Origin of the sequence: Corynebacterium sp. A21 (genome assembly GCF_052266655.1) — a bacterium.
Taxonomy (GTDB): Bacteria; Actinomycetota; Actinomycetes; order Mycobacteriales; family Mycobacteriaceae; genus Corynebacterium.
Genome location: NZ_JBQPQY010000001.1, coordinates 57672 through 519044 on the forward strand (window position 1 = coordinate 57672; position 461373 = coordinate 519044).

Consider the following 461373-nt stretch of genomic DNA (forward strand, 5'->3'; position numbering starts at 1 on the left):
CCAACTTTCCACTGATTCACACACCTCGGGCGTGCATTAACGCCCAGTGCCGAACCACATATCACCGGGCTGAATGGATGCCTCAAGCACAACCGGCAGCCGTTGGCGCCGATGATAGGATCGGCCTAACTTTTAATCTTTACGGAGGAATCCCCCAATGTCGACCCGCTTTGTAGACCGTGTGGTCCTGCACCTGATCGCCGGAGATGGTGGTCATGGCTGCTCGTCCGTCCACCGCGAGAAGTTCAAGCCGCTCGGTGGCCCCGACGGCGGCAATGGCGGGCATGGCGGTGACATCATCCTGGAAGTTTCGAATGAGGTTCACACCCTGCTCGACTTCCACTTCCGCCCGCACGTGAAGTCCGATCGCGGCGCCAACGGCGCCGGCAGTCACCGTCATGGTGCCCGCGGCCAGGACATCATCCTGGAGGTGCCGATCGGCACCGTCCTCCGAGACGACAAGGGCCAGACTCTGGCGGACCTGACCACCCCGGGTACCCGTTTCATCGCGGCCACCGGTGGTGTCGGCGGCCTCGGCAACGCTTCCTTGGCCTCCAATGCCCGTAAGGCACCGGGCTTCGCTCTCAAGGGTGAGGACGGTGAGCAGAAGGACCTGATCCTCGAGCTGAAGTCCATGGCGGATGTCGGCCTGGTGGGTTTCCCCTCGGCGGGCAAGTCTTCGCTGGTCTCCGTGGTCTCTGCGGCGAAGCCGAAGATCGGTGACTATCCCTTCACCACCCTGGCTCCCAACCTTGGTGTGGTCAACGTGGAGCATGAGACCTTCACCATCGCCGATGTCCCGGGTCTGATCCCGGGCGCCAGCGAGGGCAAGGGCCTGGGCCTGGACTTCCTGCGCCACATTGAGCGCACCTCGGTGCTGGTCCACGTGGTGGATGCCGCCACCATGGAGCCGGGCCGTGACCCGGTCAGTGATATCGAGGCTCTCGAAGCTGAGCTTTCCGCTTATCAGGAGGCACTCAAGGAAGACACCGGTCTAGGTGACCTCCGGGATCGTCCCCGTCTGATCGTCCTCAATAAAGCCGATGTGCCCGAGGCTGCAGAGCTGGCCGAGTTCCTCAAGGAGGAACTGGAGGAGCAGTTCGGTTGGCCGATCTTCATCATTTCCGCCGCCGCCCGTCAGGGCCTGGAGCCGCTGAAGTACAAGCTGCTCGAAATCGTCAAGGAATCCCGCAAGAAGCGGCCCAAGGAGAAGATGGATCACTCTCACACCATCATCCGGCCGAAGGCTGTCGATGCCCGCCGTAAGAAGAAGGAATTCGAGGTGGCCCAGGACAAGCTCAACCCGGGTGGTTACGTGATCACCGGCGAGAAGGCCGAGCGCTGGATCAAGCAGACCGACTTCGAAAATGACGAGGCCGTGGGCTACCTGGCTGACCGGTTGGCCAAGCTCGGTGTCGAGGACGCCCTGTTCAAGATCGGCGCCCATGAAGGCGACGAAGTCACCATCGGTGCGGTCACCTTTGAGTGGGAGCCGCTCACCGGCTCCGGTGTTGATCCGACCCTCACCGGACGTGGTACAGATGCCCGTCTGGTATCCAACGACCGTATCTCCGCCGCAGAGCGCAAGCGTGCTTCCCAGGCTCGTCGTGGCCTCATCGACGAGTACGACTACGGTGACGGCGAGGAAGCGGGCCGGGTCCGCTGGGAGGGCTAGTTTTTCCTGAAGTCCCAGCGTATTGGAGCCCACCCCACGAAAGCGGGGGTGGGCTCCAGACATTCCATCTACCATGGGTAGCCATGAATCAGTCAAGAGAACCTATTGACACTGATGCTCTACTTCCGGTGACCCCGTATCAGGATGATGAACTGTCTGACGCGGACTTTCCGGGGGTCACTGATGAGAATGCAGGGGGGCCAGCTTTCGGCCATGAGTCAGAGATGCGGGAGCGGATCCGTAATGCCAAACGCATTGTGGTCAAGATCGGCTCATCCTCATTGACCACGGAGGATCTGCATGTTGATCCGAACCGTATCAACCAGCTTGCCGACGCCCTCCAAGCCCGGATGATCCGGGACAACGACGTCATCGTCGTCTCCTCGGGTGCCGTCGCCGCGGGGCTTGCGCCGCTGGGGCTGAGTCAGCGTCCCACAGATCTAGCCACCAAACAGGCTGCCGCAGCAGTGGGACAGGTCCACTTGGCCTACGAATGGGGGCGCTCCTTCGCCCGCTATGGCCGTAATATCGGGCAGGTGCTGCTGACCGCCTCAGATGCAGGTCGTCGAGACCGGGCCCGCAACGCCCAGCGCACCATCGACCGACTGCGCCAGCTGCGTGCCATCCCGATCGTCAACGAGAATGACACCGTCGCCACCTCTGAGATGCGCTTCGGTGACAATGACCGCCTCGCCGCTCTGGTCGCGCACCTCGCCTCGGCGGATGCGTTGGTCCTGCTCTCTGATGTGGATGGCCTCTACGACAAGAACCCGGCGGAGCCGGGTGCCCGCTTCATCACCGAGGTGCGCAGCGGCGCAGACCTCAAGGGGGTCCTCGCCGGTGACGGTGGCAAGGTCGGAACTGGTGGCATGGCCTCGAAGGTCTCCGCCGCCCGACTAGCCGCCCGTGGTGGGATCCCGGTGCTGCTGACCTCCGCGGAGAACATCGGACCGGCACTGGACCACGCACAGGTGGGAACGGTCTTCCACCCGTTGGACAACCGTCTCTCCGCCTGGAAGTTCTGGGCACTCTATGCCGCCGAGTCCGGTGGCACGCTGCGTGTCGACGCCGGGGCAACCACCGCTGTGACCACCGGCGGCAACTCGCTGCTGGCCGTCGGAATCAAGGAAGTCGACGGGGACTTCCGCTCCGGCGAGATCGTGGAGATCACGGGCCCCGGTGGCGAGATCATCGGTCGCGGCGAAGTCGCCTATGACTCGGAGACCCTCAAGGGCATGCTGGGCAAGCACACCACTGATCTACCGGAGGGCATGCAACGGCCGGTGGTTCACGCGGACTATCTCTCCAACTACGCCTCCCGCGCCTGACCCTGTTGCTGCGCTCGGATAGCCTGGAAGCATGAAATTCACCATGCATCCGGGCCCCTGGCCGAGCGTCATCAGGGAAATCGAGGCCGCTGGTCATCGCTATGTCACTGACGTGGCGGAGGCTGAGTTCCTGATCTACAACGGTGGTCGTGCTGAGGGAGGGGCAGCCGGGCTACCCAGCCCGCTGCCGGAGTCCATCGGATTCATCCAGTACCCCTTCGCTGGGGTGGAACATCTCATTGATGCCGGCCTGATCCGTCCGGATGTCCGCTGGGCCAACGCCGGCGGAGTCTATGGCCGCCCTGTCGCAGAGATCGCGCTCTCGCTGTTGCTGGCGCAGATGCACCAGATCAAGGCCTCCGCGATGATCGGCTCTTTCCGGGGCCGCAATGAGCTCGATGCCCGCCAGGGCTGGCTTTTCGACGGCGCCAAGGTTGCGCTCATCGGCGCCGGTGGCATCGGTTCCGCCATGATCGATCTCCTGGCACCCTTCGGCGTGTACACCATCGCGGTCAATCGCAGTGGCCGCCCAGTGGCGGGGGCCACGGAAACCTTTGCCATGGCTGCGGCGGAACATGTCTGGTCTGAGGCGGATTATTTCGTGCTCACCGCGCCCCTGACCGAGGAAACCCGGGGGATCGTCGATGCCGGAGTCTTCGCCAGGATGAAAACACATGCTGTGGTGGTCAATGTCGGTCGTGGCGAATTGATTGTCACCGATGATCTGGTTGCTGCGCTGCGCGGCGGACAGATCGCCGGTGCTGCCCTGGATGTCACCGACCCGGAGCCGCTGCCGGAGAACCATCCGCTGTGGAGCATGCCGAACTGCACCATCCTGCCGCATATCGCGGCGACCGGGCGGATCGCACAGAAGCTGATCGCCCCACAGATCATCGCCAATGCCGCCGCCTTCGAGGCAGGGGAGAAGATGCCCACCGAAGTCGATGTCGAGGCGGGCTACTGACGCTAGGCTGGGCGGAGTTAAAGGATGATCATCAGGAAGGGCCACCACCAGTGAAGTTCACGATGCTACCCGAGGCTTGGGACCACACGGTCGCCGAGGTCGAGGCGCAAGGCCATGAATTCGTCGCCGAACTCGGGCAGGCGGAATTCCTGATCTACACCGGTGGTCCGGCTGATTATCCGGATCTCCCGGCGAACATCGGGTGGGTCCAGTTCACCTTCGCCGGTATCGATGCCATCCGGGAGGCCGGAAAGCTCGTGCCGGGGTTCCGCTACGCCAATGCTTCCGGGACCTATGGAATGCCGGTGGCGGAGTCCTCCCTGGCGCTGCTGTTGGCGGTGCTGCACCAGCACAAGACGGTCACCCTGGCGAAGTCCTTCGACTCCCGCGAGGAAGTACTGGAGACCACCGATTGGCTGCACGACGGGAAGACCGTGGCGCTGATCGGTGCCGGCGGCATCGCCAGGGACATGATTCCGATGCTCAAGCCCTTCAACCCCCGGATTATCGCGGTCAATAACTCTGGCCGCGAGGTTGCCGGTGCCGATGAAACCTACCCGATGGAGCGGGCCGGGGAGGTCTTTGCTGAAGCGGATATCTTCGTGGTGCTGCTGCCGCTGACGGAGCAGACCCACCACTTCTTCAATGCGGAGCTGTTCGCCCGGATGAAGCGCGGGGCGGTCATCATCAACGCTGGCCGCGGTGGGTTGGTCAACACCGACGATCTGGTCTCCGCCCTGAAGGTAGGGCAGCTCGCCGGTGCTGGCCTGGATGTCACCGATCCGGAGCCGCTGCCGGACGGGCACCCGCTCTGGGAGATGAAGAATGTGGTGATCACCCCACACACCGCGAACACCATGGAGCGGATCCGGGTGGCGGCAGGGGCGTTGACCCTGGAAAATGCCCGGGCCTTCGAGATCGGGGAGCGGATGCCGCATGAGGTTGATCCCGCTGCCGGGTACTGATCACCGAGAATAAGTCACGGAGAAGTTTGAGCAGTGTCAGTATCACCGATTGAAACCTGGACCCTGCAACACCCGGACCGTGGCCTGATCGAGGTCCATGTCGGGACGGATCAGCAGCTCCAGGGGAGAACCACCGGATCCGGTCTCAGTGGACATCGTGGAGCCAGAAGATATGGCCGCATCATCCGAGGTTGCTTCGGCGGAAGAACCCGAGGCCGCTGAGCAGGATTTTCTGGGACGGCAGTTGGCCAAGCTCAAGTCGGATGCTCCGAAGCAACGGGTGCTGATCAGGATGGAGGGGGAGCCGGGGGTGGATGGTGCAGATAAGCGTTGATCACCCCCATGCGACTGCGGAGGGCGGGGGAAGTCGTTATGCTCGACAGGTATGACGGACGCAACGACCACCCGAGAAAATGAACGCGCAGAGGTGTTGGCGAAGGCTCGTGCCGCCAAAGCCGTAACCCGCACGCTGGCCAAGCTCACGAGCATCCAGAAGAATGACATTCTGCTGGCTGCCGCTGATGCTCTCGTCGCCGCCACCCCGGAAATCCTTGCCGCCAATCAGGCCGATATCGACACCGGCCGCGAGCGAGGCCTCAATGAATCCCTGATCGACCGCCTCGGCCTGGATGCCGAACGCATCGCGGGCATCGCCGGCGGTCTGCGCCAGGTGGCCGGTCTGACTGACCCCGTCGGCGAGGTCATCGGCGGCCACGTGATGGGCAACGGCATCCAGATGAAGCAGGTCCGGGTTCCGCTGGGCGTGATGGGTATGGTCTATGAGGCCCGCCCGAACGTCACCGTCGATGCTTTCGGTCTGGCCCTCAAGTCCGGCAATGTGCCGCTGCTGCGTGGCTCAAAGTCCGCGCGCAACTCCAACGCCAAGCTGGTGGAGATCCTCCAGAACGTGGTGGAGAAGTTCGGTCTGCCGCGCGAGACCGTGCAGCTGCTGCCCTGCGACACCCATGACAGCGTGCAGGATCTGATCACCGCCCGCGGGCTGGTCGACGTCGTGATCCCCCGCGGCGGTGCCGGCCTGATTGAGGCCGTGGTCACCGGTGCGACGGTACCTGCGATCGAGACCGGCACCGGCAACTGCCACTTCTACATTGACGGCGATGTGGACCTGGATTCCGCCATCGCCATGGTCATCAACGGCAAGACCCGTCGCTGCAGCGTCTGCAACGCCACCGAGGTGGCGCTTCTCGACGCCGCGCTTTCCGACGCCGACAAGCTCAAGGTCGTCCGGGCGCTGCAGGAGGCCGGGGTCACCATCCACGGCAAGGTCGCGGAGCTCGAGGCCTTCGGCGCCACCGATGTCGTCGAGGCCACCGAGGAGGACTGGACCGATGAGTACCTCTCCTTCGATATCGCCGTGGCTGTGGTCGACGGGGTGGATGCCGCGATCGAGCACATCGCCAAGTACACCTCCGGCCATACCGAGGGCATCGCCTCGAACAATGTCTTCACCATCCAGAAGTTCGCCGATGAGGTCGACGCTGCCGCGGTGATGCTCAACGCCTCCACCGCCTTCACCGACGGCGAGGTCTACGGCATGGGTGCGGAGATCGGCATCTCCACCCAGAAGCTCCATGCCCGTGGCCCGATGGCCCTGCCCGAGCTGACCTCCACCAAGTGGATTCTGCAGGGCACCGGCCAGATCCGGCCCTAATTGATGGTGCGCACCGGCCCTGTTCAGGCCGGAGTGGTGGCCTTTTCCAAGGATTCCAGCACGTGTGAATAAGGCTGGCCGGTGGCCCGGGTCATGCCGATCTCGCAGGTGCGGTTGCAGGAGGCATGGGCGCTGGCGTTTAGTTGGGTGATTTCGGCGGCCTCCGGGGCGGTGGCTGAAGCGGTCAGTTCCGGATGCAACATGCCGCGGTCGCCGGCGAAGCCACAGCAGCCCCAGTCGATCGGGGTGTGAACGTTCTTGGCAGCCTTTTGAGCAACCTGCTGGAGGTCGCCGTCGATGCCCAGGTGCTTTGAGGAACAGGTGGGGTGCAGCACCAGTTCCGGCAGCGGCGCGGTGACCTCGAGTTGGTCGAGCAAGTGCTGGGCGGTGAAGGTCACAGCATCGAGGACCTCGATGCCCTCCTCATGGAGGACCTTGGCGAATCCCTCGGTGCAGCTGGCGGCATCAGTGATCACCGGCAGCTGGCCATTGTGGGTGGCCGTGCGGACGAAGTGCCGGACCCGCGCGGACATGGTCTCATAGCCAGTCGCCATTCCCTTGGACGACCAAGGGGTGCCACAACATATTGATTCCACCCCACCCGGGACCAGCAGGGTGGTGCCACTGCGCTCGAGTAGCCGCCGGAAGGCCTCAGTGACACCGATTCCCTCGGCCTCTGGGCCGAACATGGTGTTCACACAGGCCGGGAGGTAGATTCCGGCGACCTTGGTGCCGGGACCCGGGGCAGCGCCGAAGAATCCCTGGTGCTTGGCACGGGAGGTTCCGCCACCGGGCAAGCCGCCGTCGTAGAGCGGTACCGTCTCGGTGCCCAGGAGCTGGCGGGCCACGGTCGTCGTCCCGCGCACCACCGGGGTGGGCAACTTTTCGGCGATGCTCAACGCGGTGGCACCGGCACGGGTCACCGGACCCCAGGCTTTGGCCGCCAGGTTCCATCCGGTGGCCTCGACCCGGTTGCTGTCCTCCCGGCGCAGCCGACGCACCAGGTCGCCGGTGTTGATGCCCACCGGGCAGGCGGTCTGACACATCCCGTCCACCGCACAGGTCTCCATACCCTCATAGTCGAAATCTTTCTCCAGCTCCTCAAGGAAGGCCCGGTCGCCGCGGTCCCGGGCCTTGGCCCCGGCACGGCGGACCACGATGCGTTGGCGTGGGGTCAGGGTCAGCTGTCGGGAAGGACAGACCGGCTCACAGAAGCCGCACTCCACACAACGCTCGGCCTCCTCCTCGATCGGCTCGGTGACCTTGAGGTTGCGGGTGTGGGCACCCGGGGTCTCCTCCAGGATGACCCCGGGATTGAGCATCAGCTCCGGGTCGATCGCGGCCTTGAGCTCCACCATGACCTCATAGAGCTCATCGCTGTACTGTCCGCGGACATAGGGGGCCATGGCTCGGCCGGTACCGTGCTCTGCCTTGAGGTTGCCGTGGAAGCTCCACACCATTTCCGCCATCGCATCATTGAAGGCGTCATAGCGGAGTAGTGATTCCTCGGTGTCGAAGCGGTCGCCGATGACGAAGTGGAGGTTGCCGTCTTTCGCGTGGCCGAAGATCACCCCGTCGTCGTAGTCATGCTCCCGAAACAACTGTTGCAGGGATGTGCTGGCGGCGGCCAGATCCGGCACCGGCACGACGATGTCCTCGAGCAGCGCGGTGGTGCCGGGGCGTCGGGCGCCGGCCACGCTGGCGTAGAGCCCCTTGCGGAAGTTCCAGGCCGAGGTCTGCTCGACCGGATCGGAGCTGAAGGCGGCCGGGGAGAAAAGTTCCACCTCGGCGAGCGCCTTATTGCCCGCCCGGGTGACGTGCTCTAACTCTGCAGCCTCATTGGCGTGGTACTCGATGAGCAGGGCAGATTGGGAGCCCACCTCGAAGCCGTTGATCGCGGCCGGGGTACCCGTCATAGCCTGGCCGACCCGGATGGAAGTGGCGTCCATCAACTCCAGCGTGGCGGCCCCGGTCTCGACGAGAGCGGGCAGCACACGGGCGCCGGCATCCAAGGTGGGGAAGACCGCGACCGTGGTGGTGGACAAGCGGCTGACGGGGACAGTGCGGAAGACCGCCTGGGCCACGAAAGCGAAGGTGCCCTCGGAGCCGATGATCAGATGCACCAGTAGATCCAGCAGATTATCGAAGTCGAGGAAGGCATTGAGTCCGTAGCCCATGGTGTTCTTCATGGCGAACTGATGCTCGATGATGCGCACGGATTCTGGAGTGGAACGAACCCGACGCTGCAGGCGAATCAGTTCATTGACCAGGTGTGGTTCCAGCTCCCGCAGCTTGGCTTCCGCATCGTGATCAGCGGTGTTGATGACGGTGCCGCTGGGCAGGACGAACTCCAGCGATTCCAGGGTGCGGTAGGTGTTGAACTCGGTGCCACAGGCCATGCCGGAGGAGTTGTTGTTGATCACTCCGCCGATGGTGGCCGCCGCTTCACTGGCGGGGTCTGGGCCGAGCTTGTAGCGGTAGGGGGCCAGGTGGGCATTGACCTGGCGCACTGTTGCACCGGGCTGGACCCACACCCGGGAGCCGCCGTCGAGGACCTTGATGCCGCGGAAGTTCTTCCGGACGTCGATAAGCAGGCCCGAGGTGGAACCTTGGCCGGCGAGACTGGTGCCGCCGGAGCGCAGCGTCACCGGGGTACCGCTGCGCCGGGCGGCCCGGAAGATCTCCCCGATCTCCTGCGCGCTGTCGGCGATGATGACCGCCTGCGGAGTGTGATGATAATGCGAGGCATCGCTGGCGTAGGCGACCCGGTCGATCAGCCGGGTGCGGATGCGTTCCGGGTCTTTGACGGCTTCGCAGATGTCCGGGGAGAGGGGCGACGGCGTGGTGGTGGGGGCGTCGCTGAGCGGCATGGTGTTCGTCATGGTTCCTCTTCGGTGAGATTACGTTGACGCGGTTGCGGTGTTCGGCGGAGATCCTCACACCCCAGGGTGGAAGTTGTTCGGCAATCTGGTGGGATTGTCCAACGATTATCAAATAGCTTAAAGGGTGAGTCAAGTCACATGGTGGAGTTCGGTGAGAACCACCGGAACTGAGGTTGTTTCGGAGAGGATCCCACCCCGGTCGGGGCAGCAAACTCAGGGCCTCATGACTGATGCGGAGTTCTACGCCGGTGCGGTGGCCTGCTCCAGGGACTCCAACACGTGTGAATAAGGCTGACCAGTGGCTCGCGTCATGCCGATCTCACAGGTGCGGTTGCAGGAGGCGTGGGCGTTGGCGTTGAGCTGTGCCACCTCGACGGCTTCGGGGGCGGTAGCCGAGGCGGTCAGTTCCGGATGCAGCATGCCACGGTCGCCGGCGAAGCCACAGCAGCCCCAGTCGATCGGGGTGTGAACGTTCTTGGCGGCCTTCTGGGCAATCTGCTGGAGGTCGCCGTCGATGCCCAGGTGCTTTGAGGAACAGGTGGGGTGGAGCACCAGTTCCGGCAGCGGCGCGGTGACCTCGAGTTGGTCGAGTAGCTGATGTGCGGTGAAGGTCACGGCATCGAGGACCTCGATGCCCTCATCCTGCAGGATTTTAGCGAACCCTTCGGTGCAGCTGGCGGCATCACTGATCACCGGCAGCTGGCCGTTATGGGTGGCGGTGCGCAGGAGGCTACGCACCCGATCTGCCATGGTGGCGTATCCGGTGGACATGCCCTTCGAGGACCAGGGGGTGCCGCAGCACATCGATTCTACGCCTGCCGGGACCAGCAGGGTGGTGCCACTGCGCTCAAGTAGTCGGCGGAAGGCCTCGGTGACACCGATTCCCTCGGCCTCTGGGCCGAACATGGTGTTCACACAGGCCGGGAGGTAGATTCCGGCGACCTTGGTGCCGGGGCCGGGGGCAGCGCCGAAGAAGCCCTGCAGCGTCCGGCGGGCACTACCGCCGCCGGGCAGACCGGCATCGTACTGCGGGACGGTGTCGGCACCGATGGCTGCCCGGGCAACACTGGTGGCGCCACGGACCACTGCGGTGGATAGCTTCTCGGCGATGCTCAGCGCCAGTGCCCCACCAATGGTCACCCCACCCCAACCCTTGGCGGCGACATTCCAGCCGGTATCCATCACCTTGTTGGTGCTCTCGCGACGCAGGCGGCGCACCAGGTCGCCGGTGTTGATGCCCACCGGGCAGGCGGTCTGACACATCCCGTCCACCGCACAGGTCTGCTTCCCGTCGTAGTCATAGTCTTTTTCAAGTTCCTCGATGAAGGCCTGATCTCCCTGGATCCGGGCCGTCGCTTCGGCGCGGCGGACCACGATGCGCTGGCGCGGGGTCAGAGTGAGGAAACGACTGGGGCAGACCGGTTCGCAGAAACCACACTCCACACAGCGGTCGGCCTCCTCCTCGATCGGGGCGGTGAGCTTGAGATTGCGGATGTGGGCACCCGGGGTCTCCTCCAGGATCACCCCAGGATTGAGTGTCAGCGTCGGATCGAAGGCGGCCTTGAGCCCCACCATGACCTCATAGAGCTCATCGCCGTACTGGCGGCGGACATAGGGGGCCATGGCTCGGCCGGTACCGTGCTCGGCCTTGAGGTTGCCCTGGAAACCCAGGACCAGGTCCACCATGTCGTCATTGAAGGCGTCGTATCGATTGAGCGATTGATCGCCCTCGAAGCGGTCGGTGAGCATGAAGTGGATGTTGCCGTCGCGGGCGTGGCCGAAGATCACGCCGTTGTCATACTCATAGCGTCGGAAGAGTCCCTGGAGGGCCTCGCAGGCCGGGGCCAGCTCGGCCACCGGGACCGCGATATCCTCGAGGATCGCGGTGGTGCCGGCGGGGCGAGCCCCGGCGACACTGGCATAGAGCCCCTTGCGGAAATGCCAGGCCGCGGCGCGGGCGATGGCATCCGAGCTCAGGGCGGCCGGGGCGAAGAGCTCGACGTTCCCGAGCGCCCGGGTGCCTAGCTCGGTGAAGTGCTCGATCTCCGCGCGTTGCTGGGCCTGGTACTCGATGAGCAGGGCTGCCTGGGTGCCCACCTCGAAACCGTTGATTGCCGCCGGAGTGCCGGGCAGTGACTGCCCGACGCGGATGGACTCGGCGTCCATCAGCTCGAGGGTGACCGCACCGGTGTCCACCAGGGCGGGAAGCGCCCGGGTGGCGGCGTCCAAGGTGGGGAAGACGGCCACGGAGGTTGAGGTCAGGGGATTGACCGCGACGGTACGGAAGATGGCCTCCGCGACGAAGGCCAGGGTGCCCTCGGAGCCGATGATCAGATGGACCAGCAGATCCAGCACATTGTCGAAGTCAAGGAAGGCGTTGATGCCGTAGCCGATGGTGTTCTTCAGGGTGAAATGGCGTTCGATGGTGGCCACGGATTCGGGATTGGAGCGCACCCGGCGTTGCAGCCGGGTCAGGGTTTCCGCCAACTCCGGCTCCAGCTCCCGGAGCTTGGCTTCCGCATCATGCTCTGCGGTGTTGATGACGGTGCCGCTCGCCAGCACGAAGACCATGGATTCCAGGGTGCGGTAGGTGTTGAACTCGGTGCCGCAGAGCATGCCGGAGGAGTTGTTGGCGATCACGCCGCCGATGGTGGCCGCACCTTCGCTGGCCGGATCCGGGCCGAATTTATAGCCGTAGAGGGCCAATCGGGCGTTGACCTGGCTGACGGTGACCCCGGACTGCACACGCAGGCGGGTACCGCCGTCGAGGATCTCCAGGTCGCGGAAGTTACGGCGGACATCGATCAGCAGTCCTTCGCCGGAAGCCTGGCCAGCGAGGCTGGTACCGCCACCCCGCAGGGTCACCGGGGTGCCGTTGGCGCTGGCGGCGCGGAGGATCTGGCCCACTTCCCGGGCGTTGAGGGGCTGGATGACAGCTTGTGGGGTGTGGAGGTAGTGCGAGGCATCGCTGGCGTAGGCGACCCGGTCGATCAGACGGGTCCGGATCCGCGCCGGGTCTGCGACGGCTGCGCAGATATCGGGGGAGAGGGCAGGTGCTTCGATGGTGGGTGACATGGTTCCCTTGTCTGGTGTACCGGTCTGCGATGGCTGGAGCTGGCGGCTGGCAGCGATATTGTTCGGCAATATAGCTATATTGTTCAACAATTATGGAATAGCATGGAGGGTGAGTCAAGTCACATCAGATGATTCCAGGTATCCCCGGAGATTGCTGGACAACCAACCAGAAGCGGAAATGTCGCGGTCCGAAACATAGGATGGAGTGATGAAGATGCTTGCGGAATCCGGCCTCCCGGCCGCGGATCAGGTCAGCGCCGACCTGCGGGGCAGGGTGCTCAACGGAGAACTTGCACCAGGGGCACCGCTCGGCGAGGCCGCCATCGCCGAGGAGTACGGGGTATCTCGGGCGACCGCGAAAAACGCCCTTGAAACCCTGGTCGCCTCCCGGCTCCTCAGCCGGCAGGCCCACCGCAGCGCCCGGGTCACGGTACTCAGCTCGACGGAGGTGGAGGACATCTACCGCACCCGGGAACTCATCGAGTCCGAGGCGGTACGCCGGCTCGCCCAGGTGCGGCTGGTGCCCGAGGAAGCGCGCCGGGCCAATGCAGAGATCGCCGAACTCGCCGAAGATGATCAACTGCAGCTGATCGAACCCGATGTCCGTTTCCATACCGCGCTGGTCGACGCCCTGGCCAGCACCCGCACCACCGCCATCTACCGGGGGTTGAGTGATGAAATCCGGCTCTGCATGGTTCAAGTACAGGGTGCCACCCTGCTCGCCGGCGGCTCCATCCCCCGCGAGCATGCTCAACTACTCAGCTATATCGAGGGTGGGGATGAACCTGCCGCGGTGCACCTGTTGCAGGAGCATATTTCCCGCTCCCGAAGGCTATTGAGTGCCCGGCTCCGGGACAGGACAGCCGGTGGAATGAGCTGAAGTTCACGATGGTCAGCGGTGGGCCAGGTCTATGATTATCCTGAGTCTGAAATGAGTGCGGGTGAATGGTGCCCGTCACCGTCGACGGAAGATGAGTATTCATGGGCAAGAAGGCACGAGGCTGGCGCGCTGCTTCCGCGACGGTACTGGCTACCGCACTGTTGAGCACCACCCCGGGCGTGGCGACGGCCGATTCCAGCCTGGGGAGTTCGCTGAGCTCCGTCGGTAGTTCGCTCGGTAGCTCCGGTAGCTCTGGTAGCTCTGGTAGCTCCGGTAGCTCGGAGATCCTGGAGTTGCTCAGCTCCACCCGCCAGGAAAGACAGGACAAGTACCTCCATGAAGAGGTCGCCGCCGGCAATATCACCGCCCTGGTCGAGCAGGGACACCTCCGCCGCCTGGTCGAGCTGGGCTATGTCGAAGAAGCGATCATGGCCGGATTCGTCGATGAGCTGGTGGAGATCGGCTACTACGAACCAGCCATCGGGATCGAGGCCTCCGGAGTCTGTCCTGAGGTGGTGGTGATCACCGGCCGTGGCAGCGGGCAGAACTTCATCCTCATGCCCACCCGCTACTCAGCGTCTGCACCCTGGGTCTCCAACGGTCGGGAGGCCGAGACCTGGCGGCGTTTCTTCCACGCCGCCGAGCAGCAGTACCAGCTTGATCACCCCGGTCAATCTCTGATGCAGGATGTCTATGTGCTGGGACTGGACGAGAGTCTGTACCCGGCCACCCACCTCCGCCCCCGGCAGGATCTTTCGGCGGCTGGCAGCAGCGCCGTCAAGATTATCCAGGAAACCGCAACCGGTTTCTTCGATAGCGTGGCGCAGGGCACCGACGGGGTGAAGAAGGTGGTGGAGATGGTCGAGGACTCCGGTTGTTCCCCGCAGTACATTCTGGCCGGCTATTCCCAGGGCGCGGTCGCACTTGCACGGGCAGAACAGTCGATGGCGGAGCGGGGCACCCTGGCGGGAGCGATGTATATGGGCAACCCACTGCTGGCCCCGAACAGCCCCTGGCTGATCGGCGAGGGCACGGTCGGCGGCGGTGTGCTGCAGCTGCGGGAACCGAGCTCCGATGAACTCGCCGGCACCGACAACCGGATGGAGTACTGCCTCCATGAAGATCTGGTCTGTGACCTGCGGATAGCAACCTCCTCTGCTGCCGCCACCTATATCATGGGTGCCCACCTGGATTACTTCACCGGTGTGCCCGGACACCGCGGGGATGAGGTGGAAGTCACCCGTACCTTCGCGGATTGGGTGGATGAGGTCCGATTCGGCTGATCCGCATACTTCGCGGCGCTCCCCGGGATATTCTGGTCAGAGCTGAACCAGGAGCAGCAAGGGAGAGGTTCTGATCATGAGACGAAGCTGGATCCGGTTCGGACTCCCCGTGCTCGGCGCGGTGGCAGCGCTCGGCCTGGGTGTTATACCCGGGGCGTCGATAAGCGCACCGGCGCAGGCAACGGAAGCCGGCTGCCCGGCGGTGGTCCTGCTGGTCGCGCGCGGAAACGATGCCCGCGAGACCTTTGAACCCCGCCGCTACGGCGGCGAGCAGGGCTGGGAATCCAATGGGCGGGAAAGTACCCGGATCGGCGATTACCTCGACGTGGTCGAGCAACGCTACCGCGACACCCACGGGGGCAGATCGCTGTTCACCGATGTGCAGGTTCAGGGGTTGCCGGAAAAATACTACCCGGCTGATATCCCGCTGCCCGAGGAAGGCCGAGACGGCGACCTGCTACAGCTGCTCAGTAGCGCCGGCGAACTAACACAGGGTGCGGTAGCGGGAGTCCAGCGGGCCGCCGCTGCCGGGACCGAGGGACCGCGCCGGGCCATCCTGGACTATGAGGCGGACACCGGATGCACCCCGCAGTACATTCTCTTCGGTTACTCCCTGGGTGCAGTGGTCTTGCCCGAACAGGAACAGTGGCTGGCCGATCGAGGCCAACTCGCCGGTGCGGTCTACCTCGGAAGTCCCTTCCTCAATGCCACGAACTCCCGGCTGATCGGGGTGCCGGCAGGAACCACCGGCATCCTCAGCGGTCTACCGTCGCAGGGACGCCCCAGTGCAGACACCCCCAACCGTATCCATTACTGCCTGCGTGATGATCTGGTCTGTGACCCCTCGCCGCAGGCTATCTCCCGCTCGCTGCAGGAGGATGAGGGCGGGCCGCACGCCAACTATTTCCGCGAGCTCGGTGACACCGACCAGATTGCGCTTGCCGACGCTCTCGGGGGCTGGGTGGATCAGGTCCGTTAACGGTCCTGGCCGGGGCAAAAAGGGGGGACTGGTGGGTGTTCAGCGGCGCTGGGCGCCCCCGCAGGGATATACTTCCGGGCCATGAGCGACTCCAGTCCCATCTCACCGCGCCCGGCCCTGGATTATGTATCCGTCGAAGACGGGCAGCTGACCCCCGCAGTATCCGGGCCCCGCCGGATCGGGGTCATGGGGGGAACCTTCGACCCCATTCACCACGGTCACCTCGTCGCTGCCAGTGAGGTTGCACACCGCTTTGATCTGGACACCGTGATTTTCGTGCCCACCGGGCAGCCCTGGCAGAAAGCCGATAAGAAGGTCAGCCCGGCGGAGGACCGTTATCTGATGACGGTGATCGCCACCGCCTCCAATCCCCGCTTCACCGTCAGCCGGGTCGATATCGACCGTGACGGCGCGACCTACACCATTGATACACTGCAGGATCTCTCGGAGCAGTATCCCGGGGCGGAGCTCTACTTCATCACCGGTGCTGACGCGATGCACAGCATCATCACCTGGCGGGACTGGGAGAAGATGTTCGACCTCGCGCACTTCGTCGGGGTCACCCGCCCCGGCTATGAACTTCACGACGACATCATCCCCGAGGTCCATCGTGAACGGGTTTCGCTGGTGGAGATCCCGGCGATGGCGATCTCCTCCACCGATTGTCGGGAACGCTCCGCTGATGGACAGCCGGTCTGGTACCTGGTGCCCGATGGCGTGGTCCAGTACATCGCCAAGACCAGCCTTTATCAAGGCGGAGAAAGATGGCTGGCAGGTGGAACCGCAGCTCTTCCTGGGTAGCTGAGGCAATGATTTCCGTGGTATTGCAGGCTTTTTCCGGGAGCCGGGGTGCCTTAAAATCAACGACTTTATTGGTTGACTAGGAGAAACCGGCGTATTCGTGGAAAACTGGGTACAACTCGTATCTTCCCGCACATCTGCGGGGCGATCCGAAACCGCAAGCTAGTAAAGGACCCATGTGACTGTTACCCAAGAATCCCTGCGCCTGGCCACCATCGCGGCCCAGGCTGCCGATGAGAAGCAGGCCGAGAACGTCATCGTGCTGGATGTCTCTGAGGTCCTGGCGATCTCTGATGCCTTCGTGATCGCCTCGGCCGACAACGAGCGCCAGGTCCGCGCCATCGTCGAAGAGGTGGATGAGAAGCTTTCCGAGGCCGGGATTGAACCCCTGCGCCGTGAGGGAATCCGCGAAAACCGCTGGGTGCTGCTGGACTACGGCATTGTTGTCGTGCACATCCAGCGCAAGGCCGAGCGCGAGTTCTACGGCCTCGACCGCCTCTACCTTGACTGCCCGGTCGTTGCCATTGAGGGCCTGCCGGAGGCCACCCGCCCCGGCGAGCTCGGCGATGAGGTCAACGTTCGTACCGTCAGCTCCATTGATGAGATCCCCCTCGCTGTGGAGGAACCGGAGGTCGAGGACCAGTGACCCGCCGCCTGATCCTGCTCCGACATGGGCAGACCGAATATAACGCGACCCGGCGTATGCAGGGTCAGCTGGATACCGATCTGTCCGATGTCGGTCGGGCTCAGGCTCAGTCCGCAGCGCAGCTTCTGCGCACCGCGGGCATCTCCCGAATTCTCTCCTCCGATCTCACCCGGGCCTTTGACACCGCCACCGCGGTTGCCGAGCTCCTGGGAATCGAGATCACCACCGACCGTAGGCTCCGGGAAACCGACCTGGGGCAGTGGCAGGGGCGGTCCCACGCCGAGGTCGACGGGGAAATCCCCGGCGCCCGTGCCCTCTGGCGTCACGATGCCACCTGGTCACCGCCAGGTGGTGAATCCCGGGTGCAGGTAGCCAATCGCGCCCGCCCGGTCATCGATGAATTGATGGCACATTTTAAAGAATGGGATGACACCGCCGTCCTGGTGGTCGCCCACGGCGGCACCATCTCTGCACTGACCTCCAACCTGCTTGGCCTTCAAGTTGAGCAGTACCCCATGTTCTCCGGGCTGGGGAACACCCACTCTTCCCGGTTGACCGCCCGGCCGCGCTATGCCTTGGGCAGCACCGATGCTGATGGGGAAGCAGAACCTGAACCCCAGAGCGCCCGATTCGACGGGAACAACGTCCACGACGCCCAGTGGTATCTGGACGGCTGGAACGTGGGGTCCTGAGATGCCGGTCCGCATTGTCACCGACTCGTCCGCCGGACTACCGGACGCCGTGGTCGAAGAACTCGGCATCACCGTCATCGACCTGCACGTGATGCAGGGTGGAGAAGAAACCTCCACCTCTGGTTTGTCCTCCCTGGAACTTGTTGCAGCTTATGCCCGGCAACTCGAACGTGGCGGAGACGAAGGGGTGCTCGCACTGCACCTGTCCAAGGAGCTTTCCTCGACCTGGTCGGCAGCGGTCACCGCAGCTGCGGTCTTTGAGGACACCGTCAAAGTAGTGGACACCGGATCCGTCGGCATGGCTGTCGGCGCTGCTGCCATGGCCGCCGCGAAGCTTGCCATGGAAGGCGCGGATCTCCAGGAATGCCACGATATTGCGGCGGACACCCTGGCACGCTCCGAAACCTGGATCTACCTGCACCGACTGGATGAGCTCCGGAAATCCGGCCGGATCTCCACTGCCACCGCGGTGCTTTCGGCGGCGCTGGCCACCAAGCCGATCATGAAGATCCATCATGGTCGCCTGGAACTGGCCGGCAAGACCCGCACCCAGATTAAGGCCTTCACCAAACTTGTGGAACTGGTCCGGGAACGGGGCACCAAACAGCCAGCCTTTGTGGCTATCCAGCACCGGGATGCCCCGGAATCCGCGGAGAAGCTGGAGGACATGCTCGCCGAGGCCCTCCCTGAGGGATCCAGTTTCATGATCGTTGATCTGGAAGACACCCTCGCGGTGCATACCGGTGATGGTGCCGTCGGAGTATCCGTGGTCTTCGGGGACCACGCCGAAGAGGAAGCCTAGAACCTCTCAAGTTTAGATGACCGGAGGCGGGGGCATGCCCCGGGTGGTGAACTCAGTTCGGGAATGCAGCGCCTGCTCGGAGGCGGCTGCCCATTCCTCAATGGATGCGCCCACTTTCCGGGCCAGACTGAGATCGCCATCGACCCGGTACTCGCGCACCGCATTCAGCGCAGCATCCGTCAGGGCCCGCCACTGGCCCACCGCCATCGGATAACCGTGATCCTGCAGCATGGTGTAGAAACCACACATCTGCTGCAGCAACACCCGCTCATCCGGTGGCAGCTGACGTTCACCGACGAAGTACACCGGTAGCGCATCAAGCGGCTTCCCCAGTTCCTTCTCCACCGCTTTTCGGGAGGCCGCCAACCTCAACACCGGCCCCTTGACCAGTCGGAGCACCGTCCGGACCCCGAAGTATATGACGAGGGCAGCGGCAATAATGGAGGCGCATATCAATGCGGCCGCGAGCAGATCACCATCATCCCCGGTGGAGTTGAGACGCATTCCTCCACCCAGGAACAGCAGAAATGAGGTGAGGATGCCCAGCCCCGTCTTGAGGGCCTCAGACTTGGTGGAGCTGATCCGTAGCGGCAGGTCGCCGGGCTGATGCAGCGCCGACTCCATCAGCTCCTCGGGGGAGGTGGCGACACCAGCACTGCGGCCACGCAGCAGCAGGGCAGGGGTCGGGGCGGAGGCGTAGGCGTGAAAATCATGGTTCGCCAGCACCGTGGTCACCGCGGGAAATCCCAGCGAAGCACCGAAATGTGGTGACCCAGGCTCCGGTTGTGGGGATTGTGCTGCAGAATTTTCCACCAGGGGCTCCTTGTCGTTCTTGGTCTAAACCCATCAAAGCACAGGCACCGGACACCTGTCGGGGAGTTTCCGCACACCGGTCCGGATAGGGGGAATCTGGTCTCCGGTGATCCCCGGCTCTGTCTGAGTGGCAAAACTATCCACAGGTTTTGGAAAATGGCGGAGTTATCCACAGCCGGATACGTCCGCGGCTGGTGTGACCGTGGCGGTGGATCTAGTTTCAGCTCCATGACCAGTATCGTTGACAGACTCCGTGAATTCACCAGGCCGACCGGGGAAGAGTCCCTGATGGATGTGGCCTATCCCACCCCGCGATTTCGGGTGGGACTTCGGGAGGCGGCGGTCGTCACCGTGATCCTCCTGGTAGCCCTGGTGGGGTGGGTGGGGTTTCGCGCCCTGGCCGACCCGCCCCCATCGGGAGAAGCTGTCCTGGCGGGGCAGAACCTAATCCCGGGCACGCCCGGGCCCGCCGGTGGCGCCGATGAATCCACCGGAGGGTTTCTTGGCGGGCCCGCTGCCAGCAGCACCGCGGAACCGGAGGAGAAGGTAGCTGAGGAGGTCGTGGTGAGCGTGGTCGGCGAGGTCGCACATCCGGGACTGGTCACCCTGGCCCCGGGCGCCAGGGTCGCCGATGCTCTGGCGGTGGCGGTCCCACTTCCCGGGGCTGAACTACGCACGTTGAACCATGCACAACGTCTCAATGACGGGGAGCAGATCAATGTCCTCGTCGATTCCCCCGGTGAAGTTCTCACCTCCGGGGTGATCGGTGGCGCACCTGATCCAGGTACGTCGGAGACTACACCTGCAGGTGGTATCTCCCTGAACAAAGCCACCCAGCAGGAATTGATGGAATTGGACGGGGTGGGGGAGAAGACCGCGGCGGCCATTCTGGCGTATCGGGAACAGATCGGAGGGTTCACAGCCATTGAGCAACTCCAAGAGGTGAAGGGGATAGGGCCCGCGAAGTTCGCCGCGATCCAGGATCTGGTCACCTTGTGAGTGAACTCCGGCTGGTCCCCACCGCACTGCTGGTCTGGGCGGTCACTCTCCTGGTGCTGCTCACCCGCGGTTCAGGGGTGGCGGTGGTGGTGATCCTCGGAGCCGGTGTGCTGGCACTGCTGCTCGGTCAGCATGGTCAAGCTGTGCTGCTGTGGTGCGGCGGAGCGGTGTCCCTGGGATTCGGCCACGCCCGGCTGGTGGCGGTGCAGGCCCACGAGTTCGGCTCGGTGTTGCACGGGGTACTGACCACCGCTCCCAAGGAGATCAGCCCGGGCACCTGGATCCTGCGGGTACGGGTGACGGGTCATCCCGCCCCAGTGCCGACTGTGCTCCACGCCGACACCCTGCCGGTGGACGCCACCGTCGGGGCCCGGGTGCAGCTTCCGGTCTCCCTGGCGGACTCTGATCGCGCCGGGCTTGGCGAAGTGCTGGCGCGGGCCACCGACCTTGAGGTTGCCCAGGCTCCGTCCGGGATGAATGCCTTCGCACTCCATGTCCGGGAGTGCTTCGCCCTGGCTGTGGTGGAAACCGTTGGGCCGGCTTCCACCGGGCTATTACCGGGCATGGTCCTGGGGGATACCTCCCTGCAGAGTGCAGCCGAGACCCAGCTCTATCTGGACACCGGCCTTTCACACCTGAGCGCAGTCAGCGGGGCGAATGTGGCGATTGTGACCACCAGCATCATCTTGCTGTGCCGGTGGCTGACCCTCGGGCCTCGAATCCAGACCTTCGCGGCCACGGTGGCGCTGCTGTTCTTTGTTTCGCTGGTGGGGCCGGAACCCAGCGTGCTCCGCGCGGCGGTGACCGGCCTGGTCGGATTGGCGGCGGTGCTCAACTCCGCCCGGATGGAACCGGTCCACGCGTTGAGCCTGGCGGTGATCGGTCTGCTCCTCTATGACAGTGACCTTGCGGTCTCCTATGGATTCGCGCTTTCAGTCGTCGCCACCGCCGGGATCGTGGTGCTCAACCCGCTGCTGGTGAGCGCCCTGGCACGGACCCGGTGGCCGGAAATCCTGGTGCGGGCCCTCGCAGTGGCCATCGCCGCTGACCTGGTGACGATGCCGCTGATCGCGATGATGAGCGGGCGGATCTCCCTGGTGGCGGTGCTGGCGAATGTGCTGGTCAGTCCGGTGGTGGCTCCGGTGACCGTGCTGGGACTGCTGGCGGCGGGGTTGAGCCTGCTGCCGAGCGGCCTGGCGTATCTCCCCCTGAAACTGTGTGAGCCCTGCACCTGGTGGATCCACCGGACCGCCGAATGGTGTGCGGGCTTTCCCCTCGCCACCATTCCCACCCCGGAAGGCTGGCTGGGTCCGGTCTGGGTGCTGACCCTTGGTGGCTGGGTGATCGCGGCATTTCTGTTCGGACACCCACGCAAGGTCATCCTCGGGATGGGGGTGATCTACCTCTGGTCCTGGTCGCAATCCTGGGTGGCACTACCCGCGGAAATTTCCCTGGAGCATCTGCAGCTCCATGTCATCGAGAGAGAAAGCCAGATTGACCCGGTACCACCAGGGACCCAGACGATCATCGTGCTGGATCCGAAAGGTGATCCGGCGCCCCGACCCAGCCGCACCCGCGCCGGGCTGCCTGTTCTGTACCCGAATCGTGATGGAGCGGTGAGCCTGCATGTCGACGGCAGCCAGCACGCCGAGGATCGGCGATTCTAAGGTGTGGCGAACCTGGCGGATCGGCCGACGCGACGTGTGCCTGGATGAGGGCGGCCGCTGCTGAGCCATTGCCGGGAAATGAGGGTGTGGCACGATATATTCCATGAGTAACACCGTGGCACCCGTCCACCTGATTGAAGGCACCGAAGAATTTCTCGCGGAGCGCGCCAAGAACCAGATCATCGCTGAGGTCAGAGCCGTCCACAGTGGGGGAATGGATCTGCCGGTGAGCACCCTGCGCGCTGGCGACCTCACCGGTTCAGAACTGCTCGAACTGCTCAGCCCCTCGCTGTTCGGTGAAGACCGCGTCATCGTGCTCACCCACACCGATGAAGCAGGAAAGGAACCTGCAGAGCTGTTGCTGAAGGCGGCCCTGGATCCCGCACCGGGAATCTACCTGATCATCCTGCACTCTGGTGGCGGAAGAACCAAAGCACTGGTGCCGAAGTACCGCAAGGTTGCGCAGGTGCATGAGGTACCCGAACTCAAAGATCGGGAGCGACCCGGTTGGGTGAAAAATGAGTTCCGCATCCACGGGGTGCAGGTCACCCCGGATGTGGTGCATGCGCTGTTGGAAGGTGTGGGTTCCGATCTTCGGGAACTGGCTTCGGCGGTCAGCCAGCTGGTGGCGGATACCGGTGGGAAAGTCACCGCAACCACGGTCCGGGAATATTATGCCGGTGTCGCGGAGGTCTCCGGCTTCGATATCGCGGACCTCGCGGTCACCGGCCAGACCAGTAAAGCGGTGGCCAGTACCCGGCGGGCCCTGCAGTTGGGGATTTCCCCGGTTGCCCTGTCGGCGGCGTTGGCTTCCAAGGTCGGGGCGATCGCCCGGCTGTATACCTCCCGGGGAAGTGACTCGCGGCGCCTGGCGGGCACGTTGGGGATGCATCCCTTCGTGGTGGAGAAGACCGTGAAAGTGGCCCGGCAGTGGAATGGTGACGCGGTCAGCGATGCGGTCATCCTCATCGCTGATCTGGATGGGGCGGTGAAGGGTCAAGGCGGTGACCAGAACTATGAGATCGAGTCTGCGGTGCGGCGGATCTCGGAGCTGGCGAAGAAATAGCGTGGAAATTGAAGAAGCCTCTCAAGAGGCTCTCCCACGGTCTTGGGACCGTGGGAGAGCCTCGGGGTTTTTCGGTGCGGCGATGATCAGCGCCGCAGTGCCTCGACGCGGCGTCGATAAGCTGAGGGCGGTTCAGCTACGCCGGTAATCCTTCAGAATTTCATCCGCGACATCCGGGAGATTGACCACGATATTGGCCGGGGCGAAGAAGATCGAGTCGCAGCTCCCCTGACCTGGGTGTGCCGGGATTTAGGGGACGCACGTACGATGTCTCTCATGGAGAACACCCAGAATCAGCCCGCAGAGCTGCCGGAGGACGTCCAGCAGCTGGTGACCAAGCTCTTTGCGCTGGCACGGACCGAAGGTCAGGAGGCCGCCGACACCCTGGGCGCCTATATCGATCAGGGCGTTGACGTTGAGCTGAAGAACCAGGACGGCAACACCCTGCTCATGCTGGCCGCCTATAACGGTGCCGCCGAAGCCCTGGCCGCGTTGATCACGCGTGGCGGCAATGTCAATCAGCTCAATGACCGGGGCCAGTCTCCGCTGGCAGGTGCGATCTTCAAGCGTGAGGATACCGTGATTGACCTGCTCGTCGAGGCTGGGGCGGATCCGATGGCCGGCCATCCCACCGCCATTGACTGCGCCAAGATGTTTGGTCGTGACGATCTGCTGTCCCGCCTCGGGACGGGGGAGTGAGCCTCGGCCAACTTGGTGCGCTCGTTCTGATGAACCTGATGGGGGTGGTGACTCCCGGGCCGGATATTTTCCTGGTCACCAGGTTCGCCACCCGTTCTCGTCGGCACGCGCTGGCGGGTACCGCCGGAGTTCTCACCGGACTGTTGGTCTGGGCCAGTCTCACCGTGCTCGGGGCCGCGGCGCTGCTCAATGCCTACCCCTCGCTACTGGGGTTCATTCAGCTGCTCGGCGGCGCCTGGATTCTGTGGATGGGGCAGGGGATGCTGCGCGCGGGACTGACGCAGCTGCGTACCTCGAATCTGATCATCATTGATGCGGATGAGGTCTTCGGCACGGTCTGGCAGGCCTACCGCCAAGGAGTGGCCACCAACCTCTCGAATCCGAAGGTCGTGCTCTACTTTGCGGCGCTGATCGCCCCGCTGCTGCCGCCGAATCCGGGAGTGATCACCTCGGTGGTGGTGGTGGCGGCCATCGTGCTCAGCGCCGGTGTCCTCTTCAGCATCATCTCGCTGGTGATCAGTACAAAACGGATGCGCACCATGTTCCTCAAGGCCGGACCCTGGATCGATTTTTCGGCCGGCGTTTTCTTCCTCATCGCCGGTGCGGTGCTGATGGGGCACGGCGCTTTCGAACTACTGGGATAGCCGGATGCGCCCTGTCGCTTATCGACGCCGCGCCCTGCCGCGGCGATGCCCGGACGTGCGACGCCGAGCAGCACGCCGCGTCGATAAGCGGGCACAGCAAAAAGCTCACCCCGCCACCGGAAGCCCGGTGGTGGGGTGAGCTTTAAGTCTGTGGAACAGCAGGCCTGAAAATTAGGCCAGCTTGTTCAGGGCAGAAGCCATGTTGGACTTCTTGTTGGCCGCGTTGTTGCGGTGGAAGACGCCCTTGGAGACGGCCTTGTCCAGCACGCGGGAAGCGATACGCAGCTGAGTCTCAGCGCCGGTCTTGTCACCCTCAGCGACAGCGGCACGGAACTTGCGGATCTCGGTGCGCACTGCGGAGCGGACAGCCTGGTTACGCTGGCGGGCCTTCTCGTTGGTGAGGATGCGCTTCTGGTTGGACTTGATGTTTGCCATGTTGATACCTCTTGGAATCGAATGATTGGTGTGGTGAAACCACCGGCCGGACCTGTCCCGGTACGCTTCTGCCTGAGGGCGAGGTACCTCGATGTGAGTGTTCGATAAGCGGACCCAAGGTCCTGACCGCCCCGACCCACACACCCGGAAAGTGAATAACAGACGAAATCTTAGCAGCCGAAACCTTCAGCTCCAAATAGCGCCGGAGGCTGGTTCCGGTGGGCCGCAGGTGCCTGGCTCAGCCCCAGGCGTAGCGGCTGCGGAGTTTATTGGCCACCCGATCGAAACGGCGGCGGGGGAAGATCGCACCCTGTCGGCGGATGCCCAGCTCCGAGACCTCAACCACGCGGTCAACGCGGAGCCAGCACTGTCGGCCGGAGGTGTCCCACTCGCCGGCGCCGATGTCCAGCCAGCCTTCTTCGCCATCATGCTCGGGGTTGGGGGAGATCAGCAGACCGAGGATGGTGTGGCGGGTACGGCCGACCACCAGGAGGGCGCGTTCGCGCAAGGGCTTGTCGGGGCCGTCGGAGGGGGCCCAGATCCACACCACTTCGCCGGGGTCCGCCTGGCCGTCCATGTCCGGGGCGTAGAAGATACTGCGCGACATCTGGTCGGTGGGCTCGACGTGGATGGCGGTGGCGGCCCGGAGTTCCGGGTCAACATCGTCGTTGTTGGTCAGGCCGAGTTGATCGTTCAACCGTTTCAGACCGAGTTCCAGAGGGCTTTCCGTGGGGATCGGCACCCTGGATCCCAACCTCTGTCTCGCTGTGCGGAGGAGGTTGCGGAAACCATTCTTGAGCCCCATGCTCTTCATACCTTTATCTAACGCTGACCGTTGTGTATCCCACTGGGAACCGTGCCATGTAACCAGTTTCTCATAGTGCTGATCTTACTCATTAATCACTATCGTCTCGGCGCGGGAGAATGTGACATACCCTCGACAAGCTGGGTGATTGTGCAGGTGAGTGGCCTGGGGCGAGTCGGGGGCCGGGAGGCGGGGGAAATGACGGGGGTGGTCCCATCGTGGCGGATTCCCCGCTTGCCCGGCAGCCCGCAGCGCATCGCCCGGCAACCGGGCATCGTTGCCGGAGTTATCCGGAGGATCAGCTGGGATTGTGCTGGCACACCTGTCCGGAAACCCTATCGGAGCTGTTGATTAAGCAATTGCCCCTAGTCAGGTAGTGTTGGTCAGGATATAGAGAAAGGTGCCGCCACACATATGCCCAGCAATTTTGCGGAGAAGACGTTCACTGACCCCAAGCAGGTCAGGAACTTCTGCATCATCGCCCACATTGACCACGGCAAGTCGACCCTCGCGGACCGTATCCTCGGTCTGTCGAATGTGGTGGATGCCCGCGACATGCGTGACCAGTACCTGGACAACATGGATATTGAGCGGGAGCGAGGCATCACTATCAAGGCGCAGAACGTGCGTCTGCCGTGGGTTCCTCGCAGTGGTCCCCACGAGGGGGAGGAGATCGTCATGCAGATGATCGACACCCCCGGTCACGTGGACTTCACCTATGAGGTCTCCCGTGCGCTCGAAGCCTGTGAAGGTGCAGTCCTGCTTGTTGACGCCGCGCAGGGCATCGAGGCGCAGACCCTGGCCAACCTGTACCTGGCCATGGAGAATGATCTGACGATCATTCCGGTGCTCAACAAGATCGACCTGCCGGCCGCTGACCCGGAGAAGTTCGCGCTGGAGATCGCCAACATCGTCGGCTGTGAGCCGGAGGATGTGCTGCGCGTTTCCGGTAAGACCGGCCAGGGTGTCCCTGAGCTGCTGGACAAGGTCGCTGAGCTGATTCCGGCCCCGACCTCGGAGTTCGGCCCCGAGGCCCCGGCCCGGGCGATGATCTTCGATTCGGTCTATGACACCTACCGCGGTGTGGTCACCTACATCCGAATGGTCGACGGCACCCTGAAGCCGCGCCAGAAGATCCAGATGATGGCCACCGGCTCGGTGCACGAGGCACTCGAGGTCGGTATCGTCAGCCCGACGCCGAAGAAGTGTGACGGTCTGGGCCCCGGCGAGGTCGGCTACATCATCACCGGTGTGAAGGATGTCCGCCAGTCCAAGGTCGGCGATACCATCACCTCGGCCCACAACGGTGCGACCGAAGCACTGCGTGGTTATGCCGAGCCGACCCCGATGGTCTACTCCGGTCTCTTCCCGATCTCCCAGGCTGATTTCCCGGACCTGCGTGATGCCCTGGAGAAGCTCCAGCTCAACGATGCCTCCCTGACCTATGAGCCGGAGACCTCCGTGGCTCTGGGCTTCGGCTTCCGGTGTGGCTTCCTGGGTCTGCTGCACATGGAGATCACCCGTGACCGCCTGGAGCGCGAGTTCGATCTGGACCTGATCTCCACCGCCCCCTCAGTGAACTACCACGTGGTCACCGAATCCGGTGAACATATTCGCGTGCACAACCCTTCGGACTGGCCGAGTGGCAAGATCCCGCAGGTCTTCGAGCCGATCGTGAAGACCACCATCATCGTGCCCAGTGAGTTCGTCGGCCAGACCATGGAGCTGTGCCAGACCAAGCGCGGCGAGATGGGGGGCATGGACTACCTCTCCGAGGATCGTGTGGAGCTGCGCTACACCATGCCGCTGGGCGAGATCATCTTCGACTTCTTCGACATGATGAAGTCGCGTACCAAGGGCTACGCCTCCTTCAACTATGAGGAAGCCGGCGAGCAGGAGGCCGACCTGGTCAAGGTCGACATTCTGCTGCAGGGCGAGCCGGTGGACGCGTTCAGTGCGATCGTCCACAAGGACAACGCCCAGTGGTACGGCAACAAGATGACCGTCAAGCTCAAGGAACTGATCCCCCGGCAGCAGTTCGAGGTGCCGATCCAGGCAGCTGTGGGCTCCCGGATCATCGCCCGTGAGAATATCCGCGCCCTGCGCAAGGATGTCCTCTCCAAGTGCTACGGCGGCGATATCTCCCGTAAGCGCAAGCTGCTGGAGAAGCAGAAGGCCGGTAAGAAGCGGATGAAGAACATCGGTTCCGTGGAGGTTCCGCAGGAGGCCTTCGTGGCTGCCCTGTCGACCGACGCGAGTTAGGTCGGGGTCGGGAGGATTTCCTCACTCCAGGTGGTGGTCGCTGATGGCCACCACCGGCCGGGAAACCTTCCTTCAACCACCCCGCTGGCGGCAGGTCGCTGGTTCTAGCGGTAGAGCGCCGGACTGATGTGCTCCCAGGCCGCCGGGATCTGCCGGCGGAAGGTATGCCAGTCATGGGTGCCACTCTCGGGGTAGTCCACCCGTAGCCCGGTGAAGCCCGCCTGGGTCATCGCGTCGTCGAGAAGTTGGGTGCACTCCAGGGAGCTGCGTTCCAGCGCGGCCCCGGAGGACATCTCCACCCAGTTCCCGTTGGCGTAGTTGGCCACGTCCTCCGGCGCGAAGACCCCGTTACCGGCGGAGAGGTACACCCGCTGGTCCCGTAGCCCGGAAGGATCACCCACCGTGTCGTGGTAGTGCCAGCGCTCGGAGCCGTAGCGGCCGTAGAGGTTGTCCAGATTGCCGCCGCGGGTGGTCACGGTCAGGTGGGCGTTCTGCCGGCCGATCAGATCCATCGGGGAGTAGCAGCCGGAGAGGCCAAAGGTGGCGTCGAAGAGCTCCGGGTGCCGGTTGCCGATGTGCACCGCACCGGTGGCACCCATGGAGATCCCGCCGATTCCGCTGTGCCCGTTATGAGCCAGCTCCTCCTGGAGCAGCGGCGCTAGTTCCTGGGTGATGAAGGTTTCCCACTGATGACGCCCGAGGTTCGGGTCATCGCGGAGCCAGTCGGCGTACATCGAGGCCTGTGCCTGGGTGGGCAGGATCAGATGCACCCGCTCGCCGAACTGTGCCTGGGCGTCACCGTGGGTGAGCCACCAGTTCTCCCGGGGAGCGCCCACTCCATCGAGCAGGTAGAGCATTGGGGCAGCCGCACCGCCCGCTGCCGGTACCACCTGCACCTCCACCGCGCGTTTCATCGCCGGTGAGGCGATGGTCCACCGTTCCAACCGGGAGATCGGGTCCGTCACCTGCCGCTCCAGCAGCTCTACCCGGGTGATGGACTCGTCCAGAGGAAGTTTCATCCCGGGGTAGCTGCTCCCGGGGAAGAAGCTGGCGGGCACCTCCGAGGAGCCGAGCCCTTCGAGCAGTCCAAGCGTGGCATCAATGGCTGAACCGGAAGATCCTGGGTCGGAGTTGGATCCGATCACCGCCTCCTCCAGCAGACTGCCGGAACTTGATCCGGAGGAGGTGGCGGAGGATGCGGCATTGACCGGGGAGGCCAGGGTGAGTCCGAGGGTGGCGCTGAGGGTCAGGGAGAGCACGGTAGGCAAGGGGCGAAAGGTGCGGGAGTGACGGGACATAATTCTCACCGTAGCAATGCGGCCGGATCCGGGCTCCTCCGTCGGGACCGGGGCCAACCCGGGGACACCACACTCCGGCAGTGGTGGATGGCCGGCCCGGGGAGCCCGCCCAAGAAGCGCTGGACACCCGTTTCTTCGGTGATGTCAGGTGGGGATCTCGAAGAGTCGGCCGCCCCGTTTGCGGGCCCGTACCACCAGGGAAGAATTGACGCGGCTGGCTCCGGCATTGCGGTCGGGATCGGAGAGAAATTCATAGAGCGCGGTCTGATTCGGCAGGGTCACATCCACCAGCAGCTGATATTCCCCCGCGATGGCCGCGCAGTAGCGGACCTCAACCAGATCTGCCAGGCGCCGACCCAGCGAATCAATCTGGTCTGGAGCGGCTTGGATCCACAGTTGTGCCTCGACAGGCAGTCCGAGTAGACCCGGTTCGACCAGGGTGCGGATGGTGGCGCGGGTGTTGCGCAGCATCCAGTCCATTCGTCGGGACACGGAGCTTTCGCTCAATCCCACTCGGCGGGCCATGGATTCCAGGCTGGCCCGACCATCCTCCCGCAGGGCCTGGATGATGGCATGGTCGGTGTCATCGAGATCGTCGGCGTAGTCCCACTGCGCCTGGTCTGCTCCATAAGGACTGGCCAGGGCCTGTTCCTCGGCGGAGTTGAGGAGGCCGACACGCCACCCGCGGATGGTCTTGAAGTATTTGAGCACCGGATAGGTGGAGTAGCGGGCCACCCCGGGGGTCGCCGGCAGCTGGGTGGTGAGGATATCGGTGGGATCTCCTGAGTAGTGCAGTTCGGTGACCACGTCATTGGGGCCGGTGGTCAGGTAGGAGTAGGAGGTGTCGATGCGTTGCGCCAGCGCCTCACAAGCCATCCGGCTGGCCCCGGGGGTGCAGGAGAAGGCGGTGACCACTGCGCCCCGGCGGTTTTCGATGCCAGCGACGGTGACATGACCCTGTGCCAGAAGCTCAATGCCATGGCGGGCGACGGTGCGCTCAGGTTCTCCCAGAACGCGGGCGATCTTGCGCCAGGGCGCGCGGCCATCGACCTGCAAGGCTGCGATGATGCGGCGCTGTAGGGGATCGAGGGTAGTTGTCCGGTACATCTGCCTACCTCAATATCTGTCTAACTATAGTTTGCCGATTCCACCGAAATTTGATGGATCATGGCCGATATCTTCGATCATTCCATGATTTAACCGGCGATTCGGGGGAATCGGCCATATAGCTGGCAAAAAACTCCCACTCTTGCCCGGGGTGGTGCACCTCGGGGACAGTGGAGCAATGAGATACACCTCACAGCTATGGATGGTGTGCTCCCACAACGCACCCTAACCAGGAGTAAACATGCCTGAAACGACGCTGCTTGCCTTCGGTGACCCGACCTCGACCGATATCTGGGCCGTGGCCAACACCCCGATCCTCTGGCTCTGCGCCTTCGGTGTTTTCGCGGTCATTTTCATCCAGACCATCCTCTACGTCCGTGCCGCCCGGGTTGCCGCACCCGCGATCGGCATGCCCGCCAGTGAACTCAAGTCCTCCTTTCGGGCTGGTGCCGTGGCCTCGATCGGTCCCTCGTTGGCGGTGGTGCTGGTGGCAATCGCCCTGCTGGCGCTCTTCGGGACCCCGGCGGTGCTGGTCCGCATCGGTCTGATCGGCTCGGTTCAGGCCGAGACCGGTTCCGCCGCCGCGGCCGCCACCACCATGGGAGCGGAACTCGGCGGTGACACCTACACCCAGCAGGTCTTCGCGGTCGCCTTTATGGCGATGAGTCTCTCCGGGGCGATGTGGATGTTGTGCACCCTGATCCTCACCCCGATCCTCAAGCGTGGCGGCAAGACCCTGGGCACCAAGAATCCGGTGGCCATGGCGCTGATCCCCACCGCCGCCCTGCTCGGGGCCTTCTCCGCGATCGCCGTGGCAGAGCTGCCCAAGTCCAGTACCCACGCCTCACTGATCTTCATTTCCGGCGGCGTCATGGCGGCGTGCATCTTCCTCGCCAAGACCTTCAAGATCACCTGGTTACGCGAATGGGCGCTGGGAATCTCCATCATCGTCTCCCTGGTCGCCGCCTACTTCCTCCATTCCGCCGCCGGTTAAAACGCCCCACCCTATAAGACCCTTTTACATCCTGCCGTTCACCCCACCTCCAGGAGAATCTCTCATGGCCATCACCTCACCTGCTGTTTCCGCAGCCGCCACCGGGCCTGCCGACGCCAACACCGCCACCGCCGATGCCGCGATGGCCCAGTTTGAATCACAGACCGGACGTTATGGTTCCCTGACCATGATCGCCGGCCTCATCTTCTCCCTGCTCGGACCGCTCTATCTGGTCTTCTTCGGCGGTCTCGAGATCACTCCAGGCATGATCTGGATCGCCTTCCTCGCGGTGGCCGCCATCTTCGGTGTCCTCTGGTTCGTGGAACCGTTGACTTACTTCCCGATCCTCGGCCCGGCCGCGATGTACCAGGCCTTCATGATCGGCAATATCTCCAATAAACTGCTGCCGGCGGCGATCGTCGCACAGGCCACCATCGGCGCGAAACCGGGCACCAAACGCGGGGACCTGGCGGCGGTCATGGCTATCGGTGGGGCGGCCACCGTCCACCTGATCAGCCTGTTGATCTTCGTCGGTGGGCTGGGAACCTGGCTGGTCACCCTGGTTCCGCAGGAGATCATCGAGGTCGCTCGCGTCTACATTCTGCCTTCCTTGATGGGCGCGGTGCTGGTCCAGGCCATTGTCTCGATGCGCAATATCCGCGCTACCTTCATCGCCATCACCTTGGCAGCAGTGGTGCACTTCCTGGTCGTGCCAGCATTCCCGGCATTGGGCATGTTCGCCACTGCGGTGGTGGTGGCGGCTTCGATCATCGTCACCTGGATCCTCCGCGACCGAAACACCCGCCGCGTTTCAGAATCAGACACCGTCTGATCATTCCTCCCACCCCTGAGTCAACCGTTTGCCTCCTCCGAAAGGTATCCCCATGATCTCCACCGTCGTGCCGCAGTCCCACACCGCAACCATGCTCGAGATGTACCGTCACCTGCATGCTCATCCGGAGCTGTCCATGCAGGAGCATGAGACCGCCACCTTCATCGAAGCGGAGCTCACCGAGATCGGGCTGGAGCACTTCCGCTGTGGCGGCACCGGGGTCGTCGCGGTCGACCGTAACGGTGAAGGCCCCGTCATCGCCTTCCGGGCGGACACGGATGGCCTTCCGATCAAAGAGGACACGGGGGCGGACTACGCCTCCCAGGCCACCGGTACATTAGCGGACGGTACCGAGGTGCCGGTGATGCACGGCTGCGGCCATGACACCCACATCACCGCCGCATTGACCGCCGCCCGACTCCTGCGCCAGGGGCATACCAGCTGGTCCGGCACCGTGGTGTGGATCTTCCAGCCGGGTGAGGAGGTCGCGGCAGGGGCGAAGGCGATGGTCGAGGACGGGCTCTGGGCGAAGGCCCCCAGACCGGAGGTGATCTTCGGCCAGCACGTCTTTCCTTTTGCCAGCGGAACCGTCGCCGTCACGCCAGAATCTGCGATGGCCCTGGCGGATTCCCTGAAAGTCACGCTCTTCGGACGTCAGGCGCATGGCTCCCAACCACAGGACTCCATTGATCCGATCATCCTCGGCGCCCATATCCTCACCCGACTGCAGACCATCGTCTCCCGGGAGCTGGCGCCGCTGGATCCGGCGGTGGTCACCGCAGCGACCTTCCATGCCGGCCTGAAGGAGAACATCATCCCGGACCGCGCGGAGTTCACCCTCAACATCCGTACCCTGACTGGTCGGGTCCGGGAGCAGGTGCTCGCCGCGGTGGCACGCATCGTCAAGAATGAGGCTGCGGTCTCCGGTGCCCCGGAGCCGCTGATCGAGGAGCTCTACACCTTTCCGCGGGTCTATAATGACCCGGTCCACACCGAGCGGGTGATTTCGGTGCTGCGTGCTGAATTGGGGGAGGAGAAGGTGGCGATCGTCCCGCCATCGATGGGGTCGGAGGATTTCGGCCACCTCGGTGATGTCATTGAGGTGCCTTATGTGTTCTGGATGTTCGGTGGCGCCGACCCTGAGGACGAGAATCCCGCCGGAAACCATTCGCCCTTCTTCCTGCCGGTCCCGGAGCCGACCCTGAGCACCGGGGTGCGGGCGGTACTCAGCGTCCTCGGGCACTACCTCGCCCGCTGATCCGGCAACTGCTTATCGACGCCCGCCCTGGGCCCGGCGCGGCGTCGATAAGCAGGCATGCTCACTCGTTAAATTACAGTTCCATTCTTACTCTGCGGGCTGGATCTCGCTTTCGGTGACCCACTTGTGGTTGGTCATCGTCATGTCTTCGGTGGTGAGATCGACCATATAGACCGTCTCATCAGTGGAGTAGTCGATGGTGGCCTCAGCGCCCTTCATACCGGGCATGTGTTCGGCTTTGAGGGCGACCTCGGCACCGTCCGGCAGCGGGGCTTCGCCCGGATCGACGAGCTCCTCGTGCACGACCCATCGGTGGTCGGTGACGGGTTCTCCGCCGTCCACGGGGGTGTAGCTGATGGAGTAGGTGGTGGTGTCGAAAGCGCCTGAGATCGTGGCCTCAGCACCATCCATGCCGGGCATGTGGTCTGCCGTGAGAATCACCTGGGAGCCGACCGGATAGGTCGGATCTGTTGCTACCGTGATTCCTTCAGGTGCGGGACCACCGTGGGCGGGGTGCTGCATGTCATGGCCGCCGCCGTCACCAGTGCTGCTCTCATCATGGTGCTCGCTGTGTTCCGAGGGCGCCGAGCCGGTGGAGTCGGCGTTCTCGGCGGCGTCGCTGCAGGAGGTCAGCGCCACGGTGGCGGTCAGTGCCAGCGCGGCAAGGGAAATGCTGTGTTTCATCAACGTTCCTTTCGAAGGTGGTGAGAGACCAAGCCCGTCAGTATTCATTATGGCGGATATCGATCCGCTGGGTTCCTCCGTCAACCCAGGTCAGATGTTGGTTAGAGGACCAAGCAGGGATCTGTGTGCTCCGTATCATTGAGCCATGGCTGCTTCAGTGATTGACCTCAATTCCCGCCGCAATCTGAAGGGGTGGAGCACACTCCGGCTCGAACTTCACGGGTTGCCGGAACCTGTCAGCAGGGAATACCTGGTGGACACCAGCCTGCCTGCGGTGCAGGTCATTGATCTGCTGGCGGTGGGCCTGGGACTGGTGCCCTCGCCGACCACGGTGCTGGAGCTCCACCGCCGGAATGCCTCCCCGCGTTATGCCGGCCGCGCGGAATACCACGTCAATAATGAGGCGTTGTGGGATGTCACCGGGAAGGACTTCGCGGAGGTGCTGGATACCGCGGCAAAGCTTGAGGCACAGGTGTGGGTGGATCTGGCACCGGCCAAGGGCTGGCGTTTTCTCATTCAGGTGGCTACCCCGGAGGCATCGGTGGTGGAGCTGAGCGAAGCGCCCTTCAGCGTTCTCGAAGAGGTGCCGGGGCTGATGGATCCGGACATCGCGGTGACGGTGGCAACGGCGATCGAGCAGGTCAAAGCCGGCCGTGAGGTGGCACCGCAGCTGCAGATGGCGATGCTGCAGGACAACGCCGGTGCCCGGGCTCATATCGATTCAAGAGCGCCGGTGGCTATCTTGATCAGCAGCTATGTCCGTCTCCTCCGGGAGGATCTGGTGTTTCCCTGGTTCGGTCTCTTCGAGACGTATTTATATCATTCAAGACTGCACCAGGGAACCTTTGAGCTCTACCAGTTCGTGGCGGAGAAGGGGACGGTCAAGCTGCTCAAGAACGGCATTCTCTCGGTGGCGGATGCCCGGAAGTTGATCGGGGTAAGCGAGTTTTTCGCCACGGAGTGGGAGCTGAAGGATGATGTCGGGACCAGTGCCACGGAGCTCAGGAGTTCCGGAGATCTCCCTCATCTCCGCAGTTGTCTGGAAGCACTGCTCGAGACCCCGCTGGTCCGGCTCGCGGGGCAGGAACTCAGCGTCAATCTGGATCCATCCGCGCGGTCGGAAGCGGATAACATGACGTCATATTCACTGGCCGTGGTGGAGATCTTCATCGCTGATATCAGGTCCGGGCGGCTGGCCGAGGACACCGGGGACCTCTGCTATCCCTTGCCGGAGCAGATCCTCAAATTGGCTCCCGGGGTGAGCTTCACCGCTATGCCGGAAGCCGGGGATATCAGCTATGACAATTATGTTGATGATCCACTGGTGAAATCCTTCCTGGCCGCCGCCGCACAACAGCTGCGCCCCATCCCCAGCTCGCCGCGGGGGAAACAGGTTCTCCTGGCTGACTTCTTCGCTGAGATTGATTCGGCTGAAGTGTTCCCACCGGAGGAGGAGGACATGGCCGATGATTTCTCGGATTTCTGGTTTCAGGAGCTGCCGAAGCAGGTTGATCCCACCCTCCTGCCAGGTCAGCCGACGGGCCCGGAAAACAAGAACTTCAAGGGCACCGTCGACCATATCGAGTTCGAGATGACTCTTGATTACGTCGAACCTGCCGTGACCCGGGTGCTGCAGTTGCCCGTTGCCCTGACGGCGGATAAAGCCATGCAACTGATGCTGGTCCTCTTCGGCTGGGAGCTGAGCCACCTCTATGATCTTTCGATTCAGAAGCCTGACACCCGCAAGCGGGGGGACCGGATATATGTCTATCCGCCCGTCCCCGGGCTGGAACCGATGCAGGACTATGTCTGGGCCGATCAGGTCGAGATCGGCCAGGTGCTGGTACCCCATCGGACTGCGGCCACGATCAACTATGATTACGGCGATGGTTGGAGCATGACCCTGAAAGCCCGGAAACTCGTGCGCCAGCCGGCCGGTGCCTATGTGGTCAGCGCCGCCAACGGCTGCCCACCGGAGGATTGCGGTGGACCTCCTGGTTTTGCGGATATCCGCCAGGTGCTGAAACTTGGGCCGACTGCGGCGGTTCGGTCGAATAAATACTTGGACGCCGAATGGGCTGCGGAACTCCATGAAGTCTTCGCGGGCCTGGATCTGGATAACCCGCAATTCGGGCCGGGGACGTACTCCCTGGACATCGGCCCGTCCTACTGAGCCCGCCAGATCAGAGCTGGGAGCGCCGGCGCGCCCCCTTGGCGCCACCGGAGAGCCACCAGCCGATGCCCAGCAGAATGAACCAGACCGGGGTGACCAGCAGCGCGGAGCGGGTGTCATTTTCCATGGTGAGAACGAAGACCATGAAGGCGAAGAAGGCGAGGACCACCCAGCACATGAACACACCGCCGGGGACCTTGAACTTTGAAGCGGCGTGCTTTTCCGGGTGCTTGCGGCGGAAGACCAGATAAGCCACCACGATGAAGCTCCACACCACCATGAACAGCACCGAGGAGATGGTGGTGATCAGGGTGAAGGCCTCCATTACGCTGGCGCCGGCGTAGAGCACCGCCAGGCTGGGGATCAGGCAGCACACCGAGAAGAACAGACCGTTGGCGGGAACCTGACTCCGGGAGAGCCGACCCCAGCTCTTCGGCGCCGCTCCCTCCAGAGCGAGGCCGTAGAGCATGCGGGAGGTGGAGAAGATGCCGCTGTTCGCGGAGGAGGCGGCAGCGGTGAGCACCACGAAGTTGATGACGCCGGCGGCGGCCGGTAGTCCGGCCAGGGCGAACATCTGCACGAAGGGGCTGGCATCGGCGGGAACCTTGTCCCAGGGGGTGACCATCATGATCACGGCCAGGGCCAGGACATAGAAGAGGACGACGCGGATCGGAATCGCGTTGATGGCCTTGGGCAGGTTCTTCTCCGGATCGGCGGTTTCCGCGGCGGCGGTACCGGCCAGTTCCACACCGACGAAGGCGAAGATGGCGATCTGGAATCCGGCGAGGAATCCGGCCAGACCATGGGGGAAGAACCCGCCGTGCTCGATGAGGTTCGAGACCCGGGCGACCGAGCCGTCGGGAGATTCGAAGTGGGTGAAGATCATCCACGCACCGGTGGCGATCAGGGCGATAATCGCGATGATCTTGATGATGGAGAACCAGAACTCCAGCTCACCGAAGAGGCGCACCGCCACGAGGTTCAGCGCCAACATCACCAGGATGGTGATCGCGCCGGGCAACCAGAGCGGGATCGCGGGCCACCAGTACTGGGTGTAGCCGGTGACCGCGACGATATCCGCCATGCCGGTGACGATCCAACAGAACCAGTAGGTCCAGCCGCAGACGAAGCCGGCGGAGGGGCCGAGAATATCGGAGACGGCGTCACGCAGGGATTTGTAGTTGAGGTTGGAGAGCAGCAGCTCACCCATCGCACGCATGACGAAGAACAGCATGAAGCCGATGACGGCGTAGACCAGCAACACCGAGGGGCCGGCCACGGAGATGGTCTTTCCGGAGCCCATGAACAGGCCGGTACCCACCGCGCCGCCGATGGCGATCAGCTGGATGTGGCGGTTGCTCAGACCCCGCTTGAGATCCTCACCGCCCGCCACTGAGATGGTGTCAGCGACCGCTGCGGGAGAGGTGCCGGCCAGGTGTTGTTCAGGGTCTGTCATATAAGTGCCTGTCTAGCTAACAAGGTTCGGGAGTGGTCCAACGAACAGGGAATCTACCTTATTGGTTGCTGGACAGGTTTTTTGGGGGTCGGCGTTGAGTCCTCCATTTGAGGGGGAAATGATCAGTGCGGAGCGTAGTCCCGCAGCCGAAAACGGGACACCGTGAGGAGAACATGAAGACGTCCCGCCGGATGGGCGGGACGTCGATAAACAGGGGCGGACGTGCCCGGGGATCAACCGCCGAGCACCACTCCCTCGCGCCGGGGGTCGGCACCGCCGATGATGTTGCCGTCGGGGCCACGCATCAGCGCGGAGAGGCCGCTGGATTGCTCGGTGGCGTTGATCTCGTGGCCGAGCTGGCCCAGCGATTCCGCCAACGCCTGCTCATGTTCAGCGATGAGAGGGTGCTCGGTGCCCAGTCCGGTCTCGGGCTGGTTCAGGGCACCGAAGTTCGGGGCGGAGACCGCCTGCTGGGGGTCCATGCCCCAATCGATGATGTTGATCAGCGTCTTGATCACGAACTGGATGATCAGGGAGCCGCCGGGGGACCCCAGCACCATGCTCAGCTCTCCGCGTTCACCGGTTTCGGCGGTGTCGAAGACCAGGGTCGGAGACATGGAGGAGCGCGGCCGCTTGGCTGACTCCACCCGGTTGGCCACCGGCTGCCCCTCCTCATTGACCGGCTCCGCCGCGAAATCTGTGAGCTGGTTGTTCAGGATGAAGCCGCGGGTGAAGTGGAAGGAGCCGAAGGCGGCTTCGACGCTGGTGGTCAGGGAAGCGGCATTGCCGTGGGAGTCGATTACCGAGATATGGCTGGTGCCGCTTTCCGCGATCGGGGCGCTTTCCGCCATCACGCTCAAACCGGCTGCCGCCTCGCCCATGGACTGCGCCGGATCGATCAGGGTGGAACGATCCCGGGTGTATTCCTCACTGATCAGCTCTGCGACGCCGCCGCCGGGAACCTCGACGAAGGCGGGGTCACCGATATAGGCGTCCCGATCGGCATAGGCCAGACGTTCGGCCTCACTGATCAGATGGATGGCCTCAGTCGCGGGAAGGCCACCATCCTTGCCAACTTCTGTCGGGGCATATTGTGCGAGATCGAAGTTGTTGAGGATACCCAGCGCATTCAGTACGGTGACCCCACCAGAGGATGAAGGTGGCATGCCGCAGACCGTTTTATCGCGATAGGGGGCACACAGGGCCTCCCGGGTTTCGGGGGTGTAGGCCGCCAGATCGGCGGTACTCAGCAGACTGGGGGTGAAGCCCTCGACCTCTCGGGTGGCGCGCTCGACAACATCCGCGGCGATCTCACCGGTGTAGAAGGCGTCCGGGCCACCCGCGGCGATCAGGCGGAGGGTTTCGGCATAGTCCGGATTCTGGAGCAGTGTTCCGGCGGTCTTGGCGGTGCCGTCCTCCTGCAGGAAATAGGAGGCGGCGGCGGGATCAGAGGAGAGATCCTCAGCGGAGTTGGCGATCGAGGCGGACATCCGTGGGCTGATCTCGAAGCCTTCGGTGGCCAGCGTCTGCGGAGAGTCCAGCAGCTCCGCCCACTCGGCTTGGCCATGGTTGGCGTGGAGCTCACCCAGCGCCGCCACGATGCCGGGCACGCCGATGGAACGTCCGGAACGGCGGGCATCGGGAACCGGGGGAGTGGGGTCCTCCGGCGATACCTCGATCAGGTAGTTCTCGGTGGCGGCCACCGGAGCGGTCTCGCGGCCGTCGATCGCGGTGATGGCACCGGACTCCGCATCGTAGTAGAGGATATAGCCGCCCCCGCCGATGCCGGAGGACTGAGGTTCCGTCAGACCGAGGACGAATTGTGCGGTGACCAGTGCATCCGCTGCGGTGCCGCCGGTGCGGAGAACCTCACAGGCGGCTGCGGAAGCCAACGGATTGGCGGTGGAGACCGCATAATCTTGGGCGGCGACTGCGCTCATCCCGGAGCGGTAACCGGTGGCGATCTCCGGGGCGACCGAGATGTCCTCTCCGCTGTGTGTTCCTTCGGCAGCGCCTTCTGTGGCAGCACCGCTGTCGGCATCATCTCCGGCGGCATCATCTCTGGCGGTGGATTCGCAGGGTTCCATGGCCACGGCCTCGGTGTTGTCGGAACTGGTTGAAGTGCCGGTCTCCTCGCCGCCGTCAGTGCTTTCGGTGGTGCAGGCGCTGAGTGTCAGGGTGAGGGCGGTTCCGGCAAGTAGTGCCGCCGCCACCCGGGATGTGTGATGGGTCACTTTCATGTGCTGGACCATACCCATCCCCGGGGTGGGTGAAAAGGGGTTGCCAGCGGCGGAGAATTCTGATCCTGCCAAGTCCGCCTGCGTGGCTGACATCTTCTCTGACTGCGGTTTCGGTCACCGGCAGGTCCGGCAGCGGCCGGGGATCCTAGTGCTTTTTCTTGTAGGCGTAGACGTCGTCATTGCCGATCAGGTCCGGCACGGTCCAGCCGTTGAGGTCGTACTCCGACATGAACTGCTCGGCCAGGCCACGCATCTGGGCAGCACCACCGCGGTTGTTGGCGGCGAAGAGCAGCTCGCGGTGGACGTTTTCATGGTTTCCGGAGTAGTTGCGCTCGTAGAGTTCATGGCGGCCGCCGAACTCGGAGCCGATGGAGTCCCACAGGGCCTTCATCACCTTCACCCGGTCCACGGCGGTGATGCCATCGGAACCCCGGACGTACTTGTCCAGATAGGGGCGGATCTCCGGGGAGTTGAAGTCATCGGCACCGGAGGGGAGGTAGATCAGGCCGGAGGCGACATCCTGCTGGATGATCTCCTTGACCCTCGGATAGCCCTGGATCATGAACATCCGGTAGGTCAGTCCGTACTCCAGCTTGGGGATCAGTGTGCCGTTGTGCCATTCCTCCGGATCCCGGGCCATGGACTCCGAGAGGGACCAGAAGAGGTTTCGCCAGCCGATGACCTCGCCGACGCGGGCCTCGACACCACGGAACCCGCCGGAGCCGGTGCTGTCCAGGGCCTTCATCAGCAGTCCGGCGATGAAGTCCAACTTGACCGCCAGGCGGACACAGCCCTGGAAGGTGAAGCGTGGCAGGAAGCCGGACTGCGGGAAGAAGGCGTTGATCTTGTCCACATCGCCGTACATGAAGACGTTCTCCCAGGGAACGAGCACCTTGTCGAAGATGAAGATCGCGTCGTTCTCATCCATTCTGCTGGACAGCGGATAGTCATAGGGATGTCCGGTCACAGCGGCGTTCTGGGCGTAGGAGGCACGGGAGATCAGCTTGATTCCCGGGGCATCCATCGGGACGGTACAGATCAGCGCGAACTGCTTCTTCTTGATCGGCAGCCCGTAGTGGGCGATGAAGTTGTAGTTGGTGATCGCCGATCCGGTGGCCACCACCTTCGCCCCGGAGACCACCAGGCCGGCGTCGGTTTCCTTCTCCACCTTCATGTAGACATCGCCGACCTCGTCCGGCGGCAGCTGGCGGTCCACCGGCGGGTTGATGATGGCGTGGTTCCAGTAGAGGACCTTCTCCTGCGACTCCCGGTACCATCGCTCGGCGTTTGCTCCGAAGGGGGCGTAGAGCTCCTTGTTCGCGTGCAGGGTGCCCAGGAAAGAGGCCTTGTAGTCGGGGGAGCGGCCCATCCAGCCGTAGGTCAGCTTGGCCCAGGCTGCGATGGCGTCGCGCTCCTTGAGCAGATCCTCCGGGGAGGTCGGTGCCTTGAAGAAGGGCATGGTCACGCCACCGTTGCCGGTGTCGGTGGGAACGGTCAGGGTGTCCACCAGGGGCCCGGTGTGCATGGCGTCATAGAGTCGGGCGACCATGCGCACTGAGTTGCGGAAGGCCGGATGCTCGGTGACATCCTTGACTTTTTCACCATGGAGCCACACCTCGCGGCCGTCCTTGAGGGAGTTGATGTACTCATCACCGTTCATCGGGCGGCTGGCGAAGTTCTTCTTCTGGTTGACCGCGGAGTTCTCGGCCGGGTTGACGGTGCCGCCCTGGGTGAAGTCGGGGCTGGTGTTCTCGGTGCTCATGATCTTCTCCTGTGTGTGATGTTGTGTCTGATACCGGGTGGCGCTGGTCGGTGAGATGCTCAGAAGCTGGTGCCGGGGAGCGGGGTGAGATCGGAGTGCGCGCCGAACCAGCCGGCGTCGGGGTCATCGCCGCTCATCGACCAGCCGGTTTCGTGACTCTTCGGGCCGAGATGGTGGAAGGTGGAACGGAAGAACAGCAACGGGGCCAGGTCGGGGTTGGCGACGGCGTCGACGATCTCGCCGATGAAGATGGTGTGGTCGCCGCCGTCGTACTGCCGCCAGGGTGTGCACCAGATGGTGGCCAGGGTGCCGTCGAGGGCTGGGGCGATGCCGCTGTCATTCCAGGGGAGAACATCCACGCTGGGGCGGCCCGCGAAGTGGAGCCCGACATCAGTCTGGTTCTCCGCGAGAATATTGATGGCGAAGTTGTTGTCGGTGAGAATGCCGCAGGCCCGCGAGGTGGTGGTCAAGGTGACCTGGGCGAGGCGGGGTTCCAGGGAGACTGAGGTGAAGGCGGTGACGGTCGCTCCATGCGGGGTACCGTCGCGGTTGGCTGCCGTCACCACGGTCACACCACTGGCGAACTGGCCGAAGATGTTCCGGAGTTCTCGCCCGGAATCTCTGGGAGGTCCCCCGGTGGGGGCGGGCTGGCCGGGGTCGGTTGTCTGGGACATGTGCTTCCCCTTATCTGCTGAGAATTTTCCGGTTGCTGGTGGCCGGGTCTCGCGGTGGTTCGCCAACCTCTCCGAACCTCTATGATTCCGGTCACAATTAGGGATACTATGAGTCCCATGGCGTGATAGATATCCCGCTGGCGCAGGGCTATCCACTTTCCGCAGGAGGAGTTCTGGTCCGGACGGGGAAAGGACCGAATGTGATGCCCCAACCTGAGGTGGATGAGCTCAGTGTCATCTCCCGCTCCACCGGCGAGGAGTATTTTCCCCACGAGGTATTCCGGGAATCTGCGGTGTTGGCTGGCCTCGGCGGGTTAGACAGCCGGGATCTGGGGGAGGTGAAGGTGGTGCGGCTGTCCTGGGGTGCAGCAGTGCGCGTGCACACCGAACATGAGGGTGGTTATGCACTCAATATTCCGTTGCGGGGCCGGATGAATGTGAATTCCCGCGCCGGGAAGCTCACCGCAGCCACCGGTCAGGCACTGTTGTGCCCGGCGGGTCGGGAGTTGGAGTTTCCTCACTGGGGTGGGGATGTGGTGATGCTTGGCCTGCGGATCGGTGAGGAGTTTCTGCGGCATCAGCTCGATCTGGCGGCGGTGCGGGACAATACCGATCCGCAGGTGCTGGATCTGAGCTCCGGGGCGGGCCGCCAGTGGTTTGAATTCCTTCGGGGTGTTCTTCCCGGAGATGCTGCGGATGACGGGGGCCTGATGTCGAATCCACTGGTGGCCCGGCATGTCTCCGCGGCGGTCGCCTCCGGATTGGTATCGGTGCTGGCTGATGCAGTGGGGGATTCCTCCCCGGTGTTCTCCCCTCGGGTGTCCACCGCGATGGCGGCGGTGGAGGCGGATCCAGCGAGGGCCTGGACGGTGTCGGAACTGGCTCTTCTCGCCGGCTGTGGCGTGCGGACCCTGCAGCAGGATTTCCGGGAACTGGTGGGGGAGAGTCCGATGGATCACGTGCGTTCGGTGCGGCTGGAGGTTATCCATGAGGAGTTGTGTGCCGCGGATCCCGCCGGCGGTGACACCGTCACCGATATTGCGCTGCGTTGGGGTGTCAGTCACCTGGGGCGGTTCTCCACCGCCTACCGGAAGAGGTTCGGGCAGGCTCCGAGTCAGACGCTCCGAGGGGATGGCTGGTGATGCGGGATCTTGGGGTGCTGCGCCACGTCCGGAGGTGTCTTTTTAGACACCATGACATTAATTACCTTAGGCTTGCCTACGTCAGGGGGAAATTCTCCACCGTTCCCCCGATGTCTCCATCACCTGCCCGAACATCCCGGATAATCACCAGCAGCGCTGACCCCCATGGCGGCCACGGTCTCACGATAGGGAGTAACCGATGATCTACACCGAGATCGATTATCGCCTCGATGATGAGGAGGATCCGCTGCGCCGAAAGCGCCTGGAACAATTCATCATCGAAGTGGTCCGGGGCATGCCCACCCTACCGGTGGATCAGGCTGTCCAGGTCGCACTACAGACCGACCGTCTGGTGGATATCTATTCCTGCGCCAACCTGACTCAGGTCATTCAGAAGGCCTGGCAGCTGCCGCTCTACGCGGCGAGCGAATGGAGACTGCTTGGCTATACCCCGAAATCCGGGGCCACCCCGATCCACCTGGATATTCCCCGGGAATGGCCGGGCACCCAGTCACGTCAGACCGAGGCGCATTACCTCTACCAGGACATGTATCAGGCGCCCGGGATGGTGGCCATGATCGACACCGGTTCGGCGCATCGTGGGACCGGCGGCAGTGTCTTGAGTTTCACCCGCTCCTGGGAGCGTCGTCTGGTCAAGGACGCTGCGGCCCGCGGGGTCTATGCGGACCTGGAACCGGGGCTGCCCCGGCACTGCATTGCCATGCTGGGAAACCTGTGGAAAGTCGGTGCGGTCGTCGACTGGTCAGGTGAACTCGGTAACGCCACCAGTCGGCAACGGGTCAATCCCGGGGCGGTGACCAGGGTGCCGCTCTCACCCCAGCTACAACGGCGGGCGGCCTGGTACACCCTGGACATCAATGACACCCTGGGTACAGAGATTTTCGCGGAGGTCTGCCTGTGCCTCGCCTCGATCCTGATGGGCTATTCACCGCAGGTGTGGCACAACGCCTATGTGATCCCGCTGCGGGGCCCGCTCCGGCTGCTCGAGTGTGAGGCTGTCAGCTATATCGTCTGCAGCCGACTGGGTGCCCCACGTCGTCGTTCCTGTACCGAGTTCTTCCTGACGCACTCCGATGCTGAGGAGGAGCTGCCGGAAGACTTTGACTGGGGGAGAGTGCTGCGCACCGCCGCCCTGGTGGAGGATCTGCTGCGCGGCGACACCGGCCCGGTCTGGGTTGATACGGGAGCCACCCTGCGTGGGGAATGACTGTCACCCGAGGTCGCTGTGTCATCCGCTCTCTTAGCGGAACACAATGCGGTGCTCCGGGATCGCACAGCCTATCCTGATCAATCGTGACCACACTCGCGATTATCCTGATTCTCACGGTCCTCATCGGATCGATCTTCCAACGCATCACCGGTCTCGGCCTCGGCCTGGTGGGTGGCCCGGTGCTTGCCTTCGTACTCGGCCCCGTGGCCGGCGTGACGATGATCAACGGACTGTCGATCATCAACGCCGCCAATAATGCCTGGGCGGTACGCAAGAAGACGGACTGGGCGAAGTTCCGGATTCTGGCCGGCGGACTGATCATCGGTTCGCTACCCGCGGTCGGCATCATTTTCCTGGTCGACGGTGCCTGGCTGATGATCGCCATCGGTGTGATGGTGCTACTCGCGCTCAGTGTGGCAGCCTTCAAGCCGGAGAAGTTCAATATCAACCCCGAGGCCAAGACCCCGATGATCATCGCCGGTGCCGTCGGCGGTTTCATGTCCACCGTGGCCGGTATCGCGGGTCCTGCGCTCACCGTCTACGCCCGGATGGTCAAGTGGGAGCACCGCGATTTCGTCGCCACCCTCCACCCGATTCTCTTCGTGGCCAACACCCTGTCCTTCCTGCTCAAGATCATCCTGGTCGGTGGCATGGACTTCGGTGCGGTCCCGTGGTGGTTGTGGTTGGTCTCGATCCTCTTCATCTTCATCGGTGCCTCCGCCGGTGATGGACTCAACAAGTTCGTCTCCAATACCTGGGCCCGTCGCCTGGCCAACCTGCTTGCCGCCGGTGGTGCGATTTCGGTGCTGATCCGCGGCATCATGGAGCTGGTTTAGCGCCAAGGTCCAGAGTCTGCTGAGACTCTCCTGGCTTGTTCCACATTCTCCCTCCTGCGCGCCGGGTAGTGCCTAAGATGAGCACTCACTGCTCCCGACCGCAGGAGGGAAAGTCATGTTCTCACCGGCACAACCTGATTTCGGAGGCCGGGTGCTCGGCGCACCGGTCTACGGCGAATATGACCTGGCGGTCATCGGGGGAGGTATCTCCGGGGTGCAGATTGCCCGGCATGCGGCTGGCCGTGGGTTACGCACCATCCTGTTGGAGCGCAATGACTATGGTTCGGGTACCTCCTCGGCGACCACCAAGGCGATCCACGGTGGGCTGCGTTATCTGGAGCAGCATGATTTCCAGGTGGTCGCGGAATCCGTGGCGGAGCGTCGCTACTTAGGCATCGCGGCCCCTCATCTGGTGCAGCCGCGGAGTTTCCTGCTCACCGCCTATGAATGGTCCGATCCGAAGGCGCCGATGCTCGGGGCCGGCGTGGCACTCTATGAGGCCATGGCTGCCAACCGCAATGTCGGAATGCCCAAGGACATCCAATCCCGGCGCTTCCGGTGGGTGAACAAGAAGGCACTGCTGCAGCAGGTGCCCTGGTTGGATCCACAGGATCTGGTGGGCGCCTGGCGCCATGATGACACGCTCAACATTTATCCGGAACGACTGCTGCTGGCTATCCTGGGTTCCTATCTCTCGGAGGGCGGCACTGCGGTCAATCATGCGGAAGTCACCTCGGTGTTGCGGGAGGATTCCGGCCGGGTCCGGGGAGTGGAGGTGGTGGACCGACTCAACGGCATCACCCACGAGATCCGGGCCCGCGTGACGGTCAATGCCGCCGGCCCGTGGGTGGAGAGCGCACTGGGGGAACTCGCCGGTGTCGTGGGCGTCAAGGTCAAGCAGTCCAAGGGTGTGCATCTGCTCACCCGGAATCTGGGCAATACCGAAGGCGTGTATGTGCGGGGCCAGAACGGCCACCACTTCATGGTCAATCCCTGGGAAGGCAAGACGCTGATCGGCCCGACGGATACCGCGATGGTGGGCAATGCCGATGACGCCGAAGCGACCACGGGTGACATCGACCTGCTCTTGGAGACCATTGACTCAGTCTCCGCGAAGCCGCTGGACCGGGATGCCATCGAAGCGACCCTGGTGGGGGTTCGCCCACTGGTCGATGATGGCTCGGACACCTATACCTCTTCGCGCCGATTCGAGATCTTCAATCATGCTGATTCCGGGGTCCCCGGCCTGTTCACGATCACCGGTGGTAAATGGACCACTGCCCGGGCGATGGGGGAGAAGGCCATTGACGCCGTGCTCAAGGCCGAGTCCGCGCAGCTCCCACCGACCCGGAAATACGACTCCCGACACCTCCCGGTCGCCGGCGCATTCGGTGACTATGACAGTCTCGACGCCGCCTTCGAGTCCGCCCTACGCCGGGTTCCGGAGTCTGCCGTTCCCCGGGAGAACCGGCTGCACCTCGCGCGACTCTACGGCACCGGGCATGAAAAGGTCCTGGTGCTGACCCTTCATGATCCACGGTTAGCGCAGGTGATCTCCCCTGAATCCGGATGCCGGGATATTCTGGCACAGGTGGTCCACGGAGTAGCCGGGGAAGGGGCGCGCACGCTGCGTGATGTAGTGGACCGCCGGTTGACCCTGGGTACCCTCGGCGTGGTGAGCGCGGCGGCGCTGCGGTTGGTCGCCGGAACCATGGCTGAGTGCCTGGGCTGGGATTCTTCAAAGACCGAGTCTGAGGTCGCCGAGTACCTCGCCGCCCAGGCGGCGATGGTAGCGGTGATTAATACAGCGCGCTGAGCCGCTTATCGACGCCGCGTCTCGACGGCCCCGCCGCGGCAGGATGTGGGAACCTCGGATACAGGCTCGATCAGTGTCAAGGTCTACCTACCCGGTCTTGAACCCGACTGTGCAACAGTATGGTCCCCTCGATCGCACCGGGAGGGGCGGGCGAGGAAACTGGCGACCGTCGAAGATCCGCTGGATCTTGATCAGTTCAGGGAGATTGCCCTGTTAGCCCAACTTTGCAACAGTCCCAGCTCAGCTATCGGAGTGGGAGGAGGGTGTTGTTCCCTCGCGCACCTTCGTCTGAGCATGACCGGATGCGATGGAGGAGCGGGGGATGAACAAAGAGAAGATCAATGCCACGGCAGCCACGATTGCAGAAGCGAGAAAAGCGGAGTTGGCGCCATCGGCAAGCGCCACTGTTTCCGGGGCCTCATTGGCTTGCGCGGCGGCCCCGACGCCGCTGTAGACCGCAATCATGATGGCCGTGCCGGCAGCGCCTGCCAACTGCTGTGAAGTATTCAGAATGGCGGAAGCATGGCCGTACAGGTGAGTGGGGGCCGCTCCGAGAGCCGCCGTCATCAACGGGGTGAACAGTACCGCCACACCAATAGAGAAGATGAGGTAAATGATCACCAGCAGCCATACGTTGGTGTCCTGATCAACGGTGGCCAGCCAGAACAAGCTGGCTACGGCGATGAACATGCCGGGGATGATCAATGGGCGGGGGCCATACCGATCGTAGAGCCGACCGACGAAGGGCGACAGGAGGCCTTCGAGTAGACCTCCCGGCAACATCACCAGGCCGGCGACCAGGGCAGAAACCAGCAGGGAACCCTGCAGGTACAGCGGCAGCGTGTTGAGAACACCGATCAGTGCGCCCAGCAGGCCCAGGAACACGATCAGTGGAATGGTGAAGCTACGGATCTTCAATGGCCGTAGATCCAGCAAGGCACGACCCTTTCTGCCCAGGGCCCGCTGGCGCCACACAAACAGCACCAGCCCCACAACGCCGACAATCACAGCGATCAAAGGAATGCGGGCACCCGTGCCCCCGTCGATGATGGCTCCGCCGGAACTCAGTGCGTAGACCAACCCGCCGAAAGCGAAGATGGACAACAAGACCGAGAGCAGGTCGAAGGGGGTGGCGCGAGGTTCGTTGATGTTTTTGAGCATGACTGTGCCGACGAGGGCGGCAATGGACACCAGCGGCACCATGAACCAGAAGATTGCGTGCCAGGTAGAGATGCTCAGGATCAGGCCCGCCACTGTGGGACCCAAACCTGGGCCAACCGCCATGACCACGGCAACCAGGCCCATGATCGAGCCACGGCGCTGGGCGGGGACAACGGTCATGGCCACGGTCATCAGCAGCGGCATGACTACTGCGGTGCCGATAGCCTGGGCGACACGGGCAGCGAGCAACAGTTCAAACGTCGGGGCCACAGCCGCCATTACTGTGCCGATGAGGAAAGCGGCGATGGCGAAGATGAACACTGCCCGGGTGGTGAAGCGCTCGAGTATCCAGCCAGTCGTCGGCAGCACCACCGCCATGGTGAGCATGAAGCCGGTAAGGAGCCATTGGGCGGTGGTCGCCGAGATGGAATAGTCCGACATGATCGAAGGCATCGCGACAGCCAGAGTCGTCTCATTGAGCATCATCACGAAAGCGGTGAATACCAGCACCGCCAGGATTATTTTTATGGGCCGAGGGATCGCGGTTGAACCAGCGTGGTTCACGGTGGAGCTCATGGGATTCTGGAGGATCTTTTCTGTAGAGAAGGCGGATCACTGGGACCTCGCCCCAAGGCGGCAGGCATGTGGGGGCTACGCGCGTTTTCTGCTGTCATGACAGGGGCACGGAAGAGTTGGCCACCAGCTGCCAGGCCCCCTGCAATCACTGGATGGAGTTGGCCAGAACTGAGAGCAGTCCAGGGAACCGCGCTTCAATGTCTTCCTCTCGTAGGATGACGCCCTTGCGATTGCCGTAATCAGTGTCCCAGGTGAGCCCGGCATCCCGCAGGACACGGAAGTGAAAGGTCCGTGAAGATTTCGACAGTGGGACATCAAAGGACGCGCAGGTCCGTTCAGTTCCTGAAGTCTCGCCCATCAGCTCAATGATGATTGCCCGGCGGTGCGGATCGGCCAACGCCGAGAACACTTTATTCAGGTCAATCTCCGAGCGTTCCGGCCCGTTCAATGTGGTTTCCATCTCACCCTCCAGTGGCGCACCTCACCTAGGTACACCTTGACTTGTACCTAGGTATGGCTTCATGATTAGGTACATCAGTAAACATACCTACGTTTGGGGTTTCGCCGCAATTATGGAGGCTCTTCGCACCACACCCATCACAGATCTCAGAGGCTCAGCAGGGAGTCCTGCTGGATCGTCAGCCCCGCCCTATGAGCCTGGCCCCCGAAGCAGACATATGTGCCGCACAAAACGTGGCCCACATCTTCCCATAACAAGGACCACGTCAGGATGATCTGCGACAACTTCGCCGGCACACATCCTGTGCAACCTACCTCGCCAAACCCAACAGAATGGAACCCACATGGCCGCCCGAATCCCATTGTCCGTCGTCGATTTCTCCAGTTTCTATGAGGGCGAGCATCCCGCTGACGCCTTCCGACGTTCGGTTGCCATGGCCCAGAAAGCCGAGCAGTTGGGCTATTCCCGGGTCTGGTACTCGGAACACCACAACTCTTCCACTATCGCTTCTGCCGTTCCTGCCCTCGTGATTGCGCACGTCGCGGCACATACTTCGAAGATCAGGCTCGGGGCAGGCGGAGTCATGCTGCCGAACCATTCCCCCTATGTTGTTGCGGAACAATTCGGCACGCTCGAGGAGATGCATCCCGGGCGCATCGATCTGGGGCTCGGCCGGGCTCCAGGGACCGATCGCACCACCTTGGCGAAGGCGCTGCGCCGGCCGGTGAACGCGGCCGAGAACTTTCCCTCCGACATTATCGAACTCGCCCACTACCTCAAGGGACAGTCCCTCTTCCCGGAAATCCAGGCCATCCCAGGGCGCGGAACTAACGTACCGCTCTACATCCTCGGTTCCTCGCTCTATGGGGCGCAGCTCGCCGCGAAACTCGGGTTGCCCTACTCCTTCGCCTCGCACCTGTTCCCACCGATGCTCGAGCAGGCCATCGAGCTGTACCGCGAGACTTTCGAGCCCTCGTCGTTCATGTCCGAGCCCTATGTGATCGCAGCCCTCAACGTCACCGCAGCCGACTCTGAAGAGGAGGCGAGGGGTATCCACGCGCAGATGGTGCGACAGCACGTCACGGCGATGCACTTTAATGGACGTGTTGTCAGCGAGGGAGAGATTGCCCAATTGATGGCCTCACCGGCCGGGCAGCACTATGCCTCGATGCTCGACTATTACGGTGTCGGTACCGGTGAGCAGACCGCCGGCTATCTGCAGAACTTCGCTGAGAAATCGAAGGCGGATGAACTCATGCTCCTGGTCAAGGGGCCTACAACGGAGAGCAATAACCGGTCCATGGAACTGATTGCCCAGGCCTGGGGGCTGGATCCAGCCAACGTAGCGGGTGATCCCACGGCCTGGCGACGCTAGCTCACTTCATCTTGGCGGTCCGCTCTGGCGGATCCGGGTATGCCTCTCACCGCAGATGTACTTGCCAGACCTCGTCAACAAGTAGCGGCGGTATCCCGCGGACCTCAGCCTCCCTGGGGCCTCGGGGCCACACCAGCCGGCCCGCGTCCACCGCATGCGGTGGGTATTCACTTCAGAAATTTTTGCCCTTATACCTTGGATCTATAAGCCCACACTGGGAAGAGCCCGGAAAACCATATCCGCCAAGGATCAACTGGCGGGCTGGTGCTAGCCGATGGTGCTTTTGACCTCCTCCCTGACCCGCTCCAGCGCTGTTGGCTTCATGGTGCAGGACTGCGGCCTTCTGCGGGGAACGCCGACGAAGAGTCACGGCTGATTCGCCTTTCCGCTTAATGCGGACTGATCATTCCGGGGTAGGGGAAACCGGCCTCAGGATGAAGTTCTAGTACAGCGCGTCCTTGACGGTGTCCCAGGCGGGCTCGAACTGGGCATTGAAATTGCGCCAGGAATGTACCCCGGTGTCGAAGTATTCCACGACCTGGTGGTCCATCCCGGCCTGGTGCATGGCTTCGTCGAGATCTTGGGTGCAGAGCATCGCGCCCTGCTCAAGGATCATCCCCAGAGGCATGTCGATTAAGTTGGTGTTGCCGTAGTTGTGGCGGTCGATGTCGTCGTATTCGCCATTGGCGGCGGAGAGGTAGACCGCCATGTCACGAAGTCCCTCCGGGTTGGCGGTGACATCGTGTTCCGCCCAGGTTTCGGAACCGAAGGGACCCCACATATTGGTGACATCGCCGCCGCGGGTACCCAGGGAAAGCTGTGCGGTCTGCCGACCCAGGGTGTCGAGGGTGGAGTAGCACCCGGAGAGTCCGAAAACCGCTTCATAGAGCTCTGGATGGGTGTTGGCCAGGTGGACCGCGCCGGTGGCCCCCATCGAGATACCACCGATGCCGCGCTTGCCGTTGAAATTCAGATCCGATTCCGCCTCGAGGATCGGTGGCAGCTCCTCGGCGAGGAAGGTCTCCCACATGTGGCGACCGAGATTGGGATCATCGGATTCCCAGTCCGAGTACATCGAGGCGCGGGCCTCGGTGGGCATGACCAGGGTGATGTTTTCCCCGGCGAAGAGTTCCCCCACCTTGCCGGATCTCAGCCAATCGGAATCTTGTTGGGCGTCCACCCCGTCCAGCAGGTAGAGCATCGGGGCGGGTGTGGAAGCATCCGCCGGGAGCATGACCTGTACCTCGACATTTCGGGCCATCGAGGGGGACGCGATGGTCCAGCGCTCCAAGCGGGTGCCGTCCTCCGGCACCCGGGAGATCAACGCCGGAGCCTGGATCGACTCATCAATCGGCTTGGGATACTCATCGGAAATGAAGACCATGTCAGCGGGTAGATCGATCTCCGAGGAGCCGAGAGCATCCAGGGAACTGGTCAGCGCAGTTAGAGAGCTACCGGAATTAGCGGCGGAGCTACCCGAGTAGGCGTCGATGAGATCCCTGGTGATATCTGCCAGGGAGCCCGAGGAAGCTGTGGAACTCCCTGTCCCGGCAGAACCCGAGCTCTGCGCCAGAGCGGGGGCAGAGCCCAACACCACGCTGAGTAGCACCCCGGCAGAGATGATGGGCCAACGTCGAGAAATCACGTGATCGCCTTCCAGAAGTCTTCCAGATCCACCCCGGTGCGGAAACTTCCGTGGGGGAGTCCGTTGAGGTGGATCCTACTGGGTGGATTGTCGTTGCAGAAGGGGCTGGTGTTACAACCGGCCAGCGGTCCGCGGCGGTCGACATCACCGGGTGGCGGCTAGCCGGTGGCTCTGAAACTACTGCAGTGCCGGGCTGATTGTGTCCCACGCGGCATCGAGCTGGGGCCGGAAGTTCGCCCAGTTGTGAACGCCGGCACCCGTGTACTCCACCTTCTGGTGATCCATCCCGGCGGAAGTCATCGCCTGATCCAGATCCTGGGTGCACACCAGTGCGCCCTGCTCCAGCAGGATGGCGGTGCTCATGGTCATGGGATCAACATTGGAGTAGTCACGCTCGGGATCAAAGAGGTACTCACCGTTGGCGGCGGAGAGGTAGACCGCCATGTCACGCAGTCCCTCCGGGTTGGCGGTGACATCGTGTTCCGCCCAAGTCTCGGAGCCGAAGGGACCCCACATGTTTTCTAGGGTTCCGCCCCGGGAGGTCACCGTCAGGTGGGCGGTCTGGCGTCCCACCGGGTCCAGGGTGGAATAACAACCGGAAAGACCGAAGACACCGCCGTAGAACTCCGGGTGGGAATTGGCCAGGTGGACCGCGCCGGTGGCACCCATGGACAGGCCACCGATACCGCGTTTGCCGTTGAAGTTCAGGTCTGATTCCGCTTCCAACAGGGGCGGGAGTTCCTCGGTGAGGAAGGTTTCCCACATGTTCCGGCCCAGATGCGGGTCATCGGATTCCCAGTCCGAGTACATCGAGGCCTTCGCCTGGGTCGGCATGACCAGGGTGACCTGCTCCTGAGCGAAGAAGGTGCCCACCCGACCGGAGGTCAGCCAATCTGACTTGGTGTTGGCATCCACCCCGTCCAGCAGATAAAGCATCGGAGCGGGAGTTGAATCATCCGCCGGGAGCATGACCTGAACCTCGACATTGCGAGCCATCGAGGGGGAGGCGATGGTCCAGCGCTCTAGGCGGTTGCCCTCCTCCGGCACTCGGGAGATCAGCTGTGGAGCCTGGATCGACTCATCGACAGCCTTGGGGTAGTCCCCGGTGGCGAGGATGGTGGAGGAGGGGAGAGTGACTTCGGAGGAGCCGACCAGGGGCAGGAGATCAAGCACGATATTGAGCCAATTGCCACTGGTGGACAGGCTGCTACCGGAGGAGCCGGAGAGCAAGGTGCGCAGCAGAGCGCCGAGGGCACTTTCCACCGAGGAACCGGATTCCATCGAACCTGGCTGTATGGAACCCGTGGCCCCGATCTCCGAATCCGGCCCGACATCTCCCACAGCTGCGTCGCCGCTGGAATCACCTGGGCTGCTGTCTTCATGGCTGCTTGAACTGTCAGGGGACGCGCCGCCGGACTTATCCGAATCTGTGGATTCGGCGCTCTGGGCGAGGGCAGGCGTGGTACAGAAAGCGGCGGTGACCGCGAGAGTTGCGATGGTGGTGCGCCAAGTGGTGCGGGACATTAAAGGTGACCTCCGGAGGGATCTAAGTTAATAAGCTCCGGGCGGTCACTGACTCCGCCCGGCAGGGGAGACAGTACGTCTCTGCGGGTGCTAATACAGCTCTTCCTTGATGGCCTCCCAGCCGGGCTTGAGTTGTTCATTGTAGTTTTCCCAGTTGTGCAGTCCGCCGGACTTGAAGTCGACCTCCTGGTGGTCCATTCCGGCATCCTTCATGGCCCGGTCCAGGTTGCGGGTGCAGTCATAGGCACCACGTTCCAGGACCACTCCGGCGATCATATTGAAGAAGGGCTGGTCCACATACACCGGCCGGTCGGTAGCTGCCACGGAACCATCCGCAGCCGCGAGATAGACCGCCATATTGCGCAGTCCCTCCGGATTAGCGGTGACATCATGCTCCACCCAGGTCTCGGAGCCGAAGGGGCCCCACATGTTCTCGAGATCGCCTCCGCGGGAACCCACGATTAGCTGGGCAGTCTGTCGACCCAGCGTATCCAGGGTTGAGTAGCAGCCCGAGATACCAATGACACCATCGAAGAACTCTGGGTTGGTGTTAGCAAGGTGCATCGCACCGGCCGCCCCCATGGACAGCCCGCCGATACCGCGGTGGCCGTTGAAGTTGAGTTCCTCCTCGGCTTCGAGCAGCGGAGCCAGCTCCTCAATGAGGAAGGTCTCCCACATGATGGTGCCCAGTGCGGGGTCCTCATTCTCCCAGTCGGAGTACATGGAGGAGGCCGCACCCAGCGGCATGACCACGGTGACGTTCTCCTCGGCGAAGACCTTCGGGGCTTCACCGCCGTTGATCCAGCCGGAGGAAGTCTTGTTACCGCCGATGCCGTCGAGCAGATAAAGCATGGGGGCTGGTGCCGCCGGATCTGCCGACTTCATGATCTGCACCTCAACCACCCGCTTCATTGAAGGGGAGGCGACATACCAGCGTTCCAGGCGGGGAGCTCGGGCGTCGCTGGTGCGGTCCACGATCTCGGCGGTGGTGATGCTCGGATCGGTGGGGAGTGGGTAGCCATCCTCACTACTGAGCAGCGGCCCCTGGAACTGCATCTCACTGGATCCCAGGAGGCTCATGGAACTGAGCAGCGTACTGATCCCCAGCCCTGAGGAGGTGGTGGACTGCGAGGAGGTGGCAACCAGTTCCTGGAGGAGACCGTTGGAGGAGATCAGCGCAGCGGTTGAGGAACTCTCCGCGCTGCCTGCCTCGGCACCTTCATCAGAGGACCCCAATGCGGAGGACCCCAAAGCGGAGGACCCAGCCTCGGCATTCTCCTGTGCCAACACCGGGGTGGCGCTGATCAGTGTGGTGGCCAAGGCAGCGGCAATCGCGGTGCACCAGGTGGATCGAGACATCATGTGAAATACCTCCAGGGATCTCATGCGACACTCTTTAAGTGTTCAGGCAGTTTTTATTCAACTGCTCAAGCTAGCACCCTTTGGAAGTGAGAGGCAATGCTCTCAAAGTGGTGGCAGTGTGTATACACCGTGCTGAACTGGCACTTTGAGGGTTTTAGCTCCACTGGAGGTGGCTCATCTCATGTCGTCCACCCTCAGTGATCACTCAGGAAGGTCAGCGGGAGTCCCGTCTTATCTCACCAGCGGGTGTACGGCTTCAGCCCGGGTATCCAGCCATTCAGTGACCAACTGCTGCAGTTCCAGTAGTTCTGGCGGCCAGAAATCCGGGGCCTGCGCCGGGCTGAGCACCCGACGGATATGGGTGGCGTTGAGCAGCCAGACATGCCCTTCCTGCAGTTGCTCCGGTGCCAAGGGGGCAGCCTCGATCACCGCCACCCCGACCCAGAGCAGGGCGCGACGGACCAACTGCGCGGTCACGCTCTCCAGCTGCTGCGGGTGGAGGGGGAACTCCGCGATCCAGGGCACATCCTCAACCATGGATCCCGGGATGAATCGGATCGGGGTGGAAAAACAACATTCCACCACTGTGCCCTCCTCATCGAGCAAGAGGAGCTCATCTTCCGGGACTTCCGACAACAGGGACTGGAGTACCGGGATATCGGGCCCCTTGATTTTCGGCCAGGAGCGGATATCCGGGACTCCGACCGGGGCCAGGGTGGCGGTATCGGTTTCCGGGCGCGCCGGGCGGTGCCGCAGGCCCACCCCTTCGGCAGTCAGCTCCAGTCGGGGTGATCCCGCTATCGGGGGGTCGGTGCGAAGTAGCGCGCGCAATTGTGCCGGCTCAACCTCATGTCCCTGTGCAAGACACGCACGGCGGAAGCGCTCCAGGTGAAGGCTCAGCCCCCGAACCCGACCATTGCGCACCGTGAAGGAATCTGCCGCCAGAAGTTCACTCATGTCCATTCCTCCAGCCAATTGTCCTGATTATCTGCGATGCCGAGCAGTCTACGCAGCGGCAGAAGTTTGACCTGAACCTCATCAGCCTCTTCCACCGGATCGCTGAGCATGGTCACCGCACCACCTGCGCCATAGCTGAGGCTGTTTCCTTCCAAAACCACCGTGCGGATGAGTACTGCGGAGTCCGCCGAACCGTCGGCACTGAGATGACCGGCGATGCCGGAGTACCAGCCCCGGGGCGCAGGTTCAAGGGAACTGAGCAGTTCCACGGTGCGTTCCTTGGGGGCGCCGGTCATGGAGCCCGGTGGGAAGGCGGCGGTGATCACCCGGTGGGCGGGAATCCCGGGGCGTAGTCGACCGTTGACGGTACTGATCATCTGGTGTCCGGTGGCAAAGCTGTGCACCTGGCAGAGTTCCGGAACCTGCACTGATCCGGGTTCACACCAGGTGGCGATGTCATGGCGCATGAGATCGACAATCATCTGGTTCTCTGCACGGTCCTTCACCGAAGTGCGTAGTTCAGCGATGGCGGCTTCATCTGAGCGCTGATCCGGGCCGCGTCCGCGGGTGCCTTTGATCGGGCTGGCGGACACCAGGCCCTGATGGTCGACGGACATGAAGCGTTCCGGGGACGCGGAGAGCAGACTCACCCCGTCGATCCGCCAGAATCCAGCCATCGGTGCCGGGGCGAGTTCACGCAGCCGGAGGTAGAGGCGGAGCGGATTTGGGGTATCGAGCAGGGTCATCCGCACGGTGGTGGTCAAGCAGAGTTCATAGGAGTCACCGGCCCGGATGAATTCCTGGCAGGCCTCGACCGCCTGTAGGTAGTCCTGAAGTGAATGGTCGGCGAGCGGTTTTCCCACCAGCACCGGAGCTGGCGCCGGGTTGGGAGCAGCGAGTCCGGCGAATTCCGGAAGTTCCACGCCTTCCCGGGCGTAGAGCCAGGTCCCCGCCTCGGATTGGTGGATAACCACATCCGGGCGCAGGTACATGGCCTGATCGCCCTCATAATTCAGGGACCAGAAGGCGCCCGGCTGATAGCTTCCGCCGCCGATTATCTCGGCCACCTCAAGGCTCTCCAATCGGGTGTTCAGTGTGGTGGCCGAAATGATTGCGGATTCTCCGGACCCCAGATTCGCGGCGAGAAAACTCTCAGCCCCGGTGGGGTGGGTGTCATCGGCGCTGTCCAACCAGACCAGCCCCAGCGCCGGGGGATCCAACGCTGCTGCGAGGGCCGGTAGCTCAGCGTCGGGCAGCCGCCGGGAGTTCCATCGGGCCCGTTCCGATAATGGGACACCCAGGTCCTGCAGTAGCGCGCGAATCATCTCCCGGCCGCGTTGGGTACCCACCGACTCGGGGTGAAACTGCACCCCGTACTGCGGGGCGTCGAGACGCTTGAGCGCCATGATGGTGCCATCCTCGGCCCAGGAAGTCACCACCAGATTGTCTCCCAGGGAAGTGGGATCAACCGCCAGCGAGTGATAACGGGTGACCTCCAGTGGCCCGGTGAGTCCGGCGAAACCATCGATCAGGCTGGTGCGCCCGTGCATCGGGAACGGTGCCCGGGTGACCCGTGCCCCAGCGGCCACCGCAATGGCCTGCATCCCCAGACAGACCCCGAGAACCGGCACCGAGTCCTGTTCCAGCGCCAGGGCAGACCCCTGCAGATCAGGTGGATTCTGGGGATCACCAGGGCCGGGGGAAATGATCACCGCGTCCTGTGTCGCGATCAGCTCCGGGTTGAGCTCGGGATCATCATGCTTGATCACCCGTGGGGCGACTCCAGTTGCTTCCTGCACCAGGTGTGCCAGGATCCCGGTGAAGCTGTCATGATTGTCGATCAGCAGCAGCGTGGGGGACCCCGGGGAATCTGAGTTCATGGGAGCTCAGAGTACCCGTGGCAGCCGGTGGCTCAGGCAGCGACCACCTCTTCGGTATCGCCTCGCAGCAGGTCCTCGATCTGTTCCGCTGCGGCGATGACCACATCCCACCGGAACTCATCGGGCATCGGGGTGCCGGCGACGAAGTCGCGGTACCAGGCGGTTCGGCGCGCACGCATGGGCACCCACAGCCGCTCCAGGGCGATGTAGCCGGCCGCCTCAGATTCCGGGCCGAGCAGTTGTCCGGCTTTGACCTCACTGGCGCCCTCCCAGAGCTGGGGGAGATAGCCGGTGAAGATCTCACCCAGGCAGCGGGCGATCTCGGCGAAACCGTCACGCTCGATGGTGTGGTGGATCCGCAGGTGGTACCAGCAGTCCAACTCGCTCATCATCGGGAAGGGTTGGTCCCCGGTTTCGGGACGGTGTTCGATATTGCACCAAGAGGTCTCACCCTCCCAGTCCCGCTCCCAGGTAGCTACCGCACCGATCTTCCAGAGGTTCCCCAGCATTTCGATGCGGCGGACCGGGCGACCGGCACCGAATTCCATATAGGACAGGTTCGGCTCGGTGGCGTAGCCCAATCGCTTGCGCCAGGCGGTGGCGGCATCACGGTAGCTGGGTAGATGGATCGGCGGGTTCGGCTCATCGCTGCTCCGATTGCTCCGCTGGGTGTGCTCCTTGAGGTAGTACACCTCGTTGTTCGGCAGGAGGGGCAGCGACCCCGGATTCTCCCGGGGAGTTTCCAAAGTGATCTGCGCTGCGCCGGGCTTGGCCTCGTATCCGAAGGCGTGCCATTCGACCTCGGGGCGAACCTGGAAGTTCTGGATCAGTTGCACCAGGGAGGCATGATCTTCATGACTATGAAGTTCCACATGATCCGCGATCTGCAGGGCGGTGCTGGCCGCCTGGGAGAGCGTCAGTTGCGGCATGTGGCGAATGACTTCCACGATGAACTGCCCGAGGCGGGCGCGGCGGACTGGGTCGCGCTCCTGTTGGATCCGGGCCTGGATACTGGTGAAAATGACGGTGGTCATCTCGCCCCTCCCTTGAGGTTTGAAGGTTTTTCTCCTTGGTGCGGGTGCACTAGCTGTGCAATTTAGTTACCTAGGTCACAGCCTAATGGGGAAGTTGAGACTCGTAAAGGGGGGTGGGGCGCTTCTCGACGCCCGCCCGGGGCCAGGTGAGCAGGAAAAAGCTCCCCGCACCCAAGGGGTGCGAGGAGCAGTCCGTCAACAGGTGAGGAAAGGCTTTTAAGCCTTTGAGGACCCGTCTTCCGGGGTATCCGGGGTGTCGACAAGCTTGGTGGGAGTCTCCTCCCGGGAGGTCCAACCATCGGCCCACTCGCCAGATGCGTAGTCGTAGTCGACCTTGTTGCCATCTTCGTCGGTGCGCTGATACCACTCGGTCACCTTGACCGAGGTGGAATCAAAGTGGTGGCCGGCACCGCGGCCTTCCGTAGCCTCGGCAACCGCGAGTTCGAAGTCATCTCCGTGTTCCTCGAGTCCGCGGATAACCGCGTTGGCCACAGCCGTCTTAGCGTATTGGCGGCGGATCGCAGCAGGGTCCGTCGAGAGATCCTTGAGGAATGCCACCATCATGAGCAACAGCACCACCGAGAAGGGCAGTGCGATCAGAATGGTCAGGTTCTGCAGGGCGGACAGGGCGTCCTCGCCGCCGGCCAACAGCATGACCACGGCGATACCCATCATGCACAGTCCCCAGAAGACCACCAGGTACTTCTTCGGTGCCGGATCGCCCTTGGAGGACATGGTGCCCATGACCACGGAGGCGGAGTCGGCGGAGGTGATGAAGAAGATCGCGAGCACGAGGATGAGGATGAAGGGGGTGATCGAGCTCAGCGGCAAGGTGCCGAAGAGTGAGAAGAGCACGTTCTCGCCGCTGGCGGTGCCGTCAAAGCCTTCGGTGCCCTGCATGTTCAGCCAGATCGCTGCGCCACCGAAGACGGTGAACGCCAGGATGATGATCATGGTGGGCACCGCGAGGGTGGCCAGAGCGAACTCGCGAAGCGTGCGGCCACGGGAGATGCGGGCGATGAACATACCCACGAACGGTGTCCAGGCGATCCACCAAGCCCAGTAGAAGGCGGTCCAGCCAGCCTGGAAGTCAACGGTCTCCTGGCCCCAGGACAGGGATTTACTCATCATCGGCAGCAGCTCATCAAAGTAGACGAGAATGCCGGAAGGAATGAGATTGAGCAGGAAGAGCGTCGGGCCAGTCAGGAAGACGAAGGCCACCAAGGCCAGTGTCAGGGAGACGTTGATGTTGGACAGGTAGCGGATACCACGTGCCACACCGGAAACGGCACTGATGATGAAAAAGATGGTGAGCACCGCGATGATGATCAGCAAGGTGTTATTGCCCAACGGGCCGGCCCCGGAGATGATCTCGATGCCGGTGCCGATCTGTGTGGCAGACAAACCCAGCGTGGCGGCGGTGCCGAAGAGGGTGGCGATGATCGCCATGATGTCGATGATCCTGCCCACAGGACCATCGGTCTGCTTGGTTCCGAACAGCGGCTGGAAGACGGAACTGATCAGGGACACCCGACCACGGCGGTAGGTGGAGTAGGCGATCGCGCCGCCAACCAGGGCGTAGAGCGCCCAGGCTGACAATCCCCAGTGGAAGTTCGCCTGGGCGACTGCCTGGTGCAGTGCCGCCGGGGTGCCGGCTTCCACCGTCCCCGGCGGAGGGGAGAGGAAGTAGGCCAACGGCTCGGAAGGACCAAAGAAGAAGATGCCCACCCCGATGCCGGCGCCGAACATCATCGCGATCCAGGAGAACCGGGAGAACTGTGGCCCTTCATCATCCTTACCCAGACGGATGCGGCCGAAGCGGGAGAAACCGATGCCCACCATGATGAGCAGTCCGAAGATCATCACCAGATTGAGGAGCCAGCCGGTGTTGGTCATCGCCCAGTCGAAGGCGATCCCGGAGACCTCGCCGACGCCGAGGGGGTCGCTCACACCCCAGGTGATGAAGGCCAGGATGAGGACGGCGGTGATGGCGAAGACCACCCAGTCCACTCCGAAGCGGTTGCGCTGTTCATCGATGCCGATGCCAGGGACCAGACCCGGGTGGATGTCATGCGGGTATTGGGTACCCGATTTGGGTTGTTCAGGCTCCTCGGCGCCAGTGGCGGCCTTCGCGGTATTACCGCGGGAGTTCGAGCTTGAGGAGTGCGCAGAAGTTTCTGGCATAGGACTTCCAATCAAGGATAGCGGGCAAAGGGGTCATTATTCGGTACACCGGGACCTAAAGCCAATTCCCCTGCCCCAGGTAGGTAGGGTGCAGACCATTTCACAGGGCCGGTGGAGCCGATTTCAGAATAAACTGTCGGGCTCAGAAATGAACTCCATGGAGAAGTCTTCCCGGTCGTCGCGAGCACGCTGCGAAGCCAAGCAAGATCCTAGTGGGGTATTGAGGTTAGCGGCCAGACTCGGGGAATTGATCAGTGCCCCGGGACGTTGACCATGAGTATGAGAATTGATATCTGGTCTGACTATGTCTGCCCATTCTGCACCGTCGGCGAGCGGCACCTGTCCCTGGCTCTCGAAAACTTCAGGAGCAGGGACGATGTTGAGATTGTCTGGCGTAGTTTCCAGCTCGATCCGGCAGCGGAGAAGGACCCTCAGGGCACGATGGTGGACTCCCTGGTCAAGGGAAAGGGCATGCCGCGGGAGCAGGTGGAGAACATGGTCTCCGGCCTGGCCGAGCGGGCCGCTGCCGTGGGCCTGGACTTCAATTGGCGGGATGGGGTCAACGCCAACACCTGGGACGCCCACCGGGTGGGCCAGCTCGCCCGGGAAAAGGGTGTTGGCACCAGCTGGGATGACACCGTGAAAGCGGGATTCTTCTCTCAGGGGCGCAATGTCGCCGATCATGACACACTGCGTGAATTTGCGGACCAGGTGGGCTTGGAGCGCACCGAGGTGGACCGTGTGCTCAGCTCCGATGAATTCAGTGATCAGGTCAATGCCGATATCGCCACCGCCCGGCAGATCGGTGTCCAGGGCGTGCCCTTCTTTGTGTTTGACGGCCGGCTCGCGGTCTCCGGTGCTCAGCCGGTGGAGGTTTTCACCCAGGCTCTGGAGCAGGCGGTGGCCGCACAATGACCACCTGGTTCACCTCTGATCTACACCTGGGACACCGATTCGTGGCGAGGTTACGGGGATTCGATGATGTGGACCGCCATGATGAAACCGTCTTGTCCCACCTGCGGGACAGCATCGGGGCGGGGGACCGGCTCTGGGTGCTCGGTGATCTCAGCGTCGGCGACAGCTGCGATGAACAGCGTGCCCTGGAGCTGATCGCGGAGTATCTGCCGGCGACCGAGAAGCACCTGATCGCCGGCAACCATGACTCCTGCCACCCGCTGCACAAGAGCTCCTTTAAAAGGCAGCGGGTCTTCCTGGAGTACTTTGATTCCGTCCAGGCGTACCAGAAGCAGCGCTGGCAGGGCCACGAGGTCTGGCTCTCGCACTTCCCACGTCGCGGCCAGGACCATGACGGGATGCCCTCACGTTTCGATGATCTCCGGTTGACCGTCCCCTTGCTGGTGCATGGTCATCTGCATTCCCCAGTCCCGCAGGTGGCGGAGGGCCAGGTCGATGTCGGCCTGGATGCCTGGGGATTGCATCCGGTGCGGCAGGAGGACGTGCAGCAGCTGCTCTTCGGCTGAGCACCGGACATTGAGCGATGGAAAACCGGGCACCTCAGGTTCGATCAGCGAACCTGAGGTACCCGGTTCTTCCGGTGTTGAGCCTTTCAGCTGTCGGGCTCAACGACACCTGAGGGGACTCAGACGAATTCCCGCGCCGTGCGGACCCTTCGGCTGAGTTCCACGATCTCCTCAAAACTAAGTTGACGGTTGGAGTTTGCGGTGACGTAGTCGAGCAGACTGTAGCCGGCCATCTGCACCGCCAGGTGGGTCTCCCAACGTTGTTCGGCGGTCGCCGGGTGGTTGTTCACCAGGGTTTGGGCGGCACGGCGTTCACTGAGCAGCTCATATTGCAGATCGCGCAGCACCGTCAGCGTGGTGTTCGGCTCTGAGGTCAGTAGTGCCCCGGTGGCCGCCCCCATCGCATCGAAGGAGCGGTTGACCAGGCGTTCGTGGTGGCGGGGCTCCGAGTTGCGCATGAGCAGCCAGAGTGCGAGTAGTCCGAAGATGATCGATAGGAGAATCTCCATGCTGCGTCCGACCAGGACCTCACTCATCGGCGTGGCCAGGGAATCGCCCATGAGCAGTGCTAACGGGGTGGTGAAGATGACGGTGAAGGCGTAGTTACGGGTGACAAAGAACTCAGCACCGAACTGGCAGATCGCCAACGCCAGCAGCAGGGTGATGCCTTCGACCTGGAGGAAGTGGAAGAGCATGAAGAGCAGGACCCCGACCAGGGAGCCGATCATGCGGTGGATACCGCGAATAGAACCGGGTACCCGATCTGGGCCCCATTGGAGCATCAGCATCGCCGAGACGATCGCCCAGTCCGGTCGATCAAAGCCGAGGCCGATGCCGACCACTGCCGCCAGGGTGGTCGCCACCGCCACCTTCAGGGCGGTGATGGTGGCATGGCTGTAGGGGTGCATCGAGCGATAGATCCGGTACCCCACGGAAGGCCGCGCCAGGGGGATGGCGGAGCGTGAAAGGTCGATGTAGTTCGGCGTGTCGGTCAATGCCTCGGTGGCGGCATCATCGGGGATCATGGCGCTGGCCTGCACTAGGCGACGGTGCGCGGTGGTGACCCGCTGGACCAGGTCCGACTGTGTTTCATCGAGTAGTTGTCCACCTCGGATAGCCCCGGAATCAGCCAGGGCGGCCCAGGCGCTGGCCAGTGCGGTCTCCGCCTGGTGGTTTTTGCCCAGGGCGGGTTTGTCGGCGGCCTCGAAATCGACGACCGCACGCTCCAGGGTATTGACGGCCTGCTCCTGAGGTTGGCGCGGGCTGAACAGTACGGGGAACATGCCGATAACCATGGCGGCGGACACTCCGATCAGCGCCCAGAGACCAACATCTACCGGGTTCAGGCCGAGCTTGGCCACCATGGTTGAGCCACCGGCGACCATGACAATGAAGAAGCTGCCGGGTGGCGGCAGACGCAGTGCATTCTGGAGGAAGACACCGATCGTGGCGATGATGATGGTGTAGCCGGCAGAGAGCAGGAGCCACCAATGGGAGCCACCTGCAGACATCGTCTGGAACATGTATTCACCAACGAAGGCGCCACCGGTGGCACCGAGGGCGATGAGGACACCGGCGGTGAGCATCACCTTCCAGCGCACCCGGAAAGGGTGTCCCTCACCGTAGATGACAGCGAAACCACCGGCCGCTATGAGCAGCATCTCATTTTCGAAGCCGAGCAACAGGGCAACCAAGCCTGGCAGGGTCACGGCCAGCGCGGCGCGCAGGGCGCCAGGCCAGCGAGGTCCGCTGCTGTGGAAGGCGGTGAGTAGCTGCCACGGGCTGGGGCGGGCGGGAATCGGCTCTGCCGGGGTATGTGATTGTTCGCTGGTGGGGATGGATTCAGCGGTGGCCGGTTGTTCCGGATTCTTCTCTGGTTGGGGATCGGTCAAGGGGGCTCCCTGGCAATTTAGCTATCGGTCAATAGTTCATTAAATGGTGGAACCGTTGTCGCCGGGGCTGGCCGGTGGCAACGGGATCACTGAATTCCATCTTAGTCCCGTGACCTGCTATTTCTATAGGCTTATAGGCGTGATTCTCAGGCTCTGCCGACAAGGGAGTGTGGCGGGCCACCCCGATGCGGGGATTTCCCTGGGAATCCTATTCCGGGCTGGCTGGCCGCTGCGGACCAGGGATTCCTTAATATACAACTCGGTCTATAATATCTAGACAAATGTGCCATTCAGGGGCTACCTTTAAGCGTCTCCCATTCAGTAGCCATCCAAGAGAATTCATTAGTGAGAGAAAGCTGGTTCGCCATGATCATCACCGGCCTGGCCGTGGGCGCTGCCCTCGGCGCCGTCATGCAACGGGGCAGGTTCTGTGTCACCGGCATGCTGCGCGATATCTTCCTGCAACGCTCCTGGCGTACCTTCGTCGGACTGCTCGTCGTGATCTCGGTGCACGCTGTCGGGATCGCCGCATTGACCTCCGCCGGAATCATCACCCCGACGTATGACACCTTCGCCCCTATCGCGGTCATCTTCGGCGGGTTCATGTTCGGGATCGGCATCATCTTGTCCGGTGGCTGTGCCTCCGGCACCTGGTATCGCTCGGCCGAAGGTCTGGTGGGTTCCTGGATCGCCCTGGCGATGTACGCACTTTCTTCGGCAGCCATGCGCACCGGGCCGCTGGCCGGCTTCAACACCTGGATGGGTAGCTGGGATTCCGGGCTGACCACGGTTCCCGAGCTCTTCGGCATCTCACCCTGGTGGTTCGCCATCGCGCTGTCGATTCTGACCATCGTGGCGGTCCGCCACTTCCTGGTCAAGGAAGCCAAACTGCCCAAGATCGCCCGCCTGGGTAACCAGCCGATCTGGAAGAAGCCGCTGCACGTCTACACCGCCGGTGCCCTGATCGGTCTGATCGGCGTCATCGCCTGGCCGCTGTCCGCTGCCGCCGGCCGCAACAGCGGCCTGGGAATCACCACCCCGACTGCGAATACCCTGCAGTACGCGGTCACCGGTGATACCCAGTACATCAACTGGGGGGTCATGCTGGTTCTGGGGCTGCTGATCGGTGCCTTCATCGCCGCCAAGACCACCGGTGAGTTCCGGGTGCGAGTGCCCGATGCCACGACCACGACCCGAGCCATCGGCGGTGGATTGCTGATGGGTGTGGGGGCCTCCCTGGCCGGCGGCTGCACCGTCGGTAACGGTATGGTCCAGACCAGCCTCTTCAGCTTCCAGGGGTGGATCGCCCTGCTGGCCATCGCCGTGGGTGTCGGTGTCGCCGCGAAGATCTGGCTCCGGCCGGCCAAGGCCAGTGCCGCCACCACCCGCCCGGAGTCCGGTACCTACTCCACCGAACAGAGCCTGGACAACACCGTGGTTTCCGCAGAGGATGCGGTCCTGCCGGTGAACCCGCTCAACAGCGACAGCACTGCACCGGTACCCCACGGTTTCGGCGGCATCAAGGTGGCTACCGGGTTGGTCAGCCTGAAACCGGTGAATAGCCGCAGCGACAAGACCCGTCCGTTGGGCAATGACCACTTTGCGCTGGATTCCCTCGGCGCGGTCTGTCCCTTCCCGCTGATCGAGGCCAAAGATGTGATGAAAGACCTGGATTCCGGGCAGTCACTGGTCATCGACTTTGACTGCACCCAAGCCACCGAGGCGATTCCGCAGTGGGCGGCGGAAGACGGCCACGAGGTGACGGATTTCCGGGAGACCGGTGATGCCAGCTGGCAGATCACCGTGAAGAAGAACTCAACGCCTTAGAGCGCCGAGGCGCCGACCAGCATTCCTAGGGTGGCGCCGGCACCGGGCACCAGGGTGATTCCGCCCCGCCCCGCACCCAACTTGGTCGGCTCGACGCAGACGAACTGCCGCCATTCATCCGGACCCACGTCCGCCATGGTGGCGGCTTTTTCCTCGCCCGGGTTCCACACCACGGTGTGATCGGAGCCGTAGCCGTAGATGCTGATCACCCGGCCGGCTTCCTCATCGATGATGCGCACCGGCGCATCGGTGGCCATGTCCTGGGTGGGGGCCACGGCGAAGGCCTCGTCGAAAAGCGTGCCATCAAAGTTCAGGGGAGTGTCTGTGGCACCTTCCACGGTGATCCTGGTGACATCGGAGACCAGGAAATAGGGGTGGAAGGCCAGCTGGATGGTGGCTTCCTTCTGTCCGAGATTGGTGGCGGTCAGGGTCTGGGCGAAGCCGTCGGCGGTGGCCCGGGTGGTCATCACCAGTTCAATGCCGCGCCAGGTGAGCTTGGCGTCGAAGCCACCTTCGGCCTCCTCGACCTGCCAATTCTTGCGCCGCGCCCAGCCGTGGGCGGGCTCGAAGCCCAGCAGATCATTGAACCAGGGGGCGATCACCGGCACCCCGCCGCGGATGGAGTCACCCTCCCCGAAGGTCGCGGTCGTCGATAAGTAGAGCAGGTCGCCGAGCTGGGTGTCGGCGGCGGTCAGGTGGGCGCCGTGGGCGGTGTACTGCAGTGGCCCGGCGCTGAGGATTTCAGACATGCTGCCAGATTAGCGGCATAAACTAGGCTGCATGGCACTACGTACCTCTCTGTCCACCCGTCTCGGCCACCAGTTCCGTGAGCACCGGCTCACTGTCCCCTGGAATCACCGGAGTCCGGGGGAGACCCTCGAGATCTTCGCCCGCGAGATCACCCCGCCGGGTGGCCAGGATTTTCCGGTGCTGCTCTATCTTCAGGGTGGCCCTGGTTTCCCCGCACCACGTCCGGTGGATCTGGGCGGCTGGCTCGGCGAGGCGCTCAACAGTCACCGGGTGATCCTGCTCGATCAGCGCGGTACCGGGCATTCGGAGCGTATCGACGCCGCCAGCCCCTACCTCGACGCCGAGCACCTGCGTCTGCTGCGGGCAGATCAGATTGTCGCGGACTGTGAGGCCTTGCGCCAGTCCCTGGGGATCCGGCGGTGGTCGCTGATGGGGCAGAGCTTCGGTGGTTTCTGCATCACCACCTACCTCTCCACCCATCCGGAATCAGTGGACTTCGCCTACCTCACCGGAGGCCTGCCGAGCACCGATGCGCACGCCGATGATATTTACCGTGGCACTTTCTCGAAGTTGGCCACCCGGCATGAGACGTTCTACGCCGAGATCCCCTGGGCGGAGGACCGGATCCGCGAGATCTGCCACCATCTGAACAACACCGAGGAACTGCTGGCTACCGGGGAGCAACTGAGCTCCCGCCGCTTTCGCACCATCGGCAGTGAGCTCGGCCGCGGCACCGGCTTCGATGCACTGGCCTACCTGCTGGAGGAACCCTTCCGGGAGTACCGTGGCGAGAAACGCCTGCGCAGTGATTTTCTGCTCGACATCGGAACCCGGGTCAGCTTCGCCGAGGCCCCGCTCTACGCCGCGACCCACGAGAGCATCTACGCAGGTACGGTCCCGGGGCCCACCGCGTGGGCGGCCCAGAGCATCAGCGAGGAGATCCCCGGTTTCGACCAGAACCTCGACCCGCGCGAGGGGGAACCCTTTTACCTGACCGGCGAGCACATCTTCCCCTGGCAGTTCGACGAGGACCCAGCGCTGGAACCCTTCCGCCGGGTCGCCGAAGATCTCGCGCAGGCCGAGGACTGGGCCCCGCTTTACGACGCCGCGGTGCTTGCCGAAGCCGGCACCACCTGCGCTGCCGCGATCTACGTCGATGACATCTTCGTGCCGCTGGAGCACTCGTTGCGCACCGCGCAGCGTTATCGGGACCTGCGCCCCTGGATCACCAATGAACACCAGCACGATGGCATCCGCCAGGACGGGGCCGCCATCTTCCGCCGGCTGCATTCCATGGTGCAGGATCACTGAGCCGACCTGAATCGTCTGTGAGCTGCGGGACTTTCTCCTACACTCGGGTGAAAGACGCCGAGATAAGAAGGAGACCCAGGTTTATATGAACCACATCGATCCGGAGCGCGGTCGGAAGATCGCCGAGAACGACCGCAAGCATGTCTTCCATTCCTGGTCCGCCCAGGACAAGGTCAACGCACTGCCGATTGCGTATGCAGAGGGTTCCACCTTCTATGACTATGAGGGCAATGGTTATCTGGACTTCAACTCCCAGATGGTCAACGCCAACCTCGGCCACGGTCATCCGAAGCTGATCCAGGCGATCAAGGACCAGGCCGACCGCCTGGCCACCATCGCGCCGGGATTCGCCGAAGAGACCCGCACCGAGCTGGCCCGCTTGATTGCGGAAGCCGCCCCGGGGGACCTCAACCACGTCTTCTTCACCAATGGTGGTGCTGATGCCGTGGAGCATGCGGTGCGGATGGCCAGGCTGCATACCGGACGCCAGAAGATCTTCAGCGCCTACCGTTCCTACCACGGTGGCACCAACCTGGCGATCACGCTGACCGGTGAACCGCGTCGCTGGCCGACCCCGCCCGCCGATCCTGGAGTGGTCCACTTCTTCGGCCCCTACACCTACCGTTCACCCTTCCACTCCGACTCCCCGGAGCAGGAGAGCGAGCGTGCGCTGGCGCACCTGGAGGAGCAGATCATCCTGGAGGGGGCGAACACCATCGCCGCCATCCTCATGGAACCGGTGGTCGGTGGCAACGGCGTGCTCATTCCGCCGCCCGGCTATCTCAAGGGACTGAAGGATCTCTGCGAGAAGTACGGCATCCTCTACATCGCCGATGAGGTCATGATCGGTTTTGGCCGCATGGGCACCATGTTCGCTGTAGAGGCCTTCGACGTGGAACCGGATCTGCTGACCTTCGCCAAGGGCTCCAACTCTGGGTATGTTCCCCTCGGTGGTGTGATCATCAGCTCCCGGATCCGCGAGACCTTCGCCGAGAAGGCCTACCCGGGCGGACTGACCTACTCCGGCCATCCGCTGGCCTGCGCCCCGGGGGTGGCCACCTTCGAGGTCTTCAAGGAGGACAACCTCCTCGAACACATCAATGACATGGCCGAGCGCGTGGTCAAGCCGGCCCTGGAAGCGATGAAAGAGAAGCACGCCATCGTCGGCGATGTCCGCGGTATGGGGCTGTTCTGGGCGATTGAACTGGTCAAGAACAAGGACACCCGGGAGCCGTTGGTACCCTTCGCTCCGAAGCCGGAGGAGAATCAGCCGATGGCCGAGTACACCGCCGCTTGCAAGGAGCGGGGCCTGTGGCCGCACACCCACTTCAACCGCACCCACATCGCTCCGCCGCTGATCATCAGCGAGGAAGATCTGGTCCGTGGTCTGGAGATCATTGACCAGGCTCTCGGCGAGATCGACCACTACGCCGAGTAACTGACCTAAGGTATCGGCCCGGTTCTCCCTTGGTGCTGGGGGACCGGGTCTTTTGCTGGGGTGCCCGCCAGAGCGGGTACTCACGGAATCGTGGCTACGCGGCAGCGAAGCTGACCGGCAGATCAGCGACATTACGGAAGCCCTCGGCGTGATCACCGAAGACCTTGATCACGCAGGCGTCGACGTGGCAGTCCAACCCCTCGCCGGTGGTGGCGGCATCCAGCGTGAACTCAGCGGTGCCCGCCGGGGAGATGGCGTCGGTGCCACCCTCATTCTTGAGCCAGATCTGGGTGGCGGAATCAACGGACCCACCGGTGCAATTCGGTGCGCCGGGACCTTGGGGCTGCTCGGCGGCACAGATGGCGGCATGATAGCCGAGCTCCGGATTCAGACCTGAGATCTGCAGGGTGATCTGATCCGCGGTCTTGATATCGGAGTAGGGGGTGGCGCTGATGTCCACGAGTTCTGCGCCAGCGAGAGCTGCCTCCCCGGGACCACCCAGTGCGATGCCGGCGCTGTCCGCGGCATCCCCGACCACCGGTTCGGCCGCAGTGGGGGTCTCGCTGGACTCCTTCGCCAAAGATTCCCCGGAGCTACTGGAGGTCACTGAACTTTCGGGACTTTCCGGGCCCTCGGAGGCCACGGTCGCCGAACTCCTGCTCGCCGAATTCTCCGGACCCGTAGCTGGACCATCAGTGGCTTCCTCGGAAGTGGAGCAGGCGCTGAGACCTGCGGTCAGCATCAGCGTGGCCGCGATGGCAGGCAGGATTCGGAGCCGATTCTTCATCTTCACAGGAGCCTTTCGGGAGTGCGTTCAGGGTGTCCAAGAAAGCCTAGGGTATTTCGGAGCGCTTTTCCCTGGCTTCCGCCGATGCCTATATATAGGAGTGTGCCTCGGGGAGCGGCCCAGTTGCTCACCGCAGGGCTTGTCACCCGCCGGAAAGCTACCACCCGCCGGCCACGGAGAAAACCGCCTCGCCCCAGGCATGAAGCCCTGGGGCGAGGCGGCGGCAGTGCGGTACTACTTCAGCATTGCTGCGGTAGTGGCCTTCTCAAGAACCTAGACGGTGGCGTCAGCGGTCTCGAACTGGGATTCCTCGGTGGAGCCCTTCAATGAGGTGGTGGAGGACTTCGGGTCAACGGTGGTGGCGATGTTGTCGAAGTAGCCGGCGCCGACCTCGCGCTGGTGCTTGACAGCGGTGAAGCCACGCTCTTCGGCGGCCTGGAACTCGCGGTTCTGCAGGTCGACGAAGGCGGTCATGCCGTTGCGGGCGTAGCCGTGTGCCAGGTCGAACATGCCGTAGTTCAGGGAGTGGAAGCCGGCCAGCGTGATGAACTGGAACTTGAAGCCCATGGCAGCCAGTTCCTTCTGGAACTTGGCGATCTCATCTGCCTCCAGGTGTGCGGACCAGTTGAAGGAGGGGGAGCAGTTGTAGGCGAGCAGCTGATCGGGGAATTCCTCGTGGACGGCGTCGGCGAACTGCTTGGCCACTGCCAGGTCCGGGGTGCCGGTCTCCATCCAGATCAGGTCGGAGTAGGGGGCGTAGGCCTTGGCTCGGGCGATGCAGGGCTCGATGCCGTTGCGGAGGCGGTAGTAGCCCTCGGCGGTGCGTTCGCCCTCGATGAAGGGACGGTCGCGCTCGTCCACATCGGAGGTGATCAGGGTGGCGGCCTCGGCGTCGGTGCGGGCGATGACCACGGTCGGGACATTGGCGACGTCGGCGGCCAGACGAGCCGAGGTCAGGGTGCGGATGTGCTGCTGGGTCGGGATCAGAACCTTGCCACCGAGGTGGCCGCACTTCTTCTCGGAGGCCAGCTGGTCCTCCCAGTGGGTACCGGCAGCGCCGGCACCGATCATGGCCTTCTGCAGCTCATAGACGTTGAGGGCACCGCCGAAGCCGGCCTCGCCGTCAGCGACGATCGGGACGAGCCAGTTGTCGATGGAATCGTCGCCTTCGGAGCGGGCGATCTCATCGGCGCGCAGCAGGGCGTTGTTGATGCGACGGACCACCTGCGGCACCGAGTTGGCCGGGTAGAGCGACTGGTCGGGGTAGGTGTGGCCGGAGAGGTTGGCATCACCGGCGACCTGCCAACCGGAGAGGTAGACAGCCTTCAGGCCGGCGCGGACCTGCTGGACCGCCTGGTTGCCGGTCAGTGCACCCAGGGAGTGGAGGTAGTCATCTCCATTGACGCCCTCCCAGAGGATCTCGGCGCCACGGCGGGCGAGGGTGTGCTCCTCGATGACGGTGCCCTGCAGCTCAGCGACCTGCTCGGCGGTGTAATCGCGGGTGGTGTTGGCCCAACGGGGGTTGGTGTCCCAGTCCTGCTGGATCTCTGCTGCGGTACGTGCCTGGCCGGTGGTGCTCATATCGGGGTCACTTCCTAAAGTCTGGTGGCTTTCGAATGCTTCAAGCCTGATGGAGGAGAACTGCCTGTCGGCGGTACTTCAGTCTCACCTAATCGGTGTGACTTCGATCATGCTGCCTTGGTGGCGTGGTTCACAGATTGCTCGATGGCGTGATCTTCGTCAATGGCTTCCGGGCTTTAACTTCTGTGCGGGGGTGAGGGGTGATTGTGCAAAGTTTGCAAAGGTAAGATTTTTAAAATATTCACAATTTTCGCGCCGCATGGCCCCTGAGCTGGAGTTCGCCAAGTATTGCGATTTGTGCCGGTAGTCTCGATTTTCTGGAAATTAACAGAATTGTCAGCATGGTCATCTTCTTGAAACGGGGGTGAGTGTGGGGCGAACTTCGTTAAACCCTTTGATTCGTGACGGCCATCACTTAGCCTTTCCCCAACGCACCGCAACGGAATGCGTGTCTGAGTAGATCCTCTTCTTCCGAAAACCCCGCACCAGGGGCTGAAGGGGATCCGCACAGCAGTCCCCACCGTTTCCCCATGCAGTAGGAGTCCGAGATGTCCGAGCAGTCCACGACCACCCTCACCACCACCGACACCACCGAGCGCGTCACTGCAGGTGGCATGGAGGTCGCCAAGGTCCTCCACGACTTCCTCAATGACACCGTGCTCCCGCACGTCGGTACCGACCAGGAGGCCTTCTGGCAGGGCTTCGGGGAGATTGTCCGCGATCTGACCCCGCGCAACCGTGCCCTGCTGGCCCGCCGCGCTGAGCTGCAGAGCCAGCTCGATCAGTACCACCATGACAACCCCGGCCAGCCGGACCCGGCGGACCTGGAGGCCTACCTCACCGAGATCGGTTACCTGGTTGATGAACCGGGCGTCGGGCAGATTGTCACCCGCAACATCGACACCGAGATCTCGGAGACCGCTGGCCCCCAGCTGGTTGTTCCCATCACCAATGCCCGTTTCGCCATCAACGCCGCGAATGCCCGCTGGGGATCGCTCTACGATGCGCTCTACGGCACCAACGCCATCCCGGAGACCGAGGGCCTTGAGCGTGGCAAGGGCTATAACCCGGCCCGCGGTAAGAAGGTCATCGAGTGGACCCGCACGTTCCTCGATGATGTCCTTCCTTTGAAGGGGGCCAGCCACGTCGATGTCGACCGTTACGGGATCACCGAGGGACGCCTGGTCGCCCACGTTTCCGGTGGTGAGCATGGCTTGGTCAATGAGGAGGCCTACCTCGGTTTCACCGGTGATCTCTACGATCCTTCCTCGATCCTGCTGCGCAATAACGGGCTGCACCTTGAGCTGCAGATCGATCCGGTTTCGCCCATCGGGCAGGATGACCCGGCTGGTCTGAAGGATGTCATCCTCGAGGCGGCGGTCACCACCATCATGGACTTCGAGGACTCCGTCGCAGCCGTCGACGCCGAGGACAAGACCCAGGGCTACCGCAACTGGTTCGGGCTGAACTCCGGTGAGTTGATCGAGGAGGTCACCAAGAATGGCAAGACCTTCACCCGTGCGCTCAATGATGACCGCACCTACATCTCCCGTACCGGCTCCGAGATCCGCCTGCACGGACGCTCCCTGCTGTTCGTCCGCAATGTCGGTCACTTGATGAGCAACCCGGCGATCATGGTCGACGGCCAGGAGATCCAGGAAGGCATCATGGATGCCGTCATCACCGCACTCTGTGCCATCCCGGGCATCGAGCCGATCAACCGCAGGCGTAACTCGCGCACCGGTTCCATCTACATCGTTAAGCCCAAGCAGCACGGCCCGGAGGAAGTCGCCTTCACCAACGAGCTTTTCAGCCGGGTTGAGGATCTGCTCGGCCTGCAGCACAACACCCTCAAGGTGGGCGTCATGGATGAGGAGCGTCGCACCTCCGTCAATCTCGATGCCTGCATCATGGCCGTCGGTGAGCGCCTGGCCTTCATCAACACCGGCTTCCTCGACCGCACCGGCGATGAGATCCACACCTCCATGCAGGCCGGCGCCATGGTCCGCAAGGCTGATATGCAGACCGCTCCGTGGAAGCCGGCCTATGAGGACCACAATGTCGATGCCGGCATTGCCCGTGGGTTGCCAGGGAAGGCCCAGATCGGTAAGGGAATGTGGGCCATGACGGAGCTGATGGGGGAGATGCTGGCGGAGAAGATCGCCCAGCCGCGCCAGGGTGCGAACACCGCCTGGGTTCCTTCTCCCACCGGTGCGACCCTGCACGCCACCCACTACCACCGCGTCGATGTCTTCGCGGTCCAGGAGGAACTCAAGGCAGCGGGTCGACGGGACTCCTTCATCAACCTGCTCACCGTTCCGGTCAGCCCCAGCACCGACTGGAGCCAGGCGGAGAAGCAGGAGGAACTGGACAACAACTGTCAGTCCATCCTCGGCTACGTGGTCCGCTGGATCGAGCAGGGGGTCGGTTGCTCCAAGGTTCCCGATATCCATGACATCGCCCTGATGGAGGACCGCGCCACCCTGCGGATCTCTTCTCAGTTGCTGGCCAATTGGCTGACCCACAACATCGTCACCGAGGAGCAGGTCCTCGAGTCGCTGCAGCGGATGGCCGGGGTCGTCGATAAGCAGAACGCCGGGGACCCGACCTACCTGCCCATGGCAGCGGACTTCGAGGCGTCCATCGCCTTCCAGGCCGCCAAGGATCTGATCCTCAAGGGGGCGGACTCCACGGTCTCGCCCTCTGGGTACACCGAGCCGATCCTGCACGCCCGTCGCCGCGAGTTCAAGGCACGCCAGGGGCTGAACTAAGCACTCCGGCCAGGAGAAGACGAAACTCCTGACATGCTTTTCGACGCCTCTGCCTGCCGCATCGATGCGGCAGGCAGAGGCGTCGAAAAGGTTAGGGGGTCAGGCCTGGTTGACCCGGATGTGGTTGCCGGCCGGGTCGCGGAAGGCACAGTCGCGGACGCCGTAATCCTGGTCCATCGGTTCCTGCAGGATGTCGGCACCGCCAGCGACAACCCGCTCGAAGAGGCCGTTCAGATCGTCGGTGGAGAGGATGACTCCTGCGTAGACCCCCTTGGCGATCAGATCGAGGATCGTGGCCCGCTCCGCCTCGGTGATGCCGGGATCGATGGCCGGGGGTTGGAGCACGATGGCGGTGTCCGGCTGTCCGGCCGGGCCGACGGTGATCCACCGCATGTCCTCATAGCCGACGTCATTGCGGACCTCGAAGCCGAGGACGTCACGGTAGAACGTCAGCGATGCCTCGGGGTCGGTGTGCGGGAGGAAGGAATTCTGAATCTTGATGTCCATGGCTGTCACGTTACGGTGCCGCCCGGGGGCCGGCTTCTTGATTTCTGATCGGTCTGGAGGGTAAACAGTGTTCCCGCAGGTCAAGGAGCTAAATGACTTCTGGGAAATCGTGTCGTGCAATCCAGCATGCAACAAGCCCCCGTGTGCAACTACTTTCAGCGGCTCACCCTCACCCCACCTTGACCCCGGCAACGCACCTCGGGGGTAAGTGAACGCTACCGGGGTCAGGGAACGTAAGAATCTGATTGATTTTGCCAATCACAGCAAAATACCCCCATTTCTCTGAATATATTTCAATCTTATACTCAGGTAACCCAAAGGGACTAGCATCCTCGGGTGACACTCTGTCCCGCCGCTCGCTTTTAGCTAGGGGCATCATTTCCCTAGGAGATCATTCATGTCTACACCGCAGCAACCCCCGCATGACCCAAATCAGCCGTACATCCCGCAGGGGTACGAACTCGCCAAGAAGAAGAAGCCCTTCTATCAGCGACTCGGCTGCATCCTCCCCCTCGCCATCATTGCGATCATTGTCGTGATCATTGCGGTGTCCTCCGGCGGAAGCGATGACTCCAGCAGTGCCAACGATGGATCTTCAAGCAACGGCGATTCCAACGGTGCAGGCCAGGCAGCACCCGAAGGGTCTGGCCCCGCAGCACTTGGCGAAACGGTCAGCACGAAAAAGGCTGACGTGACCGCCAGTAACCTCCGTCAGACCTCTGACGCTCTTGGCTCCTACCTTTGTGTGGACGTAGCCTTCGTCAACACCAGTGACAGTGACTCCCTTACTCTCAACGGCCTGATGGACTGGAAGCTTGCAGACCCGAATGGCGTGACCATCACCCAGGCCTTTGGCAGCGAAACTGACTATGACTCCGTTGAGGTTGGCCCCGGCGGCAACAAGTCCGGCGTGGTCTGCTTTGAGTCCGATGGAGCAGCAGGCGAGTACACCCTCACCTTTGAAGAGGGCCTGAGCTTCAGCAGCGAACAGGCTGTCTGGGTCGCTAACCTCTAGGACTCTAGAAACAAGTAAGACTAAACCCCGGCACGTAGAGACCGCACCGTCTCACAGTGTCGGGGTTTCCTTGTACGCCTTCTCCATCTCAATGAAGTACCGGCGTGCCTGATTGCCCTTCTCAGAGCGCTGAATCATCGAGACCTCCTCAGCCTTGTCGGACCGCATGATGACTCGATACATGTTCGCCTTGTTGACTGCGATCTGCTTTTGCTTGCGACCAATCGAATCGGTGACTTCAGTCTGACTGAAGCCATGCTGGTCAAGGCGCTTTTTCAGCTCAGTTACGTTGCCGATACCCATGACCTTGGCGAGGTCAGAGAGGACGAACCAGGGCTGGCCTTCCTTGGTCACGACGCGGATCTGGTTTCCGTGGAAGTCGAAGATCTCGACCTCGACCTCGTTGGCGGTGGACGGCTGGACGGTGTTGGCGGGTGCCAGGCGGATGTCATCGACTCAGAACCTAGGTCAGCTGCTCGGCTGAGAGTCTGAGGGCTTCAGGGAGCATGAGGGTGCCACCGGAGATCCCCAGCGCCGCCAACGGCCTTCTGGAGCCGCACTTATTGATTGGTAGGGCTTAACAGTATGCTCGTACTGCTAAATACAACCCTATATAGCGATATATCTCTGAACTGTCGCGCTAGAAAAAGAGCAGCACCGAAGGGCACCGCGAATGAGGGGTGGGGTAGGGGTCCCTCCCGGGGGCCAAATACACTCGCGTGTTTTTCGGAGCACGTCACCGCTGTCGATCGGCTCGACCCTCACGCTTCCGACCCTCACGCTATTCTGGACATATGACCAATTCCTCAAGTACCGCAATGGCCACCAAACCTGCCAACGCCACTGACTATCAACTCACCTCAGTCATCGTGAGCAGTGAGAACAGAACCCCGGTCACTGTGGAATGGCACTTCATCGGCACGGCCCCGCTGGACGCTCAAGTCACCTATGGCATTACCGCCGCAGGTAAGAACGTTCTCGCGAGAATCACCGGATCAACCGTGGACCAGGTGTCCTACTGGGACGGCTCGCGGAATGTCTACGTCGATTCCGGCGTGATGATCCATGACGATCAGGTGATCGTGGCGATCCCGCCGAAGGTCGCGGATGCTTTCGTTGGCGAATGGCTCGCTGATCTGCAAATCGACGGCCAAAAGGTCAACGAATGCAAGCGCCGGACCATCAAACACCCCTATGAAGGCACTGCACCCCTTGGGTAGCCACCCCTTCCATACATAGGTATATATTGACCTCTTATATAGGCACCCCTTCTAGGTGGACCCCTTCATGCCAACCTCTTCCAACCTATTTCCAACCTCCTTCCAACCTCTTTAGGTTTGAGATCCGCCATTGTCGCAGGTGAGAGGTAGTTTATCGGTGGAATCTTCCAACCTTCCAACCTCAGGGTTAAAACTCTCAAATCCCCACAGGGCTACCCCTACTTATTTATTAATATCTATCTAAAGGAATAGGTTGGAAGGTTGGAAGAAAGGGCCACGGAAACCCCCTCTCACCTGCAAGGATGAGTCCTTCCAACCTCGGGAAAAGGTTGGAAAAGGTTGGAAGAAGGTTGGAAGAAGTCGGAATCTATCCGGCGATCTTCAACATGAGCGGCTGACCCTCTTCGTTCAGGAACCACCCGCTGTAACCGTTGGCGTTATCCTTCTTGCCCTTGTCACCCGCACGGCCCTGGTCCTTGAACCACCGTGAGATCTTCATGCTGATTGCTCTTTCAGATACCTCGGTCACCGTCTCTCCGGTGATCTCCCGGTACTTGGTCGCCAGCTCGGATGAGATTGCGAAGTCCTCGGGGTCCCCGGTGTGCTCCAGCAGGTTGAAGAAACGGGCGGAAGGGTCAGCTTCTTCAATGAACTCCCGTGTGGCTTTGGCGATAGCGGGCGGGTAATCCTCGGTCTCCAGGCCTTCACTCATGGCCAGTGCAAAGCCTTCCAGCAGCCAGCGGAAGAACCACACCTTCTCTTCGTCGCGGTCGCGCCACGGCACCTGCTCTCCCGGCTGGGCGGCACGGATCACTTTCCGGCGCTGATTGAAGGGGATCACGGCCAAACGGCGGGCAACACCGGAGTCGTGATTGAACACAAACGGGCGGTTGGTCATAACCGCGATCGTGTTGCCGTCGTACTTGACCACCTTGTTTGAATACAGCTCTCGACCAGTACGGACTTCGGTGCCACGCTTGATAGCGGCAGCGTCGATCTGCATTCCCTCTTCGGTCTCGTTGACAAAGGTCATGCGCGTTCCCAGAGACGCGGCATAATCCGGGTCAGGCTTGCTGGCGCTACCCTTCTTGAACTGCTCGGGAGTCAGCTCACTAACGTAATCCTCTCCCAGAGTCGCCATGACGCAATCGAATAGGGAGCCTTTACCGGAGCCACCGGAGCCGTACCAGACAAAGAACTTGTGCTTCTTGTTCTGTCCAAACATCGAATACCCCAACGCCTTCTGAACAAAGCGGCGGGCGGCAACGTCGGGGTGAATGGTCTCAATCAGCTTCTCAGTGATTGTGGAACCAGCACCGGGCGACTGTTCCCGGTGCTTCAGGGACTCCAGACCGCCGGAAATATCTATCGGCGGAATGGACTTCGTCACCGCATCGTCGTATTCCGCAGGGCGTAGCCAGGCGCTAAATCCACCCTCGGGGTTGCGCTCAACCTCTTGCAGGTCAAGAACTTCATCCCCGATACCGATCAACCACGGATTAGAATTGAGCTTGCTTGCACTGAAAACTCTCCCGGTATCCCGAATAGCGTTCGCGGTGTTTTCAAACATCGACGTAAGGCCACCGGCTCTGTACAGGGCGTAAGCCTCACCAAAGACAGCTCCAGCCGCGTTTTCTTCGTCGCTACCCTGCTCAAAACGGGCACGGTAGCGGGAGATCTCGGGCATGATCTTATCGTTCAAGATCTGGCGCATGTCTCCGGGCTGAAGTGCTCCACCCTCTTCCATGTTCATGATTACGTCGGAGTCTTCGGAGACCCGAATGGTGACCAGCTCAGTGCATAGCAGGGCGACCAGCTCAGAGACGGCAACCGCTGGCAGCTTGCGGATGATTCTTCCCACCTTCTCCCGCAGCTTGGTGTGGGTCTCTGCCACCTTGTCAGCACCCTTCAGAGACGTGACAGCCTGAGCGAGATCCGGGTCAGCGTACTTGGCGACCAGCGGAACGACGTTGCCGCTCTCGACCTCACCCCGCAGCTTATTCACAGCCCCATTGAGTGCTCGGGCAACCTCGGCATCTTGGCTATCTGCGGAACGCCGCTCAGCGGTGGTGCCCCGGAATAGAGCCGCCAGCAGCTCCAGAGCCTTCTTAAGGCCGCTCTGCCCCTCCAGCACGGCCAGCTGAACAGCCCAATGCTGCTTATCTGTGAGGGTGTCGTGACCATTGTTCAAGAACGCACTGTGAAGTTCATGGCCTTCATCGTCCTCAATGACCTTCTTGAATATTGGACCCAGCTCACCCGCGTAATCCGGGGTAACCGTGGCTAGCCACTGGGCAGACTCCAGCTCTCCCATGTCTTGAGCCGGGGCATTCTTCAGGCTCAGCGTTCCCTTCCGCAGGTGCTCGACCCAGGCAGCAGGCAGCGGGGGCAGCTCTGAAACCTCGGGGATCTCGACCTCTTGGTTCTTATCGTTGAACCACTGGTACTGCTTGCCGTCAACGGTGCTCGGGAAGGCCACCGCGTACCGGTGAGTCATCTGAAGAACGTCAATGTCTTCTCCCGCTTTGTTGTGCCACTTCCGGCCATCTTCCACCCGGAAAAAGTAGTGGGCACTGGGGCTATCGACACCCCGACGGGTTGAGCGGAACGGCTTAGGCAGCTCACCCAGCTCAGTTTCTAGGGCCTTGAGAGTCTCGGCCCCCTCTTTGCCCTCTTCTGGGTAGTGGTCAACGTCGATACCGATCACGTTGGGCGGCATACGTAGGCCAAGATTAGCCCCCGCTTGGGCGGTGCTCCAGGCGTTGCCTGCTACCTCTCTGCCAACCTCTTCAGGAATGTTCCCGGTGACCCCGCTCAGCGGAGGGAACTTCTGACCCTCTTGCATCGGGAACGGGGTATTCCAACCCTTGTCCTGGTACTGCTTGGCAACAGATCTTTGCTGCTCAGAGTCTAGAATACCCTCGGGGGGTATGGTATGATGGGACATGGAAGACATCGCGTGTCTTCTCCTTTCTCGAACGCACTTCTATGAATGATGGCTTGATTCCCTCCAAGGGGTTGAGTTTGATTTTGTTGGCTACGGACTGATGACCCGACTAGTCAATGACTAATTTCAGAGCGCTCTCGACTCGGATCTAATCTGAGTCGGGGGCGTTTCTCTTTGGACCTCCAGAACGCGCACCCGGTAGTTCAGCCACGACACCCAGGCGACCAGGGCCGCAGCTATCCCCAGTTCGATCACTTGGGCACCCCTGTAGCGTCGGCAATCTCGTCCAGGCGGTCGTGGATCTCTGCCAGCAACCTACCGTTCTCCTTGGTGGCGGCTGCCTGCTCCAACATGGTCTTGATCTCAATCACCCGCAGTTCGCGGTCGGTGAATTTCTCAAGGTCAGTCAATCGTGCAGTGCTCATTACGCCGCCACCTCCTTGATGCCACCGCGAACAAAGCTCTTCTCGAACCACTGGTTAAACAGGTCAGTGGGATAGAAGTAGCGACCGCCGATAGTTACGAACGACGGACCTCGACCCTCGACCTTTCTCCAGTTGGCCACGGTGCCATGGGAGATCCCGCACTTCTCTCCGACTTCTTTTGAAGTCATGTACTTCTCGTTCATGTTTCCCTCCAGAAACCTTGATGAAAATCAAAAAGCAGCCCCGGTTGGACCTGCTACCAAACATTCTAACATGTCGATATTTTGAAAGGCACCCTCTTTTGCGGGGGGTGCCTTGACTTGAGACCGCCGTCTAACGTAGCGACACGCCGTGACAAACGACGTTTGGCGAACATTGGACCGGGAGCAGCCTTGACTAAAGTGGCCTGAATATGTGAGCAGTATCACATGGATGGCCGTTACCTAAACGTTATTTAACTCTCTTTGGGTGGCTCAAGATTCTAGATACTTCGCCAAACTAACCTTCCGGCTCTCTGGGTCACTGCTCTCACCCTCACTGGGCAGATACTTCGCCAGGCTCACCTTCTGGCTCACCCGCTGTTGCTCTCGCTGCGCCACGTTGCCCTCAGTGTCTCGGGGCAGGTACTTCGCCATACCGTTGTCTTTGCTCATGTTCACCTCCTCGGTGGTTGTCGTAACCCGGCGCGATCATCACAGTGACGTAATCGCGCCGGGCTGGATCTAGTCCAGGTACTTGCGGAAACTTGGATCTACCGGTTCCGCTCTATAGCGACCGGGGCGGGGGCCGATCATCCGCTGAAGGGCGGTGCCACCTTGGCGGTTGGCCCTCTTCTTCTCGTTGATCCGGCGTTGCTCATCCTTGGGTGGCCAGCTCATCAGATCTTGTTTCCCCAAGCGTCGCGGCGGGTCTGAGGAGCCGTAGCGGGGGCGGGATTGACCGGCTGACCCAAGGCCACGGCAGTCAGCAGGGCCACCGCAGGCCACTGGGCGGGATCTCGGGCCGCGTCAAGGGCGTACTCAAGGGTGATCTTGTCCTCAGCGGCGAACTCATCCGCGTAAGTCTTCTCAAAATGCTTGAGGTCGAAAACCAGGTAGTCCAGGATCTCGGCAATGTGCATCGTCTGGGTACCTTGTCCGCCAAACTCTGCCAGCGGCTCACTGAGGTCAACCTCAAATTCTGCATTGCCAAGGTGGACCGCACCGGGGAAGGTCAGGGCGGCGAACTCTGCCAGAGCTTCAGCGCCGGTACGGCTGTCCTTGAGAAGGCGCACCTGCTCGACCCAATAGATCTCCAGCAGAGCCGCCAAGGCCTTGGCGGTGGTCTCCTGCATGTCCTGAATCGTCACCTCATCAAAACCGTTGTACCGCTGCTCTTTCTGCTTGGCACCTTGGGCCTTGGTGTATGCCCCAATGAACGCGCTGTTGTGGCGGTTTCTGAAGTCACTCATGCTTACTTGTCTCCTCGTTCGATCTGAATGTGAATATCTCCGCTCAGGGAGATCTTGTGTCCCAGGCCTGCCAGCTCTGCCAGGCTCTGAATGTCCTCGGGGGTCAGCTCCGCAGCGGTAGCGGTGTAGTGGGTGTCCGTAAGCCCCGGCTCACTGATCCACTCGGTGCTGACTCGGTTCTTCCGCATGTGGCGTGCCAGCGGGAGCTTCCCCCACTCAGGCACCTCTTCCAGGTAGGGCCGTTCAATGACCTCTTGGACGTTGTACTTGCTCACGCTGCTTCACCTTCCATGTTGAGGTTGTCCTGAATCCAGCTCTCGACCTCGGCAGCGGGGTAGCGCACTGAATGCTTACCCACCCGCAGCCAAGCGGGGCCGGTGCCGTCGTTTCTCATCTCTGCCAGTGTCTGCCGTGAGACACCCAGCAGGTCTACCAACTCTGCAATTGTCAGCATCGTTCTTCCCTTACCATAGTCGTACATGTTCTGTCAATAGTATACCACATTGACTTTTTGGCACTCATATGATCCACTTTTGGCAGCGCTCTGACCTCTATGTACATTGGGATAGGGTCACTCATACCCGCTTGGCCCGGCGCGGCTTCACCCGCACACAAGGGCACCTATCCGGGGGCATGATCGCGCCGGGCTGGAGTGGCTTAGGCTGCTGACCCCATGCGGGTCAGGCTCTCTTCAATCTCGCTGAGCTTCACCCGGATACCCCGGCCAAAGCGGTACGCGGGGATACGCTTGGTGGCGATATGGCGGCGTAAGGTTGTCTCGCTCACGGCGAAGTGCTCAGCGGCTACCTGAAGGCTTGTGAATCCTTCTCGCTCTCGCTCTCGCTGCTTGGCGGGCGGGGTGGCGGCGTTGGGGGCAGAGACAGAAAAATTGGACACAGTAGACCCCTTCCAAGGGATCAACTGGCCCAATAGTTGTTTGTTCCGGTGTCGTTACCGGGGCAGAATCTGAAGTTAGAATGACCAGCTTACTTCAGCGGGGGCCACTTGGCAATCAGTGTCCTTAAGCGTTCCTCCGCTGATAGCTCTGGCTGGCCATCGACTCTGGCGGGGTGGGGTGCAAGCTGCTCGGGTTGATAGAGATCTTCCGGCCTGAGCGAGATCTTCCGCTGACCAGTCAGAACCTTATCCAGCGGTACGGTGCCGTTGACGCTACGGCCTGAGACATAGACACCGGCAACCAGCTCTCCAGGGTCCAGTTCTTCGGTGTCTGTAAGCGCTGTCCACGTCACCTTGGGGTTGCCGCCTGAGGTCCGATATAAGGCGTTAAGGTCGCGCTCGCTGACCTCTCCCGCGTCGATACGGTTCAGGGCTTCAGGCAAGCTCCAGGCGGTGACCTGCTCCAGGCTCCAGAGCGGCGGCTCAGCGGGTATCGGGGCGAAGTTCGCACCGGTGTTCTTGGCGTTGACGATACCGACCAGGACGGCGTTACCCTCGACAACCAGTGTGTACCCCAATAGGTCACCGCGATCTGCCAGCCGCCAGGTGCTGACCTTGTGCTGCTCGACAGCCGCAGGGTTGAGCTGGAGCCACCTACCCAGAGCGTTCACAGTGCTTCCCCAACTCTCCGCATGAGTTCCCCAGGCCTTCCGGGCTTCACCTTCATGTACGTATTTACAATCGTGCTCACATCATCCTGCCCTAAGATCCGGCCTATCTCCTGAGCGGTGGCCCCCTTCTCTGCCAGCTCAGTAATCAGCCAGTTGCGACCGTAGTGTGGGGTGATCTCGGGGTTCACACCTGCCTTGGACTTGGCGAACTCCATGGCCTTCCGCAGGCTGGAAGGGGAGCAGATATTGCCGGTTCTAGCCGTTGTGAGCTTGCCGGTCTCGCTCAGCGGGTAGGTCTTGAGGTGCCAGAACAGCAGCGGCACAAACTCAGCGAAGATAGGCACATCACGGAAACCGGCCTTGGTCTTCGGCGCATCTTTGATTGTCAGTTGCCAGCGACCGTTCTTCTGCTTAATGATTTGAGCGTTCTCTCTGACCCTTACCTCAACAATGGGGAGCCAAGGTCCAGGCTTGGGGGCAGCAGAGAACTTGAGATCACTCTCACTGACAGCCAGAGCTTCACCCACCCGCAGGCCATGGAACAGTGCCAGCACCGCAGCGAACTTGTAGCGCAGATAGATGTTATCGACAATCGCCTGCAACTCTTCCTTGTCTGCCAATTCCTTGTTCTTGGCTACGGGTTGCTTACTTGCCGCCTTGATATAGACCGGGTTAGCGTCGATCATGCCGCGCTCAACAGCAGCGGTACACGCGGCTCTGAGTCGCTTATAGGCAGCGTGGTTTGTCGGCGGGGTGCTGAAATTCAACGTGATGTGATCCCACCACCGGAAGACGTGAGCCTTGGTCAGGTCAACCAATGGCACGTTCTTGATCTCACAATCAATCTCGGTGATCCGGGTTGCGGTAATCATCCGGTACCGCTGAACCGAACCTAACTCAATCTCGGTTTCTTTGATGTCGTGGTGCTGGTCCAGCCACTGACCCACCGTGAGAGCGTTCCTCTCCGCTTGGTTGGCCTTGAGTTCCGGGTGAACCCAGATCCCTAACTCAATCTCCCGCTCTTGAGTCTTCAGCCACCCTTCAGCGTCACCGTAGGTAGGGAACGTGGAAGGGGCCTTGATCCGCTCCCCATCAGGGTGCGTGAAGTGAGCCTGACTCTTGCCTGAAGGCAATTCCCGGATAGAGCCGAACTTTCTGCGCTTGCGTGCCATGCCCCCATCCTAGGTGCGCGTGCAACATAACGTGCAACAGCAGGGGCAACTGATGGCATTTCGTGCTCAGCTATGCCCCCGCTAGCTCAGTGTTCCCGCAGGTAAAGGCCGTTGCTCCCGCTGGTCACCGGCGTATTAGGGCTTTAGTTCTCTAGTCCTGATCGGTCTTGTCACCACCTTGGCCACACACGGTGCGACCCCGGCCGCCTCATCGGCATGCTCACGCCGGTAGACACTGGGCGGCATGCCCACGAGTTCGGTGAACCTGGTGCTGAAAGTGCCCAGTGAGGAGGAGCCCACCGCGAAGCAGACCTCGGTGACATTCATATCGCCCCGGCGCAGCAGTGTTTTCGCCCGTTCGATGCGACGGGTCATCAGGTAGGAGTAGGGCGATTCCCCGTAGATCCGGCGGAATTCCCGGCTCAGGTGCCCGCTGGACAGGTAGGCCCCGCGGGCCAGTTCCTCGACGTTGAGGGGATGGTCATACTCGCGGTCGATCCGGTCACGGACCCGGCGGATGACGGTGATATCAGCTCGACGTCGTTGCTCGCGGTCCACGGAAAGAGCTCTCACAGCTGCCATGCCTCCCAGGTTACTGCAGTGATCGGGCGGCACAGGGGACACCCGTGCGGCGGGAATTTCCCAGGGATTGCACATATGATCTGAGGGGCAAGTAGGTTCAATGGTGAATTAGCTCACGCAGCAGGTGTCGTTGATACCGGACACCCTCGTGCTGCCACCGACAGAAAGACTTCCGTCATGTTTTCTTCCCGCTCGAAGATCCTCGCCGGCCTCATCGCCGTCGGCGCCCTGAGCCTGTCCGCCTGTTCCAACTCCTATGACAATGACACCGACCCCTCTGGGGGAGACGCCGGTGGCGAGTCCTACGCCATCGGCATCAACCAGCTGGTCCAGCACCCGGCCCTGGATGCCGCCACCGCCGGTTTCAAGCAGGCCTTTGAGGAGGCCGGCGTGGAGGTGACCTTCGAAGAGCAGAACGCCAACGGTGAGCAGTCCACTGCGTTGACCATCGCCCAGCAGTTCGCCTCGGACAACCTTGATCTGGTGCTGGCGGTGGCCACTCCGGCAGCCCAGGCCACCGCCCAGAACATCACCGATATCCCGGTGCTGTTCACCGCCGTCACTGATGCTGAGGCCGCAGAACTGGTCGACTCCAATGAGGCCCCGGGCGCCAATGTCACCGGCACCTCTGATGCCGCCCCGATCGAGGAGCAGCTGGCCCTGCTGCAGGAACTGGTGCCGGACGCCCAGTCCATCGGAATCGTCTACGCCTCCGGGGAGGTCAACTCCCAGGTGCAGGTTGACGCCGTCACCGAGGCCGCCGGGCCGCTGGACCTGGAGGTCAAAACCCAGACCGTGACCACCGTCAATGAGATCCAGCAGGCCGTCGAGGCGTTGGGCGATGTCGACGTGATCTACGTTCCCACCGACAACATGGTCGTCTCCGGAATCGCCTCCCTGGTGCAGGTGGCCGAGCAGAAGTCCATCCCGGTGATCGGCGCTGAGTCCGGCACCGTTGAAGGTGGGGCCGCAGCCACCCTGGGCATCGACTACACCGAGCTGGGCCGCCAGACCGGTGAGATGGCACTGGATATCCTCCAGGACGGGGCGGACCCGGCCACCACTCCGGTCCAGACCGCCCAGGAGTTCACCTACGTGATCAACGAGGAGGCCGCGCAGCGGCAGGGCGTGACCATCCCGCAGAACATCCTGGATAAAGCTGAGCGCGTATGATCGGCGCAGTTGAAGTTGGTCTGATCTACGGGGTCATGGCGCTGGGGGTCTTCCTGACCTTCCGGGTGCTCAACTTCGCGGATCTCACGGTTGACGGTTCCTTCACCACCGGTGCTGCCACCGCAGCGATTGCCCTGCTGGCCGGGTGGAACCCCATCCTGGCCACCCTCGCCGGATTTGGCACCGGCTTCCTGGCCGGCATAGTCACCGGTCTGCTGCATACCAAGGGTAAAATCGATGGTCTGCTCGCCGGCATCTTGACGATGATCGCGTTGTGGTCGATCAACCTGCGCATCATGGGCGGTGCCAATGTGCCGCTCCTGCGGCAGGACACCTTGTTCACCCCACTGCGTGAATCCGGATTGCTGGGTTCCTGGGGGAGCGTGGGAATCATGCTGGTGGTGGTCGGTCTGCTCGCCCTGGTGGTGATCTGGTTCCTCCGGACCGATTTGGGGCTCTCGATCCGGGCCACCGGTGATAACAGCCAGATGATCTCCGCCTATGGGGTCTCCACCGATTTCACCAAGACGCTGACGCTGGCACTGTCCAATGGTTTCGTCGGTATGTGCGGTGCCTTGATCGCCCAGTATCAGGGCTTCTCGGATATCTCCATGGGTATCGGTCTGATCCTGGTGGGTCTGGCCTCGGTGATTATGGGCCAGGCCGTTTTTGGCCAGAAATTCCTCTGGCTGGCGGTCTATGCCGTCATCGTCGGTTCGGTGCTTTACCGCCTGATCATCTTCGCGGCGCTGCGCCTGGGGCTGGACCCCAATGACATGAAGGCGATCACCGCTGCCCTGGTGATCATCGCACTATTGCTGCCCCGCTGGCGGGGGCTCTGGGAACGCCTGGGCCGCTCCAGCCGGGCAACGGTGGCACCATCGCTTAACGACGCCCCCGACACTCCGGCCATGGCCGGAACCGTTGAGGCCACCGTAGGGGAGAAGCACTGATGCTTGAGATCACCACCATCTCGAAGACCTTCTTTCCCGGTACCGTCAATGAACGCCGGGCACTGGATGATCTTTCCCTGGATCTGGCGGAGGGTGACTTTGTCACCGTCATCGGATCCAACGGCGCCGGCAAGTCCACCCTGCTCAACGCGGTGGCCGGTCGACTGATCATGGACCGTGGCACGATCACCATCGGTGGCGCCGATGTGTTCAGGTTGCCTGAATACAAGCGCGCCCGCTACGTCGGACGAGTCTTCCAGGACCCGCTGGCCGGAACTGCTCCGACACTGACCATCGAGGAGAACCTCTCGCTGGCGCTTCGTCGCGGCCAGTCCCGGGGATTGGGCGCCAGTCTGACCAGGAAGCGTCGGGAATTGTTCACCGAACAGCTCGCCACCCTGGAACTGAACCTGGAGAACCGGCTCACCGCCAAGGTGGGCCTGCTCTCCGGCGGCCAGCGACAGGCCTTATCCCTGCTCATGGCAGGATTCACCCACCCGAAAATCATGCTGCTCGATGAGCACACCGCAGCCCTTGATCCGCAGCGGGCGGCGTTAGTCACCGAACTGACCGAGCGCATCGTGGATGAGGGTGGACTGACCGCCCTGATGGTCACCCACAACATGGAGCAGGCTATCCGGCTGGGCAACCGGCTGATCATGATGCACGAGGGCCGCATCGTCTACCAGGCAGATCAGGCCACCAAAGCCAAGCTCACCGTGCAGGATCTGCTGCGGGAGTTCTCCCGGATCAAGGGAGCCACCCTCTCGGACAAATCACTGCTGGGCTAGTCGCCCCGGTGTCACCGGGCCGGCAGATCCCGGCGGGTAGTGGCATTGATGGCGCGGTTCATGCCTTCTTCGAGTGGGCCGCGCCGGAACTTCAACTTCCACAGTGAGCATGCGATGATCGCCACCACCAGCGTGACCCAAAAGGCGAGGGTGGTGGACTCCGGCAGCTGCTCCTGGTACATATCCCAGGTGTCATTGGGGTTTGTCATGCCAAAGAGGAATCCGCCATAGACCATGCTTGCGCTGATGACATGGATGACGTAGACCGTCAGCCCCATGGAACCAGCGGCACGCAGCGGATAGAGCACGGTGACAAGCCGCTGGGAACGGCAGAGCAGCAGCGAGAGACTGATCACGAAGATTGCCCCGAAGATACAGGTCAACTGGTCCAGCAGGCCCCCGCTATGACCAACCGGTGAGAGGAAGACAAAGCTTCGCTCGGAGAAGAGTACCGGGGCCAGCTCCGGGAGTGGTTCGGTGCTGTATTGGACGGCACCCGAGCTGTTCTCCGGTAGAATACCGATGACCCCGCGAGCATTGAGCCCCAAAAACGTGCCCACTGCCCCGATCAGGGTGAACACCGGGAGCAGCACCATCGAGTTGCTCCGGGTGACCAGCAGGCGGTGGATCAGTACCCCGACAGTGACATAGGTTAACCAGGCGAAGATCGGGTAGGTACCACCGAGCACCAGGCTGTTGGCGAAGGTACCCGGCAGGATGACCTGCAGCGCAGGGCCAACCAATAACAAGGTGAGAGCCAGCGAGATCAGAGTGGAGGTCCGGGCCCGGGGAGTCCAACTCAAGAGGATCATCGCCATCCCGAGGGTCTCCAGCACCACCGCTATCGAAATCTGAACCTCGGCGAGGATGAACCCCAGTACTACAAGCAACAGTCCACGCATGATCAACCGGTGGCGGCTGTGCGCGAGTTCCGCTCCGCCGTGTCGTGCCGCTGAGGCTCCCATCAGGGACATGGAGACGCCGGCCAGGACCGCGAAGAGCGCGGAGGGAAGTCCATCCCGGGCCTCAATGACCCAATTCAGATACTCCTGGTCCAGGTAGGGGCCGAGATGGGAGAAAGCCATCCCGATCACGGCCAGGAAGCGAGCAAGGTCAATGCCGTGAATGCGGGGGGAGGGGGTTCTTGCCGCGAGGCTCGTGGCAGGGCTCTGGGTGATCACGGGTGCGGAGGCATTCAACTCGTGCTCCTTATCAAATCCGGTGGCGGTCAGCTTATTCTATGCCTAATCTCAAGATTTAGGCAGGGCTTTTGCCTCTGGGATCAGGAACAAGGGGCGCCCGAGGTCGGCCAACAGTGGAGAATCCGGTGAGGAGGGGATCTGAGGGGTGTCCGGGGCGTCGATTAACTTAGCTGTTATGTACAGCTCTCTGGAGATCATCGACCTCGAAGACCATGCCGCCGTGTTTACCCACCCGGCTGGTTTCACTCACTTGGCGGAAGCCGGGCTACGCACGACGATGCCGCTGCTGGTGCCGGTGGCGATGGAGGTCTTCGCGGAATCCGGTGCGCTCAGTGATTTCGTGTGGAAAACCGCCGGGCCAGACTGTCCTTTCCTTTATGTGTTGGAGGACGCTATCCCGGTTCCCGGAGTCTCCCCGTTCGGAACGACGGTCGAGGACCGGTTGCTCGGGGCCTTCACCGTCCGCTCAGTGGCATCAATTTCGGGGAGTTCAGACTATGTGCTGGCGAAGGTGGTCAGAGAAAAACCCACGGCACAGGATTATCACCTGCTGTACCCGGCCGCGCTGGCGGAGCGCTTCGGGGTGGGTTCGGTGCTCTGGGGCACTTTCGACCGGCTCCGGAACATTGGGGAGCTGCCCACAGAACAGGTCACCGCCTCCCGTCATCCGAACCTCATCTTCCGGGTGGTGATGTCGCTGAGCCGTGGGGACAAGGATCTCTGGGAGTTGATGCTGGAACTGGGTGAGTCTGCCTCCACGATCATCGGGGCAGTCGACTTGGCGGTGCAGGACGGGATTCTAATCAATACCGTCGAGGGGCCGCCCCTGCGCTTCCAGTTCTATGAACCTGCTCAGCGGTCCACCCATGCCGACCCGAATTCAATCACCGGAAGAGGTGGTAGGGATGTCCGGGGAATTCCCATGGATGAACCGGCCTACCACAGCCTGCTGGCGATCCTGGCGGCGGTGATGAGCACACCATCCTTGATGGCGGATGAGAAGCTGGTCCAGCAAACCAGGCAGTTCCTGCGGTTACTCAGTGCCTCAGCACCGCGTCGGGTGCTCGCTGAGCACACCTGGGTGCCAGCACTGAGGCAGCAGGCCGGGGACGGTGAACTCGACTGGGAGGGGCTGGCGGGCTGGATCGCCGAAGAACCGCCGGAAGCAGCGGGCACCCAGATGATCCTCGAGGCCGGGGCTGCGGTCAATTCCCAGGTGCTGGCCCAGCTGCAACGTGCCTGTGCGGACTGGGCGCTGCTGCGGGTCGAGCTCAAGGATGGTTCCGGTCTTGTGCTCGAGGCCCGGCAACTCGGCTACGACTGGAGCGTCGAGCGGCGGCTCAAGGGTTTTGACCGCGCCACCGGGCGGTCGGTGAAGCTGAAGCTCTCGCTGATTCACAGTGTGGAATACCTGGCGTTACCCTGGCGCCGCTAGCCCCGTGGGGAGGTGGAACACGTCGAAAATGTCCAGGTGAGTTGCGACACAGTTTTTCCACCCACTAGTGTGAAGCCGTTGCCAACCCGCGACCTATTTCCCCTGTGCCCACCCCCTGCACGGATGTCACCCCAGAAATTAACAGGAGTAGCAATCGTGTCCCAGGCACCCGAAATCGCGCCGGATAAGCCCACCAAGCAGAAGCAGGATCGTGCGGCGGCGATCGCCGTCACCGGCTTCCCGGTGTTCATTCTCATCGGCACCGCCATCGCGTTCATGTTTCCGGCGACCTTCGCACCGCTGACGAGTTATATCAATCTCTTCCTCATGGTGATCATGTTCTCGATGGGACTGACCCTGACCATCCCGGACTTCAAGATGGTGGCCAAGCGGCCGCTGCCGATCCTCCTCGGGGTGGTCGCCCAATTCGTGATCATGCCGATCCTGGCGGTGATCGTGGCCAAGGCCCTCAATCTGAATCCGGCTCTGGCGGTGGGCCTACTCATGCTCGGTGCGGTGCCCGGTGGCACCTCATCCAATGTGATCACCTTCCTGGCTAGGGGAGATGTGGCACTCTCGGTCTCGATGACCAGTGTCTCCACCCTGATCTCGCCGATCATGACCCCGATGCTGATGCTGCTGCTGGCTGACACCCGCACCGATGTCGACGGTTTGGGCATGGCCTGGACGCTGTGCCAGACCGTGCTGTTGCCCGTCATCGGCGGTTTGGTCATCCGTGTGATCGCGGGCAACCTGGTGGATAAGATCCTGCCGATCCTGCCGTGGCTGTCCATCCTGGGCATCGGTGGCGTGGTTTTCGGCGCGGTCGGAGCCAATGCCGAGCGCCTGGCCTCGGTCGGTCTGATCGTTTTCGTCGCCGTGCTCCTGCACAATGTCTTCGGCTTCGTCCTCGGCTACTTCACCGGCAAGGTCTTCGGCTTCCCGGAGACCGCCAACCGCACCATGGCCGCAGAGATCGGTACCCAGTCGGCCGGCCTAGCTTCGGGAATGTCCGCGAAGTTCTTCAGTGCTGAGGCAGCGCTGCCCGGTGCGGTGGCCGCAGTGGTCCACAACATCACCGGTGCGATCTTCTCCGCGATCATGCGCCGGATCCCGCTGAAGGAGGAGAACGTGAAGGACGTGCAGCTTAAGGATGCACAGCTCAACGTTATTTAGCGGTGCCGGTTCCCCGGCCGCATGCCGGCGGCATTATGGTGTCGAACCTCGTGCAATGGGCTATTATCTGTCATGATCTACATGAACCAGTTGCGAGAGAAACGGCGGCACTCATGAATTCTTTTCACCAGGGTAGGGATAATGTGTCGCTGACGGTCGGGGAGGCCTCGGAGTTTGAACGTCTCGTGGACGTCTTCGAGGTGGTTGAGGAACATCTCCTCGACGAGAACCTGCTGATCCAGGTGTATTCCTCCTAGCGGATCCCCTTGAAGACATTATTGCGCTGCCCCAGGCCATGACGCCGGGGGCAGCGCAATAATGTTTTTCAGTGGTGCTTGAGGAGGTCCCCAGGTGCGTTGAGTAACCCTGACCTCCCCTTCGCCGAGAGGATCAGAAAGGTACTCCGGAGCGGAAGATCACGTTGGCATAAGGTGTGGTCTCCCCGGTCCGGATCACGAAGGAGGCCTCGGCGACCAGCACCTTGAGCTCCTCGTGCGGGACCTTCACCGGCTCCAGTGGCAGCAACTCCAACACCTGCGCCGGGGTTTGGGCGGCAACGGTGGCGCCCTCGACGACAACCTCCGCCAGCACCGCTGCCACCACCTCGGCAAACCGGGGAATACCGAACACCAGGGTCAGATCGACGACCGGAACCTGTGCCGGGATCGGCAGTCCCGCGTCGGCGATGACGAAGGTATCGGTGTGCCCGAGCCGGGCGATGTGGCTGACCAGCGCAGGATTGAGTAGTCCGGATTTTCTCATTCCGATACCTCCGGCAGTTCGGCCGCGGCCGTGGGATAGGAGGCCTGCGCACCGCGGCCGGTGGCGGTGTAGGCACCCACCCGGGCGGCGTGCCGGGCTGCGGTGATCATGTCCTGACCTGCCAGGAGCTTTGCGACGAAGGCCCCGGCGAAGGCGTCACCGGCGCCGGTGGTGTCCACGGCGTCGATACGCGGGGTGGGGACGGCGACCAGACCAGCGTGGTCACCGACCAGCGCACCGTGGGCGCCGAGTGTCAGGACCACCGAGGTGAACCCGGCGTCGAGAAGCGCCTGAGCGAGGACCTCAGGATCCAGGGACTCGACGGGGAATCCCAGCTGCTCCAGGATCAGCCCGGCCTCGTGCTCATTGGCCATGATCGGATCAGCCTTGAGGAGTGCTTCGCGGGGGACCTCGACCACCGGGGCCAGGTTGACCACGATGCGGCTGCCCGCGAGCTGCGTGGCCGCCTCAAAACCCGAGGCCGGAATCTCACCCTGCAGCAGGGTGATCTCGGCACCCTTGAGGATATCCGCGTGGCTGCGCACGTATTCGGCATCGACGGTCGCATTTGCGCCGGGAATGAACACAATTGAGTTTTCACCGTCCTCGGCCACCGTGATCACGGCCAACCCAGTGGTCTCTGAAGTGGTGGCCACACCAACCATGTTGACCCCGGCGGCGCGTAGTAGCTCGGTGGCGGGTTCGGCATAGGCATCCGAACCCACCGCACCGATCAACGTCACCTCCGCGCCCTGTAGTGCGGCGGCGACGGCCTGGTTCGCGCCTTTACCGCCCGGGGTGATGTCCCCGCCGGAGCCCAGCAGGGTTTCGCCCGGCTGCGGATGACGCGGCACCCGCGCCACCAGATCAGCATTGATAGAACCGACGACTACTACGCCACTCATAGGAACTCACCCACATTCTCCTTGGTCACGGTGATGACCTCCACCGGGACCTCAACCTCTGCTTCTTCGTCCTTCAGAAGCTTAGCGGCCTCCGCCACCGCCCTGGCTCCCAGCTCACCGGGCTGCTGCGCGATGGAGGCGGTCAGGGTGCCGGCCTCGATGGCGGCCAGCCCCTCATCGGTACCATCGAAGCCGATGACCTGGACCTCAGTGCCGGCGCGGTCACCCAGCGCCTCGATGGCACCGAGTGCCATCTCATCATTTTCCGCGAAGATGGCCTTGACGTTCGGGTGAGCCTGCAGCAGGTTGGTGGCTACGTCGAGCCCCTCAGCACGGTCGAAACCGGCGGTCTGCTGGGCGACCACGGAAATCCCCGGGAATTCGGCGATCCCCTCAGTGAAGCCCTGGCCACGGTCACGGGAAGCGGAGGAACCGGTGATGCCCTGCAACACCAGGATCTCACCCTCCTCGCCGATGGACTCCGCCAGAGCCTGCGCGGCCTGACGGCCACCGGCGACGTTATCGGAGGCGACAAAGGAGGCGATCTCACCGCCATTGGCGGAGCGGTCCACCGCCACCACCGGGATATCGGCGTTGTTCAGGGCCTGCACCGCCGGGACCACCGCATCGGAGTCGGTGGGGTTGACGATGACCACCGAAGCGCCGGTGGTGATGGCGTTGTTCAGCTGGTTGGTCTGGGTGGCGGCATCATCCGAGGCATCCTGGATATCGAGGTTGATGCCCAGCTCATCAGCCTTGTCCTGGGCGCCGTCCCGCAGCTGCACAAAGAAGGGGTTGGTCTGGGTGGACAATGCCAGCGTCACGGTGCCGGCGGCCTCGGTATCGGAGGAACCACGGTTGCAGGCACTCATGCCGAAGGCGAGGGTGGTGGTGGCGAGCAGGGCGATCGCGGCGCGGGCCGTCTTGCGGGTCTTGGGGGAGTTGAACATGGGGATGAGCCTTTCGGGTTGTCGGGTTTCAGGGTTTTCGGAGGTGAGGTCGTGGTGGGACCTGAATCAGCTGGCGGTCTTGTTGCGGATGACATCGAAGCCGACCGCCAGGGCGATCACACAACCGATGACGATCTGCTGCCAGAAAGATGAGACGTTGAGGATGTTCAGGCCATTGCGGATCACCGCGAGCAGGATCGCGCCGACCAAGGTGCCGGTGGCTTTACCGGTACCGCCGGCCAGGGAGGCCCCGCCGATGACCACCGCCGCGATGGCGTCGAGCTCATAGCCCACCCCGGCCTGCGGCTGGGCGGAAGCGAGTCGCCCCGCCATGACCAGACCAGCCAGGCCGGCGAAGAGCCCGGCCAGGGCATAGACGGAAACCAGGATCCGCTTCACTGGTAGGCCGGAAAGGCGGGCTGCTTCGCGGTTGCCGCCGATGGCGTACATGGAGCGGCCGAGCACCGTGCGGCTGAGAATGAACCAACACAGCAGGCCGGCCAGAGCCATCATCAGGATCGGGATGGGCACTCCGGCGACGGTGGAGCCGAGCCAGTTCACCGCCGGGGCGGTGGGCTTCGGGGATCCCTGGGAAATCACCAGGGTGGCGCCCCGGGCGATCGACATCATCGCCAGGGTGGCGATGAAAGCGGGCAATTTTCCGTAGGCGATGGCCAGGCCACTGATGGCACCGGCGATCAATCCCATCGCAAGCCCGGCGATCAGGGTGAGCCAGCCCGGTAGGCCGGCATCGACGAAGAAGTAGGCCGAGACCATGGCGCCCAGGGCAGCGACGGAACCGACGGAGAGATCGATACCGGCGGTGACGATGACGAAGGTCATACCGAAGGCGAGGATAGCCACGGTGGCGGCCTGGATGCCGATGTTGATCAGGTTGGGGAGGGTGAGGAAGTGCGGGGTGGCGATGAACAGTGCGATACAGAGCAGGATCAGACCTACCAGCGCACCATTGTTCATCAGCCACTGCACCACCTGGTGGCCGGTGGTGCTGGTTTTGGCGGCAGCGGCCTTCTCGGGGGCGGTGGCGGTCGTCATTGATTGTCCTTCTCAGAATCGTTTCTGGTGGTGGTCGGGGTTGTGGTGTTCCCGGGCGGTGTCCGCCCGGTCAAGGCCCACTCGGTGAGGGCGTCCTCGACCTGGGAGACCGCGAGCGCCATGATCGAGTCCTGGGTGGCCGTTGCCGCGGAAAGCTCCCCGGCTAAACGTCCGCCGGACATCACCAGGACACGATCGGACATGCCGAGGACCTCGGGGAGTTCACTGGAGACCATGAGGACGGCACCGCCGGCGGCGGTGATCTCATTGATGATGTTGTAGATCTCGACCTTGGCGCCGACATCCACGCCGCGGGTCGGTTCGTCGAGAAGCAGGACGGTGGAGCCGGCGAGCACCCAGCGGCCGAAGACCGCTTTCTGCTGGTTGCCGCCGGAAAGATCGCGGATGCGCTGATCGATGCCGGCCATCCGGATGCGTAGCTTCTCGGCGACGTCCTGGGCTCTCCTGCGCTGGCCACGACGATCCGCCAGCCCGAGGTGGGAGCTGGAGCGCAGGGTGGCCAACCCCAAGTTCTCCACCACGGCGGCATCGAGTACCAGGCCCTGGGCCTTGCGGTCCTCCGGAACGTGGCCGATGCCGGCCCGGATGGCCTCGGCGATATTGCCGTTGCGGAGCTTCTTGCCGGAAACCTGCACGGTTCCGGTGTCGACGGGGTCAGCTCCGGCGATGGCGCGGATCACCTCAGTACGGCCGGCACCGACCAGCCCCGCCAAACCGACGACCTCACCGGCGTGCACGGTAAAGGAGATGTTCTGGAACTTGCCGGCAGAACTGAGTTGATCGACCTGCAGCAGGGGAGCACCCTGTTCCAAGGCGATGCGGGGAAACTGGTCGGTGATATCGCGGCCGACCATGTGCCGGACCAGCTCTTCCTCCGGGGTGGTGGCCGGCACCTCCGCAATGAACTTGCCGTCACGCAGCACTGAGACCGAGTCCGCGATCCGGGCGATCTCATCGAGGTGGTGGGAGATGAAGACCATCCCCACCCCCTTGGCCTTGAGATCATCGACGACGGTGAACAGTTGCTCGATCTCATGGCCGGTCAAGGCGGCGGTGGGCTCATCGAGGATGAGTACCCGGGCATCCATGGACAGTGCCTTGGCGATCTCGACCAACTGTTGGCGGGCGATCCCGAGCTCGCTGATCTTGGCGTCCAAGGAGACATCGACACCGATGATGTCGAGCGCCGCGCGGGCTTGTCGACGCAACGCGCGGTAATCGACCAGACCAAAACGCTTCGGGGTGCGCCCCAGCATCACGTTCTCGGCCACGGACATGGTGGGAACCAGATTGAGTTCCTGGTGGATGGTGGCGATGCCGTGGGCTTCGGCCGTCCTGGTGTTGGGCAGGACCGTGGGGGAACCATCGATCAGGATCCGTCCGCCATCGGGCTGGTAGACACCGGACATCATCTTGATCAGCGTGGATTTGCCGGCGCCGTTTTCACCGAGGAGAGCCTGCACGTGGCCGGGACGGACATCCAGGCTGACGTGGTCGATGACGGTGACGGGGCCAAAAGACTTGGAGACGCCATCGAGCTGCAGTACCGGTGCGGTCATGGTCCGGCTCATAGGGTTCTCTCATCCTCGGCAGGAGTGGTGTGAAGGTGGGGCACGGAGTTGTCCAATGTTCGGGCGGGTTCAGGAACCGCAGTTGATTCGGGGGGTTCGGCGGCCGGTCCCGCCGGGCATTCGGTGGAGGCCCGGATCTTCAGCTCAGTGGGGAGCCGGAGCGAGGTGGGGGGAGTGCCCCCGGCAATCAGCTGCTGCAGGACCCCGAAGGCCCGGGCGCCAATCTCAGAGACGTGCTGGTCAATGATGGTCAGCGGGGCGGCCTGGAGCCGGAAGACCGGATGGTCATCGAAACCCACCAGTGCAATGTCCCGACCGACCAGCACCCCGAGGTCATGGCAGGCCTCAAGTGCCCCGATGGACATCATTGAGTCCCCGGCGATGATGGCCCGCACGCCCTGTTCCCATAGTCGGCGCGTTCCCTCATATCCCTCGGACTGGTGGTATCCGCCGTGGTAGACGGGCTGTTTCTCAAGTCCGGCGGCTTGGCAGGCAGCGTGGAAGGTTTCCCATCGCTGCCTGCCGGTGGAGGTGGACATCGGCCCCGAGAGATAACCGATGGGAAGATGCCCGCATTCCTTGAGGTGATTGACGGCGGCGGTGAGCCCGACCGTGGGGTCTGAGGTGACTGAAGGAATTCCGGTGTCCGGCAGATCACGGTCCACCAGCACTATCGGGAGACCGATCCGCTGCAGTTCCATCAACTGGGCGGTATTTTCCTCATGGGGGACAACGAGGAGGCCGTCTACCCGGTGGCTGGCCAGGACCCGGAGTGCCGTGGCCAGTTCCGCCGGGTCCTCATTGGAATTGAAGAGGATGGTGGAAAGTTTCGCTTCACTGGCGGCGTGTTGTACGGCTGCGGCCAGGGCAGCGAAATAGGGGTTGATCACACTGGGGATGGTCAGCCCGATGGTGGCGGTCCGTGATGCCCGCAGTGCCCGGGCCTGGGCGTTGGGCTGGTAACTCAGTTCCGTGGCCGCAGCCCGAACTTTTGCTGCAGTGGCCTCGGTGATGGCGGGGTGACCACCGAGCGCCCGGGACGTGGTGCTTATGGAGACGCCGGCCAACTGTGCCACCTCCTTGAGCGTGGGTGGTTTTGTCCGCCTGGGGGAAGCGGGTTGCAAGTTCATGATGGGCAGCTTTCCGTCTCGGGTGGCCTTCCCGAAAAACGGTCAGATGAGTACCTCAGGGAAGAGCACGGCAGGGTGTGGAGTAAGCATGTGGATCAATCGTGCAATCGTTTGCACTGTTCATGTAGATTTAACCTAAGGCCATTGGGTGTATGAAGTCAAGTATTCCGGGTCACAGTGCTGCATACATTGTGCCCTACCGTGCATAGTGGCTGGTGGGGGAGTGGTTTGCCGGAGTATTCGCGCCACCCAGCCGGGGTTCCTGTGTTGTAAGTGGCACCCGGGGTGGCCGGGGGAGGTCAAGAGTGTGACAAGTGCATGAACTATCTGTTTTCGCAGGAAGAATGCCGATTTTCGGGTTAGCCTATTAGACATGGAAAAAACCACCCAGATCTTGCCGGAGTGGCTGGCATCTCAGGTGGATGGTGCCGAGGGCACCGGCGTGAACCTGCAGCAATTGATGGATACTTCTCCCTTCCGTTCCGCCGCCGTGCGCACCGTCGCCTCTGCCGGGGACTTTGTCCTCCGGGAAGGGCTTGTCCACCGGCGTGCCGTCATATCGGGGGATACCTGGCTCCCGGCCGCCGATCCGCGCGTGGAGGTGGTGGGGGAGGAATATCGGGTGTCGGTCACCGTCACTGAGAAGATGCTTGCCGGGGAGGGCTTTGCGGTGCCCCGTGCCATCGCTGGAATGCTGGAGGTGCCGCGACTGTCCTTCCGCACCCTGGATTCCCGAAAGGGTGCGCGTGGCCTGCACCTCAATGATGAGCAGGCACTGATTGGCTCCATCGCCGATTTCCTCGCCGACTTCGGCTCCCTGGTCGGTGACCCGGTGCAGCTGATCTTCCATCGCAAGGGAAGTTTCGATGTCCGGAATTAAGGTGATGAGTGATCCCGGCATCTTCACGGCCTCCTATTCCCGGCGATCCCTGATCTCCTCACGCTTTGTGCTGGGGTCAGGTCTGTCGGCCAGCCTGGTGCTCTTCCTGGGCATGGTCCTTGCCGGGAGTCTGACCACCGGAGTCTCCATGGTGGTTGCTCTCCTGGTGCCGGTGCTGATCAGCCTCGGGATTCTCTGGGGGGCTGAGTACTGGGTGAAGGTCCGGATGCGTCCGCATTTCAGTCTCGCGGGGCACTACTTCCGGGATTTCACCGGCCAGGAATTCGATCTGACGGACTTCATCGGAATCCAGAGCTGGGTGGATTCCGGTGGTGAGGGCACCTCCTCGGCAGTGAACTTCACGCTGATTCCGCGGGGCGCTGAAGCGCGGGTGGATCCCAAAGCCAAGCTGGCGGCGGCCTTCAGCCGGAACCACCGGATCCCGCGGGAGCTGGAGTCTTTCACTTTCCGCTATCCCAACCAGTTGCGTCCGCCCCTGCATATCTTCACCGCGGAGCTGCAGCGCCGTGCCCCGCACCTATTCCTTGACCACGTCGGCGAGATCTGACTGGCACACTGGTGTCATGAGTCTGCTGGAGCGTTATTTCACCCGTCTGGGAATGCCCGCCCCCGTGCCCGGCGCGGCGCAGGCGGAGCTGCTCGACGATCTCCTGGCGCACCACGCCGGGGTGATCCCCTTCGAGAATCTCGATCCCCTCCTCGGCCGCGGGGTATCGCTGGACCCGGATGATATTTCGGCGAAGCTGCTCGATGCCGCCCGGGGCGGCTACTGCCACGAACATGCACTGCTCTCCCAGCGGGTGCTCCGCGAGCTGGGATTCCACAGTTTCGGCATCTTGGCACGGGTGTACCAGGACCCTGCCCTGACCACGCCTTCCGGCAAGACCCACCATGCCACTCTGGTGGTGGTCGACGGTGGGCTGCGACTATTTGATCCGGGTTTCGGCGGTGGTACCCCGACCGCCACCCTCCCGGTGGAGGTCGGGGCGCAGGTGGGGGAATTCCGCATTGTCGCGGCCTCGGAGGTGTTGGCGGTGTGTATGCAGGCCCACGATGTCTCCTTGATGCTGCAACGCCGCTCAGGTGCCGGGGTGTGGCACAACGTCTACGGCTTTGATCCGGTGGCCGCGCAGCCCCAGGACATCGAGATCTCGAACTGGTTCGTCTCCACCAACCCGCAGGTGATGTTCACGCAGTTCCCGGTGCTGGCCCGGCCGACGCGGGAGGGCACCCGGTACAGCCTGAACCGCCGGAGTCTGCGCACGGTGGGGCCGTCGTCGGCGGGAATATCAGGGGAGACCGTGGAGGAGATCACGGACTCAGGACGATTCGGGGAGGTGCTCCGGCAGACCTTCGGACTCCAGCTCAATGAGAAGGACATGATGGCGGTCTGGGAGCTCTCAGCAACGCAGTCCGGTTAAACTCTGGCAGTTTCGGCACCACCGCAGTAGGTTGTGAGGGTATGCGACTCTTCGCCTCGATTTCACCGTCGACGAAGGCCCGTGAGCATCTGCTCGGTGCACTTCGCCCAATTCGCCAGGACCTGGGGCCGGATCTCCGGTGGACTGACCCGGAACAGTGGCACCTGACCATGGCCTTCTACGGGGAGCAGCCGGAAGGCGCGGTCGATGACCTGCTCGGCCATCTGGCGATGGCTGCAGCCGGCTCCCAGAGCATGGAACTCTCCCTCAAGGGCGCCGGTTCCTTCAACCGTAAAAACCTCTGGGTCGGCGTCGGCGGTGACACTGCCATACTGAAGCGCCTGATGGCAGACTGCCTGCTGGAACCGAGCGAGCGAAGCCGCCAGCGGGCCCATCTCACCGTCGCCCGGAACCGTGCCCGCCAGCGGGGTTGGGACCCGGTGCTCGATGATGTGGTCCGCGCCCTGGCGGTCTATCACGGACCGAGCTTTGCGGTGGAGAAGATTGACCTGATGCAGTCCACCCTGGGGGCCGGGCGAAGCGGTGGGCCGCTCTATGAGGTGGTGGGATCAGTGCCGCTGGCGCCACATCGGATAGCGGCGGCTTTTTAGGGCGGACCAACGCTGGATCGGATTGCTGGCTGGGGCGGAGGCCTCCTACGGCGCCAGGTCCTGCGAGGCTTCCCGCTGAACACCGCTGCTCTCGACCCTGTCATCACATCCCATCAACCGACTCCGGATCTGCACCACACTGAAGACCTCCGGAGCCACTGCGGGGGAGGGGCTGGACTGCGAGATGAAGTTCGCGGTGCTCCGTGATCTGGTGGGCCGGAGCGATGCCACCTTGTCTAGACGGCCGGCTATATCTCCCGGCACCGTGCCTTCGAGGAACATCTGCAGGCTCTGCAACAGATCGCCGGCGGCGCCCAGCCCGCGGATTAGGTGTCCAGCACCGACACCGCCGCCAGCAGCTCCCGGGTGTAGGGGTGCTGTGGTTTCTCCCACACGGTGGAAATATCACCTTCTTCAACCACCCGGCCCTGGTTCATCACCACCACGGTGGAGCAGACCTGGCGCACCACGGAGAGATCGTGGGAGATGAACACCAGCGTCAGACCGTATTCATCCACCAGTTGATCCAGCAGTGCCAGGATCTGGGCGCGGACGGTGGCATCGAGGGCGGAGACGGCTTCATCGGCCAGCAGGATCTCCGGGCGGGGGGCCAGCGCCCGGGCGATCGAGATGCGCTGGCGCTGGCCCCCGGAGAACTGGTGCGGGTAGCGCTGCGCCGAGTCTGCGGGCAGGCCCACCTCAGCGAGCACCGCATGCACCCGGGCGGCACGCTCCGCCTTGTTCATCGAGGTGCTGAGCAGGGATTCCTCCACGGAGGAGAAGATTTTCATCCGGGGATCCAGGGAGGACATCGGATCCTGGAACACCAGTTGAGTACCAGCGGTGACGGTCACGGATCCGGAGGTCGGCTGGTCGAGCCCGGCGATCAGCTTCATCAGTGTGGTCTTTCCCGAACCGGAACCACCGACCACACCCAGCCTTTCCCCGCGGCGGACGGTCAGCGAGACGTCGACAAGCGCGGCCGTGTCCCGGTATTCCCGGGTCAGCGCAACCGCGGTGATGATCGGCTCCCCCGGAGTGGTGCGGGGGAAGCTCTCGCCGGGTTTATAGGCTTCTACCAGGGCTGCGGTGTACTCGTGCCGAGGGGCGGCGAGCACCGCTGCCGTCGGCCCGGTTTCCACCACATGACCACCCTTGAGCACCACCACCTTTTCACTGATCTGGCTGATCACGCCAAGGTCATGGGTGATGAAGAGCAGGCTGATGCCGCGGCGTTCCACCAACTCGGAAATCAGCTCCAGGATCTGGCGCTGCACCGTCACATCGAGTGCGGTGGTGGGTTCATCGCAGATCAGCAGATCCGGGTCATTGGCCAGGGCCATGGCGATGAGCACCCGCTGGCGCTGCCCGCCGGAGAGCTGGTGGGGGAAGGAGCTGAGTTTGCTCGCGGCCAGTCCCACGTCCGCGAATAATTCCCGGGTGCGCTGCTGCGCGTGATCCCGGGAGCTGCCGTGCACCCGCATCATGTCCGCCACCTGCCGCCCGACCCGCATCAACGGATCCAGGGCGGTCATCGGTTCCTGGAACACCATCGCGATCCTGGCACCCCGGATCTGACGCAGTTGCCGGTCCCGCAGCTCGAGTAGGTTGCGTCCCTGAAATTCCACCAGTCCGGAAGCGCTGAGCTCCCGCGGCAGCAGTCCCATGATGGCCAGCGCGGTCAGGGATTTACCGGAGCCGGACTCCCCGATCAAGCCGATTCGCTCACTCGGCGCGATCTCGAAGGAGACCTGGTCCACCAGTCCATTGATGGAGAGATTTTTGACCTTGAGCATCAGCCCCGCCTTTCTTTCGGATCCAGCGCATCGCGTAGGCCGTCGCCAAGCAAATTGAAACCGAGCACGGTGACCGCGATGGACAACCCGGGCCACAGGGCAAGCTGCGGGGCGGAGCCGAGCGAGGATTGCGCGCTCTGCAGCATCCGGCCCCAGGAAGGCTCCGGCGGGGGAGTACCCAGGCCGAGGAAGCTCAGTGCCGCTTCGGCGAGGATCGCCAGGGCGAAGGCCACCGAGGCCTGCACAATGAGCAGGCCGACAATATTGGGCAGCACATGACGGCGAGCAATTTCCCGGCTCGGCCGCCCGGCGCTTCGCGAGGCCGCGATATAGTCCCGCGTCATCACCTGCAACGTCCCGGAGCGCGCGACGCGGGCGAAGGCAGGGATGCCGGCGATACCGATGGCGACCATCGCGGTGACGGTCGACGCCCCGAACACGGCGCCGGCGACAATCGCCAGCAACAGCGCCGGGAAGGCCAACAACAGGTCCGAGCCACGCATGAGGAAGGCTTCCACCCAGCCGCGGCGCATGCCCGCCCAGATACCCAGGGGAGTGCCCACCAGCGCGGAGATCCCGACCGCCACCAGTCCCACAAGCAGCGTGATCTGGGAGCCGGCCAGAATCTGGGAGAAGACGTCCCGCCCAAAACGGTCGGTACCCAGGAGGTGCTCCAAGGAGGGGCCGGCCAGGCGGTGCCCGGGTGAGACATGGACCGGATCATGTGGGGTCCAGATCAAGGAGAGCAGTGCCGCCAGCACCACCAGGGCCACCAGCGCCAGACCGACCTGTCCGGTCCCGGGCATCCGTTTGAACAAGTTCATCGATCAGCCCTCCGGGGAGTGTCCGCAGTGGCACTGATCCGGGGATCCAACAGGGAGTAGCTGAGGTCGATGATCAGGTTGACCGTCAGAGTGAACAGCACCAGCAGCATGACGATGCTCTGCACCGTGACCAGATCACGGGTTCCCACCGCATCCAGCAGCATTGAACCCAGTCCGGGCAGAGTGAAGACCTGCTCGATGACCACCGCGCCGACGATCAGGCTCGTCAACTGCAGCCCGGACACGGTCAACACCGGCAGCGCGGCATTGCGCAACCCATGTACCCGCAGGGCCTGGGCCACCGACATCCCCTTGGCCCGGGCGGTGCGCAGATAATCCTCATTCATCACCTCGAGGATCGCGGATCTCATATAGCGGGTCAGAATTGCCGCCTGTACCGCGGTCAGCGCAATCACCGGGAGGATCAACCTTCTCAGGAATTCCCCGAAATCCGCGCCGGGTGGCACCCAACCATTCGCTGGCAACCAACCCAGCTGTACCGCGAAAACGGCGACCAGCAGCACCCCGGCCAGGAAGCTGGGGATGGCGATGCCGACCTGGCTGCCCGCGGTGATCAGGAGACCATCGGCGTGGCGGGCCCGCCGGGCAGCCCAAACACCCAGTGGTACCGCGATGAGCAGGGAAGCCACCATGGCGCAGCCACAGAGGATGAGACTGACCTGGGCACGGTCGATGATCAGCGGGGAGATATCGGCCCGACTGGTCAAGGAAGTACCGAAGTCCCCGCGGAGGATCCCCCCGATCCAGGAGAAGTACTGGGAGATCAGGGAGCGGTCGGTACCCAGCTGGGCGGACAGGGCGGCCACCGCCGCCGGGGTGGCATTGATGCCCAAAGCGATCTGGGCCGGGTCACCCGGGATAGCTCGCATCAGCGCGAAAATGAGAAGGCTGGCGATGAAGAGGGTGATGGCGAATCTGGCCAGATGACGGATAATCAGGCTCATCTACTCCTCCTGCTTCGAAATACCTGCCAGCGGCAGGGCATCAGTGACCACATCAGGTTCCACACCGGTGACCCCGGGCGCGCTGAGCACGATATTGGGGACATTGAGCAGGGTATCCGCTCCGGCCTCAGCCATGATCACCGCGACGGCTGCTCTCATGTGACTGCGCTGTGCCGCGAGGGGGCCGCTGGCTGCGGCGGCGAGCGAATCGCGGACCTGGGCGGAGTCGAAGCCGAGGTAGTAGTCCGGGTTCCCGAAGAGGACCGGAATATCCCGGGCCTCAACGTGGGCGATCAGGGACATCTGGTAGTTCCGGTCGCCCATCACCTCGGCTAGCCAGACGGCCGGGAACTCGGTAGATCTCAGGGTGACATCGAAACCGATATCACGCAGCTGGGAGTAGAGCACCTCAGCGGTGGCTTCGGCATAGGGCAGCGAGGGGACCGAGATGCTGAGCTTGTTGTTGCTCCCGTCGATGCCGGCCTCGGCCAGCAGCTCCCGGGCACGCGCCGGGTCATGCGGATAGAAGTTTTCACCGGTGAACCAGGGATCAGTCGGCGGGACCGGGGCGCCACCGGTATCGGTCCCGTGACCCTCGTAGACCAGGTCGATGATCGCCTGGCGGTCCACGCCATACATCACCGCCTGGCGTACCCGCGGATCATCAAAGGGGGCGGCCTGGTTGTTCATGCTCAGCAGCAGCTCTCCATTGGTGGTGCCCACCTCGACCCGGTACTTTTCGGGCAGGTTGTCCAGCAGTTCCGGGGCGGACATCGCCCACACCACATCCACATCCCCGGATTGCAGGGCATTGGTGGTGGCGGTGGCATCGGAGAAGTAGCGGATGGCCGCGGTCTCGGACTCCGGCTGCGTTCCCCAATAAGAGGGGTTGGCCTGGAAGGTGATGGATTCACCCACCGCCCAGTGTGCGACGCGATAGGGGCCGGTGCCCACCGGATCATCTGCGAGGGTAGCGAGGCCAGACGGGGTCATCATCGCCCCGATCAGGGTGCCCATGGACCACAGCCAGTTATTACTCGGCTCAGCGAGAATGACCTTGAGGAGGTGCGTGCCCAGCACCTCCGCCCCGGCGACGACCTCCATCTGGGCGGAAAGACCGTTGCTCCACCCGTTCTTCACGTGGTCGATGGAGAACTTGGCGGTCTCGGCGTTGAACTCATCGCCGTTGGAGAAGTGAACGTTTTCGCGCAGCTGGAAGGTGTACTCCCGGCCATCCTCGGAAACCGTCCAGGAGCTGGCGAGCCAGGGCTCAATCTCACCCGTGGAATTAATGCGGACCAGGCCCTCATAAACATTCGACATGAGCGCCTGCGGGATGGCGGCACCGCCGGTGGTGGTGAAATCCAGGGAAGCCGGGGCAGAGGTGGTGCCGACGACAATGGTGTCCGGTCCACTGATACGGCCTATCGACGTCGCCGTCGATCCGGCGTTGCAGGCGGTCAGCGCGATGATGCTGAATACCGCCACCAGTGAACCACCCAGTCGGTGTGTCCTTGTGCTCATAGAAGCAGGCTAGCGCCCCAGCCCGAACTCGGGAACTCGGTGTCCCGAACATCGGGGGTGCAGTTCCGGGGTGCCTAGGATCATTCCCCGGAGCGCATCGTCAGGGGAGTGGGTGTGCCGCGGGTGGAGTTCAGGGTGAAATTAGCCATATTCGGCAGATAATGGTCATCGGAAACTTCCACCGGAACCCCCTCACCGGTGAAGGCCCGACGCCGAACCCGGAGCAGCGGGCTGCCGTCAGCCACCCCGAGCAGTGCGGCATCCTCTGAACTTGCCCCGATGGCATCCAGGACTCGGGTGGCCCGGCTGATATCCACCCCACAGTCGATCAACCGCTGGTAGAGGGACCCGGAGTCCGGGTCAAAATCAAGAATGTGGCGGCCGATCTCCAGCGGATAGCGCAGCCGCTCCACCATGGCCGGCTGCCCGTTCATCAAACGGAGACGTTTGACCAGCACAACCGGTGAGTCTGCAGGTATCTCCAGGGCTGCCGCGACTGCGGCCGCCGCTGGTTGCTTAATCACCAGCAGAGTCTGCTGGCCCGGGGTGATGCCGACGCCACGACTCCATTCAGTAAAGGAGAGAACACCGTCAAAGGATTGGGAGGGAACCCGGTCGAGGACAACGGAACGGCGACCCCGGCCGGAGGAGACCAGCCCCTCGGCGCGCAGGGCCGCCATCGCCTGCCGCACCGGGCCGCGGGAAGAAGTGAAACGCCGACAGAGTTCAGCTTCGGTGGGGAGGGGATCGCCGGTGGTGAGCGCACCCGCCATGATCTCGCGGCGCAGATAATCTGCGATCTCGACATTGTGCTGGGTTTTTGCCGATGCGGCCACCATATTTCCTTCCCTGAATCCTGCCCATCCTGGCAGTCAACCTAACTGGACAAGTTGCACACGTGCACACTCATGGTCAGATGATAGCTGCTCAGCCTAGGTGGAAATGGCAGAACAACTAAGAGGTTCCTCAGAAATCACGTCCCTCGGAGGTAACCATGGATAGCGGGCTGGGAATCTCCCTGGTGGAGTTCATGGTGAAGCTGGCCTTGGTGGGGAGATAGCGGTCATCCGAGGATTCAATGGGGGTGCCCTCCAGGGTGAAGGCGCGGCGACGGACCCGCAGCAGGGGAGTACCGGTGGGAACCTCCAGGAGTGTGGCGTCCTCGGTAGTGGCCCCGATGGCATCGATCGTGCGGCTGGCATGGTTGATGTCGATCCCGTTCTCCAGGAGCTCCTGGTAGATCGACCCGGAATCGGTGTCAAAGGCCAGGACATGGCGGCCTACCTCGAGAGGGTAATTCAACCGTTCCACCATCGCCGGCACCTCATCCATCAGTCGGAGTCGCAGCACCGAAACGACGGGGGCGCCATCGGGGATGTCGAGGCTGGCCGCCATCGAGGTCTCTGCCGGGCGACGGGCCACCCACTGGGTTCGTTGGCCGGGCTTGATGCCGGAGTTCTGGCACCACTGACTGAAGGAGATCACATCATCGAAGGACTGGGTGGAGACATCGTCCAGTACCACTGAGCGCCGGCCGCGGCCGGAGGAGATCAGGCCCTCGGATCGCAGGGTGGCCATCGCCTGTCGGACAGGACCCCGTGAGGTGTCGAATTGGCGGGTCAACTCGGACTCGGAGGGGAGGGCGTCGCCGGTCTTGAAGGTTCCCTGCTGGATCGCTGAGCGCAGGTAATGGGCAATCATCTCATGCTGCTGGCGAGGTGCACTCAAGTTCACGGCGGGGGCTCTCGGTTGGGGTGGGAATACGAATGTGTGGGCTATTGATCCTTAACTAATTCTACCTGGCAACTAATCAGCTAACGGTCAGGCAGCCGAACCATTGCCGCCACAATCCTCATACCCCCTCCCGAGCTGCGAGTTTACGGTGAATTAAACTTAGGTGAACAAATGGGAAACTTGTACATACAAATTTTGTTCCGGGCGGTTGCGGGGTCCATGATGGTGCCATGGCAACCAGAGATCTCATCGTCGTAGGGTCCGGAATCCTCGGCCTGGCGACGGCCTTCCTTGCTCACGAGCAGGGGAGAGCTGTACATGTAATTGACCGCTCCGACCGTCCGGTCGGCTCCTCCATCCAAAACTTCGGGCACGCCTGCTTTACCGGCCAGTCGGACCTCGTCCAGCCGGTGGCTGAACTGGCCCGGGAGGGCTGGTTGAAGGCGGCGGCGGAAACCGGCCTCTGGGCGGCGGAGACCGGCACCTACGTGCCGGCCATGTCCGAGGCGGAGCTGCAGGTCCTCAGGGAATTTGAGGAGCACCGCGGTGCGGCCCAAGTGCAGCTGATGGCGGGCTCCGAGGTTGCCGCGGCGCTGGGTAATCCGGATCTTAAGGCGATCGGCGGTGCCTTCCTGCCGCGGGATATGCGCGTCAACCCCCGGGAGGCGGCACCCCGGCTCGCGGAATGGCTGGCAGCCCGTGGGGTGGAGTTCAGCTGGAACACCCAGGTCACCAAGGTTGCCGATGGCCTGGTGGACACCAATCGGGGTGAGTTCCGGGCTGCCGAGGTCGTGGTGTGCCCGGGATATAATCTCGGCGCGCTCTTTCCTGAACTGGCCGATGAGAATGAGGTGCGGATCTGCACCCTGGTGATGTCGCTGATCGAGAAGCCGGCCCATGTGCCCACCGGCATGGCGATGCTCACCGGAACCTCCCTGGCCCGCTATGACGGTTGCGCTGCGATGCCGGGGGCGGTGGCGCTGCGGGAGGATCTCGCCGAGCGGGAGCCTGAGCTGGTCGAATGTATCGCGAACCTCATGGTCACCGACATTCCGGGCGGTCTGCTCATCGGCGATTCCCACTCCTATGACAGGAGTCCGGAACCTTTTATTGATGAGCGGGTGGCCCAGCTGCTCCTGGGCCGGGCCACCGCATATCTGGGCATTGCGCAGCCGGTGGTCAAGCAGCGCTGGCTCGGCCGCTATGCCGACAGTGCGAGCCGGAACCTGGTGCTGGAGCGTCCCGATGCGAAGACCACTGTCGCAGTAGTGACTTCGGGCATCGGGATGACTCTCTCCTTCGGGATTGCCCGCCTGATCCTCGAGGGTGAAAGCTTCGATTTCTAGCTTTTTAAACCTCGTAGATACCAGGAGTGGCATCCGGGTGGCCGGAAAATGAACTCTTGAAACTTGTATAGACAACTGATGTTTTGTGTCCGATGATCTTTAAAGCGGGCTGACCTACCTCGTGATTGACTGCCCTCGGGATTGACCCTCTAATTTCCGGACAATCCGCTTTGACCGGCATCCGCAGGAATTCCTGCGCAACTCAGCTCCGACCTCCTCTCCCCGTACCTTTCGAAAGGCCTTCTCCCATGAAGCTGTCCACCATCCTCAACTCCCGCGCCAGCCGCGTCGCCGCTGTGGCCGCCATGACGCTGCCCTTCCTCGCAGCCTGTGGCTCCTCCAGCGGAGAGGATCCCATCACCTTCGCTTCGGTGCCCTCCGAGTCTGCAGCCACCCTGGAGACCTCTTTCGAGAACATCACCAAGCTGATCGCCCAGGAGACCGGCCGTGAGGTCGAGTTCCAGAACGCCTCCGACTACGCTGCCGTGATCGAGGGCATGCGTGCCGGTCAGATCGACGTCGCCTCCTTCGGCCCCTTCGCCTACGTCATCGGTAAGGACTCCGGCATTGACATGGAGGCCGTAGCCTCGCCGACCGATGATCCCGCGGTTGCTCCGGCCTACACCTCCCTGGCCTATGTCCGCGAAGGCTCCGATATCAAGAGCCTGGAAGATGTCAAGGACAAGACCGTCTGCTTCGTTGATGCTGCCTCGACCTCCGGTTTCCTGATCCCCAGCAAGGGCCTGATGGAAGCCGACATCAACATGGACTCTGACGTTGAGCAGATCCTGGCCGGTGGCCACGATGCTTCCTTGCTCTCCCTGTCCGCCGAGACCTGCGACATCGCCTTCGCCCATGACACCATGCTGAAGACCTTGGAGACCTCCGGTCAGATTGAGCCGGGTTCCCTGGTCTCCGTCTGGGAGTCCGAGCCGATCACCGAGGACCCGATCACCGTCAACCATGGCTCCCTCGACGCGGAGCTCGCTGAGCAGATCACCACCATCATCCGGGAGAAGGCCAACGTCCCGGCACTGGTTGAGGCCGGCATCTGCGCCTCCGAGGAAGAGTGCTCCCTGCCCGAGGAAATCCAGTACGGCTTCCTGCAGGTCGATGACACCGACTTTGACGCCATCCGCGAGGTCTGCGAAATCACCAAGGCAGACGCTTGCCAGAACGTGGGATAGGGAAACAACATGAGCGACACCACTAATACCCCTGAACTTCAGCGAGAGATCGATCAGATTTACGCAGTCCAGCTTGAACACGTGACCAAGGATTTCGGCGGTGGCGTTCTCGGCCTTGACGATGTCAACGTCGGTTTCAAGACCGGCGGCATCACCGTGCTGCTGGGTCTGTCCGGCTCCGGCAAGTCCACCATGCTCCGCCACATCAACGGCCTCCACACCCCGAGCTCCGGCACCGTCCGGGTCCTCGGTGAGGATGTCGGCGGCCTCAGCAAGAAGGGCATGCGCCACCTGCGTCGCGATATCGGCGTGATCTTCCAGAGCTTCAACCTCGTCGGTCCGATGTCCGTGCTCGAGAACGTCTGCACCGGCCAGCTCGGTGCGCTCAAGGGCCCGCGTATCTCCCTGATGATGTACCCGAAGTCCGTGCGTAAGGAGGCCCTGGAGAAGCTGGACCGCGTCGGTCTGGCGGACCGCGCCTACCAGCGTGCCGACACCCTCTCCGGTGGTCAGCAACAGCGGGTGGCCATCGCCCGCGCACTGATGCAGCACCCCAAGGTGCTGCTCGCCGATGAGCCGGTTGCCTCACTTGACCCGGTCTCCTCCCTGGACGTGATCAACCTGCTCCGGCAGATCTCGCAGGAGGACAACCTCACCGTGATCAGCTCCCTGCACCAGGTCCAGCTCGCCATCGACTTCGCGGACCGGATCATCGGCTTGCGCAGCGGCAAGGTCGTGCTTGATCAGTCCACCGAAGGACTCTCTGCCGCCCAGGCCTCCGAGATCTACTCCAGCGTCTCCGGCATGGATCTCGATGAGCCCGCCACTGCGGAGAGTGTCGCCCAAAACTCCGTGAATGACGCAGGGGTGCACTGATGACCACCCTTGCTCAGCGCCCCGGTAGCCCGGTGGTACCACCGGTAAAACCCCTGCCCTCGGTCGGCGCCATGGCCGCAACCGGCGTCATGGTGGTACTGATCATCGCCGGTGTCTGGTCGATCAATGCCCTCGGCATCAATATCGGCACCATCGTCGATTCCTTCGGCAACGCCGTCAGCTTTGTCAGCGCGATGTTCCCCCTGGATTTCCCGCCGATCGGGGAGACCTTATCCCTGGTGTTTGAGACTCTCGCGATCGTTTTCCTGGCGACATTGCTCTCGGTGATCCTCTCGGTCCCCACCGCACTCTTCGCCGCGAGGACCACCTCCTCGGGCAAGGTCGCCCAGTGGGTGGCCCGCGCGATCACCGTGCTCTGCCGTGCCATTCCGGACCTGGTCCTGGCGATCATCTTCCTGCGCATGTTCGGCCTGGGGCCGACCGCCGGCATCATCGCCATGGGCATCCACTCGGTGGGCATGGTGGCCAAGCTCTACGCCGACGCCATCGAAGAACTTGATGACGGCCCCCGCGAGTCCATCGAATCTGCGGGTGCCAGCCGCGGCCAGCAGATCCTCACCGCCATCCCGCAGAAGCTGATGCCGCAGCTCATCGCCACGGCGCTGCACCGATTCGACATCAACCTGCGCACCTCGGTGCTGTTGGGCTATGTCGGTGTGGGCGGTATCGGTCTGGCCATCGCCGATTCCCTCCGGGTCCTGAACTATCAGCGCGGTATGGCGCTCGCACTGATCGTCCTGGCACTGTGCATCATCATCGAGCTGATCTCCGGTTCCATCCGCGCTGCGCTGATGAGCAAAGCCGGCGGTGGCATCACCGGCGGCACCTGGGTTGACCGCGCGTTCAACAAGGGCCGTGAGCCGGGCGTCAACGACGTCAAGCTCACCCCGCCGTGGAGCATCGAGCGTTTCCGACGCTTCTTCGCCGTCGGTCTGATCGTTGTGCTGACCATTGCCGCCACCTGGCGGGTCGACATCTCCTGGACCGACCTCTGGACCGGTCTGCTTGATCTTCCGGCAACCCTGGCACTGTTCTTCCCGCCCTCCACCGGAGGCTCCTTGGAGAACATGCTCGAGCAGCTGCTGATCACCATGCAGATCTCCTTTGCCGCCACTCTGATCGGTGGGGTCATTGCCCTGCCGATCGGTATCCTGGCGGCCCGCAATGTGGTGGCGAACAAGTTCGTCTACCAGACCTTCCGCGTGATCATCGTGATTGTCCGCGGTATCCCCGAGCTGATCCTGGCCATCATCTTCGTGGTGATCTCGGGACTCGGTGGCGTGGCCGGTACGTTGGCGCTTTCCGTGGGCGCGGTCGGTCTGCTCTCCAAGCTGATCGCCGACTCCCTCGAAGAGACCGATGTTGAGGTCCAGGAGGCGATGCGGGCCGCCGGTGCGAGTGAACCGCAGGTGTTCTTCTCCGCGACCATCCGCCAGGCTGCCCCGGCCTTTGTCGCCCACACCATGTATCTGCTGGACAACAACATCCGCTCCGCGACCCTGCTCGGTGTCGTCGGTGCCGGTGGCGTGGGCTTCCTGCTGCTCAACGCCTCCCGTATCAACCAGTTCGACGTGGTCATGATGGTTCTGATCCTCATGGTCGCAGTGGTCCTGATCGTCGAGGCGCTGTCCATGTGGCTGCGCCGGGTCGTCCGCTAAGAACCTTCATTCCCCGTACTACCTCAAGGAGAAAACCTGTGATTGAACTTGCTGTCTTCGACATGGCCGGCACCACCGTCAATGACCGTGACGAGGTTTACCGCGTGCTGCGCGAGGCCACCGAGCGGGAGGGCGCAAAATACACCGATGAGCAGTTCCAGCAGTTCATGGGAACTGAGAAGTTCTATGCCATCGGCAAGCTGCTCGAAATCGGCGGCATTGAGCACACCGAGGAAATTCACAACAGTGCCTGGGACTGGTTCCGTGAGGAACTGCGCCGCACCTACACCGAGAACCCCCCGCTGCCGCTGCCCGGTATCGAGGAGGCGCTGGCAACGCTGCGTGCCGAAGGCATCAAGGTTGGCCTGACCACCGGTTTCTCCCGTGAGATCACTGACCTGATCCTTGAGGCCATGGGCTGGAAAGTCGGTGGCAACCTCGATGCTTCCCGCGCCGGTGATGAGGTCGCCGATGGCCGCCCGGCACCTGATCTGATTCAGCTGGTCATGGCTGATCTCGAGATTGATGATCCGGCCAAGGTCATCAGCGTCGGTGACACTTCCGCTGATGTCCAGTCCGCTTTGCGGGCCAGCGTCACCTCGGTGGGGGTGCTCACCGGTCACCTGACCGAAGCTGACTTTGAGTCCGAGGGCGCCCACATCGTGGTTGATTCCGTGGCCGTGCTGCCCGCCGAAATGAAGAAGCGGGGTATTTAGGTTGTCGCAGGTCAACGCCCAGGTCTGGACCGGCGGGAATACCTTTGAATCCGTCGAGATCCCGCTGCCGGAACTGGCGGAGGGTGATCGGCTGGTGAAGATGAGTGTTGCGGCAGTGTGCGGCTCGGATCGACACACCGTCTCCGGGCGTCGTTCCGGGGCTTGCCCCTCCATCCTGGGCCATGAGGGCGTCGGCGAGATCGTCGCCGGCCCCGGGTTGGGGCAGCGGGTGGTGTTCAGCGTGACCGCGATCTGTGGGGAATGCGAGAACTGTCGCCGTGGCCTGAGTGCGAAATGCTCCCAGGTAACCAAGGTCGGACATGAGTCCTATGAAAGTGACTGGCCGCTGTCAGGCACCTATGCCTCCCACATCCTGCTCCCCAAGGGCGTGACCGTGGCGTCCGTCCCGGAGCAGATCTCGGATGAGGTCGCCTCGATCGCCGGGTGTTCGGTGGCCACCGTGATGGCGACCCTGGAAGCTGCTGGTGACCTGAACGGCCGCACGGTGCTGGTCAATGGTCTGGGCATGCTCGGACTCGTCGCCGCTGCTGCTGCCCTCAACCGGGGTGCCGCTGAAGTCCTCACCTTTGATCCGACCCCGGAGCGTGCCGCCTTGGCCGCCGAGCTCGGGGCGAAGGACTGGGAGGGCACCGGTGAGGTGGACATCGCCCTGGAATTTTCCGGGGTCACCGCCGGAGTCCGGACCTGTGTCGATGCACTGGCGATCGGCGGCACCGCAGTGCTGGCCGGCAGTGTCGCTCCCGGTGATGACATCGCCGTCAACCCGGAGTGGCTGGTCCGGGGTTGGCGGACCCTGACCGGGGTGCACAATTATGAGCCCCGTCATCTGCAGGAGGCCGTGGATTTCCTCGCCGAGGTCGAGCTGCCCTGGGAGAAGATTCTCAGCGGTCCGATTCCCCTGGCACAGCTGGCGGAGGAGTTCAGCAACCCGCATGCGGGACTGCGCACCCTGGTACGCATCCAGCAATAAAGTACGTGTCAGAGCCCGCCAGCGTAGGTCTTCCAGATCTGCGCCGGTTCGGCGTCTGTGTTGCTCAGCTCAACCGCCTGCGCCAGCAGTTCCTGACCGGTGAGGGTGAGATGGGTGCGCATGGCCGCACCGGTAGCCCCCGGGTCCCGCCTGCGCAGGGCGTCGAGAAGCACATCGAATTCGGCGAGGATGTCGTGCCGGGAACGGACTGGCCCGATGACACTGCGCCCGATCAACCGGGTGTGCGGGCGGAGTTGTTCCACGAGTTTGGCGCCGCGTCCGCTGTGCCCGGTGCGCAGAATCAGGGCGTGCAGGGCGCGCTCATGTTTGAAGAAGGCATCCTGATCTGCGGTATCGGCTGCCCCGGCCATCAGTTCCGCCAGGCGTTCTGCCTCCACCAGGTCCTCCGGGGTGTGCTGCTGCGCCGCCCGGCAGGCGGCGGGAACCTCGATACCGAGGCGTAGCGCATAGATCTCGGCGATATCCTCCGGGGAATTAGCCACGATCTGAAAGCCCCGGTTCGCGGTGAATACCAGCAGGCCCGCTTCCTCCAGCCGCAGCAGGCCATCCCGGACCGGGGTGCGGGAGAAACCCAGCACCTCGCTGAGCTGGGGGATGCTGTACCAGGCCCCGGTCACGATCTCCCCGGTGGACACCGCCGTGCGGACGTAGGCCATGACCTGATCCGTCAGCGTTAGCTCCGAATTTTCCGCCATGCTCGAAGTATCCCACATCCGAGGCCATGGCCGGAGCAGGTTGTTCACCAGCCGCTCACTGCGGGCGTTTATCGATGCCGCGTCGGCCCGGCACCCGCGGCGGGGGAGCGCGGCACTGGGGCCAGAAAGCAGGCTCGACCATCCTCCGGAACGCCAGCGTGGAAGAATAACCACTCATGCAACAGGTACTCGTCGGCTTCACGGTCGTATTCATCGTCGTATCCGTCGGATATGTACTCGGCCGTCGAAATAGCCTGGGCAAGGACGGGCGCCAGGCGCTGGCCTCCCTGATCTACCTGGTGGCTACCCCGGCCCTGCTCTTCGACCGGTTGATCGTCACCGATCCGGCGGATATCTTCTCCACGAACTTTCTGGTGATCGTGCTCTCCGCCCTGCTCACCGGCTTCCTCTTCTTCTTGCTGTGTCGCACGCTGCTGCGTCGAAGCACCGCCGACAGTCTGATCGGCATGTTGGCCTCTTCCTATGCCAATGCCGGAAATCTCGGTATCCCGCTGGCGGTCTACGTGCTCGGTGACGCCACCGCCGTCGTTCCGGTGATTCTCTTCCAGGTCGCCTTCTACGCCCCGATCACCCTGACCGTGCTTGACACCGTGAATTCCTCGAAGCAGTCAAGTCTGCTGCGCAACCTGGTCGTCTCTCCCTTGAGCAACCCCATGGTCATCGCCGCGGTGTTCGGCATGCTCATCTCCTTCTTCACCATCCCGGTGCCCAGCGTGATCTCGGAGCCGGTGGGGATTCTCGCCGGGGCCTCGGTTCCGCTGGCGCTCCTGGTCTTCGGCATGTCGCTGGCGGGCGCTCCAGTCCTCAAGGAGGGGGCCCGGGACGCCCTGCTGGCCTCGGCCTTCAAGGTGATCCTCATGCCGATCATCGCCGGTCTATTGGCGCACTACGTCTTCGGCATGACCGGGCACGCGCTGATGACTGCAGTGGTACTGGGGGCGCTGCCCACCGCCCAGAACGTCAATGCCTATGCGATGCGCTTCCGGACCGCAGAGAACCTGGCGCGGGATGCTGGGCTGGTGTCCACCCTCGCCTCCTTCCCGGTATTGGTGATCATCTCAGTACTGCTGGGCTGAGGGGCATCGGGATAGATTCCCGTCCCCGGCGCTGCAGTTCCCATAACTTCAGGCTGTCTCCTAGAATCGAGCCACAATGACCACGAAAAACTCGATCACGGTGCGCCGGCGCGCCGGAGCTCTGGCCCGCTCCCGCGCGGTGCCCAGCTGTATTATTTTTGTGGTGTTGCTCAGCCCGATCCTCTACGGACTGCTGTCCGAGCGTTCCCGTCAGAGCACCGAATTCTGGCAGAATGCCTATGCCCTCGCCGCACTGGCACCGGCGCTGGGAATCATTGCGGCGGTGATCTCGCTGGTAGTGGTCCTCTACCGTCGATCGCGGCCGATTCTGCAGATTGATGAGCAGGTGCGAATCCGGCACAGTGGGGTCAGTTTCCCCATGGATGAGCTGGGCACCGTCCAACTCTGGTCCAAGGGCGGCACCTACGTCACCTTGCTGCCGGTATATGTCCAGGAGCGGGTCCAGCAATCCCGGAAGGCAGTGGCACCCTATTCAGTACGGCTCCCCGATGATGTCACTCCCCGGCCCTTTGAGCTGGCGGAACTGATTAAGGCGCATCGCAATGAAGTTCACATAGATAAGCTCGGGGCGTTGTAACACCCCGATACTGATTCGAAGCAAGCTTGAAGCCCCCTCGAGAAGAATTTCCTGGAGGGGGCTCAGTCATGCGTTGGGGTGTGTCAGTCTTCCGGTGGTGCTACTTGGCCGGAATGCTGGCGGGGTCCAGGTCCCAGGCCTGCGCCAGGATCTCCATGGACCGCAGTGTCTCATCATGGGTGGTGCCCTGCAGCGAGATCATCAGTTCATCGGCCCGGGCGACTTCCGCGAACTGCTCGAGCCGGGCGCGGATGTCATCCCTGGTTCCCACTGCGTGATAGTGCAGCATAGACAGGATCTGCTGGCCGGAATGGGAGTTGATGATCGTGTCCAGCTGCTCCTCGCTCAGGTGGCGGCCACGGCCGGCCATGGAACGCACCCGCTCACGGTGGACCCCTTCGACCTGTCGTTCGGCGTCCTCCTGGGAATCCGAGGCGGTGACGTTGACTGCGGCGATGACGTAGGGCTCCGAGAGCACTTCGGAGGGTTTGAAGTTCTCCCGGTAGAGGGTCACCGCCTCCTGGAGGTGTTGCGGGGCGAAGTGGGAGGCGAAGGAATAGGGCAACCCGAGTTCGGCGGCCAGGGCGGCCCCGAAGGAGGATGAGCCGAGGATATAGAGCGGCACATTGGTGTTGGCACCGGGGATCGCATTGACTCCGAGAATCCGGGATTTTCCGCTCAGGTAGCCATTGAGTTCAACCACATCCTGGGGGAAGTTCTCCGAGGAGGAAGGATCCCGGCGCAGTGCCCGGAGGGTGTTCATATCGGTGCCCGGTGCGCGGCCCAGACCCAGGTCGATGCGGTCCGGGTACATCTCGGCGAGCATGCCGTACTGTTCGGCGATGGCGTAGGGGGAGTGGTTGGGCAGCATCACGCCGCCAGCTCCCAGCCGGATCTTTTCAGTTTGGGCACCAACATGGGCAATCAACACCGAAGGCACCGAGGACGCGATGGTCTTCATGTTGTGGTGCTCGGAGTACCAGATACGCGAATAACCGAGCTGTTCCGCGCGCTGTGCCAGAGTCACGGAACGGGCGAAGCTCTGGGCGGCGTTTTCCCCGGGGTAGATGGTGCAGAAATCAATCAGTGAGAGCGGGACAGACAAGAAAATCCACCTTCCGGAGACAATTATGGTCATAGACCCCAACTGTTCCGGAGGCGGAAATATTCCGTGGAACCTGGAACTTAAGCCTCCGCCGGCGCCGGGCTCGCCTTTCCGGCGAGGGTCGCGGTTGCCGGGGTGGGCTTCGCGACGTCGATAAGCACGCCGATGAGCGAGGCGATGACGGTGGGCAGCACCCAGCCCATATCGACGGCGTGCAACGGGGACCAGGAGATCAGCGGGTCAATGAGGCTGGCGCCCCAGCCGAGGCTATTGAAGGTCATCAGCGCGGCCCAGGCCACGGCGACCCAGACGCCGAGCAGGAAGGTCCAGTGGAAGTGGAGCTTGCGGGCCACCATCGGCTGGATCAGGCTGAGGAAGATCAGCGTGATCGCGGAGGGGTAGAGGAATCCGATCACCGGGGCGGCGATGGCGAGGACGGTGTCCAGCCCGAGGGTCGCCAGCGCGAAAGAGCCCAGGGCGAAGACGATCGCCCAGACCTTGTAGTGGACACCCGGCAGAATGGTCTCGAAGAACTCACTGGTGGCGGCGATCAGGCCGACCGCGGTGGTCAGACATGCCAGCAGCACGATCAGGCCGAAGAGGATCTGGCCGGGACCACCCATCAGCTGCAGCGCGGCATCAGCCAGCAGCGCCGCACCATCAGGGTACTGGGCGGCATCGGGGATGATCTGGCCGATGACACCCAGGCCGAGGTAGATGATGGCCAACAGGACACCGGCGATGATGCCGGCCCAGATGGTGGCCTTGACCAGTGGCTTGCCCTCTGGGACGCCCTTGTACTTCAGGGCGGAGATCACGATGATGCCAAACGCCAGACCGGCGATGGAGTCCATCGTCAGGTATCCCTCGATCAGGCCGGTCGGGAAGGGCGCCTCGGCCCACTTCTCGGTCGGGGCACCCGGGGTGCCGTCGAACTTGATCACGGACAAGGTGACCAGGGCCACCAGCAGGACCAGCAGCACCGGGGTGAGGAACTTACCCAGGTTATTGACGATCGCGTTCGGGTTATAGGCCAGAGCCAGGGCGATACCGAAGAAGATGAAGTTGAAGATGCCTGAGGCCAGGATGCCCTCGGTGTCCAGAACGGGCTGGATGGCGGTGGAGTAGCTCACCGCACCGGTACGGGGCAGGGCGTAGAAAGCACCGATGGACAGGTAGGCCAACACGGGGAAGGCGATACCGAAGACCGGTCCGGCGCGGCGTGCCATATCGCGGACATCGGTGCCGGAGAGCGCAACGGCGATGATCGCCAGCACCGGCAGCAGCACACCGGTACCGAGGAAGCCGAGGATGGCGGGCAGGAAGTTCTCGCCCGCCTGGGCGCCGAGCGCCGGGGGGAAGATGAGGTTACCGGCTCCGAAGAACATCGAGAAGAGCATCATCGCCGTAATGGCGAGGAGCATCGGGCTCGCTTTCGTAGCCGTCTGGGGTTTCGACATATTAGAGAAACCTGACTAGTAGACGGGATGAGGAATTGAAGTCAGAGTACTTCATCCCCTGGACTGGACCACAACGTCGGTGGGACAATCCTGCCCTGAACAGATCCTGCCGAGAGACTGTGGGGAGTGCCGGTCCGCCGAAGCCGGATTTGGGACACGGGCCAATCTGGCGGAACGGTTGTGAGCTACCTCACCGCCAGATATTGTGGCGCCATGGCCATCAGCGAGCAGCAGCGGCGGAAGCTCCGGCGTCTGCCCATCCCCCGTAAACCTGTGAACTTGGCCCGACAGGGCTTCCTCCGCGTGGCCAATTTCGGCCTCACGGCAGCCTATAACCTCTACCGGGTGCATCCGGTGATCTGGCGCTTCACCGCCAAGCACTACTCGCCGAAGCTGGAGGAGCTGGCCCGGCTCAACGCCTGGATGATCTGTCAGCATGCCTTCCTCGATGTCCCCGCCTACCAGGACTTTCTGGCCGAGAATGACTTCGAGTTCAAGTGGTGGGACCTGGCGAACTACCCCATCACCTCCAAGGACAACTACGTCCGCCAGTATGGGGAGGCGCAACGCTGCTGGAACGGCCGGATCCGGGTGGCCGGCACCGTGGTCGATGAGTCTTCCGGTTCCACCGGCCAGCCCTTCAACTGGATGCGTTCCAAGCGGGAGCTGCATTCCGTGCACAAGAACATGGCTGGTTTCACCACCATGACCTTCGATTCGAAGAACCTCTTCTGCATCAACGCCTTTTCCATGGGGGCCTGGGCCACCGGGACCAACACCGGACTGGCGATGGCCAAGGTGGCCATGGTCAAGAACACCGGACCGGATCTGGCGAAGATCCTGGACACCATGGAACATTTCGGGCCGGAGTTCACCTACCTGATCACCGCTTACCCTCCTTTTCTCAAGCATCTGGTGGACCGGATGGACCGCGAACCGGACCGCTGGTCACGCTTTGAGGTCAATGGCTTCGTCGGGGGAGAGGCCATGACCGAGGGATTGCGCGCATACCTGGAGAAGCGTCTGGGCTTCGTCTACTCCGGTTACGGCGCCTCTGATCTGACCATCGGGATGGCCGGGGAGACCGACCTTTCCGTGGTGATCCGCAAAGGCCTGGCCGCCCCGGAATTCCGGGCGGCGCTGCTCGGGGAGGATGAATCCCGCACCCCGATGATCTTCCAGTACAACCCGCTGGAGACCTATCTGGAAACCACCGAGGAGGACGATCTGGTGGTGACCATCAACAACGCGGCGGTGATGAGTCCCCGGCTGCGCTACAACATCGGCGATGAGGCCCGGCTACTCAGCTTCCCCGAGATGATGGACCTGCTGGCACCCTTTCCGCTGGTCGCGGCGAAGGCGAAGAAGGCGTTGCGGGCCCAGCGGATGCGCCTGCCTTTCCTGCTGCTCTTCGGCCGCTCGGATGCCACTGTCTCCTATATGGGGGCCAATATCTATCCCCTCGACGTGGAGAACGGGCTCTACGGTTCGGCGGAGTTTGCCCCGCTGATCGAGACCTTCCGCACCGAACTCGTTGACATCGGGGCCGGGGAGCAGCGCCCCACTATCCACGTGCAGCTCCGGACGGCGGAACGACTCCCGGCCGGGGGATTAACCGCGGCAGTGCGGGCGGAGCTGGCTGCGGAGCTGGCCGCCGGCGTGGTCGCCCACCTGAAGACCGTCTCCCGGGATTTTGTGGCCTCCGTGGAGGAGGACCCCAGCGCCGCCGATATCCGGGTGGAGATCCACGACTTCGGCACCGGCCCCTTTGCCGGGGACCAGGCGAAAATCAAGAACACCTACCTGATGAAGGGGCCGCAATGAGATCCAAGGACTTCTCCGCCGGACCACCGCAGGCCCAGGCCGAATGCTTCTTCCTCGGCTGCAACCGATACCGCGGACCGCTGGCCATGCTCGGCCAACTGCGGCAGTGGCCACCGGTGGCCAAGGCGCTGAAGGCGCATCCGGGATACCTCTGGCACCGCTCCTACTATCAGTTCCCCTTCGGGATCGGTCTGATGGTGGGGTTCCGGGACCGCGACAGCCTCATGGACTTCGCCCGCACCCCGGAGCACCACCAGATCATGGACTGGCTGGTCGGCGGCGAGAGCACCCCGGCAAAGGGCGGCTTCATCCGCATTCTCGATGCCCGGGAATGGGGCTACACCAACGGGGTTTACCGGGCTGACGGCCAGCTGGGGATGATCGAGCACTTCAGCCCGATCGGCGAGGAGGACCAGGGCCCGGCGACCGGCGGTGGGGTGCGGTGATCAGCCCGAAGGTGCAGGTCTCCCCGGTGCGCAGCCGCGCTGAGCTCCGCGAATTCATCAACCTGCCGTTGACCCTGGGTGAGGAATACCAGCAACACCATGTCCCTGTTCTGCGCAGCGATATCAACCGGTGGTTCCGCGGTAAAGGGTGGTTCCGGGGTGTTGATCTCCTGCTCGCCCGGGCCGGTGGGGTGCCGGTGGGACGAGCCATTACCCACCGCTCGGCAGCGCTGGATGCCAAGCTCGGTATCCGGGCTCAGCTTTTCGGTGCCCTGGACGCGGTGGATAAGGAGGTGGTGGCGGCCCTATTGAGGGAGGTCGAGCAGCGCGGTCGATTGGGTGGTTGCCATCAGATATTCGGCCCGGTGACCCCGCTTCCCAATGTCACCGGTGGGGCCGTGACCTCTGGCTTTGAACATCCGGGTTTCATGGATTCCACCTGGAATCCGCCTTCGATTCCCGTGGCGCTGGAGTCGGCAGGGTATCAGCGCTGGGGGCAGGCGGACACCTGGGAGGTTCCTGCCATCCCAGTGATGAGGGCTCCCACCGCGGCGGAGTGGGGGAAGGCAAAGCTGGTTTATCCGGGGAGATTCGGCCTGGCCAAGCGACTCCTGCCCGTGTTGAACGCCGCCTTTGAGCAGCTGCCCTATTACACCCGTATCACTCCGGCCCAGCTGAAATCCCAGACCTCCGGCCTTGAGTTGCTCATGGATCGCACGCTGATCCCGCTCGTGGAGATCGACGGTGAAGTGGTCTGCTTCGCCCTGGTCATTCCCGACCCGGTGGAGATCCTGCGCACCCGTGGCGGTCGGCTCGGCTTTCCCGAACTGCGCCGTCTCCTGCGCAACCGTCCGCGCGATGCGGTGCTCATCATCCAGGGGACCCGCCCGGAATACCAGGGTCAGGGACTGTTGTCCCTGCTGACCCGCCAGCTCTACAGCAACCTGCGTGCCGGGGGCTATCAACGTCTACGGGTGACCTTCATCGGCCGAGATAATCCCGCCTCCGTCCGCGTCTTCGAGAAATTCGGTGGGCGGCGGCTCCACGGCATCAGCTTCTACCTCAAGGACCTCTAAGTGGACGCGCTTATCGACGCCGCGATCGCCCTGGCGGGACGCGCGCCCTCGGCGCACAACACCCAGCCCTGGGTGGTGCAGCGCACCGACCGCACTATTTCGGTGAGCATAGATCCGGCGCGGACCCTCCCACAGGCTGACCCCACCCACCAGGACACCCTGCTGGGACTCGGTGCCTGGGTGGAGTATTTCACCATTGCCCTGCACCATCCGGTGACAGTGGAGGTCGCTGGCGAGGGACTCGGGGTCGAGGTGCTACTTCGGGTTATCCCCGGCGTGCAACCTCACTTCAGGATCGGGGAGTTGACTGCCAGGCAGGTTGATCGGGGGCGACTTCGCGCGGACTCCGCCGCGGTGACCCGGGCGTTGGCGGCTTTTAACTCGACAACTCCCGGGACATCGGCCGTGGTTCTTCCCGAGAAAACCTGGCGTAGATTGCACAACCGCACTGCCCTGGATATCGCCCGAACCCCAGCGGCGCTGCGGGAAACGCTGGACTGGCTCCGGCTCGATCCCCGCCACCCGAACTACCGGCGTGATGGTCTCACCGCCGAATGCCTGCGGATTCCCCGCTGGGTGGGGCAGCTGGCCCAGCGACTTAGCGGGGACCTGCTGGTGGGAAGCAGCGCACGGTGGCAGCCCATCCTGGCACGGATGTACTACAGCCGGAATCTCCGGCCACCCACCCGTGTGGTGTGTACCGCCCCAGATACCACAACCCCGGCCGCACTGATCGAGTGCGGCCGGGAACTGCTCCGGCTCTGGCTGCTGCTGGGAAGAGAGGGACTGCGGGTCTCGGTGAACTCCGAGATCAAGGACAACCCCGACGCTGCCGCCGAGCTGCCAGCCGGTGCTTTCGCGGTGTTCTCCGCCGGGCACTCCACCAGCGAGGTGCCCTGGAGTTCCCGGCTCAACGATCCGCGCTGAACACTACTCCGCAGCCTCGAGTGCCGCAGCGATGCGGTTGACCGCCTCCTCGAGGTTCTCCCGGGAGGTGGCGAAGTTGAGCCGCGCCCAGCCTTCACCACCGGGGCCGAAGGTGACCCCCTCATTGAAGGCGACCTTGGCATTCCTCCGCAGCCAGGTGGCGGGCAATTCCTTGTCCGGGATAGCCGTTCCGGAGAAATCAAGGAACATCAGGTAGGTGGCCACCGGGTTGGTGGTTCTGATTCCGGGGATGCGCTTGGGCAGGTTCTCTACCAGCCAGTCCCGGTTTCCCCGCAGGTAATCGAGCTGCTTGTGCAGGAAAACCCGGCCCTCGGTGTAGCAGGCGGTGGCGGCGAAGACCCCGAGCGTGCCGGTGCCATCCTTGATCACCCCGTTGAGCTTCTGCCAGGCCTGAACATCCTCATCATTGGAGAAGATCACCTGGGCGCACTTCAACCCGGCAATATTCCAGGCTTTAGAAGTGGCGGTGACTGTGACACAGATCTTTGCCGCGAGCTCGGAGATGTTGGCGGCCGGCAGGTGGGGACCCTCATACTGCAAGGGGGCGTGGATCTCATCGACCATGATGCGGGCATCATAGCGATCGGCCAGGGCCACCAGCTCGTGGAGGAATTCTTCGGTGTAGGTGTAACCCAGCGGGTTGTGCGGACTACACAGCACGAGCGACCCGGCGCCAGCAGCGAACTCTCGCTCAACCTCAGCCAGGTCCAACCCACCAACGGCATTGATGAACACCATCTCACGGTCGGCGGCCTCCGGAAGATCCAGGAAAGGCATATACGCCGGGGTTGGGATGATCACCTTAGAACCCGGCCGGGTCAGATACTTGATGGCGAGCAACAGGCCGCGGACCACATCCGGTACCGCGAAGATACGCGCAGGGTCCGGCCGCCAGCCGAATTCCTCGGCATAGAAGTTCGACAGCGCCTGCTGCATATCCTCATTGGCTGGGGTGTATCCGAAGGATTCCCGTTCCACCGCAGCACGGATCGCCTCCATCACCGGTTCACAGGTGGTGAAATCCGATTCGGCGATGAACATGGGGAGCACGTCATCCTCATAGACCGTCCATTTACGGGTCTGGCGGTTCTTCAGGACATCAAGGGAGGGAATCTGCATGAACTCCAGTGTAGTGAGGACACTGAACCGAAGCCGTGCATTAGATTCACTTAGTTGATCACTCAGATCCGGGAGGGCAAAGCACGGGGACTCGGACACTGCAGAAGGCTTCTACCGAGGATCAGAGTTCCTCGTCTTCCTCCTCATAATCAACCGGCCCCGGAACGTCGGCGACAAAGCCGAACTCCTTGAGACGCTTGCGGTCGGCCGCCGAGGTGGAGGCGGTCAATGACAGCAGCTGGGCGTAGATGCCGCCGGAGACGGCGAGCTCGGCGGGGGAGCCGACCTCCTGCACCCGGCCCTCCTCGAGGGTGACGATGACATCGACATCCGCGATCGTCGATAAGCGGTGCGCGATGATCAGCGTCGTGCGATCAGCCATCAGCTCATCCAGACCAGCCTGCACCGCGCGCTCGGCACGGGTGTCCAACGCCGAGGTGGCCTCGTCAAGCACCAGCACCGGGGCATCCTTGAGCATGGCGCGGGCCACCGCCACGCGCTGCTGCTGACCACCGGAAAGACGAAGTCCACGCTCGCCGATGACGGTGCCATAGCCATCGGTGAAAGCACTGATGAAATCGTGGGCGTTCGCCCGCTTGGCGACGTCGACCACCTCAGCATCGCTGGCGTGGGGGCGGCCGTAGGCGATGTTGTCCCGGATGGTTCCGGAGAACAAGCTCGCATCCTGGAAGACCACACCCACACTGGCGCGCAGCTGCGCGGCCGAAAGCTCCGTGATATCCAGACCACAGATCTGCAGGACACCTGCGTCGGGGCGGTAAAGACCCAGCAGCAGATTAACCAGGGTGGACTTGCCGCCACCGGACTCGCCGACGAGGGCGATCCGCTGGCCGCGCCGGGCCTTGAAGGAGACATCCTGGATCACCGGCTCGCCTGGCTCATACTCAAAAGTGACCTTCGAGAAGCCAATCACCGGGTCCTGCGCCGGCAACGGAGGCGTGGGCTGATCCTGGAGATCCGGCACCCCGGACGTCTCGGTTGCGGCGATCAACTGGCGGTTGGCGGTGGGTTCAAACTCCTCCTCCATCACCTTGAAATAGTCCTTGGAACCGGCGACCGCGCGCTGCGCGGAATCCACCAGGAAACTCATCATGAACACCGGCTGCTTGGCCATGTTGACCAGGGTGATCAGCATGACCATGTCGCCGAGGGTGAAGTAGCCGTACAGGGTGCGGTAGAAGAGAACCAGGTAGATGGCGAAGAAGATGAGGTTCATCGCGCCGCCGCGCCAGGAATCCATCACATGCCAGTAGCGGGACTGCTTCCGGGTGGTGCTGACGGTACTGCCATAACGATGGCCGAAGTCGGCGAGCTCACGTACCTCGGCGACGAAAGACTTGACCACCTTCACCTGACCGACAACCTCGGCGAAACGGCCACCGGCGAGGTCCACCTGCTCATTCTTCTCGCCCTCGAGCTTCTGCCACTTCACGCTGGTCTTGGCTGTCAACCACATGTAGATGGGGAAGATCGCGGCCAGCAGGATGGTCAGGGGCCAGTAATAGAAGGAGGTGATCACCAGCACCGCAGCCACCGTGATGACCATCGGGAAGAAGTTATTCGACACCGACTGCAGGAACTGGGTGATTGAGGTGATCGAACGATCCAACCGGGCGATGATCGTGCCGGTGGAGGAAGAATCATAATAACGCTGGGGCAAGGCCAGCAGTTTCGCATAATAACGCGTGGACAGAATCTGTCGCATCCGGGCGGCCATGACATCACCGATATAGCCACCGATATTGGTCATCAGCGTATTCGCCAGATCGGCGATCAACAGCGCAGCTGCCAAGCCGATGATCGTCCGGGTCACCGCTGCTGCGGTGGTTTCCCCACTGATCGCAGACACAATGGTGTCGGTGGCCTCCCGGAGGATGAAGGGGGAGACCAGACCAAGTGCGGCAATGAGAACCGAGGTGAGAATCACCCCGAGATAGAAAGGCCATAGGGCGGAGGCACTGCTGATGATTCGTGCCAGAGGGCGCACGTAGTCAACCTTCCTGAAAATGAGGAGACCGCGGGCTGGCGATCCTTCGCAAAGATGAGATTATGCCATGAAGCCATGAACACAGCACGTCAGCTAAGATAACGCCGGTAGAAGCTGGCGAACCCGGCAGGTGTAAAATCCGGCCCGCAGACCGATGCCCTCGGCAGCTTTTCCCCCAGCGTCTGAGTCACTTACCGGTCCGAAACAGAAAGGACTCAACTCCAGTGAAGTTGAACCGACTCCTCGCCACCGCCACGGCATCTTCGTTATTCTTCCTCCTCGGCTGCTCATCTGGTGAGGTAGCTGAAGATGGAGACCAAGATGTAGTGGGTAGCACCACAGCGGCGGCAGAAGATGCCTTCGAGGCCACCCCGGTTGACCCCATCATCAGTGATGATGTCTCTGAAACTGTGGAAGACACCGGCCTCAACGTCGAGTGGACCATGTACGGGGCAAGCATCGCACCGATGACCGGAGACGTGATCATCTACGTCAAGATGAAGAACCTCAATGAGGAGCCGATTCCGCCGGGCGCCATCGAAGGCCCGACACTGCACGTCAACAACGGCGGCAGCCGTACCCAGATCGACCGGGTTGCCGATGCCACCTCCGATGTGGATACCGGACTGGAGCTCCCGCTCGGCGCTGGTGCCATCACCACCCTGCAGTATGTCTTCGACACGACCACCGGAATGATCTGGGACGCTGAATTCCAGATCGGCAATGTCACCTTTGAAGGAAACCTCTACTTCTAACTATTGAGGTGGCGGGTGTGGTTCACCCCGGGGGTGGGGGAATCCCCCAGGGAACCTTTGTACGAGACCCACAGTCGAAGTGAAGTGAGTACGACTGCCGGATCGCCGCCGGGAAACCGGGGCGAGCTGGCAGGCGGACCGCACGTTCACATCGTCATCATGCGGTAACCGCCTCCGGGACGGGCAACTCCAGTTCTTTGGGGAGTTGTCACCAGGGGGAAGTTCCGTCATGGAAAGTAATGGGGGTTACTTGAATGCATCTTGCTGATCTCAACGGCATCCGGCAGTCGTATTCATCTACTTTTATCTCACACACCTTAGTGGTTCTTCTGGCAGCACTGGCCTGTGTCTCTTGCAGCTATTCCGCGGCATCTTCCGATCAACCGGGGGCCGGGGAGGAGGAGCGCCAGGAAGAAACCGCAGCAGAGCAGGCCACAACACCGCTGATTGAATTGGGCGAGTTTGACGGGGAGAGTGAGGATTTTGAGCTCTTTGACCCCTGCACTGAAATTCCCTGGGAGGTGTACCAGGCGGTGGGGTTTGTGGAGGAAAGTGTCGACAGATTCTATGATCCCGGGAGATCTGCGACCTGCTACTTTCAGTCGACTGCAGAACTGGGCCGTCCCGCCATGGTTGGTGTCACCGGGGATAAGGTGCCCTATGAGCGGATTGTGGAGCAGGGCCTTTTGCTCAATGTGCATGCACCATCGAGGCTTCCGGGGGTCTACCACCACTGGTTGGCATCTAGCTTGGGGACTAACTGCACCGCTGTAGTGCACACCAGCCGGGGGCGGCTGGCTATCAACTATCACGATGCTGAACTCACCGGGCAGCCGGAGCTGCTCTGTGTCAAAGCCAATGAATATCTGGAAAATATCTACGAACAGACTGGGGGAGTCTAAATGGACATCAAGATTGACACTGCTTCCATTGAGCAGTCCATTCAGGAATTGAATTCTCTGTACAACAAGGCTTTAACAACATCTGGAGAAGCCCAGCAAGCAACGTTGAATGGCGCCTTCTCCGGGGTTTCCGGACTAGATCAACTGGGTAGTGGCCATGGTTCCATCATCACCGGGGGTCCCGGCTCTGCCGGAGTCATCTTGAGCTCCTACGCCGAGCAGATCGAATGGCTAACTCAAGCACTCCAAGCCAGCTACACCGCGCTGACGGGGCAGAACACCTACGTCTCTCGTGGCATGGATATCGCGGATGAAGGCGGCGCTGTCGGGGCGGATGCCGTGAGCTTCCCACAACGCCCGATGCCGCGTTTTGAGAACTTCAGCTTTATCCCACCGGTGGTCATGCCGGCGCTGTCGATTGATCAGCTCGCGATGGAGTTCTCGGCCACTAATATCGGTGCTTCCACCGCAGCTGCCGCGACCTGGAAGAATCTGTCGACCTCTATTGCCCAGGTTGCTGCCGGACTGCATGGGGTTGCCGGACGGCTGGCTGCGGGGAATAGCGGAGACGTGATTGCGGCGGCGGTGGAGAAGGTATCCGCGGTCGCTACCGCCGGTGATACCTTCGCCATGAATGCTGCAGTGATGACGACCTCCGTGCAACAGTTGGCGGCGATCAAGAGCCAGGGGGCGGTGCAGGTGAATTTGGCGCGTACTGCTTTGGCGGCGATTGTTCTGCCGGCGGAAAGGATCGCTGCGGAGCAGGCTTTCCTGGCGACCTTCCCGGCGAGTTTCTCACCTTCGGTGGTCACGGGTGTGCCGCCGATCCGGAACCTGATGGTGATGGAGGGTGGCGCTGGTGGTGGCGGCGAGATTGCCCTGGGAATGGAGACCATTGAGGGCGATGGTCCGGCGCAGACCTCGGACCTGAATCCGGCCGGTGGGGCCGCAGGTGCCCTCAACACGATGCAGTCCGCACTGGGCGGTAGCCAGTTCAGTTCGGTGAATCAGGGGATCAGTGAGCTTTCCAGGGTGGGAAACAATGCGGCGGAACTGGATAGTCTGGTGTCCGCTGATGAGCTGAGAACCACTGGTGCCAGCGTGGGGTCACCACTGGCTTCGGGTATCTCTGGGCCGGGAGCTCTTCCTGGTGGGCTCACGCTGCCCTCCTCGGGAGGCTTTTCCGGTGGTATCGGCGCAGGCATCCCGCCATTGGGTGGTATCGGGGCTGGCAGCAGGTTCGGCGGTGCGGCCACCGGCGGTACCGGTGCCGGGTTGCCTGCTGGTTCAGGTCCACGTGCTCACTTCACGCCCCTTAGCGCACCGAATTTCAGTGGAGGACTTTCTGGTTCGGGGCGGCTGCCAGGTGTCCTGCCAGCTTCGGGTCTGCCCTCTGGGCCAGCTGGGTCCTGGGGAGCCACCAGTGGTTCCACCGCTCCGGTTTCTGGCATGGGCGCTCCGATGATGGGTGGTTTCGGCGGCGGAATGGGACAAGCCGGTTCCCTTGGTTCCCAAGGCATGAACTCCAAACCTGGCGCCCTCCGGCCTTCCCCAAGCACTATCGGCGGTGCCGGTTCCACCAGCGGGGGAGCCGCCCGACTCAATGGGGCCATGGGGTCGGGTGTGGGAGGTGGTTCTACTCGGGTGGGCCTGCCTTCAGGAAATATCTCCGCTGTCGGAGATCCCCATCAGTCCCGGCTCGGATCTGCCTCAGGTGCGGGTGCCGCCGGTACCGGGGCTTCCACCGGGACGGCTCCGGCAGCAGGTGCCAGGTCCGGCGCACCGTCCGCAGGTCGGGGCATGATGCCGATGATGGGCTCTCCGATGGGTGGAGCTGCAGGTAACCAGGGCAAGGCAACGAAGGTCAAGACCGTGACCAGCGCCGTCGAGGAGGAAGGAAATATTGCTGCTCTACTGGGTGAACGTGGCCCAGTGGTCCCTGGTGTGATTGGGGCTTGGGTGCGGGGCTAGGCTACCCTTGAATGCATGAATAAGGACGTTGAGCTGGTCGTTTTGGCTGATGAGTCTGGCCAGCCGGCCGGCACTGCCCCGAAAGCCACCATCCACTCCACCCAGACCCCGTTGCACTTCGCCTTCTCCAACTATCTGCTTGATGAGCGTGGTCGCCTGCTGATGACCCGCCGGGCATTGAGCAAGATCGCCTGGCCAGGAGTCTGGACCAACAGCTTTTGTGGGCATCCCGGACCGGGGGAGTCCAATGCGGATGCGGTGCGCCGTCGGGCGGTGGAGGAAGTGGGGATCCCGGGTGAGGCGATCCATGAGATCACCGCGATCCTGCCGAAGTTCCAATACCGTGCGGTGGATTCCAGCGGGATTGTGGAGTGGGAGATCTGCCCGGTCCATGTCAGCCGCCTGGAGGCCGGACACAAGCCGGATCCGAACCCGGAGGAGGTGGACAGCATCGCCTGGATCGCACCTGCGGAACTTTTTGCCGCAGTCGATGCCGCCCCCTTCGCTTTCAGCCCGTGGATTGTCGAGCAGCTCAGTGATCAGAGTCTGCGGCTCGCGTTGACTGAGGCTTCAGCCAACCTCGCCGATGAAGAACTGGGCTGAGGCTTAACGGCTTAATGGCTTAAACCTGCCGGCACTACTTGAGTAGTCTTTGTACCGCCCTGAGGGGGATATCCACCCAATCAGGGCGGTGGTCTGTTTCATAGGCCACTTCGTAGAGGGCTTTATCCAGGATGTAGGCATCGAGTAACTTGGAGCTGGAAAGTCCGGGAACTCCGTATCCCGTCAGCAGCGCAGCGGAAGCGGCTTCCACCCATTCCGCTGAGTCCTCGCCGACGTGGGCAGCGTAATCGAGGGAGCGCAGTAGTCCGGCGAGATCCCGAAGTGGGGAGTCCGGGAGGCGTCGTTGGGGGAGCGGTCGATCGGGTTCACCTTCGAAGTCGATCAGTACGTAGCTGTCTTCGGTACGGAGAACCTGCCCCAGGTGCAGGTCACCGTGAATCCGTTGGGCCAGCGTGGTACCGGAATCCAGGTTCCGGTAAAAGGCGCGTGCCGCAGTCTCGAACTCCGCGAGCACCGGGGCGCGGGAGATCAAGTGGTCCAGGCGGGCTTCCAATTCCGGGACCAGATCGGAGATTTCCACCTCCATGACGGGGAAGGCCGCAGCCAGGGCGGTGTGCACCGCTCGGGTGGCCTCGCCGATCAGTGTGGCCTCCGGGGCGAAGGAGGCGTTGATCCGGGTGAAACCCAGCGCATAGGTCCAGCCGTCCAGGGCCTCGGGGATGAAGCGCTGGATCATCGCCAGGACGTATTCGGAGCCTTGAATATCTGCGGTCACCCAGCCGCTGACCGGGGCGATGTGGGGGCAGTCGGAGATGGCGCGGAGCAGTTCCACATCCGGGTTGGGCCCTGGTTCAAGTTTGCGAAAGTATTTGACCATCACCTCATCGCCGAAGATCAGCGAGGTATTGGATTGCTCACCCTCGTGGACCCGCCCTTCCAGCCCGATCAGTTCCGCTGCGGTGCCGTGCAGCTCGCCGAAGCCAGCCGGGGTACCGGTGGATAGTGCCTGTCCCAGTGAGGTAGCAGAGGTGGCGAGGACGTCGCGGTCCGTGGCGTCGAGAAGCAGCTGGTAGAGGGCGCGCTGTTTCCCGTGGTGAACCTGTGCCACAACATGGCGGTGGCCCAGTGCCGGGGCCTCCCGGACCACCTCGACCCAGTCGATTTCCGAAGATTTTGCGCCATAGAACCGTGCCTGTGACAGCATTGCCTTCAGGTTTTCCGTGCTTGGTCCCGACATTCCACACTCCTGCCCTCAGTCAGCTAGTGCCCTCCACCTTAGGACCCCGAAACTAATGCTGCAGGAGGAATTAATCAGGTGAAGGTGGCGCGCACCAGCGCCAGGGGATCACGCACCAGCTGCCCGCCACGGGCGGGATCATTGATGTCGATCCGCTGCGCCACCCGGCCACCAGTCACGGGCTGATAGGTCTCCCAGCCCGGCAACACCCCACGGATGAAGGTGACCGCGTCTCCGTGGACCAGATCCGCCAGCTCACGGGCGCGGGGGTCCTCGGGGTTCTGGTAACCATCGGTGCCCAGGGTGTGAAAGAACAGTGGGATATCGGCGCTGTGGAGCGCCGGGGCAGCGTGGTTGCCGGCGTATTCACGCAGCCATACCGGGCCGGGGGCCTGCTCAGCGGCCCGGGCCACCCAGCGTCGGTTGGTGGAATCTCCGATCAGTTGGCAGGCGAGCCAGTCGGGGTCCTGTTCCCGGGCACCGGCCAGGTAGTCACTGATCGAGTGCACTCCCATGGATCTGCCGAGCAGCCGTACCCCGGCGGCGGACCAGTTCTTTCCTCGTCGGTCCAGCTGCTTTCCCAAGGGGTGGTGGTAAAATTCCTCCCGGTTCGTGGTGAGTAGGAAGGGGATCTCACTGAGCTCCGAGCCCTCGAACAATGCCGGCCCTAAGGCCATGTCGGTGAAGTGGCGTTTGGCGAATCGCCGGTAGCCGTGCACCAGGTCAGCTGGCGGAGCCTCGCTCAGTGCTCGCCGGGTGATCGGCAGGCCCAGTGCCATCCGCAGGGAGCTCTTGCGCTGGTTAAAAGTCTGGCGGGGGAAGGCCGGAGACATGGCCATGACCCGGCGGAACTCACCGCGGAAGTGGTCGCGCCGGGCCAGCCACAGGGCGATGCCGGCCCCGGCAGACTGTCCGGCGAGGGTCACGTTGGTGGGGTCACCGCCAAATTCCTCGATATTGCGCTGGACCCACTGCAGTCCGTTCAGGCAGTCTTCGATACCGCGGTATCGGTTGGCCTCATCGTCGTGGAACCGGACGAAGCCGGGCATCCCCAGGCGGTAGCCCAGGGTGACGGTGATGATCCCGTCGCGGGCGAAGACGTCGCCCCGGCTGCGCGGCTCCTCATGGGAACCGTATTCGTAGCTGCCGCCGTGGATGTAGACCAGCACCGGCAGGTCAGCGCCGGGCCGGGTGCCGGCGGGAATGGTGATGCTGAGGGCGACGGCCCCGGGGTCGGGGTGCGTGGCGTCGATCTGCGCGGGGGCAGCCAGGTGTGAGGCGCCGAAGGTCTCGTAAGACAGGTGGCGGATGGAATGGAATTGACTGATTCCCTGCGCTGTCATCCCGCGGATTGATCCGGCGGCGCAGTTGACCTGCACGATTTCTCCCATGCCGGAGACTTTAGCAAGCGTCGCGCAGCTACGATGGCAAGCTATGAGTGAACAGAACCCCCTCCTGACCCCGTCCACGCTGCCGTACCAGCTCCCGGACTTCGCCGCTATCGAGATCGATCATTTCCGGCCGGCCTTTGCCGCCGCCCTGGCAGAGCATGATGCGGAGATCACCACGATCCTGAACTCCGGGGAAGCCACCTGGAGCAACACCGTGGAGGCATTGGAGTCCGCTGGGCAGACCCTGAACCGGGTGGCCGGGGTGTTCTTCAACCTGCAGGGCACTGACTCGACTGAAGAGTTCGACGCCATCGCCGCGGAGATCGTCCCGCAGCTGAGTGCGCATTCGGACCGGATCTATCAGAACCCGGAGCTCTATGCCCGTCTCAAGGCCGTCACCCCGCCCGCGGATGAGGAATCCCAGCGTCTCCTGGACCACCTGCGGCGTGCTTTTCGACGCCGCGGGGCGGACCTCGACGGGGCCGGCAAGGCCCGGCTCAGCGAGCTGAACCAGCGGCTCTCGGTGCTCTCTGAGGATTTCGGCCGCAATCTCCTGGCCGATACCCGCGAGCTGGCGGTGGGCTTCGCGGACCCCACCGCTCTCGAGGGGCTGAGCCAGGGTCGCATTGACGCCGCCGCCGATTATGCCCGCACCACCGGGGTGGACGGTTGGGTGTTGCCGCTGGAGCTGCCTACCGTGCAATCGGTCCAGGCGAACTTGGCCAACGCCGACACCCGCGCGCAGCTCTATGAGACCTCGCAGCGCCGGGGTGCGAAGTCCAACCTGCCGGTGCTGCTGGAGACCGTGCAGCTGCGTGCCGAGCGGGCCCAGCTGCTGGGATATGCCACGCACGCCGACTACGTCATTGAGGAGGAGACCGCCGGAACTGCCGCCGCGGCCCGCGACCTGCTCTTTGATCTGGCTCCGGCGGCGGCCGCCAATGCCACTGGAGAGCACAAGTTGCTCACCGAGGCGGCCAATGCCGCTTCTGCGGAGGTGGCGGCCGCGGATTGGCCCTATTGGGAGAGCAAGGTCCGGCAGCGCGATTTTGACCTGGACACCGATGAGCTGCGCAAGTACTTCCCGCTGGATCGGGTGCTCGTTGACGGTGTCTTCCATGCCGCGCAGCGTCTCTACGGCATCACCGTGGAACCCCGTGATGAGCTGCGTGGTCACGCCGAAGGGGTGAGGGTGTGGGAGGTGAAGGAAGCCGATGGCACCGGAATCGGGTTGTTGCTCACCGACTATTTCGGCCGTCCCACCAAGCGTGGCGGCGCCTGGATGAGTTCCTTCGTCGACCAGTCGCATCTGTTGGGCACTAAGCCGGTGGTGATCAATGTCATGGGGTTGACCAGGCCCGCCGATGGTTCCCAACCGCTGTTGAGCATCGATGAAGTGACCACCCTCTTCCACGAGTTCGGCCACGCGCTGCACGGTCTGCTCTCGGAGGTGCGCTACCCGAGCTTCTCCGGCACCTCAGTGCCTCGTGACTACGTGGAGTTCCCCTCCCAGATCAACGAGAACTGGGCCTTCGACCCGGCGGTGGTGCGCAACTACGCCCGCCACGTGGAGACCGGCGAGGTGATCCCCCAGGAGCTTCTCGACGCCGTGGCCGCCGCCCAGCAGTTCGGCCAGGGCTTCGCCACCTCCGAGTACCTCGCCGCCGCGATCATCGACCTGGCCTGGCACTCACTGAACCCGTCGCAGGTTGCGGCCGTGGGCGAGGACCTGGCAGCGGTGGAGGCCTTCGAGGAACAGGCACTCAAGGATGCCGGCCTGGTGGTCGAGGACCTGGCCCCGCGCTACCGTTCTACCTATTTCAACCACATCTTCGCCGGGGGCTACTCTGCCGGCTACTACTCCTACCTCTGGGCGGAGGCACTGGACGCCGATGGCTTCGACTGGTTCACCGAATCCGGTGCCGCCGGGGAGGATGCCACCGAAGTTGCGGTGCGCCACGCTGGGCAGCGCTTCCGGGAGCTGGTGCTCTCCCGGGGAGCCTCGCGTGATTTCACCGGCGCCTTCGAGGAGCTGCGTGGCCGGGCCAAGGATGTCGGCCCGCTGCTGCGTCGCCGGGGTCTGGCAGGAGCGGCATGATCGACTGGATCACCCAGACCCTGACAACCTCACCACTCTGGATCCAGGCACTGGTGGTTTTCGCGGTGGTGCTGCCGCTGTGCGCCGGTCTGGGGGCCCTGCTGATCCGGGTGCTGGACCTGGTAGCTGAGCTGCTCACCCGGTTTTTTGAGAACCGCCGGGGCCGTGGAATCGGTGAAGTCGGGTCAGGGTCCTAGAATAGGGTTATCTATCGCAAAGGAATTGGAAGTTATGGCTAACCCCGAGGAACTCCGCAAGCAGGACCAGCAGCTGCCGAAGCGGAAGCGCAAGTACCCGCAGTCACGGGTCACCCAGGCACTGGTGCTGCTGCTGGTGCTCGTACTCGTGGCCTGGCTGGTCAGTATGTTCTGACCGGTCCACCGACCGCGTAACGCCACCGACCCCGGTGCCCCCTGTGATCAGGGGGCGCTGGGGTCGGTGTCTTTTCCAGTGCCGGGAAACCTAGCCTTGCACGGGGCGTCGCGAAGCATCCGCGATGCGGTGGAAGAGCTCGGATTTCGGCAGATCCTCCAGCAACACCGGATGTCCGTCGATATCGCAGAGCGGGATACACCAGTTGGGGTAGAGATCCTTGGTGGTGCCCGGCTGGTTCTGGGCGCGATGGTCGCCAACCATATCCACCAGGGAGACACAGGTCAGAGCAGAGGGGGTGCCGGCGATGAAGCGGTGCAGGCCGACCAGCAGATCCTCGGTGGCACCGCGATCTGAGCGCTCCCGGCCGCCAAAGTTCCGCCCCGCCAGGTCGGTGCCCGCGAAACCTTCGGTGGACGCGACCTGGTCGAGGATCTCGTTCTGCCAGACCAGATCTTCGGCGTGCTCCTGCGCAGCATCAGTGGTGAGCACTCCCAGGCGTTCGCGGAGATCGATGTGTTCACCTTCGAGGTAGCCGACCGAGGGCGGCAGATCGTGGGTGTTCACGGAGGACAGTGCCAACTGGCGGTACTCGCCCTGGTGGCGCGGGCCGCTGCTAGGGGAGTGTTCGAACCAGAGGATGGAGGTGCCCAGAATGCCGCGCTCGGCGAGCACGTCCTGAACCCAGGGTTCGAAGGTGCCCATGTCCTCGCCGATGACCACCGCATCCGCGCGTTCCGCTTCGAGCGCGAGGATGCCGACCAGGGCGTCGTGATCGTAGTTGACGTAGGTACCGGTGGAGGGGTGCTGCATCCGCGGCATCCAGAACAGCCGGAAGAGGCCGAGGATGTGGTCGACCCGGATACCACCGGAGTGGCGCAGCACGGTGCGCAGCAGATTACGCCAGGGTAGGTAACCTGCCTCCGCCAGCTTGTCCGGGTGCCACGGCGGTTGGGACCAGTCCTGGCCCTGCTGGTTATAGGGGTCCGGCGGTGCGCCGACAGAGGCATCCGGAGCGAGGACCTCGACCAGGTTATTGGCATCCGCGCCGCCAGGGTGCACCCCGACCGCGAGATCAGCCATCACCCCGATCGACATGCCCGCAGCAGTGGCCCGGTGCTGGGCCTGCGCCAGCTGCTCATCGCAGAGAAACTGCAGCCACATGTAGAAATCGGCGACCTCTTCCACCGGGGTGGAAAGCTGATGAGCATTGGCAGCCTGGGCATTGAGTTCCTGTCGGGCGCACCACAGGGCGAAGTCAACCAGACCAGCCCCCTCGCGCTCCTTGAACTCAAGATATTCGCCGGTGCGCTGCTCGGTGCGCGGCAGCGCGTGCAGTTCACGCAATACCTGGAGCTTCGCCTCATAGACCGGGTTGCGCTCAATGATGTCCGCGGAGGTGTTGAGCTCCTTGAACTCCGCCGCCAGTTCCCCGACTTCTTCCTGCAGGGCGGAATCCAACTGGGCGAGCTCGGGGATATCCTCGATCCGCAGATAGATCGGGTTGGTGAAGCGGCGGGTGGTCGGCAGGTAGGGGGAGTCCTCGGCGGGTGGGAACGGCTCGGCGGCGTGCATCGGGTTGATGAGCAGGAAGTCCGCGCCGGCCTCCTTCGCCACGACCTCGGCCAGGGAACCCAGGTCGTGGAAATCACCCATGCCCCAGGAATCCCCGGAACGTACCGAGTAGATCTGCGCCATCACCCCGCCCGCCGGCTTTGCCAGGTACCGGTCGGTGGTGGACAACCGCGCCGGAGTGATGATCAACCCACAGCTGGCATGTAGCTCAGCGGAGCGCAATTGGATGTGGTGCCAGCCCAGCGGCAACTCAGGGGGCAGCTGGAAGCTGGCTTCGCCCCAGGTCGTGCCGTTGATCTCCCGCGGCGGGGTCCAGTTATCCACCTGCACCGGGGTCAGCGTGGTGCCGTCCTCGAGGATGATGCTGACCTCGGCGGGGGCGCCATCATGGACGTGGACATCAAAAGTCCGCTGATCGCCGGCCACCGCCACCACACAGGCGGGCAGTGGGCGGGACGCAGCAATCTCCTCCCGGTGCAGCAGTGCGGCCCGCAACCCAGCTTCGTCCCCGGCGCCGAGGTCGACGCCGAGTGCCTGCAGGATTTTGAGCAGGGTGTCCTCGGAGACGAGGACCTGCTCGCCACTGCTTGCCCAGTACTCAGTGGCCACGCCGTGTGCCGTGGCCAGTTCCCTCAACGCATCGTGGTAAGTCACAAGGGCTGATTCTGCCATTAACAATCGCCCCCTGCTCCCTTAATGGAATATGAGGGGGTGATGCCTACGCGCCTGAGGGAACAAAGGCCGGTAGATTATGAGGTGAGCGTCACTTTCGAATTCCAGTGGTTGAGTGTGCACGCGGCTAAGTGAAACAGCGATCCCCAGAAAGCGAGATGCCCCCGTGCAGGAGTACCACAGCCCGGCAAACTTCGAGGTCAAAGCAGGTGAGACCTGCCTGACGGCAATGTTGGACAGCGCCCGCGCCCGGCCCTACGGAGTGCTGTTCACCCGGCCGAAAAATTATGAGTGGGTCAATGTCACCGCCGAGGAATTCATCCGCGAGGTTTATGACGTGGCCAAGGGACTGATAGCCAATGGGGTGCAGCAGGGCGACCGTATCGCACTGCTGGCCGCCACCCGCTATGAGTGGTCGCTGCTGGATTACGCCATCTGGGCAGCCGGCGCCGCCAGCGTGCCGATCTACCCTTCCTCCTCGCTGGGGCAGGTGCAGTGGATCATCGAGGACTCCGGCGCGGTATTGGGCATCACCGAGACCAGGGAACACAGCGAGCTGATGGAACTGCTGCTGCTTGACGAAGAAGGCCAGCCGAAGATCATAGATTCCCGCAGCCAGTTGCGTCGCATCCTCGAGATCAACTCCTCGGCCATCGAGACCCTCAAATTCGAGGGGCGTCCCATCGAGGATGCTGAGGTCGACGCCCGCATCGCGGCCACCACCGGTGAGGACCTGGCCTCCATCGTCTATACCTCCGGCACCACCGGCCGACCCAAGGGCTGTGAACTGACCCACAGCAATTGGATCCATCAGATCCGGGGCCTGTTGACCCACCCGATCGGCGCGATCGCGGTCCCCGGCACCCGGGTGGTCACCTACCTGCCGATGGCACATGTCCTGGCACGCGCGGTCTCCCTGGCGGTCGGCATCGGTGGCTCCACCCAGTCGCACTGGTCGGACACCTCCACCCTGACGGTGGAGCTGCAGCGCTCCCACCCGAACCTGTTGCTCGGGGTGCCCCGGGTCTTCGAGAAAGTACGCAACTCCGCCGCGAACAGCGCCAAGGAGGGCGGTCCGCTCAAGGCGGGGATCTTCGCCCAAGCCGAGAAGACCGCCATCGAGTACTCCCGTGCGATGGATACCGAAGCTGGCCCCTCCCGGGTGCTGGCGGGGAAGCAGAAGGTCTTTGACCGGCTGGTGTACAGCAAGATCCGCAGCGCGATCGGTGGGGCAGTCTGGTACTGCATCACCGGTGGTTCGGCGATGAGCGCCGAGCTCTCCCACTTCTTCCGCGGCATGGGCCTGCCCATCTATGAGGGTTATGGCCTGACCGAGACTGCGGCGGCGGCAGCGGTGGATTTCGAGGACCAGAAGATCGGCACGGTGGGCCGGCCGATGCCGGGCACCACCATCCGGGTCAATGAGGAGGGCGAGATTCTGGTCAAAGGGCCGATCGTCTTCAAGGGTTATTGGAATAACCCGGTGGCCACCGCCGAGTCCAAGGATGCCGAGGGCTGGTACAACACCGGCGATCTCGGTGAACTGCATGAGTCCGGCCACCTGGAGATCACCGGCCGGAAGAAGGATCTGATCGTCACCGCCGGCGGCAAGAATGTCGCTCCAGGCCCGGTGGAGGAGTCCCTTCGTTCCCACCCGCTGATCAGCCAGGCGATGCTCGTCGGTGATGGTAAGCCCTTCATCGGCCTGCTGGTCACCCTCGACGATGACGCGCTCCGGCACTGGAAGCTCGACCGTCATGTCGCTGAGTCCACCTCCGTGAAGGATCTGGCGACCGACCCTTCACTGCGGGCGGAGATCCAGGACGCGATCAACACCGCCAACCAGATGGTCTCCCAGACCGAGTCGATCAAGCGCTTCTACATCCTCAACCAGGATCTGACAGAAGAGGCGGATGAGTTGACCCCGACCCTGAAGGTTAAGCGCAATGTGGTGGTGCGCCGCTATTCCGAGGCCATCGATCACATTTACAAGCCGCGCTAGCTAGTTCACCGGCGCACCACCACCAGCTGAGGAGTGCACTGGGATAGCTGTGCCGGTAGCCGGCGCGGCGGTGTTCAGGGCTGTTCCGGACCTTAAAATGAGGGGCGGCGGGCTCGGTGGTTCGTGGTCTCGGGAAGAGCCCGGGGGCAGCCTGAACCGGAACATTCCGACACGCGCGGCGGGGCAAACCGACAATTGCCTGAATCTTACTTAAAGTCACCTAGCAGAAGAGAAAAGTCTCAAGTGGAACTTGAGGGTAATCGGCCTGCGGAAGGAGCCGTCTGGATGATCAAGACCGCCGCCGAGCTGCGACACCGCGAGCTCACGCAGGAGATCTACAATATCGGCGATGAAGTCGCCGACTACCTCGAGCATCTCATCGAGTCCCTGGCGGACTGGGACAGCGAGCTCGTCGAGGACAGTCTCGTGGAATTCGGTGAGATCCTGGAGGATGCGCGTCTCGACGCCCGCCGCATCACCGCTGAGCTCACCGGCCTGCGGCAGGCCCTGACCTCGGGGCTGCGCGCCGGGACCGTCAGTTTCCAGCCGAGTCTGGTTGAGCCAAGCGTCGCAAAGCCGGCGGAGCTCGATGCTGAGTGGCTGCGTGTGGCGTACCCGATCACCGCCCGGCCGGTTATCGTCCGGGAACTCGCGGTGGCGTTGAAGGCCCGCACTGAAACAGTGATCGAGCACCTCGAGATTCTGGTGCAGTGGACTCTCCAGCAGACCGGGCTGGTGGCCAATGATCTCAACGCCCCCTCATTGCCGCTGGTCTATCAGCAGGTGCGTACCCGCGTTGAGGTGGCCATCGCCGCCTGGCTGGAATCGGTCGCGCAGGAACATCCCGGCTACACCCGCGCGATGCGGGGCACGAACCCGCCGGAATTCCTCGCCGAAAGGGCGCGGGTGGATGCCATCGTGGCCAAGGTCGCCGAAAAACGAGCGGCCGCCCGCCGCGTGGTCGCCGGTGGCGGCTACGCTTCCTGAGTATGGCTACCCCTTTCGGCGTCTATCTTCACGTCCCCTTCTGTACCACCCGCTGCGGATACTGCGATTTCAACACCTACACCGCCGGAGAGCTCGGCAGCAGCGCAAGCCCGGCGTCCTACCTGGACGCCCTCGAGCGTGAGCTCGAGATGGCGGCGGCCTCCCTGGCCGCCTCCGGAGAACCCCTGCGCAGCGCCGATACCGTCTTCATCGGCGGCGGCACCCCCTCGCTGCTGGGCGAGGCCGGCCTGAACCGTCTCCTGGCGGCGGTGCGCAACTCCTTCGGGCTCAGTGTCGGGGCGGAGGTCACCACCGAATCCAACCCGGAATCCACCAGCCCCGCCTTCTTTGAAGGGCTGTTGGAAGGTGGTTTCACCCGCATCTCACTGGGCATGCAGTCCACCGCGCAGCATGTGCTGCAGGTGCTGGAGCGTCGTCACACCCCGGGTCGTCCGGTTGCGGCCGCCTTAGAAGCGCAGCGTGCCGGTTTTGAGCACATCAACCTCGACATGATCTACGGCACCCCGACCGAGACCGATGATGATGTCCGTGCCACCCTCGACGCCGTCCTGGAGTCCGGGGTCGACCATGTCTCCGCCTACTCCTTGATCGTGGAGGAGGGCACCGCCATGGCGCGCAAGGTCCGCCGCGGGGAGCTCCCGGCACCCGATGAAGATGTCCTCGCCGACCGCTACCTCATCATCGACCAGCGACTCAAGGACGCTGGGCTGGAGTGGTACGAGGTGTCCAACTGGTCCAAGCCGGGCGGGGAGTGCCGGCACAACCGGATCTACTGGGTCGACGGCGACTGGTGGGGAGCTGGCCCGGGTGCCCATTCCCACCTCGGTGACTCCCGTTTCTACAACATCAAACACCCCGCCAGCTATGCCCACAAGGTGGCGGAAGGACAGCTGCCCATCAAGGGCACCGAGCTTTTGACCGCAGCGGATCACCACACCGAGAAGATCATGCTGGGCATGCGGCTGCGCGAGGGCGTGCCACGGAACTGGTTCGCTGAGGCCGCCGATCCGGTGATCGCCGACTTCCTCGAACGCGGCCTGCTGGGACTGGATGGCGGGCGGCTGGCGTTGGCGGAACCCGGACGCTTGCTTGCAGATGGCATGATCACCGATATTCTGGTGGCAGAAGAAAACTAGCCGGACAGCTGGAGGGAGGGGAGAACCATGGTCAGTGCAGCGGAACGCCGTCGCCAGGAAGTACTGCGGGCGATCGTCGCCGACTACATCGCCTCACAGGAACCGGTGGGCTCCAAGGCTCTCCTGGACCGCCACCACCTCAAGGTCTCCTCGGCGACCATCCGTAATGACATGGCGGTCTTGGAATCTGAGGGGTTCATCGTGCAGCAGCACGCCTCCTCGGGCCGGATTCCCACGGAGAAGGGCTACCGCGAGTTCGTGGACTCCATCCACGAGATCAAGCCGCTCAGTGCCGCGGAACGCCGGGCGATAGTCGGCTTCCTGGAGGAGGGCGTGGACCTGGAGGACGTGTTGCGTCGTTCGGTGCAGCTGCTCAGCCAGTTGACCCGTCAGGCAGCCATCGTGCAGCTGCCCACCCTCAAACTTTCCCGGGTCAAGCATTGTGAGGTGGTGCTGTTATCCCCGCACCGGTTGCTACTGGTGCTGATCACGGACACCGGTCGGGTGGACCAGCGCAATGTGGAGCTGGAGTTCCCGATCTCCCCGGAGGAGCAGTCCCGGCTGCGGGATCTGCTCAACTCGGAACTGGTGGACAAGACCCTCGGCGATGCCTCCACCTCCCTGGCGGAGCTCGCGGAGAACGCCCCGGAGGATATCCGGATAGTGGTGATCCAGGCCTCCACGGTGCTGATCGAGACCCTGGTGGAGCAACCCACTGACCGGTTGATTCTGGCGGGTACCTCCAATCTGACCCGTGGGGTGCGTAATTACCCGGCAGGGCTGCCGATGGTGCTTGAGGCTCTGGAAGAGCAGATGGTGGTGCTCAAGCTGCTGGGCAACGTCCGTGACCTGGGCGATGTCATGGTGTCCATCGGTGGGGAGAATGAGGTGGTGGAGCTGCGGTCGACCTCGGTGGTCACCACCGCCTATGGTTCCGATGGTGCCGCCTTGGGGGGTCTGGGTGTGGTTGGACCCACCTTCATGGACTACACGGGAACTATTTCCAAGGTCTCAGCCGTTGCACGCTATGTCAGCCGGGTTCTCGCCGGCGAATAAAGTTGAGTGTTCCGTTATCAACCATGGGTGCCGGGGCGTTAGAATGGCTCGGGTATCTGAAAGACCATCATTTCATTGTGAGTAAAGGAAGTACGAACTAACCGTGGCTCGTGATTATTACGGCATCCTTGGCGTCGACCGTTCCGCGACGGATCAGGAGATCAAGAAGGCTTATCGCAAGCTGGCCAGGAAGTACCATCCGGATGTCAATGACACAGATGAGGCAGCGGAGAAGTTTCGTGAGGCCTCAGTGGCGCACGAGGTCCTGACCGACCCGGAGAAGCGCCGCATCGTAGACATGGGTGGAGATCCGATGGAGCAAGGCGGCGGCCAGCCCAGTGGCGGGGGCGGTGGTTTCGGCGATATCTTCGAGGCTTTCTTCGGGGGCGGGGCCGGCGGCGGTTCCCGTGGCCCGCGTTCGCGGGTCCAACCGGGCAATGATGCCCTGCTGCGGACCGCGATCACCCTCGAGGAGGCCTATGCCGGGGTCAAGCAGGAGATCACGGTTGATACCGCGATCCTCTGTGACCACTGTGAGGGCACCGGATCGAAGTCCAAGGCTAGGCCCACCACCTGTGGCACCTGCCACGGCTCCGGAGAAGTACAGCAGGTGGAGCGCACCTTCCTGGGCAATGTCATGACCTCGCGTCCCTGCGGCACCTGTAGCGGTTATGGCGAGATCATCGCCGACCCCTGCGAGAAGTGCGGCAGCGCGGGCCGGGTCAAGGCACGCCGTGACCTGGTGGTCAACATTCCCGCCGGCATCGATGACGGCATGCGCATCCGCATGGCCGGTCAGGGCGAGGTGGGTCAGGGCGGTGGCCCGGCCGGTGACCTCTACGTTGAGGTAGCCACCCGCCGCCATAAGATCTTCAGCCGCGAGGGCAATGATCTGCATCTGACCGTCAAGGTGCCGATGTTCGATGCCGCTCTGGGCGCAGATTTCCAGGTCGAGGACCTGGCGGGGGAGAAGGTCTCGGTCACCATTTCCCCGGGCACCCAGCCCGGCCAGGAGATCCGCCTCGAGGGTGAGGGCATGCCTCAGCTTCGGAGCCAGAACTTCGGTGACCTGATCGCGCATGTCGATGTGGTCATCCCGACCGAACTCGATGACACCTCCCGTGATCTGCTCACCCAGCTGCGGGATCACCGGGCTGAGGCCTCCTCGGTGCGTAGTGAAGACGATGGCGAGGAATCCCTGTTCAGCCGACTGCGTAACCGCTTCCGCCGCTGATGTCGCTGCCGGTTTTTCACTTCGATGCGGCCCTGCCCGGGGTCGGCGAGCAGATACAGCTCGACGGTCCCGAAGGCCGTCACGCGGCCACAGTCAAGCGCCTGGGGCCCGGTGAGCTGCTGAAGCTTATCGACGGCCGCGGGGGCTGGGCACAGGCTGAGGTGCTCACGGCGTCGAAAAGCGCCCTGGGGTTGAAGGTGCTCGAGGTGGGCACCGATCCGGTGCCGACCCCGCGGGTCACCGTGGTGCAGGCGCTGCCGAAGTCCGAGCGTTCTGAGCTGGCCATTGACCTGGCCACCCAGGCAGGTGCGGATGAGATCATCGCCTGGCAGGCGCAGCGTTGCGTGGCCAGGTGGACCGGCCCGAAGGCCGCCAAGGGGGTGGCGAAGTGGGAGGCGACGGCACTGGCTGCGGCTAAGCAGTCGCGCCGCTCGACCGTTCCCCGGATTTACCCTTCACCTGTGGGCACCGCCGAGCTGGTGGAGCTGCTGGTGGGGGAGCCGGACGCCCTGGTGCTGGTCCTGCATGAGGATGCGGCCACCCCGATCAAGGCGCTCGAGCTCAGCGAAGTAGCACAGGTGTACCTGATCATCGGTCCCGAAGGTGGCATCGGTGAAACCGAACTGGCCCAGTTGCGCAGTGCCGGAGCCCGGCCGGTGAAACTCGGTCCCGAGGTGCTGCGCACCGCGAGCGCGGCGATGGTCGCTCTCGCCGCCCTCGGGGTACTGACCTCCCGCTGGTAAGGTGACCAATAATTTCCCTCAAGATGAAAGCAGGCGCTGAACACAACGTGGCAGCCTCCAAACACCCCAAGGAGACCCGTCGCCGGGTCGAGGCGATCACCCGGAGTGTGGAACTGGACCAGCAACATGTTCAGACCATCCTGGGGATCAACGATGATAATCTGCGGGTTCTCAACAACCAGCTCGGTGCGCATCTCTTCGCCCGAGGCACCGTCGTGCGGATCACCGGGCCAGCCCACGAGGTCGCCCGCTCGCTGAAGGTGCTCGAGGAACTGCAGTCCATCGCCCGTCGCGGCCAGGTGATCACCCCGGACGGCGTCAAGCACGCTGTCGGCATCGTCACGGTGGAGGCCCCTCAGTCGGTGCGCGAGGTACTCGGCTCCGATATCATCTCCCGCCGCGGCAAGGTGGTGCGCCCGAAGACCCTGGGACAGAAGGAATACGTCGACGCGATCGACGAGAACACCGTTGTCTTCGGCGTCGGTCCAGCCGGTTCCGGTAAGACCTATCTCGCCATGGCCAAGGCGGTGCAGGCATTGCACTCGAAGCAGGTCCAGCGCATCATCCTCACCCGTCCCGCGGTGGAGGCCGGCGAGAAGCTGGGCTTTCTGCCCGGCACCCTGAACGAGAAGATCGACCCCTATCTCCGTCCGCTGCATGATGCACTGCGGGAGATGGTGGACCCGGAGACCATCCCGAAGCTGATGGAGGCCGGGGTCATCGAGGTCGCGCCGCTGGCGTATATGCGTGGCCGCACCCTCAACGATGCCTTCATCATCCTTGATGAGGCACAGAACACCACTCCGGCGCAGATGAAGATGTTCCTGACCCGTCTCGGCTTCGGCTCGAAGATGGTGGTCACCGGCGACATCACCCAGATCGACCTGCCCGGCGGACAGAAGTCCGGTCTGCGGGTGGTGCGCCACATCCTCCGCGGTGTTGAGGATGTGCACTTCAGTGAACTCAGCAGCGGCGATGTGGTCCGTCACCAGTTGGTCGGCCGGATCGTCGAGGCCTATGACGACTATGAGGAAGATGATCAGCGATGAGCATTGAAGTTTTCAATGAATCCGGTATTGCCAGCATCAACGAGGAAATGCTTATCGACGCCCTCTCCTTCGCCCTCGGCGAAATGGACGTCCACCCCGATGCGGAGGCCGCCATCCACATCGTGGACCTGGCCACCATCGCCGAGCTGCACGTGCGCTGGCTGGACCTTGAAGGCCCGACCGATGTGATGAGCTTCCCGATGGACGAGCTCACCCCCGGCGGCGGCGCCCGCCCAGATGCCGATGAACCGGGCCCCGCCCTGCTCGGCGACATCGTGCTCTGCCCGGAGTTCGCGGAGAAGCAGGCCACCGCCGCCGGACACGGACTAGACCATGAACTGGCCCTGCTGACCATCCATGGTTGCCTGCACCTGCTCGGCTACGACCACACCACCGCCGAGGAGGAGCGCGAGATGTTCGCTCTCCAGAACGAACTATTGGCCGACTGGTACGACGATCTCAAGCGTCGTGGCCTGGAGTACCACCCGCGTCCCACCGGCCCGGGGGCCTTCCCCTCGGCCGCGGACCGCGAGGCACTCGATGAGAAGATGGGCGAGGCAGATTCCTAGATGGGGGCATTAGCTTGGGGACTGGTCACGATTCTCGCGCTGCTGGCCGCCGGCCTGATCGGCACGGTGGAAGCGGCGGTGTCCAGCATCTCTCGGGCCCGGGTGGAACAACTGGTCAAAGATGAGGTCCAGGGCGCACCGGCGCTGTTGAAGATACTCATCGACCGGGCTAAACACATCAACCTGCTGGTGCTGCTGCAGAATCTGCTCAGCGTCAGTGCCGCCGTTTTTGCGGCGGGCCTGGCGATGGCACTGCTCGATAACGACCCGCTGGCGATCACCGTCGCCATCATCTCCGTCACCCTGGTCACCTTCGTGGTCATCGGCTTCTTCGCCCGGACCATGGGACGCAAGAACCCGTACACCATCTCCCTGCGTTCGGCGATGGTGCTCTCGGCGCTGGCCTTCGTATTGGGTCCGGTGATCAAGCTGCTGATCTGGCTCGGCAACCTGATTTCACCGGGTGCCGGATTCCGGGACGGACCCTACTCCACCGAGATCGAGCTGCGGGAGATGGTCGACATCGCCCAGGAGCACGGCATCGTGGAGATCGGGGAACGGCGGATGATCCAGAACGTCTTCGATCTGGCACTGACCAATGCCCGCCAGGTGATGGTGCCGCGACCCGAGATGATCTGGATCGAATCCGATAAGACCGCCGGACAAGCGGTGACCCTCTGCGTGCGTTCCGGTAACTCCCGCATCCCGGTGGTCGGCGAGAACGTCGATGACATCGTCGGCGTGGTCTACCTCAAAGACCTGATGGCACAGACCTACACCGCCACCGATGGCGGCCACTCAGTCATGGTCACCGATGTCATGCGCGAGCCCAGTTTCGTGCCGGACTCTAAACCGCTGGATGAACTGCTGCACCAGATGCAGGTCGACCACACCCACCTGGTGATGCTGGTCGACGAATACGGCGGCATCGCCGGCCTGGTCACCATGGAAGACATCCTGGAGGAGATCGTCGGCGAGATCGCCGATGAGTACGACGAGCGGGAGGTGGCGCCCATCGAACAGCTCTCGGCGGACACCTACCGCGTGGTGGCCTGGCTGCCCCTGGATGACCTCATGGAGCAGATCGAGGAGGACCATGAACGAGAAATCGAGTTCAGCGAGGAGCTGCTCGATCAGGTGGACACCGTCGCCGGTCTGATCGCCTTTGAGATTGGCCGGGTACCGCTGCCAGGTGCCCAGGTGAGCACCCACGGGCTTAACCTCACCGGCCTCGGAGGCCAGGATCGACGGGGTCGGGTGCGGGTGCGTTCCGTGCTCGTGGAGGTTACTTCTCCCACTGATGGAGAATCCGCTGCGGAGTTGGAGGCTTCTTCACGCTAGAGTGGAGGAATAATCTTTCTCTAGCTAAGGATGGCCTGTTGAGCTTCACCAGCACCCCGGAGGGCTTCCGCTCCGGATTCGTCAGCTTCGTCGGACGCCCGAACACGGGTAAGTCCACTCTCACCAATGCACTGGTGGGGGAGAAGATCGCGATCACCGCGGATCAACCCGAAACCACCCGTCATCCGATCCGAGGCATCGTCCACCGCAAGGACTCCCAGATCATCGTGGTGGATACCCCGGGCCTGCACAAGCCACGAACCCTGCTGGGCGAGCGGCTCAATGAACAGGTCAAGGAGACCTACGCCGATGTCGATATCATCGGCCTGACCATCCCGGCGGACGAGAAGATCGGACCCGGTGACCGTTGGATCCTGGAGGCGGTGCGCAATGTCGTGCCCAAGACCCCGATCATCGGCATCGTGACCAAGCTGGACAAGGCCACCAAAGACCAGGTCGGCGCGCAGCTGGTGGCCCTGCATGAACTCCTCGGCGGTAACTCCGAGGTCGTTCCGGTGTCGGCACAGGAGGGCATCCAGACTGAGGTCCTGCTCAACGTCATCGCCGGCCTGCTGCCGGAGGGGCCCAAGCTCTACCCGGATGACCACATCACCGATGATGACACCGAGACCCGTCTCGCCGAGATGATCCGCGAGGCGGCACTGTCCGGACTCAAGGACGAGCTCCCGCACTCGGTGGCCGTCGAGATCGACGAGATCCTCCCCAATAAGGATCGCGAGGGAGTCCTTGACGTCCACGCCGTGATCTATGTGGAGCGTCCCGGGCAGAAGACCATCCTCATCGGCAAGGACGGTCGTCGGCTGTCGCGCATCACCCATATCGCGCGCCAGGACATCATGGCGTTGCTGGGTTCCAATGTGTACCTGGACATCCGTCTGAAGGTGCTCAAGAACTGGCAGTCCGATCCGAAGTCCCTGGGCCGACTGGGCTTTTAGGCGGCCCGAGGATCATGCGGCGGGAGAATTACCGCGACCGTGCGGTGGTGATCCGGACCCACGATTTCGGGGAGGCGGACCGGATCATTGTCCTGTTGACCCGCTCCCACGGGATCGTCCGGTCCGTGGCGAAGGGGGTTCGCCGCGCCAAATCCCGCTTCGGTTCCCGGCTCCAGCTCTTCGTCGAGCTTGATGTCTCCCTCTACCCCGGCCGCACCCTGGCCACCATCGCCGGGGCAGACACCCTTAACTACTTCGCCTCCGGCATCATCGAGGAGTACCCGCGCTACACTGCGGCCTGTGCCGCTCTGGAGAGCGCCGGCCGTCTCGCCGTGGTCGAGCAGGGGGAGGATCCCTGGCTCTATGACGCGCTCGTCGATACGCTCGGGCGGATCCAAGTCGAAGCACACCCGGAGGTCGTGCTTGATGCATTCCTCCTACAAGCGATGAAACACGCTGGCTGGGCACCGAGTCTCTTTGACTGCGCCCAGTGCAATGCGCCGGGCCCACACCATGCCTTCCACCCCGGGGCGGGTGGTGCGGTCTGCCTGAACTGCCGACCCACCGGATCCGCGGAAATCCCGGCGGAGACCCTGCACCTGATGTGGCTGCTCAGTGGCGGGCACCGGGAGAGCACGGCAAGCTACCTGGGAAAACCTGAGATCCTTGCCGCTGCGCACCGGCTGACCACCGCGCACCTCCAGTGGCACCTGGAGCAGAAGCTGCCATCGTTGAAGATCCTCGATCAGGGATAAGGCACAATAGAACCTGTGAATCTCAATCCTCCGCAGATCCCCGAAAAATTCCTCCCCAAGCACATCGCGCTGGTGATGGATGGCAACGGACGCTGGGCTCAGGAACGGGGCCTGGCACGGACCGAAGGTCATAAGCGTGGCGAGGCGGTCCTCATGGATGCCGTCGACGCCTGCCTCGCGATGGGGGTCACCCATCTCTCGGCCTATGCCTTCTCCACCGAGAACTGGCGCCGGAGTGCCAGTGAGGTCCGCTTCCTCATGGGCTTCAACCGCGATGTGCTGCGCCGCCAGCGGGATGTTCTCAACGAGAAGGGGGTGCGGGTGCGCTGGGTCGGGCGCCGCCCCCGGCTCTGGCGTTCGGTGATCCGTGAGCTGGAGACCGCTGAGGAAATGACCGATGGCAACACCCGGATGACCTTGTACATGTGCATCAACTACGGTGGCCGTGCCGAAATCGTCGATGCTGTCCGGGACATCGCCCGCCGTGCTGCACTCGGGGAACTGCGTCCCGAGGACATCACCGAGAAGACCTTCGGCAGCTTCCTCAATGAACCGGACATGCCCGATGTCGACCTGTTCCTGCGTCCCTCGGGTGAAAAGCGCACCTCAAACTTCCTGCCCTGGCATTCCACCTATGCCGAGCTTGTCTACCAGGACAAGCTCTTCCCTGACTTCACGCCACAGGACATGTTTGACGCCGTCGAGGAGTATGCCCGCCGTGATCGCAGGTTCGGTGGAACGAAGTAATCTGAGGGGCATGATCAGGGAAATGGACAAACCGACGCGGCGCCAGATCAACCGCTGGCGGCGTTATCTCGCTAATGAACGGGCGGAGGCCGCGGTCTACCGGGAACTCGCCGCCCACCGCAGTGGGGAAGAGCGGGAAATTCTCCTGGCATTAGCCGAAGCGGAGAACCGCCACGAAAGCTATTGGCAAGAGAAGCTCGGCAACGATATCGGGATGCCGCTGCAGCCGGGACTGGGTACCCGGATCAACGGCTTCATGGCCCGGCGATACGGGTCGGTGTTCACCCTGGCCATGATGCAGTCCGCGGAAAACCGCACTCCTTATCTCTCCGATGCGGATGCCTCCGAGCAGATCGCTGCGGATGAGAAGATCCACGCTGAGGTGGTCCGTGGACTTGCTTCCCGGGGGCGGGAGAAACTCTCCGGATCCTTTCGCGCCGCAGTATTCGGGGCGAATGACGGACTGGTGTCTAACCTCGCCCTGGTGCTCGGTGTGATGGGTTCCGGTGTCGCCCCGAATATCGTGTTGCTGACGGGTATCTCCGGTCTGCTGGCCGGGGCGTTATCCATGGCGGCCGGCGAGTATATTTCGGTGCGCTCCCAGCAGGAGCTGCTGGAGGCGGCGCGGCCCGGCCAGGACGCACAAGAGGTGGTGCCGCGGCTGGATGTGAACGCCAATGAACTGGCGCTGGTCTATCGTGCCCGGGGGATGTCCCAGGCGGATGCGGAAGTGCAGGCGATGGCGGTGCTGCAACGTCGGGACCACCCTGATCCCGTCGAGGCTGTGGTGGAGAAGGACTTCGGTGGCAGCCCCATGTCTGCGGGTCTGTCCAGCTTCCTCTTCTTCTCCTCCGGAGCGGTGCTGCCGCTGCTCCCCTTCATTTTCGGAGCCAGCAACCTGGTGGGTGGTGTTATTGCTTTGGTGCTGGTGTCTTTGGCGCTGATGCTCACGGGTTCCATCACCGGCCTGCTCTCCGGAAAACCGCCGTTGTACCGGGCGCTACGTCAGTTGGTTATCGGGTTGGGCGCGGCTGCGATCACCTTTGGCCTGGGCGCGGCTTTCGGCGCCCTACTCTGATCCTTCCTGCTTTCTTATGGCGAGGCAGGCCGGGCAGCGGCCGAAGATCTCGGCATCGTGTCCGGTGAGCTCGAAGCCGTACTCTGCGGAAATCTGCCGGGCCCAGGATTCCACCGGGCCGCCGGGGATCTCCACGGTTTTTCCGCAGTCAATGCATACCAGATGATGGTGGTGCTTTTGGGTGGAGCAATGGCGGTAGAGAGTTTCACCGTTGCTCATATTGAGGACATCCACGGCTTCGATCTCGGCGAGCGACTGCAGGGTCCGGTAGACGGTAGTCAACCCGACCCTGATATCTCTGCTCTCAAGAGCGGTGTAGATCGATTTGGCGGAGGAAAAATTATCCAATTCCCGCAGCACGTTAATCACGGCGGTACGCTGACGGGTGTTTCGCGCCCCGAGCTTGGGAATGCCGGAGTTGAAGGTGGCCATGACACTACTTTCCTCGTGCTTGGAAGTTGCAGTCAAGGTTACCCCTTCAACTAACTCACTGGTGACCCCGATTCTGGGGGCACATTCTCCAGTGCGAAGACGGCGGCTTCCTGGATCAGATTGATGATGCCGAGGTCAGTGAGCCGGTAATGGCTGCTGCGGCCGCGCTTGTTGAACTCGACGATCCCGCTGTTCTTGAGGATCTTGAGGTGCTGACTGACCAAGGGTTGACTCTTTGCGGTGCTGGCCGAAAGCTCACTGACGGTGTGCTCCCGATTGTGGAGCAGTGAGATGAGCCGCAGGCGCAGCGGCGAGTTCAAGGCGTTGAAAAGCTGATTGGTATGGCTGAGGTCCAGAGAGGTGGGAATGCTAGTGATGTCCCGGCCCCTTTCGCTACTTTAAGAAGAACCTGATTTGTGTCTTGTGTTAAGTATAATATTCCACTGAATGCTCAATTGTAAAAGGGGGGTGTGGGGGGATCTCGTCCCCAGCGCCATTCTTGTTTCGGGTGGTCGCTGGCAGTAGCGGGGTGAGCAGCTAAACTGGCGGGGAGTCTGCGTCGGAGTCAGTGACTCTGAGGCGCAGTGACCTTTATATTCCGATCCCGAGGAGTACCAGAACCCCATGGCGAAGAATTCCGTCATCGACACCGTTGTTAACCTTTGCAAGCGACGCGGCTTGGTTTATCCCGGCGGTGAAATTTACGGTGGTACGCGCTCTTCTTGGGACTACGGTCCGCTCGGTGTCGAGCTGAAGGACAACATCAAGAAGCAGTGGTGGCGTTCCATGGTGCAGTCACGCGACGATGTCGTCGGTGTGGATACCTCCGTCATCCTTCCGCGCCAGGTGTGGGTCACCTCAGGTCACGTTGAGGTTTTCTCTGACCCGCTGATTGAGTCCCTCCACACCCACAAGCGCTACCGTGCCGATCACCTGCTTGAGGCGTACGAGGAGAAGCACGGCCACCCGCCGGTCAACGGCCTGGCCGACATCAATGACCCGGTGACCGGTCAGCCCGGTAACTGGACCGAGCCCAAGGCCTTCTCCGGCCTGCTCAAGACCTACCTCGGCCCGGTTGATGATGAAGAGGGCCTGCACTACCTGCGTCCGGAGACCGCCCAGGGTATCTTCGTCAACTTCAAGAACGTGATGACCTCGGCGCGGATGAAGCCCCCGTTCGGTATCGCCAACATCGGCAAGTCCTTCCGTAACGAGATCACCCCGGGCAACTTCATCTTCCGCACCCGCGAGTTCGAGCAGATGGAGATGGAGTTCTTCGTCAAGCCGGGGGAGGATGAGGAATGGCACCAGTACTGGATCGACACTCGTTTCCAGTGGTACCTCAACCTCGGCATCAAGGAGGAGAACCTGCGCCTCTACGAGCACCCGAAGGAGAAGCTGTCCCACTACTCCAAGCGCACCGTCGATATTGAGTACGCCTTCAACTTCGCCAACACCAAGTGGGGCGAGCTGGAGGGCGTGGCCAACCGCACCGACTATGACCTGCGGGTTCATTCCGAGGGGTCCGGCGAGGACCTGAGCTACTTCGATCAGGAGAGCAACGAGCGGTGGATCCCCTACGTCATTGAGCCCGCCGCCGGCCTGGGCCGCGCGATGATGGTTTTCCTGGTGGATGCCTACCATGAGGATGAAGCACCGAACTCCAAGGGCGGCGTCGATAAGCGCGTCGTGCTCAAGCTGGACCGTCGCCTGGCCCCGGTCAAGGTGGCTGTCCTGCCGCTGTCGAAGAAGGAGGAGCTCGCCGTCCCGGCCCAGAAGTTGGCCGCCGGCCTGCGCGAGTTCTGGAATGTCGACTATGACACCTCCGGTGCCATCGGCCGCCGCTACCGTCGACAGGACGAGATTGGTACCCCCTTCTGCGTGACCTACGATTTCGATTCCCTCGAGGACAATGCCGTCACCGTGCGCGAGCGTGACTCCATGGAACAGGTTCGCGTGCCGCTCAATGAGCTGCAGGGCTACCTCGCACAGCGCCTGATCGGCTGCTGATGCACTACACCTCCTGGGGCAAGCGGGAAAAGGTCGAGAATGAGGTCCGTATTCCACTGCTGATCGAAGCCGGACCAGAGGAACTCGGGGTATTCGGCGAGTCCACCGCCGTCGTTGGCGGCGAGGTCTGGCAGTTGCACTACGAGAAATCCGAGGGTGCCAGGGCAACGCTTAGCGACGGCCGCGTCTTCGAGGCACCCGCCGACTTCGGCCGTGCCAAGCGGATCGAGGTTTCCCTCGCGGGCACGAAGTTCACTCTGGTCAGTGAGACCAGGAACGACTGGATCATCGACGATGCCGCAGGTGACAAGGTGGGGCAGTTCTCCGCCGGAAACAATGGCGTGCGTCGCTCCATCCTCGAGTTCGATGAGGGCGTGCAACTCAGTGATGAGGAGCGTGCCGCCTTGAGCTGGTTCGTCCGGCTGGTGCTGCAGGCCAACCTCGGTTCATCCTCCCGCACCCTGATCGGCACCCTGCTGGGGTTCACGGTCATCGGCCTGATTGCCTTCGTGGTGAAATAGATGGGGGAGCGAGCTGGAAGCTTCACCGAATCTGGTGCCGGGCGGTGGCTGTGGGAGGGCAACCAGCTCTTAGACACCCACGGCAAGCTCATCGCAGAGGTCCGCACTGACCTGATCTATCAAGGCGATGAGCGCCTGCTGGTGGAGAGCAGCCCCGGGCCGTTCCGTTTCCGTGCCCGTGCAACCAGCGCGAACGGGGACGTCTACACCCTGAATCAGGATGGCTACACCGTCAGCCGCCTCCACGCCGATTGCGTGGGGCGGAAGTACACCTTGGAGCGGGTCTCCATGTGGCGCAAGGAACGCCGGATCCTCAATGCTTCAGGGGAGGTCGCTGCGATCGTCCGCCCGCTGGTCTCCGGCAAGGTGGCGGTCTCGGAAGGCCCTGCCGAGGGCTCCATGCCCACCATTGATGCGGTCTTTTTAACCTGGGTATGTGTGTTGGTGGACTCCCCGGTGCGCCGCCCCCGGCTCGCCTAGGGGCTAGAAGCGGCCACCGCGGAAGCCGCCCCCGCCTCCGCCTCCGCCACCGAAGCCACCACCACCGCCACCCCGGCCCCCGCCGGAGAGCAGACTGTTGATTACCATGCCGGCGACGAAGGCACCCGTGCCGCTGTTGCCGCCGCCCCCGCCGCGGTGTCGGTTGCGGTAATCCTCAATATTGCGCTGCGCCTGCTTGAGTGCCCGGGTGCCCAGTGCACTGGCCTGACGGGCGTGTTCGATCGCGGCCCGGGTATCGGAGGAACGTAGTTGCAGCGCCATGGCCTGCAGTCGTTTCGCTTCGGCGAGGTGGGTGCGGGCCTGGGAGCCGATGACCCGTCCGCGGGAGGCGATGAGATCTTCCGCCGTCTGAATCGAGGTGCTCGCGGAGGCTATCTGCTGGTCGAAGAGTTGGAGTAGGCGGGCCTGATCTGCGGCGGTGGTGCGGAGCTGGTCGAGGTGGAGATCAAGTTCCGCGTCGATTTCATTGAGCGAGGTGAATAGGGCGAGGGGATCTCGGTCGCCATTTAGGCGGGCTTCCTCCACCTGCGCGCCAGCCCGAGCCACCACATCATCGATGGTGTTCCAATCGGCCTTGACTTCCTCATGTTTGAGCTGTTCGGCCTCTCGGATCTCTTCTTCAACCTCGGTGATCAGGGCGTCCAGTCCAGCCCGGGCGGCGCGGATATTCTCATCGGCGTGCTCGATGCTGCGCAACTGCCGGTTGGCTACTTCCACGGCGTGCTCGGCATTACGGATCGCGTCGATGAGGCTGCCTTGCTGGCCGGCGGGCCGGGATTCGAGTTCGCGTCCGGCTGCCAGTGCCTTTTCCCCCTCGTCGAGGCTGATGGTCGCGGCCTCGATATTGTCGTCGATGCTGCTGAGGACGTCCGTCGGGTAGTGCTGACGTAATTGATTCAGGACTTCGGCTGCCTGTGGTAGCCGGGCACGTAGGTCAATGGTCTGCTGGGTGATCTCGTCGAGTTTGGCGGGGGCGTTGACCAGCAGGTTGCGCAGCTGGGCGAAGTTGGCAGCCTCGGCATCGAGGGCGTCATCGGCCTGGCCGCAGGTGGAGATGATCTCGACCAGCATATTGCGGCGTTCCGCCTCGGATTCACGGATGGCATCATCCAGGCGCTGCTTGAGGGCGAAAGCGCGCTGCAGGGTGGTGGTGGAGTGGTTCATCGCCCGGGTGAAGGAACGGGTGCGGTCGGGGCCGAACTCGGCGATGGCCAGGTCCAGTTCCTCCCGGCCGCGGCGGATGGATTCATCGGTGGAGACCAGTTCCTCCTGAGCCAGGGATTCCAGGGTCTCCAGGGGCAGTCGCAGTAGTTGGTTGGTGTCGGCAGGGTCGATGCCCCTGGAGTCGGCCAGTAGTTCGGCGTCGGTCTTCTTCTTCCGGCTGCGGGAGTAGGCCCAGAGCCCGCCGCCTGCCACCGCGAGGGCGGCGGTCCCGCCGCCCAGCCAGGCCACCCCGGAACCGGAACCTGAGCCGGCGGCGGCGTCGACAAGCATCAAGGCGGAGCTCGCCCAGTTGGCTCCGGCGAGTTCGGCGTAGGCGGCTTCATACATGTTGCCGAGTTCGGCGTCGGTCCACTGGGAACCGCCGCGCAGCCCGATCATGCGGTCCTCGGTGGCCACCGCGTAGACCGCGACATTGTCACCACCGTTGAGGGCCACGGCCTGTTGGGTCCATTCCTCGGCGCTCATGCCGTTGAAGCTGGGCTGGAACACCACGAAGATCACCCGTTGCTGTTCGATCTGCAGGGCGTTGATCGCTTCCTCGATCTGGTGTTTCTCCGAGGCGGAGAGCACACCGGAGTGATCCGTCACCCGCTCGCTATAGAAGTCGGGGGCCTGCGCCACAATCTCGGCACCTGCCAGAGCCGGACCGAAAGTGCCGCCGAAGAAGGTGATCGTCCCCGCCGTTATGGCAGCCGCCCCGAGTCGCACCAGATTTAGTTCCATGCCGCCCAGATTAGACTGTCTGAGATGAAGTCGTCACGGAAGGACCCGGCCTGGCTGCTGGTGCTGGGTACCGCGCAATATGATGGCCGCCCCTCGCGGCAGTTCGCCGCCCGGCTGGACCATGCTTTGCGACGCTCGCGGGAGCTACCCGGCATCCCGGTGGTCACCGTCGGCGGGAAACTGCCCGGTGACCGCTTCACCGAGGCTGAGGCCGGGAGGCGCTATCTCCGGGAAAAGGGGGTGGCGGGGGAGCGGCTCCTGGCGGTACCTGAGGGGTCGGATACCCGAGGCTCCTATGCGGCGGCGCTGGAACAGCTGCCGTGGCTGGCTGGGCAACGGGGAGCGGTGATCACCGACCCGCTGCACAGTAGAAGAGCCGTGCTACTGGCACAGGCGGCGGGAATCCCGGCAGTGGGTGATCCCACCGGGACCTCACCGACGAAGTGTCCGTCACCTGCCTGGTGGCGGGCGCTGAGTCATGAGACAGGTGGATTGGCGGTGGTATATGTGTCCCGCCTCTTCGGCCGTGGTGCGGCAGATAGGCTGGAGGACATCCTCCGCCGACTGCAGGCCCGGGTGCGGCCTTCGCGTCGGGCCCGACATGAGCAGCTGCGGCGACACGCAGGCAACTGAAGGAACCATGTACCAGTACCGTCCCACCGACACTGAGCGCCGCTTCGATGAATCCCCCAAGGGGAGTCAGTTCACCGACTCCCAACCCGACCACCGGGGTGCCTTCGCCCGGGACCGGGCGCGGGTGCTGCACTCGGCGGCGCTGCGGCGGCTGGCGGATAAGACCCAGGTGGTGGGCCCGCGTGACGGGGACACCCCCCGAACCCGGCTGACCCACTCGCTGGAGGTCGCCCAGATTTCCCGCGGCCTGGGGGCCGGGCTGGGACTGGATCCCGATCTCTCGGAACTGGCAGGTCTGTGCCACGACATCGGGCATCCGCCTTATGGGCACAACGGTGAGAAAGCGTTGAATCAGGTGGCCGCGGACTGCGGTGGCTTCGAGGGCAACGCCCAGACCCTGCGGATTCTCACCCGGCTGGAGCCGAAGATCGTCTCCGATGCGGGGGAGAGCGTCGGCCTGAATCTCTCGCGTGCCGCGCTGGACGCCGCCTGCAAGTACCCGCGCACCAAAACCAATCCGGATGGCTCCGTGAACGCAAAGTACGGCGCCTATGATGAGGATGCCGCGATCCTGGCCTGGCTGCGTGAGGGGCATACGGACCAGACCCCCGCGATGGAGGCCCAGGTGATGGACTGGTGCGATGACATTGCCTACTCCGTGCACGATGTCGAGGACGGCATCGTCTCCGGTCGCGTCGATCTGGGAGTACTCCGGGACCTGGTGGAACTGGCCGCGCTGGCAGCGAAGGGAGCCCGGGCCTTCGGCGGCGACCCAGCGGCGCTCATCGACGCCGCGGCCGGGCTGCGCGATCTCGCCGTGGTCCATGAGGCCGCCGATTTCGATGGCACGCTGCGCTCTTATACCGCCCTCAAACGTCTGACCTCAGAGCTGGTGGGACGCTATGTCGGGGTGACGATCGGCGCGACATCGGGATCAGCACAACTGGGGCGGGTACATGGCCGCCTGATCATCCCTGAACAGGCGCTGGCCGAGGTCACCCTGCTCAAGACCATCGCGGTGCTCTACGTGATGGATGATCCTGGCCATATCGCCCGCCAGGAGCGCCAGCGTGACCGAATTTTCCGGGTTTTCGACTACCTGACCCTCGGTGCACCCGGGGCCTTGGACCCGCTCTTTCGGGGCTGGTGGGAGGAGGCGGAAACCCCGGCGCAGCGGCAGCGGGTGATTGTCGATCAGATCGCCTCCATGACGGAATCCCGTCTGGAGAGGGTGGCCCGCCATTCTGCGGATGTGACGACTTTCCTGGCTTAACGCTGGAGGTTGATCTGCAGATCCGCAAAGACCCCGAGCACGCCCCGGGCCTCATCTCCGCTCAACCGCCAGTCGGCGCAGATGATCTTGGAGACCCGGAATTCCCGGAGGAGATCGGCCATGCCGTCCAGGTTCTTCGGGGCCGGGCGCTGTCCGTTATAGGTGCTGTCCGCCAAGGCCTCAAAGAGGTCGGCGTGGTTGAGGATCGGGTGGGTGATCAGGATCGGATTATTCAGCATCAGGAATTTCGCAGAAGGATTCGTAGTGGTCTGAGGTGTAGTACCAGGTCTCAGGATCGGTGTCTTCGCCACCACCGGTGACGATGCGGCGAGCTCCCCGATGGTTCAGTCCCGGGGTCTCCACCGTGTACTCCCGGTAGAAATCAGAGTTTTCCGGGGGAAGCTGACCCTCGTAGTTCCCGAAGTGCACCCCATCGTTGTCCGGATATTCGAAGGGGCCGCCAGCCTGGACAGCCGACACGACCTCGACGGCCTCCGCCGGGAGCGCCTCAAGGGTGCAGGAGCTGTCATCGCCGAGCCCGAACCAGGCCGCCGCCACCGCAATAATGAGGGCGCCCACCGAGCCGAGCGTCCACTTTGTCGTGCGGGAATTCTGCTTTGGCATAGGAAAATCTTCTCATGCCGGGGGAGGTTTTCTGAAAACGTCATGTGAAATCGATTGCATAATCTCTTGATCGGTGGGGCGACTCACAAGGTTGCGGGGCCGAATTTGACCGCCCAGCTAGAGTTGAACGCATGGGTGCGATGAACAAAGGGAGAATTCCCGAGAGCGATATTCAGGCGATCCGGGAACGCACACCGATCGAGGAGATCGTGGGCGATTACGTTCAGCTCAAGCCGGCGGGTGCGGATTCACTGAAGGGTCTCTCACCCTTCAAGGACGAGAAGACCCCCTCCTTTCACGTCCGCCCCAACCGCGGCTACTTCCACTGCTTCTCCACCGGGGAGGGCGGTGATGTCTTCAGCTTCCTGATGAAGATGGAGCACATCACGTTCCCGGAGGCCGTTGAGGCCTGCGCCGAGAAGATCGGCTTCCACATCAACTACCAGGGTGGGGGAACGGGGCGCCGGGAAGAGCCCGGCACCCGCCAACGGCTGATCGCCGCGAACAAGGCCGCCCACGCCTTCTACCGGCAGCAGCTGGAGACCCCGCAGGCAGGCAAAGCCCGAGATTTCCTCATGGGCCGGGGCTTCTCCGTTGAGCACGCCCATGAGTTTGAGTGTGGTTACGCCCCCGAGGGCTGGGACACCATGACCAAGGTGCTGCTGCGCCAGGGTTTCGACTTCAAGGAACTTGAGGCGGCCGGTCTGTCCAAGATGGGCAAGCGTGGCCCGATCGACATGTTCCACCGTCGGCTGCTCTGGCCGATCAAGAACCTCTCCGGCGATGTCATCGGCTTCGGGGCGCGGAAGCTCTTCGAGGACGACAACATGGGCAAATACATGAACACCCGCGACACTCTCCTCTACAACAAGTCCAAGGTGCTCTTCGGCTTGGACAAGGCGAAGCGGGACATCGCGAAGGGGCACCAGGCGGTGGTGGTGGAGGGCTACACCGATGTGATGGCCATGCACGCCGCCGGTGTGACCACCGCGGTCGCCTCCTGTGGCACCGCCTTCGGTGAGGACCACCTGCAGATGCTGCGCCGCCTGATGCTCGACGACAACTATTTCCGCGGTGAGCTGATCTACACCTTCGACGGCGATGAAGCAGGCCAGAAGGCCGCGATGAAGGCTTTCGACGGTGACCAGAAGTTCACCGGCCAGTCCTTCGTGGCAGTGGCCCCCGATGGCATGGACCCCTGCGATCTGCGCCTGGCCCGCGGTGATGCTGCCGTCCGTGATCTGGTGGCCTCCCGCGAGCCGATGTTTGAATTCGTCATCCGCGCCATGCTGAAGGACTTCCGGCTCGACACCGTCGAGGGTCGCCTCCAGGCTTTGCGGCGCACCGTGCCCGTCGTCGCCGGCATCCGTGACCATGCCCTGCAGGGGGAGTATGCCCGCCTGCTCTCTGGCTGGGTCGGCTGGAATGATCCCGGGGAGGTGCTGCAGCAGGTCCGCGAGGAAACGCGGCGCCCCAAGCGGGCGGAGCCGACGCCCCGCCGGGCGAGGCGTTTCGATAATGACCAGGCGCAGCCGGTTCGGGAGGAAAAGCCCACGCTGATTCTGCCGAACCGACGTGAACCCAGGCTCTGGTCTGAGCGGGAAAGTCTGAAGATCTCCCTGCAGTACCCAGAGCTCGCAGGCAGCTACTTCGATGGGCTGGCGGTGGACACCTTCAGCAACCAGGCCTACCGCCTGGTCCGCGAGGCCATCGCCGCGGCGGGGGGCTGCGCCTCCGCCCGTGAGGGCGTGGACTGGCTGGCCGCAGTCTCTGAGCGGATGGCGGACCTCCTGGGTCGCTCCCTGGTCAGTGAGCTCGCGGTCGAGGAGATCCAGGTTGAGGTGGAGAACCTCAACAGCTATGTCGACAGCGTGCTCTCCCGGCTCCAGGAGACCCGGGTGGGCAATCAGATCGCCCAACTCAAGGGACAGCTCCAGCGGATGCGCCCCAGCGATGATGAGGTGACCTACAATTCGCTCTTCGCGGACCTGGTTGCCCTGGAGCAGGCACGGCGGGAACTCAACGACCGCGCCCTGCGGGGTTAGTTCTCGTCCGGCTCCAGGACGGTGCTGTCATCATCGCGCCGGAGGTTCTTGACTTCCCGCATCCGGGGCTGCGGATCCAGGCGGTCCGCCAATGCCTTACGGGTGGCCTTGACCGCGGATTGGGTGGCCGGCGAGTTCACGGCCGTCAGGTAGCCCTTCTTGATCTGCTCGAACCTCTTGCGTCCGGCTTTGGTTCCGAAGACGTAGCCTGCGGTGGCGCCGATCACGAACTGGATCATGACAGAATCTGACTCCCTGGGTGCATAGTGGATTTCCGACAGCCATCCTAGCGCAAAGAATCCCGGGCACCGTTTCGGTGACCCGGGACTAATTCTGCTCCCCCAACTGGGCTCGAACCAGTGACCTTTCGATTAACAGTCGAATGCTCTGCCAACTGAGCTATAGGGGAATATGTCCGCCGGGAGTGTTCCCTGCAACGAGATGTAACTATATCGACAGTCGTTGAAAGTTAGCAAATCGCCAGTTCAGGAAGTGAATCCACGATCAGGTCGCCAGGTTAGTCCGATGGCCTCGCGGACCGGGGAACCCCGGCGTTCCACATCATCCACACGCAGCCACGTGAGTTGCACCTCTGCGGCGGTGAGATGGGCGATGGAGTAACCGTGGGAGTCGAGATCCACGTGGCGGACGTGTGGGTTGGAGTCACGGATGAGCTGTTCCGCGAGGTGGCTGGCCGGATTATCGGCGCTCAACTTCAGCTGTTCATCGACATTCGGGGCGGACACCGAGGAGCAGACCAGCTCCACCCCGAGCTCTTCACCCCGGAACATGACCCGGTTGGCCCATTCGGTGTGGATGTCACCGGTGAGGAAGAGCGTCGGGGTGCCCTTGTCCGCCAAGACCTGCAGCAGGCGGGCACGGTCGGCCGCGAAGCCGTCCCATTGGTCGGCGTTGAGCGGAATTCCATTGAAGGGGGAACCGAGTGCCTCCTGCACCCGTGGATCAACGCGGCCCAATTCCATAGGGGCGAGCATGACTGAGTTGCCGAGGAGGTTCCAGCGGGTGTTGGCAGTTTCGACCCGGCGTTGCAGCCAGTGGAATTGTTCCTGGCCCATCATGGTGCGCTGGGGGTCGGTGAAGCTAGCTTGGTCACGGTAGGAACGCAGGTCCAGCATGCTCAGTTCGGCGAGGTTACCGAAGCGCAGTGTCCGGTAGATCGGGGTGCCGCTGGCCCGCACCGGGAGCCATTCCAGGTAGGCCTGCATCGCCGCGTGACGACGCCCCTGCCACTCACCCTCGCCAGGGGAGTGGTTCTTTGCGCCGGCCCGCCAGGAATTGTTGGCGATCTCGTGGTCGTCCCAGGTGAGGGACCAGGGTAGGGCCGCGTGGGCGGCCTGAAGTTCGCGGTCGGTCCGGTAATGGCCGTGTCGGATCCGGTAGTCCGCCAGGGTGAGCAGCTCATGGGGCGGCTCGTGCAGGCGGAGTGCGCCCTGTGCGGCGGTGTACTCGCCGCGCCCGTATTCGTAGAGGTAGTCGCCGAGAAAGACACAGAGGTCGAGTTGGCCGGCCCAGGCGCGGGCCGCGATATCGGAGTAAGCGGAGAAGTACCCGGATTCCCAGTTGGCGCAGGAGGCGACGGCCAGGGTGAGGGAGTCTGGGTTCGAGTCAAAGGGCGGCGCTGTCTGGGTGCGCCCGGTCGGGGAGGCGCGGCCGTCGTCAAGCAGGAAGCGGAAGTAGTACACCGTGTCCGGTTCCAGACCGCCGGGGTCGACGTGGAGGGTGTGGTCCCGGGCCGGTCCGGAGGTCACCCGGCCACGCGTGACGACGTCGCGGAAACCCTCATCGCGGGCGACCTCCCAGGAAACGGGGGTCAGTGCTCCCTGCCCCGACCCTGGGATGGCCTCGGGGGAGGGGGTCAGCCGGGTCCAAAGGATCACCGAATCCGGGAGGGGATCGCCCGAGGCCACCCCGTGCTGAAAGGGCAGGTGGTCCCGGGGGAGGGCCAGGCCGGCGCCGGCGGCGAGGACGCCGGTCTTGAGGAGGGTACGGCGACTGAGGGGCATGGGTGGAACTCCATCTTTCGCCATTGGTATGCTGGTCTGGTTGCCACGCGTGGCAAGGGGGCTATAGCTCAGTCGGTTAGAGCCGCGGACTCATAATCCGTAGGTCGCGGGTTCGAGCCCCGCTGGCCCCACTAAGCTGTTGATTATGCCGAACGTCGACCCGGAAATCCTGGTGATCTACCAGATTTCCGATCTCATCGGAGTTGTACTCAACGGAATCATCGGCGGCACCATCGCCCGCCAACGCAATTTTGACATCATCGGCTTCCTCTTCCTGGCGCTGTTCTCCGCGCTCGGTGGCGGCATGCTCCGGGACACCCTCATTCAGGAGGGAGCACCCGCCGCGATCGCGGACCCCACATATCTGACCCTCGCCTTCGCGGGTGCCGTGATCGCCCTCGCCGTGAACTTCAACGGTAAACCCTGGGAATTGTTCAGGGTGCATGGCGACGCCATCATCCTCGGGGTCTGGGCCGTCACCGGCTGCGTGAAGGCCCTGAATTACGACCTGCCCTGGCTCTCCGCCATCTTCATGGGCGTGATCACCGCGATCGGTGGCGGCATGATCCGGGACGTCTTCGTCGGCGAGGTGCCCCAGGTCTTCGGCGGCGGACCGCTCTACGCCATCCCCGCCGTACTTGCCGCAGTATCCATGGTCATCTTCCACACCGTCGGCATGGACGCCGTGGGGATGATCATCTCACCCCTGTTCGGTATCGCCCTGGCAGTGCTCAGCTATTGGAGGAAATGGGTGTTCCCGCAATCGGCGGGATTTGCCCCGGTGAATATGACCGCAGCCCAGCTGTCATCCGCGCTCAGACGCGCCGAAACCAAGGGCCGCAATTCCGAAAGACGCAACCGGGAGAAGTGAGTGGGCGATTGAACCTGTGGAGGGAGGGTAGCTGTCCACAGGGTGAGTGGTGGCTGATTTTGGGTTCCGGGGGGAGTACCTAAAGTTCGTGGCATGACCCTCCTCGCGCAGTTCCTGGCCGTACAGCGGCTCGGTGTGGACCTGGTGGCAGAACTCCACCGGGCCAACACCAACCCGGCCATGCTCGCTTCGCAACTGGGGCTCCCGGGAACCCAGGCGGCGCGTCTGCTCAAACTGGGCAAGGCGCTATTCGGGCGGGAGAATGACACTGGGGAGCGGGCGCTGCGTTCAGAGTCCGTGCAACTGGCCAGGTCACACCAACTGCCGGTGGAGGCACTGCTGGCCATCAACACCGCCCTGAGTTCACTGCTGGGCGGTGCGAAGGACTCCCGGGAGACAATCCGCCTGGAGATGACCCGTCTGGCACCGGAATACACCATCGACCAGATCAAGGAACTGAGCGTCAACCGGGTCCGGGAAGCCAACCGTGGGGCAGGGCAGGGCGCCAACCGGGGGCGAAGAAAACTCCGGACCTCCCGAAACCCGGATGCCGCGGGGATGCGCCACGCCATGCTCAGCCTGCCGGACCAGACCATGCGTGCCCTGGAACGTACCCTGCACCCGAAGATCAAGCAGCTGCGCAAAACCGATCCCGGCCTGAGCTTCGAACAAGCCGGTGCTGACGTCCTGATCGCACAGCTGGGAGCCGGCGGCAGCGGGACGCAGGAAGAACTCCAACTCGCGGTGATCATGACCCCGGGGGACCTGCGGGAAGCCCGGGCCGGACGAATGGGTCCGGACCATCTCTTCCACTGCAATGACGGATCCAGTATCAGCGCCTGGTCGCTGGTGCAGGAACGGCTCGCCGACATCGGACAGATCCTCCTCTACGACGAGAACGCACAGCCGGTGGACCTGAAACGTACCCAGCGATTCGCCAACACCAAACAACGACAGATCCTCGCACTGGACCAGCTGGTCTGTTCCCATCCCGACTGCGCCCGGGCAGGAATATTCTGCGAACCACACCACCTCATCGCCTGGAAACTCGGTGGTGAAACCAATCTGGAGAACCTGGCACTGCTGTGCGCCGTCCACAACGGCATGAACGACGACGATCGGGAACGACCGAAGAACGGCTTTGCGATCAGGGACCCGCACACCGGAAGGGTCGGCTGGCAACCACCTGATCCACGGGAACCACTCCGGTTCAACACCCACCCGCTGAGCGAACAGCCCGCAGGACAACGTTCCCGGGCACGCAACTGACCCCCGGCGGCGGCCAGCCGTCGGGGCGTTCCGGCATGCCCAGCCTAGGATGGGCGCCATGAGTGCACTTTCTAAGGTTCAGGACTGGCCCGTTGAGCATGCCGCCGCCGCACTGCTCAGTGACGGCCGCGTACAAGAGGTGGGGGACACCTCGCGAGTGTATGAGCTGGCGAGTGTGACCAAACTGCTGTCCACCTACGCGGTTCTCCTCGCAGTGGAAGAGGGGGTGTTCGACCTGGACAGCCCCTGCGGGCCAGCAGGCGCCACCGTCCGGCACCTGCTGGCCCACGCCTCCGGGGTCGGCTTCAAACGGGAAGACCGAGTAAAACCGGTGGCGGAAAGAAGAATCTACTCATCCGCCGGCTTCGAGATCCTTGCCGAGGCGGTGACACAGGAGACCGGGATCGACTTCCCGGAGTACCTGCGACTGGGATTGCTCGAGCCCCTGGGGATGGACGCCACCGCCCTCTGGGGATCTGCAGGACATGAGGCGCGCTCCACGGTCGCCGACCTCACCGCCTTTGCCGGGGAGCTGCTCGCGCCCACCCTGCTACACCCGGACACCCTCAGGCAGGCCTATGCCGTTCAGTATCCGGAACTGCGCGGCATTGTCCCGGGCTATGGCATGCAGCGCCCCTGCCCCTGGGGCCTGGGCTTCGAGATTCGTGGGGAGAAGTCCCCACACTGGACAGCTGCATCGATGCCGGCTGAGACGGTGGGGCACTTCGGTCAGTCCGGGACCTATCTCTGGGTTCATCAGCCCACCGGCCGTGCCATGGTGGCCCTCACGGACCGTGCCTTTGGTGACTGGGCGAAGCCATTGTGGGCCGAGACCAATGAGGCGATCTGGCGGGAGCTCGCGGATTAGACTGCGACATGCCGAAAATGAGCACCTGCTCAGGAAACTGACAGGTTAGGATGTGCGCAGACGCGGCTAGCCATAACCCTCAAGTAGAGCTTTAATAAATGGGGGTCCCTGGCGTGGGGCGAGGGTTGCCGGGGGAGGGGATCCTACCGGACACTGGCATGTGAAACGTCATTGGATTGACGCACATACGAGGCCGTTGGGGAAGACGAACCTCGTCTTGCATCACCTGTGGTGGGCCCAGCTGTTCAAGGGCGCACGCAGGTGTTGTTCCGTGTTGCCGAAGGACACCGACATGACGATGAACATGCTTACTCCCACCCGTCAGCTAGCGGCCTCCAATCTGTGGGAGAGCCAGAGCATGCCCCAATCACCCAATCAGACTGCGGTACTGACCATCCATAACCTTCCGCGAGGTTTGCGGCCCAGCGTGGAGTCCGCCATGGTGGTCTGCATCCCCAGCCCCGCAGCATTGAGTTTTTCCGGGGAGGACCCCCGTTACGCCAATTGGTGCACCACCTGGAACCCCTCGAAGGACAACCGCCGTGCCGTTGAATGTCGGGAGCTGATCACCGGAACCGAGCGGGAGCTCGGTCATCTGCGTGATGTGCTGTCCAGCATGGCGCAGGAGCACTGTTTCGACGCGGCTCTCAGCCTTCTTCATTAATCAGGAAGGCACCGTCCCCGAACGGGTCGAGGATATTGTCGGCGACATCAGCGATGGAGTTCACGACCTTGGTGGGTCGGTAGGGGTAGCGGCTGATTTCCGCGTCGTCGGAGATGCCTGAGCGCACGAGGATGGTGCGCAGTCCGGCTTCAAGCCCGGATCGGACGTCGGTGTCCATGCGGTCGCCGATCATTACGGTGTGCTCGGAGTGCGCTCCGATGGTGTTGAGTGCGGAGCGCATCATCACCGGGTTCGGCTTTCCCACGTAGTAGGGTGCCATGCCGGTGGCGGCGGTGATGAGGGCGGCGACTGCCCCGGTGGCGGGCAGGATCCCGTGGGGTGCTGGGCCGGTGACATCGGGGTTGGTGCAGATGAAGCGGGCTCCGGCGGTGATGAGGTTGATGGCGGTGGTGATCGCCTCGAATGAGTAGGTGCGGGTCTCCCCGAGGACGACATAATCTGGGCTGGCGTCGGTGAGGATCCAGCCGGCGGCATGGAGCCCGGTGGTCAGCCCTGATTCGCCGACGACGTAGGCGGTGCCGATCTTGTTCTGGCTGGCGAGGAAGTGGGCGGTGGCCGTCGCTGAGGTCCAGATGCGTTCTGCGGGGATGTCGAGGCCGGAGGAGCGCAGTCGTGCGGAGAGGTCCCTGGGGGTGTGGATCGAATTATTGGTCAGCACCATGTAGGGGATGCGGTTGTCTTCGAGTTCCCGGAGGAAGCGATCCGCGCCGGCAATCATCTCACCTTCGCGGATGAGGACGCCGTCCATGTCGGTCAGGTAGGCAATGTTGTGGCTCATGCCTGCCATTGTGCTCTGTTAGGCCGCTTCGAGGTAGGTAATGAGGTCGCCGACGGTGTTGAAGCTGGTGACGTTTTCGTCGTCGAGGCGGACACCGAAGGCCTCTTCGATGCGGATGGTGATTTCCACCAGGGTGAGGGAGTTGACGGCGAGGTCCTCGATGATGCGTGCCTCGGGCACCACGTCTGTGGCGTCGACCCCGGCGTAGTCCTGGAAGATCTTCGCGAGTTCGGTGGTGATCATGGCTTTCAGCATAGCGGGTAACCTCATTCATCATGAATCTCAGGAGCGCGCTTAAGCGGGGCGCCAAGTATTCCCGGACGCGCGAGCCCGGGCTCCGCGACGTCGATAAGCAGGGCGCGGTAGACAGTGACGGCATCGCGGTGCATTTCTACCGCACCGGCCCCGCGGAGCCCACGGCGACAGTGGTGTTCGTGCATGGTTTCACGCTCGCGGCTGAGTCTTTTCACCTGCAGGTCCGGCACCTGCGTCGCCATCACCCGGGGGTCGCCGCACTCCTGCTGGACCTGCGCGGCCACGGCGGAACCGGGGCGGTCAACCCCGGGGAGTGCACTGTCGACGGTCTCGCCCACGACGTGCGCGCGGTCATCGCCGCGCAGGCACCCACCGGCCCGCTGATCCTGCTGGGCCACTCCCTCGGCGGCCTCGCCGTGCTAGCCACCCTCCGGCAACTGCTTGACGACGACCCCGCCACCCACGCGCGCGTGGATGGCGTGCTGCTGCTGTCCACCAGCATTGAATCGCTGGCCGCGCAGGGCATTCCGCAGGTGCTGGCCTCACCGCTGGCGGACCGCGTGATGGATGCGGTAGAGGCCTCGCCCAACGACGCCCGCCGCATCCGGGAGGCCGCCGCGAAATACCTCGCCCCGACGCTGGCCACCGCGGTCTTCAAACGCCCCATCGACTATGAGCTGGTGAAATTTCACGCCGCCATGATCCATGAAACCCCACTGACCTCCTTCGTCGGCTTCTTCGACGACCTGCAGGAACACGATGAACTTGGGGCGGCAGCGGCGCTGCAGGGCAAACCCGGTTTCGTCCTGACGGGGGAGAAGGATGAAGTGACCCCGATCAGCCAATCCGAGCGACTACGGGAGGTGTGGCCGCAAGCGTGGCTACAGCTGGCCAAGGGGGCTGGGCACATGATTATCCTGGAGGCGCCGGACATCATCAACAATGCCCTGGACCGGCTTCTAGGATCCCCAGATTTTATTCCAGAGTGAATTCTTACCCGGTGCGCGGGTGTCAACCACCAGGGTGGAACCGCGGACGAAGCCGGTCAGAAACACCTGCGGGGCGCCCGGGCTCGGGGCGGTGACATTGAACTTGGAGTCCGACCAGGTCTCTTTCAGCTGATTGTGCACGTGCACCCCCGGCGGGACGATGATCGTGATATCCGCGGCCGTCGCCCGCAGCTCGAAGGTGATCAGCTGCGCCGCGGCGGTGGCTTCCCGGAGATCCAGGTGCAGGGTGGCGGCATTGAGCTTGAAGGTGCAGTGCTCCGGAACCAGCCAGTTACCGGTGCGTTTGATGGTGCCCATGGTGGAGGAGAACTCGCGCTGGGGCTGGAGCTGCGGCATCTGCGGCTGCGAGATGGGGGCCGGGAGAGCTCCCCATTCCGCCGGGGGCGTGCCGATATAGCGGGCGTGGATCTCGGCCAGCACGCTGATGTCCTCGGCCGCGAGAACCGTGTCCACTGCCTGTTGGAAGACCTCCAAATTGATCCGGCCGATCCCCACCATGCGGGTGAGCTCGGACTGGAGGTATTCACGGTCACGGTCAGTGGGTATTTCGGCCATGAAAACAGTGTAACCCCCGCTGAAGAGACAGCGGGGGTTACCTGGGGAGGCGGTGTTATGCCTTCGTGGGGTCGCTCAGGTTGTACTTCTTCGCGGCCTCATCGGCGACGGAGATATCGAACTTACCCTCACGTGCCAGACCGGAGAGAACCGCGACGACGACGGACTCAGTGTCGGTGTTGAAGAAGCGGCGGGCGGCCGGGCGGGTATCGGAGAATCCGAAGCCGTCGGTGCCCAGGGTGATGTACTCGCCCGGGACGAGCTTGCGGATGGACTCCGGCAGGTCGGTGGCGTAGTCGGAGACCGCCACATAGGGGCCGGAGACCTTGCTCAGCTGCTTGGTGGCGAAGGGCTGCTCGAGTTCGGCTGCCGGGTTACGCAGCTGCTCGAGGTTCTTCGCGGCACCCTCGCGGGCCAGTTCGGTCCAGGAGGTGACGGAGAAGATGTTGGCGCGTACGCCGTACTCCTCCTTGAGCACCTCCTGGGCCTGTAGCGCGGCCTGCATGCCGACGCCGGAAGCCAGGATGGAGGCCTCGTGTCCATCGCCCTCGGGCTGGGAGAAGAGGTAGATGCCCTTGTGCAGGCCCTCGATATCCAGGTTCTCCGGCTCAGCCGGCTGCGGGGTCGGCTCGTTGTAGATCGTCATGTAGTAGATGACGTCTTCGCCGCGGCCCGGACCATACATGCGGTCGATGCCCTCATGGATCAGATGTGCCACCTCATAGGAGAAAGCCGGGTCGTAGGAGACCACACCAGGGTTGGTGGCGGACAGCAGCGGGGAGTGACCATCCATGTGCTGCAGGCCCTCACCGGTCAGGGTGGTGCGACCGGCGGTGGCGCCCATGATGAAACCGCGTGCCATCTGATCAGCGGCGGCCCAGATGGAGTCGCCGGTGCGCTGGAAACCGAACATGGAGTAAACCACGTACAGCGGGATCATGGCCTTGCCGTGGGTGGCGTAGGAGGTGCCGGCGGCGATGAAGGAAGCCACGGAGCCGGCCTCGTTGATCCCCTCGTGCAGAATCTGGCCGTCGGTGGCCTCACGGTAGGAGAGCATCAGGTCGTGGTCGACCGGCACGTAGTTCTGGCCGTGGGGGTTGTAGATCTTCAGCGTCGGGAACCAAGAGTCCATGCCGAAGGTACGGGCTTCATCCGGGATGATCGGGACGAGAGTTTCGGAGATTCCCTTATCGCGGAGCAGTTCCTTGAAGGTACGGACCATCGCCATGGTGGTGGCGATCTCCTGCTTGCCGGAACCCTTGCGCACGGTGCGCAGCTTCTCGATCGGGGGTACCACGATGGGCTCGTAGGTGTCGCGACGCTCCGGCAGGTAACCGCCGAGCTCCTTGCGACGCTCAAGCATGTACTTGATTTCCTCGGAGTCTGCACCGGGGTGGTAGTACGGCGGGAGGTAGGGATCCTTCTCCAGCTCTGCGTCTGAGATTGGGATGCCCTGCTTGTCGCGGAAGAGCTTCAGGTCTTCCAGGGCGAGCTTCTTCATCTGGTGGGTCGCGTTGCGGCCCTCGAAGTTGTGGCCCAGTCCGTAACCCTTGATGGTGTGGGCGAGGATGACGGTGGGTCGGTCCTTGGCCTCCATGGCGCTCTTGTAGGCGGCGTAGACCTTGCGGTAGTCGTGGCCACCACGCGGCAGCTTCCAGATCTCGTCGTCGGTCATGTCCTCGACAAGCTTGGCGGTGCGCTCATCGCGACCGAAGAAGTGCTCGCGGACGTAGGCGCCGTCGTTGGCCTTGAAGGTCTGGTAGTCGCCGTCCGGGGTGGTGTTCATGACATTGACCAGGGCGCCCTCCTTGTCCTTCTCCAGCAGGGCATCCCACTCGCGGCCCCAGACGACCTTGATGACGTTCCAGCCGGCACCGCGGAAGAAGGACTCGAGCTCCTGGATGATCTGGGTGTTACCGCGGACCGGGCCGTCGAGACGCTGCAGGTTGCAGTTGACCACGAAGGTCAGGTTGTCCAGGTTGTGTAGGGCAGCCTGCTGCAGCAGACCACGGGATTCCGGCTCATCCATCTCGCCATCGCCGAGGAAGGCCCAGACATGCTGCTGGGAGGTGTCCTTGATGCCACGGTTGTGCAGGTAGCGGTTGAAGCGTGCCTGGTAGATGGCATCCATCGGGCCGAGGCCCATGGAGACGGTGGGGAACTCCCAGAAGTCCTTCATGCCGCGCGGGTGCGGGTAAGAGGGGATACCGCCCTGCTCGCGGGAAACTTCCTGGCGGAAACCGTCCAGGTCATCCTCGGTCAGGCGACCCTCGAGGAAGGCTCGGGCATACATGCCGGGGGAGGCGTGACCCTGGAAGAAGATCTGGTCGCCACCACCCGGGTGGTCCTTGCCGCGGAAGAAGTGGTTGAAACCGACCTCGTAGAGCGGGGCGGCGCCGGCAAAGGTGGAGATGTGTCCACCGACTCCGATGCCGGGGCGCTGGGCGCGGTGCACCATGATGGCGGCGTTCCAGCGCATCCAGCGACGGTAACGCTTCTCGATCTCCTCATCGCCCGGGAATTCCGGTTCCATGGAGGTCGGGATGGTGTTGACATAATCCGTCGAGAGCAGCGGCGGGAGGCCGACCCGCTTGGCGGTGGCACGCTCCAGCAGGCGCAGCATGAGGTAACGCGCACGGTCGTGGGTGGACTCTGCGAGCAGTCCGTCGAGTGAATCCATCCACTCCCGGGTCTCCTCCGGGTCGGTGTCATTCAGGTACGAAGCAACGCCATCGCGGATCAGCGCGAAATTGGAGTCGTCCGTGGGCTTGCCACCGATTTTCCGGTCAGCCATTCCAAACCTCCTATGGGAAATAATTAAGGTAATGCATGGCCAGCTTTCCATCACGAGGTTTTCGCTCTGAATAAGACACGGGTTACCCGAGCCTCGGGCTGAACACACATAGCATTACCCAGGATACGTGTTTCTTGATTGACACGGCAGCTGAGGGTTGGGGTGGGGAAGCCTATTTGCAAAGGTTTGTTATTGCAGAATTTGCATTACGAACGGGAATCAGCTGACAAAATTGCATGGGCTCAGGTCCGGTGAGCCTTTGCTTCCAGGTGGAGGTTATGGGTGATACCCCTTCGCACCCCAGGGAAAGGGGGTGCGTGATGAAGAAAATCCGCCTAAAGCAGGTCATTTCGACGATCACCTTGTATTCTGCTAGAAGGAAGAATAAATCGTACCCGATCGGGGTGCGGCCTAAATGAGGAGGAACATCACAGTGGTGGACGCTCCGGGCACAGTCAAAAACAGTGCCCAGGATTACGCACAACGTCTCGGGATCACCTCGGGCCAGACAGTTCAGGAGGTGGGCTGGGACGAAGACTCCGACAGCTCGATCTCTGAGAGCATCGAGGATGCCCTCGGTGAAGAGCTGCTGGATGAGGATACCGACGAAATCTGCGACGCCGTGATTTTGTGGTGGCGCGAAGACGACGGAGACTTGGTCGACGGACTGGTGGATGCCATCCGCCCGCTCGCTGAGAGTGGCCGGATCTGGCTGTTGACCCCGGGTGCCGGAAAGGCAGGCACCCTGGAAACCGGCCTGATTGCGGAATCTGCCCAGTTGGCAGGTCTGGTGCAGACCAAGTCGGATCGCTTCGGTGACTGGCAGGGATCTTGCCTGGTACAGCGGGGTGGCGCGAAGAAATAGCCCCCCGTTTTCCTGGGTGGCTGCTTGGCATGCTAATGTTCTTGCTTGTTCACCCGAGTACGGGTGAGACCTAGGCGCCTTTAGCTCAGCTGGAAGAGCAGCTGGTTTACACCCAGCAGGTCGGCGGTTCGAGCCCGTCAGGGCGCACCATTGTAAAAGCAGGTCAGAGACTGAAATAAAGTCTCTGACCTGTTTTCTATTTTCAGCTGTTGTGTTCGATCTGCCAGCGTAGGTGCCGATCTTCGGCGGCTGTCTCCTCAGCCCGCAGGAGGGTGCGGAAGCGTTCGGTGTGGTCCGTTGGCACCCAGTAGTTGTGGGCGCTATCGACAGTGCTGATGCGGGTGTAGCCGCTCGGGGTGGTGTCGGTGAACATTGAGTCCACCACGGTGGGGTCGGCGAAGTCGCCTTCGCTGGATACCTCGTAGTTCCGGGTGGTGCCGCGGATGATGTACCGGAATTCGCCGATGGGGTGGAGTTGGAAATCCGGGCCGAAGTGCAGATCGCAGTGGATCTCACTGAACTGTTCGGCGGTACCGGTTGCCGCCGCCATTTTCTGGAGAATGTGGGCGTAGGCGTCGTTGGATTCGACGAAGTCGTATTCGAGGTAGAAATACCGGGGGAAAAGTGGTCCTGCTTCATCCTTGAGCTGGAGCAGGGTGCTCAGGCGTTCGGTGCTGAAGGGTTTGATTCCGCCGAGTCGGTCGAAGGGGACGTCGTCGACGGTGATCTCGCGACGTGGTTCAAAGCCGAATTCCCCGGCAAGTTCCAGGGCTGTGGCTAGAGCCCTGGCGCGTTCCCGGGGGTCCTCCACGAGGTCCTCGACTGGGGTGTCGGGTTCTTCCCGGAAGCGCAGCTTTTCTGCGATCGCATCGTTCGATTCTTCATCGCGGTTGAGCAAACGTCGCCAGAATCCCATCGGCACTCCCTTATAACGAAAGGATGATACATCGGCCACGATAGTGCGTGCCGGGGGATTCGGCTAGCCCTGAGGCTCAGCGGCGGGACTGGTTGCCCCAGTGATCGCGATGCTGGCCACCGTAGCGGGCACGGACATCCCGCGAGCGCTCGGAGATTTCCGGCTGCTCCTGCTCAGGAGTCAGTTCTGCTTCCTCGCGGCGGATCCGGCGGCGCTCCCGGATTTCCGCCCAGATGAAGTAGCCCATGCCCAGCGGTGCCATGATACCGAATGCCAGCCACTGCCAGCCGTAGCTGAGGTGGGAACCGCGGTCCAGCTTGGGAACGGGCATGGCGTTGAGTTCTCCGGCGGAGCCCGTGGCGAGCTGGAGGTAGTCTTCGGCGAGGTCCACTTCAATGGCCTCGCCGACCTGTGTGGTGTTGATGCCGTAGACCTGTAGTCGGTCTTGTTCGATCATCGGGGGGTTTTCGGGGCGGTTCTCGCTGAGTCGGGCCATGCCGGTGATGGTCACTTCAGTACCAGGCGCCGGCTCGATGAAGGGAAGATCAGGGCCGGGGAAGCCCACAAAGCCGCGGTTGACGAGGAAGATGTCTCCGTCCGTTGTGGCAAAGGGGGTCAGCGCCTGGAAGACCGGGGTTTTCTCCACCGGACGCAGCCGCAGCAGTGTCTCCGCCTCCGGGAGATAGCGACCGGTCAGGGACACCCGGGCCCATTCCTCGGAAGGGTCGACCGCCCCGGTGGCATCGAAGACGGTGGAATAGGGCTCCGGGTCTGAGTCGAAGGCGCGCTCGATCTGTTCGTTCCGGCGGACGATGTCTTCGTCCTTGTTCAGCTGCCAGGGCGCGAGGAAGGTGAAGGAGGCGTAGGAGAAGGCGATGATGGCCATGACCGCCATGACCCAACCCGGTCGGAGGAAGACCCGCCAACTGAATTTCTCCCGTTGGTGGTCCTTGGCGCGATGACGATCAACCCTGGTGCTCACACCAATTGAGGATACAGTCGTTAACCTTCCTTAACGACTTCCCGCAGGTCGGCGTGCTCCCGGAGCCAGGTGATCAGACCTGGTTTCGCGGCCTCGATCAGGTGGCGGGTTTCGGCGAAGCCCTCGGGGCCGCCGTAGTAGGGGTCTTCGATGCTCGCCTCTTCCGGGGCGGCGGGGTCGAAGCTGCGGAGCAGTCGGATCTGTTCCGCTGAGGCACCACGGGCGATCAGTTCGGCGCGGTGTCCGGTGTCGAGTGCGATGAGCAGGTCTGCGGTGACGTGGTCGGGGCCGAATTGGCTGGCTCGGTGTTCACTGCCGTCGTAGCCGGCGGTGCGGAGTTCCGCCAGGGCCCGCTTGTCAGCCTTCTGACCGACGTGCCAGCCGCCGATGCCGCAGGAGTCAACCTTGACGAAGGCGTCGAGACCGGCAGCCTCCACAGCTTCGGCGATGATGACGGCCGCCATGGGCGAGCGGCAGATGTTTCCGGTGCAGATGAAACTGATGTGGTAGCGCTGGTCCTCGCCGAAGGCGTCGGACATGGCTGGTCCTCTCCTAGAGAAAGTATGACGCCCAAAGGATAGGGGGTCGGGGACTCCGGTGCAAAGGAACCGGACCGCTACACTGGTCGGGTACGCGAGGAGGAGGGACAAGGATGGGTAGCACTGTCGGCGAGGTCCGTAAGGTGATGGATGAAGCTTACCCGCCGCACCTGGCGGAGAGCTGGGATCAGGTGGGGTTGACCTGCGGGGATCCTGCTGCAGAGGTGAGCAAGGTGGCTTTTGCACTCGATTGCACACAGGCGGTGGCTGAGCGCGCGGTGGCTATTGGGGCGCAGATGTTGATCGTGCATCATCCGCTGTTGCTCAAGGGTGCTCATTCAGTGGCGGCAGACACCCCGAAGGGGAAGGTGCTGCACACCCTGATCACCAATGGCGTCGCACTTTTTGCCGCGCATACCAATGCGGATTCCGCGCGCCCGGGTGTCAACGACAAGCTTGCCGAGTTGGTGGGCATCCGCCCAGGTCCGCCGATTCTGGCGAAGCCGGGCCCGGCCCGGGACAAGTGGGGGGTCCACGTGCCCGCCGAGCATGCGGAGACCCTCAAGAAGGCACTGTTTGCGGCGGGCGCCGGCACCATCGGTGATTACGCGGAGTGTGCTTTCGAGATCGCGGGTACCGGCCAGTTCACCCCGCTGCCGGGCGCGAACCCGACCGAGGGCCAGGTGGGAACCCGCTACCGGGCCGCCGAGACCCGGGTTGAGTTCATTGCTTCTCGACGCTCGCGCCCCGCCCTGATCGAGGCGATCCGGACCGCCCACCCCTATGAGGAACCGGCTTTCGACATCCTCGCGATGGCGGATGACTCGGATCCTGACACCGCCACCGGTCTCGGCCGGATCGGCGAACTGCCGGAGCCGATGAAGCTCCGGGATTTCGTCCAGCAGGTCGCCGACGCACTGCCGGTCACGGAGTGGGGGGTACGTGCCGCCGGTGACCCGGAGCAGCTGGTCCATAAGGTTGCCGTTTCCTCCGGCTCCGGGGACAGCTTCCTGGACCGGGTCGCCGGTCTCGGGGTCGATGTTTATGTCACCTCTGATCTGCGTCACCATCCGGTGGACGAGTATCTGCGGGCCGGCGGGCCCGCAGTGATCGACACCGCCCACTGGGCGAGCGAGTTTCCCTGGACCTCCCAGGCTGCCGCGATCGTCGCAAAGCGTACCGGGGTGGAGGTCGAGATCCTTGACCTGCGCACCGACCCCTGGACCATGTCCACCCATAACAATCAAGGAAAATAATGAAACTCTCCCCGGAATCCCAGATCACTCTCCTCGAGATGGCGAATCTGCAGCGCAACTTCGCCACCTCCAGCACCACCACGGAGCTGCCCGAGCAGCAGGAACTCGATGAGCTGCGTGCCCAGCAGGTGCGCATGCGTGATGCTGCCGCGGCCGCGCAGATGGCCGTCGATGACATGGAGAATGAGATCCTGCGGATCCAGTCGGACGAGATCAAGCTGCGTCGCCGCGACAAGGACGCCAAGGACCAGCTCGGTGCCGAGATCGATGCGGACAAGCGCAAGGATCTCGAGCATGACCGTTATTCCACCAAGTCCCGCCTGGCTGATCTGATGGCTGAGCTGCAGGAAGCTCATAATGAGATCCACGCGCTGCGTAATAACCGCGACGTTCACGGCGCCCAGGTCGATGAACTGGCCAAGAAGGTCGAACTCGCCATCCGTAACCGCGACTCCGCCGCTGAGGCCTCCAGCCACATCCCGGATCCCGAGCTGCGCCTTGAACAGCTGCGCGCCCAGCTCGATGAGGTGACGTTGGCGGAGTATGACCTCCAGCGCGAGGAGAACGAAGTCGGCGCAGCGCTGTTCAACGGCCGTGCCTGTGGTGGCTGCTTTATTGTGCTCCCGCCGGCCGACCAGTCCGCGATCCGACTGGCCCCGGCCGCGGACGTGCCGCAGTGCCCCAACTGCGGCAGCTACCTGGTCCGGAAGGCCGTCTAAGAGTGAAGGTCTGTATCGAAGCTGACGGTGGCTCCCGCGGTAACCCCGGTATCGCCGGCTCCGGCACGGTGGTCTACGCCGCCGATCACCGGGAGATCCTGCGCCGGGTCTCCTACGTGGTGGGCACCGCCACCAACAATGTTGCGGAATACCAGGGGCTGATCAACGGGCTGCGTGCGGCCGCCGAACTGGGGGCCGATGAAGTGGCGGTCTATATGGACTCCAAGCTCGTGGTGGAACAGATGTCGGGCCGCTGGAAGATCAAGCACCCGGACATGAAGAAGCTGGCCCTCGAGGCCCGCGATCTTGCGGCGACGTTCACCAAGGTCACCTATGAATGGGTACCCCGGGCGAAGAATGGCCTGGCCGATGAGCTCGCCAACAAGGCCATGGACGCCATGACCAAGGGCGCGAAGGTGGGGCTGCTGGGGGCGGAACCCGAAGTCCCGAAAATAGCGGTGGACACCAACAGCCCGGCCCGTTGGAACGGGGCCACCACCGCCCCGACCCGGCTGATCCTGCTGCGCCACGGCCAGACCCCGATGTCTGCGGCCCGGATGTACTCGGGACGCTCCAACCCCGATCTCAGCGAGCTGGGGGAGCAGCAGGCGCAGGACGCGGCTGCTGCCCTGGCGGGGCGCGGCGGCATCGACCTGATCCTCGCCTCCCCGCTGCGCCGGGCACAGCAGACCGCAGCGACGGCCGCCGAGCTCACCGGACTGGACGTCGTCACGCATGAGGGCCTGATCGAGATGGATTTCGGGGAATGGGACGGCCTGACCTTCGACGAAGCCCGCGCCAGAAACCCCGAGCTGCATGAAAAGTGGATCAATGACCCCTCGGTGACCACGCCAGACGGGGAGTCTCTGCAGAAGCTCCACCGCCGGGTGAAGAAGCTGCGGGAGGAACTGCAGCGCGATTATGAGGGCAAGAACATTCTGGTGGTCTCCCACCTGACCGTGATCAAGTCACTACTGCGTCAGGGGCTCGATGCCGGTCCGCAGATCTTCAAGCGGATCTTCCTCGATCTGGCGTCGATTTCCATCGTCGAATTCTATCCCGATGACAAGTCCAGCGTCCGGCTGGTCAATGACACCTCCCACCTGCGCTAGCGGGTTGGTTAAATCAGTGCCGGAGCGAGTAGAGTGGGAACTCGCGAATGAGCTGGCTGGGTGATCGCGGCAACCGAACCCCACGGAATTAAACCTGTGGCAGCGGTGCGCCGAGGAAAGTCCGGACTCCACAGAGCACGGTGGTTGTTAACGACAACCCGGGGTGACCCGCGGGCAAGTGCAACAGAAAGTAAACCGCCCTCAAGGCTTCGGCCGTGAGGGTAAGGGTGAAAGGGTGCGGTAAGAGCGCACCGGCAGGCCAGGTGACTGGTCTGGCCAGGTAAACCCCACCGGGAGCAAGGCATTAAGCCGTACCGCTTGCGGTACGGCGGAACGGATGACTGAGGGCTGCTCGCCTGAGTCCGTAGGTAGCTGCTTGAGGCGGCCAGCGATGGTCGACCCAGATGGATGTTCACCGCCCCTAGGGGTACAGAATCCGGCTTATAGGCCGGCTCATTCGCATTGTGCCAAAATCGGGACTCATGAAACTCTATGCCGCCCCACTGAATTTCCGGGGGATCGCCGAGGAGTTCGGCGTCCTCACCGACTTCGACCCAGCCCTCCACGAAGCCGCTGCGCACGCCTCGGACCGCTACGCGGCAATGCGTATCGACGCCCGCAGCATCCCCCTGGTCACCGTCGACCCGCCCGGCTCGATGGACCTCGACCAGGCGGTGGCGGTGACCACCGGCTCAGGTGAGGCAAAGTACCGGGTGTACTACGCCATCGCCGACGTGGCGGCCTTCATCGAGCCCGGGAGCGCCCTAGAGGCGGAAGGGCTGCGACGCGGGCAGACCATCTACCTGCCCGATGAACCCGCCCGCCTGCACCCCGAGGAACTCTCCGAGGGCTCAGCCTCGCTGCTGCCCGCGGTGGACCGGCCCGCCGTACTGTGGACCATCGACCTGGATGCGGCGGGAGAGGTCCTCGACTTTTCCCTGGCACGTGCCCTCGTCCGTAGTCGCGCCCGCCTGGACTATGACGGCGTCCACCGGGATCTGCGGGCGGGTTCAGTGCATCCGTCCATCGCGCTGCTTCCGGAGGTCGGGCGACTACGGCAGGCCTCCGCACTGCGACGGGCGGCCGTCAACCTGCGGATCCCGGCACAGCGGGTGGAACAGATCACCGATGGTCGCTATGAACTCGTTATTGAACCCCGCCACGAGATCATGGACTACAACTCCGAAATCTCCCTGCTCACCGGCATGTGCGCCGGGCAGCTGATGGTCAGCGGCGGCGTCGGCATCCTGCGGACCCTGCGGCCGGCGACGGCGGAATCCGCGGCAGAATTCCGGGCCGAGGCGCTGGCACTGGGCTACCTCTACCCCGAGGACATGCCGGTCGGCGAGTTCCTGGCCTCCGTCGACGCCACCGACGCCCGCGGCATGGCGATCATGCGGGAGGCGCAGAAACTGCTCCGTGGCTCCGGCTACGCCCAAGTCGAAAACGGGGACAGCGAAGTACATGCCGGGATCGGTGGCTTTTATGCCCACGTCACCGCACCGCTGCGCCGACTGGTGGATCGCTTCGCCACGGAGGTCTGTCTGGCGCTGTATGCGCGGGAGGAGGTACCCGACTGGGTAAATGAGCGCGCCGGGCAGGTGGTCTCCACCATGAAACGCACCTCGCAGCTGGCCAACAACGTGGACCGGGCCTGCCTTGACCTGACCGAGGCCACGGTGTTGGCGCCCTGGATCGGCCATAACTTTGATGCCGTGGTGCTGCGTACCGACGCCACGAAGGGACAGGCCAGGATCTTCCTCAGCGATCCACCGGTATTGGCCAACTGCCTGGGACACCCTAAACAAGCCACCACGACGATGGTGTCACTGATCCAGGCGGACATCCGGAAGCGGGAGGCGGTCTTCACCTGGCCTGCGGATTAGCCGATTCAGAACAGCGACAGGGCCTCATGCAGGTGCAGCATCCTGGCTGCCCGGTCAGTGAGGAGCAGTGGCAGACCCAGGACATCGTGGGCATCCAACTCCCCGGCCGATATGGCTGTTGGTGGGGTCAACGGCCTTGATCAGGTGGCGGTCGTGATGGTCCCCAAACTCCAGGACCACGGCATGGGTAAGTCCCCAGGAATGGTCCTGCATCAGCTGCGCCTCCGGCAGCCACGCTCTCACCAATTCATGTTGCCGCTCTGATGAGTTTCATCAGCTGAAGTTTCTGGTGACATCGCCGTCAGTCAGCGGCACCACCATGAGCCCGTCAGCGATCATATCGGCCTGGAAGTTTGGGGTGTGGGCTGCTGGGACAACGGTGATCACGGCCATGGAGATGCCGGCGGCGGCACTTCGGGCGGTGATCGCACCTCGGCTCTGACACAGTTGTGCCAGCGCCATATCCGCCCCACCGAGGCCATAATCCCGGTGGAGGGAAGACTGGGAGGCCTCCAACAGCGGCCAGACATCAGCCTGCCGGCGTGAGCGCAGTGCGATGGCGAGCTGTTGGACGCGGGAGGTTTCCCGGTCGTAGAAGTCCAGCCAGGCGCGGGCGTCGCTGAGCGAGGGGTTGCCCTCGGGACCGTGGAAGTTGTGCACCGCCTCAAGCCACTCCGAGACCCGCTGTGGGGCGTCGGGGAGCTGGCGCAGCGAATCCACCCCGAAGGCGTGGGTGGCGCGGTTGAGAAAACGCTGGCGCTCCCGGATCTGCATGGACTCGCCCGGGGTGATTCCCCCAATGGGTGCAAAAATCGCGAAGGCGTTGGTCTGCCGGGACACCGGGTGTGGGGCCTGGGTCACGGAACCATCGGAATAGTCGATGACCGAGACCGTTCCGGTGGCTCCGCGCAGCGCCGCAGTATGGCGGGCGCGTAGCGGCGGAAACTGGGAGAAGGTGCTGGCGGACTGGGAGCAGACCTCGGCCAGCCGGGCGCGCACCGGGGCGTCGTCAGATTCACCGGTGGTGTGGTGCAGCGCCAGTGCCACTGCGGTATCCATCGAGCTCAGCGCACCCAGACCAGCGCCGGTGGGGATGTCAGAGATGACGGTGACATCGATTCCAGGGGTGTCGCGGCTGAGCAGCTGACGGTGGATCATCGTCCAGAGAATGCCACCGATGCGGCTGGCCAGCCCACCCGCAGGATGAGGCGGAAGTGTCGGACGTCCCCGGTCATCGATTCCGGGCTGCTGTTCCGCCGCGAAATCAGCCAAGGTGTTTAAGGTGGTCTCATCACTGAGCACCTCGCCCTCACTGCGGTGAAGTCGGATGCGGACAAGCTCATCTGCCCGGAAGCTGATGGCCACCGCAACCTCCAGGGAGGACAGTGCCATGATCACCACACCACCGACATAGTCGACGTGTTCGCCGATCACGGACCAGGTGGCCGGAGCGACGGCACCGCTCAGTGGCTCGGCACCACACCAGGAGGTATGGGCGGTTGTCACCCGACCCTGGATCGGGTCTTCACTGGTTGGCCACATCGGCATATATGTTCGTCTCCTTTAGCTGAGCTGCACTAATGCATCCATCCTAGCGGCCCCGGCAGGACCGTGATTCGCTGAGTAGCCTGGGAACATACCTGCAGTGACGATGAAGGGACAACTCATGAGCGACACCGGAAACCAGTGGTACTTCGATCTCACGACCGGCGAGGTATCACAGGATAAGAATGCCAGCTGGGACAACCGTATGGGCCCCTATGGCTCTGAGACTGAGGCACACAATGCGTTGACTGTGGCCAAGAACCGGAATAAGGCCGCCGATGCCGCGGAAGAGGCAGATGAGGACTGGGGGGTGGCGCCGTCCTGGGAGAAGGGAAACTAATTCGCCACAATCACTGCGCCATTGCGGGGCAGACCCCGGGGAAAGCTGAAGGGTAGACCTCTGGCGGTCTCGACCGCCATGGTCTCCATTGCCTGCATGTGCAGGTGTGGCTCGGAACTGTTGCCGGAATTCCCGCATTCGGCCAGTTGATCACCAACTCTGACCTGGTGACCCACCTGCACTCTGAGGCTGCCTCGGCGCAGGTGGCACAGCGCCACGAACACTTCCGCTGGACCCGCAGCCCGCAGGATCACGTGGTTTCCGGCCAACCCCCGCCATCCTTGGGATGCCCGGCGATGCTGGGTCAGGGCATAACCGACGGAGGGGAGACCACGGTAAGCCGCGTGGTCTGGTTCAGCATCGTGGGCTGCCGCCACGGTCCCGGATAACGGGGACCGGATCGGTTGACCTAAACCCGGGAATCTCTCCGGTGGTTCCGGCCGGAAGAAAGAACGCGGAGTGTAGGGCGCGGTGCGTCCGCGTTCATTGACCGGCACGAAGTCAACGGAATAGGCCAGTCCGAAAAGCCGGGTGCCGTGACTGGGCACCTTGTTGGCCGGACTGTTCTGCACCAGCCACCGGCCGGTGAAGGGGTAGTCAAGTTCCAGTTCGGCCATGGCAGGCTACTTCTTCTTGTTCTTCTTCGACTTGCGCGAGCTTTCCAGACGCCCGTAGGCGGCCTTGATCTGTTTGACGCAGGTGAGGTAGTCATCGAGTGCGCCCAAGCCGATCTGACGTTCGCGCTGGTAGAGAACGCCATAGCCGAAGGTGTCCTCACCACGGGAGCGTGCCTGCTGAGCCTTCTTCAACAGGAAGTCCCGTGAGGTCACTGAGTCCTGGAAGTCGCCGAGCACGGACTGCAGATCCTTGCAGCTTCGGTAAAGGTGCTTGGTTTTGAGATCGGTCGCAGATCCCACCGCCTCTGCGGAGTAGCGCAGCTTCTTAGCGGCCTTGCGCATGTCGTGGAAGTTCTCTTCACGCTCATGGAGGGTGAGCTCCAGGTTGTCCCGGTTATCCACGGCCTTCTTATGGCGCTTGAGCAGCTTCTTATATGCGGACTCGAGGTGGCGGGAGAGAATCTCCTCCATGTCCTCAGACGCTTCGGCCTCCGTGCCCTCAGTGGGTTCGATGAGCTCCACGCTCTCCACTGCCTCGAGGTCCTCCAGTGCCGCCACCGTCTCCTGGTCGGCTTCGGGAACCTCCCGGGAGGCGGTGACGATCGGCGGATCCGCCAGCAGTTCATCGAGCGAGTCAAGCAAGGAGAGGTAGCGATCGGAATCGAGGGTGGCAATGACCCGTCGGTGTGCCCGGCGGTACTCGGCACCCATGTCTTCGCGGAGGTGTTCGCGGGTGGCCTCATCGAGCACCCCGGAATCTTCGGCATCAAGCAGGGCGTGGAATCGCTCCTCAACAACTTCTGCATCGCGGGCCACACCGAGCATTCCCGCGAGCAGCTTCAGTTCATCTTCGAGGTACTCGAACTCTTCGCCACCGAGGATGCCCTCGAAGGTCTGCATGTGGCTGCGCAGCTCGCGGGTGGCCACCCGCATTTGGTGGACGGAGTCCCATTCATCGCGGCGGACCCGGGGGTCATAGTCGATGAGCTTGTCATGGTTGGCCTGGAGGGCGGCAACCACGGCGGCGGCGGGGGAGTCTTCATCGAGATCTGCCGCAGGATAAGGGGAGGGGACGTGGTTGATGCTCTCTCCGAGAGCCGCCACCAGCTTGGAGGGGGACTGGGAGACCCGGGCGCCGGCGCTGATCAGCAGGCCGGTGGCGAGGCGGATGAGTTCGCTGCCTTGTGCACTTTCCACACTCTCCGGGGTGAGTTCGACCTCCCATTCCCGCCAGCTGGTCTGGTCTCCACCAGGCAGCAACGACCAGGCAGTGACCCGGTCATCGCAGAATTCGGCGAGCGCGGTACCGGCCTCATCCGCCAGGACAAGTTCAGTGCGCTCATTATCGACCTGGGCGATCGGGACCAGCGGGTGGCGGCGCACGATGGCGCGCACCTGCTCCAATAGATCCTCCGGGACCTGGAACTGTCCATCCACCGGTTCGCCCAGGTCAGCTTGGATTTCAATCCGACCAACAGTACCCGGAAGCTTGATGTGCCAGCCATCATCCTTGCCGCCGGACCGTCGACGCAGGGTGATCTTTGCACGGGTCAGGCGGAGATCCTCAGTGTCATAGTAGATCGCGGAGAGGTTGTGCTGCCGGGCCTCGGCAACCGTGGATACTCCGGGGATTCTGGTGAGTTCCGGGACGGGGGAGTTCTCCGAGACCGCAAATTTAGCTTCTACTTCGAGGAAACGTCGGGTGGACATCAGTATATCTCTCCAGTTCGCCGGGGTTTTGTCAGTTCTCAGCCTACCGCCTGACCGGTCACGCCGACATTGGTTGTATGCCGTTGGAGTCGCCATTGAGATGGGAGCGGTGCGCGGCGCTGATCCCGTCACGGTAGCCGCCACTGTGACGGGAGCTCAGCTGCAGCGATCTGGAGTGGGGAAAGAGTTTGGCGAGCGTGCGGTGGGCCTCAAGGCCACGGCCCACCAGGACCGGCAGTGTGGTGCCGTCGCTGGCTTGCCGGGAGGCCTCTGTCAGTAGCTTCACGGTGTGGCTGCTGTAGGCAATCATGAAACTACGCCGGTAGGCGGAGGTTTCACCCCGGGCGGCGGCTTCGTGCGCGCCGGGAGAGGTGCGCATGAAGTGCCCTCGCTGCCGGTTGAGACTGCCGAAGAGGTCCGTGACGTAGCGCAGGTCATCTGCGGTGCCGAGGATGGTGCAGATGCCGTTGGTGGTCAGCAACATGCTCGCACAGCCATTGACCCGCGCCACACCGGCCAGCAGGCTGTACTGGTGTTTGATCCAGGGGGCGTGCAGGTAGAGGCGTTGAGCCTGGAGGTCGGGCCCCTCGCCGGGCACCTCGGCGAGAAGGGATTCGATGCGGTAGCGCTGGCGTAGCTGCTGGGCCTTGGCCACCAGGGCGTCCGCCTCACCCTCGAAGTTGGTGGACTCGGCCTTCTTCAACAGGGCGATCACCCGGTGGTGGGCCTTGCGCTGTTCCGGGCTCAGCTGTGCGAAGGCCCGGTCGCTTTCCTCGACCCCGTGAGGATCCCCGAGGAGCGGATGATCACGCAGCGGGCCCACCTCACGAAGCAGATCCCGACATTCCTCCAGGGAAGCGGTGGAGTGGGCGATCTCCTCGGTGGGATGGCATTGTCGGAGCCAGGCGGTGCGGGTCGCCTCCGGGACAGTGTCATTGATCCGGTGGAGGACCAGAAAAAGCAGGTGGTCGATCCGGGAGCCGAGGACATGGCGGAGGTCATCTGGGGTCCAACCTTTCCGGGCAGCGGCGACCAACCCTTCGGCGATCTCCCGGTGAAGCTCAAGGGTGTAATTTTGCCAGTTTTCGGTGGTGTCGGTGTACATGGCGTTCAAGGACCTTTCGTTCAGGTGTTCGATGTCCTGGATAGTTGAACAGGGGCGCTGGACATGGCCACCCCCAGGATTGGGCGGTATCCCAGATAACCTGCAGGAATGCGTGTCAGGGTTACCCCCGTGGCGTCGATAAGCAGCGCTGGGGGAGCAGCACCCCGCCGCTGTGTCCAGCCCCGGAACTAGCATGGGCGGCATGAACAGTCAGCAGGAATTCGTCCTCCGCACCGTCGAGGAAAGTGGCATCAGGTTCATCCGGCTCTGGTTCACCGACATTCTCGGATATCTCAAGTCGGTGGTCATGGCGGCCAGTGAACTTGAGTCCGCCTTCGATGAAGGGGTGGGTTTTGACGGATCGGCGATCGAGGGGTTCTCCCGGGTCTCGGAGGCCGACATGATCGCCCAGCCGGATCCCTCGACCTTCCAGATCCTCCCCTTTGACCCGGAGGACTCCCCGCTGGTCACCGCGCGGATGTTCTGTGATGTCTCCATGCCGGACGGGACCCCCTCCTGGGCGGATCCCCGGCAGGTACTGCGTCGGCAGGTGGAGTCCGCCGCGGAGGACGGCTTCACCTGCATGGTTTCCCCGGAGGTTGAGTTCTACCTGGTCAAAGACCTGGAGACAGACGGTCACCCGCCGGTGCCTACCGATACCGGCGGCTACTTCGACCAGGCCTCTCACTTTCAGGCCCGCACGGTGCGGCGGGAGTCGATGATGGCGATCGAATCCATGGGTATCCCGGTGGAGTTCTCCCACCACGAAACCGCGCCGGGTCAGCAGGAGATCGATCTTCGCCATGCGGATGTCTTGACCATGGCGGACTCGATCATGACCTTGCGCTACATCGTCAAGCAGGTCGCGATGCATAATCAGGTGGCGGCGACCTTCATGCCCAAGCCCTTCCAAGAGCACGCTGGCTCAGCGATGCACTCGCATATGTCCCTTTTCGAGGGTGATCAAAATGCCTTCCATGATCCCGATGAGGAGATCAGTCTTTCGCTCACCGGGCGGCAGTTCATCGCCGGCATCCTGCGTCACGCCCCGGAGATGACCGCAGTGACCAACCAGTGGGTCAACTCCTATAAACGCATCATGTTCGGCAATGAAGCGCCGACCGCCGCCACCTGGGGGGTGTCCAACCGATCTGCGCTGGTCCGGGTGCCCACTTACCGGCTGCACAAGGCCGATTCCCGGCGCGTCGAGGTGCGAAACCTTGATGCCGGCACCAACCCCTACCTCGCTTATGCGGTGTTGCTCGGCGCCGGTCTCAAGGGCATCCGGGAGGGCTATGAGCTGGATGAGCCCGCCGAGGACAATATCTCGGATCTGACCCGACGGGAGCGTCTCGCCATGGGGTATGTCGACCTGCCGACTGATCTGGAGGTGGCACTGAAGGAGTTCGAGCGCTCCGAACTGATGGCGGAGGTGCTGGGGGAGCACGTCTTTGAGTTCTATCTGCGCAGCAAGTGGGATGAATGGCACCGTTATCAGGAACAGATCACCCCCTGGGAGCTTCGGACCAACCTCGGATACTGATTCACGAACCCGAACCGAATCCCCCCTTTCAGGAGTAACACCGATAAATCATGACCCATCCGCGATCACTTCGAAGCACTCTTCCGACCCCGGCCCTGATCGGATTGTCCCACCCCAGGACCACCGAAGACCTGAACTGGTTGGGGTGGAATAACGCTGAGAGCGCAGATCTGCTGTGGGCCCTGGGAGGTGCGGGAGACCCGGACCTGGCGCTGAATAATCTCGTCCGGCTGATGAGTGCCCTGGATGAGCGGGACGGCCTCTGCTTCACGTCCACGGAACAGCGGATGAGTGCTTCACCGGGGCCCGGGCGCCTCGATCTGGATCATTCGCTGCGCAGTGATACTGCCCTGCGGGTCAGGCTGATCGCCCTGCTCGGTGGTTCCACCGCACTGGGAGATCACCTGGTGGCCAACCCTGAACTATGGTCCCAGCTGGCGCAGCCGCTGCCGACGTCGGAGGAACTGCTGACCCAGATGCTGGGCGCGGTGGAGGCGGTGCCAGCCGAGATCGCGATTCCTGGGGACGCCGATGTTGCTGACCGGGGGAATGATCCGGCGACCCTGGGATTGGACCAGGCGGGCACCTACCGGGCGCGGGTGGGGGGAACGGAGGCGGAGAAAGTTCTGAGGTTCTCCTATCGCACGCTGATCATGCGTATCGCCGCGCATGACCTGGCCGGTACCTATCCGGGTTCGCGCCGTCGCATCGGCCATCCGATTGTTCCCTTGACCTCCGTGACCGCATTGCTCGCGGAGCTGGCTGATGCCGCTTTGACCGCAGCTCTGGCGGTGGCGGTGGAATCGGTTTATGGCGAGAAGCCGGTGGATACCAGACTCGCCGTCATGGCCATGGGGAAGTGCGGTGCCCGGGAGCTGAACTACATCTCGGATGTCGATGTCATCTTCATCGCTGAGCCTGCGAGCTCCCGGGCCACCCGTTTGGCGGGGGAGTTCAACCGGATCGGTTCCCGTGCCTTCTTTGAGGTGGATGCGGCGTTGCGCCCAGAGGGCAAGAGTGGTGCGCTGGTGCGCACCCTCGAGAGCCATGTCGCCTATTACAAGCGGTGGGCGCAGACCTGGGAATTCCAGGCGCTGCTCAAGGCCCGTGCGATGACCGGCTATATTCCGCTGGGGCAGGCCTACCTGGAGGAACTGCAGCCCATGGTGTGGGCGGCCAGCCGACGTGATTCCTTCGTCGATGATGTCCAGGCGATGCGTCGCCGCGTGGTGGAGAATGTCCCGGAAGATCTGCGGGACCGTGAGCTGAAGCTGGGCAACGGTGGATTGCGTGATGTTGAGTTCGCGGTCCAGCTGTTGCAGTTGGTCCACGGTCGGGCCGATGAGTCCCTGCGGGTGCTTTCCACCATCGAGGCTCTGCATGCCCTGGTCATCGGTGGCTATGTCGGGCGGGAAGACGGCCATGATCTGATCGCGGCCTATGAATTTCTCCGCTTATTGGAACACCGTCTGCAGCTGCACCGACTTCGGCGTACCCACCTGCTGCCGGCCCCCGATGAGACGGCGCACCTCCACTGGCTGGCGGTGACCGCAGGTTTCAGTGGTTCAGGTAACCGTTCAGCAGCGGGCCTGATGCTGGAGAAGCTGCGGAAGACCCGTCTGCAGATCGCCTCCCTCCACCGTCGTCTTTTCTATCGTCCGCTGTTGAACTCCGTAGCCAATATGTCGGTGGATACCCTGAAGCTCTCCGCGGAGGCGGCAAAGCTACAGCTGGCGGCCCTGGGGTATCAGGCTCCGGGGCGTGCCTACGAGCACCTCTCCGCGTTGGCTGCGGGGGCGACCCGCAAGGCGCGGATCCAGGCGGTTCTGCTGCCCTCCCTGATGGACTGGTTGGCAGGTACCGCAGACCCGGATGCCGGACTGCTGAACTACCGGAAGCTCGCCGATGCCTCCTATGACCGGACCTGGTTTCTGCGGATGTTGCGGGATGAGGGCATCGTCGGCCAGCGGCTGATGAAGATCCTGGGTAATTCTCCTTATACCTCGGACCTGATCATCGCCGCCCCGGATATCGTCAAGGTGCTCGGCGATGGGGCGAAAGGTCCGAAACTGCTGGAAAAGTCCGCGGACATTGTTGCCCGTTCCCTGGTCGCCGCAGCCGGCCGACACCTGGATCCGGACCGGGCCAGCACTGTCGCCCGTTCCCTGCGGCGGGGGGAGCTGGCACGTGTGGCGGCCGCAGATCTGCTCGGCATGATGTCGGTGCAGGAGGTCTGTCACAATCTCTCGGCGGTCTGGAACGCGGTGCTCGAGGCGGCGTTGCGCTCGGAGATCCGCTATCAGCTCAAGGAACAGGGGCGGGAGACCGCCCCAGCCCAGATCGCGGTGATCGGGATGGGTCGTCTCGGCGGTGCTGAGCTCGGCTATGGGTCCGATGCCGATGTCATGTTCGTGGCGGAACCGGCCCCGGGCGAAGATGAGAATGCGGCGGTGCGCTGGGCGATCACGGTCTGTGATCAGCTACGGACCCGCTTGGCCAAACCCAGTCAGGATCCCCCCTTGGAGGTTGACCTGGGATTGCGCCCCGAAGGCCGCAGTGGGCCGATCGTGCGCACCGTGAAGTCCTATGAGTCCTACTACCGCCGCTGGGGGGAGACCTGGGAGATCCAGGCGCTGCTGCGGGCCACCAATGTTGCCGGTGATGAAGAGCTGGGCATCAGATTCCTCCAGATGATTGACACCTTCCGCTACCCGGAGGGCGGCGCCAGCCAGGCCACCATCCGTGAGGTCCGCCGGATGAAGGCCAGGATCGATGAGGAACGCCTGCCCCGCGGGGCTGATCGCAACACCCACACCAAGCTGGGCCGGGGCGGTCTCGGCGATGTGGAATGGACCGTGCAGCTGCTGACGCTGATGCACGCCCATGAATATCCCGAATTGCACAACACCTCCACCCTGCAGGTGCTGGATGTACTCGCAGAACAGGGCATTCTTCCGACCCGGAAGGCCGAGAAGCTCCGGGATGCCTGGTTGGTGGCCACCAATGCGCGTAATGCGCTGGCGCTGGTCCGCGGCAGCGGGAAACGCAGCGATCAGCTGCCGCAGCCGGGCCACCAACTGGCACAGGTGGCTGGTGCCGCGGGTTGGGATCCGGAGGATAACCACGGCTTCCTGGAGAACTATCTCAAGGTCACGCGCCGGGCCAGGCAAGTGGTCGATGAGGTTTTCTGGGGTGAGCTGACGCTGGAGCCGGAGAACTAGGGGGAGTCTCGGTACCATCCCCGATCTTTCCCCTAAGGGTATCGACGCAGCAGGTCAGGATACCTACACTCGGGTTTACACCCACTATCGAGAAGGAATGAGCATCATGGCACTGAACCTTTCCATCAACCTCAACGACGCCAGCTTCGGCGATCTGGTCGCGCTTGTCGACGCCGCCCGCTCGGCGGGCATGGACCCCCACGATCAGATCAACTTCGACGGCCAGACCCTCAGCCTGGAGGTCGATGTCGATGCCTTCTTCCCGAGCTTCGCGGACCGGGGCGGCGTCGAGGAGATTGACACCGAGACCGAGCCTGAGCCCGAGATCATCGAAGACACCGCCGAGGATTTCTTCGGCCCGCATCGTCGTTCGCGTAACCCCTGGGAAGGTGGCCGCAGCCCCTTGGATTTCGTGGATACCTCCGGCATCGGCGATGCCGCGATCCGCAGCGTGATCGATATTCTCACCGGGCGGCAGGAGCCGCCGAAGGGGCCGCGCCGCTGACAGTGAAATAACAGCGGCACAGCACGGCATCCGCAGTACCTGACCCTAAGGTGGGTTCTAGAGATCGGCGAACATCACCCGGAGGTGAATATTTTGACTACTCGGATCCGCGCCTGGGTCATGACCGGAGCTACGCTCATCGCACTGGGTACCTGCACCTTTGTAGGTGGGCTCCATGAGGCGACACTCAGCGCGCCTGCCCCACAATCAGCTGGCCTCGGTTCCCCCATCGGCGTCGAATTCGGTGCAACCCTGCGGCAAGCTCTCGACTGATACCGCCGGACCCAGGGAGTTAGATATCGGAGGAGTGGATGATGCGCACCCCGCCCTTGCCCTCATCCGAGCGGAGCATGGCAGCCCGCGAGATCAGCAGGCCCACCACACCGAGGGCCCAGACCACGATGACGGACATCCAGGCGATCCGGAAGTCAGCCCACTCATAGGCCTCACCCTGCGAGCTCCAATCGAGCATCAGACCGACCACCTGGGCGGCGACCATGGCCGCCAGGAAGCCTCCCATATTCGCCAGTCCCGTGCCCGTGGCAACGACCGTGCGGTCCAGGCGCTCCCGGATGTGGTCGAAGCCGAAGTTCGCCGCCGGGGTGAAGGCCGAGGTGATGATGTTGACGATGATGATCGCGATCAGCCCGCGTGGGGTCTCCGAGTAGAAGAAGATGATCCAGGTCAGGCCGATGCCGAGGGTCAAAGCCAATGCCCCGAGTTCGCGGCGGGCACCCATCCGGGAGGAGATGAAGCCCAGCACCGGGCCGACGGATACCGTGGCGATGGTGTTCACAGTCAGCACCAGGGCAGCCTGCGCAGCGGACAACCCCATGCCCAGCGTCATCATCGGCACACCCCAAAGCAGGGTGAAGACGACCTGCGGCAGCATGCAGGCGTAGTGGATGAAGAAGCCGAGCCAGCAGACCGGGCTACGGAGCACCAGTTTCAACAGGTTCCACACTCCCGTGCGTTCCCGGTCCTGGACGACGTCGGGAAGCTCCTCCTGCTCGCCGGCCTTGCGGGCCTTCCGGTTGGCGCGTTCGAGCTTCGCGGCGTTATCGGTGTCGGGGGAGTCCGCGACTGCGACTCCGGCGGCCAGCGCGATGAGAATGCCGATGGCACCGAGGGAGACAAAAGCGGTGGTCCAGCCGGAGACGTGCAGCAGTGCCATGAAGGGCACTGCGGAGATGAACTGTCCAACCTGGCCGAGTGAAGCGGTCAGCTGGGTAAAGAGGGGGGTCTTCTTCAGCGGGAACCAGTAGGGCAGGATCCGCATCACCGAGAGGAAAGCCGAAGCATCGCCGGCGCCGATGAGGACACGGGCCAGGATAGCCACCCAGTAGTTGTCGGTCAGACCCAGCAGAATTTGGCCCGCACCCATGATCAGGGCACCGGCCACCAGCATTTTGCGGGGACCGAAGCGGTCGATGAGCATGCCCATCGGGATCTGGGCGAAGGCATAGACACCGACCTGGACGGCGGTAAACACTGCGATCCGGGAGGCGTCAACCTCGAAACGGGCGATGGCGTCGACACCTGCGACACCGAAGCTGGTGCGGCCGGTGATGGCGACCATGTAGACGAGGACCGCAGCTCCCCAGACGGTCAGGGCGCGGCGGGTTACTACTTGACGGGGATCAGGGCTGCTCACAACGTGTTACCTTAGACCGCTCCCGGCAAAACCGGGACCCTGGTCGATGGGTGTGAGCGACACGGGGCCGAATTTGGGGGTTAGCCTGGCCAAGGCCCAGGTATTCCGGGAGCGGGGGAAGTAAGGTGAGGGGCGTGGAATACATTTCAACTCGAGACACCTCAGCAACCCCCGTGAAGTTCACCGACATTCTCCTTGGTGGTCTGGCCCCGGACGGCGGCCTCTATCTCCCGGTGGAGTACCCGCACCTAGATGACGCCACGTTGACCGCCTGGCGGACATTGCTCGCCGAGAAGGGCTATGCCGCGCTGGCCGCGGAGGTCCTCAAGCTCTACATCGATGACATCCCGGCCGAGGACATTGAGGCGATCACCGCCCGCGCCTACACCCCGGAGAAGTTCACCTCCGAGGAGATCGTCCCAGTAACCAAATTAGAGGAGGGGCTCTACATCGGCCACCTCTCCGAGGGGCCCACCGCCGCCTTCAAGGACATGGCGATGCAGCTGCTCGGCGAGCTCTTCGAGTATGAGCTCACACGCCGCGGCGAGACCATGAACATCCTCGGTGCCACCTCCGGTGACACCGGTTCCTCCGCTGAATACGCCATGCGTGGCCGCGAAGGCATCCGGCTCTTCATGCTCACCCCGGCCGGCCGGATGACCCCCTTCCAGCAGGCGCAGATGTTTGGCCTGGATGACCCGAATATCTTCAACATCGCCCTCGACGGGGTCTTCGATGACTGCCAGGACGTGGTCAAGGCGGTCTCCGCTGACGCCGCATTCAAGGCGGAGCACCGCATCGGTGCGGTCAACTCCATCAACTGGGCCCGTCTGATGGCCCAGATCGTCTACTACGTCTCCTCCTGGCTCAAGGTCACCGAGTCCAACGACCAGAAGGTCAGTTTCGCCGTGCCCACCGGTAACTTCGGTGATGTCTGCGCCGGTCACATCGCCCGGCAGATGGGCCTGCCGATCGACCGGTTGATCGTGGCCACCAATGAAAATGACGTGCTCAACGACTTCTTCAACACCGGTTATTACCGCCCGCGCAAGGCCAGCGAGACCCAGGCGACCTCCAGCCCTTCGATGGATATCTCGCGTGCCTCGAACTTCGAGCGTTTCATCTTCGACCTGATGGAGGGGGACGCCGGCCGGGTCAAACAGCTGTTTGACATGCTCGATCAGGGTGGTTTCTCGCTCGCGGAGGACACCCGGATGCTGGACGTGATCGACGAGTTCGGCTTCGGTTCCGGCAAGTCGACACACGCCGACCGCATCGCCACCATCCGCGACACCTGGGAGCGTCTCGGTGTGTTGATTGATCCGCACACCGCCGATGGCGTGTTTGTGGCCCGCGACTGGAGCAAGGATGTGGACAGCCCGATCGTCTGCCTTGAGACCGCGCTGCCGGTGAAGTTCGCCGAAACCATCAAGGAGGCCATCGGTCAGGAGCCGGAGGTCCCGGAGCGTTTCGCCGGCATCCTGGACACCGAGCACCACGTCAGCGAGCTGCCCAATGACGCCACCGCCGTCAAGGAGTTCATCGTGTCCTCGATCGAGCAGACCGCAGTTCACTGAGACCGCGGACTCCACAGCAAACCCAGGCTCTCAATGCCTGGGTTTTCTGCATTGGTGTCGCGAGCTGCTTATCGACGCAGCGGAGTAACGCTGGGCGCGATATCCGTGGGGCAGGCACAATGGACGGACAAGACTAATAAGGAGGTGACCCACAGATGGGTCAGGAACATCACATGGGACCGGAGTACTTCCTGGAGTTTGATCCGGAGCGTTTCGCCGAGCAGATCAAGCAGGAAGCGGCCGCCCAGAAGGCTGAGGCGGAGAAGTCCGCTGAGGAGGAGCAGGAGTAACCTGCTTGGAAGTTGAAATTGTCTGAACTCTGGCGAAGGAACTGATGTGGCCACCCCTGAATTCATTGTCGAGCTGCGTAAGAAGATCGGGCATGATCCGCTGCTCCTCCCCGCTGTAACCGCCATCGTGGTCCGCGATGTCCCCGCGGGTGCCCCGATCTGGGCGGTGCCGGAGGTGCTGCTGGTCAAGCGGGCGGACAACGGCAAGTGGACCCCGGTCAGTGGGATCTGCGAGCCCGGGGAAGAACCCAGCCTCACTGCAGTCCGCGAGGTCAAGGAGGAGACCGGTATCCAGGCGCAGGTGGAGGCCCTGCTCGGGGTCGGTGAGATGGGGCGGGTGACTTACCCCAATGGTGATGTCGTGGACTATATTGACACCGCCATCCGGCTGAGTGTGGTCGGTGATGATACCGCGGTGGTCGGCGATGAGGAATCCACCGAGGTCGGCTGGTTCACGGTGTCCCAGCTGCCGCCGATGGATCCGCGTTTCCGATTGATCATCGCTGATGCGGTGGCCCAGCTCAAGCACCCCCAGGGGTTCCGGCCCCGGCTGGGCTTCCACAAGCGCGAGCGTCGCTGAGCCTCACCGATCTGGCCAATCGGAACGTGGCCCCCACATCGTGCCCTCATCCAGGAAGGTGCTGCGGAATAGTTCCCATTCACCGTGGACACACCGGTGTAGCTCGGCAGCCGAGGAGACGAAGCAGATTTCCTCAAGCCAGGGCGGCACGGTCTCATTGTGGACCTCATCGGGTTCGTGGGTGCCACCGCAGACGATGAGGTGCGGTGGCCCGAAGTCGGGGACCAGCACCAGGTTGCCGGCCACCGCCAGCTCGTAGATGAGGTGGCATTGAGCCTGGTTCAACTCGGCGCCGAAGAGCTGTCCGTAGAAGGAACGGGCGCCTTCGCCCAGCCAGGAGGACTCGAAGTACATCCTCGCCCCACCGAATTCGGTGCAGAGCAGGACCTCCGTCCGCAGGAGGCCATGGTTGGCCAGCACCGCGCGTATCGCTGGTAGTGAGGGGTCCTCCGCAATGGGGACCAGACTCAGGTTCATCGCGTCACCTGCGCCACTTGGGCCTCAAACCGCAGCCACTGCACCGCGTGCCACAGCATGAGGAGCATCAACGCATTGCGCAGCACCAGGGCAATCACCGGGATCAGCTGCGGATCACCGTTGACGAGCTCATCGTAGAAGACCGGGTAGATGAAGGTACTCAGCGCGGCGAGGGGGATGGCCAGCCAGGCCAGATGCCGCAGCGGCCGTGGCACCCCGTCGACCCGGCCGGCGGTCCCCACCAGGCAGGCTGCGATCAACGGGCCGAGCCACAGCATGTATTGGGTGGAGAAGACCTTGTTGGCCACGATCAGCCCCATCACCAACACCAGCCAGAAGGCCAGGGTGGTGTGTGGACCCGCACCACCCTGGCGGAATCGGCGCAGGGCGAACCCCACTGCGAAGGCCAGCAGCAGGAACATCGCCACGGAACTGAGCAGGGTGACGGTACCGGTGCCGGGCCCCTGAATCTCCAGGCTCTTGGAGGGGGCATACCAGATCTCCCAGTCCTGCGGTTTAAACCAGGCCAGCAGCACAAATGGGGTGGCGGCGACGGATTCGACCTGCAGGCCGCGTTCCCCCTGGTAATTCAGTGGGGAGAGCACCCGCTCGACCCCGAAGAAGGCGATGGTGACCGCCACGGTGGCGGCCAGGGTCCCGAGGAACCAGGCGAGTCCCCGCCAGGTGTCGCGGTCCCGCCAGGAGGTGACCAGGCCAGCGGCCAGTACCCCGGGCCAGAGTTTCACCGCGGTGGCGTAGCCCAGGGCGATCGCCGCGAGCCTGGAGCCACGGAGCAGCGCCAGCGCGGCCACCCCCACCAGCAGGGCGGGGATCAGGTCCATCCGGAAGACCAGCATGGGACCGCAGGCGATACTGAACAGCAGCCAGAACCACAACGCCGGCCAGTGGTTTCCCCATGCCAGCCAGCAGCAGAACGCGGCGTCGAGAAGCAGACAGAGGGCGAGAAAACCCAGGGTGAACGCCCCGGCATCGTTCGGGAATACCGCGTGCAGGGGATAAAGCAGCCACAGCGAGGGCTCGGGGTATTCGGCGAGCCCGCCGCTGCTGATCCCGTGGTGGTAATAAGCGACATCGTGGATGACCGTACGATCATCGATGCCGATGAAGGCGAGAATGCTCAGGCGACCGAGCAGCCAGGTCAGCACGGCGGCCACACGCCGCAGAAGGGGAGTCACAAGGGTGATTCTAGGCAGCTTCCCTAGAATGGGGGGCATGCGGATCGGAATCATCGGCGCCGGCGCGGTCGGCGGCTACTTCGGCGGGCGACTCGCCCTGGCCGGCAAAGACATCACTTTCCTGGCGCGGGGAGAGACCCTTGAGGTGCTGCGCGAGAAAGGTCTCACGCTTATCGACGCCGCCGGCACCACCACGGTGCAGGTCCCGGCGGTGGCATCCTTCACGGAGGTCGGCGGGGTGGATGTGGTCATCGTGGCCACCAAGGCGCTGCCCAGCGCAGACACCTTTCCCGGGGTGCCTGCTGGCACCCCGATCGTGACCACCCAGAACTCGGTGGAAGCCCCCTATTTGGCCGCCGACCGTTTCGGTGCGGACAATGTGCTGCCCGGGGTGGTCCGCGGCTTCATGATCCATCAGGGGCCGGCGGTGGTGGAGTTCCGGGGTGGCCCGCTGAGCCTGAACCTCGGCAGCTTCGACGGCCGGGACGGTGAGCTGGGAGTCTTGGGACGCCAACTTGCGGCGGATCTCAGTGAAGCGGGCATTCCCAGCACCTGGTTCAGTGACATCTGGCTTGATGTCTGGGGAAAGGCGATGTTCGTGGCACCCTTCGGTGCCTTAGGCGCCGCCGCCGAACAACCCCTGGGTTATCTGCGCACTGAATTGCGCAGCTCCCTGGAGAAATTGGTGCGCGAGGTTGCTGCCGTCGCCCGGGCTCATGGGGTGGCGCTACCAGCTGATGCGGTGCCCAAGATCATGGACTTCGCCGATGCCATGGACCCGGCCGCCACCTCATCCATGCAGCGTGACGTTCTGGCCGGGGCCGAGAACGAGCTGGATGCCCAAGTTGGCGCGATCCGCCGGATGGGGGCACAGGTGGGAGTCGATACCGCCTTGCACGATCTTCTGCACGGTATCTTGGATGCCCGCTAAGGTGGGGCAATGTCTCACCAACATCGACTGCTGGTCATGCGGCACGCCAAATCCTCCTGGGCCACCGCGGAACCCGATCATCAACGGGGGCTGAATAAGCGCGGCCAACGTGATGGTCTGGCCGCCGGAGAATGGCTGGCCAAAGAGATCGGCCCCCTCGACCATGTCCTCTGCTCCACCGCCACCCGCACCCGACTGACCTGGGAACGTGCTCAGGCCGGTGGGGCACAGAGCGTGGGGATCAGCTACCACGATGAAATGTATGAAGCTCCCGTGGCATCTTTCGCACAGCTGATCACGGCCCTGCCAGAAACCACCGGTACCGCCCTTTTCCTCGGGCACTGGCCTGGAGTGCTCGACCTCGTCCGGGGTCTGGCGCAGCGCGATAACCACCCCGGCTGGGTGAGCATGGATGAGAAATTCCCCACCAGCGCCATCGCGGTGCTGGACTTCGATGTCCCCTGGGCGCAACTGCGGGTCGGAACCGCGCAGTTGCAGGACTTTGTCATCCCGCGAGCCCCTCAGCAGTCGTAGTAGAGCTCGAAATCCAGGGGGGTCGGCCCCAGACGGGAGGGGATGATCTCATTGTCATACTTGAGCCGGATATAGGACTCGATCAGATCCGGGGTGAACACATCCGCCTCGGTGAGGAAATCATTGTCCCTCTCCAGCGACTGCAGGGAGGCCTCCAATGAGGTCGGTGCCTGCGGGATGGAGATGGCCTCCTCCGGCGGGAGCTCATAGAGATCCTTGTCCACCGGCTCATGCGGCTCAATCCGGTTCTTGATGCCGTCCACCCCGGCGAGCAACATCGCCGAGAACCCGAGATAGGGGTTGCCGGAGGGATCAGGGGCCCGGAACTCGATGCGTTTGGCCTTCGGGTTGGCCCCGGTGATCGGAATCCGCACCGCGGCCGAACGATTGCGCTGCGAGTACACCAGGTTGATGGGGGCCTCGAAGCCGGGCACCAGCCGCTGATAGGAATTCATCGTGGGATTGGTGAAGGCCAGCACCGCACCGGCATGGTGCAGAATACCGCCGATGAAATAGCGGGCCATCTCGGACAGCCCGGCATAGCCGGACTCGTCATAGAACAGCGGATCGCCGTTCTTCCACAGGGAAAGGTGGGCGTGCATGCCGGAACCGCCATCATTGGCCAGCGGTTTCGGCATGAAGGTGGCGGAACGCTCATGCGCCTTCGCCGTGTTCTTGATGATGTACTTGAAGTTCTGCAGATCATCCGCGGCATGAAGCAGACTGTTGAAGCGATAGTTGATCTCCTGCTGCCCGGCACTGCCTACTTCATGGTGGGCGCGCTCCACCTCGAAGCCCGAGTTCTCGAGATTCAGACACATCTCGTCCCGGAGATCCTGAAAGTGGTCGTAGGGGGCAACCGGGAAGTAACCACCCATATGCCGCACCTTATAACCGAGGTTGCGGGTGCCGTCCGGGTCGAACTCCTCACCGCGGTTCCACCAGCCCTCTTCAGAATCGACATGGTAGAAGGACTCATTGACGCCGGTGGAGTAGCGGACGGAGTCGAAGACATAGAATTCCGCCTCGGCCCCGACATTGCAGGTGTCGGCGATCCCGGTCGACGCCAGATACTCCTCAGCCTTGCGGGCGATATTGCGGGGATCCCGGGAGTAGGGTTCCCGGGAAAAAGGATCATGGACAAAGAACTTCATGTTCAGTGTCTTGGCCTTACGGAACGGGTCTATCGTGGCGGTCCCAAGATCCGGAAGTAGGTTCATATCAGATTCCTCGATCGAGGTGAACCCCGAGATCGAAGACCCGTCGAAGGCGAATCCGTTATTGGCGGACTCCTCAGTGAAGGCCTTGGCGGGAATGGTGATGTGCTGTTCCACCCCGGGAATATCAGTGAAACGGATATCGAGGAACTTGATGCCCTCATCCTGAATCAGCTTCTCAATATCTGCGGCGGTAGTGGTTGCGCTTGGCACTGTTACGGCTCCTAGGGTCCGTTGGCCCGGCGACGGTCGGGGAGTTTTACAGCCACAGGAGTCCTGTGGCTGCCGGGCCCTGAATAGCTCCGGGCCTGGTGCAGGAACGCGATAGAGCTCCCCAATTTCCGGAGCTATCGGGCCTGCGCCATGATCCGGATACCCTACAACCCTACGTCAAGACCAGCTCAGCGGAGCACCGGTGTCTCCCAGAGGTTGAGCATGGTGCCGATATCTAGCTCCCTGGCACGTGCCAGGACATCAGTGGCCCAGGCGACGTCTTCCACCGGCATCCCGCCGATGGAGTAGCAGAAGATCTGCTCATCATTTTCCCGGCCAGGTGCCTTCCCGGAGGCGATATCACCCATGTTGATCAACCTGCTCTTCGGCAGGACGCCCTCCTCTGCCATGTCCCACCAGCGGTTACCGGGGATGCCCAGCAGCTTCTCATAGGTGACATTGGGGCCGTTCTCGTGGAACCACTCGGCGTAGAGCCCGGTGTAATCGACCACCAGATTGGCGTCTCCGGAGTTGATGAACTCATCATCGAAACGAGCGGCGGCCGGGCACAGGATCAGCGCGCCGGGCTTGATCCACTCGCGCTTGAAATAGGGGAACTCAGTGGGGCCGGCGGGGGAGGTGGAGGTGCCGCCGATGAGGATATCGGAACCTTCGATGGCGTCCTGCTCGCTGGCCACGATCTGGACCTTCACCCCAGGGTGGTTCTCGCTGAACCAGTCTGCGGCCCGCTGGGTCGACTCCGGGGAGCGGCCCTTGATCTTGACGGTGTCGATGCTGGGTCGCTGGCTGCGGGCGGCGGAGAAGATGGTGCGGGACATGACGCCTGGTCCGATGATGCCCACGGTCTTGGCATCTGCCACCGCGAGGTGTTTGACACCGACTCCCGGTACCGCGCCGGTGCGGTAGGCCGAAAGCAGGTTCGCCGACATGATCGCGGTGGGTGCCCCGGTCACGGCGTCGTTAAGCACGAAGACGTGAATTGATCGGGGGAGTTCGTTCTGCCGGTTCTCCGCGTTGGAGCCGTACCATTTCACACCGGTGGTCTGGAAACGGCCGCCCAAGTAGGCCGGCATGGCCATGAAACGGCGGTCAGGCCCATCAGCCGGCATCCCCTCGTGCTCGGGGGCAGCGGGGAAGTTGATCTGGGCGCCATGGGAATTTCCGGAGGCGCCAGCCATCCGGTAGTCGCCCTCGGCCAGCAGAATGAGGGTCTCTTCCATGGTGTCAACGCAGCGGGCGACATCGGTGACGCCAGCGGCGATCATGTCGGGTTCGCTGAGATAGCGGAAGTCGATGCGGGTGTTGTTGGTGGCCAAAATTGCCTTTCGGGGGTTATCCGACGGCAGCGCACAGCCATGATCGTAGGCGGCCAGCCGCCGTCTCGAACAGGAACCGGGTTGAATGCTCAACCCACTGGCCCCACGCTAGTGAACTCTCTCCGACAGGTCCGGGCAGCGGGTGGGGGCCCGGAAGACCACGGTGGGCACCCCAGCAACTGATGTGGGCGCCGGGTGGGGTGGGGAGCTCATGCTGGGATTTCAGCTCTGACATGGTGCTTAGTCCGGTCTGAAGGTGGGGCCACATGATGCTGGAAGGCTCCGCCCAAAATTACACTCCGGGGCTCCGGAACCGGGGGTGGAAGAGGGCGCTCAATGGTGAAAATCTTCCTGGGTGGCTCGTCTGGCGGGGGAGCGGCGGCCCAGCGGAGAATGAGAAAACCGCCCTCCCCCTAGCGGGGCGGGCGGCGGTCATGCTGGCTAGCTCAGCCTTAGCAGTCGTAGTAGAGCTCGAACTCCAGCGGGGTCGGGCGTAGGCGGTTCGGGGAGATCTCATTGTCGTACTTGAGACCGATGTAGGTATCGATCAGATCCTCGGTGAAGACATCGCCTTCGGTGAGGAAGTCATTGTCCTCGGCCAGGGCCTGCAGGGAGGCCTCAAGGGAGGTCGGTGCCTGCGGGATGGAGGCGGCCTCCTCCGGCGGGAGCTCATAGAGGTCCTTGTCCACCGGGGCGTGCGGCTCGATGCGGTTCTTGATGCCGTCCAAGCCAGCCATCATCATGGCGGCGAAACCGAAGTAGGGGTTGCCGGAGGGGTCCGGAGCGCGGAATTCGATGCGCTTGGCCTTCGGGTTGGAGCCGGTGATCGGGATACGCACGGCAGCCGACCGGTTACGCTGCGAGTACACCAGGTTGATGGGGGCCTCGAAGCCCGGCACCAGCCGGTGGTAGGAATTCAACGTCGGGTTGGTGAAGGCCAGCACCGCCGGGGCGTGGTGCAGGATGCCGCCGATGTAGTAACGGGCGAGGTCAGAGAGGCCGCCGTAGCCGGACTCATCGTGGAACAGCGGCTTGCCGTCCTTCCACAGGGACTGGTGGGCGTGCATGCCGGAACCGTTGTCTCCGGCCAGCGGCTTGGGCATGAAGGTGGCGGACTTGCCGTTGCGGGCTGCGGTGTTCTTCACGATGTACTTGAAGGTCTGCAGATCATCTGCGGCATGCAGCATGGTGTTGAATCGGTAATTGATCTCCTGCTGGCCGCCGGTGCCCACCTCGTGGTGGAAGCGCTCCAGGTGGAAGCCGGACTCGCGGAGGTGGCGGACCATCTCATCGCGCAGCTCACCGGTCTGGTCATAGGGGGGCAGGGGGAAATAGCCACCCTTGACGCGGGTCTTGTAGCCGAGGTTGTTGCTGCCGTCGATGTTGGTTTCGGAACCGCGGTTCCACCAGCCCTCATCGGAATCGACCTCGTAGAAGGAGGAGTTGGTGTCGGCGCTGTAGCGCACGGAGTCGAAGATGTAGAACTCTGCTTCGGCGCCGAAGTTGCAGGTGTCCGCGATGCCGGTGGAGGCGAGGTACTCTTCAGCCTTGCGGGCGACATTGCGCGGGTCGCGGGTGAAGGGCTCGCGGGTGAAAGGATCGTGGACGAAGAACTGCATGTTCAGCGTCTTGGCGCTCCGGAAGGGATCGAGCCTCGCGGTCTGCGGATCCGGCAGGAGGTTCATGTCGGATTCATCGATGGTGGTGAAACCACGGATGGAGGAGCCATCGAATGCCAGGCCCTCCTCCGCGGCATCTTCGTCAAAAGCCTCAGCCGGGATCGAGAAGTGCTGCTCGATGCCGGGAACATCGGTGAATCGGACGTCGACGAATTCAACGCCCTCGTCCTTGATGAACTTGATGACTTCTTCATTGGACTTGAAGGTCATGGTGACTCCTTGCGGATTCCGGGTGCGGGTGCAATATTGTTCATTCTAGGTGGGAGTAGGATTTCCCGGCGTAGGCGGTACGGCCAAACCCACATTGCCCTAGTATTTCTTGCGGTTTTAAGTGTACTTCAATATCTGTCGGTCTATCAAAAGGGGCGGTTTTCCACCCCCCGCTCAGCCGACTAGATTGGAGTTCATGGCGAACCAGAAGCGTAGTTGGATAGAGGGGCCGCAAATCCCCGCGGAAAATGATGACCCCCTGGCACCAGGACAATGGCCCGGTGAGAAGCTCGGCTTCCCGGAGAAGGGGGAACGGTCCCTGGCCCCGGTGATGCGGCGGCTCGGCGGGGTGTTCATCGACTGGATCATCGCCTGGATCATCGCGAACTTCATCCATATGTTCACCGACTGGTTCGGGGACGTAGCCACCATGACCCTGGGAATCTTCGTGATCATCGGCGTGGTTTCGGTGTGGCTACTGGCCCGCACCCCCGGCCAGGCGGTCCTGGGCATGGGCGTGGCGCGTATCGACATCCCAGGCGCCCGGGTGGGCTTCATCCGTGCGCTGCTGCGCACGGTGCTGACCGCCTTCCTCCTCCCCGCCGTACTCGTCGACGCAGACGGCCGGGGGATGCATGACCGCGGCACCGGCACTGCGGTCATCCGCGGTTGATTCTTAGCTGAAGACACCATGAAGCCCCCGTCTCAGACGGGGGCTTCATGGTTGATGCGGTGAAGCGGGACTACTTCTCCCGGCGCTCCGATGCGCGGCGGGTACGGCGGTTCATGCCGGACATGCTCGCGCCCTTGGGCATCGGGCCCTTCGGGAGGCCAGCGGCCATATTGCCGGAACCGACATTATCCATCGCCTCGATCTTTGCGGCGATCGGGCCGACCTCGTTCTTCTTGTAGTTGCGGGGGAGCTTCAGCAGGGAGCGCTGCAGATTGCGCAGCTGCACCCGGTCCTCGCCCTCGCCGACGATGATCTCATAGACCGGCACCCCACCGGCGATCCGGTTGATGCGCTTCTTCTGCTGGTTCAGCAGCGGGCGGAGACGGTGCATCTCACCTTCGCCGACGAGCACGACACCCGGGACCCCAACCACCCGGTGCACCGCATCCATCTGGGTGGTGGCGGCGACAGCGGTCTTCGAACGCCACTCAACACCGGGGGAATTACGCAGGTTCTCCACGGCCCACCCTGCCGAACCAGCCTGCTCTGAGGCGCGGTCGTACATCGAGGATTCCAGGCGGCGGGTGAAGATGAACATCGCCAGCATGAAACCGACGGCGATACCGATCGGGAGCATCCACCACTGACCGTTAAAGATCAGTCCGATGAAGAAGAACAGTGCACCCAGCCCGACAATGGCGAGAGCCATGTAGGGGATGAGCTTCTTGTCCTGCTTGCGCTGGATGTTAAACGCCTGCCACAGCTGTTTCCAGGTCTGGGTACGCTGCGCCCGCTTCTGCTTGCGGGCCTCCTTCTTTGCGGCCTTTTCAGCCTGCTTCTTCGCATCTGCCATGACATATACATTAGGCGATCTCAAGCGGGAAACCAGAAACGGGGCCGAGGCCGCCTACTGGCAGCCCCGGCCCCGTTGAAAATCGGGGACCGGTCTTAACGGGAAGTGGAGACCGGGGTGTCCTCTGAAGGGCCGTACTTCGCCAGTAGCGTGGAGGCCTCCTGGGAGGTGGCGCCCTGGGAGGTGACCTCAAGGTGCTTGAGGTTCTCCGGGATCTCGCGCCCGTGGAAACGCATGGCTTCCGCCCACAGGCGACCAGCCCGGTAGGAGGACCGGACCAAGGGGCCGGACATGACGGCGGCGAAACCGAGTTCCTTGGCGTAATCGGAGTGAGCGACGAACTCCTCCGGCTTCACCCAGCGATCGATGGGATGGTACATCGGGCCGGGGCGCAGGTACTGGGTGATGGTGATGATGTCGGTGCCGGCCTCATGCAGATCACGCAGCGCGGACTGGACCTCTTCCTCGGTCTCACCCATGCCCAAGATCAGGTTGGACTTGGTGATCAGACCGAAGTCACGGGCCTGGCGGATAACGTCCAGGGAGCGGTCATAACGGAAGGCCGGGCGGATGCGCTTGAAGATGCGCGGCACGGTCTCCAGGTTGTGGGCGAAGACCTCGGGACGGGATTCAAAGACCTGCTGCAGGAGATCCGGCTTGCCGGAGAAGTCCGGGACCAGGTTCTCCACACCGGTGTTCGGGTTGAGCTCGTGGATCTGGCGGACGACCTCAGCGTAGAGCCAAGCACCCTCGTCCTCGAGATCATCACGGGTGACACCGGTGATGGTGGAGTAATTCAAGTTCATCTCGCGGACGCTTTCCGCCACGCGGCGGGGCTCATCACGGTCCAGCGGCTCCGGCTTGGCGGAGTTGATCATGCAGAAGTCACAACGACGGGAGCAATTGGCACCGCCGATGAGGAAGGTAGCCTCGCGGGACTCCCAGCACTCATGGATGTTGGGGCAACCGGCCTCCTGGCACACAGTATGCAGCGAAGCGCCGGAAACGCGCTTCTTCATGTCCTGATACTCCGGACCCGTTTTTACTGAGGTCTTGATCCATTTAGGTTTGGCCTCGATCGGGGTTTGAGAGTTACGGGCCTCGATGCGGAGAAGCTTGCGTCCTTCAGTAGTGGTAGTCACAGTGGCTAAGCCTACCTTTCAAAAATAGAGTGGTCTAACAGCTGTGGAATGGGGCACATTCGGCTGAGAAGGGGAATAGGGGCTTCAGCTCCGCTGCAATTTCCGGCTCAGTCCTTTGGTGGGGTCCGGCGCGGAGCCGAAGGTATGGTCAGCGACCTGCATCCGGCCGGAGAGCACCTCTTCCAGGGCATTCAACAGCGGCTGGGTCATTTCTTCGACGGTGACCTGGCTCCCCAGTTCGCGGGTGAGGGTGGTGACCCCGGCATCGGTGATGCCGCAGGGGATGATGTGCTCGTAGAACTCCAGGGTGTTCGAGCAATTGAGGGCGACCCCGTGCATGGTCACACCTCGGGTGATGCGGATGCCCAGGGCCGCGACCTTGGCATCCTCGCGGCTGTCATGGGCAGGGACCCAGACCCCGGAGCGGCCGTCGATACGCCCGGCTGCGGTGACCCCCGCCTGGCGGGCAACGTGGATCAGCGCCTCCTCCAGACGGCGGACATAATCGACGACATCGACCGGCTCCGCGAGCTTGAGGATGGGGTAGACGACGAGCTGTCCGGGACCGTGCCAGGTGATCCGGCCACCGCGGTCGACATCGATGACCGGCAGCTCATTGGTGGGCCGGTCCTCGGGCTGGGTGCGTTTTCCAGCGGTGTAGATGCTGGGATGCTCCAGTACCAGGATCGTGTCACCGATCTCATCACGGGCGCGCTGGGCAGCCAGTTCGGACTGGAGATCCCAGGCCTCCTGATATCCGAGTGTGCCGAGATAGCGGATCTCGAGGGGATCTGCGGCCGCGCGGATGGATTTATCGGCCGGGAAAAAGGGGTCACGTGGGGCTGTCATGATGGCTTCCAGGGTACTCGTCGGGGGTATCGGCGCCTGCCCCGGGGAAAGCTGAAACCCGCAGCACCGCAGGAAAGCGGTGCTGCGGGTCCCTCAGTTCGTGAAACGGTGCTTAGGCGATGCCGTTAGCCTTGGCGTACTCCGCAGCGGTGGCCAGCGGACCAGCCTCGGAGACCTCGACCTGGAACAGCCAACCCTCACCGAAGGGGTCGTTGTTGATGATGGCGTAGTCATCGTGGACCGCGTCATTGACGGCGGTGACGGTGCCGGAGACCGGGGCGTAGAGGTCGGACACCGACTTGGTGGACTCCACCTCGCCACAGGTCTCGGAGTGGGTCACGGTGTCGCCGACCTCGGGAAGCTCAGCGAAGACGACCTCGCCGAGACGATCAGTGGCGACGGAGGTGATACCGATCTTGACGGTGGTTCCGGCGGCTACATCAGTTGCAGCGTCGATCCACTCGTGGTCCTCGGAGTAGGAGAAGTTCTCGGGCAGAGTTGCCATGGCTTAAGGCCTTCCTGATCAGGGATTATCGTCGATGACTGAGTCTAGCGCGGGCGAGCCCGGCTGGTGGGCTACTTGGCCCGCTTGTAGAAGGGGGTTTCCACCACGGCAAAGGGATAACGTTTGCCGCGGATATCAACCTCGAGGGTGGTACCGGGGGTTGCCAGCTCACGGTCGAGGTAAGCCAGCGCCACCGGGTACCCCAGGGTGGGGGAGGGCTGGCCGGAGGTGACCACGCCGACCTCCTTGCCCTCGGCGTCGAAAAGCGCTGCGCCGGAGCGTGCCGCACGGCGACCCTCACTGCTCAGACCGACCATCGCGCGGGTGGGCTCAGCCTGGGCATCGAGGGCTTCCTTACCGAAGAAGCTCTCCTTCTTCTTGCCGATCAGCACGCCGAGGCCGGCGTCCTTCGGAGTCAGGTCCACCGAGAGCTCGTTGCCGTAGAGCGGCATGCCAGCCTCCAGGCGCAGCGAATCGCGGGCGGCCAGGCCACAGGGCAACAGACCCCGGCCGGCGCCGGCGTCGAGAAGCTTGTTCCACAGCACCGGTGCCTCAATGTTCGGGGCGTAGAGCTCGAAGCCGTCCTCACCGGTGTAGCCGGTGCGGGCCACCAGGACATCAACGCCGGCGACGGTGGCGAGCAACGCGGAGTAGTACTTCGCGGCGCGGATGTCCTCGACATCCTCCTCGTCGGTCAGGGAGAGCAGGATATCCAGGGACTTCGGTCCCTGGACGGCAATCAACGCGGTGGCCAGGGACTCATCGCCGAGGACGACATCGAAGCCCGCGGCACGCTCCTGCAGGGCAGCGAACACGGTGCTGGCGTTGCCGGCATTGGGGACCACGAGAAACTCGTTCTCACCCAGGCGGTAGGTGATCAGGTCATCCAGGATGCCACCGCGCTCATTAACGATCATCGAGTACTTGGCGCGGCCGATCGCGATGGTGGAGAGCTGGGAGATCAACGCATGATCAAGGAAGGCGCCGGCCTCCGGACCGGTGACCCGGACCTCACCCATGTGGGAGAGGTCGAAGAGCCCAGCCGCCTCGCGCACGGCCTTGTGCTCGGCGAGCTCGGAGTCATACTTCAGCGGCATGTTCCAGGGGCCGAAGGCGGTGAAGCTGGCCCCGAGCTGCTCGTGCTCGGAATGTAGCGGGGATTCCCGCAGAGTGTGTTCAGTCATGACGTCCAAAACCTTCCTAGTTGTCGGTGTCGTGTTCGTTGGTGAAGTCGAAAGCCTCGGGCGGCGGGCAGGAACAGACCAGGTTGCGGTCACCGTAGGCCTCGTCCAGACGACGCACCGGCGGGAAATACTTGTTCTTACGCAGGTCGGAGACCGGGAAGGCGGCCTGTTCGCGGCTGAACTTGTACTCCCAGTTGTCGCGGGTGACGGCGAAGGAGGTGTAGGGGGCGTGGCGGATCACGGAATCCTCGTAGGCGATCTTGCCCTCGATGATCTCCTGGATCTCGGCGCGGATGATGCGCATGGCCTCGATGAAACGGTCAATCTCGGCCAGGTCCTCGGACTCGGTCGGCTCCACCATCAGGGTGCCGGCGACCGGGAAGGCCAGGGTCGGGGCGTGGAAGCCGAAATCGATCAGGCGCTTGGCGACATCCGCAGCGGTCACCCCGGAGGCATCCGTCAGCGCACGCAGATCCAGGATGCACTCGTGGGCGACCAGATCATTGGCACCGGTGTAGAGGACCGGGAAGGAATCCCGGAGCTGGGCGGCGAGGTAGTTCGCTCCCAAGATGGCGTGCGCGGTGACCGAAGCCAGACCCTCGGAGCCGGTCATCGCGATATAGGCCCAGGGAATCTGCAGCACACCGGCGGAGCCGTGGTTGGTGCCGGAGATCGGCACACCGCGATCACCCGGGGCGGGAGCCTCGGGCACAGCGGTGGTGGGGTCAGTGGGCAGGAAAGGCACCAGGTGCTCAGCCACCGCGACCGGACCGACGCCCGGGCCACCGCCCCCGTGGGGAATGGTGAAGGTCTTGTGCAGGTTCAGGTGGGAGACATCGCCACCGAACTGACCCGGCTGTGCCAGTCCGGTCAGGGCGTTCATGTTGGCGCCGTCAATGTAGACCTGGCCGCCGCTGGCGTGGACCTTCTCGCAGACGGTGCGGACGGTATCCTCGAAAACGCCGTGGGTCGAGGGGTAGGTGATCATGATGGCAGCGACCCGATCGCCGTGCTGCTCGAGCTTGGCATCTAGGTCATCGAGGTTGATAGAGCCATCCTCCGCAGTGGCCACCACGACGACGCGTAGCTTGGCCAGGGTGGCGGAGGCGGCGTTGGTGCCGTGGGCGGAAGCCGGAACCAGGCAGATATCGCGCTCGGTGTCACCGTTGGCGACATGATAGCGGCGGATGGCCAGCAGGCCGGCCAGCTCGCCCTGGGAGCCGGCATTCGGCTGTACCGAAACCTTGGCATAACCGGTCAGAATGGCCAGCCAGTCCTCAAGTTCCGCGATCAGTTCACGCCAGCCGGCGGTCTGGGAATCCGGGGCATAGGGGTGGATATTGGCGAACTCGGGCCAGGTGATGGTCTCCATACCGGCGGTCGGGTTCAACTTCATGGTGCAGGAACCCAGCGGAATCATGGTGCGGTCCAGCGCCAGGTCCTTGTCCCCGAGCATGCGCAGGTAACGCATCATCTGGGTTTCGGAGTGGATCTGGTTGAAGATCGGGTGGGTCAGCGGCAGCTCTTCCCGCACGATGGTGGCCGGAATGGCAGCGGCGGCGTCACCGCTGACCACCGAGGTGGCCCCGAATGCGGCGGTGAGCTTCTCGACGTCCGCAGCGATGGCGGACTCGCCGAAGGAGACGGAGACCTTGTCGGCATCGACCGGGCGCACCAGGTATCCGGCCTCGGCCAGCGCCTCGGTGATCTCCTGTGCGCGGCCAGCGGTGGTGACGGTGACGGTGTCGAAGAAGGTCTCGTTGACCAGCTCGACACCCTCGGCGGTCGCCACCGTGGCGGCGAAGTCCGCGGCCAGACCGTGAATGCGATCCGCGATGTTCTTCAGGCCCTGGGGGCCGTGGTACACGGCGTACATAGAGGCGGTGACGGCCAGCAGGGCCTGCGCGGTACAGATGTTGGAGGTCGCACGCTCACGACGGATGTGCTGCTCACGGGTCTGCAGCGCGAGGCGGTAGGCCGGGTAGCCCTCAGCATCCACGGAGACACCGACCAGGCGACCCGGCATCTGACGCTTGAGCTTGTCCGCGACCGCCATATACGCGGCGTGCGGGCCACCGAAGAACAGCGGGACACCGAAACGCTGGGAGGAACCGACGGCGATATCAGCGCCGAGTTCACCGGGGGAGGTCAGCAGCAGCAGCGACAGCGGGTCGGTGACCATGGTGGCTAAGCCGCCGCGGGTGTGGATGTCTTCGATGATGGCGCGAGGATCCGAGAGGTCACCCTCGGTACCGGGGTAGGCGATGACGACGCCGATCAGATCCTCACCGACGAGATCACCAGTCAGCTCGGTGATCTCCACCTCGAGATCGATGGCGCGGGCGCGCTCGGCAGCCACACCCAGCACCTGCGGGTGCAGCCGGGCATCGAGAATGACCCGGCGTCCCTTCTTCTGGGAACGTGACATCAGACCGACGGCCTCGGCCACGGCGGAAGCCTCATCCAACAGGGAGGCGTTGGAGACCGGGAGACCGGTGAGCTCGTTGATCATAGTCTGGTAGTTCAGCAGCGCCTCCAGCCGGCCCTGGGAGATCTCCGGCTGGTAGGGGGTGTAGGCGGTGTACCAGCCGGCATCCTCGACCACGCCGCGGCGGATCACCGGGGGAGTGATGGTATCGGAGAAACCCTGACCGAAGAAAGACTTCAAGACGACGTTCTTATCGGCGTAGGAGCGCAGCTTCGCCTGGGCATCGGTCTCGCTCAGGGCCTCGCCTAGGGAGGAGACCTGAGTGGCCCGGATATCAGCCGGGAGAGCGGCGTCGATCAGCGCATCCAGGGAGGAATAGCCGAGTGCATTGAGCATGGACTGCTGCTCGGTGCTGTTCGGCCCGAGGTGTCGCGCCAGGTAGGAGGCGGGATCGTTGACCGGGGTCAGTGACATACGGCTCAGTATCTCCTTAGTTAGGGGGAAATATTTTAGTCTTCGCCGCCATTATATGGGTTTGTCTATCCCCAATTGTCAGTTTGGTCCCGCGGGCCGGGGGAGTTCAGGGCCACGAGGGGCCATGGACTGCTGTCGCTGACCTCAGCGCAGTGTGAAAGATCATATTTCCGGCATCGGGAAAGTCCCCTCGGCCGATGAAAAAACCGCCGACCCACCCCGTTCAAGGGGTAGGCCGGCGGTTAAACTGACTCACTCAGAAGTGACTCAGAGCTGCAGATCAGCCTGGAAGTCAGCGGTCTCCAAGCGGTCCTTGATGGTGGTGATGAAGCGGCCTGCATCCGCACCGTCGACGACCTGGTGGTCGTAGGTGAAGGGCAGGTAAGCCATCTGACGGATCGCGATGGAATCAATCCCCTCATCGGTGACGACAACCGGACGCTTCTCGATGGCGGCGGTACCCAGGATGCCGGCCTGCGGCGGGGTCAGAACCGGGGTATCCAGCAGGGCACCTTCGGAACCGATGTTGGTCACGGTGAAGGTACCACCGGAGAGATCATCGGGACGCAGCTTCTTGTTGCGTGCACGGTCAGCCAGCGCAGCGATCTCCTGGGCGATCTCCGGCAGGGACAGGGTCTCGGCCTTCTTGATGACCGGGACGAGCAAGCCCTGGGGGGTGTCAACGGCAATCGCGATGTTGACATGCTCGTGGTAGGTCATCTCATGGGTCTCGGCGTTGTAGGACGCGTTGACGTTCGGGTGAGAAACCAGAGCCTCAGCAGCAGCCTTGACGAAGAAGGGCAGGTAGGTCAGGTTGACACCGTGCTTCTCGATGAAGGCAGGCTTGTTGGCCTTGCGCAGCTCGCTGACGCGGGTCATGTCGACTTCCTGGACATGGGTGAGTTGGGCAGAGGTCTGCAGGGACTCAACCATCTTCGAGGCGGTGATCTGGCGGATACGGTTCACCTTTTGGGTGGTGCCGATCAGCTCAGCCTTAGCCGGGTCAACGGACTTGGTGGACCAGTTGCTGCGCTCGCCCTTGTCCTCGGCAGCCGGGGCAGCGGAGCCACCCTCGGCAGTAGCCAGGACATCCTGCTTGCGGATACGGCCACCGATGCCGGAGCCGGTCACGGTGTTGAGGTCAACGCCGTGCTTCTCGGCCAGCTTGCGAACCAGCGGAGTGACATAAGGAACGTTATCGCCGGAAGCGGAGGCCTTGGGAGCTTCCTTCTTCGGCTCAGCCTTCTTCTCTTCGGCCTTGGGCGCTTCCTTCTTGGTCTCAACCTTGGGAGCCTCAACCTTGGGGGCTTCCTTCTTCGGCTCAGCCTTCTTTTCTTCGGCCTTGGGTGCCTCCTTCTTGGGGGCAGCCTTGGCGGCGGCGTCGCCGATGCGGGCGATCACGGCGCCGACGTCGACGGTGTCGTCTTCCTCAGCGAGGATCTCGACGATGGTGCCGGCGACGGGGGAGGGGATCTCGGTGTCGACCTTGTCGGTGGAGACCTCGAGTAGCGGCTCATCAACTTCGACGGTGTCGCCGACCTGCTTGAGCCACTGGGTGATGGTGCCCTCGGTGACGGATTCGCCGAGTTCCGGCATCTCAACGTCGGTGGACTCGCCGGAAACCTCTTCGGCTTCCTCGGAGGCGGGAGCAGCATCAGACTCAGGTGCAGCCTCTTCGGCGGGCTCAGCCTTCTTTTCTTCGGCCTTGGGTGCCTCCTTCTTGGGGGCAGCCTTGGCGGCGGCGTCGCCGATGCGGGCGATCACGGCGCCGACGTCGACGGTGTCGTCTTCCTCAGCGAGGATCTCGACGATGGTGCCGGCGACGGGGGAGGGGATCTCGGTGTCGACCTTGTCGGTGGAGACCTCGAGTAGCGGCTCATCAACTTCGACGGTGTCGCCGACCTGCTTGAGCCACTGGGTGATGGTGCCCTCGGTGACGGATTCGCCGAGTTCCGGCATCTCAACGTCGGTGGACTCGCCGGAAACCTCTTCGGTTTCCTCGGAGGCGGGAGCAGCCTCTTCAACGGGGTCCTCCGCGGGGGCCGTCTCTTCCGATGCCGGGGCTTCATCAGCCTCGCCGATAATGGCAATCACGGCGCCGACATCGATGGTGTCGTCTTCCTCAGCCCTGATCTCGATGATGGTGCCGGCAACGGGAGAGGGGATCTCCGTGTCAACCTTGTCGGTGGAGACCTCGAGCAGCGGCTCATCAACCTCGACGGTGTCACCAACCTGCTTCAGCCACTGGGTGATCGTACCCTCGGTTACGGATTCGCCCAGTTCGGGCATCTCTACGGAGAACGCCATTATTAAAGACTCCTCGAAAGTCGTGTCGTAAAACGAATGCTAATAGCTAAGAGCGTACCGGTTCGCCCGAACGAGTGTGGCCCGGAGGTACCCAATTGGGCGCAGTAAGTCTCTATGATTGTAAAGCGTGTTCAGTCTATTCGGCCGACGGAAGGCCAAGTCCAATCTTCGTCCGCCCCGCGGTCCCGGTGAAACCATCCGTCCCGAGGATCGGACGACGTTGCAGAACTGGGCTGCCGGCCGCGCCCATATCGAGGCCTACATCGAACCAGAAACCTTGATCAATGAGATGTCTGTGGTGCTGGTCGACGAGCGGGGCGAGTTCATTCGGCGCCGCATCGGCGGGCCCAAGGGAATTGATGCAGTTCAGAAACTCCTGAAGTGCCCGGTTTTTGACGTGGAGGAAACCGGTTACCCGCAGCGGATGCGTACCCGTATTGAAAGAGACAGGCTGTTGCGGAAGCGGGAGGAACAAAAAACTCGCCGCGCGAAATTCGAACGCGGCGAGCTGCCGGATTAGTTTCCGGCGGGGGTAAATCGGGGGTCAGGCTTCCGCCGCCAGTTCCTGCAGCAGGGCGACGAAGGTCCGCACCGGCACACCGGTGGCACGCTTCGGGGTGTAACCAGACACCCCGCCGTTGTTGAAGGAAGGGCCGGCGATGTCGACATGTGCCCACTGGATATCTTCGCCGATGAAGCGGGAGAGGTAGAGACCGGCGAAAAGCATCCCGGCGTTGCGGGAGTTATGGGAGTTGCGGATGTCGGCGACCGGGGACTTCAGCTCCTCCTCCTGCTCCTCGAGCAGCGGCATCGCCCATGCGGGCTCGCCGACCTTGCGGCCGGTTTCGGCGACCCGGTCACGGAACTCATCGGAGCCCATGACGCCGGAGGTCTTCGCTCCGAGGGCAACCATCTGCGCCCCAGTGAGCGTGGCTGTCTCGATCAGGTAGTCGGGCTCATCCTCACTGGCACGGGCCAGCGCATCGGCGAGCACGATGCGCCCCTCGGCATCGGTGTTGATGACCTCGGAGGTCAGTCCACCGTAGTGGGTAATCACATCGCCGGGGCGGGTGGCCGAGCCACTGGGCATGTTCTCCGCCAGCGGCAGGGTGGCGGTGATCGAGAGGTTCAGGTTCAGTCGGGCCGCCGCGAAAATGGTGGCGACCATGACCGCTGAGCCACCCATGTCGGAGATCATGTCCTCCATTTTCGAGGCCGGCTTCAAGGAGATGCCGCCGGTGTCGAAGGTGATGCCCTTGCCCACCAGTGCCACCGAGGTCTTGGCCTTGCGCGGGGACCAGCTCAAGCGGACCAGCCGGGGGCCACGTTCGGAACCCCGACCCACCGCTAGGATGCCGCCGAAGCCCTGCTTCTGCAGTGACTTCTCATCGAGAATCTCCACCTCAACGCCGAAGTGTGCGGCCTCCGCCGCGATGATCGCGGCATAGGATTCTGGGTAGAGGTGTGAGGAGGGGGTGTTCACTAGATCGCGGGCCAGGATGACCGACTCTGCGGTGATCTGGGCGGCGACAAACTCATCCTTGTCAGTCTTCGGATCACCGATGAAGGTCACCTTCTTGACCGGCTGCTTGGCGGGGCTGTCTTCCTCACTGCGGATACCGGGGTAGGTATAAGCGCCCAACACGATGCCCTCGACCGCGGCCCTGAGACCGAAAGCCCCGAGCGTGGTGGCCACGGATTCCAAACCCTTGAGGGATCGGCCGGCCGCGCCAGCGGCGCGACGCAGCTTTTCTTCATCAAGTTCTTCGGCGTCGCCCAGTCCAACGGCAATGAGGAAATCAACCTCAGTTTCCGCGGTACCGGGGATCCGGGTGAGCTCAGCGTGGGCTCCGGTGGCGCCGACGGCGATCAGTTGGCGCAGCACCGCAATCTCAACCTCATCGCTGAACAGGCCCGAGGCGGCGAGCTCCGGGCCCTCTTCACCCTTGAAGAGCGGGACCAACAGGGCCTGGGCCTTCTTCGGTAGCTTCTTGCTCAGCTCCAGCTCGGTGATCGGGCTGCGGGACGGGAGTTCAAACTTTTCACTCACCGGTGTATTACCTCCACTTGTTGGCGAATAACGGGGAACTTCCCGCCAGCATAATCACATCCCGGAAAATGGGGATCTCGGTACTGATGGCCCTGAGGTACTTGGTTGGGTGTAAATTACCTGTCTATGACGTCCCTCAACTTCGCCGTGCGCAAGAACGAAAACCCGACGTCACCGGATCGCCTGAAGGAAATCCTGGCCAACCCGCAGTTTGGCAAGAACTTCACCGACCACATGGTGACAATTGACTGGACCGAGGAAGCTGGCTGGCACAATGCCGAAGTGCAGCCCTACGCTCCGCTCTCCATGGATCCGGCCACCACCGTATTCCACTATGGTCAGGCGATTTTTGAGGGCATCAAGGCCTACCGTCAGCCGGACGGCAGCATTGCCACCTTCCGGCCCACCGCGAACGCCGAACGCATGCAGCGTTCCGCACGTCGCATGGCGATGCCGGAGCTGCCCGTCGAGGACTTCGTTGAAGCACTGCGACTGCTGGTTGATATCGACCGTGACTGGGTTCCGGCGGCCGGTGGTGAGGCGGCGCTCTACATCCGGCCCTTCATGATCTCCACCGAGGTCTCACTGGGTGTCAGCCCGGCGGATGCCTATAAGTTCATCGTCATCGCTTCTCCCTCGGGCGCGTACTTCACCGGTGGGGTGAAGCCGGTCAGCGTCTGGCTCAGCGAGGACTATGTCCGTGCGACTCCGGGCGGTACCGGTGACGCGAAGTTTGCCGGCAACTACGCTGCCTCCCTGCTCGCGCAGGCACAAGCCGCGGAAAAGGGTTGCGATCAGGTCGTGTGGCTTGACGCCATTGAGCGCAAGTACATCGAAGAAATGGGGGGCATGAACCTCTTCTTCGTCTACGGGGAGGGGGAGAAGACCACCGTGATCACGCCGGAACTCTCCGGTTCGCTGCTGCCGGGCATCACCCGCGATTCACTCCTGCAGGTTGCCCGTGATCTCGGGTACACCACCGATGAGCGCCGTATCACCACCACCGAGTGGCAGACGGATGCCACCAACGGGACGATGACGGAAGCCTTCGCCTGCGGCACTGCCGCGGTGATCACACCGGTTGGTTCGGTCATGTCCAACCACGGTAACTTCGAGGTCAATAATAACGAGGCCGGTCAGGTGACGATGAAACTGCGCGAAACCCTGACCGGGATCCAGCGCGGTGTCATCGCAGACACCCATGGCTGGATGCACCGGCTGCTCAGCTAAACACCGACCAAATGGCCCCTGACTAATAAGTCAGGGGCCATTGGCGTTTCCGGAACTGGCCTTAGTTGGGCTCAGGTTCCACACCCACCGCATCGCGGGCCAGGATTCCGGCGGTCTGCAGGAGTGGTAAGGCGGCCAGTGCTCCGGTACCGGCCCCCAGGTCGAACTGCAAGTCCAGCAGCGGTTGCAGGCCGAGATCCCGCAGGGCTGCCGCCTGGGAGGGGGTGGCGCTGGCTTGAGCAGCGAGGAACCAGGCCCGGGCACCGGGGGCGAGGCGGTCGGCGAACATCGCGGCGACAGTGGCCAGCGGGCCGTCGATAAGCACCGGGGTGCGACGCACCGCCGCCTGCGCGCAGAAGGCAACCAGCGCGGCGAAATCGGGCGATGAGATCTTGCGCAGCACCTCAAGCGGCTGATCAATATCTGAACGCACCCGGAACATGGCATCGCGGACGACCTTGACCCGCTGCTTCCACAACTGCTCGGTCATGCCATAGCCCGCACCCACCACAGCCACCGGTTCGGTGCGGGTCAACGCACCTGCCAGCGCCGTGGCCACGGTCTCGCCGGCCACTCCCAGGGAGCCCGGGAGCAGCAGATCCGCCCCGAAATCAACCTCCTGGTCGGCGATTTGGCGACCGATCGCCAGCGCCCGCTCGAACTGTTCCAGAGTCATCGCATCCTCGGTATCGATGCACCCGGAACCCGCGGAGACCCGTTCATCGCCCCAGGCCTCGTGATTCAGGGAAACATCCACCAACCGCACCCCCGCCCCGGCAGCGGTGGCCAGGGCGTTCACCGGGGACTGCCCCGCGGTGAGCTCCTCGGCGCGTTGCACTGAAAGTGCCGGATCAGCGGTATCAACACCCTGCTTTGCGACGCCGTGATCACCGGCGAAGATGAGCACCCGCGGGCGCTCAATCGTGCGGGGTGGGTAGAACCCCTGGCAGGCGCTCAGCCAGGAGCCGACCTCGGCGAGCCGGCCCATGCCGGCGAAGGTCTCTGGCGCGGAATCAGCCAGCCCGGCGAACTGTGCCCGGGCCTCCGCTGAGGGCTCGCTGACGGGGGCGAACAAAGCTGCCGAATCCATGAATAGCCTCCTTGTGGCGGGAATGTCTCAACTTCCCAACCTTAGTTCGGGAAGAGAAATCCCGCCCTGCCGGCGAATGAATACGGCGGGTAGGGCGGGAAATAGGGGGCGGGATTTAAGGCTGGATCTTGGAGCCGGCCTTAACCTGCGGCTTGGGGGTGCGCCAGCGGCGCGGCTGAGTGGTCCGGGAGTAGGCGTAGAAACCCATGGTGAAGCCACCGAGTGAGGTATTCGGGAATTTCTGGCGGGTGGCGGCGCTGGCGCGACGACCCAGAATGACTCCCTCAATCGCGAAGACGACGATGAGGACCATGGCGAAGGTGGAGACGAGATTGGCGAAGGTGGGGGCCCAAGTTCCCACCAGCATGACCACCAGCAGCACCAATGCCACCGGCATGACCATGCCGTTGATGAAGGTACGGGAGTCCACCCAGTCGCGGATGAAGCGACGCTCCGGGCCCTGATCCCGGGGGAGGAGGTACTTCTCATCGCCGCTGTCCATGCGGGACTGTGACTCGCGCTGCCGCTTGCGGTTCTCATCCCGCTCCTTGCGCTTGAGCTCCTTCCATTCCGCCGAGGACATGGAAGCCTTCATTTCTTTACGACGCTTACGCAGCGACTGCGGGGACTGCGTACCGCCGGCGGGACGGATCACTCCGCGTTCGACCTCCACCTCACGACGCTTCGGGGTCGGGCGACCCTTCGGCGGGGTGTAGCCCTTGGGGAACTGGTTGCCTGAAGCATCCTCGACCGCCGAGGTGTTTTCAGCTGAGGAGAGGTCTTCCGGGGTGTCTTCATTTTTCTGCCAGGGGAGTTTCACACTCCATAGGCTACAAGCCTGAGGGAATGAACGGGAATAAGGGTGGGATATGAGTTGTTGGACCGTATGTACCTACTGGCTCTCCTGGTACCCGAGTTCACGTCTGCCGGGATCCGGCAGACGAGGGCAGGGCCGCAGGGTATCCCATTGGCTCCCAGCGGAGTAGGGTTAGGCGTCAGAGTAAGCGCACGGAAACCTCTTCGGACCTCCGGGTCGAGAGAGTTTCGGACAAATAAGTAGTTTTCAAAGGCAAGGAGATCCCAGTTATGACCGCTCCCTCCACCAGCACCGGTGTTGTTCTCTCTGATGAGGCAGCCATCAAGGCCAAGACCCTCCTGGATCAGGAAGGCCGTGATGATCTGGCCCTGCGTATCGCCGTGCAGCCCGGCGGCTGCGCTGGCCTGCGCTACCAGCTCTACTTCGATGACCGCACCCTCGACGGTGACAAGACCGATGTCCTCGGTGGTGTTCGCCTCGTGGTCGACAAGATGAGCGTTCCTTACCTCATGGGTGCGAAGATTGATTTCTCGGACACCATCGAGTCTCAGGGCTTCACCATCGACAACCCGAATGCCGGTGGCGCCTGCGCCTGCGGTGACTCTTTCAACTAAGTCTCAGGTTGTCACGCCCTTCCCCGTGAAGAGCGAAGGCCCCGGCACCATCCTCCCTCACGGAGAGGATGGTGCCGGGGCCTTCTTTCTCAGCTCAGTGCCCGCCAAAGGTTAGAGATCGACAGGGTACTCGCGGTGCTCGATCTGCGGGTCGATGCGCTTTTCCACAAAGATCCCGTGCCACACCATGAAGGCCAGGACGGTCCACAGTCGACGGGAATGATCAGAGACACCATCGCGGTGCTCCTTGAGCATCTCCAGAACGGCCGGCTTGTTGAAGATATCCTCGGTACCGGACTCATTGATGGTGTCCTGGGCCCAGCCGAAGAGCTCATCGCCGGCGAGCCAATGACGCATCGGGACCGGGAAACCCAGCTTCTTACGGTGCAACACATGCGGCGGCACGATCTGCTCCATGGCCTTTCGCAGGGCGTACTTGGTGGTGCCGTGGGCGATCTTCAGCTCGTGCGGAATCTCCTCCGCCACCCGGAAGACCTCCTTGTCCAGGAAAGGCACACGCAACTCGAGAGAATTGGCCATGTTGATCTTGTCGGCCTTGACCAGGATATCGCCGCGCATCCAGGTGAACAGGTCCAGGTGCTGCATTCTGGAGACCGGATCCATGTGGGTGGACTGAGCGTAGATCGGGGCGGTGACCTCACGGTGATCCCATTCAGGCTTCGCCCAGGGGATCACCCGCTGCATCTGCTCGAAGTTGAAGGAACGGGCGTTACCGTAATAACGCTCCTCCATCGACTGGGTGCCGCGGTCCAGCAGCGACTTGCCCTTCACCCCCTCCGGCAGTGCCTTGCCGAGCGCGCGGAGTCCCTTCTTCAGCGGAGAGGGGATCTTCTCGAAGGGCGCCAGCGACAGTGGCTCCTTGTAGATGGTATAACCACCAAAGAGCTCATCCGCGCCTTCTCCGGAGAGCACCACCTTGACGTGCTTACGGGCTTCCTCCGCGACAAAATACAGCGGAACCAAGGAGGGGTCAGCCACCGGATCATCCAGGTACCACATGATCTTCGGGATCGCGCTGGCGTATTCCTCCGGGGAGACGATCTTGACGATGTGCTCCACCCCGATCGCCGCCGCCGACTCGGCAGCCACATCGACCTCTGAATATCCCTCCCGCTCGAAGCCGGTGGTGAAGGTCAGCAGATTGGGGTTATGGCGCTTGGCCAAGGTCGCGATGGCGGTGGAGTCGATGCCGCCGGAGAGGAAGGAACCGACGGTGACATCGGCACGCATGTGCTTCTCGACGCTGTCCTCCAGGGCGCGGGCGATCCGGTCGAAGAGATCCTGTTCGCTGCCCTTGGGGACCGGCTTGACGGGGAACTGCGGGCGGAAGTAGCGCTCCTGCACCAGTTGGCCACCGGGCTCGATCAAGGAGGTGCAGCCGGACTCGAGTCGACGGATCCCGGCGTGGAGGCTTTCCGGCTCCGGGACATACTGCAGGTCCACATAGTGCTCAATGGCGCGCCGATCAAGGTCAAGGCCTAGACCCAGCTCGGGTGCCATCTCCAGGATGGTCTTCTTCTCGGAAGCGAAAATGGTGCCGGCCTCCGTGGTGGCATAGAACAGCGGCTTAATGCCGAACTGATCACGGGCCAGGAAGAGTCGACGGGACTCGGTGTCCCAGATGGCGATACCGAACATGCCGCGCAGGTGCTCGACGACCTTCTCGCCCCAATGATGGAAGCCGACGACGATGGTCTCGGAATCTCCGAAGGTCCGGAACTCATGGCCGGCAGCCTGGAGTTCCTCCCGGAGCTCCAGATAGTTGTAAATCTCGCCGTTGAAGGTCAGCGCATAACGGTCGGGATTCTCCGGCGGACCCCAACGCAACGGCTGGTGGGAGTGTTCCAGGTCGATGATGGAGAGTCGGTTGAAGCCGAAGACCAGATCCTTGTCATGCCAGGTGCCGGCATCGTCGGGACCGCGGTGACGCATGCACGGCAGGGCCCTTTCTACAGCGTTAACGAAGTTCGCCGCATTCTCATTGCTCGACAAAAAGCCCAGTAGCCCGCACATGGTTTAGACGGTTCTCCTCATAGGTAAGGGGACAGAAGATTCCTTCACGATACGGTGTAGCGCCCCACCATGTTAAACAGGCATGCGAGACCCTGCTCATCTTCAGGAACCGCCAATCCCCGGAGAACGCAAGAGAGGTAGGGGAGTGGCAGTGGTTGAAAAACTCCCCGATGCCTCGAATCTCCTCATGGGGTTGATGAAGTGGGTTCAATCTTAAGTATGATGCGCTGTGATTTGAATGACAGGGACGTAGGGGGTGTTGTTCGCTAGAAAACCCAGCTGGCTGTAACATCCTAAGTGCTTAATAAGACACGGGTCTGTCCTTTACTGACCTCGCGGGATCCCTGGGCAGGGAAACTACTGCCCGATCGGCTATCCTGCCTAGTTAGGACAGGACCAAAGTGTTCTAAGAATTTGTGTGGACAGGAAGGCAGACACACGTGGATCAGCGAAACAAGCGCGGTTTCGGGCGTAAGGCGTCGCTCGCCGGCGTCATCGGCTTGGCCGGTGCCGCAATGGCGGCATGTGACATTGCCCCGCCAGAGAACGCGGTATTCGATTTCCTCCGCATGGGATGGCCGCAAGGCATCACCCCGGAGGCCACTGCGATGGGCAACTTCTGGGTGTGGGTCTGGGTCGCAGCCTGGATCATCGGCTTCATCATGTGGGGCATCTTCCTCTATGCCGTTTTCGGCAAGTGGAATGCGAAGAAGGCCGAGAAGCGCGGCGAGGGTGAATTCCCGAAGCAGCTGCAGTACAACGTTCCCTTGGAACTTGTGTTGACGATCGCTCCGATCGTCATCGTCATGGTGATCTTCTTCTTCACGGTTCAGACCCAGGAGAGGGTTGTCGCACTCGATAAGAACCCCGAGGTCGAGGTTGACGTCACCGCCTTCCAGTGGAACTGGAAGTTCGGTTATGCCAACATCGCGGGATCTCTCACCGGCGGCAGTGACTATGTCGGTATCGATGAGGAACGACAGGCAATCGCCGAGGAATCCGCGGAGAGCCCGGACGGTAACAATCCGATCCACGGCAACTCCAAGTCGGACCTCTCGTACCTCAACTACAACGAGATCGAGACCCTCGGCACCACCGATGAGATCCCGGTTCTGGTTCTGCCCTCGCAGACCCCGATCCAGTTCAACCTCGCCTCCGGCGATGTTGCACACTCATTCTGGGTCCCGGAGTTCCTGTTCAAGCGTGATGCTTTCGCTCACCCGGAAGCTAACCAGCAGCAGCGTTCTTTCCAGATCGAGGCAATTGAAGAAGAAGGCGCCTTCGTCGGCCGTTGTGCTGAAATGTGTGGCACCTACCACGCGATGATGAACTTCGAACTCCGCGTTGTCTCACCGGAGGCTTTCGGGGAATATCTGGCAATCCGCCAGGCGAACCCGGATGCTCCGAACTCCCAGGCTCTCGAGGCCATCGGTGAGGAGCCCTACGCGATCACGACCCACCCGTTCAACTCGGAGCGCAACACCTCTGACGGTGACAACTACAACGATCCGAACGAGAACGTTTAAGGCTGAGGAGTAAGACAAAACCATGAACTCAAGCGCAAAGATCATGTATGGTCTCTCCGCCTTTATGGCAGTGACCGCTCTGATCTACATCTTCGGCACCACCTTTATGGCGGACGATTCCTATCTGGTCCGTACCGAGTGGGTCGGCGTCGTCGGCCTGGTCCTGGGCTTCGGCCTGACCACCTTCCTCGGAGTCTACTTCCACTTCACCTCGAGCCGTTCGGATGTCCTCCCCGAGGACTGGGAAGAAGCTGAGGTCCCCGATAAGGCTGGTGTCCTGGGCTTCTTCAGCCCCAGTTCCATCTGGCCGGCAGCCATGTCCGGTGCGATCCTTCTTCTTGGCCTGGGCATCGCCTTCTGGCTTGCGTGGTTGATCGTGCTTGGTGTGTTGTTGCTCATCTACACTGCTGCCATGATGAACTTGCAGTACGGCCTCCCCAGGGAGAAGCACTAGTTTCCACCAGTGACTGAGCGCCGGAATCCATTGCGGATTCCGGCGCTTTTCCATGTCTGGGCGGCTTCGCGGGGATCGGCGTAGGAGTGGCGGCAACTGGCGCTGGGGGATGGTTAGGGCCTTGGCCCTGATCACTCAATGGCAAAGGTTGCCGGAGTGTCGCGGGGGAGCTTCGGTGCCAGGGCGAGACGGGGAGTGTGCGGAGTTTCTATCCTGTGGCAGCAGCGGTGGGGGAGACCGGTGAGGTCTAGGGGTCTTCCAGCCTGGCTCGGTGGCCGGCTGCCAGGGATAGTGCTCGGGGAGGGTGCGGGAACTGCCGGGGAGGCGAGGTTCTGGTCCGGGGAATTCGGGAGGGACTGAATCACCCAGACACGAAGGGGTCAACCGAAAGTATGAACTTGGGGTTCTCGTCGGGCGGCTGTTGTGATTTGAATCTCTGCGTGTGCGGCGGATGAATCTTCGATCAATCGCCAGAGTTGGGGTAAGCTATGCCCAGAGCTTTTTAACCTCTTCCGAAGGTTGTCCGGGGGGACGATATGACCAGCGGAAATGGTGCGTCGTAAATGAAGGGAAGAAAGTTCCCAAGTTACGCGAAAGTTTTTGAAACTTTTAGACTCGGGACAAAAGTGCAGGTCGATTCTGAGTTTCTTCCACCATAGCGGGGGAATCAAAGTGACTTACGCTCAGCGAACCGCCATACTGGTAGGCGTGACGAGCGTAGTTTCTAACCAAGGTATGGCAGCACCACAACGTGTTGCGGCACTGAACCGACCAAATATGGTCAGTGTCGGCACCATTGTGTTCCTGTCTCAGGAATTGATGTTCTTCGCCGGACTATTCGCGATGTGGTTCACTTCGCGTGCCAATGGTCAGTCAGGTGACTGGGCGGATCAGACCGCTCACCTCAACGTGGTCTACGGCGCCGTTATTACGGCTATCCTGATCTCGTCTTCGGTGACCTCGCAGTTCGGCGTCTTTGCAGCTGAAAGGGGTGATGTTTTCAAGCTGCGCCGGTGGTATCTGGTGACCGTTCTTCTCGGCGTGATCTTCCTCGGTCTCGTGGCCTTTGAGTACTACGAGATGATTCACGCTGGTGTGACCATCCAGAACTCCGTGTTCGGTTCGATGTTCTACATCATCACCGGCTTCCACATGGCACACGTGACGGCAGGCATTATCGCCTTCATTGTGATCCTTCTGCGAACCCAGAAGTCGAAGTTCACCCCGGCGCAGGCAACTGCCGCCATGGTGACCTCCTACTACTGGCACTTCGTGGACGTCATCTGGGTCGGCGTCTTCATCGTTATCTACATCATTCAGTAGGCCGTAGTCCGCCGAGATTTTCGGCCTACAGCCATTCACTTTCCGCATTCGAGTTATAAAGGGAAATGATGGAAACCAATCCACAGTCATCCGAACTTGCCGCAGCCCCGGCAACTTCGGCAAAGAAGACCAAGGCGCGTCGCAAAGTACGTCGTGCTGCGGCCGGCGCCCTGGCGCTGACCTTCGGTCTCACCGGCGCTGGCGTCATTGCCACTGCGCTGACCCCTGATGCCCAGATCGCCACCGCACAGCGTGACGATCAGGCTCTCATCCAAGAGGGTAACGATCTCTACGACGTTGCCTGTATCACCTGCCACGGCGCAAACCTGCAGGGTGTCGAGGAGCGTGGCCCGTCTCTCATCGGTGTCGGCGAGGGTGCTGTGTACTTCCAGGTGCACTCCGGCCGTATGCCGCTCTACCAGAATGATGCACAGGCTGAACGTAAGACCCCGCGCTACACCGAGGCACAGACCCTGGCCTTGGCGGCCTACGTCGCAGCTAACGGTGGCGGCCCCGGCATCGTCTACAACGAAGACGGCACCATCGCAATGGAGTCCCTTCGCGGCTCCAGTTACGAGGGGCAGATCGATCCCGCGGACGTAGCCCGTGGCTCCGATCTCTTCCGTCTCAACTGCGCCTCCTGCCACAACTTCACCGGTCGTGGTGGCGCGCTGTCTTCCGGTAAGTATGCCCCGACCCTGGATGATGCAAATGAGCAGGAGATCTACCAGGCAATGCTGACTGGGCCGCAGAACATGCCGAAGTTCTCTGACCGACAGCTCTCCGCTGATGAGAAGAAGGACATCATCGCCTTCGTCAAGTCCAGCAAGGAGACTGCGAGCCCCGGTGGTTACTCCCTCGGTGGCCTAGGTCCGGTGGCTGAAGGTATGTTCATCTGGATCGTCGGCATCGTCGTGCTGATCGCGGCTGCTATGTGGATTGGATCGCGTTCATGAGTAATGAAGTGAAGAAGGATTACACCGCTCAGGAACTGCGTTCCATGAGCAATGAGGAACTCGCCCGCCTCGGTACCGAGCTGGACGACGTCACCATCGCGTACCGCAAGGAACGCTTCCCGATCGCCAATGATCCGGCGGAGAAGCGTGCTATCAACGCTATCTCCATCTGGCTGGTCATCTCGATCCTCTCGGGAATCGCCTTCCTGGGCACCTACCTGTTCTGGCCTTGGGAGTACAAGTCCCACGGTGACGAAGGGTTGATCTGGTACACCCTGTTCACCCCGGCCCTGGGTCTGTTCTCCGGCCTGGCGATCCTCGCCCTCGGCTTCGCTGTGGTGCTCTACATCAAGAATCTTCTTCCTGAGGAGATCGCTGTCCAGCGTCGTCATGACGGTGGCTCCGAGGAGATTGATCGTCGTACGCTGGTCGCACTGCTGAATGATTCCTGGCAGACCTCGACCTTGGGTCGTCGTAAGGTTCTGCAGGGCCTGCTCGGTGCCAGTGGTCTGCTGGCTGGTCTCGCGATCATCGCCCCGCTGGGTGGCATGATCAAGAACCCGTGGAAGGCCGGCGAGCTCGGCATCCAGGGTGACGGCACCCTGTGGACCTCCGGCTGGACCCTGGCCAACAATGACGTGAAGCTGTACCTGGCGCGCGATACCGGTGCCATCGCTCAGCCTCACACCGGTGAGACCGGCACGCACATGTCCACCGTCGGTGTCACCCGACTGGTGCGCGCGCGTCCGGAAGATCTGTCGGCAGGTGGCATGGAGACCGTATTCCCGCTGCCCGAGTCCTATGTCAACGATGGCGATTTATACGATGCGACCCGTGATGTCTACGAGGACCAGATGCACTCCATCCACGGTCCGCGTAACGCTGTCATGCTGATCCGTCTGCGCTCTGAGGACACCGCCCGTGTCATCGAGCGTGAGGGGCAGGAAGACTTCCACTACGGCGACTACTACGCCTATTCCAAGATCTGCACCCACATCGGCTGCCCGACTTCGCTCTTTGAAGCACAGACCAACCGAATCCTCTGCCCCTGCCACCAGTCGCAGTTTGATGCTCTGCAGCACGGTAAGCCGATCTTCGGCCCTGCCGCCCGTGCATTGCCGCAGCTGCCGATCACCGTGGATGAAGAGGGTTACCTCATCGCCGCAGGCAACTTTATTGAGAGCCTCGGCCCGGCATTCTGGGAGCGTAAGTCCTAATGACTAATAAATCAGCCCAGTTGGGCAATAACCTCGACTCCCGCTACCCCTGGGCGGGCATGGTCCGCACCCAGATCAACAAGGTCTTCCCGACCCACTGGTCCTTCATGCTGGGTGAGATCGCACTTTATAGCTTCATCATTCTGCTGCTGACGGGTATTTACCTGGCACTGTTCTTCGACCCCTCCATCACCAAGGTCATCTACGAAGGTGCCTACCTTCCGCTCAATGGTGTGGAGATGTCTCGTGCCTACGAGACCGCGCTGAACATCTCCTTCGAGGTGCGCGGTGGACTCTTCGTCCGTCAGATGCACCACTGGGCAGCGCTGATGTTCATGGTCGCCATGGTCGCCCACATGCTCCGCATCTTCTTCACCGGAGCGTTCCGTCGCCCGCGTGAGGCCAACTGGATCATCGGTTGCCTCCTGCTGATCATGGGCATGGCTGAGGGCTTCATGGGCTACTCGCTGCCGGATGAACTGCTTTCCGGCACCGGCCTGCGAATCATGTCCGCCATCGTGGTTGGTCTGCCGATCATCGGTACCTGGATGCACTGGATGATCTTCGGCGGCGACTTCCCCTCCGAGATCATGCTGGACCGCTTCTATATCGCTCACGTGCTGATCCTGCCGGGCATCATCCTGGCTCTGATCGCTGCACACGTGCTGCTGGTCTGGTTCCAGAAGCACACCCAGTTCCCCGGACCGGGACGTACCGAGAACAACGTTATCGGTATCCGAATCTTGCCGCTCTTCGGTATCAAGGCCATCGGTATGGGTCTGTTCGTCTTCGGTGTTCTGGCACTGCTGTCCGGTCTGACCACGATCAACGCAATTTGGACAGTCGGCCCCTACAACCCCTCGCAGGTCTCCGCAGGTTCGCAGCCTGACTGGTACATGCTGTGGACCGATGGTGCCGCCCGTGTCATGCCGGCCTGGGAGCTTTACCTGGGTAACTACACGGTCCCGGCCGTGGTCTGGGTGGCGGTGATGCTGGGTATCCTGGTTGTGCTGTTGGTCGGGTACCCCTTCATCGAGAAGAAGATCACCGGCGACGATGCGCACCATAACCTGCTGCAGCGTCCGCGTGATGTTCCGGTCCGCGCTGGTCTGGGTGCGATGGGTCTTGCCTTCTTCATCCTGATCACCATTTCCGGTGGTAACGACCTCTTCGCCCACTACTTCCAGATCTCGCTGAACACGATGACCTGGGTTGGCCGAATTGGTCTGATCCTCCTGCCGCCGATCGCCTACTTCATCACCTACCGCATCTGTGTTGGCCTGCAGCGCTCTGACCGTGAGGTTCTGGAGCACGGCATCGAGACGGGTGTCATCAAGCAGATGCCGAACGGTGCCTTCATTGAGGTTCACCAGCCGCTCGGCCCGGTGGACGATCACGGCCACCCGATCCCGCTGGAGTACGCCGGTGCGATCGTTCCGAAGCAGATGAACGAACTCGGCTTCGCCGGTAGTCCCGGCCGTGGTGGATTCCTCAGCCCGGATGATGCTTCGATCGCCGCCCGCGCGGCGGAGATTGAGCACGAAAACCATCGCGAGGAGCTGGCTGCACTGCAGAAGGTGCAGGACGCTTACCGCGAGGACGAGCGTAAGCAGGGTCTGACCGACTAGCTCTTGGTTTCACCAGAAACTACGTCTCAAAGGGAAGTCCCCTGACACCGAAAGCGGTGTCAGGGGACTTCCCTTTCTTGGTGCTTCGGGGGATGGCACTGCTGCGCCCTCCACCTAGGCCAATGCGAGTCTGGAGTATCAACCTCGAATCCGGTGTCCGGGCAGCTATTTTCGCACTGTATATATAGGTGCACTGGGACGCAGGGTAGGTGGCTTTCCCGAGTGGGTGGGGTCAGCGTCACCTGGGTTGCTCTGGGTGGACAGGGTGCATTGGCTCCCGAGGAGGGCAGTTTGAGTGCCACCAGGGGCTGGCGTCGCCATACGCCCGCCTGAGGGGCTGAACTTGGCAGATGAGTCTTTGCCTGAATCGGAGGATCGGTCGCGGCAGGCGCAGGTACAGCGTCCCTGGGGGTCTCGGGATGCGGGTAGCGGCGGCGCTTGCTGGGATGGCGGTCGTTCATGTCTGCTTTGTGCTGGGGCTGGGAAAGGCTCGGGGGCAGGTTCTCGGGAGCGCGTTAATCATTGAATTTGGCGGTTTTCGGGGCTTTGGGATGATCTAGTGATGACAATCACAATTGGATCTAAATGAAAAAGTGCCGGGATTTTCGGGGGCACCAGGAATGCCGTTTGGGCAGTGAAAGTCTATTGGGCAAACGTGCAGGCAGAGACCATTTTGTGACCGGGTACTTTTGGTGATGTATCAATTTAGGGGAGCCTCCCTGCCCTATTGGAAATGAAGGCCAATCTTTTCGATAACAGTCCGATAACGCCTCCGTTTCCACCGCTTGGGTAGACAGCAGTCGTTGTGGTTTCGTAACCTGATCGAGACATTGCGGCACAAGGATCTGACCATCCCAGCCAGAACCCGAAGTGCCCGCGTGATTCAACTGAAAATTACATGCCTAATCTCCGACCGAATCCCTTATCCGAGGGACGGCGGGGAGCCGGGGAACCACTCTTGATTCTCTGGGGTGAATTCACCGCAAGAACGGGTCGCTGAAGATCCGTGGCGCGGTGAGGGAGAGCTTCCGTTCTCCAACCCGACAGCTAACCCGGCAGGCTCAATGGAAGAACTTGGAGTTAAATTCGTGGGTAAGCACCGCAATCAGAACGTGAAGAACATCCGCCGTATCGCTACTGCCTCTGCACTGGCAGTCGGCGCCACCGCACTAGTGGCGGCACCGGCTAACGCCACTGAAGTGAGCTACGGCGGCTCCAGCGTCAACGTTGACGCCGCTACCCTGGCCAAGATCCCGGGCCTGGAGAACATCCCGAACATCGAGAAGTTCATCCCGAGCCTCGCCGAGCAGGCAGCTCCGGCGGCGTATGGCAATGCTGCTGCTACATTTGCCCCGGCCGCCGCCGCCCCGGTCCAGCAGGTCTCTCAGACCCAGTCCAACGGACAGGCCATCGTTGATGCCGCTCGTTCCGCGATCGGTTCCCCCTACGGCTGGGGCGCTACCGGCCCGAGTTCCTTCGACTGCTCCGGCCTGACCAGCTGGGCTTACCAGCAGGCCGGCAAGTCCATCCCGCGGACCTCCCAGGCTCAGGCCGCTGCCGGAACCCCGGTCGCCATCTCTGATCTGCAGCCCGGTGATATCATCGCCTACTACGGTGGTGCCTCCCACGTCGCCATCTACGCTGGCAACGGCATGATGATTGATGCCCTGAACTCCGGTTCCACGGTCACCGAGCGTCCGGTGAACTACATGCCGATTCACTCGGCAGTGCGTTTCTAAGCTTTAGCTCTGGCATCACAGGTGCCTTTCCAACCCCGCTAACCCCCACTGGGTGGCGGGGTTGAAGCATTTCCGGGGTGTTCTGCACCGAGGGGGTGCTGAGACGATAATATCTTCAAGAACACCCCACTGGGGCCTTTTCCTGCGATCGGGGAGGGCATATAGTCAGCTTGTTTCTGCGTTCACTGATAAGGAAGTCCCCGCTGATGCGTGATTCTGAGAGTTCCGCCAGCCACACCCCGGGTTTCCGCGCCATTGCCGCGCACCGCGGGAAGATGGTGGCGGCCACCATCGCGGCCCTGCTTGCTCTGAGCTGCCTTGAAGCGGTGCCCACCGCCAAGGCTGATGAGCTGGCTGATCTGATTGCCACTATGGAGGAGGTCTCCCGGGAGGCGGCGGAGAAGAACGAGGAAGTTAAACAGCTTGAGCTAGATATTGCCTCGGGTGAGGAAGGTTTGAGCACCCACCAGCTCGCGGTGGAGCGTGCCTTTGCGGAGGTGGCGGACTCCCGCGCTGCGGTGTTGCAGCTTCAGGAATCCGTCAATCAGGTTGCGGGCGCCAGATACCGGATCTCTCTGATTGATCCGATTACCCTGGTGTTTAGCTCGGAGAGTCCCCAGAAGGCTATTGACCGGACCGCTTACCTGGACACCCTGACACGGAAGCACACCGCAGTGGTTGATGATCTCGGTGCAGCGAATGAGGCCGCGGCCGAGAACCACCAGGCGGCATCTCGAGCGAGCGCTGAAGCGGAATTCCAACTGGGGCAGTTGGCGCAACAGCGGGTGCGGCTCAGCTCGGAGCAATCGGAGCTGCAGGAACGGATCCAGGAGATCCAGGCTCAGGTTGATACCTTGGACCGGGCCGCCCGCGAGCAGTGGGAGAACAAGAATAACCCCATTGAGGGTGTGAATCTCAGTGATCTGGTCGGCTCTCCTGAGGCGGTTGCTGCCGTGCAGGCGGCGATGTCGAAGTTGGGTGCACCCTACGGTTGGGGCGCCACCGGGCCGGACACTTTCGACTGCTCGGGGCTGATCTACTGGGCGTATCAGCAGCAGGGGAAGAGTGTCCCGCGTACCTCGCAGGCGCAGATGGCAGGCGGTACCGCGGTCACTCGTGGGGAGCTGCAGCCCGGTGATGTGGTGGGATATTTCCCTGGGGCGACTCATGTCGGGCTCTATATCGGGCAGGGCATGATTGTCCACGCCTCGGACTACGGAATTCCGGTTCAGGTGGTCTCGGTGGACTCGATGCCCTGGCACGGTGCCAGCCGTTTCTGAGTCGCTCACTAAGGTAGGTGGGCATGGGCCGAACTCTCCTGGTGACCAATGACTTTCCGCCGACGATCGGTGGCATCCAGTCCTACCTTCGGGATTTTGTGGATACCCTTGATCCAGCCGAGATCACGGTGTTCGCTTCCACTCAGGATGCAGATGCCGCTGTGGACTATGACCGACAGGCCGCCTATGAGGTGATCCGTTGGCCCCGGAAGATCATGTTGCCGACCCCGGCGACCACCCGACGGATGGCTGAGATCATCCGGGAGCGGGGGATTGACACGGTCTGGTTCGGGGCTGCAGCACCACTGGCATTGATGGCTGGGGCGGCCCGCGAGGCCGGCGCCAGCCGGATCGTCGCTACCACGCATGGGCATGAGGTGGGCTGGTCGATGGTACCCGGGGCCCGTCAGGTTCTCCGGCGCATCGGCCGGGAAAGCGATGTGGTCACCTATATCTCTGAGTACACGCTGCGCCGGTTCCGCCGGGCCTTCGGTACCCACCCGGAGTTCCGGCATCTGCCGTCCGGGGTGGACATCGGGCTCTTCCAGCCACTGAACTCTTCGGAGAAGTCGCAGATTCGAACGGAATTTGGAGAAGGTCCGCTGTTGGTCTGTATCTCCCGGCTGGTGCCGCGCAAAGGACAGGATCAGTTGATCCGCGTATTGCCGGAGATCCGTCGGCGTCATCCGGGCACCCGGCTGGTGATCGTGGGGCAGGGTTCCCACGGTCCTCGGCTCCGGAAGCTCGCGGCACCGCTGGGGGAGGCGGTGGTGTTCACCGGCAAGGTGAATCTGGAGCGGATGATCTCACTGTTGGCGGCAGCGGATGTCTTCGCGATGCCAGCGCGCACCCGGGGCCGTGGTTTAGACGTGGAGGGACTCGGCATCGTCTACCTGGAGGCTCAGGCCTGCGCGGTGCCGGTGATCGCCGGTGATTCCGGCGGCGCCCCGGAAACGGTGACCCCGGAAACCGGCATCGTCGTCGGGGGGCGTGACCTGGAGGCGCTTATCGACGCCGCCGATGACCTTCTCGGCGATCCTGCCCGGCGTTTGCGCATGGGTCAGGCGGGGCGTCGTCATGTAGAGCAGGAGTGGACCTGGCAGCAGATGGGGCAGCGGCTGCGTCAGATTCTGGATGCTTCCTGAGCCAATGTGATGATGATTTACGGCCCCGTTATACTTGCGGGGTAATCCTTGATGTTTCTCTCCGATTTCTGAGCTAAGGCGGCCGCATGTCCTTCTTCCCGACCGCGCACACGGTTGGTCTAGACATCGGAGGTACTAATCTCCGGGCCGGTGTCGTGACCGAGTCTGGGAAGATCATCGACTCCCGTTCGATGCCGACTCCGCAGACCGTCGACGATCTTGAGGTGGGTATCGCCGAACTCGTGACCCAGCTGCGTCACGACCACGAGATCCAGGCGGTGGGCCTGTCAGTGGCAGGTTTCCTGGATCCGCAGTGCGAGATTGTCCGCTTCGCTCCACACCTACCCTGGCGAGATGCCCCGGTCCGTCGGATCATCACCGGTCTGCTGGACCTGCCGGTGCGTTTGGAACATGATGCCAATTCCGCGGCTTGGGGTGAGTACCGTTTTGGTGCGGCCCGGGAGGCGGACAATTGGGTGCTGCTGGCCATTGGCACCGGCATCGGTGCCACGTTGATGGTCGGTGGTGAAATTTACCGTGGCGCTTATGGCACAGCCCCGGAATTTGGCCACCTTCCCGTGGTACCAGGTGGTCGGCCCTGCCCCTGCGGGAAGCGGGGCTGTCTGGAGCGCTACTGCTCTGGCACCGCTTTGGTGGAATCGGCTCTGGAGGAGCTGCGAGGCGGCAGTCACGCGGTCAGCGATTTCACCCGCCAGCTCAGTGAGCATCCCGCGAGCGTCAGCGGGCAGGAGGTATTTGCCGCCGCTCAACGAGGCGAGCCGGTGGCGGCCGCTGCGGTGGAGTCCTTCATCCACTGGCTGGGGGAGGCCCTGGCTATTGTGGCCGATGTCCTGGATCCAGAGCTGATCCTCATCGGTGGTGGGGTTTCCCGGGATTCCGAGCACTTCCTGGATGCGGCGGTCAGTCGCTTCGCCGGCCGGATTGTCGGAGCTGGGCATCGTCCGCTTTCCCGTGTTGCCAGCGCTGAACTCGGTGGTGACGCGGGTATGATCGGCGTAGCTGATTTAGCCCGGCACGTCGTGCCCCGTTAGCCCAACCCTTCCTCCGCATCCCCCCAAGAAAAGGATTCAAGACATGCACAATAAGTGGTACTCGGTCTACAAGTACGTGTTGATCGGCCCTTTCCTGCGTGTCTGGAATCGTCCTGAGATCGAGGGGCTGGAAAATATTCCGGCGGCTGGTCCGGTGATCATGGTCTCCTCGCACCAGTCGGTCATGGATTCCTTCTACTTCCCGTTGATGTGCCCGCGCCAGATGATCTTCCCCGCGAAGAAGGAGTACTTCACTGCGCCGGGCGTCATCGGTAAGCTTCAGAAGTGGTTCTTCCACTCGGTCAATCAGATCCCGATTGACCGGCAGGCCGAGAACGCCGGAGCCTCGTTGATGGCTGCCGGTAAGAAGGTGCTGGGCGCCGGGGGGATGTTCGGCGTTTACCCGGAGGGCACCCGCTCCCCGGACGGCCGGGTCTACCGTGGTCGCACCGGTGCTGCCCGGGTGGCTCTGGCCACCGGGGAGAAAATTCTTCCGGTCGGGATGATCGGCTCCCGTGATGCCAACCCGATCGGCACGTGGGTGCCGCGGCCGAAGAAGGTCCGGATGAAGGTGGGCGAGCTCGTCGATCCGATCGAGTGGATTCGATCCCAGGGGATGGAACCCGATGACCGTGACGCGCCCCGCGCGCTGACCGACCACCTGATGCATATTCTCGCAGACCTGGTGGGTGCCCCCTACATCGATGTCTACGCCTCCGAGGTGAAGAAATCCCTGGAGCAGGGCAAGGGCTATCCCAAGGGCGCAGAGCTGAAGTAGCGGCCCTATATATAAGGAGAACTCCCCAGTTGATCCCCGTGGATCGGCTGGGGAGTTCCTCGTGTTTCCGGGGCCAGATACTCCCGGGGGATCAGCTCTGGATGGTGGGTGAGCCAGCCCCTTCCCCCAATCGTAGAAGGCCCGCTGGGCAGGGGCGATCACCGCACCAGCTTCAGTTGAGGGTCAACTGCAGGGCGTCGAGTGTGGCTCGGTAAGCATCCTCATAATGCTTGAGCTTCTCGATCCCCTCGAAACGATAGAAGCTCAGGGTCTGTTCCCCGAGATAGCGGACGTAAGTGGTGAGCGATCAGGGTCGGCGCATCCCGGCCATCTCGGAGTTGTTCGAGTTCAACGACCTATTCGGCGGTGGTGTCCAGCAGCCGGGGTATCCAGGCACCGCCTGGAGTCGGGACGCACGGCGGGGGCGGGCATCGGCGGTCGGGGCGACGCGGGCGTCGTCACGCATCTTCTCGGTGGCGCCTTCGAGGGCGGGGTAGCACAGCAGGTGCAGTGAAAACGGCGGGCTCTGCTTCCTCAGGGCGTCGGACCTCCGACCAGCCAGGTGGATAGGGGCCCCAGTGGCCCCGGGGTGGCGGGGGAAAGTGCGGCCCATTCGTGGGTGACCTGTCCCTTGATGGATCAGACATTTAAGCTTGAGTTGATGTTCGGGCTACAGTGATCAAAGAAAGAATTATGTCAACCTTCCTCGGATCAGGGGATGGTGGGTCCTTGGAATCAGCTGAGCTAGTGGGCCTGGAAGTTATCTGGAGGAAGTTCATGCCCACAGTCAATCCCGCTAGTGCCACGCAACGCCTGGCTTGGCCGGATGTCGCCAAGGGCATCTCGATCATCGGTGTGGTCCTCCTCCATGTCAGCCTGGCGGTGCCGCAGGGCATGGACAGTCTCGCCGCAGAGATCAACCATCTCCTGGATCCGCTCCGGATGCCGCTGTTTTTCATGGTCAGTGGTTTCTTCTCGGTCAAGATCATGAAGTACAACTTCCGGGAACTCTTCGCTAAGCGGCTGTGGTTCTTCCTCGTGCCCTATGGGATCTGGGTGCCCGTTGAGCTGTGGTTCAAATTCCGGGAATATAACATGTTCCACGGCACCCCGATGCCTGAGGCCGTGGTCTATCTCCAGCACCTGGTGGAAGCCCGGAACATGGCCTGGTTTCTCTATGCCCTGGCACTGTTCAGCTTCATCCTCTGGCTGAGCCGGAAGCTGCCGCATTGGGCCGGTATCGCGGTGGCCTTTGCCCCGCTGCTGTTCCTGCCGCTGAATTCGGAGTGGCACATGATCGGCAAATCAGTCATGTATCTTCCGGTGTTTATTCTCGGGGCCCGGCTGCATTCCTACATCAGGGAATTTGCGCACACCGCCCTGGATCCCCGCCGAATCGTCTTCGGTGCCAGTCTCTATGTCCTCGGTTTCGGGGTGTCGACCCTGGCGCTGGTCCTGGGCGCTTCCTTCGTGGACAACCTCATGCTTCCGCTCGGCGGTAGTTTCGGTCCGCAGGAGATGCAGATGATCATCAATATGGTGGTGCACCTGCTGATGCTGCCCGCCGCGATCATCGGTGCGGTGCTGCTGGCGAAGGTCCCGGTGCTGTCCCCGGCTCTGCAGACCCTCGGCCGAAACACCCTGCCGATCTATCTCGGTCACCCCATCGCCCTGACGGTGCTGTACCACTACAACATCCGTGCCGCGGACTGGCAGATCGAGCTCGGGGCGCCGGAGCTGTGGAGCCGAACCTCCACCTGGATGGTGGTGGCCGTGGTGATTTCCGCCCTCGGTGGCGGCGTGTTCTGGCTGCTGATGAAGGTTCCGGGGGTCACCTGGACACTGACGCCGCCGCGGATTGACCACCTGCTCCTCGGCGGGGGGTACAGCTCTGCTACGGCAAAGACCTACCAGGCCACCAAATCGGGTCGGGAAGTGCTTGCTGGTGCCCGGCAGGATTCGGAGATCTCGGGAACCGGTAGCCAGCGTTAGAGCTTGCCGCCCTCGGGGGAGTAGGGTGATGCTCCGAAAGTATCAATCGAAAGTAGGGGGTCCCGGCCGTGGATCGGCAGAATCTCTTCAAGCTCCTGGCCATCTGTCTCCTGGTGATCGGCTATGTGTTCATCGCCGCCTTTGATTTTCATCGTGAAGCTGTTGCCCCGGTCATCGTGTTGGCGGTTGCTGCCGTCCTCTTCCTTCCGTTCGGCCGCTGGCGGCGTCGCGGTGGGAAAGACGGGATCCCCGCGTCTGAGCTGGCAGGCGACCCCGGCGCTCGGGGCGTCGATAAGCGGGACTAAGCTGGTGGCGTTAGGCCGCGGCACAGTGAGGTGAACGCGGAGAAATGATGCTGGAAGGACAAGACGCCGCCGTGCGTTATTTCTACGACACCGAGTTCATCGAAGACGGCCAGACCATCGAGCTGGTATCCATCGGCATCGTCGCTGAGGACGGCCGGGAGTACTATGCCGTCTCCACCGGTTTTGACGCCGCCAAGGCAGGCCCCTGGGTCCGGGAGAATGTGCTCAATCAGTTGCCCAGCCCCTCGGACAGGTGCTGGAAGTCCAGGGACACCATCCGCAGCGAGGTCCTGGCCTTTCTCACCTCCGCCACCACTCAGCCGGAGTTGTGGGCCTGGGTGGGGGCCTATGATCATGTGGTGCTTGCGCAGCTCTTCGGGGACATGACGGAGATGCCGCGGGCCCTGCCGCGCTATACCCGCGAGCTCAAGCAGTACTGGGAGATGGCGGGTCGGCCGAAGCTGCCGGCCGCGCCGCTCGGGGTTCATGATGCGCTTGTCGACGCCCGACACAACCTCGTGAAGTTCCGTGCCTGCATGGATTCGCTGCCGCTGCAGCGCGGCGGCCGAGCCTACCGCTGAGAAAGCGCATGCTGACCTAAGGGTGGCTTAAGGTTCTGGATATGACGGAGACGTGCTTTAATGGCTCTTGTGAGTTGGACTGTAGATATCCCCAAGGAAGCACTCCCCGATCTCCCGCCGCTGCCGGCCGGACTCCGGGAGCAGTTTGAAGATGTTGTCGCCCGTGATGCCAAGCAGCAGCCCACCTGGGACAAGCAGCAGGCTGAAACGGTCCGGAAGATCCTGGAGTCGGTTCCGCCGATCGTGGTCGCCCCCGAGATCGTGGAGCTGAAGCGTCAGCTCGCGGAGGTCGCCAACGGCAAGGCCTTCCTCCTTCAGGGGGGTGATTGTGCCGAGACCTTCGAGTCCAACACTGAGCCCCATATCCGGGCCAATATCCAGACCCTGCTGCAGATGGCGGTGGTGCTGACCTACGGTGCCTCCACTCCGGTCATCAAGATGGCGCGCATCGCCGGGCAATATGCCAAGCCGCGTTCCTCCGACCTGGACGGAAATGGCCTGCCGAACTACCGCGGTGACATCGTCAACGGTGTCGCTGCGACCCCGGAGTCCCGCCGTCATGACCCGGCTCGTATGATCCGTGCCTACGCTAACTCCTCGGCCGCGATGAACATGGTCCGTGCGCTGACGGCTTCGGGCACCGCAGACCTCTACCGCCTCAATGAGTGGAACCGCGAGTTCGTGGCGAACTCACCGGCCGGTGCCCGGTACGAGGCATTGTCCCGGGAGATCGAAGCCGGTCTGCGTTTCATGAAGGCCTGTCAGGTCGATGACACGAACCTTCGGGCCGCAGATATCTTCTGCTCGCACGAAGCCCTGGTCGTTGACTATGAGCGCGCCCTGCTGCGGCTGGCGGAAGATGAAAACGGTGAGGTCAAGCTCTATGACCAGTCCGCCCACCAGGTCTGGATCGGTGAGCGCACCCGCGGCATTGATGATTTCCACATCAATTTCGCCGCGATGATCGCCAACCCGGTCGGGCTGAAGATCGGCCCAGGCATCACGCCGGAGGAAGCTGTCGCCTATGCCGCGAAACTGGACCCGAATTTCGAGCCCGGTCGCCTGACCTTCGTCGCCCGCATGGGACATGACAAGGTCCGCTCCGTCCTGCCGGGTGTCATCCAGGCCGTCGAGGCCGCCGGTCACAAGGTGATCTGGCAGTGCGACCCGATGCACGGCAACACCTTCACCGCCTCCAACGGCTACAAGACCCGACACTTCGACAAAGTCATCGACGAGGTGCAGGGATTCTTCGAGGTCCACCGTGCGCTGGGCACCCACCCGGGCGGCATCCACATCGAACTCACCGGTGAGAACGTGACCGAGTGCCTCGGTGGCGCTGAAGACATCACCGATGTCGATCTGCCGGGCCGCTATGAGTCCGCCTGCGACCCACGGCTGAACACCCAGCAGTCGCTGGAGCTGTCTTTCCTGGTCGCGGAGATGCTGCGTAACTAGGAACCGCGGGGGAACCCAGTCCTCCGGGACTCGGGGATCCACCGATACCGGGGGACAGGACACTGGCACTGTTTGCCCGGTAGGTGTGTGAGCCAAGAACCAGCAGGTAGACCCCCGTACTCTCAAGGAGCTCAGTGCCCCAGGCACCGCGGCTCTTGAAAGTACGGGGGTCTACCTGCTGGCTTTTGTGTTACCTCATGTCTTCCAGGACAGTGCGCCCCACCAGTTTCTGGCTCCGCAGAGTTAGGCATGCGCCAGCCCCGCCACGAACGCTGCACTAGAGCGGTGGGCAGCCATTCGCTGATTCAGCCCACCGTCTTGAGCGTGATCGAGGTACCAGACTTGACTTCCTTCCCCGATCCGGGGGATTGACTGTAGACACGGGCATCACCATCGCCCTTGACAGACACCTTCAGACCGGCCTCCTCGAGGAGCTCCCGGGCCTCGGAAACTTTCTTGCCCTTGACATTGGGCACCTTCACCTTGCCTGGCAGCGTGAGGGTGACGCTCGGGTTAGCCGGGTCAACGTACTTGCCTTTGGCCGGGCTGATGGCGATGACCTCATCGGCGGAGTCCGCGACCTCATCGGAATCAGTGCTCGCGGCGCTGACACTCAGCCCGACGTCCTGGAGCTTCTTCTCGGCCTCGGCACGGGTGAGTCCCTTGACATCAGGCACCACAATCGAGTTGGACACCGTGAGGGTGACCGGCGTGCCACGGGTGACGGACTCGCCGGCAGCGGGCTGACTGCCGGTGGCGGTACCGGCAGGGTGCTTTTCATCGAAGTGTTCGGTGACCTCGGAGACGCTCAGGCCAGCCTGTTCCAGCGCATCGCGGGCCTCTTCCGCGGAGAGGCCCGCGACCGAGGGGATGCTGACGGGGGCCGGACCCTGGCTGAGGCTGACACTGACGGTGGATTCGGTGGGCACCTGCTCGCCGGGGCCGGGGGAGAGCTTGACCACGCCGCCCTCGGCGATGTCATTGGAGTAGCTGGGTTCACCGACTTCGAGGTTCAGGGTGCGTTCCGCCAGCAGGGGACGCAGTGAATCGATACTGCGGTCCTGGGGGATGCCCGGCACCGTCGGCTTCCCGCGGGAGACCATGACGGTGACAGTATCCCCGCGGACCAGGCTCTCACCTGGTGAGGGTTCAGTTGCGGCGATTTGCTCAGCGGCCACCTCATCGCTGTAGATCTGTCGGGTGTTGGTACTGAATCCGGCCTCCTCAAGCGTGGACACGGCTGCCACCTGTTCCATGCCGAGGACCTGCGGGATCTCGCCGTAGCGGCCGGAGCCGAACCACCAGCCACCGACGGCGATCGAAGCGGTGAGCAGGGCAATGACCACGAGCCAGACGATCAGCTTGACCGGGGAGCGGTTGCTCACCGGTTTTTCGGCCACCTCCTCATCCACCTCCGCCAACTCAGCCGCAGAGAGGTTCGCAGGCAGGTTTGTCGGTGCCACCGGTCCCAGCGGCGGCTGCTGCAGGCCGGGCACGATGGCGGTCTCCTGACGGCTTCGGTGACCAGCGGCCTCAACCAGGGGTGTCACCACCGGCATCACTGAGGTTTCATCGGTGGCATCGGAGATGATCCCGGTCGGCTCCAGGGGGCCGACGATTCCGGTGGTGTCGGTGGGGATGGCAGCTGCCCGGTGGGCGGCCGCGTTGCGTGGCACCGGGACCTTGAAGGCCGGCAGGGCCAATTCGGCGGCGACATCGTCAAGTGCGGCGAGGAACTCAGCGGCATCGGTGAAACGGTCCGCCGGATTGCGGGAGGTGGCGGTACCGACGAGTTCATCGAAGAGCTGCGGGACGCCCTCAATGAGGGAACTGGGTGCCGGGACATCCTGCTGCAGGCGTGCGAAGGCATGCGCGAGGTCGGTCTCACCGTGAAAGGGGGTGCCGCCGGTGAGCAGTTCAAAGAGCAGGATTCCCGTGGAGTAGACATCACTGGCCGGGCCGATATCGCTGCCCTCGACCTGCTCGGGGGAGAGATAAGACACCGTGCCCACGATCTGGTCGGTGGTGCTGGTGCTCCGGGCGGTGGAGCGCACCAGGCCGAAATCCGCGAGCTTGACCTGATGATCATCATTGATGAGCACATTGTCCGGTTTGATGTCGCGGTGCACCATGCCAGCGGTGTGTGCCACCGAGAGTCCGGTGAGAATGGCGCGTACCACTGAGGTGGCGGCATGAGGCGGCATCGGACCACGTTCGGCGATCAGCTCCCGCAGGGTGCCGCCCCGGATCAGTTCCATCACCAGGAAGAGGTGGTCACCATCCGAGCCGAAGTCGTAGACATTGACCAGGTTGGGATGGGAGAGCTGTGCCATTGCCCGGGCCTCACGACGGAAACGTTGCCGGAACACCGGGTCGTCGATATAGCGGGGATCCATGACCTTGGTGGCCACCGCCCGTCCCAGGCGAAGATCGACACAGCGGTAGACCGTCGACATGCCGCCCCGGGCGATTGGATGATCGATGCGGTAGCGGCTCTCGAGTACGTCTCCCACCTTTAGTTGAACCATGCCCCCAAGTATGACGGATCGACCCTGCCAAGTGTTATCTGACATCAGGTGAGAAGACCTCCAATAGGGTCCGATGGTGTCGGATCCACCGGAAAGGAAGTATCTTGAAGTTGTGAATCTCCACTCTGTTCCCCATGACATCCTGCCAGCCGATGAGAAACTGCTCAACCTCCCCGAGGTTGCCGAGCTTCTCAATGTGCCTATCACCCGCGTCAACGATCTGCTCAACACCGGAAAAGTGCTGGCAGTGGTACGCGATGGTGTGCGCCACGTCCCCGTAGCCTTCTTCATCGAGAAGTCGGGTGAATCCTCGGTGAACAAGTTCCTCTCCGGAACCATCACCCTGCTCCATGACGGCGGTTATGACACCGAAGGAATCCTGAAATTCCTCTACACCGAAGATGAGTCCCTACCGGGCCGTCCCATCGACGGGCTCCAGGGGCACCTGGCCCGCGAGGTCGTCCGCCGCGCCCAGGGAATGGCGATCTAACCCACCCCGCTTATCGACGCCACCGCTCAGGCGGTGGTTTCGGCCTTGGCCGGTTCCTGCGTGGTCAATGAGGTCTTGAGCTCGGTGAAGATAAACTCCACCGCCACCCAGGCACAGATCACACAGAGGATCATCCAGGGCACGTTATAGAGCTGATGGTTACCACTGCCCGAGAAGCTGAGCGCAATCACCATGGATGCCCCGGTACTGAACTTCAGCAGCCACAGCGGGGGCCGGTAGGTCCCCAGCAGGCTGATCACACTGGCGTAGTACCAGGGCAGTGTCACCGAGTTGAAGACGAAGGCCACTGAATAAGCGGCGGTGATCCCCTGCACCGCGCGTTTGTCACGCTGGCGGAAGAGCCACCAGGTGGCCGCCAGACCTGCGAGCATCAGGACCATTGAAAGGGTACGCAGGACCGCAAGGGTCGTGTTATATCCGAAGTCCTCGTCGAAGAGCCGGAAGTAGGGGCTGATCAATCCCGCGAAGAGCGAGGGGAAGGCCAGCGGGTTGATCACCTTGGAGTTGCCGGAGATTTCCGTCAGCCAACCCCAGGATGATCCCGAGACCCAGGTCACCAGGGCAACCACCGCCACCGTCTCCAATGCCCCGAGGACACCGGTGAGCAGAAAGGCCCCGGTGCGTTTTAGTCTCGCGTTGGTGCCCGGGGCGTAGTGGTTGACCATCATCCAGACCACGAAGGGCAGCGCGATGGCTGCGGTGGCCTTGAGCGAGACCGCCACTGCGATGAGGGCGATCCCGCTGATGAAGTGGCGACGCAGGCTCAGCAGCAGGCCGACGCTAACCATGCCGACCATGATCGACTCATTGTGCATGCCCCCGACCAGATGGAGCACCATCACCGGATTGGCCACACCCAACCACAGGGCGGTGGAGGGATTGCCACCCAGGTGCTTGGCGATCAACGGGATTGACCAGGCGATCGCAGCGAAACCCGCCAGCGAGATCACCTTGTAGAGGAATACTCCGAGGGTGACATTGTCCCCGACGATCCGGGTGACGATCTCACCGAGCCACAGGTGCAGCGGCCCATAAGGGGTGGTGGTGTTGCGCCAGTCATGGGAGACCTCGAGCAGCATCGGCCCCGGGTTGACCGCCGCACCCTGGGAATAGGGGTCGAAGCCGTCCCGGACCATCGCTCCCTGCATGAGGTAGGAATAGACGTCCCGGGAAAGCATCGGGGCCGCCACCACGAAGGGCAGCACCCAGAGCCACATCGAACGGCGCACCGTCTTGAAGCGACCGCCAGCACCGATCACCAGGTCGCCGAAGACGGTCTGCCGACCCAACAACGCCCAGCCGACGACCAGCAGCACCATGCCAAAAAAGAATATCGCGTTGGAAATACCGGCACCGTGGCCGTAAGTGAGGAAGTCCAGTCCGATGAGCTCCAGAATGCCGCCCCGGTTGCGGGTGGCACCGCCACCGAATGACCCTAGGGTGATCAGGATGGCGCCAAAAAGCCCGATGAGGCTGGCGCGGGGGAGTCGGTACGTCTCGATGGTCATGATGAGTGGTTCAAGTTTCCTCACATGCGGCGTTCAGTGGAACGGATAGCCAAGGTGCGCAGCGTCTCCGAGACCTCGGCGGGCAGCGAGACCGCATCCAGGTGTGCCAGCCCGGATTCGGTCAGCACACTGATCCGGTGTTCGATCTCATCTGCGACCCCGGTGTCCCGGACCACCTGGGCTAGGGCGGCAATCTCGGTGGGCGAGGTGACCCGGCCGATACCCTCCCGCAGCGTGGCCGCAGCGGCCGGATCTGAGGAATCGGCACGCTGCAGCGCCAACGCCAACATCACGGTGCGCTTGCCCTCCCGGAGGTCATCCCCGGCAGGCTTGCCGGTGATCGAGGGGTCACCAAAGACACCGAGTAGATCATCCCGGAGCTGGTAGGCCACACCAATATCGCGGCCATAACCGCGGAAGGCCTCGATGAGGTCTGCGCCGGCGCCGGCGATCACGGCACCCATATGTAGTGGTCGCTCAATGGTGTAGGCGGCGGTCTTGAAACGATTCACCGATTCCGCCAACTCCACCCGTTCATCTGCGGTCGCCTCAAGGCTGATATCGAGCAGCTGCCCACCAATCACCTCGGTGCGCATCGCACGCCAGGGGGAACGTAGCCGGGACAGGGCCGCAAGGCTCAGACCGGAGTCGTAGATCAGGTCGTCGGCCCAGGCCAGCGCGAGGTCACCGACCAAGATCGCCACGGATTCACCGAAGTGGGCGGCGTCCCCGGCCCACTCCTGTCCACCGTGCCGCTTTTCGACGGCGCGGTGGACCGTCGGGTTTCCGCGCCGGGTGTCCGAGGAATCGATGATGTCATCGTGGATCAGGGCACAGGCCTGGATCAGCTCCAGGGAGCTGACTGCCCGGAGCACCGCCGCAGGGTCCTCAGAGCTGTGCTCGAGGCCGCCGGCTCCGAGGAAGCCTGCCCAAGCGTAGAGCGGCCGAACCCGCTTGCCGCCACCGAGCACGAAATCACGCAGGTAGGAGACCGCGGCATCCACAGGGGCACCGATCCGGTCAATCTCGGCCTGTCGAGACCGGAAGTACTCGGCGAGCATCTCGCGCGAAGCATCGGGGATCTGGTCTATCGAGAGGGCTCTCAGGTCAGGAGCGGACAACGGCGGACCTCCGGGTCATAAATGGCGATGGATCGACTACCCACGATACCCACCGGAGCATAGACACCGGAGTTTCGGTCGGAAGGGAACTGAGGGGCCGGGGGAGATCGGTCCCTCAGAAGTGCTCCGGGCTGGTGTGGTGGACCTACTCTTCCCGTCTGGATGCCGAGATCGCCAGCGGAAGTGGAAGGCGCGTGGCCAGGATTGCAAAGGGACGCCGATCGCCGGTGAAGTGGAAATTGCGCAGCACATCCCGGAACCCGAGGGAACGATAGAGCCCGAAAGCCCGGTTGCTCTCCTGCGGCACTTCCGGGGTGGAGAGCACCGCATTGCCCGCTGGTGCGTTCCGTAGCAGTTCCGTCAGCAAGGCCCGGCCGATGCCGCGTCCTTGATTTCCGACGCGAACGTGAATCTCCGCCACCTCGAAGTAGTTCCGCAGCAACTCATGCTCCGAGTCGGAGGGGCCGCCGTTCTGATTGATCCCGCGGCGCAGTTGGAGATGCCACCAGTGGTCCGGGGAACCCAGGAAGCCATAGGCGATGCCGAGAATTTCCCCGTGCTCCACGGCGCAGACGGCGGTGAAGCCGGGCTGGTGGATTTCCCGGCGCCAGGCGTTGATGCGGGAATCCCGGATTTCGGGCTCATAGCCCATCGCCGAAATGTAGATATCGACAAATTCGGGGCAGTTTACCGAAAACTCAGGCGCTGTCAGGCGGCGGATTGACACAGTCACTTCCCTATAGAACCACGAACAGTCGGTTGGTTGGGAAAAGTGGGAGATTTTCCTCCCCGCACCCTTGCGCTGGAGAGCGCCCATATCCTAAAATTAGAACAAAGGTTCGATCCTGCTGGACTCTTGGGGTTTTTAGGTCTGGCGGGGTTGATAGTTTCAGGTGGTGTACAGGCAGAAGAGCTCGGGAAAGGGGCAGTCGCCATGGCACAGGTCATCTCCGCAACCACGCGCTTCATCCGGGAGGGTGGCCGGCGCTCGGACTTCCTTTCCCGTGCCCGGATTCTCCTGGACCAGTCTCGTGCGTATCGGACTGCCGGAAAGGTTGATCTGGCATTGGAGTACTCCTACCAGGCGGCGCTGCGGGTGGCGGGGGCCAGGATTGCGGATAGTCCGGTGGCCCGGCGCAAGCGCAAGCCGACTGATGCCTGGGGTCAGCTGCGGCTCGTGGACGAGTCCGGAATTCGCTGGGCGGGGATTTTTGAGGGTTACTCCCGCTTCCGCTCCCGGGTCTCCTCCGGAATCGAGCGTGATCCAGATCCCCGGATCGTGGCTGAGCTGATGTCCCATTCCGAAGCCTTTCTTGCCGAGGTGGAGCTGGACTTTGGTGACTCGCCAGTTGCCGCCTGAGTCACTGGCAGAAGCTCTCAGTGGCTTTCGTCTACCTTCCCCGTTGTTTTTGGCATTGTCGGGAACTTTCCCGATACTCTGGGAGTTGAGCAGATAGAGAAATAAAATAGGCTCGGATCGAACAAGCTGGAGGAACAGTGTCGCTATCAGAGCAGGAGCAGAGAGCGCTCCGAGAGATTGAGCAGTCTCTCCTCGCGGATGATCCCAAGTTCGGCGCTACTGTCGCCGGTGCGGGAGACTTTGGCGGGCCGGGTGGGGGGCTTACCCTGCGCGGTATCGCCTTGGGTGTCCTCGGTCTTGTCATGCTCATTGGTGGAGTTGCACTGTCGCAGCAGAGCTCCTGGTACATCATCCTTTCCGTACTTGGCTTCCTTGTGATGTTCGGCGCTGGAGTTTGGATGCTCCGGGGCGATGCCTCCGGTGGCATGGGACTTAACTCGCGAGGCAAGGGGCATTCCCGGAAGGCTGGGGGGTCGGCTCGGTCGAGCAAGATGGAGGAGAACTTCCGTCGACGTTTCGAGGGGCAGTAGTCCTTCTGGAATCCCGCACCTGAGGGTGCGATAGCTTCACTGAAATGGTGGAGACGGATCCGGCACACAATTGTGTGCCGGATTTTTTGATCTCTCCTGTCGGGTGGGGCGACCTTTGTCTGAGGGGCCTCCCACTGCGCCCCACTTGGCGTGGGGATGGCCAGGGAGACCTATCCCAGAGTGAGCTTTAGGCTCCCTGAGATTGCAATAAGTGCAGGTCAGGAGATTTTGTTTTGCCTATGGGACTAAAGGGGTGCTTGATTCTGATGCGATTGGTGGGGCAGGTTGGGGAAGTTCTGGCAGATTCGGCGTGTGTCGCGAGTTTTTGCCCCACACCATTTCCTCCCTGTGAACTGCGCCTATGGAATCGGGGGGCTGTGGTGGTGGGCGGGTTGCTATAAAAAGTGGGGGAGAGTGGGGTATTGTGGGGCGCAGCGGTTGGGATGACCGGGGGTTGGCCCTCTGGTTAAACCACAGCGAGAAGGAAAATCGAATCTCAGGTCAAAGAGATGAGGAAAGGTGGATCCGGGATGTTTCTCGGTACCTACACTCCGAAACTCGATGACAAGGGGAGGTTGACTCTTCCGGCAAAGTTCCGCGAGGAATTGGTCGGAGGGCTCATGGTCACCAAAGGGCAGGATCATAGCCTGGCGGTGTATCCACGGGAGGAGTTCGCGGCGCGAGCCCGGAAGGCAGCGGCCGTCTCCCGGACCAACCCGCAGGCGCGTGCCTTCATCCGAAATCTCGCTGCGAGTGCGGATGAACAGCGTCCCGACGGACAGGGTCGAATCACCCTTTCCGGCGCACACCGTGAGTACGCAGGATTGACCAAGGAATGCGTGGTCATCGGTTCGGTGGACTTTCTCGAGATCTGGGACGCCGAGTCCTGGGCCGCGTACCAGCAGGAGACGGAGGCAGCATATTCCGCTGCCGACGCCGACGAAGTGCTCGGTGACCTGCTCTAGCTCCCCGCAAGGTGGAGCCGGAGACGGAGCGCGTGTATGGACTCTGTCCGAAGTGAAGCTCTGGTGTACTTCCCCGACATCAGATCAACATTCGGACAGGGCCCTATACGCACCCCGTGGCCAGATAACTGGCAAGAGGCCAATCGGGGCCAGGAAGCAGCGAAGGGGGTGGCCCGCATGACCGAGGAACGTAGTTTCGACCTCACAGAGAACCACGGGCATGTCCCGGTACTCAGGGACCGGATGGCCGAACTGATTGCACCGAAGGTTAAGGCGCTGGGTGACCGGGCAGTGATCTTGGACGGCACTCTGGGGGCCGGGGGCCATAGCGAACACTTTCTCCGGGTATTCCCGGAGGCCCGGGTGATTGGCGTCGACCGTGACCCGGTCGCCCTCGCTGATGCCCAGGAAAGACTGGCTCCTTTCGGTGAGCGGTTCGCCTCAGTGCAAACCCGGTTCGATGGCTTCGCGGAGGCTATTGCCGCTGCCGAGGGGGCGGTCTTTGAACTAGTCTCCGAGGTCGGCATCGCCGGTGCCCTTTTTGATCTGGGGGTCTCTTCGATGCAGCTGGATCAGCTGGATCGGGGTTTCGCCTACCGCGCGGATGCTCCCTTGGACATGCGCATGGATCCGACCCACGGCATCACTGCCGCAGACGTGCTCAACACCTACTCCCACGGGGAGCTGGCACATGTGCTCAAGGCCTACGGTGATGAGCGTTTCTCGGGCAAGATCGCCTCAGCCGTATTGCGGGAACGGGAGAAGGAACCCTTCACCACGTCCGCCCGCCTGGTCGAGCTGCTCTACGCTGCCATCCCCGCAGCTACCCGACGCAGCGGGGGGCACCCTGCCAAGCGCACCTTTCAGGCGCTGCGGATCGAGGTTAATGCAGAGCTGGATTCCCTTGCCGCGGTCATCCCGGCCGTGGTGGAGTCCCTGGCACCCAGTGGCCGCGCGGTGTTCATGTCCTACCAGTCCCTGGAGGACCGCATCGTCAAAAAGCAGTTCGCTGAACTGACGGCGTCCAAGACCCCACCTGGTCTCCCGATGGATTTGCCGGGCACCGCCCCCAGATTCAAGGTGATCACCCGTGGTGCTGAGAAAGCCAGTGAGGCCGAGATCGAGGAGAACCCCCGGGCCGCTCCGGTGCGGGTCCGAGCCATTGAGAAGATCGCAGACGATGCTGGAGGAATTCGATGAGTACCACCGCCCGCGATACCAACCCCCCTGTTCAGGAGCGTCGACCTCGGACTGGCGGTGCCAGCCGTGACTTCAGTCGGGGCGGGACCACGGTCCTGGAGCGCGGCGTCGAGGAACGCGAGCGTCGTCATACCCCTCTGGGCCACCGCACCGCGACTCCGAACCGGACGCATCGCCCGCAACGTAAAGATCTCCAGAATCTCCACACGATTCCGGCCCGCCGGAAGGGAGCCCAGCGCAAGCTCGGATCAGAGCAGGTCGTTTCAGTCCGTGGGCGTCGTACCCCCACCACCGCGAAGCAATCCACGAAGCTGACCAAGCTGATTCTGGTGGTGTCGGGTCTGCTGGCCATCGGTATTGCCACCGCAATGGCGCTGTCGGCGCACTCCACGGAACAGACTTTCCGGATGCAGCAGCTGGGCTCCCAGGAAGCTCAGCTGAGCAACCAACTCGAGACCCTCAACCGTGATCTGGAGAATTCCAGCTCTGCGGCTGAGGTCGCCCGTCGGGCTGCCGAGATGGGGATGGCGGTGCCTAATCAGCCGGGCATTCTCACGGTGCAGGCCGCCGGGGAGATCGTCGAGCAGCGCTCGGCGGACGGTACCACCCGCCCGATCATCGACATCAATGGCGAGCAGGTGAAGCCGAACCCGGCATCCAGCAACCCTGAGGAAACTGAAGAACTGAGCGATAATCTTGAAGCGGTCCCCGAGGGTGAAGTCCGTCCTCCGGCATCGCAGGCAGGTCCGGCACCCGCACCGGTCCCGGCGGTAGCTCCCTATCAGTCCAATGCTGCGGCCGCCGCCCCGGCAGCGGAGCCGCCCCGAGAAGAACAGGTAGGTGAATCCCCTCAGTGACACCCCCCAACGGTGGCGGTCAACGCGCGGGACGAGGAGACTCGTCCCGCGGTTCGGCGTATCAAGGCCGACCTCGCAATGACAGTCGACGGCATGACCGGGCGGAATCGCTGGGCATGAAGGCAGCTGCGCCGAAAAAGGGGAGCAGCTACCGACCAGGCCCAGGGGAAATCCAACGGGCCAAGATGGGCAACCGCCTCCGGGTGGCCATCCTCGTGGTGGTGGTGGTGGTGATCGCTCTGGTCGCCAGACTCGCCTGGGTACAGGTCATCTGGGGCCCTGAGCTCTCATTGCTCGCTGAGCAGCAGCGCACCCGGGTATACAACGACCCGGCCCGCCGTGGCCAGATCACCGATCATGAGGGAAATCAGCTGGCCTTCACCATGCAGGCACGTTCCTTGACGGTCTCGCCGATCCTGCTGCGTAGTGAGCTGCGTCAGCAGCAGAATCTGTCGATGGATATGGCGGGTGAGTCCGAGGGCCTGAGTCCGGACGCGCTCAACGCTGAACTCGATTCCCGGGTCGAAGATGTCCTCAAGGAGATGTCTTCGGAGATCCCCCGGATGATCAAGGACTCCGGCGCGGAATCCAGTCGTGTCAACGAGCGGGAAATCCTCGAGAAGCTACATGCGCAGACCCACTATGAGGTGCTGGTGCGCAATGTCGATCCGGACGTGGCCACCGACATCGCCGGTGAGTTCCACGGTGTGGCCGCTGATCACCAGGACATCCGCCAGTACCCCAATGGGGCGATCGCCCAGAACATCGTGGGCAAGGTGTCGATGGACGGTCAGGGACAGTTCGGTTTCGAGGCCTCCGGGGACCCACTGCTTTCCGGGGTCAACGGGCGTTCCACGGAGGATGTCTCCGCGACCGGTCAGGTGATCCCCGGCAGTCTCCGCGATCAGGTTCCGGCAGTGGATGGCTCCAACGTCACCCTGACCCTGGACCTGGACCTACAGACCTATCTTCAGCAACAGCTGGAACAGGCCAAGACCAACTCGCTGGCCGATGACGCCTCCGCAGTTGTCCTGGATACTCAGACGGGCGAGGTGCTGGCCATGGCCAACACCGACACCATCGACCCTAACGGTGACCTGGAAAAGCAGTTGGAGGAGGGCAAGGAATTCGGTAACCCGTCAATTTCGCACCCCTTTGAGCCGGGTTCGGTGGCCAAGATCATCACTGCCGCGGCTGCCATCGAGGAGGGTTTGACCACTCCTGATGAGGTTCTGCAGGTGCCGGGCAGTATCCACATGTCAGGGGTGACGGTCAAGGATGCCTGGGACCACGGCGTCGTGCCCTATACCACCACCGGTATCTTCGGTAAGTCCTCCAACGTGGGCACCCTGATGCTCGCCGATCGTATCGGTGAGGAGAAGTTCGCTGAGTACCTGACCAAGTTCGGGGTCGGGGAGTCCACGGGCATTGAGTTGCCCAATGAATCCGCTGGTCTGCTGCCCTCGCTGGAACAGTGGTCGGGCGGTACCTTCGCAAACCTGCCGATCGGTCAGGGCATGTCCATGACCACCCTGCAGATGGCCAGCATCTACCAGACCCTGGCCAACGGCGGTGAGCGCATCGAACCGCGCATCATCAAGGAGGCCACTGGTCCGGATGGCGAGCTCATCGAGCAGGAGGAACCGGAGCGGACCCAGGTGGTCAGCCCAGAAGCCGCTAAGACCACGGTGGACATGTTCCGCTCTGTGGTGCAAACCGACCCTTCCGGTATCCAGTCCGGTACCGGGCAGCAGGCTGCCATCGATGGCTACCAGATCTCCGGTAAGACCGGTACCGCCCAGAAGGTGGACCCGGATACCGGCGCCTATTCCATGAGTCAGTACTGGATCACCTTCGCCGGCATCGCCCCGGCCGATGATCCCCGCTTCGTGGTTGCGATCATGCTCGATGAACCGGAGCGTGGCACTGATGGTGGCGCCGGCGGAACGGCCGCACCACTGTTCAATGACATCGCCTCCTGGCTGCTGGACCGTGACAATATCCCGACCTCCCCACCCATGGAGGGACAGCTCGTCCTCCAAGCGGGACAATAAGAGTACCCGCCCGATCTCAGCCACCCACGCTGACAGCCCGGACCACCAGAATCCCCTCGACCCGTCTCATTCAAGGAGCGACACTTATGGCAACCACTCTCGGAAAGCTCGTAGAGCTCCTCCCCGCTGACTCCCATCATCTGGTCAACTGCCCCGACCCTGCTGCCGTGGCGATCGCGGACATCGCGCTGGACTCTGCGAGCCTGCCGGAGAACGGACTTTTCGCCGCTCTCCCGGGAACCCGCACCCACGGTGCCGGCTATGCGGCGGACACCCCGGCCGCAGCGGTGCTGACCGATGCCGCGGGCCTGGCGATCCTGCAGGCGGCCGGGGAGACCCGCCCGGTCCTGGTGGTCGAAGATGTTCGTGCGTACCTCGGGGTGATTAGTGCGGCAGTCTATGGGGATCCGTCGAAGGAACTGATCCTGATCGGGGTCACCGGCACCTCCGGCAAGACCACCACCAGCTACCTGCTGGAGGCCGGACTCATGTCCGCCGGACACAAGGTCGGTCTGATCGGCACCACCGGTACCCGGATCGACGGGCAGCCGGTGCCCACCAAGCTCACCACCCCGGAGGCACCGACGCTGCAGGCGTTGTTCCGCCGGATGCTCGAGCAGGGGGTCACCCATGTGGTCATGGAGGTCTCCAGTCACGCGCTGAGCCTGGGGCGGGTGGCCGCCAGCGATTTCGATGTCGCCGCCTTCACCAACCTTTCCCAGGACCACCTTGATTTCCATCCGACGATGGCGGACTATTTCGAGGCCAAGGCACTGTTCTTCCGGCCGGAGTCGGAGCTGGCGGCGAAACGCACGGTCGTCTGCATTGATGATGCCTGGGGGCAGAAGATGGCCGGGATCGCCGCCGCACCGATGACGGTGGCCACCCGGGGACGTGCCGCCGATGTCTCGGCAGCCAGCCCCGAGGTGGATCCGACCGGTGCCCAGAACTTCCGCGTCACGCTGCCTGGGGGAGCATCCCTCGAGGTATCCCTGCCGCTGCCGGGTGAGTTCAACATCGCTAACGCCACGCTGGCGCTCGGCGCCGCCATCGCCGCGGGCGTCGATACGCAGGCTTTCATCCGGGGGATCAACGATGTCGCGGTTCCCGGCCGGATGGAACGTATCGACGCCGGTCAGAACTTCATCGCCGTGGTCGACTACGCCCACAAGCCGGCCGCTGTGGCTGCGGTGCTCGACACCCTCCGGGGTCAGGTCCAGGGCCGGGTTGGGGTGGTCGTCGGTGCCGGTGGGAACCGGGATGCCACCAAACGTCCGATCATGGGGGCGGAAGCTGCCCGTCGGGCTGATCTGGTGATCATCACCGATGACAACCCCCGTGATGAGGAACCCGCCCCGATCCGCGCTGCTGTCGTAGCCGGTGCCCGCGAAGCCGCAGCTGAGCTGAGCCGGAAACCGGAGATCCGGGAGATTCCTGACCGGGCCGTAGCCATTGACGCCCTGATTACCTGGGCGCAGCCCGGCGATGCCGTGGTGGTCGCTGGCAAGGGACACGAGGTCGGCCAGCTGATCAAGGGTGTCAACCATCACTTCGACGACCGGGAGGAAGTCCGCCGGGCACTCGGTGAGATCCTCCCCACAACTTCAGAGATGACCGAGGAGCAGGCATGATTTCCCTTTCGCTGGCCGAGATCGCTGAGATCGTCGGCGGAGAACTCCATGATGTGGATGACCCGGACGCCCTGGTGACCGGGAGCGTGGAATTCGATTCCCGCAAGGTGGTCGCCGGCGGACTTTTCATCGCACTGGCCGGGGCCAGGGTCGACGGGCACAATTTCGCGCGCAAGGCCATCGCCGATGGCGCCGCTGGTGTCCTGGCGGCCCGTCCGGTCGGGGTACCCGCGGTCGTCGTCACGCCCAGGGGCCGGCCCGAGGGCAACGCTGAGATCTTCGCTCATGATGAGGATGGTTCCGCGGCTGTGGTGCTTGAAGCCCTGGCGGCGTTGGCGAAGGCGGTGACCACCCGGCTGACCGTCGAGACCGGACTTAATATCGTCGGTATCACCGGTTCCGCCGGCAAGACCTCCACCAAGGATTTCATTGCCACCGTCCTTGAGCAGCAGGGCCCTACTGTGGCCCCGCCCGGCTCCTTCAACAATGAGATCGGCCATCCCTATACGGCGCTGCGCTGTGAGTTCAGCACCCGAAACCTGGTCTCCGAGCTCTCCGCTCGCGGCATCGGGCACATCGCCCACCTGGCGAAGATCGCCCCACCGCGCATCGGTGTGGTCCTCAACGTGGGTTCCGCCCACCTCGGTGAGTTCGGCTCCCGGGAGAATATCGCCCAGGCCAAGGGGGAGCTGGTGGAAGCACTGCCCAGCGCCGCTGACGGTGGGGTCGCGGTCCTCAACGCCGATGACCCACTGGTCGTCAGGATGGCGCGGCGCACCACCGCCAAGGTGCTGCGCTATTCCGCAGCCACCCCGCCGGCCCGCGGCGCCGAGATCTATGCCACCGGAATCCGGCTGGACGACGTCGCCCGCGCCTCCTTCACCGTGCACGCCCCCGGCGAGACACCAGTTCCGGTGAAGCTGCGGGTCTTCGGCGAGCATCAGGTCTCCAATGCCCTGGCTGCGGTGGCTGTGGGGCTGGAATCCGGGCTCAGTCTGCCGGAGATCGCCGATTCCCTGAGCCGTCACACCAATGCCTCGGCTCACCGGATGGACGTGAACACCCGGGCGGACGGGGTCACGGTGATCAATGACGCCTATAACGCGAACCCTGATTCCATGCGAGCCGGTATTGCCGCGCTGGCCTATACCATCAGCGCCCGCCCTGAGGCCCACAGTTTCGCCGTCCTCGGCGAAATGGGGGAGCTGGGGCGGGGCGCCGAAACCGCCCACCGGCAGTTGGGGAAGATACTGGGAAAGCACCACATCCACCACCTGATTGCGGTTGGTTCTTCCCCGGCATGCCATGCCATGGCCACTGCGGCGGAGGAACAGGGTATAACTACGGAGATCGCGCACGACGTTGACCACGCCGTCGACCTGCTCCGGGACCAGCTCTCCCGGGACGATGTCGTCCTGGTCAAGGCGTCGAACTCGCAGGGTCTGTGGCGGGTGGCCGAGGCACTGCTCGCGACCGGTTCCGCCTGAACCCACTTAAAGACCCGTCACTCACCCGATATCACTAGCCGAAGGATGTCCTCTTGACCCAGATCATCATCGCGGGAGTAGTCAGCTTCCTCGTCGCGATCTTCACCACTCCGGTGCTGATCCGCTACTTCAGCTCGGCCGGCAAAGGCCAGGAGATCCGTGAGGACGGGCCGAGGTCCCACCTGCGCAAGCGAGGTACCCCGACCATGGGTGGCATCGCCATCCTGGCGGGCATCGTCGTTGGCTATCTGGTGACCGGCATCTATAGCCAGGTGACCGGGGCCGGCGGGTTCACCGTCTCCGGGTTGCTGGTCCTCGGCCTGAGCCTGGGCATGGGTGCCCTCGGCTTCGCTGATGACTTCATCAAACTTTTCAAGGAGCGCAACCTCGGTCTGAACAAGACCGCGAAGCTGCTCGGCCAGCTGGTGCTGGCACTGGCCTTCGGCCTGCTGATCCTGCAGTTCCCCGATGAGGAGGGACTGACCCCGGGCAGTACCCATCTCTCCTTCATCCGCGATATCGAGACCATCGACCTGGCCATCGGTGGCGGCATCATCGGCACCATCATCTTCCTGATCTTCATGTACATCCTGGTCAGTGCCTGGTCCAACGCCGTGAACCTGACCGATGGCCTTGACGGCCTCGCGGCCGGCGCCACCGCGCTGGTGATGGGCTCCTACACCGTCATCGCCTTCTGGCAGTTCCGCAACTCCTGCACCATGGATGTAGAGCCGGGCTGCTACTCCGTCCGCGACCCCCTGGATCTGGCGATCCTGGCTGCCGCCGGACTTGGCGCAGTCCTGGGCTTCCTCTGGTGGAACGCGGCCCCGGCGAAGATCTTCATGGGTGACACCGGTTCCCTGGCACTGGGCGGTCTGGTTGCCGGACTGTCCGTGACCACCCACACCGAACTGCTGATGGTCGTCATCGGCGCACTTTTCGTCATGGAGGCCGCTTCCGTGGTCATCCAGGTGGCCTCCTTCAAATCCACCGGTAAGCGGGTCTTCCGCATGGCACCTTTCCACCACCACTTCGAGAACGGCGGTTGGGCGGAAACCACAGTGGTCATCCGCTTCTGGCTGATCGCCGCGATGGCCGCGCTCCTGGGATCGGCGATCTTCTACGGTGAGTGGTTGTCGGTCGCCGGTTTGTTCATCCCCTAAGATCCTTGAATCACCGGGGCGCACCGCACCGCGGGCGCCCCGGTTCTGCTCTTTCTCCACCGCTTAAATAGCGCAATATCCAACACGTGCACTCCCGAGAACGAAGGACAGCTTAAATCTCATGAGCCCCAATCCGATTCTTCCGATGGAACTCAACGGTCAGGTCTTGGTCGCCGGGGCAGGGGTCTCCGGAATCGGCTGTGCGGTTCTCCTGGCTGACCTGGGGGTCACCGTCGTCGTCGCCGATGACAACGAGGCCGCCCGTGAGAAGGTCAGCAGTGCCACCTCCGGCCGCGCGACCACTATCCCCGTGGATCAGGCTCGCGCCGACATGGGGGAGTACTCACTGGTGGTCACCTCGCCCGGGTGGCGCCCGGATTCACCCCTGCTTCTCGACGCCGCGGCCGCCGGCCGCGAGGTGATCGGCGATGTGGAGTTGGCCTACCGGCTGGACCGTGCCGGTGTCTTCGGATCGCCGCGCACCTGGCTGGTGGTCACCGGAACCAATGGTAAGACCACCACCACCGCAATGCTGCAGGCGATGATGGCGCAGGGCGAGCGGCGGGCCCTGGCTGTGGGCAATATCGGCGTGGCGGTGGCTGATGCCCTGATCGACCCCGAGCGGGTGGAGATCCTGGTGGCCGAGCTCTCCAGCTTCCAGCTGCACTGGTCCTCCCAGCTGACCCCGGATGCCGGCGTCCTGCTCAATCTCGCCGAGGATCATATCGACTGGCACGGCAATTTTGCCGAGTATGCCGCCGCCAAGGCGAAGGTATTGGGGGGAGCGGTGGCCGTGATCGGTGCCGATGATCCCCGCGTGGTGGCACAGGCCGCTGGCATTGCTCCGGCGAGGCTGCGTGGCTTCACATTAGGGGAGCCCGAACTCGGACAGTTTGGGGTGGCCGGGGGTTTCCTGATCGATAACAGTGCCGGTGAGCAGCTGCAGCTGGCGCCGGTTGACGGTATTGAACCCGATGGCCCAGCCGGTGTCCTTGATGCTCTGGCCGCCGCTGCGATCGCCCGTTCGCAGGGGATCAGCCCGACGCAGATCGCGACCGCGCTGAAGGGGTTCCGGGTCGCCGGGCATCGCGGACAGGTGGTCCACGAGGTCGGGGGAGTCCGCTTCATCGACAACTCCAAGGCCACCAACCCGCACGCCGCAGACAGTGCGCTGGCGGGGCTGGATTCGGTGATCTGGGTGGCCGGTGGCCAGCTCAAGGGGGCGGAGGTCGATGACCTGATCCGCACCCACGCCCCGAAGCTCAAGGCAGTTCTGTTGCTGGGCGTTGATGGCCCCCTCATCGCGGCGGCGATGTCGCGCTTCGCGCCGCAGGTGCCGGTGCGGCTGAGCACCGCCGCCGAACCCGCCGCCGCCCTCAACGAGGTGGTGGGCTGGGCGGTGGAGATCGCGCAGCCGGGGGACACGGTGGTTCTCGCCCCCGCCGCGGCTTCGCTGGACATGTTCACCGGCATGGGTCAGCGCGGTGACCTCTTCGCCGCCGCCGCCCGTGAGATCATGGTGGAAACCGGTGCTTCCGGATCCACCGAGAACGTCTGAGCACAGGGGGAGAGGACATGAGCATCAGGACACCGCAACCATCACGGACCGGGCGCAGCGAACCTGATCCGGTGCGTCGCCCCGGTCTGCTGCACCGGGTCGGAACGGTCATCCGGCAGATGACCCGCGACCGAAACAGTCAGCCGGGCCTGGATTACCTGATCATCCGGCTGCTGGTCTTCGCCCTCGCCGGCATCGGCCTGGTCATGGTCTTCTCTTCCTCAATGACCTGGTCCATCCAGGAGGGCAGTACCGCCTGGGGGATCGCTTCCCGTCAGGCACTGATGGTCTTCCTGGGTTTCGTGGCCTTCTGGGTTGCCTTGAAGATGCGCCCGGGGCTGATCCGCAAGATCTCGCCCTGGCTACTCCTCCTGACCATTCTCATGCTGATCGCCGTACTCATCCCGGGTGTCGGTACCGGACGAGAAGAGGTGGGCTCACAATCCTGGCTGATGTTGGGCCCGCTTCAGTTGCAACCTTCCGAGATTGCGAAGGTGACCATCGCCGTCTGGGGTGCCGCCTACCTCGCGGACCGGAACCATCAGGGTGGTTGGCGCAACCCCTTCATCATCTTCTCCGGAGTGGCGGGTCTGATGGGCCTGTTGATCTTCCTGCAGGGTGACCTCGGTATGGCGGTGACCTTCGCCATCACGGTGATGATGCTGCTGATCTTCGCCGGGGTCAAGATGCAGTGGGTGATCGGGGCCGTCATCGCCGGCGCTGCAGCCATGGCTGCGGTGCTGATGGGTGGTGGCTTCCGTTCGGCCCGGTTCGAGGTCTTCTTCAACTCCCTGCTGGGAAATTTCGAGGACACCCAGGGGCAGGCCTTCCAGTCCTACCAGGGATTCCTCTCCCTGGCGGACGGTTCCCTGCTGGGGGTGGGGCCGGGCCAGTCCCGGGCGAAGTGGTTCTACCTCCCGGAGGCAAAGAATGACTTCATCTTCGCCATCATCGGCGAGGAACTCGGTCTCTGGGGCGGGGCGGCGGTCATCGCACTCTTCGGCGCCCTGGCCTACTTCGGTATCCAGACCGCACTGAAGGCACAGGACCAGTTCCAGGCCTTGATGGCGGCGACCCTGACCGCCGGTGTGGTCACCCAGGCCTTCATCAACATCGGTTATGTCGTTGGTCTGCTACCGGTCACCGGAATTCAGCTACCGATGATTTCAGCGGGTGGTACCTCGGCGATCATCACCCTGGGCTCGATGGGGCTGCTGGCCAGCGTCGCACGTCATGAGCCGGCCACCGCTTCGGCGATGAAGTCCTATGGCCGTCCGCTCTTTGACCGGCTGACCTTCCTGGGCGAACCCCGGCCTGAGGATGCCCGGCAGGAGGCCCCACGTCCCAGCGAGCGGCCCGCCCGCTTCGGTGCCCCAGTCACCCGACGCCCGCAGGCCACTGCCGGTGGTAGCGTCAAGTCGAGGAATTCCCGGACAGATCCACGGGTCCCACAGGCACCGCAGCGTCGTCGTCCGGACCCCATTGATGAGCGCTACCGAGGGCAGCGCAGAAAGAGAGACTGAGATCGTGGTGGAGCACACTTTCTCGATCGTGGTCGCCGGTGGCGGCACCGCCGGTCACATCGAACCGGCCCTGGCGGTCGCTGAGGCACTTAAGGAGAGACACGGTGCGCGGATCACCGCACTGGGGAGCAACCGGGGACTGGAGGTGGATCTGGTTCCGGCCCGTGGTGTTGATCTCCGGTTGATCGATCCGGTTCCGGTTCCCCGCAAACCCAGCGTGGAGCTGCTCAAGCTGCCCCTGAATCTGCGCAAGGCTGTCAATCAGGCCAAGGAGATCCTCCGGGATGTCCAGGCTGATGCGCTGATTGGTTTCGGCGGCTATGTTTCGGCGCCGGCCTACCTCGCTGCCCGCAGCCTGAAGCTGCCGTTCTACGTTCATGAAGCCAACGCCAAGGGCGGGATGGCCAATAAGCTGGGCGTCCGCCTCGGTGGTACCGGATTTAATGCGGTGGCCAATTCCGGCATGCCGGGTGAGGTCATCGGGATTCCGATCCGCGCCGGGATCAGTGGGGACCGCGCGGGTGAGGCCGCCCAGCGGGGTCGGGAGCACTGGGGTCTGGCATCCTCCCGCAGCACCATCCTGGTCACCGGTGGGTCCCAGGGGGCACGTACCCTCAACGAGGCCACCGCAGGTGCGGTGGCACAGCTGTGTGCCGCGGGTTTCCAGGTGCTCCACGCCTATGGCCGGAAGAATGAGGCCCCTGAGCTTGCCGGGCAGCTCGCGGGTTATGTCGCGGTGCCCTATATCGACGATATGGCCGCCGCCTATGGGGTGGCGGACCTGATCCTGGCCCGCGCCGGTGCGATGACCGTTGCTGAGATCACCGCCGCCGGCGTTCCGGCGGTCTATGTGCCGCTGCCGCACGGCAATGGTGAGCAGGCACTCAACGCCACCTCGGTGGTGGCGGCCGGCGCCGCGAAGCTGGTCCGGGATGAGGACTTCGATGCCGCCGAGATGGTGGTCCAGGTGAGGGGTATCCTCGATAATTCCGAGGTTTATAATGCGATGGCTGCCGCTGCTGCCGGTAGTGATGCCGGCCAGGTGTCGGCGATCCTCGCAGACCGCATCATCAATGATCTCAAGCTTTCCCGTACATCCGTTTTAAATAGTCCAGGAGAACAACCATCGTGAGCACCGCCGTTGATCTGTCCCGTGTCCACCTCATCGGCATCGGTGGAGCGGGGATGTCGGGTGTCGCCCGTATTCTGCTGGCCAGAGGGGGCACTGTCTCCGGTTCTGATGTCAAGGATTCCCGCCCGGTGATGGCGCTGCGTGCCATGGGGGCGCAGATTTCCATCGGCCACGCCGCCGAAAATCTCCGGATCTCCGGAGAACTGCCGAGCGTCGTGGTCACGTCCTTCGCGGCGATTCCGACCGATAATCCGGAACTGGTGGCAGCCAAGGAGCAGGGGATCCCCGTGATCCGCCGCTCTGATCTGTTGGCTGAGCTGATGTCAGATCATACCCAGGTGCTCATCGCCGGAACCCACGGTAAGACCTCCACCACCTCCATGGCGGTGGTGGCGATGCAGGCAGCGGCGATGGACCCCAGTTTCGCCATCGGCGGCCAGCTCAACCGTTCGGGAACCAACGCCCATCACGGCACCGGGGCGGCCTTCGTCGCTGAGGCCGATGAATCGGATGCTTCGCTGCTGCGTTATAGCCCGGATATTGCTGTGGTCACCAATATCGAGCCCGACCACCTGGACTTCTTCGGTGATGCCGAGAGCTACTTCAAGGTCTTCGATGATTTCGCGGACCTGATCAGTGATTCCGGCTACCTGGTTGTCTGCCTCGATGATGAGGCTGCCGCCGCGCTCGGCGAGCGCTCCCTGGAGCGCGGCGTGCAGGTGCGCGGTTACGGCACCAGCGCGGCCGTCGCAAAGCATCCGGGCATCATCTGCGGCGCCGAGGTCACCGCCATCGAGGTCACCGAAGCTGGCTCCCGGGCCACGGTGCTTATCGACGGCCGCGAGTTCCACCCGGTGCTTCAGACCCCGGGCACCCACATGGTCCTCAACGGTGCGGCCGCCCTCCTCGCCGGATATCTCGCCGGGGGAGATCTCGAGCAGCTGGTGGCCGGGCTCAGTGACTTCAGCGGTGTCCGCCGCCGCTTCGAATACCGTGGCGAGGTGGCCGGGGTGCGAGTCTATGATGATTACGCCCACCACCCGACTGAGGTGGCCGCCGTGATCTCCGCTGCCCGTCAGCGGGTGGAGGTGGAAGGACATGGTCGCGTGGTTGTCGCCTTCCAGCCGCACCTGTACTCGCGCACCATTGAGTTCGCCACGGAGTTCGCCGCCGAGCTCTCGGCTGCGGATGCGGTGGTGCTGCTGGAGATCTTCGGTGCCCGCGAGGAGCCTGTTGAGGGGGTGACCTCCCGGATCATCACGGATAAGGTCACCGCGGAAACCGTCCGTTATGAGCCGGATTTCTCGGCGCTGGCCGGTGTCATCCGCGAGATCGTCCAGCCAGGTGACCTGGTGCTGACCATGGGCGCGGGTACCGTGACCCTGCAGGCGGCGGAGATCCTCGAGGAACTGGCGAAGTAACCGGATGCCCTGGAAGAAAATCAGCCTGGCACTGCTGTCCCTCCTGGTACTGGTGGCGGTAGCTTTCGGCGTGGCCTGGTCGGTACCGATCCTCAAGGTCGAAAATATTGCCGTGACCGGCACCAAGCACCTTCCGGTGGAACAGGTCGAGGAGGTCGCGGGAATCAGCACCGGCGAGAATATGCTGCAGGTCAATGTGGCGGCGGCCGCCACTGCGGTGGCGGATTCCCCCTGGGTCAAGTCCGTCAGCGTGATTCGGAACTGGCCCTCGACCATTACCGTCGAGGTCACCGAACGTCACGCCGTACTCTTCACCGACAGCGGCGAGGGCACCCGCCTGATCGATGAATCAGGGGTACCTTTCCTCATCGCTGAACCGCCGGCCGAAGCGGTGGAGGTCACCGGTTCCGCCACGGATGACCCCGCAGAATTGGTGGGGGTCGCTGAAGTGGTTTCCGCGGTGGATCCGGTGATCCGGGAGCAGGTGGACCGGGTAGAGGTGCCTTCTGCACTGGAGATCACCTTCCACTTCGATGACGGTCGCAGCGTCTACTGGGGTGCTAACACAGACAACCATGACAAGGCCCTGGCGATGGCGACGGTGCTGGGCCGGGAGGGGCAGCACTGGAACATTTCCAACCCCACCATGGTGACGGTGCGGTGACGGGTGGGGGAGCCTCAGTGCCGGTCGTGGTCCGCTGCGTCCCTGGTTCCGCTAGGGTGGACGGGACACGGTTTCGGAGTTGCTCCGGAACTCTGGCGGGGTCGGTCTGTGCACGTCACAACCCTAAAGTAGAGGTTGAAGGATCGACACGCCGCTGCAAATGTCCGACAACTCGCGCAGGTTTTGCAAGATGATATAGAACATGCGCACTGGCAGCGGGTTTCCCCCTCCGCCGGAAACAACTGAAGCTTTGCACAGCACACTCTCTTTGAAAGGCGAGACATACCCTTATGACCTCTCCGAACAACTTCCTCGCCGTCATCAAGGTCGTCGGTGTCGGTGGCGGCGGCGTTAACGCCGTCAACCGCATGATCGAGGAGGGCCTCAAGGGTGTTGAGTTCATCGCCGTGAACACCGACTCCCAGGCCCTGATGTTCTCCGATGCCGATGTCAAGCTTGACATCGGCCGTGAGGCCACCCGTGGTCTCGGTGCCGGGGCTAACCCGGACGTCGGACGTACCTCCGCTGAGGACCACAAGAACGAGATCGAGGAAACCCTCAAGGGCGCGGACATGGTCTTCGTCACCGCCGGTGAGGGCGGTGGTACCGGTACCGGCGCGGCACCGGTGGTGGCCAACATCGCCAAGAAGATGGGTGCTCTGACCGTCGGCGTCGTTACCCGCCCCTTCAAGTTCGAGGGCAAGCGTCGTACCCGCCAGGCACTCGAGGGCATCGAGGCACTGCGCGAGGTCTGTGACACTCTCATAGTGATTCCGAATGACCGACTCCTCGAGTTGGGCGATGCCTCGCTGTCCATGATGGAGGCCTTCCGTGCCGCCGATGAGGTGCTGCACAACGGTGTCCAGGGCATCACCATGCTGATCACCACCCCCGGCATGATCAATGTCGACTTCGCGGACGTTCGCTCCGTCATGTCGGATGCCGGTTCTGCCCTGATGGGCGTTGGTTCCGCTCGCGGTGACAACCGCGTGATGAGTGCTGCGGAGCAGGCCATCAATTCACCGCTGTTGGAGTCCACCATGGAGGGTGCCAAGGGTGTGCTGCTCTCAGTCGCCGGTGGTTCCGACCTGGGACTGCACGAGGTCTACCAGGCCTCCTCCATGGTGGAGGAGAAGGCCGATCCGGATGCGAACATCATCTTCGGTACCATCATCGATGACAATCTCGGTGACGAGGTGCGCGTGACCATCATCGCCACGGGCTTCGACGGTACCGCTGATTCGACGGTCTCTACCCCAGAGGCGCCGGCGCAGCCGACCCCGGCTCCCGAGCCGGTCACTCCGGCACCGACGAACAACGCCATCAACCCGGACCGTGACTCCATGTTCGGTGACCGTGGCCAGGCCGAGCCCCGCGAGGAGCGTAGCCCCTACGGCGATCGTGCCGCCAGCGCCCGTCATCGTTATGAGGAGCGTCCGGCCAATGGTGGTCTCTTCACCTCCAGCGAGGATCGCTACCGTGATTCCCGTCGGGAGGAGCGTTACCAGGACCGCCGTGATGATGGCGATGATGATCTCGACGTGCCCAGCTTTATGCGCTAAAATGCCAGCTCATGGCATTGAATGAGGATTTTCGCCCCGTCCGCAAGGTGTTCACCACCCGAGCGGGCGGGGTTTCCGTTTCCCCCTATGGCTCCTTCAACCTGGGAGATCACGTCGGGGATGACCCCGCGGCGGTGGCCGCGAACCGAACCCGGCTGGCGGACTCCATCGGGCTACCCGAGCGCAATCTGGTGTGGATGGAACAGCTCCATTCCAATACCGTGAGCGTGGTGGAAACCCCGCAGGAAGCTCCGGTCCCGGCCACGGATGCGCTGGTGAGCACCACCAAAGGGCTCGCCTTGGCGGTTCTGGTCGCCGATTGCGTCCCGGTGCTGCTCTCTGACCACCACAACGGGGTCATCGCCGCGGTACACGCCGGTCGGATGGGGGCACGCAACGGTGTGCTGGCAAAGACCGTGGCGAAGATGCTGGAGCTCGGGGCGGAGCCGGCCCGGATCCATGTCCTGATGGGGGCGGCCGCCTCGGGAAAGAACTATGAGGTCCCGAAGGAGATGGCGGATGATGTCGAGTCCAAGCTCCCCGGTTCCCGCACCCGCACCACCAAGGGCACCTGGGGAGTCGATGTCCGGGCCGGGCTGATCCGCCAGCTGCTCAGCCTGGGGGTGAGCGCTATCGACTCGGATCCGCGCTGCACCATCGAGGACGAGACCTTCTTCTCCTATCGCCGTGAGGGCACCACCGGGCGCCAGGCCGGCCTGGTGTGGCTGCCCTAGAACATTAAGGAAGCGAATTGAACACTGAGAAAGGTGCCCGCCGCATAGAACTGGCGGGCAATATCGCACGGGTACAGGAACGTATCGACGCCGCGCTGATCAAGGCCGGCCGGGAGGGGGAGAAGGTACAGCTGCTCCCGGTGAGTAAGTTCCATCCCGCCGAAGATCTCCGCCATCTGGTGGAGCTCGGCTACCCGGTGGTCGCGGAGAACCGCGAACAGGAGGCCCGTGTCAAAGCGGCGGCGGTGCCTGAGGCGCAGGTGCACATGATCGGACAGATCCAGAGCAAGAAGGCGAACTCGGTGGCACGCTGGGCAGCGGCGGTGCACAGCATCGACAGTGAGAAGCTCATCCTCGGGTTGGAGCGCGGTATGGCCCTGGCGCTGGAGCGCGGCGAGCGGAGCAGCCCGGTTCTTCCCTGCTTCATTCAGCTCAGCGCTGACGGTGACACGTCCCGTGGAGGTGCGGTAGCCGCGGACGTCGATAAGCTTGCGGCAGTGCTGCGGGAGTCGGAGCATCTCGAGCTGGCCGGGGTGATGTGCGTGCCGCCCTTGGGAGCTGATCCCGCAGCGGTGTTCGCGTGGGCCGCCGGAATCCGGGACGGGCTGGGGGAGGGACTCAGGCTTTCTGCCGGGATGTCCGGGGATTTGGAGACAGCGATTTGCGGGGGCTCCGATATCGTGCGTGTCGGAACGGCTATATTCGGAAATAGGCCGCTACGGTAGACAGCAATCCGCCTAGAAACTGCCGCAAGCTGCATAATCTCACACATTGTTAAGGGGACACCGCAATGTCAATCATGAAGAGCGCCAAAGAATTTTTCGGTCTTACTCCCATCGACATGGAGCAGGACGATGCCTACTACTCCGAAGGCGGCCGTTACGGGGAGACCCAGGGCTCTGCGGCTTATGCCCACGCACCCCGCCAGGACTACGAGGACTACCCACCGGCACCGGCACCGGAGCCGGCCTCCTACGCCGCCACCATTGTTCCGGTGGAACTGCGCTCCTACAAGGAAGCCGCCCGCATCGGTGAGCCTTTCCGCGATGGCGACGTCGTGGTTTTTGACCTGAGCGACATGGACAAGGCTGAGGCCACCCGCCTGGTCGATTTCGCCGCCGGCCTGTGCTTCGCGCTGCGTGGCACCATGAAAAAGGTTGAGGGCCGCGTCTTCGCCATCGTTCCGGAGACCGCCAACGTCTCCCAGCGTGAGCTCGAACGCGCCGCTCGCCTGCGCTAACACCGGGCGCGGCAGTCATCTGATGGTTTGAAGTACCCCGTCCTTTGTGGCGGGGTACTTGTCGCTGAATCCCCGGCCTCGCATCAGACGGGGGCAGTGCATTAGGCTCGGTCCCGTGACGTTCATCGGAATTATCCTTTATGTGATCCTCCGGATCTTTGTTCTCCTGCTGATTGCGCGCCTGGTGATCGAGATGATCCAGTCCTTCTCGCGCAACTTCCAGCCACCGCGTTGGTTCATCTTCATCGCTGAGCCGATCTTCCAGATCACCGATCCGCCGGTGAAGGCACTACGCAAGCTGATTCCGCCGGTTCGGATGGGCGGTGTGGCCCTCGATATCTCGGTCATCGTGCTCTTCTTCATCGTGATGGTCCTGCAGATTGTGGTGCAGGCGGTCTTTTTCTGATCCGCCCCCGTTCCTGGGGAAACCGTGGCTGAAGTGGCCAATGGGGCCCCTGAGGTAGGGAGGGAATCTGCGTGATTTCGACCCCCCGAAGAGAATTCTCGGTGCGGCTCGGCCACAGGGGGGAGTGTTGCAGGGTAGACTCGGGCCTTAAACAACGTATTATGATGTGAAATTCAAGTGTGGGAACGCCCTACAACTTGTCAATGGGACAGATAGAACTCGAAGGGAACGCTAATGCCGCTGACACCAGCAGACGTGCACAATGTCGCTTTTAGTAAGCCGCCGATCGGCAAGCGTGGCTACAACGAAGACGAGGTTGACCAGTTCCTCGATCTCGTCGAGGACACACTGGCTCAGCTGCAGGAAGAAAATGACGATCTGCGCCAGCACTCCGAAGAACTTGAGAAGTCTCCGAAGAGTGGCGTTGTTGCCGCTGGTGGCTCAGCTGCTTCCGTTGATGAGGCCGCCGTCCGCAAGGACGTAGAAGCGAAGATCCGCGCCGAGTACGACGCCAAGCTCACCGAGGCACGCAAATCGAATCAGACGGAGCTTGAGAAGGCCCGCTCTGAGGCTGAGGCGGCCCGCAAGGAAGCCGCCAAGGCCAAGGATGCAGCCACGGGGAACAACACCAAGTCCGGTGTTGATACCGCCGCCCTGCAGAAGGCTCAGGAAGAAGCCAAGGCCGCCCGCAAGGACGCCGAAGCCGCCAAGGCTGAGCTGCAGAAGGCTCAGGAAGAAGCCAAGGCCGCCCGCAAGGACGCCGAAGCCGCCAAGGCTGCAGCTTCCCAGAAGCCTGTTGCTGCTACCGCCGCCGTCGGCGCAGTCGGTGTCGCCAGCGCTGACACCCACATGCAGGCCGCCAAGGTCCTGGGCCTGGCCCAGGAGATGGCTGACCGCCTGACCACTGAGGCGCAGGCTGAGTCCCGGTCCATGCTGGATGAGGCCCGCAACGCCGCCGAGAAGCAGCTGAACGAGGCTGACACCCGCGCCAAGACCCTGGTTTCCGAGGCTGAGGCGCAGTCCCAGAAGCAGCTCTCCGAGGCTGACACCCAGGCCAAGAACACCGTCGACAGTGCGAACACCCAAGCCAAGAACACCATCGACGAGGCTAACTCCCGCGCCGAGGCACAGATCCGTCAAGCTGAGGAGAAGGCCGCTGCCCTGCAGGCCGACGCCGAGCGTAAGCACAACGAGATCATGTCCACGGTCAAGCGTCAGCAGACCGCCCTGGAGACCCGCATCTCCGAGCTGCGTGTCTTCGAGCGCGAGTACCGCACCCGCCTGAAGACCCTGCTGCAGAGCCAGCTCGACGAGCTCGACAGCCGTGGTTCCTCTGCTCCGCAGGGTGAGCCGGAGCGCCAGAACTAAGTTCTGAGACCACCTCCACCGCACTCCCTCGCAGCCCCTCACCGGGTAGCGGGGGAGTGCGGTGTTTTTCTTCATAGTGATTCCGAAACTTCCGAATCGGTGCGCTACACTTGGCAGCTGTAACGTCCCGGCTGATTGATCCTGGGGGCGTCCACGCGAAGATCCGGCCATCACCGGGGAGCATCCGGAAGAACAGTCGCCGATCGGTGACCCAGTAGAGCCGGACGGGTAGGACCGTGACATACCTTCGCCACACAATGAAGTGGGATGAGCGTACTTTCCGGTGCGCTCATCCAAGCAGGGTGGTACCGCGCGTCCCCAGTTGGGGATGGCGCCCCTGCAGTCCGTCGTTGTGGGTGAATAGAAGGAGTTGTCGACGCCAATGAGCGAATCCGTAGGTGGGGTCTACCCGAAGGTGGACCTGTCTGGTGGGTCTACCCGATTCCCCGAAATGGAGGAAAACGTCCTCAAGTTCTGGGATGAGGACGAGACCTTCCAAGCTTCGATTAAGCAGCGTGAAGGCTGCGAGGAGTACGTCTTCTATGACGGCCCGCCCTTTGCCAACGGCCTGCCGCACTACGGCCACCTGCTGACCGGCTATGTCAAGGACATCGTCCCCCGTTTCAAGACGATGCGCGGCTACCACGTGCCCCGCGTCTTCGGTTGGGACACCCACGGTCTTCCCGCCGAGCTTGAGGCCGAGAAGCAGCTGGGTATCAAGGACAAGGGCGAGATCGAGCAGATGGGTCTGGCCAAGTTCAACGAGTACTGTGCCTCCTCTGTCCTCCAGTACACCAAAGAATGGGAGGAATACGTCACCCGACAGGCTCGCTGGGTGGACTTTGAGAACGGTTACAAGACCATGGACCTGTCCTACATGGAATCCGTGATCTGGGCCTTCAAGCAGCTCTATGACAAGGGCCTGATCTACCAGGGTTTCCGCGTGCTGCCCTATTCCTGGGCCGAGCACACTCCGCTGTCGAACCAGGAGACCCGCCTGGATGACTCCTATAAGATGCGCCAGGATCCGACCCTGACCGTGACGATGCCGGTCACCGGTGCTGATGCCGGAACCGCCGCCGAGGCAACTCTCGCCGCGCACCCGGAACTTTCCGACGCCGCCTTCATCGCCTGGACCACCACCCCCTGGACCCTGCCCTCCAACCTGGCGTTAGCGGTCAACCCTGCGGTTGATTACGCCGCCGTGAAGGTGGGCGAGTCCGGGGTGGCTGAGTTCGCGGGCCAGACCCTGATCATGGCCGATGCTCTCCGAGGGGCGCATGCCAAGGAACTGGGCGAAGACGCCGAGGTGCTGCTCACCCTCCCCGGTGCCGAGCTCGCCGGCTTCACCTACCAGCCGGTTTTCGACTACTTCGCCGAAGAAGCCGAGAACAACGCCTTCCGCGTGCTGCTGGCCGACTACGTCACCACCGAGGACGGCACCGGTGTCGTCCACCAGGCTCCGGCTTTCGGTGAGGACGATATGGCCATCTGCAAGGCTAATGGCATCGGCGTGGTCATCCCTGTCGACATGGACGGCAAGTTCACCAGCCTGGTCCCGGACTATGCCGGGCTGCTGGTCTTCGACGCGAACAAGGACATCATCAAGGACCTCAAGGCGGCGGGTCGGGTTGTCCGCCACGCCACCATCGAGCACTCCTACCCGCACTCCTGGCGTTCCGGTGAGCCGCTGATCTACATGGCGCTGCCTTCCTGGTTCGTCGATGTGGTATCCATCCGCGACCGCATGGTCGAGCTCAACCACACCGAGATCGAGTGGATGCCGGGCCACGTCCGCGACGGTCAGTTCGGCAAATGGCTGGAAGGTGCCCGCGACTGGAACATCTCCCGTTCCCGCTACTGGGGATCCCCGATCCCGGCCTGGGTCTCCGATAATGACGAGTACCCGCGCGTAGACGTCTACGGCTCCCTCGAGGAACTCGAGGCTGACTTCGGTGTCCGCCCGAAGTCGCTGCACCGCCCCGACATCGATGAACTGACCCGACCGAACCCGGATGATCCGACCGGAAAATCCACCATGCGCCGGGTCACCGACGTCCTTGACGTCTGGTTCGACTCCGGCTCCATGCCGTTCGCGCAGTTCCACTACCCCTTTGAGAACAAAGAGTGGTTCGAGGATCACGCCCCGGCGGACTTCATCGTCGAATACATCGGCCAGACCCGCGGCTGGTTCTACCTGCTGCACGTACTTTCAGTGGCGCTGTTTGACCGTCCCGCCTTCAAGAAGGTCGTGGCCCACGGCATCGTATTGGGCGATGACGGTCAGAAGATGTCCAAGTCCAAGGGAAACTATCCCAACGTCAACGAGGTTTTTGACCGGGATGGCTCCGATGCCATGCGATGGTTCCTGATGAGCTCCCCGATCTTGCGCGGCGGCAACCTGGTCGTCACCGAGCAGGGCATCCGTGAGGGGGTCCGCCAGGCACTGTTGCCGATGTGGAACGCCTACACCTTCCTGCAGCTCTACTCCTCCAAGCCAGCACAATGGTCCGTGGACTCCACCAATGTCCTCGACCGCTACATCCTGGCCAAGTTGCACGACCTGGTGGCCGATGTCTCAGAGGCCCTGGACAACACCGATATTTCCCGTGCCTGCGATGAAGTGCGTAGCTTCTCCGATGCCCTGACCAACTGGTATGTGCGTCGTTCCCGTGACCGTTTCTGGGCGGGCGATGACGAGCACCCGGAGGCCTTCAACACCCTCTACACCGTGCTGGAGACCCTGACCCGGGTGGCGGCACCGCTGCTGCCTTACCTCGCGGAGGTCATCTGGCGCGGACTGACCGGTGGCCGCTCGGTCCACCTGACCGACTACCCGGAGGCCGCTGCCATCCCGGCCGATTCCGACCTGGTTGCCGCCATGGACGCCATCCGTGGTGTCTGCTCGGCCGCTTCTTCGGTGCGCAAGGCCCACAAGTTGCGCAACCGACTGCCGTTGCCGAAGTTGACCGTGGCGCTGCCTGATTCCGCCAAGCTGGCCGAATTCGCCGATATCATCCGCGATGAGGTCAACGTCAAGGAGATCGAGCTGACCGATGACGTGGACTCGGTGGGTACTTTCGAGGTCGTCGTCAACGCCAAGGTCGCCGGACCGCGTTTGGGCCGCGACGTCCAGAAGGTCATCAAGGCGGTGAAATCCGGCAACTACACCCGAGAAGGTGAGACCGTGATCGCCGATGGCATCGAGCTGCAGACCGGTGAGTTCAGCGAGCGACTGGTTGCCGCGAACCCGGACTCAACCGCCCAGATCGACGGCGAAGACGGCCTGGTCGTCCTTGACATGACCCTGAGCGAGGAACTCGAGGCCGAGGGTTGGGCCGCCGATGCCATCCGTGGCCTACAGGACGCCCGCAAGGCCTCCGGTTTCGAGGTGTCTGACCGGATCAGCGTCAAGCTCTCGGTCCCGGCTGAAAAGCGCGAGTGGGCTAATCTGCACGCCGCTCACATCGCCGCTGAGGTGCTCGCGACCGAATTTGAGATCCTTGAGGAGGACCTCGGTGTGAAGGCACACGAGGTCCTCAAGGGCGTCACGGCGACCGTGACGAAGCGGTCCTAGACAGCGCCCAGCTCCGACCTGATCTGGCGGTGATTGGATGGGGATTGAACCTGATCGGACCCCCGTCAGGTGGTTCCCACCCCGCCCGGCCCGTGTCCGGGCATCGGACCAGACGTCCGTTGCGCGGTCGGGTCGGGTCATCGTCATTCCGGGCGTTATGCGTGGCGCAGGCCGCGACGAGGTTGGATAGATTCGTCTGCCCACCCCGGGCCCAGGACTGAATATGGTGGATCTGGCAGGTGGCTGCGGTATGCGTGCAGTCCGGGTCAGTGCACAGCAGCTGATCGAGTGAGATCAGCGCCCGTTGCTTATCACTGGCGATACGCCGGATGCGGAACAGATCCACTGGTTGCGCCTCCTTGTCGTAGACCAGACATAGGCCATAGGGGGCGAGCTTTTGCGCCGCATATTCCGCAGCGGTGATCAACGTTCCGTTGGTCGTGGCGAAGGTCCCGTCGCCACGACCGTTCAGGTCATCCATGGTCATCAATACTGCGGGCTGCAGCCAATGGGAGCCGGGGTCGGCGCCACCGGCCCGGGTCATCAGGGCGTCAGCCATGGCCTGCTGGTGGCTCAGCTCCCGGTTTGAGGTACGCAGCTGCTGGGCCCGGGTGTGTAGTGAGCGCACCAGCGTCGACATATCAGCCTCGGGCAGACATACCGTGGCGTAACGCATCCCGCGGGCATCAGTCGACCCGGAGGCGCGGAAGTAGCGGCGGGTGGGGGCGGGTGCGGCGTCGACACCCTGGTTGATCTCGCGGATCCGGGCATTGGCCATGGTCTTCACCGCATCGACGCCCATGCCACCGGCCTTGGCCACCAACTCTGCGCGAAGCTGCTCCCGGCTCAGCGGAGCTCCCGGCAACCGGTGGCGCAGCGCGGAGTTGATCACCAGGAGGACATCGATGCTCAGCTCGGAGGTCTCGGCGTGGGCGACGGTGGCGTCGCGAAGCAGCTTTTCCCCGGCCGGCGCCAGTGGGCCGAAGAGTTCGCGGGCGAGGTTGAGCCACCGCCCCGCCGTGGCACCGGGAACAGCGAAGCGATCTGCGATCAGCTGCCGGGCCCGCGCACTGCCGCGGGTCAGCGAGTGGCAGTAACGCGCCAGCTCCACACCCCGGGTGGCCACGGCGGCCAGCAACTCATCAATTCCCATGCCCCGGAGGTTAACGGCCCCGACCCCCGGGAACAGTCGCGTCACCGGCCCCGACACGGAAACTGTGGAACACCGGAGTTCTCCACAGCTGTTGTCTGGCCCGGTTTGACGGGCCGCTAAACTCGCGGACATGAACAACCGAGTGCTTTCTCCGGCGGTCATGGTCATCTCCGGGGTTTCGCTCTACGCCGGTGCCGCCATCGCGGTGGGACTGTTCAACATCTTCCCGCCGGTGCTCGTCGCCTGGTTCCGTATCGCCGCCGCCGCGGTGATCCTCATTGTGCTCAACCGACCTCAGCTGCGGGACTTCATCGGCCAGGCCGGTTTCCGGGCGGCGGTGTACGGCATCGTCACCCTGGGTATGAACATGACCTTCTATGAGGCGATCGCCCGGCTGCCCATGGGCACCGCAGTGGCCATCGAATTCCTCGGCCCCATCTTGGTGGCAGCCTGGGGGTCGCGTTCAGCGCGTGACTGGGCCGCGCTGGCACTGGCCGGGATCGGTGTGCTGGTGATCTCGGGGGCGAGTTGGTCCAGCTCGGCGGACGGCATTCTCTTCGCTCTGCTCGCCGGTGGTCTGTGGGCGGCCTATATTGTCGTCGGATCCCGGATCTCGGGTGATGTGGCCACCTCGCGTTCCTCGATGGCCACGGGTTTCTTCTGGGCGGCGGTGGTGATGCTGCCCCTGATGCTGTGGCTGTGGCCGGCCACCGTCGAGATGCCGCCAATGCAGGTGCTGGGTCTGGCCGCCGGTCTGGGACTGCTTTCCGCGGCGATACCCTATAGCCTCGATCAGATTGTGCTGCGGATGGCGGGCTCGACCTATTTCGCGCTGCTGCAGGCGATCCTCCCGTTGGTCGCGGCGGTGATCGGGGCGCTGGCACTGGGACAGTGGCTGTCCCCGGCGGAAACAGCGGGAATCGGGTTAGTGGTTGTGGCCGTCGCATTGCGAAAGCCTTGACCTTCACACAGTGGTAGGCGGTGTACTCAAGGGTATGAACACGACATTGATTGCCGCCCTCGCCGCCCCCGAGCCCTCGACGCGCCTTCGGGCCGCCCTCGCCGCCGGCACCCATCCGGATCCCGGCTACCTGAAACCGCTGGTGCAGCGCTTCGCCGTCGAACCGGACTTCTTCGTCCGGGACATGCTCACCTGGGCCCTGACCCGACTGCCCGCACAGCTCACAGTTCCGGTGCTGCTCGAGCAGCTGGCAGACCCCCGCCCCCGGGCACGGAGCCAGGCACTGCACACCCTGTCCAAGATCAAGGACCCGGCAACCTGGCCTGCGCTGCACACCGGGCTATTACACGACCCCGACGTAGAAGTAGCCTCGACCGCCTGGCGATCCGCACTGGCGGTGGTCCCGGCGGGGGAGACCACCTGGCTCGCCGGGGAACTAGCCCGGGAGTTGGGGCAGGGCACCCCGGAGATCCAACGTAGCCTCAGCCGGGTGCTGGCGGAACTGGGGGAGGCCGCGGAGCCGATCATCCTGCGCCACCGGGAGCACCCGGATCCGGCGGTGAAGGCCCACGCCCAGGCGACTTGGCAGCTGTTGTCGGACCCGGACGCTGACTTCCTCGCCGATCTCGAAGCCGCGAAGCGGGTTGCCGCCTTGGGGCCGAACCTCGACAATTAGGACATGTTGATCGGAGAGATCGCCCACCGCACCGGTGTCAGTGCCCGGATGCTGCGCCACTATGAATCCCTCGGGCTGCTGGAACCTTCCGGGCGCACCTCAGGCGGATACCGAGAGTATGGGGAAGCGGACCTACGCCGGATCTTCCACATAGAGAGCCTGCGCACTTTAGGAATGTCCCTGCAGGAGGTCAAGGGAGCACTGGAGGATCCGGGTTTTAATCCGCAGCACCTGGTCGCCGAGCTGATCTCTGATACCCGGCAACGGTTGCTGCGGGAGCGGGAACTGCTCTCCCGGTTGCGGGCGGTACAGGCAGCGGGCGCACCGGATTGGGAGACGGTGCTCGGTGTCATTGAACTGCTGCAGGGGCTGCGTTCCCCGGAGCCAGCCCAGCGGCAGAACGCCGCACTCTCAGTCGGGGGTCAGGCGGCCCCACCGGCAGTGGCGCTGGCGGAGTCGGCCCTGCGGGAGGGCAATCTCAACGTTGCCGGTGCCCTGAGCTGGGCGGTGCTCCAGGCTGGGGAGCCGGCACTGGTGGCCGTTGCCCGAGGGCTGGATTCTCGTGATGTCGAGATCCGGCGTCGGGCGGTGCGGATCCTCGCTGAGTCTGGTCAACGCCTGCCCGGGCTATTCCAGGCGTTGCAGGACACTGATCCGGAGGTCCGTTCCTTGGCCGCACTCGCCCTGGCACAGCAGGCCGATCCGCGGGCGATCCCGGAGCTTTTGGCCATGCTCCTCGAGGGAAACTCCGATGTCACTGCCGCCGAAGCGCTGGCCACCATCGTCCGTGGTGACCTGGCCACGAGGACACCGCTGATCGGGCAATTTCATCGGGAGCTGCGGGAGCGCCCACCGGGGGATCCGGCCCGGGCCCGACTGACCCAGGCGTTGGCTGAGTTCCCCGGTGCGGAGGTCGCCGAGATCCTCCGCGAACTACAGACGGACACCAACCGGCAGGTGGCGCTGACGGCGACCGCGATACTGAAGATCCAGGGTGAACAGATACGCTGAGGGGTGATGGAACGCTGGGTACTACACATTGACATGGACGCGTTTTTCGCATCTGTGGAGCAGCTGACCCGTCCTACGCTGAAGGGCCGCCCGGTGCTGGTCGGCGGGGGCAGCGGCCGTGGTGTCGTCGCCGGGGCCTCCTATGAAGCCCGGAAATTCGGTGCCCGTTCCGCGATGCCCATGCATCAGGCCAAGGCACTGGTGGGTTTTGGTGCGGTGGTGGTCACTCCCCGCCATGCGGTCTATTCCACCGCCTCACGCCGGGTCTTTGAGATCGTTGCCAGGGAAGCCGGGGTGATTGAGCAGCTCAGCATTGACGAGGCTTTCCTGGAACCCGGAGAACTGGTCGGCGCTACTCCAGCGGAGGTCACCGACTGGGCGCATCATCTGCGGGCGGTGATCCGGGAGGAAACCGGATTGCCTTCCTCGATCGGGGCGGGCAGTGGTAAGCAGTACGCCAAGATCGGCTCGGGTGAGGCGAAACCGGATGGGGTGTTCGTTCTGCCGCGGGCAGATCAGGACAGGGTGCTCGGGCCGATGCCGGTGGAAGCCCTCTGGGGAGTGGGCCCGGTGACCAAGACCAAGCTGAATCAACTCGGTGTGGTGACGATCGCTGATCTGGCGGCACTTTCGCGCAAGGAAGTGGAGATCAGCCTGGGATCGACCATCGGTCTGGGGCTATGGCGGCTGGCCCATGGGGAGGATGACCGTCCAGTGGAACCACGCGCCGAGGCCAAGCAGATCTCCTCGGAACACACCTATCCGGTGGATCTGCAGGCCCGGGGGCAGGTCGATGCCGCGATCACCCGCGCCGGGGAGGAGGCACATCGCCGGCTGCTTCGCGACGGCCGAGGCGCCCGGACGGTCAGCGTCAAACTCCGGATGGCGGACTTCCGCATCGAGTCCCGTTCGCTCACGCTGCCCTATGCCACCGATGAGCTGGGCACGCTGATGGCCACCGCCTTCCGGTTGGTACGTTATCCGGAGGAACTCGGGCCGATCCGGCTGGTGGGGGTGTCTTTCTCCGGGTTGGAGGAGGCGCGGCAGAATATCCTCTTCCCGGAACTGGATCAGCAGGTGGTGGTGCCTCCGCCGCCGGACAGTGACTATGAGTCCGGGGTGCGCGCCAACCCCCAACCGGAACCTGAATCTGAGATCAGCGAGGTGGCGCCGGGCTGGCGAGCGACCCAGGATGTGTGGCATCCGGAGTTCGGGCACGGCTGGGTGCAGGGCGCCGGGCATGGGGTGGTGTCGGTCCGCTTCGAAACCCGCACCACTACCCGGGGGCTCACCCGATCCTTCAAGGCAGATGATGCGGAGCTACAACCCGCAGATCCGGTCGACAGCCTTGACTGGGATTAGAGTTCGGGCTCCTCATCACGGGCCCGCAGCACCAACCAGTACAACAAGGTAGCCAGCAGGATCAGCGGCGGGAAGACGAAGGCCAGACCTGCAGCGATCAGCGCGATCAACAAAAGCCAGGGTTCCCGGGCACCACGCCGATACGCGGAGATCGAGACGAAGATGATCACCGCCACCACCAGATAGGGGGCAGCCTGCTGGTAGATCTCGGTGAGGAGGGCCATTAGAACACCCGTGCCGGATCAACCTGGGCGGCCAACGCCACGGCCAACAGCATCCGGGCCTGGCCCGGGCGGTAGTGGGCGGAACCCACCGCACCCTTGGCCGCGAGGGTGGCACCGCCGCCAGCCCCGCCATAGGAACCGTGCACCTCACCATTAGGCACGCGGGTGCTGATGACCACCGGAATCCCGGCATCTAGAGCTTCGCCTAAAGCTGCGCCCAGCTCGGAGCCGACATTTCCGGCGCCGAGTCCGGCGACCACCAGCCCCCGGGCTCCACTGGCCAGGGCGGCCGCCACCTGGGTGCGTGGGGCGCCGGGCCAGGCGGCGATGATGTCCACCCGGGCGTCGAAAAGCGGTACCGGGCGGGGGAGCGGCGCCGGGCGAGGATGATCTGCCGGGGCGGTGGTGGCGAAACCCGCCAGCGCGCTGGTGTGTACTTTGCGGGCCCCGCGGGCCGGGAGGACCGCATGGCCGAAAACGATCAGCACGCCGAGGCCACGGGCGGCGGGATCGGTGGCGACGACCGCCGCCTCGAAGAGGTTTTCCGGACCGTCGCCCCCCGCGGCGTCGAAGGGCAGCTGCGAACCGGTGAAGACCACCGGGCGGGGGTCGGTGTGGAAGGCATCTACCGCAACCGCCGTCTCCTCCATCGTGTCGGTGCCGTGGGTGACCACCACCGCGGTCACCGTCGGATCCTGGAGGGCGGTGTGCACCGCAGCGATGACCTCATCCACATCCTCGAGGGTCATCGATGAGGAATCCAGCCGGTTCAGCTCCCTGACCTGGAAGGAGGTGGTGGCGGGATCGAAGCGGGTGGACAGTCCTGCCACCAGTTCCCGGCCGCTGACCGTCGGAATGAGGGCGCCCTCCGGCCCCTGGGTGCAGGCGATGGTGCCGCCGGTGGTCAGGACCATGATCTTCGCGGGGTTGACTGCGGTGGAAGAACTCATGTGCCCCAGAATGCCATAGCGCTGAGCTTCCTCGATTCATAGCGTGTAGTATCACTGTGATCCATCGGCGCCGACTATTGCCGTAGGCAATCCCAGACTTGAACGGGCGTCGAGAACGCGAGGAGAAAAGTGAAGCTTTCCAAGATCACCGCCGCCACCGCAGTCCTGGTAGCCGGGCTTTCCCTGGTTGCCTGCGGTAGCGGAGAAGAGAACACCGACACCACCAGCTCCACCACCGCAGCGCAGTCCTCCGAGACCGCCGCCGCCCCCGAACTGCCCAGTGCTGTCGATCTCAACGAGATCATTGCGGTTGCCTCCGATCCGAACCTGACGATCGAGCAGAAGGTCCACACCGTCCAAGGCGGTGAGACCGCACCGGAGCTCTTCGAGACCATGGCTGCCTCCAAGCAGGATTCCGGCGCAGACTTTCAGGTTGTCGACCCGGTGCTGCCTGGCTTCACCCCGGACTCCGTCCTGGCGACCGTGAACTTCAGCCTCCCGGACCGTGACCCGCAGGTCGCCGAGAATGTCGAGTTCATCTACGAGGATGACTCCTGGAAGCTCTCCCAATCCTGGGCCTGCTCCCTGATCACTAACACCGTTGACCCTTCCCAGGTGCCGGAGATGTGCCTGGCGCAGACCCCGGTGGAGGAAGCTCCTGCCGGGGAAATCCCGGTGGAGGAAGCTCCGGTCCAGTAGCTCGGTAATTACTCGCGCGGCTGGAGAGTCAACATCCGGCCGCGTTCGTGCTTTTCCCAGCGGCGTCGGATCCACCGGTCATGGGTGGCCAGAATCAAGGTTCCGGGGAAGCTCAGCAGGGCCTGCTCCAATTCCTCTGCCAGCGCCAGGGACAGATGGTTGGTCGGCTCATCCAGCAGCAGCAGGTCTGGCGGGCTGGCCAGGATCAGTCCCAGTGACACACGACGACGCTGCCCCAGGGAAAGCTCCCCGATAGGACGCTCGACGGTTTCGCGGTCCAACAGTCCCATCTCCACCAGATCAGGGGTTGCGGACTGTTTCAGCGCCGAGGCGTAGATATCGGCGGCACTGCGGCTCAGATCCGGCCAGTGATCATCCTGTGCCAGCCGGGCGATGCTCAATTCCTCCGGCACCAGTAACTCGCCGTCAGTGGTCGCCAGCTCAGCGCTGAGCACCAGGAGGAAGGTGGACTTACCGGTGCCGTTTGGCCCCTGGATCAGCAGGTGCTCCCCGGGCTGCAATTTCAGGCTGAGGGGACTCAGCCGCCCTGCGACGGTAATCTCCTTGGCCACCACCGCTGGCACCCCCAGCGCGGTGAGCTCCGGGTGCGGTGGGATGCCGTGGAAACGCAGCCGCTCCGGAGGGGCGGGGATTTCCGAACGCTCCAGCGCCTCAAGCCGGTTACGGGCCGAACGCAGTCGGTTACCCAGGGTTTTGGCCGCCCGGTCACCGTAGAATTTCTTCGTGATCTTCGCCTCGGACTTGCTCTCTGTGGAGTGGAAGATATCAGCTTCCCCCTGCCCGGTCTGGCCTTCGAGGCGCTCGCGCTCGAATTCTTGGGCGGCGAAGTCACTGGCCCAGCGGCGGCGGGCATCCTCACGGGTAGCTAGGTACTCGGAGAACGCTCCTCCGTAGACCGCTCCCTGACGCAGGGGATCACCGGCCCCACCCTCCGGACCGAGTGCGGGATCCAGATCGACGAGACCGTCGACCGCCTCATCGAGGAAGTGGCGGTCATGGCTGGCCACCAACACCGGACCGGGGAAAGAGCGGAGTTCTCCGATGAGGAAGTCCACCGCGTCATCATCAAGGTGGTTGGTGGGCTCATCGAGGACCAGTGCATCCACTGGCCGAAGCAGCAGCGCTGCCAGCGCGAATCGTCGACGCTGACCGCCGGACATTTCACCGAGAGTGGTGGCGGGATCAAGCTGTGCCAGCCCGAGTCCCGCCAGGACCGTGGCGATCCGGGAATCAAGTTCCCAGACCCCGGCCTCCTCCGCCCGGGCCAGCGCATTATCGAAGGCGTCAGCCGCGCCCGGTGCCTCCAGATCAGCGGCCAGCTCCTCGATCTGGCTCTCAATGGCGCGCAGTTCGGCGACCGCCTGATCAATCAGGGCACTGGCCGGTGAATCGAAGGAAAGTTCCGTCTCCTGGGAGATGAAACCGGTGGTCGGGGGAGTGGTGATCTCCCCGAGATCGGGCTCCAGATACCCGGCGATCAGCTGTAGGAGCGTGGACTTGCCGGCACCATTCTCGCCGATCAACCCGATGACCTTGGTGGCGGGAACGGTGAAGCTGATGTCGGTGAGTACCCGACGGCCGGGGTAGGAGAAGCTGAGGCCGTCGAGCTTGAGGTGGTGAGATGCAGAACTAGGCATGAAAAAAGATCCTTCAATCTACGGCCGGGCACGCCAAGATGAGGAGTCACGCCATAAGATATCAGCGCGCTCGAATTGGGGCCACGGGCCGGAACTGTCCGGTGAATGAGGGCTGCGGAATCAGTGAAGGATCTTCATGGTGGATCAGCTTAGCGCAGAAACTCAGCCAAAGTCGAGCGTCGAATAGGAATCCTGCACCACCTGGATCTCAGAATCCCCACTTCCGTAGATCACGCGGGTGGTGAAATCGACCCGTCCGGCCACCGGCAGTGGCTTGCTCAGGTCAATGCTCAGGGACCCGGAGCTGGAAGTGTTGGAGTTGAGCACATTGAGGGTGCCGGCTTCACCTGCCGCCACTCCTTCCTGGCCTTCCAGGGAGAGCGCGCCCAGGGCTGGCCGCTGAGAGACGCTGACACCGAGTTCCAACTGTTCCCCGGCGACCTCGTTGAGGGTATAGGTGGTGGTCTGGAGCAGCGTGGCCTCGCCGGTGACCCGGCTGTCCACACTCCAGATCGCGCCCGGGCCGATCGGCTCATCGGGAAAGACCACCGGCAGGGAGAGCATCTTCATCAGCGCCGATTCGGCGGTCTGCCGGCCGATGTCGGTGGCATCCACCGGTGCGGCCAGCTGCACGGTGGTGGTCTGGCCGTTGTTATTGCTGCGCATCCCCAGCGTGAACCCGGCGGCAGTGGCCAGATCCTCATTCAAGGTGGCGTCACTGTGGGTGGGGGTGCCCAGCCGTAGTTCCACACTGCGGTCCGCCACCAATTCAATCTCGTTCTCAGGTTCCCCGGCAACCATGGTCTCCGCACTCAGCGGCAGGGTCACGGTGTCCACCTCGGCACCCTGAAAATCACCGGCAGCTGGCGCGGCGACATCGACGGCTTCGGCGGTGGCTACGGTCTGGTTGAAACCTTGGGAGACGGTGAGGGTGGTGTCACTGCTTTCGGTGGCGAGGTCATTGAACTCCAACAGCCGTCCGGGGCGTTGACCGGTGTCCTGAACCATCACTCGCGCGGGGTCAACGGCCAGGGCAACAGCCTGTTCGACCTCGGCTCCGGTGTTTTCTTCCTCAGTGCCACAGGCGCTGAGGAAGAGGGCGGAGGCGGTGAGCACCACAGTCAGTGAGCGGGTGAGGCTCCGGCGTGAAGGATGGTGATCGGGGCGGAAAATCGGGTTGAGGCGCACAGAATCCAAGATACCGTGCCGGTACCCGGGTGGAGTTTTGCGGTGTCGATGGGGAATGATGGGATCGTGCGAATTAAAGGTAGGAGCTTTATCCCGATGATGGCTCTGGTGGTTATCATCACCGCGATCATCGATCAGATCACCAAAACCATCATGCTCAACTGGCTGGAACCGGGAGAACCGGTGGGGGTCATCGGTGATTGGTTCCGTTTCTACCTCCTCTTCAACCCCGGCGCGGCCTTCTCCATGGGAGCGGGGTCAACCTGGCTGTTCACCTGCATCCAGATTGTCTTCATTCTCGGCGTGGCCATCTATTCCCCCCGCGTGACTGACCGCTGGGTCGGCTTCGGCCTGGCGCTGATCGCCGGTGGCGCCGCCGGAAATCTCCTTGACCGCCTCTTCCGCGAACCACAGTTCTTCCTCGGCCATGTCGTGGATTTCATTTCGGTGGGGAACTTCGCGGTATTCAATATCGCCGACAGCGCTATCACCGTCGGTGTCATCGTCTTCGTGATCGCCATGTTCTCCGAGGAGATCCGCGAGTCCCGTAAGGAGCGTGCGGAGCATGAGACCGCTGCCGTTGAAACAACCGAGGGAGGTATCCGATGAGCCGTGATTCACGAACCCTGCATGTGCCCGAGGGATTAGAGGGCATGCGTGTCGACGCCGCGCTGGCCAAGCTGCTCGGCTTCTCCCGCACCGTCGCCGCTGATCTCGCCACCGCCGGTGATGTCGAGGTCAATGGTGTTGCCGTGGGTAAATCAGAGCGACTGACCGCCGGTTCCTGGCTGGATGTGCTCCTTCCGGAGCCCGAAGTACCTCTTCTGCCCAAGGTCGAATTGATCGAGGGCATGAACATCCTCTACTCCGATAATGATCTCATCGTGGTGGATAAGCCGGTCGGGGTGGCCGCCCACCCGACTGTTGGGTGGGATGGTCCGAGTGTGATCGGTGGCTTGGCCGCCGCCGGTTTCCGGATCTCCACCTCCGGCCCACCGGAGCGCAAGGGCATCGTTCACCGCCTGGATGTGGGCACCTCTGGGGCCATGGTGGTCGCGGCCTCCGAGCGCGGCTACACCGTGCTCAAGAATGCTTTCCGGGACCGAACCGTGAAAAAGACCTACCACGCCCTGGTACAGGGCCACCCGGACCCTTTCAGCGGAACCATTGATGCCCCGATCGGCCGCCACCCTTCCGCTGGCTGGCGTTTCGCGGTCACCTCGGAGGGCAAGTCAGCCGTCACCCACTACGAGACCATTGAGGCTTTCCGTGAGGCAACCCTCCTGCGCGTGCACCTCGAAACCGGCCGTACCCACCAGATCCGCGTCCACATGTCCTCGATCCACCACCCCTGCTGCGGTGACCCGATGTATGGCTCGAACCCGGAGCTGGCCAAGCGACTCGGCCTGATCCGGCAATGGCTGCATGCCGAGACGCTCGGCTTTCACCACCCGGTGGGCGGCCGCTGGATGGAGGTCAGCTCACCCTATCCGGCAGATCTCGCGCATGCCCTGGAGGTGCTGCGCGGGTGAGTGTGGATACCTGGCGCAAGGTGATCGCAGCGGTCAGCCTGATCGGATTGGTGGCTGTGGTGCTCGCACTTTCCCAATCGGACCGGACCTCCAAGCCGATGAACATCAACGGCGATATGCTGGGGCAGGATGTCTCGGAAACCCTGGGGGACTACCGGGACCGGGCCGCAGAATCTTTGGCGGAAGCGCCTTCCGATCAGGCGGCTTTCGGTCTGATCACTTTCACTGAGCCGAGCACTCCCGCCGAGGCCGCAGTGATGCTGACGGAGCTGCGACGCGTCAATGCCATGGTGATGCTCTCTGCCGCTCCGATGGAGATCCCGGAGCCGGTGGTGGGCGAGACCCGGGAAGATGTGTTCAACCGTGAGATCGACCGGGTGGACCACAGTCTGGCCGGGATCGGTGAGATCACCGCACCCCGAGAAATTGATGCGGTGGTGGCCTGGGATAACGGTGATGCCTTCCGCAGTATTTCAGGGGAGGACTCCGTGCTGGCTGTCGAGGTGCTTCCCGCCGATGCCTCCTGGGGCCGCTTCGGGGTGCGACCGGTGGGACTGGTCGACGGCTAAGCCGGCGGTACCCGTTTCTGCTGGCGTCGCTGGCGTACCAGGTCAAAGAGATAGATGGCCACTGCAGTCCAGATGATGAGGAAACCACCCCAACGGCCGGGCTCGATGGTCTCGCTGACCACGAAGACCGCCCAGAGCATCTGCATGGTGGGGGTGAGGTACTGCAGCATGCCGATGGTCGAGAGCGGCAGCCTTCGGGCTCCGATGCCGAAGCACAGCAGTGGAACGGCGGTGATCAGCCCGGAGCCGATCAGCAAGGCGATGTGGGTGGGCCCCTCAGTGAGGAAGGTGCCTTCACCGGAGGATTCCAGCCAGAAGATATAGCCCAGTGCGAAGGGCATGAGCACCAGGGTCTCCGCGGTCAGTGAGCCGACCGCGGAGATCTTCACCTGCTTCTTGATCGCCCCGTAGATACCGAAGGTCAGTGTCAGGGAAAGCGCCAGAATCGGCAGCTGGCCACCGAGGAAAGTCAAGAAAATAACGCCGAGAGCAGCGATCGCCACCGCGATAACCTGGTTGCGACGCAGTCGCTCGCCGAAGAAGAGCATGCCCAGTACCACGCTGAACAGTGGGTTGATGAAGTAGCCTAGGGCGGCATCAGAGACATGGGCACTGTTGACTGCGATGATGTAGATCAGCCAGTTGAGGGCGATCAACACGCCAGCCAGGCACATCCACGCCCAGCTCCGGGCACCGGCTTTCCGGAGCTCACCCCATCCCTTGGAGAGCGTGACCACGACAATCATGATGATTCCGGCCCATACCACGCGGTGTGCCAGAATCTCGACCGGTCCCGCAGGTAGCAGCAGCGGAAAGAAGGCGGGCATGATGCCCCAGATCAGATATGCCAGAACCCCGTAGACCATAGCTGTGAACCTTACTCTCACCAGCGTCGGAGCTGGGGAGTGTGGCGGGTAAAGGCATTACCATTCTCGGGTCGCGGAGTGTCCTTTTCAAACGTATCCTCGCTGGTGTGACAAACTTGCGGAATCTGGAACCGCCTATCTGGCTGAGTGAATGGCTCGAGACAGCCAACCCCTCCGTCGATCTCTTTCACCAGGGGGCCTGGGTCAACCGTTCCGCGATGGAGGATGAGCTACGTCGGCAGGGATTTGAGCACCGGATCCTGGGGGATTGGATCACCCGCACCCAACTCTTTGAGCTGGCGGGGTGGGCGCAGGAATCCCGGGAGGGCGCGCTGACCCTGCTGTGGAACAGTCTGGCCTGGGCTGAGGGGCGGGCCAACCGCAACAACCGTCGCCGGATCCGGGTCGTTGCGGCGGACCAAGAGCGCATCGCGGATGTGCTCATCGCTGCGGCCCGGCTCTCACACATCGACGGAGCAACGGCGTATACCCGGCTGCTTCACGGCATCCGCAGCCCCGAGATCCCGACCGTAGGTGCCGCGGTGTTTAGCAAGTACCTCTATTTCTGTGGTGGCGGTCGCGTTGGGCACCAATGCCTGATCCTGGACCGTCACATCGCCGATGGATTGGTGGAGGCTGGCTGGGAGGGGATGCGCCGTAGCAATTGGTCGGCTGCGGAGTACACGGAATACCTCGATCTCCTCGAGTCCTGGCGGGTCACACTCACCCCGGAGCATCCCCGGCTGCGGGTGGATCTGATTGAGCGGGCACTGGCGGAGCACGGTGCTGACCTGCGGACACCGATGTAATTTACCTTGCCCCGGGGGAGGGCTAGACTTGCCCGCATGGCCAAGAATTCCTCCTTCGTGCATCTTCACAACCACACCGAATTTTCCATGCTTGACGGCATGGCCAAGGTGGATCTACTCGCTGAAGAGGTCGCGCGGCAGGACATGCCGGCGGTGGGTATCACCGATCACGGCAACATGTTCGGCTCGGACGCCTTCTACAAGAAGATGACCCAAGCCGGGGTCAAACCGATCATCGGTATTGAGGCGTATCTGGCACCGGAATCCCGCTTCAATAAGAAGCGCATCCGTTGGGGTGAGCCCTACCAGAAATCTGATGATGTCTCCGCTTCCGGCGCGTACCTCCACCAGACCATGTTGGCGGAGAACGCCACCGGGCTGCGTAACCTCTTCTACCTGTCCTCCATGGCCTCCTATGAGGGGCAGCTGGGTAAATGGCCCCGCATGGACGCCGAGATCATCGCCGAGCACGCTGACGGCATCATCGCCACCACAGGTTGTCCCTCCGGTGATGTCCAGACCCGGCTCCGGCTGGGACAGTTTGATGAGGCCCTGGAAGCCGCCGCCATGTGGCAGGACATCTATGGCCGGGACAACTACTTCCTGGAGCTGATGGACCACGGCCTGGAAATTGAGAACCGGGTGCGCAGTGAGCTCCTCGAGATCGGGCGCAAGCTTGACCTCCCGCCGCTGGTGACCAATGACTGCCACTATGTGTTGGAGTCCCAGGCCAAGGCACATGAGGCCATGCTCTGTGTGCAGACCGGCAAGACCCTGCACGATCCGGATCGTTTCAAATTCGATGGCTCCGGCTACTACATCAAGACCTCTGCGCAGATGCGGGAGATCTGGGATGAGACTGTCCCGGATGGCTGTGACAACACCCTGTGGATCGCCGAACGCGTGCAGGACTATAGCGAGATCTGGGAGGCTCACCCGCATGACCGGATGCCGGTCGCAGATGTGCCGGAGGGATATACCCCAACCACCTGGCTGATGCATGAGGTCATGGTGGGCCTCAAGGAACGCTTCAATGGTGGGGAAATCCCCCAGGAGTACGTTGACCGTGCCGAGTATGAGGTCTCGGTCATCGACATGAAGGGCTATCCCTCCTACTTCCTCATCGTCGCCGAGATCATCAGGCATGCGCGTTCCATTGGTATCTGGGTGGGGCCCGGTCGTGGATCCGCAGCTGGTGCATTGGTGGCCTATGCGCTGACTGTCACCAATATCGATCCGATTGAACATGGTCTGCTCTTCGAGCGATTCCTCAACCCGGAACGTCCCTCCGCACCGGATATTGATATCGACTTTGATGATCGCCGACGTGGCGAAATGATCCGCTACGCCGCGGAGCGCTGGGGTGAGGACAAGATCGCTCAGGTGATCACCTTCGGTACGGTCAAGACCAAACAGGCGATCAAGGACTCGGCGAAAGTGCAGTATGGTCAGCCGGGTTTCCAAATGGCAGACCGGATCACCAAGGAGCTGCCGCCGCCGATCATGGCCAAGGATATTCCGCTCTCCGGCATCACTGACCCTACTCATGAGCGCTATGGTGAGGCGGCAAATGTGCGGGCTCTCATTGAGTCCGACGCCGATGTGGCCAAGATCTATGAGACCGCCCGCGGTTTGGAGGGAGTGGTCCGCCAGGCGGGTGTGCATGCCTGTGCCGTGATCATGTCCTCGGTGCCGTTGCTGGACCACATCCCGATGTGGAAGCGCCCCGCCGACGGCGCGCTGATCACCGGCTGGGATTACCCGGCCTGCGAGGCCATTGGTCTGCTGAAGATGGACTTCCTGGGTCTTCGAAACCTCACCGTCATCGGCGATGCCATCGAGAACATCAAGATGAACCGGGGTGAGGAACTCGACCTGGAGAACCTCGACATTGTCGACCCTTCGACCTACCAACTTCTGGGTCGTGGCGACACCCTCGGCGTGTTCCAGCTCGATGGTGGCGGAATGCAGGAACTGCTCAAGCGGATGCAGCCCACCGGCTTCAATGACATTGTCGCCGCCCTGGCGCTTTACCGCCCCGGCCCAATGGGTGTGAACGCCCACCTGGATTATGCCGACCGTAAGAACGGCCGCAAGCCGATCACCCCGATCCACCCGGAGCTGGAGGGACCGCTCCAGGAGATTCTCGAGGAGACCTATGGTCTGATTGTGTATCAGGAGCAGATCATGAGGATCTCGCAGAAGGTGGCCAATTACACGGCTGGTCAGGCAGATGGTTTCCGTAAGGCCATGGGTAAGAAGAAGCCCGAGGTGCTGGAGAAGGAATTCGTGGCCTTCGAGGCCGGGATGCAGGACAATGGTTTTTCCAAGGAAGCCATCAAGACACTGTGGGATACGATCCTGCCCTTCGCCGGTTATGCTTTCAACAAGTCCCACGCCGCGGGTTATGGCTTGGTGTCCTTTTGGACGGCCTACCTCAAGGCGCACTTCGCCCCGGAGTACATGGCCGCGCTGCTGACTTCGGTCGCCGATAAGAAAGACAAGTCCGCGATCTATCTTTCTGACTGCCGTCATCTGGGAATCCGGGTGCTTTCACCGGATGTCAATGAGTCCCATAATGATTTCATGGCCGTCGGCGTTGATATCCGCTTCGGCCTGGGGGCCATCCGCAACGTGGGCTCCGAAGTGGTGGAGTCCATTGTGGCGACGCGGGGGGAGAAGGGGAGGTTCACGGACTTCTCGGACTACCTGGACAAGATCGACACGCTGCCCTGCAATAAGCGCATCACGGAATCCCTGATCAAGGCCGGTGCCTTTGATTCGCTGGAGCATCCGCGCAAGGGGTTGATGCTGATCCATGAGGATGCGGTGGATTCGGTGATCACCACCAAGAAGGCCGCTGATAAGGGCCAGTTCGACCTCTTCGCCGCCCTGGGTGGCGAGTCCTCGGAAGTCGCGAACAATGCCTTCGCGCTGAGCATCCCGGATGAGAAGTGGGACCGCAAGCATGAGCTCGCCCTGGAGCGGGAGATGCTGGGCCTCTACGTTTCCGGCCATCCCCTCGATGGATTCGAGGAGGCGCTGAATATGCAGACCGATACCGCGTTGACCACCATCCTCGGTGGCGAGCTCCGCCATGGTACCGAGGTCACCATCGGTGGCATCATTTCGGGCGTGGACCGTCGTTTCTCCAAAAAGGATGGCTCACCCTGGGCCATTGTCACGGTGGAAGACCACAATGGTGCCTCGGTGGAACTGTTGGTCTTCAATAAGGTCTATGCCCTGGTGTCCGCCCAAATTGTCGAGGACAACATCATTCTGGCGAAGGCACATGTTTCGATCCGTGATGATCGGATGAGCTTGTTCTGTGATGACATGCGGATTCCTGAGTTGGGACCGGGCCACGGTGCGGGCCTGCCGCTGCGTCTGTCGATGCGTACCGACCAGTGCACCCCGATCAACATCAAGAAGCTCAAGGATGTGCTGTTGGCCAACAACGGCGATTCTGAGGTCTACCTCAACCTCGTTAACGGGGAGGAATCCACGGTGATGATCCTGGGCGAGCATCTCCGGGTGAAACGTTCGGCTTCCCTGATGGGTGATCTCAAGGCGACGCTGGGGCAGGCAATTCTCGGTTAGCCCGTAGCTTATCGACGCCGCGGTGGTGCGGGCACCACCATCTGTACCGTGCGGTACGCACTCTTCCGGGCGCAAGAGCGTAGGGGTATTGCAGACATGAGCCGGGTCGGATCGCTACAATAGACCACACAGTCTAGATCAAGACGTCCGGAGCCCCGGGAACGACGACCAACCAGGCTGCGTACATTCGACCGAAAGGGAGCATCTTGACCGACCATATCCGCACCACCCACGTGGGTTCGCTGCCGCGTACCCCCGAACTGCTGGACGCCAACCTCAAGCGCGCGAACGGCGAAATCAATGACGAGCAGTTCTTCGCCATTCTCGAGAAGGCCGTCGACGACGTGGTGAAGCGCCAGCTCGAACTGGGCCTGGACATCATCAACGAGGGTGAGTACGGCCACATCACCTCCGGTGCCATCGACTTCGGTGCCTGGTGGAACTACACCTTCACCCGCTTGGGCGGACTGACCATGACCGATGAGGATCGTTGGGCCAACCAGGAGAAGGTCCGTTCCACCCCGGGCAACATCCAACTGACCTCCTTCGCGGACCGCCGCGACCGTGAAGCCTTCGCCGAGGCCTACAATGACCCGGACTCCGGTATTTTCACCGGCCGCGCCAAGGTGGGCAACCCGAAGTTCAGCGGCCCGGTGACCTATATCGGTCAGCAGGAGGTTGACACCGACGTCAAGCTGCTCTCCGACGCGCTCAAGAACAACGGGGCGCAGGCTGGCTTCGTCGCCGCCATCTCACCCGGTTCCGCCGCCCGTCTGAAGAACGAGTACTACGAGACCGAGACCGAGCTGGTCCAGGCCTGCGCCGCTGCTCTGCACCACGAGTACAAGGCCATCACCGATGCCGGTCTGACCGTGCAGATCGATGCCCCGGACCTGGCTGAGGCCTGGGACCAGATCAACCCGGAGCCGAGCATCGAGGATTACCGCGCTTGGCTCTCGATCCGGATTGACGCCATCAATCAGGCTGTCAAGGGCCTGCCCAAGGATCAGACCCGTCTGCACATTTGTTGGGGTTCCTGGCACGGCCCGCACACCACTGATGTTCCCTTCGGTGACATCCTCGAGGAGGTGCTGCGCGCCGAGGTCGGTGGCTTCACCTTTGAGGGTGCCTCCCCGCGCCACGCCCATGAGTGGCGTGTCTGGCAGGAGCACAAGCTGCCCGAGGGTTCCCTGATCTACCCGGGTGTCGTCTCTCACTCCATGAATGCTGTCGAGCATCCGCGTCTGGTCGCCGACCGTATCATCCAGTTTGCAGAGGTCGTTGGCCCGGAGAATGTCGTTGCCTCCACCGACTGTGGCTTGGGTGGCCGCCTGAACCACCAGATCGCCTGGGCGAAGCTGGAATCCCTGGTCGAGGGTGCCCGCATCGCCACCAAGGAACTGTTCTAGTTTCTTAAAGCCAAGGAAGGCGGGGACACGGTGAAAACCGTGTCCCCGCCTTCCTTGCATTCCGGGGCTGGAATGAGAGTTAGGGGTTGATGCCGAACTGGCCCAGGAAACCACGAACCTGGTCGGCGCCACCTGGGACGACCTTGACATAAGCGGCCATGGCGGTGGCGACTGCGGTGCTAATGCTGAAGACAGCCTCGAGGCCCAGGAAGACCCATTCCAATTCCTCGGTCATTGACAGGGAACCGAGCGCAACCTCTTCTTCTACTTCTCCGCACTCGGCTTCCTCTTCGGTCTCGACAACTTCGCAGTCCTCTTCTTCCGCAGGAACCGGTGCCTCGGTGGTCGGTGCCTCAGCGGTGACGGAGGAATCGGAGCTCAGTCCGCTGGATTGGGCTTGAGCGGGGGCCACCAGAGCCATGGTGGTGGTGGCTGCAGCGATGAGTGCAATCGAGATGCGGCGACGGGTCACAGGGACTCCTTTGTTGGAATGGGCCAAAGTCGTGGATCAGTGTAACCCCTGCGCCGGATTAGCGGGTCAACAGCTTCTGGATCTCCGCCTGCAGTTGCGGAATTACGCCGCTGAAGTGAGTAAGGACACCACCGATCAGGGCGGCCAAGCCAACCAGGCCAGCCAACATCCCGGTGGCGGAGCTGCTGCCGGAGGGCTGCGGGGTGGTGACCATCGAGTCGATTTCGAAGATGGTGGTGGTGCCGGAGACTTCATTTCCTACGGCCAGCAGGTTCTTGCCGTTGGGGGAGTCGGCAGCCGGGATGAAGGCCAGGCCCTCGGGGCCGAGGTCGCCACCCTGGGCCCAGTTGCCGTTGAGCTCCTCGGTCTCTTCGTCGATGGCGCTGAGGGAGAAGTCGCGGTTGTTGACGTAGGTGACGTACTCGGCGGCGGCCGGGTTGCTCACGTCGTAGACGAAGACTCCGCCGATACGCTCCAGACCGATGAAAGCATAGGTTTTTCCGTTGATCTCGCCAAGTGCCACACCCTCCGGCTCGGGGCCCTTGTTGTCGGAACGACTGTCGAACCAGGCCTCATCATGGGAGGCGTTGAAGAGGAGCTTGCCCTCATCGTGGAGCTGGGCGAGCTTGTCCTCGAACTGCTGGCCAGAGTTGAAGACCTTGTTGCCGGTGGTGTCGAAGATGGAGAAGCCGCGGCCACCGAAGGTGTAGAGCTCGGTGAAGCAGGAACCGTCCTCGGACAGACCCATGGAGGTGGTGATGTTCAGGCGGCCGAGGTTGCTGTCCTCCTGCAGCTGCGCGATGCTCAATTCGGAGCCGGTCTCGAAGTCCTCACAGATCGGGGCCAGGCCCTCGTCCTCGTCACCGAGGTCCTTGATGCGGACTTCCTCGGAGTAGGCCTCCCAATCGCGGGCATCTCCCTCGTTGGCCATGACCAGGTAGTTCTGGCCACCGGTGGAGTAGGACTCGATGGCATCGGGCATCGGGATGGACTTGATCGGCCAGTTCTGGATGTTGATCCCGTCGTCGCGATCGGAGGCGTCGATCCCGAAGTCGGTGGAAAGGTCGTTGAAGCCGAGCGGGAAGATCTCCTCGACGGTCGCGCTGGCGAGATCGATCACCGCGATGGCGTTGTTCTCCTGCAGGGTGGCGTAGGCCTTGCCGTCGATCTCGGTGATGTACTCCGGCTCCAGGTTCTGGGCGATGGTGGTGGAGGCGCCGACCTGGCCGAAGATACGGACATCTTCGTGCAGGGTTCTGGTGCCACCCTCATTCCACGCCCGGAAATCGGCCACGCGTACGTCGGTCTGGGTGGGGGCTTCGACGACTCCCAGGGCTGGCAGGGTGACGATGGAGACGGAACCCTCCGGGTCAGCTGTGTAGTCCTCAGCCGGCTCACCCTCGTTGGCGGAGAAAGCGTACTTTCCGTCGGCGCTGATGCCGACCATGTCCGGCAGGGCACCACCGAGGGTGACGCGGCCAAGTTCCTCGCCGGTATTGGCGTCGAAGAAGAGCATGGAGCCCTCAGCGGTCTTGTCGGCGGGTTCGACATTGGCCACCGCCAGGCCATCCGCGCGCACGGCCACGGAGTTGATGCTGTTTCCTGCGCCGGAGGTGATTTCGGTGACCTTGGTCGGGTTGGCCGGGTCGCGCAGGTCCAGGATGTCGATGTTGCCGGAGAGGGCGTTGACCACGAGCAGCTGCTGGGTCTCGGCGTGATAGGTGACGATCTCCGCGGCGGATTCGTCGAACTGGCCGGTTTCATGGGAGCCCAGCGGCTTCATGGAAATCTCAGCGCCCGGGGCGGCGTCGATGACGGGATTGGCTACGACGGCGGCGTTTGCGGGGACGACCAGCGTGAGGCTGGTGGCGACGGCGGCGCAGAGAGCGATAGCGCTGCGGCGAATAGACACGATGAAGTTCTCCTAAACGAATCCTCCGGGCATGAATATCCCAGAACATTCAAATTGCGGGTGTGGTAATCATCATGCGCTGGAAAGGTAATATTTCATCTAAGCACGGGGGCTTCTCAGGTGTCAGGTCCATGAACATTGGGTTAAGTGGGTTGCGGACTCTGATCCTGTATCAGAAGGGTCTAAACTTTTGACCCATGAGCGATTCACTGAACACCGACACCATTCCGACCTCGGTACCTTCCGAGCCGATTCGCGCCGCTGATGTCCAGCAGGCTCAGGCTCGAATTTCCACGGTGATCGCCCCGACCCCGCTGCAGTACTGCCCGCGGCTCTCCGAAGAGCTCGGTGCAGAGGTCTACCTCAAGCGCGAGGACCTACAGGATGTGCGCTCCTACAAGATCCGTGGTGCCTACAACTCCATCAGTCAGCTCAGTACTGAGGAGCGGGCCGCCGGCATTGTCGCCGCCTCGGCCGGTAATCATGCCCAGGGTGTGGCTTATGCCTGCCATCAGCTGGGGATTCAGGGCCGGATCTACGTGCCGTCCAAGACCCCGAAGCAGAAGCGTGACCGGATCCGTGTTCACGGTGGTGAGCATGTGGAACTGGTGGTCACCGGAGCCAACTTCGATGAGGCGGCAGCTGCCGCGCGTGCCGACGCCGCCGAGACCGGTGCCCTGATGATCGAGCCCTTCGACGCCCGCAACACGATCATCGGCCAGGGCACCGTCGCCGCCGAGATTCTCAGCCAGCTGACCTCCCTGGGCAAGTCTGCCCACACGGTGGTCGTCCCGGTCGGTGGCGGTGGCCTGCTGGCCGGTGTCATCAGCTATTTCGCGGACATGGCCCCGCGGACCGCCATCGTCGGGGTGGAGCCCTCCGGTGCAGCCTCCCTACAGGCCGCCCTGGCTAACCGCGGCCCGGTCACACTGTCGGAGGTGGATACTTTCGTCGATGGTGCCGCGGTCAAGCGGATCGGTGACCTCAACTATGAGATCATCGAGCGCAACCAGGGGCGGCTGCATATCCTCGATGTTTCCGAGGGCGCGGTCTGCACCGAGATGCTCGACCTCTACCAGTCAGAAGGCATCATCGCCGAGCCTGCAGGTGCCCTGTCCGTGGCCGGCCTGCGCGAGCTGCACCTGACCCCGGGAGAGGTGGTCGTCTGTATCATCTCCGGCGGCAACAATGACGTGCTGCGTTATGGCGAGGTCATGGAGCGCTCCCTGGTCCACCGCGGACTGAAGCACTACTTCCTGGTCAACTTCCCGCAGGAACCGGGCCAACTGCGCAACTTCCTGGAGAACATCCTCGGCCCGGATGATGACATCACCCGCTTCGAGTACCTCAAGCGCAATAACCGCGAGACCGGCGCTGCGCTGGTTGGTCTGGAGCTGGGTGCCGCCGCCAACCTGCAGTCCTTGCTCGAGCGGATGGAGGCCTCCCGTATCGACTGCCAGCAGCTGCACCCGGGCACCCCGGAGTACTCCTTCCTGATCTAGCTAAGGCCGGATCAGGGCGAAGCCCCAGGCATCAAGCCGGGTGCGGTCCTCCTGCACCTCGGGGGAGGTGAAGCTGTAGATCAGTTCCCCGCCGTGGGGGACCTCGACCGGCTCCGCGGAGAAGTTGGCCAGCAGGAGCACATCCGCATGGCCCATCAGCAGCCAGGGATGGTCCTCGGTGCCGCCTTCCACCCGGAGCTGATCCAGGCGGGGGCGGGCCAGGCCGAGTTCGCGGCGCAGCTGGAGGAGGCGTCGATAAGCGCCGAGGATCTCGGAGGCCGGGGCATCGAAGTTCCAGTCCAGCTTCGCGGACTCGAAGGTGGCCGGCGCGGCGGGGTCGGGGACCTCGTCCTCAGACCACCCGGAGCGGGCGAACTCGCGGCGGCGGCCTTCGCGGGTCAGCCGGTTGAGTTCATCATCGCTGTGGGAGACGAAGAAGGGGAAGGGCGTCTGCGCCCCGAACTCCTCACCCATGAACAACATCGGGGTATAAGGGGAAAAGTAGATCACCGCGGCCTTGAGCACCTGCTGCGCCGGGCTCAGCGTCATCGAGGGCCGATCGCCAGCCGCCCGGTTCCCGGTCTGGTCATGCGTGGTGGTGTAGGCGATGAAGCGGTGCGCCGGAATCAGCTCGCGATTAACCGGCCGACCGTGATGGCGGCCGCGGTAGCTGGAGTAGTTTCCGGTGAAGAAGTAGGCCGCCCGCAGCGTCTTCAGCAAGGCTTCGAGGGAACCGAAATCGGCGTAGTAGGCGTGCTGCTCACCGGAGATGAGGGTGTGCAGTCCATGATGGATATCATCGGCCCACTGGGCCGCCAGGCCGAGACCGCCAGCCGCCGGAGCGGTGATCACGCGAGGATCGTTGAGATCAGACTCCGCGATCAAGGTGCGGGGAACCCCGGTGGTGGCGGTGAGCTCATCGGCGATGTGCTGCATCTGGGCCAGGATGGACTGCGCCCCGGTGTCATCGAGAGCATGGATGGCATCCAGCCGTAGCCCGTCGATGTGGAATTCGGCGAACCACTGCCGCACGGCATCGAGGATGAAGGCGCGGACCTCATCGGAATCGGGCCCGTTGATATTGATCACCTCACCCCAGCCGGTGGAGCCCCCCGAGGTATAGGGGCCGAAGAAACCGTTGTAGTTGCCTTCGGGGCCGAAGTGGTTGAACACGACGTCGAGGTAAACCGCAATGCCCGCCCGGTGCGCGGCGTCGACAAGGTTTTTCAGGCCCTCGCGCCCGCCGTAGCTTTCCTGCACCGCCAGCCAGGCGACCCCGTCATAGCCCCAGTTCCGCTCCCCGCCGAAGGGCTGGACCGGCATCAGCTCGATGGCGCTGACCCCCAGGTCCGCGAGGTAGGGGAGCTTTTCGACGACCCCGGCGAAGTCACCGCGGGGGCTGAAGGTCCCCACATGCAATTCATAGAGCACACTGCCGGGCAATACCCGCCCCCGCCAGGAATCATCTGACCAGGCGAAGTCGGGGGAGTCCACCCGGCTGAGGCCGTGCACCCCCTCCGGCAGGGAGGTGGAACGAGGGTCGGGGAGGGTGGGGGAAAATCCCTCGCCGGCATCGACCCGGAAGCCGTAGTGTTGCCCCGGGGTGGCGGGCACCGTACTGCTCCACCAGCCACCTGTACCAGAGGACATCGGGTGTAACTGCTCCTGGCCATCCGCGGTGCGCAGCACCAGACGGACATCGTGGGCATGGGGCGCCCAGACGGTGTGGGGGCGGTGTGATCGCAGCGAAGTCATATGCCCAGCGTAGGAGAGGGGAGCCGACGCCGCCATCGGTAGAATCGGCGAACATGTATCAACTACCCGCCGCCGGAGTCACGACCACCCATGAACGGGAGGTCAAGCGCTCCCGATTCATCACCCTGATCAGGCGGGTCCGCTCTGAGAGCGAGGCCCGCGAGTTCATCGCCGAGACCCGCCACCGATACCCCGATGCCCGCCACCACTGCAGTGCCTTCATCCTCCATGTCGAGCGTGCGAACCCCATTGAAAGATCCAGCGATGACGGTGAACCTGCCGGTACCGCCGGAAAGCCCATGCTGGATATGCTGCGCGGCTCCGGGATGCTGGACCTGGCGGTGGTGGTGGTCCGCTACTTCGGTGGCATCAAGCTCGGTGCCGGGGGACTGGTCCACGCCTACTCCAACTCCGTCGGAGAGGCCTTGCCACTGGTCAACCGGGTCACCCGGGCGGAACGCGAGCTCTACACTGTGGAATTTCCGCACTCCGAGGCCGGCCGCTGGGAGGCAGAACTCCGGGCCCGCGGAGCTGATGTGGTGGGCAGTGAATATGGCGCTGCCGTGACCTACACCCTGGCCATTGACCCCGGGGAGCTCGCGACCCTGAACTCCCTGCTGGCGGCGGTGACCTCCGGTCAGATCTCCCCGGAGGAAGCTGGTTCCGCATGGGTGGAGAGCAACTGACTAGACTGTTGCCCATGAGCATGCAGCAGCACCCCCACAACCCCATCGAGCAGCGCAAGCAGGCCGTTCGTAAGCACACCCGCAATGGAGCCATCGCCGTCGGTGGCGGCATCATCGGCGGTATCGCACTGACCCTGATCCTCACGAACTGGACCTTCCTGATCCTGGGACTGATCGTCGCCGTCGTCGGTGGCCTCGCCGCATACCGCAAGGTCACCCGGATCATCAACCACAAGGACCAGGTATAAGCCATGCCTGCCTCCGCCGGCACCCCGGTCCGGGTAGACGCCTGGGTGTGGGCGGTCCGACTCATCAAGACCCGGTCCATGGCTGCTGAGGCCTGCCGCGCCGGGCATATCAAGGTCAACGGTGTTTCGGTGAAGCCGGCGCAACAGGTGGTCCCCGGTGATCGGGTCCGCGTGTGGCGTGATCACCGGGAAATAGATGTCGAGGTGCTCGATACCCCGAGGAAAAGGCTCGGCGCCCCGGCGGCCCGGCTTTGCTATGCCGATCATTCCCCGCCGCCCCCACCGAAGGAGATCCTGGCTTCGCAGCCGCAGCGTGATCGCGGGGCCGGCCGGCCGACCAAGCGGGAACGCCGGCAGCTCGATGAACTGCGCGGACGTCCCTGAGGGCGTCGAAAAGCTGGGTTAGCGGCCGTCCAGGATGCGTCGTACCCGCGGGATGACGTCCTCGCCGTAGCTGCGGATGGTGTCCATGGCGTGCTCGTGGAGCACCGGGCCATTGGAATACTTCAGGGTGAAGCGGTCCAGATTAAGAGCCTCGACCGTGTCGGCGATCTTCGCGGCGACGGTATCGGGGGAGCCGACGTAGAGGGATCCGCTGTTGATCTCCTGCAGGAATTGGCCCTTGGTCGGGGCCGGCCAGCCACGTTCGGCACCGACCCGGCGTTGCATGGCCATCCACTGGAAATAGAGCCGGTCCTGGGCCTCGGCATCGGTGGCGGCGATCAGCCCGGGGGAGTGGATACCCACCGGCATGTCCGGGTTGCCCAGTTCCTTGTTGGCCCGGTGGTAGAGATCCACGAAGGGCAGGAAGCGACGGGATTCGCCACCGATGATCGCCAGCATCAGCGGCATCTTCTGACGTGCGGCGCGGACCACGGACTCCGGGGACCCGCCGACGGCAACCCAGGCCTTGAGCCCGGCAGTACTCGGTGGGTAGAGCTTCTGGTCCTCGAGACTGCCCCGGATGGTGCCGCTCCAGGTCACACCCTCGCCAGCCTTGTCTGCCTCGAGGACGTGGCGCATGAGGTCGAGTTTCTCCTCGAAGAGGACCTCGTATTTGTCCAGGTCATAGCCGAAGAGCGGGAAAGATTCGATAAAGGAGCCGCGTCCCAGGGTCATTTCAGCGCGACCCGAGGAGATTGCGTCGAGGGTGGAGAAGCGCTCGAAGATGCGGATCGGATCATCGGAGCTGAGCACGATGACCGAAGTCGTCAGCCGGATATTTTCGGTCTGCGCGGCGATGGCGGTCAGCACGATATCGGGGGCGGAGACGGCAAAATCATCGCGGTGGTGTTCGCCGACACCGAAGACATCCACCCCGGACTTGTCGGCGAGGATACCCTCAGCGACGACGTTTCTAATGACCTGATCGTGTGGCAGTGGTTTATTGTCGGCGTCGTGGGTGACATCGCCGAAGGTGTCGAGACCGAATTGAACGTGATGGGAAGACATGAAGATCCCTCGCAGAGACTGATTTGATTGCTAATGTAAGTGACACGTCAACAATATCAGTTTTCGGAGGGATCCGATAGCGCTCAGATGAAGCACCGAGGTGCCAGAGTGAAACCAGGCGGTGCTAGAACCTGCTGATTACCACAGGCCCCAGGTGGCTGGCGGGAAATTGATGCCGAAATCGCGGAAGAAGTCTGCGGTTGCCAGCGCCCAGACGTGGATCTGGTCTGCGAGGACCGGGAAATCTTCACGGATGGAAATACTGCTCATGGGGGTAAAACTCCTTAAATATTAGGGCGCTGATACCCGAGCGACGTTACCCTTTTTCCACCGTGATGTGGGCGCGACGCATCTTGTCTAAGCGGGACTTTAATTGTTGTGCCCGCTGCGCGGCACGCGAGCCGGTGGCTCCAGTGCGGCTGATGTGATCATCACCATAACGGCGCAGCAGGAGATCATCGATGAGTCGGACCTGGCCCGGCCGGAACCGGTAGTTCATCGCCCGGCTCAGGGTCTCGATGTCCCCGACATTGAGCAGTAGCCGCAGTTCCGCCACGGTGGTCACTCCATTGGCGGTGAGGATCTCACCGAGCCAGCGGAAAAGATCGGAACGCGGCCGTGGGAAGCGGTTACCCAGGAGCACCGCCAACACCCCGGGCAGGGTTTCGGCACTCAACTCCACCTCATCCACCGCGGTGTTCTCCGCAGTGGACTGGACCGTGGCGATCAGGTCGAATTGCTGGTCCGCCAATTCGATGAGGCCGGCCGCCAGGGTAAACGCCCGGTCGACCGCCGGGTCCGGCGCCTCGGGGCCCCGCTTGTAGCGGATATCATGCTCGAACTCGGCCCAGGCGTGCTGTAGCACGGTGCGGATCTGAACCTCAAAGGTCAACCCCCGGAACTCCTCGAGTTCCTCCGGGGAATCCTCGTTGACCTCGAGAACCAGGTGGTGGGAACCATAACCGAAGGTGCCGGAGATCCGGGTTTCGGTGGTTTTGTCCACATTGCGGTGCACCTTGAAGGAGTCCCGCAGCAGTGAGATCGCCGCCGGAATTTCCGTGGAGTGATAAGTGGTCACCCGAACGCCGACGATGTCATGGATATCAGACCAGGGCTCCGGGTACTGCGGGCTACCGTCCGGGTTACGTTTCCGGGCCTTCATCTTCAGCGAGGGCCAGTCCTTGATCCGGGCCCACACCCGGTCGTAGGTGACCCCACCATCGCTGAGGAGATCCTCCAGCGCCTCCGAGAATTCGGCGGCGGCGAAAGGGTGGGAGCGGATCCACTCGTGGTAGTAGCTCCCCAACCGGGCGATCACTTTGTTGTTCATGGCGAGAGCGACTCTACTCCTTCACCGGCTCAGCCATCCGACGCAGCAGTGCGGTCGGCAGGACCTGCAGCACCTCCGTCACGGGAACGGTTCCACTGAACTCCCGGCCGGAGAGTTCCTCATACCAGGTGCCGGAAGGCAGCGTCAGGGTGGTCTCCCGCCAGCCCCCCTCACGCTGCAGGACCATCGGGAGCCTGGTGGCCAAGGCGATGACCTCCAATCCCGCGGCACCGGAGTCCACGCCCCGGGCCATGCCGATGAGGTGCGACCCCGCCGGCCCTTCGGCGAACACCGCCTGGTGGTCCCCGGCGGAGAACAACTCCGGGGAATTCTGCCGAATCTTCAGCGCCGCGTGAATCAGGGCTTGCTTGGCACGGTCGGCGTGCACCGCCAGGTGTGGGTAGGCATCAAAATCCTCGCTGCTGCGGTCTTCGGATTCGCTGTCTTCGAGGTCCGAATAACTTTCCTCGGCGATCGCGAACCAGTCCACGCCCTCCTTGAGCAGCGACAGGGACTGGTGGCGGGCGGTGTAGTCGACGAAGCGGCGGTTATCCGGGTCCACCAGATGATCGGTGAAGAATTCGGTGCCCTGGTAGGTGTCCGGGATGCCGGGGCCGATCAGCTGCAGCAACTTTCGGCCCAGCGAAATCTGCACCGCAGCGCGGTGAAGTGGGGCGATGAAGGTGGTGATCAGGCCGGTGACGGGCCCGTCGAGAAGCACGTCCACCCAGTCTTGGATGGCTTTCTCGAAGCGGGCGTCCGGATCTGTCCAGGTGGTGTGGACCCCGGCTTCCCGGATCGACTTGAGAGCATAAGCCTGGAATCGCTTGCGCAGTGATTCGGGGACCTCGCCTCCCACCGGCCAGATGCCGAGCAGGTTCTGCAACAGAAAATGTCCGGTTCCCTCATCGGGGGCGGGCACCACGGCGGTGATCCGGCGCACGAACTCCGCAAACTCATCGGGGATCTCGGTCAGCTCGATGATCCGGGCGCGGACGTCCTCACCACGCTTGGTGTCATGGGTGGACAAGGTGGTCATGGTGGCCGGCCACAGGCGGGCACGTTCCTGCTGGAGCAGGTGGAACTCCGCCGCCGAGACCCCGAAGCGGCCCGGCGCGCCGCCGACCTCCTGCAGCGCAATGAGCCGGGCGGCCCGGTAGAAGGTGGTGTCCTCGACACCCTTGGCCATGACCGCGCCACAGACCTGTGCGAAGCGGATCTTGGCCTCAGAGTCCGCGAGCAGACCTGCGGCGATCAGATCGAGGGCGCCGCGTCGTGAGGGGAAGCGTTTGCTCATCTCCGCGACGAGGGTGGCCACCATCCGGGACAGGGAGATGTAGTCGGCTCGGTAGACCGGCATCGCGGCGACCAGCTCGACGATGGTGGTGATCAGCTGCTCATCGGAGACTGAGCTGCCGGCGGTGGAGAAATTATCCCGGCGCATCGCCCGCGCTAGCCGGCGGACCTCGGCGGAGAGCTCATGGCGGGCGACCTCACGCTTGAGTTCCTGTTCGGAGGCGGTGATAGCTGCCTCATCCCAGGTGGAGCCGGACTGCTGCAGGGAGAGCATGGAGAGATTGTCCTCGGACTCACGGTTGATGAACACCCCGTCGAGTTCCCGCAGCGCGTCATAACCGGTGGAGCCATCCACCGCGAGACGCGGATCCAGGGGCTCCTCCACACCGAGGATCTTCTCGACGATCAGCCAGCGTTCCGGGCCGATCAGTTCTCGCAGCTGGGTGAGGTAGTCGAAGGGGTCGGAGAGCCCATCCGGGTGGTCTACGCGGACCCCGTCGATGAGATCCTCGGCGATCAACTGGCGCAGGATACGGTGGCTGTGCTCAAAAACCCGCGGGTCCTCCTGCCGGATACCTGCCAGGCCGTTGACGGAGAAGAAGCGGCGGTAACTGATCACCCCGTCGCGCCAGTACATCAGCCGGTAGCACTGCTTCTCATGGACCTCACGGGGATCATCATCGAGGGTGTTGAAGCTGCCGGGGCGCACCGGAAAGATATTGTCGAAGTAGGCCAGCACGGGTTCGCCCTCGTGCTCGCGGAGTTCAAGCTTCTCGATGTCCTCGGGTGCGCCGAGGATCGGCATCCCCAGCCTGCCCCCGGCACCATTGTCCTGGTGCCAGTCGATGTCGAAGTAGTACTCATATTCGGAGTCCCGGCCATGGGTCAGGACATCCCACCACCAAGGGTTTAACTCCGGTTGATCGATCCCGACATGGTTGGGAACGATGTCCATGATCAGGCCGAGGCCTTCCGCATGCGCCACCTCAGCGAATTTGCGCAGCCCCTCAATCCCGCCCAGTTCCGGGTTGATCTCGGTCGGGTCAATCACGTCATAGTTGTGGTTGGACTCCGGCGGGGCGGTCAGGATCGGGGAGAGATAGAGGTGGCTGACTCCCAGTTCGGCAAGGTAGGGAGTGACCTCAGCGGCCTCAGCGAAAGTGAAGGCACGCCCGGATCCGTCGGGGTCTGACTTCGGGCCACGCAGCTGCAGGCGGTAAGTTGCGGTGATCGGACGAGGGGACATGCTCTTCCTCCGGTGATGACGATGAAATCCACCTGGTCGGTGAACTTCGGCAAACGGCGAACCTACTACTGGCGGTGGATCTACCAGGGTCGGGAGCTTCACCAACATGGACTTTCCGCACAGCGGAGAAATCCGACCCTGCCCAGCCTAATGAGCAATACCCGAAACCGCCGGAAAACCGCATTCATAGGAGATCTCCCACCCACCCAGAAGTGCCTCCCCGGGCACCATGGAGTGTTCCTCAAGACGGGTGCTGAGGGTTCGGAGCTCAGGGGCGTTGGCCGGGAAGGCCAGCAGTACCTCCCGGGTAGGGGCCAGATATCGAACCTCGGTGCCCAGCAGTCGGCGCAGGTGGGAATGCAGGACCGTGAAGGTGTGCGGATGTGCCAGCCAGGAGGTTGGACTGGCCCCGGATGCGCCCACCTGGAGTGCGGGCAGTGGCTGCGCGAAGAGCATGGCGGCCGGGCGGGTGTAGAAACGGATGCCCTCCGCCTCCCGGGAATGATGCAGCACATTGTCTGCCGCCAGATCCCAGGCCTGCTGTGGGGAGAGATCCAGCTCGCCCAGACCCCGCTGACTCACTGTGACCAGGGAGGTGTGTCTGGTTGCGCGGCTAACTCCGGAGCCCGGGCTTTCCGGGGAATCGCCATGGCAGTGCAGCCCGGCACGGAGCTGGCGCGACAGGGCGATGCTTGCGGGACTGTCACTGAATCCATCGTCACTGAGCCCCGGGCGGGAGAACTGGTCAACGCGGTGCAGCATCGGTAGTAGCCGTCCCCGCGCGAGCTGGGTGGGCGGCTGCGCTTCGGCTGCGGGCAGCGCGCTGCGGGCGAGTTGCTGGAGGGTGGTGGTCATTCTGGGTGGCTCCTGGAGGTCCGGGCACGCGGTGTACCCTCTACCTCCATAGACCAGGTTGCCGAGCGAATGGTTCCCGGGGCGGGAAAGAACCCCAGCTCCGGGCAGTCGCTAACTCAGCCCCTGTGCTGATCTTAGAAGGGCGGCTGCTCATCGAAACCGATGGCAGTGTAGAGCTCCGCGGCGGTCCAGATCGCGATGTCCTGTCCCTTGGCGATCAATTCCTCGGCGCGCTTCTGCTTGGAGGTCTTGGTGGCCCAGGTGCCAGCCACCAGGATCGTGGTCTTCTTGGTGACGTTCTTGCCCACCAGGCCGCCGCGTTCGGCGATGCCCGCCCAGAGACTTCCCTTTTCAAAGGGGTCAAAGTCCCCGGAGAGGGTGACGTGCTGGCCGAAGAGGATGCCATTAGGATCGGCCTGCTCATTGGGTTCCGGGATGGTGTCCGGGGTGGCTACCGCAGCCCAGGGGGCAGGCCCCCGGCGTGCGCTGGCCGGTGCCTCCGCCGCGATCTCATCTTCGGTGAGCAGTGCGTTCTCAGAATCTGCTCCGGACCTGGCCACAACCGGATCTTCCCAAGCCGAGCGGGAACCGGCATCCGGGGTCCCGCCGCCGGTGGGGTCCTCGGCAGCTTCATCAATCCGGGCCCCGGCAGCGGCCAGACCAGCGGCGAATCGGCGCTGCTGCAGGGCGATGCCCGCGCCGGAGCGGTCCCGGAGCACTGGGTACACCCGCTCCGGGCTCAGCGTACCGATGGTCATGTTCCGGCTGTGGAAGAGCTCCGCAAGAGTGCCCTGGAACTTGTTCGCCCGGGCCAGTGCCACGGTGATGCCGGCGCAGGCGCGGGCATCCTCGGTGGCGTCGTGGTGCTTCTTCAGCTCCACACCGAGGTGCTCGGCGACGAAGGGCAGGGAGTGACTGCGGATGGGAAGTTGCTCGCGCCGGGCTAAGGCCAGGCTGCAGCCGAAGAAGAGCGCGGGGGCTTCGATTCCGGCAGCGGCGCAGGCCCGGAAGAGGGCGGTCGCATCGAATTGCGCGAAGTGGGCGAGGAAGGGGAGGTCGCCGATGAACTCGATCAACTGCGGAAGTCGTTGCGCGAAGGTGGGTTGATCAGCGACATCCTCGGGGCGGATACCGTGGATCCTGATATTGGCTGCCGTGAAGTGCTCCAGGCCCGGGGGCGGGGTGCACAGCCAGGACTCGGCGGCGACCTCCACCCCATCGATGTAGCGGACCACGCCGATCTGGCAGATGGATCCCCAGTCGTCATTGGCGGTCTCGACATCGAAACCGACGAAGTTCAATCCCGGGACCATCGGGGCACCGGTAGCTTCGCCGCGGAGAGCGGCCTGCACGGCGGCCTGGAATTCGGCGGCGGCGTCCTGCTGGTTGGGGGCGAAGGTGATGGTGAGGTCTGGACCCACCAACTGCACCGCTCCCGAGGTCAATGCGGTGGGGCTGGTGTGGTTGATGCCGGTGATCCGGGAGACCTCGACTTCGACATCGGAACCATAAAGAGCGGTCAGCAGCTCTGAGTAGTGGATCTGGATGGAGTCATTACTGACTGTCAGCTGCGCACCTTGGGCGGGGATCACGGTACGGGGGTCCTTCCTGCTGTGTCGTCCGGGGCTGATATCTAAGGCGGACTTCAAGGTCGTTCAAGCCCCGGCTCGGTATTCTCCGGCAAGCTTACCCGTGAGACCGGTCACCGACCCCAGCCCCTCTCTTCGTCCCCCGGGAAACCACTTTTAGCAGCAGAGACAGAGAACCGGCGCTGATCTTTCAGTGCAGATCAGCGCCGGTTGGGAAGTAGTTCCGGAGGATGTTTAAGCGTTGGCGACGGTGAAGCGGGCGCGCTGGTGCGCGGGCTTTTCGATCTCGTCCAGGGCGGCGACGGCGAAGGTGCCGGTGCTGACCTTGTCACCGGCGGGGACGGCGTCGGAAAGCTTGTGGGAGGCGGTCTTTTCGCCGGGCTCAATGACCGGGGAAGGGGCGAGCATGACCCAGTTGAGTTCAGCTGCGGAGGCACGGTAGGCCTTGAGCACCTCGACAAAGGCCTTCGGTTCATCGGCGTACTCTTCGGGGATGACACCGGCGTCGATGAGCAGGGTGCCGTCCTCGGTCTCGAGTCCGCCAGCGCCGCCGACGATGAAGAGGCGGGTTTTCGGGGCGGCGTCGATCAGATCCTGATGAGCCTTGATGATGTGGCTGAAGTCGCCGGTCTCGCGGCCACCGGCGACGGAGATGACCAGTACATCGCTTTCCTCGGCGAGGGCAACCGCGGCGGCGGTGTCGGTCAGCTCGACGGAGCGGTATTCCACGCCCTTGATCGGGGAATCGGTGGCTCCGGAGCGGTTGGTGCCGATAACTTGGTGGCCCCGGGAGATTGCCTCGCGGGCGATATCCTGGCCGATCATGCCGGTCGCGCCAATGATGCTGATTGTGCTCATGGTTAAATTCCTCATCCTCTAGTAGGTTGCCGTAGCAAGTACTCACCTTAACCACAATACTTACTAAAGTAAAGCACTAATTTTCTTCAAGGATTAAGCTGAGATCATGAAAGATGAGAATTCGGGTTTCCCGCAATCCACGCCGGACCTACCCTGGGATCCCTACAGTCGGGGATGTATCAGCCGGGGACTGCTGGACTCGGTCGGTGAGAAGTGGGCGATCCTGATTCTCACCTCCCTGGGTACCGGTGCCCGGCGCTTCGGGGAATTGGAGAAGGCCGTCGACGGCATCTCCCAGAAGATGCTCTCCCAGCGCCTGCAGCGCCTGGTTGCTGATGGCCTGGTGCGGCGTACCGAATACCGGGAAATCCCACCGCGCGTGGAATATGAACTCACCGAGTTGGGTCGTTCCACATTGCCGGTGTTGCATGCCCTGGTGGGGTGGACGGTCGACCACATGGGGGAGGTCCTGAGTAGCAGAGACAGGCAGAAGGTGGACGGGGATCACTGATCCTCGTCCACCTTCTGGTGTGCACTGATTAGAGGGGATCCTCGGCGCTGTAAATATCCTTCACCGGTGCGGTCACTTTCTTCGGCTCCGTGGTCTCTTTGGGCTCGGCCTCGGGATGCGTGTCTGCACCCTCCGGACCCTCCGGACCCTCAGCTGGCTCGACGGGCTCGGCTGCTTCCGGAGCGGCTTCCGGCTCAGCTGCAGTACCTTCAGCGGCCTCGGTCGCAGCTGCATCGCTGTCCTCTAGCTGTTCTGAGGTAGCTGCTTCGGTGTTTTCTTCAGGAGTTGCCGCAGTGGCCTCCTCAGCTACTTCGGCTTCCGGGGACTCTTCGTTGATCTCGGCCTCGGTACGCAGTGCGTTAAGCTCGGCGGCCGGTTCATAGTCGTCGTAGATGGCAGGTTCGATCTGCTTGAGCACCATGCTGGCACGCGCGGGGACCTCAATGGTGCCACCGGCGTCGATGACCTCGGCCTCCAGCGGGTAGCCGGAATCCTCGGTGGTGTCGACGATCAGCTGCCATTTCTGGCCGAAGTAGGTCGGCGGCAGGGTGAAGGCGATCGGCTCATGGTGGGCGTTGAACATCAGGATGAAAGAGTCATCCTTGATCTTCTCGCCGCGGGAGTCCGGCTCGGTGATGGCGTCACCATTGAAGTAGACCATCAGGGACTTGCCGAAGGCGAAGTCCCAGTCGGACTGGGTCATCAGCTTGCCGGAGGGGACCAACCAGGCGATGTCACGGTCCCGGACATCGGCACCCAGGGGGCCACCGGCGAGGAAGCGGCGACGACGGAAAACCGGGTGGCGCTTACGGATATTGAGCAGTCGCTTGGCAAAGCCGTGCAGCGCCGCGTTCTTATCCAACTGCTCCCAGTCCATCCATGCCAGCTCGCTGTCATGGCAGTAGACGTTGTTGTTGCCGCCTTGGGTGCGACCGATCTCGTCACCGTGGGAAATCATGGGGGTTCCCAGGCTGAGCAGCAGGGTGGTCATGAAGTTGCGGACCTGGCGGTGTCGCAGCGCGATGATCTCCGGATCCTCGGTGGGTCCTTCGACACCGTGATTCCAGGAACGGTTGTGGCTCTCACCATCCCGGTTGTCCTCACCATTGGCCATGTTGTGCTTATTGTTGTAGCTGACCAGGTCATTGAGGGTGAAACCATCGTGAGCGGTGATGAAGTTGATCGAGGCGGTGGGGCGACGGTCATTGTTGGCGTAGAGGTCCGAGGAGCCGGTCAGCCGGGAAGCGAACTCGCCCAGGGTGGCGGGCTCACCGCGCCAGAAGTCGCGGACGGTGTCGCGGTATTTACCGTTCCACTCGGTCCACAGCGGCGGGAAATTGCCCACCTGGTAGCCGTTCTCTCCGACGTCCCAGGGCTCGGCGATGAGCTTGACCTGGGAGACCACCGGATCCTGCTGGACCAGATCGAAGAAGGTTGCCAGGCGGTCCACATCGTTGAATTCACGGGCCAGCGTGGAAGCGAGGTCAAAGCGGAAGCCGTCGACACGCATTTCCGTGACCCAATACCGCAGGGAATCCATGAGCAACTGCAGGGAGTGCGGGTGTCGGACATTCAGCGAGTTGCCGGTTCCGGTGTAGTCCATGTAATGGAACTTGTCATCGTCGACGAGCCGGTAGTAGGCCTCATTGTCGATGCCGCGGAAGGCGATGGTCGGGCCGAGGTGGTTGCCCTCGGCGGTGTGGTTGTAGACCACATCGAGAATGACCTCGAGGCCGGCCTCATGGTAGGCACGGACCATGCCCTTGAACTCACTGACCGCGCTGCCGGGCTTGCGGGCGGCGGCATAATCCTGGTGCGGAGCGAAGAAGCCGAAGGTGTTGTATCCCCAGTAGTTGCGCAGGCCGAGATCACGGAGGCGGTCATCCTGGAGGAACTGGTGGACCGGCATCAGCTCGATGGCGGTGACACCCAGATCTTTGAGATAGCTGATGATCGAGGGGTGGGCCAGACCCGCATAGGAGCCACGGAGGGAGTCCGGGATATCCGGGTGGGTCATGGTCATGCCCTTGACGTGAGCCTCATAAATGACCGTCTCATTATAAGACGTGCGCGGAGAACGATCGGAGCCCCAGTCGAAGAAGGGATTGATGACCACGGACTTCATGGTGTGACCGAGGCTGTCCTCATTATTGCGGCCGTGCGGGTTGTCTGGGTCAGTGATGTCATAGCTGAACAATGAGGGGTGGCCGTCGAACTCGCCGTCGAAAGCGCGGGCATAAGGGTCCACGAGGAGCTTATTCGGATCACAGCGCTTGCCGTTGGCGGGGTCATAAGGGCCGTGTACGCGGTAGCCATAACGCTGACCGGGCTGAATCCCGGGGAGGTAGCAGTGCCAGACGTGGGCATCTACTTCCGCGAGGTCGATCCGGACCTCGTTCTCTTCACGGTCTATGAGGCAGAGTTCCACTTTATCGGCGACATCAGAGAAAATGGCGAAGTTTGTTCCTGCCCCGTCATAGGTAGACCCGAGCGGGTAAGCGTCGCCGGGCCAGACCGGAAATGGAGCAGTAGTTGAAGTCATGGTTGCTAAGCATAGTGTCCTAGCGGCGCGATCACCTGTTATGCCGTAGATGGGGGAGTCCCAGGTTAAAACGTTATTTCCCTGAAGAAACTAGTTTAGTTCCAGGAAAATTCTCCTGGTAGCTGAGGTCCGGGGTGGGTGCGGTGTCGCAAAGCGTGCCAGGTGTGGAGAAACCAGCCCAGATGCGACGCGGAGCGGCGTAGACTCAAGAGATATCCACCCAGTAGATGGAGAGCGACATGGCACCGGAGTTCGTCCAGATGGAACTCGACCTGGAGATCGCTGACCGGATCATTGCCGCAGCGCTCCAGGAGGACTTGGCTTATGGCCCGGATGTGACCACCAGGGCGACTGTGGGGCCCGATGAACGTAGTATCGCGGTCATCCGCGCCCGGGAGGCGGGAACCATCGCCGGAGTCGAGCTGATGACCCGGGTACTTGCCCAGGTATCGACCGGCGACTTCCGGATCACACCCAGGGTGCGTGACGGGGCTCGGGTGGAACCGGGCGATGTGGTGTTGTTTATCGACGCCCTGACCCGCGACCTGCTCACCGCAGAACAGACCATGCTCAACCTGCTCACCCACATGTCTGGGATCGCCACCGCCACGGCGGTCTGGGTTGACGCTGTGGCTGGGAGCGGTGCCCGAATCCGGGATTCTCGCAGCACCCTGCCGGGGCTGCGGATGTTACAGAAGTATTCCGTCCGGGTCGGCGGGGGGTTTAATCACCGTCTCGGGCTCGGCGACCGGGCGATGGTTAAGGTCCACCACGCTGCCGCTGTCGGCGGTCTGGTACCGGCACTGCGGGCGGTGCGTGCCAAAGCCCCGCAGAAATGGTGCGAGGTCGATGTGCATAACCTCGAGCAGCTCGATGAGGTCCTCCGGGAACATCCGGAGGAAATCAAGCTCGAGAGTTTCGAGCTCTGGCAGACTCAGACCGCGGTGCAGCGACGCAATGCCCTCTCCGTGAACACCATGCTGGAATCAGGCGGGCGCCTGAGCTTGACGGAGGCCGTTGACCTGGCGAACTGCGGCGTGGACTTTATTGCGGTGGAGGCGTTGACCCGCTCGGTCACCGCGCTCGACCTGGTGCTCGAGATCCATTCCTAGCCCTGCCGGAGGGTGTTGAGTCCGGAACGGATGATCTCCAGGCCGCGGTAGAAATCCTCTTCGGCGGGCAGGTGTGCCGAATCGGTGCCCGTGCTTTCCGCTGCCTGTCGGGCTGACTGCTCGAGGACAGTGGAACCCATCACGAAGTGAAGCAGTGTTGCGGCACCGACCCGGCCATCGCCGCCCGGGATGGCGAGGCGGGTGGCGAGCGCGTCGAGAAGCTCTCCATGGAGGGAGGTCATCGACAGTGCAGCGCTCACCAGCTCTGCCCCATCACGGTGTAGTAGGAGTGTGTTCCTCAACACAGTGCACCAGGTGGCGGGGTCAGATTCTGAGGACTCAGAAATCGGTTGGAGGGCCGGGGCGAGGATTGTCCGGGCGATTGATTCGATCAAGGTCTGCTTATTTGCGAAATGCCAGTACAGTGCGCCCGGCGCTACCCCAAGATGGGTGGCTAGACGGCGCATGGTCATGTCGGCTAGGCCATAGGAATTAAGGATATCCAGCCCGGCCTCGAGGATCTTCTCCCTGGAAAGTCGCACGAAACCACACTAGTCGGCGCCGCCCACTGGCCGAAATGTACGGAATTTTAAGGATAAATAAAGGTGCTTGTTTGGGGAAGTTGGTAACCTTTTCCGGTACGTGCGCAGTTTGCTCGGGAAAACATGTGTACGCTTGCAGTTTCCCACGTTTTTGCTGCGACCTACTACCGATTCAGGAGATACTTTCAGTGCCGATTCTTTCCCCCCTCAAGAAGACCTTGGTCGCATCCGCACTCATCGCCCCGCTGGTTCTGGGTGCCTGTAGCTCCACCTCTGAGGAGGCCGCCGACACCACGACCACTGCCAGCTCGGCAGCTGTAGAGGTCTCCAACTCGGAGGTCGTCAGCGAGACCACCGCCAATGAGGAATCTGCTGCCGCGGACTCCACCGAGGCTGCCGCAGGTGCAGAGAACTCCAGTGCAGTAGCGGAAGATGCCGCGATTGATCCGGCTGTCACCGCCGCCGACCCGCTGGCCGCCAGCCAGCTCACCTTCGCTGAGCTGGCTCCGGTTGAAGGCGGCCAGCCCGCAAATGAGGCCGATCAGACTGCCATCACCGAGCTGGTCAACGGCATGTACGAGGCCACTACCCTCCACGGCTTCATCGGTTACCTGCCGGCCAACACCTGCAACGCAGTCATTCAGGAAAACGGTGGCGCCGCCGCCTTCGATCTGGCTGGTATTCAGGATGTGCCGCTGAACCTCATCCCCAACTTCGCTGCGGCGAACCCGAGCATCGAGAGCGTCGAGGACATTCAGATCGACGGTGACGTGGCCTCTGCGTCGGTCACCGCGGTTTCTGAGGGCCAGCCCCAGACCGACGTCCAGCGTTTCCGTCTGGAGGATGGGGCCTGGAAGTTCTGCAACTAGCCGTCAGCGGGTAGCCTGAGTTCCTATGACCGGAGCTACCGAGACTGCAGCCACCCCGCGCGCGAACCGGGGCCCCGTGACCAGGGCCGTCGGTTCCCTCGCGGGGTTTCTTGCCTTGAGCCTGATGGTCTACGCCGGAGTCGGGGCCCTGTGGGCACTGCTGCGGCCCACCTATGATGCCACCATCACTGATGCCGGTGGGGTTTATCTCACTCCGGCATTCAACGTCGAGTTCATGTCCTTCATTTCCTACACTGTTGCCACCGGACTTCTGGGGGTGCTGATGTCGCTGGTGATGTTCGTGACCTCGGAACACACCAGGGGACTGGTGGCCCTGATCTGGGTCACCTGCTGTGCTTTCCTCGGGGCGATGGTGTTCCTGGTGGTCGGCGACCAGCTCAGCCTCGTCCTGCATCCGATTCCGGAGCAGGACAGCCTGTCGGTGGGGGAGACCTTTAAGCTGCTACCAGGTATGCATCCCGGTATCGCGCTGGCCGCAGCCCCCTTCATGGCCTCGCTGGCCTACTGGTGTGCGGTACTGGTGTCCCCGGAGGAGGATTAGTCTCCTCGGGTGTGCCGCGGCGCTCAGTCCCGGCCAGAGTGCGGCCACCGCACCACGGATTCCCCGGTGGCGTCAGTGCTGATCACGTCCAGGGCATGGAGCACCTGGTTGATGGCCACCTCGGTATTGTGGCCGAGTTGGGCATCATTGAGTCCTTCGCCGACTGGGGCGGTGAACTCCACCCGGACCTGGAGGCCATCGTCATCTGAGTGGCAGAAAGCCTTGGTGTTGATCGCGGACTCATTCCAATCGTTGCAGAGCAGGAAGATCCGGAGGAAGTCACTTTCCGGGTCCAGGCCCGGATCCCAGTGCCCCTTGACCAGGTAGCTGGGACCGTTGTCGAGGAAGAAGCCGAAGAGCACCTCATTGACCCAGGCGATGATCACCTCATCGTCGCCCCGGGTCTTGCGCACCCCCAGGTCCGCCAGGGCGTCCCGGACCCGGTCCAGACTGACGGGATAGGGCAGATCGTGGTCAGCCTCACCCGAAGCCGGCTCGTCTTCCTCGTCCCGGGTGTCGTCGTGGAAAACCGGGAAGCCGGGCAGCTCATTGAACGGCACCGCAGATTTTTCCCGGGAGTTGGCTGCGGCAGCGTCCCCGGGCTCGCCGGGTTCGGGGTGGGGGTGATTGCCGCCTTCTGGGTCACTGCGTTCGCGCTCAGGGTCCGGTTCGCCGGAGTCCGGACCAGGGGATCGTCTGGTCATGAGCAGCGGGATCTCCGCTTCCGATGTGCTTGTCGGAAGACTGCCGTCCTGGAGCGCCCCGGGAAGGGCTTCCTGCAGTGCGCTGACATCGGCCTCGTGGCGGATTTCTGCGGTGGTGTCATCCTCATAGCGGAGGTGGGGGAAGTCCTGCAGTAGCTGCGCTACCGCCAACTGGATGGTTTCCATGGTCTCGTGGAGACCTTCGGCCAGTTGTTCACCGTTGAAGCCGCAACGGATCTGAAGCGCTGCCCGACTGTGGAGCTTGAGCCGACCCTGTCCATCGAGGCGGAAGGAGACGGTGGGGCCGAGGCGTTCCCGGTTCCAGGTGTTGATGGTGTGGGCGAGCATATTGACCTCGCTGAGGTCGAGCTCCTCACGGAGTTGACCGTCGAAGACCAGGGTTTCGGGGGAATCAGTGCTCAGGCCGTGGCCGCCCAGGAGGAAAACCGTGACCCGGTGATCGTTCCAGGGGAAGATGAGCCGGTCACTGGCGGGGTAGGAGCTGTAGCCGAAGCTCTCCCCGGCAGCCTTAACCGCAGCTAAGGTGACGGGCTCGGGGCGGGGTCCTTTGGTGTGGCCAGGACCGGCAGCATGTTCGCTCAAGGTGGGTTGATTCCTCTGATGGTCCGGGGCACCTCACCCTATCGGGGGTGGGTGACAGTGATCCTTCATTCTAACCGCTGAGGTCAGAGCCATGTGTGGTTTGAGGGGGGTTTTCAGTGCACTCTCGGGTAGCGCATACAATGAGACCGTGCGGTCTGATCCGGCTGCGGTGGTCCCGGGATCCCCGAGGTCACAGTAGCGGGAAATAGGCTTGCCATTGCCCATCGGCTCGAGAACCCCAGAAAGCTGTCTCCCATGCTGAACCTGATCGACCTGCGTGGTCGAACCCCTTCCGTGAGTGAACTTCGCCGTGCCCTTCCCCGGGGCGGCACGGATGTCAATGCGGTCCTGCCGATCGTGGCACCGATGGTTGAGGCGGTTCGACACCGTGGGGCCGAAGCGGCCCTGGAGTACAGCGAGAAGTTCGACAAGGTGAGACCATCATCGGTGCGCGTGGCACCGGAGGAACTGCGCAGGGCGCTGTCCGAACTGGAGCCGAAGGTGCGCGAGGCGCTGGAGGAAGCCATCGTCCGGGTGCGTACAGTGCACGCCGAACAGGTGCCGGCCTCTCACACCACGCAGCTGGGCCCCGGTGCTACCGTCACCGAGGTGTTCCTGCCGGTGGCCCGCGTAGGTCTCTACGTTCCCGGCGGCAATGCCGTCTACCCCTCCAGCGTGATCATGAATGTGGTGCCCGCCCAGGAAGCCGGGGTGGAGTCCCTGGTGGTCGCCTCCCCGCCACAGGAACAGTTCGGTGGCCTGCCGCACCCGACCATCCTGGCTGCCTGTGAGCTGCTGGGCGTGGAAGAGGTCTGGGCGGTCGGTGGTGGACAGGCGATCGCGCTGCTGGCCTACGGTGATGATTCGGCGGAGCTGGAGCCGGTGGACAAAATCACCGGCCCGGGAAATATCTTCGTCACTGCCGCGAAACGCCTGGTCAATGGGGTGGTTGGCATTGATTCCGAGGCGGGCCCCACCGAGATCGCCATTTTGGCCGATGATTCCGCCAATGCCGTCAACGTCGCCTATGACCTGATCAGCCAAGCGGAGCATGATGTCCTTGCCGCCTCAGTGCTGATCACTGATTCCGCCGAGCTGGCCGAGCAGGTCAACATCGAGGTCCAAGCCCGCTACGGCATCACCCGCAACGCTGAGCGAGTGTCAGAGGCGCTGAAGGGACAGCAGTCCGGCATCGTCCTGGTCGATGATCTGGAGACCGCCATCGCCGCCGCCGACGCCTACGCTGCGGAGCACCTTGAGGTTCACACCCGCAACGCCCGCGCCGTCGCCGAGCGGATCCGCAACGCCGGTGCCATCTTCGTCGGTGATTTCGCCCCAGTCCCACTGGGTGACTACGCCGCCGGCTCCAATCACGTGCTGCCGACCTCCGGCACCGCGCGTTTCAGCTCGGGCCTGACCACCCACACCTTCCTGCGCCCGGTCAACCTCATTGAATACGATGAGCCGGCGCTGAAGGAGATCAGCGATACCGTGATCGCGCTTGCCGACGCCGAGGACCTCCCAGCCCACGGTGAGGCGATCCGCGCCCGCTTTGAAGACCTGCGCGCCGCGCAGGAAAAGGAGTAACACCCATGACTGAAACACGCCAGCCGGCCGCCCTCGCCGCGGCCACCGAGCTCGCTGCGCTGCCGCTGCGGGCGGAACTTCGTGGTAAGTCCGCCTATGGGGCACCGCAGCTGGAGGTTCCCATCCGGCTCAACACCAATGAAAACCCCTACCCGCCCTCGGCTGCGCTGATCCAGGATCTGGTGGCCACCGTGGACAAGGTCGCCGCCGACCTCAACCGCTACCCCGAACGCGATGCCGTGGTGCTGCGTGAGGCCCTGGCCGGGTATGTCTCGACGCAGACCGGTGTTGAGGTATCCAAGGACAACCTCTGGGCCGCCAATGGTTCCAATGAGGTGCTGCAGCAGCTGCTCCAGGCCTTCGGTGGGCCAGGCCGCAAGGTGCTGGGTTTCCAGCCGAGTTATTCCATGCACCCCATCCTCGCGGCCGGTACCCAGACCGAGTTCCTCAACTGCCCCCGCGGCGCGGATTTCCGCATCGACAAGGCTGCCGCCCTGACAGCCATCGCCGAGCACGCCCCGGACATCATCTTCATCACCACCCCGAACAACCCCACCGGTGATGTCACCCCGCTCGAGGTCATCCGCGAATTGATTGCGGCCGCCCCCGGCATCGTCATCGTCGATGAGGCCTACGCCGAGTTCTCACCCTCTCCCTCCGCGACCACCCTGATCGCGGAGTACCCGGCGAAACTGGTGGTCTCCCGCACCATGTCCAAGGCCTTCGACTTCGCTGGCGGCCGGCTGGGCTACTTCGTCGCGGCCCCGGCCTTCATCGAGGCGGTCATGCTGGTGCGCCTGCCGTACCATCTCTCAGTGCTCTCCCAGGCTGCAGCGACCGTGGCCCTGCGCCACAGCGGTGACACCCTTGCAACCGTCGCAAAGCTGGCTGCGGAACGTGACCGGGTCGTCGCCCGGCTGAGCGAGCTCGACTTCGAGATCGTCCCCAGTGAATCCAACTTCGTCTTCTTCGGTCGTTTCCATGACCAACACGCCGCGTGGCAGGCCTTCCTCGACCACGATGTGCTGATCCGGGATGTCGGTGTGGCGGGCTACCTCCGCACCACCATCGGTCTGCCCTCGGAAAACGATGCCTTCCTGGCTGCGGCCCAGGCCGTCGCCGCAGCCAACCTCTAGAACCAGGAGTTCAAACCAGTGACCCAGCGTATTGGCCGTGCCACCCGCACCACCAGCGAGTCCGACATTTCCGTCGAAATCAACCTCGACGGCACCGGCAACGTCGACATCGACACCGGTCTGCCCTTCTTCGACCACATGCTCACCGCCTTCGGTGTGCACGGCAGCTTCGACCTGAAGGTGCATGCCAAGGGCGACATCGAGATCGATGCGCACCACACCGTCGAAGACACCGCCATCGTCATGGGCCAGGCGCTTCTCGAGGCAGTGGGGGACAAGAAGGGCATCCGCCGTTTCGGGTCCCAACAGTTGCCGATGGATGAGACCCTGGTGGAAGCCGTGGTTGATATCTCCGGCCGCCCCTATTTCGTGATCAAGGGCGAGCCCGATCAGATGATCTCTGCGGTGATCGGGGGTCACTACGCCACCGTGATCAACGAGCACTTCTTCGAGACGCTGGCCCTGAACTCACGCATCACCCTGCATGTGATCTGCCACCACGGCCGCGACCCGCACCACATCACCGAAGCCGAATACAAGGCCGTGGCCCGGGCCCTGCGCGCCGCCGTCGAGCTCGATCCCCGGGTCTCCGGAGTTCCTTCCACCAAGGGCGCACTGTAACTAATGGAGTCAATTGCTACAGTTGCTCAGGAACAGGCGGCCGAAAGTAATAACTGGCTGATCTACCTGCTGGTTCTGGTCGCCGGCCTCCTGGTGGGAGGCACCTATTCGGCGTACCAGACCGGCAATAAATTTCTGACCGTCATCATGGCGGTCCTGGCGGCCGTATCCGGTGTGGGTGCGGTCATATGGTTGATTGGAGCAATGACTTAAGTGGTGACCCGGGCTCTTAAGAGAGACGAGATCGAGAAACTCGACAGTATCTGGAAGAGCCCAGGCTTCATCGCCACTCTCGTCGCGGTGGCCGCGGCCTTCGGCAGCTGGTCCATGCTGCTGCCGGTGATCCCGCTGGCTGTGATCGACAACGGCGGGTCCGACCTCCTCGCTGGATCCGCCACCGGCATTTTCATGGCGGCCACCGTTGCCACCCAGATCCTGACACCGGCCTCGCTGCGTAAATTCGGATATAACCCGGTGATGGTCTTCGCCGCCTTCATGCTTGGTGCCCCCACCCTCGGCTACCTCCTGGGACTGGACACCTTCAATGTCCTCTTCTTCTCGGCGCTGCGCGGCATCGGCTTCGGCGCGATCACCGTCGCCCAGTCCGCTCTGGTGGCGGAACTGGTTCCGATGAGATTCCTGGGCAAGGGCTCCGGCATGCTGGGCGTGTTCATCGGGCTGTCCCAGATGATCTTCCTGCCGATGGGACTGGCCATCGGCCGAACCTTCAGCTTCGACCTGGCCTATGTGGTGGCTACCGTGGTGGCCTTGGTCGCGGCCCTGATGTGCCTGCGCATCCCCCGGCTCAAGGCCACACCCCAGGTGGTCCGGGTGAGCGGGGACACCGCCGATGCCCAGGTTGCGACCTGGAAACTGGTCACCGTTCCGGCACTGGCAATGATCTGCCTGTCCATGAGTTTTGGTGCGGTCTCCTCTTTCCTCCCGGCTGCTGTCCGCGAGCTTGATCCGGTCACCGGTGCGATTATCGGTGGTGTGATGCTCTCCATCGCCGGTGGCTCGGCGATGATCTTCCGCTATCTCTCCGGCACGATCGCAGACCGTCGTGGTGCCCCAGGCACCACCATGATCCCGGCGCAGATCATCGCCTTCTCCGGCGTAGCGCTGATGGCCCTGACCCTCTACACCGGTGGTTCGGTCTGGTGGCTGGTGCTTGCCGCCATCATGTTCGGCGGTGGTTTCGGCATGGTCCAGAATGAGGCACTGCTGACCATGTTCCTGCGGCTACCACGTTCCAAAGTCTCCGAGGCCTCCGCGATCTGGAATATCTCCTATGACGCCGGCACCGGTCTGGGTTCCTTCGTCCTCGGTGCTGTGGCCGCCCAGCTGGCCTACCAGGGCGCTTTCGGGGTTGGGGCGGCTATCGCCCTAGTGGGCGTCGTGTTGACGGTGGCTGACCGCCTCGTCGGAAAATACCGCCATCCTGACCGCGGCACTACCCAGGCGCGGCTGCGTTAGCCAACGACACCCGCCAGGATGGCGGTGCAGGAGAGAGGTAAGCAACCCGATAACAGCGAAACCGGGAGGGTGGAATAAACTTCCGTTCATGACTAAGACCGTCGCGTTGCTCGACTATGGATCCGGAAACCTACGTTCGGCCCAGCGTGCCGTAGAACGGGTCGGTGCCCGGGTCATCGTCACCAATGATCCCCGGGAGGTGCTGGCCGCCGACGGTTTGCTCGTGCCCGGCGTCGGCGCCTACGCAGCCTGCATGGAAGGGCTGAAGAAGGTGAACGGCCCGCGCCTGATCGGGGAGCGGTTGGCCGGGGGGCGCCCGGTCCTGGGTATCTGTGTGGGTATGCAGGTGCTCTTCGAAACCGGCGTCGAGCACGGCATCACCACCGCCGGCTGCGGTGAGTGGCCCGGGACCGTCGAGAAGCTCCAGACGAAGGTGCTGCCGCACATGGGCTGGAACACTATTGAAAACACCGCTGGCTCGAAGATGTTCGAGGGCATTGACGAGGCCGCGCGATTCTATTTCGTGCACTCCTATGGCGTACGTAACTGGGAGTTCCTCGGCGATGACCTGACCACCCCGCCGCAGGTGCTCTGGGCGGCCCAGGATTCCGACCGTTTTGTGGCTGCGGTGGAGAACGGGCCGCTCTGGGCGACCCAGTTCCACCCGGAGAAATCTGGTGATGCCGGGGCGCAATTGCTACGTAACTGGGTGGATTCGCTCTAACCTCCGCGGCGCAGGCGCTACACTGGTTAACCATGAGCTTCACACTTCTTCCCGCCGTTGATGTTGTCGACGGCCAAGCGGTTCGTCTCGACCAAGGCGAAGCCGGTACCGAAAAGTCCTATGGATCCCCGATTGAGGCTGCCCTGAACTGGCAGGAACAGGGGGCGGAGTGGCTGCACTTCGTCGACCTGGACGCTGCCTTCAACCGCGGCTCCAACCTTGAGATGATGACGGAGATCGTCGCCCAGCTCGACATTAAGGTCGAGCTGACCGGTGGTATCCGCGATGATGCCTCCCTGGAGCGCGCGCTGGCCACCGGCGCCTCCCGGGTCAACATCGGCACCGCAGCACTGGAGAACCCCGAGTGGATCGGCCAGGTGCTCGCTTCCCACGGAGACAAGATTGCCGTGGATATTGCGGTACGCAACATCGACGGGGAGTGGCGTACCCGCGGCAACGGCTGGGTCTCCGATGGGGGGGACCTCTGGGAGGTCCTCGAACGCCTGGATTCCCAGGGCTGCACCCGTTTCGTGGTCACTGACGTCTCCAAGGACGGTACCCTGAGCGGCCCGAACGTTGAGCTGCTGCGCGAGGTCGCCGCCGCCACCGACGCCAAGATCGTCGCCTCCGGTGGCATCTCCACGCTCGAAGATGTGCTGGAGCTGGCCAAATACCAGGACGAGGGCATCGACTCTGCCATCATCGGCAAAGCACTCTATGAGAAGCGTTTCACCCTCCGTGAAGCCCTCTCAGCGGTTGCCGCGCTCTAACTGATCCATCGGGTGACCAGATCCCGGTCATGTCCGTATGAGGAGGGGGTATCCGAGGTGATTGATCCCGGTCAGCTGCTGCGCATCGCCGAGGCGGCCGTCTCTGAGGCGGAACGCAGATTCATTCATGGCCTCGGCGCGGACCCCCACGAGTTCAAGGACACCGGGGATTTCGCCACCGAGGTTGATCTCGAAATCGAGCAGCACCTGCGGGAAGTGTTGTTCGCCCGCACCGGAATCCCGGTCTTCGGAGAGGAATCCGGGGGCGAGATCAACTGCTCCCGGGTATGGATAGTCGACCCGATCGACGGCACCGCCAACTACGCTGCGGGAAATCCCCTCTGTGCCATCCTCGTCAGTCTGCTCGAGGATGGGCAACCAGTGGTGGCCGTCACCTCCATTCCGATGCTGGGTCGGCGACTCAGCGCACATCGCTCATCGCCGCTCTACCTCAACGGGCGTGCCCTGGCACCGCTCCGGGACCCGGATAAGCTGGTCGCCCAGATCGGCTTTTCCTCGGTGGCCTCACCCCTGAACTCCCGCTTTCCTACCCTGGTCCGTCAGGGCCTGCTGGCGGAGCTGGCGGAAACCTACCTGCGTCCCCGCATCACCGGTTCCGTGGGCGTGGACCTGGCCTTCACCGCCCAGGGAATTTTTGGCGGTGCGGTGTCGTTGTCCCCGAATGTCTGGGACAATGCCGCCGGTGTCCTGCTGATCCGGGCGGCCGGGGGAGTGGTCACCGGAGTCGCGGGAGAACCCTGGACAACCGCTTCGGCGGGCGTGATCGCGGGCAATGCGGAAGCTCACACCGCCATCATGGGTACGATGAACAAGATCCTGAACCAGTAGTGAAACCCTGGTGAACAGGCGAATAGAATTCAGTGGAAAGGGGAGCGGCACCTCATGGCAGTCGCAGTCCGCGTGATCCCGTGTCTCGATGTCGACAATGGCCGGGTGGTCAAAGGCGTCAACTTCGAGAACCTCCGCGATGCCGGTGATCCGGTGGAGCTGGCCAAGCGCTACAACGAGGAAGGCGCCGATGAGTTGACCTTCCTTGACGTCAGCGCCTCCAAACAGGGGCGGGGCACCATGCTGGAGGTGGTGCGTCGCACTGCCGAGCAGGTATTCATCCCGCTGACCGTCGGTGGTGGCGTCCGTAGCGAGGCGGACGTGGACCAGCTGCTGCGCGCCGGGGCCGATAAAGTCTCGGTCAACAGCTCCGCCATCGCCCGTCCCGAGCTGCTCACCGAACTGTCCCACCGGTTTGGCGCCCAGTGCATCGTGCTCAGTGTCGACGCCCGCCGTGTCCCCGAAGGCGGCACCCCGCAGCCCTCCGGGTTTGAGGTAACCACCCACGGCGGCACCCGCTCCGCGGGTCTCGACGCCATCGAGTGGGCCCGCCGCGGCGAGGAACTCGGCGTCGGTGAGATCCTGCTCAATTCCATGGACGGTGACGGCACCAAGGCCGGCTTCGATATTGAGCTGCTGAAGAAGGTCCGGGCAGTGGTGTCCGTCCCGGTGATCGCCTCCGGTGGTGCCGGAAAGGCCGAGCACTTCCCGCCTGCCGTGGCCGCCGGTGCCGATGCCGTGCTCGCCGCCAGCATCTTCCACTTCGGTGAGGTCTCCATCAGCGAGGTCAAGCAGGCCATCGCTGACGCGGGATACGAGGTTCGCTGGTGAGCGCGGACAACCCGGCTGAGTATGAGCTGGCCCCGGATATCGCTGCCCGACTCAAGCCCAATGATGCCGGGCTCGTTCCGGCGGTGGTGCAGGCCGCAGAGACCGGAGAAGTACTCATGATGGCCTGGATGGATGACCACGCCCTGGCCTATACCCTGGCCAGTCGGCGTGGCACCTACTACTCCCGTTCCCGCGATGAGTACTGGATCAAGGGACTGACCTCCGGACATACCCAGGAAGTCACTGAGGTCCGCCTGGACTGCGATGGCGACACCATCCTGCTCAAGGTCAACCAGGTCGGCGGCGCCTGCCACACCGGCGAACGCACCTGCTTCGATGCCGATCAGCTACTCTGACCGGATCTTAAACATCAATCCCCCGGAAGGAACCCTCTGTGAGCACGACAACTGCCCCTGACCGCCGGAACTCCCGGATCGCGGCACTGTTGCTCGGCCTCGGCGCCCTCGTCCTGTGGGCTGCATCCCGGATGAACTGGATCACCGTTGAAGCCTATGACGATAAGTCGGGGGCGGTCAGCCAGCAGATCGTCGGTGCCACCTGGTCCACCGAGGCCACCGCCGTGGCCCTGCTACTGATTGCCGGGTGCGTCGCTGGGTTGGCACTGCGCCGCATTGGCCGCCGGATCGTCGGTGTGGTGGGTGCGCTGGCGGCGATCGGTGCCAGCTGGGCCCCGCTGAATCTCCTGGCGGGGGAGCCGGATCCCGAACGCGCCCGCCTGATCCTGACCTCCGCGCAGTCCAGCCAGCGGGCCAGTGATCCGGTGGCGCTCTCGGAGTGGGCGCAGCTGCTGGATATCCAGCTCATCACCATGGGGCCGGTGTTGGCGATGACCGGCTGTGCACTGGCACTGTTCGGCGGTGTCATGCTGGCGGCGAAGCCCGGGCAGGACTCCGCACAGCTCAACAAGTATGAGCGCAAGCGCAATCGTGAGGCACGGATCGTCGATGATCTCAAGAGCGCCCCGGATTCCGGCCGGGTGATGTGGGACGCCCTCGACGCCGACATCGACCCCACCGATGAGTTACCGGGGGAGACCGACGACCGGAAATAGCGGCGGGGCCAGCGGAACCGGTCGAGCGGGGTTATCAGGAGGTACCACCTTCCGATAACCCCGATTTCTTTGTGCCCAGGTGTATTAGCTAGCCTTGATTGTTAAGCCCCTGGTGGCCTGAGTCACCATTGGACCAAGGAGCGGAAGCAGGGAGATCATGGACGCGTCGGCGCATGTGGAGCGGCTTTTGGCTGGGGTTTCCGCAGATGTGGCGGCCCGTGAGGCCGTGGTACCTTTCACCGATATCAAAGCTCTGTCCCGGAGTGTCGATCCGGCCCGGGACGCCAGGTCGGCGTTGCTGGCCCGGGGTTGTGGCGTGATCGCCGAGATCAAGCGGGCGATGCCGGGCAGAGGCCCGATCGCCGAGGTGGCCTCCATCCCGGACCTGGCCCGGGAGTTCGAGAAGGGAGGCGCGGCATTGATCGCCTGCCACACCGACCGGCATTATTACCAGGGTTCACTGGCGGATATGTCTGCGGCCCGGGGTGCGGTGGAAGTTCCGATCATCTGCCGCGACATCATCGTCGACCCCTATCAGATCCATGAGGCCCGCTATCACGGTGCTGATGTGGTCCCACTGCAGGTGGGGCTATTGGACCGGCACCGGATGGAATCCCTCTTCGACCGGATTGAATCCCTCGGTATGCTCGCCATGCTGGAGGTCCGCACCCCGGCGCAGGCTGAGGTGGCTGTCGACCTCGGGGCCCGGCTGGTGGGGATCAACGCCCGCCGGCTCAGCGGCCAGGAACTGAACCGGGCGGCCTTCGCCGAGATCGTGCCGCTGCTACCCCCGGAGACCATCCGGGTGGCCATGTCTGGGGTGAGTTCCCCCGGCGAGTTGCTCTCCTATGCGGCCGCCGGGGCGGATGCGGTCATCATCGGGGAGCGCCTGATGACCTCTGACACCCCGGGTAGCCTGACCCGCACCCTGGTCGCCGCCGGGCAGCATCCCTCCTGTCCTTCCCGCTGACCCCGCGCTCGCGGCGTCGTTAAGCATCGGGCAGACTGTGGGGGTGCACGTCGACTATCTCGCAAATATCCCATCCCCGCCCCAAGGTGTCTGGCACCTCGGGCCTATTCCACTTCGCGCCTATGCGCTCTGCATCATCCTCGGCATGCTGGTTGCGCTCTGGCTGACCCAGCGCCGCTATATCGCCCGCGGTGGGGATGGTGAGGTCGTCTGGGATGCCGCGATCGTGGCCATTCCCGCCGGTATCATCGGCGGCCGGCTCTATCACGTGATCACCGACTACGACAAGTACTTCTGTGATGGCTGTAACCCGATGAGTGCCTTCAATATCACCGCTGGTGGTCTGGGCATCTGGGGCGCTGTGGCCCTCGGTGGCCTGGCGGTGTGGGCGCTGTTCCGGTATAAGGGTCTGAAACTGGGTCCCTTCGCTGATGCAGTGGCCCCGGGCATCATCCTGGCCCAGGCGATTGGCCGGTTGGGTAACTGGTTCAACCAGGAGATCTACGGCCGGGAAACCGATGTGCCCTGGGCCCTGGAGATTTACTACCGGGTGGATGCCAATGGTGAATATGACCCGCTCAACGGTACTTCCACGGGCGAGGTGCTGAGTACCGTTCATCCGACCTTTCTCTATGAGCTGCTGTGGAATGTGCTGATCTTCCTGCTCCTGATCTGGGCCGACCGTCGCTTCAAGATCGGACATGGCCGACTCTTCGCGCTCTATGTCGCCGGCTACACCTTGGGCCGTTTCTGGATCGAACTGATGCGTGCCGACGCCGCGACGCTGATCTTCGGGCTGCGGGTGAACACCATCGTCTCGGTGGTGGTCTTCCTCGGAGCGGTGATCGTCTTCCTGCTGCTGACGAAGGGGCGGGAGAGCCCGGAAGAGGTTTCCCGCATCAAGCCCAGCCGTCGCAAGGCAATGGATGGCGAGGTTGCGGTGGGCGTCGGAGGAGTTGAGGGGATCAACGGACCCACCGGGTCTGAAGGGACTGCCGGGGGCGGGGTCCCACCGGAATCCCCTCCGGAAAAGATGTGATCATTAAGGTCGGGGTCTAAGATTGGTCCGACTGCCGGAAACGGTCATAAAGATATCGAGACAAAACAAGGGTAGTTTGGAAACCACGTGCCCGTTCTAACACTGTGAGAGCCGGATAGACGAGTAAATCCACCCGGTCGGGCACAAGTTGACCATCCGGGCGGAAACGTGGGCCCGACAAACACGACTGAAGGATTAGGTTGGAGATCGTGGATAGAAGAACGAAGATCGTATGTACTCTCGGCCCTGCTGTTGCCAGCAAGGACGGCATCCTCGGCCTGGTAAATGACGGCATGAACGTCGCCCGGCTGAACTTCTCGCACGGCGATCACGCTGATCACGAGCAGAACTATCACTGGGTCCGCGAAGCCTCCGATGAGACCGGTAAGGCAGTGGGTATCCTCGCTGACCTGCAGGGTCCGAAGATCCGTCTCGGCCGTTTCAAGGAGGGTGCCACCGTTTGGGAAAACGGCGAGACCGTCCGTATCACCGTCGATGAGATTGACGGCACCCATGACCGGGTGTCCACCACCTACAAGAACCTGGCCCGCGATGCGAAGCCGGGCGACCGGCTGCTCATTGATGACGGCAAGGTCGGCCTGGTCTGCATCGAGGTCGACGGCAATGACGTCGTCTGCGAGGTCACCGAGGGTGGCCCGGTCTCCAACAACAAGGGTGTTTCCCTGCCGGGCATGGATATCTCCGTGCCGGCCTTGTCGGAGAAGGACAAGCGGGACCTGCGCTTCGCGCTGAGCCTCGGTGTGGACTTCATCGCACTGTCCTTCGTGCGTTCCCCGGCCGATGTCGAGCTCGTCCGCGAGATCATGGACGAGGAGGGGCGCCGTGTCCCGGTGATCGCGAAGTTGGAGAAGCCGGAGGCCGTCGACGCACTCGAGTCCATCGTCCTGGCTTTCGACGCCATCATGGTCGCCCGTGGTGACCTCGGTGTCGAGGTTCCGTTGGAGCAGGTGCCGCTGGTGCAGAAGCGTGCGATCCAGATCGCCCGTGAAAACGCCAAGCCGGTCATCGTGGCCACCCAGATGCTCGACTCCATGATCGAGAACTCGCGCCCGACCCGCGCCGAGGCTTCCGACGTCGCCAACGCCGTCCTCGACGGTGCCGACGCCGTGATGCTCTCCGGCGAGACCTCCGTGGGCAAGGATCCGGGCAACGTCGTCCGCACCATGTCCCGGATCGTCAAGTACGCGGAGACCGATGGCCGCGTGCCCTCACTGAATCACATCCCGCGCACCAAGCGTGGTGTGATCTCCTACTCGGCACGTGATATCGCCGAGCGTCTGAACGCCAAGGCACTGGTGGCCTTCACCACCTCCGGTGACACCGCACGTCGTGTCGCCCGCCTGCACTCGCAGCTGCCGCTGCTGGTGTTCACACCGGATCAGGCTGTTCGTTCCCAGCTTTCGCTGACCTGGGGTGCCGAGACCTTCCTCTGCCCGCAGGTCCAGGACACTGACGGCATGATGCAGGAGGTGGACCGGGCGCTGCTGGCGATGGATAAGTACGAGGTCGACGACATGATGGTCGTCGTCGCAGGTACCCCGCCCGGAGTTGCTGGCAACACCAACATGATTCACGTGCACCTGCTCGGTGAGGACGTGAGCGTGGTCAAGCCTTAATCGCCGAGGCCTACCTGGCTGATTCTTCCATCAGGCTGCCATGTACGGAACCCCGTCGTGAGCAGGAGAATAATTCTCCTGGTTACGGCGGGTTTTCCCGTCTATAAGACAGTCCTAATGTGTTCGCTTTGTGCCTGGCAGTAGGGTGCGCCACCCTACGGGGCTAGCGGGTGCGATATCGGTAGCGGAACCTCCGCTGGCAGTTTAACCTCAGGGGGTGAATTATTCTGGAACTGTCAACGTCCGTACCAATTTGCCTGCGAAACTCGCTGGTCTTGAGCGTCTCGCCATGAATCTTCGCTGGTCCTGGCGCCGTGAGACCCAAGAGATATTCCGGGACATCGATCCCGTCCGGTGGGAGGCCGCAGAGGAAACCCCGCTGAAGTTGCTCGCGACCGTACCGGCCTCCCGTCTCTACGAGCTTGCTGAGGACGCGGACTTCCGTACCCGGATCGAGAAGGAGATCGCGGAGCTCGAGGAATACCTCAGCACCGGTCTCTGGTACCAGAAGACCCTCAAGGGCGAAGGCGACCTGGGTCCCACCGACCCGGCCGTGGCCTACTTCTCCATGGAATTCGGTGTCCACCCCTCCCTGCCGATCTACTCCGGCGGCCTGGGCGTGCTTGCCGGTGACCACCTGAAGTCTGCTTCTGACCTGGGCTTGCCGCTGATCGGTGTCGGGCTGCTCTACACCCACGGATACTTCACCCAGTCCCTGACCGGCGATGGCTGGCAGGAAGAAACCTACAACTACCACGATCCGGCTGAACTCCCGGTCTCCCCGGTGCTCGATGATCAGGGTCAGCAGATCACCGTCACCGTCGCCTTCCCCGAGGGACGTGAGATCGTCATCGCGCTGTGGGAGGCTGCGGTCGGTCGCGTCTCACTGTTGCTGCTGGACACGAACATCGATGCCAACGCCGCTGACCTGAAGTCGGTCACCGACCGGCTCTACGGTGGTGACAACGAACACCGCATCAAGCAGGAGCTGGTCCTGGGTGTCGGTGGTGTCCGTGCGATCAACGCCTACTGCGATAACGCCGGTCTGCCGCGACCCAACGTCGCCCACCTCAACGAGGGCCACGCTGGCTTCCTGAGCCTGGAGCGTATCCGGGAGCGCATGGATGAAGGACAGGACTTCGACGCCGCCCTGGCCCAGGTGCGTGCCTCCAATATCTTCACCACCCACACCCCGGTCCCAGCCGGAATCGACCGTTTCGACAGCAACCTGATCCGCCGCTATGTCAACGATCGCCTGGTCCCGAACGTCCCGATCGACCGTGCCCTCGAGCTGGGCCGCGAGTCGGACCCCTCGGTGTTCAACATGGCGCACATGGGCCTGCGTTCCGCACAGCGTGCCAACGGTGTGGCCAAGCTGCACGGCGAGGTCTCCCGCAACATGTTCTCCGGCCTGTACCCCGGCTATGAGCCGGAGGAGGTGCCGATCGGTTCGGTGACCAATGGTGTCCACCTGCCGACCTGGACCAAGCCCGAGATGGCGCAGGTCATCAACCGGATGGCTGGTCGCATCGATCTCGCCGGCAGCGACACCTGGGAAAACGCCGACGCCGTCACCGATGCCGAACTGTGGGAGGTGCGCAACAAGCTCCGTGATGACCTGGTGGACGTGGCCCGTGAAGCCACCCACGAATCCTGGCTCAAGCGTGGACATTCCGAGGCTGAGCTGGGCTGGACCCGCCGCGTGCTCGACCGCGACATCCTCACCGTCGGTTTCGCCCGCCGCGTGTCCACCTACAAGCGCCTCACCCTGATGCTGCGCGACCCGGAGCGCCTGCGCTCGATCCTGCTCAACCCGGAGCGTCCGGTGCAGTTCGTCATCGCCGGCAAGGCCCACCCCAATGACATGGGCGGCAAGAAGCTGATGCAGGAGATCGTCCACTTCGCTGACCAGGCCGGTCTGCGTGAGCGCTTCCTCTTCCTGCCGGACTATGATCTGAACCTGGCTAGCTACCTGGTCTCCGGCACCGATGTCTGGCTGAATAACCCGATCCGCCCGCAGGAGGCCTCCGGCACCTCGGGTATGAAGGCCGTGATGAACGGTGGCATGACCCTGTCCATCTCTGATGGCTGGTGGGATGAAATGCCGCAGGTGCACCACGGCTGGACCATCCCGACCGTGGAAGATGTCGACCCGAACCACCGCGATACCCTCGAAGCACACGCCCTCTACGATCTCCTCGAGAACGCCGTGGCGCCGATGTTCTACGACCGCGACGAAGATGGTATCCCGCATCACTGGCTCGAGTGGGTCCGCCGCTCCCTGAGCGAGATTTCCCCGAAGGTCACCTCCACCCGCATGGTGCGTGACTACGTCACCGAGTACTACCGTCCCACCATCCTGGGCTCTGCGAAGATCCATGCTTCCGAGGATCTGGCTGCGGACTTCGTCGCCTGGATCAACAAGGCACGTCAGTCCTGGCACGGCATCTCCCTGAGCAACCTGCGCTGTAATGGCACCCTGCACACCGAAGCTGCCGAAGCAGATGCCGGTGAGCAGATGATCATCACCGTCGACGCCAAGCTCGGCGAGCTTAGCGACACCGATGTCAAGGTTCAGGCCGTGATCGCCGATGCCGAGGGCAACCGTCAGATCATCGATCTGGTCGAGGATGAGGAAGCCTACTCGGCAGCCGTCACCATCGACATCCCCGGTGCCTTCAGCTACACCGCTCGCGTGGTCCCGCAGCACCCGCTGCTGGTCAGCCCCGCTGAGCTGGGTCTGATCACCAACTACGCTGGCTAATCAAGCCTGTCCGAAGAAAAAACCGCGGTGTTCCTCCTTACTGAGGGGCACCGCGGCTTTTCTTCGAGCTTCAGCTGCGTCCCAGGTAGCTCAGGACCGCGGCCGTCCCAGCCTTGGTAGCGGCGTCCACGGTCGGTCCGTACTCCGGCAGGAAGTTATTCATGTGGTTGACCGGTACATCCTGCTCCACCCGGTTCTCGGCCACCGCCTTATCCCATAGATCCTGCGGGGTGCAGCCCACCACCCAGAACAGATAGGGGACACCGAAGGCACGCGCCAGATTGGAGAAGTCTTCCGACACCGTGGTGCGGCGGGCATCGACGGATTCGGCGCCAAAGACCCGGTCAAAGTGGGGCCTCACAGTGTGGAAGACCTCGGGATCATTATCGATCAGTGGGCCATGTGCGAAGAATTCCATCTCGGGATCCCGTGGCGCTCCCGAAGCGGTGGCCTCCGCGAAGACCACCCGCTTGATCGCGGCATAGACCCGACGCTTGAGATTATTGTCATAGAAACGGCAATTGAGCACGAGTTCCGCAGTATCCGGGATGATGTTGTTGGTGTTGCCCGAGCGCAGACTGCCCACCGAGATCACGGCGAAATCATCCGGGCTGACTTCACGGGCGACAATGGCCTGCAACCGAACCACGATCATCGCGGCCATTAGCGTCGGATCAATGGACTTGTGCGGCATGGAACCATGGGCGCTACGGCCGTGGAGCTTGATCCGGATCGAGTCACAGGCGGCGAACTGGGCACCGGGCATCGTCTGCACCTCACCAGCACGGCCGGGCATGATGTGCTGGCCCAGGCAGACATCTGGGCGAGGTACCTTGTTCACCAGACCGTCGGCGACCATGGCGTTGGCTCCCTGGGCGTTTTCCTCTGAAGGCTGGAAGAGTGCGATGAAAGTGCCCTGCCAGGCCTCACGGTGGGTGTCCAGGATGGCGCAGGTACCCATCAGTGAGGTGGTGTGCATGTCATGTCCGCAGGCGTGCATCACCCCGACCATGTTTCCGTCTGCGCCGGGGCGCACCCGGGTAGAAGCGAAGGGGATACCGGTTTCCTCCCTGATAGGCAGGGCATCGAAGTCGGCCCGCATGAGGGCGGTGGGTCCATCGCCGTTGCGGAAGATCGCAACCACACCGAAACCACCGATTGGTGAGATGATCTCGCAGTTGAAGCGCTTGAGCTCCTTGAGAATCCGCAGGGAGGTCTCCTGTTCATGCCCGGAAAGTTCCGGGTGTTCGTGTAGATCCTCATAGAATTCACGCTGCCAGGACAGATCAGTCTGGTGGTGGCGCAGCAGGTGAGCAATCTCGCTCATCGGGTACCTTCTCCTCTATGGTTGATTGCTGCCAATATAGCGGATGCGATCAACATCACAAGGCACGTCCGAGCTCGATGCGCTGAGAGATCACCACACCAGCGGATGGTACTTCAGGGAGTTCGGGGGGATCTCACATTCCGCGCCAATGTGAATGTCCGCCGGGATCTGTTCTTCGGCCCGCAACTGCGTCATCGCCCTGACCATCCGGTTGCGGATATTGGCGGGGGAGAGGGTGTTGACGTAGATACCGGTGCTGCCCTCGAAACCGGCGAGAGTGGATATCCGCCACTTGAGGTTGATCCGCCAGGGCATGGGGAGGTCCAGCCCCGGCGGACGGTGGTGCCATTCCTCATTGCAGGGCACCTCCGGGCCGGTGGCGGCATGGGCGGCGTGCAGCAGATCGCTCAGGCCATTGACCTCTGCTGCGGTCTGCAGCCAAGGCTCGCAGGTGGTGGAGCGGGAGTAGATCTCCAGGGTGGGGTATCGGTGTCCGATACCGACGATGCAGATGGCGTGTTCATTTGCGGCGATGAGTAGATTATGGCGGTTTGCGTAGTCCACACCCCATTCGTTGTAGAGGTTTGGGTTGGTGCGCAGCCGGAGAATCTCCTGCTCGGTCTGGGGGCCGTGCTCATCGATGGCCACCAGCTGCTTGTGTAGATGGTCGAAGGAAGCACCAGCCGGGCGAAGCCAGTTCTGGAATGCGACCACGTAGCGGGCGTAGCGATTATGTTTGTAGAGCTCGGCCATGGCATCAACGGTGAACGCGATGAAGGCACGGTGTTCCTTGGTACTCAAGGTGCCGGAGGAGGCTAACTGAGAGGAGTCCTTCGCATCCTCGGTGTAATGGCGGCGACTGATGATGACATCGTGGCCGCCACCGAAGTAACGGTTTCCCAGCTCCATGAGTTCTGCTTCCGAGCGTTCCGGATCCTGGCCGGAGGCTTTCAGCCAGGTCTGCACGATCTCGGTGAGATGGCGGCGGCCGGCCTCATCTGCCAGGTAGACCTGCTGGCGGCGGGCAGTCTCCGCATCCATGGTGTAGCCGAAATTCAGGACCCAGTACTCATAGGAGACGATCTCGAAGAGGTTGGGGACGCGGCGGAACTGCGCCGGATTTTCGGAGAATTCCCCGGGTAGCAGCCCACGTTTGATGTCCCAACTGGTGTCGGTGCGAACCATCCGGGCCTTTTCCGGCGGGCTGGCCAGGGGAGTGGATTCGCAGAAGACGCAGGTGGAGATGTGGTCCTCTGCACGCAAGGCGTGGGCTTGCACAACGGGAGCAGACAGTGGACGATTGCCACGCCCGGGTACCGTCCACACCTGCGTCCCGCTGAAGGGGTTGACCTGCTTGATCGTGCTGTCTGCCATGATGCTCAGCGGGGGAAGCGGGGAGTGACTCGGAAGGCTCATGAAGCACAGATTATTGGCTAAACTCGTAGCATGCCTGTTATTCAGTTTGATGTCCTCGTCCCGCACTCCGATGCCGAGTCTCTGCGCGATAAATTCGCCGGCGCCGTGGAGAGCCTCATTGAAGCCGAAAAGCTGGCGAATGGGTCGGTGGTCCACGATCATTCTCCGCGGGTGCATGATGAGGTGGAGCAGCAGCTTCGCCAGACCTACCGCGATGAGCACGATGGCCGTGACCTGCCAGATTCCACCGTGCACCGTTATGCCGTCTCGATTGAGGGACTCAAGGGTTCGGTGAATCAGCTGACTATGGCCCTGTCACGTTTCCTCACCCCGCAGAATGATCTCCCGGCCGATCCGGTTCGGCTTGAGCGGGAGACTGACTGGGAGGTACCGGCGACCTACCCCTGGACGGTGGAGATCCTGCGGTAGTCCCGTAGCAGTCGAGCACCTGCCTCACGGAGCTGAACTGCGACATCGGGGGAGTCGATCAGTTCAGCGATGAGTACCCCCGCGGGGGCTGCAGAGTTCACTTTTCCCGCCGCGACCGCCAAGGTAGCGGCGGTTCCTTCTGCCAGGCCAGCGATGGTGCCCACCACCTTGCCGCGGAAGGATTGTTCATCCAGGGCACCTTCACCGGTGATCACCAGGTCGGAGTCGGGGATGAGTTCTTCGAGGCCCCGGCTGCGGGCGATCAGCGGGGCACCCGGGATGAGGTGGATGTGGTCGCTGCTGCCGTGCAGCAGGGTGGACAGCCACAGCAGTCCCACCGGTAGGGCGCCGGCGGCACCGGTGCCCGGGATCTCCGGGTTGACCTCGGTGACCTCACAGAGGCGGCTGATCGCGGCGTCGAGAAGCTTCACCTGCTCCGAATCAGCACCCTTCTGCGGGCCGTAGACGTGCGCCGCACCCAGCTCGCCGGTGGCCGGGGAGATGACATCGGTGAGCAGGACAAAATCCAGGGCGGCAGCCTTGATGTTGAGCTGGGCGGTGTCGATGGTGGCCAGATCGACCAGCGACGCCCCTCCCTTGGGTAGGGAAAAGCCAGCTGCATCGAGCGGCTCCGCACCCAGTGCCGCCAGGATCCCGGTGCCGCCATCGGTGGTGGCGGAGCCGCCGAGGCAGAGCACTATGCGCTGGGCACCGCGGGTTTCCGCATCGGCGATGAGCACGCCGGTGCCGTAGGTGTCACCGCTCAGTGGCACCGGATTGTTTAAGACGGCGGGGAGGCCGGAGGCGGCGGCGACATCGATATAGGCGGTCCGGGATTCCCGGTCGAAGACATAGGTGGCTTCAGTGAGCCGACCGGCGGCGTCGACGGTCGGCAGGGTGATGCGCTGACCGTCGAAGGTATCGGCGGTGCCCTCGCCGCCATCGGCCATCGGAGCGAGAGTGATCTCGGCTTCCGGATCCTCTGAATGGACCCCTTCAGCGAGGTACTCCGCAGCCTGCGTTGCAGTGGCGGTGCCCTTGAAGGAATCCGGGGCGATCAGGATCCGGAGCGATCGCGTGGCCGGGGTGGTGGGGGAGGAATCGATGCTCATCGCGGTAGCTCGCTGGCCTTTCCAAGGTGGGGGTGAGGGGGACGGTTCCACAGTCTATCCGGCGGGCGGACCTGCTCCGGGTGAGGGAGGCCATCACCGGGGTGCGATTTCGGACTGACCGCCCGCATGTCGACGCAGCTCGGGGGCAGGGGTAGAACATGATGGCACAATCGGGCGACATTTACTGATGTGCAGTCAGGTAGATTTCTATAGAGTGTTTCAAATTACACTCGATCGGCTTGCGTATCCGGGGCAATTAAATAAAACTGTTAAACGTTAGAAACCTCCCCTTCGGGGATGTTGCCGTGTCCGGGGCAGGTTGAAGGTATGCGCCGCCTGCGGACAAGGTTGGAAAATTCAGGACTACCGAGCTGCCGCTGTGGCGGGGCCGAGATGGGAAGAGGCGACACATGAATGTAGATGAGCAGGTCTCCAACTACTACAATCTGCTTCTCAAGCGCAACGCTGGCGAGCCGGAGTTCCACCAGGCTGTATCTGAGGTGCTCGATTCCCTCAAGATTGTGCTGGCCAAGGATCCCCACTATGCCGATTACGGCCTGATCCAGCGTCTCTGCGAGCCGGAACGCCAGCTCATCTTCCGGGTGCCGTGGGTAGATGACAAGGGTAACGTCCATGTCAACCGTGGTTTCCGGGTGCAGTTCAACTCCGCACTGGGCCCCTACAAGGGGGGCTTGCGCTTCCACCCCTCGGTCAACCTGGGCATCATCAAGTTCCTGGGTTTCGAGCAGATCTTCAAGAATTCCCTGACCGGCCTGCCGATCGGCGGCGGCAAGGGTGGCTCGGACTTCGATCCCAAGGGCCGCACCGATGGCGAGATCATGCGTTTTTGCCAGTCCTTCATGACTGAGTTGCACCGCCATATCGGTGAGTACCGCGACGTTCCCGCCGGTGACATCGGCGTCGGCGGCCGGGAGATCGGCTACCTCTTCGGTCAGTACCGTCGTCTGGCCAACCAGCACGAGTCCGGTGTCCTCACCGGCAAGGGTCTGGCCTGGGGCGGTTCCCTGGTCCGCACCGAGGCCACCGGTTATGGCTGTGTCTACCTGACCAACGAGATGATGAAGGTGCACGGTGAGGACCTCGAGGGCCAGAAGGTCATCGTTTCCGGCTCCGGCAATGTCGCCGTCTACGCCATCCAGAAGGCTCAGGAGCTCGGAGCCATCGTTGTCGGTTTCTCCGATTCCTCTGGCTGGGTGCACACCCCGAACGGTGTGAACGTGGAGAAGCTGCGCGAGATCAAGGAAAAGCGTCGTGAGCGGGTCTCCGCCTACGCCGCTGAGGTGGAGGGCGCGACCTTCCACTCCGAGGGCACCATCTGGTCCCTGTCGGCGGATGTCGCACTGCCTTGCGCGACCCAGAACGAGCTCAACGGCGAGCACGCCGCCACCCTGGCTGACAATGGTGTCCGCTTCGTCGCTGAGGGCGCCAACATGCCCTCCACCGCTGAGGCCATCGAACTCTTCCGCGAGCGTGGCATCTTCTTCGCTCCGGGCAAGGCCGCCAATGCCGGCGGCGTGGCCACCTCCGCCCTGGAGATGCAGCAGAACGCTTCCCGCGACTCCTGGACCTTCGAGTACACGGATGCGCGCCTGCAGCAGATCATGTCCAAGATCTTCAAGTCCATCGACAAGACCGCGCGCGAGTATGGTCACGAGAATGACTACGTCATCGGCGCCAACATCGCCGGCTTCAAGAAGGTCGCTGACGCCATGCTGGCGCAAGGTGTCATCTAGGCTCCCTGCGTAGGACCCCACGCTTTTCGACGTCCGTCACACCCGCTGGGTGCGGCGGACGTTTCGCGTTGACGGGGGCTGGGGCTGATTCAGCGGCGAAGACGATCCAAGAGGGCGAACTTCACGGTGGCCCACTCGCCGTCGATGATCGAATACACCACTGTGTCCCGCACGGTGCCATTTTCAAAGATCGTGTGGTTGCGCAGCACGCCGTCCTGCTTCGCCCCGAGTTTCTCGATTGCGGACCGGGACTGTCGGTTGTGCCAGTGGGTGCGGAACTCAACCGCGCCGCAATTTAACTCCTCAAAGGCCCTGCCGAGTAATAGGAGTTTGGCGGCCGAATTGAGCCTGGTGCCCTGGAAATCCCGGCCGAGCCAGGTGGAACCGATCTCCAGCCGGCGGTTCGCCGGGTCGATGTTCAGGTAGGCCGTCATTCCCGCTGCCTGTCCGGTGTCCGGGTTGATCACCGCCCAAGGCACCATGTCCCCCGCAGCGTGGCGGGCGAGCCGCTGAGTTATCGTCTCGGACATTCCCTCGGGTGAGGGAATGTGGGTGTACCAGGTCCGCCATAGTTCACCGACCGCCACCGCAGCTACCAGGTCTGCGTGATGTGAGGGAGCCAGCGGTTCTAGCCGAACGAACTGATTCTCCAGCACCGGCACCTCCAGAAAGTTCATTCTCCTGAGAATATCAGGACGTTTTGGGCTGCGACAGCAGCTCTTGGCCGGAGCTGGCGGCTCCGGTACCTCTGGCTGAGGTCGGGATCCGCCGGTCCTGGCCAGGATCTCCTTGACCGATTCCCCGGGCGGGTGATCAAGGGGGCGTCGAAAAGCTCCCCGGATATCCCCGCGACTTCCTGGATCCGTCGAGGTCTGGCTCCTGCGGCCAAGCTCAACCACTACGGTCATATGTCCGTGACCTGCTGCTACTGCAAAGCTGCAGGTCGCGAAGTAGTATTCAAGGCATGTATCGCGTATTCGAGGCACTTGATGAACTGGTCCAGACCGTTGAGCAGGCCTACGGGGTCCCCATGACCTCCAACTGCATGGTTCCGCGCAATGATGTGCTGGCGCTGCTCGATGATCTCCGCAACGCCCTGCCGGTGGAGATCGATGATGCCCAGGACGTGCTGGACCGCCAGGATGAACTGCTCCGTGGTGCGGAGGAACGCGCCGGGGAGATCGTCACCGAGGCGGAAACCCACGCCAATGGGCTGGTCGCCCAGGCTGAGGAACATGCCGATGCCATGGTCAACGAGGCACAGCATCGAGCCACCACCCTGGTGGCCCAGGCTGAGGACGATGCCGATCGCACCATCGTCGATGCTCGCCAGGAAGCCGAGAGCACCGTCTCCCGGGCGCAGGCGGATGCTGAGCGTCTGGTGGCTGAGGGCAATGACTCCTATGAGCGCAGCGTGGAGGAGGGGCTGGCGGAACAGCAGCGCCTGGTCGATGAGTCCGAGGTGGTGCGCCGCTCCAACGAGGAGGCACATCGCGTGGTGGATGCCGCTCACTCGGATTCGAAGCGACTTCGCCAGGAGTGCGATGACTTCGTGGACACCAAGCTCGGCGAGTTTGAGGAGACCATGTCCACCCTGCTGCGGACGGTCACCCGTGACCGTCAGGCACTGCGCCGCGGTGCGGGTGTCGGCGGTGTCAGCCCCGAGGTGGCTCCGGTTCGGGAGCGCGAGCGCGAGCCGCGCAGCTACTCCCGGGAGCCGGGTTACCGTTCACAGCGCCAGCGCGAGGCCTAGCCAGGTGCCCTGGTGTGCTTCAACCGGGGTGGGCGGGCTAGTTTTAAGTATTAACAACCCCCGGGAGATTCCCCGGGGAGTTTCGCCGTTGTCGGAGGCGGGATTGCTGCGTGAAATGCAGCGATGGCAGCTCTCCGGCACTGGAAGAGTAGGCTCCCAATGGTCATGACTTCACCTTTTAAATTCAATGTGGCCGCCCTCCCTCGTGCGGGTGGCATGCCGGTGCAGCGCACGCAGACCGGTCCCAGCCCGACGCGCATCGGGCCCGAGATGATCGCCATCCCCGAAGGCGGGGAGGTGACCGTCGATGCCAGCCTCACCTCGCTGGGTGGCGGATTCCTGGTCGATGCCGATATCAGCGCCACCCTGCACGGTGAGTGCTCCCGATGCCTCCGGACGCTCACTCCGGAGCACCGACTCCACGTGAGCGCCGTTTTTTCAGATAGCGATGACTTCATCACCGGGGATGTGGGTGATGAAGATGAGGTTGACGAGCTGCCACGCGTCGACCGCGATATCATCGACTTGCTCCAGCCCGTGATCGATAAGGCCGGACTCTCGCTTCCCTTCAACCCGGTGTGCCAGGGAGGTTGCCCAGACGATGCCGAGGTACCCGCCCCAGACGGTGTCTCCGGTGACAAGGTCGGCGTGGATCCCCGCTGGGCGGGACTGGAGAAGTTCCAATGAGCCGGAAGAAGAATCGTCCCACCGGAGCCGATGCGCTCGATGCGGCCTATGCCGCGGTCGATCATGCCCCGTTGCTCGAAAGAATCGGCGTCGAACTCAGCGATGATCTGCTCCGGCTGTCGCTGACGCACCGTTCCTTCGCCAATGAGAACGGTCACCTCCCCAACAACGAACGCCTGGAATTCCTGGGTGACGCGGTGCTGGGTCTTTCGGTGGCCACCCAGCTTTATCTCCAGTATCCCTCCCGTCCGGAGTCGGATATCTCCAAGATGCGTGCCTCCATCGTCAGCCGCTATGGTCTGGCTGATATCGCCCGGGAAATCAACCTGGGTGAGCACATTCTGCTGGGCAAGGGCGAACTGGTCACCGAGGGCCGCAGCAAGGAATCCATCCTGTCGGACACCACCGAGGCGATTCTCGGTGCGATCTACATCCAATATGGTTTCGAGACCGCCCGGGATGCGGTGTTACGCCTGTTCAAGCAGAAGATCGACAGCGCCTCCTCCACCGGCATGCACCAGGACTGGAAGACCATGCTGCAGGAACGGCTCGCCGAGCGGAAGTTTCCCATGGCGGTATACGAGTCCTCCTCCACCGGCCCCGATCACGAGCGGCTCTTCACCGCGAAGGTCATCGTCGGAGAGAAGGACCTGGGTACCGGCCAGGGCCCGAACAAGAAGCTCGCTGAGCAGGAGGCCGCTCACGTGGCTTATCGCGCGCTGCGGGGGAGTATCTCCTAAGTGCCTGAATTGCCCGAGGTAGAGGTGGTCCGTCGTGGCCTGGCGGCGCACCTTCTGGGGGCGGAATTCACCACCACCGAGGTCCTGCATCCCCGTGCCAACCGAGGCCAGGAGGGGTCACTGCCGGAGCTTCTCCAGGGGGCGGTGGTCACGGAGGTGGGTCGACGCGGCAAATACCTCTGGCTCAATCTGGGGAACGGTTCCACGGATGGGCACAGCGAAAGCGCGCTCTTCGTCCATCTCGGGATGAGCGGGCAGATGTTGGTGGGGCAGCCGGGTACGGTCACCTCCCCTCACCTGCGGATCCGCGCTGAACTTCGAGCGGCCAACGGGGAGAACCTGGAACTGTCCTTTGTGGATCAGCGCACCTTCGGACGCTGGTTGCACACCGACACCACACCTGAGGGTGTGCCAGAGCCGGCAGCGCATGTGGCCAAGGACCCGCTGGAGCCTGACTTTGATCTGGCAGGCACCGCCCGGAAGATCCGGACGAAGAACTCCGAGATCAAGCGGGTACTGCTGGATCAGCGGGTAGTCTCCGGGATCGGCAATATCTACGCGGATGAGTCACTGTGGGCGGCTGGCGTCAAACCCACCCGGCGGGCCTCATCACTGCGTCAGCAGGACGTAGTCTCCCTGCTTGAGGAGTCAAGAGCGGTGATGGAACGGGCGCTGGCCGCCGGTGGCACCAGCTTTGATTCCCTCTATGTCAACGTCAATGGGGCCAGCGGCTATTTCGCCCGCTCGTTGAACGTCTACGGCCAGGAGGGTGAACCCTGCCCACGCTGTGGCACTCCGATCCGGCGGGTGATGTGGACCAACCGTTCCACCCACTTCTGCCCGGTGTGCCAGATACTGTGATGTCTCGGTCACCGGCGACAGTAGATCTTTGATTGTGAGTTTCCGGTGCTACCACTTTCCGTGACCGTGAGTGCCTCCGTTCCCACAATGGGTGTGATCTGGGTATCATCTCGTCCATGGAAGCTCACCGGATCTTCACCACGATGGAGGTCGCCGATAACCTCTGGCGGGTTCCGCCCTCCCTGCTGGTGACAAGGCACCGCCCAGAGACTGGACTGGATCCGGTTCGCCACCGCGTGTTGGGTCGGGGACACCCCGCCGCGACCGGGAAGCGATGGGGCGATGAGTGAGCTGGCGCGATTGACGGCCTGGGTGCATGGGGACGTTCAAGGAGTGGGCTTTCGCTGGTGGACCCGCTCGCAGGCGCTGGAACTGGGACTGGCGGGTTCCGCGAAAAACCTTGACGACGGCCGCGTCTGCGTCGTCGCGGAAGGTTCCCGCGATGCGGTCGCCGAACTACTACGACGGTTGGCGGTCCAACCGGGGGAGAACCGTCGCCCAGGCGAGGTCACCACGGTGGTGACCCGGTGGGCGGCGCCGAAGGGAGAGTCGGGCTTTGTCAAACGTTGAACACTGGGACATCACGGATGTCTCGGGTCAGCCCACCGGGGACATCTACCTGCGTGGAGCTCCGGATTGGCCCGCTGGGGGATTCCATGTGGTCTCCACGATCTGTGTGTACCGCCCAGTGGGTGAGGTGCTGTTGACCCGGCGTGCGGCCCACAAGGACATGCCACTGACCTGGGAGTTTCCCGGGGGTAGTGTGTTGGCCGGGGAAAGCGGGGTCGAAGGCGCGGTCCGGGAACTGTGGGAGGAGACCGGGTTGCGGGTGTCTCCGGAGGCGATGGTGCTGGTCGGCCGTTATGTGGAGGACAGCGCCCTGATCGACTTCTACGCCGTTCCTTTTGCGGCGGTGGCGGCTCCGGCGGAGGTGGATCCGGATCCGGCCGAGGTCATGGCCGCCGAGTGGTCGACTCTCCGCGCGGTGCAGGGCCGGTTGGAGTCCGGGCAGATGGCACCGCCTTGGGCGGACCGGCTCAGTGAGCTCTGGGGTCCGTTGCTGCGGGTGCTGGATGAGTCGTTGGAGTACTGAGTCCTGCCACGGTGGTGCCGCGATAACAGTGGCTCCCCGCGGCGTCGATAAGCGTTGCCTGGACCGCCTCCCGGGGCCGGTCTGCCGGCGGTGTTAACATCTGCGCAATGCATCTGAAATCGTTGACGCTCAAGGGGTTCAAGTCCTTTGCTTCTTCGACGACCCTGAAGTTCGAGCCGGGCATCTGTGCGGTGGTCGGCCCGAATGGTTCAGGTAAGTCCAATGTGGTGGACGCGCTCGCCTGGGTGATGGGTGAGCACAGTGCGAAGACCCTGCGTGGCGGGAAGATGGAGGATGTCATCTTCGCTGGCGCGGGGGAGCGCAAACCGCTGGGCCGCGCTGAGGTGACGCTGACCATTGACAACTCTGATCAGGCGCTGCCGATCGATTATTCCGAGGTCTCCATCACCCGCCGGATGTTCCGCGACGGGGCCAGTGAATATGAGATCAACGGTTCCAAGGCCCGTCTGATGGACATCCAGGAGCTGCTCTCTGATTCCGGTATCGGCCGGGAGATGCACGTGATTGTGGGGCAGGGGCGGCTGGCGCAGATTCTGGAGTCTAAGCCGGAGGAGCGACGGGCCTACATTGAGGAGGCGGCCGGCGTGCTCAAGCACCGCCGCCGCAAGGAGAAGGCGCAGCGCAAACTCATCGGCATGCAGAATAATCTGGACCGACTGCAGGATCTGACCGGGGAACTCAGCCGCCAACTCAAACCGTTGGCCCGGCAGGCGGAGACCGCGAAGCGAGCCGCCACGGTGCAGGCCGATCTCCGCGATGCCCGCCTGAGACTGGCCGGTGACCAGGTTGTCCGGCTGCACCAGAAATTCCAGGACACCGCCAATCAGGCCAGGCTGTTGCAGGAACAGGTGGAAACGGTCACTGAAAGACTGACAGCTGCCACCGGAAGGGAGCTCGACCTGGAATCCCGGTTGGCGGAGCTGAACCCGAGGGCGGAAGCCGCACAGCAGCTCTGGTTCCACCTCTCCACCCTGGCAGAGCGGGTCGCTGCCACCCTTCGTATCGCCGATGACCGGGCTGCTGATGTCGGCGCAGCGGTCGCCTACAGTGGCCCGGATCCGGCGGAGCTGGAACGGCGTGCCGCTGCCGCGGACCGGGAGCGGGAGACGCTGCTTGCGGAGGTGGAGATGGCCGGCGAAAGGCTCGAGAGCATCCGGGAGGAGGTCGCGGAGCGGGAGACTGCGGCCCGGGAGGCGGAGGCGGAGCACCTGGCACAGGTGCGCGCCCTCGCGGATCGTCGGGAAGGGGTGGTCCGGCTGCTCGCCGCGGAGGAATCCCAGCGTGCCCAGGTCGCTGCGGCCCAGGCTGATATTGAACGTCTGAATGAGGTGCTCGGGGAGACCTTTGAGCGCGCCACGGCCGCTGCGGCGGAAGTGCGTGGGATCCAGGAGACCCGCCAGCAACTCAGGACGGAACGCGCACCCCTGGATACTGAGCACACCCGTGCTACTTCTGAAGCTGCGGCTGCGGAAAGCCGCCTGGAGCAGCTCCGGGAGCAACAGAAGGTCCACGAGCGCAGTATCTACACCTTGCAGTCCCGGATCGAGACCCTGCAGCAGAACCGTCCGGTGACCGATGCTGCGGCACTTCTCGACGCCGCAGAATGGGCATCGCTGGGCACCCTGCTGCACGCCGAGGAAGGCGTGGCAGCCGCTCTGGCGGCGGCGCTGGGAACGCATGCGGAGGCCCTGGCCGGCGAGCTGGGTGAGGGGGTCGTCGCACAGCTGCACGCCGGGGACACCTCCCGTACCGTGCTGCTGTCCAGACGCATGGCCGAGGGGGACTGGCGGATGTCCGCCCAGCTGCCCACGGGGGTCAGCTGGCTGCTGGACCATGTCCGGGTCGATGACTCGGTGACCGGGCCGGTCACCCGGCTGCTTGCTGACGTCGCACTCTGCCCGGACCTCGCCACCGCCCGCGCCCTCGTGCACGAGGACCCGCGCCTGCGCGCGGTGACCCCGGAAGGGCTGCTGCTCGGCGCCGGGTGGATCGAACTCGGCCGGGGAGCCAGCTCCACCGTGGAGGTCACCGCCCAGGTCACCGCCGCCCGGGCTGAGCTGGAGGTGGCCCAGCGGGAATTCGACGAACTTGCCGGCACCCTCGAAGGTGCGCGCCACGCTGCCGAAGACACCCGGATCGATGCCGCCGGGCAGAAAGCCCGCCTACGCGAACATGACAACCACCTGGCGAACCTGGAACGCGATGCCACCCGGCTGGACAAACAACACCGGGTCAATGTCGCGGAGCATGAACGCGCGGCCCAGCGCGTTATCCAATCCGAGGCACGCCGCCGGGAACTCTCGCAGCTGCTGGCCCAGACCCAGGACCGGCTCTCCCGTGTCGAGGACGACCAGAGCCCCACCGAAGAGCCCGCCACCGAGGCGCGCGCGGCAGCAACCTCAGCGCTCTCCCAGATCAGGGCCATGGAAATGGAGGCCCGACTCTCGTTGCGTACCGCCGAGGAGCGCGCCGGGCAGGTGGTGGGGAAAGGGGAGAGCCTGCGGCGACAGGCGGCTCAGGAACGCCAGGCCAAGGCCAGTCATGAACAGGCGATGGAACGTCGTCGGACCCGGACGGAGTTGGCTCAGGCGGTGGCTGCCGGGGCCCGGGATGTGGCCGCGAGGGTCGCTGATGCCACGATCCGGGCCGCGCAGCGGCGCGATGCGCTGGGCGCGGAGAAAACCCAGCTGACTGTACTACTCGGCCGAGCCCGCGATGAGGTCAAGGCTGCCCGGGGGCAGCGGGATCAGCTGACTGATACCGCCCATAACTCCGAGATCGCCCGCAGCCAGGCGCAGGTGCGCATCGATGAATCCGAGGCCAAGATCACCGAGCAGCTGGGGCTGGCGATCAGCGACCTGCTGGCGGAATACACCCCGGGGGAGAACTTCCACCGGGTGGCCGAACAACAGCGGCTGAAGCAGGCAGAAAAGGACCTCTCCGCGCTGGGCAAGGTCAACCCGCTGGCGCTGGAGGAATTCAAGGCGTTGGAGCAGCGCTATGAGTTCCTTTCCACCCAGCTGGCGGATGTGACCGAGGCCCGGGAGGACCTGCGCTCGGTGATCGAGGAGGTGGACAGCCAGATCCTGCAGTTGTTCACCGATGCCTGGCACGATGTCGAGGCGGAGTTCCCCAAGGTGTTCAATACGCTCTTCCCCGGTGGGGAGGGACGGCTGGTGCTCACCGACCCCGAGGAGATGCTCACCACCGGTATTGAGGTGGAGGCCCGGCCCCCAGGGAAGCGGGTCAAGCGGCTCTCGCTGCTTTCTGGTGGTGAGAAGTCGCTGACAGCCATGGCTCTGCTGGTGTCCATCTTCCGGGCGCGGCCCAGCCCCTTCTATGTGATGGATGAGGTGGAGGCTGCCCTCGATGACGTCAACCTCCGGCGACTGCTCGCCCTGTTCGAGGAGCTGCGGCGCGATAGTCAGCTGATTGTGATCACCCACCAGAAGCCGACCATGGACGTGGCCAATGTGCTCTATGGCGTGACGATGCGCGGCGATGGCGTCACCCGGGTGATCAGCCAGCGGATGCAGCCGGCAGCGGCGCTGGTCCCGAGGACCTGAAGTCGCGGGACCTTGCCCCGGCGGAGGCGTCGAAAAGCGGCCCAGGTCAAGGCGCGGGGGCAGATTCCGCACTAGGCTGAGCGTTGATCGGGTGCGGCCCCCGGTGTCGGGGGTCGGGCCAGTACACTCAATCCCTTGACCCATCGCTGTCAGAGAACCGGGGGAACCGACTCTGGCGGCGTCAACCCTGGACCTGAAAGCGTGGATGTGACCACACCATTTGCGGACATGACCGACTCATTGCTCGGCTGGGCTTCCCAGACCGAGCTCAAGCTGACTCAGCGACTGGCGGAGAACCCCTATTTCCCGGAGACCGGTTTCAACACCGATGAGCTTGAACGCCTCGACCGGCTCTTCGGCACCTTCCTCAGCCGGCAGGTTTCCGCGGGGGCGAACCTGGCGGACCTGCTCGAGATCACCCCGGCGATGACCGTGAGCACCCTGGTGTCCCGGGCCAGCCGGATGCTCGACCGGGACGGCTTCTTCCAGGAATACCTGGTGGGTCTGGGTCTGGATGCCAAGGCCTCCTGGGCCGAGGATGTCGCGGTGCGGGTGCCCGAGCTGCTGACCAGGGCCGGGCTGGAGGTACCCGGTGAAGCCGATCCGGTGGACCTGCTGGCCTTCCATGCCGGAGTCACCGGCTCTGAGGTCGCCGGGCTGCTCAGCCTGTTTGACCAGCTGCCCGCGGAGACCACCGGGGAAACCCTGGTGGCGATGCTCGCCGATGACAGCTACCGGCCCCTCATCGCCGATGAGGAGCTTGAGGATGAGGACCAACTGGTGCTGCCGGTGATCGCGGCGGTCGCGATGCTGGCTCCCACCCGTCTGGCAGGTCTGCTCGACGGGGTGCAGGCACTGCGACGCTTCTCGACGTCGCACCCGTCCTCCTGGCTCGACCGTGACCGCTCCCAGCTGGAACCCACCCCGCCGAAGCTCATCGCGGAGGCCATCGAGGCCGAGCTGCGGGAGCGCCCGGTGGGCACCTTGGGTCGCCAGTACACCGTCGGGGTGGCCACCCGTGAGCTGCGCCCACGGCTGATCCTGGATATCGAACGCCGCAAGGTGTGCCTGCGTCTGCCGGAGCAGAAGGTGTCCCAGGATGATGAAGGTGACGGGGGAGAGGTCGCCTGGCGGGTCTCCCTGGAGGGCACCACCCGCATCTTCCGCACGGGCCGACCCTGGGGTGAGCCGACCTACGCGGAAGCGCTCGACGTCGCCGTGGAACACCAGACCCGGGAAGCCACCGTCCAGGACATCACCAACGGCATCTCCTGGGTGGTCCCGCTGGTTGACAATGAGGACCCGGTCCTGATCTTCGCCGCCAACGGCCAGAATCTCAGCGACAAGATCTCCCTGCACCATGCTGAACTGCTGGTGCTCACCCCGGCGGACGCCACCCTCGTTGACGTGGTCACCGGCGATGAGGTTCCCGTGCTCGAGATCTTCGAGGTCCAGGGCTGGAACTCCTGGATCTGCCGCCGCCTCGACACCTCCCGAGTCGCCTCCCTGCAGGTCGTGCGCCCGGGGCAGTCGCCCTCGGCGATGCAGCAGCTGCGCAGTATTGACCCGCGCCAGCGCGTCCGTTTCCGGCACCCCGCCCCGGCGCTGCAGGACATCCGTTCCACCGGTGGTCTCGAGGTCTTCCCGGAATCCCTGATGGCTGAGTTCCCGCCGACCCTCTCGGGTTCCGATGAGATCTGGTACCTGTCCATTTCCGCCTACTCCGGCATCGGTGAAGCCGGCGAAGAGGTCGCTGAGCCGGAGCCGTTGGCGGTCCCGGCAGCCGGTGGTGTCTTCCACATCTTCGACCCGGAGGCCTATGAGGTCCCCTGGGTCGGGGAGTACCTGATTCGGCTGCGTGGCCCCCGGAATGAGTCCTTCCGTCACCGCTACGCCATCGTCGAAGGCATGTACACCCAGACCGATGTCGCCGGGCTGTGCCACTCGGTGCGTATCCCCGCCCAGGGTGGTCTCAGCGAAGCACAGCTGACCGTCGGCCGTGGCGAAAAGACCTTCGAGGTCACTCCGCGCCGCATCAGTGTCGCCCCGGACGCTGCCGGTGCTGATTTCTCCGTGACCACCGAAGAAGGCGACCAGCTGCCGCTGCGCTTCACCCCGCCGCGCCTGGCCTTCGAGGTCCCGCTGCTGAGCTACCCGGCGATGTGGCGCACCACCCGCCTGGAGCTGGCCCCACGCCAGTTTGACCCGGCCGGTCACCTGCGCATCCGCGGCACCGGCCACATGGGTAACCCACGTATCTCCATCATCAACCACCACGGCTCCCCGTTGCGTTCCATCAAGCTGGAAAGCCATGACGGCGGCATCACCTGGACCGCCCCGATGGCCGCCATCGCTGCCTCCACCTCCGTGATGCCCTCCGGCCGACTGCAGTTCGAGTGGACCTGCCTGCGCAGTGACAAACGCGTCACCGTCAATATCGCCGCCATCAACAGCACTCCGCATGCCAGCGCACTCTCGGTGTCCGAGGGGCAGTTGGTTTTCGAGGACCTGGTCCAGGAGCGCCAGCTCGCGGCCTGGATCTGGCCGGAGACCGCCCCCTGGGCCTTCGCCCGCACCATCGCCATCGACGGTGCGGCGACCCCGCTGCCCGAGGCGCTTATCGACGCCGGCCCGCTGCTGGTGCAGCTGCACACCGACGATCCCTTCACCAATCTCCGCCCGCCCTTGCAGCCCGGCGCTGGAGCACTGCGTGCTGAGCAGCCCGGCCACTTCGCCGAGCAGCCCGCCGCCCTGCAGGCACTCTCCGCCTTCCTTTCCGGGGAGACCGAGGAACCGCCGGCTGACCCGCAGGTTCTGCCGGTCCTCTGGGACCACATCGCTGCCTGGACCGTCGCAGATGGGGGAGAAAGCCTGGTCAACCGGAGCAGCATCCAGGCGGTCCTGGAAGCTCAGCCGCAGGCCGCACTGGCCGCACTTTCGGCCTCCCTGGTGCCGGCGGACAAGCAGCCCGGCCGGGTGATCGCCTCCGGTCTGGTCAACATCTCCTTCGGGGTGGCACCCGAGGTGACCGCCGAAGAGTCTTCGGAGGAGCTGACAGCGGAGGATCTTGCCGCTGCGGTTGTCATCGGAGAAGAACCGGAGATTGTGACAGCCCCGGCCGCTCCGGCCGCCCCGGCCGTTCCGGTCATCGGTGATGCTTCCGCTGACTCCCACCGTGCCGCCTGGATTGGTTCGCTGGAATTGCTCGGTCAGCTGCCAGAACTCTTCGCGGCACTGGAAGCAGAGGCAGAGGCAACCGGTAACCCGCGTGAGGCCAAGGCTGTCCTGCGCGCACACCTGGCCACCCTGGAGAAGATCGCCGGTAAGACGCTGATCAACACCCTGGCCACCGGACGTGACTCCACCCTGGATTCCGCCTGCATCGACCAGTCCACCGTGATGATCGCCCAGATGGAGGCCTCCCAGCAGGAAACCCTGCTCAAGATGTTCTTCGCCAACGCTGATATTGTGCCTGGCCCGATCATGGCCGACAGCCCGCGGCTCCTGGCGGTCTTTGAGACCTTCAAGAAGCGGGAGCAGCTGATCGATTTGCTCACCAGCGAAGGCCTCATCAAGCCGGCAGTTTCGCTGCTGCGCGCGCTGCGCAGTTCTAACCGGGGCCTGTACTCTTCGGCCCGCATCCGTTTCGACAAGCTCGACGGCGTGAATACCGAGGATCGTGCGAATGCCTGGGCCCTGGCACCGGTGGTGTCCCTGGTGTTCGCCCTCTCTGCCCGGATGCACGCTCATGGGTTGATGGGTAAATCTCGCACCCTTGACAAGGCGGCACGAGGTTGGGCTCAGCTGGCGGATCTGGTGCCCGATCTGGTCACCGGTGACCTGATTTCCGCGGAAGCGATGGTCCTGGCGGCCAAGTATCCGGGAATTATCGCCTAACTCAGGGAAAAGGTGGCACCCTACGGGTGAGAAATCCTGCCCGGGGTGCCACTATGGGGGATATGAATACCACTGTCCTGATAATCGGCGTCGTCGTTGTCCTGCTGCTGATCCTGATCCTGGTCCTGGTCGGGCTGCAGCGCCGTAAATCCAAGACCGTCAGCTTTGAGAAGCCGGCGGAAGAGGAACCAAAGGAACTGACCCAGCAGGAAAAGTCCGGAAATTATCAGGCCCAGGGCGGATTCAACTTCGCCCCCGCCAAGGCCGCTGAGCCGGAACCTCAGCTGCTGCCCGACCAGGAACTGAAGGCAACCCCGGAGCCACCCGTGATCCAGGCTGCGGCTCCGGCCGCCGCCCAGCCCACACCAGTCAAGGAAACCCCGACAGAAGCTGAAACCCCGCAGCAGCCGGAAGCCGGGCAGACCCGCGCCGCCATGGAAGACACGGCAACGGAGCCCCAGCAGGAATCCCCGGAGACCGCCGAGACGGCGCCGGAGAAGAAGGTGACAGCTGTCGCTGCTGGTGGTGCCGCTGTCGCGGCTGCCGGAGCCGCCGCCGCTGCGGTGTCGGCTGATGCTGAGCCTCAGCCCGCAGAACCGGTGGCGTCGGCGGAACCTGCCAAGAGTACGGCAGATTCCGCCCTTGATACCGAGGCTGAGGCTGGCGATCTGAACATCGCCGAGACCGCCGCCAGGGAAGATACCTACCATGTGGTGGAACAGGCCGAACCGGCGGTTTCCGCTGGAGAGACCACAGTCGAAGAGACCGTGACCGAGACTGAACCGGCGCCGCAGGCTGCTGATACCCCGGAGAGCCCGGCAGTCCCCGCAGCCCCCGTAGTCCCCGCAGTCGAGGAAGCGCCTGAGGAGATCGTCGAGGAGCCTGCCACAGAGCAGGCGGCGCCGGAGATCGAGGCGGCCGAGGCAGCTGCGCCAGTGGTGGTCCCGGCAGTCGAGGAAACCCCGGCGGAGATCCCCGAGCAGCCTGCGGTGGACGTCGAAAAGCCGGAGGTTGAGGCGGTAGCGGCGGCTGCCGCTGCAGCGGTGACCGCCGAGGGCGCGGAAGCTGCGCTGGAGCAGACCCCGGTTCCGAGTGCCCCGGCTGAGCCGGCGCCGGAACCGCAGGATGAGATCGCCCCGGCTGCGGGCCGTATCGGCAAGTTGCGTTCCCGGCTGTCTCGTTCCCAGAACGTCATCGGCCAGGGTGTGCTGGGAATTCTCACCGCCGGTGATCTGGATGAGGATGCCTGGGAGGAGATCGAGGACACCCTGATCATGGCTGATCTGGGAACCGCCGTCACGCTGCGCGTGGTGGAGAGCCTGCGGGAGAAGATCGCCGAGCGTGGGGTCTCCAGCGAGGCTGAGGCCCGCACGATGCTGCGGGAGACCCTGATTGAGGCGGCCCGTCCGGAGCTGGATCGCTCCATCAAGGCGATGCCTTATGAGGGTAAGCCCGCCGTCGTTCTGGTGGTCGGTGTCAACGGCACCGGAAAGACCACCACCACCGGCAAGCTGGCCCGCGTCTTGGTGTCCATGGGGCATAAGGTGTTGCTGGGCGCGGCGGATACGTTCCGTGCCGCCGCGGCCGATCAGCTCGAAACCTGGGGCTCCCGGGTCGGCGCGCGGACCATCCGCGGGGCGGAGGGGGCGGATCCGGCTTCGGTCGCCTTCGATGCTGTGGCGCAGGGTATCGCGGAGCAGGCTGATGTCGTGCTCATTGATACCGCCGGCCGGCTGCACACCGCAACCGGGTTGATGGATCAGCTGGGCAAGGTCAAGCGGGTGGTGGAAAAGAAGGCAACCGTGGATGAGGTGTTGCTGGTCCTCGATGCCACGGTCGGGCAGAACGGCCTGATCCAGGCGCGTACCTTCCGGGAGGTCGTTGATATCACCGGTGTGGTGCTGACCAAGCTGGACGGCACCGCCAAGGGCGGCATCGTTTTCCAGGTGCAGGAGGAGCTCGGCGTTCCTGTGAAGCTCGTCGGCCTGGGCGAGGGCGCGGATCACCTCGCCCCCTTCGAGGTTGAGGGTTTCGTCGACGCTCTGCTCGGCTAACGCTCTCCCTGCTGAACAGCGGCTTTTAGGGGCCCGCGGTGGCCCGGATTCATCCTCCGGGTCGCCGCGGGTTTTGTGTTTGGCCGGGTGGTGGCTCACTCGGGGGTATTCTCCCGAATTTTTATATCTGTTGAGCTATTGAAATGTTTATCTGTCGGTCTATAGTTAGATACCGAGCCGGATCCACAGGGAATCCCCGGACAGTATCGGCTTTGATGAACGCTGAGGAGGCGAAAAACCATGACTGCAGAAGAAACCATGTTGGCCTCGGGAAACGCCAGCTGGATGTTGATGTCCGCCGCACTGGTGTTGCTGATGACACCCGCACTTGCCCTGTTCTATGGGGGTATGTCCCGCCAGAAGTCCGTCCTGAACATGATGATGATGTCCTTCGGAGCCCTCGGTGTGGTCACCGTGGTCTACGTGCTCTGGGGCTGGTCGATGTCCTACGGCAGCCAGTCGCTGGCCGGCATCGTCGCCAACCCGCTGGAGTTCTTTGGACTCCGCAACTCCATCGTTGACGCCTCCGGGAACTACCTCGTGGGTGCCGCGGGCTACGCCAACACCATCGACATCGCCTTCCAGCTCACCTTCGCGGTGATCTCCACGGCCCTGATCTCCGGCGCCCTCGCCGAGCGCGTGAAATTCTCCACCTGGCTGGTCTTCTCCGGCGCCTGGGCCACCCTGGTCTACTTCCCGCTGGCGCACATGGTCTGGGGTGGGGGACTGCTCTCCCACGCCGAGAACAGCCTGGCTGCGATGATCTTCGGCGTCACAGCGGGGGAGGCGGCCATCGCGCCGATCGACTTCGCCGGTGGCACCGTCGTCCACATCTCCGCCGGTACCGCCGCCCTGGTGCTCGCGCTGATCATCGGTAAGCGGAAGTCCTTCCCCAAGCTTCCACACCGTCCCCACAACCTGCCGCTGGTGATGCTCGGCGCAGCTCTGTTGTGGTTCGGCTGGTTCGGTTTCAACGGCGGTTCCGCCTTCGCCGCTGACGGCCTGGCGGGCCTGGCCTGGCTGAACACCACCGCCGCCGCGGCCGCTGCCATGCTGGGGTGGTTGGGCGTCGAAAAGCTTCGCGACGGCCGACCCACCTCCCTCGGGGCAGCTTCCGGTCTCGTCGCCGGCCTGGTGACCATTACCCCGGCCGCCGGCGCGCTGACCCCGCTGACCTCCCTGCTCATCGGTGTCATCGGTGGTGCCCTGGCCTGCCTCGGCGTCGGCCTGAAGTTCCGCTTCGGCTTCGATGATTCCCTCGACGTGGTGGGCGTCCACCTGGTGGCCGGGCTCTGGGGCACCGTCGGGGTGGGCCTGCTGGCCACCGATATCGGCTGGTTCACCGGTGGCGGAATGGCGGGCCTCCAACTCTTCATCATCCAGATCCTGATCGCGGCGGCCGCCATGATCTTCGCCGGGGTGCTCACCGCGATCATCGCCCTGATTCTCAAGGTCACCATGGGTTGGCGCGTCGATGCTGAGTCCGAATTCAACGGTATCGACCTGGATCAGCATCGAGAGTCCGCCTACGACCTCAACGGCATTCAGTCCGCCCGGGCCCTCGCCGTGCCGACGCTGCCGGGTGACGCGCAGGTAAGATCAGCAGGAACAGGCGAAGCCCCGGAGCCGGAAGCCCGGGAGTCGGATGCCGCCTTTGATACGACGAAGCAGGAGATCTGACATGAAGCTTGTCACCGCAGTGGTCAAACCCTTCACCCTCGCTGATATCCGGGAAGCTCTGGATCGCCTGGGCGTCCACGGCATGACCGTCACCGAGACCCAGGGTTTCGGCCAACAGCACGGCCACACCGAGGTGTACCGCGGGGCGGAATACGCCACCGAGTTTGTCCCCAAGGTCAAGGTTGAGATCGTGACCAAGGATGACATGCTCGAAGAGGTGCTCGGCGCGGTGGTCTCCGCCGCCCGCACCGGCAAGATCGGCGACGGCAAGGTGTGGGTCAGTGAAGTCTCCACCGTGATCCGGGTCCGCACCGGGGAACGGGACGATGACGCCATCTGATCCCGTCACCGGGGGTGTTACTCCGGGCTCGGTCGAACCGGCACTGCTTCGTAGGCAGGCCGTGGGCCGGGCCCGGGCCCTTCTGCTTTCCCTGCCGCTGCCCGCCGGCACCGCGCTCGCGGCCACCGGTTCCCTGGCCAGAGGGGAGATGACCCCCTATTCCGATCTGGATCTGATCCTGCTGCACCCGGCCGGCGCGGAGCCTTCGGCCGGGGAGTTGGACGCACTCTGGTATCCGATCTGGGACAAGAAGTTCCGCCTCAACCACGCCGTGCGTACCCCGGCCGAATGTGAGGCGATGATCAGTGCTGATTCCACCGCCGCACTGGCGCTCCTGGAACTGACACACCTGGCGGGATCCGAAGCCCTGACGGCCAGTACCCGGCAGCTGGTGCTGCGGAGCTGGCGTTCCGAGATCTCCCGCAATTTCGACGCCCTGGCGGAGACCGCCATCGCCCGCTGGAACCGCTCCGGCTCAGTGGTCTCGATGACCCACCCGGACCTCAAGCACGGTCGCGGCGGACTCCGCGATATCGCGCTGCTCAAGGCGCTCGCCCTGGGCAACCTCGCCGATGTGCCCGATCTCGGTGCGGAACACGAGCTCCTCCTGGATGTGCGCACCCTGCTCCATCAGGGGGCCCGCCGCAGCCGGGATGTCCTCGACCCGGAATTTGCCGCAGACCTGGCCGGTGACCTCGGTTTCAGTGACCGCTACGCGCTGGCCGCCGCGCTTGCCGACGCCGCCCGCACCATCGACGACGCGGTGAACCGCGCCATGGGCATTGCCCGCGGCGTCGTGACGCGAGGCGCGCTGGGCACGGTATCCCGTCGCCAACCGGGGCTGAGCAACACCCGGACCCCCGGGCTGCGTCGCCCGCTCGACGTCGATGTTGTGGCGGTGGGGGAGTACATCACGCTCAGCCGCGACCCCGACCTCAGCGATCCTGGGCTGCTGCTGCGGGTCTCTTCCGCCGCTGCCCGCACCGGACTACCGGTGGCCAGCTCAGTGTGGAAGGCGCTGCGCGAGTTACCGCCCCTGCCTCCGAAGTGGATGAAGGTGATGGTCGATGACTTCATCGCGACCCTGTCCTCCCCGGAACACACCCAACGCGTGGTCAACACAATGGACCGCGAGGGCCTGTGGATCCGGATCGTGCCCTGGTGGGAGCACATTCGTGGCCGCCTGCCACGGGAACGCAGCCACATCAACACCATCGACCAGCACTCCCTGGTCACCGTGGCGCACTGTGCCTCCGCCTCGGTCACCGTCGCCCGGCCCGACCTGCTGCTGCTCGCCGCCCTCTTCCACGACCTGGGGAAAGGCTATGGCCAACCCCATGAACAGGTCGGTGCCGGTTTCGTCGCCCGCATCGCCTCAGACATGGAATTCAACCACCGGGACCGGGTGTGCCTGCAGACACTGGTGGCTGAGCACACCACCATCGCCAAGCTGGCGGCCCGGCGGGACCCCTACGCCGAGGACACCCTCGATGATCTCCTGACCGCCCTGAACTATGATCTGCTGACGGTGAATCTCCTGGGTGTGCTCACCGAGGCAGACGCCAAGGCCACGGGGCCGGGGGTGTGGAACCGGCAATTGTCCTCAGGCCTGGAGGTACTGCTGCGCCGGGCGCGCCACCGCCTCCACGACCTGCAGCCGCGCAAGCCGATCGTTTTCTCCGGCAGCGAGATAGGGCTGCGCGAAGTCGCCGGGGACCCCGGTGCCGGCGTGGTCAACTGGCGCGGCGACTACCTCCGGGGCAGCATCCGCGCGCTGGCGGCCATCGCCGCGAAATCCTGGAATATTGAGGGGGTGCGCCTGGCACAACGTGAAGACGGGACCTGGCACGGGCTCTTTGAGGTCCGTTCACTGGTCAGCATGCAGCTGGACGCCGAAGGGTTCGTCCAGGCCTACCGCTCTGGAGTGCATTCCACGCTGCCGCTGGTGGTTCCGGGGGCCACCGCACTGTTCTGGACCGGGCGTATTCTGGAGGTGAGAACCCATGACCGGCTGGGAACCATCGGCGCCCTGATTTCGGTGCTCCCCGAGGTGACCTGGTTGACGAGTCAGAAGCTGGGTGCCACGATGTTGGTGCAATGTGCGCTGTCCGGCCACTTCGACCGCGCCAAAGTGGAGCGTGACGTGACCCGGCTACTAGCCACCGGCTAACATGGTGGAGTTATACCAGCAACGCACACAATGGATCCCAGGGGAGTGCACACGTGTTTGAGTCTTTGTCCGATCGGTTGACCGGCGCCCTTAAAGGGCTGCGCGGAAAGGGCAAACTGACTGAGGCGGACATCAACGCCACCGCCCGGGAAATCCGACTGGCCCTGCTAGAGGCCGATGTCTCGCTGATCGTCGTCCGCGGCTTCGTCAAGCGCATCAAGGAACGCGCCGCTGGTGTGGAAGTCTCTGAGGCCCTGAACCCGGCCCAGCAGGTCATCAAGATCGTCAACGAGGAACTCGTCGAGATCCTCGGTGGGCAGACCCGCCGACTGCAGCTGGCCAAGAATCCGCCGACCGTCATCATGCTCGCCGGTCTGCAGGGCGCCGGTAAGACCACCCTGGCCGGCAAGCTGGCCAAGCACCTCACCAATCAGGGGCATACCCCCATGCTGGTGGCCTGTGACCTGCAACGCCCGGGTGCCGTCCAGCAGCTCCAGATCGTCGGTGAGCGCGCCGGGGTCCCCACCTTCGCCCCGGATCCCGGCACCGCCCTCGGCTCCTCCGATCACGAGATGGGCACCTCCCACAGTGATCCCGTCGACGTCGCCCGCCGCGGCATCGAGGAAGCTAAGCGGCTGCAGCACGATATCGTCATCGTCGATACCGCCGGCCGTCTCGGCATCGATGAAACCCTGATGACCCAGGCCCGCGATATCCGCGATGCCGTCAACCCGGACGAAGTGCTCTTCGTCATCGACGCCATGATCGGCCAGGATGCGGTCAACACCGCGCAGGCCTTCCGCGACGGCGTCGACTTCACCGGTGTTGTCCTGACCAAGCTGGACGGTGACGCCCGTGGTGGTGCCGCCCTGTCCATCCGCGAGGTCACCGGCAAGCCGATCATGTACGCCTCCACCGGTGAGAAACTCGATGACTTCGACATCTTCCACCCGGAGCGCATGGCCAGCCGCATCCTGGGCATGGGTGACGTCCTCTCCCTGATCGAGCAGGCCGAAACCGTCCTTGACCACAAGAAGGCCGAGGAGACCGCCGCCAAGCTCGGCAGCGGTGAACTCACCCTCGAGGACTTCCTCGACCAGATGCTGATGATCCGTCGCATGGGCCCGGTGGGCAACCTGCTGAAGATGCTGCCCGGCGGCAAGCAGATGAACGACATGGCCGATATGGTCGACGAGAAGTCGCTGGACCGCATCCAAGCCATCATCCGCGGCATGACCCCGGGTGAGCGAGACAACCCCAAGATCCTCAACGCCTCCCGCCGCAAGCGCATCGCCAATGGCTCCGGTGTCAACGTCTCCGAGGTCAACCAACTCGTGGAGCGTTTCTTCGAGGCCAAGAAGATGATGGGCAAGATGGCCGGACAGTTCGGCATGGGAGGCCCCTCCCGCAGCGCGACCAAGAAGAAGCCCAAGGGACGCAAGGGCAAAGACGGTAAGCGGAGACCGGCGAAGCAGTCCCGCGGTGGCGGAATGACCGGGATGCCCGGCATGGGTGGCGGAATGCCGGGAATGCCCGACATGGCGCAACTCCAGCAGATGCAGAAGCAGATGGAAGCTGGCGGTGGCGGAATGCCGGGCGGTATGCCGGGTCTCGGGGGCGGCCTCCCGGGAATGCCGAAGCTACCCAAGGGGTTGGACAATATCGACCTCGACAACCTCGACTTCGGACAGGGCAAGAAGTAGCACACCCTGTTCCGTCTGAGAACCCCGACTTTGATTCCCCGTGAATCAAAGCCGGGGTTCTGTGTTCCAGTGGTGCGCTACAGTACCGGGATAGAGCGGCCTCATTGGCTTAAAGGAAAGTGGTGGGCACGTGAAACAGCGCCGAAGTGTCGTGGACACCGCCCCGGCTGCCCGAGGGCGAAGCGGGAACAGCGGACTCGATCAGCTCAGCGATCGTGGCCGGAAGATCCTGCTCTACACCTGCTGCATGAGCGTGTTCATCATCAGCATGGACACCTATGCCGTCAACGTGGCTCTTCCCTCAATAGGGGTGGACCTGGCGGCCACCGTCACCCAGCTGCAGTGGGTGGTCAGCGCCTACTCGCTGGCCACCGCAGCTTTCCTGATGCTGGCAGGTTCCGTTGCTGACCGAATCGGGCGGCGAAGGGTCTTCCAATGTGGCCTCACCTTATTTGCCTTGAGTTCGCTGATCAGCTCCTTCGCCCCCAATGCGGAGATCCTCATCGCTGCCAGGGTGATGCAGGGCATCGGTGGTTCCATGCTCAACCCGGTGGCCCTGTCGATCATCACGAATAGCTTCACCGACCCGGAAAAACGTGCCCGGGCGTTGGGGATCTGGAGCGCCACCATCGGAATCTCCATGGCACTGGGCCCGCCGATCGGGGGATTGTTGGTCGATCTGCTCAGCTGGCGGGCGGTGTTCTGGATCAATGTGCCGATAGCTGTCCTTGCCATCATTCTTTCCGCCCGGTTCATTCCGGAATCCAATGCGGCCACCCACCGCCGGCTGGATCCGCCCGGCCAGCTCCTGATGATCCTCTTCCTGGTGGGGGTGAACACCGGCCTGATCCAGGGCGGGGCCCTCGGCTGGTCACATCCGCTGGTACTGGGGTGCTTCGTGATTTCTGCCCTGGCCGTCGGCCTGTTTCTCTGGTGGGAGAACCACACCCCGGAGCCCCTACTGGCACCCTCTTTTTTCCGCTCCCGATCCTTCAGCGCTGCCGTGATCAGTGCGCTGGTGGCCTTCACCTCCACCAGTGGTTTCCTCTTCGTGATCACTCTCTACCTGCAGCAGGCACGTGGATTGACCCCGATGGACGCCGGACTGATGCTCCTTCCCCTGGCGTTGATGATGGCGGTGTGCGCCCCGATCTCCGGGCGGATGGTGGCAGCCTTCGGGCCCGCGCCCCCTCTCATGATCTCCGGCGCGGTGATGTCGGTGGCGGGACTGATGTTTACCATGGTCGAATTAGACACCCCGCTGTGGTATCTGGCGGCGGCCTTCGCGGTCTACGGCATCGGATTCGGCATCGTGAACACCCCGATCACCAATGCGGCGGTTTCTGGACTGCCTAAGGACCAGGCTGGTACCGCAGCGGCCGTCACTTCAACCTCGCGTCAAGTGGGTAACTCCCTGGGTGCCGCCATCTTCGGTTCCCTGGTGGTGGCCCGGCTCGGCTCAGATATCGAGAACTTTGCGACGGCCGCGGGGCCGGTGTGGTGGGCGCTGGCAGGGATGGGTGTGGTCATCGTTCTTGCCGGCTGGTCAGTACGCGCGGTCCGACTGAGCTGATCCCTGGGACGCTGACTTTAGAGCAGGTCCGCCGCACAAACCCCCTGGGCATCGCGTAACCGCGGGTTTGAACCCGCCTGCAGCAGCACCTCGACGATCGCCGAATCTGGCAGGTTTTGCGCGGCCGCCTGCCACAGTGCCGTGCGCTGTGCTTCGTCCACGGCATCAACCGGGGTGCCGGCGGCAAGCAACAGCTCAGCCCCGGCATCATTGCCAGCGATGGCGGCATAGTGCAGCGCGGTGCGGCCGCGGGCGTCGATAAGCGAGGGGTTGGCGCCGGCGGTCAGCAGATGCGCCAGTACCAGCAGGTTGCCCTCAGCCGCGGCGTGCATCAGCACTGTCCGGTCGTGCCGGTCGCGGGCGTTGATGCCGGGTCCGGCCAGGAAGGCGTCCAGTGCAGCCAGATCACAACTGAGGAAGATGGTGTCGATGCGGGATTCGTCAAAGTACCTGATGAGCTCACGGGAAAGCACAGGCTTACTCTACCGCTGAAGGCGATTTCTTTCTGGCCGGGTGAATCGGTATAGTTGTCGAGGTTGTAAGCAAGCTTGTTTACACCGCAATCTTTCCTGCGTAACACCGAATTCGACCCTGGTCGGCCGGTGCGTCACCCGCAGGTTAAATCCAAGGGTTGAACCGGCCCGCCGAAATTGGCGGGTGTCTGAACTGCCCAGTGACCAGAAGGAGCCATCATGGCTGTCAAGATTAAGCTGCAGCGTCTCGGTAAGATCCGTAGCCCGCACTACCGCGTCGTCATCGCCGATTCCCGTACCCGCCGTGACGGCAAGGTCATCGAGAACATCGGCATCTACGAGCCGAAGCAGAACCCCTCCCTGATCCAGATCGACTCCGAGCGCGCACAGCACTGGCTGAACGTCGGCGCACAGCCGACCGAGCCCGTCCTCGCACTGCTCAAGGTCACCGGTGACTGGCAGAAGTACAAGGGCCTCGAGGGTGCCGAGGGTACCCTGAAGTTCGCTGAGCCGAAGACCTCCAAGCTGGACCTGTTCAACGCCGCCCTCTCCGAGGCTAACGACGGCCCGACCCTCGAGGCCATCACCAGCAAGAAGCAGAAGGCCAAGGAAGAGGCCGAAGCTAAGGCTGCTGCCGAGAAGGAAGCTGCTGAGAAGGCTGCTGCCGCTGAGGCAAAGGCTGCCGCTGAGGCTGCTGCTGCTGAAGAGGCTCCGGCCGAGGAAGCTGCCACCGAGGCGTAATTCCTCCCAGAGCTTGACCTTTCGAGGTTGACTCGCTGAAACCGTGACCAGATACTGGTCACGGTTTTTTGCTGTCCGGGGAGGCTACGGGTGTGTTAGCCGGCTGTCAGAGGTCTCTAGGGGATGCTCAGGGGTTTGACCGAAAGAAGGTTCACCGAGTCATTGGTGCACCCCGACATTCCCTCGAGCGGGACAAAGACCGCGACAGTATTTTCCGGCGGGTAGATCCGGAAGCCATCGACCGGCACCAGGGAACCACAATGGTCCGGATCATAGTTCTCCGCCCGGCTGACCCGAACCTCAGCGGTCGCCGTCTCGCCGGGATCTACGCTGAGGAGCTCGGCGGCTGTGCCTAGTTCGCGGACCGCTGGAGCCCCGATCTGGGTGCCGTTCTGATGCCCGACGAAACTCACCCCGGGGAATCCCCGCAGATCACAGGGGCGGTCGGAATGGTTATTGAAACCCAGGGTGTAGATCACGCTGCCCGCCGCGCCCTGCTGTGTCAGGACCGAAACTGTCAGCGCGTCACTGAGACAGTTGGCGTGCCGGGAAGAACTGTCGGCAGCTGGGGGAGTCGTGCTTTCCGGGGTGTCGGGGGTGGGGTTTTCGGCGGACTCGGTGGCTGGATCTGTGCCGGCGATGGTCACCGTTGTCGGGGCATCACCCGGATCCGTGCCAGCGGGTCCGGTCTCAGAGCAGGCGCCCATCGCCGCCACCGCACAACCGATCCCGAAGAGGGCGATCGACCTTCGAGTGATTGATGTGAGGTGTGACATAACTCGACGTTAGCCCGAAGGGGTGTCCCCAGGAAGGCTGATAATCAAGGGTATCTTCGATTGTGACCTCACCGTGTTGCAGCTGTGGCCTGGCTTGAGGGAACAGACTCTGCGCTGTGAGGGGGTGTGCGGGCAGGTGGTCTGGGTGGGGAGTTCCCCTTCAGGAGCTTGAAACCTGGCCATTCTCCGACCGGAAATGTGGCGTTGCCGCGTTGTCTTCTCCGTGATGACTGTGTGGATGTCTGGGAGGTGGACCGAGGACGCTAGACTCAATGACCATGGAATTGATGATCGGACGCGTGGTTAAATCCCACGGGATCAGGGGAGAAGTGACCGTCGAGGTCACCACCGACGAGCCGGAGATCCGCTACGCGGTGGGCGAGGTTCTTGAGGGGCGTCAGGGGAAGAAACAGCACTCCCTGACGGTGAAAACTGCCCGGGTGCACCAAGGGCGCCTCCTGATCAAATTTGAGGAGATCCCGGACCGCAACGCCGCAGATTCCTTGCGTGGGACCCAGTTCTTCGCCGAACCCCTGGAGCGCGCCGAGGAGGAAGACGGCTACTACGACCATGAGCTGACCGGCCTTAAGGTCATTCACGAGGGTGCCGAGATCGGCGAGGTCACCGGGGTGATGCATGGTCCGGCCGGGGAAACCCTCGAGGTCAAGCTCAGCGCCGGCAATGAGGTGCTCATTCCCTTCGTGCACGCGATTGTCCCGGAAGTTGATCTCGCCGCAGGGACCTGCACGATCACCCCGCCAGACGGACTCCTGGAGCTCTAGATGCGTCTTGATGTTCTCACCATCTTTCCCGAATACCTGCAGCCCCTGCGTCATGCATTGCTGGGCAAGGCCATCGAGGAGGGGAAACTGAGCGTCGGTGTCCACGATCTCCGCCAGTGGGCCACTGACGTCCACAAGTCGGTGGATGACTCACCATTTGGTGGGGGTCCAGGCATGGTCATGAAGGCTTCGGTATGGGGGCCCGCGCTAGACGACGCCGCCGCCGGTACCGGGCCCGTCGCTGCCGCCGCTGCCCTGGAAAGTTCGACCGCCCACCAGGCCAAACCCCGCCATGATGATGTCGAGGGGGTCGCGAAGCGCAGCTATCTCGCTTCCGAATCCCCGGAGGAGAATCCTGATCTGCCGCTGCTGATCGTGCCGACCCCGGCGGGCCGCCCGTTCACCCAATCGGATGCCCAGGCCTGGTCCAACGAAGAGCACATCGTCTTCGCCTGCGGACGTTATGAAGGCATTGACCAGCGGGTGATCGAGGACGCCGCGAATCGGTACCGGGTTCGTGAGGTATCGATCGGTGATTATGTTCTCATCGGCGGCGAAGTCGCGGTCCTGGTGATCGCCGAAGCCATCGTCCGCCTGATCCCCGGTGTGCTGGGCAATCAGCGCAGCCACGAGGAAGACAGCTTCTCCGATGGACTGCTCGAAGGACCGAGCTTCACCAAACCCCGGGAATGGCGCGGCCGGGAGGTTCCCGAGGTTCTATTCTCCGGCAACCATGGGGCGATTGAACAGTGGCGCCGAACCCAGTCGCTGCTGCGTACCCAGTTAGTCCGGCCGGAATTGCTGGATCAGGCGCAGCTGAGCGACTGGGACCGCCGCCAACTGGCGATGCGGGAGGTGTCCACCGATCTCAACATTTTGATCACACCCGCCGACTGGGACCGGGCGATCACCAAAATGCCGAAGAAGCTGCGCAAGGCTGGCTTCACTGCCTCTGATATTCATGCCCAGCTGGTTGATCTGACCTGCGAGCCGGACAATATGCTGGTCTCCCAGTTTGAGCAGATCGAAGGGCATGTCCCAGTGGTGGAAGCACTGCATCGGGTGGTGGTCAATGGAGATTCCCACCTTGCACTCAAAGAGTTAACCCAGGTTGTGGTCAGGTCGCTGCCCCAGGGAATCTACTGGTATGGCACCTCCTTGGAGGGGTATAGCGAGCCAGGGGTTTCGGCTTCCTGCGCGTGGCAGGACCCCTCAGCAAGTTAAGGGCGACCCATGGGCGACCCCGGGGCGGCTCGGACGAGGTTCAGGCGAGGTTCGGAAGAGACGCGAGGGTTGCCGATTACTCCCTGATTAACGCTGAGCCGTTTTCACCGGTCCACTGCCTCCGAGGTGCTGCGGTGGCGGAAAGTTTTGGCGCGCAGTTGATCAGGGTCGGTCAGCTGGCTCGGCGTAGGGGGAACAACGGTGGTTGCTCCGGACCTGGATCGGATGTTTTCTCCTTGACCTGGGTGGGGCCCGGGCGAGGCTGCTGTTTCATCGGAGTGGAACTGTGGTCGGGCGAGGTCGCCGGAGTCTCATCCAGGGAATCGCCGGTGGTGTTTGATGGGCGGCCTTCTTCCGCAGTGCTCCTGGTGTTCCGGGGGGATTCTGATTGCTCGCTGGGCCATGGTTGGTTGCGGATTTTCGCTCCGCCGGAGTGTTCCTGCCGGTCAGTGTTGTTGAGTTCTACCGCTGGGTGTGGATTCCCGGGTCTGGGTGGTGGCCGGTATCCGACCCGTCCGGTCTCCGGATCCCGTTCTGCGTGGCCTCGAGCGCCACGGCCATTCCGGTAGTCGTTGTTGTCGCCGTGGTGCGGGCGGCAGAGGACCGCCAGGTTCCAGATATCGGTGCCTCCGCCCCGCTGCCAGGGAATCAGGTGGTGGATTTCGCAATTGCAGAAGGGTTGGGTGCAGTCGGGGTTGGTACAGACCAACTGCGATGCCAATAGTGCGATGCGCTGTTCGACGGTGGCCAGCCGTTCGGTGCGGGCGACGTGGAGCGGATCGCCGGTGTTGGGGTCATGGACGACTGCAAAATTGTACTTGGTGGCCCCCAGGCGGAGGATGTCTGCCGGAGTGAGCATGGCGTTGGTGTTGGTGGGGTAGCGGTGGTCAGCGCTCGGATCCGCCAGATTGTCAATGTCTTTGGCAGACATGCTGATTACGATGGTGCCGATGCCGGTGCGGTTGATTTTCTCGGCGCTGTGGTTGCCCAGGATCACGCTCAGCGCATCGTGGCGCCGCTGTGGCAGGGTGCGGGTGTCCTTGACGGTGGGGTCATCGACAAGATGGCCTGGTCGGGCGGCGGGAGCCAGAGCTGTCTCCAGGAGTGCGAGGGTATCGGCGCTGACATAGCCGTAGATGTTCGCGCCGCCGTCGCTGTCCGGGCGACTGATCTTCAGCTCCCGCTTCTTCCATGCCGCCAGCGGATCTTTGGTGGCGGTGTTGGCCTGGTTGACGCGGGTGCGTACCCACTCCCTGAGATCCTCTGGGCTGCGGGTATTGGCTTGGATCACCGCTCGGGCGTAGATTTCATTGCGGCTGAGGCGAGCATCGGAGTTGAGCTTCTCCAGCTCACGGTCGATGATGGCGAGCTTTTCCTGGCTGATGCGGCTATCGCGGGAGTTCTCCCGGGATGTGGCACGGGTGGCTTCCTCTTGTTTGAGGCGCTCTGATTCGGCACGCCGGCGCTGCTGCTCGTCCTTTCGTTGTGCTTCTTCTCTACGGCGTTGTTCATCGGCAGAATCCTGCGCCGACGATGACTGATTTTCCGCCTCGGGGGAGGCCTCAGGAACTGTCGGTTCTGGGATCGTGACTTTTCCGTGATTCTGGTGGCCCAAGCGTAGGCGGGCATTGGCCTGGTTGTAGGAGAGGCCAAGTTCTTTGATCAGATAGTCGATGGTGCGGGAGGAACCGACGCGATCGCCAGCGTTGGCTTGGTCGGCGGCATAGGCGATCGCGGCATCAATACCTGCCTTGAGATTGAGTGCTCGTTCAAGAGCCGGAAGGGAGTCGGCATTGGCGGTGAAAGTGGCCGCATCGGGGTTGGCGAAGATGTCTGCAATGGCGCTCAAGTGGGTTTCGACTGCTGCGACGTACTCTTTGATCAGTGGCATGATCCTGCTCCCCTTCCCTTAACTTTCCCGTTGGATACCTGCAGCATATATCCAAACATCGAACGTATGAACTAATTCCAGGTGAACATTATAGAACGAACATTCGAATAAATATTGGATTCCCGCTGACCGGAGGGTCATTCAGTGGATCAGTACGAGCCGGATACCGCAGCCTTCGCTACAGTTGCAGGAATGTCAGCTATCTCGATTTCCCGCACGATTGCCCGTGAACTAGGAGTCCGGGAGGAACAGGTTATCGCCGCCTGCAAACTCCTGGATGAGGGCAATACCGTGCCCTTCATCGCCCGTTACCGCAAGGAAGTCACCGGCGGACTCGATGACACCCAGCTGCGACAGCTGGAGGAGCGACAAAGTTATCTGAAGGAGCTGGCGGAGCGGAAAGCCTCGATCCTGGCGGCGATCGAGGAACAGGGAAAACTCACTGATGCGCTGCGTTCCCTGATCCAGGGTTGTGAAACCAAGGCACGTCTCGAGGATCTCTATCTGCCCTTCAAGAAGCGCCGCAAAACCAAGGCTGATACCGCCCGGGAAGCCGGCCTGGAACCATTATTGGATCAGCTCATCGGCAATCCTGCCCTTGATCCGGGGAATGTCGCTCAACGCTTCACCACCGAGGGTTTCGAGGACACCAAGAAGGCCCTTGAGGGTGCTCGGGCGATTCTCATCGACCGCTTCGCCACTGATGCTGACCTGGTCGGCGAGGTGCGCGAACAGATGTATGAACGCGGCACCATGGCCGCGGGCGTCGTGACGGGCAAGGAGCAGGAGGGTGCTAAGTTCAAGGACTATTTCGAGTTCGCGGAGCCCTTCACCAAACTGCCCAGTCACCGCATTTTGGCGCTGCTCCGGGGTGAGAATGAGGGCGTCCTGCGACTGAACCTCGACGCCGGAGCGGACGATCTCTATGAGGGGATCATTACTGCCCGCTTCGAACTGGATACCCATACCTCCGCCTGGCTCGCCGATGCTGTGCGGTGGGGTTGGCGCACCAAGCTTTATGTCTCCTCAGGTCTGGACGTGCGCATGCGGCTGCGGGAGAAAGCGGAGGAGGGCGCTCTGGAGATCTTCGCCACCAACCTCCGGGACGTCCTGCTGGCAGCGCCGGCGGGCCAGCGCGCCACCATTGGACTCGATCCCGGATATCGCAATGGCGTGAAGGTGGCGGTGGTTGATTCGACCGGTAAGGCGCTGGACACCACCGTCGTCTACCCGCATCAGCCGCAGAACCGCTGGCAGGATGCGGTGCAGGAGCTCGCTGGTCTGTGTGCCACCCACTCGGTGGATTTGATGGCGGTGGGCAACGGTACGGCTTCCCGGGAGACGGAGAAGCTCAGCCAGGAGATCGCGGACCTGATCAAACAAGCCGGCGGCAAGCGTCCCACCCCGGTGGTGGTCTCTGAGTCGGGGGCTTCGGTGTACTCGGCCTCTGAGATTGCCGCCGCAGAATTCCCGGACATGGACGTGTCATTGCGAGGTGCGGTATCCATCGCCCGTCGGCTGCAGGATCCGCTGGCGGAGCTGGTGAAAGTTGACCCCAAGTCCATCGGTGTGGGGCAGTACCAGCACGATGTGAACCAGCATGCGTTGGCAAAGACCCTGGACACCGTGGTGGAGGACGCTGTGAACGCTGTCGGAGTTGACCTGAACACCGCCTCGGCACCGCTGCTGACCAGGGTCGCCGGTGTTAGCTCCACGCTGGCGGCGAATATTGTCGCCCACCGTGATGAGCATGGTCGGTTCAATAGTCGGAAGGAACTGGGTAAGGTACCACGGCTGGGGCCCAAGGCATTCCAGCAGTGTGCTGGTTTCCTGCGGATCAGCGGTGGCAAGGATCCGCTGGATGCTTCCGCCGTTCACCCTGAGGCCTATCCGGTGGTTCGACAGATCACCGCTGCCACCGGTCTGGGCATCGCCGAACTCATCGGTAATACACGTGTACTAGAAAGTCTTGATCCCCGGGACTTCGCCGATGAAACCTTCGGGGTTCCCACCGTCACCGACATCATCGCCGAACTGGACAAGCCGGGCCGGGACCCCCGCCCGGAGTTCAAGACCGCCTCATTCAAGGAGGGCGTCGAGAAGCTCTCTGACCTCACCCCGGGCATGATCCTGGAAGGGACCGTCACCAACGTCGCGGCATTCGGCGCCTTTGTGGATGTGGGGGTCCATCAGGATGGCCTGGTCCACGTCTCGGCGATGGCGGAGAAATTCATCGCCGACCCACATGAGGTGGTCCGGTCCGGGCAGGTGGTGAAGGTCAAGGTCATGGAGGTCGATGCGGAACGCAAGCGCATCGGCCTGACCCTGCGCCTCAGCGACGAACCAGGTGCTCCTGCACCGAAGAAGCAGCCGCGTAACGACGCCCCGAAGAAGCAGCCGCAGCAGCGGGTTCAGCCGGGCAGCGCCGGACGAAAGTCCGCCGGGCAAAAAGCAGGTGGTCAGCGTGGTCGCCAGGCAGGCGGCGATAACAGTGGCTCTCTGGCAGATGCGCTCAAGCGCGCCGGGTTCGGTAACTAGGACCGCAGCTCAGCCTTATCTACTACATTGACTCCACCGGGCAGGCTGCGCAGCTCAACACCGAATTGCGCAGCCTGGTCGGACCACTGTGTCACGCAGTTGTCACTGCGCATTCCGGAGGCACAGTGGACCACCGCCGTCTGGTGGACGGCGTCGATCTCGGCGGCGTCGGCGGCCAGATATTTGGTGGCGAAGGTATCTGAACCGTCACTCACCAGATCTACGGATTCAAATAGAGACTGGGCGTTGTGGCTGTTCAGTCGCGGCTGAAGCTGGTGCAGCCGTTCAGCAGCCACCTCCATCTTGGGGAGATCTCGGCCAGCCACCCCGAAATGGATCTGGCGGTGGGTATTGCTCAGGTCCACGGTGTCATCATCGATGACGCTGAGGTGTCCGACACCCACCGCGGCCAATGACTGCATGATCGGGCAGCCCAAGCCACCTGCCCCGATCACCAGGACGTGGGCACGTGCCAAGTGGTTCTGCTGTTCCCGCCCGAATCCGGGAATCGCCAGTTGCCGGGCGATGCGATGGAGCTCGGTTGCGGATAATTCCTCCGGTACCTTCCTCACCGCACCTGTTCCGCCCAGCTGGCCATCCCCGTGAAACTGGAAGGTGCCCTCGGGCAGGGGAGCCTCGGGCGGACCTCGCTTCCTCCGCTGGTGCTAGCCAGATAAGTTCAAACGGTCCGCGCGGCAGCAGCGCCATCTCAGCCCGATGCCTCGGGCACCCGTGGGGGTTGAGACACCGGGTAGGCCAGCACACACCGGGAGTGTCAAGAAGTCGTCCGACATGGGGGTGAGGTCCGCTGGCGCTAAATTTTCTCCCGGAAGTTTGGCCTGGCGTGGGAAACGTGGCACAATATCTAGGTTGACTGTGCGTGCCCCTTGTGGGACGTCAGCTGCAATACCTGTTTCGGATACGAGCCGGTCGAGCGCCCCGATCAGGGGAAGTGCCGCCAGGGTCCTCTGTCCAGTACAACGATAAGGATTGTTTCCTATGAACATTCTCGACAAGATTGATGCAGCACAGCTGCGCGACGACGTCCCGGCTTTCCGTCCCGGCGATTCCCTTGACGTTCACGTCAAGGTGATCGAGGGCGCTAACACCCGTACCCAGCTGTTCAAGGGTGTCTGCATCCGCCGTCAGGGTGACGGAATCCGTGAGACCTTCACCGTCCGTAAGGTCTCCTTCGGCATCGGCGTTGAGCGTACCTTCCCGGTTCACTCCCCGAACATCGACAAGATCGAGATCACCCGTCGCGGCGATGTCCGTCGTGCGAAGCTGTACTACCTGCGCGACCTGCGCGGCAAGGCAGCCAAGATCAAGGAGAAGCGCTGATTTCAGGCCTCCCTGTGAGGCACTGAAGGCGTTAACCTGACCACCCCCTCCCGCGAGCTAGCTCGCGGGAGGGGGTGGTTTCTTTTTGGGTCAACTCGTGGCGGCATCAGGAATCCCACCGGCGTGTCGAGCGTGCGCTTATCGACGCCCCGCCCACCTCTTTGCGGAGCCGCGCCGGGGTAGACTGCCGCGGCCACGCCGCCGAAGAACCGTCTGGGGTGCCTGCTAGAGTTGGCAGGCGTGACTGATTCATCCCGCCCCCATACCTCCGGTGAGCCCGGCGACCTCAACGCCGACCAAGATAGTGGTGGGGCACCCGAAGCGCAGGGGGAGAAGCACAACCCCGCGGATTCGCCGGTCACCGATGGGGCGGATGGGAAAAAAGAGAAGAAGCAGACTCCCTGGTACATCGAGGTTCCAGTGGTGATTGTTCTGACACTGCTGATCATCTTCGTGTTCCAGACCTTCGTGGGCCGGATGTATCTCATTCCCTCGCAGTCCATGGAACCGACCCTGCACGGTTGTGAGGGCTGCACTGGTGACCGCATCTTCGTGGACAAGATCACCTATGACTTCTCCGACCCGGAGCCCGGCGATGTCGTGGTCTTCGAGGGAACTGATTCCTGGAACAGCGCATTTATCTCCCAGCGTTCCGAGAATACCGTGATCCGTGGTCTGCAGAACCTCGGCTCCTATGTCGGACTGGTTGCCCCGGATGAGAACAACCTGGTCAAGCGAATTGTCGCCACTGGTGGTCAGACGGTATCCTGCCAGGCTGGGGACCCAGGGGTCATGGTCGACGGCCAGGAGATCAGCGATTCCTACACCCTGCAGCCGGCTCATTTCCCGGTGGATCCCAATACTGGCTCCGATGAGTGCGGCGGCAATTTCTTCGGTCCGCTCACCGTCCCTGATGACCACTACTTCATGATGGGCGATAACCGCACGAACTCTGCGGATTCCCGATACCACCTCGGTGATGAGCATCAGGGCACCATCCCGGAGGAGAACCTCCGTGGCAAGGTCCAGGCCATCATCTTCCCGCTGAACCGGATCGGCAGTGTCGAAGACCCGGATATCCAGGGTTAGGTTTCAACCTCCCATGCTGAGGGTACGTCGCCTCAAACAGCTACGGACCTACGAAGTCGCACTATCCAAGCAGGGCCTCGGACCCGTTGCTGGTGTTGATGAAGCTGGCCGTGGGGCCTGCTGCGGTCCCATCACAATCGCTGCCTGCATCCTCCCGGACAGAACCATTCCGGAACTTGCCCGACTGACCGATTCCAAGCAGCTCAGCCCGAAGGTTCGGCAGGAACTGCTGCCCGTGATCAAGAAACACGCGCTGGCTTGGTCGGTAATCTCGATCCCGGCGCAGGATATTGACCGCCGCGGGATCCAGCACGCTAATATCTCCGGCATGCGCCGGGCAGTGGCTGCCCTGTCATTGCGCCCTGGTTATGTCCTCACTGATGCGATGCGGGTTCCGGGGCTTTCCTGTCCCAGCCTGCCGATTATCGGAGGGGATGCTGCTTCCCGGTGTATCGCCGCCGCCAGTGTGTTGGCTAAACAGAGCCGCGATACTTACATGCAGGAGCTGGATGAGCGTTATCCGGACTATGGGCTCGCCGCGCACAAGGGCTATGGCAGTAGTTCACACCTGGCTGCGGTGCGCCGCTACGGTGGCTCCCCGGAGCACAGATATAGTTATGCGAATATAGCGCAGGCACACCAGGAGTGGTTGCGTGAACAGGACCGGGAATCAAGGGAAGGCAGGGCATGAGCGCTGAGGAACTCGACAACTATGAGGCAGAGGTCGAACTGTCGCTCTACCGCGAGTACCGCGATGTCGTCAGCCAGTTTTCCTATGTCGTGGAAACCGAGCGACGCTTCTACCTCGCTAACGCGGTGGAGCTGATCCCACACAGCAATGGCGGTGACGTTTACTACGAGGTCCGGATGTCGGATGCTTGGGTATGGGATATGTACCGTTCCGCCAGGTTTGTTCGCTATGTCCGGGTGATTACCTACAAGGATGTCAATATCGAGGAGCTGGACAAGCCGGAAATGATTTTGCCGGAATAGTCGATTTTTGAACGGGTGGCAAGTGCCACCGGGCCGCGCCTGTGGATGAGCAGTAGTTATCCACAGGTGCGGCCTTGTCTCATCTTCAGGTGTTGATTCCCCCTGGAATTCGGGCGATCGTGAAGCAGAATAGTTCATGAAGGCTTCGGAGCAGGGGGAATACACATGGGGGTCCAACACCGTAGGCGGGCGGCACTCGGCAAAGCTGGGGAGGCGCACGCCGCTGGCTTCTATCGGGATCGTGGTGCCGAAATAGTCGGCCAGAATGTCAGCTACCCGGTCGGGGAGATCGATCTGATCGCGAGGGAACCCGATGGCACGCATGTCTTCATTGAGGTCAAGACGCGCAGCACCCTGGACTTCGGGGGCGCGGAATCAGTGACCCCCGCTAAACGACGTCGCGTTCGGGCGGCCGCGGTGCGCTGGCTCGAGACGCGCCTGGGGCAGGGGGAAAAGCGGGTGCCCATCCGCTTTGATGTCCTGCTGCTGGTCTCGCGGCCGGATGGCAACTTCAACGTTGAGTATTATGAGGGGATCTGACATGGCACTCGGCAGGACCTACACCACCGCACTGACCGGGGTGCGGGCAGACATCGTCAGTATTGAGGCCAATATCGGCCCAGGGCTACCAGGCATCTACATCGTCGGGATGGCCGATACCGCCATCAGTGAAGCTCGGGACCGGATTCGCACTGCGGTGATGAACTCGGGCCTGAGCTGGCCCAAGACCAAAATTATCCTCAGCCTATCGCCGGCTTCGCTGCCGAAGTCTGGCGCACACCTGGATCTGGCCATGGTGGTGGCCGTGCTCACTGCCCGGGCGGAAGACCCAGAGGTGGATAGCAGGCTGCAACATACCTTGCTTCTCGGGGAGGTGGGCCTCGATGGCTCGATCAAGCCGGTGCCCGGAATTCTGCCAGGTTTGCTGGCGGCCCGGGAACACGGCTACACCCGGATACTGGTACCACCGGGCAATGCCGTCGAAGCAACTCTCCTCGAAGGAGTAGAGGTACTGCTCGCGCCGACCCTGCGTGCGGTGCACAGCTGGGTCACCGGCGTGGCTGAACTACCTCCCCTGGATTCCCCGGGAGAGCTCGCTCTCCCCGAGAATATCCCCGATATGGCGGATATCGCCGGCCAACCGGAAGCCCGGTTCGCCGCTGAAGTTGCTGCTACCGGGGGACACCACATGCTGATGACCGGACCTCCTGGCTCCGGTAAGTCAATGATCGCCGCCCGACTTCCCGGGTTGCTGCCGCCGTTGGATCCGGATCAGGTCATCGAAGCTTCCACGGTCCACTCCGTGGTGGGGTCGAGCTTTCAGGGGGCCGTGCGGCGGGCACCTTTCATTGCCCCGCACCACAGCATCTCCCGGTCGGCTCTCCTCGGCGGCGGGTCCGGGCATCCGGTGCCTGGCGCGGTCAGCCTGGCCCATCACGGTGTGCTTTTCCTGGATGAAGTCAGCGAGATTCCGGCGGGCATCCTCGACAGCTTGCGTACTCCGCTGGAACAGGGATGTGTCCGGATGTTGCGCTCCCGCAGGGAGGTGGTCTTCCCCGCAAGCTTCCAGCTGGTCATGGCGGCCAACCCCTGCCGCTGTGCGGCTGAGGAGGCACCCCGTTGCCGTTGTACACCGAGACAGCGGTCGACCTACCTCAATAATCTTTCAGGTCCGCTAAGGGACCGCATCGACATTCGGGTGCGGACGAGCGCCCGGGGCGCGGTCATCAGCACCGGAGACGCAGAATCCACTGTGGTCATCGCGGAGCGGGTTGCCGTGGGCAGAGAGCGTGCCCATGAGAGGTGGTCCCGTCATGGGCTGGGGCATCTGCATAACGCAATCGTTGACCCGCATGTGCTGCGCCGGTATTTTCCGGCGGATGATGCCGCGATGGCCTTGCTCGGGGCATATCTCGGTGATGCCGAGGTCAGTCAGCGTGGTGTTGATCGGGCACTAAAATTGGCCTGGACACTGTGTGACCTTGATGGCGGGGACCTACCGAACCTGGATCATATGGCCAGAGCGCTTGACCTGCACGGTAGTTCCGAACTGGTGGAGGCGGCATGAGTTCCCGGGCAAGCTGGGCCTATCTCTCACGGGTGGTGGAAGGTCCGAGTCGGCATCTTCAGGAACTGTTTTCCAGGGGTCATGAGGCTGATGAAATCGCTGAAGGAGTCCGCAAACGGGAAACCTGGATTGGTCCTTTGCTCGGGGAAACCGAAAGTCGGTACACCTGGGACCGTTCGACGGAGGATCTGGAACAGATTGCGGCCCTCGGTGGTCGTCTGATTACTCCGGAGGATGAGGAATGGCCGGGGCTGGAGTTTGAGCAGGCCTTCGGCTTCGCGGCCGCCGGAGTAAGTGAGCACCTTCGGACCTATCGATCAGATGCGGTGGAACCCCATGCGCTCTGGGTTAGGGGTACGCCGCTGGCACCTCAGGTGGCGCAGTCAGTGGCGATCGTCGGTACGCGAGCGCAGAGTCGTTATGGGGCGGAGGTCACCCGGGAGTTGGTGGCGGGACTGGTGCCGCACCAGTGGACAGTGGTGTCTGGAGGAGCTCTCGGTATCGACACCGAGGCGCATCAGAGCGCATTGTCCCATGGTGGGAGAACAGTGATGGTTGCGGCCGGTGGGCTGGATCAGGCCTACCCGGCTAGGAACCGGGGGCTCTTCGACCAGATCGCGGAGCAGGGAGCGGTACTCAGCGAGTATCCGCCCGGGTTGCCACCCCAACGGCACCGTTTCCTCACCAGAAACCGCCTCGTCGCGGCTCTGACAAAAGGAACGGTGATTGTGGAGGCTGCCTGGCGTTCCGGGGCTTTGAACACACTGAGCTGGGCCAGCGCCCTGGGGCGGGTAGCGATGGCGGTTCCGGGGCCAGTGACCAGCGCCAATTCATTGGGCTGTCATGAACGAATCCGGGATGGCAGGGCGCAGCTGGTGACCGGTGCTGATGATATCCGTCAGCTGCTCAGTGCGATCGGGGAAGTGGATATGGAGCAACAGTATGAGCTCCACTACCCGGGCTCTCCGGTGCAGCAACTCAGCCACAATGAACTGCGTGTCTTTGACTGTTTGGAGGCTGAAGCAGTGCTGGAGGCCGAGGAGGTGGCGACCGCTGCAGGGCTACCCCTGGCGTTGGTGGTCCATCTCTTGGTGGACCTGAGTAAACGGGGCTTGGTTCGCCGATCAGGCACCAAGTGGGGTCGGGGAGAAGTCGCTGACCAGTAGGTTTAAAGAATCTTTCCCAAACTCTTGCAAGAAAAGGAAAGGCAACCTAAAGTAGGTCAGGCAAGCCTAAGTTAAGTTGCTGAGATGTCGGGCTGGGCACCTCAGTAACTTGCCAGAGCGCAAATGGTGATCGTGGTTTTTGAGAGGATGCCACGGGAGCCGTGTCTTATGGCGACTAGGATTGTGGATTATGGGTGAGTCAATGGAAAAGGCGACGCGGAAGCAACGGACCGCGTCGCCTTTCTCTATGTTCACAGTCGATCAGGAAGGTGTAGGCGATGCCCACTAGGAAACCCGCCAACCAGGCCGCCAAGGAATCCACTCGGGGCGTTGAGTCGGCGGAACCTTCAGGCGGGCCGGAAGTGCCCCGCCACTCTATCTCTCAGGTGGGTGAAGCTATCGAGGACTTTGCGGAGCATCAATTGTTGGTGTTGGGGAGATCCGAAGCCACCGTGCGGGGTTATCGCTCCGATCTCAACGGGCTTACTGTGGGGATAGCAACCTTCCGGGAATTTACGCTCAACAATCTCCGCGCCTGGCTGGCTGAAGCCGTCGGGGCTGGGCTATCCCGGGCCACCCTGGCACGCAGAACGGCGGCGGTGCGAGCTTTCAGCACTTGGGCAGTCAAACAGGGGCATGTGGAATCCGATGTTGCCGCCCGTCTGATCTCCCCGAAAGTCAATCGTTCCCTGCCGCATGTCCTGGGGGAGCGGCAAGCGGGGGAACTCATGGGTAATGCCTCCTCCGCCGATGAGCCGGAATTCCTCCGTGATAGCGCCATGCTGGAGCTTCTCTATGCCACGGGGATTCGGGTGGCAGAACTTTGTGGACTCGATAGTGGAGATGTAGACCTCGGTCGCCGAACCGCAAAAGTATTGGGCAAGGGAAATAAGGAGCGGGTGGTTCCCTTCGGTGGGGCCGCTGCAGATGCCCTCCAGCAGTGGCTGGATCACGGGCGCCCAGAGTTTTCCCGAGGCAATGATGCGTTATTCCTGGGAGTCCGGGGTGGCCGTATTGATCCCCGACAGGTCCGTCGGGTGGTTACAAAGGCTGCAGAGGTCACTGGGGTGACGGGGCTCTCCCCTCACGGATTGCGCCATGCGGCGGCCACCCACCTGCTGGAAGGGGGTGCGGACCTGAGGGTGGTTCAGGAGATGCTCGGGCACTCGTCATTGCAGACCACCCAGATCTATACGCATGTTTCTGCACAGCGGCTCAAAGAGGTCTATCTGAGGGCCCATCCACGGGCTTGAGTCGAATCGCTGGCCTCGACAGTAGGCCCAGCGGGTTCTGATAGTCCTCGCCGATCCGCGCGCCCCAATGCAATCCGGGCCAGCCGTCCGTCGGGTGTGCCAATCTGCCGATTTCCTGACCGGTGGTGACCTGTTCTCCTCGGCTGATTAAAGGGTGCACTGGCTGATAAGTGGTCCGGATTCCATCCGCATGATCGATGGAGATGGTCGGAGTTCCGGCGACGGATCCGGCAAAGGCCACCACGCCATCACCCGCTGCCACCACCGGAGAGCCCACCTGGAGTGCGAGGTCCACGCCGCGATGTCCCGGCAGCCAATTCTGAGGTGGCTTGTCGAAGGCGCGGAGAACTGAAGTGGCTGAAGCTGCGCCGGTGGTGGGATCCACATAACTCACCGCTGGGGAGACTGTCTCAGTAAGAACCCTTGCCGCGCTGGGGTGGTGAGGCGATTCGGTCAGCTGCCGGGAATGTGCGGCGTTGTCCATCGTCAGGCTCTGGGTCATCAAAGCTGGGCCAGTGTCCGGCATGATGGGGGGAGTGTCCGATACCAGGAATCCCATCACCAAAATTCCCGCCAGGCACCCTGGAACTAGAGGGGGTATTGCCTTCCGCCGAGATCTCATGCCCGGAAGCCTCTCAGGAGCCGCTGGATTCCCCACGCTGCGACTGTCGGCGCAGGAGGCATGAATACCGGCAGGAGAGTCAGGGCCGGTGGCAGAGGTCAGAAATTTCATGTGTCTGATTCTTGCCGAAGACCTGGACTTCGTTCTTAGAAGGGCCGCTCACCCTGTGGAAAATGTGACGCATGAGGTGCAAGTGCCGCCTACTGTGGATGGTTTCGAGTCCTGTTTGGAGACGGTGCAGCTTGACGGTAAGGTTTTATGCAGCAGTATGCCCGGAATTGATCTCGCGAAAGTGAAAGCGGTTCCAGGTGTTCTGACTACGCGCGGCAGAGCCCCCTTTTTTCGAAGGGGACCGCGCCCGACGAGGTCCCGGTCTTTAATATTGGAGCGGGTGTCGGGTGTGTCCTCGGTCGCCAGGGTGTGGGACAACTCCAAAACCCATACACTTTCCGAAAACCAAAAGCACAACTACAGAAAGGGAGCATCCCATGGCAGTCGTAACCATGCGCGAGCTTCTCGATGCCGGTGTCCACTTCGGCCACCAGACCCGTCGTTGGAACCCGAAGATGCGTCGTTTCATCTTCACCGACCGTAACGGCATCTACATCATTGACTTGCAGCAGACCCTGACCTACATCGATCAGGCCTTCGAGTTCATCAAGGAGACTGTTGCCCACGGCGGCAGTGTTCTCTTCGTTGGCACGAAGAAGCAGGCCCAGGAGGCCGTTGCTACCGAGGCTTCCCGCGTCGGTATGCCCTACGTCAACCACCGTTGGCTCGGCGGTATGCTGACCAACTTCCAGACCGTCTCCAAGCGCCTGCACCGCATGAAGGAACTGCAGGCAATGGACGAGGCTGAGGATGGCTACGAGGGTCGCTCCAAGAAGGAAATCCTCATGCTGACCCGTGAGCGCACCAAGCTGGAGCGCGTCCTCGGCGGTATCGCTGATATGACCAAGGTGCCTTCCGCACTCTGGATCATCGATACCAACAAGGAGCACATCGCTGTCAGCGAGGCTCACAAGCTGAACATCCCGGTTGTCGCCATTCTGGACACCAACTGTGATCCGGACGTCGTCGACTTCCCGGTTCCGGGCAACGATGACGCAATCCGCTCCACCGCTCTGCTTTCCCGCGTGATCTCCACCGCCGTGGAACAGGGCAAGCAGGCTCGCGAGGAGCGTCAGCTGGCTGCTGCCAAGGACGCTGCTGGTGAGTCTGCGGAGAAGGACGCCGAGGCTGTCGCTGAGTCCGCAGAAGCTGCTACCGAGGCTCCGGCCGAGGCTGCAACTGAGGCTCCGGCAGAGTCGGACGAAGCAACCAACTAATAGTTGCTGCTTGCCGGTGGCCTGACCCAGGTGAGGCCACCTAGGCCCCCATGAACCCACGACTCGATCGGAACCTCAGGGTGCCGGGAGGGTTGATGGGAACGTGGGGGCTTTTCCCATCTATATCGGGAAGTTATAACGACACCGGCTCGCTCGATTATGCGGGTTGCCAGCACGGACTGGAAGTGTCGAGTACGCTTTCCAACGAAGAATATTCCTACTAAAGGAGGATCGCCCGAATCATGGCGAACTACACTGCTGCAGACGTCAAGAAGCTCCGCGAGATCACCGGCTCCGGCATGATGGATTGCAAGAAGGCTCTTGAGGAGTCCACCGGCGATTTCGATAAGGCCGTTGAGCTGCTCCGCATCAAGGGGGCCAAGGACGTGGGCAAGCGCGCTGAGCGCAATGCCACTGAGGGTCTGGTTGCCGTTTCCGGTAACACCATGATTGAGCTCAACTCTGAGACCGACTTCGTGGCCAAGAACGCTGAGTTCAAGGAATTCGCCGCCAAGATCGCCGAGGCTGCTGCTGTTTCCAAGGCTAACTCCGCGGAGGAACTGGCTGCCACTGATGTCGCTGGTCAGACCGCTGAGCAGGCTGTACAGGAGCTCTCCGCCAAGCTCGGCGAGAAGCTCGAGCTGCGTCGCGCTGCCACCCTCGAGGGTGACAACGTCGCCGTGTACCTGCACCAGCGTTCCGCTGACCTGCCCCCGGCAGTCGGCGTCATGGTTGCTTACACCGGTGCCGGTGAAGAGGCTCAGGTCGCTGCTCGTCAGGCTGCCATGCAGGTTGCCGCTCTGAAGGCTTCTTACCTGAACCGCGAAGCTGTTCCGGCTGAGGTTGTTGAGCAGGAGCGCTCCATCGCCGAGCAGATCACCCGTGACGAGGGCAAGCCGGAACAGGCTATCCCGAAGATCGTTGAGGGTCGCCTGAACGGCTTCTACAAGGAGAACGTCCTGCTGGAGCAGGCTTCCGTGGCTGACAGCAAGAAGACCGTCAAGGCTCTGCTGGATGAGGCTGGCGTCGTCGTCACCGCCTTCGCCCGCTTCGAGGTCGGCCAGGCGTAATTACGCCTGATATCCAGTTCTGACACTGGATTAAAGTTCCCGGAAGTAACTTTCGGAAACCTGATCCCCGGATCGCAGTTTGCTGCTGATCCGGGGATTTCGGCGTTTCTGGCCCGCCGGCGGATTCTATGAGTCGTTGCAATACCCTGAGATATCCAGGGAGCAACCTCCATGATCACCCACGGCCCGCTCCACTTATTAACCGACCCCGACAAGTTGGCCTTGACTGACTTGGTCTGTAACGGCACGAGCGTGCGACAAGCCGCACACGCCCTCGGCCTGCGGGGGTTGGGGACGTCGTCACGCAACTGAATCCCTGATCTGGATTTGTGGCCTTCGGCGGTCACTCCACCGGCTCGGTGTGGTCGGTGCGGAGGTTGGTCGGGTACTCACGGTAGGATTAAGACGAAATTTCCGGGAGCATAATCCCAGCCAACATTGGGACGGCCCGGAAGCTGAAGTGTCTTCTCTTCTGCCTTACACAAAGGAGTGCCCAACGTGACAACCTCCCCTGAAAGCGACCAGAACCCCGGCTATAAGAGGGTCATGCTCAAGCTGGGCGGTGAGATGTTCGGCGGAGGCGGAGTCGGCATTGATCCGGATGTCGTGGAGAATGTGGCCCGCCAGATCGCTGATGTGGCCAAGGGTGGTACCGAGGTCGCCGTGGTCATCGGCGGCGGGAACTTCTTCCGCGGTGCCGAGCTGCAGCAACGTGGCATGGATCGTGCGCGCTCGGATTATATGGGCATGCTCGGTACCGTGATGAACTGTCTGGCCCTGCAGGACTTCCTGATTCAGGCGGGCGTCGAGACGCGCGTCCAGACCGCCATCAACATGGCCCAGATCGCGGAGCCTTATCTTCCGCTGCGCGCTGCCCGTCATCTGGAGAAGGGCCGTGTGGTCATCTTCGGTGCTGGCATGGGCATGCCTTATTTCTCCACCGACACCACCGCCGCACAGCGTGCCCTGGAGATCGGCTGCGATGTGCTGCTGATGGCCAAGGCCGTGGACGGGGTCTTCTCTGCTGATCCGCGCACCAACCCGGATGCTGAGCTCTACACCCGGGTCACCCCGCGTGAGGTGATTGAGAAGGGCCTGAAGGTTGCGGATACCACCGCTTTCAGCCTGTGCATGGATAACGATATGCCGATCATGGTGTTCAATCTGCTCACCGAGGGCAATATCGCCAAGGCTGTGTCCGGGGAGCCCATCGGCACCCTGGTGCGTTCCTGATAGATTTGGACCAGTAGTTGCATTTCGGTGTGCTCGGCGTCCCTGATCGGCACTGGTCAGGGATTCCGGGCCGCCGGTGTGTTCCTGACAACGTGAAGCAGACAAGGAATTAACTGACATGATTGATGAGATCCTTTTCGAGTCCGAGGAGCGCATGGGTGCCACCGTCGAGCACACCCGTGAGGACCTGATGACCATCCGCACCGGACGTGCGAACCCAGCCATGTTCAACGGTGTCGTGGCCGAGTACTACGGTGCTCTCACCCCGATCACTCAGATGGCCACCATTTCGGTGCCGGAACCGCGCATGCTGATCATCAAGCCCTACGAGATGACCTCGATGAGCGCGATTGAGACCGCTATCCGTAACTCAGATCTCGGTGTCAACCCCACCAACGATGGCCAGGTTCTGCGTGTCACCATCCCGCAGCTGACCGAGGAACGTCGTAAGGACATGGTCAAGCTGGCCAAGGGTAAGGGGGAGGACGGTAAGATCGCCATCCGTAACGTCCGTCGTAAGGGCATGGAGCAGCTGAAGAAGCTGCAGAAGGATGGCGACTCTGGCGAGGATGAGATTCAGGCTGCCGAGAAGGAGCTGGACAAGGTCACCACGGGCTACATCAGCCAGGTCGATGATGTCGTCGAGCGTAAGGAAAAGGAGCTGATGGAGGTCTAACTCCATCACTCCCAGAGGCTCCAGGATGGGGGATCCATAAAAGTTTCCCCGACTATTGTAGGCACAGCCTGCCCGAGTTTTCCATAATCTTTGATTAAGATCTGGGGGAACATACCGGTTTAACCGGTTAGATACGGGCGGCCGTGCCTTTCTTTGTTACTGCGGCCCCGCCGGGGAAGAGTTTCCCGCTGGAAGAGTTTTCAGGAAAGGGTCCAGTTGAGTGAAGCAACTGCGGGCATCGGCGCGAGGCGGTTCCCGAAACCGAAGAACTCCGCCGGACGTGATCTCAAGGCTGCGATCGGGGTGGGCGCTCTTCTCGGGGCACTCGTTCTGATTGCGGTTTTGGTTGGACCATTTGCCTGGTACCTGCTGGTTGCGGTGGCCCTGGCGCTGGCCACCTGGGAGGTATGTACCCGACTGCGTGAGGGCAGCTTCGTCATCCCCCGGACCTTGATGATCATCATGGGGCAGGCGATGTTGTGGTCTTCCTGGCCATTTGGCACCACCGGCCTGGTGGCTGCCTATGTTACCGGTGTGCTGGCATTGATGGTCGGCCGTTTGTTCCACCACGGTCGAAACTCCCCGCCGCAGAACTACATGCGTGATACCGCGGTCGGTATTTTCGTACTCACCTGGATCCCGATGTTCGGTTCCTTTGCCGCGATGCTCTCCTTGATTGAGGGCAATGGCGTGGCTGGTGGGTTCTACATCATCACCTTCATGCTTTGCGTGGTCGCTTCGGATATTGGTGGCTATGTCGCTGGAGTGAGCTTTGGCAAGCATCCGATGGCTCCGGCGGTCAGCCCAAAGAAGTCCTGGGAAGGTTTTGCGGGTTCCGTCGTTTTCGGCATGGTGACGGGTTCTTTGGCGGTGCATTTCCTGCTGCATCATTATTGGTGGCTCGGTGCACTTCTCGGCCTGGGGCTGGTGGTCTGCGCGACACTCGGGGATCTGGTGGAGTCGCAGTTCAAACGTGAACTGAGAATAAAGGACATGTCGAACCTGCTGCCCGGACACGGCGGGATGATGGACCGGATCGATGGCATGCTGCCCGCCGCGATGGTCACCTGGCTGATTCTCAGCTTTATCGGCGGCTAGGAAAGCACAAAGTTTCCGGCCCAGAAACTGGGCGGGCTCTTGCCCGGGAGAGTCTTTTTCCGGAGGTTTTTCGACGCCAGCCTCAGCCCCCGATGAAAACCCCCGCCCGCCGCACAACACCGCTGCACAAGGCCGGACGAGCCCCGGAGCAGTTCACCTCTGCTCCCCGGCTCTGTGCACACCTGTGCCCAACCTCGGTGGTTAATGTGCCTGTCGGCGGGCTTTCTTCACCTGGCGGCGCAACTCGATCATCCGGACCATGCCGACCATGGCCACAATCAGGCCACCGGCGATGGCGGTAATCAGGTAGCCGATGCCAGCCGGGAATTGGAAGGACCAGGCGAAGAGATTCAACGCGATCTGATGTTGGTTCTGCAGGATGAATACGATCAGCAGGATGAGCAGCAACAGCCCGGCGATCAGCGCGACCCAGGTGCTCCCCGCCAGTGAGCTCTTGACCTTGTCGTCTGGGGTGGCCGTCCGCTTGCCCTTGCGGGGCTTCTTCTTGGCGGGGGTTTCCGCAGCATCGATCGAGGTGTCCTCGGGCCGCACCGCCGGAAGGGAACTGGCTTCCGGGGCAGGGTGAGCCGGATCTGGGAAGCCCGGCTCTGCGAGCTGACTCTCATCGCGGGGAGTAGCGCCTGGTACGGCTTCGTGGTTAGTCATATGTCCCATCTAAGCCCCCGGGAATCGAATTCGCCACAGATTGGGCGCTGTTTCACCTAACAATTCGGGAACGGTGTACCAGTCATGACATGATGGTGCATACCATGGCTGAACCTGTAAAACTGCAATTCGCGGCCCCGAAGCGCGGCCTGCCTCCCAAACACTTCGCCGACCTAGACCCCGAAGCGCGTATTACCGCTGTCACTGAGCTTGGACTGCCCAAGTTCCGGGTGGATCAGATCGCGCGTCACTACTACGGACGTTTCGAGGCTGACCCCTCGACAATGACCGATCTTCCCGCTGCTGCCCGTGAAAAGGTGCAGGCGGCGCTCTTCCCGACACTGATGACTCCGGTGCGGGTGGTTGAGACCGACAACGGTGACACCCAGAAGACCCTCTGGAAGCTGCATGATTCCATCCTCCTGGAATCAGTGCTCATGCGTTACTCCGAGCGATCGACGCTGTGCATTTCATCCCAGGCTGGTTGCGGTATGGCCTGCCCTTTCTGTGCGACCGGCCAGGGTGGACTGGACCGTAACCTCTCCACCGCGGAGATCGTCGACCAGGTCCGTGCGGCCGCCGCCACGATGGAGGCCGAGGGGTCACGGTTGTCCAATGTCGTGTTCATGGGCATGGGTGAACCGTTGGCCAACTATAAGCGGGTGGTTTCTGCGGTACGTCAGATCACCTCGCCGAGCCCTCAGGGGTTCGGTATCTCCCAGCGCAATGTCACCGTCTCCACGGTGGGGCTGGCGCCGGCGATCCGCAAGCTCGCCGATGAAGAGCTGTCCGTGACCCTGGCGGTCTCCCTGCACACCCCGGATGATGAGCTGCGCGATACCCTCGTCCCGGTGAACAACCGCTGGTCGGTGGACGAGGTGTTGGATGCCGCGCGTTATTACGCGGACAAGTCTGGCCGCCGCGTTTCCATTGAGTACGCGCTGATCCGCGACATCAATGATCAGGACTGGCGTGCGGACCTGCTGGGCAAGAAGCTGCATAAGGCGCTTGGCCCGCTGGTGCACGTCAACCTTATTCCGCTGAACCCGACCCCGGGTTCCAAGTGGGATGCGTCCCCGAAGGAGCGTCAGAATGAGTTCGTTCGGCGTGTCATCGCCCAGGGCGTGACCTGCACGGTCCGTGACACCAAGGGTGATGAGATTTCGGCGGCATGTGGCCAGCTGGCCGCCGAAGGCGAGCCGCAGTCCGCTTAAAAGCACCATGTGCTTGACGGCGCCGCGTTCAGTCCGGCGTCGTCGGGGGAGAGCCTAGAGCGGTGGCGCCACGGACCGTCGAACGGCGAAAGGATCTCCCACCCCTCATCTGCCGCCCCTGCACCCAGACCCGGAGGTCCGGGTGCAGGGGCGGTTGGTGGTCTGGGCAAGGCCTTTAACCAGTGGGTAGCGGTAGATCGCCTCAGGCTGGATATTCTCGCGCAACGCGATCTACCGCATCGTTGACCCCAATGGCGCCGGCAAGACCGCGATGATCAATGGTTGCCGCGCTGCTGCACAACCTGGAGATCAGGTCGATCCGGTATCGGGTCAGATGATCCAGCGGATCCTGCGCAAGTACGCTCGCGCCGGCGGCACCGTGGTGAGCAGTTCCCCGTGATGGAGTTGCTCAGGACTCACCTGGCCTACCCGCTGCCTTGTCCCATCCCTTCGCCTGGGCATGAGAACTGCCCTCCCGGTATGCCGGGAGGGCAGTTAGATCGTGCGCGAGGGGATCCGCGAGCCTACTTACTTGGCTGCGGTGGAACCCTCCGGCAGGACACGCAGGTGCTGGACACGAGAAGGCTCGATGTTCAGGGCACGCAGCTCGGAATCCTTGAGCTCAGCGTAGGGGCCCGAAAGGGTGGCCTGCTGGTAGCTCCAGTCCGGCTCATGGTGGCCGACCGGCTTGTTCTTACCGGTCAGGGTGCGGACCTGGTTACCCTTGGGCTCGAAGAGGTGGATCAGCAGACCGATCGCCATGAGAGCGGCGATGGCGAGCAGCCAGATGGTCTCAACATGACCCTCATGGTTACCGAAGTTGAAGCCCAGCAGGAAGAGCACAGATATCCAGCCGGCGATCTGGATGGCGGACTTACTCATTCCATGCCAGCCCCAGGCAGCCGAGGGCTCATCGAGGGTGGATACGCCGTTGTGAACCTCGGGCGCGATTTCGTGGGAACCAGCCACGTTCATCTCCTTCATACGCGCCTCCCCCGGGTCGTTGACGAGGAAATTCGTCAGGATTCCGGATGGAGGCCAGGGATTTTCGTACAAAACACTTACCCGTATCTTTGCACATTCGTAGCTGGGGTGCGACAAGGACACCCCCCAAAGGTTCGGAGAGAGACCATATCCCGCCCCGGCCCGGAGTAGATGCAAGAATGAACAGGTGAGCAAGCGCATCCTGATACTCGGTTCCACCGGATCCATCGGCACTCAGGCCCTCGAGGTCATCGCCGACAACCCCGACCAGTTCACTGTGGTCGGCATCGCCGCCGGGGGCTCAGATCCTGAGCTGATCATCCGGCAGGCCCGCCGCCTTAACCTCAGTCCCGGCCAGGTGGCCGTGGCCGGGGAGGCTGCTGCGCAGCAGATCTCCGGGGCCCTCGGTGGCCCGGTGATCAGCGGGGTAGCTGCCGCGGAGCACCTGGTTCGCGAGGTTCCGGCGGATACCGTCCTCAATGCCCTGGTCGGTTCGCTCGGTCTGGCAGCCACCTTGGCCACTATCGAAGCCGGTGAGGTGCTGGCACTGGCAAATAAGGAATCCCTGGTCGCTGGCGGAGACCTGGTGATGGCGCGGGTGCAGCCGGGGCAGTTGATCCCGGTTGACTCGGAGCATTCTGCGATGGCCCAGTGCCTGCGCTCGGGTACTCCCGCCGAGGTGGACCGATTGGTGTTGACTGCCTCAGGTGGTCCGTTCCGGGGCTGGACCAGGGAACAGATGTGGGATGTCACCCCGGAGCAGGCGGCCGCACACCCCACCTGGTCGATGGGGCAGATGAACACCCTGAACTCCGCCACTCTGATCAACAAGGGACTGGAACTGATTGAGGCGACCCTGCTCTTCGGCATCGATGCCGCTGATGTTGATGTCACCGTCCACCCGCAGTCGATCATCCACTCCATGGTTACCTTCACCGATGGCGCGACCATCGCCCAGGCTTCGCCGCCTTCGATGAAGCTCCCGATCGCCCACGCCCTGGCTTGGCCTGCCCGGGTGCCTGGCGCCCAGCCCGCGCTAGATTTCAGCCTGGCGCATGACTGGCGCTTCGAACCTCTTGACGATGCCGCCTTCCCCGCGGTGCAGTTGGCCCGCGACGTCGCCACCCGCGGCGGTACCTTCCCGGCGGTCTACAACGCTGCGAATGAGGAGGCCGCCGCCGCCTTCCTGGGTGGCCGAATTCACTTCCCGGAGATCGTCGATATCGTCGGCGAAGTGGTCGGGTCGGCTTCACAGTTTGCTGGTGTACCCTCAAGCGTCGATGACATTCTGGTCACCGAAGCGGCGGCGCGGGCACTGGCGAATCAACTCGTGGCGCAGCGCAGCCGCTAGAGTCTGACCGGTACATTCCAAGAAATCTGCTAGGAGAGTGGCGTGGGCGCATACCTGCTCGGCGTCTTTTTATTCGCACTGGGTATCGCGGTAACCATCGCGCTGCATGAGCTGGGGCACCTGCTCACAGCACGGGCCTTCGGGATGAGGGTCCGACGCTACTTCATCGGTTTCGGTCCGAAGATCTGGTCAGTGAAGAAGGGCCAGACCGAGTACGGCCTGAATGCGATTCCGCTCGGTGGTTTCTGTGATATCGCGGGAATGACCGCCCAGGATGAGGTGACTCCGGAGGAAGCCCCGCACGCCATGGTCAATAAACCATGGTGGCAGCGGGTGATCGTGCTGCTGGGCGGCGTGTTCATGAATGTCGTGGTCGGCTTCGTGATCCTCTACCTGGTGGCTGTTTTCTCGGGCATCCCGAATCCCTATGCTGACACTACCCCGAGGGTCGGGGAGACCCTCTGTGTCTCCGACCAGCTCTCCGAGACCCAGATCGCGGATTGCTCCGGAGTCGGCCCTGCCGGTGATGCCGGTGTCCAATCAGGTGACAGGCTGCTGGCGCTCAATGGGGCGGAGCTGGAGACCTTCGCTGACCTGCGTGATGAAGTGCTCACGCTGCCCGGGGAGACCGTCACACTGACGGTGGATCGCGAGGGGAAGATTCTCGATATTGCGGTCGAGGTTGCTGCCGTGGAACGCATGAGCCCGCAGGGTGGGATGGTCGTGGCGGGTGCCATCGGCCTGTCCAGCGCGCCGATCGAGGATGCCATGAAGCAGTTCGGCCCGCTCGAGGCCATTCCCGCCACCGCAGCCTTCACCGGTCAGACCATGGATGCCACCGTGGATGCGTTGATCGCCATGCCTGCCAAGATCCCCGGCGTCGTGGCCTCCATCTTCGGCGCCGAGCGCGATATGGAGGGTCCGATGAGCGTGGTCGGCGCCTCCCGGGTCGGTGGCGAGCTCGTCGAAAGATCGCTGTGGTCGCTGTTCTTCATGATGCTGGCCAGCCTGAACTTCTTCCTGGCGCTGTTCAACATTGTCCCGCTGCCGCCGCTGGATGGCGGGCATATCGCGGTGGTTCTCTATGAGAAGATCCGTGACTTCTTCCGCCGACTGCGCGGCCTACCGGCCGCTGGCCCTGCCGACTACACCAAGCTGATGCCCATCACCGTGGGTGTGGCGGCCCTGATGTTGAGTCTCGGTTCGATCATCATCATCGCCGATGTGGTTAACCCCATCAGACTCTTCGGCTGAGTCCTCGGCCACATGCCCGCTGACCTTGAGAAATGGGTCAACACCGGGTGAGGTCGGGAACTTCTGCAGGTGTAAGCTCGTTATAGTTGAAAAGAACCCGTTAGATCATGGCCGTGACCGGCCTTACCCCCGGCCGCACCCAGCTAGGAGCGATAACTGTGTCCATGCCCATCGGACTCGGACTGCCCGCCGCCCCGCCGCCCGTCCTTGCCCCGCGTCGTCAGACCCGGCAGCTCATGGTCGGTAGCGTCGGAGTGGGGTCAGACCACCCGGTCTCCGTGCAGTCGATGACCACCACCAAGACCCATGACATCAATGCGACCCTGCAGCAGATCGCCCAGCTCACCGCCGCCGGCTGTGACATCGTCCGCGTGGCCTGCCCCATGCCCGTTGATGCCGAGGCGCTGCCGATCATCGCGAGGAAGTCCCCGATCCCGGTGATCGCGGACATCCACTTCCAGCCCAAGTACATCTTCTCGGCGATTGAGGCCGGATGTGCCGCAGTCCGCGTGAACCCGGGTAATATCAAGGAGTTTGACGGCCGTGTCAAGGAAGTCGCCAAGGCGGCCGGTGACGCCGGTATTCCGATCCGCATCGGTGTGAACGCCGGTTCCCTGGATCAGCGCATCATGGACAAGTACGGCAAGGCCACTCCGGAGGCACTCGTCGAGTCCGCGATCTGGGAGGCCAACCTCTTCGAGGAGTACGGTTACGGCGATATCGCCATTTCCGTCAAGCACAATGATCCGGTCATCATGGTCGAGGCCTACCGTCAGCTGGCGGCCAAGACCGACTATCCGTTGCACCTCGGCGTCACTGAGGCCGGCCCAGCCTTCCAGGGCACCATTAAATCTGCGGTGGCCTTCGGTTCCCTCCTCGGGGAGGGTATTGGTGACACCATCCGGGTGTCCCTCTCCGCAGACCCGGTGGAGGAGATCAAGGTCGGGGACCAGATCCTGCAGTCGCTGAACCTGCGGCCGCGCAAGTTGGAGATCGTCTCTTGTCCCTCCTGTGGCCGCGCCCAGGTTGATGTGTACAAGCTCGCCGAGGAGGTCACCGCCGGCCTTGAGGGAATGGAATTCCCGCTCCGGGTGGCTGTCATGGGCTGTGTGGTCAATGGTCCGGGTGAAGCTCGTGACGCTGATATCGGGGTGGCTTCCGGCAACGGCAAGGGCCAGATCTTTGTCAAGGGCGAGGTCATCAAGACCGTGCCGGAGTCCCAGATTGTGGCGACACTCATTGAAGAGGCCATGCGCATCGCCGAGGAGCAGGGACTTGAGGAAATTTCCGGCACCAAGGCTGAGGTCAAGGTTACCCGCTAGATTTCCTGCAATACTGGTAGCCGGGTAGCTCCGGCAACCACGCCATAGTGCGGTTCTCCCCGACTGGATACGGTCAGGTGGAGGACCGCACTTCGGCTTTCCCTACACGCCCCGAGGGCCGGGTCAGCTGCTCCGGCCCCACCCGGAAAGCCCCCTGTGCGGTAATCCTTTTCTCCGGGGAAGTGTTGCTCCCGGACAGGTGTCGGCAGCGGTGTTAGCCTACGCAACATGAAGAAATCCTCGGCCCTACTCATGGTGATGGGGGTTCTCGCCGGAAGTCTGGTGGCCTGCACCCCGAAACCCGCGGCTGCGCAGCCGGTGGCGGAGGAATTCCTGGCGGCCCTGGCGGAGTTCGATCTTGATGCCGCGATGGGCCACGTCGACAACGCCGGGGCGGCCCGCACCGTTCTCGATGATACGGTGGCCGGGCTGCAGGCGGAGGGGCTGTCCGTGGAGTTGGGCGAGGTCAGCTCCCAGGAGAATATCTCCCGCGTCAGCTACACCATGAACTGGGACCTTCCCCGGGACCGGGAACTGGAGTACCAGGCGGATATGATACTGACCCGCTCGGAGGGGGAGTGGACGGTGCGCTGGCAACCTTCCCTGGTTCATCCGAAATTGGGGGCGAACCAGCACCTGGAGCTGCGTACTGTGCCCGCGCCGTCAGCGAGTGTGATCACCTCGGATGGTGCGGAGATCCTCAGTCCAGGGGTGGTGCACCGAATTCTGGTCGACACCACCAGGATGACGGATCCTCGCCGTACCGCCGCCCGGATCGCGGGGGCGGTCAATGCCGTGCATCAACATGATGAGACGGTCCGCGAGATTGACGCGGCGGCGCTGAGCGCTGATCTGGCGGGGGCTGCCGGGAACTTCTCGGTCGGCACGGTTCCGCAGAATCAGGGGCCCCTGATCGGTCGGGAGCTTTCCGATCTCCCCGAGGTTCGCCTCAATGAGGAGGCGGCGATGGTCTCCAATGAACCGGGCTTCGCTCCGGACATTATGGCCAGGGTGGGCACTATCGTCGCGGAAGACCTGGAGGGGACCGCCGGGTGGAAGGTCTCCACGGTCACGCAGGAGGGCGCCACCTATGAGGACGTCGTCTATGAACGGCCACAGCCGGCACCGGCGGTGAAGATCGGCATTGACCGGGATATCCAATTGGCGGCCGAGGAAGCGGTGAACCTCCGCCAGGACATGAAGGCGATGCTGGTGGCGATCCGCCCCTCAACCGGGCAGGTGCTCGCGGTGGCGCAGACGGACAAAGCAGATGCGGATGGCAATGCCGCGCTGATGGGGCAGTACCCGCCGGGCTCCGTCTTCAAGGTGGTTACCGCGGCCGCAGGTCTCCAGCGTCAAGGCTTGACCCCGGATACTATCGTGCCCTGTCCCGGCAGTATGGACATCTACGGTCGCACGGTGATCAACTACAACATGTTCAGTCTCGGCAATGTTCCGATGGACTCAGCTTTCGCCAACTCCTGCAACACCACCTTCGCCGATATCTCAACGAAGCTGGCTCCTGGTGAGCTGCAGGACACCGGCAAACAATTCGGCCTGGGAATCAACTACAGCATTCCCGGCTTGGACACCGTCACCGGTTCCATCCCCGAAGGTGAAACCCCGCTGGACCGCACCGAAGCCGGTTATGGTCAGGGCCTGGACCTGGCCAGCCCCTTCGGCATGGCCCTGATGTCGGCGACGGTCGCCGCCGGGCACACCCCGGTGCCCACGCTTATCGACGGCCATGTCACCGAGGTCAGTGAAGAAGTCCCGGTGATGGACTCCGCTGTGATTGAGGACCTGCGGCGGGTGATGCGCTCGGTGGTCACCTCCGGTACGGCGGCCGGGATGCAGGCCGGCGGCGAGATCTACGGCAAGACCGGCGAAGCCGAGATCAATGAGGGCTCGCATGCCTGGTTCTCCGGTTTCCGTGATGATGACATTGCGTTCGCCACTCTGGTGGTGCTGGGCGGCGGTTCGGAGACGGCCACCGCCATCACCGACCGCTTCTTCCTCACCCTGGATGAGGCCCGGGCGGCCCGGGAACCTGGTGCGGCGGTGGACCCGGCGCTGGATCCTGTACCGGCGGCAGATCCCACAGTCCTCGGATAGGGCGGGCGTCGAGAAGCGGCGTGTCAGCCGAGCCTGCCTCGGCTCAGGTTGGGCTGGGGGACTACCATGTTCAGCATGTCAGTTTTACGCGCCCCCATGTCCCCCGGCAAGCCGACCCCCATCCGTGAGGTGCCGGCGCACATCGAACGTCCTGAGTACATCTGGAAGGATGAGGTCCAGGAAGCAATCGGCGAGCCGTATATCCAGCCTCCCGAGACCATCGAAGCCATGCGTGAGGCCTCCCGCATCGCGGCGAATGCCCTGCAGATCGCCGGCGCAGCCGTGGCCCCCGGGGTCACCACCGATGAGATCGACCGGATCGCCCATGAGTACATGCTCGATCACGGGGCCTACCCCTCCTGCCTCGGCTACCGCGGCTACACCAAGTCCACCTGCATCTCGCTCAACGAGATCGTCTGCCACGGCATCCCGGACACGAATATCATTCAGGATGGCGATATCGTCAACATCGATGTCACCGCCTTCAAGAACGGCGTCCACGGCGACACCAATGCCACCTTCCTGGCCGGCAATGTCTCCGAGGAGCACCGCCTGCTTGTTGAACGCACCAAGGAAGCCATGATGCGCGGCATCAAGGTGGCCAAGCCGGGACGCGAGATCAATGTCATCGGTCGCGTCATCGAGTCCTACGCCAACCGCTTCGGCTACAACGTGGTCCGCGATTTCACCGGCCACGGTGTCGGCCCGACCTTCCACAACGGGCTCATCGTGCTGCACTACGATTCCACCGTCTACCGTGATGTCCTCGAGCCGGGCATGACCCTGACCATCGAGCCGATGATCAATCTGGGTTCGCTGGACTACACCATCTGGGATGATGACTGGACCGTGCAGAACACCGACCACAAGTTCACCGCACAGTTTGAACACACCCTGGTGATCACCGAGGATGGCAACGAGATTCTCACCCTTCCGGACAACGGCGAGTTCTAGACCCCGCGTAGGTTGGTTCCGGTGGCAGCTTAGGCCACCGGAAGCAACCGTAGCCGGCCGCCGTGGCGTAGCGCCGAGAGCGCCAGCAGAACTGTGGCGGCGAAGAAGCACCAGACCACTTCGCCCGGCGTCAGCAAGAGACTCCACCGGCTACCGGGGAGAATGGTGGCGGCCAGCAGGTAACTGACCACCGCGCAGATCACGGCGGCACCCACCAGCACCGACCACATCTTCCGGAGGATTTCCCGGGGGATCAGCTCCGCTGTCTGGATCCGGATCAACCGGAGAGCGAGGATCGCCCCGGTCACGGTGGCCAGCGCGCCGACTGCGCAGAGCAATGGAGAGGTGGCCGGGCCGAGCGAGAACCAGGCGCACACCGCAGTACCTCCGACACCACTGAGCGCAGCGGCCGCCCACCTGCCGGGTAGCTGAGCCACTCCGCCCAAAAAACACAGCAGCGCCGCGAACGGCACCACATGGGTAGCGGTGATGATTAGGGCCTGTTCCACCGCACCTGCAGTAGTGAACTGATTGAGGGCGTGTACCGCACCGCCGGCCAGCAGCGTGGTTCCCCCGAGTGCGGAGACCCACCGCGACAGCCCCCGAAATCCCCCGGCGACCAGAGCGAGGACAGCTGCCGCGGCCCCGGCAGAGACGACTGCGGCGGCGGCGACGGCGAAGAGCGGATTCTCCCGCAGGAACATCCCATCCAGGGCAGCCAGTAGTACCACTGCGGCAGTGGCGATGCTGATGGTGGCACCGCCGGAGTGGTTGAACGCCCCAGCCTTCGTCACCGTGCCGGCCGGCACTTCCGGTTCCGGCACGAGCTGTGATGCTGGCGCAGACCTGCGCTCATCCCCGGACTGTACTTCCCGGGTTGAGGCTGATTCGACCATGTCTTTCACCGTCCTCTCACCGTCCTCTCGCAGTCATGGGGCAAGGTCATTAGCAGACAGGATACGCAGCTCAGAGGTGGTCGGGTAGAGGCATGCCGCAAGATCACCTGATGATCTTCTGAGTAAGGGCGGGTCTCATGCGTAAACTAGGGAAGTTCCCCCACCGCCCCCGAAAAGGCAAAGGTTCATATGACTCCGCAGTATCCGGTTATCACCGCCGAACATCTCCGACACAATTTTGGTCGGGGAGAGGCCCGCGTTGCGGCACTCGACGATGTCAGCCTGGATATCCCGAGGGGAAGGTGGACTTCGATCATGGGACCCTCCGGCTCCGGCAAGACAACGTTGCTGCACTGCCTTTCCGGACTGGAGGTACCGGACTCCGGCTCGATCATCCTGAGCACCCGTGGCCGCTCGGTGGGGCGCAATCTCAAGATGAGTTCGTTGTCCGAGAATTCCCGCGCCAAGCTGCGGCGCAGCTCCATCGGGGTGATCTTCCAGGACTTCAACCTGGTTCCGGTGCTCTCGGTCCGGGACAATATCCTGCTGCCGGGGCGACTGTCCCGGAAAAAGGTCGAACGGTCCCAGTTCAATGAGGTGATCGAACTCCTCGGTCTGGAAAAGCGTCTGCGGCACTTACCGGATCAACTTTCGGGAGGTCAGCGTCAGCGGGCGGCCATTGCCCGCACCCTGCTGATGAACCCGGATGTCATCTTCGCCGATGAACCCACTGGTAGCCTCGACACTGAATCCGGTGGTGTGGTGCTTGACCTCTTCCGCCGGATGGTGGATGAGCGTGGCCAGACCCTGGTGCTGGTCACCCATGATCCGGCGGCCGCGGAACGCGGTGACCGTCTGGTCCGGATGCGTGACGGCAAGATCGTGGCGGCCACTGAGCTCCGGAGCGCCGAGCGCCAGGCCAGTGACGCCCCAGCCGCAGGCTCCCCGGCCGCGGAACCTCGGGAGGGATAGTCACGTGCTCAGACTTGCCCTGGCGCAGTTGCGTCGTCGGTCGCTCCGCTATCTCTCACTCCTCTTCAGTATCTTCGCGGCGGTGGCTATCACCGTTGCGACGGCTGCCATCACCGCTTCACTGACGCAGTCGGTCACACAGATGTATGCCCGCCCATACACGGACACGGATGTGGTGGTGACCTTATCCACCATGGACCGCAGCACCGTGGACGCCATGATCGGGGCCTTCCATCAGGAACCGGGAATCGGAGATATCACCCTCGACGAAGTCAATGGCGCCGCGGTCGAAGTATCCGGCTCGCTCTTTGACAGCGGCTACTTCCAGACAATCGCCGAGGGGCCACAGCAATGGCGCACCGTGACGGAGGGACGACTCCCCCTCGGCCCAGGTGAGGTGATGAGCACCGATCCTGCGAGCGTCCTCGGGACTGAGTTGAAGATCCGGCCTGGTGGCGAAGGCAACCGTGTGACTGTCACGGTCGTCGGCAAGGCGGAGCCCGCGCCCCACGAGGAGGTGAAGGGGCTCAATCCTTGGCTGGTGGACCCGCAAGCCATGGTGGAATGGTTCCCGGAAGATACCCGGGGAGAGATCCGGATTGCCGACAGCGGCCAGGGTGACACCCAACAGGAGTTGGCGGCCAAGGTAGAAACCATGATGCTCGCGGTGGACGGGGCTAAAGGCCAGGTCAGCGCAGCACAGGGGCATGGTGAGGCCCTGTCGGCGGAATTCCTCGGCGAAAGAAAAGCCTATTTCATGCTGCTCGGAGCCTTCCTGGCGGTGGTGGCGGTGGTGGCCGCGCTAGTTATCTTCTCCTCTTATCTGGTCATCGCCTCGAAGCGGCAGCGTGAGTACGCCCTGCTTCGCGCCATCGGCGGAGGCAGCGGACAGCTGACCTTCTCGGTGATCCTGGAAGCGGTGCTACTCTCCGTTATCGGCTGTGTCTTCGGCGTACCCGCCGGTTTCTTCCTGGCACGTCTGGCAGTGGGTAATGCCAGTGAGATCGGGGTCAATGTCCCCATCACTGAGATCGTCTTGGAGCCCGCCGCCTATCTGCTCATTTCGCTGGTGGCCATCATCCTGACCATCGGTTCGGCGCTGCCTGCCTCACGCCGGGTGCTGCGTAGCCCGGTGGTGGCTTCCTTGCAGGCTCGTGGCCCGAAGTCCGGTAATTTGCTCGCCCCGGTGCTGTTGCTCGGCTGCGGTGCGGTCATGATCGGTGCTGGTTGGTTCGGGACAACAGTGCTTGATTCCACCTCTGCGGTGGAGACCGTGGTGGTGTCTGTGGCCTCTGCCGGACTGGCGGTCATGGGACTGGTGTTGGTGGCCTCCGGGCTCATTCCCTGGCTCCTCGCACTGCTCTCCGGGGTGTTGCAGAAGATCGGGGTTCACCTGGGGTTGGCGGCTAGCTTCGCCGGTCGACAGGTGCTTCGTTCGGCTTCCCTCGTAGCGATCCTGATGGCAGGCACTGCGCTGGTGGCTGCGGTGTTCACGGGCCAGGAGCAGATCAGCAGGAACATCGAGGAAAGCAGCGTCACCGGTAGCAGCGTGGATGTGGTGGTCGGTGGCGTCGGTGAAACCCTGACGCAGCAGACGGTGGATGAACTCGGTGCGGTAGAAGGGGTGGCTGCGGTGGCGGCACCACCAGCGGTGACCGTGACCGGCAACCAGGGCCGCGCTGACAATACCTATGCACTTGCGGCGGAGGACGCTGCGGCGGTGATCCGCGACCAGGGTGCACGACTTCCGGTCGCTGGCCCGAATCAGCTGATCCTGGGCAATCAATCGCCGCTGCGCGCCGGACTGGTTGCGGGATCCGTGACTGTCATTGAAGTTTTTGGGCACCCCTTCGAGGTGACGGTGCTCTACGACAACGCGGATTGGTCCATGATCGACCCCGGTATCGCGCAGCAGGCCAAGGAATTGGTGGCGCTGGAGCGGGGGGTCCCGGTGGAACAGGCACCGGAGCTGCCGATTCCGATGGCGCTGGTGCGGTTGGACGGTGCGGTAGATCAGGCGGCGGACGGTCCGACGATGACAGCGCTGCGCGAGCACCTCGCCCAGCAGAGCCAGCAGGTGGCCATCTCGGAAGAATTCGGTGCCCGGGCGAATGCCGAGGCACTGGCCTTCCGGGTGCTCACCATCTCCACCCTGCTGATGTTGGTGTCCCTGATTATCGCAGCGGTGGGAATCGCGAATACCGTGGCATTGTCCGTACGTGACCGTGCCCGTGACCGGGCGATCCTCAACAGCGTCGGCGTCACCCCGGTGGGGCAGCAGCTGGCCTTGGCACTGGAATTGCTGGCATTGAGCCTGCCGGCGGCGATCATCGGCGCCTTGGCCGGTAGTTCCTTCGGCGCCTGGATCGCGGCTGCCATCTTCAATGGACAGCAAGGGTGGAGTTGGCAGCCCGCTTATGCGGAGTTGCCGGTCATCATCCTCAGCGCAGTGCTGTTGACGGCCGTGATCGGGGCGCTGACTCAGCTCACGACGGGCCGGAACCGGTCAAACTCACCCACGGACCTTTGAGCCGGCTGGACTTCCCCATGCCCCGGCGCCTGGGGGTCAGTGCTCAGGCTGGTGCAGTAATCGGGACTTCGGTGACGATGATGCCATCGGCATCAGCGTAGAGGATGTGGCCGGGAACGAAATCCACACCGCCGAAGTTGAGGACGGCATCGCGTTCACCGATGCCGTCCTTCGCGGATTTGCGGGGATTGGTACCCAGGGCCTTGCACCCGAAGTCCATGGTGCGTACCACGGCGGAATCCCGGATTCCGCCGTTGATGATGACGCCGGCCCAGCCATTGTCCACTCCGGCCTGCGCGATCATGTCACCCATCAGCGCGGTGTGGAGTGAGGCATAGCCGTCGATGACGAGCACCCCTCCCGGGTTGGGTTCATTCAGGATCTGCTTGACCAGGCCATTATCCTGGTAGCAGGAGACCGTGGTGATCACCCCACAGAAATCGAGACGACCGCCGAAGTTCTGGAATTGTGTGTCGCAGCTGCGGGATTCCTCCGCACCGATGATGTCCACCAGGTCCGCAGTGGGGATGAAAGTCAGTGTCATGGCCTGAGATTATCGCTTCTCAGCCGAATGCACACCGGGTTCGGAAAAAGAAATCCCCGCCGGCTGTCCCGATGGACAACCTGCGGGGAGGTGGCGGCTCCGGGAGGTGCCTAGAACTCCAGGCCGAGGAGGGCGTTCTCGGTGACCTCAGCCAGGGCGGGGTGGATCCAGTACTGCTTGGTGGCCACCTCACGGACATCGAGGTCGAAGGCCATGACGGTGATCATCTGCTGGATCAGGCTGGAGGCCTGCGGACCCATGAAGTGGGCACCGAGCAGCTTGCCGGTGTTGCGGTCGGCGATGAGCTTGACCAGACCGGTCGAATCCTCCATTGCCCAGCCATAGGCCACGTCGCCGTACTTCTGGATCTTCACGGTGATCTCGAAACCGGCGTCGCGGGCCTCCTGCTCGGTCTTGCCGACGGTCGCGATCTGCGGGTGCGTGAAGATGGCCGCGGGGACGTGGTCATGCGGCATCTGCTTGAGGTCATCGGGGTTGAGCAGGTTGTGGCGCACGGCGCGGGTTTCGGCGTTGGCTACGTGCTTGAGCTGGTAGGGGGAGGAGACATCACCCAGGGCCCAGACCCCTTCGGCGGTGGTGCGGCCGAACTCGTCCACCTTGATGCGGTTGCCGTTCATCTCGATGCCGGCGAGTTCCGGTGAGAGCTGGTCGCCATTGGGGGTTCGGCCGGTGGCCACGAGCATGACCTCGGCATTGACCTTCGAGCCGTCGTCGAGCATGACGGTGATGCCGTCCTCACCTTCCACAGCGGAGGTGATGCGGGTGCCGAGGCGGACGTCGAAACGCTTGCGGGCAAGCTCGGTGAAAGGGTCGGCCAGATCCGGGTCGAGATGCCGGAGCAGCTTATGGGAGCGGTTGATCACGGTGACCTTGGTACCGAGTGCCTCGAAGACGTGGGCGAACTCCATGGCGATGAAACCGCCGCCGAGGATGATCATCGATTTCGGCTGCTGCGGCAGGCGCATGATGGTCTCATTGGTGTGATAGCGCACTGCGGAACGGGTGATCACATCCGGAATATTCGGGCGGGAGCCGGTCGCGATGACGATCTGCTCAGCGGAGATGATCTGCTCCTGCTCGCCCTGGCCGGTGCGGATGATGCGCGGGCCGAGGAAGCTGGCGTGCTGATCATAAACCGTGGTGTTCGGGGTCTCCGGGCCACGGCGGTAGGCTTCGCCGCCCTCGGCGATCTTGTCGATGCGGTTGATGAAGACCCGCTCGACGATGCTGCGCCAGTCCACGCTGTTGACCTGGGCATCGATGCCCAGGCGGGAGGATTCGCGGGTTTCCAGGGCGGTGTCGGCGGCGTAGACATACATCTTCGTCGGGATGCAGCCAACGTTCATGCAGGTACCGCCGAAGAGGCCCTTCTCAATGATTGCGATGGACATATCATCGTGTTCCGGTCCGGGGATGGAGTTACCCGAACCTGCGCCGATGATGATGAGGTCATAATGTGCGTCGACCTTGATATCGCTGGCCTTGATCTCGTTCATGTGACTCCTCATAAACCGCCCCGAACAGGGCGGACTTGGCCAGGGCTGATCCCGTGGCAAATGTAATTTGTTTTTAAATCTTCAAAGGCAGAGTCTATCAAATGGGGCAATTTCCATAGTGTCGATAGCGCCCTCAGGGGGCAACAGCCACAACACCGAAAATGTTCCCCGGAAGCACTATCCCCGGTGCTGATCAAGCCAGTCCGTGGTGGTTTCCAGAGCTTCATCCCGGGCATGTTTGAGGGAGAGGAAAACATCATGGCGGGCACCCTCGATGCTCACCACCTCCACATCGGAACCCAACTGCGGGGCCCACTTCCGGATCTGTCTCACATCGAGCACCGCATCGGCGGTGTCGGAAGCCGCGGAATAGGGCTTGTTCAGCCAGGACTTCGTCGAACACAACGTGAGTACGGGCACCCCGACATCCACCCCGCCGGCATGAATCTGCTGGTGTCCCATTACCACTGCCCGGGCCCAGGCGAGGAACTTCGGGAAGCCCTGCACTGGCTTGAAAGCCAGGTCGAAATCCCATTCCCCGTGGTGGTCCTTATGGATGGAGACTCCGTAGGAGCCCAGATTGCCGCCGGGCAGCGGTACCCCGCCGAAGCGTTTACCCAGCACCATCAGTGCGGGAATCGCCACCTTCAGGAAGGCCTTCGGGTACATCATGTCCAACCAAGGGGCATCGAGGATCAGGCCGCCGAGCCGGGCATGGCGCGCCGGGTCGGAGCGGCGCAGATGATCCGCCCAAAGTGTGATGATCAGCCCACCGGTGGAGTGGCCGATGGGGATAACTCGGGGATGGGTTGCGCTGAGGACATCCAAGGCGACGCTGAGATCGGGGTAGTAGTGCTGTAGATCATCGCAATAGTGCCAACGCTGATCCTCCCGCCGACTGCGGCCGCACTTGCGCAGGTCCAGCGCATAGAAGGCATAACCTGCCGCGTGGAAATACTCAGCGAGGTGGGTCTGGAAAAAGTAGTCGGTCATGCCGTGGACCCACAACAGTGCTGGGCGCCGGGCGAACTCGGCGGGATCGGTGCCCTCAGGGAGGTAGCGGACAACGGTTGCGAAGACCTGTCCCTCTCCCTCGGGGTCGCGTCCCATGTCCAGCGTGCGGGAGGTATAGCCCGCCCCGAGCAGATCGGCGTCCCAGTTGTCTTGACTGCCTTGTGATTGCGTCGAACTCATGGTCTCCAGCTTAGGTACTCGCACCCCAGCGCGCCCCGCGAACGCTTATCGACGCCGCGCCGGACCTCCCGCGCCGGGGGAGGCGCGGCGTCGATAACCGGCTCCTCGGACACTGTTAACCCGGACGGGGGAGGGGACCCCGCAGAGCGCGCATCGCGGTGTGCTGTACTCCGAAATTCGGGGGAGCAGATTGGGGGTGAGACTGCTCACTGCGGGGCATTTTCCGGCCCCATTGCCCGGATCGGGAAGGCCGGGGGCGTAAGCTTGTCTCGCGATGACACCGAGTGCGCATGCCGGAGTTTGGTGATGCCGCCGGTGAAGTTTAATCCCGAGCAGCCGGATGTGCCGGGCATCAGTCCAGGGAAACTGATTCTTAATACGAAGAGGTAGATGAAGTGTCAAACACACAGAAGATCACCGATGAGGTCGATGTCGCACTAGTTGGAGCAGGTATTATGAGCGCCACGCTCGGAGCCATGCTGCGCCAGCTGGAGCCGAGCTGGTCGCAGGTGGTCTTCGAACGTCTCGATGCTCCTGCGCAGGAGTCCTCATCGCCGTGGAACAACGCTGGTACCGGTCACTCCGCGCTCTGCGAGTTGAACTACACCCCGGAGAAGAACGGCGTGGTGGACATCACCAAGGCCGTCGATATCAACGAGAAGTTCCAGGTTTCCCGCCAGTTCTGGTCTCACCAGGTCACTGAGGGTGTCCTGAGTGACCCGCGTGAATTCATCAACCAGGTACCCCACGTCTCCTTCGGAAACGGCGAGGATCAGGTCCGCTACATCAAGAACCGCTTCGAGGCGCTGAGCCAGCACCCGCTCTTCCCTGGTATGCAGTACTCCGATGACCGTGCGGTGTTCGCCGAGAAACTGCCGCTGATGGCCGCCGGCCGCGCTGAATCCGACAAGGTCGCCATCTCCTGGATGGATGAGGGCACCGACATCAACTACGGCGCCCAGGCACGCCAGTTCATCGATGCCGCCCAGAAGGACGGCACCGAGGTCCGCTACGGCTCCGAGGTCAAGGACATCAAGCCCCAGGGCAACAAGTGGAAGCTGACCATCAAGAACCTCCACACCGGTGACACCTCCACCGTCCTGGCGAACTTCGTTTTCGTCGGTGCCGGTGGCATGGCTCTGCCGCTGCTGCAGAAGTCCGGTATCCCGGAGATCAAGGGCTACGGTGGCTTCCCGGTCTCCGGCCAGTGGCTGCGGTGCACCAATGAGGAGCTCATCGAGAAGCACGCCGCCAAGGTCTACGGCAAGGCCTCCGTCGGCGCTCCGCCGATGTCCGTCCCGCACCTGGATACCCGCGTCATCGACGGTGAGAAGGGTCTGCTTTTCGGCCCCTACGCCGGCTGGACCCCGAAGTTCCTCAAGACCGGTAGCTACCTGGATCTGTTCAAGTCCATGAAGGTCTCCAATATCCCGTCCTACCTGGGTGTCGCCGCGCAGGAGTTCGGTCTGACCAAATACCTGGTCACGGAGGTGCTCAAGGATCAGAAGGCTCGCATGGAGTCGCTGCGCGAGTACCTGCCGGAGGCCAGGGACGAGGACTGGGAGCTGATCACCGCTGGTCAGCGTGTCCAGACCATCAAGCCGTCCCGTGCGCCGAAGTTCGGTTCCCTGGAATTTGGTACCGCACTGATCAACAACACCGAGGGCTCCATTGCCGGCCTGCTCGGTGCTTCGCCGGGCGCCTCCATCGCCCCGGCTGCCATGATCGAGCTGCTGGAGCGTTGCTTCGGTGAGCGCATGATCGAGTGGGCCCCGAAGCTGACCGCCATGGTTCCTTCCTATGGCAAGAAGCTCTCGGAGAACCAGGATCTCTTCACCGAGATGTGGGATTACACCCAAAAGACGCTGAAGCTGGATCAGAAGTAATTTCCCCGGCCCAACACCCCCGCGCAGCTAATGCGCGGGGGTGTTCGTGTCCCCGGAGGTGTGCTTATCGGCAGCCCCGGGGATCTGGGTCTGCCCTTGAAAAGGGCTGATAGCTTGGATGGTGTGACTAAGACAACGGGGCGAATGCCCAACCTTCCCAAGATTCCGATGGACTGGAAGTGGATCATCGCCACCGTGGTTTCCACTGCGTTGATGGTGGCGGTACTCGTTGTCTGCTATTACCCCGGGATTCCGGATCCGATGCCCGTCCACTGGAATGCTGCAGGGGAGGCGGATGGCTTCCAGAAGAAGAGCATGGGTGGGTTTCTCGGAACGATTCTGCTCGGTCCGGGCATTCTGGTGCTGTCCCTGGCGGGGGCTGAAGCAATGATTTCCATGCAATCCGGGCACCTCACCGGCCCAGGCGGGGCGAAGACCCCGAATGAGGCCCACCGCACCTGGCTCGGCTATCAAGCCATGCTGAAGCACCTGGGTTGGTACATGTTTGCCCTGAACCTGTTGATCATGCTCATGCTGCTCAACTCCTACCGCGGGAACTTCCACCGGCTGGAACTGGCGATCTCCCTGGTTCTCATCCTGGCGCTGACCCTGATCTTCCTCCGGTGTCTGCTCCGGGAGCGTAACGCCGCTGAGGCACAGTATCCCCGGCCCGAGCATGAGCAGGGCAAAACCTGGGGCATCTTCCACAATGATCCCGAGGACAGTCGCATTCTGGTGGATACCGGCAGCGGTACCAACTTCACCTTCAACATCGGTCGCCCGGTGGGAAGGATCCTAGCGATCCTGCTGTTCGGGGTACTGCCCCTGGGAATGATCGTGTTGGTCGTCTTCTCAGCCCTGGCAGGTTAAGACACCGCGCGAGGAAATCGGGGCGGCAGCGTCCCGGGCCGGTGCTTTTCCGCGCTGCCGGGTGCCAGCAGCACTGGCCCCGGTTCACCATCGACGCGGCGATCACAGTGGCGTACCGTGGTTTATGACACATAAGCTACTGCGGCCAGGGAGCCCAACATGCAGAGAGTCATCCCCAATATCTGGATCCAACGCGTCGCTGATGAAGCGGCCGACTTCTACGTCAACGCCATCCCGGACACCCAGTTGGTGGATACGGTCAAGTATCCGGGCGAGGGACTACCTGATTTTCAGGCGGACTTTGCCGGAAAGACCCTGACGAACACCCTCGAGATCGACGGCTACAAGTTCGTGCTCATCAATGCCGGGGAAGAATTCACCCCGAACTCCTCGATCAGTTTCATCCTCAACTTCGACCCCTCCTTCCGCGCAGATGCGCGCGGTGACCTGGATCGGACCTGGGAGAAACTGACGGCGGAGGGCACCGTCTTCATGGAACTGGGGGAGTACCCCTTCAGCCCGCACTATGGCTGGGTCCAGGACAGGTACGGCGTGAGCTGGCAGCTGATGCTCACCAACCCCGAGGGTGTTCCGCGGCCCTTCATCGTGCCCACCATGATGTTCGCCGGCCCCGTCCAGAATAAGGCCACCGAGGCCACCGACCACTACCTGGCGGTGCTGCCGAATGCGGCCTTGGGGAACCGCGTCACCTACCCCGAACCCCAGGGGCCGGTGACCACTGAATCCATCATGTTCTCTGATTTCCAGATCGACGGCGAGTGGCTCGCTGCCATGGATTCCGGGGTGGAACAGCACACCACCTTCAATGAAGGGGTCTCCCTCCAGATCAACGCCGAAGACCAGGCTGAACTCGACCAGATCTGGTCGGCTTTGTCCAGCCTCCCTGAGGCGGAGATCTGTGGCTGGTGCAAGGACCGTTGGGGCGTGAGCTGGCAGGTCGTACCGGAGAACATCAATGAACTCATGGAGCGCCCCGGTGCCTATGAGGTGATGATGCGGCAGAAGAAGATCATCATCGACGAATACTGAGCTGAATACCGGGCCAGTACTGGGCCCGGGGGCTGGAAGTGCCGGGGGCTAGGTGCCGCAGAAGGTGGCGTAGTCCCCGAAGTCCGCCGGTGCCGGACCCTCAAAACGCTCGAGGCCCAGCCGCCGGTGGAAGGGGTCGGTGACCACCTCAAGTAACTGCCGGAAAGGACCGAGGTCGCGGTTTTCTGTGGCGGCCACCAGGGCTTCCTCCACCAGATGGTTGCGGGGGATATAGACCGGGTTGCGGGCACGCATGGTCTCGAAGTCCGGCTTCAGCTGCAGCCACTGGTCCAGCCACTCCTGTAGCCGGATAATGTCTTTGACCCGCAGGAGCATTTGGGTGGTCTCCTCATCGGAGGAGTCCGCCAGGGTGCGGAGAAAACCGGTCAGATCGGGCTTCTCCTCCTGCAGGATCGCCTCGAGCTCATCGAGGAGGGCGATGACAGACTCCTCCTGTTCGCGGTCCGGCAGGCCCACAGCCTCGGCCATTTCCACTCGCCAGGAAGCGCGGTAGCGCTGATTGTGCTGCGCCAGCTCCTCCTGTGCGAGGGCGAGTGCCTGGTCGGCCTCGGCGTCGAAAAGCGGGAGCAGGGTTTCCACGAAGCGGGCGAGGTTCCACCCGAGCACTACCGGCTGGTTGCCGAAGGCATAGCGACCTTGCTCATCGATGGAGCTGAAGACCGTGGCGGGATCATAGGAATCCATGAAGGCGCAGGGGCCGTAATCGATGGTCTCCCCGGAGATGGTGGTGTTATCGGTGTTCATCACGCCGTGGATGAAGCCGAAGCGCATCCACTTTGCCACCAGGCAGCGTTGCTCCCGGGAGACTGCACGGAAGAGCTCCAGGTAGGGTTTTTCGGTGTCGTGCAGTTCCGGATGGTGGCGCGTGATGGCAAAATCCGCGAGATTCTTGGTCAGCGCTAGATCGGCATCGTCGAGCAGCCGGGCGTATTGGAAGGAGCCGACCCGCAGGTGGCTGCTGGCCACCCGGACCAGCATGGCACCGTCGACTACACGGGTGCGTTCGATACGCCGCCCGGTGAGGATGACCGCCAGCGCCCGGGTGGTTGGTACTCCCAGGGCGTGCATCGCCTCGCTGATCAGGTACTCGCGCAGCATCGGGCCGAAGGCGCCGCGGCCGTCCCCGCCCCGGGAGAAGGGGGTGGCACCGGAACCCTTGAGGTGAATGTCGAAGAGCTCTCCGGTCGGGGTGGTGATCTCGCCCAGCAGGAGGGCGCGGCCGTCGCCCAGTCTGGGGGAGAAGCCGCCGAACTGGTGCCCGGAATAGCCCTGGGCCACCGGCTGAGCCCCGGCGGGAAGATTCTTGCCCAGGAGAAAAGCCAGCCCTTCCTCCGTGCGCAGCCAGGTGGGGTCCAAGCCCAGATCCAGGGCGAGTTCCTCATTGAGTACGGCGATCTCCGGGGCGGGGAAGTCCTCCGACTGCCAGGGGATGGCAAGTTCGGGGAGCTGCCCGGCGAAGTGACTGGAGAGGGTGGGAAGATCCGGGGTGGTGGCATCATTTTCAGTCATGTCTCCAGTGTGGCACAGCCGGTAGACTTTGTGATCAAGCTCTCTGAGCAGGTAGTAGACGGTGTAGTTTTATTATTATGAACAGAGCAGTCTAGTATGGGGTGTTATGAGCACTGATTCTCCTGCGCCGGCCCCTACCCGGCATGACCTTCCCGGCGTGACCCTGGTCGGCGGCGGCCCCGGCGCCTGGGACCTGATCACCGTCCGCGGCATGCGGGCGTTGCAGGCCGCGGACGTGATACTCACCGATCACCTGGGACCCACCGATGAGCTGGAAAAGCTCTGCGATGTCACCACCAAGGAGATCATCGATGTGGCCAAACTGCCCTACTCCCGTCAGGTCTCCCAGGAAAAGACCAATGAGCTGCTCATTGAGCATGCATCGGCCGGTAAGAAGGTGGTCCGCCTCAAGGGAGGAGATCCCTTCGTTTTCGGGCGCGGACATGAGGAACTGGTGGTCTGCCGGGAAGCGGGCATCCCCTGCGAGGTGGTTCCCGGGGTGACCAGCGCGGTCGCCGTCCCCGCGGCTGTGGGCATCCCGATCACCAACCGGGGCATGGTCCACTCCTTCACCGTGGTCTCCGGGCACCTGCCCCCCGGGCACCCGACATCACTGGTCGACTGGGCGGCACTGGCACGAAGTGGCGGAACCCTCTCGGTGATCATGGGGGTCCGCAATGCCGCCGCCATCACCCAGGCACTGATCGCCGGTGGGCTGAGCCCGCAGACCCCGGCCGCCATCATTCAGGAAGGCACCACCCAGGGACAGCGGGCCTTCCGCTGTGACCTGGGAACCCTGGGACAGACCATCGCCGATGAGCAGGTGTCCTCGCCGGCGGTCTATGTCATCGGCGAGGTCGCCGGACTTTAGACATCATCCCCAGGGCTGAGGTCTGCGGAACCGGTCCCGGGGTAGCGTGGAGCGCTATGACACGGCAGCAGAGACCTTCCCGGGGTTGGTGGCCGGAGCAGTGGGTGGGTTCTCCGGTCCGGGTGATTCTGATCCTGTTGGTGGGGGCGGGGTCCTTGAGTTCCATGACCCTGGGGATGAGCTCACAGCTCGGTGGAAATCCTTTCCTCGCCGGCACTCTGGTGGTGATCACCGTTGCCGCCTTTCTGCTGCACCCCCGGCAGCCGGAATGGGCGATCAGCACGGTTGCTCTGGCGCTCAGCACCGCAGTCTTTCTCCCCGGGTTGACCGAAAGCCTCGAAGTCGCCTGGGCGGTGTGTTACTCGGCCTATCTGGCCAGCGCCTACTCAAGTAGAACGAGGCGCCGGGTGTGGCTGGGCTGGCTCCTGCTCGGCACCAACGGTGCCCTGTTGACCCGTTTCGTCAATCTGGATGGGCCGAACACCACTACCTTCGAAACAGTGCTGACGATCACGGCGGCGATCGGAGCGACCTGCGCGGTCCTGGGATTCTTCTGGATGCTGGGCACCCGGCGCCGCCAACGCCGCGACCGGCTGGCCCAACTAGCGGAGCAGGCGCAGTTGGCCGGGGTGGTGGAACGGACCCGCATCGCCCGGGAGATGCACGATATCATCGCCCACAATCTCTCCGGGGTGATTGCGCTGGCCGATGGCGCCCGCTACGCCGCCGAGAAAGAACCCCAGGTGGCGGTGGAGACCCTGGCGACGATCTCCGCCACCTCGCGGCAGGCGCTGCAACAGATGCGCGGACTACTCTCAGTGCTGCGCGAGGACACCGGCCGCACTGAACTCTCGGCACCCGGCCGACGTGAGATCGAGGCGCTCTTCGCAGATGCCCGCCGCAACGGACTCGAACTCAGACTCAGCGGTTCCGAGGCACTCCCGGTGGACTTGCCGGAACTGGTGCAGTTCACCATCTACCGATTGATCCAGGAAATGCTGACCAATATGCTCAAATATGCCGAACCCCGGCGCGGGGAAGTCACCATGACCTCAAGCGAAAAATTGATCACCCTCCATGCCAGCAACCCGGTCCTGGAGCATCCGCTGAGCCTCATACCGCCTGCTGCAACCAGCGGTTATGGTTTGGTGGGCATGCGGGAACGGGTTCGCGCCCACGGCGGCCGGCTCCATACCGAGGCCGCTCGCGGGAAGTTCAGCGTGACTGCGGAGGTGCCGCTGTGATCCGGATAGGCCTGGTTGATGATCAACCCCTGGTGCGCGCCGGGTTCGCCATGCTCATCGGCTCCCAGGATGACATGTCGGTCCGCTGGCAGGCCGGTGATGGTGCGGAGATCCCCGCTCCCGGGGCCGGAGACGTGGATATTGTGCTCATGGATGTGCAGATGCCGCAGGTGGACGGGATCACCGCCACCCGCGAGCTGCTGCGGAACAATGAGGGTGTGCGGGTGATCATGCTGACGACCTTCGATGATGAGGAATTCGTCGGTGGTGCGATCGAGGGCGGGGCCTCCGGTTTTCTTCTGAAGGACGCCCAGCCCGAGGAACTGCTGGCCGCGATCCGGACGGTCCACCGCGGGGATGCGGTCCTCGCCCCGAAAGTCACCGCCCAGGTGCTCGATCGCCTGCGCAGACCGGAGATCCCGGCAGCTACCGCCCCTTCGCCGCATCCGGGATTACTGGACCTGACCCCGCGGGAACGGGAGATCCTCCAGCTCATGGCCCAGGGGTACAACAATGATGAGATCGCCGAAGCCGAGTTCGTCTCCATGGCCACCGTCAAGACCCATGTGCGCCATATTCTGATGAAGACCGGTTCCCGGGACCGGGTGCACGCCGTCCTCTTCGCCTACCGCACCGGATTAGTCAGCCCCGGGGAGCTACTCGGGCGGGATCATCCCCAGGGCTGAGTGACAATCTCAGCTCCAGGGTCGATTCTTTTCTGATCCCCGGGGACGAGCATGAAGGCATGCTCACCGTCACCAACCTGACCAAGACCTATTCATCGACGACCGCCGTCCACGATCTCAGCTTCACCGTCCCCGATGGCCAGGTCACCGGCTTCCTCGGACCCAACGGCTCCGGAAAATCCACCACTATGCGGATGTGCCTCGGCCTGGAACGGCCCAGCGAGGGAAGCGCGCTTTTCGACGGCGCGGACTTCCGCTCCCTGCACCGTCCCGCCGAGGTCGTCGGCAGCCTGCTCGATGCCGCCGGTTTCCACCCGGGGCGCAGCGCCCGGGCCCATCTGGCATATCTCGCCGCGATCGCCGGCATCCCCGCCACGCGTATCGACGCCGTGCTCGACCAGGTCGGCCTGACAGATGTAGCCCGGCGCAAGGTCGGCGGCTTCTCGCTGGGCATGAAACAACGCCTCGGCCTGGCCTGCGCGCTACTCGGCGACCCGCAACACCTGCTGCTGGATGAGCCGGTCAACGGCCTCGACCCGGAGGGCGTGCACTGGATGCGCGACATGATCCGGGCGTTCGCCGCGCAGGGGCGCAGCGTCCTGGTCTCCTCACACCTGCTCTCTGAGATGTCGCTGACCGCGGACCGGCTGGTGGTGATCGGCCGGGGACGGCTGATCGGGGAGGGGACGGTGGCCGACTTCATCGGCGGCACCGGCAGTCCCGTCGTGGAGGTGCGGGTGGACCGGCCGGAGGTGCTCGCCGCCCACCTGGCCACGCGCGGCGTCGGCACCCGCGAGGTGGAGGGTGTTCTCCAGGTCCTGGAGTGCAGCACCGCCGAGATCGGCGAGATCTGCCGGGACCTTGATCTCCGGGTACTTGGCCTGGGCGAGAAGATCCCCAGCCTAGAGGAGGCCTTCCTCGCCGCCACCGCAGATGTCGTCGACTACCGCGCCAGCTGATCACCCGCAACAACACTCATCTAAGGAAGAACTCCATGACCATTGTCAGCAGTGAGCTGATCAAGCTCTTCAGCATCCGCTCCACCTGGGTCTATCTCGCACTCATCACCGCCATGGGGGCAGCCGCGGCAATCACCCAGTCGCTGAACTACCAGACCTGGGATGAGGTACCGGCGGTCGGCTGGAATGAGCTGCTCATCGGGGCCGATTTCGCCCTGCTGATCATGATCTTCGCGGCCGCCGGAATCATCGGCACCGACCTCAGCCACAAGACCATCACCTGGAGTTACCTGGCGAACAACCACAGACGAATGCACCTGGCGGCACAGGTGAGCCTGGTGGCGCTCGCGGTGGTCCTCAGCGCGCTGCTCGGCGTCCTGATCGCGGCCATGGTCAACCTGGGCCTGGGGATCAGGATGGACCTGGGATTCAATGCCCAGTCCCTGGCCCCACTGAGCAGCGCGCTGGTGCAATGGGTGGTGTTCTCACTCTTATCCGCACTCTGCGCGGTGATCTTGCGCAGTGGGATGTTCGGCGCCATGATCATGTTGGCTGATTTCTTCGTTATCGAGGTGATGTTGGGGATCGCCGGCATCGCCTGGCTGGAGCCCGTGCTCAATCTGCTGCCGCTGGCCAATAGCAGGGTCCTCGGACTCGGGGAATTCGGCTCGGTGGATCACGGCCGGCTCGGTGCCGCGGTTATTCTCGGCCTCACGATTGCGGTGCTGGGCGCGATCGCTGCGGCGGGGGTCCAGCGCCGGGCGGTGCGGTGAGTCAGCCTCAATACGTTGAGGCTGGTGCGGTACCCGGTCCCTCACCGCGTCGGTGGTGCACTTAGCTTTTCGCCCCAACCTTGCTCATCCCCACCGTGCTGGCATTGCTCACCACCATGGTCAGCTCCGAGGTGGGGCCCAGCTCTACCGTCATCCCAGCCTGCTGTGCCACTTCGGCCACCTCAGCAATCTCGGCCGGGTCGGTGGAAGACTGCACCAGCACCCGCGCCAGCTGCCCCTTGTAGAACTTATTGAAGTGGCTGACCACCTTGCGGGAGCCATCATCCTGGATCGCCTCTACCCGCACAGTGACCGCTCCCGGCAGTTTCCCCAACTGTTGGTAGGTACCGCTGCGCAGGTCCACCACCAGGCCAGGAACCTCTGTCAGGGCGGTGGTGATCATCTTCCCCCAGCGGGCCTTCATCGTTGGCACCTTAGCCCCGGTGCCTGCCGCCTCCGGGATCTTGGACCCGCCGGAGAGTCGGTAGTGGGGGATCGGGTCACCGGCACCGACCACACCGAAGAGCGCCGAGCCGATGGCGAGGCGGCCCACTGCGGCGTCGTCAAGCGAGCCTGGGTCAAGGGCGTCGTAGAGCACCCCGGTGTAGCGGTGGATCGCCGGCATCGTGGGGGAGCCGAAGAACTCCAGGTTCGCCGCCACCTCATTGAACAGCTTCGCGCTCAACCCCAGGGCGGCCTGCATCTCGGCGGGCGGCATCGCGATCAGATCAGCCGCGATCGCGGAACGAACCGGGTTGAGTTCGGGGAAGCTCAGGGCCTCCCAGTCAAGGGCGGGACCGTCGCCGCCGAAGGCCTTGGTTTCGGAGGGGGGAAGCAGGATGAGCATGCTTGAAAGCCTAATCTCCATCGGTTTCCGGACCCGCGCCGGGTCCGGTGCTAACTAGTGATTCCGATGCTCCGGACACCGGGAAAACCACCCCGGGAACGCCCACCGAAATAAACTGACCCCTGCTGCGTCACTGTGCAGGTTAGGCGGTATATTGACTCACTATGATCACACGTCTGTCCACCATGTTCCTGCGTACGCTGCGAGAAGATCCCGCCGACGCAGAGGTACCGAGCCACAAGCTGCTCGTGCGAGCCGGTTATGTCCGTCGCGTTGCCCCGGGTGTCTACACCTGGCTGCCGCTCGGACTGAAGGTGCTGCGCAAGGTGGAGACCGTTGTCCGCGAGGAAATGGACGCCATCGGCGGCCAGGAACTCAGCTTCCCGGCGCTACTGCCGCGCGAGCCCTATGAGACCACCCACCGGTGGACCGAGTACGGCGGAGATCTCTTCCGCCTCAAGGACCGACGTGGCGTGGACATGCTCCTGGGCCCCACCCATGAAGAGATGTTCTCCCTGGCGGTCAAGGACCTGTACTCCTCCTACAAGGACTTCCCGGTCACCCTGTACCAGGTGCAGAACAAGTACCGGGATGAGGCACGCCCGCGCGCCGGGGTGCTGCGTGGCCGCGAGTTCATCATGAAGGACTCCTACTCCTTCGACATGTCCGATGCCGGTCTGGAGCAGTCGTACCAGAACCACCGTGCCGCCTACCAGCGCATCTTCAACCGCCTGGGTCTGGAGTACGTCATCTGTGCCGCCACCTCCGGCGCGATGGGCGGTTCCGCCTCCGAGGAATTCCTGGCCGTCTCCGAGACCGGGGAGGACACCTTCGTCCGCGCCACCGCGGGCGATTATGCCGCCAACGTCGAAGCCGTGGTCACCCAGCCGGGCATTGAGCGTCCGATCGAGGGACTGCCGGAGGCCGTGGTCCACGAGACCCCGGACTCCGAGACCATCGAGACCCTGGTTTCCTGGGCCAATTCAGCTGGCGTTGCCGTCGACGGCCGCGAGGTCACCGCCGCCGACACCCTCAAGTGCATCGTCGTCAAGGTCACCCAGCCTGGCCAGGAGCCGGAACTGACCGGCATCCTGCTCCCCGGCGACCGTGAGGTCGACCTGAAGCGCCTCGAGGCCTCGCTGGAGCCGGCCGAGGTGGAGCTGGCCTCCGAGGCGGACTTCGCCAAGTCCGATTTCCTGGTCAAGGGCTATGTTGGCCCGCGTGGACTGCAGGCTAACGGTGTCACCATCCTGGCTGATCCGCGTATCGCCACCGGCACCTCCTGGATTACCGGTGCCGATGAGAAGAACCGCCACGTCGTCGGTCTGGTCGCCGGCCGTGACTTCACCCCGGATGGCCTCATCGAGGCGGCGGAGGTTAAGGAAGGTGATCCGGCACCGGCGGGTCAGGGCACCCTGACCCTCCAGCGCGGCATCGAGATCGGTCATATCTTCCAGCTCGGCCGCAAGTACACCGAAGCCTTCGACGTCCAGATCCTGGATGAGAACGGCAAGCGCGCCGTGCCCACCATGGGTTCCTACGGTGTCGGTGTCTCCCGTCTGGTCGCGGTGCTCGCCGAGCAGCGCCACGATGAGAAGGGCCTGAACTGGCCGATCGAGGTCGCCCCCTTCCAGGTGCACGTGGTCATCGCCAACAAGGACGAGGCCGCCCGAGAGGCTGCCGAGAAGCTGGCCACCGAGCTCGACGCCGCTGGCATTGAAGTGCTTATCGACGACCGCCCCAAGGTCAGCCCCGGCGTCAAGTTCAAGGACGCCGAGCTCCTGGGCATGCCGCTGTCCGCCATTCTGGGACGCAGCTTCGCCGAGGGCATCATCGAGCTGCGGGTTCGTGGGAGCGAGACCATCGAGGTTCCTGCCGGGGATATCGTGGCGAAGATCCTGGAACAGGTCCGCGGCTAGTTTTTAGCGGTTTCCGCGGTTCCAGAAAAATGAGGGAGGGATTCCGGCTGTGCCGGAGTTCCTCCCTTCCTGCGCTGTCGGGATGACGGGTAGGTCTCGAGGAACAGGCCAATGACCCTCGCCCGAGACACGATCCGGTCGATCCTCGAGACCTAGACGTCAATGCTCTTCTTCGCCGCTGTGGAATCCTGCCGGGAGTCCAGCTTGGCAGGCCACCAGAACTTCTCGCCGAGCACCTGAACTACCGAGGGGATGAGCAGGGTGCGCACCACCAGGGTATCCAGCAGTACGCCGATGAAGATGACGATGCCGACCTGCGCCAGCGCCACCAGGGGCAGCACTCCCAGGGCCGCGAAGACCGCGGCCAACAGGATGCCAGCTGAGGTGATCACACCACCGGTGGAGGATAGAGCGGTGAGGACTCCCTCCGGGGTGCCGATCTTCCGGGCTTCCTCGCGGGTCCGGGTGATCAGGAAGATGGAGTAGTCGATGCCCAGGGCAACCAGGAAAACGAAGGCGTAGAGCGGGGTGGTATCGGCATAGGTGTCGAAGCCGAAGATACCGGTGGAGATCCACCAGCCCAGGCCCAGGGCCGCAACATTGGTCAGCAGCACCGTGGCCACCATGATCAGCGGGGCGAGGAAGGAACGCAGCAGGAGCACCAGCGCCAGGAAGACGATCAGCAGCACCATCGGGAAGATGAGCAGGGCGTCCTGGAGGGCGAAGATCTGGTTGTCCTTCAGCTCGGCATCGGAGCCGCCGACCAGGGCGTCGGTTCCTGCCAGTGCGTTCCGGAGCTCCTCGGTGTCCGCGCCCGAGACGTTGAAGAGGGACCAGCCGTCCACCGGATCTGCGGGAGTCACGGTGACACCGGACTGCGCCAGCACCTCGTTCACCGCTTCGGGGGTTTTGGTGAGCACCTTGGCTGGGGTGGCATCCTGGCCGGGGAAGCTCTGGCTGAGTTCAGCGGCTGCGATGATGGACTCCGGAGTATCGATGAACTGGTCCTCCTGTTTGAGTCCGATGGAGATCTGCGTGGCACCGATACAGGCGATGGCCAAGGCCACCAGGGAGCCCACCAGGACGCGGCGCGGGTTCTGGCGCACCAGAGCGCCCACCCGGTCCCAGAATCGGTGCTCTACCTGAGTCCCGGTCTTGGGCGGCCTTGGCCAGAAGACCCAGCGGCCGAAGGTGACCAGAGCACCCGGGAGAGCGAAGAGAGCGAAGAGCATGGCGATCACGATGCCGATCATGGTGGCAGCCCCCAGCCCACGGTTGGCTGCGGTGTGGGAGAACATCAGACAGGCCACCCCGAGGATCACCGTGAGACCACTGGCCAGCACCGTCTTGGCGGTGGGGACCCAGGCCCGGGACATCGCCTCGAAGCGGTCGGGGGTGCGGTGCAGTTCATCGCGGTAGCGGGAGATCAACAGCAGGGCGTAGTTGGTGCCGGCGCCGAAGACCAGCACCGAGAGGATCCCGGCGGTGGACTCGTTCCAGGTGATTCCGAGTGCGTCGAGCACCCAGGTAAAAGAGGTGGCGGCAACCCGGTCGGCGATGCCGATGACCAACAGCGGGATGATCCACAGGACGGGGGAGCGGTAGGTGAAGATCAGCAGGACTGCGACGATGAGGCCAGTGACACCCAGCAGGAGGAAGTTGGCGCCCTCGAAGACTCCGGAGAGATCGGCGCTGATGGCCGCCGGGCCGGTGACCTGGGCCGTGATGCCCTCCGGAAGATCCGCGGAGGCCTGCGCACGCAGTTCCTTGATCTTTTCGCTGTTGCCGGAGAGGGAGGCGGAGTCGATGGTCAGTGGGGTGATGGCGGAGGTGCCGTCTTCGCTGGGGATGGCTGGGCCGCCGAGATCAGCGGCTTTGGCCCCGATGGCGGCCAGGTCTAAGGGGCCGTCCTCGGAGGTGAAGAAGACGATGGCGGTGTTGGCTCCCGTCTCCTCACTGTTCTCCAGAATTCGGGAGACCTGGGTGGAATCAGCGTCATCGGCGAGCATGCCGGTGGGGTTGTCAGGGGTGGCAGCGGGACCGATACCCATGGCAAGTCCACCTAGTAGGAGTAGCAGAAGGCTAAGCCATCGGAAGCGGCGCATTATGGTGGTATTCAAGAACATGGCCTTTCTCGCTGAGTGTCTGGGCTGTCACTGCACTGCGGGGCAGCCCTGAACGAGTGCTGATAGGGCTGAATCGTAGAACAAGGATATTGATTCGATTATCGTACAATATGATTGTCCAACAATGAAAGGGTGTGCGGTGGAAAACTTGCCGGGAAAATTGACGCAGGGAAATTCCATGCACCAAGCCTCAGTGTTGCTGCGTCAGATTCTAGTACTCAATGACACCGTGGAATTCCACACTCGGCGCTGTCTGAACACCAACGAGACGGATCTGCAGGCGATGCAGCTGCTGATGCAGCACGGGAGTATGACACCCACGGAGTTGTCGGAGCGGCTACACCTGAGTGCCGCAGCGGTGACCACCGTGATCGACCGGCTGGTGCGGCGTGAGCATGCGGAACGGGTGGTACATCCGGGGGACCGTCGACGCACCCTGATCCGGCCGATCCCGGCTGCGGCGGCAGAGGTCCTGGAGCTGATCTGGCCGATGATCGAGAATTCTGATGCCGTCGTCCGGGAGATGTCCGCGCAGGAACAGGCAGTGGTGGTCCGCTACCTTAATGGGGTAGCAGGCTCAATGCGCTCCTTCATTGAAGATCTCAAGGGGCGGCTGGAAGCAGCGGAGTCATCCATCCCACTCAAGGATTAGCCCAACGTGGGTTGAGCTACCCGGGAGTGGGCGGCTGCTTCCACCGCGAAGCCACGCCACTCCACGGACTCCGCATTGACGGCAGCGGACTGCCAGCGCAGGTGGGTGTCTGCGGCAATGGTGTCGGCGAAGAGGCGGGCGGAGGCGGTATCGACGGGTTCGGGAGCCTGGTCGAACTCGTAGCCGGCCTGGGGTTCGGGGACCTGGCCGCTGTCCTGGAGCAGCAACTGCAGGGCGAGGATGCGCTCACGGTGGGCGCTCAGGAGGGCGTCGATAGTCGTCCGGGTATCGGCATCGGCGAAGGCGAGTGCAACACCGAGTCCGTATTCGGCGGCGAGTTCCTGTTCGAGCAGACTGCGGGCGGTGTTGAGATCCTCTTCGGCGGTGATGAGCAGGGGATCAGGGAGGGCGATATCGCCATCAGCAGCGGCCAGCTCAATCGCTTGAGTGGTCAGCAGATCACGGGATTGCTCAGGAACCGCATCCAGGGCATGGACATAATTTCCCAGGGCGGCGTTGATGATCTCCGCAGGTGTTTCCGGGGCGCCGCTGGGAACCACATAGCCGGAGAGATCGACCTCGCAGGTGGTGGGCACCGTGCCGGTCTCATCGGTGCCGCAGAGTCGCTGAATCTCGGTGAGTAGGGTATCCGCTTGTCTGCCGCGTAGCTGCGCCGCGGCAGGATCCTGTTCAGTCAGGGCGACCTCATCATGGACCGCCTGTGCCGCCAGAGTCTGTAGCTCCGAGTTCGGGCGCGGCCCGAGGAGATCCACCACCGCGCAGGCGCTCAACGCCGGTAGGGACAGGATCATCAGGGTAGCCAGAGGCAGTAGCTTACGGTTCACGTGCAACCACTCTAGTGGCTCAGGATAGGCTGGTGGTTATGGCATTCCCCAGCGACGAGCAGTTGATAGAACTCATCACCCCCATTGCAGATGGTCACCGGATGGACGTGGAAACGATGAAGGTAACCCGGGCGGGCAAGAAATCAATGGTCGTGATCGGTCTTGACTCCGATACTCGCCCCAGTCTCGATGAGCTTGAGGTGCTCTCCCAGGAGATCTCCGAGCTTCTCGACACCGCGGAGGAGGCCGGTCGCTACAGCTTCGGCGCCGGCTACACCCTGGAGGTCTCCACCCCAGGCGTTGAACTGCCCTTCACTGCACCGCGCCACTGGCGTCGCAACCGCACCCGCCTGGTCAAACTGGCCCAGAATGGGGTGGACAGCATCTGGCGCATCGGTGCTCTCAGCGATGATGGAACCGCCGTGATTCTGGTGGGCAGAAACAAGGAGCAACCGGTGATCCTTAACCTGGAATTAACGGAAACCTACTCGGCAGTGGTAGAAATTGAGTTCGCTAAACCGCCGGTAACGGAGCTTGAGCTCGCCGGACTGAATTTTGAAGATGCCCTGAAACGGGGAGAGGAAGACAAGTGAATATTGATCTGCAGGCACTTAAGGCCATTGAGACCGAAAAAGGAATTCCGGTCAATGACCTGCTGAGCACCATTGCAGGTGCCCTGCTCCACGCCTACCGTGAGTATCGTGAAGTCGCCCTGAGCACCGTCAATGCCAAGGCTCGCGTGGACATCGATTCCGCCACCGGATCAGTAAATGTCATCGTCACCGAGCTGGATGAAAACGGCGAGATTGACAGTGAATACGATGACACCCCCTCCAACTTTAGTCGCGTCGGTGCCCAAGCCGTGCGTGAAGCCATCGTTGCCCGTATGCGCGAGGCCGAAGCCGGCCGCGCCTTCAACGCCTATGCCGCTTATGAGGGCAAGGTCGTTTCCGGCGTGGTGGAACGCGATGTTCGCGCCAATGAACGCGGTATGGCAGTCGTCCAGCTCGGCACCGAGCTCGACTCCCAGGACGGCATTCTCCTGCCGGCCGAGCAGATTCCGGGGGAGAAGCTCACCCACGGCGATCGCGTCAAAGCCTTCGTCGTGGAGGTCCACAAGGGTCCCCGGAACATCCAGATCAACCTCTCCCGCACGCACCCCGAACTGGTGCGCGGCCTGTTCGAGCTGGAGGTTCCCGAGGTCGCCGATGGTTCCGTCGAGATCATCGGCATCGCCCGCGAAGCCGGTCACCGCTCCAAGGTGGCCGTGGCTGCCCATGTCCGCGGTCTCAACGCCAAGGGCGCCTGCATTGGCCCGCGTGGCCAGCGTGTCACCAACATCATGAATGAGCTCGGTGGCGAGAAGATCGACATCATCGACTACTCCGCCGACCCAGCCGTCTTCGTCGGCAATGCCCTGGCCCCTTCTAAGGTGGTCAAGGTGGAGATCATAGATCTCGAGGCGCAGACCGCTCGAGTCACCGTGCCGGATTACCAGCTCTCGCTGGCCATCGGTAAGGAAGGCCAGAATGCCCGCCTGGCAGCACGGTTGACCGGCTGGAAGATCGATATTCACTCTGACGCTGACTAAACCGTCACGTCCCGGTGCCGCGAGGTGACACCACGAGGGATGGTCTTTCCCGGTGGGGTGCAGATTCTTTCTGTACCCCACTTTTGGCATCTCGGGCAGGTGGGTCCCCGGGTTTTCGACTTTCCCGGTGAGGTTCCCAGGTGAGTGGGGGAGGAAGGTTCTCGCCACAGGTTTTCAGCCCCCACGGCGAATTCCGCACAGTTGAGATTCGGTCCGGTCGGGCAAATCCGCTACCAATATACGCTGAGCAAACATACCCGAGTTCAATTTCAGGTGACTTTAGCGTAAACTGAATCCCGGCCCACGTGCATAAGTGTCGAAGTAGCCCAGAACCCCATCATGGCTTTCTGGGGGAGTCGAACAGTGGGGTTCTAGATTTGGTTGTCGGCATCTGGCCGGCACGGTGAGAGGAGACGAATGACGGATAGCCGCCGAGGTGAGGTATCACCCCAGCAGATCCGTATTCGTACCTGTATCGCCACCAAAGAGCGGAAGCCTGATACTCAGCTTCTGCGCCTTGTCGTCGATCCTGATGATAATGCCCGGGTGATTCCGGACCCTACCCGCCGGTTGCCCGGTCGGGGAGCCTGGATCGTCCCGAACCTCACCGCACTCGAGCTGGCGGAACAGCGCCGCGCCTTCGGGCGTGCGCTCAGGGTGTCCACGAAGGTGGACACAGGTCAGGTACGAGCCTACCTCGTGGATTACACCGCGGGAACAGACATTGTAAGGAAGACCGAACACTGATGAGCACACGATGAAGCATCAGCGATGAACGTCAACGATCCATCCTAGGTGTCGAGGCCAGTTTTCCAGGCCTTCGACTCCTAGCAGAAATCATTTAGGAGAGAAGTGCCCGGAAAGCTACGCGTACATGAGCTCGCCAAGCAGCTCGGCGTAACCAGTAAAGATCTACTTGCCTCGCTCAAGGAGCAAGGCGAGTTCGTCAAGACCGCATCCTCGACCATCGAACCCCCGGTGGTCAAGAAGATGCGCAACCACTACGGCAGTGACGGGGCCGCAGAGTCCAACGCTGCCCCGACCCCGGGTGCAGCACCCAAGCCCGGCGCTTCCGCCCCGAAGCCCGGCGCCGCACCCAAGCCGGGAGCTGCCCCGAAGCCGGGTGCCGCACCCAAGCCCGGCGCTGCTGCCGCAAAGCCGGCTCCGGCTGCCAAGCCCACCCCGGCCGCGGCACCGAAGCCCGCTGCGGCCAAGCCGGCAGACGCCGGTGCTGGTGTGCCCAAGCCCACGGATGCCCCGAAGCCGGAAGCCGGTGCAGCCGCACCCAAGCCGGGTGGCGGACCGAAGCCGGGCGAGGGCGCAATGCCCCGTCCCATGGCTAAGCCGGGCCCGAAGCCCGGTGGCCGCGCTCCGCGCGTGGCTAATAACCCCTTCTCCAGTGGTGGCGGCGAACGCCCGGCACCTCGCCCCGGCGGCGGTCCCCGTCCCGGTGGCGGCGAACGCCCGGCACCTCGTCCCGGTGGTGGACCTCGTCCCGGCGGCGGTCCCCGCCCCGGTGGTGGACCTCGCCCCGGCGGCGGTCCCCGTCCCGGTGGTGGACCTCGCCCCGGTGGACAGGGTGCTGGCGCCGCTGCAGGTGCCGGTGCCAAGGGCCGCAGCCCGCGTCCGGGCGGTACTGACCGTCCGGCACAGGGTGGCGGCGACAAGCAGGGCGGCGGACGTCGTCCGAGCCCGGCAATGATGCCTTCGCACCCGAACCCGGCTCAGATGCCGGCCAAGGCTGCTCCCGGTGGCCGTGGCGGTCGCGGTGGCTCTGGTGGAGGCACCGGCCCCGGTGGTACCACTGGCGGCGGCTTCAAGGGTGGCGCTCGCGGCGGTCGTCGCGGCGGTACCGCTGGTGCTTTCGGACGTCCGGGCGGCGCACCGCGTCGTGGACGTAAGTCGAAGCGTCAGAAGCGTAATGAGTACGAGGCAATGCAGGCGCCGAACGTCATTGGTGGCGTTCGTCTGCCTGACGGTCGCGGCGAGTCCCTGCGACTGCGTCGAGGCGCCTCCCTGTCTGACTTTGCCGAGAAGATCGGTACCGACGCATCGGCACTGGTCCAGGCGCTGTTCAACCTGGGTGAGATGGTCACCGCGACGCAGTCTGTCTCTGATGAGACCCTGCAGCTGCTCGGTGACGAGATCAACTACCAGGTTGAGGTCGTCTCTCCGGAGGACGAGGATCGAGAGCTCCTCGAGCGCTTCGACCTGCAGTTCGGTGAGGACGAGGGTGGCGACGAAGAGCTCGCCATCCGTCCCCCGGTGGTCACTGTCATGGGTCACGTCGACCATGGTAAGACCCGACTGCTGGACACCATCCGTAAGGCGAATGTCGGTGGTCGTGAGGCCGGTGGCATCACCCAGGGCATCGGTGCCTACCAGGTAGATGTCAATGTCGATGGCAATGATCGCAAGATCACCTTCCTTGATACTCCGGGTCACGAGGCCTTCACGGCCATGCGTGCCCGTGGTGCCAAGTCCACTGACCTGGCAATCTTGGTTGTCGCAGCGGATGACGGCGTCATGCCGCAGACCGTTGAGGCGATCAACCACGCCAAGGCCGCGGATATCCCGATCGTGGTCGCAGTGAACAAGGTTGATAAGCCGGAAGCTCAGCCGGAGAAGATCCGTGGTCAGCTCACCGAGTACGGCATCGTTCCGGAGGAGTACGGCGGCGACACCATGTTCGTCGACATCTCCGCGAAGCAGGGCACCAACATTGAAAGCCTGCTTGAGGCCGTGCTGTTGACCGCTGATGCTTCCCTGGATCTGCGTGCCAACCCGGAGATGGATGCTCAGGGTGTTGCGATCGAGGCTCACCTCGACCGTGGCCGTGGCCCGGTGGCAACCGTCATCGTCCAGCGCGGTACCCTCCACGTCGGTGACTCCATCGTCGCCGGTGACGCCTATGGTCGTGTCCGTCGCATGGTCGACGAGCACGGCGAGGATGTCGCGGAAGCCGGCCCGTCTCGTCCGGTTCAGGTTCAGGGCCTCAATGGAGTCCCCGGTGCCGGCGATAACATCATGGTCGTCGAAGACGATCGTCTTGCCCGCCAGATCGCCGATCAGCGCAATGCACGCAAGCGCAATGCGATGGCAGCACGCTCCCGTAAGCGGGTCTCGCTGGAGGATCTGGATTCCGTGCTCAAGGAAACCAGTACCCTCAACCTGATCCTCAAGGGCGACAACGCCGGTTCGGTGGAAGCCCTGGAGGAGTCCCTCCTCAAGCTGGAGATGGAGGACGAGGTCGAGCTCAACATCATCGACCGTGGCGTCGGTGCGGTCACCCAAACCAACGTCTCTCTGGCAGCAGCCTCCAACGCGGTCATCATCGCCTTCAACGTTCGCGCTGAGGGCAAGGCCACCGAGGAAGCCAACACCGAGGGTGTGGACGTCCGTTTCTACACCGTCATCTACAAGGCTCTCGAAGAGGTGGAGCAGGCTCTCAAGGGCATGCTCAAGCCGATCTACGAGGAGCGCGCGATCGGTACCGCCGAGATCCGTGCGATCTTCAAGGCTTCCGCAGTCGGCCTCATCGCAGGTTGCATGGTCGAGTCCGGCAAGGTCCGACGCAATGCAACTGTCCGACTCATTCGTGACGGCAACATCGTCACCGATTCCGCGAAGATTGTTTCGCTGCGTCGCGAGAAGGACGATGCCACCGAAGTTTCCGCAGGTTACGAGTGCGGTATGGTGCTGTCCTACCCGGGCATCGCCGTCGGTGACAAGATCGAGGCCTTTGAAATGGTCGAGGTGCCGCGCGACTAGTGGCGCAAACCCTCTGGTTCACTTCGGACCTGCACGTCACCTGGCCCGCCAACCGCGAGCGCATTGAGCGCCTCCAACCGGCGGACCCTGGTGACTGGCTCATCGTCGCCGGAGATGTAGCAGAGCGAATCGACCTCGTTGTCGAAACGCTCGCTGCTCTCCGGCGGCGTTTTGCCCGTGTCATCTGGACACCGGGCAACCATGAACTTTTCTCCCGTGCCGCCGACCGGTTCAAGGGGCGGGCACGGTATCTCCAGCTGGTGGACCTGTTGCGTCAGGTCGGCGTGGATACCCCGGAAGATGAATACCCGGTCTTCGGGGACGTGACCGTAGCTGCGCTCTTCACGCTTTACGACTATTCCTTCCGCCCGGCGCATCTTTCAGCTGCCGAGGCGTTGGCGGGGGCCCGGCTGGCGCGCGCGACCCTCGATGATGAGCTCTACATCGCGCCCTTTGTCGACATCCCTGAGTGGTGTGCCGAGCGGGTCTCCTATTCCCGGGAGCGCTTGGCCGCGGTGTCGGGCCCGACCTTATTGGTCAATCACTGGCCGCTGGTGGTGGAACCCACGCTACGCCTGGGGAAGCCGGAGATGGCGTTGTGGTGCGGGACCACCGCCACCCGATCTTTCGCACAGGACTTTGACGCGATCGGTGCCGTCCACGGGCACCTTCACATGCCGGGGGAGATCCGGGTGGACGGGGTGTCTTACTTCGATGTGTCGCTGGGTTATCCCTTCGAACAAGCGCACATGCCGCCGCGGGCCTGGCCGGTGCCGGGGCTGCGCATTGACTGAAACAGCAGGGATACCTCGGGTACCTCATCTTTAGCCGGGCCGGGGTCGCTTGCGGAGCTGCGTTCAGGCGCCCCCGGGTTTTAGCGGGCGGGCTGCTGCCGTGCGGTGTGACCTGGAGCCGGTTAGGGGGGTATCATCACCTGTCTAGAGCATCGATGCGATGATCCGGTGTTTTCCCGTGATCACACAGTTGAAAGGAATGGTGTCGTCATGGTTGACAATGCCCGTGCCGCCCGAATGGCCAAAAGAATTCAGACCATCGTGGCCAGCGCGATCGAGCGTAAAATCAAGGATCGTCGGCTTGAACTGATTACCGTCACCGATACCCGGGTGACCGGTGATCTTCATGATGCCACCGTCTTCTACACCGTCCGCGGTCGTGAGATTGATGAGTCCCCGGACCTCAACGCGGCGGCCCAGGCCCTGCATCGCGCCCGTGGTCAGCTGCGCAAGATCGTCGGTGAAGAACTCGGTGTCCGTTTCACCCCGACCCTGAGCTTCGAGATTGACAATGTGCCGGAGGCTTCGGCACATATGGAGGCGCTGCTCGCCCGCGCCCGCGCCCGCGATGAAGAACTCGCCCGACTCAAGGAGAACGCCACTCCGGCCGGTGACGCGAACCCGTACAAGACTGACGGGGAAGAGTAGCGTCTTGACACAGTCTCACCCTGAGATGCTGCGTGCCGCCGTGGCGCTTATCGACGCCGCGGACACGGTCACCGTGGTCGGACATGTGCGCTCTGACGCCGATGCCATCGGGTCTGTCAGCGCCCTGCTGCTCGCCCTGCGTCAGCTGGGTAAGGAGGCGATCGGCGTGATCGGTCAGCCGACGCCGTTCTCGGCGAATCTGCTGAGCATCCCCGCCGCCGAGGGCATCCGCATCTCCGATGAGCTGCCGTCCTCGGATCTGGTGGTCACCGTCGACTGCGGTTCCATCGATCGCACCGGCTACTTCGCGGAAGCCATCGCAGAGCGCTTCGAGCAGACCCTGGTCATCGATCACCACGCCTCCAATTCTGGTTTCGGCCGGGTGAATCTGTTGGTGCCGGAGGCCGAGTCCACCACCACGGTGCTCCACGAACTTTTCGCGGAACTCGGGGTGGAGGTCGACCGTGATATCGCGCACTGCATCTATGCCGGTCTGGTCACCGATACCGGTAGTTTCCGCTGGGGCCGGCCCCAGATGCATCAGCTCGCGGCGGAGCTGATGGCAACTGGTATCGACACCACCGGCATTGCCGTGGAACTGATGGACAGCACCGATATGAGGGATCTCCAGATGATCGGCCGGGTGCTCGCCGGGGTGGCGACACACCAGGTTGGGGAGCACACCGTGGCTACGCTGACCGCCACCAATGATCTGATCGCCGGGCACAGCGATGCTGCGGTGGAAAGCCTGGTGGACTTCGTCCGGGCGCTCAAGGGCACCGATATCGGTGTCGTGTTCAAGGAGATGACACCCGGAATGTGGGCGGTTTCCCTGCGTTCCGCCGTGATCGACGTCAGCCTCATCGCCGTTGCCCTCGGCGGTGGCGGCCATGTTCCGGCAGCCGGTTACACCAGCTTCGGAACCATCGATGCGGTGGAGATTGAGCTGCTGAATGTGCTCGGGAACATCGGAGCGCCTGATTTCGCGTGAGCCGCGCTGACCGTGGGGCGAATGGCCAGGTAAAGGCCCGGGAGATCTTCGCCCTGGCATTTCCCACTCTCGGGGTGCTCGCCGCGAATCCGCTCTATCTGCTGCTGGATACCGCGGTGGTCGGCCGGCTCGGTGCTTTTGAACTGGCGGCACTGGCCGCCGGTACCGCGATCCAGTCCACGGTGACTACCCAGCTGACCTTCCTCTCCTACGGCACCACCGCCAGATCCTCGCGCTTGTTCGGTGCGGGACGGCGTCGGGAAGCGATCGCTGAAGGTGTCCAGGCCACCTGGGTCGCACTCGGGGTGGGTCTGGCGATCGCCGCGATCGTGCTCTGCGCGGCACCCTGGTTGACGCTCTGGCTCACCGGGGATGAGACGATTGCCGCCGAGTCGACCAAGTGGTTGCGGATCGAGGCCTTCGGGATCCCGCTGTCACTGTTGACGATGGCTGGTAATGGCTGGTTGCGCGGGGTGCGCAACACCCGGGCCCCGCTCTACTTCACGCTCGCCGGAGTCATTCCCGGCGCGATTCTGGTTCCCGTTCTGGTGGCCCGGTACGGGCTGATCGGTTCGGCCTTCGCCAATATTGTGGGTCTGTCGATCACTGCGGCCTGCTTCCTGGTGATGCTGCTGCGCAGCCACCGGGGGTCCTGGCGCCCGGATTTCGGGATCATCAGACGTCAGATGGTGCTCGGTCGCGATCTTATTCTGCGTTCGCTCTCCTTCCAGGTGGCCTTCCTGTCCGCGGCGGCGGTGGCCGCCCGCTTCGGGGCAGGCTCCCTGGCGGCGCACCAGATTCTGCTGCAGTTGTGGAACTTCATCACCCTGGTGTTGGATTCCTTGGCGATCGCGGCGCAGACCCTGACCGGCGCGGCGCTGGGTGCGGGCACGGTGGCCGCCGCCCGGGACGTCGCAAAGCGGGTGGTCCTTTATTCGATGGTTTTCGCGGCGATGCTGGCCCTGGTCTTCGCGCTCGGCGCGGGGGTGATCCCTCGGATCTTCACCACGGACCAGGCGGTGCTCGCGGCGATTTCTGGGCCCTGGTGGCTGTTGGTGGTCATGATCATTCTCGGCGGTGTGGTCTTCGCCTTGGACGGGGTGTTGTTGGGTGCCGCAGATGCGGCCTTCCTCCGCAATGCCACCATCGCCTCAGTGTTGCTCGGTTTTGTCCCGGGAGTCTGGATCTCCCATATCGTCGATGGCGGGCTCACCGGGGTGTGGGGTGGTCTGCTGGCCTTCATCACCATTCGGTTGGTGGCGGTAGTCTGGCGATTCCGGTCCATGCGCTGGGCTGTGGTACACGTTGATCAGGCAGAGAACACCCCGGACAGCGGGGGAGAAGAGGGGGCGCGCAAGCCATGAGCAGGACGTTGTGGGCGGTTGCGGATCTTCACGCGGCCGTGAAAGCCAACACCGTCAAGGTGGAGCAGATCCAGCCCCGGGATCCCGGCGACTGGTTGATCGTCGCCGGGGATGTCGCCGAGCGCACCGACCTGGTGCTACGCGTGCTCGCCGAGTTGCGCGGCCGTTTCGCCTGTGTGATCTGGGTGCCGGGTAATCATGAACTTTTCTCCCGTTCGCAGGACCGTTACCAGGGGCGGGACAAGTACACCGAGCTGGTGGAGGGGTGCCGGCGCATTGATGTGCTCACCCCGGAAGATCCTTATCCCGTCTTCAACGGGGTGACCATCGTGCCGCTGTTCACGCTCTATGACTACAGTTTCCGTCCCCAGGGAATGACGGTGGAGCAGGCGGTGGAAGCCGCGAAGCAACGCCAGGTGATGATGACCGATGAGTTCGCCATTGCTCCCTTTGTGGATGTCCGGGCCTGGTGTTGGGACCGGTTGGCCTATTCCATCAAAAGACTCAGCCGGATCGACGGGCCCACCGTCCTGATCAACCACTGGCCGCTGGTGCAGGAACCGACCCAGCATCTACGCTGGACCGAACTCGCGCTCTGGTGCGGCACCCGGCACACCCGAAATTGGGCAGAGCGCTATAACGCGGAAGCCGTGGTCTACGGGCATCTGCATATGCCGGGGGTGATTGAGGTAGCCGGGGTGCCGCATATCGAGGTGTCCCTCGGTTATCCACGGGAGTGGGAACGACACGGCGAGATGTCGCAGTGGCCCTATGCGGTGCTGCAGGAGGAGCGGGAAGATGCTTGAAGCCAGTCTTTTTCCCTCATCCGCGAAGTTCTGTTATGTCAAGACCTCCCCGGATGAGATTGACCTGAGCAACTATCGGGGTCTGCACCCGCTGGAGCAGTCCCTGGTGTCGCACTCGGTGGACATCCGCAAATCCGAGTTCGGCGATGCCCGCTGGTGTGCGCATCAGGCGCTGCAGGACCTGGGCTATGACAACGGGCAGCCGATCCTGCGGGGTGAGCGGGGGGTTCCGTTATGGCCGGCCGCGATCTGCGGCTCCATGACGCACACCCGCGGTTTCCGTGCTGCGGTGGTGGCACCCCGGCTGCTGGTCCGTTCCATGGGGCTGGACGCTGAGCCCGCGGAACCCCTCCCCCCGGAGGTGTTGGGGTCCATCGCCAGGGAAGGCGAGCTGGCGCAATTGGAACGGTTGGCTGAAAATGGGGTGACCGCCCCCGACCGGCTGTTATTCTGCGCCAAGGAGGCCACCTACAAGGCTTGGTTCCCGATGACGCATCGCTGGCTCGGTTTTGAGCAGGCGGAGATTGACATCCGCGAGGACGGCACCTTCATCGCCTACCTGCTGGTGCGGCCCACCCCGGTGCCCTTCATCGATGGCCGCTGGGTGGAACGCGATGGCTTCTATGTGACGACGACCGCGGTCGTCTAAGCCGGGCTTATCGACGGCCGCGGCCGGCAGGCGAGGGCGTCGATAAGCGGGGTGCTACATCGTGGAGGGTCGAGCCACGAAGACGGTGGCCAGTCGCTTGCCCTGCTCCTTGATGAGTGCCACCGCTTTCCCCTCCGGGGTCACCGCAGCGTGGACCCCCTCCAAACCACGAGGCTCAAGCCATTTGCCCATGGCCAGTGCCGCTCCCTCTTCCTCGGTGACCGCCAGGACCGGGAAGTTGCGGATCAACGATTCATCCAGCGTCAGTGAGAGCCGCGGGGACTCCGCCAGTTCTTCCAGGGTGACTGCATCATCCAGGTTGAAGGGGCCGACTTCGGTGCGCCGCAGCGCGGTGAGATGGCCACCCACCCCGAGATCCGCACCGAGGTCCCGGGCCAGGGAACGGATATAGGTGCCGGTGGAGCAGTTCACCCGGACATCGAGGTCGTAGAATTCGCCCACCTGACGCTGTGCGAGGATCTCGAAGCTGTGGATGGTGACCGGGCGGGCGGGGATCTCCACGTGCTCGCCTTCGCGGACCAGCTGGTGGGCACGTTTGCCGTCGATCTTGATGGCGCTCACCGATGCCGGTCGCTGCATGATCTCGCCGCGCAGTTTTGCCACCCCGGCGGCCACCGCCGCCTCTTCGAGGTTGGCAGCGGAGACCGAGCTGATGACCTCACCTTCGGCGTCATCGGTGGTGGTGGCTGCTCCCAGTCGGATGGTGCCTTCATAGGCCTTGGTGGCGGCCACCAGGTGTGCTAGAAAGCGGGTGCCGCGCTCAATTCCCAGCACCAGGACACCGGTGGCCATGGGGTCCAGCGTCCCGGCATGGCCCACCCGTTTGGTGGCGAATATTCTCCTTAGCCTGCCGACCACGTCATGAGAGGTCATCCCACTCGGCTTATCCACGATCACGAGACCAGAACCTGAGAGTGCATCAATCATACGGGCAGTCTATGCCTTAGTATGGAGCGGTGGATATTTGGCGTGGACTAGAAGAAGTACCCCAGGATCTGGCGGCCTCGGTCGTGACCATCGGGGTATTTGACGGGATTCACCGAGGACACCGCCGATTGATCAGGACGGCGACGAGCCGCGCCGATGAATACGGCCTGCCCAGTGTGCTCGCCACCTTTGATCCGCATCCGCTCGCCGTGATCAGTCCGGAGCGGATGCCGCCGATGATCGGTTCGGTGGCCAACCGGGCAGATCTCGCGGAAGAGCTCGGGGTGGATCATATGCTGGCCTTCCGTTTCACCGCGGAGATGGCGGCGCTGAGTCCGGAGGACTTCTTCGTCCATGTTCTGCTGGAACATCTCAAGGTCAAAGCCGTGATCGTGGGGCAGAACTTCACCTTCGGACACCTGGCGGCCGGTAACTCCCAGACGCTGCTGGACCTGGGGGAGAAGTACGGCGTGCAGGTCGACATCGTTGATCTGCTCACCGAAGAAGGGATCATCCTCTCTTCAACGGAGATCCGGAAGGCGCTGCAGGCCGGCGATCTGGCGAAGGCCACCTGGATTCTGGGGCGTGATTACACCATCAAGGAAACCGTGGTCCGCGGTGCCGGGCGCGGTGGCAAGGAACTGGGTTTCCCCACCGCCAACATGTATTTTCCGGATCAGGTGGCGCTGCCCGCCGATGGAGTCTACGCCGGTTGGTTCACCGTTGCCGGCGATGAGCCGATGGACGGAAACATGGTTCCGGGGGTGAGATACCCCACCTCGATCTCGGTGGGCACCAACCCGACCTTCGGCGATGAGCGGCGCAGCGTGGAGTCCTTCATCCTGGACCGCAGCGCGGATCTCTACGATCGCCGCGCGGTGGTGACCTTCGTCAAACGCCTGCGCGGGATGGAGAAGTTCTCCTCCGTGGAACAGCTCCTGACCGCCATCAACCAGGACGTGGTGGACACCCGCGCCGCCCTGGAAATCGAGAACTAATACACTGGTACCAGTCGCGCACCCGTTGTCCCGGGGCGCGTTCACCCATGCACAACCACACCCTGAGGAGCCGCACCCACATGGCCACGAAGATCATCCTGGACCTGGACACCGGCGTCGATGACGCCCTCGCACTCGCCTACGCCCTCGCCTCTGAGGAGCTGGAGCTGATCGGTGTCACCGGAACCTACGGTAACGTCCTGATGGAGACCGGCACCCGGAATGATCTGGCCATCCTCGAACTCTTCGGACGCACCGACGTTCCGGTCTACGCCGGCGAGCCACACGCCTCCACCAAGGACAACTTCGAGGTCCTGGAGATCTCCGCCTTCATCCATGGCGTAAACGGCATCGGCGAGGCAGCACTTCCGGAGCCGACCGGCACCCTGGCCGAGGGCAGCGCCGTGGACTTCCTCATCGAGTCCGTCCGGGAACACGGCGATGATCTGGTGATCGTGGCCACCGGCCCGATGACCAACCTGGCGGCCGCCATCGCCCAGGACCCCAGCTTCGCCGAGCGGGCCCACATCATCATCATGGGTGGTGCCCTGACTGTCCCGGGTAATGTCAGCCCCTGGGCCGAGGCGAATATCAACCAGGATCCGGATGCCGCGAACGAGCTCTTCCGTACCGCCCAGGACGTCACCATGATCGGACTGGATGTCACCCTGCAGACCCTGCTGACCTACGAGGACACCGCTAAGTGGCGGGAGCTGGGCACCCGTGGGGGAGACTTCCTGGCGGTGGCCACCGACTACTACATCAAGGCCTATGAGACCACCGCCCCGCACCTGGGTGGCTGTGGCCTGCACGACCCGCTAGCCGTGGCCGTAGCCGTTGATCCCTCGCTGGTCACCTGCCTGGACATCAACATGAAGGTAGACACCGAAGGCGAGACCCGGGGACGGACCATCGGTGATGAGGAACGCCTCAACGATCCCGTCAAGACCGCGAAGGTAGCCGTCGGTGTGGACGTGGAGCGTTTCCTCGGTGAGCTGATGGGTCGGCTGAGCAAGCTGGCTGCGGCTACGGAGTAGCACAGGCTGCTGGCCGGGAACTTCCGCCGCGGTAGGGGCGGGGGTGCGCAGGGGAATGCGGATGTCCGCCGCCGACGTGATAGGATTTTTCGAGGTTTGCATCTGTGGTTCACAACAGTTGCGCCCCGCTGGAAACAGTGGATTCTTTTATGTGGACTGAAATAAGCACCAGGAGATTACTCATGGCAATGACCACTGAGCAGAAGAAGACCGTCCTCACCGATTTTGGTCTGCACGAGACCGACACCGGCTCCCCGGAGGCGCAGGTCGCAATGCTGACCTTCCGCATCAACTCCCTGACTGAGCACCTCCAGTTCCACAAGCACGATCACCACTCCCGTCGTGGTCTGCTGCTGCTCGTCGGCCGTCGTCGCGCACTCCTGAAGTACCTGGCCAACACCAACGTTGACCGCTACCGTGACCTGATCTCCCGTTTGGGCCTGCGTCGCTAATTTCCGCTTCGCTTCGGCGAGATGGGATTGAACCCCTCGGACACCTTCAAGGTGTGCGGGGGTTCGTTGTTTCTCCGGGGTCCGTGGAGATCGTTAACACGTTCCGCGGCAGTCCGCTGATCGGCGCCGCAGGGCCCGGTCCGAAGATACTAGGAATTGCGGCGGCGACCTGCTAAAATGCCAGAGGTTGCAATTGAAAGCACTAAAACGGCGGCACCGACGATCGCCGGAGCAAGAACTCTGCAAAGGAGCATTTTCGCGTATGAGCGATGTGCAGTTTACTCAGGATGAAGATTACGGCGTCATCGAGGCCACGGTCACCATCGACAACGGGGACTTCGGTACCCGCACCATCCGTTTCGAGACCGGTCAGCTGGCACGCCAGGCTGATGGTTCCGTGACCACCTACCTGGACGACGACACCATGCTGCTGTCGACCACCACCGCTTCCAACCAGCCCCGCGAGGGCCTGGATTTCTTCCCGCTGACTGTGGACGTCGAAGAGCGTATGTACGCTGCCGGCCGCATTCCCGGTTCTTTCTTCCGTCGTGAGGGTCGTCCCTCCACGGAGGCCATCCTGGCGTGCCGTCTGATCGACCGCCCGCTGCGCCCGACCTTCGTGAAGGGTCTGCGCAACGAGGTCCAGATCGTGGTCACCGTGCTCTCTCAGAACCCGGATGATTTCTACGATGTTGTCGCCATCAACGGCGCCTCGGCTGCCACCCAGCTCTCCGGCCTGCCGGTTTCCGGCCCGGTCGGTGGCGTGCGCATGGCGCTGATCGCTGATGAGAAGCACCCCAAGGGTCAGTGGATCGCTTTCCCGACCCACGAGCAGCACGAGCAGTCGCTCTTCGAGATGGTTGTCTCCGGCCGCCTTGTCACCCGCAAGCAGGGTCGCAACAACGTCGAAGATGTCGCTGTCATGATGGTTGAGGCTGGTGCCACCGAGTCCGTCATCGAGCGCGTCTCCGCTGGTGCCCCGGCACCGACCGAGTCTGTGGTCGCCGAGGGACTGGAGGCTGCCAAGCCGTTCATCGCCACCCTCTGCAAGGCACAGGCCGGTCTGGCTGCGCGTGCCGCCAAGGAAACTGGCAGCTTCCAGCTCTTCCCCGCATTCAGCGAGGAGATCTTTGCCGCGGTGGAGAAGAAGTCCGCCACCAAGATGGCTGAGCTGCTGAAGCTCGCCGGCAAGAACGCCCGCGACGAGGCCACCAACGAGTTCATGGTCGAGGTCGAGGCACAGCTGCTGCCTTCCTTCGCTGAGAACCCGAATGCGGGCAAGGAAATCCGCGCAGCATTCAATGCGGTGATGAAGCAGGTCGTGCGCCACATGATTCTCACCGAGAACTTCCGTATCGACGGCCGCGGCCTGTCCGACATCCGCGATCTGGGTGTCGAGGTCGAGCTGATCCCGCGCGCCCACGGTTCCGCTCTCTTCGAGCGTGGCGAGACTCAGATCCTGGGTGTGACCACCCTGGATATGCTCAAGATGGAGCAGCAGATTGATTCGCTGTCCCCGGTGAAGTCCAAGCGCTACTTCCACCACTACAACTTCCCGCCCTACTCCACGGGTGAGACCGGTCGTGTCGGTTCCCCGAAGCGCCGCGAAATTGGCCACGGTGCGCTCGCCGAGCGTGCGCTGGTGCCGGTGATTCCCTCCCGCGAGGACTTCCCGTACACCATCCGCCAGGTCTCTGAGGCTCTGAGCTCCAATGGTTCCACCTCCATGGGTTCCGTCTGTGCCTCGACCCTGTCGATGTACAACGCCGGTGTGCCGCTGCGCGCTCCGGTGGCTGGCATCGCCATGGGCCTGGTCTCTGACGAGGTCTCCGGCGAAACCCGTTATGTCGCCCTGACCGATATCCTCGGCGCCGAGGATGCCTTCGGCGACATGGACTTCAAGGTCGCTGGTACCGCTGCCTTCATCACCGCCCTGCAGCTGGACACCAAGCTCGACGGTATCCCCACGAAGGTGCTTGTCGACGCCCTCGAGCAGGCCCGCGAGGCCCGCATGACCATCCTGGACACCATGGCTGAGGTCATTGACGGCCCGGATGAGATGTCCGAGCTGGCACCGCGCATCACCACCGTCAAGATCCCGGTGAGCAAGATCGGTGAGCTGATCGGGCCGAAGGGCAAGACCATCAACACCATCACCGAGGAGACCGGCGCAGACATCTCCATCGAGGATGACGGCACGGTCTACGTGTCCGCCACCTCCGGTGCGGCTGCTGAGGCAGCCATCGAGAAGGTCAACGCCATCGCCAACCCGCAGTTGCCGAAGGTCGGCGAGCGTTTCCTGGGCACCGTCGTCAAGACTGTCCCCTTCGGCGCTTTCGTCTCCCTGCTGCCGGGCCGTGACGGCCTGGTCCACATCTCCAACCTCGGTGGCGACAAGCGCATCGAAAAGGTTGAGGATGTTGTCAACGTCGGCGACAAGATCCAGGTCGAGATCGCGGACATCGACAACCGTGGCAAGATCTCCCTGGTTCCGGTGACCGAGGACTAATCTGGACTGATCATCCGGAGTAGAAGTCACAGCCGGGTGTCGCCCTCACAACGAGGGCGGCACCCGGCTGTGCGCTATTTTCAGGCTAAGACGGATGGATAATGTCGATAACCAGGCGGGTGGGCTGCTCAAGTGCAGTCACCGAGTAGGGCTGCTGCGAGTTCGAGCCGATGATGTACTCGGTTCTTCCCTCGAAGATGCTGGAGTAGATGACCTCCTGAACCACGCCACCGGCACCCGGGACAGTGACCAGTACCGGGCCACCCTCCGGCGGGGGATAGGTGGTGCCTTCAATGCCGACATAGAGCGCTGTCACACCCTCGAACTCGATCGGATGGCCGGAACCCTGCTGGGTGGGGGTGTCGGTGTAGTCCGTGAACCAGCCGGGCGTGCCATCACCGCTGAAGTCGAAGACAACGCGATCGAAGTCATCATGGCTGGCAATCCGCACGCCAGTCACCAGTAGATTGTCTCCACTATTTGGGCGCATGGACTTTTGGGACAAGGAAGGCTGCCCCAAGGGTTGGGTCCCCGGTGGGGGAGTTTCAGTGGTCTTGGGCGGTGGATTGGTGCTCACCTGGGAAATGGTGCCTGCCGTGGTCACGATGGTGGTTTGCGGTGGGTCGCTGGTGCTGGTCTGGGGTGAGGTTACAGTGGTGGTTTGGGTGGCATCGGAGGTATCCCCACCGCCACCGCAGGATACGAGGACGAAGGTGGCCACAGTGGTGACCACGATGCCGCCGAGACGCCAACTGCGGGAACGGGGGACTGGCTGAACTGTGTTCTGTGTCATACTGATCAGGCTATCCCGTTCCATTGTCGGGCAACAGAGTATATGGGTCTCAAGCACCTGATTGTTGGCGAATCGTTGCCTTTCCGTCAGGCTCTCACCAGCCACAGCTGCTATGCAGAGTCCACCCAGGTGGCCCGCTGAACGATCGCAATGATCCGCTGCTCAGTGGCCTCGTCCAGACCATTGAGATACCAGGCAGAGCCCACCAGCTGATCGGCAGACCCTTCGGGAACCGAAACATTGGCCTTCTCGGAGATTCCGACGCTGAAGACCCCGTCATCGCAGCGGAAGAAGACCAGCACAGGTTTAGTTGCGGCCAGGGCATAGCCCGGCATGCCGTACCAGATGCGCGGCTTGAGGTCTGGGTTCGCGTGCAGAATGAGCTCGTGTATCCGTGCCCCGACCTCATTGAAAGGGGCGGGGAAGGTCGCGATCTTTTCGAGGACCGCAGTAGCGGCTTCGGCGGACTTCTCGGCGGCGGACTTTCGCTCTGCCATGGGGTGCTCCTCGGCTCTCTGATAGTGAAGGTTGAGGTATCACCCGAGCTTATGCGTGTGGGGCGGGCTCCGGGGGCATCTGGCGGGTCGCGGCTTTGACCGGTGCCTCTGGGCGGGGCAGCGTAACCGTGGTGAGGAAAGGTCTCCTAGACTGGGAGGGCGAGAAATCGAATATCGACTTTATCGGGCGGGAAACCCGCCCAAGGAGGAACTATGGGCATCAAGGTCGGCGTGCTGGGCGCCAAGGGACGAGTCGGTCAGGCAGTGGTAGAGGCCGTCAGGGCCGCTGAGGATCTGGACCTCGTCGTCGAGATTGACCACGGTGATCCGTTGCAGAACCTGGTGGATAACGGTGCGGAGATCGTCGTGGACTTCACTGCACCGGCAGTGGTCATGGACAACCTTGATTTTTGTATCAATAACGGCATCTCCGCTGTCGTGGGAACCACCGGATTCGATGATGAGCGTCTGGCACAGGTTCGTCAGTGGTGTCAGGCCAACCCGGAGGTCAGTGTGCTGATCGCCCCGAACTTCGCGATCTCCGCGGTGCTCACCATGTCCTTTGCCAAGCAGGCCGCAAGGTTCTTCGACTCCGCTGAGGTTGTGGAGTTCCATCACCCGAACAAGTTGGATTCCCCCTCAGGTACCGCCATCCACACCGCCCAGGGTATTGCCGATGCGCGTCGTGAAGCTGGCCTGGGTGCCCAGCCGGACGCAACCAACCAGTCGCTGCCAGGTTCCCGTGGTGCTGATGTTGACGGCGTCCCGGTTCACGCCGTGCGGATGACCGGCATGGTTGCCCACGAGGAAGTGATCTTCGGCTCCCAGGGGCAGTCCCTGACCATCCGTCAGGACTCCTATGACCGGACCTCCTTTGTTCCGGGGGTACTTCTGGGGGTACGCGAGGCAGCTGATCACAAGGGCCTTGTTGTGGGCCTGGATGCCTACCTCGGCCTTTAGTCGGCGGACCCATTGTGGCTAAAGAAGTAGATTTGGACGTGCAGCTGCTGGCCTGCACGACATTCCAGCCTCCCACTGACATTGACTGGGAGGCGGACACCGAAAACGGGCCCGAAGCCCTGGTCGAATTTGCCGGTCGGGCCTGTTATGAAACCTTTGAGAAGCCGAACCCACGGACTGCGACCAATGCCGCCTATCTCCGCCACATCATGGAGGTCGGGCATGGTGCGCTGCTGGAGCACGCCAGCGCCACGGTCTATCTCCGCGGCATCTCCCGTTCTGCCACCCATGAACTGGTACGGCATCGGCATTTCTCCTTCTCCCAGCTCAGCCAGCGTTTCGTCCACACTGACGAAGCCGAGGTGGTGCTGCCACCGCTGATCTCCGAGGATCCCGAGCTGCGCCAATTGATGTTGCGTGCGGTGGATGAATCCCGCTTCGTCTACCAGGAGCTTCTCGATGCCCTCGAGGAGAAACTGGCCGATGAACCCAATGCGCTGCTCCGGAAGAAGCAGGCCCGGCAGGCGGCGCGGGCGATTTTGCCCAATGCCACCGAGTCGCGGATCGTGGTCACCGGAAACTTCCGTACCTGGCGCCACTTCATCGCGATGCGGGCGACCGAGCACGCCGATGTGGAGATCCGGGCACTTGCGGTGGCCTGCCTGAAGCTCCTTCGGAAACAGGCACCCGTGTTGCTGGGGGATTTCGAGATCTCCCGGCTTTCCGACGGCTCCGAGATGGCGGTCAGTCCCTACGTGACTGATTTCTAGCCATTAGTCGGCGTCGATTCCCCTTAGTCAGAATGAAACAGGTAACCTCAGACACTATGAGTACAGGTTTGACAGCGAAGAATGGGGCCGAGACCTTCGGTACCGTCAGCGTAGCCATGGTCACGCCCTTCGACCAGGACGGCAATATCGACATCGCCGCTGGACGACGCCTCGCCGCGCATCTCGTCGATAATGGTCTTGATGCCCTGGTCCTTGCGGGGACCACGGGTGAATCGCCGACCACGACAACCGCGGAGAAGCTCGACCTGCTCAAGGCTGTAAAGGAAGAAGTAGGGGACCGGGCCAAAATCATGGCTGGGGCGGGTACGAATAATACCGTCACCTCCATCGAGCTTGCGCGGGCCTCCGCGGACGCCGGAGCTGACTCACTACTGTTGGTCACACCGTACTACTCCAAGCCCAATCAGGAGGGTGTGTTTCAGCACTTCAAGGCGATCTCTGAAGCGACCGACCTTCCGATCTGTCTCTATGACATTCCTGGTCGGTCCGGTATCCCGATCGAGTCGGACACCATCCGTCGACTCGCTGAGCTTCCGAAGATTCGCGCGGTCAAAGATGCCAAGGGCGATTTTAACGCTGCCGCATCTCTGATCGCTGAGACTGGGCTGGCCTGGCTCTCCGGTGATGATCCGCTGAATCTCCCGTGGCTGTCCATGGGGGCCATCGGCTTCATTTCCGTGATCGGCCATGCCGCGCCGCAGCAGCTCCGTGACCTTTACACCTCATTTGAGGAAGGCGACCTCACCCGCGCGCGGGAAATCAACGCCACTCTGACCCCGCTGGTTCACGCTCAGGCACGCCTGGGTGGAGCCAGCCTCGCTAAGGCTGCCCTGCGACTGCAGGGCATTGAGGTGGGGGATCCTCGACTGCCGGTGCTAGCACCGAATCCGCAGGAAATCGAGGAACTCCGCCGTGACATGGAAAAAGCTGGAGTCCTATAAACATGACTGAACCCCGTAACCGTGCCCGGAAGGTTATCCGAAAGGCTGGCCCGCCGGAGACCGCGGAAACCCCGGTCTTCCAGGCGCCGGAGACAACCTCCGAATCCGCGCCCTCGGATTCTGCGGGCAATGCGCCCCGCTCAACTGGGGAAGAGTCCCCCAAGAGCTCGGGAGCACACCAAGGATCCGATAACTCCGGATCCGAGGCCCGCTCCGGCGGCAATGACAATAATCGATCCCGCTCCGGCAACCGACGCGGTGGCCGTGGCCGTCGTGGCGGCGCCAACACCGGCGGTAACGCCGAGAACACCGCCAACACCGGCGGTAACCGTGGCAGCAACACCGGCGGTAACCGTGGCGGCAACACCGCCAACTCCAACAGCAACGCCAACCGTGGCGGTCGTCGTAACGTGGTCAAGTCCATGCAGGGCGCTGACATGACCAAGCGTCTGTCGGAGCCGCCGAAGGCTCCGCGTAACGGTCTGCGTATCTACGCCCTCGGCGGGATCTCTGAGATCGGTCGAAACATGACCGTCTTCGAGTACAACGGCCGACTCCTGCTCGTCGACTGTGGCGTGCTCTTCCCCTCCTCGGGTGAGCCGGGCGTCGATCTGATCCTGCCGGACTTCGGCCCGATCGAGGATCAGCTGGACCGCGTTGAGGCTCTCGTGGTCACCCACGGTCATGAGGACCACATCGGTGCCATCCCGTGGCTGCTGAAGCTGCGCCCTGATATGCCGGTCATCGGTTCCCGTTTCACGCTCGCGCTCATCGCCGCGAAGTGCAAGGAGCACCGTATCCGTCCGAAGCTCATCGAGGTCAACGAGAAGTCCAACGAGAACCGTGGACCCTTCAACCTCCGTTTCTGGGCTGTCAACCACTCCATCCCGGATTGCCTGGGCCTGGCCATCAAGACCGGCGCCGGTCTGGTCATCCACACCGGTGACATCAAGCTGGACCAGACCCCGACCAACGGTCGGCCGACTGACCTGCCGGCGCTGTCTCGTTTCGGTGATGAAGGTGTCGACCTCATCATGTGTGACTCGACCAATGCCACCACCCCGGGTGTCTCGGGTTCTGAGGCGGAAATCGCCCCGACCCTGCGGCGTCTGATTACCGAGGCCAAGCAGCGCGTCATTCTCGCTTCCTTCGCCTCGAACGTCGACCGTGTCCAGGCTGCGGTGGATGCCGCTGTCGCCTCCGGACGCAAGATCGCCTTCAACGGTCGTTCCATGATCCGGAACATGGAGATCGCGGAGAAGCTGGGTTACCTCAAGGCTCCGCGCGGCACCATCGTCTCGATGGATGACGCCTCCAAGATGGCTCCGCACAAGATCATGCTGATCACCACCGGCACCCAGGGTGAGCCGATGGCTGCCCTGTCACGCATGGCGCGTCGTGAGCACCGTCAGATCACCGTCCGTGACGGCGACCTGATCATTCTCTCTTCCTCGCTCGTTCCGGGCAATGAGGAAGCGGTCTTCGGTGTGATCAACAACCTTGCCCAGATCGGTGCCACTGTGATCACCGGTAGTGACGCCAAGGTTCACACCTCCGGCCACGGCTACGCCGGCGAGCTGGTCTTCCTGTACAACGCAGCCCGTCCGAAGAACGTCATGCCGGTGCACGGCGAGTGGCGTCACCTGCGTGCCAACAAGGAACTCGCGATCTCTACCGGTGTTCCGGCGGAGAACGTGGTCCTGGCGCAGAACGGTGTCGTCGTCGACCTGGTGGACGGTCGCGCCAGCGTCGTCGGCCAGATCCCGGTGGGCAACCTCTACGTTGATGGCGTCACCATGGGCGAGGTCGACGCGGATGTCCTCGCGGACCGCACCTCCCTGGGTGAGGGTGGTCTGATCTCGATCACCGCCGTCATCGACAACCGCACCGGCCGTCTGCTCGAGCGCCCGACGGTTCAGACCAAGGGTTACGCCGAGGATGCCAGCGAGGTCACCGCTGCGGTGATTGAACTTGCCGAGACCACCATGAACGATCTCGCCGCCGAAGGCGAGAATGACCCCTACCGCATGGTTCAGCAGCTGCGCCGACGGGTCTCCCGCCTGGTGGAGCAGACCTGGCGTCGCGAGCCGATGATCATGCCGACTGTGGTTCCGATGACCTCGGACAACGATCAGCAAGTCGGTGATGATGATATCGAGGCCTCTCTCGAGAGTCTCTGAGGTTGATCACTCAGCCTGCCCGGCAGGCTGAGTGACCTACCCCGCACCAGAATGAAGCAGCACCCCAGCAGCCACCCGCACCGGTGGTTATGCTGGGGTGCATGTCTTTTTCCTCCTTTGAACGTGCCCGTCTCGCGGAATTGATGTTGGAGCTCGGGCCGGATGCCCCGACACTGTGTGAGGGGTGGACCACCCGGGATATGGCGATTCACCTGTTCCTCCGGGAGCATGCGCCGGTTGCTGCCGCGGGTATCTTCCTCGCCCCCGCCCGCGGACTTCTTGCGAAGGCGGAGAAGCAACAGCGCCAGCGCCCCTATGCGGAGATCGTTCGCGAGTGGGCGGCTGGCCCGCGCGGGTTCTCCCCCTGGCGGCTGATCGATGACAGTGCCAACTTCATGGAGCACTTCATCCACCATGAGGATGTCCGCCGTGGCGGGGGAGTGGTGGCACCCCGGGATTTCAGCGCCGATGTCAACGATGCGCTTTATCGCAGGTTGAAGCTCGTGGCTCCGCGGATGCTGGCCAAGAGTACAACTCCGGTGATTCTGGTTCCAGTGGGTAAAGCTCAGGTAGTGATCGCCGATTCCCGTGGGGTCAGCGCTGAAGGAGGCCGGGTGCTTCGGGTGGCAGGTCCGGTGGGGGAGCTGTTGTTGTGGGCCTCTGGCCGGGATGTGGTTCAGGTGGAGATGAGCGGGGACCCCGGAGCGCTGGGAAGGTCAAGGGTATAACCCTGATTTTCTTCAAGAAATTGGGATAAACCTCAACCTTAGCTTTAAGTGGTGTGGCGGATGTGGGAGCTGGGGATTCTGGGACTATTCTGGGTGGCATGACTGCCAGAAGTGCCGCCTCCAAGCGACCCAAGAGTACGGCTAAGCGTACCCGGGACCGGGACCGCGACCGGGACAAGGGAATGAATCGTTCCCGTCCGGCCGGTCGAACCGCTGTGTCCGCTCCCGTGGCCCATCGCGCCGCAAGTAGCTCCGAAGAGCGGACCGGAAGTGCAGTGGGCGCGGTGGGCAAAGGCATCGGAACGATGTTCTCGGCCACCGCGGAAGGGCTGGGAAATCTGGCCCGAGGGCTCGGCTCCCGTGGTAGCGAAGACAACCTGTATAACGAGGATGCCCCCCGGGGCGCGGAGGATATGAAGGACAGTAACGCCAGCGGAAAGAAGCGAACCAGGATAGCGGCCGCCGAAGCAGAGCCGGTGGCACTCAAGCCGAAGCGTAAACGTGCCGGATCCAAGGTCAGCGCGGATGCCCGGACCGAGGTCATCGAGCGGTCTGAAGGGGATGATCAGGAGGATACGGAAAATTCCCTTCAGCTCATCTCTGAATGGGTGGAGGAGCACTCGGATGGATTGGGGCTGAGTCTTATCGGCCTGGCTGCGGTTCTCGGGGCCTCGGTCTGGCTCGATATCGCCGGTCCGATCGGTGCCTTTATCGCGATGATCACCCACACCGTCATTGGGGCGGGTGCCATCATTTTGCCGGTGGCCCTGGTGGCCCTGGCGGTCGTCCTCATGCTCGGGCTCAAGGGTGGCACGCATGACCGCGTGCGCGTGAGCGTCGGCACCTCGCTGATCATCGTCGCCATGCTGGGACTGGTGCATGTCCTGGCCGGTGATCCGGCCAGCTGGGAAGGACGCCGGATCGCTGGTGGTGCCATCGGTGCCTACACCGGTGGTTTATTGGCCGCTGGCTTCAGCAGTTACCTGGCTATCCCGATCCTGGTTCTGGTCATCATCTACGGGGCGCTCAAGGTCACCGGCATCACCACACGTCAGGCACTCAACCTGGTCGGTGGAGTCATCAGTGAGTTCTTCAATGGCAGCCGTGAGGGAGCCGATGATGAGTATGGGGATGACTACGAGGATGACCGTTATGGGCATGTCGATGAAGAGATAGATTCCCGCGCCAATGGTGAGGCACCTCGGGCGGTCCGCCCTCGCCCGACCCCGCGTGCCATCCCGCGCCCGGCCCCGCGTGCCGCCCCACGGCCGGCCCGGCCGACTCCCACTCCGATGGACAACTATCCGGTGGATTCGGAGGAGCCGGAAGACAGCTCCCAGCACACCCTCTTCCAGTCGCCAGAGCCCCCGGAGGTGAAGAAGCCGGAAGTGGCCGATACCGACGAGTTCCCGGCGGTCAGCGCCGAGCAGGCCGCGGCGTCGATAAGCACACCGGCGGAATCTGAAGCCGCAGCGGCGAAGCGCGATGCGGTGGCCGCCAGCCGCCAGGCGATGCGGGATGCCATTCTCGCCCGTTCGGGCAGCAATACCACGGCTACCGCCAAGCCGGAGGCCACCACTGATGAGGATGCTCCGGTCCAGAAAATGTCGGAGCCCTGGCAGCCGGAGCCGAGCAATTACGAGATTCCGAGCACCCATCTGCTCACGCCGGGCGAGCCTGCGAAGACCCGTTCCGCCGCCAATGACCGCATGATCGAGGCGATCACGGAGGTGTTCAGCGAGTTCAAGGTGGATGCCAACGTCACCGGCTTCTCACGTGGCCCGACCGTCACCCGCTATGAGGTTGAGCTCGGCCCGGGTGTGAAGGTCTCCAAGATCACCAACCTGCAGTCCAACCTGGCCTATGCCGCCGCCACTGATAACGTGCGACTGCTGACTCCGATCCCGGGCAGGTCGCTCGTGGGTATTGAGGTGCCCAATGATGACCGTGAGATGGTGCGTCTGGCGGATGTGCTGGAGGCTCCGGCGACGATCGCCAATGAGGATCCGATGCTCATCGCGCTGGGCAAGGATATTGAGGGTGAGTTCGTCAGTGCCTCAATCCAGAAGATGCCGCACCTGCTGGTCGCCGGTTCCACCGGTTCCGGTAAGTCCGCTTTCGTCAACTCGCTGCTGGTGTCCCTGCTCACCCGTGCGAGCCCAGATCAGGTGCGGCTGATCCTGGTGGATCCGAAGATGGTGGAGCTGACCCCCTACGAGGGCATCCCGCATTTGATCACCCCGATCATCACACAGCCGAAGAAGGCTACGGCCGCCCTGCAGTGGTTGGTCGAGGAGATGGAACAGCGCTACATGGACATGAAGCAGACCCGGGTGCGTCATATCAAGGACTTCAACCGCAAGGTCGAGTCCGGGGAGATTCGGACCCCGCTGGGTTCAGAGCGGGTCTACAAGCCGTATCCCTATATTGTCTGTGTGGTCGATGAGCTCGCTGACCTGATGATGACGGCGCCGAAGGAGATCGAGGAATCGATCGTCCGCATCACCCAGAAGGCCCGTGCCGCCGGTATCCACCTGGTGCTGGCCACCCAGCGTCCTTCGGTCGACGTGGTGACCGGTCTGATCAAGACCAACGTTCCTTCCCGCCTGGCTTTCGCCACCTCCTCATTGATCGACTCCCGTGTCATCCTCGACCAGGGTGGCGCCGAGAAGCTCATCGGTATGGGCGATGCACTGTTCATTCCGCAGGGTGCCGGCAAACCCCAGCGGCTGCAGGGTTCCTTCGTCACTGATGAAGAGATCCAGGCTGTGGTTGAGGCCGCCAAATCCCAGCGGGAGCCGGAATACACCGAGGGGGTTACCTCGGAGAAGGCCTCCACGGTAAAGAAGGACATCGACGATGACATTGGCAAGGATCTCGATGATTTGCTTGAGGCCGTCGAGCTGGTGGTCACCTCGCAGCTGGGCTCCACCTCGATGCTGCAGCGCAAGCTGCGCATCGGCTTCGCCAAGGCTGGCCGCCTCATGGACCTGATGGAGACCCGCGGCGTGGTCGGCCCCTCCGAGGGATCCAAGGCCCGTGATGTGCTGGTTAAGCCTGATGAGCTGGAGACCATCATCTGGATGATCAAGGGCGCTGATCCCGCGGACGCCCCCAAGGAAGATCCCTCGGCGTCCGGTTTCGCGGAGCCGGACGCCGAAGGCTCCGGTGAGGCGCGGACCGTGCAGGCCACCTATAACCCTTCACAGGGCGCCTTCTAACCCTTTTAAACGCTTATCGACGCCCAGCCCGCAGGGCTTCCCGGAACCCCGCTCGAGGCGGGCGTCGAGAAGCTCTTTTCGGCGTGGGATAACACCCCGGTCACGATGTGGGCGGACAGGGACGGACAATCCCATGAGCAGGTGACAGTGGAGTGTGGTCTCGGCTATAGTGGCTAAGCGTCAGGAGGGGAGTACCCCGAATGCGGCATTGATCGTCAGCACGGGAACCACCATTGGATCCCCGGTCATGTCGGCCCAGCCCAGAAGTTCATTTCTGTAGGGGTGGGGGAGACCTCCGGCTCATACGAGACCGGAGGGTTATCTAAATATGTCTGTCCCACTATGGATCTGGGCGGCCACGATCATCGTGATTGCCGGGTTCTTTGTTTTTGACTTCTACTCGCACGTTAAGACCCCGCACGAGCCTTCTATGAAGGAATCAGCCTGGTGGTCCGTGTTTTATGTCGCACTGGCGATGCTCTTCGGCCTGATCGTCTGGATCGTCTGGGATCAGCAGCACGGTATGGAGTACCTCACCGGTTATGTGACCGAGAAGGCGCTGAGCGTGGATAACCTCTTCGTCTTCGCGCTGATCATGGGTGCCTTCAAGATTCCGCGGATGTACCAGCAGAAGGTGCTGCTGATCGGTATCGCGCTGGCCCTGTTCTTCCGGTTGCTGTTCATCCTGCTCGGTGCCGCTGTCATCGAAGCATGGTCGGACATCTTCTACATCTTCGCCGCCTTCCTGCTCTTCACCGCAGTCAAGATGATCTACGACGAGGTCGTTGATCATCCGGAAAAGGATCCGAAGGACATGGCCGTGGTCAAGCTGGCCGCCAAGGTCCTGCCGATCACCGATGAACTGCACGGTGACAAGCTCTCCGTCAAGATCAAGGGCAAGCGCTACTTCACCTCTCTGATGATCGCCCTGGTGGCCATCGGCCTGGTTGACATCATGTTCGCCCTGGACTCCATCCCGGCAATCTACGGCATCACCACCGAGGCCTTCCTGGTGTTCACCACCAACGCCTTCGCGCTGCTGGGTCTGCGGCAGATGTACTTCCTGCTTGATGGACTCCTCGAGCGTCTGGTGTTCCTCTCTTATGGGCTGTCCATCATCCTGGGCTTCATTGGTGTGAAGCTGGCACTGCATGCCCTGCACGAGAACAAGCTGCCCTTCATTAACGGTGGTGAGGGGCTGACTGTCCCGGAGATTTCCACCCAGCTGTCCCTGGGTGTGATCGTGGGTGTCCTGGTGGTTACCGTGTTGCTCTCGCTGTGGAAGAACAAGCGCGATGAGGCACAGGGCAGCATCGATATTTCCGTTACCGCCGCTGAAGAGCGTCGTCGTCAGAAGGATGAGCAGCAGGCCGCAGGTGCCGTCTCCGAGGGAGTCGCTACCGGCGAGGCTGACCATTCCTCGGAACGCTAGACCGCTTATCGACGCCCGGCTGATTCAGCCGCTGCGTCGCTGAACGATGAACGGGCTGTGCCCTTCCTCTGGGAGGGGCACAGCCCGTTTCGGATGCCGGGGGTCGGTGCCTACCGGGAGACGGTGGCCGTCGATAAGCGGGGTTTAGACGGTCGGTGCCTGGAAGACGTTCTTCACCGGGTTCCAGGAACGGATGCTGCGCTGGGAGATCAGCCCACGCAGCTGGAAGGGATCCTGATCGAAGAGCGCGGCGGCATCCTCGACGCCGGCCGGTTCCGGTAGGCGGATGATGATCAGCGCGCCGCCCTCTTCATCGGTGAAGGGGCCTGAACCGATGAGCTTGCCCTCGGCTTCGAGGCCGCCCAGGAACTCGCGGTGCTCCGGACGGTGGGCGGCAATCTGCTCGGCATCTTCAACATATTCATAAAGGATCGCAAAAGTATTCATGAGGGCGATCATAGATCAGCGCCGGGTGGGGCCGGTGGTGCCCGGGTGGAAGCATGGAGTGGGATGGGGACGTGGTCTGGCCAACGGGTAGGGTTGGACCTGTGAATGCAGCAGCTTCAAACACGAACCAAGTCGGGGGGCAGGCGGCCAAGCCCTCCAATTTCAATCTCCCCAACGTATTGACGAGTCTGCGGATCATCATGATCCCGCCTTTCGCATGGTTGGTGTTGCGGGGGAACAACGAAGATCTGCCCTGGGTCTGGGGTGCCTTTGTGCTTTTCGTGGCGCTGATGATCACCGATAAACTTGATGGTGACATCGCCCGGGCCAAGGGGTTGGTCACCGACTTCGGCAAGATCGCCGACCCGATCGCGGACAAGGCGTTGATGACCACCGCACTGGTGTGTCTCAACCTCATCGGGGTGCTGCCCTGGTGGGTCACCGTCATCATCGTGATCCGTGAGTTCGGTATCACCATCTGGCGGATGGTCCAGCTGCGCGCGGGCCGGGTGGTGCCCGCCTCTAAGGGGGGCAAGCTCAAGACCGCTCTGCAGACCCTGGCGGTGGGCCTCTACCTCTGTCCGCTGCCAGCCTGGATGGAGATCCCCACTTTCATCGTGATGCTCGCGGCGGTGGTGGTCACCGTGTACACCGGAGTCCAATACCTGCTTGATGCGCGGAACCTGAGCGATGACAGCGGCAAGTGAACTTGTTGCCGCGCTGCGGGAAGTCGGCCAGACCCTGGCCTGTTGTGAATCGCTGACTGCTGGTCTGGCGGCGGCCACCATCGCCGAGGTGCCAGGCGCCTCTGCGGTGCTCCGGGGTGGACTGATCACCTATGCCACCGACCTCAAACACACCCTTGCCGGGGTGGATGCTGCGGTACTCGCGGAGCACGGGCCGGTGGCTGCGGCGACCGCAGCGCAGATGGCCAGCGGTGCGCGCCAGGTCTGTGGCGCCGATTGGGGGCTTGCCCTGACCGGGGTGGCGGGCCCGGATCCCCAGGATGGGCACCCGGTGGGTGAGGTCTTCCTCGGGATCGTCGGCCCGGGGGGATTTTCCCGGGAGCTGCGGGTACACCCGGCGGGGCTGACCCATTTCGCGCTGACACCCCGGGAGAAACATCCGGTTCGGGTGCTCAATGGTGACCGTGCGGCCATCCGAACGCGTAGCGTGGAGTTTGCACTGCGAGAAATTCTTCTTAATGTCCTGGAACAAAATGCAGGGAAGGGTCGTTGAGTTAAGTGATGGCTACTAATACAGCACTTCTTGACCAGCCGGTGGTGTCGCCGGCCCGCCGTCCGCGGCCGCAGCCTTTGCTGCGCGAAGCGCTCGGCGAGGCGTTACGCTCCTACCGGACCGAGCAGGGGATCACCCTGCGTGAACTAGCTGAGTCTGCCCGGGTGTCCCCGGGGTATCTCTCAGAACTTGAACGCGGCCGCAAGGAGGTTTCCTCCGAGCTCCTGGCATCGGTGTGCCATGCCCTCGAGGTATCGGTCGCTGAAGTCCTCATCGAGGCCGCCGGCTCCATGGCGCTGCAGTCTGTTGTGGAAGAACTGACCACTGCCGGTACCGCTGGTAGATAATTCCCCCGGAGGGGAGAAGTACCACGTCGTGGGGCCACTTGGGCTACCATGGTGGCGACCAATAACTCGCCCCTGAGCTGTCCTGCAGTGCACGGAGCAACTAACTAGTTCACTAAATCCTAGGAGGGCCCGAGACATGGCGAACCCCTTTGTCAAGGCATGGAAGTACCTGATGGCGATGTTCGACTCGAAGATCGAGGAGAACGCCGATCCCAAGGTGCAGATCCAGCAGGCTATTGAGGATGCGCAGCGGCAGCACCAGGAGCTGTCCCAGCAGGCGGCAGCCGTGATCGGTAACCAGCGTCAGCTGGAGATGCAGCTCAACCGTCGTCTCGGGGAGATTGAGAAGCTGCAGGCTAACACCCGTCAGGCTCTCCAGCTCGCTGACAAGGCCCGTGGCGAAGGTGATGAGAAGAAGGCCCTCGAGTACGAGAACGCTGCCGAGGCTTTCGCTGCCCAGCTGGTTACCGCGGAACAGTCCGTGGAAGATACCAAGCAGCTCCACGACCAGGCGCTGCAGCAGGCAGACCAGGCTAAGCAGGCCGTGGAGCGCAACTCCATGGCACTGCAGCAGAAGGTCGCCGAGCGCACCAAGCTGCTCAGCCAGCTGGAGCAGGCGAAGATGCAGGAGAAGGTCTCGGAGTCCCTCCAGTCCATGAACTCCATTTCCGGCTCCGGCAGCACCCCGAATCTGGATCAGGTGCGCGAGAAGATCGAGCGCCGTTATTCCAACGCTCTGGGTCAAGCGGAGCTTGCCCAGAACTCCGTTGAGGGTCGGATGGCTGAGGTGCAGCAGGCCGGTATCCAGATGGCCGGCCACTCCCGCCTCGAGCAGATCCGCGCAGAGATGGGCGGCAACCAGCTCAACTCCACTAAGCCGCAGGGCTCCATCGAGGCCGGTGCCGCTGGTGCTGCCGTCGATAATGATGCCGTGGCACAGCGCATGCGTGAACTCCGCGGTGAGTAATTAACGCCCGCAGGACGTGTGAGACCGGCAGGACGTGAAGAGACCAGGCCCCCAGGATGATGAATTCATCCTGGGGGCCTGGTTTTGGTTATTTTTTCTTTTGGGGTGATGTCCTCCGGGGTGGGGGGCCTCGAAGAGATCAGTCGCCGACGCCGCGGGCTTGGAGGGCCTCGGCGATGCCGTGCGCCCGCCGCATGCTCCGGATCAACACGGGGGTACCAAAGGCTCGGATAGAGAAGGCGGCACCACGGGCCTTCCGGGCATTGAGAACTTCTTTTACCGTGGACAGCTGCAGCGGGATCAACCGGATGGTCAGCGAGACCGCCAAGCTGATGGCCTCCACCGGAATACCGAAGCGGGCGAGCGGGGCCAAGAGCTGTTCAAGGGCGTCCATGATGGCCGGGATCGTGGTGGTCAGCGTGAGCAGGGTGGCGGCCATGATCGCGGCAAAAATGACCAGCACCATGGTCAGCGCGGTGGCGGCGTCGCGCTGCCACCACTGGAACAGCCCCAGCACCACGAGGATGGGCAGTGGGGGCCAGAGCTGCCCTAGCGCAACCCGCAGCGGGATCCGGGCGATGACGTAGCCCAGGGTCGGCAGGAGCAGTGCCAGGGCCGCCCAACGGGGAGTGCCGATGAAGATCGCGGTGGCGAGAATATAGAGGACCAGCAACGCGAATTTCCAGGCCGGTGGGGTGCGGTGGATCAGGCTGTTGCCGGGGACATAGAACCCGAGGGGGAGGGTATTCACAGTGGACGGGCCTCCATCAGGCGGACATAGTGCTCGATGACCGCTGCCGGCGTGCCATCGGCGACAATCTGGTGTTCATCGATGCAGAGCACCCGGTCAAAGCCCTGAAGGAAGTCCAGGTCGTGGGTGACTACAATCAGCTGCTGTTCCAGCGCGTCGAACTCTCGGCGAATCCGGCGGCGGTTGCGCAGATCCAGCAGAGTGGTGGGTTCATCGGCGACAATGATCTCCGGCTCCATCACCAGCACTGCCGCCAGGGCGAGTAATTGCTTCTGCCCGCCAGAGAGCAGGTGTGGCGAGTGCTCGGCATGCTGAGCGAGCTCGAAGCGGGCGAGCATCTCATCTACGCGCTGTCGGCGCTGTGCCCGGGGAAGCTTGAGTTGGCGCAGCGAGAAATCGATGTCATCGCGCACCCGGGGCATGATGATCTGGTTTTCGGCGTCGGAGAACACGAAGCCCACCCGACGCCGGATACGACGGCCGTTGGCGGCGACATCGAGGCCGTCGACAAGCACCCGGCCCTGACTGGGTCCGCCGAGTCCGTTGATCAGCCGCGCGAGGGTGGACTTTCCACCACCGTTGGCACCGATGATCCCGATTCGGTGTTCGCTGAGCTGAAGATTGATTCCGGAGAGGACGGGCACGCCGTCATAGTCGACGTGAACGTCCTCGAAGATGATGTCGGGCATCAGATCAGTGTGCCTGAACCCCGGAGTTTCCGGAGGCTGCGACACTATCTGCTGCAAGCCTGGGAGCTCCAGTGCGGGGGCGGCGGCGCAGCAGATCCGGGAAGGCGGCGTGGACACCCAGGGCGATCACGACCATGATCGCGAACTTGGCCAGATCCGGGATGAGGAAGGGGACCTGCGCCAGGGCCGCTTCAGTCAGGGTGAGCTCGGCACGCCACACCAGGCCCAAGGCGCCGCAGAGGTACTGCAGCAGGAGACCTGCCAGTGCCGCGATGGTGAAGACCACCGCCTGCCCGGTGCGGTTCTTCCGCGGCGCGCGGTAGGCGATCAGGCCGGCGACGGTGGCGGAGACGAGATAGCCGAGAATATAGCCGACGGTCGGGCCGGCAACGGCTGCCAGCGTGGTGCGGCCACCGGCCAGGACCGGCAGTCCGATCAAGCCGAGCCCGATGAAGAGTAGTGCGGCGAGTCCGCCGCGACGGCCACCTAGGACCAGGCCTGCGAGGACTACCGCGGCGTTCTGCAGCACGATGGGCACGCCGGCACCACCGATCGGGATGGCGACGAAGGCGAGCACGATAATTAGCGCGGCAAATACGGCGATATAGGCCAGATCGAGGGCCATGCCGGGTCGTTTGGTGGTCATGTGAAAATACCCTACCTTGAACAGTGTTCAAGCATGCAAACAGGCTCTTTGAACGCTGTTTAACTACTCTGGAGTGGGTGTGTTTCGGGCGGAGGGTGGGGAGGTTTCGGATGCAGCGGGAGCTTGATGGGGTGGGCCGGGGCAGGCTCGGTAGTATCGGGGCATGCGTTTGACGGAGTTTCATCAGTTGGTCACTGACGAGTTCGGCGATGCGAAAGGGGGCTGGATCCTGCATTCGCATGTCCTGGGCGGCTACGGCGATACTGCCGGCAAGCTGCTGGATGGTGGTCTTGATCCGCGGAAAGTCTGGCGTGGGCTCTGTGATGACTTTGACGTTCCGGAGGAGCGACGGCTAGGGCGGGATGAGTGAGGGTGGCACTTTTTCGGCGTTGAATGTGCTTTCCCTGACATATTCCAGGCGTTGCATTCGAACAGTTGTGCGTGTAAATTCGAACGCGATGACCCGGGGTACCGGTATCGTGCACAGACATGAGGCCAAGGTGTGGGAGCCGAATCCTCAGTATCCGGGTCTAATGGGACGCTGGCCCATTTAGCACCTGAACCGCTGAGAACACTGATTTTAAGAGAAGATAGCTCCATCCCGACGTCGAGGTTGCCCATCGGAGATCCAGTCGGTCTCCGAAGACCTCCCCACCCGATGAATTCTGCAGCACCCGCCAAACCGAGAGTTAAAGGAAGAGAACATGGCCCCGAAGAAAAAAGTAGCGGCTTCATCCAAGGATGACCGTCAGAAGGCGCTGGATTCCGCCCTCGCCATCATTGAGAAGGATTTCGGCAAGGGTGCAGTGATGCGTCTCGGTGATGAGAATCGCCCGCCGATCGCCGTTATTTCCTCCGGCAACACCGCCATCAACATCGCGCTCGGTATCGGTGGTTTCCCCCGTGGCCGAGTCGTGGAGATCTATGGCCCGGAGTCTTCGGGTAAGACCACTGTGGCACTGCACGCCATCGCGGAAGCTCAGCGGGCCGGCGGTATCGCTGCTTTCATTGATGCCGAGCATGCCCTTGATCCGGACTACGCCAAGAAGCTGGGGGTGGACACCGATGCCCTCCTGGTCTCTCAGCCGGACACCGGTGAGCAGGCCCTTGAGATCACCGATATGCTGATCCGCTCCGGAGCCATCGACATCATCGTGGTTGACTCGGTGGCTGCGCTGACCCCGAAGGCTGAGATCGAGGGCGATATGGGCGATAGCCACGTCGGTCTGCAGGCTCGTCTCATGAGCCAGGCGTTGCGCAAGATGACCGGTGCAATCTCCAACTCCAACACCACCGCCATCTTCATCAATCAGCTTCGTGAGAAGATCGGTGTGATGTTCGGCTCCCCGGAGACCACTACCGGCGGTAAGGCCCTGAAGTTCTATGCTTCGGTGCGTTGCGATGTGCGCCGCATCCAGACCCTCAAGGACGGGCAGGATGCGATCGGCAACCGCACCCGTCTCAAGGTGGTCAAGAACAAGGTCTCCCCGCCCTTCAAGATCGCCGAGTTCGACATTATCTACGGTGAGGGTATCTCCCGTGAGTCCTCGATCATTGATTTGGCGGTGGAGAACGGCGTCATCAAGAAGTCGGGTTCCTGGTTCACCTATGAGGGCGACCAGCTCGGCCAAGGCAAGGAGAAGGTCCGTCTCTACCTCAAGGGGAACCGGGACCTCACTGACGAGATTGAAAAGAAGATCCTCATTAAGCTGGGAATCGGTCCGGAGGCCGCCATCGAGGAGGGGCTCAGCGATGATCCGGTGGACATGGTCCCCAACGTTGACTTCGATGATGATGACGAGGATGCCGCCTCGGTCGGAAATGAGTAGTGCTGATGGCGGTTTCAGGTAACCCAGGCGGTAGCAGCCACAGTTCCCGAGAGGTTGATCCGGCGAAGCTGGAGAAGCTCCGGCTGGCCATGGAAGCCTATGCCGCAGGGAAGGGGCCGGTACTTTTCGACCACCAGGCCGAAGAGGAGAAGAGCAAGGTCCGCAACCGTGCACTTGGGCTGCTCGACCACCGCGCCCGTTCCCGGAAGGAACTCCGGGACCGGCTTATCGCAGCAGACTTTGAGCTGACGGTCATTGAGGACGTTCTCGATGATCTTCAGGCCAGCAACCTGATCGATGACCAGAACTTCGCCTATGAATGGGTACGGCAACGCCACCAACGCCGGGGCAAGTCTGCCCGAGCCCTGGACCGGGAGCTCAGCCAGAAGGGCATCGACCAGGACACCCGGAATCGGGCCCTCGAGCAGCTCGACGCCGCTGATGAGGCCGCCATGGCTCGACAACTCGCGGCGAAGAAGGCCCGCTCCATCAAGGAGATTCCCGCTGACCGGGTAGAGCGGGACAAGCAGCTCCGCCGGGTGGTGGGGGTGCTGGCGAGGCGAGGCTTCCCGGACTCCATGTCCCTGCAGATCTCCCGTGAGGTGCTCGATGAACGGCACCGGGAGTTGGAGCAGTCATCCGACTAGGAGCTCATCCTGGGGCGCTCTCCCCAGAGATCGGCTCCTGAATATGACACCGCCTGGAGACGAATGATTCGTCTCCGGGCGGTGTCATGGCTATGTTCAGGTGGACTGTGGGATGCGGCTATTCACCGGGGTTCTTGATTTCGGTGTAACCGGGGGCGCGCCAATCGACGTTGACATTGTCTTTGGTGTCCAGCCCCTGATCGGGCATCTCGGGAACCTTTGCCACGATATTCCGGCGGGCACGACCGGCCCGGAGCTGACGTTCGACTCGCTCGGCAACCAGGGTCAGGGCGTAGTTGATCAGGATCATGATCATCGCGACCACGACCAGTGCCGCCAGGTAATTCTGATTGGAGGAGGCCGACTGGATACCGGAGCGGACCACTTCAACGTAACCGATCTGGTAGCCGAGGGCGGAGTCCTTCAGTGCGATGACCATCTGGGAGATCAGTGCCGGCAGCATGGCCGCCACCGCCTGCGGCAGCTGGATTGACCACAGGGTCTGACGGTGCGAAAGCCCCAGTGCCTGGGAGGCCTCAACCTGGCCCTTAGGCAGGCTTCGGATACCGGATCGCAGAATCTCTGCGATCACGGAACCGTTGTACATCGTCAGTCCGAAGACCACCGCACCGAAGGCCAGGTGCTTCGGCGGCAGGACGCCGTAAATGGCGAAGAGCTGATAAGCGAAGATCATCAGGAGTAGCACCGGGATTGCCCGGAAGAACTCGACGATCCCACCGCAGAGCCAGCGCAGCCAAGCTGCCTGGGACATGCGTCCCAGTCCCAGGAGGACACCCATCATCAGGGCAAGAATGATGGAGGCGAAGGCTGATTTCAGGGTGCCCCAGAGGCCTGGAAGTATATAGGTTTCCCAGGTCTGGGAATTGAGGAAGGGGCTCCACTTGGCGGAGGTCAACTGCCCGTTGCCCTGAAGGGTATAGATGACCCAGGCGCCTATGGTGAGCACCGCTATGGCGGTGAGGAGCGTGTAGATGCGGTTATTACGGCGGCCCTTGGGGCCGGGGGCATCATAGAGGACGGTGGCGCGAACAGCACTCATTATTTCCTCACCGCCATCTTGGTGGCGAGCCGGCTCAGGGACAGCCCCATCGGCAGCGTCAGGATCATGAAGCCGAGCGCGAAAATACCGAAGATGATGAAGAGCATATTGGCGTGATTTTCCACCGTCTCCTTCATGAGCAGCGAGGCTTCAGCGACACCGATTACCGAGGCGATGGTGGTGTTCTTGGTCAACGCGATCAGGGTGTTGCCCAGCGGCACGATGGCGGCACGCAGGGCCTGAGGGAAGATGATGCTGCCGAAGATCTGGCCGAAGCTGAGGCCGATGGAGCGGGCCGCCTCGGCCTGGCCGAAGTGCACCGTATTGATTCCTGAGCGCAGCGATTCCGAAACGAAGGCTGAGGTATAGAGGATGAAACCCAGCACCGCAAGCCGGAAGTTGTTGTCCATCAGGAAGGTTGCGCTCTCCCGTCCCGCCAGTGTCAGCCCCAGGTTCTGGTATAGACCGAAGGAGCAGAACAAGATGATCAGGGTCAACGGGGTATTTCGGATGGTGTTGATGTAGAAAGTGGCCAGACCTCGGAGAATACGGACTGGCGATACTCTCATGGCGGTGAGAATTGTGCCCAGGATCATCGATCCGATGGCGGAGAGCACGGTCAGCTGGATCGTGATCCAGAATGCCGGCCACAGGGACGGACCCAGATCGGCCCAGAATTCATTCATCCCCTCGATTCCCTCCTCGGGGATTGGGGCCCCGCAGTGGACACTGAAGGGCCATAGGTTGAACCGACTATTTCAGGAAGGAGAGATCGCCCGGGGTGCCCGGGGTGATACCGGAACCGGCACCGAGGTTGGCGGAGACCAGTTCTTCGAAAGTGCCGCTGGAGTGCAGCTCTTCCAGCGCAGCATTGATGGCGTCGGTGCCGGCTTGGTCGTCCTTGGCCAGACCGATCCCGTAGTACTCATCGGTGAAGGTGGAGCCATCCTCCTTGGTCATCTCCACGACCTTGAACTGCCCTGGGGACTGGGCGGAGTAGCCGTTGAGGATGGTGGCATCGGTGGTCATCGCGTCGATATTGCCCTGACGCAGTGCCTCCACACAGGAGGAGTAGGTGTCATACTCCTGGAGCTGGACACTCGGGAGCACCTCCTTAACGGTCTGGGCGGGCGTGGAGCCGGTCACCGAGCACAGGATCTTGCCGTCGAGGTCCTCCACCTTGGAGATCTCCGTATTATCTTCGCGAACCAGCAGCGCCTGGTGGGTGAGCAGGTAGGGGCCGCCGAAGTTGACGGTCTCGGAGCGGGCGGCGTTAATGGAATAGGTGGCGGCGATCATGTCGACCTCGCCGTTCTGGATGAGGGTCTCACGCTGCGCTGAAGGGGTCTCGCGCCAGGTGATTTCCGGTACATCCCAACCGTTCTCAGTGGCGATGTGTTCGACGACGTACTGTGCGATGTCGACATCCAGGCCGGACATCGCACCATCGGGGTTACGCAGGCCGAGACCCGGCTGGTCGTACTTGGTGCCCAGGGTCACGGCACCGCCCTCGACATTGGCCAGCAGGCCATCAGAGGAGCTTGAGCTGCAGGCGGCGAGAGCGACACCGGAGAGGCCAGCGACGGCGAGGACGGAGGCGAGGCGAAGGCTGAAGCGTTTCATGATGTTCTCCTTGGGAAGCATGTGGTGAGGTTGAAGGTGGTGATGATCAGTGGGCGAGGATCTTGCCGAGGAAATCCTTGGCCCGGGAACTCTTCGGATTGCTGAAGAATTCCTCGGGCGAGGCATCCTCGACGATCTGGCCATCGGCCATGAATAGAATCCGGTCGGCCACCTTGCGGGCGAAGCCCATCTCGTGACTGACCACGAGCATGGTCATGCCTGACTTTGCCAGTGCCGCCATGACCTCGAGGACCTCGTTGACCATCTCCGGGTCCAGCGCCGAGGTGGGCTCATCGAAGAGCATCACCTTCGGTTCCATGGCGAGCGCCCGGGCGATGGCAACGCGCTGCTGTTGACCACCGGAAAGCTGGGCCGGGTACTTGTCCGCCTGGTTGGCGATGCCGACGCGTTCCAGCAGTTTCATGGCCAGTTCATTGGCGTCGTTTTTCTTCCTGTGGCGTACCTTCACCGGGCCGAGGGAGACGTTATCCCTGATCTTCAGGTGGGGGAAGAGGTTGAAGGACTGGAAGACCATGCCCACATCGGCGCGAAGTTTTGCCAGGTCGCGGCCTTCCTCGGGGAGTAGCTTGCCGTCGATTTCAATGGTTCCCTCCTCGATGGTTTCGAGGCGATTGATGGTTCGGCACAGGGTGGATTTGCCGGAGCCGGAGGGTCCCAGGACCACGACAACCTGGCCACGGGGAACTTCAAGATTGATGTCCTTGAGAGCCTGGAAATCATCGAAGTGCTTCTGAACATTGATCATCCGGATCATGGGTTGTCCGGAATCACTGCCCTGTCCGGTCTCGGGGGGTGGTGCCCCCGATGGTGAATGCATGCTGTCGCTCATGCAAAGGAGGTTAATGTAGTTCAAGTCACAATTGTTGAGAATTGATGAAAATGTTATTGCAAGGCGATCTAGGGGACGGAAATGCCGCTTCTCCGGCGCGGTGTGCCCCGGTTTCTCGGGGCAGCAACGGTCAGAGAGAGCGAACTTCTCCAGTAGAAGAATCTGCGCATTAGGTGCTGTTTGGGACGCTGACTAGAATGTTCGATGTGTCGCAGCAAACCAAGGTGAATGAAGCACAGGACGTCCGTACCTATGAGGTGCGGACCTTCGGGTGCCAGATGAACGTCCATGATTCCGAGCGTCTTTCCGGGCTTCTGGAGGCGGCCGGCTATATCCCGGCCGAGGATTCCGTCGAGCCGGACCTTGTCGTCCTGAACACCTGTGCGGTGCGTGAAAATGCCGATAAGAAGCTCTACGGCACGTTGGGTTCACTACGTGCGGTCAAGGATGCTCACCCCGGCATGCAGATTGCTGTCGGTGGTTGTCTGGCGCAGAAGGATAAGAATGTCGTCGTAGAGAAGGCTCCCTGGGTGGATGCTGTTTTCGGCACCCACAACATCGGTTCCCTGCCGGCCCTGTTGGAGCGGGCAGCGCATAATGAGCGCGCTGAGGTCGAGATCGTTGATTCCCTTGAGCAGTTCCCCTCGGTGTTGCCCGCCAAGCGGGAGTCCGCCTATGCCGGTTGGGTCAGCGTCTCCGTGGGCTGTAACAACACCTGCACCTTCTGCATCGTGCCCAGCCTGCGTGGCAAGGAGTCGGATCGCCGCCCCGGCGATATTCTCGCGGAGGTGCAGGCCCTGGTGGAGCAGGGTGTCACCGAAGTGACCCTGCTAGGTCAGAATGTCAACGCCTATGGCGTGCACTTCGCCGATCCTGATCTTGAGCGCGATAAGTCTGCCTTCTCCAAGCTGCTGCGGGCCTGCGGTGAGATCGAGGGCCTGGAACGCGTCCGTTTCACCAGCCCGCACCCGGCAGAGTTCACCTCTGATGTCATCGACGCGATGGCGGAGACTCCGAATGTCTGCCCGCAGTTGCATATGCCGCTGCAGTCCGGTTCGGACAAGGTACTCAAGGAGATGCGTCGTTCCTACCGTTCGAAGAAGTTCCTCGGCATCCTCCAGGAGGTCCGCGCCAAGATCCCGCAGGCCTCCATTACCACGGACATCATCGTCGGTTTCCCCGGCGAGACCGAGGAGGATTTCCAGGCGACCCTGGATGTCGTTGAGCAGGCTCGTTTCACCAGTGCCTACACCTTCCAGTACAGCCCGCGTCCGGGTACCCCGGCCGCTGAATATGGGAATCAGGTGCCCAAGGAGGTAGTTCAGGAGCGCTTTGAACGGCTGATGGTACTTCAGGACCGCATCAGCGAGGAAGAGAATCAGAACTTCCTCGGCCAAGAGCTGGAACTACTGGTTCAGGCTGACGGCGGACGCAAGAACCACAAGACGAACCGGGTATCTGGCCGAGCCCGGGATGGCCGTCTGGTGCACTTCAATCCGGTGCCTGCCGTCGAGGGGTCCATCGATGGTGAGATCCGCCCCGGTGACATCGTCACCACCAAAGTCACCGAGGCCAGCCCGTTCTTCCTGATCGCCGACAGCGGGGTCTTCACCCATCGCCGCACCAGGGCAGGTGACATGTCAGCGCTCGGGCAGGTGCCGACGACCGCGCCGATCGGCGTTGGCCTGGGGCTGCCTTCCATCGGTGCCCCGGCTCCGGCCCCAGCTGCAGCCGCAGGTTGTGGCGATGCCTGCGGCGGTCACTGATCCCGCGGGACTAAGATCGGCATCGGGCACCGGGGCTCTCGAGATTGATCAGCCCCACTAGCGCCCGCACACCCTTAAAGGAGAATCTGCACCGTGAGTGGAACCCCGGGGTCTGCGTCCCAGCCCCAGTCCGAAACTAACCCCAGCCAGGAGCATGGCGAGGGCACACCGCCAGCGTCCAGCGCCCGGTCGCTGGCACTCGCGGAGAAAGATGCCGCCCGACGGGTCAGCCTCAGCGGCTACCGGGGCTTCCTCATCGCTGCGCTGGCGCTTTATGTGATCTCGCTGCTGCTTCCCTTCAAGAGCGGAGTCCTGGGCTTCCAGGTTCTCTTCGATACTGAATCAGTCACCATCGTGGAGAAGGTGTTCGCGGTGGTCACCTTCTTGGGGCTGGGTCTTTTCAACCTGTTGTTGCTGATCAGCCGACGTACCTGGATGTCTTATGCCGCGTGGTTCTTCACCGGAGTTGGCCTCTTCTACTCACTGTTCACACTGTGGATGCGAGGCACCCAGAGCAATGACAATGTCACCGGAATCGGGGTCTACCTCACCGTGCTAGGGGTGCTGTTGGCCACCTTTGGCCTCAGCTGCATCATTCTGCGCCGCGATCCGGAGCAACAGCGGATTGCGCAGGAGCGTGCGGAAACTGAAGACCTTGACGTGATCGCGCAGACCCAGCGCGATGCCATGCTTGCGCGGCAGCGGAAATCCCAGGAGGCGGAGAACCCGCTATTCGTGGATGATCGGCGTGCCAGAGCAGGGGAGCGGCATCGAAGGCGTGCCCAGGCAGAAAACAACGATCAGCAGGATTAGTGAGTGATCCTCACCGGAGGCATCAGAGCCCGGAACCCTTCCCAGGGTTCCGGGCTCAACTCTTCGCCGGCGGATCTCAATCCCGGGGCAGGATCTTCTGCCAGGCGGTACCCCGGCTGATCTCCCGCATTCCCAGGCTGCGGTTGATGGCCAACATCCCGGGGTTGTCCGTTCCGTTGGAGGCGTAGACCCGTTCCGCCCGCGTCCAGCGTTCCTGCACCTCGATCAAGGCCAGGTGTTTGACTGATCGACCTAGTCCACGGCCACGGGCCCGGGGCAGCACCACGGTGATGCCCTGTTCCACCGTGCCGGGTTCAGAAGCCGGGTGTCGGTGGAGCTCGCTGAGCGCGACCGGGCCCGCGTCGTCGGAAAGCACGACATAGAGCACTTCCAGGCCGGTATCCCGGCGGCGGACCTCCGCCTCTGACAGCCGCTCCGGTGTCCACCGCTGGGGCTCGAGATAGAGCTGGCCGTGGGGAACATCGAGGGAGGCCTGATACAGCAGGTCCAGCACACCTTCGAGATGCGAGGAGGGCAGCACATGGGAGTCGAAATAGGCGATGCGTACGTCGGCGGGCAGGCCGGGGACCTGGCGCGAAACCTCGAAAAGTTCGATGACCCCCTGGACCTCCACCAGGTCGGAGCGGAAACCCGCGGCGGAAAGCTCTGCGGCAACGGACTCGGCACCAGCCTCAGCGGTGGTGGGGTGGGTCTGCCAGAGCTGGATGATCCTCCGCCCGAGTTGCCGGGTCAGACGCTCGCCCTCGTTGAGCAGTGACTGGTACACCTGGCGGCCTTCGTCGGAGAGTCGCTCACCGGGGACGGGCTGGAAGTTGGCGTCCAGGACACACTCCATCTCCACCATCGCGAGATCCTCCCGCAGCGGCACACTCAGATGGATGAAGCCCAGGTACTCATATTCCGAGCTAAGATCGGTGAACCCTGCGGCGACGGTACTCGGCAGCAGCGACAGCCGGGTCTGTGGGTCCACCTCCCACATCCCGGCGCTGCTCTCGGCCATCACCACCATCACGGAATCGGATTCGGTGGAACCGGCCAGCCGTTGGATCACCCGAGCCGCAGAGACCGAGGAGCCGGTCTCCCCGGTAACCTCCTGGGCGGCGAGATTGGCCATGAAAACGAAACTGCGCACCACGTCTGCGGGTTCTTCTCCCGGGACGGGGCGCGCAACTCGGAAGAACGTCGCCATCGTTGACCTTTAAGACCTAGAGGTCCTCGACGGCGTTGACTGCCGCGTCGGCCCATTCCTGCCACTGGGCAGCCTGAGCACGGAACTTCTCGGCCTGCTTGGTTTTGCCCTTGGCTTCGGCAGCCTCGGCGGAAGCAGTGAATTCCTCCACCTTGGTGATGAATTGGGCGGCGCGGGCCTGGGCCGCCGGATCGGTGCGGCGCCACTGGGCGTCTGCGGCCTCAACCACACGCTGCTCGAGATCACCGATCTTGTTCTCGTACTCGGAGATGCGGGCACGTGGGACGAAACCGATCTCCTCCCACTTCTCCTGCAGCTCGGTGAGCTTGGCGCGGGCACGGTCAAGTCCCTTGGCCGGATCGATCAGCGAGGCATAGGCGGCAAGCAGGGCGTCCTTGGCCTCAGCATTGGCGGAAAACTCGCGGTCACGCTCATCATTGACGGCGGAACGGGCATTGAAGAAGTGGTCCTGGGCAGCGCGGAAGCGAGCCCAGAGCTTGTCGTCGACCTCGCGGGGCGCCCGGCCGGCGGACTTCCACTCCTGCATCAGATCACGGTAGGCCCGGGCGGTCTCATTCCAATCGGTGGAGTCCTGCAGGGCCTCGGCGCGCTCGGCGAGTTCTTCCTTGGTGTGCTTGGCAGAAGCACGACCGCGATCAAGGTCGGCGAAGTGAGCGCCACGGCGGCGGTTGAAGGCATCGCGGGCGCGAGAGTAGCGCTTCCACAGGGCATCATCGGTCTTACGGTCAATGCCGCGGATGGCTTTCCACTTATCCAGGATCTGCTGGATTCGGTCGCCGGCCTCCTTCCAGTTGGTGGCATTCTCAGCGAGTTCCTCCGCCTCGAGGGCAAGCTGCTCCTTCTCCGCGACCGCGGCCTCACGCTTCCGGGCCTTCTCCTCCTTGACCTGCTCATTAGTGGCCTCGGAGTGATTGATGATGGTGCCCAGCCGCTTATCCAGGCCGTCGAGGTCACCGATGGCGGTGGCGGTGGGCAGCGTCTCCTTCAGCGTCTCAGCGCTCTTGCGAATGCTGGCGGCTTCCGCCGGATTCGTCTTGAGCCGGGTCTCGAGGAGCTCAACCTCGGTGGCGAGGTCCTCGAAGCGGAGACCATAGTGGGCCAGACCCTCCTCGGGGGTTCCGGCCTGCCAGGAACCAATGGTGCGCTCGCCCTCGCTGGTGCGGACGTAGACCATGCCGTCGGTATCGATGCGCCCCCACTTCTTTGGATCATTGGGCGTGTGCTGCGGCAGCGGTGCTGAGGTGCGGCGGACGGCGGCAACGGAACCCGGGGTGGCGCCGGGGCGGGGGCCGGGCTTAGGTCCTGGCTTGGGTGCCGAGGTCTGCTTCATCGCGGCGGACGGATCCTGATTCCCGCTACCGGGCTGAGGTGTCGGGTTAGGGATCGACGGGGTGCTCATAGTGATGGTCCTTCTGTGCTGTTTCGCCGCGCTTCACGGCTGCCTGAGACCCACCGGGGTAGGTCACTCATCATCCAAACATCGCCGCACCGTGAACCTGGTCTATGAAACCCTGGGCCAGGAGCCCGGCGCGAATGTTCCACTTAACTTACCCTGCCTCAAAACCGCGTGGGGTCATTGGCGGGATTGAGTGCCGCCCGAAGTAGGTGGTGAGGACGCCGGGCGCCGGGTGTCAGGGGTGGTGGTGAGCCGCTAGGGTGGTGGGGTGAATGTGAATCTGGTGGTGATGCCGGCGAGTCCGGCGCTGGTCAGGGAGCTTGCGCCCGGTGATGAAGCTGCGGGACGTCTGCTGGGGGTGCTTCGGGAGGTGCTTGAGCAGGCCGCGGCCCGCCAGCAGCGCATTGAACTGGTGGGCTCCCAGGCGTCACGGTGGCGGACTGAATTGCGTGGTAGCTTCCAGGCCTGGGGTGCCCCCGGGGTTGTGGTGGGCGCAGGCCATTATCTGCCTGAATTGGTCCAGCGCTACGTCCTCGCAGAACTGGCACTCCAGGTGGTTTCGGTCCGTGAGCGGCTAGGTGTCCCCAACCCCGCGGCGCTGACGGTGGTGGCCCTCGACGGTTCCGCCGGACTGGATGCCCGCGCCCCGTTGACGCTTCTCGACGCCGCCCCAGCCGCCGATGCCTGGTGCCGTGACCTGCTCGCCGGAAGTGCGCCGACGTTTCCGGCGGCCTGGGATGAGTCCTCGCTGCGGGAAGCCGGCATCCTCGAGCCCGACCCCTGGCTCGAGCTCGCCGCGTTGACCCCGAAGCAGGCGCAGCTCCGAGATGCCGATACCACCCTCGGAGTGGGCCGCTATGTGGCTACCTGGGAGATCTGAACCATGAATATCAAGGAGAAAAACTTGACTCCGATCGCCGTGGTGGGGCCCACCGCCTCCGGAAAATCTGCCCTGGGGCTATTACTGGCGCACCGGTTGGGCGGTGAAGTGGTCAACGTCGACTCGATGCAGCTCTACCGGGGAATGGACATCGGCACCGCGAAACTCAGCGTGGCTGAGCGTGAGGGCATTCCACACCACCAGCTGGATGTCCTTGATATCACCGAGACCGCTTCGGTGGCCACCTATCAGCTCAGCGCGATTGCTGATGTCGAGGAGATCATGTCCCGCGGCAAGGTACCGATTCTGGTCGGTGGTTCCATGCTCTACGTGCAGTCCCTGATCGATGACTGGCAGTTCCCGCCCACCGACGCTGTGGTGCGGGCCCGCTGGGCAACCCGGCTCACCGAGATCGGGGTCGATGCCCTGCACACCGAATTGGCCGAACGTGACCCGGTGGCCGCTGCGAAGATCGAGGATAAGGATCCCCGCCGTACCGTTCGGGCCCTGGAGGTCATCGAACTCACCGGCCAGCCCTTCCAGGCCAGCCAACCACCGATCAACGGCCCCGCCCGCTGGGGTACCCGGATCCTGGGCCTGCGCACCACCCCGGAGTGGCTCAACCCTCGCATTGAACTACGCACCCGCCAGATGTTTGAACACGGCCTGGTGGCCGAGGTGGATGCTCTGCTCGCCCAGGGGCTGGTGGCTGATTCCACCGCCGGGCGGGCGATCGGTTATGCCCAGGTGCTGGCCATGCACGCCGGCGAGTTGACTCCGGTAGAGGCCGTGGAGCGGACCATCACCGGCACCCGCCGCTATGTCCGCCGTCAGAAGAGCTGGTTCAATCGGGATCCCCGGATCCACTGGTTGGATGCCGCCGGGGATACCGGGGCACAGGCGCTAGAATTTCTAGGGTGAATACCACCGATCCAGCACAGGTCCCCGGAATCCTCCACTTCGCCAAGGGACACGCCACCGAGAATGACTTTCTGATCATTGAGGACGCCGCCGGTGACACGCCGCTGTCCCCGGAGTTGATTGCCGCCCTTTGTGACCGACGCGCGGGATTGGGCGCAGACGGGATCCTCCGGGTGATCCGCGCTGGCGCGCTGCTCGACAGCGGCGAGCTTGCCGAGCTGGGGGCCGGCATCCACCGCGCGGACTGGTTCATGGACTACCGCAACGCTGATGGGTCCTTGGCGGAGATGTGCGGCAACGGTGTGCGGCTCTTCGCCCACTGGCTCCGTTCCCGGGGGCTTGTCGACGTCGAGGACTTCACCGTGGGAACCCGCGCCGGGGCCCGCGCGGTGAAGATCTACTCCTGGGATCCGGGTGCTGCCGAGGTCTCCGTGGACATGGGCAATGCCGAGGTGACCGGGGTGTCATCCGCTTTTTTCGGTCAGCTCAAGGTGGCTGGCCTCGGGGTGGATCTGGGGAATCCGCACCTGGCGGCAGTGGTTCCTGGCTTGACCCCTGCGGACCTGGCGCAGTGGGATCTGGTGGCTCCGGTCTTCGATGAGGAGTTCTTCCCCGAAGGTGTCAACGTTGAGATCGTGACAGAGCTGCGTGAGGGCAGGGTGCACATGAGGGTCTATGAGCGTGGCGTGGGGGAGACCCGCTCCTGCGGCACCG

At 63.0% G+C, this 461373-nt stretch carries 413 protein-coding genes, 3 tRNA genes, 1 other RNA gene, 3 pseudogenes and 1 riboswitch (1 of these 421 cut by a window edge); of the genes and pseudogenes, 268 read left to right on the forward strand and 152 right to left on the reverse strand.

Annotated elements, in window-relative coordinates; translation table 11 throughout:
- The first annotated feature begins 157 nt into the window (after window positions 1-157).
- The 6 genes from obgE (at window position 158) to ACTU46_RS00270 (ending at window position 6604) form a co-directional block, all read left to right on the forward strand.
- Window positions 158-1675, forward strand: a complete 1518-nt coding sequence (gene obgE, locus ACTU46_RS00245) for a GTPase ObgE (protein WP_443377917.1) — start codon at window positions 158-160, stop codon at window positions 1673-1675.
- Window positions 1676-1899: 224 nt separating this feature from the next.
- The gene (gene proB / locus ACTU46_RS00250) at window positions 1900-3003 is read left to right on the forward strand and encodes a glutamate 5-kinase (RefSeq protein ID WP_443379353.1); all 1104 of its coding nucleotides are present in this window, start codon (window positions 1900-1902) and stop codon (window positions 3001-3003) included.
- A gap of 31 nt (window positions 3004-3034) precedes the next feature.
- Window positions 3035-3967 carry a D-isomer specific 2-hydroxyacid dehydrogenase family protein gene (locus ACTU46_RS00255; RefSeq protein ID WP_443377918.1) on the forward strand — a complete coding sequence of 311 codons (933 nt, stop codon included), beginning with the start codon at window positions 3035-3037 and terminating at the stop codon, window positions 3965-3967.
- Window positions 3968-4017: 50 nt separating this feature from the next.
- Window positions 4018-4932, forward strand: a complete 915-nt coding sequence (locus tag ACTU46_RS00260; RefSeq protein ID WP_443377919.1) for a D-isomer specific 2-hydroxyacid dehydrogenase family protein — start codon at window positions 4018-4020, stop codon at window positions 4930-4932.
- 172 nt (window positions 4933-5104) lie between these two features.
- Window positions 5105-5266, forward strand: a complete 162-nt coding sequence (locus ACTU46_RS00265; protein ID WP_443377920.1) for a hypothetical protein — start codon at window positions 5105-5107, stop codon at window positions 5264-5266.
- Window positions 5267-5317: 51 nt separating this feature from the next.
- Complete coding sequence (locus ACTU46_RS00270) at window positions 5318-6604, forward strand: glutamate-5-semialdehyde dehydrogenase (RefSeq protein WP_443377921.1); 1287 nt, start codon at window positions 5318-5320, stop codon at window positions 6602-6604.
- A 23-nt stretch (window positions 6605-6627) separates the two neighbouring features.
- Here the strand turns inward: ACTU46_RS00270 and ACTU46_RS00275 are convergent, their stop codons facing one another.
- Window positions 6628-9486 (reverse strand): FAD-binding and (Fe-S)-binding domain-containing protein, encoded by a 2859-nt coding sequence (locus tag ACTU46_RS00275; protein ID WP_443377922.1) that lies wholly within the window; start codon window positions 9484-9486, stop codon window positions 6628-6630.
- 240 nt (window positions 9487-9726) lie between these two features.
- Entirely contained in the window at window positions 9727-12561 is a 2835-nt protein-coding gene (locus tag ACTU46_RS00280) for an FAD-binding and (Fe-S)-binding domain-containing protein (RefSeq protein WP_443377923.1), read from the reverse strand.
- 208 nt (window positions 12562-12769) lie between these two features.
- Here ACTU46_RS00280 and ACTU46_RS00285 point away from each other — a divergent pair, with 208 nt between their 5' ends.
- The 7 genes from ACTU46_RS00285 to ACTU46_RS00315 all read left to right on the forward strand — a co-directional run bounded on the left by ACTU46_RS00285 (window position 12770) and on the right by ACTU46_RS00315 (window position 18644).
- On the forward strand, window positions 12770-13441 hold the full coding sequence (locus ACTU46_RS00285) for a GntR family transcriptional regulator (protein ID WP_443377924.1): 672 nt from the start codon (window positions 12770-12772) through the stop codon (window positions 13439-13441).
- A 101-nt stretch (window positions 13442-13542) separates the two neighbouring features.
- On the forward strand, window positions 13543-14724 hold the full coding sequence (locus tag ACTU46_RS00290; protein ID WP_443377925.1) for a cutinase family protein: 1182 nt from the start codon (window positions 13543-13545) through the stop codon (window positions 14722-14724).
- 76 nt (window positions 14725-14800) lie between these two features.
- The gene (locus ACTU46_RS00295; RefSeq protein WP_443377926.1) at window positions 14801-15703 is read left to right on the forward strand and encodes a hypothetical protein; all 903 of its coding nucleotides are present in this window, start codon (window positions 14801-14803) and stop codon (window positions 15701-15703) included.
- Window positions 15704-15784: 81 nt separating this feature from the next.
- Window positions 15785-16504: a nicotinate-nucleotide adenylyltransferase gene (gene nadD, locus ACTU46_RS00300; RefSeq protein WP_443377927.1), complete on the forward strand. Its 720-nt coding sequence runs from the start codon at window positions 15785-15787 to the stop codon at window positions 16502-16504.
- Between the two features lie 178 nt (window positions 16505-16682).
- Entirely contained in the window at window positions 16683-17150 is a 468-nt protein-coding gene (rsfS, locus tag ACTU46_RS00305; protein WP_443377928.1) for a ribosome silencing factor, read from the forward strand.
- The gene (locus ACTU46_RS00310; RefSeq protein ID WP_443377929.1) at window positions 17147-17842 is read left to right on the forward strand and encodes a histidine phosphatase family protein; all 696 of its coding nucleotides are present in this window, start codon (window positions 17147-17149) and stop codon (window positions 17840-17842) included. The genes rsfS and ACTU46_RS00310 overlap by 4 nt, the downstream gene beginning before the upstream one ends.
- Before the next feature lies 1 nt (window position 17843).
- Entirely contained in the window at window positions 17844-18644 is an 801-nt protein-coding gene (locus ACTU46_RS00315) for a DegV family protein (RefSeq protein ID WP_443377930.1), read from the forward strand.
- 12 nt (window positions 18645-18656) lie between these two features.
- Here ACTU46_RS00315 and ACTU46_RS00320 read toward each other — a convergent pair whose 3' ends face one another.
- A complete protein-coding gene (locus tag ACTU46_RS00320; protein WP_443377931.1) occupies window positions 18657-19457 on the reverse strand; it encodes a hypothetical protein in 801 nt (266 codons plus the stop codon).
- A gap of 228 nt (window positions 19458-19685) precedes the next feature.
- Here ACTU46_RS00320 and ACTU46_RS00325 point away from each other — a divergent pair, with 228 nt between their 5' ends.
- The 5 genes from ACTU46_RS00325 (at window position 19686) to ACTU46_RS00345 (ending at window position 24532) form a co-directional block, all read left to right on the forward strand.
- Window positions 19686-20456 (forward strand): ComEA family DNA-binding protein, encoded by a 771-nt coding sequence (locus ACTU46_RS00325; protein WP_443377932.1) that lies wholly within the window; start codon window positions 19686-19688, stop codon window positions 20454-20456.
- Entirely contained in the window at window positions 20453-22123 is a 1671-nt protein-coding gene (locus tag ACTU46_RS00330) for a ComEC/Rec2 family competence protein (protein ID WP_443377933.1), read from the forward strand. The genes ACTU46_RS00325 and ACTU46_RS00330 overlap by 4 nt, the downstream gene beginning before the upstream one ends.
- Window positions 22124-22226: 103 nt before the next feature.
- The gene (gene holA, locus ACTU46_RS00335; RefSeq protein ID WP_443377934.1) at window positions 22227-23189 is read left to right on the forward strand and encodes a DNA polymerase III subunit delta; all 963 of its coding nucleotides are present in this window, start codon (window positions 22227-22229) and stop codon (window positions 23187-23189) included.
- 276 nt (window positions 23190-23465) lie between these two features.
- Window positions 23466-23888, forward strand: a complete 423-nt coding sequence (locus ACTU46_RS00340; RefSeq protein ID WP_443377935.1) for an ankyrin repeat domain-containing protein — start codon at window positions 23466-23468, stop codon at window positions 23886-23888.
- Window positions 23885-24532 carry a LysE family translocator gene (locus tag ACTU46_RS00345; RefSeq protein WP_443377936.1) on the forward strand — a complete coding sequence of 216 codons (648 nt, stop codon included), beginning with the start codon at window positions 23885-23887 and terminating at the stop codon, window positions 24530-24532. The genes ACTU46_RS00340 and ACTU46_RS00345 overlap by 4 nt, the downstream gene beginning before the upstream one ends.
- Before the next feature lie 171 nt (window positions 24533-24703).
- On the opposite strand, the gene rpsT is transcribed toward ACTU46_RS00345, so the two are convergent.
- On the reverse strand, window positions 24704-24967 hold the full coding sequence (gene rpsT / locus ACTU46_RS00350) for a 30S ribosomal protein S20 (RefSeq protein WP_443377937.1): 264 nt from the start codon (window positions 24965-24967) through the stop codon (window positions 24704-24706).
- Window positions 24968-25205: 238 nt separating this feature from the next.
- Complete coding sequence (locus ACTU46_RS00355) at window positions 25206-25772, reverse strand: type II toxin-antitoxin system PemK/MazF family toxin (protein WP_443377938.1); 567 nt, start codon at window positions 25770-25772, stop codon at window positions 25206-25208.
- Window positions 25773-26186: 414 nt separating this feature from the next.
- Here ACTU46_RS00355 and lepA point away from each other — a divergent pair, with 414 nt between their 5' ends.
- The gene (gene lepA / locus ACTU46_RS00360) at window positions 26187-28034 is read left to right on the forward strand and encodes a translation elongation factor 4 (protein ID WP_443377939.1); all 1848 of its coding nucleotides are present in this window, start codon (window positions 26187-26189) and stop codon (window positions 28032-28034) included.
- A 104-nt stretch (window positions 28035-28138) separates the two neighbouring features.
- On the opposite strand, the gene ACTU46_RS00365 is transcribed toward lepA, so the two are convergent.
- Together ACTU46_RS00365 and ACTU46_RS00370 are read right to left on the reverse strand one after the other, a co-directional pair.
- Entirely contained in the window at window positions 28139-29332 is a 1194-nt protein-coding gene (locus ACTU46_RS00365) for an alpha/beta hydrolase (RefSeq protein WP_443377940.1), read from the reverse strand.
- Between the two features lie 144 nt (window positions 29333-29476).
- Window positions 29477-30439 (reverse strand): Lrp/AsnC family transcriptional regulator, encoded by a 963-nt coding sequence (locus ACTU46_RS00370; RefSeq protein WP_443377941.1) that lies wholly within the window; start codon window positions 30437-30439, stop codon window positions 29477-29479.
- Window positions 30440-30680: 241 nt separating this feature from the next.
- On the opposite strand from ACTU46_RS00370, the gene ACTU46_RS00375 reads away from it, so the two are divergent.
- The 3 genes from ACTU46_RS00375 (at window position 30681) to ACTU46_RS00385 (ending at window position 33523) form a co-directional block, all read left to right on the forward strand.
- The gene (locus ACTU46_RS00375) at window positions 30681-31433 is read left to right on the forward strand and encodes a DUF5058 family protein (RefSeq protein WP_443377942.1); all 753 of its coding nucleotides are present in this window, start codon (window positions 30681-30683) and stop codon (window positions 31431-31433) included.
- A 64-nt stretch (window positions 31434-31497) separates the two neighbouring features.
- Complete coding sequence (locus tag ACTU46_RS00380) at window positions 31498-32265, forward strand: hypothetical protein (protein ID WP_443377943.1); 768 nt, start codon at window positions 31498-31500, stop codon at window positions 32263-32265.
- Window positions 32266-32317: 52 nt separating this feature from the next.
- On the forward strand, window positions 32318-33523 hold the full coding sequence (locus tag ACTU46_RS00385; RefSeq protein WP_443377944.1) for an amidohydrolase: 1206 nt from the start codon (window positions 32318-32320) through the stop codon (window positions 33521-33523).
- Window positions 33524-33610: 87 nt separating this feature from the next.
- On the opposite strand, the gene ACTU46_RS00390 is transcribed toward ACTU46_RS00385, so the two are convergent.
- Window positions 33611-34207 (reverse strand): YdhK family protein, encoded by a 597-nt coding sequence (locus tag ACTU46_RS00390; RefSeq protein ID WP_443377945.1) that lies wholly within the window; start codon window positions 34205-34207, stop codon window positions 33611-33613.
- 145 nt (window positions 34208-34352) lie between these two features.
- Here ACTU46_RS00390 and ACTU46_RS00395 point away from each other — a divergent pair, with 145 nt between their 5' ends.
- On the forward strand, window positions 34353-36380 hold the full coding sequence (locus ACTU46_RS00395; RefSeq protein ID WP_443377946.1) for a plasmid pRiA4b ORF-3 family protein: 2028 nt from the start codon (window positions 34353-34355) through the stop codon (window positions 36378-36380).
- 10 nt (window positions 36381-36390) lie between these two features.
- Here the strand turns inward: ACTU46_RS00395 and cycA are convergent, their stop codons facing one another.
- The 4 genes from cycA to ACTU46_RS00415 form a co-directional block, all read right to left on the reverse strand.
- Window positions 36391-37836 (reverse strand): D-serine/D-alanine/glycine transporter, encoded by a 1446-nt coding sequence (cycA, locus tag ACTU46_RS00400; RefSeq protein ID WP_443377947.1) that lies wholly within the window; start codon window positions 37834-37836, stop codon window positions 36391-36393.
- A 233-nt stretch (window positions 37837-38069) separates the two neighbouring features.
- A complete protein-coding gene (ggt, locus tag ACTU46_RS00405) occupies window positions 38070-40076 on the reverse strand; it encodes a gamma-glutamyltransferase (protein WP_443377948.1) in 2007 nt (668 codons plus the stop codon).
- A gap of 145 nt (window positions 40077-40221) precedes the next feature.
- Window positions 40222-41838: a 4-hydroxyphenylacetate 3-hydroxylase family protein gene (locus ACTU46_RS00410; protein WP_443377949.1), complete on the reverse strand. Its 1617-nt coding sequence runs from the start codon at window positions 41836-41838 to the stop codon at window positions 40222-40224.
- Between the two features lie 59 nt (window positions 41839-41897).
- A complete protein-coding gene (locus tag ACTU46_RS00415) occupies window positions 41898-42512 on the reverse strand; it encodes a flavin reductase family protein (protein ID WP_443377950.1) in 615 nt (204 codons plus the stop codon).
- 203 nt (window positions 42513-42715) lie between these two features.
- Between ACTU46_RS00415 and ACTU46_RS00420 the strand changes: the two genes are divergently transcribed.
- From ACTU46_RS00420 to ACTU46_RS00435, 4 genes are all read left to right on the forward strand, one after another.
- Window positions 42716-43654 carry an AraC family transcriptional regulator gene (locus tag ACTU46_RS00420; protein ID WP_443377951.1) on the forward strand — a complete coding sequence of 313 codons (939 nt, stop codon included), beginning with the start codon at window positions 42716-42718 and terminating at the stop codon, window positions 43652-43654.
- Window positions 43655-43853: 199 nt separating this feature from the next.
- Window positions 43854-44882: a hypothetical protein gene (locus tag ACTU46_RS00425; protein WP_443377952.1), complete on the forward strand. Its 1029-nt coding sequence runs from the start codon at window positions 43854-43856 to the stop codon at window positions 44880-44882.
- A gap of 86 nt (window positions 44883-44968) precedes the next feature.
- Complete coding sequence (locus ACTU46_RS00430; protein WP_443377953.1) at window positions 44969-45721, forward strand: TSUP family transporter; 753 nt, start codon at window positions 44969-44971, stop codon at window positions 45719-45721.
- 115 nt (window positions 45722-45836) lie between these two features.
- Complete coding sequence (locus ACTU46_RS00435; protein WP_443377954.1) at window positions 45837-47537, forward strand: FAD-dependent oxidoreductase; 1701 nt, start codon at window positions 45837-45839, stop codon at window positions 47535-47537.
- 240 nt (window positions 47538-47777) lie between these two features.
- Here the strand turns inward: ACTU46_RS00435 and ACTU46_RS00440 are convergent, their stop codons facing one another.
- Window positions 47778-49274 (reverse strand): MDR family MFS transporter, encoded by a 1497-nt coding sequence (locus ACTU46_RS00440; RefSeq protein WP_443377955.1) that lies wholly within the window; start codon window positions 49272-49274, stop codon window positions 47778-47780.
- A gap of 145 nt (window positions 49275-49419) precedes the next feature.
- Window positions 49420-49734, reverse strand: coding sequence for an ArsR/SmtB family transcription factor (locus ACTU46_RS00445; protein ID WP_443377956.1), 315 nt, complete (start codon window positions 49732-49734; stop codon window positions 49420-49422).
- Between the two features lie 343 nt (window positions 49735-50077).
- On the opposite strand from ACTU46_RS00445, the gene ACTU46_RS00450 reads away from it, so the two are divergent.
- Complete coding sequence (locus ACTU46_RS00450; RefSeq protein ID WP_443377957.1) at window positions 50078-51109, forward strand: LLM class flavin-dependent oxidoreductase; 1032 nt, start codon at window positions 50078-50080, stop codon at window positions 51107-51109.
- A gap of 442 nt (window positions 51110-51551) precedes the next feature.
- Here the strand turns inward: ACTU46_RS00450 and ACTU46_RS00455 are convergent, their stop codons facing one another.
- From ACTU46_RS00455 to ACTU46_RS00485, 7 genes are all read right to left on the reverse strand, one after another.
- Entirely contained in the window at window positions 51552-52754 is a 1203-nt protein-coding gene (locus ACTU46_RS00455; protein WP_443377958.1) for an alpha/beta hydrolase, read from the reverse strand.
- Window positions 52755-52931: 177 nt separating this feature from the next.
- Window positions 52932-54278 (reverse strand): alpha/beta hydrolase, encoded by a 1347-nt coding sequence (locus tag ACTU46_RS00460; protein WP_443377959.1) that lies wholly within the window; start codon window positions 54276-54278, stop codon window positions 52932-52934.
- Window positions 54279-54368: 90 nt separating this feature from the next.
- Window positions 54369-55640: an alpha/beta hydrolase gene (locus ACTU46_RS00465; RefSeq protein WP_443377960.1), complete on the reverse strand. Its 1272-nt coding sequence runs from the start codon at window positions 55638-55640 to the stop codon at window positions 54369-54371.
- Window positions 55641-55871: 231 nt separating this feature from the next.
- Window positions 55872-56597, reverse strand: coding sequence for an aminotransferase class IV (locus ACTU46_RS00470; protein ID WP_443377961.1), 726 nt, complete (start codon window positions 56595-56597; stop codon window positions 55872-55874).
- Window positions 56594-58477: a chorismate-binding protein gene (locus ACTU46_RS00475; RefSeq protein WP_443377962.1), complete on the reverse strand. Its 1884-nt coding sequence runs from the start codon at window positions 58475-58477 to the stop codon at window positions 56594-56596. The genes ACTU46_RS00470 and ACTU46_RS00475 overlap by 4 nt, the downstream gene beginning before the upstream one ends.
- A gap of 32 nt (window positions 58478-58509) precedes the next feature.
- Window positions 58510-59511, reverse strand: a complete 1002-nt coding sequence (locus ACTU46_RS00480; RefSeq protein WP_443377963.1) for a hypothetical protein — start codon at window positions 59509-59511, stop codon at window positions 58510-58512.
- 216 nt (window positions 59512-59727) lie between these two features.
- Window positions 59728-61695: a BCCT family transporter gene (locus tag ACTU46_RS00485; protein WP_443377964.1), complete on the reverse strand. Its 1968-nt coding sequence runs from the start codon at window positions 61693-61695 to the stop codon at window positions 59728-59730.
- A 273-nt stretch (window positions 61696-61968) separates the two neighbouring features.
- Between ACTU46_RS00485 and ACTU46_RS00490 the strand changes: the two genes are divergently transcribed.
- Window positions 61969-62610 carry a DsbA family oxidoreductase gene (locus ACTU46_RS00490; RefSeq protein WP_443377965.1) on the forward strand — a complete coding sequence of 214 codons (642 nt, stop codon included), beginning with the start codon at window positions 61969-61971 and terminating at the stop codon, window positions 62608-62610.
- On the forward strand, window positions 62607-63176 hold the full coding sequence (locus tag ACTU46_RS00495) for a metallophosphoesterase family protein (protein ID WP_443377966.1): 570 nt from the start codon (window positions 62607-62609) through the stop codon (window positions 63174-63176). The genes ACTU46_RS00490 and ACTU46_RS00495 overlap by 4 nt, the downstream gene beginning before the upstream one ends.
- A gap of 119 nt (window positions 63177-63295) precedes the next feature.
- Here the strand turns inward: ACTU46_RS00495 and ACTU46_RS00500 are convergent, their stop codons facing one another.
- Window positions 63296-65068 carry an FUSC family protein gene (locus ACTU46_RS00500; protein WP_443377967.1) on the reverse strand — a complete coding sequence of 591 codons (1773 nt, stop codon included), beginning with the start codon at window positions 65066-65068 and terminating at the stop codon, window positions 63296-63298.
- A gap of 366 nt (window positions 65069-65434) precedes the next feature.
- Here ACTU46_RS00500 and ACTU46_RS00505 point away from each other — a divergent pair, with 366 nt between their 5' ends.
- Window positions 65435-66895 carry a YeeE/YedE thiosulfate transporter family protein gene (locus ACTU46_RS00505; protein ID WP_443379354.1) on the forward strand — a complete coding sequence of 487 codons (1461 nt, stop codon included), beginning with the start codon at window positions 65435-65437 and terminating at the stop codon, window positions 66893-66895.
- Here the strand turns inward: ACTU46_RS00505 and ACTU46_RS00510 are convergent.
- On the reverse strand, window positions 66892-67644 hold the full coding sequence (locus ACTU46_RS00510; RefSeq protein ID WP_443377968.1) for an aldose epimerase family protein: 753 nt from the start codon (window positions 67642-67644) through the stop codon (window positions 66892-66894). The two genes, ACTU46_RS00505 and ACTU46_RS00510, sit on opposite strands and share 4 nt — an antisense overlap.
- Window positions 67645-67675: 31 nt before the next feature.
- Between ACTU46_RS00510 and ACTU46_RS00515 the strand changes: the two genes are divergently transcribed.
- Window positions 67676-68956, forward strand: a complete 1281-nt coding sequence (locus tag ACTU46_RS00515; RefSeq protein ID WP_443377969.1) for an alpha/beta fold hydrolase — start codon at window positions 67676-67678, stop codon at window positions 68954-68956.
- An 85-nt stretch (window positions 68957-69041) separates the two neighbouring features.
- The gene (locus ACTU46_RS00520; RefSeq protein ID WP_443377970.1) at window positions 69042-70394 is read left to right on the forward strand and encodes an aspartate aminotransferase family protein; all 1353 of its coding nucleotides are present in this window, start codon (window positions 69042-69044) and stop codon (window positions 70392-70394) included.
- A 94-nt stretch (window positions 70395-70488) separates the two neighbouring features.
- Here the strand turns inward: ACTU46_RS00520 and ACTU46_RS00525 are convergent, their stop codons facing one another.
- Both ACTU46_RS00525 and aceA read right to left on the reverse strand, forming a co-directional pair.
- A complete protein-coding gene (locus ACTU46_RS00525) occupies window positions 70489-71181 on the reverse strand; it encodes a thiamine biosynthesis protein (RefSeq protein ID WP_443377971.1) in 693 nt (230 codons plus the stop codon).
- Window positions 71182-71454: 273 nt separating this feature from the next.
- Window positions 71455-72762: an isocitrate lyase gene (gene aceA / locus ACTU46_RS00530; RefSeq protein ID WP_443377972.1), complete on the reverse strand. Its 1308-nt coding sequence runs from the start codon at window positions 72760-72762 to the stop codon at window positions 71455-71457.
- A 548-nt stretch (window positions 72763-73310) separates the two neighbouring features.
- On the opposite strand from aceA, the gene glcB reads away from it, so the two are divergent.
- Window positions 73311-75533: a malate synthase G gene (gene glcB, locus ACTU46_RS00535; RefSeq protein WP_443377973.1), complete on the forward strand. Its 2223-nt coding sequence runs from the start codon at window positions 73311-73313 to the stop codon at window positions 75531-75533.
- A gap of 99 nt (window positions 75534-75632) precedes the next feature.
- Here glcB and ACTU46_RS00540 read toward each other — a convergent pair whose 3' ends face one another.
- Window positions 75633-76040, reverse strand: a complete 408-nt coding sequence (locus tag ACTU46_RS00540) for a VOC family protein (protein ID WP_443377974.1) — start codon at window positions 76038-76040, stop codon at window positions 75633-75635.
- Between the two features lie 397 nt (window positions 76041-76437).
- Here ACTU46_RS00540 and ACTU46_RS00545 point away from each other — a divergent pair, with 397 nt between their 5' ends.
- Window positions 76438-77055, forward strand: coding sequence for a DUF4352 domain-containing protein (locus ACTU46_RS00545; RefSeq protein ID WP_443377975.1), 618 nt, complete (start codon window positions 76438-76440; stop codon window positions 77053-77055).
- A gap of 51 nt (window positions 77056-77106) precedes the next feature.
- Here ACTU46_RS00545 and ACTU46_RS00550 read toward each other — a convergent pair whose 3' ends face one another.
- Window positions 77107-77409 (reverse strand): BRO-N domain-containing protein, encoded by a 303-nt coding sequence (locus ACTU46_RS00550; protein ID WP_443377976.1) that lies wholly within the window; start codon window positions 77407-77409, stop codon window positions 77107-77109.
- 440 nt (window positions 77410-77849) lie between these two features.
- On the opposite strand from ACTU46_RS00550, the gene ACTU46_RS00555 reads away from it, so the two are divergent.
- Window positions 77850-78275: a hypothetical protein gene (locus ACTU46_RS00555; RefSeq protein WP_443377977.1), complete on the forward strand. Its 426-nt coding sequence runs from the start codon at window positions 77850-77852 to the stop codon at window positions 78273-78275.
- Window positions 78276-78642: 367 nt separating this feature from the next.
- On the opposite strand, the gene ACTU46_RS00560 is transcribed toward ACTU46_RS00555, so the two are convergent.
- From ACTU46_RS00560 to ACTU46_RS00615, 12 genes are all read right to left on the reverse strand, one after another.
- Window positions 78643-81231 (reverse strand): bifunctional DNA primase/polymerase, encoded by a 2589-nt coding sequence (locus tag ACTU46_RS00560; protein ID WP_443377978.1) that lies wholly within the window; start codon window positions 81229-81231, stop codon window positions 78643-78645.
- 242 nt (window positions 81232-81473) lie between these two features.
- Window positions 81474-81647 carry a hypothetical protein gene (locus ACTU46_RS00565; protein ID WP_443377979.1) on the reverse strand — a complete coding sequence of 58 codons (174 nt, stop codon included), beginning with the start codon at window positions 81645-81647 and terminating at the stop codon, window positions 81474-81476.
- On the reverse strand, window positions 81647-81850 hold the full coding sequence (locus ACTU46_RS00570; RefSeq protein WP_443377980.1) for a helix-turn-helix domain-containing protein: 204 nt from the start codon (window positions 81848-81850) through the stop codon (window positions 81647-81649). The genes ACTU46_RS00565 and ACTU46_RS00570 overlap by 1 nt, the downstream gene beginning before the upstream one ends.
- Window positions 81851-82120: 270 nt before the next feature.
- A complete protein-coding gene (locus ACTU46_RS00575) occupies window positions 82121-82300 on the reverse strand; it encodes a hypothetical protein (protein WP_443377981.1) in 180 nt (59 codons plus the stop codon).
- Between the two features lie 69 nt (window positions 82301-82369).
- Complete coding sequence (locus ACTU46_RS00580; protein ID WP_443377982.1) at window positions 82370-82525, reverse strand: hypothetical protein; 156 nt, start codon at window positions 82523-82525, stop codon at window positions 82370-82372.
- The gene (locus tag ACTU46_RS00585) at window positions 82525-83097 is read right to left on the reverse strand and encodes a hypothetical protein (RefSeq protein ID WP_443377983.1); all 573 of its coding nucleotides are present in this window, start codon (window positions 83095-83097) and stop codon (window positions 82525-82527) included. Before ACTU46_RS00585 ends, ACTU46_RS00580 begins: the two co-directional genes overlap by 1 nt.
- 2 nt (window positions 83098-83099) lie before the next feature.
- Entirely contained in the window at window positions 83100-83372 is a 273-nt protein-coding gene (locus tag ACTU46_RS00590; protein ID WP_443377984.1) for a hypothetical protein, read from the reverse strand.
- Window positions 83369-83551: a helix-turn-helix transcriptional regulator gene (locus ACTU46_RS00595; RefSeq protein ID WP_443377985.1), complete on the reverse strand. Its 183-nt coding sequence runs from the start codon at window positions 83549-83551 to the stop codon at window positions 83369-83371. The genes ACTU46_RS00590 and ACTU46_RS00595 overlap by 4 nt, the downstream gene beginning before the upstream one ends.
- 203 nt (window positions 83552-83754) lie before the next feature.
- The gene (locus ACTU46_RS00600) at window positions 83755-83994 is read right to left on the reverse strand and encodes a helix-turn-helix domain-containing protein (RefSeq protein ID WP_443377986.1); all 240 of its coding nucleotides are present in this window, start codon (window positions 83992-83994) and stop codon (window positions 83755-83757) included.
- Between the two features lie 89 nt (window positions 83995-84083).
- Window positions 84084-84665, reverse strand: a complete 582-nt coding sequence (locus ACTU46_RS00605; protein WP_443377987.1) for a hypothetical protein — start codon at window positions 84663-84665, stop codon at window positions 84084-84086.
- Entirely contained in the window at window positions 84662-85837 is a 1176-nt protein-coding gene (locus ACTU46_RS00610; RefSeq protein ID WP_443377988.1) for a tyrosine-type recombinase/integrase, read from the reverse strand. Before ACTU46_RS00610 ends, ACTU46_RS00605 begins: the two co-directional genes overlap by 4 nt.
- A 135-nt stretch (window positions 85838-85972) precedes the next feature.
- Window positions 85973-86419: a helix-turn-helix transcriptional regulator gene (locus tag ACTU46_RS00615; RefSeq protein WP_443377989.1), complete on the reverse strand. Its 447-nt coding sequence runs from the start codon at window positions 86417-86419 to the stop codon at window positions 85973-85975.
- A 177-nt stretch (window positions 86420-86596) separates the two neighbouring features.
- Between ACTU46_RS00615 and ACTU46_RS00620 the strand changes: the two genes are divergently transcribed.
- The 3 genes from ACTU46_RS00620 to ACTU46_RS00630 are packed head-to-tail and all read left to right on the forward strand — an operon-like array spanning window position 86597 to window position 89336.
- Window positions 86597-87592, forward strand: a complete 996-nt coding sequence (locus ACTU46_RS00620; RefSeq protein ID WP_443377990.1) for an ABC transporter substrate-binding protein — start codon at window positions 86597-86599, stop codon at window positions 87590-87592.
- Entirely contained in the window at window positions 87589-88545 is a 957-nt protein-coding gene (locus tag ACTU46_RS00625; protein WP_443377991.1) for an ABC transporter permease, read from the forward strand. Before ACTU46_RS00620 ends, ACTU46_RS00625 begins: the two co-directional genes overlap by 4 nt.
- A complete protein-coding gene (locus tag ACTU46_RS00630) occupies window positions 88545-89336 on the forward strand; it encodes an ABC transporter ATP-binding protein (protein ID WP_443377992.1) in 792 nt (263 codons plus the stop codon). Before ACTU46_RS00625 ends, ACTU46_RS00630 begins: the two co-directional genes overlap by 1 nt.
- A gap of 11 nt (window positions 89337-89347) precedes the next feature.
- Here ACTU46_RS00630 and ACTU46_RS00635 read toward each other — a convergent pair whose 3' ends face one another.
- Window positions 89348-90535, reverse strand: a complete 1188-nt coding sequence (locus ACTU46_RS00635; protein WP_443377993.1) for a DUF418 domain-containing protein — start codon at window positions 90533-90535, stop codon at window positions 89348-89350.
- Window positions 90536-90713: 178 nt separating this feature from the next.
- On the opposite strand from ACTU46_RS00635, the gene ACTU46_RS00640 reads away from it, so the two are divergent.
- From ACTU46_RS00640 to ACTU46_RS00650, 3 genes are all read left to right on the forward strand, one after another.
- A complete protein-coding gene (locus ACTU46_RS00640) occupies window positions 90714-91973 on the forward strand; it encodes a hypothetical protein (RefSeq protein WP_443377994.1) in 1260 nt (419 codons plus the stop codon).
- A gap of 156 nt (window positions 91974-92129) precedes the next feature.
- The gene (locus tag ACTU46_RS00645; protein ID WP_443377995.1) at window positions 92130-93149 is read left to right on the forward strand and encodes a bile acid:sodium symporter family protein; all 1020 of its coding nucleotides are present in this window, start codon (window positions 92130-92132) and stop codon (window positions 93147-93149) included.
- A 113-nt stretch (window positions 93150-93262) separates the two neighbouring features.
- Window positions 93263-93406 (forward strand): hypothetical protein, encoded by a 144-nt coding sequence (locus ACTU46_RS00650; RefSeq protein WP_443377996.1) that lies wholly within the window; start codon window positions 93263-93265, stop codon window positions 93404-93406.
- 133 nt (window positions 93407-93539) lie between these two features.
- Here ACTU46_RS00650 and rbsD read toward each other — a convergent pair whose 3' ends face one another.
- The 6 genes from rbsD to ACTU46_RS00680 form a co-directional block, all read right to left on the reverse strand.
- Complete coding sequence (gene rbsD / locus ACTU46_RS00655) at window positions 93540-93911, reverse strand: D-ribose pyranase (RefSeq protein WP_443377997.1); 372 nt, start codon at window positions 93909-93911, stop codon at window positions 93540-93542.
- Entirely contained in the window at window positions 93908-94816 is a 909-nt protein-coding gene (locus ACTU46_RS00660) for a ribokinase (RefSeq protein ID WP_443377998.1), read from the reverse strand. The genes rbsD and ACTU46_RS00660 overlap by 4 nt, the downstream gene beginning before the upstream one ends.
- Window positions 94813-95766 carry a D-ribose ABC transporter substrate-binding protein gene (locus tag ACTU46_RS00665; protein WP_443377999.1) on the reverse strand — a complete coding sequence of 318 codons (954 nt, stop codon included), beginning with the start codon at window positions 95764-95766 and terminating at the stop codon, window positions 94813-94815. The genes ACTU46_RS00660 and ACTU46_RS00665 overlap by 4 nt, the downstream gene beginning before the upstream one ends.
- Window positions 95767-95832: 66 nt before the next feature.
- Window positions 95833-96822 (reverse strand): ABC transporter permease, encoded by a 990-nt coding sequence (locus ACTU46_RS00670; RefSeq protein WP_443378000.1) that lies wholly within the window; start codon window positions 96820-96822, stop codon window positions 95833-95835.
- Window positions 96819-98414: a sugar ABC transporter ATP-binding protein gene (locus tag ACTU46_RS00675; protein WP_443378001.1), complete on the reverse strand. Its 1596-nt coding sequence runs from the start codon at window positions 98412-98414 to the stop codon at window positions 96819-96821. The genes ACTU46_RS00670 and ACTU46_RS00675 overlap by 4 nt, the downstream gene beginning before the upstream one ends.
- Window positions 98411-99544, reverse strand: coding sequence for a LacI family DNA-binding transcriptional regulator (locus tag ACTU46_RS00680; protein ID WP_443378002.1), 1134 nt, complete (start codon window positions 99542-99544; stop codon window positions 98411-98413). Before ACTU46_RS00680 ends, ACTU46_RS00675 begins: the two co-directional genes overlap by 4 nt.
- 373 nt (window positions 99545-99917) lie before the next feature.
- Between ACTU46_RS00680 and ACTU46_RS00685 the strand changes: the two genes are divergently transcribed.
- Genes ACTU46_RS00685 through thpR form a run of 4 tightly spaced genes read left to right on the forward strand, consistent with a single transcriptional unit; the run spans window position 99918 to window position 102477 of the window.
- The gene (locus tag ACTU46_RS00685; protein WP_443378003.1) at window positions 99918-100424 is read left to right on the forward strand and encodes a hypothetical protein; all 507 of its coding nucleotides are present in this window, start codon (window positions 99918-99920) and stop codon (window positions 100422-100424) included.
- A complete protein-coding gene (locus ACTU46_RS00690) occupies window positions 100411-100992 on the forward strand; it encodes a hypothetical protein (RefSeq protein WP_443378004.1) in 582 nt (193 codons plus the stop codon). Before ACTU46_RS00685 ends, ACTU46_RS00690 begins: the two co-directional genes overlap by 14 nt.
- Window positions 100993-101008: 16 nt before the next feature.
- A complete protein-coding gene (locus ACTU46_RS00695) occupies window positions 101009-101866 on the forward strand; it encodes an arylamine N-acetyltransferase family protein (RefSeq protein ID WP_443378005.1) in 858 nt (285 codons plus the stop codon).
- A gap of 41 nt (window positions 101867-101907) precedes the next feature.
- Window positions 101908-102477 carry an RNA 2',3'-cyclic phosphodiesterase gene (gene thpR, locus ACTU46_RS00700; RefSeq protein ID WP_443378006.1) on the forward strand — a complete coding sequence of 190 codons (570 nt, stop codon included), beginning with the start codon at window positions 101908-101910 and terminating at the stop codon, window positions 102475-102477.
- A 326-nt stretch (window positions 102478-102803) separates the two neighbouring features.
- Here the strand turns inward: thpR and ACTU46_RS00705 are convergent, their stop codons facing one another.
- The 6 genes from ACTU46_RS00705 to ACTU46_RS00730 all read right to left on the reverse strand — a co-directional run bounded on the left by ACTU46_RS00705 (window position 102804) and on the right by ACTU46_RS00730 (window position 109287).
- Entirely contained in the window at window positions 102804-104273 is a 1470-nt protein-coding gene (locus tag ACTU46_RS00705) for a dipeptide ABC transporter ATP-binding protein (RefSeq protein WP_443378007.1), read from the reverse strand.
- A complete protein-coding gene (locus tag ACTU46_RS00710; protein WP_443378008.1) occupies window positions 104273-105097 on the reverse strand; it encodes an ABC transporter permease in 825 nt (274 codons plus the stop codon). The genes ACTU46_RS00705 and ACTU46_RS00710 overlap by 1 nt, the downstream gene beginning before the upstream one ends.
- Complete coding sequence (locus ACTU46_RS00715; RefSeq protein WP_443378009.1) at window positions 105094-106062, reverse strand: ABC transporter permease; 969 nt, start codon at window positions 106060-106062, stop codon at window positions 105094-105096. Before ACTU46_RS00715 ends, ACTU46_RS00710 begins: the two co-directional genes overlap by 4 nt.
- Window positions 106063-107586, reverse strand: a complete 1524-nt coding sequence (locus tag ACTU46_RS00720) for an ABC transporter substrate-binding protein (RefSeq protein WP_443378010.1) — start codon at window positions 107584-107586, stop codon at window positions 106063-106065.
- Between the two features lie 80 nt (window positions 107587-107666).
- Complete coding sequence (locus ACTU46_RS00725; protein WP_443378011.1) at window positions 107667-108425, reverse strand: GntR family transcriptional regulator; 759 nt, start codon at window positions 108423-108425, stop codon at window positions 107667-107669.
- 127 nt (window positions 108426-108552) lie between these two features.
- Window positions 108553-109287 (reverse strand): GntR family transcriptional regulator, encoded by a 735-nt coding sequence (locus ACTU46_RS00730; protein WP_443378012.1) that lies wholly within the window; start codon window positions 109285-109287, stop codon window positions 108553-108555.
- Window positions 109288-109550: 263 nt separating this feature from the next.
- On the opposite strand from ACTU46_RS00730, the gene ACTU46_RS00735 reads away from it, so the two are divergent.
- The 6 genes from ACTU46_RS00735 to ACTU46_RS00760 all read left to right on the forward strand — a co-directional run bounded on the left by ACTU46_RS00735 (window position 109551) and on the right by ACTU46_RS00760 (window position 116115).
- A complete protein-coding gene (locus ACTU46_RS00735; RefSeq protein ID WP_443378013.1) occupies window positions 109551-110666 on the forward strand; it encodes a TIGR03364 family FAD-dependent oxidoreductase in 1116 nt (371 codons plus the stop codon).
- Between the two features lie 248 nt (window positions 110667-110914).
- Complete coding sequence (locus ACTU46_RS00740; protein WP_443378014.1) at window positions 110915-111853, forward strand: phosphate/phosphite/phosphonate ABC transporter substrate-binding protein; 939 nt, start codon at window positions 110915-110917, stop codon at window positions 111851-111853.
- Between the two features lie 9 nt (window positions 111854-111862).
- Window positions 111863-112729 carry a phosphonate ABC transporter ATP-binding protein gene (gene phnC, locus ACTU46_RS00745; RefSeq protein ID WP_443378015.1) on the forward strand — a complete coding sequence of 289 codons (867 nt, stop codon included), beginning with the start codon at window positions 111863-111865 and terminating at the stop codon, window positions 112727-112729.
- Complete coding sequence (phnE, locus tag ACTU46_RS00750; RefSeq protein WP_443378016.1) at window positions 112729-114408, forward strand: phosphonate ABC transporter, permease protein PhnE; 1680 nt, start codon at window positions 112729-112731, stop codon at window positions 114406-114408. The genes phnC and phnE overlap by 1 nt, the downstream gene beginning before the upstream one ends.
- 38 nt (window positions 114409-114446) lie before the next feature.
- Complete coding sequence (locus tag ACTU46_RS00755; RefSeq protein ID WP_443378017.1) at window positions 114447-115124, forward strand: HAD hydrolase-like protein; 678 nt, start codon at window positions 114447-114449, stop codon at window positions 115122-115124.
- A 1-nt stretch (window position 115125) separates the two neighbouring features.
- Window positions 115126-116115 carry a zinc-binding dehydrogenase gene (locus tag ACTU46_RS00760; protein ID WP_443378018.1) on the forward strand — a complete coding sequence of 330 codons (990 nt, stop codon included), beginning with the start codon at window positions 115126-115128 and terminating at the stop codon, window positions 116113-116115.
- Between the two features lie 8 nt (window positions 116116-116123).
- Here ACTU46_RS00760 and ACTU46_RS00765 read toward each other — a convergent pair whose 3' ends face one another.
- Window positions 116124-116831 carry a GntR family transcriptional regulator gene (locus tag ACTU46_RS00765; protein WP_443378019.1) on the reverse strand — a complete coding sequence of 236 codons (708 nt, stop codon included), beginning with the start codon at window positions 116829-116831 and terminating at the stop codon, window positions 116124-116126.
- Window positions 116832-117007: 176 nt separating this feature from the next.
- Here ACTU46_RS00765 and ACTU46_RS00770 point away from each other — a divergent pair, with 176 nt between their 5' ends.
- Together ACTU46_RS00770 and ACTU46_RS00775 are read left to right on the forward strand one after the other, a co-directional pair.
- Window positions 117008-117928, forward strand: coding sequence for an AEC family transporter (locus tag ACTU46_RS00770; RefSeq protein ID WP_443378020.1), 921 nt, complete (start codon window positions 117008-117010; stop codon window positions 117926-117928).
- A gap of 76 nt (window positions 117929-118004) precedes the next feature.
- Window positions 118005-118526 (forward strand): hypothetical protein, encoded by a 522-nt coding sequence (locus ACTU46_RS00775; protein WP_443378021.1) that lies wholly within the window; start codon window positions 118005-118007, stop codon window positions 118524-118526.
- 100 nt (window positions 118527-118626) lie between these two features.
- Here the strand turns inward: ACTU46_RS00775 and ACTU46_RS00780 are convergent, their stop codons facing one another.
- Entirely contained in the window at window positions 118627-119631 is a 1005-nt protein-coding gene (locus ACTU46_RS00780) for an LLM class flavin-dependent oxidoreductase (protein WP_443378022.1), read from the reverse strand.
- 80 nt (window positions 119632-119711) lie between these two features.
- Window positions 119712-121055, reverse strand: a complete 1344-nt coding sequence (gene brnQ, locus ACTU46_RS00785; RefSeq protein WP_443378023.1) for a branched-chain amino acid transport system II carrier protein — start codon at window positions 121053-121055, stop codon at window positions 119712-119714.
- Between the two features lie 249 nt (window positions 121056-121304).
- Between brnQ and ACTU46_RS00790 the strand changes: the two genes are divergently transcribed.
- Genes ACTU46_RS00790 through ACTU46_RS00805 form a run of 4 tightly spaced genes read left to right on the forward strand, consistent with a single transcriptional unit; the run spans window position 121305 to window position 125364 of the window.
- A complete protein-coding gene (locus ACTU46_RS00790) occupies window positions 121305-122915 on the forward strand; it encodes a phenylacetate--CoA ligase family protein (RefSeq protein WP_443378024.1) in 1611 nt (536 codons plus the stop codon).
- Window positions 122912-123361: a hypothetical protein gene (locus tag ACTU46_RS00795; RefSeq protein ID WP_443378025.1), complete on the forward strand. Its 450-nt coding sequence runs from the start codon at window positions 122912-122914 to the stop codon at window positions 123359-123361. The genes ACTU46_RS00790 and ACTU46_RS00795 overlap by 4 nt, the downstream gene beginning before the upstream one ends.
- Window positions 123358-124437 carry a GNAT family N-acetyltransferase gene (locus ACTU46_RS00800; protein WP_443378026.1) on the forward strand — a complete coding sequence of 360 codons (1080 nt, stop codon included), beginning with the start codon at window positions 123358-123360 and terminating at the stop codon, window positions 124435-124437. The genes ACTU46_RS00795 and ACTU46_RS00800 overlap by 4 nt, the downstream gene beginning before the upstream one ends.
- The gene (locus ACTU46_RS00805; RefSeq protein ID WP_443378027.1) at window positions 124438-125364 is read left to right on the forward strand and encodes a hypothetical protein; all 927 of its coding nucleotides are present in this window, start codon (window positions 124438-124440) and stop codon (window positions 125362-125364) included. It abuts the gene before it with no gap.
- 3 nt (window positions 125365-125367) lie between these two features.
- On the opposite strand, the gene ACTU46_RS00810 is transcribed toward ACTU46_RS00805, so the two are convergent.
- Both ACTU46_RS00810 and ACTU46_RS00815 read right to left on the reverse strand, forming a co-directional pair.
- On the reverse strand, window positions 125368-126504 hold the full coding sequence (locus ACTU46_RS00810; RefSeq protein WP_443378028.1) for a MalY/PatB family protein: 1137 nt from the start codon (window positions 126502-126504) through the stop codon (window positions 125368-125370).
- A gap of 121 nt (window positions 126505-126625) precedes the next feature.
- Complete coding sequence (locus ACTU46_RS00815) at window positions 126626-128512, reverse strand: ABC transporter ATP-binding protein (protein ID WP_443378029.1); 1887 nt, start codon at window positions 128510-128512, stop codon at window positions 126626-126628.
- A 326-nt stretch (window positions 128513-128838) separates the two neighbouring features.
- On the opposite strand from ACTU46_RS00815, the gene ACTU46_RS00820 reads away from it, so the two are divergent.
- The 4 genes from ACTU46_RS00820 to idi all read left to right on the forward strand — a co-directional run bounded on the left by ACTU46_RS00820 (window position 128839) and on the right by idi (window position 132743).
- Window positions 128839-129267: a hypothetical protein gene (locus tag ACTU46_RS00820; protein ID WP_443378030.1), complete on the forward strand. Its 429-nt coding sequence runs from the start codon at window positions 128839-128841 to the stop codon at window positions 129265-129267.
- Between the two features lie 254 nt (window positions 129268-129521).
- Complete coding sequence (locus tag ACTU46_RS00825) at window positions 129522-130169, forward strand: DUF3558 family protein (protein ID WP_443378031.1); 648 nt, start codon at window positions 129522-129524, stop codon at window positions 130167-130169.
- On the forward strand, window positions 130170-132140 hold the full coding sequence (locus ACTU46_RS00830) for a hypothetical protein (RefSeq protein WP_443378032.1): 1971 nt from the start codon (window positions 130170-130172) through the stop codon (window positions 132138-132140).
- Window positions 132141-132155: 15 nt separating this feature from the next.
- Window positions 132156-132743: an isopentenyl-diphosphate Delta-isomerase gene (gene idi / locus ACTU46_RS00835; RefSeq protein WP_443378033.1), complete on the forward strand. Its 588-nt coding sequence runs from the start codon at window positions 132156-132158 to the stop codon at window positions 132741-132743.
- Window positions 132744-132777: 34 nt separating this feature from the next.
- Here idi and ACTU46_RS00840 read toward each other — a convergent pair whose 3' ends face one another.
- Both ACTU46_RS00840 and ACTU46_RS00845 read right to left on the reverse strand, forming a co-directional pair.
- Window positions 132778-133941: a phosphotransferase gene (locus tag ACTU46_RS00840; protein WP_443378034.1), complete on the reverse strand. Its 1164-nt coding sequence runs from the start codon at window positions 133939-133941 to the stop codon at window positions 132778-132780.
- A 74-nt stretch (window positions 133942-134015) separates the two neighbouring features.
- Window positions 134016-135332 carry a carboxylesterase family protein gene (locus tag ACTU46_RS00845; RefSeq protein ID WP_443378035.1) on the reverse strand — a complete coding sequence of 439 codons (1317 nt, stop codon included), beginning with the start codon at window positions 135330-135332 and terminating at the stop codon, window positions 134016-134018.
- 43 nt (window positions 135333-135375) lie between these two features.
- Here ACTU46_RS00845 and ACTU46_RS00850 point away from each other — a divergent pair, with 43 nt between their 5' ends.
- The 3 genes from ACTU46_RS00850 to ACTU46_RS00860 are packed head-to-tail and all read left to right on the forward strand — an operon-like array spanning window position 135376 to window position 137802.
- The gene (locus ACTU46_RS00850; RefSeq protein WP_443378036.1) at window positions 135376-137430 is read left to right on the forward strand and encodes a M3 family metallopeptidase; all 2055 of its coding nucleotides are present in this window, start codon (window positions 135376-135378) and stop codon (window positions 137428-137430) included.
- A complete protein-coding gene (locus tag ACTU46_RS00855; RefSeq protein ID WP_443378037.1) occupies window positions 137427-137627 on the forward strand; it encodes a hypothetical protein in 201 nt (66 codons plus the stop codon). The genes ACTU46_RS00850 and ACTU46_RS00855 overlap by 4 nt, the downstream gene beginning before the upstream one ends.
- 34 nt (window positions 137628-137661) lie before the next feature.
- Window positions 137662-137802, forward strand: coding sequence for a hypothetical protein (locus ACTU46_RS00860; protein WP_443378038.1), 141 nt, complete (start codon window positions 137662-137664; stop codon window positions 137800-137802).
- A 90-nt stretch (window positions 137803-137892) separates the two neighbouring features.
- On the opposite strand, the gene malQ is transcribed toward ACTU46_RS00860, so the two are convergent.
- Window positions 137893-140031 carry a 4-alpha-glucanotransferase gene (gene malQ / locus ACTU46_RS00865; RefSeq protein WP_443378039.1) on the reverse strand — a complete coding sequence of 713 codons (2139 nt, stop codon included), beginning with the start codon at window positions 140029-140031 and terminating at the stop codon, window positions 137893-137895.
- A 247-nt stretch (window positions 140032-140278) separates the two neighbouring features.
- Between malQ and ACTU46_RS00870 the strand changes: the two genes are divergently transcribed.
- The 13 genes from ACTU46_RS00870 to ACTU46_RS00930 all read left to right on the forward strand — a co-directional run bounded on the left by ACTU46_RS00870 (window position 140279) and on the right by ACTU46_RS00930 (window position 153723).
- Window positions 140279-142051, forward strand: coding sequence for an AMP-dependent synthetase/ligase (locus tag ACTU46_RS00870; protein WP_443379357.1), 1773 nt, complete (start codon window positions 140279-140281; stop codon window positions 142049-142051).
- Window positions 142052-142336: 285 nt separating this feature from the next.
- Window positions 142337-143038: a hypothetical protein gene (locus tag ACTU46_RS00875; protein WP_443378040.1), complete on the forward strand. Its 702-nt coding sequence runs from the start codon at window positions 142337-142339 to the stop codon at window positions 143036-143038.
- 2 nt (window positions 143039-143040) lie between these two features.
- Complete coding sequence (gene hemW / locus ACTU46_RS00880; RefSeq protein WP_443378041.1) at window positions 143041-144195, forward strand: radical SAM family heme chaperone HemW; 1155 nt, start codon at window positions 143041-143043, stop codon at window positions 144193-144195.
- Between the two features lie 27 nt (window positions 144196-144222).
- Window positions 144223-145251, forward strand: coding sequence for a heat-inducible transcriptional repressor HrcA (hrcA, locus tag ACTU46_RS00885; RefSeq protein WP_443378042.1), 1029 nt, complete (start codon window positions 144223-144225; stop codon window positions 145249-145251).
- Between the two features lie 103 nt (window positions 145252-145354).
- The gene (dnaJ, locus tag ACTU46_RS00890) at window positions 145355-146485 is read left to right on the forward strand and encodes a molecular chaperone DnaJ (protein WP_443378044.1); all 1131 of its coding nucleotides are present in this window, start codon (window positions 145355-145357) and stop codon (window positions 146483-146485) included.
- On the forward strand, window positions 146485-147228 hold the full coding sequence (locus ACTU46_RS00895; RefSeq protein ID WP_443378046.1) for a 16S rRNA (uracil(1498)-N(3))-methyltransferase: 744 nt from the start codon (window positions 146485-146487) through the stop codon (window positions 147226-147228). Before dnaJ ends, ACTU46_RS00895 begins: the two co-directional genes overlap by 1 nt.
- Window positions 147229-147251: 23 nt before the next feature.
- Window positions 147252-148277 carry a PhoH family protein gene (locus ACTU46_RS00900; protein WP_443378048.1) on the forward strand — a complete coding sequence of 342 codons (1026 nt, stop codon included), beginning with the start codon at window positions 147252-147254 and terminating at the stop codon, window positions 148275-148277.
- Complete coding sequence (gene ybeY / locus ACTU46_RS00905) at window positions 148274-148846, forward strand: rRNA maturation RNase YbeY (RefSeq protein ID WP_443378050.1); 573 nt, start codon at window positions 148274-148276, stop codon at window positions 148844-148846. The genes ACTU46_RS00900 and ybeY overlap by 4 nt, the downstream gene beginning before the upstream one ends.
- Window positions 148847-150187, forward strand: coding sequence for a hemolysin family protein (locus ACTU46_RS00910; RefSeq protein ID WP_443378052.1), 1341 nt, complete (start codon window positions 148847-148849; stop codon window positions 150185-150187).
- A gap of 38 nt (window positions 150188-150225) precedes the next feature.
- Entirely contained in the window at window positions 150226-151143 is a 918-nt protein-coding gene (era, locus tag ACTU46_RS00915) for a GTPase Era (protein WP_443378054.1), read from the forward strand.
- A gap of 14 nt (window positions 151144-151157) precedes the next feature.
- The gene (gene recO / locus ACTU46_RS00920) at window positions 151158-151898 is read left to right on the forward strand and encodes a DNA repair protein RecO (protein ID WP_443378055.1); all 741 of its coding nucleotides are present in this window, start codon (window positions 151158-151160) and stop codon (window positions 151896-151898) included.
- A gap of 75 nt (window positions 151899-151973) precedes the next feature.
- Complete coding sequence (locus ACTU46_RS00925) at window positions 151974-152645, forward strand: isoprenyl transferase (RefSeq protein WP_443379359.1); 672 nt, start codon at window positions 151974-151976, stop codon at window positions 152643-152645.
- 22 nt (window positions 152646-152667) lie between these two features.
- On the forward strand, window positions 152668-153723 hold the full coding sequence (locus ACTU46_RS00930) for a VIT1/CCC1 transporter family protein (RefSeq protein WP_443378057.1): 1056 nt from the start codon (window positions 152668-152670) through the stop codon (window positions 153721-153723).
- Here the strand turns inward: ACTU46_RS00930 and ACTU46_RS00935 are convergent.
- Both ACTU46_RS00935 and ACTU46_RS00940 read right to left on the reverse strand, forming a co-directional pair.
- Window positions 153715-154155: a Fur family transcriptional regulator gene (locus ACTU46_RS00935; RefSeq protein WP_443379361.1), complete on the reverse strand. Its 441-nt coding sequence runs from the start codon at window positions 154153-154155 to the stop codon at window positions 153715-153717. The two genes, ACTU46_RS00930 and ACTU46_RS00935, sit on opposite strands and share 9 nt — an antisense overlap.
- Window positions 154156-154205: 50 nt before the next feature.
- Complete coding sequence (locus tag ACTU46_RS00940; RefSeq protein ID WP_443379364.1) at window positions 154206-154532, reverse strand: ArsR/SmtB family transcription factor; 327 nt, start codon at window positions 154530-154532, stop codon at window positions 154206-154208.
- A 247-nt stretch (window positions 154533-154779) separates the two neighbouring features.
- Between ACTU46_RS00940 and ACTU46_RS00945 the strand changes: the two genes are divergently transcribed.
- Genes ACTU46_RS00945 through ACTU46_RS00955 form a run of 3 tightly spaced genes read left to right on the forward strand, consistent with a single transcriptional unit; the run spans window position 154780 to window position 157166 of the window.
- Complete coding sequence (locus tag ACTU46_RS00945) at window positions 154780-156165, forward strand: glycine--tRNA ligase (protein WP_443378059.1); 1386 nt, start codon at window positions 154780-154782, stop codon at window positions 156163-156165.
- Entirely contained in the window at window positions 156165-156686 is a 522-nt protein-coding gene (locus tag ACTU46_RS00950) for a hypothetical protein (RefSeq protein WP_443378061.1), read from the forward strand. Before ACTU46_RS00945 ends, ACTU46_RS00950 begins: the two co-directional genes overlap by 1 nt.
- Window positions 156687-157166 (forward strand): hypothetical protein, encoded by a 480-nt coding sequence (locus tag ACTU46_RS00955; protein WP_443378063.1) that lies wholly within the window; start codon window positions 156687-156689, stop codon window positions 157164-157166.
- A 3-nt stretch (window positions 157167-157169) separates the two neighbouring features.
- Here ACTU46_RS00955 and ACTU46_RS00960 read toward each other — a convergent pair whose 3' ends face one another.
- Window positions 157170-159134: a TPM domain-containing protein gene (locus tag ACTU46_RS00960; protein WP_443378065.1), complete on the reverse strand. Its 1965-nt coding sequence runs from the start codon at window positions 159132-159134 to the stop codon at window positions 157170-157172.
- A gap of 24 nt (window positions 159135-159158) precedes the next feature.
- Between ACTU46_RS00960 and ACTU46_RS00965 the strand changes: the two genes are divergently transcribed.
- Both ACTU46_RS00965 and ACTU46_RS00970 read left to right on the forward strand, forming a co-directional pair.
- Window positions 159159-159767, forward strand: a complete 609-nt coding sequence (locus ACTU46_RS00965; protein WP_443378067.1) for a YdcF family protein — start codon at window positions 159159-159161, stop codon at window positions 159765-159767.
- 7 nt (window positions 159768-159774) lie between these two features.
- Window positions 159775-161040 (forward strand): deoxyguanosinetriphosphate triphosphohydrolase, encoded by a 1266-nt coding sequence (locus tag ACTU46_RS00970; protein WP_443378069.1) that lies wholly within the window; start codon window positions 159775-159777, stop codon window positions 161038-161040.
- Here ACTU46_RS00970 and ACTU46_RS00975 read toward each other — a convergent pair.
- Together ACTU46_RS00975 and ACTU46_RS00980 are read right to left on the reverse strand one after the other, a co-directional pair.
- Window positions 161037-161279 (reverse strand): hypothetical protein, encoded by a 243-nt coding sequence (locus ACTU46_RS00975; protein WP_443378071.1) that lies wholly within the window; start codon window positions 161277-161279, stop codon window positions 161037-161039. The two genes, ACTU46_RS00970 and ACTU46_RS00975, sit on opposite strands and share 4 nt — an antisense overlap.
- Entirely contained in the window at window positions 161269-161664 is a 396-nt protein-coding gene (locus ACTU46_RS00980) for a ribonuclease domain-containing protein (RefSeq protein WP_443378073.1), read from the reverse strand. The genes ACTU46_RS00975 and ACTU46_RS00980 overlap by 11 nt, the downstream gene beginning before the upstream one ends.
- Window positions 161665-161804: 140 nt before the next feature.
- On the opposite strand from ACTU46_RS00980, the gene dnaG reads away from it, so the two are divergent.
- Complete coding sequence (gene dnaG / locus ACTU46_RS00985; protein WP_443379367.1) at window positions 161805-163709, forward strand: DNA primase; 1905 nt, start codon at window positions 161805-161807, stop codon at window positions 163707-163709.
- Here the strand turns inward: dnaG and ACTU46_RS00990 are convergent.
- The 3 genes from ACTU46_RS00990 to ACTU46_RS01000 form a co-directional block, all read right to left on the reverse strand.
- A complete protein-coding gene (locus tag ACTU46_RS00990; RefSeq protein WP_443378075.1) occupies window positions 163706-163948 on the reverse strand; it encodes a hypothetical protein in 243 nt (80 codons plus the stop codon). The two genes, dnaG and ACTU46_RS00990, sit on opposite strands and share 4 nt — an antisense overlap.
- Before the next feature lie 97 nt (window positions 163949-164045).
- A tRNA-Asn gene (locus ACTU46_RS00995) sits at window positions 164046-164118 on the reverse strand.
- A 76-nt stretch (window positions 164119-164194) separates the two neighbouring features.
- On the reverse strand, window positions 164195-165733 hold the full coding sequence (locus tag ACTU46_RS01000; protein ID WP_443378077.1) for an alkaline phosphatase D family protein: 1539 nt from the start codon (window positions 165731-165733) through the stop codon (window positions 164195-164197).
- Between the two features lie 57 nt (window positions 165734-165790).
- Here ACTU46_RS01000 and ACTU46_RS01005 point away from each other — a divergent pair.
- The 5 genes from ACTU46_RS01005 to ACTU46_RS01025 all read left to right on the forward strand — a co-directional run bounded on the left by ACTU46_RS01005 (window position 165791) and on the right by ACTU46_RS01025 (window position 169405).
- Window positions 165791-165864, forward strand: a tRNA-Ile gene (locus tag ACTU46_RS01005).
- A 14-nt stretch (window positions 165865-165878) separates the two neighbouring features.
- Complete coding sequence (locus ACTU46_RS01010; protein WP_443378079.1) at window positions 165879-166604, forward strand: trimeric intracellular cation channel family protein; 726 nt, start codon at window positions 165879-165881, stop codon at window positions 166602-166604.
- A gap of 93 nt (window positions 166605-166697) precedes the next feature.
- Window positions 166698-167873 (forward strand): HNH endonuclease signature motif containing protein, encoded by a 1176-nt coding sequence (locus tag ACTU46_RS01015; protein ID WP_443378081.1) that lies wholly within the window; start codon window positions 166698-166700, stop codon window positions 167871-167873.
- Window positions 167874-167931: 58 nt separating this feature from the next.
- Window positions 167932-168741 carry a serine hydrolase domain-containing protein gene (locus ACTU46_RS01020; protein WP_443378083.1) on the forward strand — a complete coding sequence of 270 codons (810 nt, stop codon included), beginning with the start codon at window positions 167932-167934 and terminating at the stop codon, window positions 168739-168741.
- A 292-nt stretch (window positions 168742-169033) separates the two neighbouring features.
- Window positions 169034-169405, forward strand: a complete 372-nt coding sequence (locus tag ACTU46_RS01025) for a hypothetical protein (RefSeq protein ID WP_443378085.1) — start codon at window positions 169034-169036, stop codon at window positions 169403-169405.
- On the opposite strand, the gene ACTU46_RS01030 is transcribed toward ACTU46_RS01025, so the two are convergent.
- Together ACTU46_RS01030 and ACTU46_RS01035 are read right to left on the reverse strand one after the other, a co-directional pair.
- A complete protein-coding gene (locus tag ACTU46_RS01030) occupies window positions 169389-170204 on the reverse strand; it encodes an HAD-IIA family hydrolase (protein WP_443378087.1) in 816 nt (271 codons plus the stop codon). The two genes, ACTU46_RS01025 and ACTU46_RS01030, sit on opposite strands and share 17 nt — an antisense overlap.
- Window positions 170205-170222: 18 nt before the next feature.
- Window positions 170223-170447 carry an acyl carrier protein gene (locus tag ACTU46_RS01035; RefSeq protein ID WP_443378089.1) on the reverse strand — a complete coding sequence of 75 codons (225 nt, stop codon included), beginning with the start codon at window positions 170445-170447 and terminating at the stop codon, window positions 170223-170225.
- 32 nt (window positions 170448-170479) lie between these two features.
- Here ACTU46_RS01035 and ACTU46_RS01040 point away from each other — a divergent pair, with 32 nt between their 5' ends.
- A complete protein-coding gene (locus ACTU46_RS01040) occupies window positions 170480-171448 on the forward strand; it encodes an alpha/beta fold hydrolase (protein ID WP_443378091.1) in 969 nt (322 codons plus the stop codon).
- Here ACTU46_RS01040 and ACTU46_RS01045 read toward each other — a convergent pair.
- A complete protein-coding gene (locus ACTU46_RS01045) occupies window positions 171419-172024 on the reverse strand; it encodes a DUF1707 domain-containing protein (RefSeq protein WP_443378092.1) in 606 nt (201 codons plus the stop codon). The two genes, ACTU46_RS01040 and ACTU46_RS01045, sit on opposite strands and share 30 nt — an antisense overlap.
- Window positions 172025-172079: 55 nt before the next feature.
- Window positions 172080-174818 carry a pyruvate dehydrogenase (acetyl-transferring), homodimeric type gene (gene aceE, locus ACTU46_RS01050; protein ID WP_443378094.1) on the reverse strand — a complete coding sequence of 913 codons (2739 nt, stop codon included), beginning with the start codon at window positions 174816-174818 and terminating at the stop codon, window positions 172080-172082.
- Between the two features lie 415 nt (window positions 174819-175233).
- On the opposite strand from aceE, the gene ACTU46_RS01055 reads away from it, so the two are divergent.
- Both ACTU46_RS01055 and ACTU46_RS01060 read left to right on the forward strand, forming a co-directional pair.
- Entirely contained in the window at window positions 175234-175683 is a 450-nt protein-coding gene (locus ACTU46_RS01055; protein ID WP_443378096.1) for a DUF3052 domain-containing protein, read from the forward strand.
- Window positions 175684-175757: 74 nt separating this feature from the next.
- Window positions 175758-175833, forward strand: a tRNA-Val gene (locus ACTU46_RS01060).
- A 52-nt stretch (window positions 175834-175885) separates the two neighbouring features.
- Here the strand turns inward: ACTU46_RS01060 and ACTU46_RS01065 are convergent.
- From ACTU46_RS01065 to ACTU46_RS01075, 3 genes are all read right to left on the reverse strand, one after another.
- Window positions 175886-176599: a hypothetical protein gene (locus ACTU46_RS01065; RefSeq protein ID WP_443378098.1), complete on the reverse strand. Its 714-nt coding sequence runs from the start codon at window positions 176597-176599 to the stop codon at window positions 175886-175888.
- A 76-nt stretch (window positions 176600-176675) separates the two neighbouring features.
- Window positions 176676-177581: an SURF1 family cytochrome oxidase biogenesis protein gene (locus tag ACTU46_RS01070; RefSeq protein WP_443378100.1), complete on the reverse strand. Its 906-nt coding sequence runs from the start codon at window positions 177579-177581 to the stop codon at window positions 176676-176678.
- 20 nt (window positions 177582-177601) lie between these two features.
- Window positions 177602-178120 carry a low molecular weight protein-tyrosine-phosphatase gene (locus ACTU46_RS01075; protein WP_443378102.1) on the reverse strand — a complete coding sequence of 173 codons (519 nt, stop codon included), beginning with the start codon at window positions 178118-178120 and terminating at the stop codon, window positions 177602-177604.
- A gap of 113 nt (window positions 178121-178233) precedes the next feature.
- Here ACTU46_RS01075 and ACTU46_RS01080 point away from each other — a divergent pair, with 113 nt between their 5' ends.
- From ACTU46_RS01080 to ACTU46_RS01100, 5 genes are all read left to right on the forward strand, one after another.
- Complete coding sequence (locus tag ACTU46_RS01080; RefSeq protein WP_443378104.1) at window positions 178234-179376, forward strand: Nif3-like dinuclear metal center hexameric protein; 1143 nt, start codon at window positions 178234-178236, stop codon at window positions 179374-179376.
- Window positions 179376-180095 carry a zinc ribbon domain-containing protein gene (locus ACTU46_RS01085; protein WP_443378106.1) on the forward strand — a complete coding sequence of 240 codons (720 nt, stop codon included), beginning with the start codon at window positions 179376-179378 and terminating at the stop codon, window positions 180093-180095. Before ACTU46_RS01080 ends, ACTU46_RS01085 begins: the two co-directional genes overlap by 1 nt.
- A gap of 2 nt (window positions 180096-180097) precedes the next feature.
- Window positions 180098-181207 (forward strand): bifunctional RNase H/acid phosphatase, encoded by a 1110-nt coding sequence (locus ACTU46_RS01090; RefSeq protein ID WP_443378108.1) that lies wholly within the window; start codon window positions 180098-180100, stop codon window positions 181205-181207.
- Between the two features lie 48 nt (window positions 181208-181255).
- Window positions 181256-181667, forward strand: an RNA gene (gene rnpB, locus ACTU46_RS01095) — RNase P RNA component class A.
- A gap of 22 nt (window positions 181668-181689) precedes the next feature.
- Entirely contained in the window at window positions 181690-183093 is a 1404-nt protein-coding gene (locus tag ACTU46_RS01100; protein ID WP_443378110.1) for an RNB domain-containing ribonuclease, read from the forward strand.
- A gap of 273 nt (window positions 183094-183366) precedes the next feature.
- Here ACTU46_RS01100 and ACTU46_RS01105 read toward each other — a convergent pair whose 3' ends face one another.
- Complete coding sequence (locus ACTU46_RS01105) at window positions 183367-184641, reverse strand: galactokinase family protein (RefSeq protein WP_443378112.1); 1275 nt, start codon at window positions 184639-184641, stop codon at window positions 183367-183369.
- A 118-nt stretch (window positions 184642-184759) separates the two neighbouring features.
- Here ACTU46_RS01105 and ACTU46_RS01110 point away from each other — a divergent pair, with 118 nt between their 5' ends.
- The gene (locus ACTU46_RS01110; RefSeq protein ID WP_443378114.1) at window positions 184760-184978 is read left to right on the forward strand and encodes a hypothetical protein; all 219 of its coding nucleotides are present in this window, start codon (window positions 184760-184762) and stop codon (window positions 184976-184978) included.
- Here ACTU46_RS01110 and ACTU46_RS01115 read toward each other — a convergent pair.
- Genes ACTU46_RS01115 through ACTU46_RS01125 form a run of 3 tightly spaced genes read right to left on the reverse strand, consistent with a single transcriptional unit; the run spans window position 184975 to window position 188410 of the window.
- Window positions 184975-185595: a M23 family metallopeptidase gene (locus ACTU46_RS01115; protein ID WP_443378116.1), complete on the reverse strand. Its 621-nt coding sequence runs from the start codon at window positions 185593-185595 to the stop codon at window positions 184975-184977. The two genes, ACTU46_RS01110 and ACTU46_RS01115, sit on opposite strands and share 4 nt — an antisense overlap.
- A 6-nt stretch (window positions 185596-185601) precedes the next feature.
- Window positions 185602-187305, reverse strand: a complete 1704-nt coding sequence (locus ACTU46_RS01120) for a CYTH and CHAD domain-containing protein (RefSeq protein ID WP_443378118.1) — start codon at window positions 187303-187305, stop codon at window positions 185602-185604.
- A 58-nt stretch (window positions 187306-187363) separates the two neighbouring features.
- On the reverse strand, window positions 187364-188410 hold the full coding sequence (locus tag ACTU46_RS01125; protein ID WP_443378120.1) for a DUF2786 domain-containing protein: 1047 nt from the start codon (window positions 188408-188410) through the stop codon (window positions 187364-187366).
- Window positions 188411-188612: 202 nt separating this feature from the next.
- Here ACTU46_RS01125 and ACTU46_RS01130 point away from each other — a divergent pair, with 202 nt between their 5' ends.
- From ACTU46_RS01130 to ACTU46_RS01145, 4 genes are all read left to right on the forward strand, one after another.
- Entirely contained in the window at window positions 188613-189953 is a 1341-nt protein-coding gene (locus ACTU46_RS01130) for a glutamine synthetase family protein (protein WP_443378122.1), read from the forward strand.
- A gap of 50 nt (window positions 189954-190003) precedes the next feature.
- The gene (locus ACTU46_RS01135) at window positions 190004-193174 is read left to right on the forward strand and encodes a bifunctional [glutamine synthetase] adenylyltransferase/[glutamine synthetase]-adenylyl-L-tyrosine phosphorylase (protein ID WP_443378123.1); all 3171 of its coding nucleotides are present in this window, start codon (window positions 190004-190006) and stop codon (window positions 193172-193174) included.
- Between the two features lie 106 nt (window positions 193175-193280).
- Window positions 193281-193679, forward strand: coding sequence for a hypothetical protein (locus ACTU46_RS01140; protein WP_443378125.1), 399 nt, complete (start codon window positions 193281-193283; stop codon window positions 193677-193679).
- A 93-nt stretch (window positions 193680-193772) separates the two neighbouring features.
- Window positions 193773-193952 (forward strand): hypothetical protein, encoded by a 180-nt coding sequence (locus ACTU46_RS01145; RefSeq protein ID WP_443378126.1) that lies wholly within the window; start codon window positions 193773-193775, stop codon window positions 193950-193952.
- Window positions 193953-193971: 19 nt separating this feature from the next.
- Here ACTU46_RS01145 and ACTU46_RS01150 read toward each other — a convergent pair whose 3' ends face one another.
- Window positions 193972-195333 (reverse strand): MFS transporter, encoded by a 1362-nt coding sequence (locus ACTU46_RS01150; RefSeq protein WP_443378128.1) that lies wholly within the window; start codon window positions 195331-195333, stop codon window positions 193972-193974.
- Window positions 195334-195467: 134 nt separating this feature from the next.
- On the opposite strand from ACTU46_RS01150, the gene thrC reads away from it, so the two are divergent.
- From thrC to ACTU46_RS01165, 3 genes are all read left to right on the forward strand, one after another.
- On the forward strand, window positions 195468-196910 hold the full coding sequence (gene thrC / locus ACTU46_RS01155; RefSeq protein WP_443378130.1) for a threonine synthase: 1443 nt from the start codon (window positions 195468-195470) through the stop codon (window positions 196908-196910).
- A gap of 155 nt (window positions 196911-197065) precedes the next feature.
- On the forward strand, window positions 197066-197200 hold the full coding sequence (locus ACTU46_RS01160) for a hypothetical protein (RefSeq protein ID WP_443378132.1): 135 nt from the start codon (window positions 197066-197068) through the stop codon (window positions 197198-197200).
- Between the two features lie 46 nt (window positions 197201-197246).
- Window positions 197247-197780: an NUDIX hydrolase gene (locus ACTU46_RS01165; RefSeq protein WP_443378134.1), complete on the forward strand. Its 534-nt coding sequence runs from the start codon at window positions 197247-197249 to the stop codon at window positions 197778-197780.
- Between the two features lie 3 nt (window positions 197781-197783).
- Here the strand turns inward: ACTU46_RS01165 and ACTU46_RS01170 are convergent, their stop codons facing one another.
- Window positions 197784-198257 carry a hypothetical protein gene (locus tag ACTU46_RS01170; RefSeq protein ID WP_443378136.1) on the reverse strand — a complete coding sequence of 158 codons (474 nt, stop codon included), beginning with the start codon at window positions 198255-198257 and terminating at the stop codon, window positions 197784-197786.
- Window positions 198254-199453 carry a DUF2029 domain-containing protein gene (locus ACTU46_RS01175; protein ID WP_443378138.1) on the reverse strand — a complete coding sequence of 400 codons (1200 nt, stop codon included), beginning with the start codon at window positions 199451-199453 and terminating at the stop codon, window positions 198254-198256. Before ACTU46_RS01175 ends, ACTU46_RS01170 begins: the two co-directional genes overlap by 4 nt.
- A 37-nt stretch (window positions 199454-199490) precedes the next feature.
- Between ACTU46_RS01175 and ACTU46_RS01180 the strand changes: the two genes are divergently transcribed.
- Together ACTU46_RS01180 and ACTU46_RS01185 are read left to right on the forward strand one after the other, a co-directional pair.
- Entirely contained in the window at window positions 199491-200384 is an 894-nt protein-coding gene (locus ACTU46_RS01180; RefSeq protein WP_443378140.1) for a 2-dehydropantoate 2-reductase, read from the forward strand.
- A 9-nt stretch (window positions 200385-200393) separates the two neighbouring features.
- Entirely contained in the window at window positions 200394-200918 is a 525-nt protein-coding gene (locus ACTU46_RS01185; RefSeq protein WP_443378142.1) for a SixA phosphatase family protein, read from the forward strand.
- Here the strand turns inward: ACTU46_RS01185 and glnA (ACTU46_RS01190) are convergent.
- The 3 genes from glnA (ACTU46_RS01190) to glnA (ACTU46_RS01200) all read right to left on the reverse strand — a co-directional run bounded on the left by glnA (ACTU46_RS01190) (window position 200906) and on the right by glnA (ACTU46_RS01200) (window position 205574).
- The gene (gene glnA, locus ACTU46_RS01190; protein ID WP_443378144.1) at window positions 200906-202348 is read right to left on the reverse strand and encodes a type I glutamate--ammonia ligase; all 1443 of its coding nucleotides are present in this window, start codon (window positions 202346-202348) and stop codon (window positions 200906-200908) included. The genes ACTU46_RS01185 and glnA (ACTU46_RS01190) overlap by 13 nt on opposite strands.
- Window positions 202349-202536: 188 nt before the next feature.
- Entirely contained in the window at window positions 202537-203685 is a 1149-nt protein-coding gene (locus tag ACTU46_RS01195; protein WP_443378146.1) for a tyramine oxidase subunit B, read from the reverse strand.
- A gap of 452 nt (window positions 203686-204137) precedes the next feature.
- Complete coding sequence (gene glnA, locus ACTU46_RS01200) at window positions 204138-205574, reverse strand: type I glutamate--ammonia ligase (protein WP_443378148.1); 1437 nt, start codon at window positions 205572-205574, stop codon at window positions 204138-204140.
- A gap of 196 nt (window positions 205575-205770) precedes the next feature.
- Here glnA (ACTU46_RS01200) and ACTU46_RS01205 point away from each other — a divergent pair, with 196 nt between their 5' ends.
- Window positions 205771-206247, forward strand: a complete 477-nt coding sequence (locus ACTU46_RS01205; RefSeq protein ID WP_443378150.1) for an RDD family protein — start codon at window positions 205771-205773, stop codon at window positions 206245-206247.
- Window positions 206248-206317: 70 nt separating this feature from the next.
- Here ACTU46_RS01205 and ACTU46_RS01210 read toward each other — a convergent pair whose 3' ends face one another.
- From ACTU46_RS01210 to sucB, 7 genes are all read right to left on the reverse strand, one after another.
- The gene (locus ACTU46_RS01210) at window positions 206318-207100 is read right to left on the reverse strand and encodes a DUF4191 domain-containing protein (protein ID WP_443378152.1); all 783 of its coding nucleotides are present in this window, start codon (window positions 207098-207100) and stop codon (window positions 206318-206320) included.
- A gap of 95 nt (window positions 207101-207195) precedes the next feature.
- Window positions 207196-208242 (reverse strand): lipoyl synthase, encoded by a 1047-nt coding sequence (gene lipA / locus ACTU46_RS01215; protein ID WP_443378154.1) that lies wholly within the window; start codon window positions 208240-208242, stop codon window positions 207196-207198.
- Between the two features lie 84 nt (window positions 208243-208326).
- Window positions 208327-209091 (reverse strand): lipoyl(octanoyl) transferase LipB, encoded by a 765-nt coding sequence (gene lipB, locus ACTU46_RS01220; RefSeq protein WP_443378156.1) that lies wholly within the window; start codon window positions 209089-209091, stop codon window positions 208327-208329.
- 112 nt (window positions 209092-209203) lie between these two features.
- Window positions 209204-209596, reverse strand: coding sequence for a glycine cleavage system protein GcvH (gene gcvH / locus ACTU46_RS01225; protein WP_443378157.1), 393 nt, complete (start codon window positions 209594-209596; stop codon window positions 209204-209206).
- Window positions 209597-209667: 71 nt separating this feature from the next.
- Window positions 209668-210780 carry a glycine cleavage system aminomethyltransferase GcvT gene (gene gcvT, locus ACTU46_RS01230; RefSeq protein WP_443378159.1) on the reverse strand — a complete coding sequence of 371 codons (1113 nt, stop codon included), beginning with the start codon at window positions 210778-210780 and terminating at the stop codon, window positions 209668-209670.
- Window positions 210781-210796: 16 nt separating this feature from the next.
- On the reverse strand, window positions 210797-213682 hold the full coding sequence (gene gcvP / locus ACTU46_RS01235) for an aminomethyl-transferring glycine dehydrogenase (RefSeq protein WP_443378161.1): 2886 nt from the start codon (window positions 213680-213682) through the stop codon (window positions 210797-210799).
- 267 nt (window positions 213683-213949) lie between these two features.
- Window positions 213950-215989: a 2-oxoglutarate dehydrogenase, E2 component, dihydrolipoamide succinyltransferase gene (sucB, locus tag ACTU46_RS01240; RefSeq protein ID WP_443378163.1), complete on the reverse strand. Its 2040-nt coding sequence runs from the start codon at window positions 215987-215989 to the stop codon at window positions 213950-213952.
- A 127-nt stretch (window positions 215990-216116) separates the two neighbouring features.
- Between sucB and ACTU46_RS01245 the strand changes: the two genes are divergently transcribed.
- Window positions 216117-216509, forward strand: coding sequence for an oxidoreductase (locus tag ACTU46_RS01245; RefSeq protein WP_443378165.1), 393 nt, complete (start codon window positions 216117-216119; stop codon window positions 216507-216509).
- Window positions 216510-216533: 24 nt separating this feature from the next.
- On the opposite strand, the gene ACTU46_RS01250 is transcribed toward ACTU46_RS01245, so the two are convergent.
- Window positions 216534-218039, reverse strand: a complete 1506-nt coding sequence (locus ACTU46_RS01250) for a leucyl aminopeptidase (protein WP_443378167.1) — start codon at window positions 218037-218039, stop codon at window positions 216534-216536.
- A gap of 126 nt (window positions 218040-218165) precedes the next feature.
- On the opposite strand from ACTU46_RS01250, the gene ACTU46_RS01255 reads away from it, so the two are divergent.
- On the forward strand, window positions 218166-219269 hold the full coding sequence (locus ACTU46_RS01255) for a branched-chain amino acid aminotransferase (protein ID WP_443378169.1): 1104 nt from the start codon (window positions 218166-218168) through the stop codon (window positions 219267-219269).
- 61 nt (window positions 219270-219330) lie between these two features.
- On the opposite strand, the gene ACTU46_RS01260 is transcribed toward ACTU46_RS01255, so the two are convergent.
- Window positions 219331-220359, reverse strand: coding sequence for a nicotinate-nucleotide--dimethylbenzimidazole phosphoribosyltransferase (locus tag ACTU46_RS01260; protein WP_443378171.1), 1029 nt, complete (start codon window positions 220357-220359; stop codon window positions 219331-219333).
- A 115-nt stretch (window positions 220360-220474) separates the two neighbouring features.
- On the reverse strand, window positions 220475-221179 hold the full coding sequence (locus ACTU46_RS01265) for a DUF3043 domain-containing protein (protein ID WP_443378173.1): 705 nt from the start codon (window positions 221177-221179) through the stop codon (window positions 220475-220477).
- 266 nt (window positions 221180-221445) lie between these two features.
- Between ACTU46_RS01265 and ACTU46_RS01270 the strand changes: the two genes are divergently transcribed.
- Window positions 221446-221790, forward strand: a complete 345-nt coding sequence (locus ACTU46_RS01270; RefSeq protein ID WP_443378175.1) for a HesB/IscA family protein — start codon at window positions 221446-221448, stop codon at window positions 221788-221790.
- A gap of 111 nt (window positions 221791-221901) precedes the next feature.
- Here the strand turns inward: ACTU46_RS01270 and asnB are convergent, their stop codons facing one another.
- Window positions 221902-223824: an asparagine synthase (glutamine-hydrolyzing) gene (gene asnB / locus ACTU46_RS01275; protein ID WP_443378177.1), complete on the reverse strand. Its 1923-nt coding sequence runs from the start codon at window positions 223822-223824 to the stop codon at window positions 221902-221904.
- Between the two features lie 440 nt (window positions 223825-224264).
- Here asnB and ctaC point away from each other — a divergent pair, with 440 nt between their 5' ends.
- The 11 genes from ctaC to ACTU46_RS01330 all read left to right on the forward strand — a co-directional run bounded on the left by ctaC (window position 224265) and on the right by ACTU46_RS01330 (window position 236922).
- The gene (gene ctaC / locus ACTU46_RS01280; RefSeq protein WP_443378179.1) at window positions 224265-225350 is read left to right on the forward strand and encodes an aa3-type cytochrome oxidase subunit II; all 1086 of its coding nucleotides are present in this window, start codon (window positions 224265-224267) and stop codon (window positions 225348-225350) included.
- A gap of 22 nt (window positions 225351-225372) precedes the next feature.
- Entirely contained in the window at window positions 225373-225804 is a 432-nt protein-coding gene (gene ctaF / locus ACTU46_RS01285; protein WP_443378181.1) for an aa3-type cytochrome oxidase subunit IV, read from the forward strand.
- Window positions 225805-226512: 708 nt separating this feature from the next.
- Complete coding sequence (ctaE, locus tag ACTU46_RS01290) at window positions 226513-227127, forward strand: aa3-type cytochrome oxidase subunit III (protein ID WP_443378183.1); 615 nt, start codon at window positions 226513-226515, stop codon at window positions 227125-227127.
- A gap of 65 nt (window positions 227128-227192) precedes the next feature.
- Entirely contained in the window at window positions 227193-228083 is an 891-nt protein-coding gene (gene qcrC, locus ACTU46_RS01295) for a cytochrome bc1 complex diheme cytochrome c subunit (protein WP_443378185.1), read from the forward strand.
- Window positions 228080-229300 carry a cytochrome bc1 complex Rieske iron-sulfur subunit gene (gene qcrA / locus ACTU46_RS01300; RefSeq protein ID WP_443378187.1) on the forward strand — a complete coding sequence of 407 codons (1221 nt, stop codon included), beginning with the start codon at window positions 228080-228082 and terminating at the stop codon, window positions 229298-229300. The genes qcrC and qcrA overlap by 4 nt, the downstream gene beginning before the upstream one ends.
- A complete protein-coding gene (gene qcrB / locus ACTU46_RS01305; protein ID WP_443378189.1) occupies window positions 229300-230928 on the forward strand; it encodes a cytochrome bc1 complex cytochrome b subunit in 1629 nt (542 codons plus the stop codon). Before qcrA ends, qcrB begins: the two co-directional genes overlap by 1 nt.
- Window positions 230929-231829: 901 nt before the next feature.
- Window positions 231830-232004, forward strand: a riboswitch (cyclic di-AMP (ydaO/yuaA leader).
- Window positions 232005-232016: 12 nt separating this feature from the next.
- Window positions 232017-232667, forward strand: coding sequence for a C40 family peptidase (locus ACTU46_RS01310; protein WP_443378191.1), 651 nt, complete (start codon window positions 232017-232019; stop codon window positions 232665-232667).
- A 275-nt stretch (window positions 232668-232942) separates the two neighbouring features.
- The gene (locus ACTU46_RS01315) at window positions 232943-233947 is read left to right on the forward strand and encodes an NlpC/P60 family protein (protein WP_443379369.1); all 1005 of its coding nucleotides are present in this window, start codon (window positions 232943-232945) and stop codon (window positions 233945-233947) included.
- Window positions 233948-233970: 23 nt separating this feature from the next.
- On the forward strand, window positions 233971-235092 hold the full coding sequence (locus tag ACTU46_RS01320; protein WP_443378193.1) for a glycosyltransferase family 4 protein: 1122 nt from the start codon (window positions 233971-233973) through the stop codon (window positions 235090-235092).
- Between the two features lie 86 nt (window positions 235093-235178).
- The gene (locus ACTU46_RS01325; RefSeq protein ID WP_443378195.1) at window positions 235179-236144 is read left to right on the forward strand and encodes an ROK family protein; all 966 of its coding nucleotides are present in this window, start codon (window positions 235179-235181) and stop codon (window positions 236142-236144) included.
- A 43-nt stretch (window positions 236145-236187) separates the two neighbouring features.
- Entirely contained in the window at window positions 236188-236922 is a 735-nt protein-coding gene (locus ACTU46_RS01330) for a lysophospholipid acyltransferase family protein (protein ID WP_443378197.1), read from the forward strand.
- A gap of 307 nt (window positions 236923-237229) precedes the next feature.
- Here the strand turns inward: ACTU46_RS01330 and ACTU46_RS01335 are convergent, their stop codons facing one another.
- A complete protein-coding gene (locus ACTU46_RS01335; RefSeq protein WP_443378199.1) occupies window positions 237230-237535 on the reverse strand; it encodes a hypothetical protein in 306 nt (101 codons plus the stop codon).
- A gap of 164 nt (window positions 237536-237699) precedes the next feature.
- On the opposite strand from ACTU46_RS01335, the gene ACTU46_RS01340 reads away from it, so the two are divergent.
- The 4 genes from ACTU46_RS01340 (at window position 237700) to ACTU46_RS01355 (ending at window position 241258) form a co-directional block, all read left to right on the forward strand.
- Entirely contained in the window at window positions 237700-238914 is a 1215-nt protein-coding gene (locus ACTU46_RS01340; protein ID WP_443378201.1) for an acyltransferase family protein, read from the forward strand.
- A gap of 68 nt (window positions 238915-238982) precedes the next feature.
- Complete coding sequence (locus tag ACTU46_RS01345) at window positions 238983-239219, forward strand: hypothetical protein (protein ID WP_443378203.1); 237 nt, start codon at window positions 238983-238985, stop codon at window positions 239217-239219.
- Between the two features lie 71 nt (window positions 239220-239290).
- Window positions 239291-239800 (forward strand): polyadenylate-specific 3'-exoribonuclease AS, encoded by a 510-nt coding sequence (locus tag ACTU46_RS01350; protein WP_443379372.1) that lies wholly within the window; start codon window positions 239291-239293, stop codon window positions 239798-239800.
- Window positions 239801-239869: 69 nt separating this feature from the next.
- Complete coding sequence (locus tag ACTU46_RS01355; protein WP_443378205.1) at window positions 239870-241258, forward strand: class II 3-deoxy-7-phosphoheptulonate synthase; 1389 nt, start codon at window positions 239870-239872, stop codon at window positions 241256-241258.
- Window positions 241259-241563: 305 nt separating this feature from the next.
- On the opposite strand, the gene pknB is transcribed toward ACTU46_RS01355, so the two are convergent.
- On the reverse strand, window positions 241564-243786 hold the full coding sequence (pknB, locus tag ACTU46_RS01360) for a Stk1 family PASTA domain-containing Ser/Thr kinase (protein WP_443378207.1): 2223 nt from the start codon (window positions 243784-243786) through the stop codon (window positions 241564-241566).
- Between the two features lie 112 nt (window positions 243787-243898).
- On the opposite strand from pknB, the gene ACTU46_RS01365 reads away from it, so the two are divergent.
- Window positions 243899-244276, forward strand: a complete 378-nt coding sequence (locus tag ACTU46_RS01365) for an Rv2175c family DNA-binding protein (RefSeq protein WP_443378209.1) — start codon at window positions 243899-243901, stop codon at window positions 244274-244276.
- 26 nt (window positions 244277-244302) lie between these two features.
- Here ACTU46_RS01365 and ACTU46_RS01370 read toward each other — a convergent pair whose 3' ends face one another.
- The 3 genes from ACTU46_RS01370 to ACTU46_RS01380 all read right to left on the reverse strand — a co-directional run bounded on the left by ACTU46_RS01370 (window position 244303) and on the right by ACTU46_RS01380 (window position 247659).
- A complete protein-coding gene (locus ACTU46_RS01370) occupies window positions 244303-245805 on the reverse strand; it encodes an alpha-(1->6)-mannopyranosyltransferase A (protein WP_443378211.1) in 1503 nt (500 codons plus the stop codon).
- Between the two features lie 20 nt (window positions 245806-245825).
- The gene (locus tag ACTU46_RS01375; RefSeq protein ID WP_443378213.1) at window positions 245826-246926 is read right to left on the reverse strand and encodes a polyprenyl synthetase family protein; all 1101 of its coding nucleotides are present in this window, start codon (window positions 246924-246926) and stop codon (window positions 245826-245828) included.
- Between the two features lie 145 nt (window positions 246927-247071).
- A complete protein-coding gene (locus tag ACTU46_RS01380; RefSeq protein ID WP_443378215.1) occupies window positions 247072-247659 on the reverse strand; it encodes a GNAT family N-acetyltransferase in 588 nt (195 codons plus the stop codon).
- Window positions 247660-247860: 201 nt separating this feature from the next.
- Here ACTU46_RS01380 and ACTU46_RS01385 point away from each other — a divergent pair, with 201 nt between their 5' ends.
- The 21 genes from ACTU46_RS01385 (at window position 247861) to ileS (ending at window position 273358) form a co-directional block, all read left to right on the forward strand.
- Window positions 247861-248286: an SAV_6107 family HEPN domain-containing protein gene (locus tag ACTU46_RS01385; RefSeq protein WP_443378216.1), complete on the forward strand. Its 426-nt coding sequence runs from the start codon at window positions 247861-247863 to the stop codon at window positions 248284-248286.
- Between the two features lie 137 nt (window positions 248287-248423).
- On the forward strand, window positions 248424-248816 hold the full coding sequence (locus ACTU46_RS01390) for a DUF3040 domain-containing protein (protein ID WP_443378218.1): 393 nt from the start codon (window positions 248424-248426) through the stop codon (window positions 248814-248816).
- 530 nt (window positions 248817-249346) lie between these two features.
- Window positions 249347-249781 (forward strand): division/cell wall cluster transcriptional repressor MraZ, encoded by a 435-nt coding sequence (mraZ, locus tag ACTU46_RS01395; RefSeq protein ID WP_443378220.1) that lies wholly within the window; start codon window positions 249347-249349, stop codon window positions 249779-249781.
- A 177-nt stretch (window positions 249782-249958) separates the two neighbouring features.
- The gene (rsmH, locus tag ACTU46_RS01400) at window positions 249959-250981 is read left to right on the forward strand and encodes a 16S rRNA (cytosine(1402)-N(4))-methyltransferase RsmH (protein ID WP_443378222.1); all 1023 of its coding nucleotides are present in this window, start codon (window positions 249959-249961) and stop codon (window positions 250979-250981) included.
- Window positions 250978-251838 carry a hypothetical protein gene (locus ACTU46_RS01405; protein ID WP_443378224.1) on the forward strand — a complete coding sequence of 287 codons (861 nt, stop codon included), beginning with the start codon at window positions 250978-250980 and terminating at the stop codon, window positions 251836-251838. The genes rsmH and ACTU46_RS01405 overlap by 4 nt, the downstream gene beginning before the upstream one ends.
- A 116-nt stretch (window positions 251839-251954) precedes the next feature.
- Window positions 251955-253892, forward strand: coding sequence for a peptidoglycan D,D-transpeptidase FtsI family protein (locus ACTU46_RS01410; RefSeq protein WP_443379375.1), 1938 nt, complete (start codon window positions 251955-251957; stop codon window positions 253890-253892).
- 86 nt (window positions 253893-253978) lie between these two features.
- Window positions 253979-255523: a UDP-N-acetylmuramoyl-L-alanyl-D-glutamate--2,6-diaminopimelate ligase gene (locus ACTU46_RS01415; RefSeq protein ID WP_443378226.1), complete on the forward strand. Its 1545-nt coding sequence runs from the start codon at window positions 253979-253981 to the stop codon at window positions 255521-255523.
- Window positions 255520-257010, forward strand: a complete 1491-nt coding sequence (locus ACTU46_RS01420) for a UDP-N-acetylmuramoyl-tripeptide--D-alanyl-D-alanine ligase (protein ID WP_443378227.1) — start codon at window positions 255520-255522, stop codon at window positions 257008-257010. Before ACTU46_RS01415 ends, ACTU46_RS01420 begins: the two co-directional genes overlap by 4 nt.
- A 53-nt stretch (window positions 257011-257063) precedes the next feature.
- Window positions 257064-258173: a phospho-N-acetylmuramoyl-pentapeptide-transferase gene (mraY, locus tag ACTU46_RS01425; RefSeq protein WP_443378228.1), complete on the forward strand. Its 1110-nt coding sequence runs from the start codon at window positions 257064-257066 to the stop codon at window positions 258171-258173.
- 121 nt (window positions 258174-258294) lie between these two features.
- Window positions 258295-259731, forward strand: a complete 1437-nt coding sequence (gene murD / locus ACTU46_RS01430) for a UDP-N-acetylmuramoyl-L-alanine--D-glutamate ligase (RefSeq protein WP_443378230.1) — start codon at window positions 258295-258297, stop codon at window positions 259729-259731.
- 17 nt (window positions 259732-259748) lie between these two features.
- Window positions 259749-261254, forward strand: coding sequence for an FtsW/RodA/SpoVE family cell cycle protein (locus ACTU46_RS01435; RefSeq protein WP_443378232.1), 1506 nt, complete (start codon window positions 259749-259751; stop codon window positions 261252-261254).
- Window positions 261217-262386, forward strand: a complete 1170-nt coding sequence (gene murG / locus ACTU46_RS01440; protein WP_443378234.1) for an undecaprenyldiphospho-muramoylpentapeptide beta-N-acetylglucosaminyltransferase — start codon at window positions 261217-261219, stop codon at window positions 262384-262386. Before ACTU46_RS01435 ends, murG begins: the two co-directional genes overlap by 38 nt.
- 53 nt (window positions 262387-262439) lie before the next feature.
- Window positions 262440-263807 carry a UDP-N-acetylmuramate--L-alanine ligase gene (gene murC, locus ACTU46_RS01445; protein ID WP_443379378.1) on the forward strand — a complete coding sequence of 456 codons (1368 nt, stop codon included), beginning with the start codon at window positions 262440-262442 and terminating at the stop codon, window positions 263805-263807.
- A gap of 4 nt (window positions 263808-263811) precedes the next feature.
- Entirely contained in the window at window positions 263812-264471 is a 660-nt protein-coding gene (locus tag ACTU46_RS01450; RefSeq protein WP_443378235.1) for a cell division protein FtsQ/DivIB, read from the forward strand.
- Window positions 264472-264761: 290 nt separating this feature from the next.
- Window positions 264762-266033 carry a cell division protein FtsZ gene (gene ftsZ, locus ACTU46_RS01455; protein WP_443378236.1) on the forward strand — a complete coding sequence of 424 codons (1272 nt, stop codon included), beginning with the start codon at window positions 264762-264764 and terminating at the stop codon, window positions 266031-266033.
- Between the two features lie 11 nt (window positions 266034-266044).
- Entirely contained in the window at window positions 266045-266767 is a 723-nt protein-coding gene (pgeF, locus tag ACTU46_RS01460; RefSeq protein WP_443378238.1) for a peptidoglycan editing factor PgeF, read from the forward strand.
- A gap of 17 nt (window positions 266768-266784) precedes the next feature.
- Entirely contained in the window at window positions 266785-267492 is a 708-nt protein-coding gene (locus ACTU46_RS01465; protein WP_443378240.1) for a YggS family pyridoxal phosphate-dependent enzyme, read from the forward strand.
- A 65-nt stretch (window positions 267493-267557) separates the two neighbouring features.
- Window positions 267558-268007 carry a cell division protein SepF gene (locus ACTU46_RS01470; protein WP_443378242.1) on the forward strand — a complete coding sequence of 150 codons (450 nt, stop codon included), beginning with the start codon at window positions 267558-267560 and terminating at the stop codon, window positions 268005-268007.
- Window positions 268008-268122: 115 nt separating this feature from the next.
- A complete protein-coding gene (locus ACTU46_RS01475; RefSeq protein WP_443378244.1) occupies window positions 268123-268413 on the forward strand; it encodes a YggT family protein in 291 nt (96 codons plus the stop codon).
- Window positions 268414-268647: 234 nt separating this feature from the next.
- Entirely contained in the window at window positions 268648-269781 is a 1134-nt protein-coding gene (locus ACTU46_RS01480) for a DivIVA domain-containing protein (RefSeq protein ID WP_443378246.1), read from the forward strand.
- A gap of 382 nt (window positions 269782-270163) precedes the next feature.
- Window positions 270164-273358, forward strand: a complete 3195-nt coding sequence (gene ileS / locus ACTU46_RS01485; protein WP_443378248.1) for an isoleucine--tRNA ligase — start codon at window positions 270164-270166, stop codon at window positions 273356-273358.
- On the opposite strand, the gene ACTU46_RS01490 is transcribed toward ileS, so the two are convergent.
- The gene (locus tag ACTU46_RS01490; protein WP_443378250.1) at window positions 273330-274511 is read right to left on the reverse strand and encodes an HNH endonuclease signature motif containing protein; all 1182 of its coding nucleotides are present in this window, start codon (window positions 274509-274511) and stop codon (window positions 273330-273332) included. The genes ileS and ACTU46_RS01490 overlap by 29 nt on opposite strands.
- A gap of 130 nt (window positions 274512-274641) precedes the next feature.
- Between ACTU46_RS01490 and ACTU46_RS01495 the strand changes: the two genes are divergently transcribed.
- From ACTU46_RS01495 to ACTU46_RS01510, 4 genes are read left to right on the forward strand one after another with little or no spacing between them, the layout of a single operon-like run.
- A complete protein-coding gene (locus ACTU46_RS01495) occupies window positions 274642-275472 on the forward strand; it encodes an EamA family transporter (protein WP_443378252.1) in 831 nt (276 codons plus the stop codon).
- Between the two features lie 34 nt (window positions 275473-275506).
- Window positions 275507-276148: a HEAT repeat domain-containing protein gene (locus tag ACTU46_RS01500; protein WP_443378254.1), complete on the forward strand. Its 642-nt coding sequence runs from the start codon at window positions 275507-275509 to the stop codon at window positions 276146-276148.
- 3 nt (window positions 276149-276151) lie between these two features.
- Entirely contained in the window at window positions 276152-277159 is a 1008-nt protein-coding gene (locus tag ACTU46_RS01505; RefSeq protein WP_443378255.1) for a HEAT repeat domain-containing protein, read from the forward strand.
- A 6-nt stretch (window positions 277160-277165) separates the two neighbouring features.
- Entirely contained in the window at window positions 277166-278521 is a 1356-nt protein-coding gene (locus tag ACTU46_RS01510; RefSeq protein WP_443378257.1) for a DNA polymerase IV, read from the forward strand.
- On the opposite strand, the gene ACTU46_RS01515 is transcribed toward ACTU46_RS01510, so the two are convergent.
- Window positions 278518-278745: a hypothetical protein gene (locus ACTU46_RS01515; protein WP_443378259.1), complete on the reverse strand. Its 228-nt coding sequence runs from the start codon at window positions 278743-278745 to the stop codon at window positions 278518-278520. The two genes, ACTU46_RS01510 and ACTU46_RS01515, sit on opposite strands and share 4 nt — an antisense overlap.
- Window positions 278745-279695: an asparaginase gene (locus ACTU46_RS01520; protein ID WP_443378261.1), complete on the reverse strand. Its 951-nt coding sequence runs from the start codon at window positions 279693-279695 to the stop codon at window positions 278745-278747. Before ACTU46_RS01520 ends, ACTU46_RS01515 begins: the two co-directional genes overlap by 1 nt.
- 129 nt (window positions 279696-279824) lie before the next feature.
- Here ACTU46_RS01520 and ACTU46_RS01525 point away from each other — a divergent pair, with 129 nt between their 5' ends.
- Window positions 279825-280394, forward strand: coding sequence for a hypothetical protein (locus ACTU46_RS01525; RefSeq protein ID WP_443378263.1), 570 nt, complete (start codon window positions 279825-279827; stop codon window positions 280392-280394).
- 8 nt (window positions 280395-280402) lie between these two features.
- Here ACTU46_RS01525 and ACTU46_RS01530 read toward each other — a convergent pair whose 3' ends face one another.
- Both ACTU46_RS01530 and ACTU46_RS01535 read right to left on the reverse strand, forming a co-directional pair.
- Entirely contained in the window at window positions 280403-282052 is a 1650-nt protein-coding gene (locus tag ACTU46_RS01530) for an ABC-F family ATP-binding cassette domain-containing protein (RefSeq protein ID WP_443378265.1), read from the reverse strand.
- A 162-nt stretch (window positions 282053-282214) separates the two neighbouring features.
- Window positions 282215-283240: a hypothetical protein gene (locus ACTU46_RS01535; protein ID WP_443378267.1), complete on the reverse strand. Its 1026-nt coding sequence runs from the start codon at window positions 283238-283240 to the stop codon at window positions 282215-282217.
- Window positions 283241-283336: 96 nt separating this feature from the next.
- On the opposite strand from ACTU46_RS01535, the gene lspA reads away from it, so the two are divergent.
- Genes lspA through ACTU46_RS01550 form a run of 3 tightly spaced genes read left to right on the forward strand, consistent with a single transcriptional unit; the run spans window position 283337 to window position 285341 of the window.
- The gene (gene lspA, locus ACTU46_RS01540; RefSeq protein WP_443378269.1) at window positions 283337-283849 is read left to right on the forward strand and encodes a signal peptidase II; all 513 of its coding nucleotides are present in this window, start codon (window positions 283337-283339) and stop codon (window positions 283847-283849) included.
- The gene (locus tag ACTU46_RS01545; protein WP_443378271.1) at window positions 283846-284772 is read left to right on the forward strand and encodes an RluA family pseudouridine synthase; all 927 of its coding nucleotides are present in this window, start codon (window positions 283846-283848) and stop codon (window positions 284770-284772) included. Before lspA ends, ACTU46_RS01545 begins: the two co-directional genes overlap by 4 nt.
- Window positions 284769-285341 (forward strand): hypothetical protein, encoded by a 573-nt coding sequence (locus tag ACTU46_RS01550; RefSeq protein WP_443378273.1) that lies wholly within the window; start codon window positions 284769-284771, stop codon window positions 285339-285341. Before ACTU46_RS01545 ends, ACTU46_RS01550 begins: the two co-directional genes overlap by 4 nt.
- Here ACTU46_RS01550 and rarD read toward each other — a convergent pair.
- Complete coding sequence (gene rarD, locus ACTU46_RS01555) at window positions 285338-286207, reverse strand: EamA family transporter RarD (RefSeq protein WP_443378274.1); 870 nt, start codon at window positions 286205-286207, stop codon at window positions 285338-285340. The genes ACTU46_RS01550 and rarD overlap by 4 nt on opposite strands.
- 107 nt (window positions 286208-286314) lie before the next feature.
- Here rarD and ACTU46_RS01560 point away from each other — a divergent pair, with 107 nt between their 5' ends.
- The 3 genes from ACTU46_RS01560 to ACTU46_RS01570 all read left to right on the forward strand — a co-directional run bounded on the left by ACTU46_RS01560 (window position 286315) and on the right by ACTU46_RS01570 (window position 292025).
- Window positions 286315-287016, forward strand: a complete 702-nt coding sequence (locus ACTU46_RS01560) for an 8-oxoguanine DNA glycosylase OGG fold protein (protein WP_443378276.1) — start codon at window positions 286315-286317, stop codon at window positions 287014-287016.
- Between the two features lie 36 nt (window positions 287017-287052).
- Window positions 287053-290616 (forward strand): DNA polymerase III subunit alpha, encoded by a 3564-nt coding sequence (gene dnaE, locus ACTU46_RS01565; RefSeq protein WP_443378278.1) that lies wholly within the window; start codon window positions 287053-287055, stop codon window positions 290614-290616.
- Between the two features lie 203 nt (window positions 290617-290819).
- Window positions 290820-292025, forward strand: coding sequence for a cobalamin-independent methionine synthase II family protein (locus ACTU46_RS01570; RefSeq protein ID WP_443379380.1), 1206 nt, complete (start codon window positions 290820-290822; stop codon window positions 292023-292025).
- Between the two features lie 79 nt (window positions 292026-292104).
- Here ACTU46_RS01570 and ACTU46_RS01575 read toward each other — a convergent pair whose 3' ends face one another.
- The gene (locus ACTU46_RS01575; protein ID WP_443378280.1) at window positions 292105-292497 is read right to left on the reverse strand and encodes a hypothetical protein; all 393 of its coding nucleotides are present in this window, start codon (window positions 292495-292497) and stop codon (window positions 292105-292107) included.
- Window positions 292498-292555: 58 nt separating this feature from the next.
- Window positions 292556-294409, reverse strand: coding sequence for a choice-of-anchor I family protein (locus ACTU46_RS01580; protein WP_443378282.1), 1854 nt, complete (start codon window positions 294407-294409; stop codon window positions 292556-292558).
- A 197-nt stretch (window positions 294410-294606) separates the two neighbouring features.
- Between ACTU46_RS01580 and ilvA the strand changes: the two genes are divergently transcribed.
- Window positions 294607-295911, forward strand: coding sequence for a threonine ammonia-lyase IlvA (ilvA, locus tag ACTU46_RS01585; RefSeq protein WP_443378284.1), 1305 nt, complete (start codon window positions 294607-294609; stop codon window positions 295909-295911).
- Here ilvA and treZ read toward each other — a convergent pair whose 3' ends face one another.
- Window positions 295912-297666: a malto-oligosyltrehalose trehalohydrolase gene (treZ, locus tag ACTU46_RS01590; protein WP_443378286.1), complete on the reverse strand. Its 1755-nt coding sequence runs from the start codon at window positions 297664-297666 to the stop codon at window positions 295912-295914.
- A 53-nt stretch (window positions 297667-297719) separates the two neighbouring features.
- Here treZ and ACTU46_RS01595 point away from each other — a divergent pair, with 53 nt between their 5' ends.
- Genes ACTU46_RS01595 through ACTU46_RS01605 form a run of 3 tightly spaced genes read left to right on the forward strand, consistent with a single transcriptional unit; the run spans window position 297720 to window position 298984 of the window.
- The gene (locus tag ACTU46_RS01595; protein WP_443378288.1) at window positions 297720-298352 is read left to right on the forward strand and encodes an IMPACT family protein; all 633 of its coding nucleotides are present in this window, start codon (window positions 297720-297722) and stop codon (window positions 298350-298352) included.
- 14 nt (window positions 298353-298366) lie between these two features.
- The gene (locus ACTU46_RS01600) at window positions 298367-298600 is read left to right on the forward strand and encodes a hypothetical protein (protein WP_443378290.1); all 234 of its coding nucleotides are present in this window, start codon (window positions 298367-298369) and stop codon (window positions 298598-298600) included.
- Between the two features lie 3 nt (window positions 298601-298603).
- The gene (locus tag ACTU46_RS01605; protein ID WP_443378292.1) at window positions 298604-298984 is read left to right on the forward strand and encodes an RNA-binding S4 domain-containing protein; all 381 of its coding nucleotides are present in this window, start codon (window positions 298604-298606) and stop codon (window positions 298982-298984) included.
- Window positions 298985-299002: 18 nt separating this feature from the next.
- On the opposite strand, the gene ACTU46_RS01610 is transcribed toward ACTU46_RS01605, so the two are convergent.
- The 7 genes from ACTU46_RS01610 to ACTU46_RS01640 form a co-directional block, all read right to left on the reverse strand.
- Window positions 299003-300052 carry an Atu2307/SP_0267 family LLM class monooxygenase gene (locus ACTU46_RS01610; RefSeq protein ID WP_443378294.1) on the reverse strand — a complete coding sequence of 350 codons (1050 nt, stop codon included), beginning with the start codon at window positions 300050-300052 and terminating at the stop codon, window positions 299003-299005.
- A gap of 138 nt (window positions 300053-300190) precedes the next feature.
- On the reverse strand, window positions 300191-300322 hold the full coding sequence (locus tag ACTU46_RS01615) for a hypothetical protein (RefSeq protein WP_443378296.1): 132 nt from the start codon (window positions 300320-300322) through the stop codon (window positions 300191-300193).
- Between the two features lie 46 nt (window positions 300323-300368).
- Entirely contained in the window at window positions 300369-301382 is a 1014-nt protein-coding gene (locus ACTU46_RS01620) for a GTP pyrophosphokinase (protein WP_443378298.1), read from the reverse strand.
- A 13-nt stretch (window positions 301383-301395) separates the two neighbouring features.
- Window positions 301396-303924: a malto-oligosyltrehalose synthase gene (treY, locus tag ACTU46_RS01625; RefSeq protein ID WP_443378300.1), complete on the reverse strand. Its 2529-nt coding sequence runs from the start codon at window positions 303922-303924 to the stop codon at window positions 301396-301398.
- A gap of 147 nt (window positions 303925-304071) precedes the next feature.
- Window positions 304072-304779 carry a hypothetical protein gene (locus ACTU46_RS01630; RefSeq protein WP_443378302.1) on the reverse strand — a complete coding sequence of 236 codons (708 nt, stop codon included), beginning with the start codon at window positions 304777-304779 and terminating at the stop codon, window positions 304072-304074.
- A gap of 134 nt (window positions 304780-304913) precedes the next feature.
- Window positions 304914-306371: an exonuclease domain-containing protein gene (locus ACTU46_RS01635; protein WP_443378304.1), complete on the reverse strand. Its 1458-nt coding sequence runs from the start codon at window positions 306369-306371 to the stop codon at window positions 304914-304916.
- Between the two features lie 231 nt (window positions 306372-306602).
- Window positions 306603-307226 carry an NAD(P)-dependent oxidoreductase gene (locus tag ACTU46_RS01640; RefSeq protein ID WP_443378306.1) on the reverse strand — a complete coding sequence of 208 codons (624 nt, stop codon included), beginning with the start codon at window positions 307224-307226 and terminating at the stop codon, window positions 306603-306605.
- A gap of 106 nt (window positions 307227-307332) precedes the next feature.
- Between ACTU46_RS01640 and ACTU46_RS01645 the strand changes: the two genes are divergently transcribed.
- The gene (locus tag ACTU46_RS01645) at window positions 307333-307737 is read left to right on the forward strand and encodes a winged helix-turn-helix transcriptional regulator (RefSeq protein WP_443378308.1); all 405 of its coding nucleotides are present in this window, start codon (window positions 307333-307335) and stop codon (window positions 307735-307737) included.
- 28 nt (window positions 307738-307765) lie between these two features.
- Here the strand turns inward: ACTU46_RS01645 and glgX are convergent, their stop codons facing one another.
- Complete coding sequence (gene glgX / locus ACTU46_RS01650; protein ID WP_443378310.1) at window positions 307766-310279, reverse strand: glycogen debranching protein GlgX; 2514 nt, start codon at window positions 310277-310279, stop codon at window positions 307766-307768.
- A 239-nt stretch (window positions 310280-310518) separates the two neighbouring features.
- On the opposite strand from glgX, the gene nadC reads away from it, so the two are divergent.
- A complete protein-coding gene (nadC, locus tag ACTU46_RS01655; RefSeq protein WP_443378312.1) occupies window positions 310519-311391 on the forward strand; it encodes a carboxylating nicotinate-nucleotide diphosphorylase in 873 nt (290 codons plus the stop codon).
- On the opposite strand, the gene ACTU46_RS01660 is transcribed toward nadC, so the two are convergent.
- The gene (locus ACTU46_RS01660) at window positions 311388-311933 is read right to left on the reverse strand and encodes a TetR family transcriptional regulator (RefSeq protein WP_443378314.1); all 546 of its coding nucleotides are present in this window, start codon (window positions 311931-311933) and stop codon (window positions 311388-311390) included. The two genes, nadC and ACTU46_RS01660, sit on opposite strands and share 4 nt — an antisense overlap.
- Window positions 311934-312121: 188 nt before the next feature.
- On the opposite strand from ACTU46_RS01660, the gene ACTU46_RS01665 reads away from it, so the two are divergent.
- Window positions 312122-312802 carry a hypothetical protein gene (locus ACTU46_RS01665; protein ID WP_443378316.1) on the forward strand — a complete coding sequence of 227 codons (681 nt, stop codon included), beginning with the start codon at window positions 312122-312124 and terminating at the stop codon, window positions 312800-312802.
- A gap of 25 nt (window positions 312803-312827) precedes the next feature.
- Complete coding sequence (locus ACTU46_RS01670) at window positions 312828-313364, forward strand: hypothetical protein (RefSeq protein WP_443378318.1); 537 nt, start codon at window positions 312828-312830, stop codon at window positions 313362-313364.
- A gap of 23 nt (window positions 313365-313387) precedes the next feature.
- Here the strand turns inward: ACTU46_RS01670 and ACTU46_RS01675 are convergent, their stop codons facing one another.
- Window positions 313388-314671 (reverse strand): YbjN domain-containing protein, encoded by a 1284-nt coding sequence (locus ACTU46_RS01675; protein ID WP_443378320.1) that lies wholly within the window; start codon window positions 314669-314671, stop codon window positions 313388-313390.
- A 255-nt stretch (window positions 314672-314926) separates the two neighbouring features.
- Between ACTU46_RS01675 and hisD the strand changes: the two genes are divergently transcribed.
- From hisD to glgP, 15 genes and pseudogenes are all read left to right on the forward strand, one after another.
- On the forward strand, window positions 314927-316258 hold the full coding sequence (gene hisD / locus ACTU46_RS01680) for a histidinol dehydrogenase (RefSeq protein WP_443378322.1): 1332 nt from the start codon (window positions 314927-314929) through the stop codon (window positions 316256-316258).
- A 5-nt stretch (window positions 316259-316263) separates the two neighbouring features.
- Window positions 316264-317394, forward strand: a complete 1131-nt coding sequence (locus tag ACTU46_RS01685; RefSeq protein ID WP_443378324.1) for a histidinol-phosphate transaminase — start codon at window positions 316264-316266, stop codon at window positions 317392-317394.
- Window positions 317395-317412: 18 nt separating this feature from the next.
- A complete protein-coding gene (hisB, locus tag ACTU46_RS01690) occupies window positions 317413-318015 on the forward strand; it encodes an imidazoleglycerol-phosphate dehydratase HisB (RefSeq protein ID WP_443378325.1) in 603 nt (200 codons plus the stop codon).
- 3 nt (window positions 318016-318018) lie between these two features.
- Window positions 318019-318228, forward strand: a complete 210-nt coding sequence (locus tag ACTU46_RS01695) for a hypothetical protein (RefSeq protein ID WP_443378327.1) — start codon at window positions 318019-318021, stop codon at window positions 318226-318228.
- On the forward strand, window positions 318229-319491 hold the full coding sequence (locus tag ACTU46_RS01700) for an MFS transporter (RefSeq protein ID WP_443378329.1): 1263 nt from the start codon (window positions 318229-318231) through the stop codon (window positions 319489-319491).
- A gap of 88 nt (window positions 319492-319579) precedes the next feature.
- Window positions 319580-320215, forward strand: coding sequence for an imidazole glycerol phosphate synthase subunit HisH (gene hisH, locus ACTU46_RS01705; protein ID WP_443378331.1), 636 nt, complete (start codon window positions 319580-319582; stop codon window positions 320213-320215).
- A gap of 32 nt (window positions 320216-320247) precedes the next feature.
- Window positions 320248-320985, forward strand: a complete 738-nt coding sequence (gene priA, locus ACTU46_RS01710) for a bifunctional 1-(5-phosphoribosyl)-5-((5-phosphoribosylamino)methylideneamino)imidazole-4-carboxamide isomerase/phosphoribosylanthranilate isomerase PriA (protein ID WP_443378333.1) — start codon at window positions 320248-320250, stop codon at window positions 320983-320985.
- A 57-nt stretch (window positions 320986-321042) separates the two neighbouring features.
- On the forward strand, window positions 321043-321834 hold the full coding sequence (locus tag ACTU46_RS01715) for an inositol monophosphatase family protein (RefSeq protein WP_443378335.1): 792 nt from the start codon (window positions 321043-321045) through the stop codon (window positions 321832-321834).
- Window positions 321835-321888: 54 nt separating this feature from the next.
- On the forward strand, window positions 321889-322665 hold the full coding sequence (gene hisF / locus ACTU46_RS01720) for an imidazole glycerol phosphate synthase subunit HisF (RefSeq protein ID WP_443378337.1): 777 nt from the start codon (window positions 321889-321891) through the stop codon (window positions 322663-322665).
- A complete protein-coding gene (gene hisI, locus ACTU46_RS01725) occupies window positions 322662-323021 on the forward strand; it encodes a phosphoribosyl-AMP cyclohydrolase (protein WP_443378338.1) in 360 nt (119 codons plus the stop codon). The genes hisF and hisI overlap by 4 nt, the downstream gene beginning before the upstream one ends.
- Before the next feature lie 38 nt (window positions 323022-323059).
- The gene (locus tag ACTU46_RS01730) at window positions 323060-323737 is read left to right on the forward strand and encodes a TIGR02234 family membrane protein (protein WP_443378340.1); all 678 of its coding nucleotides are present in this window, start codon (window positions 323060-323062) and stop codon (window positions 323735-323737) included.
- A gap of 157 nt (window positions 323738-323894) precedes the next feature.
- On the forward strand, window positions 323895-324707 hold the full coding sequence (locus ACTU46_RS01735) for an indole-3-glycerol phosphate synthase TrpC (protein WP_443378342.1): 813 nt from the start codon (window positions 323895-323897) through the stop codon (window positions 324705-324707).
- 43 nt (window positions 324708-324750) lie between these two features.
- Window positions 324751-325599: pseudogene (gene lgt, locus ACTU46_RS01740) on the forward strand (prolipoprotein diacylglyceryl transferase); the annotation flags it as partial.
- A 356-nt stretch (window positions 325600-325955) separates the two neighbouring features.
- A complete protein-coding gene (gene pyk, locus ACTU46_RS01745; RefSeq protein WP_443378343.1) occupies window positions 325956-327383 on the forward strand; it encodes a pyruvate kinase in 1428 nt (475 codons plus the stop codon).
- A gap of 217 nt (window positions 327384-327600) precedes the next feature.
- Window positions 327601-330147 (forward strand): alpha-glucan family phosphorylase, encoded by a 2547-nt coding sequence (glgP, locus tag ACTU46_RS01750; protein WP_443378345.1) that lies wholly within the window; start codon window positions 327601-327603, stop codon window positions 330145-330147.
- A 70-nt stretch (window positions 330148-330217) separates the two neighbouring features.
- Here glgP and ACTU46_RS01755 read toward each other — a convergent pair whose 3' ends face one another.
- Window positions 330218-331474 carry an amidohydrolase gene (locus ACTU46_RS01755; protein ID WP_443378347.1) on the reverse strand — a complete coding sequence of 419 codons (1257 nt, stop codon included), beginning with the start codon at window positions 331472-331474 and terminating at the stop codon, window positions 330218-330220.
- Window positions 331475-331564: 90 nt separating this feature from the next.
- Entirely contained in the window at window positions 331565-332890 is a 1326-nt protein-coding gene (locus ACTU46_RS01760) for a DUF4921 family protein (protein ID WP_443378349.1), read from the reverse strand.
- A 30-nt stretch (window positions 332891-332920) separates the two neighbouring features.
- Between ACTU46_RS01760 and ACTU46_RS01765 the strand changes: the two genes are divergently transcribed.
- Window positions 332921-333319, forward strand: coding sequence for a hypothetical protein (locus ACTU46_RS01765; protein ID WP_443378351.1), 399 nt, complete (start codon window positions 332921-332923; stop codon window positions 333317-333319).
- Here ACTU46_RS01765 and ACTU46_RS01770 read toward each other — a convergent pair.
- The gene (locus ACTU46_RS01770) at window positions 333289-334425 is read right to left on the reverse strand and encodes a glycerate kinase (protein WP_443379382.1); all 1137 of its coding nucleotides are present in this window, start codon (window positions 334423-334425) and stop codon (window positions 333289-333291) included. The two genes, ACTU46_RS01765 and ACTU46_RS01770, sit on opposite strands and share 31 nt — an antisense overlap.
- A gap of 416 nt (window positions 334426-334841) precedes the next feature.
- Between ACTU46_RS01770 and gdhA the strand changes: the two genes are divergently transcribed.
- Window positions 334842-336185 carry an NADP-specific glutamate dehydrogenase gene (gdhA, locus tag ACTU46_RS01775; RefSeq protein ID WP_443378353.1) on the forward strand — a complete coding sequence of 448 codons (1344 nt, stop codon included), beginning with the start codon at window positions 334842-334844 and terminating at the stop codon, window positions 336183-336185.
- A gap of 89 nt (window positions 336186-336274) precedes the next feature.
- Here gdhA and ACTU46_RS01780 read toward each other — a convergent pair whose 3' ends face one another.
- Entirely contained in the window at window positions 336275-336862 is a 588-nt protein-coding gene (locus tag ACTU46_RS01780) for a GNAT family N-acetyltransferase (RefSeq protein ID WP_443378355.1), read from the reverse strand.
- 287 nt (window positions 336863-337149) lie between these two features.
- Here ACTU46_RS01780 and ACTU46_RS01785 point away from each other — a divergent pair, with 287 nt between their 5' ends.
- The 15 genes from ACTU46_RS01785 (at window position 337150) to ACTU46_RS01855 (ending at window position 358323) form a co-directional block, all read left to right on the forward strand.
- A complete protein-coding gene (locus ACTU46_RS01785) occupies window positions 337150-337938 on the forward strand; it encodes a DivIVA domain-containing protein (protein ID WP_443378357.1) in 789 nt (262 codons plus the stop codon).
- 165 nt (window positions 337939-338103) lie between these two features.
- Window positions 338104-338625, forward strand: coding sequence for a YceD family protein (locus tag ACTU46_RS01790; RefSeq protein WP_443378358.1), 522 nt, complete (start codon window positions 338104-338106; stop codon window positions 338623-338625).
- Window positions 338622-339365, forward strand: a complete 744-nt coding sequence (gene rnc / locus ACTU46_RS01795) for a ribonuclease III (protein WP_443378360.1) — start codon at window positions 338622-338624, stop codon at window positions 339363-339365. The genes ACTU46_RS01790 and rnc overlap by 4 nt, the downstream gene beginning before the upstream one ends.
- Window positions 339366-340226 carry a bifunctional DNA-formamidopyrimidine glycosylase/DNA-(apurinic or apyrimidinic site) lyase gene (gene mutM / locus ACTU46_RS01800; RefSeq protein WP_443378362.1) on the forward strand — a complete coding sequence of 287 codons (861 nt, stop codon included), beginning with the start codon at window positions 339366-339368 and terminating at the stop codon, window positions 340224-340226.
- Window positions 340227-340342: 116 nt separating this feature from the next.
- A complete protein-coding gene (locus ACTU46_RS01805) occupies window positions 340343-340516 on the forward strand; it encodes a hypothetical protein (RefSeq protein ID WP_443378364.1) in 174 nt (57 codons plus the stop codon).
- Entirely contained in the window at window positions 340509-340796 is a 288-nt protein-coding gene (locus ACTU46_RS01810; RefSeq protein ID WP_443378366.1) for an acylphosphatase, read from the forward strand. The genes ACTU46_RS01805 and ACTU46_RS01810 overlap by 8 nt, the downstream gene beginning before the upstream one ends.
- On the forward strand, window positions 340783-341319 hold the full coding sequence (locus ACTU46_RS01815) for an NUDIX domain-containing protein (protein ID WP_443378368.1): 537 nt from the start codon (window positions 340783-340785) through the stop codon (window positions 341317-341319). Before ACTU46_RS01810 ends, ACTU46_RS01815 begins: the two co-directional genes overlap by 14 nt.
- A 107-nt stretch (window positions 341320-341426) precedes the next feature.
- Window positions 341427-344906 (forward strand): chromosome segregation protein SMC, encoded by a 3480-nt coding sequence (gene smc / locus ACTU46_RS01820; protein ID WP_443378370.1) that lies wholly within the window; start codon window positions 341427-341429, stop codon window positions 344904-344906.
- Window positions 344907-345134: 228 nt separating this feature from the next.
- A complete protein-coding gene (locus ACTU46_RS01825; RefSeq protein ID WP_443378372.1) occupies window positions 345135-348803 on the forward strand; it encodes a hypothetical protein in 3669 nt (1222 codons plus the stop codon).
- A gap of 62 nt (window positions 348804-348865) precedes the next feature.
- Complete coding sequence (gene ftsY, locus ACTU46_RS01830; protein ID WP_443378374.1) at window positions 348866-350857, forward strand: signal recognition particle-docking protein FtsY; 1992 nt, start codon at window positions 348866-348868, stop codon at window positions 350855-350857.
- Window positions 350858-351097: 240 nt separating this feature from the next.
- Window positions 351098-352537 carry an ammonium transporter gene (locus ACTU46_RS01835; RefSeq protein ID WP_443378376.1) on the forward strand — a complete coding sequence of 480 codons (1440 nt, stop codon included), beginning with the start codon at window positions 351098-351100 and terminating at the stop codon, window positions 352535-352537.
- 1 nt (window position 352538) lies between these two features.
- Entirely contained in the window at window positions 352539-352877 is a 339-nt protein-coding gene (locus tag ACTU46_RS01840; protein ID WP_443378378.1) for a P-II family nitrogen regulator, read from the forward strand.
- Window positions 352864-355047 (forward strand): [protein-PII] uridylyltransferase, encoded by a 2184-nt coding sequence (locus ACTU46_RS01845; protein ID WP_443378380.1) that lies wholly within the window; start codon window positions 352864-352866, stop codon window positions 355045-355047. The genes ACTU46_RS01840 and ACTU46_RS01845 overlap by 14 nt, the downstream gene beginning before the upstream one ends.
- A 53-nt stretch (window positions 355048-355100) precedes the next feature.
- Window positions 355101-356750, forward strand: coding sequence for a signal recognition particle protein (ffh, locus tag ACTU46_RS01850; RefSeq protein WP_443378382.1), 1650 nt, complete (start codon window positions 355101-355103; stop codon window positions 356748-356750).
- Window positions 356751-356880: 130 nt separating this feature from the next.
- On the forward strand, window positions 356881-358323 hold the full coding sequence (locus ACTU46_RS01855) for an MFS transporter (protein ID WP_443378384.1): 1443 nt from the start codon (window positions 356881-356883) through the stop codon (window positions 358321-358323).
- 17 nt (window positions 358324-358340) lie between these two features.
- Here the strand turns inward: ACTU46_RS01855 and ACTU46_RS01860 are convergent, their stop codons facing one another.
- Window positions 358341-358796 (reverse strand): ankyrin repeat domain-containing protein, encoded by a 456-nt coding sequence (locus tag ACTU46_RS01860; RefSeq protein ID WP_443378386.1) that lies wholly within the window; start codon window positions 358794-358796, stop codon window positions 358341-358343.
- 219 nt (window positions 358797-359015) lie between these two features.
- On the opposite strand from ACTU46_RS01860, the gene rpsP reads away from it, so the two are divergent.
- The gene (rpsP, locus tag ACTU46_RS01865; protein WP_443378388.1) at window positions 359016-359537 is read left to right on the forward strand and encodes a 30S ribosomal protein S16; all 522 of its coding nucleotides are present in this window, start codon (window positions 359016-359018) and stop codon (window positions 359535-359537) included.
- Between the two features lie 116 nt (window positions 359538-359653).
- Here rpsP and ACTU46_RS01870 read toward each other — a convergent pair whose 3' ends face one another.
- Window positions 359654-360313: a DUF4232 domain-containing protein gene (locus ACTU46_RS01870; RefSeq protein WP_443378390.1), complete on the reverse strand. Its 660-nt coding sequence runs from the start codon at window positions 360311-360313 to the stop codon at window positions 359654-359656.
- Between the two features lie 272 nt (window positions 360314-360585).
- Here ACTU46_RS01870 and rimM point away from each other — a divergent pair, with 272 nt between their 5' ends.
- Both rimM and trmD read left to right on the forward strand, forming a co-directional pair.
- Window positions 360586-361095 (forward strand): ribosome maturation factor RimM, encoded by a 510-nt coding sequence (rimM, locus tag ACTU46_RS01875; RefSeq protein ID WP_443378392.1) that lies wholly within the window; start codon window positions 360586-360588, stop codon window positions 361093-361095.
- Window positions 361096-362319, forward strand: a complete 1224-nt coding sequence (gene trmD, locus ACTU46_RS01880) for a tRNA (guanosine(37)-N1)-methyltransferase TrmD (protein ID WP_443378394.1) — start codon at window positions 361096-361098, stop codon at window positions 362317-362319.
- A 172-nt stretch (window positions 362320-362491) separates the two neighbouring features.
- On the opposite strand, the gene ACTU46_RS01885 is transcribed toward trmD, so the two are convergent.
- A complete protein-coding gene (locus ACTU46_RS01885; protein ID WP_443378396.1) occupies window positions 362492-364210 on the reverse strand; it encodes a DUF222 domain-containing protein in 1719 nt (572 codons plus the stop codon).
- Window positions 364211-364402: 192 nt separating this feature from the next.
- Here ACTU46_RS01885 and ACTU46_RS01890 point away from each other — a divergent pair, with 192 nt between their 5' ends.
- On the forward strand, window positions 364403-366748 hold the full coding sequence (locus ACTU46_RS01890; protein ID WP_443378398.1) for a Tex family protein: 2346 nt from the start codon (window positions 364403-364405) through the stop codon (window positions 366746-366748).
- Between the two features lie 155 nt (window positions 366749-366903).
- On the opposite strand, the pseudogene ACTU46_RS01895 reads toward ACTU46_RS01890, so the two are convergent.
- A pseudogene (locus ACTU46_RS01895) lies at window positions 366904-367320 on the reverse strand (ThiF family adenylyltransferase); the annotation flags it as partial.
- A gap of 427 nt (window positions 367321-367747) precedes the next feature.
- Between ACTU46_RS01895 and rplS the strand changes: the two are divergent.
- From rplS to ACTU46_RS01935, 8 genes are all read left to right on the forward strand, one after another.
- A complete protein-coding gene (gene rplS / locus ACTU46_RS01900; protein WP_443378400.1) occupies window positions 367748-368089 on the forward strand; it encodes a 50S ribosomal protein L19 in 342 nt (113 codons plus the stop codon).
- A gap of 408 nt (window positions 368090-368497) precedes the next feature.
- Window positions 368498-369178, forward strand: coding sequence for a signal peptidase I (gene lepB, locus ACTU46_RS01905; protein ID WP_443379385.1), 681 nt, complete (start codon window positions 368498-368500; stop codon window positions 369176-369178).
- 13 nt (window positions 369179-369191) lie between these two features.
- Window positions 369192-369869: a ribonuclease HII gene (locus ACTU46_RS01910; RefSeq protein WP_443378402.1), complete on the forward strand. Its 678-nt coding sequence runs from the start codon at window positions 369192-369194 to the stop codon at window positions 369867-369869.
- A complete protein-coding gene (locus ACTU46_RS01915; RefSeq protein ID WP_443378403.1) occupies window positions 369866-370171 on the forward strand; it encodes a DUF2469 domain-containing protein in 306 nt (101 codons plus the stop codon). The genes ACTU46_RS01910 and ACTU46_RS01915 overlap by 4 nt, the downstream gene beginning before the upstream one ends.
- 165 nt (window positions 370172-370336) lie before the next feature.
- Entirely contained in the window at window positions 370337-370711 is a 375-nt protein-coding gene (locus ACTU46_RS01920; RefSeq protein WP_443378405.1) for a YraN family protein, read from the forward strand.
- A 1-nt stretch (window position 370712) separates the two neighbouring features.
- Window positions 370713-372239, forward strand: coding sequence for a YifB family Mg chelatase-like AAA ATPase (locus ACTU46_RS01925; protein WP_443378407.1), 1527 nt, complete (start codon window positions 370713-370715; stop codon window positions 372237-372239).
- Window positions 372236-373405 (forward strand): DNA-processing protein DprA, encoded by a 1170-nt coding sequence (gene dprA / locus ACTU46_RS01930; protein WP_443378409.1) that lies wholly within the window; start codon window positions 372236-372238, stop codon window positions 373403-373405. The genes ACTU46_RS01925 and dprA overlap by 4 nt, the downstream gene beginning before the upstream one ends.
- 278 nt (window positions 373406-373683) lie before the next feature.
- On the forward strand, window positions 373684-374658 hold the full coding sequence (locus ACTU46_RS01935; protein WP_443378411.1) for a tyrosine recombinase XerC: 975 nt from the start codon (window positions 373684-373686) through the stop codon (window positions 374656-374658).
- Here ACTU46_RS01935 and ACTU46_RS01940 read toward each other — a convergent pair.
- Entirely contained in the window at window positions 374621-375184 is a 564-nt protein-coding gene (locus ACTU46_RS01940; RefSeq protein WP_443378413.1) for a M23 family metallopeptidase, read from the reverse strand. The two genes, ACTU46_RS01935 and ACTU46_RS01940, sit on opposite strands and share 38 nt — an antisense overlap.
- A 584-nt stretch (window positions 375185-375768) precedes the next feature.
- Here ACTU46_RS01940 and rpsB point away from each other — a divergent pair.
- From rpsB to ACTU46_RS01965, 5 genes are all read left to right on the forward strand, one after another.
- Complete coding sequence (rpsB, locus tag ACTU46_RS01945) at window positions 375769-376608, forward strand: 30S ribosomal protein S2 (RefSeq protein WP_443378415.1); 840 nt, start codon at window positions 375769-375771, stop codon at window positions 376606-376608.
- Between the two features lie 242 nt (window positions 376609-376850).
- Window positions 376851-377678, forward strand: coding sequence for a translation elongation factor Ts (gene tsf / locus ACTU46_RS01950; RefSeq protein ID WP_443378417.1), 828 nt, complete (start codon window positions 376851-376853; stop codon window positions 377676-377678).
- Window positions 377679-378224: 546 nt separating this feature from the next.
- Complete coding sequence (pyrH, locus tag ACTU46_RS01955; RefSeq protein WP_443379387.1) at window positions 378225-378911, forward strand: UMP kinase; 687 nt, start codon at window positions 378225-378227, stop codon at window positions 378909-378911.
- Between the two features lie 118 nt (window positions 378912-379029).
- Window positions 379030-379587 (forward strand): ribosome recycling factor, encoded by a 558-nt coding sequence (gene frr / locus ACTU46_RS01960; protein ID WP_443378418.1) that lies wholly within the window; start codon window positions 379030-379032, stop codon window positions 379585-379587.
- A gap of 216 nt (window positions 379588-379803) precedes the next feature.
- Window positions 379804-380685, forward strand: coding sequence for a phosphatidate cytidylyltransferase (locus ACTU46_RS01965; RefSeq protein ID WP_443378420.1), 882 nt, complete (start codon window positions 379804-379806; stop codon window positions 380683-380685).
- A gap of 201 nt (window positions 380686-380886) precedes the next feature.
- Here the strand turns inward: ACTU46_RS01965 and ACTU46_RS01970 are convergent, their stop codons facing one another.
- The gene (locus ACTU46_RS01970; protein WP_443378422.1) at window positions 380887-381351 is read right to left on the reverse strand and encodes a LapA family protein; all 465 of its coding nucleotides are present in this window, start codon (window positions 381349-381351) and stop codon (window positions 380887-380889) included.
- Window positions 381352-381455: 104 nt separating this feature from the next.
- Between ACTU46_RS01970 and rlmN the strand changes: the two genes are divergently transcribed.
- Window positions 381456-382565, forward strand: a complete 1110-nt coding sequence (gene rlmN / locus ACTU46_RS01975) for a 23S rRNA (adenine(2503)-C(2))-methyltransferase RlmN (RefSeq protein WP_443378424.1) — start codon at window positions 381456-381458, stop codon at window positions 382563-382565.
- Window positions 382566-382863: 298 nt separating this feature from the next.
- Window positions 382864-382959, forward strand: a pseudogene (locus tag ACTU46_RS01980) (ABC transporter ATP-binding protein); the annotation flags it as partial.
- A 134-nt stretch (window positions 382960-383093) separates the two neighbouring features.
- On the opposite strand, the gene ACTU46_RS01985 reads toward ACTU46_RS01980, so the two are convergent.
- On the reverse strand, window positions 383094-383534 hold the full coding sequence (locus ACTU46_RS01985; protein WP_443379390.1) for a DUF2631 domain-containing protein: 441 nt from the start codon (window positions 383532-383534) through the stop codon (window positions 383094-383096).
- 202 nt (window positions 383535-383736) lie between these two features.
- Here ACTU46_RS01985 and dxr point away from each other — a divergent pair, with 202 nt between their 5' ends.
- The 5 genes from dxr to map all read left to right on the forward strand — a co-directional run bounded on the left by dxr (window position 383737) and on the right by map (window position 390545).
- Window positions 383737-384900: a 1-deoxy-D-xylulose-5-phosphate reductoisomerase gene (gene dxr, locus ACTU46_RS01990; RefSeq protein WP_443378426.1), complete on the forward strand. Its 1164-nt coding sequence runs from the start codon at window positions 383737-383739 to the stop codon at window positions 384898-384900.
- A gap of 42 nt (window positions 384901-384942) precedes the next feature.
- The gene (locus ACTU46_RS01995) at window positions 384943-386154 is read left to right on the forward strand and encodes a M50 family metallopeptidase (protein ID WP_443378428.1); all 1212 of its coding nucleotides are present in this window, start codon (window positions 384943-384945) and stop codon (window positions 386152-386154) included.
- Window positions 386155-386318: 164 nt separating this feature from the next.
- Entirely contained in the window at window positions 386319-387476 is a 1158-nt protein-coding gene (gene ispG / locus ACTU46_RS02000) for a flavodoxin-dependent (E)-4-hydroxy-3-methylbut-2-enyl-diphosphate synthase (protein ID WP_443379392.1), read from the forward strand.
- A gap of 228 nt (window positions 387477-387704) precedes the next feature.
- Window positions 387705-389591 (forward strand): penicillin-binding transpeptidase domain-containing protein, encoded by a 1887-nt coding sequence (locus ACTU46_RS02005; protein ID WP_443378430.1) that lies wholly within the window; start codon window positions 387705-387707, stop codon window positions 389589-389591.
- Between the two features lie 66 nt (window positions 389592-389657).
- Window positions 389658-390545 carry a type I methionyl aminopeptidase gene (gene map, locus ACTU46_RS02010; RefSeq protein ID WP_443378432.1) on the forward strand — a complete coding sequence of 296 codons (888 nt, stop codon included), beginning with the start codon at window positions 389658-389660 and terminating at the stop codon, window positions 390543-390545.
- 29 nt (window positions 390546-390574) lie between these two features.
- Here map and ACTU46_RS02015 read toward each other — a convergent pair whose 3' ends face one another.
- Complete coding sequence (locus tag ACTU46_RS02015; protein WP_443378433.1) at window positions 390575-391369, reverse strand: hypothetical protein; 795 nt, start codon at window positions 391367-391369, stop codon at window positions 390575-390577.
- A gap of 261 nt (window positions 391370-391630) precedes the next feature.
- On the opposite strand from ACTU46_RS02015, the gene ACTU46_RS02020 reads away from it, so the two are divergent.
- Together ACTU46_RS02020 and ACTU46_RS02025 are read left to right on the forward strand one after the other, a co-directional pair.
- A complete protein-coding gene (locus ACTU46_RS02020; RefSeq protein ID WP_443378435.1) occupies window positions 391631-392413 on the forward strand; it encodes an ABC transporter ATP-binding protein in 783 nt (260 codons plus the stop codon).
- A gap of 4 nt (window positions 392414-392417) precedes the next feature.
- Window positions 392418-394943, forward strand: coding sequence for an FtsX-like permease family protein (locus ACTU46_RS02025; protein ID WP_443378437.1), 2526 nt, complete (start codon window positions 392418-392420; stop codon window positions 394941-394943).
- Between the two features lie 43 nt (window positions 394944-394986).
- Here the strand turns inward: ACTU46_RS02025 and rraA are convergent, their stop codons facing one another.
- The 3 genes from rraA to ACTU46_RS02040 form a co-directional block, all read right to left on the reverse strand.
- Window positions 394987-395487 (reverse strand): ribonuclease E activity regulator RraA, encoded by a 501-nt coding sequence (gene rraA / locus ACTU46_RS02030; protein WP_443378439.1) that lies wholly within the window; start codon window positions 395485-395487, stop codon window positions 394987-394989.
- A 110-nt stretch (window positions 395488-395597) separates the two neighbouring features.
- Window positions 395598-397004, reverse strand: a complete 1407-nt coding sequence (gene mtr, locus ACTU46_RS02035) for a mycothione reductase (protein WP_443378441.1) — start codon at window positions 397002-397004, stop codon at window positions 395598-395600.
- A gap of 177 nt (window positions 397005-397181) precedes the next feature.
- Window positions 397182-398198 carry an alpha/beta hydrolase gene (locus ACTU46_RS02040; protein ID WP_443378443.1) on the reverse strand — a complete coding sequence of 339 codons (1017 nt, stop codon included), beginning with the start codon at window positions 398196-398198 and terminating at the stop codon, window positions 397182-397184.
- 395 nt (window positions 398199-398593) lie between these two features.
- Here ACTU46_RS02040 and mqo point away from each other — a divergent pair, with 395 nt between their 5' ends.
- From mqo to ACTU46_RS02055, 3 genes are all read left to right on the forward strand, one after another.
- Window positions 398594-400084 carry a malate dehydrogenase (quinone) gene (gene mqo / locus ACTU46_RS02045; RefSeq protein WP_443378445.1) on the forward strand — a complete coding sequence of 497 codons (1491 nt, stop codon included), beginning with the start codon at window positions 398594-398596 and terminating at the stop codon, window positions 400082-400084.
- Between the two features lie 123 nt (window positions 400085-400207).
- On the forward strand, window positions 400208-400954 hold the full coding sequence (locus tag ACTU46_RS02050) for a DUF1648 domain-containing protein (protein ID WP_443378447.1): 747 nt from the start codon (window positions 400208-400210) through the stop codon (window positions 400952-400954).
- A 159-nt stretch (window positions 400955-401113) separates the two neighbouring features.
- Entirely contained in the window at window positions 401114-402004 is an 891-nt protein-coding gene (locus ACTU46_RS02055) for a VOC family protein (protein ID WP_443378449.1), read from the forward strand.
- A 48-nt stretch (window positions 402005-402052) separates the two neighbouring features.
- Here ACTU46_RS02055 and ACTU46_RS02060 read toward each other — a convergent pair whose 3' ends face one another.
- Entirely contained in the window at window positions 402053-403534 is a 1482-nt protein-coding gene (locus ACTU46_RS02060) for a protein adenylyltransferase SelO (RefSeq protein WP_443378451.1), read from the reverse strand.
- Between the two features lie 106 nt (window positions 403535-403640).
- Between ACTU46_RS02060 and cobA the strand changes: the two genes are divergently transcribed.
- The 5 genes from cobA to ACTU46_RS02085 are packed head-to-tail and all read left to right on the forward strand — an operon-like array spanning window position 403641 to window position 408067.
- Entirely contained in the window at window positions 403641-404405 is a 765-nt protein-coding gene (gene cobA / locus ACTU46_RS02065) for a uroporphyrinogen-III C-methyltransferase (protein WP_443378453.1), read from the forward strand.
- A gap of 56 nt (window positions 404406-404461) precedes the next feature.
- Window positions 404462-405649, forward strand: a complete 1188-nt coding sequence (locus tag ACTU46_RS02070; RefSeq protein WP_443378455.1) for a sensor histidine kinase — start codon at window positions 404462-404464, stop codon at window positions 405647-405649.
- Window positions 405646-406335, forward strand: coding sequence for a response regulator (locus ACTU46_RS02075; protein WP_443378457.1), 690 nt, complete (start codon window positions 405646-405648; stop codon window positions 406333-406335). Before ACTU46_RS02070 ends, ACTU46_RS02075 begins: the two co-directional genes overlap by 4 nt.
- 59 nt (window positions 406336-406394) lie before the next feature.
- The gene (locus tag ACTU46_RS02080; protein ID WP_443378459.1) at window positions 406395-407294 is read left to right on the forward strand and encodes an ABC transporter ATP-binding protein; all 900 of its coding nucleotides are present in this window, start codon (window positions 406395-406397) and stop codon (window positions 407292-407294) included.
- A 35-nt stretch (window positions 407295-407329) separates the two neighbouring features.
- Complete coding sequence (locus tag ACTU46_RS02085) at window positions 407330-408067, forward strand: hypothetical protein (RefSeq protein ID WP_443378461.1); 738 nt, start codon at window positions 407330-407332, stop codon at window positions 408065-408067.
- Window positions 408068-408128: 61 nt separating this feature from the next.
- Here the strand turns inward: ACTU46_RS02085 and yaaA are convergent, their stop codons facing one another.
- Complete coding sequence (gene yaaA / locus ACTU46_RS02090) at window positions 408129-408914, reverse strand: peroxide stress protein YaaA (RefSeq protein WP_443378463.1); 786 nt, start codon at window positions 408912-408914, stop codon at window positions 408129-408131.
- Window positions 408915-409078: 164 nt separating this feature from the next.
- Between yaaA and ACTU46_RS02095 the strand changes: the two genes are divergently transcribed.
- Entirely contained in the window at window positions 409079-410833 is a 1755-nt protein-coding gene (locus tag ACTU46_RS02095) for a proline--tRNA ligase (RefSeq protein WP_443378465.1), read from the forward strand.
- 152 nt (window positions 410834-410985) lie between these two features.
- Here ACTU46_RS02095 and ACTU46_RS02100 read toward each other — a convergent pair whose 3' ends face one another.
- A complete protein-coding gene (locus ACTU46_RS02100; protein WP_443378467.1) occupies window positions 410986-412884 on the reverse strand; it encodes an MMPL family transporter in 1899 nt (632 codons plus the stop codon).
- Window positions 412885-413137: 253 nt separating this feature from the next.
- Here ACTU46_RS02100 and ACTU46_RS02105 point away from each other — a divergent pair, with 253 nt between their 5' ends.
- Entirely contained in the window at window positions 413138-413611 is a 474-nt protein-coding gene (locus ACTU46_RS02105; RefSeq protein ID WP_443378469.1) for a MarR family winged helix-turn-helix transcriptional regulator, read from the forward strand.
- Here the strand turns inward: ACTU46_RS02105 and ACTU46_RS02110 are convergent.
- Window positions 413608-414456, reverse strand: coding sequence for a DUF4439 domain-containing protein (locus ACTU46_RS02110; protein WP_443378471.1), 849 nt, complete (start codon window positions 414454-414456; stop codon window positions 413608-413610). The genes ACTU46_RS02105 and ACTU46_RS02110 overlap by 4 nt on opposite strands.
- Before the next feature lie 38 nt (window positions 414457-414494).
- On the opposite strand from ACTU46_RS02110, the gene rimP reads away from it, so the two are divergent.
- From rimP to ACTU46_RS02160, 10 genes are all read left to right on the forward strand, one after another.
- Window positions 414495-415049, forward strand: a complete 555-nt coding sequence (rimP, locus tag ACTU46_RS02115) for a ribosome maturation factor RimP (RefSeq protein WP_443378473.1) — start codon at window positions 414495-414497, stop codon at window positions 415047-415049.
- Entirely contained in the window at window positions 415046-416047 is a 1002-nt protein-coding gene (gene nusA, locus ACTU46_RS02120) for a transcription termination factor NusA (protein ID WP_443378475.1), read from the forward strand. Before rimP ends, nusA begins: the two co-directional genes overlap by 4 nt.
- A 417-nt stretch (window positions 416048-416464) precedes the next feature.
- On the forward strand, window positions 416465-416794 hold the full coding sequence (locus ACTU46_RS02125) for a YlxR family protein (protein WP_443378477.1): 330 nt from the start codon (window positions 416465-416467) through the stop codon (window positions 416792-416794).
- Between the two features lie 105 nt (window positions 416795-416899).
- Complete coding sequence (gene infB / locus ACTU46_RS02130) at window positions 416900-419818, forward strand: translation initiation factor IF-2 (RefSeq protein WP_443378479.1); 2919 nt, start codon at window positions 416900-416902, stop codon at window positions 419816-419818.
- A complete protein-coding gene (locus tag ACTU46_RS02135; protein ID WP_443378481.1) occupies window positions 419818-420612 on the forward strand; it encodes a metallophosphoesterase family protein in 795 nt (264 codons plus the stop codon). The genes infB and ACTU46_RS02135 overlap by 1 nt, the downstream gene beginning before the upstream one ends.
- Before the next feature lie 210 nt (window positions 420613-420822).
- Window positions 420823-421260, forward strand: a complete 438-nt coding sequence (gene rbfA / locus ACTU46_RS02140; RefSeq protein ID WP_443378483.1) for a 30S ribosome-binding factor RbfA — start codon at window positions 420823-420825, stop codon at window positions 421258-421260.
- 25 nt (window positions 421261-421285) lie between these two features.
- Window positions 421286-422251 (forward strand): DHH family phosphoesterase, encoded by a 966-nt coding sequence (locus ACTU46_RS02145; RefSeq protein WP_443379395.1) that lies wholly within the window; start codon window positions 421286-421288, stop codon window positions 422249-422251.
- Window positions 422248-423615: an MATE family efflux transporter gene (locus ACTU46_RS02150; RefSeq protein ID WP_443378485.1), complete on the forward strand. Its 1368-nt coding sequence runs from the start codon at window positions 422248-422250 to the stop codon at window positions 423613-423615. The genes ACTU46_RS02145 and ACTU46_RS02150 overlap by 4 nt, the downstream gene beginning before the upstream one ends.
- On the forward strand, window positions 423612-424421 hold the full coding sequence (locus ACTU46_RS02155; RefSeq protein WP_443378487.1) for a metallophosphoesterase family protein: 810 nt from the start codon (window positions 423612-423614) through the stop codon (window positions 424419-424421). The genes ACTU46_RS02150 and ACTU46_RS02155 overlap by 4 nt, the downstream gene beginning before the upstream one ends.
- Window positions 424414-425070 (forward strand): 4'-phosphopantetheinyl transferase family protein, encoded by a 657-nt coding sequence (locus tag ACTU46_RS02160; RefSeq protein WP_443378489.1) that lies wholly within the window; start codon window positions 424414-424416, stop codon window positions 425068-425070. Before ACTU46_RS02155 ends, ACTU46_RS02160 begins: the two co-directional genes overlap by 8 nt.
- Before the next feature lie 54 nt (window positions 425071-425124).
- Here the strand turns inward: ACTU46_RS02160 and truB are convergent, their stop codons facing one another.
- Window positions 425125-426018, reverse strand: coding sequence for a tRNA pseudouridine(55) synthase TruB (gene truB, locus ACTU46_RS02165; protein WP_443378491.1), 894 nt, complete (start codon window positions 426016-426018; stop codon window positions 425125-425127).
- Between the two features lie 29 nt (window positions 426019-426047).
- On the opposite strand from truB, the gene ACTU46_RS02170 reads away from it, so the two are divergent.
- The 4 genes from ACTU46_RS02170 (at window position 426048) to ACTU46_RS02185 (ending at window position 431014) form a co-directional block, all read left to right on the forward strand.
- The gene (locus ACTU46_RS02170) at window positions 426048-427016 is read left to right on the forward strand and encodes a bifunctional riboflavin kinase/FAD synthetase (RefSeq protein WP_443378492.1); all 969 of its coding nucleotides are present in this window, start codon (window positions 426048-426050) and stop codon (window positions 427014-427016) included.
- 80 nt (window positions 427017-427096) lie between these two features.
- Complete coding sequence (locus ACTU46_RS02175) at window positions 427097-428053, forward strand: nucleoside hydrolase (protein ID WP_443378494.1); 957 nt, start codon at window positions 427097-427099, stop codon at window positions 428051-428053.
- Window positions 428054-428235: 182 nt separating this feature from the next.
- Complete coding sequence (gene rpsO, locus ACTU46_RS02180; protein ID WP_443378496.1) at window positions 428236-428505, forward strand: 30S ribosomal protein S15; 270 nt, start codon at window positions 428236-428238, stop codon at window positions 428503-428505.
- 262 nt (window positions 428506-428767) lie between these two features.
- Window positions 428768-431014 (forward strand): polyribonucleotide nucleotidyltransferase, encoded by a 2247-nt coding sequence (locus ACTU46_RS02185; protein ID WP_443378498.1) that lies wholly within the window; start codon window positions 428768-428770, stop codon window positions 431012-431014.
- 85 nt (window positions 431015-431099) lie between these two features.
- Here the strand turns inward: ACTU46_RS02185 and ACTU46_RS02190 are convergent, their stop codons facing one another.
- Complete coding sequence (locus ACTU46_RS02190; RefSeq protein ID WP_443378500.1) at window positions 431100-431807, reverse strand: AMIN-like domain-containing (lipo)protein; 708 nt, start codon at window positions 431805-431807, stop codon at window positions 431100-431102.
- A 110-nt stretch (window positions 431808-431917) separates the two neighbouring features.
- Window positions 431918-432304, reverse strand: a complete 387-nt coding sequence (locus ACTU46_RS02195) for a DUF1801 domain-containing protein (RefSeq protein WP_443378502.1) — start codon at window positions 432302-432304, stop codon at window positions 431918-431920.
- Between the two features lie 213 nt (window positions 432305-432517).
- Here ACTU46_RS02195 and dapB point away from each other — a divergent pair, with 213 nt between their 5' ends.
- The 7 genes from dapB (at window position 432518) to ACTU46_RS02230 (ending at window position 442557) form a co-directional block, all read left to right on the forward strand.
- Entirely contained in the window at window positions 432518-433264 is a 747-nt protein-coding gene (dapB, locus tag ACTU46_RS02200; protein ID WP_443378504.1) for a 4-hydroxy-tetrahydrodipicolinate reductase, read from the forward strand.
- 14 nt (window positions 433265-433278) lie between these two features.
- Window positions 433279-434034, forward strand: coding sequence for an FAD-dependent thymidylate synthase (gene thyX / locus ACTU46_RS02205; protein WP_443378506.1), 756 nt, complete (start codon window positions 433279-433281; stop codon window positions 434032-434034).
- Between the two features lie 56 nt (window positions 434035-434090).
- Window positions 434091-434996, forward strand: coding sequence for a 4-hydroxy-tetrahydrodipicolinate synthase (gene dapA / locus ACTU46_RS02210; RefSeq protein ID WP_443378507.1), 906 nt, complete (start codon window positions 434091-434093; stop codon window positions 434994-434996).
- 2 nt (window positions 434997-434998) lie between these two features.
- Window positions 434999-437176, forward strand: a complete 2178-nt coding sequence (locus ACTU46_RS02215) for a ribonuclease J (protein ID WP_443378509.1) — start codon at window positions 434999-435001, stop codon at window positions 437174-437176.
- A 101-nt stretch (window positions 437177-437277) separates the two neighbouring features.
- Window positions 437278-437904, forward strand: coding sequence for a TIGR03085 family metal-binding protein (locus tag ACTU46_RS02220; protein ID WP_443378511.1), 627 nt, complete (start codon window positions 437278-437280; stop codon window positions 437902-437904).
- A 182-nt stretch (window positions 437905-438086) separates the two neighbouring features.
- Window positions 438087-441125, forward strand: a complete 3039-nt coding sequence (locus tag ACTU46_RS02225) for a DNA translocase FtsK (RefSeq protein ID WP_443379398.1) — start codon at window positions 438087-438089, stop codon at window positions 441123-441125.
- A 328-nt stretch (window positions 441126-441453) separates the two neighbouring features.
- Window positions 441454-442557, forward strand: coding sequence for a TerC family protein (locus ACTU46_RS02230; RefSeq protein ID WP_443378513.1), 1104 nt, complete (start codon window positions 441454-441456; stop codon window positions 442555-442557).
- A 144-nt stretch (window positions 442558-442701) separates the two neighbouring features.
- Here ACTU46_RS02230 and ACTU46_RS02235 read toward each other — a convergent pair whose 3' ends face one another.
- Window positions 442702-443004 (reverse strand): YciI family protein, encoded by a 303-nt coding sequence (locus tag ACTU46_RS02235; protein WP_443378515.1) that lies wholly within the window; start codon window positions 443002-443004, stop codon window positions 442702-442704.
- Window positions 443005-443057: 53 nt separating this feature from the next.
- Here ACTU46_RS02235 and pgsA point away from each other — a divergent pair, with 53 nt between their 5' ends.
- The 4 genes from pgsA to ACTU46_RS02255 all read left to right on the forward strand — a co-directional run bounded on the left by pgsA (window position 443058) and on the right by ACTU46_RS02255 (window position 445557).
- Window positions 443058-443711, forward strand: coding sequence for a CDP-diacylglycerol--glycerol-3-phosphate 3-phosphatidyltransferase (pgsA, locus tag ACTU46_RS02240; RefSeq protein WP_443378517.1), 654 nt, complete (start codon window positions 443058-443060; stop codon window positions 443709-443711).
- Window positions 443695-444243: a CinA family protein gene (locus tag ACTU46_RS02245; protein ID WP_443378519.1), complete on the forward strand. Its 549-nt coding sequence runs from the start codon at window positions 443695-443697 to the stop codon at window positions 444241-444243. The genes pgsA and ACTU46_RS02245 overlap by 17 nt, the downstream gene beginning before the upstream one ends.
- An 8-nt stretch (window positions 444244-444251) precedes the next feature.
- A complete protein-coding gene (locus ACTU46_RS02250; protein ID WP_443378521.1) occupies window positions 444252-444590 on the forward strand; it encodes a helix-turn-helix domain-containing protein in 339 nt (112 codons plus the stop codon).
- 136 nt (window positions 444591-444726) lie between these two features.
- The gene (locus tag ACTU46_RS02255; protein WP_443378523.1) at window positions 444727-445557 is read left to right on the forward strand and encodes a PspA/IM30 family protein; all 831 of its coding nucleotides are present in this window, start codon (window positions 444727-444729) and stop codon (window positions 445555-445557) included.
- 139 nt (window positions 445558-445696) lie between these two features.
- Here the strand turns inward: ACTU46_RS02255 and ACTU46_RS02260 are convergent, their stop codons facing one another.
- The 3 genes from ACTU46_RS02260 to ACTU46_RS02270 are packed head-to-tail and all read right to left on the reverse strand — an operon-like array spanning window position 445697 to window position 447643.
- Window positions 445697-446308 carry an energy-coupling factor transporter transmembrane component T family protein gene (locus tag ACTU46_RS02260; RefSeq protein WP_443378525.1) on the reverse strand — a complete coding sequence of 204 codons (612 nt, stop codon included), beginning with the start codon at window positions 446306-446308 and terminating at the stop codon, window positions 445697-445699.
- The gene (locus tag ACTU46_RS02265) at window positions 446305-446997 is read right to left on the reverse strand and encodes an energy-coupling factor ABC transporter ATP-binding protein (RefSeq protein WP_443378528.1); all 693 of its coding nucleotides are present in this window, start codon (window positions 446995-446997) and stop codon (window positions 446305-446307) included. Before ACTU46_RS02265 ends, ACTU46_RS02260 begins: the two co-directional genes overlap by 4 nt.
- Window positions 446998-447001: 4 nt before the next feature.
- Window positions 447002-447643: a biotin transporter BioY gene (locus tag ACTU46_RS02270; protein ID WP_443378530.1), complete on the reverse strand. Its 642-nt coding sequence runs from the start codon at window positions 447641-447643 to the stop codon at window positions 447002-447004.
- A 163-nt stretch (window positions 447644-447806) separates the two neighbouring features.
- On the opposite strand from ACTU46_RS02270, the gene ACTU46_RS02275 reads away from it, so the two are divergent.
- The 3 genes from ACTU46_RS02275 (at window position 447807) to recX (ending at window position 450119) form a co-directional block, all read left to right on the forward strand.
- Window positions 447807-448013, forward strand: a complete 207-nt coding sequence (locus ACTU46_RS02275; protein ID WP_443378532.1) for a DUF3046 domain-containing protein — start codon at window positions 447807-447809, stop codon at window positions 448011-448013.
- 334 nt (window positions 448014-448347) lie between these two features.
- A complete protein-coding gene (recA, locus tag ACTU46_RS02280) occupies window positions 448348-449472 on the forward strand; it encodes a recombinase RecA (protein WP_443378534.1) in 1125 nt (374 codons plus the stop codon).
- A 5-nt stretch (window positions 449473-449477) separates the two neighbouring features.
- Entirely contained in the window at window positions 449478-450119 is a 642-nt protein-coding gene (gene recX / locus ACTU46_RS02285) for a recombination regulator RecX (RefSeq protein WP_443378536.1), read from the forward strand.
- A 118-nt stretch (window positions 450120-450237) separates the two neighbouring features.
- On the opposite strand, the gene ACTU46_RS02290 is transcribed toward recX, so the two are convergent.
- The 4 genes from ACTU46_RS02290 to gluA all read right to left on the reverse strand — a co-directional run bounded on the left by ACTU46_RS02290 (window position 450238) and on the right by gluA (window position 453577).
- On the reverse strand, window positions 450238-451182 hold the full coding sequence (locus ACTU46_RS02290; RefSeq protein ID WP_443379401.1) for an amino acid ABC transporter permease: 945 nt from the start codon (window positions 451180-451182) through the stop codon (window positions 450238-450240).
- A complete protein-coding gene (gene gluC / locus ACTU46_RS02295) occupies window positions 451179-451865 on the reverse strand; it encodes a glutamate ABC transporter permease GluC (protein ID WP_443378538.1) in 687 nt (228 codons plus the stop codon). Before gluC ends, ACTU46_RS02290 begins: the two co-directional genes overlap by 4 nt.
- A 67-nt stretch (window positions 451866-451932) precedes the next feature.
- Window positions 451933-452802: a glutamate ABC transporter substrate-binding protein gene (locus ACTU46_RS02300; protein ID WP_443378540.1), complete on the reverse strand. Its 870-nt coding sequence runs from the start codon at window positions 452800-452802 to the stop codon at window positions 451933-451935.
- A 46-nt stretch (window positions 452803-452848) separates the two neighbouring features.
- Entirely contained in the window at window positions 452849-453577 is a 729-nt protein-coding gene (gene gluA / locus ACTU46_RS02305) for a glutamate ABC transporter ATP-binding protein GluA (RefSeq protein ID WP_443379404.1), read from the reverse strand.
- Window positions 453578-453858: 281 nt separating this feature from the next.
- Here gluA and miaB point away from each other — a divergent pair, with 281 nt between their 5' ends.
- On the forward strand, window positions 453859-455418 hold the full coding sequence (gene miaB, locus ACTU46_RS02310; protein ID WP_443378541.1) for a tRNA (N6-isopentenyl adenosine(37)-C2)-methylthiotransferase MiaB: 1560 nt from the start codon (window positions 453859-453861) through the stop codon (window positions 455416-455418).
- 93 nt (window positions 455419-455511) lie between these two features.
- On the forward strand, window positions 455512-456231 hold the full coding sequence (locus tag ACTU46_RS02315) for an Rv2732c family membrane protein (RefSeq protein WP_443378543.1): 720 nt from the start codon (window positions 455512-455514) through the stop codon (window positions 456229-456231).
- Between the two features lie 76 nt (window positions 456232-456307).
- Here the strand turns inward: ACTU46_RS02315 and ACTU46_RS02320 are convergent, their stop codons facing one another.
- A complete protein-coding gene (locus ACTU46_RS02320) occupies window positions 456308-457441 on the reverse strand; it encodes a hypothetical protein (protein ID WP_443378545.1) in 1134 nt (377 codons plus the stop codon).
- Between the two features lie 16 nt (window positions 457442-457457).
- Window positions 457458-458792, reverse strand: a complete 1335-nt coding sequence (locus ACTU46_RS02325; protein ID WP_443379407.1) for a DUF349 domain-containing protein — start codon at window positions 458790-458792, stop codon at window positions 457458-457460.
- Window positions 458793-459126: 334 nt separating this feature from the next.
- Here ACTU46_RS02325 and ACTU46_RS02330 point away from each other — a divergent pair, with 334 nt between their 5' ends.
- The 3 genes in view from ACTU46_RS02330 to dapF are tightly spaced (at most 3 nt apart) and all read left to right on the forward strand, a layout consistent with a single transcriptional unit that may run on beyond the window.
- Window positions 459127-459738: a hypothetical protein gene (locus ACTU46_RS02330; protein WP_443378547.1), complete on the forward strand. Its 612-nt coding sequence runs from the start codon at window positions 459127-459129 to the stop codon at window positions 459736-459738.
- 3 nt (window positions 459739-459741) lie between these two features.
- Entirely contained in the window at window positions 459742-460659 is a 918-nt protein-coding gene (miaA, locus tag ACTU46_RS02335) for a tRNA (adenosine(37)-N6)-dimethylallyltransferase MiaA (RefSeq protein ID WP_443378549.1), read from the forward strand.
- Window positions 460647-461373: the 5' portion of a diaminopimelate epimerase gene (gene dapF / locus ACTU46_RS02340; RefSeq protein ID WP_443379409.1), read on the forward strand. It continues 179 nt past the right edge of the window; 727 of the gene's 906 nt are visible here — the first part of the coding sequence; it begins with the start codon at window positions 460647-460649; the stop codon falls past the right edge of the window. The genes miaA and dapF overlap by 13 nt, the downstream gene beginning before the upstream one ends.

Bases quoted from the DNA above. Each gene is read 5' to 3' on its own strand.
- ACTU46_RS01000 (WP_443378077.1), bottom strand. From the start codon at position 165,733: ATGCCCCTCAGTCGCCGTACCCTCCTCAAGACCGGCGTCCTCGCCGCC.
- rpsP (WP_443378388.1), top strand. From the start codon at position 359,016: ATGGCTGTCAAGATTAAGCTGCAGCGTCTCGGTAAGATCCGTAGCCCG.
- tsf (WP_443378417.1), top strand. From the start codon at position 376,851: ATGGCGAACTACACTGCTGCAGACGTCAAGAAGCTCCGCGAGATCACC.
- rarD (WP_443378274.1), bottom strand. From the start codon at position 286,207: ATGGTCTACGGGGTTCTGGCATATCTGATCTGGGGCATCATGCCCGCC.
- rimM (WP_443378392.1), top strand. From the start codon at position 360,586: ATGACCATGGAATTGATGATCGGACGCGTGGTTAAATCCCACGGGATC.
- ACTU46_RS00495 (WP_443377966.1), top strand. From the start codon at position 62,607: ATGACCACCTGGTTCACCTCTGATCTACACCTGGGACACCGATTCGTG.
- ACTU46_RS01065 (WP_443378098.1), bottom strand. From the start codon at position 176,599: ATGGGATTCTGGCGACGTTTGCTCAACCGCGATGAAGAATCGAACGAT.
- ACTU46_RS00520 (WP_443377970.1), top strand. From the start codon at position 69,042: ATGAACCACATCGATCCGGAGCGCGGTCGGAAGATCGCCGAGAACGAC.
- ACTU46_RS01505 (WP_443378255.1), top strand. From the start codon at position 276,152: ATGTTGATCGGAGAGATCGCCCACCGCACCGGTGTCAGTGCCCGGATG.
- lepA (WP_443377939.1), top strand. From the start codon at position 26,187: ATGCCCAGCAATTTTGCGGAGAAGACGTTCACTGACCCCAAGCAGGTC.
- trmD (WP_443378394.1), top strand. From the start codon at position 361,096: ATGCGTCTTGATGTTCTCACCATCTTTCCCGAATACCTGCAGCCCCTG.
- ACTU46_RS00480 (WP_443377963.1), bottom strand. From the start codon at position 59,511: ATGACCACCGTCATTTTCACCAGTATCCAGGCCCGGATCCAACAGGAG.
- ACTU46_RS00850 (WP_443378036.1), top strand. From the start codon at position 135,376: ATGAGTGAACAGAACCCCCTCCTGACCCCGTCCACGCTGCCGTACCAG.
- ACTU46_RS01315 (WP_443379369.1), top strand. From the start codon at position 232,943: ATGGTGGCGGCCACCATCGCGGCCCTGCTTGCTCTGAGCTGCCTTGAA.
- ACTU46_RS00675 (WP_443378001.1), bottom strand. From the start codon at position 98,414: ATGAGCCGGACCATGACCGCACCGGTACTGCAGCTCGATGGCGTCTCC.
- ACTU46_RS01605 (WP_443378292.1), top strand. From the start codon at position 298,604: ATGCCTGCCTCCGCCGGCACCCCGGTCCGGGTAGACGCCTGGGTGTGG.
- ACTU46_RS01910 (WP_443378402.1), top strand. From the start codon at position 369,192: ATGCTGAGGGTACGTCGCCTCAAACAGCTACGGACCTACGAAGTCGCA.
- ACTU46_RS00490 (WP_443377965.1), top strand. From the start codon at position 61,969: ATGAGTATGAGAATTGATATCTGGTCTGACTATGTCTGCCCATTCTGC.
- ACTU46_RS02270 (WP_443378530.1), bottom strand. From the start codon at position 447,643: ATGACCACCAAACGACCCGGCATGGCCCTCGATCTGGCCTATATCGCC.
- ACTU46_RS00255 (WP_443377918.1), top strand. From the start codon at position 3,035: ATGAAATTCACCATGCATCCGGGCCCCTGGCCGAGCGTCATCAGGGAA.
- gluC (WP_443378538.1), bottom strand. From the start codon at position 451,865: ATGAATGAATTCTGGGCCGATCTGGGTCCGTCCCTGTGGCCGGCATTC.
- rlmN (WP_443378424.1), top strand. From the start codon at position 381,456: ATGGCTGAACCTGTAAAACTGCAATTCGCGGCCCCGAAGCGCGGCCTG.
- ACTU46_RS00790 (WP_443378024.1), top strand. From the start codon at position 121,305: ATGGCCATCAGCGAGCAGCAGCGGCGGAAGCTCCGGCGTCTGCCCATC.
- ACTU46_RS01630 (WP_443378302.1), bottom strand. From the start codon at position 304,779: ATGACCACCACCCTCCAGCAACTCGCCCGCAGCGCGCTGCCCGCAGCC.
- ACTU46_RS01695 (WP_443378327.1), top strand. From the start codon at position 318,019: ATGGAGTCAATTGCTACAGTTGCTCAGGAACAGGCGGCCGAAAGTAAT.
- ACTU46_RS01790 (WP_443378358.1), top strand. From the start codon at position 338,104: ATGACTTCACCTTTTAAATTCAATGTGGCCGCCCTCCCTCGTGCGGGT.
- ACTU46_RS01600 (WP_443378290.1), top strand. From the start codon at position 298,367: ATGAGCATGCAGCAGCACCCCCACAACCCCATCGAGCAGCGCAAGCAG.
- ACTU46_RS00970 (WP_443378069.1), top strand. From the start codon at position 159,775: ATGTACCAGTACCGTCCCACCGACACTGAGCGCCGCTTCGATGAATCC.
- ACTU46_RS02105 (WP_443378469.1), top strand. From the start codon at position 413,138: ATGCACCAAGCCTCAGTGTTGCTGCGTCAGATTCTAGTACTCAATGAC.
- ACTU46_RS00725 (WP_443378011.1), bottom strand. From the start codon at position 108,425: ATGGTGGCCGCATCGGCAAAAACCCAGCACAATGTCGAGATCGCAGAT.
- ACTU46_RS02040 (WP_443378443.1), bottom strand. From the start codon at position 398,198: ATGAGTTCGACGCAATCACAAGGCAGTCAAGACAACTGGGACGCCGAT.
- ACTU46_RS00955 (WP_443378063.1), top strand. From the start codon at position 156,687: ATGGGGGAGCGAGCTGGAAGCTTCACCGAATCTGGTGCCGGGCGGTGG.
- brnQ (WP_443378023.1), bottom strand. From the start codon at position 121,055: ATGCTCCTCGCCATTACGGCGATGATGCTCTTCTCGATGTTCTTCGGA.
- ACTU46_RS01140 (WP_443378125.1), top strand. From the start codon at position 193,281: ATGGCACTGAACCTTTCCATCAACCTCAACGACGCCAGCTTCGGCGAT.
- holA (WP_443377934.1), top strand. From the start codon at position 22,227: ATGAGTAACACCGTGGCACCCGTCCACCTGATTGAAGGCACCGAAGAA.
- ACTU46_RS02245 (WP_443378519.1), top strand. From the start codon at position 443,695: ATGACAGCGGCAAGTGAACTTGTTGCCGCGCTGCGGGAAGTCGGCCAG.
- miaA (WP_443378549.1), top strand. From the start codon at position 459,742: ATGAATATCAAGGAGAAAAACTTGACTCCGATCGCCGTGGTGGGGCCC.
- frr (WP_443378418.1), top strand. From the start codon at position 379,030: ATGATTGATGAGATCCTTTTCGAGTCCGAGGAGCGCATGGGTGCCACC.
- ACTU46_RS00975 (WP_443378071.1), bottom strand. From the start codon at position 161,279: ATGCTGAATAATCCGATCCTGATCACCCACCCGATCCTCAACCACGCC.
- ileS (WP_443378248.1), top strand. From the start codon at position 270,164: ATGAGCGAATCCGTAGGTGGGGTCTACCCGAAGGTGGACCTGTCTGGT.
- rsmH (WP_443378222.1), top strand. From the start codon at position 249,959: ATGACCGAGGAACGTAGTTTCGACCTCACAGAGAACCACGGGCATGTC.
- ACTU46_RS01845 (WP_443378380.1), top strand. From the start codon at position 352,864: ATGACGCCATCTGATCCCGTCACCGGGGGTGTTACTCCGGGCTCGGTC.
- ACTU46_RS00900 (WP_443378048.1), top strand. From the start codon at position 147,252: ATGAAAGCAGGCGCTGAACACAACGTGGCAGCCTCCAAACACCCCAAG.
- ACTU46_RS00595 (WP_443377985.1), bottom strand. From the start codon at position 83,551: ATGCTGACAATTGCAGAGTTGGTAGACCTGCTGGGTGTCTCACGGCAG.
- ACTU46_RS00810 (WP_443378028.1), bottom strand. From the start codon at position 126,504: ATGCAGATTCCCTCCCTTGATGTCCTGAAGAACCGCCAGACCCGTAAA.
- ACTU46_RS00775 (WP_443378021.1), top strand. From the start codon at position 118,005: ATGACCACGAAAAACTCGATCACGGTGCGCCGGCGCGCCGGAGCTCTG.
- qcrB (WP_443378189.1), top strand. From the start codon at position 229,300: ATGACTAATAAATCAGCCCAGTTGGGCAATAACCTCGACTCCCGCTAC.
- ACTU46_RS01035 (WP_443378089.1), bottom strand. From the start codon at position 170,447: ATGATCACCACCGAACTCGCGAAGATCTTCCAGGACTACGCCGGGGTC.
- ACTU46_RS00925 (WP_443379359.1), top strand. From the start codon at position 151,974: ATGGATGGCAACGGACGCTGGGCTCAGGAACGGGGCCTGGCACGGACC.
- ACTU46_RS01645 (WP_443378308.1), top strand. From the start codon at position 307,333: ATGAAAGATGAGAATTCGGGTTTCCCGCAATCCACGCCGGACCTACCC.
- ACTU46_RS01915 (WP_443378403.1), top strand. From the start codon at position 369,866: ATGAGCGCTGAGGAACTCGACAACTATGAGGCAGAGGTCGAACTGTCG.
- mtr (WP_443378441.1), bottom strand. From the start codon at position 397,004: ATGAACGAGATCAAGGCCAGCGATATCAAGGTCGACGCACATTATGAC.
- ACTU46_RS01135 (WP_443378123.1), top strand. From the start codon at position 190,004: ATGACCCATCCGCGATCACTTCGAAGCACTCTTCCGACCCCGGCCCTG.
- ACTU46_RS00585 (WP_443377983.1), bottom strand. From the start codon at position 83,097: ATGAGTGACTTCAGAAACCGCCACAACAGCGCGTTCATTGGGGCATAC.
- ACTU46_RS01045 (WP_443378092.1), bottom strand. From the start codon at position 172,024: ATGGCCGAAATACCCACTGACCGTGACCGTGAATACCTCCAGTCCGAG.
- ACTU46_RS01940 (WP_443378413.1), bottom strand. From the start codon at position 375,184: ATGCCGGACACTGGCCCAGCTTTGATGACCCAGAGCCTGACGATGGAC.
- phnE (WP_443378016.1), top strand. From the start codon at position 112,729: ATGACCACCCTTGCTCAGCGCCCCGGTAGCCCGGTGGTACCACCGGTA.
- ACTU46_RS00990 (WP_443378075.1), bottom strand. From the start codon at position 163,948: ATGATCCAGTTCGTGATCGGCGCCACCGCAGGCTACGTCTTCGGAACC.
- ACTU46_RS01870 (WP_443378390.1), bottom strand. From the start codon at position 360,313: ATGTCACACCTCACATCAATCACTCGAAGGTCGATCGCCCTCTTCGGG.
- ACTU46_RS00280 (WP_443377923.1), bottom strand. From the start codon at position 12,561: ATGTCACCCACCATCGAAGCACCTGCCCTCTCCCCCGATATCTGCGCA.
- ACTU46_RS01170 (WP_443378136.1), bottom strand. From the start codon at position 198,257: ATGAACCTGAGTCTGGTCCCCATTGCGGAGGACCCCTCACTACCAGCG.
- ACTU46_RS02220 (WP_443378511.1), top strand. From the start codon at position 437,278: ATGTCTTTTTCCTCCTTTGAACGTGCCCGTCTCGCGGAATTGATGTTG.
- recO (WP_443378055.1), top strand. From the start codon at position 151,158: ATGCGGCGGGAGAATTACCGCGACCGTGCGGTGGTGATCCGGACCCAC.
- yaaA (WP_443378463.1), bottom strand. From the start codon at position 408,914: ATGCTCATCCTGCTTCCCCCCTCCGAAACCAAGGCCTTCGGCGGCGAC.
- ACTU46_RS02020 (WP_443378435.1), top strand. From the start codon at position 391,631: ATGACTCCGCAGTATCCGGTTATCACCGCCGAACATCTCCGACACAAT.
- ACTU46_RS00395 (WP_443377946.1), top strand. From the start codon at position 34,353: ATGGCTGCTTCAGTGATTGACCTCAATTCCCGCCGCAATCTGAAGGGG.
- ctaF (WP_443378181.1), top strand. From the start codon at position 225,373: ATGAACTCAAGCGCAAAGATCATGTATGGTCTCTCCGCCTTTATGGCA.
- gcvH (WP_443378157.1), bottom strand. From the start codon at position 209,596: ATGGCAACTCTGCCCGAGAACTTCTCCTACTCCGAGGACCACGAGTGG.
- ACTU46_RS00505 (WP_443379354.1), top strand. From the start codon at position 65,435: ATGATCATCACCGGCCTGGCCGTGGGCGCTGCCCTCGGCGCCGTCATG.
- ACTU46_RS01735 (WP_443378342.1), top strand. From the start codon at position 323,895: ATGGACGCGTCGGCGCATGTGGAGCGGCTTTTGGCTGGGGTTTCCGCA.
- ACTU46_RS00265 (WP_443377920.1), top strand. From the start codon at position 5,105: ATGGCCGCATCATCCGAGGTTGCTTCGGCGGAAGAACCCGAGGCCGCT.
- ACTU46_RS00380 (WP_443377943.1), top strand. From the start codon at position 31,498: ATGGCCATCACCTCACCTGCTGTTTCCGCAGCCGCCACCGGGCCTGCC.
- ACTU46_RS02265 (WP_443378528.1), bottom strand. From the start codon at position 446,997: ATGCCCGACATCATCTTCGAGGACGTTCACGTCGACTATGACGGCGTG.
- rnc (WP_443378360.1), top strand. From the start codon at position 338,622: ATGAGCCGGAAGAAGAATCGTCCCACCGGAGCCGATGCGCTCGATGCG.
- nadC (WP_443378312.1), top strand. From the start codon at position 310,519: ATGGCACCGGAGTTCGTCCAGATGGAACTCGACCTGGAGATCGCTGAC.
- ACTU46_RS01115 (WP_443378116.1), bottom strand. From the start codon at position 185,595: ATGGCCGAACTGGAACTTGACTACCCCTTCACCGGCCGGTGGCTGGTG.
- map (WP_443378432.1), top strand. From the start codon at position 389,658: ATGTTCAGCATGTCAGTTTTACGCGCCCCCATGTCCCCCGGCAAGCCG.
- ACTU46_RS01385 (WP_443378216.1), top strand. From the start codon at position 247,861: ATGGCACAGGTCATCTCCGCAACCACGCGCTTCATCCGGGAGGGTGGC.
- lipB (WP_443378156.1), bottom strand. From the start codon at position 209,091: ATGACAGCCCCACGTGACCCCTTTTTCCCGGCCGATAAATCCATCCGC.
- ACTU46_RS00460 (WP_443377959.1), bottom strand. From the start codon at position 54,278: ATGTCCCGCACCACTTGGCGCACCACCATCGCAACTCTCGCGGTCACC.
- ACTU46_RS01595 (WP_443378288.1), top strand. From the start codon at position 297,720: ATGTATCAACTACCCGCCGCCGGAGTCACGACCACCCATGAACGGGAG.
- ACTU46_RS00540 (WP_443377974.1), bottom strand. From the start codon at position 76,040: ATGGACATCAAGATTCAGAATTCCTTCCTCCCGCACACCGACCCCGAG.
- priA (WP_443378333.1), top strand. From the start codon at position 320,248: ATGAGCTTCACACTTCTTCCCGCCGTTGATGTTGTCGACGGCCAAGCG.
- ACTU46_RS01470 (WP_443378242.1), top strand. From the start codon at position 267,558: ATGTCAATCATGAAGAGCGCCAAAGAATTTTTCGGTCTTACTCCCATC.
- ACTU46_RS02215 (WP_443378509.1), top strand. From the start codon at position 434,999: ATGACTGAACCCCGTAACCGTGCCCGGAAGGTTATCCGAAAGGCTGGC.
- ACTU46_RS00475 (WP_443377962.1), bottom strand. From the start codon at position 58,477: ATGAACTCAGATTCCCCGGGGTCCCCCACGCTGCTGCTGATCGACAAT.
- ACTU46_RS00555 (WP_443377977.1), top strand. From the start codon at position 77,850: ATGACCAATTCCTCAAGTACCGCAATGGCCACCAAACCTGCCAACGCC.
- gcvT (WP_443378159.1), bottom strand. From the start codon at position 210,780: ATGACTGAACACACTCTGCGGGAATCCCCGCTACATTCCGAGCACGAG.
- ACTU46_RS01480 (WP_443378246.1), top strand. From the start codon at position 268,648: ATGCCGCTGACACCAGCAGACGTGCACAATGTCGCTTTTAGTAAGCCG.
- ACTU46_RS00510 (WP_443377968.1), bottom strand. From the start codon at position 67,644: ATGTCTGAAATCCTCAGCGCCGGGCCACTGCAGTACACCGCCCACGGC.
- murG (WP_443378234.1), top strand. From the start codon at position 261,217: ATGAGCGCTACCGAGGGCAGCGCAGAAAGAGAGACTGAGATCGTGGTG.
- ACTU46_RS00375 (WP_443377942.1), top strand. From the start codon at position 30,681: ATGCCTGAAACGACGCTGCTTGCCTTCGGTGACCCGACCTCGACCGAT.
- ACTU46_RS00465 (WP_443377960.1), bottom strand. From the start codon at position 55,640: ATGATGTCTCGATCCACCTGGTGCACCGCGATTGCCGCTGCCTTGGCC.
- idi (WP_443378033.1), top strand. From the start codon at position 132,156: ATGAATAAGGACGTTGAGCTGGTCGTTTTGGCTGATGAGTCTGGCCAG.
- ACTU46_RS01620 (WP_443378298.1), bottom strand. From the start codon at position 301,382: ATGAACAACAAAGTGATCGCCCGGTTGGGGAGCTACTACCACGAGTGG.
- ACTU46_RS00525 (WP_443377971.1), bottom strand. From the start codon at position 71,181: ATGAAGAATCGGCTCCGAATCCTGCCTGCCATCGCGGCCACGCTGATG.
- ACTU46_RS01970 (WP_443378422.1), bottom strand. From the start codon at position 381,351: ATGACTAACCACGAAGCCGTACCAGGCGCTACTCCCCGCGATGAGAGT.
- ACTU46_RS01270 (WP_443378175.1), top strand. From the start codon at position 221,446: ATGACCGCTCCCTCCACCAGCACCGGTGTTGTTCTCTCTGATGAGGCA.
- glnA (WP_443378148.1), bottom strand. From the start codon at position 205,574: ATGACCTTCAAGTCCAATGAAGAAGTCATCAAGTTCATCAAGGACGAG.
- ACTU46_RS00385 (WP_443377944.1), top strand. From the start codon at position 32,318: ATGATCTCCACCGTCGTGCCGCAGTCCCACACCGCAACCATGCTCGAG.
- ACTU46_RS00620 (WP_443377990.1), top strand. From the start codon at position 86,597: ATGTTTTCTTCCCGCTCGAAGATCCTCGCCGGCCTCATCGCCGTCGGC.
- pgsA (WP_443378517.1), top strand. From the start codon at position 443,058: ATGGAGTGGGATGGGGACGTGGTCTGGCCAACGGGTAGGGTTGGACCT.
- aceE (WP_443378094.1), bottom strand. From the start codon at position 174,818: ATGGCTGACCGGAAAATCGGTGGCAAGCCCACGGACGACTCCAATTTC.
- ACTU46_RS02125 (WP_443378477.1), top strand. From the start codon at position 416,465: ATGACGGATAGCCGCCGAGGTGAGGTATCACCCCAGCAGATCCGTATT.
- ACTU46_RS01105 (WP_443378112.1), bottom strand. From the start codon at position 184,641: ATGCCGATGTGGCCAACCAGTGAAGACCCGATCCAGGGTCGGGTGACA.
- ACTU46_RS00285 (WP_443377924.1), top strand. From the start codon at position 12,770: ATGAAGATGCTTGCGGAATCCGGCCTCCCGGCCGCGGATCAGGTCAGC.
- ACTU46_RS01085 (WP_443378106.1), top strand. From the start codon at position 179,376: ATGAAACTCTCCCCGGAATCCCAGATCACTCTCCTCGAGATGGCGAAT.
- ACTU46_RS01025 (WP_443378085.1), top strand. From the start codon at position 169,034: ATGACGATGAACATGCTTACTCCCACCCGTCAGCTAGCGGCCTCCAAT.
- ACTU46_RS01685 (WP_443378324.1), top strand. From the start codon at position 316,264: ATGACTGAAACACGCCAGCCGGCCGCCCTCGCCGCGGCCACCGAGCTC.
- ACTU46_RS02225 (WP_443379398.1), top strand. From the start codon at position 438,087: ATGAATCGTTCCCGTCCGGCCGGTCGAACCGCTGTGTCCGCTCCCGTG.
- ACTU46_RS01125 (WP_443378120.1), bottom strand. From the start codon at position 188,410: ATGTACACCGACACCACCGAAAACTGGCAAAATTACACCCTTGAGCTT.
- aceA (WP_443377972.1), bottom strand. From the start codon at position 72,762: ATGAGCACCACCGGCCAGGCACGTACCGCAGCAGAGATCCAGCAGGAC.
- ACTU46_RS01805 (WP_443378364.1), top strand. From the start codon at position 340,343: ATGGAAGCTCACCGGATCTTCACCACGATGGAGGTCGCCGATAACCTC.
- ACTU46_RS01185 (WP_443378142.1), top strand. From the start codon at position 200,394: ATGTCTCACCAACATCGACTGCTGGTCATGCGGCACGCCAAATCCTCC.
- pyrH (WP_443379387.1), top strand. From the start codon at position 378,225: ATGCTCAAGCTGGGCGGTGAGATGTTCGGCGGAGGCGGAGTCGGCATT.
- ACTU46_RS01055 (WP_443378096.1), top strand. From the start codon at position 175,234: ATGAGGAGGAACATCACAGTGGTGGACGCTCCGGGCACAGTCAAAAAC.
- pknB (WP_443378207.1), bottom strand. From the start codon at position 243,786: ATGGTTCAACTAAAGGTGGGAGACGTACTCGAGAGCCGCTACCGCATC.
- treZ (WP_443378286.1), bottom strand. From the start codon at position 297,666: ATGACTTCGCTGCGATCACACCGCCCCCACACCGTCTGGGCGCCCCAT.
- recX (WP_443378536.1), top strand. From the start codon at position 449,478: ATGGCGGTTTCAGGTAACCCAGGCGGTAGCAGCCACAGTTCCCGAGAG.
- ACTU46_RS00945 (WP_443378059.1), top strand. From the start codon at position 154,780: ATGGCGAAGAATTCCGTCATCGACACCGTTGTTAACCTTTGCAAGCGA.
- recA (WP_443378534.1), top strand. From the start codon at position 448,348: ATGGCCCCGAAGAAAAAAGTAGCGGCTTCATCCAAGGATGACCGTCAG.
- ACTU46_RS01205 (WP_443378150.1), top strand. From the start codon at position 205,771: ATGGCGAACCAGAAGCGTAGTTGGATAGAGGGGCCGCAAATCCCCGCG.
- hisF (WP_443378337.1), top strand. From the start codon at position 321,889: ATGGCAGTCGCAGTCCGCGTGATCCCGTGTCTCGATGTCGACAATGGC.
- ispG (WP_443379392.1), top strand. From the start codon at position 386,319: ATGCCCATCGGACTCGGACTGCCCGCCGCCCCGCCGCCCGTCCTTGCC.
- ACTU46_RS00720 (WP_443378010.1), bottom strand. From the start codon at position 107,586: ATGAGCACAAGGACACACCGACTGGGTGGTTCACTGGTGGCGGTATTC.
- ACTU46_RS00770 (WP_443378020.1), top strand. From the start codon at position 117,008: ATGCAACAGGTACTCGTCGGCTTCACGGTCGTATTCATCGTCGTATCC.
- dprA (WP_443378409.1), top strand. From the start codon at position 372,236: ATGAGTTCCCGGGCAAGCTGGGCCTATCTCTCACGGGTGGTGGAAGGT.
- ACTU46_RS00960 (WP_443378065.1), bottom strand. From the start codon at position 159,134: ATGGAACTAAATCTGGTGCGACTCGGGGCGGCTGCCATAACGGCGGGG.
- ACTU46_RS02275 (WP_443378532.1), top strand. From the start codon at position 447,807: ATGCGTTTGACGGAGTTTCATCAGTTGGTCACTGACGAGTTCGGCGAT.
- ACTU46_RS01210 (WP_443378152.1), bottom strand. From the start codon at position 207,100: ATGGCAGATGCGAAGAAGCAGGCTGAAAAGGCCGCAAAGAAGGAGGCC.
- rbsD (WP_443377997.1), bottom strand. From the start codon at position 93,911: ATGAGAAAATCCGGACTACTCAATCCTGCGCTGGTCAGCCACATCGCC.
- ACTU46_RS01515 (WP_443378259.1), bottom strand. From the start codon at position 278,745: ATGGCCCTCCTCACCGAGATCTACCAGCAGGCTGCCCCCTATCTGGTG.
- hisD (WP_443378322.1), top strand. From the start codon at position 314,927: ATGCTGAACCTGATCGACCTGCGTGGTCGAACCCCTTCCGTGAGTGAA.
- ACTU46_RS01670 (WP_443378318.1), top strand. From the start codon at position 312,828: ATGACCGGAGCTACCGAGACTGCAGCCACCCCGCGCGCGAACCGGGGC.
- ACTU46_RS01835 (WP_443378376.1), top strand. From the start codon at position 351,098: ATGACTGCAGAAGAAACCATGTTGGCCTCGGGAAACGCCAGCTGGATG.
- ACTU46_RS01435 (WP_443378232.1), top strand. From the start codon at position 259,749: ATGAGCATCAGGACACCGCAACCATCACGGACCGGGCGCAGCGAACCT.
- ACTU46_RS01410 (WP_443379375.1), top strand. From the start codon at position 251,955: ATGAAGGCAGCTGCGCCGAAAAAGGGGAGCAGCTACCGACCAGGCCCA.
- ACTU46_RS00295 (WP_443377926.1), top strand. From the start codon at position 14,801: ATGAGACGAAGCTGGATCCGGTTCGGACTCCCCGTGCTCGGCGCGGTG.
- ACTU46_RS01415 (WP_443378226.1), top strand. From the start codon at position 253,979: ATGGCAACCACTCTCGGAAAGCTCGTAGAGCTCCTCCCCGCTGACTCC.
- dnaG (WP_443379367.1), top strand. From the start codon at position 161,805: ATGAACAAAGGGAGAATTCCCGAGAGCGATATTCAGGCGATCCGGGAA.
- ACTU46_RS01615 (WP_443378296.1), bottom strand. From the start codon at position 300,322: ATGAGCAGTATTTCCATCCGTGAAGATTTCCCGGTCCTCGCAGACCAG.
- ACTU46_RS02095 (WP_443378465.1), top strand. From the start codon at position 409,079: ATGATCACACGTCTGTCCACCATGTTCCTGCGTACGCTGCGAGAAGAT.
- ggt (WP_443377948.1), bottom strand. From the start codon at position 40,076: ATGAAAGTGACCCATCACACATCCCGGGTGGCGGCGGCACTACTTGCC.
- ACTU46_RS00660 (WP_443377998.1), bottom strand. From the start codon at position 94,816: ATGAGTGGCGTAGTAGTCGTCGGTTCTATCAATGCTGATCTGGTGGCG.
- ACTU46_RS00560 (WP_443377978.1), bottom strand. From the start codon at position 81,231: ATGTCTTCCATGTCCCATCATACCATACCCCCCGAGGGTATTCTAGAC.
- dapA (WP_443378507.1), top strand. From the start codon at position 434,091: ATGAGTACAGGTTTGACAGCGAAGAATGGGGCCGAGACCTTCGGTACC.
- ACTU46_RS00275 (WP_443377922.1), bottom strand. From the start codon at position 9,486: ATGACGAACACCATGCCGCTCAGCGACGCCCCCACCACCACGCCGTCG.
- ACTU46_RS00435 (WP_443377954.1), top strand. From the start codon at position 45,837: ATGTTCTCACCGGCACAACCTGATTTCGGAGGCCGGGTGCTCGGCGCA.
- ACTU46_RS01335 (WP_443378199.1), bottom strand. From the start codon at position 237,535: ATGGGCCGCACTTTCCCCCGCCACCCCGGGGCCACTGGGGCCCCTATC.
- ACTU46_RS00845 (WP_443378035.1), bottom strand. From the start codon at position 135,332: ATGGGAGAAATCGTGCAGGTCAACTGCGCCGCCGGATCAATCCGCGGG.
- ACTU46_RS02255 (WP_443378523.1), top strand. From the start codon at position 444,727: ATGGCGAACCCCTTTGTCAAGGCATGGAAGTACCTGATGGCGATGTTC.
- smc (WP_443378370.1), top strand. From the start codon at position 341,427: ATGCATCTGAAATCGTTGACGCTCAAGGGGTTCAAGTCCTTTGCTTCT.
- ACTU46_RS02070 (WP_443378455.1), top strand. From the start codon at position 404,462: ATGACACGGCAGCAGAGACCTTCCCGGGGTTGGTGGCCGGAGCAGTGG.
- ACTU46_RS00965 (WP_443378067.1), top strand. From the start codon at position 159,159: ATGAAGTCGTCACGGAAGGACCCGGCCTGGCTGCTGGTGCTGGGTACC.
- ACTU46_RS02185 (WP_443378498.1), top strand. From the start codon at position 428,768: ATGAGCGATGTGCAGTTTACTCAGGATGAAGATTACGGCGTCATCGAG.
- truB (WP_443378491.1), bottom strand. From the start codon at position 426,018: ATGATTGATGCACTCTCAGGTTCTGGTCTCGTGATCGTGGATAAGCCG.
- ACTU46_RS00420 (WP_443377951.1), top strand. From the start codon at position 42,716: ATGCCCCAACCTGAGGTGGATGAGCTCAGTGTCATCTCCCGCTCCACC.
- ACTU46_RS02195 (WP_443378502.1), bottom strand. From the start codon at position 432,304: ATGGCAGAGCGAAAGTCCGCCGCCGAGAAGTCCGCCGAAGCCGCTACT.
- ACTU46_RS01100 (WP_443378110.1), top strand. From the start codon at position 181,690: ATGAAACTCTATGCCGCCCCACTGAATTTCCGGGGGATCGCCGAGGAG.
- ACTU46_RS00290 (WP_443377925.1), top strand. From the start codon at position 13,543: ATGGGCAAGAAGGCACGAGGCTGGCGCGCTGCTTCCGCGACGGTACTG.
- ACTU46_RS02005 (WP_443378430.1), top strand. From the start codon at position 387,705: ATGAAGAAATCCTCGGCCCTACTCATGGTGATGGGGGTTCTCGCCGGA.
- ACTU46_RS00425 (WP_443377952.1), top strand. From the start codon at position 43,854: ATGATCTACACCGAGATCGATTATCGCCTCGATGATGAGGAGGATCCG.
- ACTU46_RS00735 (WP_443378013.1), top strand. From the start codon at position 109,551: ATGGCAACCAGAGATCTCATCGTCGTAGGGTCCGGAATCCTCGGCCTG.
- ACTU46_RS01110 (WP_443378114.1), top strand. From the start codon at position 184,760: ATGAGCGACACCGGAAACCAGTGGTACTTCGATCTCACGACCGGCGAG.
- obgE (WP_443377917.1), top strand. From the start codon at position 158: ATGTCGACCCGCTTTGTAGACCGTGTGGTCCTGCACCTGATCGCCGGA.
- gluA (WP_443379404.1), bottom strand. From the start codon at position 453,577: ATGATCCGGATGATCAATGTTCAGAAGCACTTCGATGATTTCCAGGCT.
- dnaE (WP_443378278.1), top strand. From the start codon at position 287,053: ATGGCCAAGAATTCCTCCTTCGTGCATCTTCACAACCACACCGAATTT.
- cycA (WP_443377947.1), bottom strand. From the start codon at position 37,836: ATGACAGACCCTGAACAACACCTGGCCGGCACCTCTCCCGCAGCGGTC.
- ACTU46_RS01780 (WP_443378355.1), bottom strand. From the start codon at position 336,862: ATGAACTTTCTGGAGGTGCCGGTGCTGGAGAATCAGTTCGTTCGGCTA.
- ACTU46_RS01890 (WP_443378398.1), top strand. From the start codon at position 364,403: ATGTCAGCTATCTCGATTTCCCGCACGATTGCCCGTGAACTAGGAGTC.
- ACTU46_RS00365 (WP_443377940.1), bottom strand. From the start codon at position 29,332: ATGTCCCGTCACTCCCGCACCTTTCGCCCCTTGCCTACCGTGCTCTCC.
- ACTU46_RS01545 (WP_443378271.1), top strand. From the start codon at position 283,846: ATGAGCCGTGATTCACGAACCCTGCATGTGCCCGAGGGATTAGAGGGC.
- ACTU46_RS01130 (WP_443378122.1), top strand. From the start codon at position 188,613: ATGAACAGTCAGCAGGAATTCGTCCTCCGCACCGTCGAGGAAAGTGGC.
- ACTU46_RS01450 (WP_443378235.1), top strand. From the start codon at position 263,812: ATGCCCTGGAAGAAAATCAGCCTGGCACTGCTGTCCCTCCTGGTACTG.
- ACTU46_RS01490 (WP_443378250.1), bottom strand. From the start codon at position 274,511: ATGGGAATTGATGAGTTGCTGGCCGCCGTGGCCACCCGGGGTGTGGAG.
- nadD (WP_443377927.1), top strand. From the start codon at position 15,785: ATGAGCGACTCCAGTCCCATCTCACCGCGCCCGGCCCTGGATTATGTA.
- ACTU46_RS00705 (WP_443378007.1), bottom strand. From the start codon at position 104,273: ATGCTCAAGGTCAAAAATCTCTCCATCAATGGACTGGTGGACCAGGTC.
- ACTU46_RS00515 (WP_443377969.1), top strand. From the start codon at position 67,676: ATGGCACTACGTACCTCTCTGTCCACCCGTCTCGGCCACCAGTTCCGT.
- ACTU46_RS01520 (WP_443378261.1), bottom strand. From the start codon at position 279,695: ATGAGTTCTTCCACCGCAGTCAACCCCGCGAAGATCATGGTCCTGACC.
- phnC (WP_443378015.1), top strand. From the start codon at position 111,863: ATGAGCGACACCACTAATACCCCTGAACTTCAGCGAGAGATCGATCAG.
- ilvA (WP_443378284.1), top strand. From the start codon at position 294,607: ATGAGCGATTCACTGAACACCGACACCATTCCGACCTCGGTACCTTCC.
- ACTU46_RS00930 (WP_443378057.1), top strand. From the start codon at position 152,668: ATGGACAAACCGACGCGGCGCCAGATCAACCGCTGGCGGCGTTATCTC.
- ACTU46_RS00830 (WP_443378032.1), top strand. From the start codon at position 130,170: ATGGACATCAAGATTGACACTGCTTCCATTGAGCAGTCCATTCAGGAA.
- ACTU46_RS00450 (WP_443377957.1), top strand. From the start codon at position 50,078: ATGGCCGCCCGAATCCCATTGTCCGTCGTCGATTTCTCCAGTTTCTAT.
- ACTU46_RS00875 (WP_443378040.1), top strand. From the start codon at position 142,337: ATGATCAAGACCGCCGCCGAGCTGCGACACCGCGAGCTCACGCAGGAG.
- ACTU46_RS00695 (WP_443378005.1), top strand. From the start codon at position 101,009: ATGAGTCTGCTGGAGCGTTATTTCACCCGTCTGGGAATGCCCGCCCCC.
- ACTU46_RS01925 (WP_443378407.1), top strand. From the start codon at position 370,713: ATGGCACTCGGCAGGACCTACACCACCGCACTGACCGGGGTGCGGGCA.
- ACTU46_RS02080 (WP_443378459.1), top strand. From the start codon at position 406,395: ATGCTCACCGTCACCAACCTGACCAAGACCTATTCATCGACGACCGCC.
- ACTU46_RS02190 (WP_443378500.1), bottom strand. From the start codon at position 431,807: ATGACACAGAACACAGTTCAGCCAGTCCCCCGTTCCCGCAGTTGGCGT.
- ACTU46_RS02325 (WP_443379407.1), bottom strand. From the start codon at position 458,792: ATGAAGCAGACCTCGGCACCCAAGCCAGGACCTAAGCCCGGCCCCCGC.
- ACTU46_RS02100 (WP_443378467.1), bottom strand. From the start codon at position 412,884: ATGGGTATCGGTCCCGCTGCCACCCCTGACAACCCCACCGGCATGCTC.
- hisH (WP_443378331.1), top strand. From the start codon at position 319,580: ATGACTAAGACCGTCGCGTTGCTCGACTATGGATCCGGAAACCTACGT.
- sucB (WP_443378163.1), bottom strand. From the start codon at position 215,989: ATGGCGTTCTCCGTAGAGATGCCCGAACTGGGCGAATCCGTAACCGAG.
- lspA (WP_443378269.1), top strand. From the start codon at position 283,337: ATGATGGCTCTGGTGGTTATCATCACCGCGATCATCGATCAGATCACC.
- qcrC (WP_443378185.1), top strand. From the start codon at position 227,193: ATGATGGAAACCAATCCACAGTCATCCGAACTTGCCGCAGCCCCGGCA.
- ACTU46_RS00485 (WP_443377964.1), bottom strand. From the start codon at position 61,695: ATGCCAGAAACTTCTGCGCACTCCTCAAGCTCGAACTCCCGCGGTAAT.
- hrcA (WP_443378042.1), top strand. From the start codon at position 144,223: ATGGTCAGTGCAGCGGAACGCCGTCGCCAGGAAGTACTGCGGGCGATC.
- ACTU46_RS01180 (WP_443378140.1), top strand. From the start codon at position 199,491: ATGCGGATCGGAATCATCGGCGCCGGCGCGGTCGGCGGCTACTTCGGC.
- ACTU46_RS00270 (WP_443377921.1), top strand. From the start codon at position 5,318: ATGACGGACGCAACGACCACCCGAGAAAATGAACGCGCAGAGGTGTTG.
- ACTU46_RS01010 (WP_443378079.1), top strand. From the start codon at position 165,879: ATGCCGAACGTCGACCCGGAAATCCTGGTGATCTACCAGATTTCCGAT.
- asnB (WP_443378177.1), bottom strand. From the start codon at position 223,824: ATGTGCGGGCTACTGGGCTTTTTGTCGAGCAATGAGAATGCGGCGAAC.
- ACTU46_RS02155 (WP_443378487.1), top strand. From the start codon at position 423,612: ATGAGCAGGACGTTGTGGGCGGTTGCGGATCTTCACGCGGCCGTGAAA.
- rpsO (WP_443378496.1), top strand. From the start codon at position 428,236: ATGGCAATGACCACTGAGCAGAAGAAGACCGTCCTCACCGATTTTGGT.
- ACTU46_RS00740 (WP_443378014.1), top strand. From the start codon at position 110,915: ATGAAGCTGTCCACCATCCTCAACTCCCGCGCCAGCCGCGTCGCCGCT.
- ACTU46_RS01120 (WP_443378118.1), bottom strand. From the start codon at position 187,305: ATGTCCACCCGACGTTTCCTCGAAGTAGAAGCTAAATTTGCGGTCTCG.
- murD (WP_443378230.1), top strand. From the start codon at position 258,295: ATGAGCCCCAATCCGATTCTTCCGATGGAACTCAACGGTCAGGTCTTG.
- ACTU46_RS01500 (WP_443378254.1), top strand. From the start codon at position 275,507: ATGAACACGACATTGATTGCCGCCCTCGCCGCCCCCGAGCCCTCGACG.
- rpsB (WP_443378415.1), top strand. From the start codon at position 375,769: ATGGCAGTCGTAACCATGCGCGAGCTTCTCGATGCCGGTGTCCACTTC.
- ACTU46_RS02250 (WP_443378521.1), top strand. From the start codon at position 444,252: ATGGCTACTAATACAGCACTTCTTGACCAGCCGGTGGTGTCGCCGGCC.
- ACTU46_RS02235 (WP_443378515.1), bottom strand. From the start codon at position 443,004: ATGAATACTTTTGCGATCCTTTATGAATATGTTGAAGATGCCGAGCAG.
- glcB (WP_443377973.1), top strand. From the start codon at position 73,311: ATGTCCGAGCAGTCCACGACCACCCTCACCACCACCGACACCACCGAG.
- ACTU46_RS00860 (WP_443378038.1), top strand. From the start codon at position 137,662: ATGGCTAACCCCGAGGAACTCCGCAAGCAGGACCAGCAGCTGCCGAAG.
- ACTU46_RS01765 (WP_443378351.1), top strand. From the start codon at position 332,921: ATGCCTGTTATTCAGTTTGATGTCCTCGTCCCGCACTCCGATGCCGAG.
- ybeY (WP_443378050.1), top strand. From the start codon at position 148,274: ATGAGCATTGAAGTTTTCAATGAATCCGGTATTGCCAGCATCAACGAG.
- ACTU46_RS02085 (WP_443378461.1), top strand. From the start codon at position 407,330: ATGACCATTGTCAGCAGTGAGCTGATCAAGCTCTTCAGCATCCGCTCC.
- ACTU46_RS00680 (WP_443378002.1), bottom strand. From the start codon at position 99,544: ATGAACTTGCAACCCGCTTCCCCCAGGCGGACAAAACCACCCACGCTC.
- cobA (WP_443378453.1), top strand. From the start codon at position 403,641: ATGAGCACTGATTCTCCTGCGCCGGCCCCTACCCGGCATGACCTTCCC.
- ACTU46_RS00470 (WP_443377961.1), bottom strand. From the start codon at position 56,597: ATGAGTGAACTTCTGGCGGCAGATTCCTTCACGGTGCGCAATGGTCGG.
- ACTU46_RS00640 (WP_443377994.1), top strand. From the start codon at position 90,714: ATGTACAGCTCTCTGGAGATCATCGACCTCGAAGACCATGCCGCCGTG.
- rimP (WP_443378473.1), top strand. From the start codon at position 414,495: ATGGCATTCCCCAGCGACGAGCAGTTGATAGAACTCATCACCCCCATT.
- ACTU46_RS01340 (WP_443378201.1), top strand. From the start codon at position 237,700: ATGCCCACAGTCAATCCCGCTAGTGCCACGCAACGCCTGGCTTGGCCG.
- ACTU46_RS00840 (WP_443378034.1), bottom strand. From the start codon at position 133,941: ATGTCGGGACCAAGCACGGAAAACCTGAAGGCAATGCTGTCACAGGCA.
- ACTU46_RS00410 (WP_443377949.1), bottom strand. From the start codon at position 41,838: ATGAGCACCGAGAACACCAGCCCCGACTTCACCCAGGGCGGCACCGTC.
- ACTU46_RS00575 (WP_443377981.1), bottom strand. From the start codon at position 82,300: ATGAGCAAAGACAACGGTATGGCGAAGTACCTGCCCCGAGACACTGAG.
- ACTU46_RS00610 (WP_443377988.1), bottom strand. From the start codon at position 85,837: ATGGCACGCAAGCGCAGAAAGTTCGGCTCTATCCGGGAATTGCCTTCA.
- ftsY (WP_443378374.1), top strand. From the start codon at position 348,866: ATGAATACCACTGTCCTGATAATCGGCGTCGTCGTTGTCCTGCTGCTG.
- ACTU46_RS01610 (WP_443378294.1), bottom strand. From the start codon at position 300,052: ATGTCTTCCCATCACGTTCAATTCGGTCTCGACACCTTCGGCGATGTC.
- ACTU46_RS00565 (WP_443377979.1), bottom strand. From the start codon at position 81,647: ATGAGCACTGCACGATTGACTGACCTTGAGAAATTCACCGACCGCGAA.
- ACTU46_RS00795 (WP_443378025.1), top strand. From the start codon at position 122,912: ATGAGATCCAAGGACTTCTCCGCCGGACCACCGCAGGCCCAGGCCGAA.
- rplS (WP_443378400.1), top strand. From the start codon at position 367,748: ATGAACATTCTCGACAAGATTGATGCAGCACAGCTGCGCGACGACGTC.
- ACTU46_RS02055 (WP_443378449.1), top strand. From the start codon at position 401,114: ATGCAGAGAGTCATCCCCAATATCTGGATCCAACGCGTCGCTGATGAA.
- ACTU46_RS01370 (WP_443378211.1), bottom strand. From the start codon at position 245,805: ATGACCATCGAGACGTACCGACTCCCCCGCGCCAGCCTCATCGGGCTT.
- ACTU46_RS00570 (WP_443377980.1), bottom strand. From the start codon at position 81,850: ATGAACGAGAAGTACATGACTTCAAAAGAAGTCGGAGAGAAGTGCGGG.
- ACTU46_RS01075 (WP_443378102.1), bottom strand. From the start codon at position 178,120: ATGTCCGACGCCTTCGGCGAGGACCAGCGCTACCACATCAGTTTCATC.
- ACTU46_RS02160 (WP_443378489.1), top strand. From the start codon at position 424,414: ATGCTTGAAGCCAGTCTTTTTCCCTCATCCGCGAAGTTCTGTTATGTC.
- gdhA (WP_443378353.1), top strand. From the start codon at position 334,842: ATGAATGTAGATGAGCAGGTCTCCAACTACTACAATCTGCTTCTCAAG.
- ACTU46_RS01840 (WP_443378378.1), top strand. From the start codon at position 352,539: ATGAAGCTTGTCACCGCAGTGGTCAAACCCTTCACCCTCGCTGATATC.
- ACTU46_RS01015 (WP_443378081.1), top strand. From the start codon at position 166,698: ATGACCCTCCTCGCGCAGTTCCTGGCCGTACAGCGGCTCGGTGTGGAC.
- ACTU46_RS00685 (WP_443378003.1), top strand. From the start codon at position 99,918: ATGGAAAAAACCACCCAGATCTTGCCGGAGTGGCTGGCATCTCAGGTG.
- ACTU46_RS00370 (WP_443377941.1), bottom strand. From the start codon at position 30,439: ATGTACCGGACAACTACCCTCGATCCCCTACAGCGCCGCATCATCGCA.
- pgeF (WP_443378238.1), top strand. From the start codon at position 266,045: ATGGCATTGAATGAGGATTTTCGCCCCGTCCGCAAGGTGTTCACCACC.
- rbfA (WP_443378483.1), top strand. From the start codon at position 420,823: ATGGTTGACAATGCCCGTGCCGCCCGAATGGCCAAAAGAATTCAGACC.
- ACTU46_RS00440 (WP_443377955.1), bottom strand. From the start codon at position 49,274: ATGAGCTCCACCGTGAACCACGCTGGTTCAACCGCGATCCCTCGGCCC.
- treY (WP_443378300.1), bottom strand. From the start codon at position 303,924: ATGTCCCCTCGTCCGATCACCGCAACTTACCGCCTGCAGCTGCGTGGC.
- ACTU46_RS02230 (WP_443378513.1), top strand. From the start codon at position 441,454: ATGTCTGTCCCACTATGGATCTGGGCGGCCACGATCATCGTGATTGCC.
- ACTU46_RS00340 (WP_443377935.1), top strand. From the start codon at position 23,466: ATGGAGAACACCCAGAATCAGCCCGCAGAGCTGCCGGAGGACGTCCAG.
- ACTU46_RS01825 (WP_443378372.1), top strand. From the start codon at position 345,135: ATGACCGACTCATTGCTCGGCTGGGCTTCCCAGACCGAGCTCAAGCTG.
- ACTU46_RS02060 (WP_443378451.1), bottom strand. From the start codon at position 403,534: ATGACTGAAAATGATGCCACCACCCCGGATCTTCCCACCCTCTCCAGT.
- ACTU46_RS01405 (WP_443378224.1), top strand. From the start codon at position 250,978: ATGAGTACCACCGCCCGCGATACCAACCCCCCTGTTCAGGAGCGTCGA.
- ACTU46_RS01160 (WP_443378132.1), top strand. From the start codon at position 197,066: ATGGGTCAGGAACATCACATGGGACCGGAGTACTTCCTGGAGTTTGAT.
- hemW (WP_443378041.1), top strand. From the start codon at position 143,041: ATGGCTACCCCTTTCGGCGTCTATCTTCACGTCCCCTTCTGTACCACC.
- ACTU46_RS01760 (WP_443378349.1), bottom strand. From the start codon at position 332,890: ATGAGCCTTCCGAGTCACTCCCCGCTTCCCCCGCTGAGCATCATGGCA.
- glgX (WP_443378310.1), bottom strand. From the start codon at position 310,279: ATGACTTCAACTACTGCTCCATTTCCGGTCTGGCCCGGCGACGCTTAC.
- ACTU46_RS01920 (WP_443378405.1), top strand. From the start codon at position 370,337: ATGGGGGTCCAACACCGTAGGCGGGCGGCACTCGGCAAAGCTGGGGAG.
- proB (WP_443379353.1), top strand. From the start codon at position 1,900: ATGCGGGAGCGGATCCGTAATGCCAAACGCATTGTGGTCAAGATCGGC.
- ACTU46_RS01935 (WP_443378411.1), top strand. From the start codon at position 373,684: ATGCCCACTAGGAAACCCGCCAACCAGGCCGCCAAGGAATCCACTCGG.
- murC (WP_443379378.1), top strand. From the start codon at position 262,440: ATGTCGGGTGTCGCCCGTATTCTGCTGGCCAGAGGGGGCACTGTCTCC.
- ACTU46_RS00630 (WP_443377992.1), top strand. From the start codon at position 88,545: ATGCTTGAGATCACCACCATCTCGAAGACCTTCTTTCCCGGTACCGTC.
- ACTU46_RS01320 (WP_443378193.1), top strand. From the start codon at position 233,971: ATGGGCCGAACTCTCCTGGTGACCAATGACTTTCCGCCGACGATCGGT.
- ACTU46_RS02175 (WP_443378494.1), top strand. From the start codon at position 427,097: ATGGCCACGAAGATCATCCTGGACCTGGACACCGGCGTCGATGACGCC.
- ACTU46_RS01330 (WP_443378197.1), top strand. From the start codon at position 236,188: ATGCACAATAAGTGGTACTCGGTCTACAAGTACGTGTTGATCGGCCCT.
- ACTU46_RS02320 (WP_443378545.1), bottom strand. From the start codon at position 457,441: ATGGCGACGTTCTTCCGAGTTGCGCGCCCCGTCCCGGGAGAAGAACCC.
- ACTU46_RS00935 (WP_443379361.1), bottom strand. From the start codon at position 154,155: ATGGCCACCTTCAACTCCGGCATTCCCAAGCTCGGGGCGCGAAACACC.
- ACTU46_RS01030 (WP_443378087.1), bottom strand. From the start codon at position 170,204: ATGAGCCACAACATTGCCTACCTGACCGACATGGACGGCGTCCTCATC.
- ACTU46_RS01640 (WP_443378306.1), bottom strand. From the start codon at position 307,226: ATGAGCACAATCAGCATCATTGGCGCGACCGGCATGATCGGCCAGGAT.
- ACTU46_RS01020 (WP_443378083.1), top strand. From the start codon at position 167,932: ATGAGTGCACTTTCTAAGGTTCAGGACTGGCCCGTTGAGCATGCCGCC.
- ACTU46_RS00690 (WP_443378004.1), top strand. From the start codon at position 100,411: ATGTCCGGAATTAAGGTGATGAGTGATCCCGGCATCTTCACGGCCTCC.
- ACTU46_RS01755 (WP_443378347.1), bottom strand. From the start codon at position 331,474: ATGAGCGAGATTGCTCACCTGCTGCGCCACCACCAGACTGATCTGTCC.
- ACTU46_RS00325 (WP_443377932.1), top strand. From the start codon at position 19,686: ATGACCAGTATCGTTGACAGACTCCGTGAATTCACCAGGCCGACCGGG.
- gcvP (WP_443378161.1), bottom strand. From the start codon at position 213,682: ATGTCACTGACCCCGGTCAACGATCCCGCCTCCTACCTGGCGCGACAC.
- ACTU46_RS01040 (WP_443378091.1), top strand. From the start codon at position 170,480: ATGAATCTCAGGAGCGCGCTTAAGCGGGGCGCCAAGTATTCCCGGACG.
- ACTU46_RS01255 (WP_443378169.1), top strand. From the start codon at position 218,166: ATGACGTCCCTCAACTTCGCCGTGCGCAAGAACGAAAACCCGACGTCA.
- ACTU46_RS00715 (WP_443378009.1), bottom strand. From the start codon at position 106,062: ATGAGCCTGATTATCCGTCATCTGGCCAGATTCGCCATCACCCTCTTC.
- ACTU46_RS00445 (WP_443377956.1), bottom strand. From the start codon at position 49,734: ATGGAAACCACATTGAACGGGCCGGAACGCTCGGAGATTGACCTGAAT.
- ACTU46_RS00870 (WP_443379357.1), top strand. From the start codon at position 140,279: ATGTTGGACAGCGCCCGCGCCCGGCCCTACGGAGTGCTGTTCACCCGG.
- ACTU46_RS00950 (WP_443378061.1), top strand. From the start codon at position 156,165: ATGCACTACACCTCCTGGGGCAAGCGGGAAAAGGTCGAGAATGAGGTC.
- ACTU46_RS01325 (WP_443378195.1), top strand. From the start codon at position 235,179: ATGTCCTTCTTCCCGACCGCGCACACGGTTGGTCTAGACATCGGAGGT.
- ACTU46_RS01810 (WP_443378366.1), top strand. From the start codon at position 340,509: ATGAGTGAGCTGGCGCGATTGACGGCCTGGGTGCATGGGGACGTTCAA.
- ACTU46_RS00315 (WP_443377930.1), top strand. From the start codon at position 17,844: ATGCCGGTCCGCATTGTCACCGACTCGTCCGCCGGACTACCGGACGCC.
- ACTU46_RS01080 (WP_443378104.1), top strand. From the start codon at position 178,234: ATGGGTAGCACTGTCGGCGAGGTCCGTAAGGTGATGGATGAAGCTTAC.
- ACTU46_RS00665 (WP_443377999.1), bottom strand. From the start codon at position 95,766: ATGTTCAACTCCCCCAAGACCCGCAAGACGGCCCGCGCCGCGATCGCC.
- ACTU46_RS02145 (WP_443379395.1), top strand. From the start codon at position 421,286: ATGCTGCGTGCCGCCGTGGCGCTTATCGACGCCGCGGACACGGTCACC.
- ACTU46_RS01510 (WP_443378257.1), top strand. From the start codon at position 277,166: ATGGAACGCTGGGTACTACACATTGACATGGACGCGTTTTTCGCATCT.
- ACTU46_RS00710 (WP_443378008.1), bottom strand. From the start codon at position 105,097: ATGAACTTGTTCAAACGGATGCCCGGGACCGGACAGGTCGGTCTGGCG.
- ACTU46_RS00980 (WP_443378073.1), bottom strand. From the start codon at position 161,664: ATGCCAAAGCAGAATTCCCGCACGACAAAGTGGACGCTCGGCTCGGTG.
- ACTU46_RS00650 (WP_443377996.1), top strand. From the start codon at position 93,263: ATGAATTCTTTTCACCAGGGTAGGGATAATGTGTCGCTGACGGTCGGG.
- ACTU46_RS01420 (WP_443378227.1), top strand. From the start codon at position 255,520: ATGATTTCCCTTTCGCTGGCCGAGATCGCTGAGATCGTCGGCGGAGAA.
- ACTU46_RS00615 (WP_443377989.1), bottom strand. From the start codon at position 86,419: ATGGCAGCTGTGAGAGCTCTTTCCGTGGACCGCGAGCAACGACGTCGA.
- ACTU46_RS00895 (WP_443378046.1), top strand. From the start codon at position 146,485: ATGTCGCTGCCGGTTTTTCACTTCGATGCGGCCCTGCCCGGGGTCGGC.
- ACTU46_RS00355 (WP_443377938.1), bottom strand. From the start codon at position 25,772: ATGGGGCTCAAGAATGGTTTCCGCAACCTCCTCCGCACAGCGAGACAG.
- ACTU46_RS00625 (WP_443377991.1), top strand. From the start codon at position 87,589: ATGATCGGCGCAGTTGAAGTTGGTCTGATCTACGGGGTCATGGCGCTG.
- ACTU46_RS01260 (WP_443378171.1), bottom strand. From the start codon at position 220,359: ATGGATTCGGCAGCTTTGTTCGCCCCCGTCAGCGAGCCCTCAGCGGAG.
- ACTU46_RS01885 (WP_443378396.1), bottom strand. From the start codon at position 364,210: ATGCCACTGATCAAAGAGTACGTCGCAGCAGTCGAAACCCACTTGAGC.
- dapB (WP_443378504.1), top strand. From the start codon at position 432,518: ATGGGCATCAAGGTCGGCGTGCTGGGCGCCAAGGGACGAGTCGGTCAG.
- thpR (WP_443378006.1), top strand. From the start codon at position 101,908: ATGCGACTCTTCGCCTCGATTTCACCGTCGACGAAGGCCCGTGAGCAT.
- ACTU46_RS00910 (WP_443378052.1), top strand. From the start codon at position 148,847: ATGGGGGCATTAGCTTGGGGACTGGTCACGATTCTCGCGCTGCTGGCC.
- rraA (WP_443378439.1), bottom strand. From the start codon at position 395,487: ATGACACTGACTTTCATCCCCACTGCGGACCTGGTGGACATCATCGGT.
- ftsZ (WP_443378236.1), top strand. From the start codon at position 264,762: ATGACCTCTCCGAACAACTTCCTCGCCGTCATCAAGGTCGTCGGTGTC.
- qcrA (WP_443378187.1), top strand. From the start codon at position 228,080: ATGAGTAATGAAGTGAAGAAGGATTACACCGCTCAGGAACTGCGTTCC.
- rpsT (WP_443377937.1), bottom strand. From the start codon at position 24,967: ATGGCAAACATCAAGTCCAACCAGAAGCGCATCCTCACCAACGAGAAG.
- ACTU46_RS00390 (WP_443377945.1), bottom strand. From the start codon at position 34,207: ATGAAACACAGCATTTCCCTTGCCGCGCTGGCACTGACCGCCACCGTG.
- ACTU46_RS01785 (WP_443378357.1), top strand. From the start codon at position 337,150: ATGTATCGCGTATTCGAGGCACTTGATGAACTGGTCCAGACCGTTGAG.
- ACTU46_RS00855 (WP_443378037.1), top strand. From the start codon at position 137,427: ATGATCGACTGGATCACCCAGACCCTGACAACCTCACCACTCTGGATC.
- ACTU46_RS01495 (WP_443378252.1), top strand. From the start codon at position 274,642: ATGAACAACCGAGTGCTTTCTCCGGCGGTCATGGTCATCTCCGGGGTT.
- ACTU46_RS01530 (WP_443378265.1), bottom strand. From the start codon at position 282,052: ATGCCTAGTTCTGCATCTCACCACCTCAAGCTCGACGGCCTCAGCTTC.
- ACTU46_RS00670 (WP_443378000.1), bottom strand. From the start codon at position 96,822: ATGACGACCGCCACCGCCCCCGAGAAGGCCGCTGCCGCCAAAACCAGC.
- ACTU46_RS00825 (WP_443378031.1), top strand. From the start codon at position 129,522: ATGCATCTTGCTGATCTCAACGGCATCCGGCAGTCGTATTCATCTACT.
- ACTU46_RS00545 (WP_443377975.1), top strand. From the start codon at position 76,438: ATGTCTACACCGCAGCAACCCCCGCATGACCCAAATCAGCCGTACATC.
- mraZ (WP_443378220.1), top strand. From the start codon at position 249,347: ATGTTTCTCGGTACCTACACTCCGAAACTCGATGACAAGGGGAGGTTG.
- ACTU46_RS02300 (WP_443378540.1), bottom strand. From the start codon at position 452,802: ATGAAACGCTTCAGCCTTCGCCTCGCCTCCGTCCTCGCCGTCGCTGGC.
- ACTU46_RS00765 (WP_443378019.1), bottom strand. From the start codon at position 116,831: ATGGCGGAAAATTCGGAGCTAACGCTGACGGATCAGGTCATGGCCTAC.
- ACTU46_RS00730 (WP_443378012.1), bottom strand. From the start codon at position 109,287: ATGATTGCCCATTACCTGCGCTCAGCGATCCAGCAGGGAACCTTCAAG.
- ACTU46_RS00580 (WP_443377982.1), bottom strand. From the start codon at position 82,525: ATGAGCTGGCCACCCAAGGATGAGCAACGCCGGATCAACGAGAAGAAG.
- ACTU46_RS00415 (WP_443377950.1), bottom strand. From the start codon at position 42,512: ATGTCCCAGACAACCGACCCCGGCCAGCCCGCCCCCACCGGGGGACCT.